This is a genomic window from Frateuria sp. sgz306004 (assembly GCF_057750885.1).
Genome location: NZ_JBYLFE010000002.1, coordinates 173015 through 629086 on the forward strand (window position 1 = coordinate 173015; position 456072 = coordinate 629086).

Genomic DNA, 456072 nt, shown 5'->3' on the forward strand with positions numbered 1-456072 from the left:
TGTTAACTGCGGCGATCTTCGACGACTTTCAGTCGTCGTGGCCGCGATCCGTCGGTGCGCTCTTGTAGGCGGGATGATTGGCCGCCGCCAATGTCTCGCTGGGCGGCAACTGCAGGTGCCAGCCCTTCGTAGCGAGGTGCTCCATGATCACTTGGGCATCTTCCTGAGGCAGTTTGCGCTGGCCCGTAAGTTCCACTTCGAGCACAAAGCGCATGTCGCCCAGCATCAAGGCCAGCGACTCCGGGATGCAGGCGAACTCGTCCCGCTTGGCCAGCCACAGGTAGGTATCGGGCTTGCGCTGGCTGGCATAGACAAAACAATGCATGGCTTGCATGACGGCACCCCGGCGTCTGGATCTGCAATGAAGAGGGCGCACTGGCAACGGCGCGACGACACGCAAGGTTAGCAGCCCGGGGCGCACACGTCCTCCCGCACGGCATCGCGTGGCGATCTGCACGTAATGCACAACGATCGGCTTCGATCGGTCGCCATCGCCGTAAGACTTTGCTGCAACCGCACTTGCAAGCCCCTCGGTGAGTGGGCACAGTGCCGGGCAGGGGTGTTAAACGCGCGTATGAAATGGGTGTGTTTCTCGTCTGTCCCCTCGCTACGACCCCAGTCAGATCAACAAAAAGCAGGAGCAATGCTGATGCAGATGTCTTTCCGTCAATTTTCTCGTGCGGGCCATCCGCTCACGCTTGCGGCGCTGAGCCTGGCCATCCTGGGCGCCATTGCTGCGCCGCAGCAGGCTCACGCCAGTGCCTTCCAGCTGCATGAAAACAGCGCCGCGGCCATGGGCCGTGCGTACGCTGGTTCGGCCACCGCCGGTGGCGACGTGTCCGTGGTGGTGAACAACCCCGCTGCCATGTCCGACCTCAAGGGCACCTATTTCCAGGCGGACGTTACCGCCATCAACTTCGGTACCAAGTTCAGCGGTTCGGCCGTCGACGCGCAGGGTCGCCCGATCAGCGGCGGCAACGGCGGCGACGCCGGCACCACCATGCCGGTGCCGGCGCTGTTCTTCGCCACCCAGCTGGGCGACAAGTGGCACGTGGGCGCAGCGTTCTCCGTGCCGTTCGGCTTCCAGACCGAGTACGACTCGAACTGGATCGGCCGCTACAACGCCATCAAGTCCAAGTTCACCTCGCTCGACGGCACGCTGTCTTTCTCTTATGACGTGACCGACAACTTCGCCCTGGGCGTGAGCGGTATCGCGCAGAAGACCTCGGCCGAGCTGACCAGCGCCGTCAACTACAACGGCGTGGCCGTGGGCCTGCTCAACCAGTTCGGCCTGGGTGCCTTGGCACCGGCGATTGAGCAGCAGATTCCGCCGGGTTCGGACGGCATCGCTCGCATCAAGGGTGACGACTGGGGTTACGGCTGGCAGGTGGGTGCCTACTGGAAGGCCACCCCGAACGATCGCTTCGGCCTGAACTACCGCTCCAAGATCTCGCACACCCTGGAAGGTACCGCTAACTTCACCGTGCCGACCAATGTGCAGGCTTTGCTGAGCAACCCGCTGGTCGCCGGCTTGCTCGGTGGCAAGGGCACGCCCTTCACCCACACCGAAGGCACTGCGCCGTTCACCACCCCGGCCGTGGCTACTGCCAGCTACTGGCACCAGGCAGAAAAGTTCGGCCTGGGCATCGACGTGGCCTGGACCAAGTGGGACTCGTTCAAGAACCTCACGGTGAACTACTCCAACCCGGTGCAGCCGCCGACGACCGAAGTGTTCAACTGGCGCAACACCTGGTACGCCGCCATCGGTGGTGATTACTACTACAACGACAAGCTGACGCTGCGCGCCGGTATCGCCATCGACACCACGCCGACCTATGCGGCCACCCGCGATCCGCGCGTGCCCGATTCGACCCGTCAGCTGGTGTCCTTTGGCCTGGGCTACAAGGTCAGCGAGCGCTTCCTGATCAACGCCTCGTACGCGCACATCTTCGTCAACCAGGCGCACATGCAGTCCACCAGCTCCACCGGCGACGTGCTCACCGGCAGCTCGGACGACTACGGCAACCTGCTGGCGGTGTCCGCTCAGTACAAGTTCTGATAGCGGCCTAGCCGCAAGAGGAACCCGTAACAAAAAACTCCCCGCTCGCGCGGGGAGTTTTTTTATGGGCGATGCCAACAAGCGCTGGCGCCCGATGTCTTGAACGTTGCGGGCGCCTCAGCCTAGCCGCAACAGCAGCTTGAGCATGCGTTGGAAGCGTGAGCCGTACGGTGGGTTGAGCATGCCCGCGCCGTTGAGGCGCGCCTGACGGAACACGGACTTCATGTGCGAGAACGTTTCAAAGCCAGCCTTGCCGTGGTAGCCGCCGATGCCCGACGGGCCCACGCCGCCAAAGGACAGGCCATGCTGGGCGATGTGATACAGCGTGTCGTTCACCGTAACGCCGCCCGCATGGGTGCGCTCCAGCACACGTGCAATGGTGGCACGATGCTCCTCGAACAGGTAAAGCGCGAGCGGCTGCGGGCGCGAGGCGATATACGTCATCGCCTGTTCCAATGAGTCGTATGGAATCACTGGCAGCAGCGGGCCGAAGATCTCGTCCTGCATGACCTGCATGTCATCGTTTACGCCCGTGAGGATCACCGGGGCCAGCAGGCGTTGTGCCGGCAAGTCACGAGCGTCGCTCAGTGGCTCGATACGGGCGCCTGCTGCCACGGCATCGTCGCGCAGCGCGGCCAGGCGCTGGTATTGGCGATCGGAGACGATGGAGGCGTAATGCTCCTGCGTGGAGAGGTTGGGGTAAAGCCGCATCGCCGTGTCGCGCGCCTTGCTCACGAACGTGCCCAGTTGCGCGCGCGGCACCAGCACGTAATCCGGTGCAATGCAGGTCTGGCCCGCATTCACCAGCTTGCCGAACACGATGCGCTGCACCGCGTTGTCCATGCGCGCACCGGGGCCGATGATGGCCGGTGACTTGCCACCCAGTTCCAGCGTTACCGGCGTCAGGTTGGCCGCTGCTGCGCGCATCACGTGATGACCCACGGCGGTGGAGCCGGTGAACAACAAGTGGTCGAACGGCAGCGCGGAGAAGGTCTGCGCAACCTCGGCATCGCCAGTCACCACCACGACTTCATCGGCGGCGAAGTAGCGAGCCACCTGTTCGGCGAACAGGGCCGAAAAGCGCGGGGTGTACTCGCTCATCTTGAGCATCACGCGGTTGCCGGCGGTGAGCGCGTCGATCAACGGGCCCACGGCCAGAAACAGCGGATAGTTCCACGGTACGATGATGCCCACCACGCCGCGCGGCTGCGGCAGCACGGCCGTGCGCGCGGGCAGAAACACCAGGTTCGCCAGCCCCCCGCGCTGACGCATCCAGCGCTTGCCGCGCTTGAGCGAGTGACGCAGGTTGGACAGGCTGGGGTAAAGCTCCAGCAGCTCCGTCTCCTCCTTGGGGCGGTGCCCGAAATCCTCGCTGATGGCCTGGGCAAAGGCGTCGCGCTGCTCGGTGAGCAGTCGCTCCAGCGTGCGCAAACGGGCGGCGCGTACGCTCCAAGCCGGCAGTGGATCACGCGCCTGGGCTTCGCGCAGGCGCAGCAGGATGGCGTGCAGGGAGGGGCTGGGCTCTTTCATGGCATTAGAACTTCGCGCGTAGTTCGACGCCCCACATGCGGGGCGGCGTGATGGTAGCGAACGGTGTGCCGAACACGCTGGTGCTGATGTTGTTCACGCCGGTCACGTACCGCTTGTTGAAGACATTGGTGCCGTACAGCGCCACGCCCCAGCGATCGCCGGGTGCGTGCCAGTCCAGGCGTGCATCCGTGCGTTGCTGGCTGGTGCCGGTCTGGAAGTTCGGGCTGATGTTGCACTCGCCTTGCAACTGCGAATCCGCATTGCAGCGGCTACGGCCGCGATAGGCTTGTGACACGTCGAACTCCAGATCGCCGTTGGCGACGCCATGCCAAGTGTAAGCCAGTGAGAGGGCACCGGAGAACTTGGGTGCGCCAGTCGGCTGGCCCGTGAGATCGGTGCCGTCTGGGGCGGTGGCCTTGCGATAGGTGGCATCGATATACGCGCCCATCAGGCCCACGCGCAGGCCGTCGATCGGCTGCCACTGGGCCTCGAAATCCAGGCCCTTGGCTTCCTGGTTGCTGCTGTTGACGATGTAGATGGGCACGCCCGAGGCCGGGCTGTTCGGGTCCAGTGCCAACGACTGCCTGTTGTCGTAGCGGTAGTAGTACACCGAGCCGTTGAGGATCAGGTTGGCGTCCGGAATAAAGCTCTTGATGCCCGCCTCGTAGTTGGTGACCTTCTCCGGCTCAAAGCGCGAACCCACCTGCACGCTGTTGTAGCCGCCTGCCTTGTAGCCTCGCGTGACCGACGCGTAGCCCATCACATCGGGGGTGAACTTGTAACTCGCCACCACGCGCGGACTGAAGTTGTTCCACGTGTTGCTGGCGTACACCGGCATGCCCACGGCGGTGGGGAAGATCACGTTGCTACCGAAAGCCGCCAAGACCATCTGCGCTTCCGGCGGCAGGATGGCATAGATGCCGCTCTGCTTGAGTGCGGCCACGGTGGCGTCGAACTGCGGCGCGCTGCGTGGCATGTTGTACCAGCTGAAATCCTTCTCGTCGCGCGTGTAGCGCAGGCCCGTGGTGATATCCAGGCGATCGTTGATGTGCCAGATCACGTCGCCAAACGCGGCATACGCCTTGAACTTGCCGACGTTGCTGATGGCCTCGTGCCACGGGTCGCCCAGCAGGTTGTAGGGCAGGCCGAATGCCGCAAGGCCCTGGCTGATCTCCGTGAGTGGCGTGCCGATGCCATAGATGTTCTGCGCGAGCGTATCGAGGCTATCGGTGTTGATATTGGTTTGGCTGGTCTGGCGCGCCTGCTCTTGGTAGTAGCTCACGCCACCCACCCAGTCCATCAAGTCGGTGTTGCCCTGGAGTTTGAATTCCTGGTACCAGCTGTTGTTGTGCTCGATGTTGGTGGTGTCCAGGTAACTCACTACATGGTTGGTGCCGTCGTAGTCGCCCCGATTGAACGTGTCGAAGCCGCGCCACGCCGTGGTGGACACCAGGCTACCCCAACTAAAGGAGTGATCCACCGAGAGCGTTACACCATCGAAGCGACGCTTCTCCAGTGCGCCAATAGTGTCGTTATAAAGCGGCGCATGCAGCGGGTTGAGATACGTGCTCGGGTCCGCCGGGAACGGCGGCCGCTGGTTGGTATCGTTGCTGAGCGGAATCAGGCCGATGGCCGGCGCGGGTGGTTGCTTGAGTTCCTCGTGGTCCCACGAAAGCAGCACGCGCGTGTTGTCGGTGATGTTCCAGCGATAGACGGCGCGCGTGCCCCAGTCGTCGTCCTTGCCGTAGTGCTGGCCGGTGGCGGCATCCTTGATCCAGCCGTTGCTCTGGTTGTCGAGCACGCTTACGCGCAGCGCCATATCCTTGTTGATGGGAATGTTCACCAGCGCATCCGCGTAGCGCCGGCCATCGTTACCGATGCGCACGCGCGCTTTGCCCTCGAACTTGTCGGTGGGCTCGTTGGTGACGATGGAGATGGCACCCGCCGCCGCGTTGCGGCCGAACAACGTGCCTTGCGGCCCCTTGAGCACCTCGATGCGGGCGATGTCGTTGAACGCCAGCAGCGATCCGCCCGAGCGCGCGGCGTATACGCCGTTGATGTACACGCCAACGGCCGATTCGGTGCCGATGCCGAAGTTGCTCGTGCTGATGCCGCGCAACTCATAGGTTGGTTGCGTGGGTTGGCTGGCATCGATCACCAGCCCCGGCACGAAGATATCCATCTTGCTGAGATCGGTCGCCGCGAGTGTGTCGATCTGCTTGGCGGTAACGATCTGCAGCGGAATCGGCACCGACTGCACCTCCTGGCTGCGGCTTTGCGCCGTCACCGTCACGTTGCCTAGCAGCTTGGCCTTTTCTGGATCGGCCTGGGTGCTGGTGGTGACGCTGGTGTTGTTCTGCGCAGTGGTGCTCGCCTGGTCGTCGGCTACGGCGTCGAAAGGCGTGGCGACCAGCAACAGGGTGGCGCTACCGAACAGCAGTTGGCGCAGCGACATGGACAACAGACGTGGACGGATGCTCATCACTCGTGTCTCCCCTCGATAAGAAACGCCGCGGCCCGAAGGCCGCGGCTTGCTTCCAGTTAGTGGATCGCCACGCAGCCCCCCGACTGCGCAGCGATCCAAGCCTTGATCAGCGCCACGCCTTCGCGGTGCACCGTACTGCGTCCCAGCTCAGGCATCATCACGCCCGGTTCGGCCGACTCCATGCGGTAGGGCAGGATGGAATCGGCCGGTGCGCCCGGCACGATGTCGAACAAGTGGTCACCCGTGCCACGGCCGGCGGCGACTGGCGGCTTGCAGATACCAAGGTGGCGATCCTCCGGTGCGCTCACGTCGAGCGTAAGAGCCGTGGTGTTGGCGGCGCCCTTGGGGTTGTGGCAATGCCCGCAATTGATGTCCAGGTAAGCACGCGCACGGGCATCGAGCGAGGCGCGCTCGTCCATCCAGTTCGCATTGCGCGGCGCCTCATTTGGTGCCGGTGCGCCGGTGAGGTAACCCACCTTCATCAGGTGCGCCAACTGGTTCTCCTCGCCGCTCGCGTAGTGATAATCGCGATTGAGGTGGCGCGCCTTGGGGCCGATGGGATGCACCTTGCGCGACACCCAATCCTGCGCGTGGCAGCTGGCGCACTGGCTTTCATCAGGCACGACGTAGTTGAAGTCCTCGCGCCCATGGGTGTCGCTTACCAGCGTGAGCGGTATCACTGCGCCAGTGCGTGCCAGCAGTGCATCGCTTTGGTCATCCTTCCAAACATAAGGAATAGCCGACCAGCCGGACTCTCGACGCACCAGGATGCGCGTCTCGATCAGGTGCACATGCGACATATCCAGGCCTTCGCCCGCAAAGTCGTGCGAGCTGTCGTACGTGCGCGCCACGTCGCTGAATTTGCCGTTGTCACCGCGCGGGTAATAGAACGTCTTGCTGATGATGGTACCCACCGGAAAGTCGAACGTATCGGTGGGGTCGTACTTGGCCGATACGCCCTTGGGCATCCAGATGGTGCGCAGCTTGTGGGCGTAGTCGGTGAACAGCGGCGTGTTGAGGTCGTACGGCACCACGCCCTGGTTGAGTACCAGCTTGCCGTCGCGTACTTCCACCACGTGCCAGTCACTCAGCTTGGGCGGGCGTCCATCGGCCTGGAAGGCCACCGGGTCCATGCCCCGGTGGCAGCCGCCAAGCAATAGCAGGATCAACAACAGGCCCGCGCGAAGATATGCATTCATCGACATCAACGACGATCCTCAGGCCTTCGGTTCCGGGTCGAGCACCACTGGCGGCAGCTTGGGCAGCGTGCACTGGTAGGGCTTGGTGTCCGTGGTTGGGTTCTTGTAATCGTGCGGGCCATCCGCATTGATCACGCCCACGTCGCCGTTCTGGATGCAGAAGCGGTCGCCCTCGGGCGGCAGGCCGTTCACCAGCGTCTTCTCATCCACATAGCCATCCCACAGGATGTCCGGGAACTTGCCGCTCAGGCCGAAAACGGCGGTCTTGAGCGTTTTGAGCTTGAGGCCATCCGGCGAATCGCCGCCGCCCTTGAAGCGGTTGTCGTAGATGAAAATGCCCTTGGGGTACGGGTTGTAATCGGTCGCCACACCCTTGGTGTTGTAGTAGTTGGTGGAGAAATAGCTGGAGATGATCACGTTCGCCGTCTGGTTGTCGGCGATGTCGTTGTCGAAGATCTCCACCTTGTCGTTGGAGTTCACCACCACGCCCGCACCACGCGGCACGCTCGCCACGGCGGCACCCTTCGCGGCGAAGTTGTCGGTGTTGTTGCCAAATACCTTGTTCTTGAACACGCGCGTGCTATGCCCGGCCTGCGACAGGTTGGGCATGTTGAACACCAAGATGCCGCCAGTGTTGTTGGTGGCGGTGTTGTCGTACACGTCGGCATTCACCGAGTTCTCGATCTCGATGCCGGCCACGTTGTACTCGGCGCGATTGCGGCGCACCACAATATTGTTGGATTGGCCCACGTAAATGCCGGCATCGGAGGCGCCAATGACCACGGAATCCTCAACCAATACGTTCTGCGTCTTCACGGGATACAGCCCGTAGGCGCCGTTGGTGGTCTTGGGGCCGCCCGTCCATTCCACGCGCACACCGCGAATGGTGATGTTCTTGCCTTGGTTGATCTTGAGCGCATCGCCCTTGGTGTCCTCCAGGGCGAGGTTTTCGATGGTGAAATCATTGGCGTTCACCAGCAAACCTTCCGGGCCCACCACTTGGCCCTTGAAAGACAGCACGGTCTTGTCCATGCCTTCGCCCTTGATGGTGACGCCATCGGTGCGCAGGCTCAGGCCGCGTTGCAGGTGATAGTGGCCGGCTGGAATCTGGATGACGCTGCCGGGCTTGGCATCCAGCAACTGCTGCTGGAGCTTGGCCTCGAACGAGGCGTCGTTGCTGCTTTGCGCCGGCGGCGCCTCGTGGCCGCAGGCGGCCAGCAGCAATGGCAGGATGACGGTAAACGTGGTCTTGCGCATGGTCGCCTTACTCCCCAGTAATGGCTGTCTGCAGACGCCCCACTGTCAGGGAAATGTGAGGGTACCGGGGAGGGCCGCAGGAGCGTCGAAGGGGGGCAAATCGGCCAGTCAAACGTTTGTGTGGATGTCAGGCCGCGTGCTGGCGGGCGCTACGCGGCGGCATGCCGGTCCAGCGTTTGAAGGCGCGGCGAAACTCGCGTGGGTCGCTAAAGCCGATCTCCATGCCAATCTCGGCGACGCTGAGTGTGCCGCCGTGCAGCAATTCCAACGCGCGCTCCGCGCGCACGCGATCATGGATTTCGCGAAAAATCCGCCCGCCCTCGGCTAGGCGACGACGCAGCGAGCGCTCGCTCATATTGAGCAAGCGCGCCACATCGGGAAGACGCGGCTGATGACGCAGGCGACTACGCAGCAAGCGCTCCACCGAGGCCACGATCTCCTGCTGGCCACCATCCGGATCGACCTGCTGGTTGCACAACGCCAGCGCCTGCTTGGCCGTGAGCGGGTTGTGCGTAGGCAGCGGATGCTCAAGCCAGGACACATCGAGCACGATGCGGTTGTAACGCGCACCAAACACCAGCTCGCACTGGAAATAATCTTCGTAATGCGCCACGTGCGGCGGGCGTGCGTAAGTGACTTCCAGGCGCGACGGGCGGAAATCATGCCCTAACAACTCGCGCGCAATCGCCAGCGAACTGGCGAACAATTCCTCGCACAGAAACGGCAGCAACGGCGCATCGTTAAAGCGAGGCCACGCAGCCAGGGCGACTTCGCGCGGGCCGACCTCTTCGAAGCTCACGTCCAACAAGCTGCCACTCACGCGGTGATGGGCAATGCCCACCTGCATGGCGTCGCCAAAGGTCGCCGAGGTCATCATGGCCAACCCCAACAGGCCAAAGCTGCCCAGCGTTTCCACCCGGCCCACGGCCAAGCCCAGCCCGGCCTCGCCCGTGGCTAGCAGAGCGCGAGCGATCACCGAGCGGGCTTGCCGGTACGAGACGCGCAGGCTGGGGTCATTGAGCTGCTCGCGGGTGAGGCCCGAACCGGCGAACCAGGCATCGCTGCGCAAACCGCGCGCAAGGGCCAGTTGCGTCAGGTGCACCAGCACGTTAGGAGGGGTTTGCGCAGCCGTAAAGCGGGGGTCGGCGCTAAGAAGCGCCGTCGTAACGTCGTCGTTTGGATGGCCGCTCAAGGCCACGACAGACCGCATATGGAAGCCCCCGCCCCGCGCCGGACACGCCCCGCGCACATATGATCTATATCATGGCGGGCAGCCGGCCGCTTCATGCATTGCACCACGCCGGCACGTCCATCGTACGGGAGAGCGTCCATGAAAGCGTTCGCCGGTTCGTTCGCGTCCTCGACTGCGCTGAGCCTGGCCCTTGTGACGGGCTGCGCCCCCGTCGCCACCGCGCCATCGCCACCTCCCGCGACCATGCTGGCGAGCAGCGGCACCACCAGCGCCCCGGCATCCGCCTTGCAAACGGCCATTCTGTTGCCACGCGCGCCGCAGCCGGGCTCAGCACGCTACGAAGCCGATCGCGGTGTGTTTCGCGCCACGCGTGCTTTAGAGGGCACGCCACGCTGGGTGCTTGCCCAGCACGATGTGGACTACGCCACGCCAGTGCTGCTGGCAGACTTCAGCTGCGCCATGGGCGTGAATCTGGATGCCACACGCCTGCCACACCTTACTGCATTGGTGGATCAGACCAGCCGCGCCGCCGACCTATCCACCGGCCCCGCCAAAAAAGCCAACCAACGCCAACGCCCCTTCCTCATCGACGCGGGCGCCACCTGTCAGCCCACCGACCAACTAGCGCACAGCTTCGACTATCCATCTGGCCACGCCACACGCGGTTGGGCCGTGGGCCTTGTGCTGACCGAACTCGCCCCCGATCGCGCCACCGAACTGCTGCTACGCGCCCGCGCCTTCGGCGACAGCCGCGTGGTGTGCGGCGTGCACAACCTCAGTGCCATCGAAGCCGGCGCCATGAACGGCGGCGCGGTGGTCGCCACGCTGCACGCGTCGGAAGAATTCCAATCCAAACTCTCTGCCGCGCGACAGGAGTTGGGCGACTATCACAAGAGCGCGCCGTCGAATGCGGGGGCACAGTGTCGTGCGGAAGAGGCACTGATTGAGCCAACGCCGTATTGAGCAGCCACGCGCGAATGCGGCCGACTTTGTCGCCGTGTTCTTAGTTGCGGGGCGCCAAAGTCGGTAAGGCAAGACCATGAAGCTGTGCGATTGTGTGCCAGCGTCGTTTTACAGCTTCAATGAGACGACGCGCGAGGGCGAAGCCAGCTTCGCGGAGGGCGACGTCGCGTCGTACGTGCAGTCATAGACGTATGCCCTGCCTACGGCGGCGCCCGCGACGCGGCCTTCGGGGTCGATGAGCATCAAGGTGGGGTAGGTGCCGATGCCCAGGGTGTCGGTGAGTGCGGTGGCGTCGACGAGCACCTTCCATTCCAGGCCGCGCTGGCGTACGAAGGCGTTGGCCTGGTTGGCGTCTTCATACGTGATGGCGACGAAGTTCATGTCGCTGTGCGCGCGTGCGTAAGCATTGAGCGTGGGTACTTCGGCAATGCACGGCGCGCAATCGGCGAAGAAGAAGCTCACCAGGGTATAGCGGCCGCGGAAATCGCCGAGGCGCTGTGTTTTGCCCTGCAATGAGGTGAGCTCGAAGGGCAGGAAGGCATCGCCGCGACCGAAGGCGAATCGACCCGCTTCACCTGCCGATGCACCGGGGCGGCGCAAGCGCAGTACGGCAGCGTTGGCCTGGGTGTCGCGAGTGACGCTGTAGTCGCGGCCTTGGCCTAGCTGTTGCGCGAAGGCGGCGTAGTCCACTGGTTTGCCGGCCGCGTCGAGGTAGCGCACGTTGGCGGCGTCGCGCAGTTGCAGCGTGGCGATGAAGCGTTGTTCTGCGCCTGTGTTTTGCGCGAGCGCCACCAGCGGCAGGGATAGGGCGATGCTTAGCAAGGATGCTCGCAAGCGGTGATGCCGCATGGCGGTGGCTCCTGGGGCAAACAAAAAGGCCGGCGCTCGCGCGCCGGCCTTTGCGCAGCGATTACTCGCCGATGGTGAGCAGCGAGGCGTTGCCGCCAGCGGCCGTGGTGTTGATGGTGAGCGTGCGCTCGCCGGCGAAACGCAGCAGGTAGTGCGGGCCGCCGGCCTTGGGGCCGGTGCCCGAGAGGCCTTCGCCGCCGAAGGGCTGCACGCCGACCACCGCACCGATCTGGTTGCGGTTGACGTAGCAGTTACCCACGCGTGCGCGGCTGGTGATGAACTCCACGGTGTCGTCGATGCGGCTGTGGATGCCCAGCGTGAGGCCGTAGCCGGTGGCGTTAATCTCGTCCACCACCTTGTCCAGCTCGTTGCCCTTCCAGCGGATCACGTGCAGCACGGGGCCGAAGATTTCACGCGTGAGCGTGGACAGGGAGGGAATTTCGTAGGCACGCGGCGCGAAGAAGGTGCCGTTGCCGGTGTTTGCTGCGTCGAGCCTCACCTCGCCGATCTTCTTGGCTTCTTTGTCCATGCGCGCGGCATGGTCCATCAGGATCTTCTTGGCGTCTTCGTCGATCACCGGGCCCACGTCGGTGCTGAGCTGGCCCGGGTCACCGACCTTGAGTTCGCCCATGGCGCCGGCAAGCATGTCGCACACCTTGTCGGCGATGTCTTCCTGCACGAACAGCACGCGCGCGGCGGAGCAACGCTGGCCGGCGGACTGGAAGGCGGAGGAGATGACGTCCTTGACGATCTGCTCGGGCAGCGCGGAGGAGTCGGCGATCATGGCGTTCTGGCCGCCGGTTTCGGCGATCAGGGCGGCAATGGGCGCGTTGCGTGCGGCCAGCGTGCGGTTGATCGCCCAAGCGGTTTCGGTGGAGCCGGTGAAGGCGACGCCGGCCACGCGCGGATCCTTGGTGAGCGCGGCGCCCACGGTGGCGCCATCACCCGGCAGGTATTGCAGCACGTCGGCCGGCACGCCGGCTTCGTGCAGCAGTTTCACGGCGGCGTGGCCGATCAGGCTGGTCTGTTCGGCGGGCTTGGCGATCACGGTGTTGCCGGCGGCAAGCGCGGCGCTTACCTGGCCGAGGAAGATCGCCAGCGGAAAGTTCCACGGGCTGATGCACACGAACACGCCGCGGCCGTTGAGGAACAGCTGGTTGCTTTCGCCGGTGGGGCCCGGCAGCTGTTCGGGGTGACCGAACAGGCGACGAGACATGGCGGCGTAGTAACGCAGGAAGTCGGCGGCCTCGCGGATTTCCGCGATGGAGTCCGGCAGGCTTTTGCCAGCTTCGCGCACGCATAGGGCGATGAATTCGCCGCGGCGCGCTTCCAGCAGCTCAGCGGCATGCTCAAGGATGGCGGCGCGGCTGGCGGCCGGCAGGCGATCCCACGCGTGCTGCGCGGCAACGGCGTTCTTGAGGGCTTGTTCCACGGTGGCGCTGTCGGCGGTGACGTAGCTGCCCACGGCCTGGCGACGGTCGGCCGGGTTGGTTACCGACACGGTGGCGCCGGCGCTCTTGGCGCCTGGCACCAGCGGCTCGGCGGTCCACGGACCGTTCTTGCTCTGGATAGCCTCGGCGAGGGCCTTCAGTTCGTTGTCGTTGGAGAAGTTGACGCCCATGGAGTTCTTCCTGGATACAAAATTTGAATTCTGCGCGAGCGCAGCATTCTCACCGTAGAGATTCACCGGCAGCGGAATGCGCGGGTGGGGGATGGAGGCGAAGGCGCGCACGGTTTCGCACGGGTCGGCGACGAGGTCGCGCACCGGCAGCGTTTCGTCGACCACGCGGTTGACGAAGCTGGTGTTGGCGCCGTTTTCGAGCAGGCGGCGTACGAGGTACGGCAGCAGGTCTTCATGCGTGCCCACCGGCGCGTACACGCGGCACGGCACGTTGAGGTTCTGCTGGCCGATCACTTCGGCGTAGAGGTCCGTACCCATGCCGTGCAGGCGCTGGTATTCGTACGGGCGGCCATGCGCGATGTGATGCACGGCGGCGATGGTGTGCGCGTTATGCGTGGCGAACTGCGGGTAGATCAGTTCCACGCCGGCATCGAACAGCTTGCGCGCGCAGGCCAGGTACGACACATCGGTGTTGGGCTTGCGCGTATACACCGGGTAGCCCGAGAGGCCGTTTTCCTGCGCGCGCTTGACCTCGGCATCCCAGTAGGCGCCCTTCACCAGGCGCACGTACCAACGGCGATGGCTGGCGCGTGCCGTTTCGATCAGCCAGTCGATGACGAACGGCGTGCGCTTGGAGTACGCCTGCACCACGATGCCCAGGCCGTTCCAGCCTTCCAGCGTGGGATGCGCGAACACGTCGCCGATGATGTCCAGCGACAGCTCCAGGCGATCGGCTTCCTCGGCGTCCACAGACAGCGCGATGCCTTGCTTCATCGCCAGCTGCGATAGCTCAAGCAGCTTGGCGGTGAGGTCGCGGCGGGCGATCTCGCGCTTGGCGACTTCGTAGCGCGGATGCAGCGCCGAGAGCTTCACCGAGATCGACGGCGCATCCGTGTGATTGGCGAACGGACCGCGCGAGCCGATGGCGGCAATGGCGTTGCGGTAATCCTGCTGGTAGCGCTCGGCGGTTTCGCTGGTGAGCGCCGACTCGCCAAGCATGTCGTAGGAGTAGCGGTAGACCGCGTATTCCTTCTGCGCGCAGCGATCCAGTGCGTCGTTGATGGTCTGCCCCATCACGAACTGGTGGCCCATGATGCGCATGGCCTGGCGCACGGCCAGGCGGATGGCGGGCTCGCCCGCGCGGCCGACCAGGCGACGCAGCGCGCCGGTAAAGTCGTGACGGGTTTCCTCCGACAGCGTCACCAGCTTGCCGGTGAGCATCAGGCCCCAGGTCGACATGTTGACGAACACCGACTCGCTCTGGCCCAGGTGCTTCTTCCAGTTCGCATCGCCTAGCTTGTCGCGGATCAGCTTGTCGGCGGTGCCCTTGTCGGGGATGCGCAGCAGAGCTTCGGCCACGCACATCAGCAACACGCCTTCCTCGGAGGAAAGGTCGTACTGGCGCATGAAGGATTCGACCGCGCTCTGGTCCTTGGCGCGGGCGCGCACACGGGACACCAGGTCGGCGGCCAGATCGATCACCTTTTCGCGCTCGGCGGGCGGTAGGGTGGCCTGGGCCAGCAGGTCGTTGACGGCTTCGGTCTCATCGCGCAACCAGGCCGCGGTAATGCGGGCACGGGCCGGCTGCACGCCGGTCGGGAGTTCGGGGCTGAGTATGGGCTGTGTCACAGGATGGCCAGAACAGAGGGCGGGGCGGGGAATCGCCGGATTGTACGCGTGGGGGAATGCGCACGCATCCGTACGGGGTGTTGCGCTGCGGCACACCTTATATATGTGCCGTCCCGGTGTCGTCGCAGGACTGCTCGGCGATCGAGGTATGGGGCAGGCCGAGGGGCGCGGCACGCTCGGCGATGGATTGCCGGGCCTCGTGTTGCGGCGCGACCCGTGGCAAACGGTCGCACCCCCGGATAGAGCGGTGAATGGCGCTCCCGGGTTCTCGGTCGGGGTGCACGCAAGTAACTGACGCATAAGGGCTGCGTGATCATCCGCGCGCCAGGATTCCAGCGCGGGCATCGCCGCGTTGTGTGTTCACCCCTGCTTCAAGTCAGATGCCTGCGACGTTGTTGATCATCGACGGCGTGGCGGCCTATGATGCCGATGTTCCAGGCACGCCGAGTCCTCATGATCGTGCTTCGACCAGCGGGTACCGGCTCGCCTTGCGCAACGATGTGGCTCAAGCCCAATCGTGCGCTCAGCCGTCGGGACTTGCGTCGACTCATCGGAGTACTGGCGGCGCTGGCGCTGACGACCGCTGGGTTGGGAGCGTGGCAAGGCAATGTCTTTGCGCCGCTGTTCGCCCTGGTGGAGTCCGCCGCCGTGGCTTTCGCCCTTGGCGTGGCCTGGCGGGCTGGCGACCGCAGCGAGCGCATCACCCTCGACGAATCGTCGCTGGAGGTGCAATTCCTGCCAGGTCGTGGAAGTGCGCGCTTTCCGACGTATTGGGTGCGCGTGAAGTTGAACACCGAGCAGGGGAGGGCTCGTCTGCTGTTGACGTCGCACGGACGAGAGCTGGAAATCGGTGCGTTTCTCGCCGACGAGGAGCGGGCCGAGCTGTCTAGGAAACTCATGGTGTTGCTGGGGGAGTTCAACGACCCGCGGCGACGCAAGTAGGTTCAGACGCAGGAAAGTTCAACAAAGGTGCAACACATGACATTTGGCGGTGGCATCAGGCCTGGCAGTATCAAGCGAGCAGTGGCGGCATGCGCACTCTTCGCTCTCGCAATGTTCGGCGGCGTGGCGTTTGCCAATCCGCAGCCAGGACAGTTGAACATGACCCCCGGCGCGTCCGAGTGGTCTTCCGAACCCTACTTCCTCAACAACGTCGCCTTGGGCGTGTGCGTTGTCATTGGCGTGCTGGTGTTCGGCGCCATGTTTATCGCCATGTTCCGCTTCCGCAAATCGCGCGGCGCGGTGGCGGAGAAGTGGTCGCACAACACCACGCTTGAAATCGTGTGGACCACCATTCCGGTGATCATCCTGATCGTGTTGGCCTACCTGGCCACCGGCGGCCTGCGCACCTTTGCCGACACCACCGGCTCGGAAATGACCGTGAAGGTCACCGGCTACCAGTGGAAATGGCGCTACGACTACGTCGACTACAAGGGCAAGGCGATCGACAAGGTCGGCTTCATGTCCAAGCTCGACCGTGAGAGCGACGAAACCCGCCAGCTCAATTCCGGCCTCGACCCCAATGCGGTCAAGGTGGACGGCTACAACACCTATCTGATCAATGTGGACAAGCCCCTGGTGGTTCCGGTGGGCACCAAGATCCGCTTTGTGATCACCGCCGGCGACGTCATCCACTCTTGGTGGGTGCCCGCGCTGGGTTGGAAGATGGACGCCATCCCAGGCATCGTCAACGCGGCCTGGACCAACATCAAGGAGCCCGGCGAGTACCGTGGGCAGTGCGCCGAGCTGTGCGGTCAGGATCACGGCTTCATGCCGATCGTGGTGAAAGCCGTGCCCAAGGCCGAGTTCGAGCAGTGGCTGGCCGAGCAACAGGCCCAGGCCAACAAGCCCGAGCCGGCTGCGCCTGCTGCCGCGTCCACCGCGCCGGCACCGGCGACCGCCCAGGCGGCCGGTACGACGACTTCGCAGGGCCATCAGGGCTGATCGTTCAGCCGTCCAACGTTTCCGCTTTTAGGTAGAGGTGTAAGGTTATGGCCCACGCAGCCACGCACGATCACCACGACGATCACCACGGCGCGCCCAAAAACTTCTTCGTACGTTGGTGCATGTCCACCAACCACAAGGACATCGGCACGCTGTACCTGGTGTTCTCTCTCCTGATGTTCTTTATTGGCGGCAGCTTCGCGATGGTGATTCGCGCAGAGCTGTTCAAGCCCGGCATGCAGCTGGTGCAGCCGTACTTCTTCAACGAGATGACCACCATGCATGCGCTGGTGATGATCTTCGGCGCGGTCATGCCGGCCTTCGTGGGTCTTGGCAACTGGATGATCCCGCTGATGATCGGTGCGCCGGATATGGCGCTGCCTCGCATGAACAACCTCTCGTTCTGGATCCTGCCGTTCGCCTTCGCGCTGCTGCTGTCCACCTTGTTCCTCCCGGGCGGTGGCCCGGCCGGTGGCTGGACGATGTATCCGCCGCTGTCGTTGCAGGGCGAGTCGGTAGCCTATTTGGTGTTCGCGGTGCACTTGATGGGTATCAGCTCCATCATGGGCGCGATCAATATCATCGCCACCATCCTCAATATGCGCGCGCCGGGCATGGACCTGCTCAAGATGCCGGTGTTCGTGTGGAGCTGGCTGATCACGGCCTTCCTGCTGATCGCCGTCATGCCGGTGTTGGCGGGCGCGGTGACCATGTTGCTCACCGACAAGTATTTCGGCACCAGCTTCTTCAATGCGGCCGGTGGTGGTGACCCGGTGCTGTTCCAGCACATCTTCTGGTTCTTCGGTCACCCCGAGGTCTACATCATGATCCTGCCGGCCTTTGGCTTGGTCTCGGAGATCATCCCCACCTTCGCTCGCAAGCCCATCTTCGGCTACAAGGCGATGGTGTTCGCGATTGCCTCGATCGCGTTCCTGTCGTTCATCGTGTGGGCGCACCACATGTTTGCGGTGGGCCTGCCGCTGGGCGGCGAAATCTTCTTCATGTACGCCACCATGCTGATCGCGGTGCCGACCGGCGTGAAGGTGTTCAACTGGGTGAGCACGATGTGGGGCGGCTCGATGACGTTCGAGACCCCGATGTTGTTTGCCATCGCCTTCGTGATCCTGTTCACCATCGGCGGCTTCTCCGGCCTGATGCTGGCGCTGGCGCCGGCGGACTTCCAGTACCACGACTCCTACTTCGTCGTGGCGCACTTCCACTACGTGCTGGTGACCGGTGCGGTGTTCGCCATTATTGCGGGCACCTACTACTGGCTGCCCAAGTGGACCGGCCGCATGTATTCGGAAACCTGGGGCAAGATCCATTTCTGGAACAGCGTGATCTGGGTGAACGTGTTGTTCTTCCCGCAGCACTTCCTGGGTCTGGCCGGCATGCCGCGCCGCATTCCCGATTACAACGTGGCGTTCGCCAACTTCAACATGATCAGTTCGATCGGTGGCTTCCTGTTCGGTGCCTCGCAGCTGATCTTCGTGGGTGTGATTGTCCACGCAGTGTGGTTCTCCAAGAAGAAGGCCACCGATCGTGTGTGGGAAGGCGCCAAGGGCCTGGAGTGGACTGTGCCGTCGCCGGCGCCGTTCCACACCTTTGAGTTGCCGCCGGTGATCCACGACGACGAATTGGCCCACGGTCACGTGGAAGACTGAGCACAAGCATGGCCGCTCCGGCGCTGAGCCGGGGCGGGCGGAGTCGAGTCGGATGACACAGCCATCGAACACAACGATCGAGCAAGTACGCAAGCGGGGAGTGCGACGCACCGTCACGGTGTTCGTCACTATCGTCGTGGCGATCTTCCTGCTCTCGCTGTGGCAAGGGTTGAAGTACTCCTGACGCGATAACGCGCGCAGTATGTCACCGCGGCGCCGTTGGGGCCGCGGCTCGAAGTCCCCGGGCAACAGTCGGGGCGGCGGCAAACAAGAGATATCCACGGGGATCGCACCATGGGTCAGCAGCAAGGCGCTTATTTCGTTCCGACCAAGAGTTCATGGCCGATCGTGGCCGCGGTCGTCATGTTCGTCACCGTATTCGGTGCCGCGCACTGGCTCAACGCGCCGCCGGGCGAAACGAGCTTTGGCAAGACGATGCTCACCATCGGGTTCGTCGGCGTCCTGCTGATGTTCTTCGGCTGGTTCCGCTCGGTGATCCGCGAGTCGCTCGCAGGCAGCTACAACAGCCAGGTGGATCGCTCGTTCCGCATGGGCATGATGTGGTTCATCTTCTCCGAGGTGATGTTCTTTGGTGCCTTCTTCGGCGCGCTGTTTTATGCGCGCATGTTCGCGGTGCCGTGGCTGGGCGGCGAAGGCCACGGCGTGCTCACCCACCAGTTCCTGTGGAGCGACTATGCGGCCGCATGGGGTGCCAGCGGTGGCGGCGGTCCCGATCGCATCGGCGGCCAGTTCCAGACGGTGGCGCCGTGGGGTCTGCCGCTGCTCAATACGCTGATCCTGCTCACCTCCAGCGTGACGATCACTATTGCGCACCATGCGCTCAAGGCTGGGCACCGTGGCAAGATCCTGGTGTTCCTGGGGCTGACGGTGCTGTTGGGCGCCACCTTCCTGTACTTCCAGGCGCACGAGTACATCGAGGCTTACAAGGAGCTCAACCTGACGCTGCAGAGCGGCGTGTACGGCTCCACCTTCTTCATGCTCACCGGCTTCCACGGCATGCACGTGACGCTGGGCACCATCATGCTGGCCATCATCTGGCTGCGTGTGGCGAAGGGTCATTTCACCAAGGAGCACCACTTCGGTTTCGAGGCGGTGGCCTGGTACTGGCACTTCGTGGACGTGGTGTGGCTGGGCCTGTTCATGTTCGTCTACATCCTCTGAGGCGCTGGCGCGCCGCAGCAAAAAGCCCGCCGAATGGCGGGCTTTTTTGTGGGTGCGAGGTACCTGGTGCCGCAAAAGCCAAGGCCCGCCGGGTGGCGGGCCTTGGAAGGAACCGGATGTCGCAGCGGCGCGTGGCCGGCTAGGGGAGGCTACAATTACTGACCCACACCGTGGGGATGCAGCCAGCCCATCCAGATACCGAACACGACCATCAGGATGAGCAATACCGACAAGCCGATGCGGCGCGTCAGCGCCCACACGGTGCGCTTGCTGCTTTCCTTGTCGGTCATCATGAAATACAGGGCCTGACCAAGATTGAACAACACCACCAGCAGCAGAATCACCAGCGCATATTTGTAGATGGTTTCCACGTGATTGGTCCGAACGTTATTGACAGCCCGAGTATAGCGGCCGTGCGCGGTGCCTCTGCGTGAAGTGGCTGCGCCGTCCATCCTGGTTTGCCCTGCTGCTCACCGTGGCAGGCGCCTTGCTGTTCATACGCTTGGGCGTGTGGCAGCTGCACCGCGCGGACGAGAAGGAGCAGATTCTGCGACGGTATGCCGCAGCGGAAAGGGCCCCTCCGCGTGACTTTGCCGCAGTGGCTTTGAACCCCCCGGCGGATGCATTTGCGCGCGTGGACGTGCAGGGTGAATACCTGGGCGATCGCCTTTACCTGCTCGACAACCCCAAGCATGATCGCCAGGGTGGCGTGGAAGTCTATGCGCCTTTGCGTCTGCGTGGCGACGATCGCCTGCTGTTGGTAGATCTGGGGTTTCTGCCAGGCAACGGAACCGATAAGTCGCCACAGGTGCCGCCGTTGCCCACGGGTACGCAGCACCTGCATGGCCTGTATCTCCCGCCGCCGGGCGTGGGTTTTGAGATGGGCGGCAACGCACTGCTGCGCCAGCCGCGTTGGCCCAAGACCACGGTGTACCTGGACATGGCACAGGTCTCGGCGGATCTGGGGCGCTCGCTCTACCCGCATGTGCTCGCCCTGGACGCTGACCCGAGCGCTATCTACGTGCGTCAACACACGCTCGATTTCTCCGCGATGCCGCCCGCGAGGCACCGCGCTTATGCGTTCCAGTGGTTCACCTTCGCCGTGGTGGCTGTGGTGATGTTGCTGGTGCTCCACCGTCGTCGCCCCGAACCTCCATCGGACCGCCTATGAACAAGCCCGATCCCTCCGCGCTGCGCGCGAGCCGCCTGAAGTTGCTGCTGATCATGCTGGTGTTCGCCGCGCCCATCGTGGCGGCGGGCCTGCTCACCCTGAGTGGGTGGCAGCCAAGCGGCAAGGCCAATGGCCAGCCGGTGTTGCCGCAACGCAACTTCGCCCAGGAGCAGTTGCCGGTGACCATGGCGAACGGCGAGCTTTGGGCCTGGCGCGCCAGCGAGCCGCAGCTCACTCTGGTGGCTCTGGCGGGGCCCGAGTGCGCCACGCAGTGTCTGGACGTATTGACCAAGATGGCTGCCGCGCGGATCACGCTCAATCGCAATGCGCCGCGCTTGCGCCTGTTGTACGTGGGTGAACCACCGGCCCATGCGGCGGGCAGTGGCATGACCGATTATTGGCAAGTGGGCGCTGACTCGGCCGGGCACCTGGCTGCGTTCCGCCCCGCGCAGGCCGACACGGTGTCGGCTTTGTTGGTGGAGTCGGACGGCACCGCGCTGTCGTTCTACCCGGCTGGGTTCGATCCCACCGGCCTGCGCAAGGATCTGCAAAAGGTGATTCGTTGATGACTTCCCGTTCCCTCAAAGTGCTGCGTGGCCTGGCTTTGCTCGCGGCGGTGTTCGCCTTCGGCGTGGTCATGTTCGGTGCCTTCGTGCGCTTGTCCAACGCGGGTTTGTCCTGCCCGGATTGGCCGACCTGCTATGGGCAGGTCACCTGGCCGGAGCATCAGCACGAGATCGCCCAGGCCAACCAGGCTTTCCCGGATCGCCCCTTTGAAACGCACAAGGCCTGGCGTGAGCAGGTGCACCGCTTTCTTGCCGGCACGCTGGGTACGCTGGTGTTCGCGCTGGCGCTGATCGCCAGTTGGCGGCGTCCGTGGGCGCGTTATGCCGTGATCCTGGGTGCCGCATTCGCGGCGGTGGGCGTGGGCATGTACATGCGCGGCGAGCATCATTGGTCGCTGCTGGTGTCCGCGTTCGCCATCGGCCTGCCGCTGCTGGCGGCGATCGGCATGGACCGACCCGGTGCGTGGCGCATCAGCGTGCTGGCGCTGTCGGTGGTGGTGTTCCAGGCCATGCTGGGCATGTGGACGGTCACCCTGCTGCTCAAGCCCATCGTGGTGATGGGGCACTTGATGGGTGGCATCGCTACCTTCGCCCTGCTGGCGTACGCGGCGCTGCGCTATGCGGGCGTCAGCGCGCGTGACGAACAACTGGCCTCGCTGCGTCGCGCGGTAGTAGTGGGCATCGTGTTGCTGTTGGCGCAGATCGCCCTGGGTGGCTGGACCTCATCCAATTACGCCGCCCTGGCCTGCGGCACGGATTTCCCCAAGTGCCTGGGGCAGTGGGCGCCGCCCACCGATTTTCACGAAGGCTTCGTGCTGTGGCGCGGGGTGGGCGTGAACTACGAAGGCGGCGTGCTGGACATGGCGGCGCGCAGCGCCATCCAGATCGCGCACCGCATTGGCGCGCTGGTGGTGTTCTGCTATCTCGCGTGGTTGTCGCAGCGCGTGTCGCGTCGCGGCTTGCGCGCACAGGGTTTTGCCATCGCCGTGGTGCTGGTGGCCCAGGTGTTGCTGGGCATCAGCAATGTGCATTTTGGTCTGCCGCTGCCGGTGGCGACGTTGCACAATGGCGTGGCGGCGTTGTTGTTGTTCACCTTGCTGGCCACCTTGGCACGTACGCAGAAGCGCCATGACGAATCGATGTTTCACTCCTACGGGCGCCGCTGACCGATGAGTCGTCTCTTTCGCGAATACCTGGAGCTGACCAAGCCGCGCGTGGTTGCGTTGCTGGTGTTCTGCGCCGTGATCGGCATGTTCCTGGCCGTGCCGGGCATACCGCCGTGGCGCGCGCTGGTGTTCGGCACCCTGGGCATCTGGATGGCATCCGCCTCGGCCGCGGCGTTCAACCACCTGATCGACCAGCGCATCGACAAGGTGATGGCGCGCACCGCGCATCGCCCGCTGGCCACGGGGCACCTCAAGCCCGTGCAGGTATTCACCTTTGCGATGGCCCTGGGTGTTATCTCGATGGTGATCCTGGTGTGGCTGGTGAACCCGCTCACCGCGCTGCTCACCTTTGGCGGACTGATTGGCTATGCGGTGGTCTACACCGCCTACCTCAAGCGCGCGACACCGCAGAACATCGTGATCGGCGGCTTGGCCGGCGCCATTCCGCCGGTACTGGGCTGGACCGCCGTCACCGGCGAGCTGCACGCCTTTGCCCTGCAACTTTGCCTGATCATCTTCGTGTGGACGCCGCCGCACTTCTGGGCGTTGGCGATCTTCCGTCGCGATGACTATTCGCGTGCCCAGGTGCCCATGCTGCCGGTGACGCATGGCGTGGTGTTCACCCGTTGGCATGTGTTGTTCTATACGATTCTCCTGGTGCTGGTGACCTTGCTGCCGGCGCTCACGGGCTACAGCGGCTGGGTGTACCTGGGCGGTGCGGTGGTGTTGGGCGCGGGTTTTCTGTATTACGCGGTCCGCCTGCTCAATCCGCCGGATGAGTTCTTCGCGATGAAGGTGTTCAACTATTCCATCGTGTACCTGATGGCGTTGTTCGCTTTCCTGTTGGCCGATCATTGGCTGATGGAGCCGCTGGTGCACCACCAGGGGCTGGTGTTCGAGCGCGCGGGCTAAGTCGCACGGCGAGTCTCCTTCTTTCGACGTGAAGGGCGGGAGGCATCGCATTAACTTTCGATCCATCAAAGCCCTGTCATAGGGTTGACACTTGCGCACCGCAGCAAGACAATTTGCGCGCCACCGGGCGCGACGCGCCCCACGTGGCCTCTGTCCTATCAACCCAAGGCATATGGACGTTTACCCTAGTCGCAACGTCGACATCCGCGAGCATCGGGTGCCGGCATTGCATTACAAGCTGACTTGCTGCGGCGACCGCCTGCGGTCGGCTGGCGCTTTCCTCGACTAGGGAAGACCGGCCCACCTCTGACGGCGCCAACGCCGTTTACGAGGAGATGGGCCCATGAAGCTCCTTCGCGATTTTTTCCGTCTGCGTACCGCTGCGCGTCCGTTCTCGGGCCGTGGTGCGGATTCCCGTCGTTCCTGGACGATCACCGTCCCGGCCCCGTTGCACGAGGCGACGCCGGCGGCGGCCACCCCGGCCGTCTCGCTGGACATGCATTGGAATGCCGATGCCGGGCGCGGCCGTCCGGTAGCGCATTGGCATGAACATGCCGCTCCGCAAGCGCATCGTCATCTACAGCTGGTATCCAGTCACTGATGAAGGCTACGTCGCGCCACGAATGGCCCCGAAAGGGCTGGCCCCCGCCAGTCCCATGGGGTCGATCGCGACGAAGTTTGTAATGCAGGTCATGGCGTCACGCGCGGGGTAAGGCCCCGCCGGCTCGCTGGTCCGGCCCAGATGTCACCGATTTAACGGAAGCGAGTCATGCAGAAGCACTCCACCCAGACCGTCACCGGCAAGGCGGCCGGCAAGAACGCGGCCGCGCCGTTGCGCGTGGCCGTCGCACAGGAAGCCTTCCGCCATAACGAGGCGCTGTTCGCCGCGCTCGATACCAGCGCCGCCGGCCTGAACGAAGAGCAGATCGCCGAGCGACTCGATCGCGATGGCGTCAACGAGGTGTCGCACGAGCGTCCGCCGCACTGGACCAAGCAGCTCCTGCACGCCTTCATGAACCCGTTCATCGTGGTGCTGCTGGTGTTGGCGGGCGTGCAGCTGGCGACCGATCACACCAACCTCACCGGCCCCACCATCATTTCGGTGATGGTGTTCATCAGTGTGTTCCTGAGCTTTACCCAGGAATACCGTTCGTCCAAGGCGGCGGAAAAGCTCAAGGCGATGGTGCGTAACACCGCCACGGTGACGCGTCGCGCTTCCGATGGCCACAGCGAGCGCATCGAAGTACCGGTGGGCGAACTGGTGGCGGGCGACATCGTGCATCTGGCGGCGGGCGACATGGTGCCGGCGGATCTGCGCTTAGTGTCGGCCAAGGATCTGTTCATCAGCCAGGCCATCCTCACCGGCGAATCGCTGCCGGTGGAGAAGGCCCCGCCTTCGCAGTTGCAGGCGCACGACGAGCTGGACGGCCAGGCCAGCGATAGCCCGCTGGATCTGGGCACCGTCTGCTTCATGGGCACCAACGTGGTCAGCGGCACGGCCACGGCCGTGGTGGTGGCGACGGGCGGGCGCACCTATCTCGGCTCGCTCGCGCGCTCGGTAGTGGGGCAGCGTGTGCAGACCAGCTTCGACCGCGGCGTGAAGAGCGTGAGCTGGCTGCTGATCCGCTTTATGGCGGTGATGGTGCCGATCGTCTTCGTCATCAATGGCCTGGACAAGGGCGATTGGCTGCAGGCGTTCATGTTTGCGCTGTCGGTGGCGGTGGGCCTCACGCCCGAGATGCTGCCGCTGATCGTCACGGCGAACCTGGCCAAGGGCGCCATTGCGATGTCCAAGCGCAAGGTGGTGGTGAAGCGCCTCAACGCGATCCAGAACTTTGGCGCCATGGACGTGCTGTGCACGGACAAGACCGGCACGCTCACGCTCGACAAGATCGTGTTGGAGCGTCATCTGGATCTGTACGGCGAGGAGTCGGACGAGGCGCTGGAGTTCGGCTATCTCAACAGCCGTTTCCAGACCGGCCTGAAGAACCTGATGGACAAGGCCGTGCTGGCGCACCGCGACCTGGAAGAGGTGGCGCAGCACTTCCACATCGTCGATGAGATTCCCTTCGACTTCCAGCGTCGCCGCATGTCTGTGGTCGTAAGCAATGGCAACGGCAATGAGTTGCTGGTGTGCAAGGGCGCCGTGGAAGAAATGCTGGCGATCTGCTCGCATGCCAAGGCGGGCGATGAGATTCGCCCGATGGACGACGAGCAGCGCGCCAGCATCAAGGCGATGACGCGCCACCTCAATGAGGACGGCCTGCGCGTGCTGGTGGTAGCCGTGAGGCATCAGCCGCCGCTTGGGCGCGCCTACGGCGTGGCCGACGAAAGCGGCCTCACTGCCATCGGTTGTCTTGCGTTCCTCGACCCGCCGAAGGATACGGCCGGCACCGCCATCGCCGCGCTCCATCACCATGGCGTCGAGGTGAAGGTGATCACCGGCGACAACGAAGCGGTGACGCGCAAGATCTGCCGTGAAGTCGGTTTGGATGTGGCCAACTCTGCTCAAGGCAAGCACATCGAGCCGCTGGACGACGACGAGCTGGATGCGCTGGTCAAGCGCACCACCGTGTTCGCCAAGATGTCGCCGTTGCAAAAGGCGCGCGTGGTGAAGTCGCTGCAGCGCCAGGGCCACACCGTGGGCTTCCTGGGCGATGGCATCAACGATGCGCCGGCGCTGCGCGAGGCAGACGTGGGCATCTCGGTGGATACCGCCACGGACATCGCCAAGGAGTCGGCGGACATCATCCTGCTGGAAAAGAATTTGATGGTGCTGGAAGAAGGTGTGATCGAAGGTCGCATCACCTTCGGCAACATCATCAAGTACATCAAGATGACCGCCAGCTCGAACTTCGGCAACATGTTCTCGGTGCTGGTGGCCAGTGCGTTCCTGCCGTTCCTGCCGATGCTGCCGCTGCAACTGCTGGTGCTTGACCTGCTGTATCACACCTCGCAGCTGTCCATTCCGTTCGACCGTATGGACGATGAGTACCTGCGCAAGCCGCGCAAGTGGGACGCCAGCGACATCGGCCGTTTCATGGTGTGGATCGGCCCGGTCAGTTCGATCTTCGACATGACCACGTATTGGCTGTTGTGGCACGTGTTCGGCGCGAACTCGCCCGATCACCAGGCGTTCTTCCAGACCGGCTGGTTCGTGGAGAGCTTGCTCACGCAGACCTTGATCGTGCACATGATCCGCACGCGCAAGATCCCGTTCCTGCAAAGCATTGCCTCGGCCCCGGTGCTGGCGCTGACCACGGCAACCATCCTGATCGGCCTGGTGCTGCCGTTCACCGGCATCGGCGCAAAGTTCGGTTTCGTCGCGCTGCCGTCGGTGTACTTCGGTTGGGTCGCCCTGACGGTATTCACGTACGCCGTGCTGACGCAGATCGTCAAGACGCTTTACATCCGCCGCTACGGTCGCTGGCTCTGACGCTGGCACCCATGGCAGGCGCGTGGTGACCGCCATCACTTCGACGCCTGCCTGACCGTGGTTTCGACTGCGCCGACGCCAGCGTCGGCGCGAAGTCGTACCTTTCCTGAAGAAAACGCGGACGGCATCGTCGTTCGCCTCGTTCAAGGAGATGGAGCCATGAAGGGAACCTTCGCTCTCCTCGATATTGCCGGCTACGTGGCCCTGCTGCTGTGGGGAACGCACATGGTCACCAGCGGCGTGCTGCGTGGCTATGGCAGCGCGTTGCGCCGCTGGATGGGCCGCTATCTGGACCGCCGTCCGGCCGCGTTCGGCTTTGGCGTGTGCGTCACCGCCATTTTGCAGAGCAGTACCGCCACAGGCCTGATGGCCACCTCGTTCGCCGCCAGCGGTTTCCTTGGCCTGGCGCCGGGGCTGGCCGTGATGCTGGGCGCCAACGTAGGTACCACGTTGATCGTGCAGGTGATGTCCTTCGACATCGCCATCGTGGCGCCGGTGCTGATCCTGCTCGGGTTCATCATCCATCGCCGCACCGATGACGTGAGCCACGAGAACCTGGGGCGTGTCGCCATCGGCCTTGGCCTGATGTTGCTGGCGCTGCATCTGCTGGTGGGCGCCATGGCGCCGGTGGAGAATGCGCAGGTGCTGCGGGCGATCCTGCAGAGCCTGGCCAGCGAGCCGGTGCTGGCGATGCTGGTGGCGGCCCTGCTCACCTGGGCCTGCCACTCCAGCGTGGCAGTGGTGCTGCTTATCGTGTCGTTGGCCAATGCAGGCGTGATCGACGCGCCGGGCGCGCTGGCACTGGTACTGGGGGCCAACCTGGGCGGGACCATTCCCGCGCTGATGGAGGCGCACACGCCCGTGGCGCGTCGCCTGCCCATGGGCAATCTATTGGTGCGTGCGTTTGGCTGCGTCGTGTGCCTGCCGCTGCTGCCGCTGCTGGCCCACTGGCTGGTGCCGCTGGGCAGTTCGCCCGCACGCATCGCGGTGAATTTCCACACGGCGTTCAACCTGGGCTTGGCGCTGATCTTTCTGCTGCCCGTGCAGAGCTTGTCGCGCCTGCTGATGCGGCTGTTGCCGGAGCCGCCCAAGCCGAACGATCCGGGCGTGCCGCTGTACCTGGACGAAGGTGCGCTGGATTCGGCCAACGTGGCGCTCGCCAACGCCGTGCGCGAATCCATGCGCATGGCGGACATGGTCGAGAACATGCTCAAGGGTCTGGTCGAAGTATTCGGCAAGGACGACCGCGGCCGCGCGGCGCAGATCAGTCGCATGGATCCTTTTCTGGATCGTTTGGGCATGGCTATTCGCGCCTACCTCACCGATCTGGGTGGCGAGGCGCTGAACGAAGAGGACGGCGAGCGCAGCCAGGAGATATTGGCCTTTGTGATCAATATCGAGCACATCGGTGACATCACCGCGAACAACCTCATGGAGTTTGCCGCCAAGAAGGCGCAGAGCGGCCAGGACTTCAGTGCCGACGACATCCAGGATCTGGCCGCCATGCACACTCAGGTGATGGAGAGCCTGCGCTTGGGCCTCACCGTTTTCCTGCGTGGCGACGTACGCGCCGCCCAGCAACTGGTGGCCCGCAAAGAAGCCATCTGGCGACTGGAGAACGAGGCGTCAGAGCGGCACATCAAAGCCCTGCGCGAGCGTCGCGATGGCGGCGGTGGCGCGGACGTCTATCTGCGCATCCTGCGTGATTTGAAGCGCATCCATTCACACCTGGCGGCACTGGCCTATCTGCCACTGGAGCGGGCGGGCCTGCTCCAGGATCGCTTGGTACGCGAGCCGGCGACGACCTGACGTAAGCCTCGGGCGTTATCGTATTTGTCTTGTAAAGGAGTGACGGCACATTGGACCCGGACCCATCGACTAGCCACGTAAATACTTGCTGATCGACTCGTTCCCGCTTTTGCGCGCACTCCGTCCGGAGTGAAACCCGCACGCGGCGATCGAAGCCGGTCAGTCCGCGGACGGGTCAAGCGTTGACGGCTGCATCGGCCGTCGCAGCTTCCCCTTTCGCATCACGTGCCCTGTGGCCTGTTGGCTGCGGCGGTTGCATGCATGCCATTTTCAGGGGAACACCCATGTCGTATCGCTTGACCCGCCTGTGTTTTGCCATCGCCGTTGCTTCGCCTTTGGCCGCGTGCTCCTCGCATGGCGACAAGGCGCAAGAGGCCACGCCCGCGTTCATCGAGGACCACGGCCAGCTCCGCGTGCCCGAGCACTCGCCGTTGCGCAAAGCGCTGCTGGTGGCGCCAGTGAACGTGCGCACCCAACCGCACGCCATGGTGTTTCCGGCAACGGTGGAGGCCGACCCGGCGCGCACCTTCAACGTGCAGACACCGCTCGCCGGCCGCGTGGTCGAACTCGAGGTAGGGCTGGGTGACCATGTGGCACGCAATCAAGTGCTGGCGATCATTGAATCGGGCGATATGGCTCAGGCCCGGGCGGACGTGGTGAAGGCTGCCGACGCATTGGCGTTGGCGCAGAAGCAACTGGATCGCGCGCGTGGCGTACAGCAGGCCGGCGGAAGTGCGGTGAAAGACCTGGAATCGGCCCAGAGCACCTACAACCAGGCCAAGGCAGAGATGGAGCGCGCGCAGACGCGCATGCAAGCGCTCAATGCCAGCGGAGCACCGGCAGGAGTTCGTGGCATTCAACTGGTGGCGCCCACCACGGGTTACGTTACCGCGCTCAACACGGCACCTGGTGCCTTCGCAAACGATCCATCCGCCGTGCTGATGACCATTGCGGACTTGAGCACGGTATGGATTACCGCCAACGTGCCCGAGGGCGAGGTGGGCGGCATCGCCAAGGGCCAGGTCGTGGAAGCCACGTTGTCGGCCTACCCCGACCAGGTGTTCAAGGGTCAGGTGAGTTTTGTCAGCCAAGTGCTGCAGCCAGACACGCGGCGCGACATGGTGCGCGCCAGCTTCGCCAACGCGGATGGTCGCCTCAAGCCCAATATGTTCGCCAAGGCGAGCATCGATGTACCGCAGCCTGCACAGGTGTTCGTGCCGCAATCCGCGTTGTTGATGAACAACGACAACACCACCGTGTTCGTCGAGGTGTCGCCGTGGGTATTCGAGCGTCGCAAAGTGGAACTGAGCTACGACGAGTCCGCCGACGCACGCGTGCTCAAGGGTCTGAAGGCGGGTGATCGCGTGGTGGTGAAGAGCGGAGTTCTGCTCAATGATTAACGCGATCTTCCACTTCTGTTTCCAGAAGCGCGTGCTGTTCATCGTGGTGTCGATGCTGGTGCTGTGCTTTGGCTATTACTCGTGGACGCAGCTGTCCATCGAGGCCTACCCCGAGTTGTCCGATGTCACCGCCCAGGTCACCACCCAGGTGCCGGGCCTGGCCGCCGAGGAAATCGAGCAACAGATCACCACGCCGCTGGAGCGCGGCCTGGCCGGCACGCCGGGCCTGGTGAGCATGCGTTCGAGCAGCACTTTCGGCCTGTCGCTGATCACCCTGGTGTTCAAGGATGGCGCGGAAGATTACTGGTCGCGCCAGCGCGTGATGGAGCGCATCAGCCAGGTGACCCTGCCGCCGGGCGTGACGCCTGGCCTGGACCCCGTGTCGGGTCCGGCCGGCGAGATCTATCGCTACACGCTGGAGTCCAGCACCAAGAACCTCATGGAGCTGTCCGAGCTGCAGACCTGGGTGGTCGTGCCGGCCTTGCAGCGCGTGGCGGGCGTAGCGAACGTGGATACGTTCGGCGGCTTCACCAAGGAGTTTCAGCTGGAGCTGGATCCTTCCAAACTGCTCAAGTACGGCGTCAGCGTGAGCCAGGTGAGCAGCGCCATCTCCGCCAACACCGCCAATGCGGGCGGTGGTCGCATCACGCGCGGCGAGCAATCCTACATCGTGCGCGGCATCGGCATGGTGCATACGCTCAAGGACCTGGGCGACATCGTAGTGACGCAGAGCGGCGGCGTGCCCGTGCTGGTGCGTGACCTGGGCAAGCTGCAATACGGCCACCAAGTACGCCAGGGCATCCTGGGCAAGGACAACAACCCCGACACCATCGAAGGCATTGTCGACCTGCTCAAGTACGAGAACCCGTCGAAGGTGCTGGAGAGCATTCACGCCACGGTGGATCAGCTCAACCGGCAACTGGGCGCACAGGACGTGCGCGTCGTGCCCTACATCGACCGCGACGACCTGGTCGATGCCACCAAGGAGAAGGTGTTTCACACGGTGATGGAAGGCGTGGGGCTGGTGTGCATCGTGCTCATCCTGTTCCTGGGTAGCCCGCGTTCGGCGATGGTGGCGGCGGTAGCCATTCCCATGTCGCTGGTCACGGTGTTCATCCTGATGTACTTCACCAAGATGCCGGCTAACCTGTTCTCGCTGGGCGCGATCGACTTCGGCGTCATCGTGGACGGCACCATCGTGGTGACCGAGGCCATCCTACGTCGGCGCGAAGAGAAGCCCGACGCAGTGCTTACTGAAGGTGACGTGATGACGGTGACCAAGCACGTCGGTCGCTCGATCTTCTTCGCCACCTTGATCATCGTCACCGCTTACCTGCCGCTGTTTGCCTTCGAGCACGCGGAGGGCAAGCTGTTCCGCCCGATGGCCTTCACCGTGGGCTATGCGTTGCTGGCGGCGCTGCTGTGCACCGTCACACTCACGCCAGGCCTAGCGTACTTTGCGCTGCGCAAGCCGCGCAGGATCTTCCACAACAAGCCGCTGGAGCGCTTGCAGGCCGCCTACACCGCGACCCTTGGCCGCCTGCTGGCGCGCCTGCCGGTGGCTTACGCGCTGGCAGGCGCGGCGTTCGCCGGCGTGCTGCTATTGGGTAGCACCATCGGCCGCGAATTCCTGCCGGAACTGGATGAAGGCTCGCTATGGCTGCAGGTGCAGATGCCTACGGGCTTGTCCTTGGACAAGGCCGGCGAGATGACGGCTGAACTTCGCCACGCCGTGCGCGAGTTTCCCGAGGTGTCGTACATCGTGACGCAGATGGGTCGAAATGACACCGGCACCGATCCGTGGACGCCTTCGCACGTGGAGGCGGGCGTAGGCCTCAAGCCCTACGATAGTTGGCCCGACCACGAGAGCAAGGCGGAATTCCTGCGTCGATTCAACGCGCGCATGCAGCAATTGCCGGGCATGTCGGTGGGTATCAGTCAGCCCATCGTCGATGGCGAGAACGACATGATCGGCGGTGCGCACAGCCCGCTGGTGCTGCGCATTTATGGCGACGACTTCAACGAGTTGCGACGCATCGGCGGAGAGATCGTGGACGTGTTGCGCGGCGTGCGCGGCACGGCCGAGGCGTCCATCTTCCAGGAGCCGCCGATTCCGCAGCTGGCCATCACGGCGGATCGCGATGCCGCCGCCCGTTACGGCATCAACATCGGCGACGTCAGCAATCTGATCCAGACGGCTGTCGGCGGCGCACCGATTACCCAGGTGTACGTGGGCGACCGCATCTACAACGTGACGGCACGCGTCTCCAATCAGGTGGCCAACAGTGTGGAGGCGGTGGGCCAGTTGCCGCTCACCTCGGCGGGCGGCGCACAGGTACCGCTCAAGCAGGTGGCCGATATCCGCCTGCGCACCGGCGAGAGCACCATTGCCCACGAGCAGAGCAAACGCCAGATCACCATTCGCATCGACAATCGCGATCGCGCGTTGTCGGAGTACCTGGCCGATGCACAGAAACAGATCGATGCAAAGGTGAGCTTCGACAAGCAGAACTATTACCTGCAATGGGCCGGCACGTTCGAGAACCAGCAGCGAGCGCAGGCGCGCTTGATCGTGGTGATGGGACTGGTGTTGGCGATCATGGCGGTGCTTCTGTTCGCCGAGTTCGGCAAGCTGCACCAGGCCGCGCTGGTGCTTGGCGTCGTGCCGTTGGCAACGGTGGGCGGTCTGATTTCGCTGCATCTGCGCGGGGAAACGCTCAATATCGCCACGGCGGTGGGCTTTATCGCCTTGTTCGGCGTGGCGGTGCAGAACGGCATCATCATGGTTTCCAACATCAATCGCGTGCGCAAGGAAGGCCATGGCCTCAAGGACGCCGTGCTGGAGGGCGCCGCCGAGCGCTTCCGTCCGGTGTTGATGACGGCCACTGTCGCCAGCGTGGGCATGTTGCCCGCGGCGCTCGCCACCGGTATTGGCACCGACGTGCAACGCGGTCTTGCCACGGTGGTTGTCGGTGGCTTGCCGATCGCGACCTTGCTCACCTTGTTCGTGCTGCCCGGCCTGTACTTCGCCGTCGAGCGCTTTATCGAGCGCCGCCGTCGCCAGCACCGTCCGCATCCGTCGCGGGAGCTCTGATCATGTTCATCATTCGTACTTTCGCCTCGTATCGCGCGCCGGCACATTTGACGGCGGTATGTGCCCTGAGTTTGGCGCTGGGCGCTTGCGCGGTGGGCCCCGACTACCATCGGTCGGCCGCGCCGGTCGCATCCGGCTATACCGCGACGCCGCTGCCGCAGGCTACCGCCTCGGCCGCTGGCAAGGACGGCTTGCCACAGCAGTGGGTGACCTCGATGGACATCCCAGGCCAGTGGTGGACGTTATTTCATTCACAGCCGCTCAACGCGCTTATTGACGATGCGCTCAAGCACAACGCCGACGTGGAGGCCGCGCATGCGTCACTCAGGGCGGCTTGGGAGGCGGTGTATGCACAACGCGGCGCTTACTTTCCCTCGGTGAACGCCAGCGCGAATACCTCGCGGCAGGACTATGCCAACGACGTGGCCAGTGGCGCTTCGTCCAACGCGAGTTTGTATAGCCTCACCACGGCGCAGGTAAGTGTGACGTACACGCTCGACTTCTGGGGTGCGAATCGCCGGCAGGTCGAAACGCTCACGGCGCAAGCTAATGCTCAGCGCTTCCAACTGGAGGCGACCTACCTCACGCTCACCAGCAACTTGGTCAATGCGGCGATCGAAGAAGCGTCGCTGCGCGCGCAGATCGCCACCACGCTGCAGACCATCGATGCTCAGGAGAAGATCCTCGACACCTTGCAGCAGCAGCATGCATTGGGCGATGCCGGCGAGGCGGCGGTAGCTGCGCAAGTTACGACACTGGAGCAGGCCAGGGCGACGCTGCCGCCTTTGCAGAAGCAATTGGCTCAGCAGCGCGACCTGCTTGCCGCCTTGAGTGGCCGTACGCCCGATCAAGGCGTGGGGGCTACGTTCAATCTCGATACCCTGCAATTGCCGGCTGAGCTACCACTGAGCCTGCCCGCGCAGTTGGTGGAGCAGCGGCCGGATGTTCGTGCCGCCGAAGAGCAGCTGCATGCGGCCAGTGCGCAGGTCGGCGTGGCCATCGCCAACCGACTGCCCAATGTGCAGATCAATGCGTCGTTCGGTGGCGCGGCGGAAAGGGCCAGTCAGGTGTTTTCCGCAGGCAGCGGATTCTGGAGTCTTGGGGCTTCGGTCACTCAGCCGTTATTCGACGGGGGAGCGCTCAAGCACAAGCAGCGCGGCGCGGAGGCTGCCTATGCCCAGGCGGCGGCACAGTACCGCAGCACGGTGCTGCAGGCCGTGCAGAACGTGGCCGATACATTGCACGCCATCGATGCCGATGCGCGTGGGTTGGCTGCCGCCGAGCGTGCCGAGCAAGCGGCAGCGCGCAGCCTTGCGATTGCACGGCGACAGCTCGCGCTGGGTGACATCAGCCAGAGCAGCTTGCTTACCACTGAGTTGGCGTGGCAACAGACGGCATTGTCCCTGGTACAAGCACGTGCGGCGCGGTACGCAGACACGGTGGCGCTGTTCCAGGCGTTGGGCGGTGGTTGGTGGCATCGCAAGGACGCTGCAGACGTGGGGGACACCCAAGCGGGCGCATCGTCCTGAGCGGCGAAGGGCCGGCGTGGCGGCGCTGCGTCAGCCCTCCAGCTCGATATCCAGGCTGTCCAGCAACGCCATGGCCTCGGGTAGCGAAAAGTGGGCGCGTCGGATGTCGTTGTTGAAGATATCGATGCGGTAGCCTTGGGCGCGGAGAAAGTTGGCGCCGACCAGGCGGGTGCGGGCGAATACGCTATCGCGCAGGTCGCTGCCTTCGAAGTTGATCGTTTCGCAGTTCGCTTCGGTGAAATCCACGTCCACCGCGCGGCATTCGGTCAGCACGTACTCGCGCAGGTCCAGGCCGAAGAACGAGCTGTCATTGAGCACGCAGCGATGGAAGGCGAGCGCTCGGCTCGTGCGTATGCGCGGCCAATGGGCGCGGGTCCAGTCGATACCCACCATCTTGCAGTCGACGAAACGGCAGCCGTCGAAGCGGCTATCGGTGAGCAGGGCAAGACTCAGGTTGCACTCGCGGAACTCGACATCGCTGAAGCGACAGCGCGTGAGTGTGGCTTCGCTGAACTGACAGCGCACGAAGCGGCAATCGTGGAAGCGGATGCCATCGAGCGTTGCGTCGTTGGCCTGGATTTCCTCGAATGTCGTTTCGTCGTAGTGCTGGTCGGTCCAGGGATGGGGGCTCATGAATAGCTCAGCGCTGCCCGGTCTGGCATGCCATCCGCCGCTTGTGACGCCACCACAGGGCTAGTGCGATCACCAGCACGACGCCACCGAACAGCCACAAGCCGTTCTGGCCGCGATGGAGCCACATGGCCAGCCATTCGTGGTTGTCCGCGCCAAAATAGCCCAGGTAGACCCAGATCGGCACGCTGATCAGCGCTGCCGTGCCGTCGAGCAGGAAGAAGCGCAGGAATGACACACGATGGGTGGAGCCGGCGGTGATGAACACTGCCGTGCGCATGCCCGGCAGGAAGCGGGCGATGAACATCAGCCGGTTGCCGTAGCGTTCGAACTTCTCTTGCACCTTGGCGTAGCGCTCCGGCGTGAGCACGCGCGCTACCAACCGCCATTGCAGGATTCGCGCGCCGTAGTGGTGTCCCAGCAGGAACATGCCCGCATCGCCCACCAGCACGCCGGCCATGCCGACACCGAACATCACGTGTACGTTGCCGTAGCCCAGGCCAGTGATGACGCCACCCGCAACCAGGGTAACGTCCTCGGGCAACGGGAAGCCCGCACCGCACAGCAACAGCGCGATGAAGACCGCGACGTAGCCGTTTTCGGCGAACAGGGTCACCAGTCGTTCAAGCAATTCCATCTACATCCATGCCCGCATAAGTTGCCCCTGTCTACAGGGAAGGGTCGATGATCACATACGGAGGCGCCGCTGCGCTTGACGCGCCGCACGGTGCCCTCCGGCCCGCTACCCGGGGTGAATGGGCGTAGGCGGGCGCACATCTTGCGGGGTAGCGGGTTAGAAGGCTGTTGTGATGCCGGCCGGTGGGCGGCATTAGGGCGTAGGCGGTGTGACGCGCGCGGCCAGCAGTTCCCGCAGTTCGGCCTTCTCGGCGCTGTCGAGGCTTCCTTCGCGACTCTTGGCGGTCAGCCAGTTGCGGCGTTGGATGACAGCCTCCTGTTCCATGCGCTTAAGCGCATCGAAGAACTCGGCGCGTTGCGTTTCGGGCTCGCCCACGACCATGACGGCCATCAGCTTTTGTAGCGGAGCGTATTCGGGACGCTCGGCAAAGTGTTCCACCAGCATGGCGGAGTTGATGCCTGGGCGAGCGCGTGCCAGGTCGATCAGCTCGGCGAGTAGCTCCACGCCGGGCTTGTCCAGGCGCAGGAAGCCATAGGGCCGCTCCACGTGCTCAGCCGCGCCGGGCTGCGCGAGCAACAGGGCGATGGCGCTGCGCACCAGAGAGCGCTGCACCGCCATTGGCCGTTGAACGGCTTGACGCAGGGCGGGCTCGGCGGCCAAGCCGGCACGTGCGCCGGTGCGCTTTTCAAGCTCTTGAGCCATCAAGTCACGAAAGGCGCCATCGGGCAGCTTGGCGATCAGGGGACGCGCCCGCTCAGCCAGCCGGGCACGACCATCGAGGCTGGCGGTATCCACGTCGTGCGACAGCTCGCTGAAGAAATACTCGGAGAGCGGTGTGGCCGCTTTCAGACGTTTCTCGAAGCCGTCCTTGCCCTCCTTGCGGATCAGCGTGTCCGGATCCTCACCATCGGGCAGAAACAGGAAATAGGCCTGGCGGCCATCGCGCAGGCGCGGCAGCGCCGCTTCCAGCGCCTTCCAGGCGGCTGAGCGGCCTGCGCGGTCGCCGTCGAAGCAGAACACCACGTCGGGTGCCGCGCGAAACAGCACCTCGGTGTGCTCGGGCGTGGTGGCCGTGCCCAGCGTGGCCACCGCGATGGGCAGGCCGGCCTGATGCATGGCGATCACGTCCATGTAGCCCTCTACCACCACGATGCGGGCCAGGCTCGGATTGGCCTGTTTCACCTGCCACAGCGCGAACAGCTCGCGGCCCTTGTGGAACAGCGGCGTCTCGGGGGAGTTGAGGTACTTGGGGCCTGGCTCCTTCGCTGCCTCCTGACCCTCACGGGCCGGGGTTGCGCTGGGAATGATGCGGCCGCCAAAGGCAATCACGCGTCCGCGACGATCCAGGATAGGGAACATCAAGCGTTCGCGGAAACGGTCGTAGCGTCGACCGCGTTCGTTGCTGGCGACCATGCCGGCTTCGTTGAGCAACTGCATGCGTCGATCGCTGCCGCCCAATGCCTTGATCACGCCATCGAAACCCGCTGGCGCCCAACCGATGCGAAAGCGCTGGATGGTTTGCGCGTCCAGGCCGCGCTTCTTGCAATAGGCCTGCGCTTCGGGGCTCTTGGGCAGTTCGTTCTCGTACCAGCGGGCGGCGCCGTCCAGCAGGGCGTAGAGGTCAGTCTTGTCCTCGCGCGGGGCGCGATCGTTGCCGCCTTCGCGGGGCACGGTCAGACCGACCGATTGCGCCAGTTCCTCCACCGCATCGGGGAATTCCAGGCGCTCATAGTCCATCAGGAACTTCAGCGCACTGCCGTGCGCTCCGCAGCCAAAGCAATGGAAAAACTGCTTGGCCGGGCTGACGTAGAACGAGGGCGAGCGCTCGTTGTGGAACGGGCAGCAGGCGGTCCATTCGCGGCCGGCCTTCTTCAGCGGCACGCGACCCTCGATCACATCGACGATATCGACGCGGGCGAGCAATTCGTCGATGAAGCTGTCAGGAATACGTCCGCGCATAAGCCGCCTAGTGTAGTGGCTGGCGTGCGTCGCCGCCCACTTCGTGGCCGCTTCCACCCCCTGCGGCGGCCGATGCCGCCACTGCGGCGCGAGCAGCCTTGGCTTAAGCTGCGCGGCGTGCCGGCGGTCGGTCATCGAGGTAGCAATGGGAAAGGGACAGGGCGGCACGAAGGTAGGCGGCATGCAGGTACGGTTTCGGCCGGCCCGCGCCGGTGACGCCGTGGCGGCGGTGCCGCTGATCTATAGCTCGGGGCCCGCTGCGTTCGACTATGTGTTCGCCGATGCGGCAGGGCAGGGCGCGCAGGCTTTCCTGCAGCACTGCTTCATGGATGGCGACGGCGAGTTCGGCTGGCGCAACCACTGGGTGGGCGAACTGCGGGGCCGCGTGGTGGCGGTGGGCGCGGGTTTCGGGGCCGACAGCAAATGGCCGTTCACGCTGGCCGCGGCGCGACAGATTCTTCGCCACTATGGTCTGCGCGGCGCCGTACCGGTGATCACGCGCGGCTTGCGCGTGGAGTCGGTGATCCGGCCGCCCGAGGGCGACATGCATTACCTCGCCCACCTGGGAGTGGCGCCGGAGTTGCGCGGGCAGGGGGTGGGCAGCGCGCTCATCGGCCACCTGATGGCCGCGGGCCGTCAGGCGGGACGCCAGCGCATGGTGCTGGACGTCTCCAGCGCCAACCCTCGTGCCGAGGCGCTGTACGCGCGTACCGGCTTCGTGGTGACCCGGGAGATTCCTTCGCGGCTGGCGCGCGGCGAGCTGCGCGTGCCGTCGCATCGGCGCATGGAGTGGCGGCCGGGCTGAACCGGCCGCCGCGCCATGGCTCTTACGCCAGGTGGATCAATCCGATCACCGCCAGCAGCGAGATCAGGAACAGAATCACGAAGATCGCGAACAGCACCTTGGCGATGGTGCCGGTGACCCCGGCCACGGAGCCGAAGCCCATCCAGCCGGTGACGAGCGAAATGATGGCGAAGATGATGGCCCACTTGAGCATGCGTTACTCCCTTCTTGCCTAGATGGCCTGCGTTGGTGCAGGTGGTGCGAAGGTTGTAGGGGGCAAAACGTGAATTCCATGCAGGGGTGGCTTGTGCATGGCGTGTACGGCAGGCCAATCTTCAGGTTTTGGTAGGGACGTCAGTCATGTTTCTCACGGCGCTGTTGATTCGCCGCCAGGGCGCCATCGTGCGCGCCTTCGAACAGGCGGGCGCGACCACGCCGGCGCTCGCACGCCTGCCGCAGGAACTGGGGGTGGTGCCAGGCATGGCCTGGTATCAGCTGGTGGGGCACGCCGTGGTGCGTTGCCCGGGCGAGGGTCGTTATTACCTGGACCCGGCCAGCTGGCAGCAGCTGCGCCAGCGTCGCCGGCGCACCGCCGTGGTGTTCACGGCGGTGGCCTTGGTGCTACTGGCGCTGGTGCTGTGGCTGCGCGTGAAGGCGGCGTGATCAGCCGGCCAGGCGGGCCTTGATGCGGCCAGACACCACGCCCATGTCGGCGCGGCCAGCGGCCTTGTCCTTCACGACGGCCACCACCTTGCCCATGTCGCGGGCCGAGCTGGCGCCCGTTTCGGCGATGGCGGCGGTGATCAGTGCGTCGATCTCCTCCTCGCTCAGCTTGGCGGGCAAGTAGGCCTCGATCACCTTCATCTCGGCGCGTTCCACGTCGGCCAGATCCTGGCGGTTGGCGGCGTCGAATTGGCTGATGGAGTCCTTGCGCTGCTTGACCATCTTTTCCAGCACGGCAAGCGTCTGCACGTCGTCCAGCTCGATGCGCTCGTCCACTTCGCGCTGCTTGACCGCCGCCAGGATCAGGCGGATCACGGCCAGGCGGTCCTTTTCGCCACCACGCATGGCGGTCTTCATGTCGTCGGTGAGCTGTTGCTTGAGGGGCATGATGGGTTCCTTGGAAGCACACAAAGCCGGCGTTGCGCTAGGCAACGCCGGCTAGTGTAGGTGGCTGGAGAGCGGCAGCGGATGGACGCGCCAGCTGCCAAGCGACCTGATACAGCGCCGTGGGCGCTGGAGCCTGTGACCGTCCGCCAAGGCGGACGAAAGGCTCAGTACAGGCGCGTACGACGCGAGGTGTCGCGCGAGAGGCGGCGCAGGTGGCGCTTCACGGCGGCGGCGCGCTTGCGCTTACGCTCCTGGGTCGGCTTTTCGTAGAACTCGCGCTTGCGGGTCTCGGCCAGGACGCCGGCCTTTTCGCAGGTGCGCTTGAAGCGACGGAGGGCAAGCTCGAACGGCTCGTTCTCGCGGACTTTTACGCTGGGCATGGAAACTCCAAGTGGTAGACTGGCCCGCCTGAACGGACCGTTTGAATACGGTGAGCCGCGAAGTATAACGTGGAAACGACAGCAATTTCAAAGCCCCAAGGGGGCAAACCGATCCTGGGGGTGGAAACCTCCTGTGACGAGACCGGCGTAGCGCTGCTGCGCTGGGAACCGGAGGCGCCCGGCCGGGGGCTGCTTTCACACACCCTCTACAGTCAGATCAAGCTGCACGCCGATTACGGCGGTGTCGTGCCGGAGCTGGCCAGCCGTGACCACGTGCGCAAACTGCTGCCCCTGGTGCGCGAGGCCATGGCGCAGGCCGGCCTGACCCCGGCGGACCTGGGTGGCGTGGCCTACACGGCGGGGCCTGGCCTGGTCGGTGCCCTGCTGGTGGGCGCGTCGGCCGCGCGTGCCATGGCCTGGGCGCTGGGCGTGCCGGCCATCGGCGTGCACCACATGGAAGGCCACCTGCTGGCGCCGCTGCTGGAGGAAGACCCGCCGGAGCCGCTGTTCGTGGCCTTGCTGGTGTCCGGTGGCCATTCGATGCTGGTGGAAGTGAAGGGCATCGGCCAGTACCGCATCCTGGGCGATACCCTGGATGATGCCGCGGGCGAGGCCTTCGACAAGACCGCCAAGCTGATGGGTCTGCCGTACCCGGGTGGTCCCGCGCTGGCCAAGCTGGCCGAGCAGGGGCGGCCGGGCATCTTTCATTTCTCGCGCCCCATGACAGATCGTCCCGGCCTGGATTTCAGTTTTTCCGGGCTAAAGACCCAGGTGCTGCTGGCCTGGCAGCAATCGGATCAGAGCGAACAGACCCGCGCCGACGTGGCCCGCGCCTTCGAGGAGGCCATCGTGGACACCATGATCATCAAGTGCCGCCGTGCCCTGCAGGCCAGCGGTGCAAAGCGCTTGGTGATCGCCGGTGGCGTGGGCGCTAACAAGCGCCTGCGGGCGGAGCTGGCTGCGGCGGGCGAGAAGGATGGCTTCCGCGCCTATTTTCCGCGCCTGGCGTTCTGCACCGACAACGGCGCGATGATCGCGCTCGCCGGCGCCATCCGCCTGGCGCACGGGCAGCATCAGGATGCCTCGGTGCAGGTGTTTCCACGCTGGGATCTGGAGAGCCTGCCGCCGGCCTGAGCGGCGGCGCGGTCGCGGGCTCGATCGAGCCGGCTAGGCATCATCCCCGGCCATGCGTGGATGATGCTGGTGCATCTGTAAGGAGCGCTCGAATGTTGCTCGTCATCCCGGCGAAAGCTGGAATGACGAGCAGCATGTCGCTTCATCCAAGCTAAGGCTTACTTGCCCTGGCCGTTGAGCGTGCGGGTGTTCTGCTCGATGCGGCCGAAGGTGAGCAGCTGCAGCACCAGGATCAACAGCAACAGCGGGCCACCGGCACGCAGCAGCGAGCGCCACGCGGCGTCCTGCTTTTCCTTGTGCGCGATCAGGCCGGAGCTGTCCGAATCGTCGCGGCCGCTTTGCTTGATGAACGCGCTGTCGTACTGCGACACGGCGGCATTGACGATGCCCATCGGGGTCACGTCTTCATCGTCGGACCAGCTGTCTTCCTTCTTGGCCTTGGGCTGGCTCAGCAGCGCGTCGATCTTGGGATCGACGAGTGTGCGCTCCAGCGCATCGGCCAGTCCGTTGGCGTAAGCGGCCTTCATGGTGTCCGCATCGAAATAATTGACGTTGTCGTGGATGGTGGAGAGCACGCTGTCCACATCGGCGTCCTCCTTGGACACGTCGTGCTTGTGCGCAAAGGCGTCGATGGCCTTGCTCATGCGGTCGTAGGCGGCGCGGTTGGGGTCGTCAGCGCTGATGCCGCTATCGGACTTGCCGCTCTGGTTGGCAACCACGCTCCTGACCAGGTCGTCGCTGGTGATCTTGGGCGGTGACTGGGTGCTGGCCTTGACCTCGGGGTCGGCGGCCGTCGCGCGCTGCCAATTCACCAGGGCGGTGGCGGCCACCACGAGCAGGGCGATGGTGAGTACCGCGGTAAGCAGGCGGATGAGGCCGCCATACAGGCTTTCGAGTTTCTGCAAGAACATCGGTGATTTCCTTATGCGTGAAGTGCGAAAGTGCAGAGGCTTCCAGCCCGCGCCAGGCTGGCGCAGTGCGGCATGAAGGGCCAGGTAGGCCGGCGTACGCACGATGACAGGGCGTGCGAGGGATGGCGGGCCGGAAGCGCGGGCGCCGTTCCATCGTTACAATGGCGCCCGCCAAGACAAGTGTAGGTCCATCGCGCCCACCTGTCTTCCCACTTCAATGACGGGTGCTTGTTTCCATGGATATCGTCTTCATCGAAGACCTGCGCATCGATGCCGTCATCGGCATCTACGATTGGGAGCGCCGCGTGCGCCAGACGCTGTCGCTGGATATCGAGATGGCGTTCGACAACACCGTGCCTGCCGCCAGCGACGACATCGCGCTCACGCTTAACTACAAGGACGTGTCCAAGCGTCTGATGGACTACGTAGGCAGCTCCAGCTTCGGGCTGGTGGAAACCCTGGCCGAGCGTTGCGCGGCCATCATTCGCGAAGAATTCGGCGTGAGCTGGGTGCGGCTCAAGCTGTCCAAGCCCGGCGCGGTGCGCGGGGCCAAGGCGGTGGGCGTGCGCATCGAGCGCGGCACGCGGCCGGAGTAAGGCATGGCGCGCGCTTATCTCAGCCTGGGTTCCAACGTCGAGCCGACGCGATACCTGCGTGCGGCCCTGGATGCCCTGCGCGAACGTTTCGGCACGCTCAGCGTGTCGCCGGCTTATCGCAGCAAGTCGGTGGGTTTTGACGGCGCGGATTTCGTGAACCTGGCGGTGGGGCTGGATACCGAGCTGTCGCCCGAAGCCCTCAACGGCTGGCTGCACGCGCTGGAAGACCAACACGGCCGCCGTCGCGATGTGCCGCGCTTTTCCGACCGTACGCTGGATATCGACATCGTGCTCTACGACGACCTGGTGCGCCAGGGCGAAGGGCATCTGGATATTCCGCGCAAGGAGCTGCGCCACGCGTTTGTGCTCAAGCCCATCGCGGACATCGCGCCAACGCTGGTGCACCCGGTGAATGGCCAGACCATGGCCGCATTGTGGGCAGCCTTTCCCGCCGAGAGCGAGCCGCTGGCGGTGGAGCCGCTGTGATGTGACAGAACGGCATCGCCCGGCACTGTTGGGCGTTGCTGAGCAGTGTTAGAAGTTTCCCGTCATCTACAAGGAGTGGTTTATGGCAGGTCGATTCTCGCGTAGCTGGAGCCTGATGAAGGCCAGCGCGGCGGTATTGCGTTCGGACAAATCGCTGTTGATGTTTCCGTTGGCCTCGGGCATCTGCTGCCTGCTGGTGGCAGCGAGCTTTCTCATTCCCATCGGCTACACCATGGCGGTGACCGCGGAGGCGGGCGTGGAGCACCAGCGCGGCCTCACGGCCGGCGGTTATGTGGCGATGTTCCTGTTCTATCTGGTGCAGTACTTCGTCATCATTTTCTTCAACACCGGGTTGGCGGGCGCGGCCCTGATGCGCCTGCGCGGTGAGGAAACCAGCTTCGCCGAGGGCTTTGCCATCGCGCGCGAGCGTGTGGTCAGCATCTTTGGCTATGCGCTGATCTCGGCCACCGTAGGCATCCTGCTGCGCGCACTGCAGGAGCGCCTGGGCTTTATCGGTCGCTTGGTGATTGGTTTGCTCGGCGTGGCGTGGACGGTGGCGACCTTCCTGGTGGTGCCGGTACTCGCCAGCCAGGACGTGGGCCCCACGGAGGCGATCAAGCGTAGCGTGGAGCTGCTCAAGAGCACCTGGGGCGAAAACATCATCGGCAATGCCGGCATCGGCGTGGTGTTCGGCCTGCTGATGGTGCTGGCGATGCTGGTATCCGCCGGCTTGATCGTAGGTGCGTTCGCTATGCAGTCGATCGCGGCCATCATCATCGCGTTTGCGGTGGTTGCGGTGGGCCTCACGTTGCTGGGCCTGATCCAGGCTTCGCTGCAGGGCATCTACGCGGCGGCGCTGTATCAGTACGCCGAGGAAGGTCGCGTGGGCTATGGCTTCGACCAGGCGCTGTTGGAACAGGCGTTCAAGCCCAAGAACTGAGCGTTGCCGCGCACGCTGTCGGTTACACCGACAGCGTGCGTCCGCCATCGATGCGGAGAATCTGCCCCGTCACGAAAGGCGCGTCGCGCAGCAGCCATAGCACCGCGCCGGCGACATCCTCGGGGCTGCCTGCCCGCTGCAGGGGCGTACGGGCCAGCATGGCTTGCTGGTCGTCGTAAGGCTTGCCGTCGCTGGGCCACATCACCGCGCCGGGGGCGATACCGTTCACGCGTACGTCCGGGCCAAGATCCAGCGCGAGCGAGCGCGTCATTGCTGCCAGTGCCGCCTTGGCCATGCAGTACAGCGGATGCTGGGCTAGGGGCCTTTCCGCGTAGATATCCACCAGGTTGACGATGGCGCCGCGTGCTTCGCGCAACGCGGGCGTGGCCGCCTGGCTGAGGAAGAATGGCGCCTGCGCATTGGAGGCGAACAAGTCGTTCCATTGCGCCAGCGTCGCGGTGCCCACCGGCGTGGGATAGAACGCCGAGGCATTGTTGACCAGCGCATCCAGGCGCCCGAAGCGGGCCATTACGCGCTCGACCATGCTTGGCAAGGCCTCTACGTGGGCCAGTTCACCCTGCACGAGACAGGTACTGTCCGTGCGCTGACGTTCCAGCGAGGCTGCCAGCAGCTCTGTCTCGGTGGAGGAGTGACGGTAATGCAGTGCCAGGTCGTAGCCGGCCGCATGCAGCGTGCGGGCGATCACGGCGCCGACGCGCTTGCCCGCGCCTGTAATGAGGGCAACCGGGCGCTCGTGGCGTGGACTCATGCGTGGGCTCCTGCAAAACGCGTCGGGGCTGCGAGCTTGCCGCAAAGCGGGCGGGCCGTCATCCCGCGCGCGTGGCTGGCACCTCACTGCTTGCCGTTTCACGGGCGTCATCGGTGGCGAACGGGGCGCTGAACATCGCGATCGCGGTGCGTGCCACCTGGGCGGTGTCGTAATAGGCATAGGCGCCCACGCCCACCGCGCCCACCACGGGCAGCCAGCGCGACAGGCCATTGCCGACGGCGCGCTGGGTGACCTTCAAGCCCACCGTCTTGGCCACGCGCTCGGCCACGGTATAGGTCACGCGACGGAATAGCAGGCGATCGCCCACGCGAATCACCAGGTCTCGGAAAGCCTGGGCAGCCGTGTGGCGGAACAGGCACCACAGCATCTGTTCGCGTCCCAGCTCCGAATGCTGACCGTAGGCGGCGGCAATATCGCTGACCATTTGCGCCTGGATCTTCCAGATGGCAATCAGCTCCGGAAGCACCGTCAGCCAGCCAAGTGGCCCAGGCGGCAGCGCCAGTGAGCCCGCGGTGAGCGCCGCTCGTTGCGAGGCGCGCGCAGCCAGGCGCTGCGCTTCGCGCGTCGGCTGGCGACTGCCCTCGACCTTGCTGTCGGGGATCTCACTGACGAAATCCAGGATGGCCTGAGTAACCCGGCTGTGATCGGTGATCACTGCGGGAAGTTGGGAAGAGGGCTGGCGCATGCCGGTGGCTCGCAAAGGCCTGACGTGGCGGGAGAACGCCAGTCTAGGGGGCGGCCATGAAAGCGCGCTGACCCTGTCGTGTCCGACGGTCGGAGCATGACTTCTGGGGCAGGTAGGGTTGGATGGGAATAGATATGTTATAACGTATCGAAAATAACAAGCTCACCGCCCCCTTCGGAACCCTGATGAAACCTTCCTTGCTTGCCTTGAGTCTCGCCATTGCACTGGGAACCGCGTCCGCGTCCGCGGCCGTTGCGCAGACCACCCCTGATGCGGTCAACGCCCCAGCTGCCGCCCCTGCGGCTGACGCCAGCGGCGCCGGCAACAACAGGCCGGCCAAAGTGCATCAGCTCAGCGCCATCGACGTGTCCGCCGCGCTGGACCAGTCACGTAATTCGCTGTCGCCCGATACCGGCAGCAGCCAGTATGTGATCGACCAGAAGGCCATTCAGCAGCTGCCGCTGGGCGACTCTACCCCGCTCAATCAGGTGCTGCTGCAGGCGCCCGGTGTGGTGCAGGATTCCTACGGCGGCCTGCACGTGCGTGGCGACCACGCCAACCTGCAGTACCGCATCAACGGCGTGATCATTCCCGAGTCCATCTCCGGCTTCGGCCAGACGCTGGACGCGCGCACCATCCAGAGCGTGAAGCTGCTCGACGGTGCGCTGCCGGCCCAGTACGGCCTGCGCACCGCGGCGGTGGTGGATATCGACACCAAGAGTGGCCACTCGCTGGGCAATGGCGGCAGCGTGGGTATCACGGGCGGTTCGTTCGGCACCCTGAACCCCAATGCGTCGCTGTGGGGCAGCAGTGATCGCTGGAGCTGGTTCCTGACGGCGAACTACCTGGAGAACGACGTGGGTATCGAGAACCCCACCTCCAGCCGCAAGCCCATCCACGACCACACCAACCAAGTGAAGGGCTTTGGTGATGTTTCTTACCTGATCGACGAGAACACGCGCCTGAGTTTCCTGTTCGGCGTGACCAACAACCGCTTCCAGATTCCCAATAATCCGAACCAGACTCCGCAGTTCGGCTATCTGGATACGGTCGACTTCAACTCCGCTGACCTCAATGAGCGTCAGAGCGAGAAGACGCGCTTTGGTGTGCTCTCGCTGCAGGGCAAACTGGGCAAGACCGATTACCAAGTGTCGGTGGGGCAGCGCTACAGCCATGTGGGCTTTACCCCAGACGACATCGGCGACCTGATGTTCAACGGCGTGGCCTCCACGATCGGCCGTACCAACCGTGCGAGCACACTGCAGGCCGATTTCTCCACGCCGTTGGGCGAAAGTCACACGCTGCGCTACGGCTTGTACGGTGAGTTCGAGCGCGGCAACGTCAGCAACAACTCGCTGGTGTTCCCGGCCAACCCGGACGGTTCGCAGGCCAGCACCACGCCGATCAACGTCTATGACGCCACGCGACTGCTGGCGCGCACCTGGTCGGCCTATTTGCAAGACGAGTGGAGCATCGGCGACAAGTGGACCGTGAACTACGGTGTGCGTGGCGATCGCTATGAGCTGTTCCGTACCGAAAGCCAGCTCAGCCCGCGCGTGGGCGTGGTGTACCAGCCGAGCGACAGCACCACCGTGCACGCCGGTTACTCGCGCTACTTCACGCCGCCGGCCACGGAAGTGATCGACGACAGCAACATCGCGCGTTTCAATGGCACCACCAACCAACTGCCAAGCGGCGGCAACAACCTGCCGTTGTCCGAGCGTTCGGACTATTACGACCTGGGCATTCAGCAAAAGGTCGGCTCCAACCTCACGCTGGGCCTGGACGCCTACTACCGCAAGGTGAACCGTCTGCAGGACGAAGGTCAGTTCGGTGCAGCGCTGATCTACTCGAACTTCAATTACGACTACGGCCGCATCCGTGGCCTGGAGTTCACCGCCAACTACAGCAACGGTCCGTTGTCGGCATACTTCAATGCTTCGTACAACCGCGCCATGGGCAAGCGCGTGATCACCGGCCAGTACAACTTCAGCGAAGACGAGCTGGCGTACATCTACAACAACTGGATCCATCTTGATCACGACCAGAAGCTCACCTCCTCCGGCGGTGTGAGCTACGCGTTCACCGACGCCACGCGCGCCGGCGCCGATTTCATCTTCGGCAGCGGTCTACGCAAAGAGGCTCCGGGCGTGCCCAATGGCGCGTCCTTGCCGTACTACTTCCAGCTCAATCTCAACGTGGCGCACGACTTCAACGTGGGCAGCTTCGGCAAGGTGAAGACCCAGCTGGCGCTGATCAATGCCCTCGATCGTACCTACGAGCTGCGCGACGGCACCGGCGTGGGCGTGGGTGCGCCGCAGTTCGGTCCGCGCCGTGGCGTGTACCTGAGCCTGCAGAAGGACTTCGACTTCTAAGTCAGCTGGGCCGATGACCCCGCCATAGCCTTCCTCTCCCCTTGAGCCTGTTCACGATCTCCACGTAGCCCGCGTTGTGTTGGTGTGCGCGCCAGGGAGCGGGGCGTGGCGAAGCGCCTGACTGGCCGTCAGGTCGAGCCGCGCGCCGCTCCCTGGCGCGCACACCAGCACAACCCTTCGGGCCGGGGCGGTTTGCACCCAGCTCCGCGTCATCACTCGGTTGTGTACGGACGTACACGCCCTCGTTCTTCCTTGATCTGCGCGCAAACCACTCCCGGCGCGGGCCACGTGGAGATCGTGAACAGGCTCTGAGGCTATGGCGGGGCATGGGTTATCCTTGGCGCGTTCCATTGCCAGGCAACGCGCATGTCCTCCCGACTTCCCGACCCCAGCGCCGAAGAGCGCGAACACTCCGACCGCCTGCTGACCCGCCTGCGCGAAGAGATCGCCGCACACGGGCCGATGCCGTTCTCCCAGTTCATGGAGCGCTGCCTCTACATGCCGGGGCTGGGCTATTACAGCGCGGGAAAGACCAAGTTCGGCGAAGCCGGTGACTTCATTACGGCGCCCGAGTTGGGTGAGCTATTCGCCGGTTGCGTCGTCAATGCCGTGCAGCCGGTGCTCGACTTGCTGGGCGACGACGCCGACTTCCTTGAGCTGGGCGGCGGCAGCGGCGCCTTTGCCGAGGCCGCATTGAAGGCTTTCGGTGCGGCGGGCAGCTTGCCGCGTCACTACTTCATTCTCGAGCCCAGCGCCGATTTGCGCGAACGCCAGCGCGAACGTCTGGAGGCGGCGTTGCCCGCCGACGTGTTCGCCCGCGTGCTATGGCTCAATCGCCCGCCCGAGCAGGACTGGCGCGGCGTACTGTTCGCCAACGAAGTGATCGACGCCTTGCCGACCACGCGCTTCGCCATGAAGACCGGCGAAGTCTACGAGGAATACGTGGCACTGGATGGCGAAGGCCGCCTGATGCGGGTAGACCGTCCGGCTGATGCGCTGGTCTCGGGTGCGGTGCGTCATGTCGAGCGCGACATGGAGCTGGAGTTCGTCGATGGCTACCGCTCGGAAATCCTGCCGCAATTGCCGTACTGGATCCAGGCTATCGCCGGGACGTTGAGCGCCGGGCTGATGTTGTTCATCGATTACGGTTACGTGCGTCGCGAGTACTACCTACCCGACCGCGACGACGGCACCCTGCGTGCGTTCTATCGTCACCGCGCCCATGCCGACCCGCTACATTTGCCGGGCCTCAACGATCTCACCGCATCGGTCGACTTCACCGCTCTGGCCGAAGCGGGCAACAGTGCCGGCTTCAGCGTGGCCGGCTACCTCCCGCAGGCGCCGTTCCTGATTGGCTGCGGTTTGCAGCAGGTGTTCGAGGCAGCCTACGAATCAGCGGCCGATGAAGCCGCACGCTATCGTCTGGCGCAAGAGGTGAAAAAGCTCACCATGCCCGAACAGATGGGCGAACGCTTCCAGGCCATGCTGTTCGTGCGCAACATGGACGTGGTGCCCCTGCCGGCAGAGCTGTTGGAAGCCGATCAGGGCGATCGGCTCTAACTCGAACGCTACTGCGCCTCGAGCAGGTAGAAGGCAGGCTGGCCGTCGCGTCGATTGAAGACGCGCTCGGTCACAGTACTCGCCCCGTTGTCGAGCAAGAGCTGCCGATAGCGCGCGCCGTCGGCCTTATCCCAATAGGCTAGGCGGAAGACGTGGTAGCCACGGCTGCGCAACCAGGCGAACGTGCTGGCCTGCACGCCGTCGACATAGCGCACCCGGTTCCCGGTAAGGAAGCAGAAGGACGTGTAGAAGCCCCATTCGGGGAACAAGTACGCCACTTGCGAGGGCGAGGAGCGCGCCTCGATGGCCAGCGTGTTGAGAGCCTCTGGCATCTTTCCGGTGCCGCCTGTTCGCGCCAGCTCACGATGGAAGATGACTTGTTGCGTTAGGTTCGCGGCCAGGCAGGCGACGATCAGCACGATAGCCGTCGCGGTGCGCCAATGTTTCGGAAGGCGGATCGCTTCCACGCACTCCATCAAGAGCATGGTGCTTAGCAGGTAAGTGAAGGGCACTAGCACGCTGAAGTGGTGTGCCCACAGACGGTGGCCGAAGAGCGAGGCGATGGCGAGGAATGACCAGGGCAGGAGAACTGGGAGGGTTCTAAGAACGCGCTGATCTCGCCGAATCAAGCGGAACAAGCAAAGTCCGGTGAGTGCCACCAGACTCAGCGCGAAACTGCCAAACTTGAACGTGGCCCAGGCCCGATCCGTCGTTTGGCCGAAAATCATCGCTTCGTTGCCGCCATCCGTTATCGCAAGTCGAGCCATCTCCCAGGCGTAGCTGAAGTTGCTGCCGCTTGCCGCTGTGGCATTGAAGGGCTGCAATTGTCCAAACATGCCTTGCATGAAGGCGAGCGTTGGTCCAATCCCTTTCAGCTTGAGGAGCAGCGAAAGATAGCCGAGCGCATAGGGAAGCAGCCCGATCAGGCCGCCAGCCAGCCAGCGAGGCAAATCACGCCAGCCGCCAGGGCGCCGCAAGGCAATCATCAAGAGCACGCCGGGGATAAAAAAGCCCAGCACGAAATAGCCGTAGCAAGCTAGTCCGGCAAACACGCCGGACAGCAGCACGCGCCGTCGCTTGGCCTCAATTGGCTCTTCTCGGGGTATGGCATAGGCCAACGACACAAAAAGCCAAGCTGCGCCGCCAAGTACAATATAGAACTGCGTGCGAAACGATGCAGTAAAGGCAAGTTCAGAGGCTAGACCTAAGCCGCAGAGCAACACCAGGGGGGCGGACTTGGTAAGCCGATATGCGATCCGGCACAACGCAGCGAGAAGGATGGCCCCGAACAGCGCTTGGCAAAGCCGAAGAGCCGTCACACTGAAGCCGAACAAGGCAAAGATGGGTAGCCCCACATAAACGTTCTGGGTGCCGTGGTAGAGGCTGCCAAGGATTGGAAATATCTTAGATGGCAATCCAGCGCTTGGTTGTCTCGCGTTGTGATGAAGCAACTGAGCCGCAAGAAAATCTGGATTCACACCATCCATATACAGGCCTGGAAGATCAGCCTGCACAAGCACGAGTGCGAGAAAAACGGCAGCGGACAGTAAGACCTGCCAAGTGAATGTCATCGAGCCGGCTGGCGTTGCGCCGGGCCAGATATTTGGTCTGATCATGTCAAACCGTGCCGCGTGGGGACGGATGGGCGAGGTAGGCGAGTCGCTTCTGCTCGCGTCGCCCAAGAGTGACCGTATCGAGAATCAAGCCACATGCCAGGAAAATCGCTGCCAGAAGAACCAGCGACGCGCACAGGATGGCGGTGGGGAAGCGGGGCACCAGTCCTGTTTTGACAAAGGTGCTAATAAGAGGGATGGCCAGCAAGACGGCTAAAAGCGTCGAAAGGCCGGCGCCACCTGCAAAGAAGGCCAGTGGCTTGCCATTCTTCGTAAGCCGCACAATGGTCATCAGAATGCGCCAGCCGTCACGCCAGGTATTGAGTTTGCTGACGGAGCCGTCCATGCGAGAGACGTAGCGCGTGGGCACTTCAGCCACCGGCATCTGCTGCTCCAGTGCGTGTACCGTCAACTCGGTCTCCACTTCGAACCCACCGGCCAGGGCTGGGTACGACTTTACAAAACGCCTAGAGAACACTCGGTAGCCCGAGAGCATGTCGGAAAACGTGCGGCCGAAAATATATCCGGTGAGTGTAGTGAGCATCCAGTTTCCTAAGCGGTGGCCGCTTCGGTAGGCCTCCAACTGGTCACTGACGCGTGACCCGACCACCATGTCGAGTTGATCTTCCAGCAAACGGGCAATCATCCGCGGGGCATCGGCTGCGTCGTAGGTAGCATCGCCGTCCACCAGTACATACACGTCCGCCTCTACGTCGGCGAACATGCGTCGTACCACATGCCCCTTGCCTTGCAAGTCCTGGCGCCGCACCGTCGCTCCAGCATCACGGGCCACCGCCATGGTGTCGTCGGTGGAGTTGTTGTCGTAGACGTATATCTGGGCAGCCGGTAGCGCCGCTCGAAAGTCACGAATAACGACCGAAATGGCCACGGCTTCGTTGTGGCAGGGAATCAAAACTGCGACGCGAGGAGGGTGGTCGTGGCTCATTCGTGCGGAGAGCGATGGACAGGTGGCCCAGTGTCTCAAATCCGATGCCACCTGTCCTTAGAGCCTATTCACGATCCTTGCGTGGCCCCGCGCCAGGAGCGGTTTGCGCGCGGGTCTAAAGAAGAACGAGGGCGTTCGAGTCCGTACACGACCGAGTGATGACGCGGAGCTGGATGCGAATCGCCCCGGCCTGAAGGGTTGCGCTGGTGTGTCCAACATGAACCGGGGCGCGACTCGACCGGATCGTCAGTCAGGCGCTTCGCCACGCCCCGCTCCCTGGCGGGCACCCCCACACAACACGGGTTACGTGGAGATTGTGGATGGGCTCTTAGGGGCTACTGCACCGGCGTGCTGTCTTCCTTGCGGCTGATGAGCAGGCCGTGCTTGAACAGATAGGCGGCCGCCTGATAGTAGGCCGTCGCGTCGTCCACCTGGCTCTCGTCGGCGGGCGTGTTGGGCACTGCGTCGCCCGAGTCGAAATCGGGGCGTACCTGTTCCAGTTTGCGCTGCGGTTCCAGCACGGTGAGTACCGGGCCGTGCAGGTAGCCGAGCTTTTCGTACGTGGCAGGGAAGGCGCGTTCACGGCCAGCTTCCAACTGGAACAAGTCCACGCCGAAGAAGCGGCTGCGGTAGCTGAAATTCAGCAAGCCAAGCACGGTGGGCATGATGTCGATCTGCGACATCTGGCGCGTTACGCGCTGCGGTGCGATGTGTTTGGGCGAGTAGATCCACAGCGGAATGTGGTAGCGGTTGATCGGCACGCTGGTGCGGCCAGCGCTCGATGCGCAGTGGTCGGCGGTGATCACGAACACGGTGTCATCGAAGTACGCCTTGCTGCGGGCACGCTTGATGAAGTCGGCGATGGACCAGTCGGTATAGGCCACGGCTGCCTCGCGCGTGCCGTTCTTCTGCGGCACGCGATTGGCTGGAACGGTGAACGGGCGATGGTTGGAGGTGGTCATGATGTGCAGGAAGAACGGCTTGCCCTGCGCATTGGCCTCGTCCATCTGCTTGAGCGCCAGCGTGTAGAGATCTTCGTCCGCCACGCCCCACACGTTTTCGTGGTGAATGGTCTCGCCCTTGGCGATATCGTTGCGGTCCACCGCGCGATAGCCATTGTGCGAGAAGAAGTAGTTCATGTTGTCGAAGTAGCCGTAGCCGCCGTAAACGAAGTCGGACTGATAGCCACGGTTATTGAATACGTTGGCCACCGAGAACAGGTTCTCGTTGTTGTGCGCCTTGACGATGGAGTCGCCAGGCGTGGGCGGCACCGACAGCGACAGCGCCTCCAGGCCGCGCACCGTGCGGGTGCCGTTGGCATAGAGGTTGTCGAAGAACATGCTCTCGCCGATCAGCGCGTCCATGTTGGGCGTGATGCCGCGCTTGTCGCCAAACTCCTTGAGGAAATCGGCCGAGAAACTCTCGATGCTGATCAGCACCACATTGAGGTGCTTTTCAGGGCCGGCATGACGGATTTCGCGCGTGAGATCGCGCGGGTCGTCACTGATAAACGTGGCGTCGGGAGTCTTCAGCCGTTCGCGCACGCGCTTGAAGGCCTCGTCGTCGGGCAGGGTTCGATAGAAGCGCGCGTAATCGAGGTGGCTGCTACGGAAGGCGGCGAAGAACTCGTAGACGCCGTTGCCGGCCAGCTCGTTCACATACGCGTTGTCGTTGTGGTTCTTGTAGGTGCCTTTGATGCCCGCGGCTGTTACCACCGTGATCACCAGCCACACGAGCGCCACCTTGCTGCGCTGCCAGAAGCGTGTGCCGCGATCGTCGGCGCGCAGGCCGCGGCGGCTCAGCCACACGATTACCACGGTGGCCAGCGCCAGCAGGCTGATCCACGTGCCGAGCGGATAGGATTCACGGATATTGCCGATCACCTCAGTGGTGTAGACCAGGTAATCCACCGCGATGAAGTTGAAGCGCGTGCCGAACTCGCCCCAGAACACCAGCTCGGAAGCCGCGACGAACATCAGCCCGAACAGCAGTACGGCACCGCCTGCATACAGCAGCCATTGGCCTGTGCGCGACACGTAGATGGGGCGCGGCACCAACCACAAATAGAGCACCAGCGGCCAGGCGAGGTAGACGAAGGCGATCAAGTCGTAGGCTGCGCCGACGCCAAAGGCATAGGCCCAATAGAGTGGATTCAGCGGCACGCCGCTGCCCGCCATGAACAACAGGGCGATGCGCGTAGCGGCGCCGATCAGCAGGTAGCTGATGGCGAGCCACCAGAGGGGACGAAAGCGCTGGCGCAGCGAAGAGGTCGGGCTAAGCTCGATCGACACGAATAACTCCGGGAAAACGAACGGTGTCCCACCACGCGCGGCGTGGCAGGCGACCCTTCTTTATACACGGCTGGGCGGACCGGGCGCGGACGCGCCAGGATGACCTTCCATTCTAACGGGCTAGCCCCCCGGCTGCGCGGGCCGCCGATTCCCTGCTTCAGGCGATGGACTGCCGCACCGCAGCGATGGCTGAGACGCGGGCGGCCGCCATGGCCTCGCCGATGGCTGGGCCTTGCAGGCCCTGGGCGACGAAGGGCTCCGCGCTTACCGCTGCGGCCGCTTGCTGCGCTTGCAGCAGATAAGTGGCCTGGGGGTAGGTATCTTCCTCGTGGCCCAGACGCCCTCGCTTGTCCGCTTCGCACGCGGCCAGGAACAGTGGAAGCCGCTCCGGGCGACGGAGGGCGTCCATCGAGGTCAACAGGCGAAGTACCGTCGCGGGCTTCAGTTCAAAGGCGCGATGCGCATTGAGGTGCTCGCGGCAGACATGCTCGGCCACCACGGCGTATTCGCTGGGTACCTTGAGACGGGTGGCGAGCGCACGCAGCGGCTTTACGCCGGCGTGCTCGTGACCCAGGTGGCGCGGCAGCACATCGCCGGGAGTCAGTGCTTTTCCCACGTCGTGGGTCAGTGCGCAGAAGCCGACAAGGTCGTTGCCCGGTGCAATGCGTGCGGCCATATCCAGCACCATTTCCACGTGCACACCGGTATCGATTTCCGGGTGGAATTCGGCGCGTTGCGGCACGCCATACAGTGCATCGATTTCGGGGAACAGCACGGCCAGGGCGCCTGCGTCGCGCAGCACGCGAAGGAACGCCGAGGGCTGCGCTTCACCCAGCGCCTTGCGTGTCTCCTGCCACACCCGCTCGGGCACCAAGTGGTCCACTTCGCCCTCGTGCACCATTTGCTGCATCAGGGCCATGGTCTCCGGCGCCACGCGAAAACCCAAGGGCGCAAAGCGGGCGGCGAAACGCGCCACGCGCAGCAAGCGCACGGGGTCTTCCACGAACGCGGGCGACACGTGGCGCAATAGGCGTTGTTCCAGGTCGCGCGCACCGCCGAATGGGTCCACCAGGTGACCGTCTTCCGCCTCGGCCATCGCGTTGATGGTGAGGTCGCGGCGGGCGAGGTCTTCTTCGAGCGTCACGGAAGGATCCGCGTAGAAGTCGAAGCCGTGATAGCCGCGCCCCGTCTTGCGCTCGGTGCGCGCGAGTGCGTACTCCTCGCCACTGTGTGGGTGCAGGAAGACTGGGAAGTCCTTGCCCACCGGGCGATAGCCCTGGGCGAGCAAATCCTGCGGGCTGGCGCCCACCACAACGTGGTCATGATCGGCCACATCGCGGCCGAGCAATTTGTCGCGGACGGCGCCGCCGACGAGATAAGTGCGCATGCGGCGATTCTGAGGGCGAAGCGCGGTCAGCGATAGCCCGCGCGTGCCAAGGTAAGGCGGCGTTGGCGCGGTGGCTCACGCAGCAGTACCGGCAGCCACGGGGAGAAGGCCTGCGGCTCGATGCCGAGCGCGGCGTAGCCGTCCACCTTGCCGACCGAATCGGTACGCAGGCTACGGAAGTTGTCCAGCGAGAAGGGTTTACCGGGCATCCATTGGGCAACCTGTGCCTGCAAGCGGCCCAAGCCGTCGGGCAGGGGCAGAATCGGCGTGCGCAGCCCGAGCGTGTCGCGGATCTTGCGCACGATCTCGCCTAGCGTCAGCACCTCTGGCCCGTACAGTTCAAAGCTGCGATCGGTGCCCAGCGCAGGCTCTGCCACGCAGCGGGCAATGGCTTCGGCCACGTCGCCTACCCAGGTTGGCGCCATGCGCGAGTCGGCTCGGGCCAGTGGCAGCGCGGGCAATTGCCGCAGCAACTGGGCGAAACGGCTGACCAACCCATCGCCTGCGCCGAACATCACGCTGGGCTGGTAGATGGTCCAGTCCAGCGAGGAGCGGCGCACGACCATTTCGGCCTCGCCCTTGCTCTTGAGGTAATTCGACAAGCCCTGGCCGGCCTTGAGTGCGCTCATGTGGTGCAGGCGCGTCACCTGAGCGGCCTGGCAGGCGGCAGTCACCCGTTGGGCCAGCTCTACATGAGCGCGCTGGAACGTGTGCGAGCCCTGGGGGTTGAGGATGCCCACCAGGTTGATCACCGCGTCCGCGCCTTCGAACTGTCGACGCAGCGCATTGGCGTCATACACGTCGACGCTGCGGATGCGCACGGCCGGCAGCACGCCCAGCTGGCGCTTGAGTTCGCGGTTGCGCGAGAGCAATACGATGCGGTGACCGTCGGCGGCCAGGCGCGGAACCAAATGCGAACCCACGAAGCCGCTGCCGCCCAACACCACCACTTGCTGTGCCTTACGAGTCACCGACAGTCTCCCATTCAACGCGGGCCGTTGGCGGCCGCCGCGGGCGGCGCCATGCTGCTCGCCGGTGCGGCCGCGGGGGCCTCCGGTGCCGGCAGTGCAGCGGTACAAGCCACCAGCTTACGCTCGCTGGCGCCATCGGGCAGGCGATAGGTCTGGCCGATGGGCGAGAGGCGCTGGGACACCGTTACCGCCTTGCCATGCTGGCGCCAATCGTAGATCACCGCGAAGGACATCACGCGAGCCACGTACTCTCGCGTCTCCTTGTACGGAATGGTGGCAACGAACAGATCCGGCGGCAGCGTGCCGCGCGCCTGCAGCCATTGGTCGACCTTGCCGGGGCCGGCGTTGTATGCGGCACTCGCCAGCCATGGCGCGCCGTTGAAACGATCGGCCATCTGCGCGAGATAGCGCGTGCCCAGCACGATGTTGGTGATCGGGTCGAACAGCGTGTCGCCGCCGCCCCAGGCAATGCCGTTGCGCTTAGCCACGAGTGCGGCGGTGGAGGGCAGCAACTGCATCAGGCCGCGTGCATCGGCGCCCGAGCGGGCATCGCTCATCCATGCGCTTTCCGCACGCAGAATCGCATACGCCCAGGAGGGGTCGATACCCGCCTGCTCTGCTTGAGTCACGAGTCCGTCCTGCGAGGCAAGCGGAAAACGCAGTTCGTAGTAGCGCAAGGCGTCGCCAGTGTTGAGGGTAAACACGGCCCGGTCATACCAGCCACGCTGATAGGCCATGTCCACGGCTTGGCGCAGCGTTTCGGCGTCTGCACCGTCCAGCGCGGCACTCCATTCGCGCCGCGCCAGTTTGGGCAGGTCTACTGCAAACAGCTCGAACGCGCGCTGCAAACCGCGATTGGCGAGCAATGCCTGCTGGCGTTGGCTGTTGCTGTTCACCGTAAGCGGACAGATGCCGTACGGCGTGCTGAGCTTGTCCGCCGCGAGAAAGCCAAAGAAGGTCGGCTCTTGCGCCAGCGGTACCAGCACGCGCTGCGCTTCGCCATCGCGATTCAGTGCATTGAGGGCCCGCGCGCGGAACCAGCGCCATTCGCCATCTTGCTGTTGCGTGGGCGGCATGGCGTCGATGGCCGCGAGCACGGCCTTCCAATCCTGCAGTGCTAGCGCGGCACGCACACGCCACTCGCGGCTCACTTCCGTCTGCACGGAAGCGGGCAGGGCAATCAACCGCGCAATGGCGCTGTCGTCGTAGTCGGTGGCGTGGAATAGCGCAAGCGCATACAGCACACGATTGCGCTGCTCTGGCGTAAAGCTGAAGCGGCTCTGTAGCTTCTGCCAGGCGATATCGGCTGTGACCGACTGTCGGCGTGCCAGGCGTTCCAGCGCCAGCATGGCCGCCTGGCGGTCGCGCGGCGTGTCGGGCCATTGCATGGCGGCGGTCGTGGCCGTGCCGGGGTCGCGCAGCGCCGTGGCGATGTGCTGGGCCGAGCTGGCCTGATCCGCCGGCAGCCATGCCGCGAGGGAGGCGACGGTGCCGGGCTGGTTGGCGTCGGCGGCGGTGTCGATGCGGTCCCACAGGCGCTGCGGTGTGAGCAGGCCCTGATCGCGCGCGGCGCTCAGCACCGGGTCGCAGGCATTGGGCAGGCGGGGCTTGCTCCAAAGTGAAGCGAGGTCGCGGTTGAAATCCAGCGTGGCGCCACGCGCCATTTGGGCCTGCAGAGCGTTGCAGCTCAGCGCGTCGCCCAGGCCGGGCTGGTACATCGCCAGGAAGTTGTCCCAATCCTGCCGGCGGGCCAGTTCAGTGAGGAAATCACGACGCAGGTCGTTGGCCGGAATCAACCCAGGATTGCGCTTGAGGTAATCCTCCACCCGGGCGCGATCGACCTGGCGGATGTCCTGAGTGAGCGAGGCCGCTTCCAGGTAGGGATACAGCGGATAGTCCTGCAACCCGTTGGCGAGGCTGCGCCAGCCGTCGCCGCCCTGTTGGGCGGCCGCATAGGCCTGCTTGAAGGCAGCGCGTTGCGCTTGGCTGGGTTCCGTCGCATGAGCGGCACCAGCCAGGGCCAGCCCGGCGATCACGATGAGCAAGCGTCGGGCGAAGCGCCGCGGTGCGTGCAGGGACATGACAACTCCTTATCTCGTTCCAACGCAGTGTACTTCGCTGAATCCGCGGGGACGGGCGCGCTGCGTGGGGCCAGCCAGCATGGCCAATGGCCGCTGAGCGTGGCGTGAAACGGCAGGCGTGGGCGGCCTGATAGAATTCCCGCTCTCCGACGCGCCGGGTCTGGCGCATCCCAGGAAGTGCATGTCGCCATTGACCTCGCCATCGTCCCGCGTTGCCCCGCTCGCGTGGTTCATTCTCGTCGTTGCCGCGTTCGCGGGGGCGTTCTGGTGGTGGCAGATCGGCCGGCCGGTATCGCTGCCGGATACGCCCACGGCGCACATTGCCTGCGTGTCCTATGCGCCCTTCCGCAAGCCCGGCGAAACGCCGTTGAACCCTCGTGCCTATGTGAGCCCCGAGCGTATCGATGCCGACTTACGCGCGCTGTCGGAGCGTTTCGATTGTGTCCGCACGTATTCGCAAGGTTTTGGCTTGAGCGCCGTACCGGAGATTGCCCAGCGCTATGGCATGAAAGTGTTGATGGGCGTGTGGATCGGCCGTGACCCGGTAGCGAACGAACACGAATTGCAGATGGGCATTGCCAACGCCAAGGCACACCCGGAAGTACTGCGCGGTGTCATCGTGGGCAACGAGGTGCTCCTGCGCGGTGAGCAGTCACCCACGGCGCTGGCCGGCTACGTCAACGAAATGCGCCATGCCATTCACGATACGCACGTGCCGGTGACCTACGCCGACGTGTGGGAGTTCTGGCTGCGTTACCCGCAGATGCTGAGCGCGGTGGACTTCATCACCATCCATATCCTGCCCTACTGGGAGGACGAGCCGGTCGAACCCAAGGACGCCTTGCAGCACGTGGCGGAGGTCTATGCGCGGGTCAAGGCCGCATACCCCGGCCACGCGGTGATGATCGGTGAAACCGGCTGGCCCAGTCATGGCAAGCAGCGTCGCGGCGCGGCGGCCAGTCTCGTCAACGAGGCGCGCTATTTGCGCGACTTTCTCCGCTATGCCGGCAGCGTGGACATGCCCTATAACGTGATCGAAGCCTTCGATCAGCCGTGGAAGCGCGAGCAGGAGGGCACGGTGGGCGGCTACTGGGGCATCTTCGACGTGCATGCGCAGCCCAAGTTCGCCATGCAGGGCCCCGTGGTGGAAGAGCCGCGCTGGCTCGATGGCTGGTGGGCTGGTTTGGGCGGTGCGGTGTTGTTCGTGCTGGCGTCGCTGTGGCGCGCCGAGTGGCGCGGTAGTCGTAGTCGCCTGGTGCTGGCGCTAGCCGGCTTCGCCAGCGGCACGGCGTTGGCCTGGCAGTTCCGCCAGATGTGGTACGCCTGCCGCGACTCATGGGAATGGATGTTCTCCGGCGGCCTATGCCTGGTGGCGTTGGGCACGGCGTTGGCGTTGGCGCGCTGGCTGGCGGCACGGCTTTCCGGTGCGGCCACGCCGCGCAAGCCGGCGTCCTGGTTGCGCTTTGCGTGGTTGTTCGGCTTGACGTTCTACGGGCTTCTGCTGGTGTTCGATGGCCGCTACCGCGATTTTCCGCTGGGCCTGTTCTGGCTCCCCGCGCTCGGCTACTTGCTGGTCGCGCTGATGGAGGAGCGCGCCAATGCGCTGCCAGCCATCGAGGAGCGCTTCATGGCCTGCGTGTTGCCGCTGATGGGCGCCGTAGTGGTGGCGCAGGATGCGGGGCAGAGCCCGCCGGCATGGCTATGGCTGGCCGTGAACCTGAGCCTGAGCGCGGCCGTGTTCGTGCCCTGGCGTCGCGCCGTCCGCTTGCCAGCGCACCAGGCGAAGGCAACCGACCAATAGGGCCAGCGCGCCGGGAACGAAGCAATACAGCACCACCGCCACCAGGCCGGTGGTGGCCGCCAACCACGCCCAGGCGGGCTTCTTCCACGCCATCGCCGCCGCCGTGGCGGCGAGCGCCACCCAGCCGAAAATGCCGATGGGCCAGCCGAAAATATTGCCGGTAATGAAACCCAGCACCGTCAAGTGGCGCAGCGTGCAGGGCAGGGCCTGCGCGGTTTCGCACAGATGGGCGACCTCGGTCGATTCGACCAGGCCATAGCGCAGCAGGTAAGCCAGGGCGCCAAAGGTGGCCATCAACGACCAGGGCAGAACGAGGGAGAGCGTGCGCTTCATCGGCGGAGTCGGTGCGGGCGTGGTGCGATATGGGCAGGCAGCCGCACTTCGGCCGCCAACGGCAGGTGATCGGAGAAAGCCTGCGGCAACGCCCACACCTTGTCGAGCTGAATCGACTCGGTGGTGAGAATGTGGTCCAGCGCGCGGCTTGGCTTCCAACTGGGAAAAGTGGGCGTGGCCTGTGGTGGGGGCACCAATCCAGAGCGCGCGAACAGATGGCGCATCTCATGGCTGCGCACGTCGGTGTTGAGGTCGCCCATCAGCACGGCATGCGGGTAGTCCTGCAACACCTCGGCGATAAAGCCCAGCTGTTTGGCGCGCGCCGGGGCGCTCAGCGAGAGGTGGGCAATCATCACCGCCAGTGCGTCGTTGCCTTCGCCGAACCGCGCCAGCAAAGCGCCTCGGCCCGGTATGCGGCTGGGCAGCGGGTAGTCGAGCACGCTCTTGGGCTCCAGCCGGCTGATCAGGCCATTGGCCGAGTGCGCCAGGCGCGCCATGGCGCGATTGGGCTGATGGCTCCAGAACGGCATGCCGGCCGCCTCGGCCAGGTAGCGGGTCTGGTTGAGAAACCCCGAGCGCAGGCTGCCGGCATCCGCCTCCTGCAAGCCGATCACGTCGAACTGGGGTAGCACTTCGGCCAGCCGGTCGAGGTTATCGAGCTTGCTGCGGCCCGGCAGCACCGCTTTGAGGCTGCGCGTGACGTACTCGTGGTAACGCTGCACGCTGGCACCGGCCAGGATGTTGCAGCTCAGCAAGCGCAGGCGGCGCTCGGGAGTGGCAACAGCGGGCGTGGAAGGGGCGCGATTCATGGGGCGGGCAGGGTAGATGCAAGGAGGTGTCCGCCGCCATCGCGGCGGACAAGCCCCCAAGGATGCCCAGCGGTATGTGAACGCGGGGGAAGTCCCGAGGCGTATTCCCCCGTGCGGCTTACTTGCCGCCCGCCAGCTCGCGCTTGGCCAGCCACTGGGTGAGCGCGGAGAGCTGTTCGAGCGTCTTCACATTGGCCGAGCGGTACTTGCCGTTGACGATGATGGTGGGCGTGCCATCCACCTGCCACTGCTTGACCAAAGCCATGTCCTTGCGGATCTGCGCGGTGACTTCATCGGAGCTGGCGATGCGCATGAACTCCTCGCGCTTCACGCCGTGGCTGGCGTAGAAATCGGCCAGTTCATCGAGGGTGGAAATGGGGTAGTGGTCATCGAACTTGGCCTTGAACAAGGCCAGGTGCGTCTGCTCGACCACGCCCAGTTTCCGGGCCGCATAGTAGGCGCGTGCGTAGGGCACCCAGTCGTCACTGAAGGCGGCTGGCAGCATCTTGAACACCACGCCCGGCGGCAGTTGCTTGCGCATCTGTTCGCCGATCCGCGCAAAGTGCGCGCAGTGGATGCAGCCATAAGAGAACACCTCGACCACTTCCACCTTGCCCTCAGGGCTAAGGCGCTGGGCGGGGCCCGGAATGGTGACGTACTCGGCGCCTTCGGTATAGGGCGCCGGCTGGTCGCCGGAACCGGCGGCGGTGCAGGCGCTGGCCAGCAGCAGGCTGGCGAAGAGCGCGATCACGCGCGCGGTGGCAAAACGCTTGAACATGGAGTGACTACTCTTGGGGTAACAGTGGGGTGGCGGTGATGGCTGCCAGGCTTACTGGCCGGCTGCTTCCTTGGACACCAGCCACTTCACGAGTTCCACGGTCTGGTCGTTGCCGCCGGCCGAGCTGGGGGTGAGGCGGTACTTGCCGTTCACCACGATGGTCGGGGTGCTTTCCACGCCGTAGGCCTTCATCAGATCGTCCGAGCGCTTCACCTTGGTGTTAATGGCGAAGGAATTGGCCACCGCCACGAATTCCTTGGGGTCGGCGCCGAACTTGGCGTACACCTTGGCGGCGTCCTCCAGCGTGGGCAGGGCCGACATCGGCTTGAGGCTGGTTGCCGTCTTCATGGCGCTCAGCTCCTTGCTGACCCAGACCGCCTCGTACATGGCGTCATTGGCCTGCTCGGCCACGCCCAGCGCCTGTGCGGTAAGGAACGCGCGCTGCAGCATCGGCCAGTTTTCCTGCGGCATGAAGGAGGCCGGCAGGTAGGCCACTGCGGCATCGGCCGGCAGCTCACGCACCAGCTGGTTCATGGTCGGGTGAAACGCATTGCACGCCGGGCAACCGTAGGAGAACACCTCGGCCACTTCGATCTTGTCGGTGTTGCTGACCTTGGCCTGCTGCGGCTCGATGCGGTAGTAGTTCTTGCCTTCCACCCACTTGCCGTTGTCCACGAACGGCGCGGCGGGCGCAGCCGGTGCGGGCGTCGGTGCGGCAGCCTGCTCGGCGGCGGGCGCCGCCGGTGCCGAGGCCGGGGTGGCCGGGCTGCTGGCGGTGGAGGCGGCGGGCGGCTGGGTCGCTGGCGCCGTGGTTGCTGCCGGCGCCGGCTGCGGGGCCGTGCTCGCGTTGTCGTTGTTGTGGCTGCAGGCCGCGAGGGCCAGCAGGGAGGCCGCTAGGAACGACAGACGCTTGAGCATGGGGATTCCTCTTATTCTTGGGGTCGGGCGTGAAGCCAACACGCCGGCTCAGGGCCGGCGTGCTGAGGGGTATTACTTGGCGGCGGTAGCGCCAGGGGCGCCATCGGTGGCGTGTAGGCCTTCGACATAGCTGGCGATGGCGGCGATGTCCTTCTCATCGAGCTTCTTGGCGATACCCGGCATGATCTGCGCGTGGGCGTCGTCGCCCCAGGTGGTGCCGTCGTGCCAGGCCTTGAGGGTGGCCTCGATGTACTGCGCGTGCTGGCTGGTTAGCTGCGGGTACATCGCGCCCGGGTTACCGCGGCCGTCGATGCTGTGACAGGCCATGCAGGCCGGTACGCCCTTGCTGGTGTCACCCTGGCGATAGAGCTGTTCGCCGCGCTCCACCAGGGCCTGGTCGGCCACGCCCGGCAGGGCGGCCTTGGAGGCAAAGTAGGCGCCAATGTCGTGCATGTCCTGCTCGGACAGCGCCGTCGCCATGCCCAGCATGATCGGGTTCTGGCGCTTGCCGCTCTTGAAGTCGGTGAGCTGGCGGACGATGTAGGACTCGTGCTGGCCGGCCAGCTTGGGGTACTGCGGGTCGCTGGAGTTGCCATCCATGCCGTGGCAGGCGCCGCAGGCAGCAGCCTTGCCGGCACCGGCGGTCGCGTCACCGGGCTTTACAGGGGCTTCGGCACCAGGCGCGGCAGCGTGTTCGGGGGCAGCGGAAGCTGGCGGGGCAGCGGTGGACGGTGCGGCGGGAGCCTTGGCCTCCTGGGCCAGCAGCACACCGGAAGAAAGCGCAAGAACGAGGACCACGGCATAACGAACTACAGCGGGCCGGAAACCGGCGGGCCGAAAACTCATACACTTGTCTCCCGAAGTACTGCGATGGCTGCACGGCTCGCGCTGGCCTGCGCGGCCGCCACTGGCAGAAACTCTTCGATTATCTCTGCGCCACCCTAGCCGGTCAAACCATGTCCAACCCGTTGCAGGGCGCCCAGTTCGTACTGGCCGCTCACCGAATTTCACAACTCCCGCCGGATCGCGGCGCCGAGGTTGCCTTTGCCGGGCGATCCAACGCCGGCAAGTCGAGCGCGCTCAATACGCTCACCGCGCACCGCGGCCTGGCGCGTACCTCCAAGACGCCGGGGCGTACCCAGCAGATGGTGGCCTTTTCGCTGCCGCCGCTGATCCAGGGCGAGGGTGAGGCCCCGCTGCCCGCGCGCCTAATCGACCTGCCCGGCTATGGCTACGCCAAAGTGCCCGAGGAGCTGCGCGCGCACTGGAAGCTGGAAATCGATGCGTACCTCAAGCAGCGCCGCAGCTTGCGCGGCGTCGTGCTCATCGCCGATATCCGCCATCCGTTGAAGGATTTCGATCGGATGATGCTGGAGTTCTGCTTTGCCACGGCGCTGCCCTGCCATGTGCTGCTGACCAAGGCCGACAAGCTTTCGCGCAATCAGGCCGCCCAGGCGCTGGCGGCCCTGCGCAAGGAGATGGCCGCCAGCGGCACGCAAGCCACCGCGCAAATGTTCTCCTCGCACACGCCCACCGGCGTGGAAGAGGCGCGCGCCACGGTGATGACGCTGCTCAACACGCCGCGCGAATAAGCCGAGGGCGAGGGTGCGCCGCTGGTGCCTTGGAGCCCGTTCACGATCTCCGCGTAACCCGCGCAACCCTTCGGGCCGGCGCGGGCCACGCTGATATCGTGCTCGTGCTCTCAGGCCCCGTGGCGTTCCACCGCGGCCATGAACACCTGGCACAGCGCTTCCATGCCGGCCTGGTCGTCCGCGTCGAAGCGGGCCACGGAGGGGCTGTCCACATCCCACACGCCGAACAGGCGGCCATCGGCGCGCACCAGCGGCACCACGATTTCCGACTGCGACGCGGCGTCGCAGGCAATATGGCCGTCGAACGCGTGCACGTCGCGCACCAATTGGGTCTCGCGCGTCTGTGCTGCAGTGCCGCAAACGCCACGTCCCAGGGCAATGCGGATGCACGCCGGCTTACCTTGGAAGGGGCCGACCACCAGCTCGGTGCCGTCGAACAGGTAGAAACCGCTCCAATTGAGATCGGGCAGGCTGTGAAACACCAGCGCGGAGAAATTGGCGGCGTTGGCGATCAGGTCGGTTTCGCCTTCCATCAGGCCGCGTGCCTGCTGGCACAGGTCCTCGTAGTGCTCGCGCTTGCTCGCATAGGCCTGTGTGGTGACTTCGAACATGGGCATGAGCCTCAGCGATAAAGGCCGCTATTATGCGCCCGCCAGGGGTGGTAGGCGCCCGCCCGGCCCGTTTTGGCCCTATCCACGCGACCAGGGGATGCGCGAATGTCCACGTTCTTCATTGCCGGCACCGATACCGGCGTGGGCAAAACCCACGTCACCTGCACCCTGTTGCACGCGCTGCAAGCCCGTAACCTCAGCGTCTGCGGCATGAAGCCGGTGGCCAGCGGCTGCGTGGACACCCCCGAAGGCCTGCGCAACGAAGATGGCTTGGCACTCCAGGCCGCCAGCAGCGCGCCCATGCCCTACGAATGGATCAACCCCATGACGCTGCGCGAGCCGCTGTCGCCACACCTGGCGGCCGCCCACGATGGCGTGGAGATCCAGTTGGCGCCCTTGCTCGAAGGCTTTGAGCGCCTGCGCGACATGCACGACGTGGTGCTGGTGGAAGGCGTCGGTGGTTGGTTAGTGCCGCTTTCGCGCGGCTTGCTGGCGGCGGATATTCCGCGCCAATGGCAATTGCCGGTGATCCTGGTGGTGGGCATGCGGCTGGGCTGCATCAACCACGCACTGCTCACAGCGCGCGCCATTGCCACCGATGGTTGCCGGCTGGTGGGCTGGATCGGCAACTTGATCGATCCGCAAATGGCCGCCGTGCAAGAGAACCTCGACACCCTGCGCCAGCTGCTGCCCGCACCCTGCCTGGGCGTGTTGCCGTACGGGGAGTCGCCGCGAACGGCGGCGGCAAAGCTGGACGTAGCCTCCATCTTGGAGTGAATTTCACGCCGGCCGTGCTTGCATGTGCGGGTTCCTGCGGAGATGTTTCATGCCCTTGCGTAGTCACTACTACCTTTCGATCGACGACCTCGCCAAAGCGCGCGGGCCTGTGGCGTCGCTGAGCTTCGACGGCGCCGGCCCGGACGACCTGGCCGCTGCCGTGCAGCACGCCATGCGTACGCGAGACCTGTTCGAGCGCTGGCGCGCCATGCAAGACGAACCCGACGAGGTCGACCTCGCCCTGGCCGCCACCGACCCCGAGGCCACGGTTAGTGCACGGGTGCAGGATCTGCACATCGACATGGACCTGATCACCGACCTGCCCATGAGCATCGTGCGCCAGCGCCTTAACCTGCTGATCGGCGCGAGCTGGCAGTTGCGGGACATGCGAAAAGCCTGAGCCCCGCCGGCAAGGCAGGACTTCCTGCCCTTGGCACCCGTGCCAGGGTGTGGTTAGGCTCGTGGTTCTGTACCACCCACTTGGGGAACCCCGATGCTTCGTCTTCGTACGCTTGTAATTGCCACTTCCATCGCGCTCGCCGCCTGCTCGCAGCAGTCCAACGAGCAGGCCCCGCAGCCCGCGCCGGCCAGCACCGCGCCCGCCAAGGCCAGCACCGCTGCCGCGCCTTCCGCCGAGGTCAGCGCCGTGAACCCGTTCTTCTCGCCCAGCACGCTGCCGTTCCAGGCGCCGCCGTTCGACAAGATCAAGGACGGCGATTACCAGCCGGCCTTCGAGGAAGGCATGAAGCAGCAGTTGGAGGAGATCCAGAAGATCGCCGACAACCCGGAGGCGCCGACCTTCGAGAACACCTTCATCCCCATGGAGAAGTCCGGCCAGTTGCTCAGCCGCGCCATGCATGCGTTCGACGCCGTGAGCGGCGCCAACACCAACGACACGCTGCAAAAGGTGCAGGAAGACGAAGCACCCAAGTTCGCCGCGCACCAGGACGCTATCGTGATGAACGATAAGCTGTTCAAGCGCATCGAAACGGTCTACGAACAGCGCGACTCGCTCAAGCTCGACCCCGAATCCAAGCGCCTGGTCGAAGTGACCTACAAGAACTTCGTGCGCGGCGGCGCCAAGCTGTCCGAAGCCGACAAGGCCAAGCTCAAGGACCTCAACAAGGAAGAGTCCTCGCTCAGCACCCAGTTCACCAACAAGCTGCTGGCCGCCACCAAGGACGGCGCGCTTGTGATTGACGACAAGGCCAAGCTCGACGGTATGTCCGATGGCGACATCGCTGCCGCCGCCGAAGCCGCCAAGGGCCGCAAGCTCGACGGCAAGTGGGTGCTGCCGCTGCAGAACACCACGCAGCAGCCCGCGCTGCAGAGCCTCAACGACCGCCCCACTCGCGAAGCGCTGTTCAAGGCCTCGTGGAATCGCGCTGAAAAGAGCGATGCCAACGACACTCGTGACCTGATTGCTCGCATCGCGCAAATCCGCGCCGAGCAGGCCAAGCTGCTGGGCTTCTCCAGCTACGCCGCGTGGAAGCTCGAAGACCAGATGGCCAAAACGCCGGAAACGGCCATCAACTTCATGGACAAGCTCGCGCCTGCCGCTACCGCGCGTGCCGAGCGCGAAGCCAAGGACATCCAGGACGTCATCGACCAGCAGAAGGGTGGCTTCAAGGTCGAAGCATGGGACTGGAACCACTACGCCGAGCAGGTGCGCAAGGCCAAGTACGACCTGGACGAAGCGCAGATCAAGCCCTACTTCGAGCTGGACAACGTGCTGCAGAACGGCGTGTTCTACGCCGCCAACCAGCTCTACGGCCTGACCTTCAAGGAGCGCAAGGACATCCCCGTCTGGCAGCCGGACGTGCGCGTGTTCGAAGTGTTCGACAAGGACGGCAGCTCGCTGGCGCTCTTCTATTGCGACTACTTCAAGCGCGACAACAAGAACGGTGGCGCCTGGATGAGCAACCTGGTCGACCAGTCCAAGCTCATGGGCACCAAGCCGGTGATCTTCAACGTCGCCAACTTCACCAAGCCTGCGCCGGGCCAGCCGGCCCTGCTGTCGTTCGACGACGTGATCACCATGTTCCACGAGTTCGGCCACGGCCTGCACGGCATCTTCGCCGACACGCAGTACCCGAGTCTGTCGGGCGCGGCCACCGCGCGTGACTTCGTGGAGTTCCCCTCGCAGTTCAACGAGCACTGGGCAACCGATCCGAAGATCTTCGCCAACTACGCCAAGAACTATAAGACCGGCGAGCCGATGCCCGCCGAGCTGGTGGAGAAGATCAAGAAGGCCAAGACCTTCAACAAGGGCTACGACATGACCGAGCTGGTCTCGGCCGCCCTGCTCGACATGAGCTGGCACAGCCTGAGCGCCGACGCACCCAAGCAGGATCCGGACAAGTTCGAGGCCGACGCCCTCGCCAAGGCCAAGATCAACCTGAGCTACGTGCCGCCGCGCTACCGCTCCAGCTACTTCCAGCACATTTGGGGTAACGGCTACGCCGCCGGTTACTACGCCTACCTGTGGACCGAAATGCTGGCCGATGATGCCTTCCAGGGCTTCGTGGACAAGGGCGGCATGACCCGCGAAAACGGCGACCGTTTCCGCGCCATGATCCTCTCGCGCGGCAACACCGAAGAGCTGAGCAAGCTGTACAAGGATTGGCGCGGCAAGGATCCGAGCATCGAGCCGATGCTGCTCAATCGCGGCCTGAAGGAAGCACCGCAGAAGAAGTAAGGCGACGCGTTCGCCGCATCCAAGAGGCCGGCCTTGCCGGCCTCTTTTTTTATGGCCCCTCGGCCATAGGGATTGACCGCGATCAATGCCGCCCAACCCGCCCCGCGCATACTCATGCTGTCAGCGGAGGCTAGAACCATGAAAGTCGGCGAAGCGATGAATGGTCAGGTGCGTACCGCACTGGTGAGCGACCCCGTGTCCATGGCCATGCAGATCATGCTGGGCGTGCGCGTCAGTGGTCTTCCTGTGGTGGATGACAAGGGTGCATTGGTCGGCATACTCACCGAAGGCGACCTGATACGGCGTGCGGAAGTGGGTACCGAACGTCGGCGCCCGCGTTGGCTGGATCTGGTGCTCGGGCCGCGCCGACTCGCGCAGGAATACGTCGGCTCACACAGTCGCCGTGTGGGCGACCTCATGTCTCGCGATGTGCTGACGGTGGAGGAGTCCGCTCCGCTGAGCGATGCCGTAGCGCTACTGGAGCGTCACCACATCAAGCGCTTGCCGGTAACCCGCGAAGGACGCCTGGTGGGCATCCTTAGTCGCGCAGACCTGATGCGCGTGTTCCTGGCTGCGTTACCAGAAGAAACGGCGGAAGATGTCGTGTCCGACGCCGACATCAAGCAGCACATCCAACAGGAAATGCTGCGCCATCCATGGATCACCCGTTCCGCTGTGCAAATCACCGTGCAACGGGGTGCAGTGGATCTGGATGGCGTCGTCACCAACGAAGCCATGCGCAGCGCGCTGCGCGTACTGGTGGAGAACGTACCGGGTGTCGTGGGCGTCACCGACAAATTGACCATGGTCGATACCACCACAGGCTACATGTAACCGCGCTACCTCGTGCGCATCAGCCACCGTCAATTGATGGTGGCCGGGCGCAAGCTCTCCCCACGAATGCGCCCAGGGCACGTGCCGCTAACCCGCTTGAACAGTCGCCGAAAAGCCGCTTCGCTGCTGTAGCCCAGTTGCTGGGCAATGCCCGCCACCGACTGCTGGCGATCGCGCAGCCATTGCTCGGCCAAGCTCACGCGCCACTGCGTGAGGTATTGGATGGGCGGCATCTTCATCAGTTGCGTAAAGCGTTCCGCAAAGGCCGAACGCGACATGCAGGCGAGCGCAGCCATCGACTGCATCGTCCACGCCTTGCCGGGGTTGTCGTGCACCGCTTGCAACACGCGCGCGATGCGAGGATCGGCGAGCGACGCGAACAGCCCCTGGCGCTCGCCCGCATCGCGGGCGTAATCGCAGATGGCCAGCGTGAACAACGCATCGGCCAACTTGTTGAGCAACACCTGCCGGCCCGCGCAGCCCTGGTGCACGGCGTCCACCATCATCGCCGAGAGTTGGCAGAACGGCGCGCTGGCCTGTTCGGCGCGTATCACGATGCAGCCGGGAAGGGCCAGGCCAAGCGGGTGCAACGACGCACCCACGAAACGGAACTCGCCACAGATCAGGCTCGTGCTGGCCGAGCCATCGCCCGCGCTCAGGCGATGCGGCGCACCGTGAGGGAAAATAACCAGGTCGCCCGCTTGCAGCACCATGCCCTTGGCAAGCACGGGGCTATCCACCTGACATTGGCCATGGCCCACGAGGTGGAACAGCCCGCACTCGTAGCGCGGCTCATCCAAAAACCACTCGCCACAGCGATGCAGTTCGGCAACCACCTGCACCTGCAGCATCGACTGGTTGAGCAGCGATTCGAGCGCCGGCTCCACCAGCGGCGGGCGCGGCTCGGCGGGCCAGGAGGGGTTCGGTTCGATGTACATGGGCAGGCTTCCAGGGCGTGGCGCTATAAGCCAGTTCGCTGGATGCCCGCCCGCGGTTACCTCGGCCCATTCACTCCGACCGACAGGCCGCCGATCAGGCCATCGGCCAGCCACCGCTGCAGCAGGGCGGCCAGGCGTGGCAGCGCCTGGGTGGGGCCGTATCGCGCGGCCAGCCGCTCGCAGACCTGGGCCACGCACTCGCCCTGCCACATCGCCCCAAGCGCCAGCCACTCGTCGGCGTCCACCCGGCGATAGCGAACCTCCGTCGCCGGGCGCCAAACCAGCATGTGCCGGGGGCGAGCGAACCGCCGCAAAGCGGGGCGAGACTGTCCACGATCGGCCGCCCGCCGAAAATCGTCGATGTTGCTGGTGCAGGTAAGCAGGCTCGCGTGCGCGAGTGGCGTCAGTCGCAACGACGCCCAGCCTTCCGCATCGACGCCGGCCAGGGCAGAGGCTTCCAATGGGGATTCATCCGCCGCGTCGAAAGCGGTGGAAATGGCCCAGTCCAGCGAGGCCATCTCGGCCCAGTCCACGCGTTCGCGCCACGGTGGCGTATTGGCCAGAAACGGTGCCATCTCCCGCCCGTGCCAGCGAATGTTGAAATGCGTGGATGGCTGCGCCGTGATGTACGCGTCCAGCAAGCGCGTAAAGCGCCGCCCCGCGAGCAACGCCAGTCCGGGAAACTCCGTTGAAAGCGCGTCGTGCAGGCGTAGCCGGTAACCGTGTTGGTAGATGGCCAAACGCTGCGCGCGGCTGGCCAGTGCGTCACCGCAGAGTGCATTCGACAAGGGTTGCGCAGGGTTGCGCATGGCGTCGGCCAACTCGCATTGCAGCGCATGGAGAGAGCTCACGCGGCCTCCTTCAGCCACGGCTGCGCGAGTGCATGAGCTTGCGCCAGTTCGGCGCGAAGCACCTCCAGCGGTGGAATGTGGTCGTCCCGCTCGATCATGGTGGAAACCAGACCAAACCGCCGAACCGCCGCCACGTAAAGCGCCCACACAGGATCGATCACCGGCGCATCGTGCGTATCCACCAGCAGCGCGCCACCTTGTTCGTGGCCGGCCAGGTGGAACTGTTGCACGCGTGTGGCGGGGATGCCTTCCAGGTACGCCAGCGCCGAGAAACCGTGGTTATGCGCACTCACGTAGACGTTGTTGATATCCAGCAGAATCAGGCAGTCGGCCCGTTCCGCCACCGCCGCCAAAAACTCCCACTCGGTCAATTGCGCGTCGGCAAAGCGGATATAACTCGATACGTTCTCCAACAGAATGCGACGGCCCAGCCGATCCTGCACGCGTTTCACGCGCTCCACCACGTGAGCGAGTGCCTCCTCGGTGTATGGCAGCGGCATCAAATCGTGCAGATTCACGCCCTGCACGCCCGTCCAGCACAGATGGTCGGAAACCCACGCCGGTTCGATGCGCTTGGCCAGCGCGTCGAGTTGACCCAGATAAGCCATGTCCAGCGGATCGGTGCCGCCAATGGAAAGCGACACGCCATGCATCACCAGCGGAAAGCGCTCGCGAAAACGCTCCAGCCAGCGCAGCGGTCGCCCGCCCGGTACCAAGTAGTTCTCGGAAACGATCTCCAGCCATTGCACCTGGCCAGGATCATCGAGCAGCGCCTCGTAATGATCGACGCGCAAGCCCAGGCCAAAGCCCAGGTAAGGGAGAGTGCGATTGGACATGGTCGGTATCACCCGGCTTGGGTTAGGGCCCCCGGCGCGTTCCGAGAGCCCTAACAGGCTTTAGGACTGCTCTGATTTTGATCGTCATCCCAGCGAATGCTGGGATCCAGCGCCTGTAAAGCTTTGAACGTAAGGGCGCTAGATGACCAGCCCTTCGGCTGTTGAAAAGCGCCTCCTGCATGCGCAGGAATGACGAGCAAAACGTCGCTTAACCAGACCTGCCTCAGGACTGCTCTGATTTGGATCGTCATCCCAGCGAAGGCTGGGATCCAGCGCCTGTAAATCTTTAAACGTACGGGCGCTGGATGACCAGCCCTTCGGCTGTTGAAAAGCGCCTCCTGCGTGCGCAGGAATGACGAACAAAGAGTCGCTTAATCAGATCTGCCTTAGGACTGCTTGGCGGCCGCCTGCGCGGCTTCGCAATCCTGCTGGCTCTTCTGCATGGTGAAGCCCTGGCCCTTGCACGCGTTCTGGCCCTTGCAGGCATTGGTGGCCTGCTTGCACGCGCCGTGGCCCTTACAGCTGGACGAATTCATGCACTTCACACTGGCGGTGTCGCCGCTGGCGGTCTTGTCGGCGGCGGAGGCGGACATCGACGTCACCGCGAACAGGCCGGCCACCATCATCGCCATCGCCGCGCCATTGAGCTTGCTGTTCTTCATGGAGTTCTCCTGAGCATTCGAGATGCCGCACAAGCGCGGCGCACTGTATAGGCGTCGGACCTCCCGGGGCGGGGACGCTGGTGGGTGCCGACAGGTAGGCATTCTGGACACCCGGCACACCGCTGGCTGTTCCCCAGCGTCCCGTCTTTGTGCCCGATCGTCCGGCAACCTCGGGTGTTTCTTCCCCGGTACGCAGGATCGGACGCAAGGCAAGAAAGCATGGACGCTGGAACATGGCGGGCGCGATGCGCCCTTCGCATGATGCAGGCCACCTTTACTGCGGAACACCTCGCCATGCGCCCCTTCATCGCCACAACGGCCTCTCGCCTGCTACAGAGTCTTCATCGCATCGAGTGGCTGGGGCCGCTGGTGGTGCGTGTGGTGTTCGGCTACTTCTGGCTGGAAACCGGCATCGCCAAGGTGCACAACCTCGATGGTTTCGTGCAGCGCTTCGTGGGGTGGGGCATTCCCTATCCCGCGTTCAGCGCCGGGCTTTCCGCATGGACAGAGCTGGTCGGCGGCTTGCTGATCATGCTGGGCCTGTGCACACGCCTGGTGTGCATTCCCATGCTGATCAACATGGCGGTAGCGGTAACGCTGGTGGTGTCCACCAACCTGATGGGGCTGGACGATTACGTCGAGGCGGATGAGATCGTCTACAGCCTGATCTTCTTCTGGCTGCTCGTCAGCGGCCCCGGCAAAGCCAGCGTGGATACCTTGCTGGCACGTGCGCTGGGCATTCGTGTGCCCGCGACGACACACGACACCGTGCGCGCGCTTCCTTCCGCCCGCACCGCTACGCCCTGATCCTCACTGTCTGGAGTTCACGCCCATGCGCATGTTCCGTTCCCCCGGGTTGCTCGGCGCCCTGTTCGCTTTTGCGGCGCAGTTGCATGCCGCCGAGCTGCCCTACAACGCCACGCAATATCAGCAGAGCCTCGCGGCCGGCAAACCGGTGGTGGTGTACTTTCACGCCGATTGGTGCCCCACGTGCCGCGCGCAGCAGCCCATTGTGGATCGCTTATCCAAGGAGTCCGCGTTTGCACCGTTGACGATCTTCGTCGCCGACTTCGACACCGAAACCGCCTTGGAGAAATCGCTCAAGGTCAATCACCAATCCACCTTCGTGGTGTTCAAGCAAGGGCACGAGGTTGGCCGCTCCACCGGGCAGACTGACGAAGCGCAGATTCGCTCGACCTTGCAGCAGGCGCTTTGATGGATTTTTCCCTGCCCACCTATGGCCTCAGCTTCGTAGCTGGCATGGCAACGCTGTTGTCGCCCTGCGTGCTACCGATACTGCCGCTGCTGCTGGCGTCCGCATTGTCGCGTCATCGTTGGGGTGCGGCGGCGCTCGCGCTGGGTCTGAGTTTGTCGTTTGCGCTGGCCGGCACGGTACTGGCATCGCTGGGCGCGTCATTGGGTATCGATGCGAACGTCGTGCGGCGCGCCGGTGCCGTACTCATGATGGTGTTCGGCCTGATCATGCTGCTGCCTGTGTGGCAGGGCGCATTCGCCCGGGTCGGTGCATCCTGGAGCCAGGCTGGCCAGACGTTGTTGAGCAAGGTTCGTGGCGAAGGTGCGGTGAGCCAGCTCTTTATCGGCTTGCTGTTGGGCGTGGTGTGGAGCCCTTGCGTGGGCCCCACACTCGGCGCTGCCACCACACTCGCCGCGCAAGGTCGTGACCTCTCACGTATTGCTCTGGTCATGGCCATGTTCGGCCTTGGGGCCGGTTTGCCATTATTGGTGCTCAGTGGCCTATCCAGCGCCACGCTGGCACGGCTGCGCGGCGGCTTGCTGCGCACCGGGCAGGGCGCAAAGGTGGTGCTTGGTTTGTGCTTTGTATTGATCGGTGTGCTGGTGCTCACCGGCTTTGACCACACCATCGAAGCCTTCGTGCTATCGCATAGCCCCGATTGGCTCGTGCGGCTAAGCACCTCGTTGTAGCGTGCTAGCCGAAACCCTTGGCTGGATGATCGTGCATGCCGCGATTATTCCCATGGCTCCCGCAAAATGGGCGGGCGTTATCGAGCTGCTGAGAGCAAGGGGCAGCCATTCAGTGTCTTTACGTTCAAGTATTCACAGGCGCGGGAAAACCCACCCTTAGGCTGTTGAAAAACCCCTCCTGCTCTTGCCATTTTGGGGGTTCGCAGGAATGACGAGCACCATGTCGCTTGATCAAACCTCCCCTTACGATGCTCCGGTTCAGCTCGTCATCCCAGCGAACGCTGGGATCCAGCGCCTGTAAGCGCCTGAGCGTAGAGGCACTGGATGACCAGCCTCTCGGCTGTTGAAAAGCCCCTCCTGCTCTTGCCCCCTTCTTGGTGTTCGCAGGAATGACGAGCTGCATGTCGTTTCATCAGACCTTCCCTAAGGCCTCATATCCCCCTCCAACAGCCAACGCGCCTCCAGCACCATCCAATAAAACGCCGTGGTGCCAAACCCTCGCGCCAAGGCGCGCGCAAACTCCGGCGTGGTCCGCTCGCCCTCCGTCATCCAACGCTGCAGCGCCAAGCTGGTAACGCCCATGCGCCGGGCTGCCTGCCCCCACGGCAACCGCTGTGGCAGCAGAAAATCGTGCAGCAGTACCTGCGCTGGCGAGCGCAGCGGTACTCGGTGGCCAACGTGCATGCGTGGGGTGAGAGAAATCCGACTCATCACTATCCTTGGTTGATGTGCGCGCACGCTTAAACACGCCGGCGCGAGCGCAGCGATACATGTAGGCAAAATGCCAATTCAGGCGTACGTCATCGCCAAGGTGCGGCACACCGGCAACACGCCCGGTGCGCCGCGGGGGCGATCAACGGACGGGTCAAGTGCTGGCGGCGGTTTTTTGGCCCAACAAGCGCGCATTGGAGTGCAGGTAATGCACAGCCAACGATAACCCCGTGGATTCCAACGGGGTTAGGGCAAGCTTGCGTACCGGCAGGGAACCTCGGCGCGACGGGGCGAGGAGAGCCTCCTCGCTATCCATCAGCAGACCCAGCAAGGCGTCTGCGGAGCGGGCAATGCCAATCAGCGTTAACAACCGCTGCTCTGCGTCCTGCGCCGCGGCTGAGGGGGCCAGCCTGTCGGCGGAGGTCGCGTGCGTAGCCTCTGGTGGGAAAGACGGGCGTGCGCGTGCCGTATGATCGTGGGTAGCCATGATCAACTTCCAGATAGTTGGTGATGGTTAGCGGGTCGTGTGAGTGTCAGCTCGCACGGCCCGCGCCTCATGACCCAAGGGTCACGGTTGCGCGTCAAGCGGATTCAGACACTCCACGCGCAACGAGACGAAAAGTAGCAGAGGCGCGCCGAACGCCTTGTCAGGCGAACACCCGTCGCAGCATGCGGCCCCGGCGCGCCTCTGCGGCGGCATACGCTGTCAGTGCACACGTGGGCAGGCGCTGGCGAACTGTGGCGCGGCGCATTACGCCGGCAGATACACCTCATGCCACAACGTCGCCAAGCCCTGCTCATCGAACGCCAGCAACAACATGGCTTCGAAACGATCCAGCGTGCCGTCCAGGCGGTGCACACGGGCAGTCATCGCCACGGCGGCCTGGTTGCCTTCGGCGATGAGTTCGTGGATGTCGTAGTCGATGGACTGGATGGTGCGGCGAAAGCCGTTGAGGAATTCCAGGTAGTTCTGGTGATTGGCCGTGTAGATGCGGCCATTGGCTTTCACGGTGAACTGCGTGGCGAAGCGCGTGGCGATATGCGCTTCGCTCAGCGTGCTGTGGGCGGTGAGGTGCCGGTGGTTCCAGTCGAGCAGGCGAAGGCGGCCGAGTCGGGCATCGATCATGGGCATCGGTTGAACCTCCGTGTGACTGAGCGCCCCATAGAAAAGCCCCGCCGAATCGGCGGGGCTTTGTGGTGCACGACTGCTTAGTAGGCGAATTCGCGAAACACCGGATCGACCTTGCCGCCCCAGGCGCCGTTGAACAGTTCCAGCTTGCGTTCGGCGGGTGTCTGGTTGGCTTCTACAATTTCGATCATGGGTTCCAGGAAGATGCTTTCGTCGGCGCCGTTTCGGTTGAGGCGCGCGCGGCGCTTGAGGCCGTGCGCGGCGATCTTGAGCGTTTCGGCGGCCAGCTCGCGCACGCTGTGCGAGCGGAAGCGCAGCTTGAGTGCTTCGCGCGGTACGCCGTCGCGCAGGGCGTGGCGTTCTTCGCGGGTGAAGTCTTTCACCAGATCCCACGCGGCCGTCAGTGCGTCGTCGTCATAGAGCAGGCCTACCCACAGGGCGGGCAGAGCGCATAGGCGGTTCCACGGGCCGCCATCGGCACCGCGCATTTCCAGGTACTGCTTGAGGCGTACTTCGGGGAAGGCGGTGGTGAGGTGGTCGGCCCAGTCTTTCATGGTGGCGGGCACGCCGGGCAGGGCCGGCAGGTCGCCGGCCATGAAGCGCTTGAAGTCCTGCCCGGAGAGGTCGATGTACTCGCCGTTCTGGTAGCTGAAGTACATCGGCACGTCGAGCATGTAATCCACATAGCGCTCGTAGCCAAAGCCTTGCTCGAACACAAAGTCGAGCATGCCGGTGCGGTTGGGGTCGGTGTCTTCCCACACGTGCGAGCGGTAGGAGAGGTAGCCGTTGGGCTTGCCGTCGGTGAACGGTGAGTCGGCGAACAGCGCGGTGGCGATGGGCTGCAGGGCCAGGCTGGTGCGGAACTTGCGCACCATGTCCGCTTCGCTGTCGAAATCCAGGTTGACCTGCACGGTGCAGGTGCGGGTCATCATGTCCAGGCCGAGGTTGCCGACTTTGGGCATGTACTCGCGCATGATTTTGTAGCGGCCCTTGGGCATCCACGGCATTTCGTCGCGGCGCCACTTGGGCTGAAAGCCCATGCCAAGAAAGCCGATGCCGAGGTCGTCGGCAATGGAGCGCACCTCGGTGAGGTGGGTGTTCACCTCGCAACAGGTCTGGTGGATGGTTTCCAGCGGCGCGCCGGAAAGCTCCAACTGGCCAGCCGGCTCCAGGGTGATGGAGGCTTTGTCGCGCGAGAGCGCCACGGGGTTGTCCCCTTCGCGGGCTACGTCCCAGCCGTAGCGGGAGGCGAGCGATTCGAGCAGCACGCGAATGCCGCGCTCACCGTCGAAGGTGGGCGGACGCAAGCTGTCGGTGAGGAAGCCGAATTTTTCGTGCTCGGTGCCGATGCGCCAGGCTTCGCGCGGCTTTTCGCCGGCGGCCAGGTAGTCGGTGAGTTGCTGGCGGCTGCCGATCGGCGTGCTCTTGACGGCACTGGGTATGGACACGGGGGGCTCCCTGACAATGACTGCCCCCACTTTGGGGCCGGTCAGGGCAATTTCAAAGTGCCGGCCGGCAAGGTGCTCGCGTTTGGCTGTCAGCCGGTGGGCAGGAAGTCGATGCGCATGCGGGTGCCGCGCCCGCTGGTGCCGTCCAGGATGCTCAGGCGGGCGCCGTGCACCCGGGCCACTTCTTCCACGATGGACAAGCCCAGGCCACAGCCATCGGTGGGGCTGCCGGCGCCGCGATAGAAGCGCTCGCGCACCTTCAGGCGCTCCTCGGGGGGGATGCCGCGGCCGCTGTCGTCAACCTCCAGGAAGGGTTGCTTGTTGGCAACGCCGCAACGCACGGTGATGTTGCCGCCTTCGGGGGTGTGGTGCAGCGCGTTGTCGATCAAGTTGATCAGCAGCTCATGAAGCAACCAATACACACCACTGACGTGGGCGGGTTGGGTGTCGGCGCCCAGGTCGATGCCCTGGGTCAGGGCGCGATCGAGCGCGCCGTCGATCACCTCGGTCACCAAGCGGGGGAGGTCCAGCGGTGCGAAGTGGCTGGCGCGATGGGCCGAGGGTTCGGCGCGCGCCAGGGTGAGCAACTGGTTGGCCGTGTGCGCCAGGCGATCCACGCCGCCGTGCAGCAGGGTAATGCGCTCTTCCAGCGGGGTGCCGGCGGTTTCGCGTTCGAGCACTTCCAACTGCGCCTTGAGACCGGTTAGCGGGGTGCGCAACTGGTGCGCGGCGTTGGCCATAAAGTGTTGCTGCGACAACACGGAGTCGCGTACGCGCCCGAGCAGGGTGTTGAGCGATTCCACTACCGGCAGCACCTCGCTGGGCACTTGATGGGTGGGCAGCGGCGACATGATTTGTGGCGGCCGCCCGGCGATCTGCCGGCTTAGGCGTTGCAGCGGGCGCAGCGCCACGCGAATGCCGATCAGTGCGATCAACAGCACGGCCGCCATCTGCAAGGTGTCGTTGATGAGGAACGCCACATCCAGGCGTTTCACCGCGCGATCGCGCCGAATGGGCGTTTCGGCCACGGTAATTAGCAGAGGTTCGCCGAATTCCGTCGTTCTGTAAGTGGCCAGACGGAACGGCGTGTTGCGGTAGTGGATGTTGGTGAAGCTGAAGCCGTCGTCGGATTTCTGGTCGGGCGCGAGCGGCAGGTCGTCGACGCCGGCGATGGTATGCCCGTTGGGTCGGCTGACCCGATAGAAAAATTGCTCCCCCTCCCAAGCGCGCAACGGCGGCGGCGGATGTTGGGGCAGGCTCACGGCCAGCTCGCCGTCTGGCGTGGGGTGGATGCGTGCCACGATGGCCAGCGTCGCACGGGAGAGCGAATGATCGAACGCGCTATGGATGGGGTTGACGATCACGTGGTGATCAACCGCCACGCCAGCCACCAGCAGCAACAGCAGCGGCGCCAGCAGATAACCCAGCAGGCGGCCGTGGACGCTACTGGGCCGCTTTTTGCGCTCAGCCATCTTCGAGGCGATAGCCCAGCCCGCGAATGCCACGCACGGTGGCGGAGCCGCCGAGCTTGCTGCGCAGGCGCGATACGTGCACCTCGATGGCGTTGCCCGAAATGTCTTCGCTCCAGCCGGTGATGGCCTGGGTCAGGCGCTCTTTGCTCACCACGCGACCGCTGTGATGGGCCAGGCATTCAAGGATGGACCACTCGCGGCGGGTCAGCTCCAGCACGTCGCCGGTCGCGTTGATGGCGCGGCGACCCGCCAGGTCGATGCGCAGCCCGCCAATGGCGATTTCATTGGCGGCGGCAGCCGTGGCGCGGCGAATCAGCGCGCGGCAGCGGGCGGCCAGCTCGGGCAGGGCGAACGGCTTGACCAGGTAATCGTCGGCGCCCAGATCAAGCGCGTTGATACGGTCGTCCAGGCCGTCGCGCGCGGTCACGATCAGCAGCGGCAGCGAACTGCCGTTGCGGCGCAACCTGCGTACCAGGGACAGGCCGTCTTCGCCGGGCAGGCCCAGGTCGACGATGGCCAGGTCGTAGTGCGTATCCGCCAGGCGCGCGGCCACCGATTCGGCGTCGGGCACGGCATCGACCACGTAGCCGGTGCTTACCAGGCCACGGGTAATAGCGTCAGAAACCAGAGAATCGTCTTCGACCAGCAGGATACGCATAGGGCACACGTTGTAAGGCGTCACCTACATGCTATCAGGGGATGCTGTGGGCTAGCTAACGAGCCAGTATAGCGGCGCCCCCCAAAAAAGAAGGCGGCGAAGATCTCGCCGCCTGGTGCGCCGGGGACCCCGCCGCCGTTATCGGGGCACGGGAGGGTCTCATGGGTCTTGCGTCCCCGGAAGATCCGGCACCGGAAGGCTCCCCCGTTGCCGGGGGAGCGATTTCAGGAGGTAAAGCTCGGCTTCTGATGGGGGGAGATCAGAAGTCGTAGCTCACCGAGAAGCGCACGTAACGCGGCGTGGTCCACGACAGCGGTACCTGCCAGCTCTTGTTCACCACGCCCGCACCCGACTCGGAGGTGGGGTAGTACTGCGTGATCACCTGCTTGTCGAAGATGTTGTAGACCATCACGTCGAACGCCAGCTTCTTGCCCGCCCAGTTCGGACGGTATTCGGCGTTGAGGCTGAAGATCTCCTGCCACGGCGTGCGGCCGGTGGAGCCCGACGGCGCCGGCGTGCCGTTGGGGCCGCAGAAGTGATAGGCCGCGCCGTAGCCGAACGGGTCATCCTGCTGCGGGCCAAAGAAGCCCAGGCACATCTTGGGCGTGCCGGAGAGGATCTGGGCGTTGCCGCCCACCAGCCATTCCGGGGTGATCTGGTAGTAGCCCACCATCTTCAACTGGTGACGGCGATCGTTGGCCAGGTCGCCGTTGGCGTTGGTCATCACACCGGCGTTGTCCCAGTCTTCGGTCTGCGATACGTCCTGCTGGCCGATGTCCGAACGCACCGAGCCTTCGGTGTTGCCGAAGTTGTGCGACCACACATAGTCGATGCGGCCGTACCACTTACCGTCGAACGGATGCTCCAGGTAGAAGTTGGCGGCGACGTACTTGCGCAGCAGGTTGGGCATGCCCCAGGCGGACCACGGAATGGTTAGTGTGCTGTAGCCACCCGCACCGTTGGACACATTGATGTTCGCCGTGCGACCCGGATTCATGATGTAACAACCCGTGGAGCCGAGCGCGGCCACCGGGTCCAGGCCCTGTGCGGACGCGTAGTTCATGATCGTGTTGTCGTCGCACACGTCGTCCAGGTCGTTGCGCAGCACGCGGTAGGTGCCCTTGGCGCCGTACACCCAGTGCTGGTCGAACAGGTCGAGCGTTTTGTCGAAGCCGGCGATGAACTCGTCCTGGTACTCGGCCTTGGCGTTGGCGCTGGTCACCGTCTTCGGGTCCGGCGGGGTGCCGAACTCGTTGTTGGCCGATACGCCGGGGTAACGATCCTGCGTGATCTGGGACAGGCCCAGCGGTGCGCCGGTGGTCGGGTCGATGCCGGTATAGGTGAAGTACTGCGAGGTGTACGTGCTGCCCGCCGCACCGCGAATGGCCACATTGGGCGGCTCGGCCAGGTAGTAGCGACCCGCATTGGCGTAGAGCTTGAGCGAGGAGTCGCCATACACGTCCCAACTGGCGCCCAGGCGCGGCGCCCACTGCGGCTTGGTCAGGCGCAGGTAGGCGATGCCATCGGGGTTGTAGTTGGTGAATTGGTCGTTGCGAATGCCGAGGGTGAGCAGCAGTCGGTCATTGACCTGCCAGGCATCTTCGATGAACTGCGCGCGCTGCTTCACGCGGGCGCTGGCGGCGTTGGCGTAGATGGTCTTGGCGACGTAGTAGCCGTTGCCACCTGGTGCGCCGACGCTTTCGCCCGGCAGCGATTGGATGGGTGCGTTCGGGTCGCCCACCGAGTAGACCCAGTAGTAACCCGGGCCCGACGGCGTGGTGCCGATGTCGATCGAGTTGAGATCCAGGTTGTCGATGCCGACGGTGATGGAGTGGCCGTCGATCTTGTAGTTCAGATCCAGGCGCAGGTTGGAGGTTTTGTCGTGCGCGTTGGGGTCGTCGACGGTTTCGTTGATCTGCGGGCCGGTGATGCCGCTGGAGCCGGCCGGGATCATGGACGGATCCTGGTTGTACGCGTGCAGGACGTAGGCGTCGTCGCCGCCGGCGGCGCGGCTGTAGTTGATCTGGTTCATCTTGCCGTACAGCGCTTCGACGGTCAGGTCGTCGGTGATGTAGCCGGTGTACTTGGCTACCCACAGGTCCGCGCCGTTCTTGGTGTACGTGGCCGGGCCGAGGTAGTTGCCCAGCGTGCCCTTGGTGGCGGGCGGCGTGTAGGTGTACGCGTAGGTGTTACCCGAGTACATCGACTTGTTGGAGGCGCCGGTGAATTCGAGGATGTTGCTGTCGTTGATGTTCCAGTCGATCTTGCCGTAGTACTTGGGGCGCGAGTACGAGTAGTCGGTCTGCGTCAGGGTGGAGCGCGAGGCCACGCTCACACCGTCGTTGATGTGATCGGACTCGACCGCGCCGAAGATGTACAGCGTGTCCTTGATCAGCGGGCCGCCGAAGTAGGCGTCTTCAACGTGTTCCCACGACTTGTTGTCGTTGCGGAACTGGTAGATCTGACCCTGGCGGCTGCCCGGACCGGAGAGGAACTGCGAGCCGGTCGGGTAGAAGGCGTTGTCCGGGTCCGATTCGGCGAACTTGGGCTGCCACACCACCTGGGCGCCGAAATGCCATTCGTTGGTGCCGCGCTTGCCGACCTGGTTGATCACGCCGCCATCGGAGCGACCGTACTGCGCACCGTAGCCGCCGATCAGCATCTGCTGCTGGTCGATGGCGCCGTAGGGCAGGGTGATGCCGCCAAAGTTGTGCAGCACGTCGGTGGTGTTGAAGCCGTTGATGTAATACGCGTTCTCGGCGATGGACGAGCCGCCGAAGGACACCAGCGTCTGGCCGGTCGGGCCGGTGAAGTAGGTACTGCCGGTGTTCACGCCGGGGGCGAGCACGGCGATGGCTTCGGCGCTGCGCGCCACGGGCAGCTTGGTGAGCTGGTCGGCGGTGATCACCGTGCGCGAGTCCATCTGGCTCACGTCGATGGCCGGCAGGGCGTTGGCCATGACGGTGACGGCGCCGAGGTTCTTGGCGTCGGCCGCGGCGGTAGCGACGAAGGACACCTGCGTGCCGGCACCCACGGTCAGGGCGACGTTGGAACGCGAGTCCACCGTGGCGCCGTCTTTCTTCAGGGTCACCTTGTAGGAGCCCAGCGGCAGGCTGCCAGCGGAGTAGCGGCCGTTGGCGTCCACGGTGATTTCGCGGGTAAGGCCGCTGTCACTCTGGATAACCACGGTATCGCCGGCGGGTGCGTTGCCGAAGATGGCGCCGGTGGAGCTCTGCGCCGCGACCGGGCTGACCAGGCTGACGCCAGCGGCGACGGCCAAGGCCATGGCGGTGTGGCGCAGCGTGTGCCGACGCGGCATGGAAGTGAATCGATGGATGGACATGCTTTCCTCTTAAGCCAGGTGGTACGACTGAAAGCGTCGGGCCGGCTGGCGGGCGCGCGGGTGCACGCCGCCGTCACCCGTGACTGGCACGAGTGGGCATGGCTGGCCCTATCTCCGTGAAAGACGCCCCGCGTCGCGGGGCACCCGGAAGGCGCTCGGCTTAGCCGGCGGCGTTCGGTGTGTGCGGGGACGCGTCGGCGATCCCGTGGTGGCCTGGTGCAGGCAAGCGACTTAACAGCATGGCTCTACTCTCCCCAAGTGGGACGACAGCGCGAACGCGGCGTCCCCGGAAAACGCCGGCCTCGAAAGACCGGCCACGATTTTTTAGGCCGCAGAAAACCGCGCCACGCTGCTTGCGCAGATGGCAAATAGGCATTCGGCTTGGCTTGTAGCTCCCCAGCGTCACGCGCTGCCATCTCGTGGCAAGACCGCGTCGCCATTTCGACGTTACGTGTAGTCCAAACGTTACACAACCGTGATGAACGAGCCATTCAGGGTCGAAAGAACTTGTCGTTTTTACTTTACCGACGGGCGCGCTTCGGTTTGGTATCACGGCGCGGCCCGGCGGGCCCGGTGCGTGTTCATGCGGGCTGGCGGCCGAAACCTTTCGTGACGAGGCCGCGCGATTCGCGGGGGCGTGCGATCTTGCGCCTGTGCAATCGCAGCATTTCTCGATATGAGTGAGATTTTTATGAATGAATACTGAATTTCACTTGCCGTGGATGCAAAAGAAAAGCGCCCACCGAGGTGGGCGCTTTGGACGTCTAAACTTCCGAAAGGGATCAGTAGCGCGGCACGGACGAGTCGATGTCGCGTGCCCAGGCATCCATGCCGCCTTCCACGTTGTAGACCTTGGTGAAGCCGTGCGCGGCAAAGCGCTCGGCCACGCCGCGGCTGGATACACCGTGATGGCAGATGAAGGCGATGGGGGCGTCCTTGGGCAGGGCGGCCAGGGTTTCGTAGCCTTCCTCTTCCAGGATACGGGCCTGAGCCAGCGGGGCGGCTTGGGCGCGGCCATGGGCCGGGCGCACGTCCACCAGGGTCAGGTCGCCAGCGGCCAGGCGCTCCTTGAGCTGCTGCACGGTGAGGCTGCCAATTTCTTGCGCGCCCGGGAACTTCAGGCTCAGGCCTTCGCCCTGCACGGTGGAAACCCAGTCGATCACGATGCCCTTGGCGCGCTGGGCGCTGCCCGGGTCGAAATGAACCTCGATGCCGTTGGCCGTCACGACGATGTCGTGGTCGCTGCCCGGCGCCAGCTGGAAGCCGGCGCTGTGGTCCGGGCCGATCTCCAGGTGCAGGGCCAGGCCCTGGGCGTTGGCCGTGCCTTGGCGGATGGCTTCGGCGGCCTTGTCGGTAATGGTGATTTCCGGCGGGGTGCGGTCCGGCGCGGACACGCCGAACAGCTGGTGTAGCTCGCCGCTGGCGTACATCTGGCGAATGATGTCGGCGCCGCCCACCAGCTCGCCCTGCACGTACAACTGGGGAATGGTCGGCCAGTCGCCGTAAGCCTTGATGCCCTCGCGGATTTCCGGGTCTTCCAGCACGTTCACGGTGTGGTAGTCGGGCAGCAGCTCGTTCAACGTGTTGGTGGCGGCAGCGGAGAAACCGCACATGGGCTGGTGGCGGGTGCCCTTCATGAACAGCACCACGCGGTGGGTCTGCAACAGGGATTCGATACGTTCGCGGGTGGCGCTGTCGAGGGACATGGGGCGAGAAACTCCGGCAAAGAGGGCAAATTGTAGCCCGATCCATATGCCGGCGGATTCGGGGGATGCAAGGGGGCGGTGCGTGTTGGCTGGTGTCGCAGCGGCTGCTGCAAAGGGTCGGCATGACCGTGAAATGCCCTCAAGGGGCCCCCTTTCCTGCGAAAGCGACGCAAAGAGCCGTCATTCCTGCAACAACACCACAAACGTCCGTCATTCCTGCGAAAGCGCCAGAAACGTCCGTCATTCCCGCGAAAGCGCCACAAACGTCCGTCATTCCCGCGAAAGCGGGAATCCAGCGCCTTTGTTTCCCCGCGAGACCACGGCATTGCCGCATGACCAGCCTCGCGGCTGTTGAGAAGCGCCGCCCCCGCACTGGCATGACAAGGCAGCGCGGGCGCGGTGTTGGTTACCGCCCTTACGCCGCCGGTCGCAGCTCGGTCAGATCCAGTTTCGCCCGGGTCAGCGGGGCCAGCGCCAGGGCAGCAGCGGGCGAGGGCAGCACCAGTTCGCGACTGGCACGGCCGAGCGGGGCGTGCTGCTCGCTCCAGTGAATCAGTTCCATGGCGCCGGTGTGGTCCTCCACCAGCGCCGTGCAGTGTTCCACCCAGTCACCGTCGTTGAGATAAAGCACGCCGTCCATGTCGCGCACATGGCCGAAATGGATGTGTCCGCAGATATGCCCGTCGAAGCCACGTTCGCGCGCGTCGTCAGCCACGCGGCGTTCGTAGGCGCGGATATACGCCAACGCTTTGCCGATATGCGATTTCACGATGATCGATAGCGGCAGGTAAGGCAGGTCCAGTCGTCGACGCATGGCGTGCACGCGGCGGTTGGTCCAGCAGATGAAGCGATGCATCACTTCCCCCAGGTGCACCATCCATGTGCGCCCGACCTGCTCCGGATCGAATTCGTCACCGTGACTGACGCGATAGCGGCGGCCATCCGCGCCCTCGTGCACGGCATCCAGCGCGATTTTCACGCCGGCGAAACTCTGTCCCGCCAGCCCGCGCATCGGCGCGTCGTGGTTGCCGGGTATGTAGATCACTTCCACGCCGCGGCGGGCCAAGTCCAATACTTCGGCGATCACGGCGCCATGATCGGCGTGCCACCAGGTGCGACGCGCCAAGGCCTCCATGTCCACGATGTCGCCCACCAGATACAGCTTCTCGCAACGCAGTTTGCGCAGGAAATCGAGCAGGTAGTTGGCCTTGCAGTCAGGCGTGCCCAGGTGCACGTCGGAGATGAAGGCGCTGCGGCAGTGAAAGGTCGCCATGGCAGTCTCTCCCGGTGGTTACCGGGAGGCCAGGATGCGCCTGGCACGTCACCGCACGATGGCGGAATGGTTGCAGAGCGGTTGCGGCGGGGCGGGTCGCCCAACTGTTTCAGGCGCCCAGCAGTGCCTTGGCGACCGGTAGCGCGGCGTCTGCCCATCGCGTGTACTGGGCTGCGGAGGGGTGCAGGCCATCCTCGGCCAGCAGGGCCGGGTGTTGGCGCGAAATGCCGGTGATATCGACGAACGCCACACCGCGTTGCGCGCAAGCGGCCTGCGCGATGGCGTTGTAGTGATCCAGCTCCTGCGCGATGCGCTCCACGTCGCGTCCGCTGCCCTGCGCGAACGGAGTCACGCCCCAGTCGGGAATGGACAACACCAGCACGCGGTCAGCGCGTTGGCCGGCGAGGGCGATGGCGCGTTCGAGCATGCGCTGGAACTCGCCCTGGTAGTCATCCGCGCCGCGGCCGCGATACTGGTTGTTCACGCCAATGAGCAGGCTGACCAGATCGTACGGCGGATCGAAGTTGGCCTCGTCCATCGCGGCCGACAGCTCGTCGGTGGTCCAGCCGGTGGTGGCGAGGATGCGTGGCGCATCCATCGCCAGGCCACCCTGGCGCAAGCGTTCGGCGAGCTGCACTGGCCAGCGGCCGGCTTCGGGCACGCCCTCGCCAATGGAGTAGGAATCGCCCAGCGCGAGATAACGCACGGCGTGGCTCAGGCCACCGCCGCGCGCGGCTTCTGCGCCGCCGCCATGCCGGCCAGCACGCGCTCGATGCGCACGAACACTTCGCGGATCTGCTCGGGCTGCGGCAGCAGGGTGAGGCGCAGGTGACGGCTGTGCGGCACGTTAAAGCTGCTGCCGGGCACCACCAGCACCGATTCCTCTTCCAGCAGGCGCAGGGCGAAGGCGTTGTCGTCGAACTCGGCCAGGCGGTCGGCGCGCACGCGCGGAAAAGCGTACAGCGCGCCCGAGGGCGCCACGATGTCCAGGAAACTGCTGGCCGCTACGCCCTCCAGCACAGCACGGCGGGCTTCGTGCAGGCGCCCGCCCGGCGCGGTGAGGGCGTTGATGGTCGGCGCGCTCTGCAAGGCCGGGCGCACGGCCCACTGGGCGGTGACGTTGGCGCACAGGCGCAGTGCGGCGAGCAATTGCAGGGCATCGCGATAGTCGGCGGTGCGCGCGGGGTCGCCCGACAGGCTCATCCAGCCCACTCGGTAACCGCAGGCGCGGTGCACCTTGCTCAGGCCGCCGAAACTCACGCAGGGCAGGTCGCCGGCCACTTCCGCCAGCGGCTGGAACGGGGTGTCGTCGTAGAGGATCTCGTCGTAGATCTCATCGCTGAGCAGTAGCAGGTGATGCTTGGCGGCGATGGCGACGATCTGCTCGAGCAATTCGCGCGGGTACACCGCGCCGGTGGGATTGTTCGGGTTGATCAGCACCAGGGCGCGCGTGCGCGGCGTCACCAGGCTTTCGATTTCGGCGGGGTCCGGCAGGTGGCCGTGCTCGGCCAGGCAGCGGTAATAGCGCGGCTTGCCGTCGTTAAGGATGGTGGCGGCGCTCCACAGCGGGTAATCCGGGCTGGGTAGCAGCACTTCGTCGCCCGGTTGCAGCAGGGCGCGCAGGCTCAGGTCGATCAGCTCGCTCACGCCGTTGCCAATGAACACCCGCTCCATGTCCACGCCGCGCGCGCCACGGTGGCGCTGCTGGGCGACGATGGCCTCGCGGGCCTCTTCCAGTCCCTGTTCGTGGCCGTAGGCCTCGCTTTCCTGCAGGTGGCGGGCGATGGCCTCGCGCAGGTGGGCGGGGGTTTCGAAGCCGTAGCGCCCCGGGTTGCCGATGTTGAGCTTGATGATCGGGAGGCCAGCGGCCTCCAGCTCACGCGATCGCCGGGTGAGTGCGCCACGGATTTCATAGCGCACGTCCGCCAGGTGCGCACTGGGTTTGATCGAGGCCAACGCGAACGTCCTTTCTTTTGATGTTGCCGCGGCGCAGCAATTGCCGGGGTCCATCGCATGCTAGCAGCGTCCCGACGCCGCGTGGGAGCCAAACATGGCCGCGTTTCGGGCTTTTCGCGGGCAAGGCATAATTTGCACCCATGACGGATGCCCAAACTATCGATCGACTGCGCCTGATCGGCTGGCGCGGCGACACGTTGCCCGGCGCAGGCCACTTGCTGGCGCGCGTGGTTGCCCAACATCGTGCCGGCTACGAGCTGCACGACGGCGAGGAGCTATTCAGCGCCCAGCCGGCCGGCCATTTCCTCAAGCGTAGTCTGGACCCGGCCGAGCGGCCTGCCGTGGGCGACTTCGTGGAGGTAGAGCCGGGCAAGCCGCCGCATATCGTCAAGGTGCTGCCCCGTCGCACCGTGCTTTCGCGGGCGGCGGCGGGCGAGCGCTACGAGCGGCAACTCATCGCCACGAACATCGACTACGTGCTGGTGCTGACCGGGCTGGATGGCGACTTCAACCCCGCCCGCATCGAGCGCTACCTTTCCCTGACGGAAGGGTCCGGCGCCCAGCCCGTCGTGCTGCTGAGCAAGCTCGACACGCGCCCCGACGCGGTGGAGTTGCTGGCCGCCCTGCGCGCGCGCTTGCCGGAAGGCACGCCGATCCATGCCATCAACGGCAAGGACGCGGCGACGGTGGAGCCTTTGCTGCCGTATCTGCAGCCCGGCGACAGCGCGGTGCTGGTGGGGTCGTCCGGCGCGGGCAAGTCCACCCTCACCAACACGTTGCTGGGCACGGAGAAGATGGCCACAGGCGCCGTGCGTGGGCACGACAGCCGCGGGCGCCACACCACCACGCACCGGGCGTTGCTGCAGTTGCCCAGTGGCGGGTGCCTGATCGACACCCCAGGCATGCGCGAGCTCAAGCTCACGGGTGAAGAAAACCTGGACTTGTTCGCCGATATCGACGCGCTGGCCGTGCAATGCCGCTTCGCCGATTGCGGCCACGGCAGTGAGCCTGGCTGCGCCGTGCAGGAGGCGCTGCGCAGTGGTGAGCTGTCCGCCGAGCGCTGGCGCAACTACCTGAAATTACGCGACGAGCGCGAAGAGCAGGCCACCACCCTGGAGGCCAAACTGCGCCGCCAGCGCGGCGGCCGGCCGGCCACGCGCCCGCACGGGCACAAGCATTCGCGCGACTACGAATAGTCGCCGCGGGAAAGCTTTACTATCGGGCGAGGCAGCCCCGGGGAGCGGTCATGCAGCGACTGTCATCGCGTTCCACCTTTTTCTATAAGCGCGTGTTTCCGGTGTTTTGGTTCGGCATCGTGGCCCTGGGCGCGGTGGTCGCCGGCACCGCCGTGCTGGGCGCACACCGGCCGGTGGTTTGGCCCTCGCTCGCGGTGCCGGTGGTGATGGGTATCGTGGGTTTTACGCTGTTCAGACGGCTGCTGTTCGATCTGGTCGACGAGGTCTGGCTGGATGGCAATGAGCTGGTGGTGGTGCAGGGCGGCGAGCGCACGCGTGTGCCGCTGACCAATGTGATGAATGTGAACTCCTCGGTGATGACCAACCCGCCGCGCATCACACTCATGCTGCGTATGGAATCGTCCCGCTTGGGCAAGACGGTGAGCTTCATGCCGTCTGGGCCGCGTGGGTTCTTGAGCGGCTTCAAGCCCGACCCGATCGCCACCGACCTCATCCAGCGCATCGATGCCCTGCGCCAGAGGCCGGCATGAGCCCTATCGACCCCAGTCTGTCGCCCGAACTGCGCCGTTACGCCGAACTGGACCAGCGCCTGCTGGCAGCCGTGCGAGGTATCCGCATTCTGCCCACGGTAGCCTGGCCCGCGTCGCTGGAAGATCGCATGATCGCGGCCTATGCCAAAGGGCAATACACCTTGCCTGACGTGAGCTACCACGCGCCCGATCTTGCCCATGAGCGTGCCGAGTTGTTGGCGATCGAGCGCGAGGCAGGCTACGACGACCCCATCGGCGAATACCTGAGTCGCACGGCCGAGTCCTGGCGCATTGCCGCGGAAATGCTCGAGGCGGTGGGTACCAACGGTGTCACCGCGCCCTCCATCGTGTTGTACGGCCGACCGGGCGACGTGATTCCCGGCAGCGATCGCAGCAACCTCGATGCGGCGCGTTACTTCGTCGAACTTTCCGATGAGTTGGGTTCGGATCTGCTGGACGACGACACCATCAGCATTCCGGCCGACCGTCTGCGCGACGACCTGCGAAAGACACTGGACGCCTTCTTCGGCGAAGGACGCATCGCCGTGGAGGTGGACCCCGAGCTCACCGCCAAGGCGGCGGCCGGCGCCACCCGCATTCGCCTGCGCGGCGGCACCACCTTCAGCGAGTACGACCGTCACCAATTGCTGGCCCACGAGGCGTTTGTGCATTCGCTCACCGCGCTCAACGGCCACGAACAGCCCGTGCTGGCCTCGCTGGGGCGCACGTCGCCGCGTGTCACCGCGACCCAGGAAGGGCTGGCGGTGTTCGCCGAATTGATGTCCGGTGCCATCGATATTTCGCGGCTCAAGCGCATCAGCCTGCGCATTCTGGCCATCGATATGGCGCTCAATGGCGCGGACTTCGTCGAGGTGTACCAGTTCTTCAGCAACTGCGGTCAAAGCCCTGCCGACAGCTTCCATTCCACCCAGCGCGTGTTTCGCGGTGTGCCGCTCACCGGTGGCGCCGCCTTCGCCAAGGACAATGTGTACCTGTCGGGCTTGCTCACCGTGCACACCTTTTTCCGCTGGGCGCTGCGCCAGCGTCGCATGGACATGCTGCGGCATTTGTTCGCAGGCAAGCTGGCCCTGCACGACGTGATCAGCCTGCAGCCGCATTTCGAGTCCGGTGCCATCGCCGCGCCGCGTTGGCTGCCGCCGTGGATGCAGCACGTGCACGGCTTGGCTGGAAAGCTCGCTTTCTCCTTGTTCGTCAATCGCATCCACATGGGCAAGGTGCAGGCCGAGGCGTTGTCGTTGAGCCTGTAGCCGACACCGTCGGTATCGGCAAGGTGAACGATGACGTTTCCATGCTGCGGCGCATCGTCGGGACAGCCCTTCCCGGGGTGTTACCATGCGGCGATAACCGCTTGGCGGTAACGTTTTCCCCACCCAATTCGATCGACCACTCCTCATGGCCCTTCCCGAAGAATTGCGCCTAGCCGCTCTCGAGTACCACCGTTTTCCGACGCCCGGCAAGATCAAGGTCTCCGCGACCAAGCCGATGGTGACCCAGCGCGACCTGTCGCTGGCCTATTCGCCCGGCGTGGCCTACGCCTGCGAAGCCATCGTGGAAGACCCCAACGCGGCCAGCGAAATGACCGCGCGCGGCAACCTGGTGGCGGTCATCACCAACGGCACCGCCGTGCTTGGTCTGGGCGACATCGGTCCGCTGGCCGGCAAGCCGGTGATGGAAGGCAAGGGCGTGCTGTTCCAGAAGTTCGCCGGCATCGATGTGTTCGATATCGAGATTAACGAGCGCGACCCGGACAAGCTGGTCGACATCATCGCCTCGCTCGAACCCACCTTCGGCGGCATCAACCTTGAAGACATCAAGGCGCCGGAGTGCTTCATCGTGGAGCGCAAGTTGCGCGAACGCATGAAGATCCCCGTGTTCCATGACGACCAGCACGGCACCGCCATCATCGTGGGTGCGGCCATTGTCAACGCGCTGGAAGTGGTCGGCAAGAAGATCGAGAACGTGCGCCTGGCCACCACCGGCGTGGGCGCGGCCGGCATCGCCTGCCTGGACATGCTCGTGGCATTGGGTCTCAAGCCTGAGAATATTCTGGCTTTCGACCGCGACGGCGTGCTCTACACCGGCCGCGAACACATGGATCCGGACAAGCAGCGCTACGCTCGCGATACCGACAAGCGCACGCTGGCCGAGATAGTCGCCGGCGCCGATGTGTTCCTGGGCCTCTCGGCCGGCGGCATCCTCAAGCCGGAGATGGTCGCCAGCATGGCGGACAAGCCCATCATCCTGGCGCTGGCTAACCCCAACCCGGAAATCTCGCCGGAAGACGCCAAGAAGGTGCGCCCGGACTGCATCATCGCCACCGGCCGTTCGGATTACCCGAACCAGGTGAACAACGCGCTGTGCTTCCCGTACATCTTCCGCGGCGCGCTGGACGTGGGCGCCACCGGCATCAACGAGGCGATGAAGACCGCCTGCGTGCGCGCCATCGCCGAGCTGGCCCGCATGGAAGCCGGCGACCTCGCCAGCGCTTACGGCGGCGATATCCCCACCTTTGGCCCGGAATACCTCATTCCGCGTCCGTTCGATCCGCGCCTGCTGGTGATGCTGGCGCCCGCCGTGGCGCAGGCCGCCATGGATTCGGGCGTGGCCACGCGCCCCATCGTGGACATGGACGCGTACAAGGAAAAGCTCGGCCAGTTCATCTATCGCACCGGCCTGCTGATGAAGCCGGTGTACGAGCGCGCCCGCGCCGACCGCAAGCGCGTGGTCTACGCCGAGGGTGAGGAAGAGACCGTACTGCGCGCGGTGCAGACGGTGATCGACGAGCGCTTGGCCTTCCCCGTACTGATCGGTCGCCCCAGTGTGATCGAGACGCGTGTTCAGCGCCTTGGCCTGCGCATGCGCGAAGGCGTGGACTACGAAATCACCAACATCGACGACGATCCGCGCTTCAACGAGTACTGGCAGCAGTACCACGCGTTGACGGAGCGTCGCGGCGTATCGCCGGCCGCCGCCAAGAACCTGATGCGCTCGCGCCCCACGCTCATTGCCTCGCTGATGGTGGAGCGCGGTGAGGCCGACGCCATGATCTGTGGCCTGGTCGGGCGCTTCCACAAGAAGCTCGGCTACATGCGCAGCGTGTTCGGGCTGGACCCGGGCGTGAGCTGCACCTCGGCCATGACCGGCGTGATCAACGATCAGGGCGCGTGGTTCTTCCTGGATACGCATGTGCAGTGCGATCCCACCGCGGAGCAAATCGCCGAAGCCACCCTGCAGGCCAGCTATCGTCTCAAGCTGTTCGGCATTGAGCCCAAGATTGCCCTGCTGTCGCACTCCAACTACGGCAGCCACGACAACCCCAGTGCGGCCAAGATGCGCAAGGTGTGGCAGATCCTCAAGCAGCGCGCGCCCAAGCTCGACATGGACGGTGAAATGCAGGCCGACACCGCGTGGGACGAGTCGCTGCGCCAGCGCATGTTCCCCAATACCACGTTGACTGGTCGGGCCAACCTGTTCGTCATGCCGAACCTCGATGCCGCCAACATCACGTACAACATGGTGCGCGTGATGACCGATGGCGTGGCGATTGGTCCGATCCTCATGGGCGTGAACAAGCCGGCGCACATCCTCACCCCGGCCGCTACGCCGCGTCGCGTGGTGAACATGACGGCCATCGCGGCCGTGGATGCGCAGATCCGTCAAGCGCAGAACGACAAGCGAAGCTGACGCGTCGTCGCTTTCCATCGTTGGTAGAAAACGGGGCCATACGGCCCCGTTTTTTTTGCGCGCCCCGCAACGTAACCAGCACCTGACGGTGACGCTTGCCGCATCCCTGGGCGTAGCCGTGACAGAGTGGGAATGATCATCCATGACAGCGCATTCGGGCTGCGGCCCAAGGCGTGAAGCCTTCATGCTGTCAGCCTAGAGTAGGTCGGATGCTGTCGATTTTGCGGTCACCTTGCCTGGTTGTCGCTGACTTTAGTGAGCTATTCGCTTACACGAGGCAGCATGGGTCGCGCTGACTCCGGTGGGCTCCATTCGCCAAAAGCGACGCTCCTGTAAGCGATGCGTGGGCGAAAGAAACTACATGACACGTGTTGTTAGCTGACAATCCGGGTAGCTCACTTTTTGTCAGCATTCACGCGCAAGCGTGATGAACTATGACTGCTCCCGCTCGCCAGCTGCGGTTGACACTTCTGCGCGCTATCGCGACTTTCAGTGACCCGGTGCTCACAAATGGACATCCATACGTCCGTTGCGTGCGCCACCGTATGTTCAACGAAAGCGGAACGAGCGCATATGCATTGGCAGACTCTTTGTGTCACGTCCCAAGTGCGGGAGGACTACCCATTCGGCGCCAAGGTGGCCGATCGTGAGATTGGTGTGTTCCTGGTCGATGGCAGCTACTTCGCCATCGAAAACGTGTGTCCCCACGCTTATGCCCTGCTGAGCCAGGGCTTTGTGGAAGACGGCAAGGTGGAGTGTCCACTGCACGAGGCCGTGTTCGATATCCGCACCGGCGCGTGCCTGCGCGAGCCGGGCGGGCGCAACCTGCGCACCTACCCTCTGCGTGTGCAAGGCGAGGAAATTCAGATCGACCTCTCCTCCCTGGCGGGCCACGTGTCGGAGCCGGCTTGATCATGAGCGACGCATTCAATCCCAAGCTCACCCTCTGGGCACGCCACCAGCCGAGCGCCGAGCCGGGCGCCGGTCAGATCGAGATGCCAGGCACCTTTCAGAACTTCGCCTGGCAAACGCGCTCGCGCGAACCCAGCGAGTACGAGCTGGCGTTGATCGAGGCCATTGAGTTCGCGTTCGAGCAGGGCGACGTGGAGCTCGCCGAGGTAGTGGCACGCCTGAACACCATAGGCATGCGCGATCACGCAGGCGCCAGCTGGACCGAAGCGTCCTTCGTCAACGAAATGGCGGCACTCGGCTACTGAGCCGACGCACGGTCGCAGGAGATTGAAAAACATGGCTGAGAAGATGGACGCACAGAGCTATCTGCGTCGCGGTCTGCGGGATCTGTGGTACCCCGTGGCGGCGAGTTGGGAGGTGGGCAGCGCCCCCCTTGGCATCACCCGTCTGAGCGAGAACATCGTGCTGTGGCGCGACACGGCGGGGCAGGTGCACGCCCTGGAAGATCGTTGTCCGCATCGTGGTGCCCGCCTGTCGATGGGTTGGAACCTGGGCGATCGCGTCGCGTGCTGGTACCACGGCGTTGAAGTAGGCGGCGATGGCGTGGTCAAGGATGTGCCTGCCGTCCAGGCCTGCCCATTGGTGGGCACCAAGTGTCTGCGCTCCTACCCCGTGCAGGAGAAGCACGGTGCGATTTACCTCTACTTCGCCGCACACGAAGGCGCCACGCCGCCGCCGCTGTCCTTCCCCGCCGAATTGGACGACACCGAGCAATACAGCCACTTCCTCTGTACCGCCGAGTGGAAGTGCGGCTACGAGCAAGCCATCGATAACGTGATGGACCCCATGCATGGCGCCTATCTGCACGCGGCATCGCACTCCATGGCGGAGGGCGAGCGAAGCGCCGAGATGCAGATCGTACCCACGGCCACAGGCTTCGTCTTCGAAAAGACCAAGCAGCGCGGGGTGAACTTCGACTGGGTCGAGTTCGGCCAGTCCGGCGGCATCTGGATGCGGCTCTCGATTCCCTATCGCAAGCAGTTCGGGCCTGGCGGGCCGTTCTGGATCGTAGGCATGGTGGTGCCGATCGATGAGACGCATTGCCGAGTCTTCTTCTGGCGTGCTCGCAAGGTGCAGGGCTGGCAGCGCGATGTATGGCGCTTCATGTATCGCAATCGCCTGGAGGCGTTGCATTGGGAGGTGCTCGAACAGGACCGCAAGGTGCTGGAAGGCCTCGCCCCCCAGGCGCGCGAGCAGGAGTTTTTGTACGCCCATGACGCCGGTTTGGCGCGCGTGCGCCGAATCATGCTCAAGCTGGCACAGGCGCAGCTAGCGCAAGCCGCTCCCGCCAGCGTGGCGGATACGGTCGCATGAGTCAGCCGGAGGGATTGCTTTCCGGTCGGCGCGTGATGATCACGGGTTCCGCGCGTGGCCTCGGCCGTAGCTTCGCCGAGGCCATCGCCAGGGCCGGCGCGCACGTGGTGCTGGCGGACGTGCTCGACACCAGCGAAGCGCTATCGCACATGCGTGCACAATCGTTGCGGGCGGATGCCGTGAGCATCGATCTCAACGATCCGGATTCGGTGGACTTGGCGGTGACCAAGGCTGCCGAATACATGGGCGGCATCGATGGGCTCGTGAACAACGCAGCCATTGCCACCGGCATTGGCGGGCCCAGCATGGATGAGCTGGAGCCGGCCACGTGGGATCGCGTGTTGCAGGTCAATGTGCGTGGTACCTGGCTGGTGTCGCGCGCGGCCGTGCCGCATTTGCGCCAGTCCGGACGCGGCAAGATCGTCATGCTCGCGTCGGACACGGCGTTGTGGGGTGCTCCGCGCTTGATGGCCTATGTGGCAAGCAAGGGCGCCGTGCTGGCCATGACTCGATCGATGGCACGGGAGCTGGGCAGCGACGGCATTTGCGTCAACGCCATCGCCCCCGGCCTCACGCGTTGTGAAGCCACCGAGTACGTGCCGGTCGAACGGCATCGTCTGTACGAGCAGGGGCGCGCGCTCTCCCGGGCGCAGGTGCCGTCGGATATCGATGGCAGCGTGATCTACCTGTTGTCCTCAATGGCCGATTTCGTTACCGGGCAAACGTTGCCCGTGAACGGCGGATTCGTATTCAACTGAACAAACATGTCGCTGCCGCCAAGGCAGCGGTGATGGCGCGCGCACGGCGCGACGCTGGCGGCTTAGGAGACGTGACACATGGATATTCTTGGCATTGAGGAATTCGAGTTTGGCGTGGCCGACCTCGACCAATGCGAACGCTTCCTTGGCGAATTCGGCCTGGTTCGAGCGAGCCATGGCGCACCGGCACAGGCGCGCACCTACGAAACACTCAACAACAATCAGGTCACGCTCTATGCCATGGACGATGCGCGGCTGCCGCCTCCGTTCGAGGCAGGGTCAACCCTGCGTCGAGTGACCTGGGGCGTGGGTTCGACCGCATCGCTGGAGCAGTTGGCGGAGCGACTCGCCGACGTGCCAGGCTTTGTGCGCGATGAGGAGAGCGTGTCCTGCCAGGACCCTAACGGCATGACGGTGCGGTTTCGCTTGACGCGCCGTCGCGAGGTCAAGCTCGAAGTGGCGCCGATCAATCAATGGGGCGACGCACGTCGCGTCGATCAACCCAGCCCTGTCTATGAGCGGGCGGCGCCCATCGGCATCGGACACGCGGTGTTCTTCGTCGAAGAGCTGGACGTCGTCGAGGCGTTCTATCGCGAAAAGCTCGGCTTTCATGTCTCCGATCGATATGTGAACAAGGGCGTGTTCCTGCGTACGCGGGCGCGCGCGGGTCATCATCATTTGTTCCTGTTGCACGTGCCGGGCAAGGCGCGCGGGCTCAATCATGTGGCCTTTACCGTGCGCGATATCCACGAAGTCTTCGGCGGCGGCCTGGCCATGAGTCGTGGCGGCTGGCCGACCTTCCTCGGCCCGGGTCGCCATCCGATCTCGTCCGCCTACTTCTGGTACGTCCGCAGCCCATTGGGCGGCGCCTTTGAGTTTTACACCAACGAGGACCAGCTCACGGAAGCCTGGCGACCTCGCGAGTTGCAGCATTCTGTGGAGTCGTTCACTGAGTGGGCGGTGGAGGGTGGTATTGATGCCACGACCCGCAGGCAGCGTCGCCAAGAGGTTCCGGCGTGAACGCCGACATCGCGCGCGTCGTCATCGTGGGAGGCGGACAGGCGGCAGGCTGGGCGGCCAAGACCCTGCGTGACCTGGGCTATCACCGCGAACTCAGCGTGGTGGCCGATGAGGATCACGATTTCTATGAGCGGCCGCCGCTGTCCAAGGAAGTGCTCGCGGGCACCATGGAAGCCGACAACCTGCGTCTGTTCTCGCCAGATGTGGTGAAGTCGCTGGATATTCAGTGGCATCGCCCCTGCAAGGCAAGGGCGATCGATCGCGCAGCGCGCATGGTGTCACTGGATAACGGCCGAACGCTTGCCTACGACCGGTTGCTTATTGCCACAGGCAGTCGCCCTCGGCTTCCCGATCCCGCATGGTCGACGCTGGACGGCGTGATGGTGCTGCGCACCGTGGCCGATGCACAGGCCATGCGGCAACGTCTCGCCCACTGTCGCCGATTGGCGGTTGTGGGTGGTGGATGGATCGGCCTGGAGGTCGCCGCACTCGCCCGCACCAAGGGCATCGAGGTGGTGGTCTACGAACGCGGCGATCGCCTGTGCGGTCGCAATATCGGCAGCGAAGTGGCCGAGCATCTCGCAGGTATGCACCAGGGTCAGGGCGTCGAACTGCGCCTGGATTGCGGTGAACTGACCTTGGCGCAGAAGGGCACGCGAACCGCGGTGATGACACCCTTCAATGAGGCACTCTATGACCTGGTATTGGTCGGGGCAGGCGCGCAACTGAATGTGGAGCTTGCGCAGGATGCGGGCCTGGTAATGGACGGTGGCATCGTGGTCGATGGCGCGGGGCGTACCAGCGATCCAGCCATTTATGCGGCGGGCGACGTTGCGGTGCATCCCGTGCATGGTCTTTGCGTGCAGTCCTGGGCCAACGCGCAGAACCAGGCGGTAGCGGCTGCGCACGGCATGCTGGGCATGCCCGCCGACTATGGCGACGAGCCTTGGCTCTGGTCCGACCAGTACGGCATCAACGTCCAGATTCTCGGTGTGCGCAGCCCCGACACGCGATGCGTGCGCCGCACCTCCGAACAAGCAGCCGATGTCTATTTCTATCTCGATGAGCAATCGCGATTGCGCCAGATGGTGTCCTTTGGCGATCCCCGTGCGATCAAGCTCGGACGACGCTGGATGGCGCGGGCACAAGCGCTCGATGCCGCGGCGCTCGCCGATCCCCAGTACGACCTGATGGCCCTGCGCTGAGCGGGCCTTGTTACGTGGTGGCGCGAAGGGCGCCGGATTTTATTCAGGAGAACACCATGAGTGAGCAGATTGTCGGCGGCAACGCGGTGCGGGACGAAAGCCTCGCGCACCGGATGAACACGCGCATCGCCCGCTACCAGACCCGTCGCTACGATTGGGATGCGTTGAAGTTCCAGGCGGACTTCGACCCCAAGTACCGCCGGGCGCAGATGCGTTACATGGGTACCGGCGGTACCGGCATCGCCAAGGACGAGAACACGGTGCCCGCTGACAGTTTCACCTTTTCGACGATGGTGCTCCCCGCGCAATGCGAAGGTCCTTTGCACGTGCATGCGGATGTCGAAGAGGTGTTTTTTATCCTCCGTGGCAAAATCCAGCTGACGCTGGAACAGGACGGTGAGAGCTACCAGACGGAATTGGGCGAGCGCGATCTGATCTCCATTCCACCGGGTGTCTATCGCGGCCTGTTCAATCACGGCCAGGAAGAGGCCTTGATGTGCGTCATGCTCGGCTCGCCCAAGCCTCAGGTGCCGACGTATCCGCCGGAGCACCCGCTGTCCAAGATCAAGCGCGGCTGATCGTCGATGATGGTACGGCATGGCTCCATGTTGTCCGATCAGGTTGTGGCCTGGCAGGTGCGCCACGTGTCGGCTAATGGGCAGCGTATCGCTTACCGAGAGGCCGGGTCGGGACCGGCCATCGTGTTCCTGCATGGCATTGGTTCCGGCGCGTCATCCTGGCGGATGATCGCGTCATTGCTGGCCGGCGCGCATCGCGTGATCGCCTGGGACGCGCCCGGTTATGGCGACAGCGAAGCGCTGCCAGGCTCTAAGCCGATGGCCGCCCAGTACGCAGAGGCGCTTAACGGCATGCTGCATGCGTTGGGCGTTACGCGCTGCGTGCTCGTGGGCCACTCGCTGGGGGCCATGATGGCCGCTGCTTACGCCAAAGCGCATCCGGAGCGCGTGCAGGTGCTGCTGCTGGCCGACCCCGCCCAGGGGTATGGCTCGCTGAGCGAGGAAGAGCGCGAGCGAGTCCGCATGAGGCGCCTGCAGCTTTACAGCGAGTTGGGTCCGCAGGCTTACGCGGATCAACGTGCGCAAGCGCTGCTGCATCCGGAGGCGTCCACCGAGGCGCGCCAGCTGGCGCATGAAGCGCTTTGCCGATTGCAGCCCGATGGGTTTGCCCAGGCGAACTGGATGCTGGCCAACGACGACATCTGGCGTCATCTCCCCGTGCCGGTGCCCACCGCGGTGCTGTGCGGCGAAGACGATGGCATTACCACGCCGGCGGAAGTCGAGCGCTTGGCGGCGCGTCTCGGCGTCTCTTGCGCGCTTTTGGCACACGCCGGGCACGCCAGTTATCTCGATGCACCCGTCGCGTTTGCGGCGTCGGTGTTGGAGAGCCTGCGGCCTCATGCGGATCACAATGCCCACGTGGAGGTGGTGCGATGAATTGGGGTTTGGAAGATCGCGTGGCGGTCGTCACCGGCGGTTCGTCGGGTATTGGCTTGGAAACCGCGCGTCTGCTACTGCGTGCCGGTGCGAGTGTGGCGCTGTGCGGGCGTGACTCGGATCGCCTGGCGAGCGCGCTGAAAAGTTTGAGTGATGTCGGAGCTAGCGAGCGTGTCATGGCGCATGCCTGCGATGTGCTGGACAAGGCATCCGTGCAGGCCTTCGCCGGTGCGGTTGAGGCGCGCTTTGGAAAAGTGGATTGCCTCATCGCCAACGCCGGACAAGGGCGTGTAGCCAGCCTGGACGAAACCCGCGACGACGACTGGGTCAATGAGACCCGGCTCAAGCTGATGGGTTTGCTGCATCCTCTCAAAGCGTTTCAACACCTGTTGGAGCGCAGTGAGTGCGCGTCGGTGGTCTGTGTGAACTCGCTGCTTTCGCTGCAGCCTGAGCCGCACATGATCGCGACCTCGGCGGCGCGTGCCGCCTTGTTGAATCTTACCCATTCGCTGGCGCATGAGTTGGTGAAGAAACGCATTCGCGTGAACTCCATCCTGCTCGGCATGGTGGAGTCGGGGCAGTGGCGCCGTCGTTTCGAGTCACGCAGCGACAGCCAACTCGATTGGACTGGCTGGACCGCTCGCATCGCCGCGCAGCGAGGTATCCCGATGGGGCGCATGGGGCGTCCCGAGGAGGCTGCACAAGCGCTCCTGTTCCTGGCCTCGCCGTTGTCGTCTTACACGACGGGAAGCTGCGTCGACGTTTCCGGCGGCTTCAGCAAGCAGCTGTGACCCAACGAAAGAAATGATGGAAAGGAAGACACGCTCGTGAAGAGAATCATGTTGGTGGGTTACGGTGCCATGGCGCGCGAAGTAGCAGCGCGCCTTCCGCAAGGTGTGGAGATAGGCTGGGTCATCGTTCCGCAGGAGTTCTGCGCAGACTTGCGCGCCGAGCTGTCGGGGCTGACGATCGATGTGCAGCCTTGCGTCGAGAACATTCACGGGCGCCCTGATCTGGTGCTTGAGTGCGCCGGTCATGCGGCGCTCGGCGAGCACGGCGTGGCGGTGTTGCAGCGCGGCTGGCCGTTGGCTGTGGTGTCAGTGGGCGCACTGGCCGACGCAAGCCTTCACCAGCGCTTGCGTGAGGCGGCGCAAGAGGGCAGTGCGCAACTGAGCCTGTTGTCCGGTGCGGTTGCGGGCATGGATGGCCTGGCCGCCGCGCGCGAGGCAGGCTTGGACCAAGTGACCTATCAGTCGTGCAAGGCGCCGCGCAGTTGGCGTGGTTCGCATGCGGAGTCGCTGGTCGATCTGGATGCCGTGCGCGAAGCGACCGTGTTCTTCGAGGGCAGCGCGGGCGAAGCGGCGCGACTGTTTCCCGCCAACGCCAACGTGGCCGCCACCATCGCCCTTCATGGCGTCGGCATGGAAGCCACTCGCGTGCAATTGGTGGTGGACCCCGAGGCCAACCACAACAGGCATCGCATCCACGCTCGTGGGGCCTTTGGCGAAATGAACATCGAAATGACGGGGCGCCCGCTGGAGCGTAATCCCAAGACGTCTACGTTGGCCGCGCTCAGTGCCGTGCGTGCCTGTCGTCAACTTCTGGAGCCGGCGGCATGAGCGGTACACCCTGGGTGGAAGATCAGATCTTTGTCGGCGGCGAGTGGCGCAAGGGGCGCGGCGCACTCTCGGAAACACGCATTCCGGCGGACCAGAGCGTGAATGCGCGCATTCACGCCGCCAGCGTCGAGGACGTAGACGACGCCGTGGAGGCAGGTGAGCGTGCATGGCGTGCGTCGAGTTGGCGCGACCGCCTGCCGCACGAACGGGCGGCGGTGCTGCATCGGGTGGCGGCACTCATTACTGATCGCCGAGAGCAGTTGGCTCGGTTGCAGACGCGCGACAACGGTAAGCCACTGGCCGAAACGCGGGCGCTGGTCGATAGCGCAGCGGGTACCGCCCGGTATTTCGCGGCCGTGTGTGAAACGCTGGATGGCGAAATACCCAGCGCACGTAGTCGCGATTTCACGACCTTCAGTACCTACGAGCCCGTGGGCGTGGTGGCTGCCATTACGCCCTGGAACTCGCCCATCGCGAGTGAGATGCAGAAGATCGCGCCTGCACTGGCGGGTGGCAATGCGGTCGTCGTCAAGCCCGCGGATGCCACGCCTATGGCGGCACTCGCGCTGGCTCGCCTGTTCGAGGAGGCCGGTTTGCCGCCTGGGTTGTTGAGTGTGCTGCCCGGTCGCGGCTCGGTCGTTGGCGAGGCCATGGTGAAGCATCCGCTGGTGCGGAAGATCTCCTTTACTGGTGGTACTTCGACCGGCCGGCGACTGGCGCATGTGGCGGCCGACAAGCTGATCCCCGTGTCGCTGGAACTGGGCGGCAAGTCGCCCACCATTGTGCTGGAAGATGCCGACCTCGAACGCGCCGTGCAGGGCGTGGCCTATGGCATTTTCAGTTCCGCCGGTCAGGCGTGTATCGCCGGCTCGCGACTGTTGGTGCATCGCTCGCTGTACGACGCTTTTCTCTCGCGTCTCGACGAGGTGGTGGACGGTTTGCGCATGGGCCACCCCGAGCAAGAGGGTGTGCATATCGGCCCGCTGGTAAGTACGGCACATCGTGACAGCGTGGCAGCCTATGTGGCCTCCGCGCTGGAGGATGGCGGGCGCATCCGTCGCGGTGGGCGAGCTCCGGATGCACCTGCGCTGGTCAGCGGCAGCTACTACCTGCCAACCATTATCGAAGGCCTCGCGCCGGACGCACGTGCTTGTCGCGAAGAAATTTTTGGGCCGGTGCTGGTCGCCATGCCTTTCGACGACGAAGCGGATCTGCTCGCCCAGGCCAACGACAGCGTCTATGGTCTCGCGGCGGGCATCTGGACCCGCGATTACCGCCGTGCCCTGCGCCTCGCGGCGCGCCTGGAAGCGGGCACCGTTTGGGTCAACACCTATAAAAAGTTTGCCATCTCCACGCCATTCGGCGGTTTCAAGGAGAGCGGCCTGGGTCGCGAGAAGGGCCGACAAGGCGTGCTGGCCTATATGCAGCAGAAGAGCATTTATCTGGGCCTGGAGCCGCAGCCGATGGAATGGAGTCGATAAGCATGAACATGAGCGCAGAGAACAAGATCACCGTTGCCGACGCTGTCGTCGAACTACTTGAGGCGTACGGCGTGAGCGCCGTGTATGGCGTCATTTCCATTCATAACCTGCCGGTCGCCGATGCCATCGGGCGGCGCGAGCGCATCCGTTTCGTGCCCGCACGTGGCGAAGCAGGCTCGGCGGCGATGGCCGACGCCCATGGGCGCTTTACCGGACTGGGCGTGGTGCTTACCAGCACGGGTGCCGGCGCAGGCAATGCGGCCGGCGCGCTGATGGAGGCGTTGAACGCAGGTACGCCGTTGCTGCATATCACCGGCCAAGTTGAGCGCGACTATCTCGATCGCGATGCGGGCTTCATCCATGAAACGCGCGATCAGCCCAGTCTATTGCGTGGCTGCTCCAAGGCGGTGTATCGCATCCTGCATCCCGAGCAGGCGGTAGCCATCGTGCAGCGCGCGATTCAAGACGCCATGCGCTTGCCGGCGGGCCCGGTAAGCGTAGAAATTCCGGTGGACGTACAGGCTGCGCTCATCGAGCGACCGAGTACCGCGCCGCATTGGAAGATGACCTTGCCATTCGACGTGGCTTCGGCCCAATCGCTGTGCGAACGCCTGCGCCAGGTACGTCGCCCGATGTTGTGGGTGGGTGGTGGCGCCATCGGCGCGGTCAACGCCGTGCGTCGCTTGGCCGACCTGGGTGTTACCGTGCTTTCCAGTACCCATGGCCGAGGCATTCTGGCCGACAGCCATCCGCGCAGCTTGCGCGCGTTCCATAACGACGCGGGCGTGGCGAGCATGCTTGAACGAAGCGATCTCTTGATCGTGGCGGGTTCGCGTCTGCGCAGCAACGAAACGGCAACGTACAGTTTGCCGTTGCCGCGTCAACGCGTGCAGATCGATATCGATCCGGCTGCCTGCAATCGCAACTACGTGATGGACACCTTCGTACAGGGCGATTGCGCACAGGTGCTTGGCTACCTTGCGGATCGTCTGGAGGCGGGCGGCCCGCTACAGAGCGAGATCAGCCTTGATGACGTCGCATCGGCCGTGGCCGTGGCAGAAGGCAGCTTGCGCAAGCAACTGGGGCCCTATGCGAAATTGTCCGACGCGGTTCGAGAGGTCATGCCGGAGGACGGTATCGTGGTGCGCGACATCACCATGTCCGGCAGCACCTGGGGCAGTCGTTTGCTCGGTTTCGAGCGTCCGTTGTGCAACATCCATTCGCTCGCTGGCGCGATCGGCCTGGGCTTGCCCAAGGCCATCGGCAGCGCGGTGGCCAACCCGCATCGCAAGGTACTTGCGTTGGTGGGCGATGGCGGCTTGATGCTTGGCGTCGGCGAGTTGGCGACGGCCGTGCAGGAACGCCTGGATGTGGTCTTTCTGGTGATGAACGATGGTGGCTACGGCGTGATGCGTGGCATCCAGCGCAAGCATTTCGGCGATCGCCAGTTCTACAACCAGTTGCACACGCCCAACTTCCATCTCCTGGCTGAGTCGATGGGCATGCCGGCTTGGCGCCTGGACAACATCGATGCTTCCACGGAAGTACTTGGTCAAGCAGTGCGACACGCGGGCCCAGCCCTGGTAGAGGTGGATATGTCCGCGATTGGCCCGCTTAACTTCGCCGGGCCGCCGCAGAAGAAGCTTTATTGAAGCAGCGCGTGCAAAGCGCGTGGAGCCAGGGTCGCCGCTAAAGCGACCCAACGAGCAGGGGTTGAAGTCGGCGCGCCGGGCGGGGGCGGGCCGGCTCCTCATTAAAGGGAGGTTGTATGAGCAAACGTGCACGCTGGTTCGGCGTGGCGACGTTGTTTCTTATCGTCGCCATTTCTTATATCGATCGCATCAATATCGCGATTCTCGTCACTGATAGCGATTTCCTCGATCATTTCGGCCTGGCCCAAGGGGATCGCAGTCGTCAGGGGTTGCTGAGCACGGCGTTCATGCTCGGTTATGCATTCTCGAACTTCCTTCTCACGCCGCTGTGTGCGGCGTTCCTGGGCGTGCGACGCAGTTTGTTGTGCGGGCTGGTGCTCTGGGGTGTGGTGACGGCTGTGTCGCCTTTCATGGCGGGATGGTCAATGCTGCTGGCTTCGCGCTTGCTGCTGGGTGTGGCGGAGGGTCCGCTGTACGGGCTGGCATCGTCGTACATCAAGGCGCACTTCGCGGGCTCGGAGAACGGTAAGCCCAATTCGCTGGTGAATATGGGCACCGGCATTGGTTTGGCGTTGGGATATCCACTTATCAGCGGCCTGGTCGCTGGCTTGCATTGGCAAGGCTCGTTCTACGTGCTTGGCGCCATCAACGTGATCGTGGGCATTCCGTTGGTGTGGGCCTTCATCCGGATGCCGGAGCGGCCGGAATATAAGCGCAGCTCGGGCTCGGCCTCGGTTACGCTCAAGAGCGTGGGTCAAACCTTCAGCCAGGCGCTGCAAACGCCCTATGTGCTGCCCTTGACCGTGCTTACGTCCGTCTACCTGGCTTACATGTGGGGTAGTGCGAATTGGCTGCCGGCGTATCTCAAGAGTGCGCGCGGTTTCACCATGACCGAAATGGGCTGGCTGGGTTCGCTGCCTCAGTACGCCATCGTGGTGGGCGTGCTGTTCGGCGGCATTCTTATCGACCGCATGCCGCGCCACCACCTTCCGTTGATCTTCGTGTTTGGCAGTGTCGCCACGGCGATCTCCGTGTTGTCGGCCATCGGTGCGGAGGGACGGTTCTTTGCCGTGGGCTATCTCACAGCAGCGGGCTTCTTCTGGGGCATGCAATCACCCTCGATCCCCAGCATCCTGCAGTACTACGCACACCCTGAGCACGTGGCGAGCGCCATGGGCTTCACCAATGGCGCCGGCGCGCTCACCTCGGCCTTCATGCCCGTGTTGATGGGTTGGGTTATCGGGCGCGGTCAAGGGGCAGCGGGCGCCGGCACGGAAGATTTCTCGACAGGCTTCGCATTGTTGGTGGGCACGCAAGTGGTGGTGCTGTTGTGCGGGCTTTGGCTCTGGCGCGGGGAGCGCCTGGCGTTGGGACGCGCCCAGGCGGGAGATGCGTTGCTCAGTTCGCGGGGTGCGTCATGAGCCGCGATGATCACACAGAGTTCTCTGCATTCCCTCGCGGGATGCGCCCGGTCGCGCGGCGGTGTGCCGTGGCGTTGCTTGGCTTGCTTGGCCTTGCTCATGCGGCGCACGCGGTTACCGTGCCGCTACCCGGCGTGAATCTCGGTGCCACGAGTTTCGAGGATGGTGGCGGTGGCGTGGGCTCGATGATGCAGTGGAGCATGAGCCGCTTCGACGCGTCGCGTAACTACGACGCGAACGGGGATCGCTCGCCTGTGCCGTACGAGAAGACCTTATGGGTTCATCGCCTTCACTACGCCCACACCACCTCGACCATGTGGTTGGGCGGCTACGCCGGCATAGAAGCGGTCGTGCCGTTGGTGGATCTGGATCTTCGGGTGGGCTCCACCCGCTCGCACGTGGGCGATGTCGGTAACCCCACGGTAGGCGTCTACTTGCAGTGGAAGGATCGCGAGCTGTTCGGCTTGCCGTTCTCCTCGCGCCTGTCCCTGCCGTTTGCGATGCCGGTGGGGCGCTACCGGGCGGATGCGCGATTGAATACAGGCTCCGACTACCCGAGCTTCAACCCCTACTACGCCTGGACCTTGCGTACCTCCCAGCGCTGGGAGGTGAGTGGCCGCTTCATGTACCTGTGGAACGGAATCAGCCACGACCCGGAAACGCGCTACTCGGCCATGACCAGCCAATCCGTACGTAGCACCCAGGCAGGGCAGGCGGTGAACTACAACCTGAGTGCCTCCTACGCGGTCACGCCGGAATGGCGCGTGGGGGCGGGCATCTACCAGCTGTGGCAGATCAGCGCCGATCGCGTGAATGGGCGTGCACAGGTTCGCTCGGAAGAGCGCATCTCCGGGATCGGCCCCGGCGTTCAATGGCGACGGAAGCAGCATCGCTTCGTAGGCAACTACTACGCGGAAGGCATGGCGCAAAACCGCTCCGCCGGCCAGCAGTTGGTAATGCGCTATCTCTACGTTTATTGAGGCTGATGGGCCGCTGGCACGGGCGTGAGCCGGCGCCAGCGGTCCACTCGGGCGAGATGCTCGTGCATACCACTTTGGCGATTGTCGCCAAAATCAACCCCTTCCACCCCATTCGCCCCCGTATTGTCTCGATTGAATTGGCGAAAAACCGCACCGGAGCTACACTCAGAAGGTTCCCTGCCTCTCATCCAGAGGCGTTCACCTAGTTGCCGCGCCGACCCCCCGGCGCCGCGGAGAGAAGCTCCCCATGGATCAGCTCGACGACATCCTCCAACAGGACCTCGATCCCACCGAAACCCAGGAATGGGTTGAATCGCTCAATGCCGTTATTAATCACGATGGCACCGAGCGCGCGCATTTCCTGTTGGAAAAGATGGTCGATTCGACGCGTCGTGCGGGTGGCTACCTACCGTTCAATCCGACTACCGAGTACGTCAACACCATCGCTCCGGCCAACGAAGCGAAGATGACCGGCGACGCGGCGATGGAATGGCGCATCCGCACGCTGGTCCGCTGGAACGCGATGGCCATGGTGGTGCGCGCCAACCGCAAGCCGGGCGAGCTGGGCGGGCACATCGCCAGTTTCGCGTCCTCGGCCACGCTGTATGACGTGGGCTTCAACCATTTCTGGCGCGCACCAAGCGCCGATCACCCGGGCGACCTGGTGTTCCATCAGGGCCATTCCAGCCCGGGCATCTATGCCCGTTCGTTCCTGGAAGGCCGCATCAGCGAAGAGCAGCTCGACCTGTTCCGCATGGAAGTGGCCGGCCATGGTCGTGGCCTGTCGTCCTATCCGCATCCCTGGCTGATGCCGGACTACTGGCAGGTGCCGACGGTGTCGATGGGTCTGGGTCCAATCCAGGCCATCTACCAGGCGCAGTTCTGGAAGTATCTGGAACACCGCGGCCTGATGCCCAAGACCGATCGAAAGATCTGGTGCTTCATGGGTGACGGCGAAACCGACGAACCCGAGTCGCTGGGCGCCATTGCGCTGGCCGGCCGCGAAGGCCTGGACAACCTGGTGTTCGTGATCAACTGCAACCTGCAGCGCCTGGACGGCCCGGTGCGCGGCAACGGCAAGATCATCCAGGAGCTGGAAGGCGTGTTCCGTGGCGCCGGCTGGAACGCCATCAAGGTGGTCTGGGGCAGCTACTGGGATCCGCTCCTCGCCCGCGACACCAAGGGCGTGCTGCGCAAGCTGATGATGGAAACCGTGGACGGCGAGTACCAGGCCTGCAAGGCCTTCGGTGGCGCCTACACGCGCGAGCACTTCTTCAACAAGTATCCCGAAACGCGCGAGATGGTCGCCAACCTGTCCGACGACGACATCTGGCGCCTGAACCGTGGCGGTCATGACCCGCACAAGGTGTACGCCGCCTATCACCAGGCGGTGAACACCAAGGGCATGCCCACGGTGATCCTCGCCAAGACGGTGAAGGGCTACGGCATGGGCGCGGCGGGCGAGTCGCAGAACCCCACGCACCAGCAGAAGAAGCTGGATGCGGACGCCGTGCGTCACTTCCGCGATCGCTTCAACATCCCGGTGTCGGACGACAAGCTGGCCGAGGTGCCGTACTTCCACCCGGGCAAGAACTCGCCGGAAGTGGAATACATGATGGAGCGTCGCCGTGCGCTGGGTGGCTTCCTGCCGCAGCGCCGTCGCCAGTCTGAAGTGAAGCTCAAGGCGCCGGAGCTATCCGCGTTCGAGCAGATCACCAAGGGCTCGGGCGACCGCGAAATCTCCACCACCATGGCGCTGGTGCGCGGCATGAACCTCATGCTGCGCGACAAGCAGATCGGCGAGCGCATCGTGCCGATCGTGGCCGACGAAGCGCGTACGTTCGGCATGGAAGGCATGTTCCGCCAGATCGGCATCTATGCGCCGTTCGGCCAGAAGTACCGTCCGCAGGACGCCGACCAGCTGCTTTACTACCGCGAAGACCAGAAGGGCCAAGTGCTGCAGGAAGGCATCTCCGAGGCCGGCGGCATGGCCGCCTGGATGGCGGCGGCCACCAGCTACAGCATCAGCAACCAGCCGATGCTGCCGTTCTTCGTGTACTACTCGATGTTCGGCTTCCAGCGTATCGGCGACCTGGCCTGGGCGGCTGGCGACATGCGTGCGCGCGGCTTCCTCATCGGCGGCACCGCCGGCCGTACCACCATCAACGGTGAAGGCCTGCAGCACGAAGACGGCCACTCGCACCTGCTCGCCGGCGCGATTCCGAACGTGAAGTCGTACGACCCGACGTTCTCGTACGAAGTCGCCGTGATCATGCAGGACGGCACGCGCCGCATGCTGCAGGAACAGGAAGATGTGTACTACTACATCACCGTGATGAACGAGAACTACAGCCATCCCGACCTGCCGCAGGGCGCCGAGGAAGGCATCATCAAGGGTATGTACCTGTTCAAGGATGCCGGCAAGCCGAAGAAGGGCGAGCCGCGCGTGCAACTGCTGGGCTCGGGCACCATCCTGCGCGAAGTCATCGCGGCCGCTGAGCTGCTCGAGAAGGATTTCGGCGTGACCGCCGACATCTGGTCCTGCCCGAGCTTCGTCGAACTGCGTCGCGACGGTTTCGATGCCGAGCGCTGGAATCGCCTGCATCCGGAAGCCGAGCAGCGCGTGCCGTACGTTACCGGCCTGCTGCAGGACCGTCAGGGTCCGGCCGTGGCCGCCACCGACTACGTGCGTGAATACGCCGACCAGATCCGCGCCTTCATGCCTGATGGCATGCGCTACACCGTGCTGGGCACCGATGGTTACGGCCGCTCCGATACCCGCGCGCACCTGCGTGGCTTCTTCGAGGTGGATCGTTATTGGATCGCCCACGCCGCACTGGCCGCGCTGGCGAAGGATGGCAAGGTCAACGCCAAGGATGTTGCCCGCGCCATCAAGACCTACAAGCTCGACCCGGACAAGCCGAACCCGACCACGGTGTAAGCTTGCTCCAAAGAAAACGCCGCGCTTGTCGCGGCGTTTTCTTTGGCATTCCGGTGCGCTGACGTGCAACGCGCCAAAAAAAGAGCCCGCCAATGCGGCGGGCTCTCTCGTCATGAAGCGCGACTCAATCCTCGTCGCTGCGGAACAGTTGCCGAAGCAGCAGGAACGCACCCACGGTGCCCGCGACGATGGCGGCGGTGGCAACCGGGTGGCGCGTTACATGGCGACGCAGGCGGCGATACTGGTAGTTGGCCTCGTCGGCAAAATCTTCGGCGGCGTGCCCGATGCGACGGGCATAGGTGTTGCGATGGCGGCCAAAGCGGCGTTGGGCGTCGCGGCCGCGCTCGATCAACTCATCCGCGCGGTCGGCAGCTTCGTTCGCGTAGTGACGCACCCGGTCGCTGACGCGGTCGCGGACGCCGTTAATGCCGTTTTCGATGTCATAGGACCTACCCATGGCGTCCTCCTTGCAGTGTCGAAGTTCAACGTTGCCAGCGCTTGCGTGAGCGGTGCGTAAATAGCGGCTGGCGCCATTCATGTAGGCGCTAGTTGCGCCGGGCAGCGCAAGCGATGTTCGGCGGCCAGCATGCGCGCCAGGCCCAGGCGGAAGGGCGGCGTGGCCTGGCTGGCGTGCAGCAGCGCGCGTCGCGCCAGGCGGGCCGGCAGGCGATCATCGGTATACAGCTTCACGATGGCGAGTGTGGCGAGGTAAAGCGGCCGGGTGGCTATACGATGCGCGCGTTCGTAGCGGCGCAGCAATTCCGGCGCGCCGATGTCGCGACCCTCTCGATGCGCACGGCGGATCTCGCTGGCGAGCAGGTCGACACCATGCAGCCCCAGGTTGAAACCGTGCGCGGTCACCGGGTGCATGCCTACTGCAGCATCGCCCAAGAGAGCCAGTCGCTGAGCGGTGAAACGGCGCGCATAGACGCCAACCAGCGGGTACGTATGCCGTGTGCTGGTCAGGTGCATGTTGCCGAAGCGGTGGTCGAAGCGTCGGCACAGTTCATCGTTGAAGGCATCGTCGTCCAGCGCCATCACTTCCTTCATGATCTTGCCGGGCAAGGTAAGCACCACGGACGCTTGGTTGCCTTGCAAGGGCAGCAGAGCGAGTGTTTGACCATGACCGAACCATTCAAGCGCCTCGCTTTCGTGCGAATGCTCGATGCTCATGCGACACACCAGCATGCTCTTGCCGAAGTCATGCATATCCGCGGCAATGCCGGCTTCGCGTCGCAGGGGCGAAAAGCGGCTGTCGGCGGCCACCACCAGTTGCGCGCTCACGCTGGCGCCGTTCGTCAACTGAATCAGTGGGCGCCCCTGCTCGTAGTTGAGCCCACGCACCGCAACGCCGCTGGCGATGGTGATACGTGCGTCATCCTCCACGCTGGCATAAGCCGCGCGACGAATGCGGTGATTGGGTACGAGAAAGCCGAGCTCGGTCCCGTCATCGCCGACCGGAGCCACGCGCAGCCCTTGTGGTGAGCGGCCATCGAGCACGTGCGCGCGGCGCAGCGGAGAAACATCGGCCAGCGCCAGGCGATGCCAGATGCCAAGATCCTGCAACCGTTGCACCGAGCGTCGCGTCAACGCGATGTCCCGGCCATCGAAAGCGGGTTCCCGAAGCGATTCCAGCGGCTGCTGCTCGACCAGCAGGATGCTTAACCCAGTGTCGGTCAGCGCGCGTGCGAAGCACAGGCCGGCCGGGCCGGCGCCAACGACCACGATATCGACGTTCATGAAACGGGCAATTCCTGCGTGCAGCACATGCGCGCATGCTAGCCGTCGAGCCGAAGGCGGAGGTTGACCAAGATCAACCTGCGGTAGGGATATCCGTGTCGCCGCGCTCGGCTACCTCGCCAAACTCCGCACGCACGTCGGCGCGACGCAGGCGCAGGATCAGCCAGGCAAAGAGGCCGGAAAAGGCCAGCGCCATCATCAGTCCGAAGACGCGCATCACGGTGAGCATGCCCTGCATGACGGCATCCACGCGGGGCGGTGCGCCGGGCATCTGGGCAACCATGTCACCCATGTGCCCGAACATCCACCACTGCACCGCCACGCCGCCCAGTTGATAGGCGATGCCGAGCGCAAGCAGGCCAATAAACAGCTTGCGCGCCCAGTTCTTGCGGTGAAGCAAGCCAATGGCGGCGGTAAGCGTAACCAGGCTAAGCAACAGGAACGCACGGAAGAACCACGGCATCAGCGTCGGCATCCAGGCGAGCGGCGCGGACATGCCCGTCGGCGTAAAACCGTGCAAGGCCTGTTGCTGCATGACCGGCAGGAACAGCGCCTGGATCATCACGTTCTGCAGGATGCCGATAAAGCTGGTCAAGCCTGACAGCACGATGAAAATCCACGCCAGCACGGTGACGAAGCTCGAACGAATGGTCGGTGCATTCATGGTCGCTATTTCCCGCGCAGGATGAAGCACCGACTATAGTGAGCTTCAGGCGCTCGCTGGCGGCTCGCTCTGCAGGCGCTGGCGTCGGCGCAGGTTGGGGAACAACCCCATCCACAGGGCCACCACTACCAGGGTGCCGATGCCGCCGATGAGCGTGGCATTGATCGCCCCGAGCCAGGCCGCCAGCAGACCAGACTCGAACTCGCCGAGCTGGTTGGAGGTATTGATGAAGATCGCATTGACTGCGCTGACGCGGCCGCGCATGTCATCTGGCGTTTCCAGTTGTACCAGCGCGCCGCGAATGACCATGCTCACCATGTCGAACGCGCCCAGCGCGAACAGGGCAGCCAGCGACAGCCACAGCGTGGAGGAAAGCGCGAATGCGACGGTGGCCACGCCAAAGCCCGCCACCGACGCGAACATGATCGGTCCCACGCGACGCTGCATGTGATGACGCGCCAGCCACAAGGACATCAGCAGTGCCCCCACCGCTGGCGCGGCCCGCAACAGGCCCAGACCCCACGGGCCCGTCTTGAGGATGTCGCGCGCGAAAATCGGCAACAGCGCCGTGGCGCCGCCAAGCAGCACAGCGAACAGGTCGAGCGAGATCACGCCCAGCACGTCGGGACGGCGGCGAATGAAATGCACGCCCGCAAACAGCGTTTTGAGCGTAGCCGGTTCGCGCTTGGGTTGGGCCTGCTCGTAGCGCAGGTGGGTCATGAGCAGCACGGCGATCAAATACAGCACCGCACACACCGCGTAGACAATGCCCGGTCCAGCCACATAAAGCAGGCCACCCAGGGCGGGCCCCATGATCATCGCCGCCTGCCCGGCTGAGGCGCTGGCCGCCATGGCACGGGGCAGCACGCTGTTGGGTACCAGGGCCGGCAGCATCGACTGCAGCGCCGGAAACTCGAAGGCCTTGGCAACGCCAATCACGAACACCAGGGCGAGTATCAGCATCTCATTGGCGGCGTGCAGCAGGCTCACCACGGCGAGCGCCGCGATGGCCAACATGTCCACGGTTTGCCCGAGCAGCACGATGCGGCGACGCTCGAACTGATCCGCCACATGCCCCGCAGGCAGCGCCAGCAGCACCGAAGGAATGAACTGCACCAGGCCGATCATGCCCAGGTCGAAGGCGCGGCCGGTGATGGCATACACCTGCCAACCTACCGCCACAGAGAGCATCTGAAAGCCAAAGCCGGAGCAGATGCGGGCAAACCAGAATTGCACAAAGGCCGGATGCGAGCGCAGCGCATCCGTCGAAGCGGGCGAGGAAGACATGCACGGGTCCTGGGCTTAACGCCCGCATTATCGGCGTGGTCGGCGTCGAGGCATAGCGCCGGTTTTCACGTGCGTGTCGCACGGTCTTGACCGGATCTTGGCGAGCCAGCCCCTAGGGTCTGTCGCGCAATGGTCACAAAGAGGCGACGCATGGGAAGGTTGGCCGAGCACGTCTATACCAATCCCGCGGAGATTCGTCATCTGGAGTCGCTGGTGGACGAATTACCGGCCAATGGGCACGTAGTGCTGCTGCTCCATGACGGCAGCACCTGCGATGGCATCGTCAGTGCGCGTCCCAACGTGCAGGTGTTCCGCGATCGCCAGGAGAACGAGGGCATCAACGGTGTCGTTCGACTGGAGCGCCCGGATGTACCCGAGTGGAATTGCTACGTATGGCTCGATGCCATCCATCGCGTGGAACACCTGGACAGCACCATGGGCGGCGAGAACTAAGGATGCTCTGAATTTCATCGTCATCCCAGCGAACGCTGGGATCCAGCGCCTGCAAGCGCCTGCAAGCGCCTGAGCGTTAAGGCACTGGATTCCTGCGTTCGCAGGAATGACGAGCAGCATGTCGTTTAATCAGACCTTCCCTAAGCGTCTCGCCGCCCCATCGATCACCCGCGCTGCGCTGCCAGCTCGGTAGCGGGTGTCGCCTGTTGGCGCGGCAGGGCATCGAGCCCAAACAGCGGGCGCAGCCAGCGCGAGCGGCGAATGACGTACTCATGCAACAGGGCGCAACCCGCAACCGTACCCAGCAACACAAGTAGCGGCTCCAGCACCGGCCCGAGGTAACGGGGCAAAGCCCAGTAGGCCACCGCGAGCATCACGCTTTGGTGCAGGATGTACCACGGGTACACCGCCTCGCGAGCATACGGTAGCCAGTGGAACGGCCGATTGAGGTATTGGTGTCCGTAGCCCAATACCGTGGCGATGGCTGCCCATGCATAGACAAAGTGCAGCGCCCGCATCAAAAGGTGCGCGCCGTGAACGGCAGGCGTCGGTAGCCAGCCCATGTCCACCCAGTTGCCGAGCTGGTCGAGCACGTAGTACAGCCCAAAGCTCGCGATGGCCAGCCGCAGCGCGTGGCGACGCAGGCGTGCCAGCTCGCTCCACAGCCCCTGGTCGGTGCCCAGCACATAGCCATAGAGGAATACCGTGAGGTAACCGGCGTGCGCGTACCAGTCGTTGGCAAAGGCGTGGGTAATCGGATAGCGCGCCGACAACCATATCGAGTAGCCGACCAAGGGTAGCGCCGGCACCAGCAGCAACGCCGGGCCACGCAACTGACGGCAGGCATGGATCACACGTCGCCCTGGCGCTGACTCGAACGCAGGCAACAGCGCGATCAGCAGCATGGTGTACAGCCACACGTAAGGCAGGTACCAGAGGTGGTTCCAAGTGAAGCCGTACTGCCAGCCATCGAAAGCACCCGCCGGCCACGGGCCACCGGTCCAGTAGCGCAGCAGGAAATGACCAAAACCCGGTGCCACCAAGCCGTTCGCCACGCCCTGCACATAGGGCTGGATAGGTACCACCACGGCGATGCCGAACAACAGCGGCAGCAGCAGGCGTACTGTGCGCTTCCACGCCAGCCGCGGCAAACTCAGCCGGCCGCGCAGGAAGTGCACCGCCAGGCCGGAAATCAGGAACAGCAGATCCATGCGCCAGAAGCCGGAGGCCATCATGGGGTATTGCAGCCAGTTGGCCAGGTAGCTGCTCTTGAGGTGGAAGGTCCAGTCGCTGGCCGGGCCGACATAGAGCATGCCCAAGTGGTAGAGGATCAGCAGACCAAAGGCGAGTACGCGCAAGGCGTCGATATCGTGGCGGCGATTCACGGTGGCACTCCAGGGAAGATGCCGCGCATCGTGAGCGCGCCAAGCCCGGCTGTCGCCCGCTAAGTGATTGATCGACGTGCTCCCGGGACGAATAGTGGGTGGGTGGGGACGAGCGGGTACGGCTTGAACGTAGAATGGGCGAATGAGCGAACGGTCAGGATTCGATTACCGGGCATTTCAGCGCTGGAAGCGCCCCTTCGAGGTGGGCTTCTGGCTCCTGTTCATTCTGCCCAACACTGTGTTCAACGGCATGGTGGCCTGGTTCGACGATGTGTACCGCACGCCCCGGGCCAGCGACCTCGAACCCTGGGTGTGGGAGGTCACCAGCAGTCTGGCCGTTCTCGCCTTGATCTATCCGATCGTGTTGGCCACCCGGCGTTGGCCGATGCGTTTTGACACTTGGCGCCGCAACCTCAAAGTGCACCTGGCGCTGAGCGTGCCGTTCTGCTTGGCCCACGTGGGCCTGATGGTGCTGCTGCGTAAGCTGGCCTATGGCCTGCGGGGCTACCACTACAACTTCGGCGACGATTGGCCCCTGCAGCTGGGCTACGAGTACCTGAAGGACATTCGCACCTATTTCCTTTTTGTCGGCATCATCGCCTTCTACGGCTTCGTGCTGCGCCGCCTGCAAGGCGAAGCCTCGCTGCTGGCCGAGCCTGACGAGGGGCCGCCGGTGGAGCCGGTCGATCGCCCCGAGCGCTTTCTGGTGCGCAAGCTGGGCAAGGAGTTCTTGATCGCCGCGCGCGAGATCGAGTGGCTGCAAGCGTCGGGCAACTACGTGAACCTGCATGTGCGCGGGCGCGACTACCCGCTGCGCGCCACCATGGCCGGCATTGAAGAGCGGCTCGATCCGCAGCGCTTTGTGCGCGTGCACCGCAGCTATCTGGTGAACCTGGATTACCTGCAGGAGATCGAGCCGCTGGACACCGGCGATGCGCGCCTTACTCTGCGCGACGGCTCCAGCGTGCCTTGCAGCCGGCGCTATCGTGCGCAACTGCGCGAGCGCTTCGGCGAGGTGCCGGTGAGTGCCTGAATCGTGCCGTCAGGCAACGGTTGCGTCACGGTGTCCGCTCGTCCCAATCTAGAACATTCCCGACATAGGACCTGTTGCCATGAACCCGCGCCTCTGCCTCGCCGCTTTCGGTACGTTGTTTGCCCTTGCCGGCTGCTCGCAGTCGGGCGACTCCTCCGCGCCGGCGGGTCAGGCCGCCCAAGCCCCAGCGGACGATTCGGCGCAGAAGCTCGACACCTATCGCCAGCTCCTGCGCATTGGCAATGACCAGATGGCGGTAACCATGGGCAAGGAGATTGTCAGCCGCTATCCCAACAGCGCCGCCGCGCAGGAAGTGCAGCAAAGCCTGCCGGCCATCGAAAAGCGCTACCAGGAAACCAGCGAAAAGAATCGCCTGGAAGGCCTGTGGCAGTACCAGGTATCGCCGATGGCGGGCGGCACCCAGTCCACCGCCACCATCTACAACAGTGAGCCGGCCAGCGGCGACCGCGTGCGCCTGGTACTGCGGCGCCACACCGAGTGGGGCCAGAATGCTTTCCTGTTTAACGGCGGCCCGCACGGTTTTGTGTGCAAGGGCAATTGCACGCTCAAGGCGACCTTCGACGGCAAGCCCGGCAGCATCAAGGCGTTCGCACCGAGTACCGGCGAACCCGCACTGTTGTTCAGTGACGACAAAGCCTTCATTGCCCAGTTGCAGAAGGCCAAGAAGATCACCATGGATGTGACCCTGCAGGACGGCGAAAAGAAGGTCACCCTCGTCTACGAGGTGGGCGGCTTCGACCCGGCCAAGTGGCAGCCGCTGCCCAAGCAGGCCAAGAAAAAGTAAGCGCATGCGCGTGTCGTGCGTTCTAGGGAAATGCAACAACGGAGGTCATGAGTCATGACACTGAGAACCATCCTTGCCACGTTGGTCGCCGGCGTATTGCTGGCGGGCTGTGCCCGCGTGGGCAAGGACTACACCGCTCGCATCGAGGCCCGTCAGCAAGCCTATGCCGCCGCCGCCGGCGAGCCGACCAAGAGTTTTCGCTACTTCACGCTGTGGTCGTGGGAGCCATTGAGCGATAGCCAGTTGGCGATCTACACCCGGCCGAACGAAGCATGGCTACTGGACCTGGACGGCCGCTGTCCCAACTTGCAATTCACCAACCATATCGGCCTTACTTCCAGCGTCAATGAAGTATCGGCGCGGTTTGACCGCGTGCTCACGGGGTCGCGGGATGCGCCGTGTTTCATCAAGCAGATTCGCCCGGTGGACATTGCCAAGCTCAAGGAGCCGCAGCAGGGCAAGCCGCGTGAGGTCGAGGATCAGCCACGCCCGGCCAAATAAGCCGTTGCCATGGCCATCAAACAACGCGCCCCGGTCTTGGCCGGGGCGTTTTGTTTGCGTGGTGCGCGGGAATCAGTGGAGAAACAGCTTCTCGGCGATGCGTGCCAGCGGCTTCTCCACGGCGTTCTGCACGCGCGGCGGCAAGTCCAACGGTTTGAGCAGCATCTTCACTGTCATCTCGGCGGGAATGTTCCGGCGCAACAGGTTTTGCGCGCGACCGGCGATGCGGCGGAATTCCGCTTCGTTGCCCTGGTGCTGCGGATAGCACTGGTTGAACACGTGGCGCAGGGCGACGTCGCTGTCTTCACTCTTGATTTCGTTGACGCGACGCAGGATGGCGCGGAACACCTTGTAACGGCCAAAGCCTTCGCGCTCGCGGTACAGCCGGAAATGCTGATAGAAGTGTTTGTAGTGCCGCACCTCGTCACTCTTGATGTGGCCGGTGAGCTGCTTGAGCACGGGCTCGTCGGTGATGTCGTTGAGCGCGCGGTACAGGCTCGCCGTGCCCGTTTCCACCACGCAACGTGCCGCCAGCTCGAGGCCGCGGCTCTTCTCCAGTTGCTCATTGGTGCACATGGCGCCGTACTCAGCCCAGAACGCGGCAAAGCCGCGATCCCAGTCGAACTCGGGCCATACGGCCTTCACGTAGGCGGCCAGGGCGCGGCCATGCTGCAGCTCCTCGTGCTCCCAGTGCTGGCTGAGCCAGGTTTGCAGCTCTTCATCGCCGGCAAAGTGATCGACCAGGTTATGGGTGTAGAGATCCGAGCCGCTCTCCACGAACGAGGCACTGCAGAGCAGGAAGAACAAATCTTCGTTCTGGCGCACACGTGCGATGTCGATACGGCTGAAGTCCAGGCTTTCCAAAGTCCAGGGCAACGGTTGGGCGTAGCTCACGGGGCATTCCTGTGCGGGTCGGCGGCGCGAGAGGGTACGCGCCGGCCGGGCATGACGAAAGTGTGACAAAGCATACGACGGGACGGCGCCCGGGGATTAACCGGGGCCGACCCCGTGAAATGCGCGTCAACGCACCACGGTCACCGGCACATGGGCGCGCTCGAGCACATCGCTGGATACCGAGCCCAGCAACCAGCGCGCGAGGGCCCCGCGTTCGGTATGGCCAATGACGATATGGTCAATGTCGTGTCGACGAACCTGCTCCAGCAGCACATCGCCTGGGCTGCCGCGCACGACCTCGGCATCGATCACGGCCTCGCCGCCAGGCACCAGGCGGCGAACTTCGTCCAGCAGCTGGGTGCACCGCTTGGCACCGGAGTCCGTGATCATCAGCGCGCAGGTGTCCGCGCTACCCTCGGTTACCTGCAACACCGACACGACGCGCACGCGCCCGCCGCAAGCCTGGGCCAAATCCACGGCAAAGCGCACCGCCCGCTGGGAGGTAGCGGAACCGTCGTAGCCGACCAGCGAATACTTGAGCATGCATTCCCCCTCGTGGTGCTCGGCCTGTCTTCAGCCGCTTACCTGGTGACAGCGCCGTTCCACGTGTGTGTTCTTGGTTTGCTGATTTTCCTGCACCTTCTTGCCAGCGTACGCGCCGCCAGCGGCGCCCGCCACGGTGGCTAGCGTTCGCCCCTTGCCGCTGCCCACCTGGTTGCCGAGCAGGCCGCCGGCCACGCCGCCAATGGCCATGCCGGCGATCTGGTGCGAGTCCTTGGGTTGATCCTGCACGGTGACGTTCTCGCACACTGTCCGGGTTTTCGTGGGTGCTGCCGCACCGGAAGATTGGGCCAGTAGGGTGGGGCTGAGTAGCGCGCAGAGTAGGGTGCTGGCAGTCAGGAAAGGGGCGGCTTTCATTGGGCAATCCTCGTGTTGCAGGTGCCGAATGAGTCTGCTCGGGCCCTTGTTAGCGGAGCATCAAGCCACGTGTGCACGCGACGTTCACGATGCTTGCTGAGGATGAACGGAAGGACTCAGCCCTTGGCGGTTGTTCAGGAAGGTTGGTGACAATCGTCGTTGCCGTCTGAAGTCCTCACTCAACGTAAGGAGACTACGATGATCAAGCGTTCCTTTGGCATGGCTGCTCTGGTGTTGGCTTGCGCGGGCGCCATGACCGCACTGCCGGTGTCCCAGGCGCGAGCCGCTGAGGCCGACGTCAAGTGCGATCTGAGTTTCAGCCTGTCGGGCTGGTCGGCGATCTACAAGCATGCGTCCGGCACCGGCACGGTGGTGTGCAGCAACGGGCAGCGCGCTAACGTAAAGATCACCATAAACGGCGGTGGCCTTACGGCCGGTAAGTACCGCATCGATAACGGCAAGGGTGACATCACCCACGTGCGCAGCATCGACGATGTATTCGGCGATTACGCGCAGGCCAGCGCCGAGGCGGGTGTGGGCAAGAGTGGCGAAGCCCAGGTGCTCACCAAGGGCACCACGTCGCTGGCCCTGCATGGCAGTGGCCAGGGCATCAACCTTGGCGTGTCGGTGGGTGCGTTCTCCATCACCCGTCGTTGATCCAGGCTTTGCCTGAGCAAAGGGCGCCCCATGGCGCCCTTTGTTTTTGGAACGCGTACACTTGGCCGGTTTCCACGTACCCGGAGTGCCACCATGCGCCGCCTTTCGCTGTTGTTGATGCTCACCCTGTTGCTTGGCCTCATCGTGCCGGCTTATGCCGATGAACCCGCGGCGCTGCCGCAGGTAGGTCAGGTCGCTCCGGAATTCCGCCTGCAGGATCAGAACGGCAAGTGGCACACGCCCGCCGACCACCGTGGTCACTGGGTGGTGCTGTATTTCTATCCGAAGGATTTCACCCCGGGCTGCACCACGGAGGTCTGCACCTTCCGTGACGATATCGCCAAGCTGCGCCAGGCCGGCGCCGACGTGCTGGGCGTGAGCCTGGATAACGTAAAGTCCCACGCGGAGTTCGCTGAGAAATACCACGTGCCGTTCCCCTTGCTGTCGGACGCGGACAGCCATACCGCGCAGGCCTATGGCGTGCTCGCCTCCAAGGTCGGTTTCAAGTACGCACGCCGTACCACCTTCCTGATCGATCCGCAGGGCAAGATCGCCAAGGTCTACCAGGATGTGGACCCCGAGAAGAACTCCGCCCAGGTGCTGGCCGACCTCAAGACCCTCAAGGCTTCGGGCTGATGCCGTTGCGGGTTCAACGCGAAGGCGAGCGCGCTCAAGGCTTTGCGTTCTGGCGCATCCTGGTGTGGTTGATCCTGTTGCTGGCGGCCTTTGGCTGCTTACAGAACGCAGTGCATGCCCAGCACTTGTGGGACGCGCTGCAAGGAGGCGCCACCCTGGATGCCGAGGCGACCGCGCAGCTGCATCGCATGCTGGCGTGGGATGTGGGCTATTTCAGCGCCGCCTTCGCCGTGGTGGTGATCTGCGCCGGTGTGATTCTCCGTCAAGGCTGGGCACGACCGGCCATGCAGGTGGCCGCCATCGTGCTGGCGGTGGCCTGGGGGCTGCTGGGCGGATGCTACGCACTGGCCCAGTGGCGCGAGTTCAGCCATGCCTTCACCCTGACCAACGCACAGACGCCGCTGGATGCCGCTTCCCAAGCGGCCTTCGATCACGTGCATCGTACGGTCATGGTGTCGTTGGCCTTGCGTGCGCTGGCGGTGCCGGTATTGGTGGGCTTGGCGTGGTGGCTGGGCCGGCCGGCGGCGCGTGCGCAGTTCCGTACAAGGCCAGTACGACGCTGAATTCAGCGTCGGTTGCGGCAGCGCCGGTTATCGCATGCGGTATGCCCGTCACCGGATTGCCCATGCGTACCCGCCGCTTCTCCCTATGGCTTGGCCTTTGCCTGTTCCCGTTGACAGGGGCAGCACAAGACCTGTCCACCACCTGCCATGCCACCAGCAGCTACGACCTCACCGTGGCGCCGGCTCAGCTCGTGTTTGACCGGCCGCAACTGGCGCCCCGCCAAGTTGTTCTGCATGACGGCGCCTTGCGTGCCGACGGCGCCACGGTGCCGCTACGCGCCGAGGACCAGGATCGCCTGGCCCTGTTCGAGCGTGAGCTACGGGCGCTGGTGCCGCGGGTGAAGGCCGTGGCGTCGCAAGGGGTGGATCAGTTGGCGGCCGCGATGCACGACGAGGGGGCTCGCCTGTCCTTGGCGCCTGATACCCGTGCTGAGCTGGATCATCGCATCGCCAGCCGGGCCGCCGAACTCAAGCAGCGCATCGCCAATACCAACAGCACCCGCGACTGGCAGGGCAACCTGGCCGATGAGTACGCCAATCAGTTGGCGGCCGACCTGATGCCGCTGCTGGCGAACGATCTTGGTCAGCAGGCGTTGCAGGCGGCCATGAGCGGCGATCTCCAGGCCGCGGCCAATCTGCGCGACACCGCGGCCGACCTTTCCACCCAGCTGCGCCCTCGCCTGGAGCAGCGCCTGGCGGGACTGGCGCCGCAGGTGCAGGCGCTCTGCCCGTCCATCCAGCGGCTGGCTGATCTACAGCAGGGCATTCGTGGGCCGAACGGTCAGCCGCTCGACCTGCTGGACGTGGGACAGTGAAATGCCGGCTGAGCGCAAAGGCATTCCTCGCGTCAGGTTAACCTTCCGCTAAGTGGCAAAGGGCGAGGATGGTGCCGCAGTCCCCCACCCGCAGGCAGGAGGCGACCTCGTGTCGCACGTTCGAGTACCGCGCTACAACGCCCTGATCAGGCGAGGCATCGATGATCGCGACCTGTACCGCCGCGCGCTCCGTCAGGTGCGCGAGCCTGGCCTGCAGGCGTTGCTGCAGGAAAATCTGCATACGCTCGACGCCTTGATCGGCGACCTGCAAGGCCAGGTACGCGCAGGCGGTCACACGCCGGCCCGCCACGGCACCCTGGCCGGTTCCGTGCGCAGTGCCCTGGCCGAGCTTTCAGTGGGTATGTCGCATGACCGTGACGTAGCGTGGATCCATCGCCTGGCCCGCAACGAATGCATCTTGCTGCATTGCTTCGAGGAGCAGATAGCGCACGCCAGCGCGGAATCTGCCCGGGTACTTGGCGCGCAGCTCGCGCGCTTGCACGGTATCCACAACGACATGCATTGCCTCGCCGGCACCACCCACGGCTGACCCTTTTCGCGGCCCAGGAGCGGGCATGACGATCACCCCCAAGGATGTCCTGGATTTCTGTTTCTCGGCGGAAGCCCAACCCCGCTGGTTTGTGCGCGATCTGGCGTTTGATGCCCGTATCCGGGCGCTTTTTTCTCCCGCGCTGGAGGCCGCTTCGCTCGGCGCGCTGGATCACTGGGCGGATACGCCCGAGGGCTGGTTGGCGCTACTGATCGTGCTCGATCAGTTCAGTCGTAATATCCATCGCGACGACGCGCGCGCCTGGTCGGCCGACGCCAAGGCGCAAGCCTTGGCGCTTGCCGGCATAGCGCGAGGCGACGACCGGCGTCTACCGCCATCGCAACGATTGTTTGCCTACCTGCCGCTGGAGCATGCCGAGGACTTGGGCATGCAACGGCACTGCGTGCACCTGTTTGAACAACTCGTGGCAGGTTTGCCGCCCGAGCAGCGCGAGCCGTTCGAAAACTATCTCGATTACGCCCGGCGTCATCACGCAGTGATCGAGCAATTTGGTCGCTTTCCGCACCGCAACCCGGTGCTGGGTCGCACCAGCACGCCGGACGAGCAGATTTACCTCGCTCGTCCGGGCGCGGGCTTTTGACCATTCCCCTCAAGACAAGGAGTTCCCCATGCGTCGCTATCTCGCGGTTCTGTTGTTGTCGTTGAGCCTGGCTGCGCATGCCAGCAGCACCTATCGCGTGGGCAGCGAAGTGCTGACCGTGGGCGACAGCGCAGTGCGGGCCATGCAGTTGCTGGGATCGCCCGCCGTGAAAGAGCCAATCGAAAGCGACCTGGGTGGCTACCAGGGTGAGCGCTGGCAGTACTTGCGAGACAACGGGCGCATCGTCATCGTCACCATCCTCAACGGCAAGGTAGCCGACATCGAGGATCGCACCCGCTGAGGTCGGCACCGGGCCGGCGGCCTACGAGCTGCCGGGCCGGGGTCGCAAGCACCCGGCGCGCGACCACGCTAGCGTGGGTAGCCGCATCGATGCGGCAGGTCCACGGAGGCGGAATGCGCTGGATTCTGGGTTGGATCATCGCGAGCGCGGCGCTGGCGGCGCATGCAGATACCGCCACTCTGCGTGTGGGTAGCCAGGTGCTGGTGGCTGGGGACAGCGCCGCGCGTGTGGTGGAAGTGCTCGGCAAACCCTTGCACAAGGCACGCGGCAAAGCGACGGCGCGACCGTCGAAATCCTCGGGCGGCAAAGGGCGCAAACTGGCCCCAAAGCAGGAAGCCACCGGAGAGCATTGGCAATACCGCGTGGAAGGCCGGTTGATCACCATCGTGGTGGCAGAAGGTCGTGTGGCTGGGTTTCGCGACGCGGGGCGCTGATCCGCGCCCCCAGCGAAATGACGCTTGATGGGTCATTGGCACGTGAGCCTCTTGCGTGTTTGCGGCAGCCATCCGCGATCGGGCATCTGCTGACGTGCCCCCGGCGGAGATGGCACGCGCGCGCCCGACCATGCGATAACAGGTGCGACAGAGGGAGGTCGCACCATGTCCGAAACGATCCAGATGGCCGAAGCCGGCCGGCGCAGTCTGCTGCGCCCCCGCGGCACCGGCATGCACAGCAAGGTCACCAACGTCGAGTTGTTCTTCGACTTGGTGTTTGTCTACGCGGTAACCCAGCTGTCGCACACCTTGCAGCAAGACATGAGCCTGATGGGGGCGCTGCATGTGTTGCTGCTGTTCCTTGCGGTGTGGTGGGTCTGGATCTTCACTGGCTGGATCACCAATTGGCTGGACCCCGAACGTCTGGCCGTTCGCTTGTTGCTGTTGGTGTTGATGTTCGCTGGATTGCTGTTGTCCACCGCGTTGCCGGAAGCATTCGACGGGCGCGCCTACGTGTTCGCTGGCGCGTACGTGTTCATGCAGGTGGGGCGCTCGCTGTTCATGGTTTGGGCCTTGCGCGACGCGCCACAAAGCGCGCGCTACAACTTTCATCGCATCACGATCTGGCTGGTGGGCTCGGGCTTGCTATGGATCGCCGGCGCCTTGCTGGGTGGGGAGCAGCGACTGGCGTGCTGGGCCGTGGCGCTGGGTATCGAATACCTGGGCCCGGCCGCATTCTTTTATGTGCCGGGGCTGGGCCGTTCGAACACGCGCGAGTGGGACGTGGAGGGCGGCCACATGGCCGAGCGTTGCAGCCTGTTTGTGATCATCGCGCTGGGCGAGTCGGTGGTGGTCACCGGCAGCAGCTTCGCCGAAGGCGCGCGCACGCTGGAGGATTGGGCAGTCTTCAGCATTGCCTTTCTCGGTTGCGTGGCGATGTGGTGGATCTATTTCGACATTGCCGCCGAGCGCGGTAGCCGTTCGATCAGCGAGTCGGCCGACCCGGGGCGTGTGGCACGGTTGGGCTACACCTATCTGCACCTGTTGATCGTGGCGGGCATCGTGGTGTGCGCGGTGGGCGACGAGCTCAGCCTCACCCATCCCCATGCCATGGGTGAGGTCGGCCAGGTGGCGGTGTTACTCGGTGGCCCGGCGCTGTACTTGCTTGGCAATGCGTTGTTCAAGCAGACGGTGAACGGCACCAACTTTCCGTTCTCTCATCGGGTGGGCCTGATCGTATTGGCCCTGCTGGCCTGGCCGGCAATGAAGTTGACGGTATTGACGCTGGCCGGATTGACGACCTTGCTGCTAGTGGTGGTAGCCGGTTGGGAAACCGTCTCACTGCGTCACACACGCAAGCATCTCTACCAGGCGCCTCATCACTGAGCTGCGTTCAACTCGTCTAGTAACTGCGTGGCGCGCCAGGCACGACGGGCGCGCTCCGCCTCGTGCAGCAGCGATACCAGGCGCTCGTTGATCGGCGCACGGATGCCATAGCTTTGCGCCAGTCGCACGATCTCGCCGTTGATGGCATCGACCTCGGTGGGGCGGCCGGTGTCCAGGTCCTCCCACATGGACGAGCGTGCAAGCGGATCGATGGAAAGCAGGCGCGAAGCGAGCCGGCGGAACACCGCATCGGGCAGCTCCAGCACGCGTGGCAACCAATTGGGTGGCAACGGGGTGAGCTTGGCCGGGCGAATGCCCGCCGCGGCAAACACCGCCAGCGCTTCGCGTTGCGCCATAGCCAGACAGCGCCGCCACAGGCGCTGCGAGAGTTCCTCGCGCAGCGGCAGATTGGAAAGCGCGTTCACTGCGTTGTTGAGATTGAGCAGCAGTTTTCCCACCTGCACGGCGAGCATGTCCTTGCGCTGGATCAGTGGCAGGCCGGCGTTCTCGAAGATCGGCAGAAAGGGCGCGAGCGAGGCGTGCGGCTCCACCATCAGCGAGCCACTGGAGCCTTGGTGAAAATGCCCGCGCTGATGCTGCACCACGTTGAAGGGCACCATGCCGGCCAATACGGGATGCGTGGGCAAGGCCGCACGCAGCAGCTCGGTGTTATGCAGGCCGTTCTGGAAACTGATGATGGGCACGCCCGGTGCGGCAACCTGCGCCAGTTCGCGAGCGACCTCTTCCGTGGATGAGGACTTCACCGTGACCAACACCAGATGCGCCTTGGCGGCGGCGAACGGGTTCAGTTGCAGGTCCAGCGACTTGGCGGGAATGTGCTGGCGATGGCCTTCCAGGTCGCTCCAGGTCAAGCCAGATAGACGCAGCGTATCGATCACGCGATGGCGCCCAATCAGCGTGACGCGCGCGTGTTCGTGCAGGCGTCCACCCAGGTAGCCGCCAACGCTGCCGGCGCCATAAATGGCGATGCGGGGCAGGGCATGCACACTCATGCGAGCGCTGCCGCCGCTGATCGACCCGCTGCGCGGCCGGAGAACAGGCAGCCACCGAGGAAGCTCCCCTCCAGGGCGCGATAGCCATGCAGCCCGCCGCCCCCAAAGCCCGCGGCTTCGCCGGCCGCGTAGAGTCCGGGCAAGGGCTGGCCCTGGTGATCGAGCACGCGCGCTTGCAGATCCGTTTCCAACCCACCTAGCGTTTTGCGCGTGAGAATGTTCAGGCGCACCGCAATCAACGGCCCGTTGGCGGGGTCGAGCAGACGATGCGGTTTGGCCACGCGCACCAGTTTGTCGCCGCGATAGCGCCGCGCGTTGTGGATGGCCATGACCTGGCCGTCCTTGGTAAACGGTTGGTCAAATTGCAGGTCGCGTGCTTCCACCTCGCGGCGAATCTGCGCGATATCCAGCAGGCGATTGCCGGCCAGCGCATTCATGCCCTCCACCAGCTCCTCCAGCGTGTTGCGCACGATGAAGTCGCGACCGTGTTGCTTGAATGCTTCCACCGGCGCAGGGGCGCCTTTGCCCACGGCCCGCTTGGCGACCTGTCGCCAGCTTTTGCCGGTGAGGTCCGGGTTTTGTTCCGAACCGGAGAGCGCGAACTCGCGCCGGATGATCTGCTGATCGAGTACGAACCAGCTGTAGTCGTGCCCGGTGCGCCGCAGGTGTTCCAGCGTGCCCAGTGTGTCGAAACCGGGCCAGAACGGACCCGGCAAGCGCTTGCCGGTGGCGTCGAACCACAGTGAGGAGGGGCCCGGAAGAATGCGGATAGCATGCATTGGCCAGATCGGGTTCCAGTTCTCGATGCCCTCCACGTAGTGCCACATGCGGTCGCGGTTGATCAGCCGCGCGCCTGCCGCCTCGCTGATGCCCAGCATGCGTCCATCCACGTGCGCAGGTACGCCGCACAGCATGCGCGCGGGCGGCTTGCCCAACCGTTCGGGCCAGTTCTTGCGCACCAGTTCGTGGTTGCCGCCGATGCCGCCCGAGGCCACGATCACCGCCTGCGCCCGCTGCGCGAACGCGCCGGTAACCTCGCGCGAACTGGGCTTACCGCGATCCACTGCATCGTCCGCCAACACGCTGCCGCTTACCCCTACCACCGCACCGTGTTCGACCAGCAGGCTGTCCACCCGGTGGCGAAAGCCAAACTGCAACCGGCCCTTGGCCTGAGCCGCGCGCGCGCGCCGCACGAAAGGTTCGATCACGCCTGGGCCGGTGCCCCAGGTCACGTGAAAACGCGGCACGGAATTACCGTGGCCGACAGCACCATGACCGCCACGTTCGGCCCACCCCACCACGGGAAACCAGCGCATCCCCATGCGGTGCAGCCACGCGCGCTTTTCGCCGGCGGCGAAATCGATATACGCCTCGGCCCAGCGCCGCGGCCAAAGATCTTCCGGGCGATCGAACGCAGCCGTGCCCATCCAATCGGACAGGGCGAGCGCGTGCGAGTCGCGCACCCCCATGCGACGCTGCTCAGGCGAATTGACGAAAAACAGCCCGCCGAACGACCAGAACGCTTGCCCCCCCAGGCTTTGTTCCGGCTCCTGATCCAGCACCAGCACGCGCTTTCCGGCGTCGGCCAGTTCGGTGGCGGCGACCAGGCCAGCCAGGCCGGCGCCCACCACAATCACATCCCACCCCTCCCGCATTCCACGACTCCCCTCATGGCAATCCGTGCCCGGAACTTAACCCGAGGGGCCGCGCAAGCCTATGTGCGCTGCGGCAATTTTGGGTTGTCAGGCATGACCGATGGCAGGGCATGACGCCTGGCCCATGTTCGGGTCGGGCGCGGGCGGCATCGTGGCGTGGACGTCGGGCAAGGGTTGCCCGACCTATGGCATGGGGTATTCGACATGCGCAGGACGATCATGTTGTTGGCGCTGGCGATGGGCACCGCCTTGAGTGGCGCGGCGCAGGCCCGCCACATCGACATCCAAAACGGCAACTGTGGTTACTCCACCAACTACGACGTGCGGGTAAGCGGCAGCGGCATCGACTTTTGGCGCGATGCCGGCAAGCCGACCCAGGTAACCATGCACGACGGGCAGTTGCGCATCGATGGCCGCGATATCGCCGTGTCGGCCGCAGATGCCGAGCGTCTGCGCTATTACGAGACCCAGGTGCGCGCGCTGTTGCCCGAGGTGGCGAGTGTGGCGCGCGAAGGCGTAAACATCGGCTACGCGGCCATGCGCACGGTGATGGCGACGTTCGCCGAAAACGAATCCGATCGCAAACGCATGATCGATCGCCTGGATGAAAACCGCCGCAAGACACTCGCACAGATCGACGACAGCCTAGGCAAGGGCGTATGGCAACGCCATGGCCTGGACGACACCATCGGTGAAGGCATCGGCGAGTCCGTGTCGGACCTGGTCGGCAAGATCACCGGCGAGGCCGTCACTGCCGCGCTCAGCGGCGACCAGAGCAAAGTCGCCGCGTTGCAGGCGCGCGCCGATTCGCTGGACAAGAGCATCGACCGTGAAATGAATTCACGCGCCGATGCCCTCAGTCGCCGCGCCGAAGCGCTGTGCCCGCGTCTGACCCAACTCGATCAGTTGCAACAGCAGTTCCAGTTCCGCCTGCAGGATGGCTCACGCCTGCAGTTGCTTTCCCGCGACCCGAATGCACAGGACAACAAGAAGCTGGTAACAGCCACGGAGCATGCGCGCGCCGATTGAGGCGACCCCGCGTATGCATCCCTCGGTCGCCGCTCCCCAGCACGGCCTTGAGCCGCGCCCCCACTCCCGGCGCGGCCCTTTTTGCGCGCCAACGCGGAGTTAACTCGGCTATCCCTACGCTCTTGCGCTTTGTTCCGCACGAGTGACCGGTCCATGCACGATCTTCTGGCGCGCCTGCATTTCTCCGAAAGCAGCATCTCTCTCATCATCAATCTCGGGCTGGCCCTGCTGACCCTGCTGGTCGGCCTGTGGCTGGCCGCGCGTGTGGCGAATTTCGCGCGCCGCGCCATGCGTCGTGCCAACGTGGACGAAACCCTCAGTGGCTTCTTGCGTAACCTCATCAACGGCGTGTTGATCGCGCTGATCGTGGTGATGGCCTTGCAGCAGGCCGGCGTGCCTTCCGCACCCTTGCTGGCCGCGCTGGGCGCGGGCGGCCTGGCGATTGGCCTGGCGCTGCAAGGGTCGCTCAGCAACCTTGCCTGGGGTGTGTTGCTGATCGTGTTCCGTCCGTTTCGCATCGGCGATTTCATCAAGGCCGGTGGCGTGGATGGCACGGTGGAAAGCGTCAACCTGATGCACACACTGTTGGTGCTGCCGGACAACCGCGAAGCCGTGGTGCCCAACGCCAAGATCGGCTCGGATGCCATCATCAACTTCAACCGCCGCGGTACCCGTCGCCTGGAGTTGAAGGTGGGCATTGGCTATCGCGACGACATCGGCAAGGCCATGGACATCATCCGCCAGCTCTACGCCGCCGACGCGCGCATCCTCAAAGACCCCGAGCCGGGCGTATGGACCGACAGCTTGGGCGAAAGCGCCGTGCTACTCGTGCTGCGCGCCTACGTTCGCAGTAGTGATGTGTGGGCCACCCAGGCCGACCTGCTGCGCGCAGTGAAGGAGCATTTCGACGCCGCCGGCATCAGCATTCCCTATCCGCAGCGCGAGCTGACCGTGGTGCAGGGGCGCCTGCCGAGCCAGCCGGAGGGTTGAGCACCGGTTGACGATCTTCGCGCGGCTCGTGCTGGAAGCGGGTTGCGCGCCGATGCAACGAAGAGGGCGGGGCGCAGGCCGCCACACCCTTGTGCGATGACGCCGAGCTGGGGCAAACCGCCCCGGCTCGAAAGGGTATGCCGACGCAACGCGGGCGACGCCAAGATCGTCAACGGGCGCCGGGTACCCGCGCGGGGCCACGAAACGTCGGGAAACGCACTGCATACGTATGCGAATGGTGGATTAAAACGATCCAAAAGCGTCCGGAATCGGGTCTCGTTCGCTATGATTAAAGCCTTACGCGACCGTCATCCCCGCCGGCTCGCCATCGCCATCCGTAGGAGAAACCATGGCCGACCTCAAAGAAGCACGCGTTCCCGATATCGGCAGCGAGAACGTGCCGGTGATCGAAGTGCTGGTGAAACCCGGCGACAAGGTGGCCAAGGAGCAAGGCCTGGTTACGCTGGAGTCGGACAAGGCGACCATGGAAGTGCCGGCCCCGTTCGCGGGTACGGTAAAGGAAGTGAAGCTGAAGGTGGGTGACGAGGTGTCCGAGGGCGCCCTCATCGCCATCATCGAAGCCGAGGGCGAGGCTGCCGCTGCGGCGCCGGCCCCGGCCGCCGCGCCTGCCAAGGCCGAGGCTCCGGCCAAGTCGGCTCCCGCCGCCGCCTCGGCGCCCGCGCCGGCTGCTGCCAGCGGCGGTGGCGTGCAGGAAGTGAAGGTGCCCGACATCGGCAGCACCGACGTGCCGGTCATCGAGATTCTGGTGAAGGTGGGCGACACCGTCGCCAAGGACCAGGGCCTGATCACGCTGGAATCGGACAAGGCCACCATGGAAGTGCCGGCCCCGTTCGCCGGCGTGGTCAAGGAAATCAAGGTCAAGCTGGGTGACGAGCTGTCCGAAGGCAGCGTCATCGCCCTGGTCGAGGCCGCCGGTGGCGCCGCTCCGGCAGCCGCGCCCGCCCCGCAGGCCGCGCCGGCCAAGGTCGAGGCGCCCGCGGTGCAGGAGAAGCCCGAGCCGGTCGGTGGCCGCAGCGTGCTGCCGGGCAACGCGCCCGAAGGCGATGTGGCACCCACCGCGCGCCCGCCGTTCGACTCCAAGATCGTCATGCCGGGCGATGCCCCGTACGCCAGCCCGGCCATCCGCGCCTTTGCGCGCGAGCTGGGCGTGGATATTCGCCAGGTGAAGGGTAGCGGCCGCAGCGGCCGTATCCAGCGTGAGGACGTGACCGGCTACGTGAAGCACGCGCTGGCCTCCGGCGCGCGCCCCAGCGGCGCCCCCGTGGCAACCGGCGGCGGCCTCAACCTGCTGCCGTGGCCCAAGGTGGATTTCAGCAAGTTCGGCCCCGTCGAGGAAAAGCCGCTCTCGCGCATCCAGAAGATCTCTGGCGCCAACCTGGCGCGCAACTGGGCGATGATCCCGCACGTCACCCAGCACGAAGACGCCGACATCACCGAGCTGGAAGCCTTCCGCAAGAAGCTCGGCGAAGAGAACAAGGACCTCAAGGTCACCCCGCTGGTGTTCCAGATCAAGGCGGTGGTCGCGGCGCTCAAGAAGTTCCCGCAGTTCAACGCCTCGCTGGATGAAACCGGCGAAAAGCTGATCCTCAAGAAGTACTTCCACATCGGCATCGCGGTGGATACGCCCGATGGCCTGGTGGTGCCGGTGATCCGCGACTGCGACAAGAAGGGCCTGCTGGACCTCGCCATCGAACTGGGCGAAATCTCCAAGAAGGCGCGCGACAAGAAGCTCGGCCCCAACGAAATGTCCGGCGGCTGCTTCTCCATCTCTTCGCTGGGCGGCATCGGTGGCACCGCGTTCACGCCGATCGTCAACGCGCCGGAAGTGGCCATCCTTGGCGTGTCCAAGGCCGCCATGAAGCCCGTGTGGAACGGCAAGGAATTCGCGCCGCGCCTGATCCTGCCGCTGTCGCTCTCCTACGATCACCGCGTGATCGACGGTGCGCTGGCCGCCCGTTTCGCTTCGTTCCTCGCGCAGCAGTTGGGCGACATCCGCCGCCTGCTGCTCTGACGCCTCGCCAACGATGCCCTCTCCCTGGCGGGGAGAGGGTTAGGTCGAGGGGCCACTCGTGCGCCGCCCTCACTGCGTAGCGAAAAGAAATTCAAGGAATCCCCATGGCAAGCACCATCGAAATCAAGGTTCCCGACATCGGCGGTCACGACAACGTGCCGGTGATCGAGGTGCTGGTGAAAGTTGGCGACACCGTCGCCAAGGAACAGGGCCTGATCACGCTCGAATCGGACAAGGCGACCATGGAGATTCCCTCCAGCGCTGCCGGCGTGATCAAGGAGCTCAAGGTCAAGGTGGGCGACGAAGTGTCCGAAGGCGCGGTTATCGCCGTGCTCGAAGCCGCTGACGGCGCCGCCAAGGCCGATGCACCCAAGGCTGCCGCTCCGGCGCCGGCCCCCGTGGCCGCATCCGCACCGGCACCCGCTGCTGCCCCGGCGCCCAAGGCGGCCGGTGCGTCGGGCCGCACGCCTGACATCGAATGTAAGCTGGTCGTGCTCGGCTCCGGCCCCGGCGGCTACACCGCCGCGTTCCGCGCCGCCGACCTGGATGTCGACACCGTGCTGGTCGAGCGCTACGCCTCGCTCGGCGGCGTCTGCCTCAACGTGGGCTGCATCCCCTCCAAGGCCCTGCTGCACGCCGCCGCGGTGATCGACGAGGCCGAGGCCATGGCCGCGCACGGCGTGAGCTTTGGCGCGCCCAAGATCGACATCGACAAACTGCGCGACTTCAAGGGCAAGGTGGTCGGCAAGCTCACCGGCGGCCTGGCCGGCATGGCCAAGCAGCGCAAGGTGCGCACCGTGCAAGGCGTGGGCAGCTTCGTGTCGCCCAACGAGATGGAAGTGCAGACCGCCGAAGGCACCAAGCTCATCCGTTTCGAGTACGCCATCATCGCGGCCGGTTCGCAGGCCGTTCGCCTGCCGGCGTTCCCCTGGGACGACGAGCGCATCATGGACTCCACCGGCGCGCTCGAACTCAAGGACGTGCCCAAAAAGCTCCTGGTCGTTGGCGGCGGCATCATCGGCCTGGAAATGGCCACCGTCTACTCGGCGCTCGGCAGTGAAGTGACCGTGGTCGAGTTCATGGACCAGATCATTCCCGGCGCGGACACCGACCTCATCAAGCCGTTGGCGCAGCGCCTGGGCAAAAAGCTCAAGGGCGTGCACCTCAAGACCAAGGTGGTGGACGCCAAGGCCACCAAGAAGGGCATCGAAGTCAGCTACGAAGGCGAGAGTATTCCCGAGACCTCGCTGTTCGATCGCGTATTGGTCGCCGTGGGCCGCTCGCCCAACGGCAACAAGATCGGTGCCGACAAGGCCGGCGTGGCGGTGACTGACCGTGGCTTCATCAACGTCGACACGCAGATGCGAACCAACGTCAAGCACATCTTCGCCATCGGTGACCTGGTCGGCCAGCCCATGCTCGCGCACAAGGCCACGCACGAAGCCCGCGTGGCGGCGGAAGTGGTGTCCGGCATGAAGAGCCACTTCGACGCGCGCGTGATTCCGTCGGTGGCCTATACCGATCCGGAAATCGCCTGGGTCGGCGTGACCGAGCGCGAGGCCAAGGAAAAGGGTCTCAAGATCGGCGTGGGCAAGTTCCCCTGGGCGGCCAGCGGTCGCGCCATCGGCATCGATCGCACCGAAGGCTTCACCAAGCTAATCTTCGACGAAGAGAGCCATCGCGTTGTCGGCGGCGGCATCGTCGGCCCGCACGCAGGCGACCTCATCTCCGAGATCGCGCTCGCCATCGAAATGGGTGCGGAAGCGGCCGACATCGGCCTCACCATCCATCCGCATCCCACCCTCAGCGAGTCGGTGGGCATGGCGGCTGAAGCCTATGAAGGCACCATCACCGACCTGTATATGCCGAAGAAGAAAAAGTAATCGGCATGGCGGTGCGCAAAGAAAAAGCCCGGGGAAACCCGGGCTTTTTCGTGGAGCGCGACGTCGGACGATCAGTTCGATTCGGTGAACTTGATCGACGGCATGGAACCACCCGAAGCGGTGCAGCTACCCAGGTTGAGGTTGTTGCTTTCGCCCGTGCTGCCGGAGTTGGCTACGCACGAGGGAGCCGTGGTGGTGCCGTTGCTCACCGCTACGTTGACGGTGATGGAGGAGCCGCTGTTGAACTGCGCTTCCGAGCCACCGGCGTTGCCCACCACGTTGAACTCGGACACGTTCCACACCTGGGCGAGGTACAGCACGCTGTCCTTGCCGCTGGAGCTATAGGCGTTGGTGCCGTTGGTGAACACCACGGTGTCGTTGCCGCCGGCCGTTACCGTGCCGGTGAGCTTGACGTTACCGAGCTGCGTGGCTGGTACATCCGGCGCGGTGGCCGCTGCGCTGTTCTTGTAGCAGTCGCCGGCACCATCGCTACCCCAGCCGCTCGGGCAGCGGCGGCCGCCGTAGCCGATGAGCCAGTACTGCATGAACACGGCCGCCTGGCCCTGCACGCTGTAGTCGGGCGCATAGACGAACTGCTGCCACACGGTACAACCAGTGTGGCCGGCGCAGGCCGAGGTGGTGGCGTTGAAGCTGGAGTTGATCTGCAACGAGTACTCGTTGGGGCCGAGGATGCCGCCGCCGCCATAGGAGGCAACGCCCACGCCCGTTTCGGAGGTAACGCCGGTCACTACCGGGAAGGTACCGATGGTCTGGGTGATCAGGCTGGAAGACTGAAGCGTGTAGTCGTTGCCGTTGCCTGCGTTCTGCGAGGCGCCGAGCTTGTGCCAACGCGGCACGGGTGCCACACGCGGAATGGCTTCCTTACAGGCGGTCTGCTGCCACACGGTGCTGGGGTAGGTGGCTTGGAAGCAACCTTCCGACGGGGTCGGCGTGCGTGCGATGTCGTGGCGCCAGTTTTCGTGCGCTTGCGCTTCCATCGGGCTGACGTATTCGGAGGACGCCTGTGCGGTGCCACCGCCAGACGGTGCGGCATACACAGCAGTGACACAGGTGGCAGCGACAAAGCTGCTTGCCAACACAAGCTTCAGTCTTGCGAGCATGAATTTCTCCCTGGTACGCGAATGGTCACGAGTAGGAACGATGCCGGTCCGCCCGGCATCGGTGAAACACGGCAATAACTCACCGCGCGCCGGCAACATCTCGTTGCGGCGCTTTGCACGTTGTTGCTTTGCGTTTGTCCCCCAGCGCGGAGCAAACTAATCGATCAGTGCACCCCAAAATTGAGCACTGGGTCACACGTGAAAGTTGCTCGCGAATCTTTTTGTAAGGTGTTTGTAGCGCGTTTGCAAATCGGAAAAACATGCGAGATTTGCGCTCAAGAAAACACGTTTTTGCATGCTTGTAGGCGTGTTGAATGAGCGTGTTGATGCAAAAGGATTTCGTTGTCACGCGCCTACATGGCGCATGCGCGCTTACACGCGAGCTTCACGCAAGAAGACGCGATGCACCATGTCAGTTCTGTTGTGTGAAGACAGCGCAAGGTTAGTGGTGCGCGCGTGCGCTGATGATCAGGCGTCGTAACCGAGCCGATCCATCGTGGATTTGAGCAAGGGCAGAACGGGAGCGAACTGCTCGCGATAGCCATGCCAGCGGTTCACTGCCTTGCTGTGGATGCCCTGGGTGACCTGTGCATAGCTTGGCGTGCTGATGTGGCGCTTGGCGGCCGCATGCTCGGCATATCGGCGCATGGGCGCGGAGTCGTCGACTTGCAGAAAGTGACCCAGGCGTTCGACATGCTCGTCGAAGCGTGCCACCACCGACTCGTAGCGCCATTCCAGCACGCGCGGCGCGAATACCTCGGCGTGGTGCTGCCACTGTTCAAAGGCCTGCACATAGCCGCGGGCCAATCGTTCCAGTGACGAGCACAGCACCATGAAGGCCGGAGAGCGGAACGCCTGCATGGTGCAGCTCAGCAGCACGTCGCACGGATGACGCAGGCACAGGATGATGCGTGCCTCGGGAAACAAGCGCGCAATCATCGGCAGGCAAAGCATGTTGAGCGGGTTCTTATCCACCAACTGGCGACCGTTCAGCGCGGGCACCACATTGCTTGCAAGGCCGGCGTAGACCGCGCGTAATTGGTCGGCATCGTGGGGCGTGAGGGTGGCGAGGTCGCTCGGGTAGGCTTGGCCTGCCAACGTCATGCGCTCGGTGAGTTCATGGATAAAGGCGCGTTCATCCATGGAGCAGAAGGCGGGGTGCGCGTCGATCATCTGTTCCAGCAACGTGGTGCCGGAGCGCGGAAAGCCCACCACGAACACCGGGCTCTTTTCGCTGCGCGGAGCGGGTAGCGCATTCCAACGATCGTACTCGCGACGGCTGACCCGGTGCTGGCTCATCGCCAATGGTGTGCTGTCCGGTTGCAGTAGCTCGGGAACGATGCCGCCGGCTACATGCAGCTGTGCCTCGTGCGCCAGCGACGCGACGTGCCATGCGTCCGTGTGGCGGCCTAGTTTGTCCAGACTACCTGCAAGGCCAAAGGCGGCGTTCGCGCGCATGTCGTGTGTGGTCGATGTCGCCAATACCTCGCGATACAGGGTGGATGCGTGTTCGTGCTGGCCACGTCGCGCGGCGAGCGCGGCATGAGCGAGCCAGCCTTCGCAGCGCAGGCGCGTTTGTTCCTCGGGTAGCGCGTTGAGCCACTCCACGGGCAGGGCGCGCAGCTCCGTTTCTGCTTGTTCGAGTTGGTTGCCGCGCTCGTACAGGGCGGCGCGCAGGGCGTGAATGCGTTTTGGGGCTGCTTCTGCGGCGTTGTCATCGGGCTTGGCCTGTTCCAGTACGCGTAGCGCGGCTCCCAACTCGCCGTGTGTGGCCAGCATGGTGGAAAGGATCAGCGCTTGCTCCAGCGGCTGCGGTGGCCAATCGGCAGCGCCAGCGAGCAGGGCTTCCTCATTGAGGTTGTCGCCGCAGATGTGGCAGGCGTGTGCGGCTTGCAAGCGTGCCTCGATGAAATCGGGCGACAGCTCGACGGCGGCGAGCAGGGCATAGCGGGCGTCGAGCCAGCGTTGTTGCTGCGCATGCAACAGGCCAAGGTTGTATTGCACCTGGGCGTCGGTGGGGGCCAAGTTGGCGGCCTGGCGCAGGGCATGTTCGGCGGTGTCGAGTTCGTCGGCCTCGCGCGCAACGATGCCCAGGTTGTTCCAGTACTCGAAGACGGTCGGTTGGCGCCTCGTCAGCGTCTGGAAGGTCGTCATGGCAGCGCGAATGCGTCGGGTGCCGTGCTGGGCCGCGCCGAGCAGCAGCAGGGCGGTGTCGTCGGCTTCGCCCGCGTGGCCGAGGGCCTCCCCTAGCAAAAGCACGCGATCCAGGTCGCCCGCATGAAAGGCGTCGAGCATGAGGGCCGTGCGTTCAGCGCTGGAGAGATCGGTATCTGTCATGCCCCCAGCGTGGGCGAAAACGAACCGGCTTCCAAGTGGTGGCGCAAAAAAAACCTCCCCCGCCGTAGCGGGGGAGGTATCGAACGCTTGCAGACGATTAGAACTTTACGGTGGCGCGTGCCCAGTAGTAGCGGCCGAGCACGTCGTACGTCGACGTATCCACGTTGTAGTTCGAGCCGTTCTGGTAAGCCAGCGGCGGCACGCGGCCGGTGAGGTTGTCGATACCGATGTCGAAGCGGGTGTGGATCTTGGCCCACTCGTAACCACCCTGGATCGAGTGGTAGGTGATGGCGCCCATCCGATCGCTGGCGCCGGTTACCGCATCGGCATTGAGGTTGGTCAGGCTGTGGACGTAGCGCGACTGCCACTGCGCACTCCACGGACCCAGCGCCCAGTTCAGCGTGAACGTGCCACGCCAGCGGGCAAGGTTGCCGAACTGCAGGCTGTAGGTACCTGCATAGTTGATGGCCTCCGAACCAGGCTGACCCGGCGCGGCGTTGTTCTTGTAGGTGGAGTTGTAGGTGGTGTTCAGGCCGGCCTTGAACGTACCCGGGTCCACGTCACCCACGTTGAAGTGCGGAATGGCGTAGTTCAAGGTGAAGTCGACGCCGCTGGTGCTGAGGTTGCCCAGGTTCACGACGGGCGTGTTGATGTAGTTGACGGCACCGGCGATCTGGCTGCTCGGTCCGTAGCGATTGATGAAGCTACAAAACGGGCTGTTGCTGTTGTTGAAGCACGCATTGACCACCGTCTGCGCGGTGATGGGGGTGAGCGTGTCACTCAGATAGATATGCCAGAAGTCCAGCGAGGTGGACACGCCGGTAAGCCATTCCGGCGAGTAGACCAGGCCGATGTCGATCGACTTGCCTTGTTCGGGCTTGAGCGTGCTGCCGGCGGGTATCGCGCCGGAGTAGTAGCCCGTGACCTGGCCAAGCGGGTTGCCACCCCAGTTCACCGGCACGTTCTGGCAGGCCGCCGCGTGCTGAGCGAGCTGGGCGGCAGTGAGGGCCACGCAGGGGTCGTTGAGGTTGGGACCGGCGACGGTGCGGCCGTCGTACAGTTCATCCAGGTTCGGCGCGCGGAACACCTGCGATACGGTGCCGCGAACCAGCAGATCGGCAATGGGGCGCCATTCCACGGCGATCTTGCCGTTGGTGGTGGTGCCGGAGGTGCTGTAGTTGGAGGTGCGCACGCCCAGGTCCACGTTCAGGGCGTAGGCGAACGGCTGCTCGGACAGCACCGGAATCAACGTTTCGGCGTACAGCTCCTTCACGTTGATGCTGCCGCCGCCCGGCGAGCCGCAGGCTTCCGACAACACCGTACACGTGTTGGTGACCGGGTCGAGGATCGCGTCCGCCGTCACGTTGTAGTTCATGGTGTTCTTGCGGTACAGCGCGCCCACCGAGAGCTGCATGGCGCCAGCCGGCAGATCCCAAAGCTCGCCCGAGGCATTCGCCTGGAGCTGCTTCATGGTGTTGGTCATCGTATAGACCGGCGCGTCCACGCCCTTGGCGAGCAGGGCGGTTACCGCCGGGTCGGCCTGGTTGAAGATGTTCGCGCCCGCGTCGATGGCCGCCTGGAAGGCCGGCACATTCACTTCGTTGTAGTTGGTCTGCACGCGACGGGAGTGCGCGTAGTCCACGCTGGCGTCCCAGATCCAGGTGGTCTGCGAGCCGAAGTTGCCGCGCAGGCCGGTGTTCACCTGCTCGTTGTCCGTGGTGAAGGTATGCAGGCGGGTACCCAGGCCCGTCAGGCGGGTGCTGAACGGATAGCCGCTGTTGGGATCGCCGTTGACCTGGTTCTGGCTGAAGGTCACGCCGAACGGGTTGTTCGGATTGCTTGCCAGCACCTGCCAGCCGTCACCCACGCCGGTCGGCGCCGGTGCGTCCTGGCCGCTGGAGTTGGTGTGGTTATAGAAAACGTCGGCGAAGAAGGTGACGTAGTCGTTGAACTTGTAGTTGCCCAGCGCGAACAGGTTCGTGCGCTCCTGCTGGGTCTGGATGTAGTTGTATGCGTTGTAGTTGAACGCGTCGGCCGCACCCAGGTAGCAACGGTAATCGCTAAGGCTGCTGCCATTGCCGCTGGCCAGGGTCACGTAGGTGTTGGTGGTGCCGGCGCGAGGTGCGCAACCGGGTGACTTGCTCACCGGCACCAACAGACGGCCGGTGGGGATGGAGCCCGAACCCGATGGCGTGATCACGCCACTGGAGAGATACAACTGGTGCGAAGAGAACCCACGCCGCGTGGCGAGCACCGGGCTGTACTTGTTGTAGTCGATACCGGCGACGATGTTGCCGTCTTCACCGCTGGCGCCAATGGTGAACTGGCCGCCGTGACGCTGGCCGTCGCCATGGCTGGAGATGCCGTCGTTCACGCTGAGCTCGGCGCCCTTGTAATCCTTGCGCAGGATAAAGTTCACCACGCCGCCGATGGCATCCGAACCGTAGACCGTGGAGGCGCCTTCCGCCAGCACGTCCACGCGCTCGATCATGTTCTGCGGAATCATGTTGAGGTCGGCGTTGGCCATGCGCTGGCCGTCCACCAGCACCAGCGTGCGGTTGACGCCCAGGCCGCGAAGCGAAACGCGGGCCGCACCGTCGCCGCCTTCCAGCGTGGGGCTCGCGCCGCCGCCGCCGTTGCTGTTGTTCTGCGTGTTGGTGGCGTTGCCCGAGATGCTGGGCAGCGCCTGTAGCACGTTGCCGAGCGTGGGGCTGCCGTTGTTGGTGATGGCGGATCGGTCGAGCGTTACTACCGGGCTGGCGGTTTCCGCGTCCACGCGGCGAATCAGCGAACCGGTGACGGATACCGCGGTGAGCGTCTTGGCGTTAGCTTGCTTGGGCGCTTCATTATTGTTCTGCGGTTGTGCGCTCTGGCTCTGCGGGCCATGGGCCTGTTGGGTCGAGGCGTCCGTTCCAGTGGCGTCCTGGGCCTGTGCGATGGCGGCCGATGAAACCAGGCCGACCGAAAGAGCGAGCCGTACCGCTATGGATAGTCGATTATAGTTGGACTGCATGGTGTCTCCCCGATTGGTAGGCAAAGGAAGCCCGCTATAGGCGCCTAGACGTCCATAGTTTCGATCTTGCTACTGGGTTCCCCAGGTCCACTGTTTCAGGAAATGAAGGTCGAGTAAAGACCCATTTAACAAATCTTTCGGCAGGGGCATGCCGGAATTTGGTTTCACGTGAAAGCAGTTTGTTCGAACAGATCGTGCTGAGCCTGATAGCTGTCCGCGTCTACAAAACCCGATAGCCCGACGCCCACCAGCCGATAGCGTGCATCGGGGGCGCGCTCCACGCGTTCACGCAAGCCACACGCCAGCTCCGCCAGTTCAGCCGCCGACGAGGGACGCACGGAAGGCGTGAGGCTGCGGGTGAGGGTATGAAAGTCCGCCGTCTTGAGCTTGAGCACCACGGTGCGCGCCAAGCGTGCATGCGGGCCGCTGGCTTCGCGCTGGTGGGCGGCCCAGGTTTTCTCGGCCAGGCGATGGATATGCGGTGCGAGCTCTTGCAGGGTGAGGTCGTGCTCGAAGGTGTCTTCCGAGGAAACTTGCAGGGTCGGGCGATCCGGTTGCACGGCGTGCTCGTCGATGCCAAGCGACAGTTCGTGCAGTCGCCGTCCCCATCGGCCGAAGCGCTGCTCCAGCGTAGGCTCCCCCAGCGTGCGCAGGTCGCCCACGGTGGCGATGCCAAGTTCAGCCAATCGTGCCTCCATCACCTTGCCCACGCCGGGCAGCCGCCCTACGGCGAGCGGCTCAAGAAAGGCGAGCACTTGTTGGGGGCGAATCACGAAAAGGCCATCGGGCTTGCGCCAGTCGGAGGCGATCTTGGCGAGGAATTTATTGGGCGCCACACCGGCCGAGGCCGTGAGCTGTGTTTCCTCGCGAATGGCCGCGCGTATGGCTTCCGCCGTAGCGGTGGCGGAGGGCAGGCCGGTGTGTGTGGTGGTGACGTCGAGATAGGCCTCATCGAGCGACAGCGGCTCGATCAGCTCGGTATGTCGGGCGAAAATCTCGCGCACCTGTCGCGACACGGCTTTGTAGCGGTTGAAATCCGGCGGCACGAAAATGGCCTGCGGACACAGCCGCTCCGCGCGCACCGCCGGCATGGCCGAGCGCACGCCGAACGTGCGCGCCTCGTAGCTCGCCGCGCACACCACCGAACGCGCGCCGCGCCATGCCACGACGACGGGCTTGCCGCGCAACGAAGGATCGTCGCGTTGCTCCACGGAGGCATAGAACGCATCCATGTCGACGTGGATGATTTTTCGGGGTTGGGTTGGCACGGTGGTGGATAGGGGCGGGCGCGCAGCGCCCATGATGGCATGGGTTTTCGGGGTGATGGGTACTCACACTTGACGAATATCCGATGTGCGATGGGGCATGGTGATGGGACGCATCGCGACGCGAAATCCGCTAGCGGCAGGTTTAAGTTGCGTCGATTCAGCGAGAAAGGCAGGCGGGATCCGATTGCGCTGATTCGTCAGGGCCGTTGGTGAATGGGACGCTGCATGGAAGCCACTTACCGCCATTGCGCCTGCAACGTCTCATCTACCAGCGCATTTTCGAAAGCGAGGAAGCTCTCCAGATCCAGCGTGTCCAGCCGGAACCGCTGCGCGGCGGTGAAGAACGCCATCAAGGAAAGCACCTGTTGCGGGTTGCGTGCCCAGGGCGGTACGTAGGTAGCGCGTTGGATCAGGCCGCTTTGCAAGTACGGCGACAGCGTGATCACATCGGTGGTGGTGACGCGGCCGGCGAACAACAGGGGCAGCATTTCCACCTGGCCTGCTTGCAGCACCTTGCGGATGAAGATGTAGACGATCATTACGCCTTCCAGGTAGGCGCTGTCTTTGGTGAAGCAGATGCGTCCGCGCACGTCGCCGCCGCGGAAGATGCGCGAAGCGCTGCGATAGCTTTCCACCGGCGTCTGACCCGCATCGAGGAAGCCACGAAACACCTCGATGAAGTCGGCGCCGTCCAGCGCGCGCTTCACCATCAGTACCCGCAGTGCCACGCGACGCAGGCGCGCCAAATCGATGGAGCCTGTGATGATCTCGGAGAAGGTGGCGAGCCCCTCCTGCGTGCGCGTGGTGCGTGGCGAACCCAGGCCCAGCGCGGTCAGGTAAGGCTGGTGCTTGCCGTTGAGCAAGGTGGCGGTGTGTACAAAGGCTTCGTGCTCGGTGAGTTGGTCCAGGTCTTGTTCGGAGAACATGGCGGTCGCGCGCAGATTGATGCTGCGGCTGCCGGCGGTAGCTTTGGAAGGGAGTGATGGATCGAGTACCACCTCGACGCGATCCTGGTCGAAGAAGCCGCTCAGGCGGGCGCGCAGGCGCTCGGCGAAAATGTTGGCCGGTATGTCGGCGGGTACCGGCGGTATGGCGTCGCGGCCGATCAGGTCGTCGGTGATGGCAATGACGTCTCCGGCGGCATGCACCGCGCTGAACTCCTGACCGCTATGCACGGCATCGGGGCGCCCATACAGCGCCGTGGAGCAGCGTGTGAAGGTGTCAGTGCCCACGTTCATGAGCATCTGCGCGGCGGTGAGGTAGCTCCACGCGGTCTTGAACAGCCAGTCGCCGATGGGGTGGCCGCGGTCCAGGCGCGCCATGATGCCTTTGAGCGCGACCATTTCGCCGTTGAGATCCGGGTGGCGATGAGGCGGTTCGGGCAGCTGGGGGGTGCCGCGCTCGTACTCGGCGAGAAACTTGGCTTCCAGTTCGACCGGCCAGTCGATGGCTTTGAGCACCTTGATCTTGCGTGCCACCTTGACCAGGGCGCGGTCGCATTCGAGCAGGTGGGTGAGGGCAGGGTCGAGGGCTGGGCCGACTGCGGGTGCAACACTGCTCATGACGCCTCCTTGGGTCGACGCCGGTTCCGTCCCGCAACCGGTGCGCCGCGACAGGGGAGAGGTGACCGCTGCATCCCTGATTCATGCGGATGCCAGCGGACAATGACAGGGCGTGTGAGAAAAAACCGTCGAGTAGCCCGCGAGTTGCCGTTGCATATCGATGTTCGGGGGCCTCTCGCGCTATGGTCCGTCCTCCGTACCTGTCGCGAAGGATGCCCGCCGCCTCATGACTGCCCCAACCCCTACCGCTTACCTGCGCCGATTGGGCACATGGGATGCCGCTGCCATCGTGATCGGTGGCGTGATCGGCGCCGGCATTTTCCGCAGCGCGTCCACCGTGGCCGAGCGCACCTCGTCGGGCGCCGAACTGCTCATGCTGTGGACCATTGGCGGCCTGCTCACCCTCGCTGGCGTGCTCTGCTATGCCGAGCTGGGTGCCCGCCGGCCGCAGGCAGGCGGCGTATACATTTACCTGCGCGAGGCATTCGGTCAGTTGCCGGCCTTTCTGTTCGGCTGGACCATGGCGCTGATCAACTATCCGGGTAGCGTGGCGGCGGTGGCCACCACCTTCGCCGACTATTTCTGCACGGCGCTGGGCTTGCCCACAGCGCTTTGGGTCAAGCCGGTGGCGGCGGGCGCCATCGCGTTGATCGTCGGGGTGAATTTCTTCGGCATTCGCGCTGGTTCGCGCATGCTCAATGTGTTCACCCTGCTCAAACTGTCCGCCATCGTGCTCGTCGTGGTCGTGGGTGTGGTGTTGGCGCATGGGCAGTTCGGCAGCGTGCTGGCGACAGACACGACGCGCGAGTTACCGCCCGGTGCCTTCCTGGGCGCGTTGCTGCCGGTGCTGTTCACCTATGGTGGCTTCCACTACCTCAATGATCTGGCGGGCGAAGTGCGTGAGCCGCAGAAGACCCTGCCGCGAGCCCTGGGTCTGGGGCTGGCAGGTGTGGTGGTGTGCTACGTGCTGGTGAACTTTGCTTACCTTGCGGGGCTGGGTCACGCCGGGCTGGCCGCAAGCCATGCGCCGGCGGCCGACCTGATGCGTCGTCTGTTCGGTGAGAGCGGCGCCACCGTGATCGCGGTGGGCATCGCCTGCTCCACCTTCGGCTATTGCAGCATCGCCATTGCAGGTGGCGCCCGCGTGCTGCAGACCATGGGCTCAGACGGCATGTTGTTCAGCGCGGTGGGCCGCATCGATGCGCGCTCGCACGCACCGCGCGTGGCATTGGCGGTGCTGGGGGGCTGGGCCATCGTGCTGGTGATCTCCGGCAGCTTCGGTCAATTGGTCGACTACACGACGGTGGGTGAGTGGCTGTCGCACGCGTTTGGTATCGCCACGCTGTTCTGGTATCGCCGCCGTTTCCGCAACGAGCCTTCGCCGTATCGCGTGCCGTTCTATCCGGTGCTGCCGCTGCTGTTCGTGTTGGTGGTGCTCGGCGTGATCGTAGCCACCGCCATCCACTCGCCGGGCGATGCGGGCATGAGCCTGGCGCTGATCGCAGTGGGCGTGCCGGTGTATTACGGCTGGCGTGCATGGCAGCGGCGCGCGGCATGAATTTGCGCTGCGCCGCCGGCGCAGCGCAGCAAGGCAAGCTTCAGACGAGACAGGCATACTCCCGCCATCCCCTTGCCTTGAGCCGCCGATGAACCGGATCGCTCCTCTCGCCCTGTCTTGTCTGTTGGTGCTTGCGGGCTGCCACAAGGCCAGCGACACCGACCGGGCGGACCTCAGCCGCACCAATGCGGCGCCCGCCGGCACACCAGTAGCGAGCGGCACGCAGCCGAAGGCTGCCGTCATCCAGACCCAGTTGGAGCAGGTGGAGCGCGAGGGTGCACCGGTAACGGTGGGCGGCATGTCGCTGGAGCGCTATGTGTTCCAGCCGGCGCCCACGCCGCAATTGGTGGTGTCGCTGAGCAGTGGCGAGTGGGATTGGTCCAAGGAGGGCGCCCTGCATGTGGACATGCAGAACGCGATGCCTTGGGCTGTCACGCTTACCGTGGACATCGACGGCGCCGGCAAGGATCAGCACCTGCACGCGGTGGTGCCCGTACCGGCCGGCCCGCCGCAGACGCTGGTGGTGCCGTTGCGCGCTACGTCGCCGCGTGCGATGGGCATGCAGGCTGGCCCGCCGATGCCTTACAGCGCGGGCGGCAAGCGCGTGTTGGTGGCCACCACGGTGGAAGGTTCCATCGACCTGGCCCACGTGAAATCGGTGCGCCTGGGCGTGCCCGCGCCCACGGCCGCGCAAACCCTGTTGTTCGGCAAGCTCGATACTTCTCGCGGCGATCACGATCTGCGTGACGCCTACACCGGCATCGTCGATGCCTGGGGCCAATACACGCGCGGTCAATGGGAGGGCAAGGTGGATTCGGACGAAGCCCTGCGCGGCGGTCGTCACGGATTCAAGGCCAACGCAGCGGTTGCGGCACCGCTGGTGCGCAAGGGTTTCGATCGCTACGGCGGCCGCACCGACCTGGCGGCCTTCAAGCCCACCGGCTGGTTCCGTGCGGAGCGCCGCGATGGGCGCTGGCACTTGGTCACCCCGGAAGGTCACGCCTTCTTCTCGCTCGGCGTGAACGTGGTGGACGACGACGGCGGCCGCACCTATATCGAAGGCCGCGAGTTCATGTTCAAGGACCTGCCGCCCAATAGCGGTCGCTGGGCGCCCTTCTACGGCAGCGATGGCAAGGCGGTGGGCGAGCAGGCGGCGAGCAACGGGCTGGCGTATCACCATGGCCGCTGGTTCGATTACTACTCGGCCAACCTGTTCCTCGCCGATGGACGCCATTGGCGGCAGGCTTGGCGCGCACGCACGGTGGAGCGCCTGGACGACTGGGGCTTTAACACCCTGGGCAATTGGAGCGATGAAGCGCTCACCCAGATGCATCGCTTTGCCTATACGCGCTCCATCAATATCTCGGGCGTGTTCGGCAACGTGTCCAGCGGCTATGACTACTGGGGGCGCATGCCGGACCCGTTCGATCCGCGTTTTGCGCACGCCGCCGACGCGGCGGTAGCGCAGGCCAGCAAAGAGGTTCGCGATGATCCCTGGTTGCTTGGCTATTTCGCCGACAACGAACTGGCCTGGGCCGGGCAGGGGCCGCAAGGTCGCTGGGGGCTGGCGCAGGGCACCCTGCACGGCGAGGCGCGCAGCCCCGCCAAGCAGGCCTTTATCGCGCAGCTCAAGAGCAGGTACGGCACGCCGGCCAAGTTGGCCGCGGCCTGGGGCATCAACGTGGAGAGCTGGGAGGCGCTGGACGCCACCAACTTCCCCGCCCCCACGCCCGATGAAGCCCACCCGGCCATCGCCGATGATTACAGCGCCTGGCTACGCAGCTATGCGGACCAGTATTTCCGCACGGTGGCGCAGGCCATCCGCAAGCACGACCCGCATCACCTGTTCCTGGGCGGACGCTTCGCGGTGAACACGCCCGAGGCCGTGGCCTCGTGTGCGCAGTACTGCGATGTGGTCAGTTTCAACGCCTATGCCGACGTGCCCGAGCACGGCTTCGACGTGGCTGCGCTCGCCAAGCTGGACAAGCCTGCGCTTATCACCGAGTTCCATTTCGGCTCCGACGATCGCGGCCCGTTCGGCAAGGGCCAGGTGCCGGTGTGGACGGAAGAGCAGCGAGGCCAGGCCTACGCGCGCTACATCGAAGCGGCGGCCAATGACCCGAACATCGTGGGTGCGCATTGGTTCCAGTACGTGGACCAACCGGTGACCGGCCGCCTGCTCGACGGCGAGAACGCGCACATCGGCCTGGTGGCGATCACCGATCGCCCGTTCACGCATTTCGTGGAAGCGGTACGCGCCGCGAACCGCAAGACGGGTTATTGAGCGACGCGGCGCTCAGCCGAGCAGGCTGGTCGCCGCGCCAAAACCCAAGGCCATCATTACCGCCACTGCCAGGCAGGCGCTGGTGGGGCGGATGCGATGCGCGTCGACGCGCGGAATCAGCCGCCACAGCACCATCACGCCAATCACCATGTCCAGCACCAGCGCGCCGCGCAGCAGCGGTGACGTGAGCAGCGGTGCATAGGGTGGTCGCGTGTGGCCTTCGTGCAGGGCCACGCCCGCCACCAGCAGCAGGCCCATCAGCGTCCAGACGAGGCAGGCGAGGTAGGTGCGGTTGAACACCACCGCGCAGCGCTCGCTCCAACGCAGCACGCTCCAGGCGATAAGGGCAAAGAACAGCGCGCCAATGCTGCTGTAGAGCACCCACCACACCAGGGTGCTGACAAGCGTGAGCAAGGTGGTCATAGCGAGGTCAGCGGCCCAGGCGGCGCAGCAGTTTGTCCATCAGCCAGGCCGGCCCCACCAGCAGGTAGGCCAGGTCGGTGAGAAAGCTGGGGCGTCGCCCTTCGATGGCATGCCCGATGAACTGGCCGATCCAGGCCACTACGAACACGCCGATGGCGGTGTAACCCAGATGGGCGGGGCCGAGTGCGCGATACGCCGCCTCGGTGAGCAGACACAGTGCGATCAGCGCCACCAGCAGCGCGGCGCCCAGGCGATGGGAGTGCTTCCAGTACCAGGCAAAGGCCAGCACCAGCGCGGCCACGGCCCAGAGGCCGGGGCGCCCGATCATCGGCGGCACCGGGATGATCCACATCAGCGCGATCACGCACCACAGGATCAACGGCACGCAGATCCAGTGCAGCAGGCGGTTGGTGGGGTGTTGGTGGTCGGCGCTGTAACTGTCGAGCCAGGGCTGCATGCCGTCGGCTGTGTGTGTGGTCTGCATTGGTGCGCGCCGCTCCCCGGGGCCAAGTGGATGATCGCCGCGCAGCGGCTAGGCCGGCGCGGCGTCAGCCCTGGACCATATCGCATCGGCCAGGGCGAAGGGGAGGGCCGGGGCGGCAGCGCCGCGCCCGGCGGAGGAATCAATCCAGCGTGATGCCGGCCAGGCGCTGCAGCGCCTCGGCGTACTTGGCAGTGGTAGCGCCGATGACGTTGGCAGGTACGTGCGGGCCGGGGGCCTTCTTGTTCCAGTCCAGCGTTTCCAGGTAGTCGCGCACGAACTGCTTGTCGTAGCTCGGCGGGCTGATGCCTACCTGATAGGAGTCGGCCGGCCAGAAACGCGAGGAGTCCGGCGTGAGCATCTCGTCCATCACGTAGAGCTTGCCGTTCTCGTCGGTGCCAAACTCGAACTTGGTGTCGGCGATGATGATGCCGCGCTCGGCCGCGTATGCCGCCGCCCACTTGTAGATGGTGAGCGTGGCTTCACGCACCTGCTCGGCCAGCGCCGGGCCGACCGCGGCCACCACCGCATCGAAGCTCACGTTCTCGTCGTGATCGCCCACCGCCGCCTTGGTGGACGGGGTGAAGATCGGCTCCGGCAACTGCTCGGCCTGGCGCAAGCCTGCTGGCAGCTTGATGCCGCACAGCGAACCGGTGGCTTGGTAATCCTTCCAGCCCGAACCGATGATGTAGCCGCGTGCGATGGCTTCCACCGGCACCGGCTTGAGGCGGCGCGTGACCACAGCGCGCTTTTCATAGAGCTTGAGGTCCGTACCCGTCGGCAACACTTCGCTGAGCGGCGTGTGCAGCAGGTGGTTGGGCACCAGGTGCGCGGTCTTGGCGAACCAGAAGTTGGAGATCTGCGTGAGCATCTCGCCCTTGCCGGGGATGGGGTCAGGCAGCACTACGTCGAAGGCGGACAGGCGATCGCTGGCGACGATCAGCAGGCGGTTGTCCGGCAGCGCATAGACATCGCGCACCTTGCCGCGATGGATCAGCTCGAGGCCCGGCAGGTTCGATTGCAGCAGGGTGGTGGGCACGTTCGTTCACTCCTGGAAGGACAGCCTGGGGCACCAGGTCAATAAGGCGGCAGGACGACGGCCCGGGCGGGCCGGCGATCAAGTCGGCCATTGTAACGGCTGGCACCCGCATGCGCGCCGCCGGCCGTGTCGACCGGCCCCCGGCGAGGACGCCAAGGGCTGCTAGAATCGGCGCTTTTTGGGCCTGGGCTCGTTGTCATGCGTCAGCCGCCTCGCACCGCTCCATCGTGTTTCCGCACCGGGATCGCGCTCGCGCTCGCCGCGCTGATGCTTGCGGCCGCGTTGCCGGCGGGTGCCGCGGCGCCGACGCGGCCCGCGCGGCTGGGCCTGTGCGCCGCCTGTCATGGCGAAACCGGCATGGCGCAGATTCCCGGCGCCCCCAACCTGGCCGGCCAAAAGCTCGACTACCTGCGCGAAGCCCTCAAGCAATACCGCGACGGGCGCCGCAATGTGCCGCTCATGCGCGCGGCCATTGGCCCCATGAGCGACGCGGACCTGGATGAACTGGCACGCTGGTACAGCGCGCAGACGCCGTCACCTCAAGGCAACCCATGACCTTTACCTGGACTCTCTGGCTCGCCCTGTTCGGCCTGATCTTCGGCCACGGCCTGCCCGGCGCCGTGGTTGGCGGCATTACCGGCTTTGTCATCGACAGCCTGCGCCAAGGCCAACGCCGCCGCGTCACGCCGCCCCCGGGCGGTTACGTGAGCCCGCTGTTCGCCCTGCTGGGCGCGGTGGCCAAATCCGATGGTCGCGTGTCTGAGGCGGAAATCGCCGTGGCCGAGCGCCTCATGCAGCGCATGGGCTTGGAAAACGACCTGCGCAAGCAGGCCATCATCGCGTTCAACAGCGGCAAGCAGCCGGAGTTCAACGTGACCCCGGCCATCGAAGAGCTGCGCCGCTGGGTGGGCCTGCGCCGTGACCACGCGTTTCCCGTGCTGGACGTGGTGATCGAAACCGTGCTCGCCGAGGGCAACCCGCCGCCGGAGAAAATGGCCATTCTTCGCCAGCTTGCCTTCGCCCTGCGCGTGAGCGACATGGAGCTGATGGCCTTGATGGCGATGAAGGGCTACGCCTGGAACGCCTCGGCCGGGGGCGGCTCGCGCGGCTACGGTCACGGCAATGGCGGTTACGTGCCGCCCCAACGCAATACCCAGGGGCCAGACCCGTACACGGTGCTGGGCATTTCCCGCAGCGTGGACGACCGCGCGGTCAAGCGCGCCTATCGCAAGCTCATTTCCGAACATCACCCCGATCGCCTCGGCGACCTGCCCGAAGCCATGCGCAAGCAGGCCGAGTCGCGCGCCAGCGAGATCAATGCCGCCTATGAGCGCATCAAGTCCGAGCGCGGCTTCAAGTAAGGCGCGCTCAGGTCATCAGGGCCCGGCGACAGGGCAGTGTTACGCTTCCCCTATTCCCGACTCTCCATTCCCTGTTGCCACGCCATGAGCAAACAAGCCAACGTCATCGCTCCGTCCATCCTTTCCGCCGACTTCGCCCGCCTGGGTGAGGACACCGCCAAGGCCCTGGCCGCCGGCGCGGACTGGGTGCATTTCGACGTGATGGACAACCATTACGTGCCCAACCTCACCATGGGCCCGATGGTGCTCAAGGCGCTGCGCGACTACGGCATCACCGCGCCGATCGACGTGCACCTGATGGTGAAGCCGGTGGACCGCATCGTGCCGGACTTCGCCAAGGCCGGTGCCAGCCTCATCAGTTTCCATCCGGAAGCCAGCGAGCACGTGGATCGCACCATTGGCCTGATCAAGGATTCGGGCTGCCAGGCCGGCCTGGTGTTCAACCCCGCCACGCCGCTGAGCTGGCTCGACTACGTGATGGACAAGCTCGACCTGGTGCTGCTGATGTCGGTGAACCCGGGTTTTGGTGGGCAGAAGTTCATTCCCTCCGCGCTGGACAAGCTGCGCGAGGTACGTCGTCGCATCGACGAGAGCGGCCGTGCCATTCGCCTGGAAATCGATGGCGGCGTTACCGCGGCCAATATCGGCGAGATCGCGGCGGCGGGCGCGGATACCTTCGTGGCCGGTTCGGCCATCTTCAACGCGCCCGATTACAAGGGTGTGATCGACGCCATGCGCCAGAACCTGGCAGCCGTCAGCGCCTGAATTGGCGCCCTCCTCAAAGAAAAATCCCGGCGTGGGTGCGCCGGGATAAGTTTCGTCGGAACGACGTTTGAGGAGACCACATGATGAACGCGGATCCACGGCAAGAACCCGCGTCACCGTAAGAATGGACCGGGGACGCGGCCATTGGTTCCCCGGATTCACCGGGTCGGTCGCAAAAAAATCCCCGCCGGGAGGCGGGGAGGAACGTGCCAGGTAGGACGAGGTAAGGCGGTGGCGGGTTTCGGGCCCCTGGCGGCCGGCGCGCTTCCTTGCGCACCAGCCGCCTCGATGCCTTCCACGGCGTATGGGGCGGGCGACGGCGGCAGGGCGCCGCCCGCGGAAACAGTTGTCAGTGCAGGCTCATCACCAGGCCCAGCACCAGCGCGCCCAGCGCCAGCACGACGCGCAATGGCTCGAAGCCGCGCAATTCGGCATTGGGATCGATAGGGGGCTGTTGGGTGGGGCGCATAACGAGAACTCCTGCGAAGACGGCCCCATTCGGCCAAGGCCGCCGGCCGGCACCAGGACCCGAAAATGGCGAAATGCGGGCAAGATCGGCCCGGGAAAGGGCATCTTGTCAGTCTTGTCGCAGCATGTTGCGCTGCAGCGACAGCGCTCGTTCGTTCACCGGTGAGCGTGGTCAGGTCGGCCCGGGCGCCGTCGAGCGAGGCCGAACGGGCCCAGCGATCCGAAGAGCCCAATGACCCCCCATGCGCGTGCCTCGCTCACGTGAATGCCTAAGCCGGCTGCCCGTTCCAGGGTTGGGCTGGGCATGTGCACGAACGATAAGCGACGCCTGCACCCGGCAAGTGAGCTATGGCAGCGCGGCGGCGGTAAATGGCGAAACGCGGGCAGCTTGCCGTTTTGGCTTGCGCGGCGCTCGCGCAGGCTTCACCCTGCGCGCCATTGCCGTTATGGAGCGAGCCATGGGCCGCAGCATTGCCATCGTCGAAGACGAACCGCTGATCCGCGCCAACTACGTCGAAGCGCTGACCCGCTTTGGCTACGAAACGCGTGGTTACGGCTCGCGCCAAGAGGCCTCCAGCGCCTTTGCTATGCGCCTGCCCGAGCTGGTCATCATCGACATCGGCCTGGGCGACGAGCCGGAGGGCGGCTTTGACCTGTGCCGCGAGCTGCGCGCCAAGTCGGCCACGCTGCCGATCATCTTCCTCACCGCGCGCGACTCGGATTTCGACGTGATCTCCGGCCTGCGACTGGGCGCGGACGACTACCTCAGCAAGGACACCAGCCTGCATCAGCTGGCCGCCCGTATCGCCGCGCTGTTCCGTCGTATCGAATCGCTCAAGGTGCCCGCCAGCAGCGAAACGGTGATCGAGCACGGCCCGCTCAAGCTCGAATCCGAGCGTATGCGCATCACCTGGAACAACGAAGAGATTCCGCTCACCGTGACGGAGTTCTGGATGGTGCACACGCTTGTGCGCTTCCCCGGCCACGTAAAGAACCGCGACCAGCTCATGCGCGAAGCCGAGCTGGTGGTGGATGACGCCACCATCACCTCGCACATCAAGCGCATCCGCAAGAAGTTCATCGCGGTGGCGCCGGAGTTCGACGCCATCGAAACCGTGCATGGCGTGGGCTATCGATGGAAGCCGTAATGAAGCGCTGGTGGTGTGCGCCGGCGCTGTGGTTGGCGATGACGGTGGCGCAGGCGGCCGAACCGGTAGGCAAGGACGTCGACGTGCAGGGCGCGGCCGATCGGGATATTCCCGCCTATACCCTGCATACCCGCGCCCCCGATGGCTGGACGCAGGATTGCTGCATGTACGCCAAGGCGATTGGCGTCAACCTCGTGTTGTACAAGGGCGATTGGACGGGCGAGCCCGAGCGCGTAATGGTGCTCAACATCTGGACGTCCAAACTCTCCTCGCTGGAGGCAGAAGTGCAGGACGATCGCCACCGCTATCTCAATCGTGATCCCGGCGGCAAGGCGGGCGTGTTCGCGCTCGACAACAAGGCGCTGGCGTGTCGCGGTGTGCTCTATGAGGGTACCGATCACAAGGACGACGTGGTGGTGTTCTGCGATCCGGGTCTCGCCAGCGGCATCCGCCTGAGCTGGTCGATGACGCTGGCCCACGACGACCCGGACAAGCCCGCGTTGCTGGCCCAGTTCCGTGGCGTGGCCGAACAGACCACCTACGCTGTCACCCGCGCGGCTGGCGCCAAGGCCAAGCACTGAGCGAACTTTTCGGTATGGTTCGCGCATGACTCTTCGCCGCAAACTGCTCCTGGTCGCCCTGTGTACATTGGCCCTGCCGGTGGCCGGCTGGCTGTACGTGCGGCAGATGGAAACCCTGTTGCGCGAAGGCCAGGCGCAGGCGCTCACCGCATCCGCGCGCGCGATGGCGCGCAGCCTGGTGGTAACGGATGCGCCGCTGCCGCCCGCGGGCGCCGTGTGGTACGTGCAGCAGGCGGTCAACCCCATCACCATCGATGGTTATGGCGACGACTGGGCGCCGCTCACGCCGTGGAGCCAGCCGCTGGACCGCCGCGGCAAGCTGCTGCTCGCACAGGACGCCGATTGGCTTTACCTCTACGCCGACGTGCGCAGCGCACAACGCACGCGCGCCGACGCAGATGATCCCAACGCCTTGAGCGCCGACCATCTCGTGCTCAGCCTCGGCAAGGGCGAGCAGAGCCGACGTTACCTGTTGGCCAGCGCCGCGCCTGGCATGCTGACGGCGCGCGCGCTCGATCCGGCGGTGGATGGCCTGCCCAGCCGCATCACGGCGCAATGGCAGGAGGACGGTAGCGGTTACCACGTGGAGCTGCGCCTGCCGCGCAACCTGGGCATCGATGCGCTGGGCGTGGCGATCTACGACCCGGCGAGCGGCGGCGACCCGCAGGCCGTGCAGTCGCGCCCGCTAGTGACTTACTCGGCGCCCTTGTCCAAGGAGCTCTCACAGCTCGCCCTGGATGGCGTGGAGGCGCGCGTGCTGGCGCCGCAAGGCTGGCTGCTCGCGCAGACCGGCCATCTGGCAGCGCCGGCCACTGCGCCAGGCGAACAACCGGGATGGTTCGCGGCCTTGGTCTATCGCTCACTGCTGGCCGACCAGGTGGGCGAAGCCGAGCCCTGGATGCAGGACGTGCCGCGCCTGGACGTCGCCGAGGTGCACGAGGCGGCCGCCGGCAAGCCGGCCACGTTGTGGCGCCAAGGCGAAGCACGCGGCAGCGTGGTACTGGCGGCGGCGGTGCCGATCGAGCGCGACGACCAGGTGCGCGGCGTGCTGCTGTTGGAGCAGGCTAGTCGCGCGGTGCCGCTGCTCGCCAATCGCGCGCTGCTTGGCTTGCTGCTGACCAGCTTCACCGTGTTGCTGGTGGCTGGTGCGATCCTGTTGATCTTCGCTACACGTTTGAGCTTGCGCCTGGGGCGCCTGCGCGACGCCGCTGAGCGTGCGCAGTTGAACGATGGGCGCCTGGATGGCCCGTTCCCGATGACCAACGCCGAGGACGAAATCGGCGATCTCGCGCGCAGCTTCGAGCGCCTGTTCGAGGTGGTGGGCGGCTATACCGATTACCTGCGCACCCTGGCGTCCAAGCTGTCGCACGAACTGAACACGCCGCTGGCGATCGTGAAGTCCTCGCTCGACAACCTGGAGCACGCCCTGCAGGCGCAACACGCGATGCCGCCGGATGCGCAGCCCTACCTGCTGCGTGCTCGCGATGGCGTGGCGCGCCTGGGCATGCTGGTGCGCGCCATGAGCGAGGCGAGCCGCATGGAGCGCGCCATTGCCGCCGCCGAGCCGGAAGACGTGGACCTGGTGGAAGTGGTGCGCGGTTGCAGCGAAGCGTACCGACCGCTGGCCGGCACGCGCCGCCTGGAGGCGCAGCTTCCCGTCGCGCCACTGCACCTGCATTGCGCGCCGGAGTTGATTGCGCAAGCGCTGGACAAGCTGTTCGACAACGCCTTGTCGTTCACCCCCGAGGGCGGGTGGTTGCGCCTGAGCCTGCGGCCGCTGGAGGGTGGCGCCGAGATCGAACTAGCCAACCAGGGGCCGCCGCTGCCGGCCGCCATGCAGGGTCGCTTGTTCGATTCACTGGTGAGCTTGCGCGACAAGGCCACGCCCGGCGATGCGCCTCACTTGGGCCTGGGCTTGTATGTGGTTCGCCTGGTGGCCGAGCGTCACGGCGGCGTCGCGATGGCGCGTAACCTGGAGGACGGCAGCGGCGTGGCCTTCACCCTGCAACTGCACGGTATGCCACGCCAGCGCCTGTAAGCGATATCGCGCTTACTTGATCTCACCCAGGGTCCAGCCACCGCCGCCCGGCATCACCGCGATTTCCCGCACGGCGGCCGGTGCGCAGCTGCCTGGCTCCTTGCCGCATGGCGCCAGGGTGACGCGCAGGTGCTGATCATCGATCAGATCGAACTGATCCAGGCGAGTCGTGGCCAGCGTCACGGCGGTATCGAGCGCGGTGCCCACCAGCACGCCATGACGGAACACATACAACTGCAACGCGCTGGGCTGGCATTGAGGGTTTACCGACACCGCCGCTTCCGCCACATAAGTGTCGCCCTTGCGCTGCGCGCGTCCGGTGAGCAGGCGCTGTCCGGTGAGCAGGAAACGATCTTCGTCGTTCTTGGGTTCCGGCGCCTTGGCGGCACACTGCGCCAGCGCCACCTGGTCGCCAGAGGTGGCGGTGCCGCTGGGCAGCGGCTTGAGCGGACGCGGCACATAGGGCTGAGCCACCGGTTGCGGCGCAGGCCGCTCCAGCCACAGGAACAGCGCCACCGCGCTCAGTGCCAGCGCGGCCACTGCCCAGGGACGCCCGCGCAACAGCGGGCGGCGGTAGAGATAGACGAGCGCGACGATGGCCAGCAGCAGCGCGATCGGCGCCAGCGCATGGACCAGCACGGCGAGCAAACCCACCAGGCCGGCGACCACAGCCAGGGTAGATAGCGGGCCCTGGCCTGTGGGCGCGACGGGCGTTGGGCCACTGGATAACGGCGGAGGCGCTACGGGTTGCGCGGGCGGTAGCGGCGGTGGCTCGCCATGCGCCTCGGTGGATGCGTGCTGTGATTCGTCGTATGCCGCGTGCGCTGCATCGGGTGACGCCGGCGCTTCGGGCGGCATCGCGAATTCAGGGGCGGGCGTGCCTTCCGCCTCCGACGGGTCGGCCGCGTGTTCCCAGGCGAACCAAGTTTGCCCGCCATCGTGGCACCACTGGTCCCCGGCTTGGGCATAGCGCCCCAGTGCATCGACCGGCAGCGGGCCATGAATCTGGCCGTCGCGACGCAGCCAGGCCAGGGCGCCTGTGTCGGGGAGCACCTCCGCTTCCACGCCCATGGCGCGCAGTTGCGCCGCCTGGGTCTCGGCGGTGGCGACATCCAGGCCACGGCGGATGATCAGGGGCGCGTGCTCGAACACGCGCTCACGAAAGCTGTTCATGGCCATGCCAAAGGCGGCCGCCAGGCGCTCCTGCACGGTGGCGGCGTCATGCCCGTCGAGCAGGCGGCCGGAAAGGACGAGGCAATGGTGGTCCATACCCTTGGATTCCCCTGGGGATACCGCATGAAAACAGTGACCAGGCAAGGTTAGGCGCGTGGCGATGGCGGAACAAGCGGAAAAATGCGTCGCGAACTGGCTCCAAGGGGTTCGGTTCGCCGTGCGCCTGCCTCTACAATGGCCGTTCAAGCTTGGCCATCCGGACTCCCCTACGTGATTTCCCGAGACGATTTCGACGCGCTGGCCGCGCAGGGTCATACCCGCATTCCGCTGGTGCGCGAAGTGTTTTCCGACCTTGATACGCCGCTTTCGGTCTACCTGAAGCTGGCCGATGGCCCCTACACCTTCCTGTTCGAATCGGTCGAGGGCGGCGCTACTTGGGGTCGCTACTCCATCATCGGCTTGCCGGCCAAGCGCGTGTACCGACTGCGCGGCCACGAGCTGGAGGTGGAAGACGCCGGCGAAGTCACCGAGCGCCGCCACCTGGACGATCCGCTGGGTGAGATCGAAAAGCTGCGCCAACAGTACGACGTGCCGCGACTGCCGCAGTTGCCGGCCTTCAGTGGCGGCCTGGTGGGCTACTTTGGCTTTGAGACCATCGGCTACATCGAGCCGCGCCTGGCGCGCTGGGATCGCGCCGACGAGCTGGGTACGCCCGACGTGCTGCTCATGCTGGCCGAGGAAGTGGCGGTATTCGACAACCTCAAGGGCCGCCTGTACCTGATCGTGCACGCCGACCCGGCGCAGCCGCACGCCTATGCCCAGGCGCAGCGCCGACTGGATGCGCTGGTCTACCGCCTGCGCCAGAGCGGCGTGTCCTACCCGCAGCTCAATCAGTCCACCGCGCTGGACGAAAGCGATTTCAAGTCCTCCTTCACCAAGGAGGAGTTCGAGGCGATGGTGGAGCGCGCCAAGGAATACATCCGCGCCGGCGACATTTTCCAGGTGGTGCCTTCGCAACGCTTGAGCGTGGGCTTCAATGCTCGCCCGGTGGACGTCTACCGCGCCCTGCGCGCGCTCAATCCGTCGCCGTACATGTACTTCGTCGATCTGGGCAACACGCAGATCGTCGGCTCCTCGCCGGAGATCCTGGCGCGCCTGAAGGACGGCAAGGTGGTGGTGCGCCCCCTGGCCGGCACGCGCAAGCGCGGCGCCACCGAGGCCGAGGACCAGGCGCTGGAGGCCGAACTGCTCGCTGACCCCAAGGAGCGGGCCGAGCACGTGATGCTGATCGACCTGGGCCGCAACGATATTGGTCGCATCAGTGACACCGGCAGCGTGGAAGTCAGCGAATCCTTCGTGGTGGAGCGCTACTCGCACGTCATGCACATCGTGTCGCAGGTGCAGGGCACGGTGCGCCCGGATGTGGGCTACATGGACGTGCTCAAGGCGACCTTCCCGGCGGGCACGCTCAGTGGCGCACCCAAGATCCGCGCGCTGGAGATCATCCAGGAGCTGGAGCCGTACAAGCGCAACATCTACGCGGGCGCCATCGGCTGGATCGGCTGGTGGGGCGATGCCGACACCGCCATCGCCATCCGCACCGCGGTGATCCAGGACGGCCGCCTGCACGTGCAGGCGGGCGCAGGCATCGTGTACGACTCCGACCCCGCTTCCGAGTGGGAGGAGACCATGAGCAAGGGCCGCGCATTGTTCCGCGCGGTGGCACAAGCGGCCAAGGGCCTGTGAGCATGCGCGGCGTGCGACGCGGCGCGGTCATTTCCTGCGCCATCGGCCTTTCCACCGGCACCTTGATGGCACCGGTGCAGGCTCGCACGCCCGATGCCCCGCCCGTGTGGCGCGATGACGCCACCTCGCGTGTGGAGGTGCTCGCCTTGCTGCAATCACTCAACGCCGACCTGCTCAGCCACCCCAGCGCCACGTTGACGCTGGAGCGCTGGTGCGGCGTGCATCACCTGGCGACCGAGGCGAAGGTCGTGGCCGGCCGCGTGCATGGCGTGGATAAACCGCTGCCCGATGGCGCGCGCGAGCAGTTGGGTATCGGGCCGGACGAGCCGGTGCGCTATCGCCGCGTGCAGCTTTCCTGCGGCGGGCTGGTGCTGTCCGAAGCGGACAACTGGTACGTGCCCGCGCGACTCACCGAGGCCATGAACCAGACGCTGGATACCTCCGATACGCCCTTCGGCAAGGTGGTGCAGTCACTGCACTTCCGCCGCCAGACGCTGGCAGCGGACCTGCTGTGGTCGCCGCTGCCGCAAGGCTGGGAGATGGGCGCGCCGCTGCCGGCGGCGACTGGCGAACTGCAACTGCCGCATTACGTGCTGCAGCATCGTGCGGTGTTGTTCGATGCGTCGAACCGGCCTTTCAGTCTGGTGGTGGAGAGCTATACCGCCAACGTGCTGGCCTTTCCGCAGCCGGCGTTGTCTACGCGATAGGGCCGCTCTGCTTTGCACTTTCATCCCAGCGAATGCGGGATGCGCTTTTCAACAGCCGAAGGGCTGGTCATCCAGTGCCTTTACGTTCAATGATTTGCAGACGCTGGACCCCAGCGTTCGCTGGGGTGACGATCAAGGTCAGAGCATGCTTAGAGCTCTTGTGATGTCAGGCGAGAGGTAGTCGCAGGAAAGTAGATCGCGCCTGCTCGCTATTGCACCGGCACGTCGAAGATCTGCCGTGGTGTCGGCTCCGGCGTCAGCGTGTAGTGCCACCACTCCATCGCGTAGTTGCGAAAGCCGCCCGCTTCCATCGCCTGCCGCAGCCGTTCCCGGTTGGTGTGTTGCGCCGGCGTCGCTTGTGGTGAGTCGGTGTTTGCGCGCGTGCCGAAGTAGTCGAAGTCGGTGCCCATGTCGAGTGGCGCGCAATGGGTGTCATGCGCGTCGCATTGTTCCAGCGTGAGATCAACGGTGGCGCCACGGCTGTGTCCCGACACGGGCGCGATGTAGTCGCCGAGCAGGGCGCTCTTGTCCAGCTCGGGGTAATGCGCTGCCTTGGTGCGCTGATCGGACAGGTCACCCGCCCAGCGCACGAAATGCGCCACCGCCCGCGCGGGCCGATAGCAGTCGAACAGCTTCAGTCGCTGGTGTCGCGCGTGCAGCTCATGCTCCACACGCGCCAGCGCCTCGGCCGCCGGTTTCAGCAGCAGGCACTTGGGCGCCAGGTAGCCATCCACCGGCGCGCCGACGAAGTTGTCGCTGCCGGCGTACTTGATGTCTTCATCCATGTCCGGCGCCAGTGTGCGCACATCCACGAGACCCGCTTCGGCAGCGGTACGTGCGGGCGACAGCGGCGGAGCGTCGTCGGCGCGCGCGTGGGGGCCAAGCGGTACGGCCAGCACAAGGAACAGCAAGGCGCGGCGCATGGGCTCAGCCCGCTGTGTGATGGGTCTTGGCGTACTGCGTCACCTCGCCCCAGACGCGCAGCAAGTTACCGCCCCACAGCTTGGCGATGTCCGCGTCGCTGAACCCCTGGCGTCGCAGGGCGGCGGTGACGTTGCGTGTTTCGGTGGCGTCCTGCCAGCCATCGATGTAGCCGCCGCCGTCGAAGTCCGAGGCGATGCCGACATGGTCGATGCCGGCCACGTCCACCATATGGCGGATGTGCTTGGCGAAGTCGTCCACCGTGGGCAGCGGGAAGGCGGCATCGATGCGCTTCATGCCATCGATGTAGGTCGGCAGGTAATCGTGCTTCTCGCTGTCGTACGCCTTGTCACCGGCGGCCTTGGCAACCTGGGCCTGCAAGGCCTTTTCGGCCAGTTCGCGGCCGGGATCGAGCTTCAAGAAGCCCTTGTACGCCACCGCCTGGATCACGCCGCCCTTGGCCGCGATGGCGCGCAGCAAGTCATCGGGCAGGTTGCGCGGGTGGTTGGTGAGCGCGCGGGAGGAGGAGTGCGAGGCGATCACCGGCGGACCGGAGAGCGCCAGCACGTCGCGCACGCAGGCATCGGAGGAGTGCGATACGTCCACCATGATGCCCAGCTCGTTGGCGCGCTTAACCACGCTGCGCCCAAAGTCGGTGATGCCGGCGTCACTGAGCGGCGGGTCGCCAAGGTCGGCCTCCGGGGTGGAGCTGGTGCACAGGTCGTTGTGGCCCATGTGGGCCAGGCCGACGTAGCGCGCGCCGCGCGCATAGGCCTTGTCCAGGTTCTTGATGTCGTGGCCCAGCGAATAGCCGTTCTCCACGCCGATCATCGCCGAGAGCTTGCCGGCGGCGCGGTTCGCGCGCACCTCCTCGGGCGTGGTGGCCAGGCGGATGCGGTCGGGATAGGTCTTGAGCATCAGCGCGATGGCGTCGTACTTGCGCTGCGCCTGTGCCACCGCCTTGGCGTAGCCGGCTGGCGTCAGTGGCCCTTGCTCCACGTACACGATGAAGAACGCGGCATCCAGGCCGCCGCGGGCCATCTTGTCCAGGTCGACCTTGAGCACGGGCGAGTGCGCCGCATCAAAGCGCGGGTCATGCATGAAGGCAAAGGGGATATCGACGTGCGTGTCGAGGGTGATCGGGAGATCCTGCGGCGCAGGGGCGGCGGTGCTGCCAAGTGCCAACGTCATCGCGATGGTGCCACCCACGGTGCGTAACAGCTTCATGTCGTCCTCCCCGGATGTTGTCGAGGCATCCTACAGGTTCTTCGCCGCGCGAGGCGATATGCTCAGCGCTGGTGCGATCCGGTCGGAATACAAGGGCAGCGCATGCGATGTCTACAAGCGGTGGTGTGTTGGTTGGCGGTGCTTGCGGTGCCTGTGCCCGCGCTGGCGGCGAGTGCGGCGTCCCAGCCGGACGTGCCGCCGTCGGGCGTGATCGGCATGAGTGACGATGCCATGCTCGCGCCGGCGTACTGGATCCAGCAGCTGAGCGCGCCCGATCGCGTGTTGCTCGATGCTGCCGCCATCGAGGCGCAGAACCGCAAGCTCTATCAGCTCGATCCATCCATGCATGACCTGCGCAGCCTGCCGGCCAGCGTGTCGCGCGAGCAGGTACTGGCGTGGATCAACGGCATTTCCCAGCTGCCCAAGCGAGCCCTGTTCGACGAGCAGGGGCGGCGTGTGGAAGCGAGTGCGCTGCAAGGCGTGGTGGCTCAATTGGCACTGGACCGCGTGCCCGCGCAGCAAGCCCTGAATTATGGCCTGATTGTGCGGCGGGCCGCCTTGCGCAGCTTTCCCTCTGACCTGCGCGTGTTCACCACGCAGGGCGATGTGGATATCGATCGCTTCCAGGAGACGGCCGAATTCCCCGGTACGCCCGTGGCCATCGTGCATACCAGCCAGGACGGCCACTGGTTGTTCGTGGTGAGCCCACGCTACGCCGCCTGGACGCGTCGAGAGAATGTGGCACTGGGCAGCGCCGAACAAGTGTTCGGCTACCAGCAACGCATGCCCCGGCGCATCGTCACCGGCGCGCATGTGCAAACTGTCTATACCCGCGAACAGCCAGCACTCTCGCAGCTTGCGCTGGACATGGGCGTGTCGGTGCCCTGGTTGACCGATCACGCGGCCGATCAGCCGGTAAACGGCGAATCGCCCTATGCCGCCCAGGTGGTCGAGCTGCCCACGCGCGCTGACGACGGCTCGCTGCGATTGTCGCCCGCTCTGTTGCCGCGCCAGGGCGACACGATGGACGGCTATCTGCCGCTCACCGAGGCGAACATCCTGCGCCAGGCGTTCAAGTTCCTCGGCGAGCGCTACGGCTGGGGGCACGACTACGATGCGCGTGACTGCAGCGGCTTCGTTTCGGATGTGTACCGCAGCATGGGCGTGCAAATGCCGCGCGACACCGGTCGCCAGGCAACCAGCCCTGCGTTGAACCACCAAACCTTCGCCGCCGGCGATGACCACGAAACCCGCATGCGCGCCGTGCGTGCGCTGAACGTGGGCGACCTGGTGTACATACCTGGCCACGTGATGATGGTGGTGGGGCAGCGAAACGGAGAGCCGTACGTGATTCACGACACCACCGGCATCGCCTATCGCGACGGTTACGGCGAAGTGCGCCGGGTCAAGCTCAACGCCGTATCGGTCACCCCCTTGCTCCCGCTGCTGTTGGAAGACGGGCGCAGCTATGTCGACCACATGACCGGCATCGTGCATATACGCCCGTGAGCTCGATGCGCATCGAGGCGATCGAGCTGGGTGTGATGCGTGTGCCGCTGCGGCAACCGTTTCGCACGGCGCTGCGCACCGTCGAGCAGGCCGAGGACGTGGTGGTGCGTCTGCGCACCCATACAGGCCTGGTCGGCTACGGCTCGGCGCCACCGACAGCCGCCATTACCGGCGATACGCTCGCCTCGATCGTGGGCACGATACGCGGCGTACTGGCGCCGAAGCTGATCGGTTGTGTGCTGGATGAACCCGCGCGGCTCGACGCGATGATTCATGCGGCCGTGCCCGGGCAACCCAGCGCCAAGGCAGCGCTGGATATCGCCCTGCACGATGTCTGGGCACAGGCGCAGGGCGTGCCGCTTTACCGCTGGCTGGGCGGCGGCGTACCGCACCTGCGCACCGACCTCACCATCAGCGTGGATACGGTCGCCGCCATGGTCGCCAGCGCGCAGCAGGCGGTGGCGTTGGGCTACCGCGCGCTCAAGATCAAGCTGGGTCGCGAGTCCTCCTTGGATATCGCACGCGTGCTCGCCATCCACGAGGCCGTGGGCGCGCAGGCCAGCCTGCGGCTGGACGCCAACCAGGGCTGGACTGCCGAACAGGCCGTGCAGGTGATGCACACGCTGGAGCACGCGGGTGTGCGGGCGGAGCTGTTGGAGCAACCCGTGCCCGCGCGCGACATCGACGGCCTGGCCTATGTCACCGAGCGCGTGGAGACGCCCGTAGTGGCCGACGAAAGCGTCTTTGACGAGGCACAGGCCGTCACGCTGGCCCGTCGAGGCGCTTGCGACATCATCAATATCAAGTTGATGAAAGCCGGTGGCATTGCGCGCGCCCTGCGCATCGCCGACGTGGCGGCCGAGCACGGGCTCACCTGCATGATGGGCTGCATGCTCGAAGGCGCCATCGGCGTTACCGCTGCCGCCCATGTCGCCGCTGCGCGGGCTGCGGTGATCCGCGTGATCGATCTGGACGGCCCGGAGTTGTGCAGGTACAACCCGGTAGACGGTGGCGCGCATTTTCGCGGGCCCGATATCACCCTCGACGACGCGCCCGGCCTGGGCATCCACGGCGTGCGCGCGCTGGAGACGCTGGATGATGAGCACATCGCATGAACGTCGCCGTCCATTGGCGCGGTATCGCTGGAGCGCACTGGTGCTGTGGGCGCTGGTGGGCACCGTGATGGCTGCATCGCAAAGCGTCCCGTGGCAAAACGCGCGACAGATGGTGCTGGTCATCACGCCGGATTGGAACGCCGATCACGGCGTATTGCGCCGCTATGAATGGGTGCATGGCGACTGGCAGCCAGTGGGCGAGGCTCAAGCCGTGGTGGTGGGGCAGTCCGGCTCGGCCTGGGGCCTTGGCCTCAACGCGCCTCAGGCCGACGGGCCGCAGAAGCACGAAGGCGATGGCCGTAGCGCCGCCGGCGTGTATCGCATCGGCGAGACGTTTGGCTATGCCGCGAGCGCGGATACCCGTATGCCTTATCGCGCCTTGCAGGTGTCCGACTACTGCATCGACGTGAACGGCTCGCCCTACTACAACCGTATCGTGGACGCGCGCGAAGTGGGTGAGCAGGCCGTGGCCGGTTCGAGTGAGCCAATGCGCCGCGACCTGCACCTCAACGGCGACCCGCTGTACACGGTGGGTTTTGTCATTGAGCACAACGCCCAGGGCAAGCCCGGTGGCGGCAGTTGCATCTTCGCCCACGTATGGCGCGCGCCGACCGAAGGCACCGCCGGTTGTACTGCCATGCCCGAAGCCGTCATGCGTGACGTGCTCGCCTGGCTCAAGCCGGACGATCACCCCGTGTTCGTCCTGCTGCCGCAGCACGAGCACGCGCGATTGCATGCAACTTGGCACCTGCCTGAGGTAAAACCCTGAGATGACGCATTCCCTGCAGACCGATGTCATTGTGATCGGTGCCGGCATGGCCGGCGCCTCGGTGGCGTACTTCCTCGCACCACATGCGCGGGTGATCGTGCTGGAGCGTGAGGAACACGCCGGCGTGCACGCCACTGGTCGCTCCGCGGCGTTGTTCTCCGAAACCTATGGTTCGCCGCAGGTGCGCGCGCTCACCCGTGCCGCGCGACCCTTCTTCGATCAACCGCCACCGGGCTTTGCCGCGCACGCGATCCTGACGCCGCGCGGTTCGCTGAGCATCGCCCGCGCCGACCAGACCGATGCCGTGCATGCCGACTACGAGGAGATGGCGCCGCGCACCAGCGGGCTCCGCGTGGTGGATGCGGCGTGGCTGCGCGACACCGTGCCCGTGTTGCGCGCGGAGGCGGCGCAGATCGGCTTGTTTGAGCCCGGCGCGGCCGATATCGAAGTGCACGAATTGCACCAGGGTTTTCTGCGCGGCTTGCGCCAGCGCGGTGGGCACTTGCATTGCAACGTGGCCATCCGCGCCATCGAGCGCGATGCAGGCGAGTGGGTCGTGCATGCCGGCGAAGCGACTTACCGCGCGCCGCTGCTGTTGAACGCCGCGGGCGCCTGGGTCGATCAGGTGGCCGCGCTGGCCGGAGTAGCACCCATCGGCATCCAGCCGCGCCGTCGCTCGGCCTTTTTGTTCGAGCCGCCCGCCGGGCTGGATACGGCGCGCTGGCCCTTTGTTATCGACCTGGACGAAACCTTCTACTTCAAGCCCGATGCCGGCCTGCTGCTGGGCTGCCCGGCCAATGCCGACGACGTGCCGCCGCACGACGTGCAGCCGGAGGAGCTGGATATCGCGATCGGCATCCATCGCATCGAGGAAGCCACCACCATGAGCATCCACCGGCCTCGGCGCAGCTGGGCCGGGCTGCGCTCCTTCGTGGCCGATGGCGACCTGGTGGGCGGCTTCGCCCCCGATGCCCCAGGATTCTTCTGGGTGGCCGCCCAGGGCGGCTACGGCATCCAGACCAGCGCCGCCATGGGCGAAGCCTGCGCCCACCTGGCGCTGGGTCGCCCGCTGCCCGGGCATTTGCAGGAGGCGGGCATCACGGCGGACATGTTGGGCCCGGCGCGGCTCATCGGTGCCCGTGGCGATTGAGTCGGCGGTTTGGCATAGGGTTTTGCGCTTTGCGCCAGGCCGCCCGCGAAACCTGGTGGAATCGGAGGACTTTGTTCCGGCTAGCGCCGGAGGCGCTTTTCAACGGCCGAGGTCAGGTCATCCAGTGTCTCAAGGTGCTAGCCCTGCTTTTCGCAGGGCCTCGCTGCCTGGGCGCGGCTGCCCATCGCTTAGTGCTGGATGCGCCTGAACACATCGGCCCAGCCGGGCCAGTCGGAGGTTACCCAGTTTCCATCGCCGCGGAGATATTCCCGCTCCCAGGCGTTCAGCGCGCTACGTTCTTCCTGGGAAAGCAGGCTTTCCGCATGAATCATGCGTTCGATCACCAGCAGGTACGTGTACGCGTTCGATGGCTCGGGCATGGAAAGCTCTCCGGCATGTGAGTGTCCAAATGTCGCTTGGGATGTGTGCTACGGGGCACTTAGCGTCATGTTGCACCGCACGGTATCCTCTCCCCGTTGACCACTGCTTCGATGCGGCCAACTAACTATGTGATGAGCGGGTCGCGTGGAGACACTTCCGATCGGCTGATTTTCATGTAAGTAATTGATGATCATAGAGTTGATTGCGTATGTTGCTAATGATCGATAACTACGACAGCTTCACCTTCAACCTCGTGCAGTACCTGGGCGAGTTGGGCCAGGAGGTGAAGGTGGTGCGCAACGATGCGCTGGACGTGGCGGGTATCCGCGCGCTGCGGCCCTCGCACATCATGATTTCGCCGGGGCCGGGTACGCCCGACGATGCCGGCGTGTCGCTGGATGTGTTGCGCGAGCTGGCCGGCGAGATTCCCGTGTTCGGTGTGTGCCTGGGACATCAGGCCATTGGCCAGGTATTCGGCGGCAAGGTGATTCGCGCCAAGCAGATCATGCATGGCAAGACCTCGCCGGTGCGCCATCGCGGCCAGGGCGTGTTCGCCGGGCTGCCCGATCCGTTCGAGGCCACGCGTTATCACTCCTTGGTGGTGGAGCAGTCGTCGCTGCCCGATTGCCTGGAAGTGACGGCCTGGACCGAGAACGCCGACGGTTCGATCGACGAGATCATGGGTTTGCGCCACAAGACCCTCAACGTTGAGGGTGTGCAGTTCCATCCCGAGTCGATCCTCACCCAGTACGGTCATGACCTGCTGCGCAACTTCCTCGGCCTGCCGTTGAAGCTGGCCGCATGAGCGCGGCGGAGACGACACCGGTGGGGCGCCGCGTCACCATCACGCCGCAGGAGGCCCTACAGCGCACGATCGAGCATCGCGAGATCTTCCATGACGAGATGATCGAGCTGATGCGACAGATCATGCGCGGCGAGGTGAGCCCGCTGATGACCGCGGCCATCATCACCGGCCTGCGCGTGAAGAAAGAAACCGTGGGCGAAATCACGGGCGCGGCGCGCGTAATGCGCGAGCTGTCGGCCAAGGTGGAACTGCCGCCGCACGAACATTTCGTGGATATCGTGGGCACGGGCGGCGATGGTGCCTCCAGCTTCAACATTTCCACCGCCTCCATGTTCGTTGCGGCAGCGGCTGGCGCGCGAATCGCCAAGCATGGCGGGCGCAGCGTGTCCTCCAAGTCGGGCAGCGCGGATGTGCTCGAAGCATTGGGCGCGGTGATCGACCTGCCGCCGGCCATGGTGGCGCGGTGCATGGAAGCGTGCGGCATCGGCTTCATGTTCGCGCCCAACCATCATCCCGCCATGAAGGTGGTGGCGCCGGTGCGCAAGGAAATGGGCGTGCGCACGCTGTTCAACATTCTGGGCCCGCTGACCAACCCAGCCGGCGCGCCGAACATCCTTATGGGTGTGTTCCACCCCGACCTTGTCGGTATCCAGGTGCGCGTGCTGCAGGCGCTGGGCGCCAAGCACGCCTTGGTGGTGTGGGGGCGCGACGGCATGGACGAGATCTCGCTCGGCGCGGCCACCCTGGTGGGCGAGCTGCGCGACGGCGAAGTGCGCGAGTACGAAGTGGAGCCGGAGGATTTCGGCCTGTCCATGGCCTCCAGCCGCAACCTGCGCGTGGAGAATGCCGAAGAATCGCGCGCCATGTTGCTGGAGGCGCTGGAAGGCCGCCGCGGCGTGCCGCACGACATCGTATGCCTCAATGCGGGCGCAGCCCTCTATGCGGCGAACGTGGTGGACTCCATTGGCGCGGGCATTGAGCTGGCACGGCAAACCATCGCCAGCGGCGCGGCCCGTGCAAAAATGGACGCCTTCGTGGCCACCACGCGGCGCCTCGCGGAAACCGCCTGACGCTCACGCTCCCTTCATGCCTCGACCCCGCAAGCTTTTGACATGACCGACATTCTTCAACGCATCCTTACCCGCAAGACCGAAGAGGTCGCCGAGCGCAGCGCCAAGCTGCCGCTGGCCGAACTCGCCGCGCGCGTGGGCGACCTGCCCGAAACTCGCGGCTTTGCCGCCGCCATCGAAGCCAAGATCGATGCCGGCCTGCCGGCGGTGATCGCCGAGGTGAAGCGTGCCAGCCCGAGCAAGGGCGTCATTCGCCCGGATTTCGACCCGGCCGCCATTGCACGCAGTTACGAGCTGGGTGGCGCGGCCTGCCTCTCGGTGCTGACCGACAAGGACTTCTTCCACGGCAGTGAGGATTTTCTGCAGCAGGCGCGCGAGGCGTGCTCGTTGCCGGTGCTGCGCAAGGATTTCGTGATCGATCCGTACCAGGTGTACGAAGCGCGCGCGATCGGTGCCGACTGCATCCTGTTGATCGTCGCCGCACTCAGCGATGCCGCGCTGCTCGACCTGTCGCTGCTGGCGGCGGAGCTGGACCTGGACGTGCTGTGCGAAGTGCACGACGCGGAAGAGCTGGAGCGAGCCCTGGCCTTGCCGGTGCCGCTGATTGGCGTGAACAACCGCAACCTGCGGACCTTCCACACGTCGCTGGAAACCTCGCTGGAGCTGCAGCAGCTGATGGAATACGACCGCATCCTGGTGAGCGAGTCGGGCATCCACACGCCCGACGACGTGGCTCAACTGCGCGACGCGGGCATCAATGCTTTCCTCGTAGGCGAGGCATTCATGCGTGCCGCCGACCCGGGTGCAGAGTTGAAGCGACTGTTCGCCGACCAGTAAGAGCTGCTCCATGTCCACAGGGGAAAACCATCCAGAGCCGATGGCGGCGGAGCCGGGCGCGGCTGCGTCGCGCGTGGTGCTGTTCGACTTCGACGGCGTGCTGATCCACGGCGACGCGTTCTATCTATTCATGCGCGAGCGCTATCAGCGCTCCGTGTTGCGCAAGCTGGGGGCGCTCGTCGCCCTGCCATGGATGACCTTGGTCGCGCCGTTCTCGCGCAAGCTGGCGATGCGCGCACTGGTGCACGTGGCCCTGTTGGGGCTGGATGAGCACCGCTACAAGGCCGCCGCGCGGGCGTTCGGCGCCAGCCTCGTGCGTCGCCCGCGCCAGTTCAGCCGCGATGGCCTGCGCGCGCTGCGCCAGCACCAGGCGGCGGGTGATCGGGTGATCGTGGTGACCGGCTGCGAGCACGAGCTGGTCAGCCACATCTTGGCCGAACTAGGCCTGGCCGATGTGGAGGTGCTCGCCTCCCGTCTTGGGCCCGGTCCGCTAGGCATGCGCGTGAAGCTGCACAACGTGGGGCGTCGCAAGCCCGCCCAGCTTGCCGCGTTTGGCGTGCGCGAGTGGCATGTGGCCTATAGCGATTCACTGGTCGATGCGCCCATGCTCAAGCCTGCGGCAGAGGCCGTGCTGGTGAACGGCACGCCCAAGCTGTGCAAGAAGCTGGAAAAGGCGCTGGGGCGCACCATTACCCGCGTCGACTGGTTCTAGCCGGCAGCCGTCACCGGGCCGCGTTGGGGTCCGAGTCAATCCATGAACACGGGTGCCGGTGCGCGGTTCGTGCGCCGGTACGCGTGTTCGCTGGTTCCCTCGGCGGGCACTTGTGTTCGATGCCGAGCGAGATTTACGTTAGTTCTTACATAATTGCTCGGGGGCTCACTTATGTATCTTCCATCGCTTGCTCAATTGGCCCTCGGTAGCCGGCTCAAGTCGCTCAGCGATCACTTTTACGCGGCGGTGGACGAGGTCTATCGCTCCTGCGGCGCGGGAGTGGAGTCGCGCTGGTTTCCGGTGCTGCGCTTCCTGTGGGAGCACGGCGAAACCACCGTGAGCGACGTTGCTTTCGCGATTGGCCAAACCCATTCGGCCGTGAGCCAGTTGGCCGACAAGTTGGTCGACGCGGGCCTGGTGCAGCGCAAGAAGGACGCCCAGGATGGCCGGCGCAGTCTGCTGGTGCTCACCGAGAAAGGCCGATCGGCGCTGTCGGCGCTGGGGCCGATCTGGGTGGCGGTACGCCGCGGCATCCAGCGCTCACTGGGCGAAGAGGGCTTGGCAACGCTGTTGGTGGCGCTTGCCGACACCGAGCGGGCACTGGAGGAGCGGCCAGTGGTGGACGCCATGCTGGCCGAGCACGGGTCGCTGGTATCCGCAGCGCTGGAGATCGTGCCCTACGAGCCCGCGCTGAAGGATCACTTCTACCGTCTCAACGCGCAGTGGCTGGAGAAGCACTTCCGCATTGAGGACATCGACCGCGAATTGCTCGGCGACCCGGAGCGCTACGTGCTGGCACCTGGCGGCGCCATCTTCTTCGCCCGGCTGGCTGGCGAGGTCATCGGCACCTGCGCGCTCTTGCAGGAGTCGCCCGGGGTGTACGAGCTCTCCAAGATGGGCGTGGACGAAACGTTTCGCGGCATGGGCGCCGGTCGCAGCCTGTTGGCCGCGGCCATTGAGGAGTTCCATCGCCGCGACGGCCGGGAACTGTTCCTGGAATCCAACAGCCGCCTCAAGACGGCGCTGCGCATGTACGAGCAGGCCGGCTTTGCGATGCAGCCGGGCACGCGCTCGGGTTCGCACTACGAGCGGGCGGATGTCTACATGGTCTACCAGCCGGAAAAGAAGCAAACGGTGCGGGCGGCTCAAGGTTAAGGATGCTCTGATTTTGATCGTCATCCCAGCGAACCCCAAAAAGGGGGCAAGAGGTGGGATCCAGCGTCTGCAAATGCTTGAAGGCAAGGGCACTGGATGACCAGCCTTCGGCTGTTGAAAAGCCCCTCCTGCTCTTGCCCCCTTTTTGGGGTTCGCAGGAATGACGAGCAACAGGTCGTTTAAGCAGACCTTCCTTAAGTCGGCCCCAAACGACAACGTCCCGGCTGGGCCGGGACGTTGGATGGAGCGACGGCTTGGCTGACGCGGGTTAGCGGGTGCCTCGCACCACGATCGTCTTGCCGGCCACGTCGATCATGCGCTGCTCCTCCAACTGCTTGAGCACGCGGCCCACCATTTCGCGCGAGCAGCCCACGATGCGGCTCACTTCCTGGCGGGAAATGCGGATCTGGGTGCCATCCGGATGGGTCATCGCGTCCGGTTCCTGGCACAGGTCCAGCAGGGTCTTGGAGATGCGATTGGTTACATCCATGAAGGCCATGCGGCTGACCTGGCGTGAGGTGCGCAACAGGCGGTGCGTGAGCTGCGAGCCAATGGCGAACAGAATTTTGGGACATTCCTCACGCAGCGGCCCCTCCATCAGCTGGAACAGGCGTTCGTAGCTGATCTCGGCCATTTCACAGGCGGTCCGGGTGCGCACCATGGATTCGCGCTGGGCCTGCTCCACGAACAGCCCCATTTCGCCAATGAACTGGCCCCGGCTCAGGTAGGCCAGGATCAATTCGCGGCCTTGTTCGTCCTCCGTGCACACGGCCAAAGAGCCGTCCACGATGTAATACAAGGTGTTAGCTGGGTCCCCCGGACGAATGATGGCCGTCTTGCCCGGGTAGCGGCGCCGGTGGCAGAGCGCCAGGAAGCGCTCCATCGAGGCCGGGTCTGGCGCAAAGTTGGCCGGTGCCTGGGAACGTTCAAATGCTTGCTGTAGCTGATATTTGAGTTGCGCCACGATAAGTCCCGTAGATTCATTCCGGAGGCGCTGAGGCGCCTCCGGTAGGTCCAATCTTTCCCCCTCCAGGCATTATGGCAAACTAATCTGACCTGCCGAAGGTTCAGTTTTCCCTTTTTTTGCCGCATACTTCACGGTCTTTCGGACGCGCTCCTGTCGCGATCCGGTCACAAGGGTCGTGGAAGCTTCCTGCCTCTACGTCGAATTATCTAGCGGGGACCCTTGTAGCTAACCCGCCTCTACTGCTGGCCGTGCATCCCGGCCATGGAGAGTCGAAAGTGGTGAAACCCCTTCCCCGTTTGCGCCTGCAGGGCTTCAACAACCTGACCAAGGCCCTGAGCTTCAACATCTACGACATCTGCTATGCGGTGTCCGAAGAGCAGCGTCAGCGCTACATCGAGTACATCGATGAGCAGTACGACGCCGACCGCCTGACCCAGATCCTGACGGATGTGGCCGAGATCATCGGCGCCAACATCCTCAACATCGCACGCCAGGACTACGACCCGCAAGGCGCCTCGGTCACCATCCTCATTTCCGAGGAGCCGGTGGTGGAGAAGCTGGGCCGCGACACCATCTCCGATGCCGTGGTTGCGCACCTGGACAAGAGCCACATCACGGTCCACACCTACCCGGAAACGCACCCCCACAATGGTATTGCGACCTTCCGCGCGGACATCGACGTGGCCACCTGCGGCGTGATCTCGCCGCTCAAGGCCCTGAATTATCTGATCGATAGCTTCGAGTCGGACATCGTCATCGCCGATTACCGTGTGCGTGGTTTCACCCGCGACGTGAAGGGCAAGAAGCACTTCATCGATCACAAGATCAATTCGGTGCAGGACTACCTGGCCAAGCACATTCGCCAGAAGTACGAAATGTTCGACGTGAACGTGTATCAGGAAAACATGTTCCACACGAAGATGCACATCAAGGACTTCGACCTTGATACCTACCTCTTCGAGGCGCATGCCGACGATCTCTCCTTCAAGGAGCGCCAGCGCATTGAGTCGCTGCTGCGCCGCGAGATCGAGGAACTGTTCCACGGTCGCAACCTGATGTAACGAAAAACCCGCCGAAAGGCGGGTTTTTTTTGCGCTGTGTCTTTCGTGGCCTGGAGTAGTGGCAAAAGGTTGAACTCTGCCACCGTGCTCATGCTCGCTGTCATCCACGCGCCGTTTGCACTGGGATGGATGCCGTCGCCGTGCGCGGTCTGCGAAGCGGGGGTGCCAATGGCCCGCTCATGCGCTGGTCTCAGACCCGATAAGCCACCGTCTTCATCACCATCGAGCTGAGGTGCATCAGACCCGGGATGGGGAACGGCAGCTCCACGCCGCCGCGTTCGCGGGCATCGTGCGCATGGCGAATCTCATCCGCCTGCATTTGCACCAGTACCGCGCGCGAGCGCTCGTCTTGCGGCGGTAGCTTGTCCAGGTGCTCCTCCAGATGCGCCTCCACCTGGCGTTCGGTTTCCACCACAAAGCCCAGGCTGATCGGGTCGCCGGCCAGGGCGGCCAGTGCGCCAATGGCGTAGCTGCCGGCGTACCACAGAGGGTTGAGCAGGCTTGGGCGGCTATCCAACTCCTTTAGGCGATCGGCGCACCAAGCCAAGTGGTCGGTTTCCTCGGCGGCTGCATGCAGCAGGTGTTGGCGGTTCACCTCGTCGCGGGCCAGTGAGGCCTGGCCATCGTACAGTGCCTGTGCGCACACCTCGCCTGTGTGGTTGATACGCATGAGGCCGGCGGCATGGCGGCGCTCAGCATCGTCCAGGTCCGCCTCGTCAAAGGCGTCGGCGGGCGAGGGGCGGCCTGCTTCCGGGGAGCCGGCCACGGTTTCCAGGGCACGTTCGAGACCAGCCAGCAGCCGATCCAGCGGGGAAAGCGTGCGAACGTTCATGGCGAAATCTCCAGTTGCTCGGCCAGCAGAGTCAGCGGGTGCTGGTGCGGCCAATGTCGGCCTTGCGCATCCATGCCCGCGGCAAGATGCAGGCGACATCCAATATTGGACGACAACAACTGCTCCGGCGCCAAGGTGGCGATATGTCCCAGCACGCCCTCACGCAAGCGAGCGGCGCGCTCGGGGAACTCCAGCATATGGGTGCCCGCGGCGCCGCAGCAGTGCGGGGGGCGCGGCACGGTGGCGACATCCAGGCCCGGTACCCGCCGCAGCAGGGTGAGCAAGGCCGACTCGCTGCGAGCCACATTAAGTTGTGTGCAGGGTAAGTGCAGCGCCACGCGGCGAGACAATGGTCGGAACGACAGATGTTCGGCCCGCTCGGCGAGCAGCGACACTGGATCGAGCACGGCGGTATCCGGCAGCGCGCGGCGTAGCGTGCCCAGGCAACCGGGCGTGACGCTTACCAGCGATTGCGCACCCGAAGCCTGCCAGCTCTCGCGCACGCGCTCGGCCAGACGCTCGGCGATCGTCATGTCGCCACCATGCAGGTCCATCGCCCCACAGCAGAACGCAGGCAGGCGCGTGACCTGGTAGCCCGCAGCCCGCAGCAGGGTAACGGCGGCGCGCTCTGCGTCGGCGTCCTCCACGCTGGCTACGCAGCCGGGGAACAGTGCTACGTGTGGCGCATCCGTAGCTGGCGCCGGCGCGTCGGGCAATGACACCGGGGAAGGGGCTTCCCAGGTTTGCAGCGCGGCCCGCCAGGCCGAGCCTACGGGCAATCGCCCGGCCAATCGTTGTTTCCAGCGAACCATGCCCGTGGCGCCGCCTAGCCGGGCGGCCATCCGCAGCAGGGTGGGCTGGCGCAACAGGTCCAGTAGCAGGCGTGGCCGGTTTGGCGACGGGCCGACCAGTGAGCGTGTCTGCACTAAGAGCTCGTCATACTTTACGTTGGCCGGGCACACGCGCTGGCAGTTGAGGCAGCCCAGGCAATGATCCAGATGGCGTCGCAGGGCCGCCGTGGGCTCGGCATCGCCTCGCGCCAGGGCAGCGGCAATGGCAATGCGTCCGCGTGGCGATTCAGCCTCGTTGCCATCCAGGGCGTAGGTTGGGCATACCGGCAAGCACAGGCCGCATTGCACGCACTGGTCGGCGAGCGTGCCGATCGTCTGTTTTAGAGTGTGGGGGGGCTTTTCAAAGGCCATGATGATCATGCTATCATTGCCAGCTCGCAGCCCGCCGGTCGGTGGGCTTGCGCGATAGATGAAAACTCCGTTATCATCTCGCGCCTTTGTTCCACCGATTATGTGTACCGCCCATGCGGCGGCAGCCCAGGTATTCTGAAATGAAAACGTTCAGCGCCAAGCCGGAAAGCGTCAAGCGCGATTGGTTCGTGATCGACGCCACCGATAAGACGCTCGGTCGTCTCTCGACCGAGATCGCCCGCCGTCTGCGCGGCAAGCACAAGCCGGAATTCACCCCGCACGTCGATACCGGCGATTATATCGTCGTGGTCAACGCAGAAAAGGTGGCCGTCACCGGCGCCAAGCTGGACGACAAGATGTACCACCGCTTCACCGGCTACGTCGGTAACCTGAAGACGACCAGTCTGAAGGACCTCCTGGCGACCCACCCGGAGCGCGTCATCGAAATCGCCGTCAAGGGCATGCTGCCGAAGAATCCGCTCGGCCGCGCGATGTACCGCAAGCTCAAGGTGTACGGCGGCGCCGAACATCCGCATACCGCTCAGCAGCCGCAGGCGCTGGAAATCTAAGGAATCATCATGGCGATCCAGCAGAATTACGGCACCGGCCGCCGCAAGACCTCCGCCGCTCGCGTGTTCCTGCGCAAGGGCACCGGCGAGATCACGGTCAACGGCAAGACCCTCGACCAGTTCTTCGGTCGTGAGACCTCGCGCATGATCGTGCGTCAGCCGCTCGAACTGATCGAAGCTACCGACAAGTTCGACGTTAAGGTCACCGTCGCTGGCGGCGGCATCACCGGCCAGGCTGGTGCGATCCGTCTCGGCATCGCCCGCGCCCTGATCGAATACGACGAAAGCCTGAAGTCGCCGCTGCGTAAGGCCGGCTTCGTGACCCGCGACGCCCGCGAGGTCGAGCGCAAGAAGGTCGGTCTGCACAAGGCCCGCCGCGCTACCCAGTTCTCGAAGCGCTAATCGCGCTTCGACTGGCCGGTGCATCAAGTCAGAGCGCACCGCTCAGCAGGGTATTGGGAGATCGTCTAACGGTAGGACAACGGACTCTGACTCCGTTTATCTAGGTTCGAATCCTAGTCTCCCAGCCACATCAAGGCTCCGCTTCGGCGGGGCCTTTTTGTTTTTGGCTCTGCATAAGGGTCTCAAGGCATACGGGGCTCGTCCCGAGGCCGGCGGGAAGCCGGTCGAATGACGACGGTGTTCCCACATTGTTCCCACAACGTTCCCACATCACCCTCAAGCGGCAGCGCTTTTTCTATCGGCGACGTATCCCTGGCTCGCGCTTGGAGATCAGTTTGCCGCTGGGCACCACTGACTATCGCGAGGCGCAATACCTCGCTAGGATGCTCGACCGCAAGTTTGTACGGTTGATGGTTTCACTCTCCTCTATGGTTGATCTACAGAGCATCCTCCGACGCGAGCTCCTCCGCGTCATTGAGAACGACAGGCAGCGTCATATCGCAACCCCGGCGGGTCGACCGGTCTACGCCCACGCGGTCGAGGGCTGGAATATGCTCGCCGCTGATCTTGAGCAGATTGATCTTGACCTCGCGGATGCGCGCCGTGACCTGGCCCGTCGAAACACCCCTGGAATCGAGGAGTGGGTGGATGACGTAATGGCGGAATTTGGGATACCCCAAGAGCGACGTACTGAGTTGGCTTTGGGTCTCGCCCAGGTGCGGATTCGCGCTGGGGGGAGTGAGGTGCGTGACACCCGATGTCCTTTTCGATACTTCGATTGGGAGGAGTCAACGTGAGATTCACTACGGAGAGCGGTCGGATGACCGCAAAATCGCTGGCGACGCTGCTCGTTGCTGGCATGGGTGCAGCCTTCGCCGCCCAGGCGGGCGCCGCCACCATCGGTGTGTTGTCAACGCCGCTGGTAACTCGAGCGGTGAACGACAATGATCGCGTAGCGCTGGAGGGCAACGTATCGCCGTTTGCCACCAGCGCAAATGATCGCGGTGCTGTCGCCGATAGTCAGTCGCTGGAGCATCTGCAACTGCTGCTCAAGCGACCAGCCGATCGCGAAGCGGCGCTGCAGAAGCTCATGCAGGAGCAGCAAACCCCAGGTTCGTCGAACTATCGCAAGTGGCTCACCGCCGAGCAGTTTGGTCAGCAGTATGGGCCGTCGCAGTTGGATATCGATGCGATCACCGGCTGGCTGAAATCTCACGGCTTTACCGTCAACCGCGTGTACCCCAGTGGCATGATGATCGACTTCTCCGGCACCGCTGGCCAGGTACGCGGCGCCTTCAACACGGAGATCCATCATCTGAGCGTGGGCAATGCCCCGCATATCGCCAACATGAGCGAGCCGCAGATTCCGGCGGCCTTCGCCTCGGTGGTGGATGGCGTCGTGTCGTTGCATGACTTCCGTCCGCATACCAACATGAAGCCTCACGGTGACTACACCTTTACCAGTAGTGGCAGCACTTACCAGGCGGTGGTTCCGGCCGATCTGGCGAAGATCTACAACTTCTCGCCGCTGTTCAGTGCCGGCATCAATGGCGCTGGACAAACCATCGTGTTGATCGAAGACACCAATGTGTATTCGACGACCGATATCACCACGTTCCGCTCGACGTTTGGTCTGCCGGCCGGCACCTTTACCCAGGTGCATCCGGGTGGCTGTACCAACCCGGGTGTAGTGACTGGCAACGATGGCGAGGCAGAGCTGGATGTGGAGTGGGCGGGTGCTGCTGCGCCCGGTGCCGCGTTGGAGCTGGCCTCCTGCAAGGACACCTCCACCACGTTCGGCGGGCTTATCGCCATCCAGAACCTGATCAATGCCAGCGGCACGCCGCCGGCGATCATGAGCGTGAGTTACGGCGAGTGCGAGGCGGAGAATGGCGCCACCGCGAACGCGGCGTACATCTCCACCTATCAACAAGCCGCGGCGGAAGGCGTGTCGGTGTACGTGTCTTCGGGCGACGAAGGTGCGGCCAGTTGCGATGCCAACCAGACAAAATCCACGCATGGCATCGGTGTGAGCGGCTTTGCTTCCACACCGTACAACGTGGCCGTGGGTGGCACGGACTTTGGTGATACCTATGCGGGCAGCAACAGCACGTACTGGAGCTCCACCAACGGCTCCACCTATGGCTCGGCATTGTCGTATATCCCGGAAATTCCCTGGAACGACTCGTGCGCCAGTGTGCTGATCTCCACCAAGAGCGGCTACAGCACGCCTTATGGCACGAGCGGCTTCTGCAATAGCGCTACCGGCAAGGCCTACTACCTGACTACCGCGTCAGGCAGCGGCGGCCCCAGCGGCTGCGCCAGTGGCAAGGCCAGCACGACGGGCGTGGTGAGCGGCACCTGCAAAGGCACGGCAAAGCCGTCGTGGCAGTCGGGCTTCCTGGGCAATCCGGCCGACGGCGTGCGTGACATTCCGGACATCTCGCTGTTCGCGGCGAATGGTGTGTGGGGTCACTACTACGTCTATTGCTACAGCAACACGGCGGGCGGTGGCGTGGCCTGCACGGGTGCGCCCAGTGCGTGGGCGGGTGCCGGTGGCACCTCGTTCTCTTCGCCGATCATGGCGGGCATCCAGGCGCTGGTGAACCAGAAGATCGGCGCTAGCGTGGGTAACCCGAATCCGACGCTGTATTCGCTGGCGAAGACGGAGTACGGCAGCAGTGGCAATAGCTCGTGCAACTCCAGCAACGGCAATGCGGCTGGCAGCACCTGCGTCTTCTATGACGTGACACAGGGCGACATGGACGTGAACTGTACCGGCACGCACAACTGCTATCGCCCGTCGGGCACCAATGGCGTGCTGTCCACGTCGAACACCAGCTATGCCAAGGCCTATGGCACGAGCACCGGCTGGGATTTCTCAACCGGCATCGGCACGGTCAACGCGGCCAATCTGGTCAACGCCTGGCCATAACCGCGTAGCGTAAGGTGAAAACAAAAACGCCTCCCGGGTAACCGGGAGGCGTTCTTTCTTGGCAGTGGGCAAAACGTAGAGCGAATTAGATCACTTTGTCGCCCACCAGCACCACATCCGCCGCGCGACGCGCGAACAAACCGACGGTAACGATGCCCGGAATCTGGTTGAGATCGCTTTCCAGTGCCACCGGGTCGGCGATCTGCCAACCGTGCACATCGATGATCCAGTTGCCGTTGTCGGTGACCACGCCATCGCGCCACACCGGGTTGCCGCCGCGCTTGACGATCTCGCGACCCACCAGGCTGCGTGCCATCGGGATCACCTCGATCGGCAGCGGGAACTTGCCCAGCAGGTTGACCAACTTGCTGGAATCGATGATGCACACGAACTTCTCGCTGGCCTCGGCCACGATCTTCTCGCGCGTGAGCGCGGCGCCGCCGCCCTTGATCAGGCGCTTGTGCGGGTCGCACTCGTCCGCGCCGTCCACGTACAGCGAGAGCGGTCCGGTGGCGTTGAGGTCGAGCACGGGAATACCCAGGCGCTTGAGGTGCGCGGTGGATTGCTCAGAGCTGGACACCGCGCCTTGGATGCGATCCTTCAGATCGGCCAGCGCGTCGATGAAGTAGGCCACGGTGGAGCCGGTGCCGACGCCGACAATGGCCCCGTCCTCCACGTAGCGGATGGCGGCTTCGCCGGCCAGGCGTTTCTCGTTGACGTTGCTCATGGGTGCGTCCCGGTAAGTGAGTGAGGCTTATTCCATCGTCAGAATGTGGCGCCATTCGGCAGCGCCCACCGGCATGACCGATAACCGGTTGCCCTTGCGCACCAGCGGCATCTCAGCCAACGCAGGCTCGGCCTGCAACGCCTTGAGCGTAATGGTGTGCTTGAGCTTTTTGACGAACTTGACCTCCACCAGCATCCAGCGCGGGTTGTCGCGCGAGCTGGCGGCGTCGAAATAGTTGCTTTTGGGGTCGAACTGGCTGGGGTCGGGGTAGGCGTCGGTGGCTACCTCGGCGATGCCCACAATGCCGGGTTCGTCGCAGTTGGAGTGATAGAAGAACACCTTGTCACCCACGCGCATGCCGTCGCGCATGAAGTTGCGCGCCTGGTAGTTGCGTACACCGTCCCAAGGCTCCTGACCCTTGCGCTTGAGGTCGTCGATGGAAAAGGCGTCCGGCTCGGATTTCATGAGCCAGTATTGGGGTGTCTTGCTCATGCGTGAGCGGCTCCGTCTTCGCCGGTGGCGTGGCAGTCGATCAATTCACGATCGGTGGCGATGAAATCCAGTGGTACGTCCCATGCTTCCTCATCAACGCTGGGCAGCTCCTGAAAATCGTAGGCAATGCCCACCAGCAGCGGCTCGGTGGGGCGCACCTGCTCGTTGAGAAAGGCGAAAGCGCGGTCGTAATAGCCGGCGCCCATGCCCAGTCGGTTGCCTTTGCGATCAAAGCCCAGCAAGGGCACTAGCACCAGGTCGAGCTGGAAAGGCTCCAGCAATTCCACGGGCTCGGCCGGTTCGGGAATGCCGTAGCGATTGGGCTGCACCGCTTCGCCCGACTGCCAGGGCGCAAAGCGCAGGCGGTGCTCGGGGCCGATCACCGGCAGCAGGAACTGTTGGCCGCGGCTGGCCAGCGGCGGAATCACCAGGTTCAGCGGCAGCTCGCCGTCGCAGGCCCAGTAACCAGCCACGCGTGCGTCGGTGAGGTATTCGGGCAACTGCTCCAGGCTGCGGCGCAGGCCCTGGGCCGCGGCGATGCGTTGGGCGGGCGTCAGTGCGCGTCGTTGCTCGGCCAGTTGCCGGCGTCGTTCGCGTCGCTGGGCGATGGCGTCCACGTTCGCGTCTCCTGCTGGTGGGGCGCCCCCAGGCGTTTGGCGAGGGGCCCTTGGACATACGGCGCCGTGAGGCGCCGTATGAGGGTAAGAGGTGGCGTTAACCGCGATGCCGCTGCCCACCAAACGACCTTGATCCACGATGGATCAGGTGGGAGGGCGACATGGTCTCAAGGCTTTCCGCACGTGGCGGACATGCACAACAACCGATGAAAAGCCGACCCGGGGCCGTATTTAGGAACAAGGCAAATGTAAGAGTGTGCTGGCGCACACCGCAGAAAACGCCGTGACTATTTTATGTGGGCGTCCAGTGCCGCTTCAAGCTTGCGACGCAAGGCAGCCAAACCTTCGCTCACGCCCTGGTCAGAGCCGGTGTGCTGCTTGCGTAGCGCCAGGTACTCGTGGGTGATGCTGATGGCGGCCAGTACCGCCAGGCGGTCGAAACCCGGCGCCTTGGCGTTGGCTCGCAGCTCGCGCATCTTGCGATCGAGAAAGGCGGCCGATTCGAGCAGCCCCTCGCGTTCGTCTGGCGCGCAGGCGATCAGAAACTCGCGCTCCACCAGGCGCAGGGCCACCGGTTCGTTGGCGGGGGGAGTCGTGTTGCTCTCAGCCATTGTTTTCGAGCGCCTTCAGTCGCTGGATCATTGCCTCAACGCGGCTGCGCGCCTGCTCGTTGCGTGCCATCAGCCCCGCGCGCTCGGTCGCCAGTTGCTCCTGGCTATGGCGCAGGCTGCGATTTTCCTCGTTGAGGCGTCGCACCATCTCCAGCAGTCGGTCCACCTGCTCGCCGAGGGCGACAAGCTCCTGCTTGACGGGGTCTGGCTTGACGGAATCGGGTGCGCTCATGCCCGAAACTATAGCAGGAGGTCCGCCGAAAACAGCAGGCTGGTCGGCGTTTCACAGGGCACTGCATTAAACTGGCGGCTTGACTTGAAAGGAGCACCGCCATGGCCACCCATCCGACGATCGGCTACGACGAACTGGACGATGCCGTCACCCGTCTGCAGTTGGGTGCCCAATCCAGCGAACTGCACGGTTCATTGTGCGGGTTCCTCGCCGGTGGTGGTGACATCGCCAAGGGCGCGTTGTTGCAGACCCTGCATGTGGACGCCGAGACGGAAGTTCCCGCCCCGCAGGATCTGCGCTTCCTGGACGACCTGGTCGAGCAGACCCGTGCCGAACTGGCTGACCCCGAACTGGGTTTCGAGCCGCTGCTGCCGGCCGACGACCGCCCGCTGCCCGAGCGCGCCGATGCCCTGGTCGACTGGTGCCGCGGCTTCCTGGGAGGGTTTGGCCTGGCCGGCGCCCAGGCGCACGGCAAGCTGACCGAAGAGGCGCAGGAGATCCTGCGCGACCTGGGCACCATCGCCGCCTCTTCGTTCGATTTCGGCGACGAAGCGGAAGACGAAGATGCGCTGATCGAAGTGCATGAATTCGTGCGCATGGGTTCCATGCTGCTGTTCGCCGAATGCGGTCGCCGCCCGGCTGCCAACAGCGACACCGTGCATTGAGCATTTCCCCCGAGGAATTCGCCCGTCGCCGCCGCCAGCTCATGCGCATGGCGGGCGACGATGCGGTGCTCCTGATTGCCGCCGCGCCCGAGCGCGTGCGCAACGCCGATGCCAACTGGCCGTACCGGCAGGATTCGGATCTGCATTACCTCTCGGGCTTTCCCGAGCCCGAGGCGGTGCTGGCCTTGCTGCCTGGACGCAAGCACGGCGAGGCGGTGCTCTTTTGCCGCGAGCGCGACGAAGAACACGAGCGCTGGCACGGCGAATCCATCGGCACCGATCGCGCGGTCAGCGTGCACGGCATGGACGATGCATTCCCCATCGATGACATCGACGACATCCTGCCGGGCATGATCGAAGGGCGGGCACGCGTGTACTGCCACTTTGGCCGCGAACCGGAGTTCGACGCGCAGTTGCTTGGCTGGATGCGTCGCCTGCGCCAGCTGCGCGGCGGCGGCGTGGTGCCCAAGGAATTCGTGGCGCTGGGGCATTTGCTGCACGACCTGCGCCTGTACAAGTCACGCGGCGAACTGAAGCTGATGCGTGCCTCCGCCGCCATCGCCGCCGACGCCCATCTCGCCGCCATGCATGCGGCGCGTGTCGGTCGCCATGAGTACGAGGTGGAAGCGGAAGTCGTGAGCCTGATGCGTCGACGCGGCGCGGTGCCGGCGTTCCCGCCCATCGTCGCCAGCGGCAGCAACGCCTGCGTGATGCACTACACCGCCAACCGCGCCGTGCTGCGAGATGGTGATCTACTGTTGGTGGACGCCGGCGCCGAGGTGGATTGCTACGCCTCCGACATCACCCGCACCTTTCCCATCAGCGGTCGCTACAGTCGCGAACAGCGCGCGCTTTACGAAGTGGTGCACGCCGCGCAACTCGCCGCCATCGACGAGGTGTTGCCGGGTCGCGATTTCGGCGCCGCGCATGCCTCTGCCGTACGCGTGATTGCCGAAGGCCTTTGCGCCCTCGGCCTGCTCAAGGGCGATGCCGACACGGCGATTGCCGAAGGCAGCTACAAGCGTTTCTTCCCCGCCAAGACCGGTCATTGGCTGGGCCTGGACGTGCACGACGTGGGTGATTACCGCGTGGACGGCGAGCCGCGACTGCTGGAGCCGGGCATGGTGGTGACGGTGGAGCCGGGCATTTACGTGTCGCCGGGCGACATGAGCGTGGCGGAGCGCTGGCGGGGTATTGGTATCCGCATCGAGGACGATGTGGCGGTGACGCGCGATGGTCATGAGGTGTTGACGGCGGGAGTGCCGAAGGATGCCGATGACATCGAGGCGTTGCTGGGGGCGCGCTGAGGCGCGCTTTTTCGTGGTTGGCTGTGAGCGTGCGGTCGCAGCTTGATGGTTTGGCGCGCTGTTGTCGCGTACGGGATCGTCCTTTGTGCGAAGGTCGGGTTACTTTCTCTTGCCTGGCAAGCAAGAGAAAGTGACCCGGCCTCCGGCAGGCGGTCGGAAGCCCGCGGTCCCACGGGGACTCCCTTCGGTCGCAGGTGAGCCAGGTCGCCGTGGCGCTGAGTCAAATGCGAAAGTCACTGGGTCCCAGCACCTGCCCCCTTTTGGGGGTTCGCTAGGACGACGTTGTAGGGGCGCGTGAGCCAGATCCAGCACGCCTCCACCACAACATCCACCCAAAAAAAGCCCCGGCAGATGGCGCCAACCACGCACCACCCCCGAGGCTTCTTCTCATGCGTGCCGAGCTAGGCCATCAATGCCCCGCCGGCGGCCGCGGCTCCTTGCGCCGATGCGCCTCGTCCGTCGCGTGTACCTCGTACCACATCGCGTTGAGGATGCCGAATGCGCAAGCCAGGCCGAGGCCGAGGATCCAGGAGAAATACCACATGGCGTCGTTCCTCTCTCAGTAGGTGTGGCCGGACTGGCGCACGTGATCCAGCGTCACGCGACCGCGCACTACGCGGTACACCCAGCTGGTGTAGATGATGATGATGGGCATGAAGATCACCGCCATTGCCAGCATGAGGCCCAGCGTGCCCTGGCTGGAGGAGGCGTCCCACACGGTCAGGCTGGAGCGCGGGTCTAGGCGCGAGGGCAGCAGGAACGGGAACAGCGCGAAGCCGGCGGAGAGAATCGTGCCTGCCACCATCAGGCTGCTCCAGATGAAGCAGGCGAGGCCTTTCTTGCCCGCGCTCAGCTGAATGCCGATGGCGCCCAAGAAACCGAGCACCGGTGCTGCCCAGAAGGCCGGGTACTGCATATAGCTGGCGAACCACGTGCCACCGTGCACGACCTCTTTGTGCAACGGGTTGGACATGCCATCGGTCACCACCGGGCCCGAGATGGAGAAACCCGGCATGCCGTAGGCGAGCCAGATACCTGCGGCCACGTAGCACATCACGTAGGCCAGGGTGGCCCAGCGGGCGATGCGCGCGGCGCGATCAGCGATCACGTGGTCGGCCTTGTAGGCCGCCCAGCAGGCGCCGTGGGCGAGCAGCATGGTGAGCGACACCAGGCCGGCCATCAGCGCAAACGGGTGCAGCAGTTCGAAGAAGCTGCCGTGCCAAGTCATGCGCAGGTCGTTGTCGAACTGGAACGGCAAGCCCAGAAACAGGTTGCCGAAGGCCACACCCGAAATCAGCATCACCACGATGCCCGAGGCGATCAGCACGCCATCCCACAGGCCACGCCAGCGCGCGTCGTGCACCTTGCCGCGGAAGTTGAAGCCCACCGGCCGCAGGATGAAAGCCAGCAGCACCAGGAAGATCGCCAGGTACATGCCGGAGAAAGACACCGCATAGAGCTGCGGCCACGCGGCGAAGGCGGCGCCGCCGCCCAGGATGAACCACACCTGGTTGCCTTCCCAGGTGGGCTCGATGGTTTCCAGCAGCACCAGGCGTTCGTCCTCGGTGCGGCCCAGGATGCGCAGCAGCGCGGCAATGCCGAAGTCGAAGCCATCCATGATGGCAAAGCCGATCAGCAAGATGCCGAGCAGTGCCCACCAGATCACGCGTAGCGATTCATAGTCGAACATGGCGGTCTCCTCAGGCGTGTGCCGGTGCGGTGGCGGCGGAGGGCGACGGTTCGGCCGGCGGCCACAGGCCCAGGCCATCCGGACCCTTGCGGGCGTACTTCACCATCAGCACGGCGTCGATGATCGCCAGCACGCTGTAGAACAGCACGAAGCCACCCAGCGAGGTCCACACCTGGCCTGCCGTTACGCTGGACACGCCCAGGGCGGTTGGCAGCACACCTTCGATGGCCCAGGGCTGGCGGCCGTACTCGGCCACGATCCAGCCCAGTTCCGCGGCAAGCCACGGCAGCGGCAGGCTCCACAGGGCGAGCCGGAGCAGCCAGCGACGCTTCTCCAACTGGCGCTTGCTGGCCTGCCAGAAGGTGAAGCCGAACAGTGCGATGAAGTAGAAGCCGCAGGCGACCATGATGCGGAACGACCAGAACAGCACCGGCACATTGGGGATGGTGCTGTCGGCGGCCTTCTGGATGTCGGCCGGCGTGGCGTGGCGCGGATCGTCCATGAAGCGCTTGAGCAGCAGCGCGTAGCCCATGTCCTTGTCGTGCTCGGCCAGCGTGGCCTTGGCCTGCGGATTGTTCTTGTCGTCGCGCAGCGCCAGCATGGCGTCATAGGCGAGGATGCCGTTGCTGATGCGGCCCTTGGTGTCTTCCACCAGGTTGGCGATGCCCGGAATCGGCTTGTCCACCGAGCGCGTGCCGATCAGGCCCATCATCCAGGGAATACGTACGGCGTAGTGCGTGGTGTGGTTTTCCACGTCGGGCACGCCGAACAGGGTAAAGGCAGCCGGTGCCGGTTCGGTTTCCCACATGGCCTCGATGGCGGCCATCTTCATCTTCTGGTTTTCCGAAACCGCGTAGCCCGACTCGTCACCCAGCACCACGACGGACAACGCGGCGGCGAGGCCGAAGCTGGCGGCCACGGTCATCGAGCGCTTGGCGAAATCCACGTTGCGATTGCGCAGCAAGTACCAAGCGCTGATGGAGAGCACGAACATCGAGCCCACCACGTAACCGGCGCTCACCGTGTGCACGAACTTGGCTTGCGCGACGGGGTTGAACATCACCTCGGTGAACGAGGTGACCTCCATGCGCATGGTCTCCACGTTGAACGCCGAACCCACCGGGTTCTGCATCCAGCCGTTGGCGATGAGGATCCACAGCGCGGAGAGGTTGGTGCCCAGCGCGAGGAACCAGGTGACCAGCAAGTGCGACACGCGCGACATGCGCTTCCAGCCCATGAAGAACAGGCCGACCAGGGTGCCTTCGAGGAAGAAGGCCATCAGGCCCTCAATGGCGAGCGGCGTGCCGAACACGTCGCCAACGTAGTGCGCGTAATACGCCCAGTTCATGCCGAACTGGAACTCCATGGTGACGCCGGTGGCGACGCCCATGGCGAAGTTGATGCCAAACAGCACGCCCCAGAACTGCACCATGCGCTTCCAGACTTCGCGCCCGGTCATCACATAGACGCTCTCCATGATGGCGAGAATCCATACGATGCCCAAGGTGAGCGGTACGAACAGGAAGTGATAGAGCGCAGTCAGCGCGAACTGCAGACGTGAGAGCGTGACGACATCGGAGTCGATGATCATGGGCTGTCCGTATGCGGGGAGGAAGAAGCGTTAGCGGGTGCCAGCAGTTGCTGCATGGCGGCGGGACGCGTGTCAGGGCGCGCGTAAGGCGCCATAGCGATCCACCAGATCAAGGTGAGCAGCACGATCTTGGCGATGACCAGCACGATGAGTTCGCGGGCAAGACGGCGCAACCTGGGTCGTGGAGCGTCGGCGTCGATGGCGCCGGAAGTCATCGGTTCCGTGGTTGGTATGGCCATGCGTAAGCGCCCCCTGAACGTATTGTGGGGGAGCATACGCAACCTATGTGAAGTTGTCGTGCGGGGTGATGTCGCAGCGACAGCGGGCCGCAGTGGCCGTGTTGTCAGGGTGTGCTACGCGCAGCGCTTGCGGCTGCCCATCAGGCGTGTGGTGCGCTGGCTTCCGACTGGTGTTGCCGGAAGCGGCGGATTCGCCCTGACCCGTGTGCGCCGCCACGCATCAGACGGGCGACGCGTGGGGTCTGCGCGATCAGAGTGCGGCGAAGGCGTCGCGGGTGAGGTTCTCGGGCGCGTCATGCGTGCACACCACATCGTCCTCGATGCGGATGCCGCCGTACGGGCGGAAGCTATCGACCTTCTTCCAGTCGATGTCGGTGGCCTCGGGCTTGGCGCGCAGTTCGTCCAGCAGCATGTCGATGAAGTACAAACCCGGTTCGATCGTCACCACCATGCCCGGCTCCAGCGTGCGGGTCATGCGCAGGTAAGGGTGGCCGGAGGGGCGTGCGATGTTTCCGCCTAGTTCGTTCTTTTGGAAACCCGCCACGTCATGCACCTGCAGGCCGATCGGGTGCCCCAGGCCGTGCGGGAAGAACGCAGCGGTGACGCCGGTGGCCACGGCACGCTCGGCATCCATGCGGATAACACCATGCTCGCGCAGCACACCGGCCAATACATGGTGGGCGTGAATGTGCAGGTCCGGATAGCTCTGGCCTGGGCGCACGCGCGCGGCGAAATCACGCTGCGCGGCGTCCACGCTGTCGATCAGCGCCTGGAATTCGCTGTGGCCAGTGGCGGCATACGTGCGCGTGATGTCGCTGGCGTAACCCGCTGCGCTGGCGCCGGCGTCGATCAGGAACGAGCGGCTCTGCGCCGGCGGGGTGCGGTCGAAGTGCGTGTAGTGCAACACGGCGCCGTGTTCGTTGAGGCCCACGATGCTCGCGTAGGGCAACTCGGCGTCGATCTGGCCCGCGGCGGCGAGGTAGGCCATGTGGATGCCGAACTCACTTTCACCGGCGCGGAAGGCCTGCTCGGCGGCGCGGTGCGCACGTGCACCGATGCGGCTGGCTTCGCGCATCAGTTCCAATTCGTACGGCGTCTTGTACGAACGATGCCAGTGCAGGACATCCAGCACGGCCTGCGGGTTGTTGGCGTCCGCGCCGGGCACGGCGGGGCACTCGGGGCCGATGATGGCGCGGCGCGTTGTGGCGGCCGGGAGCTCGGCCACGGCGTCCGTGGCATTGCGCACGATGACGATGTCGAAGTGTTCTACCCAGTAACCACTTGGCGCGGCCGGCACCACGTGCCAGTAATCCTTCGGTTGCAGGAAGATGAGCTTGGGCTTTTTGCCCGGCGTGTAGACGATCCAGCTACCCGGCGCGTCGGCCAGCGGCAGCCAGTGACGGAAATGCGGGTTGGTGACGAAGGGGTAATCCTGATCGTCGAGGAATTTGCGCAGCGGCAGGCCGGCGGCAATCACCAGGTGGTCGAACCCGCCCAGCGCGAGCGCTTTGTCGGCGTGTGCGCGTAGCGTGGCCAGATGCTGGGGATAGAGCGGGGCGAGACGATCGTGCATGACAACTCCTGATGCGCCCGCGGCGAATCGGGCGCGGGGGAATGGCCCTACATGATGGCGCGCGCGGGCTCGCGCTGCCAGGCTCTCAGGCGCCGGGCTGGTCCAGCCATGCGCCCAATAGGGAGGCGTCGGCCTCGTCGATGGCCACGATGCGATAGCCGGCCCACACTTGTCCCGGGCTGGCGGCATGTTCGTGCCATTGCTCCTGAATGCCCACCTCGATGGTCTGCGGCAGACGGCCGGGCGAGGGCAGCGACAGGCGCACCTGATAAATGGCGGCGCTGCGTGGCGCGTGGGTGCTGATCAGCAGCATGCCGGTGGTCGACAAGTTGCCCAGATGGCCCATCGGCTGGCCGCTGATCACGTCGGTGACCACCGCGGTGAAATTGGCGCGCTTGCGCAGGGCGCGTCGCTGGTCGATGGAGGCGATGTTTTCGCTCACGGTGGTCATGCTCCGTTCCCTGCCTGTGCGCGGCCGCCACGCAGGTGGCTGGTGAGCGCATGCCAGGCGCGGTCGAGCAGGCTCTCGCGCATCGGCGGCATTTCGCGTACGCGGCCCATGGCCATCTCATGCGCCAGTTGCTGCAGGGTCATTTCCTCACCGCGCAAGCCGCGCCGGCTGACGAACAGGCTATTGCCCGAAACCGGCGAGTACCAGGCCAGCTTGCGCGCCGTGACATGGCCGTTGCTGGGGTCGATGAACTCGAACCAGGCGCCAAACGGCAATTGCCGCAGCCGCTGGTGAATGCGCTGTTCCTGCGAGTCGGGCTTGGGCAGTGGCGGGGCGGGCGTAGGTGTCGGCGCCTCGGGAGCCACGTGTTCGCCCAGTCGCTGGTGCTGTTTGAGCTTGAGCGCTAGTTCGGTGGTCGTGGCCGTTTCGCCGGTGGCGGGCGTGCTGGCCGGCGTGCCGAGCAGGCGCTGGGCGACCTGGATGGCCTCCTCCGCATGCATGCCGATCTGCTGCAGGCCCGACTCCACTTCGGCCTGAAGCAGGTGACGGTCGTGCACCGGTTGCTGGCCGAGCAACTGGTCGGTGATGCGCAGGCGCTGCGTGAACGCTTCGCTGTCCTCGCCATGCCGCAGCAGGGTAAGCGCCAGCACGTCGGACCACGCGCGTTCCAGTAGGGTGCGCAGCAGGCCGCGTGGGTTGCTGCGCTCGAAACGTTCGGTCATGAGCGAGGCGGCGCGATGGCGCGCCTGCTCCAGCCGTTCGCGGCCCTGCATAGCTTCCACCTGGCGACGCTCGGCGATCTGCGCCTTGCGGTTGAGCAGGCCCAGGTGGTGTTCGATATCCGCCAAAAGGCTGGTGTAGAGGCCTGTGCTGGGTGGTTCGCGGCGGGCGCGGTCCACGAGTTGGTTCAACTTGGCGGCCAGGCTGCGGTCGCCGTCGCCCTCAGGGCCATCGAGCCAGTCGTTGGCGGCTTCGGTGACCATGCCCAGCAGCTTGCGCGCGGGGTGCTCCTGGTGATTGAAGAAGCCCTGGTCGGCCACGGCCATGCGCAACAGTGGCAGCTGCAAGTCACCCAGTAACGAGTGGGCGTTGCCGTGACGCTGCAATTGGCCGCCCAGTTGCTCAAATAGCATGGCGACGAGTTCCACTGTGTCGCCTTGTTCCTCGGTGAGATGCGTGCGACTACTGCCAGCCGGCTTGCCCGCGTTGAGCTGACCGATCAATTCTTCGCGAAGGGCTTGGGCGCTGAGCAGTTCGCGTCGGGCTTGGTCGGCGACGTCGCTCACGTGCAGTTGCAGCGCGTCCAGGGCCAGTTGCAGTTCTTCGGGCGAGGCCGCACGGCCGCCCTGCTGATAGTTCAGGCTGCTCTGGCTGGCTCGGTGCTGGGCAAGCATTTCGCGCAGGTTGTCCAGCACCGCGATGTTGTCGCTACGCGGTGCGGTGCCCACTGCTGGCGGCGCAGCTGCGGCGCGTTCGCCGATGGCTGGGCGTTCGGCTGCAACGGGATTTTCGGTAGCGCCGCGTGTCGCGCGCTCGGCGGGAGCACGTGGCGGCACGGGAAAAGCACGCAACTGCGGCAGGATGCCGTCGCTGCGCAGATGTTCGTTGACGGTGTCGTAGAGCGACGCTAACGCTTGCACCACGTACGTGTCGAAGCCCTGCAACAGCAGCAGGCGGTGTTCCAATGGCAGGTCGATATCGTCACCGGCCCGATGGAATGCCTGGGCCAGCGACTGCGGGCCCAGCGGCAGGTTGCCACCTTCCACCGGGGGCAACGCCACCAGCACGGCGAGGCGATAGCCCAGTTCGAACAGTGCGTTGGCGTGGCGGCCTTCGCCGCGGGCGACCAGTTTGTCCAGCGCCACGATCTGCTCGTGCTCGGTCTGGTCGAGCAGTTCCAGCGGGCGTCGCGGGGCACTGCCGTCTTCCTCGGTCTCCTCGATGGTGCCGAGTTTGCTGAACTGCTGACGCACGCCTTCCAGGAAGCGGCGTTCCAGGGCGGGGCGGTGCTGTTGCAGCAGTTGGCGGCTAACCAGGTACTGCTGTTGCTCCATCGGGTTGCGCGAGCGCTCGGCCAGGCCGTACAAGCGCTGTTCCACGTCGCCCAGGCACATGCGCAGCGGTGCCTCCAGCCAACTGGCGCACAGGGCGTGGGCTTCTTCGATCAGGCGGCGTGCACGAGGCGCCCAGCCGGGATGATCGGGGCGGGCGTCCCGTTCGAATGCAAATGACTGACGTCGACCCTGCTGTTCGACATCCATGACAGACCTTGTGAGTTCCCCCCGGAATTGGACTCAGTGTAGGGCGCCCCCGATGGCGCCGCCATCGACCGAATGGTGGAGCCGGCACCAGATCACAAATAAGCGGCTCAGTCGCCTAGGAAGGCGCCGATCACGTCGTTGAGGAAGCGCTGGCCCAGCGGTGTGGTGTGCAGGCGAGTGGGGTCGTCGCTCAGCCACCCGCGTTGGCGGGCAGCCGCAAGGGCCGGCGCAATGCGCTCGGCCGGCAGGCCGGTACGTTCCGCAAAATCATTCGCCGGCACACCGTCGATCAGGCGCAGGGCATTGAGCATGTACTCGAACGGCAGCTCGTCCGCGGTCACCGCGTTGTTGCCGCCGATGCGGCCAGCCTCGCCGGGGGCGGCGAGGTAGGCCTTGGGGTGGCGCGTTTTCCAGCGGCGCAGCACCTGGCCGGTGGTCACGTCCGTGAGCTTGCCGTGCGCGCCGGCGCCGATGCCGAGGTAATCGCCAAAGCGCCAGTAATTGAGGTTGTGCGCGCAGCGGCGGTCGGGCCGTGCATAGGCGGACACTTCGTACTGGGCGTAGCCAGCCTCGGCCAGCCGAGCCTCGCAGGCTTCCTGCATGGCCCATGCATGATCGTCGTCGGGCAGCGGCGGCGGGTTGGCTGCAAACGCCGTGTTGGGCTCCAGCGTAAGCTGGTAATGGGAGATATGCGTGGGGCCAAGCGCCACGGCGCGCGCTACGTCCGCCAGGGCGCCTTCCAGCGTCTGCTGGGGCAGGGCGTACATGAGGTCGAGGTTGATGTTGGCGTAGCCGGCATCTTGGGCTGACTTCACCGCGGCCTCGGCCTCGGCGGCGGAATGGATGCGCCCCAGCCGGCGCAGCTTGTCGTCATCAAAGCTCTGGATGCCGAACGACAGGCGATTCACGCCGGCGGCCAGATAGCCATCGAAACGGCCATGCTCTACCGTGCCCGGATTAGTCTCCAGGGTGACTTCGGTGCCTTCCGGCAGCGGCAGTCGCTCTCGTACGCCGTCCAGGAACCGCGCGATCTGCTCGGGCGTGAACAGGCTGGGCGTGCCACCACCGAAGAACACGCTGTGGATCGGGCGACTTTGCGCGGCCGCGCCGAAATCGCGCAGGTCCGCATCCAGGTCGGCCAGCAGTGCGTCCACATAGGTCTCGTACGGCGGTGGTTCGCCCTTCACACCGTGCGAGTTGAAGTCGCAGTACGGGCACTTCTTCACGCACCACGGCATGTGGACGTACAGCGACAGCGGGGGCGCGATCAAGGTCATGCGTTACACGTGTGGGGTGGACAGGCTCGCGCGCAACTGCGCCAACGCGCGGCCACGATGGCTCACGCGATGCTTCAGGCCGGGCGGCAACTCGGCTGCGCTGGCCGTTTCGCCATCAGGCAGGAACAGCGGGTCGTAGCCGAAACCGTGTGTGCCGCGCGTTTCGGTGAGCACCTGGCCATGCCAGCGGCCTTCGGCAATGACGGGTGCCGGGTCGTCGGGGTGCTGCAGTAACACCAGCGCGCAGAAGAAGAAAGCGCCGCGCTGTTCGGCGGGCACTCCTTCCAACTCGCGCAGCAGCTTGGCGTTGTTGGCGACGTTGTCGCCGTGGCCGCCGCTGTAGCGGGCCGAGTAGAGGCCGGGAGCGCCGCGCAGGTATTCCACGCACAGGCCCGAATCATCCGCTAGCGCGGGCAGGCCGCTGATGCGCGAGGCGTGGCGCGCCTTGAGCAGGGCGTTTTCCACGAAAGTTAGACCGGTTTCTTCCACGTCCTCCACATCGTACGCCGACTGCGGGACGAAGCTCAGGCCGCTGTCGGCCAGCAAGTCATTGAACTCGGCGAGTTTGCCGGGGTTGCTGCTGGCCAGCACGATGCGTGTCATGGATTACTCCGAAAGCAGGTCAAAAGCGGGGGCGTAATCGACGCGGCCCCGGTAACCCTCCAGCCCAGCGGGCTGCAGGGCCAGGGCCATGAAAGCGTCGCCGCCGCCATAGATGTCGTGCAAGCCGCGGCGCGAGGCAGGCACGAAGCCAAAGCGCGTGTAATAGGCCGGGTCGCCCAGTAACACCACGGCACGGGCCCGGCTCGCCGCGCGCAGTGCGTCCAGCGACTGGCGGATCAGCGCGTCGCCAATGCCTTGTCGCTGGTGGGCCGGCCGCACGCCAACTGGCGCCAGCCCCAATACGCGGCCATCGTCGCCATGCTCGATGCGCACGGGGGAATACAGCACGTGTGCCACCAGCGCCCCGTTTGCTTCCGCGACCCATTCCAACGCGCTATTACCCTCGTCGCGCAGGCGTTGCACCAGGTCGGCCTCGTTGGCGCGCGCAAAGGCCTCGCGCTCGATCGCGAGCGATTCGGCGAGGTCATTCGGGCCTAAGGGGCGGAAGCGGAGCACGGATGCCTCAGGCCTGTTCCAGCGCCGAGCGTTGCGCTGCGACCAGCTCGGCGATGCCCTTTTCGGCCAGGATCAGCAGGGCGTCCATCTCATCGCGGCGGAACGCATGGCCCTCGGCGGTGCCCTGCACCTCGATGAAACCGCCACCGTCGTTCATCACGACGTTCATGTCGGTGTCGCAGTTGGCGTCCTCGGCATAGTCCAGATCCAGCACCGGAAGGCCCTGGTAAATACCTACCGACACGGCAGCCACCGCGCCGATGATCGGGTTGCGACGCAGGTTCTCGCGCTTCATCAGCACGTTGATCGCGTCCACCAGGGCCACATAGGCGCCGGTGATGGCAGCGGTGCGGGTGCCCCCGTCGGCCTGCAGCACGTCGCAGTCCAGGGTGATCACGCGCTCGCCCAGGGCCTGGCGATCCACGCAGGCGCGCAGGCTGCGGCCGATGAGACGCTGGATTTCCATGGTGCGGCCGCCCTGGCCGCCACGGGCGGCCTCGCGCTGGGTGCGCGTGCTGGTGGCGCGCGGCAGCATGCCGTATTCGGCGGTGACCCAGCCCTCGCCCTTGCCACGCAGCCACGGTGGCACGCGGTCTTCGACGCTGGCCGTGCACAGCACGCGCGTATCGCCGAAGCTGATCAGCACGGAGCCCTCAGCGTGGCGGGTGTAGTGGCGTTCGATGGTGACGGTGCGCAGCTGGTCGCTGGCGCGGCCACTGGGGCGGCTAGGTGAGCTCATGGGCTTGGGTGGCCTTAGGAATTGGGCAAGGCAGGGCGGGAGAGTTTACCATTGCGCCCTTTCCCGATCTTCGAAGGCTCCCGATGACCCGCAGCATGACGGCTTACGCCTCCGCCGAATCGACCGGCCCGGCTGGCACGCTCGGCTGCGAGCTGCGCACGGTGAACCACCGTTACCTGGAGTTGAGCCCGCGCCTGCCCGACGAGCTGCGCGTGTTCGAATCGGCCCTGCGCGAGCGCATCGCCGCCCGCCTGTCGCGCGGCAAGGTGGACGTCACCGTGCGCCTGCGTGGCGAATCCCGTGGCGAGTCGCTGCAGGTCAACGCAGGCACGCTGGCACGACTGTCCGAGCTGGCTCTGGACCTGGAAGCGCGCTTTCCTCGCATGAATATCGAGTTCACCGAGCTGCTGCGCTTCCCCGGCGTGCTGCAGCAGGCCGAGGTCGAACCGGACGTGCTGCAGGCTGCATTGATGGACGTGCTCGAACGCGCGCTCGATGCGCTCACCGCCACCCGCGAGCGTGAAGGCGCCAAGCTGGCCGAGTTGCTCAAAGATCGCCTGGACGCCATCGAGCGCATCGTGGCCGAAGTGCGCGGTTTCATGCCGCAGATTCGCGAAGGCCTGCGCACCCGTCTGGAGCAGCGCCTGGCCGACATCAAACAGCCGGCCGACCCTGGCCGCCTGGAGCAGGAGCTGGTGCTGCAGATTACCCGCAGCGACGTGGACGAGGAGCTTGACCGCCTCAGCACCCATATCGCCGAAACCCGCCGTGTGCTCGGCACGCGTGAGCCGGTGGGCCGTCGCCTGGACTTCCTCATGCAGGAGTTCAACCGCGAAGCCAATACGCTGGGTTCCAAGGCCGTGGATGCACGCAGCACCAACGCCGCGGTGGAACTGAAGGTGTTGATCGAGCAGATGCGCGAACAGGTGCAGAACATCGAATGAGTACCGACATGTCTCAGCTCCCGAGCGACGATGGCACGCTGTTCGTGGTGGCCGCGCCCTCGGGTGCGGGCAAGTCCACCCTGGTCAACGCGCTGCTGGAGCGCGAACCGTCCATCTCGCTGTCCATCTCGCACACCACGCGTCCGCCCCGTCCGGGCGAGCAATATGGCCGCCACTACTACTTTGTCGAGCGTGAGGTGTTCGAGCAGGAGATCGCCGATGGCATCTTCCTTGAGCATGCCGAGGTGCACGGCAACCTGTACGGCACGTCCCGCACCACAGTGAACACCTTGCTGGAGCAGGGGCGCGACGTGTTGCTGGAGATCGACTGGCAGGGTGCGCGGCAGATCCGCAAGACCAAGCCCGATTGCGTGAGCGTGTTCATCCTGCCGCCCTCGCGCGCCGAGTTGGAGCGCCGTCTGCGTGGTCGTGGCTCGGACAGCGCGGAGGTGATTGCCCGCCGCCTGCACAACTCGCGCGAGGAGATCGCCCATGCGCACGAGTTCGACTACATCATCGTCAACGACAACTTCGACGTCGCCCTGGGCGATCTGCAAGCCATCGTGCGTGCGGTGCGCCAGCGCAACCCGCTGTCGTGGCAGCGGCACGAGGCGTTGATCCAGGAGCTGCTGGCCTGATCGTGGGCGCCAGGGCCGGGATGGTTCTCCCGGTGGGCGCCAGTGTGCGTGCGTCTGGCCCTCGCGTGGGCGCAAGCCCCTGTTTTGTTAGCGGAAGCTGAGCGCCAGGGCCTTGGTCGCATGGCCTTCACGGGCGTATTCAGCTAACGTGCCCGCTTTCACTTGCCCCAAGTCCCCCACATGACCGAGCCCAACCGCGCCAAGCCCGACGACAACGCCCTGGTGCGTGTCCGTGGCCTGACCACGGTGCTCAATGGCAAGAAGGTGTTCGACGCGCTGGACATGGATATCCCGCGCGGCAAGATCACCGCCATCATGGGCCCCAGCGGTACCGGCAAAACCACCCTGCTCAAACACATCACCGGCCAGATGCGCGGCGACGCGGGCGAGGTGTGGGTGGACGGGCACAACGTGCCGACTATGCCGCGCGACAAGCTGTTCGAGCTACGCGAGCGCATCGGCTATCTGTTCCAGAACTCCGCGCTGCTCACCGACTTCGACGTTTTCGAGAACGTGGCGTTTCCCCTGCGCCAGCACACCCAGTTGCCGGAAGTACTGATCCGCAACATCGTGCTGACCAAGCTGCAGGCGGTGGGTTTGCGTGGCGCTGCCGGGCTGATGCCTTCGGAATTGTCCGGCGGTATGGCGCGCCGCGTGGCGCTGGCTCGCGCTATCGTGTTCGACCCCATGCTGATCCTGTACGACGAGCCCTTCGTTGGCTTGGACCCGATCGCGCTCAATCAGGTTCTCAAACTGATCCGCACGCTCAACCAGACCCTGGGCATCACCAGCGTGCTGGTGGCGCATGAGTTGGAGGCGATCAAGCAGGTGGCCGACCACATCTACCTCATTGCCAACGGCAAAGTGGTGGCACAGGGCGACCCCAAGACCATCGCCGACGACGGCTCGCCGTGGACGCGGCAGTTCTTCGGCGGTGAGCCCGACGGCCCGGTGCCGTTCCAGTACCCAGCCGGCGATCTTGGTGTTTCGCTGGGCTTTCCACGGAGGGGCGCATGAGCGCGTCGATGAGCCGTAACAACATCGTGCTGCGTTCGCTGTCGCAGATCGGCGACTGCGGCCTGTTCCTGTTGCGCATTCTCGCCGCCGTGCCGCGCAGCCTGCGTCACTTCCGCGAAACCGTGCGGCAGCTGTGGTTCGTGGGCGCGATGAGCCTGATCATCATCATGGTCTGCGGCCTGTTCGTGGGCATGGTGCTGGGCCTGCAGCTTTATGACGTGTTGTCGATCTTCGGCGGCACCTCCGCCACCGGCACGGTAGTGGCGATTGCCATTTATCGTGAGCTTGGCCCCGTGGTGACCGCACTGCTGTTCGCCGGTCGCGCCGGCACCTCGGTTACCGCCGAGATCGGCCTGATGCGCGCCACCGACCAGATCGCCGCCATGGAAATGATGGCGGTGGACCCGATTGCCTATGTGGCTGTGCCGCGCTTTCTGGCTGGCATCATTGCCATGCCCCTGCTGTGCAGTGTGTTCTGCGCGCTGGGCATCTTCGGCGGCCACCTGGTGGGCGTGAGCTGGCTGGGCATCGACAACGGCACCTTCTGGTCCAACATGACCGCCACCGTCGAGGTGGTGAAGGACGTGGTGAACGGCGTGCTGTGGAAGAGCGCGGTGTTCGGCGCCGTGGTCTCGCTCATCGCCGTGTTCCAGGGCTACACCACCCCGCCTACCAGCGAGGGCGTGGCTTATGCCACCACCCGCACCGTGGTCGCTTCGTCCATCGCCATCCTGGCGCTGGATTTCGTGCTCACCGCCTTCCTGATGTGAGCCCAGTCATGACAGACAACATCCACTTTGCATTGAGGAACGTGCCGTGAGCCAGAGACAATCCTATGCCGTCGGCACCGGCCTGTTCATCGTGCTCGGCTTTGCCGCGCTCGGCTATCTCGCCACCCAGACCACCTCGGTCGCCAACCGCAGCCGTGGCCCCAGCTACACCGTCGAGGCGCACTTCGCCAACATCGGCCAGCTCAAGGAGCGTGCGCCGGTGAAGGTGGCGGGCGTGCGTATCGGCCAGGTGCAGTCGATCGTGCTCGATCCGGGCAAGGAAACGGCCGACGTGAAGCTGGCCATCGACCAGCGCTACAACCAGATTCCCGACGACTCGGTGGCCACCATCTTCACCAGCGGTCTGCTGGGCGATCAGTACGTGGGCATCCAGTACGGCAGCTCCAAGAAACAGGTGGCCGATGGCGGCACCCTGGCGCTGACCCGTCCGGCGCAGCAGCTGGAGGAAATGCTCGGCAAGTTCTTCGGCGCCGGCGGTGCAGCCGACAACCTCTCGGGCAGCTACCTTGTCAAGGCGCGCTTCACTAACGTAGGCGCGCTCTCGGTGGGGGCGCCGGTGAAGATGGCCGGTGTGGCCATCGGCAGCGTTCAGTCGGTAAGCGCCGACCCGGTGAAGCTCGACGCCCAGGTCATCCTGGCGATCGATAAAAAATACGATCAGATTCCGGACGACTCGGCCGCCGCCGTGTTCACCAGTGGTTTGATTGGCACGCAGTACGTTGCCATCCAACCCGGCGGCTCGCCGGACATGCTCAAGAACGGCGACGAGCTGGTGCTGACTCAGTCGGCCCTGCAACTTGAGGATCTGATCGGCAAATTCCTGGTCAGCGGCTCGTCCAGCGACAAAAAGGACGCCGGCAACGGCAAGCCCGCCGGCGAAACGCCCAGCGACAAGCATTGAGTCAGGCTGGCGCGTCCCGATATTCCCCCTGGATCATCATCAGGAGTTACCCCATGTTGCGCAGTCTGGCCCTTGCCACCGCCATCGCCTTCGGCGGCGTGCTTGCCGCCCCCGCTTTCGCTCAGAGTGCCGCCCCGGCGGCTGATGCCTCACAGTCCCCGGCCCAGGTGGCGCAGGGCATTGCCGACCAGCTCAGCAAGGCCATTGAGGGCCATCAAGCCGAGCTGAAGAACAACAAGGAAAAGCTGATCGGTGTGATCGACAGCGTGTTCCTGCCGCACTTCGACGTGGATTACGCCTCGATCCTGGTGCTCGGCCAGCACGCTCGCGAGGCCACGCCCGAGCAGCGCGCCCGCTTCGCCAAGGCGTTCTACAACTCCATCACCCATCGCTACGCTGAAGGCCTGCTTGATTACACGCGTGGCCGCGTGAAGGTGCTGCCGTTCGCTGGCGACCTCAACGACAAGCGCACCGTGGTGCGTACCCAGGTGGTGTTGGAAGACGGCAAGACCGTGGCCGTCGATTACGCCTTCCGCAAGTCGCGCGACGGTAGTTGGAAGGCCTATGATGTAATCATCGAAGGCATCTCCTATATCACCAACTATCGCAACCAGGTCGATGCGGAAATCCGCAAGGTGGGCCTGGACCAGCTCACCACCAACCTGGAAACCCAGGGCGAGAAGGCGCTGGAGTCGATGGAGCAGGACGCCAAGGGCGCCGGCAAGTGATGTCGCCCGCCGCCAGTGCGAGCCTGCGTGTGGAGGACGCCGCACCGGATGCTGTCAAGGTGTCCGGTGAGCTGGTGTTCGCCAATGCGGCTGCCGCGCTGGACAGCATCTCCGCCGCCGTGGGGCGCGATGGTCGCGCGGTGCTCGACCTGGATGGGGTCACCCGTAGCGATAGTGCCGGCTTGGCCTGCGTGCTGGCCGTGGTAGCCCGTTCTGCCGAACAGGGGCGTGCTCTGCAGGTGCGTCATATCCCCGAGGGCATGCAATTGCTGGCGCGCGTGTGCGAAGTGGAAGGCCTGCTGGCCTGACGCCCTACCGGCGGATATGAAAAAGGGGCCGAAAGGCCCCTTTTTCATGGACGAAACCCGGCGGCCTCAGTTTTTCACCGGCTCGGGATTCGGCGCCGGATTCTGCGTCGGCTGCTGGTCCTGCTTCTTTTCCCACTTGTGCTGCTCTTCCAGCAGTTCGTCCGGGTCGAAGTTCTTGTCCTTCAGGCCCTGCATCTGCTCGATCACATCAGTCGGCGGGTTGCCGTCGTAGATCTGGTAGAGGCGCTGCTGGCGGTAGGCGTCACGCATGAAGGCATACGGGTCGTAGGCCGAGGCCAGGAAGCTCTCCGCGTCGATGCCGCGCGAGCGCAGCGTCACCAGGTAGATCACCTGGGGTAGGTATTCCTGGTGGTACTCGAAATCGTGGTTGCGTGCGTAGTAGCTCAGCGGATCGAAGAAGTAGCTGTCCACGGGCAGGCGCCACACGTCGCGCGCCGTGGTCGGGCCCACGAACGGCAGCACCAGGTACGGGCCTTCCGGCACGCCCCAGCGGGCCAGGGTGATGCCAAAGTCGGTCTCGTCCAGCGGCATGCCCAGCTGGCTGGCCGGGTCGAAGAAGCCGCCGATGCCCAGCGTCAGGTTCACCAGGAAGCGGCCGCCGCTCTGCGCCGCCTGTAGCGGGCGCGCCTGCAGCAGGTCGTTGGCCATGGTGATGGGCAGACGGATATTGGTGTAGAAGTCGCTGACCGCACGGCGCACCGTGGGGTTGGTGACTTTGCGGTAGCCCACCGCCACCGGGCGGATCACCGCCTTGTCGACCGAATCGTTGAAGGCGTAGACGTTGCGGTTGAACTTTTCGTACGGATCGTCCGTGCGCGGCTTGGCGATCGAGCAGCCAGCCAGCAGGCCGAGGGCGATCAGTGGCAGGCTGCGCTGAAACAAGGTGCGGAGTAGGGACGGCATCGGCGCAACTGCCCTGGTAGGGTGGGTGGGGTGCAATATTGTACTGTTTGGTTTTTTATTATGTACAGGCCCCCATAAGTCTTAATGGGGCAGGGCTGGCGGCCGCCTGAACCGCGCATCATAAGCTTTGCTGCATTGCCAGCAAAGCGGCCGCTGGCTACACTGACACACGATAAGTCGCTTTGTTCCTTAAGGATTTCAGATGGCCCGCATTACCGTCGAAGACTGCCTGCAGGTAGTCGACAACCGCTTCGAACTGGTGCTGATGGCGACCAAGCGCGCCCGCCAGCTCGCTAACGGTGCCGAGCCGGCAGTGAACCCCGACCACGATAAGCCGACTGTGCTCGCCCTGCGCGAAATCGCCGATCGCCGCATCGATCAGGCCACCATCGACGAGATCGATAAGGCCGAGCGCGAGCGTGCCGAGCGCGAGGCGCTGGAGTGGGCCGCCGCCGAAGTGGACGACGACCTCTCCAAGGGCGGAGATGACTGATGGATGGTGGCGGCTGTAGTCAGCGCACCCTCAACGCCGGCATGTCCGGCGTTTTGCGCTGCATGAAAGCCGCCCACCGCGTTCACCTCCAGCGCGGCGAGGCGGCCGCCTGAGCGGGGAGCGCACATCCATGCCGGCCGTCACGGATTCCTCTGCAACGGATACGTCGACGCTGCCGCCGTACGTGCTGGCGCTGAAGGAGCGCGTGGCGTACCTGCCCGAGGCGCAAGTCGCCCGGGTGATCCGTGCCTACGAAGTGGGTGCCGTGGCCCATCACGGTCAGGCCCGCAAGAGTGGTGAGCCTTACATCACCCACCCCGTGGCGGTAGCGGGCATCCTTGCCGAGTTGGGCATGGATGCCGAAACCATCATTGCGGCAATCCTGCACGACACCCTGGAAGACACCTCTCTCAGCCGCGCAGAGCTTGCGGGCGAGTTCGGTGAAACCGTGGCCGAGCTGGTGGATGGCGTCACCAAGCTGGACAAGATGCGTTTCAGCAGCCGCCAGGAGGCGGACGCGGAAAGCTTCCGCAAGATGCTCCTGGCGATGTCGCGCGACCTGCGCGTGATCCTGATCAAGCTGGCCGATCGCCTGCACAACATGCGCACGCTGGGTGCCAAGGACTCCTCCTCGCGCCGCCGTATCGCGCGCGAGACGCTGGAGATCTACGCGCCGATCGCGCAGCGCCTGGGCATGAACAAGTTCAAGGCGGAGCTGCAGGATTTGGGCTTTCGCGCGCTGCATCCCGATCGCTACCGCGTGATCAGCGAGCGCATCCGCGCGGCGCTGGGCAACCGGCGCGAGGCGATGGGCAAGATCGAGACGGCGCTGTCCGCGCGATTGGCCGCCGAGCATCTCGCGGTGCGCGTGGTAGGACGCATCAAGTCGCCGTGGAGCATCTATTCCAAGATGCGCAACGAGCACAAGAGCTTCGCCCAGTTGATGGATGTGTACGGCTTCCGCGTGGTGGTCGATTCCGCCATGAGCTGCTACATGGCGCTGGGTGCCGTGCACAGTCTGTACAAGCCGGTCGATCGTCGCTTCAAGGATTTCATCGCCATTCCCAAGGCAAACGGCTACCAGTCGCTGCACACCGTGCTGCTGGGGCCGTTCGGCGCGCCCATCGAGGTGCAGATCCGCACGGCGGAGATGGATTCGGTAGCCGAGCGCGGTGTGGCGGCGCACTGGGCCTACAAGACCGACTCAGGCCCGGCCAACAGCGCGCAGGCGCGTGCGCGCGAGTGGTTGTCCTCGCTGGCGGACAGTCAGGCGCATACGGCCTCGTCCGCCGAGTTCATCGAAAACGTCAAGATCGACCTGTTCCCGGACGAGGTGTATTTGTTCACCCCGCGCGGCGACATCCTGGCTTTGCCGCGCAATGCGACGGCGCTGGATTTCGCCTATGCGGTGCACACCGACGTGGGCGATCACGCCGTGGCCGCGCGCGTGGACAAGAAGCTGGTGCCGCTGCGCACGCGCCTGGAATCCGGCCAGTTGGTGGAAATCATCACCGCGCCGTCGGCCTTGCCCAATCCGGCCTGGCTGGAATCCGTGGTAACGGGCAAGGCGCGCACGGCGATTCGCCAATACCTCAAGCATCTGCAGCACGAAGATGCGGTGGACTTCGGTCACCGCATGCTCGATCGCGCGCTCGATGCGCTGGGCACCAGCCTGGACGCGATTCCGCCGGCGGTGCTCGAACGCTTCCTGGAAACCTCCAAGTTCAAGCGCCTGGAAGAGCTGCTTTCGGACATCGCGCTGGGCAACCGCATGCCGCATCAGGTGGCCAGTCAACTGGTGGCGGCGCGCGGCAAGAAGGCCGGCGGCGACGACGTACAGCAGGCGCCGCACGTGGCGGAGAAGATCCGCATCACCGGCGCTGAGCGTGGCGTGCTGAGTTTCAGCAATTGCTGCCATCCGCTGCCGGGCGACGAAATCATCGGTTACCTGTCGTCGGGCAAGGGCATCGTGGTGCATCGCGTGGAATGCCCGAACGTGGTGGAGCTGCGCAAGTCGCCGGAACGGTGCGTAGCGATCGAATGGGATCGCGACGTGCAGGGTGATTACCGTGCCGAGCTGCGCATCGAGGTCATCAACCGTCCGGGTGTGCTCGCCACGGTGGCGGCGGCCATTGCCGCGGCCAACTCCAACATCGAGAACGTGGAATATGTGGAGCGCGATGCCGCCGCTGCCACGCTGCTGTTCGCGCTGGAAGTGAAAAACCGCAAGCACCTTGCCGACGTGATCCGTCGCGTGCGTCGCACTGGCGTGGTCAGCGGCGCTTATCGCTACCCGCTGTAACCCTTTCCTGGCGGGACAGCGCTTCGCTCAGCCCTTACACTCTGCGTTTTCCATCCTGTGCAGAGGGTTTGCCATGTCCCGCAGCATTATCGCCACCGACAAGGCTCCGGCCGCCATTGGCCCGTATTCGCAGGCCGTGCGCGCCGGCAACACCGTGTACTTCTCCGGCCAGATTCCGCTGGATCCGGCGACCGGCAACCTCGTCGAGGGTGACATCGCCGCGCAGACGCGCCGCGTGTTCGACAACCTCAAGGCTGTAGCCGAGGCCGCAGGCGGCTCACTCGACAAGATCGTGCGCGCAGGCATCTACGTGACCGACCTGGCGAACTTCGCCACCGTCAATGCGGTGATGGCGGAGTACTTCCAGGCGCCGTTCCCGGCTCGTTCCACCATTGAGGTTTCGGGTCTGCCCAAGGGCGCCCAGGTCGAGGTGGACGCGGTGATGGTGCTGGACTAATCGACCGCCCGTGCGGCGCTGAACGCAGGTCGGCGGAGGGCTGACCCGAGTGATCGGCGCCGTGCTCGGTTAGTCTTGGAGCATGCCGCCTCGTAGCGCTCGTGTCAGTGTGTCGCCCGGCGCCGATCCTGGTATCGCGCCGGTTTCGGCGCTGCCTGGCGTCGGGCCGGCGCTGGCCGAAACGCTGGCGCGTCTGGGCCTGGAGCGCGTGCAGGATCTGTGGTTTCACCTGCCGCTGCGCTACGAAGACCGTACCCGCGTCACCGCCATCGCCGACCTGCGCCCCGGCGAGCGCGCGCAGGTGGTGGGTGTGGTGGAGGCGGTCGATCGTGGGTTTCGCTATCGGCCGCAATTGAAGGTCGCCATCGGCGACGATTCGCAGCAGACCTTGCTGCTGCGCTTTTTCCATTTTCATCGCAGTCAGTCCGACCTGTTGCAGCCGGGCACGCGCTTGCTGTGCTTTGGCGAAGTACGCCAAGGAGCGCAAGGGTTGGAAATGGTGCACCCGCAATACCAGCGCCTGGCGCCAGGTGAAGCGGTGGCGGTGGAAGAACTCCTCACGCCCGTGTATCCCACCACCGAGGGACTGGGGCAGAAACGGTTGGCGGGCGTGATCGCCAAGGCGCTCGCATTGTTGCCGTCGGATGCGCAGTTGGAGCTGATTCCGACCGAGCTTTGCCGGCAGCACGGTCTGACCTCGTTGCGCGATGCTTTGCTCTATGTGCATCGACCGCCACCGGATGCCAATCTGGGCCAACTCACGACGGGTCGACACCCCGCTCAGCAGCGTCTCGCTTTCGAGGAGCTGCTTACCCAACACTTGAGCCTCAAGCGGATGCGTGCCGCCGTGCGTCGTCGTCATTCGCCCAATCTGCGTGGTACGGGCGAGCTGCGCGAGCGACTGCTTGCGGGCCTTCCTTTCGCGCTCACCGGGGCCCAGCAGCGGGTGACGCGCGACATCGCCGCCGATATCGCGCAGACCAAGCCCATGCTGCGCCTGGTGCAGGGCGATGTGGGCAGCGGCAAGACGATCGTTGCGGCGCTGGCGGCATTGGCGGCGGTGGAGTCGGGTCAGCAGGTGGCGTTGATGGCGCCAACGGAGCTGCTGGCTGAGCAACACCTCAGTCACTTTCGCCATTGGCTGACGCCGCTGGGCATCGAGGTGGTGTGGCTGGCCGGCAAGGTATCGGGCAAGGCGCGTCAACAGGCGTTGCAGCGCGTGGCCGCAGGCGCGTCCGTGGTGATTGGCACGCATGCCTTGATGCAGGAGGGTGTGGCGTTCGCCCAGCTTGGTCTGGTGATCGTGGACGAACAACATCGCTTTGGCGTGCAGCAGCGGTTGTCCTTGCGCGACAAGGGTGCCCAGCATGAGCAAGGGCTGGTGCCGCATCAACTCGTGCTCACCGCCACGCCGATTCCACGCACCTTGGCGATGAGTGCCTACGCCGACTTGGATGTGTCCGCCATCGACGAGTTGCCGCCGGGGCGCACACCGGTGCAAACCATTGCCATCTCCAATGCGCGCCGTTTCGACGTGATCGAGCGTATTCATGCCGCCTGTCGCGAAGGTCGCCAGGCCTATTGGGTGTGCACGCTGATCGAAGAGTCCGAACAGTTGCGCGCGCAAGCAGCGGAGGTGGCGCACGCCGAGCTTTCCGCCGCGTTGGACGACTGCAAGGTCGGCCTGATCCATGGGCGCATGAAGCCCAAGGAGAAGCAGGCCGTGATGGATGCCTTCAAGGCGGGCGAGCTTTCCGTGCTGGTCGCTACCACCGTGATCGAAGTGGGTGTGGACGTGCCCAACGCCAGCCTCATGGTGATCGAGAACAGCGAGCGCCTGGGCTTGGCCCAGTTGCACCAGTTGCGCGGACGCGTGGGGCGCGGCGCCATCGCCTCCAATTGCGTGCTGCTTTATCAGCCGCCGCTGGGGCAGTTGGCGCAAGAGCGGTTGCAGGTGATGCGCGAAACCAATGACGGCTTCCGCATCGCTGAGAAAGATCTTGAACTGCGGGGGCCGGGCGAGGTGCTGGGTACCCGTCAGACGGGCCAGCTAAGTTTCCGCATAGCGGACCTGGCGCGCGATGCGCATCTTTTACCTGCCGTGCAGGAAGTTGGTGCGCACCTGCTGGAGCGCCATCCCCAGCAGGCCGAACAGCTGATCGCGCGCTGGATCGGCGGCGCGGCGCGTTACGCGCACGCCTGACGTCTTCATCGTGATCGTGGTGCTGGCCTGCCGCGTGGCCTGGTCCGAAGCGTTTGTGGCCCGAAGGGGTTTGCCTGCATCCCGCAAGCTTCTAAGCTAGCCGGTTCAAACACGACGACGACACACCATGAGCACTTCGCCGCTGCTGATCGACACCGACCCTGGCGTAGACGACGCCCTCGCCATCCTGATGGCCCACGCGCATACCCAGGTGCTGGGGCTGAGCATTGCCGCCGGTAACGTCGGCCTCGCCCACACCGTGCGTAACGCGCGCACGCTGGTGGATCTGGTCGGGATGCCTACCCCGGTGTTTGCGGGCTGTCCCACGCCGCTGGTGCGCCTGCCGGAAGAGGATGCCATGCACGTGCACGGCGCCGATGGCCTGGGCGATGTCGGCTTTGCCGAGCCCAAGGCAGTGGCCGCCGACGAGCACGCGGTGCATGCCATTCTGCGACTCACCCGTGAGCATCCGGGGCTGACCCTGGTGGCGCTGGGCCCGCTGACCAATCTGGCGCTGGCCGTGCGCATGGACCCCAGCCTGCCGCAGCGCGTGAAGCGTCTGGTGATCATGGGCGGTGCCGTGACGGGCCTGGGCAATACCGGCAAGATCCCGGCTGAATTCAACATCGGCTTCGATCCGGAAGCCGCGCATGTGGTGTTCGAGGCTTTCCCCACGTTCGACCTGGTGGATTGGGAAGTAGTGTTGCGCCACGCGTTCGACGACGCAGAGTTCGCCACCTGGATCGCTGCAGGCGACCAGCGCGCGACCTTCTTCGACCAAGTGTTCGGCACCGCGCGTGCGTTCAATGCCAAGCGCGGTCGCCGTGGCGTGATCGCCGCCGACGCTTTGGCGATGGCCGTGGCGATCGATCCGGCCATCGTCACGCGCATGGAAGAGCGTCACGTGGCGGTGGAAATGGACGGTCGCCTGACGCGCGGCGCCACCGTGGTGGATTGGACCGATCGCCTGGGCAAGCCAGCCAATGCGCGCATCGTGATGGAGGTCGATCAGGCTCGCTTTGGCGCCATGGTGCGCCGGGCGCTGGGTGCCTGAATCACGGTTCATGGCAAGGTGGGGCGGCCAAGTGACTGACCCACTTGCCAATGGCATTGGCCTGTGGTTAAAATGCCGCTCTTTTCACCCACCGCTTTCGAGTTAGTCATGAAGCCCGATATCCATCCGAATTACCGTCCGGTGGTGTTCCAGGACCTGTCGTCGGACTTCGCGTTCCTGACGCGTTCCACGATCGCCTCCAAGGAAACCGTCAAGTGGGAAGACGGCAACGAGTACCCGCTGATCAAGGTGGATATCTCGAGCCACTCCCATCCGTTCTACACCGGCAAGCAGAAGACGCTGGACACCGGCGGCCGCGTCGACAAGTTCCGTCGTCGCTACGCGCAGAAGTAATCGCGCGATACGCTTGCGGTCACGTCGCTTGCAAAGCGGCGTTCGCTAGACGATGACACGGGGCGAGCCATGGCTCGCCCCGTGTCTTTTTGTGCCTGCAATCCGACCATCCGCTAGGGCATGTTGGCGGGACGATGTGTGATAATGGGCGGCGAGGTGTCGCAGCCTTCCCCACTTTGCGACATCAACCCTACTTCGTCGGCCTTCGTCCCCAAGGCACGCCGACGACGACCAATAGTGTAAGGAGGTTATCCGTGTCCGATTCCAAGATCGTCAAGTTGGTGGATGAGTCGACCAGCCGCAGCAGCGAACTGCCCCTGCTCAGCGGCACGCTCGGTCCCGCATGCATCGACATCGGAACGCTGTACAAGGACACGGGCCACTTCACGTATGACCCGGGCTACGGCAGCACCGCAAGCACCAAGAGCGCCATCACCTACATCGACGGCGACGAGGGCGTGCTGCTGTATCGCGGCTACCCGATCGAGCAGCTGGCGGAGAAGTCCAACTTCCTGGAAACCTCGTACCTGCTGCTCAACGGCGAGCTTCCGACCAAGGACCAGTTCGCCAAGTTCGAAGACCAGATCACGCATCACACGATGATGCACGAGTCCCTGAAGGACTTCTTCAAGGGCTTCCATCACGACGCGCACCCGATGGCCATGCTGGCCGCGTCGGTGGCCTCGCTGTCGGCCTTCTACCACGACGACATCAACGTGGATAACGCGGAGGATCGCAAGCTCGCCGCGATCCGCCTGATCGCCAAGATGCCGACCATCGCCGCCGCCTGCTATCGCTACTCGATCGGCTGGCCGTTCCGCTACCCGCGCAACAACCTCGAGTACGTCAACCGCTTCCTGCACATGATGTTCGAAGTGCCGAGCGAGCCGCTGGAAATGAACCCGGTGGCCGCCAAGGCGCTGGACCTGCTGTTCATCCTGCACGCCGATCACGAGCAGAACGCCTCCACCTCCACGGTGCGCCTGGTGGGTTCGACCGGTGCCAACCCGTACGCCTCCATCGCCGCGGGCATCACCGCGCTGTGGGGTCCGGCACACGGCGGCGCCAACGAAGCCGTGCTGAAGATGCTGGAAGAGATTGGCACCGCCGACAAGGTGGAAACCGCCGTCAAGCGCGCCAAGGATAAGAACGACAACTTCCGCCTGATGGGCTTCGGCCATCGTGTGTACAAGAACTTCGACCCGCGCGCGAAGATCATCCGCGAGATGTGCCACAAGGTGCTCAACGAGCTGGGCGTCAACGACCCGCTGCTCGACGTCGCTATGAAGCTGGAAGAGGCCGCGCTGAAGGACGACTACTTCGTCGAGCGCAAGCTTTACCCGAACGTCGACTTCTACTCGGGCATCATCTACAAGGCCCTGGGCATCCCGACCGAGATGTTCACCGTGATGTTCGCCATCGCGCGCACCTCCGGTTGGATCGCCCACTGGATCGAGCAGCACGAAACCCCGGGTTCGCGTATCGGCCGTCCGCGCCAGATCTACACCGGCGCCAACGTGCGTGACTACGTGTCGAGCGACAAGCGCTAAGCACTCGCTAACGCACTACAAAAAACGCCCCGGCCAAGCCGGGGCGTTTTTTTTGTGCCTGCCAGTAGCGTGCCGCGGTCTATCAGCGGACTCGTGAATGGATTACTTGAGTGCCGCGGACAACATCTTCTCGAACTCGTCGTCGTTGTCGGCGGTGGCGAGTAGCTCCTCCACCATGGCCAGCGAGGCGCGGCGCATCGGCTTTTCGTCAATGCGATCCAGTGGAGGCTGCCTTAGCGCGTCTTTGGGCAAGACGGTGATGTCGAACGGCAGGCCGTCTGCGTTGAATACGAGCACCGGATACTCGGCTTGTTCATCCCGTGCGGTGCGAAGGCGTCGGGTTTGCTGGGTGAGCGGTACGCCGTGCTCCTGCAGATACAGCACGACCGATTCGGCGGTGTCGCTGAACACATGCAGGCAGACCGCCGAGTGCGCGTCCGCCGTGCCGTCCAGCACCGCACCGACCAGGCGCGGGTCGAACTGGCGTAGAAAGCGCATGGCCTCCACGGCGGCCTCGCGCCGCTCCTGCAGCAATTGGGGCTGGCTGTCGGCGTGGAAAATGCGCTGATGCTCGCGCAACGCCTCTTCGATCTCGTTGTTGCGCGGCAGTGCCTGTGCTTCGACGATGCCGAGGCGTTCGGCAGCCTTGATCTTGGCGTGATGGAAATCGCGGATGCCGTGCTCGCTCATCAGGCGCGCCGCCTCCTGGGCGACGCGCCGGCGATTGCGTTGCAGGCGATCCTGCGCGTGGATGCGATGATGTTCGCCTCGTGCCATGCCTCATTCCTCCGGCAAGCGGGCGCTCGCGGTGGCGAGCGCGGGCGGCAGAACGGGTAATGGGCGGATCCCGCGCTGCCGACGATCAGAAGATATCGTAGGCGTGTTGCTGATCCTGTTCCTCCTGCTGCTGATTCGCCTGATTGCGCAGTCGATCCACATCTTCGACCTTGAATATTTCAGACATCGCATTCGGGTCGCCTGTTCCCGCAGGCAGGCCGCTGGCGCGGTCGATCAACACCGTACTAATGCCGGGCGGCATCGGCAAGGTGGTCGAAGGCAGGTCTTTCAGCGCCGCTCCCATGTAGGACATCCAGATGGGTAGCGCCGCCTTGGCGCCGAACTCACCTTTGCCAAGCGAACTGAAATCGTCGAAGCCTACCCACACGGTGGTCACCAGGTCGCCGTTGAAGCCGGCGAACCAGGCGTCGCGGTGGTCGTTGGTCGAGCCCGTTTTGCCGGCCAGGTCGTCGCGGCCCAGGGCCATGGCGGCCGAGCCGGTGCCGCGCTTGACTACGTCCTGCATGAGCGAGGTGATCAGGTAGTCGTTGCGTACGTCGATGACTTGAGGCGCCAGCACGGGCGGGTGGGCGCCATCGCCATGGGCGTCGGCAGGCAGCACGGCATCGCCCACGCCGGCAACGCTGCCGGAGGTGGCCGGGGCGTTCGCGGAGCTGGCGGCAGCCACGGCGTTGGCCGGGGGGCTGCTGGCAGCCGGCGGGGGGCCAGGCGGCCGGGTGTCGAGCAGGCGTTCCGCGCAGGTGCGGCAGGCGCGAGCGGGGTTGGCCAGGTACACGGGCTTGCCGCTGCGGTCATCGATCTCGCTGATGAAGTACGGGGTAACCAGGTAGCCGCCATTGGCGAACACGGCGTAGCCCCTTGCCATGCTCATTGGCGACACCGAGGCAGTGCCTAGTGCCATGGACAGGTTGCCGGGCAGCGAATCCAGGCTGAAGCCGAAGCGCGTGGCGTATTCGCGTGCGTAGCGCACGCCAATGGCGTCGAGCAGTCGCACCGAGACCAGGTTCTTGGACTGCACCAGGGCCTCGCGCAGACGGATGGGGCCGTCAAACTTGTCGTCGTCGTTGGACGGCGTCCACAGTCCACCCGGACGCGAGGGGTCGGGCAGGGCGATGGGGGCGTCGTTGACGATCGAGGCCGGGGTAAAGCCGCGCTCGAAGGCGGCCGAGTAAATGAAGGGCTTGAAGCTCGAGCCCGGCTGGCGTGCAGCCATCACGGCGCGGTTGAACTTGCTGCGCAGGAAGTTGAAACCGCCCACGAGCGCCTGTAGAGAGCCGTCCTCCGGGTTGATCGAGGCCAGGGCGGCCTGGGCCGCGGGGATCTGGGTGAGCTGCCAGTTGCCCTTCTCATCACGCGACAAGCGCACGATGTCTCCGCGTTTGAGCAGGGCCGACACGCTCTTGGGGCGGGCCCAGCTCATGGCCTCGGCATTGAGCTTCACCTGCTCGCGGCTGGCGAGATAGATGCTGGCCTCGTTCCCGGACACGCCAGTCACGAGGCCCGGCTGCATGCCCGAGATATCGGTATAGCCGGCCAGGGCGCGATCGAGGTCATCGTTGCTGGCGTCGGCGGCAAGCTCCTGGTGAGCCTCAGGGCCGCGCCAGCCGTGGCGTCGGTCGTACTCGACAAGACCGGCGCGCACGGCGTCCACCGCCGCCTGCTGGCGCCCGCTCTGGATCGTGGTCTTCACCACATAGCCCTCGGTGAGGGCGTCGTTGCCCAGGCGGTCGAGCACTTGCAGGCGCACCATTTCTGCCAGGTACGGGGCGTCCACCTCGATCGGCGGTTCGTGCGGCGAGGCGTTGTTGGCCTCGGCCACGGCCTGCTCGTACTCGGCCTTGCTGATGTAGTGGTTCTCAAGCATCTGGCCCAGCACCCAATTGCGGCGGGCCAGCATGCGTTTGGGGTTGTTCAGCGGGTTGACCACCGACGGCAACTGGAAGGTGGACGCCAGGGTGGCGCACTCGGCCACGCTGAGCTGGTCCAGGGTCTTGCCGTAGTAGTACGAAGCTGCTGCGGCCACACCATAGGAGCGGTGGCCCAGGAACATCTTGTTGAGGTAGAGCTCCAGGATCTGGTCCTTGCTCAGCTCGCTCTCCATGCGCAGGGCGATGAAGATCTCGGTGAGCTTGCGCGAGTAGAGCTTTTCCGGGCTCAGGAAGAAGTTGCGTGCCACCTGCTGGGTAATGGTGGAGCCGCCCGGGCCCTTGTCGCCACCGGACACCACCACATGCCAACCGGCGCGGGCGATGCCGTGCCAGTCCACGCCGGGGTGCTTGTAGAAGCTGGCGTCCTCGGCCGCCAAGACGGCGTGCTTGAGTCGCTCGGGCACCTCCCCGATGGCCACTGGGATACGGCGCGTCTCACCGAAGCTTGCGATCAGCTTGCCGTCGGCAGACAACACACGCAGTGGAACCTGCATGTGGTAGTCCTTCAGCACGGCTACCGAGGGGAGGCGGGGGGAGATCAGCCAATAGGCCACGCCGACCGCCGCGACACCCAGCAGCAAACCCGTAAAGGCCAGAATGATGATCCAGCGCAGCAACCGCTTGAGAATTTGCATGGTTTGGGTGTTTGCGAGACGTAAGTCAAAACAACACAGAGTATAGATGTAGCAGTATCCACGGCATGAACCGAGGCGCGCGACAGCAAAAAACAGGCCATCGGGGCGAATGGCCCCAAGTGTGGATGCCGTCACGCGAAAGTGTCGAGAAAAACCTCGTAGGCCGTTGCCAATACATTAATTTTTAGTTTTAATGCCGTCGCGCATCCCGCCGATACAGGTCGTGGGCGCCCAGGGGCAAGGGGGAAAATCGTGGGGCTCTTTACACCCAAGAAGCCGCCGCTTGTTGGTGTCGACATCAGCTCGACCGCCGTCAAGTTGCTGCAGCTCAGCCAGGCCGGTGGACGCTATCGCGTAGAACACTACGCGGTCGAGCCGCTGCCCCCCAACGCGGTCGTCGAGAAGAACATCGTCGAGGTCGACGCCGTGGGCGAGGCCATCCGACGCGCACTGGCGCGCTCGGGGTCCAAGCTCAAGCACGCGGCAGCCGCCGTGGCCGGATCGGCGGTGATCACACGCATCATCCCGATGCCCAGTGATCTCTCCGATGATGACCTCGAAGGGCAGATCCAGGTCGAGGCCAACCAGTACATCCCGTATCCCATCGAGGAAGTGAGCCTCGATTACGAGGTGCTCGGTCCGGTTCGCGACAACCCCGAAATGAACAACGTGTTGCTCGCCGCCTCGCGTACCGAGAACGTCGACATGCGCGTGGCCGCGCTCGACCTGGGCGGACTCACCGCCAAGGTGATCGATGTCGAGGCCTTCGCGATGGAAAACGCCTTCGCGATGGTGGCCGATCAGCTCAACGTGGGCCGCGACGCCCTGGTGGCTGTGGTGGACATAGGCGCCACCATGACCACGCTGTCGGTGTTGCGCAATCAGCGCACCATCTACTCGCGCGAGCAGGTATTCGGCGGCAAGCAGCTCACCGACGAAATCATGCGCCGCTACGGCCTCTCCTACGAGGAGGCTGGTCGCGCCAAGCGCAAGGGTGGCCTGCCCGAGTCCTATGAGAGCGAGGCGCTGGAGCCGTTCAAGGAATCGCTGATCCAGCAGATCAGCCGCCTCCTGCAGTTCTTCTTCGCCGGTAGCGAGTACAGCAAGGTCGATCAGGTAGTGCTGGCCGGCGGCTGCGCTTCCATCGAAGGCATCGGCCCGATGCTTGAGCAGCAACTGGGTGTGTCCTGCGTGGTAGCCAATCCGCTGGCACGCATGTCGCTCTCGCCACGCGTGCAGGCCCAGGCGCTGGCCCAGGATGCTCCCGCGCTGATGATTGCGGTCGGGCTGGCGCTGAGGAGCTTCGACTGATGGCACACATCAACCTACTCCCCTGGCGCATCGAACGTCGCAAGCAACGCGAGCGCGAGTTCTACATGCAGCTGGCCGCGGCTTTCGTGGCGGCGTTGCTGGTCGTGCTGCTGTGGGTGTTCTGGATGGACACCCGCATCGACAACCAGAACCAGCGAAATAGCTATCTGCAAGGCGAGATCAAGCAACTCGATGAGCGGATAAGCAAGATCAAGGATCTCGAAAAGGTGCGCGAGCGCCTGCTGGCTCGCAAGCAGATCATCGAGCAGCTACAGGCCAATCGTTCGCAGATGGTGCATCTGTTCGACGAACTGGTGAAGACGATTCCCAACAGCGCGCGACTCACCGGCCTCAAGCAGACCGGCGACTCCATGAGCCTGGAGGGCGCCGCCCAGTCCAACGCCAGCGTTGCCGAATACATGCGCAACATCGAAGCCTCGCCGTGGATGGGGCATGCGGATCTGCGCAAGACCGAGAACACCCATGGCGACCTGCGTCTGCCGTACGCCTTCGGCCTCGATGTGGCCCTGAGCCGCCCCAAGGCCGAGGAGAGCAGTGACGACGAGCACACGCCGGTTCTGCCCGCTGCTGCACCGGCCGCACCTGCCGCAGCCAGCAGTGCTCCGGCCAAGGCCGCTCCGGCGCCCGCCGCCTCGGCGATGCATCCGGTGCCGGCCGCTCAGCCGGCCGCTCAGCCGGCCGCTGCGGGGGCGGGCACGGCCAGCGCTGACGGTAAGAACAGCAGCCCGGCCGCGACTCGGGGGGGCAACAAATGACCTTCTTCAAAGATCTGCAGAGCCTCGATTTCAACAACATCGGTGGTTGGCCCCGGTCGATCAAGATGTTCTTCACGGCCTTGCTGTTCGCGTTGATTGTGCTGTTCGGCTGGTACTTCTACGTCAGCGATCAGCAGGACACGCTGCAACAGTCTGTAGCCAAGGAGCAGCAGCTCAAGCAGGAGTTCTCGCAGAAACAGGCCAAGGCCGTGAATCTGGAGGCCCTGACCCAGCAGCTCGATGAAATGCAGGACATGCTGCGCCAGTTGCTGCGCCAGCTGCCCAGTCGTACCGAAATGCCCGAGCTGCTGGTGGATATCTCGCAGACCGCACTGTCGGCGGGCCTGGAAACCGAGCTGTTCCAGCCGGGCCCCGAGGCGCCGAAGGATTTCTACGCCGAGAAGCCGATTCAGCTGCGCATGGTGGGTACCTACCATCAGTTCGGCACCTTCATCAGCGGCGTGGCTTCATTGCCTCGCGTGGTCATCCTGACCCTGCACGACGTGTCGCTGACACCCAAGAACAAAGACGCCAAGGGGGGCGGTGGCTTGCTGGTGCTGCAAGGCACAGTGAAGACCTACCGCTACCTCGAAGACGACGAAAGCGCTGAGGCCAAGGCCGCCAACGCCAAGTCGGCGACGAATGGGGGGCGCAAATGAGCAAGCCGATGGCCTTCAGGTACGTCGCCGTGGTCAAGGTGTCGTTGGCACTGTGTGCCTTGCTGACCCTTGCCGGGTGCAGCGGCCAGGATGATCTGCACCAATGGGTGGCGCAGGAGAAGCAAAAGAAGGGTGCGCCGATTCCGCCGTTGCCGGTCATCCGCACCTTCGAGACGTTCCAGTACAACGATCAGGACCGTCGTGACCCCTTCAGCCCCAGCACGGCTGAGCTGCAACAGGCCAACGCCAATGCAGGCCCCAGGCCGGACGAGAACCGGCCGAAGGAACCGCTGGAAATGTTCGCACTCGACAGCCTCAAGATGGTTGGCACGGTCGGTGCAGGCAATGGACTGGAAGTTTTGGTGAAGGATCCGGGGGGCGTCATTCACCGCGTCCATCGCAATGAATACATCGGGCAGAACTACGGTCGGGTCACCGCCATCAGCGAAGACCACATCGACATCGTGGAGCTGGTTTCCAACGGTAATGGTGGCTGGATGGAACGTCCCGCCAGCATCGCGCTCGGCGAGAAATGAGAGACACAGGGGCTGATGCAATGAGCAACCAAATCAAACCTGTCCGGGGCCGTGTCATGCGCCAAGCGAGTCGTTACGTGATCGTGGGCCTGCTGACCATCGGTGCCGCCTGGTCGAGCGCCGCCGCGGCTGCCGCCAGCACCCTGAAGGAGATCAGCTACGACACGCTGCCGGGTGGCCGTGTGGAGCTGCATCTGAACTTCACCCAGGGTCCGGTACCCGAACCCAAGATCTTCACCACTGGCAACCCGCCTCGCATCGCGGTCGACTTTGCCGACACCGACAATGCCGCGCCGCGTCACCTTGATATCAACAAGGGCACGACCACCGGCGTCTCGGCCGTGTCGGCCGGCGGGCGCACCCGTGTGGTAGTCGAGCTCGTACGCGACTCCACCTACCGCTCCCGCGTGGAAGGTAACTCCTTGGTGCTGACCGTGAACAACGGTACCGAGGCATCCACCACCACCACGGCGGCGGTCATCGACCCTTCCAAGGCATTGCCGTCGATGGCCAACGGGCCTTCGGTGTCCAACATCGACTTCCGTCGTGGACCCAACGGTGAAGGCCGCATCCTGATCGATTTCAGCGGCCCGGGCGCCGGCGCCGACATGAAGCGCCAGGGCGACAAGGTGATGGTCGACATTGACCACGCCAGCCTGCCCAGCAACCTTGCCCAGCGCCTGGACGTGCTCGACTTCGCCACGCCGGTGCAGTCGATCGTCACCAAGGCTGGCGTGCGTGGCGGCGCGCATCTGGAAATCGCCGTGAAGGGCTCGGTCGACACCTCGGCCTACCAGAGCGGCAACCAGTATGTGGTCGAGGTTGCGCCTAAGAAGAAGGACGGCAAGGCGGACGCCAAACTGGCCAAGGGGCAAGAGCCGGTCTATACCGGCAATCGCGTCACCTTCAATTTCCAGGACATTCCGGTGCGCTCGGCCCTGCAGCTGCTGGCCGATATTTCGGGTCTGAACCTGGTGGCCTCCGATACGGTGGGCGGCAGTGTCACCCTACGCCTGGTGAACGTGCCCTGGGATCAGGCGCTCGACGTGGTATTGCGCGCCAAGAGCCTGGACAAGCGCCGTAACGGCAACGTGATCTGGATTGCGCCGCAGGAAGAGCTGGCCAAGTACGAGCAGAGCATTGCCGATGCTCGCCTGAAGGCGGAGGACAACGCCGAGCTCATTACTGACTACGTGCCTATCAGCTACGGCAAGGCCAAGGACATCGCCAAGTTGCTCACTCAGGGCAGCATGACGGGTATTGGTGGCGGCACTACGGCAGGCGGCGCGCGTGGCTTCCTCTCGGCGCGCGGGAGCGTCTCGTTCGACGAGCGTACCAACACGCTGCTGATCAACGACAACGCCCAGAAGGTCCGCGAGCTGCGTGAGCTGATCTCGGTGCTGGATCGTCCGGTGCAGCAGGTGTTGATCGAATCGCGCATTGTCATCGCCACGGATAACTTCACCCGTGCCTTGGGTGCCAAGTTCGGCGTCCAGGCCAAGCGCACCAATCCCAGCGGCCAGGTGATCTCCACCGGCGGCCAGGATCAGGGCAACGGCACGGCCACCGGCACGAACGTGAACCTCCCTGCCTCCGGTGCGGCAGGCAGTCTGGGCCTGGCGATCCTCGGCAAGAACTACGCCCTGGATCTGGAACTCTCGGCCGCGCAGACCGAAGGCACCGGCGAAGTGATCTCCAGCCCGCGTGTCATCACTGCCAACCAGCAGGAAGCGGTGATCCGCCAGGGTCAGGAAATCGGCTACGTCACCTACCAGAACAGCACCACCGGTGCGGCTGGCAGCGGTACCGCCACCGTGCAGTTCAAGGACGCCGTGCTGGAGCTCAAGGTCACGCCGACTATTACGGCCGACAACCGCGTGTACCTGATGATCAACGTCAAGAAGGATGCGCTGGCCCAGTTCATCACCGTGCCGGGCAGTGGCCAGGTGCCGCAGATCGACACCCGCGAGATCAACACCTCGGTGCTGGTCGACAACGGTCAGACCGTGGTCCTGGGCGGCATCTACGAGATCACCAAGCAGAACACCGCCACCAAGGTGCCGGGTCTGGGCGATATTCCGGGTCTGGGTATCCTTTTCCGCAATACTTCGCGCCAGAACGACAAGGCGGAGCTGTTGATCTTCGTGACCCCGCGTATCCTGAGCGAAAGCCTGCAGTAACGGGCTTTGCGATGGGCCAAAAGGGCGGCTTCGGCCGCCCTTTTTGTTTGTCCGTCGGGTCTGCACACGGGCCAGAAGTCACGAGGACTAAACTTCCTGCGCGGATTAAGGTCTGTATGGCGCACGACCTCCCAGATGGAACCCACGATGGATATGCCCCAAGCCTTTCCCGCACCGAGCCTGCAACAGGCCTTTATCGAGGTGCGCGACGACCTGCGGCGCAGCGTGATCGGGCAGCCTCACCTGATCGACTGCCTGCTGATTGCCCTGTTAGCGGATGGCCACCTGCTGGTCGAAGGCGCGCCAGGCCTTGCCAAAACCACGGTGGTGAAAGCGCTGGCGGCATGCATCGAGGCGGATTTCCATCGCGTACAGTTCACCCCCGACCTGTTGCCTGCCGACCTGACGGGCACCGATGTGTTTCGCCCGCAGTCGGGCAACTTCGAGTTCGAGCGCGGCCCGTTGTTTCACAACATTGTGCTGGCGGACGAGATCAACCGAGCGCCGGCCAAGGTGCAATCGGCGCTGCTGGAAGCCATGGCGGAGCGCCAGATCACCGTGGGACGCAGCACTTGGCGCCTGCCTGAGCTGTTCATGGTGATGGCCACGCAAAACCCCATCGAGCAGGAAGGCACGTTTGCGTTGCCCGAAGCCCAGCTCGATCGCTTTGTGATGCACGTGACCATCGGCTACCCCGATGCGGAAGCCGAACTGGCCATTCTTGCATTGGCGCGTGAGCAAGCGCGTCGAACCTTGCACCCCACGCCGCCGGCGCGTCCCACCCTGAGCCAGGCGGACGTCTTCAGTGCGCGCGATGCGGTGCTCACCGTGCACATGGCGCCCGCGCTGGAGGAGTATCTCGCCCAGCTCGTGCTCGCCACGCGTAACGCCGAGGCCTATGGGCCGGAACTCAAGCGCTGGATCGCCTGGGGCGCCAGCCCGCGCGGCACCATCGCGTTGGACCGCTGCGCTCGCGCCCACGCGTGGCTGGCGGGGCGTGACTATGTGCTGCCGGAAGACATTCACGCCATCGCCCACGAGGTGCTCCGTCATCGCGTGCTATTGAGCTACGAGGCGGAGGCCGAAGGCGTGCGCAGCGACCAGGTCATCCGTCGCGTGCTGGATCTCGTGCCATTGCCGTGAACGCCGTGGTGAGTCCCATGCGAGACGCGGACGGTCGCACGCGACCGCAGCTGGCCGAACTGGTGGCGTTGCGCAGTCGCGTGGCCAAAGCGGCCCTACCCCGATTGGAAAGTCACGCCGCGCGCGCCGGTGCGCAATCCAGCCGCCTATACGGGCGTGGCATGGATTACGCCGAGTCGCGGGTCTATCAGTCGGGCGATGATGTGCGTCGGCTCGACTGGCGCCTCACGGCCCGCAGCGGACGGCTGCATACCAAGCTGTTCCAGGAAGAACGAGAAGGCCGCTTGCTGATCCTGCTCGACACCAACGAGAGCATGCGGTTCGGTACACGCGTACGCTTCAAGTCGGTGCAAGCGGCACGCGCTGCGGCACTGGCGGCGTGGTACGTCGTGCGTGCAGGTGAGCGCGTGGGTTTGATGGAGTTCGGTCAGCGCCGCCGGTTGCTGCGTCCGGATGGCGGTGTGCATGGCGCGCTCGCCGTCTGTGGCGCGCTGGCGGACGAATCCGCAGGAAAAGAGGGCGGAGGCGCCGAGACTCTGTCCGATGCCCTGTTGCGTGCCCATCGGCTTATGCACGGGGCCAACCGCGTGCTGTTGATCAGCGATGGCTTGGAAGCCGACGCGTCGGCCAAAGGTCGCTTGCTCGACCTTCGGCGCAAAGCCGGCGTGCGCGTGTTGGTGGTCGCAGACCCGCTGGAGCTCGGCTTGCCACCGGCGGGGCGTTATCCACTGGAACACGCCGGTGAGCGACGTGAAGTGGCCTTGTTCGGCGAGCGACAACGTCGCGAGTTCCAGCAACGGCTCGGTGTGGGACAGGCGCGATTGAACGAGCTGGCGCAAAGCCTGGGCCTTCCCCATCGCACGATCGATACCGCTGCCGATCCCCTCGATGCGGTGTTGAGCCTGCTAGCACCCGGAGCACGGCGATGAGTGCGCCAGCCAGCGCGGCATCTGCGGCGTCAGGGCCGGTCCTGCGTGATATCCATGTGCCGCCGTCGCCCTCCTGGTGGCCGCTGGCTCCAGGCTGGTGGGTATTGGCGGTGTTGCTGCTCGCCGTGATCGTCGTGATGACTTGGTGGTGGCTGCGTCGACGAAGGCATCGTCGCGATGAGTCGATGGTGCTGAGCGAGCTTGATGCGTTGGCGCAACGCTGGCGCGATCAGCCGATCGCCTTGGCGACCGGCTTGCATCAGCTCATGCGTCGTGTCGCCCTGCGTTACGACGCGACGGCCGGGCAGCGTCAGGGGGCCGCTTGGCGCGATACCTTGGCGAAGGTATCGATCGACGCGGCAACGCTCGATCAATTGATGTCGATCGAGCAGGCCATGTATCGCCCAGGGCTTAGCTTGCATGCCGATAAGGCGATCGACGCTACGCGACGCTGGTTGATCCGGGCCTGGCGTTATGGCCGCAATCGCGGTGTTGCTGTGGCCCTGGGTAAAGCAACGGAGGCGGGCCGTGTCTGAGTTCGCCTGGCCGTGGATATTCGTGTGCTTGCCGCTGCCCTGGCTGTTGCGGCGGCTTTGGCGAGCGGCAGCGCCCGGGCAAGCGCTGCACTTGCCGCATCCAGATTTGCAACTCGCCGCCACGGCGCGCACCGAGCGTGCCGGCTGGCGTGGCTGGTTGCTGGCGCTGGCATGGTTGGCACTGCTGGTGGCGGCGGCTCGTCCGCAGTGGGTTGGGCCGCCGCAGGCCCAGCAGCGGAGCGGTAGGGCCATGCTGTTGGCGGTGGACTTGTCCGGCAGCATGCGTACTGACGACATGCAGTTGGGCGGTCAGCCGGTGAGCCGTTTCGGGGCGGTAGAGGCGATTGCCGGCGACTTCATCGCGCGTCGCAGCGGCGATCAGATGGGCTTGGTGCTGTTTGGCAGCCGCGCCTTTCTGGTGACGCCGCTCACTTACGATCTCAACGCGGTACGTGCCCAGTTGCAGGGTGCCGCGGTGGGTTTGGCCGGCACGGAAACCGCCATCGGCGATGCGATCGCAGTGGCGGTCAAGCGCCTGGCGAGCTTGCCCGAGCAGGCGCGAGTGGTGGTGTTGCTCACCGACGGCGTCAATAACGCGGGCAGCATTGCGCCGCTGGAAGCCGCACGGGCCGCGAAGGCTGCCGGGGTGCGTCTTTACACCATTGGCATCGGTGCTACCGAGATGCGTGTGCCCGACTTGTTCGGCACGCACGTGATCAACCCCTCGGCAGATCTCGACGAGGGCATGTTGCGCAACCTTGCCGATCAAACGGGCGGTCGCTACTTCCGTGCCACCGACGCGCGTCAGCTGGTTGATGCCTATCGCGCCATCGATGCGTTGGAGCCGATGACGCAACAAGGACCCTCATTGCGGCCAAGGCATGAGCTGTTTCGTTGGCCGCTGGCGCTGTCGGCTCTCGCTTGGTTGTTGGCGGTAACGCCGCGTGCGCGTCGCCGGGAGGCGCTGGCATGAGCGAGGCGCTACAACAGTTTCATTTCTTGCGTCCCCTGTGGCTGTTGGGATTGCTGGCCTTGCCGCTACTTCTCGGTTTGGCGTGGCGTCGCGATCGAACGCGCGAGGCATTGGCACACTTGGTGGACGCCGAGTTGCTGCCACACCTGCTTCATGGCAAGTCGGCCAGCCGGCGCTGGCCCGCACTATGGTTGATGCTGGGTTGGACGTTGGGCACGCTGGCCATGGCAGGCCCGACGTGGAGTCGCGTGGCGCAACCCTTGTATGCACAGCGCTCGGCTCAGGTGGTTGCACTTTCGATGTCCCAGCACATGCTGGCGCGGGACGTGGCGCCGAGCCGACTCGATCGCGCGCGCTACAAGGCGCGCGATCTGCTCACTGCCAATCATGACGGCCTCAATGCCTTGATCGCTTATGCGGGGGAAGCGTTCGTTGTCGCGCCCCTCACGTCCGATGCCGGTAGCCTGCACGATCTGCTCGATGCACTCGCGCCGGACACCATGCCGGTGGATGGCGATAACGCGGCGCAGGCGATCGAACGCGGTGTGGCGCTCATCCAGGGTGCGAAGGCAGGCGGTGGTGCGGTAGTGCTGATCACCGACGATGCCGATGACGCTGCCGTGGCGGCAGCGCGCAAGGCGCGGGAGGCTGGCGTGCGTGTATCCGTGCTGGGTGCGGGTACGCCCCAAGGCGCGCCCGTGCCGCTTGGTGCCGACGGCTTCCTGCGAGACAACCATGGCGACATGGTGATGGCGACCCGCAACGACACCGCCTTGCGCAAACTGGCCGATGCCGGTGGGGGCGTCTATGTACCCATTCGTGACGATCATGGCGATATCGATGCCTTGCACGCCACGTTGCGCAGCGACAGTCATCCCATGCTCGCCGCCGATCAGCAGGGTGACGAGTGGCAGGACCGCGGCCCCTGGTTGCTGTTGCCTTTGTTGCCCTTGCTGGCACTGTCGTTCCGGCGCGGTTGGCTTGTCATGCTGCCGTTGTTGCTGCTGCCTTGCGTGCCTGGCGCCGCGCACGCCAGTGCATGGAGCGATCTATGGCGCCGCCCCGACCAGCAGGCCGCCGCCGCCCTGCAAAACGGCGATGCCAAACGGGCACAAGAACTCGCGCGCGACCCCGCGTTGCGTGGAGCGGCCGCTTATCGCGCCGGGGATTACGCCGCATCCGCCAACGCGTTGCGCACGCTGCCGGGCAGCGATGCCGCCTATAACCTGGGCAACGCACTGGCCCGTCAGGGCGATTACCAGGGTGCGTTGGCAGCTTACGATCGCGCACTGAAGGCCAATCCGGGCAATGCCGACGCGCAGGCCAATCGCAAGGCTGTCGAAGATTGGCTTCGCCGCCAACCACCGCAGAAGAGCGGCGCACAGAATGACCAGGGCAAGGGCGGGCAGGGGGCAACGACCAATCCGCCCAGCGACGCACAGGGCAAGCACGGCCAACAGGGCCAGGAGGACGGGAAGCAGAAGCAGGAGGAGGGGAAGCCCTCCGGCGATGCCCAGGGCGATAGCCAGGACGGTGGCCATCCGCAGCCTTCTCAGCCACCGAACGCCGGTGAGCAGAGCGAACCCAAGGCCGACAAGCAGGGCCAGACGCCTGAACAACAGGCTGAAGAAAAGGCGCGCCAGGCCCAGGCCCAGCAAGCTCTGCAGAAGCAGATGGATCAGGCGTTGGGCAAGTCCACCGAGAAGCCGCGTGCGCCAGCGACGCACGACTTGGGCACCATCGAAGCCGACGATGCGCAATCGCGTTTGCCTGCGGAGGTGCGCCAGGCCCTGCAGCGTGTGCCCGACGATCCGGGCGCGTTGTTGCGCCGCAAGTTCGATCTCGAATACCGCCAACGCCATGGTGGCGTAAGTGCAGAGGATGATTCGCCGTGAAGCTTCGACCTGCCTTGTTCCTGCTATGGCTGCTCGTGGCGCTGTGTCCGGTGATGGCACACGCCGCGGACGTCCAGGCCACGTTGGATCGCACGCGCGCCGAGCTGGGCGAAACAGTCACGCTCAATCTGCGCGTCAATGGCGCGGGCATGGTGCAGTCCCCGGATCTCAGCGCGCTCTCGCAGGACTTCGCTGTGCTGGGCAGTTCCAGCAACACGAGCATCAGCATCGTCAACGGCAAACGCTCGGCACAGGTCACCGTGGGCGTGGCCTTGCGCCCCTTGCATGTGGGCACGCTGACCATTCCGTCGTTGTCGTTCGCTGGTGGAACCACGGCGCCCCTGCAGTTGGAGGTCGTGACGCCCAATCCGCAGGCTGCCGCCACCGGCGGCAAAGATGTCTTTCTCGAAGCGGTGGTGGACGCACCCACGGTGTACGTGGGGCAACAGGTCAACTACACCGTGCGCTTGTACTTCGCCACCGACCTCACCAACGGCGCGCTGGAAGATCCCCAGTTGGCTGGTGTCGATGTGCGACGTCTGGGTAACGAGACCAACTACCAGGCCGAGCGCGGTGGGCGTCGCTACAACGTGATCGAGCGTCGCTATGCACTCACGCCGCAACGCGAGGGCCACCTGACCATTCCCTCGGTCGCGTTCCAGGGCGACATGGTCGACATGGCCGATCCCGATTCCTTCTTCGGCCATGCCACGCCCGTGTCGGCGTCGTCGCCGCCGGTGTCGATCGATGTGCGGCCCCCGGCACTCAAGGATGCCAACGTCGCCTGGCTGCCCGCACGCGAACTCAGCCTCAAGCTCGACGGTGGCCCCGGGCAGGGCGTGCTGCGTGTCGGCCAGCCGCTCAACCTGGTGATGAGCGAGCAGGCCACTGGCCTCCCTTACGAAGCGCTCCCCGCGCTCAGCATGCCTAGTCTCGACGGCGCTACCGTTTATCCCGACAAACCGATCAACGGTACGCGTGTGGACGGCCAATACCTGGTCGGCAGCCGCCAGCAGAGCTTCGCCGTTGTGCCCAGCCGCCCCGGTTCGCTGACCATTCCGGCCACGACGTTGCGTTGGTGGAACGTGGTCACCGACAAGGAAGAAGTAGCGACCATTCCCGCACAGACCTTCACCGTGCTCGCTGCCGCCGGGAGTTCGGCGCAGGACGCGACACCTGCCCAGCCGGCATCTGCGCCAGCCGCTGCCTCATCCGCACCGCTCGTATCTGCTCCAGCGGCAACAGCGACGCCATGGCGATGGTTGGCGCTCGGCAGCTTGGCACTGTGGGTGGTCAGCCTGCTGGTCTGGTGGCGGTCGCGCCGGGCCACCGGCGCGACCGCCAAGGAGCCCGCGGCACCTTCGGGCGGTCAGGCGCGTGCGGCGTTTCTCGCGGCCGCCGGCGGGGGCGATGCGGCGGCCCAGGCCGCTACCTTGCTCGCATGGGCCCGCACCGAACGGTCGTCGTTGCAGAACCTCGGCGAGCTGGCCGAAGCACTGGCATCGGAGCCGCAGCGCACGGCCATCGCGGCCCTGCAACGCCGGCGCTACGCCGGTGCCGGCACGGCCGAGGTAGGCGAGCCACTGGCATCCGTGTTCCGTGACGGCTTTCAATGGCGGAGCGTCGGGCCAACCGACCCAGCTTCGCCGCTGCCGCCGCTCTATCCGTTCAAGGTGCAGCGCTGAGAGCGTTACGCCAGATGGTGGCCATCGATTCGCTGAAGCAGCACAGTACGATGCGCAGGTCGTTGACGGTGGTGGGGGCGACACGCAGGGTCGTCAGTGCCACGGACGCCGCCAGTTCCGGTGGGTAGCCGTACACGCCACAGCTAATGGCCGGAAACGCGATGGATCGTGCGGCGTGGATGCTGGCCAGGTGCAGGCTTTGCCGATAGCAGTTCGCGAGTAGTTCGGGTTCGCCGTGAACGCCGCCGCGCCATACGGGTCCCACCGTGTGGATCACGTAGCGGGCGGGCAGGTCGAACCCTGGCGTGATGCGCGCCTCGCCGGTGGGGCAGCGCACGCCGGGCGGGTGCTCGGGCAGGGCTCGGCAGGCAGCCAGCAGGGCAGGGCCGGCGGCACGGTGGATGGCGCCGTCCACGCCGCCTCCGCCGAGCAGGCTGGAGTTGGCAGCGTTGACGATCGCCTCTACGCTGAGCCGCGTGATATCGCCAACGAGCACTTCGATAGACATGAGATGTGGCTTCGCAAGATTTTGCGACATATGCTTGACACCACTATAGGCCCGCCTGGACCGACTCCGCATCTATGACTAAGGCAGAAGACATTTCCTTCGGCTACCTGCTCAACGACGTGACCTTGCTCTTCCGCAAGCACTTCGATCGGCGTGCCGTGAAGTTTGGACTTACCCGAGCGCAATGGCGCGCCACCAAGATGCTGTATTACCGCGAGGGCTTGCGCCAGACCGAGCTGGCCGAGTTGCTTGAGATGGAGCCCATCGCGGTGGGGCGCGTGATCGATCGCCTGCAGGCCGCCGGCTTCGTGGAACGCCGGCACGATCCCAAGGATCGCCGTGCGTGGCGCCTCTACGTGACCGACCAGGCGCGCTCGGTGATCGCCGATATGGAAGAGATCGCCCGTGGCCTGCGCAAGGACGCCACGCGCGGCATCGAGGTGGCCGAGTTGCAGCAGGCGCTGGCGGTGATGAATCGCCTCAAGGAAAACCTGCAGGCCCTGGATGGCCCTGTATCGCTGGACGACACCGAGGCTTGAGAATCCATGGCGCGCGCATGCGCGCTGTGTGCCTGCCGTATTGTGACGCGTTTGCCAAGTGCTGTCGGTCGTGCCGGGATGGCGCGGGCGCTGCTTCACAATGCCTGGTGCTATGCACCACGGCAACACAAGGTGCGCGTCGGCCGCTGCGATTCGCATGGCCGACAACGGTGCGGCATGCGTGAGGGGCATGCCGGCCGCGGTTGATGGTCGGAGAAATCATGCTGCGTTCGTCTCGGAAGAAAGTCCTATGGCTCGCCATCGCGCTGGCTGCGATAGCCGTCGCGGTGCCCCTGTATCGCGGTAAAGAGCGCGCGGTGGCCAAAAGCCCGGCCGCACCGACGGAAGTGCCAGTAAGAGTGGCGGGCGCCCGCCGTGGTGATCTGGAGCTCACGCTCAAGGTGATCGGGCGTGCCGAAGCGTTCTCCACCGTCAATGTGCAGGCGCGCGTCAGCGGCCAACTGCAAGCAGTGCTGTTCAAGCCTGGTGGAGTGGTCAAGCAGGGCCAGACCATCGTGCGCATCGATCCGAGCCTGTTGCAGGCGCAGCTGGATCAGGCGCTGGGCAACCTGGCCAAGGACCAGGCGCAACTGGACAACGCGCGCACCGTGCTCAAGCGCTACCAGCCGCTGCTGGGCAAGGGCTACGTCGCGCAGTCCGATTACGACAGCTACAAGGCGAACGAAGGCATCTATGCCGCCTCGGTGAAATCCGATCAGGCGGCGGTGGAGTTGGCTCGCACGCAGCTGAGCTATGCGCAGATCCAGGCGCCGTTCGACAGCCTGGCGGGCGCGCCGCTGGTGTATCCCGGCGCGCAGGTCACGGCGAACGACACCTCCATCGTGGTGCTCAACCAACTGCGCCCCATTCACCTCACCTTCGCCATCCCCGAAACGGCACTGGCGGACCTGAAAGCCAGCATGGCGCGCGGCGCCGTGCCGGTGACGGCAAGCATTCCGGGTGGCAAGGGTGCGCCGATGGCGGCGGAGCTGGACTTCGTCAACAACGCAGTGGATGCCGGCACGGGCACCATCCAGCTCAAGGCGCGTTACGCCAATGACGATGATCGCCTTACCCCCGGTCAGTTCGTGGAGGTGGTGTTGCCGACCACGCACCTGGCCAACGTAGTGACAGTGCCCGTGGTGGCGCTGCAGAACTCCCCGCTCGGCAGCTTCGTGTTCGTGGTCAATGCCGATGGCACGGTGCAGCAGCGCATGGTCACGGCTGGACCCAGCAGTGGCACGCAGATCGTCATCGAGAAGGGCTTGCTCGGCAATGAGCACGTAGTGACCGATGGTCAATTGCTGCTGGTGGATGGCACGCGTGTGCGCGTTGTGCCCGATGCCGGCTGAATGATGGAGTCGGCCCGATGAATCTGCCTGCACTGTGCATCCGGCGGCCGGTGATGACCACTTTGCTGATGGTCGCGTTGCTGGTGTTCGGTATCGCGGCTTATCCGAAGCTGCCGGTAAATGAACTGCCGAACGTGGATTTTCCCACCATCACCGTCAACGCCAGCTTGCCCGGCGCGGCGCCGGAAACCATGGCGACCGCCGTGGCGACTCCACTGGAGAACCAGCTGTCGACCATTGCGGGCATTCAGTCGATGACGTCGACCAGCGCGCTGGGCTCCACCTCGATCACGCTGACGTTCGAGTTGGATCGCAGCATCGACGGCGCGGCTCAGGACGTACAGGCGGCTATCTCTTCCGCGCAACGGCAGTTGCCCACCAACATGCCCACGCCACCCACCTTTCGCAAGGTGAACCCCGCGGATGCGCCCATCCTCTACCTCACTCTTCGCTCAGCCACCCAGCCGCTGTCCGTGGTGGATGACTACGCTGAAACGCAGTTGGCGCAGCGCCTGTCCATGATCGACGGCGTCGCGCAGGTGAGCGTGTACGGCGCGCAGAAATACGCGGTGCGCATCAGCGTGGACCCGCAGAAGCTCGCCGCCAACGGCATCGGCATCGATACTGTGCAGAACGCTATTGCCGCCGCCAATGTGAACCTCGCCACCGGCTCGCTCAATGGCAATCGCCAATTGCTATCGATTCGTTCCGATGGTCAGTTGCAGCGTGCCGAACGCTACAACCACATCATCGTGGCCTATCGCAACGGCGCGCCGGTGCGGCTGTCCGATCTGGGCAAGGCTGAAGACAGCGTACAGAACGACCAAGTCGCCAGTTGGTACAACGGCGAGCGGGCCATCGTACTGGCGATCCAGCGCCAGCCCGGCTCCAACACCGTAGCCACCATCGATCGTATTCGCGCCGTGCTGCCCACGTTCGAGGCGACACTGCCGCCGTCGATCAAGCTGGCGGTGCTGTATGACCGCTCCGAGTCGATCCGCGCGTCGGTGGACGACGTGCAGTTGACCCTGCTGCTGGCCGGTGTGCTGGTTGTACTGGTGATCTACCTTTTCCTCGGTAATGCCTCGGCCACGTTGATTCCTGGCCTCGCGCTTCCCGTGTCGATTGTGGGCACCTTTGGTGCGATGTTCGCGCTGGGCTACAGCCTGGATAACCTCTCGCTGCTGGCGCTGACGTTGGTGGTCGGCTTCGTGGTGGACGACGCCATCGTGATGCTGGAGAACATCGTGCGTCACGTCGAGGAGGGCATGGACCCGTACGAGGCGTCGCTCAAAGGTGCCGGCGAGATTGGCTTCACGATCTTCTCGATGACGCTTTCCCTGGTGGCGGTGTTCCTGCCGGTGATGTTCATGGGTGGCATCGTGGGACGGCTGTTCCACGAGTTCGCGGTGACACTGAGCGTGGCGATCCTGATCTCGGGCTTTGTCTCCATCACGCTCACGCCCATGCTGTGCAGCCGTTTCTTGCGTCACGCCGAGCACGAGAAGAAAGCGCGCGTGGTGTTGTGGTTCGATCGCGGTTTCGAGCGTGTGCGCCAGGGTTATGCCTCTACGCTGGCGTGGGCGGTGGCGCATCCGCGCACGATTCTAGGTGCCTTCTTCGGTAGCTTGGTATTGACCGGCGTGTTGTTTACGATAGTGGACAAGGATTTCATCCCCGCCGGTGATTCTGGCCAGCTCAACGTGAACGTGGAAGGCCCGGACGACACTTCGGTCAAGGGCATGGCGGTGCGCCAGCAAGAACTGGCCAGGATCGTGGCGGAAGATCCCAACATCGAGGGCTACATGTCCTCGGTCGGTAGCGGCGGTGCGCGCACCACCACCAATAACGGTTCGATTCTCTTGCGCTTGAAGCCTGCGAACGAACGCGCGCTCGATCCCAACGGCATCATCCAGGAGCTGCGCACCAAGTTCGCGCAGGTGCCTGGTGTTCGCGCGTACATCCAGAATCCGCCATCGCTGCAGATCGGCGGTCGCCAATCCAAGGCGCAGTATCAGTACACGCTGCAATCGATCGATACGGATGCGTTGTATGCCTGGTCGGGCAAGGTGATCGACGCGTTCAGCAAGCTGCCGGGCTTTCAGGATGTCACCAGCGATCTCGACCTCAATGGGCCGTCCGTGGTGGTGAGCGTCAATCGCGACAAGCTCGCCACGCTCGGCTTGAGCATGGAGCAGGTGCAATCGGCGCTGGGCTCCGCGTTCGGCGCCAACCAGATATCTACCATCTACGGCGCTTCCGCGCAGTACTGGGTGATCCTGCAGGTGTATTACGCGCTGCAGAACGATCTGGACGTGCTGTCTCAGCTCTACGTCACCGCCAGCAACGGCACCTTGGTGCCGCTCAACGCCGTGGCGGAGTTCCAGCGTAAGCCGCAGGCGCTCACGGTGAACCACCAGGGACAGATTCCAGCGGTGACGGTGTCGTTCAACCTGGCGCCGGGCGTGAGCCTGAGCGAGGCGGTGGGGCGCATCGACGGCGCCATGCGGCAGCTGAACCTGCCACCATCGATCACGGGCAGTGTGCAGGGCACCGCGCAGGCGTTCCAGGATTCCATGCGCGGCATGGGCCTGCTGTTGGTGCTGGCGGTGTTCGTGATCTACCTGGTGTTGGGCATTCTCTACGAGAGCTTCATCCACCCGTTGACCATTCTCTCGGGCCTGCCGTCGGCGGCAGTGGGTGCCTTGCTTACCCTGATGGTGTTCCGTGCGCCGCTGGACCTGTTCTCCTTCGTGGGCATCGTGATGCTCATCGGCATCGTGAAGAAGAACGCCATCATGATGATCGACTTCGCCCTGGAGAAGCAGCGCAACAGCGGCGTGTCGCCGGCCGAGGCCATCGTGGAGGCGTGTCACGTGCGCTTCCGCCCCATCATGATGACCACCATGGCGGCCTTTGCCGGCACCCTGCCGATTGCGCTGGGTCTGGGGGCGGGTGCGGAAACGCGCCGCCCACTGGGTCTGGCGGTGGTGGGCGGCCTGCTGGTGTCGCAGGTGCTTACGCTGTATCTCACGCCGGTGATCTATCTGTATCTGGATCGCCTGAACTCGCGGCTCTCGCGCAAATCACGTGCGGCGGTGGTCGAGGCATCCTGAGTTGGGCGTTCGCGAAAAAAAGGGCGGCCTTATGGCCGCCCTTCTTGTTTGCATGGCGTGGAGCGATCAGTCTTCCGCGCCGTCGCTCTTGAACGCATTCGGTGCGGAGCCGAAGTCGCCATCGGCCTGAGCGGCCATGTATGAGAACGCCGCATACACGGCCACGTTCTGCGCCAATTCCTTCGGGTCGATCTTGTCGAGGGTGTCGTTGGCGGTGTGGTGGTAGTCGAAGTAGTCGGTGCCGTCCTGGGTCAGGCTGAGCGCTGCCATGCCCTTGGCGTGCATCTGCGAGAGATCCGAGCCGCCACCGCCCGGCTTGGTGGCGTCGTAGTCCACGCCGATCGGGGCGATCACCTTGGCGATCTGCTCGATGGCGCCGCGGGCTTCCGGCTTCACGCTGGCGGTCATGCGCCAGATCTTGCGTGCGCCAAAGTCCGACTCGGTGCCGAGCTGGAACTTGGATACTTCGGCCGCGTGCTTCTCGGCGTAGGCGCGACCGCCCCACAGGCCCATCTCTTCGTTGGCGAAAGCGATCACGCGGATGGTGCGATCCGGACGCTGCGGCAGGTCATGGATCAGCTTGCCGGCGGCCATGGCAATGGCGACGCCTGCGCCGTCATCGATGGCGCCCGTGCCCGGGTCCCAGGAGTCGAGATGGCCGCCGATCGCCACCACCTGCTCGGGGTGCTTCTTGCCGGTGACTTCACCGATCACGTTGGCGCCGGTGTAGGTGCCGGTGATGCCGCAATCGAGCTCCAGCTTCACGCTCACCGGCTTGCCGTAGGCGAGCACACGGGTGAGCTGGTCGGCATCCGGGTTGGACAGGGCAGCGGCGGGAATGGCGTCCTTGGGGTCCTTGAAGCCGGTCACGCCGGTGTGCGGCGTGCGGCTGTTGGCGTCGGTGCCGGCCGAGCGCAGCAGGAAGCCGGCGGCGCCCATCTTGGAGGCGATCACCGGGCCCCCCACGCGCACCGACGAGCCGATGGCGTAGTCATGGCCGTCCTTGTGGCGCTCCATGTGGGCGTCCACGAAAACGATCTTGCCCTTCACCGTGGCCGGGTCCGCCTTCTTCAGCGCATCGAGGCTGTCAAAGCGCACCACCTCAGCGGTGAGGCCGCCCTTGGGCGTGCCGGCCGAGTAGCCCAGCGCAATCAGGTCCAGCGCCTGCGGGAACGGTGCGACGATTTCCGCATGCTCGCTGCGACGTTCCCACAGCGGGTAGGTCACGGTTTCGGTGTAGACCTTGTCGAAGCCCAGAGCCTTGAACTTGGCGATGGCCCATTCGCGCGCGCGCGCATCGGCCGGGCTGCCGGCGATGCGGGAACCCACTTCGGTGGTGAGCGATTCGACGATCTGGTAGCCGGTGTTGTCGCCCATCGCCTTGTCGCGCAGCTGTTCGGCCGTCTTTACGGCTGCGGCGGGAATGGTGGTCTGGCTGGCGGCATTGGCCGTGCCGATGGCGAGCATCAGGCTGGCGGCAAGCAGGGAGAGGGGCAGGCGACGCATCGGGGACTCCTTGGGCGGAAACCCCGATTATGAACTGCCGCTAGGCCTACGCTTAGGCCAGAAGTCATGGAAACCGGACGCCACGGTGGCGTCCGGCCCGAAGGCGTTGTTACTGCTTGTTTTTAAGCAGGTCGCGGATTTCGGTGAGCAGCACCACGTCGGCCGGCGGCGCGGCGGGCGCGGCTTCCTGGCGACGGGTGAGCTTGTTGATGGCCTTGACCACCAGGAAGATCGCGAAGGCGATGATGATGAACTGGATCATCGTGTTGATGAAGCTGCCGTAGCCAATGGCCACCTCGGCCACCTTGTGCGCCGGGTCGCTGTTGTCGGCGGCCTTGAGCACCCACTTCATCTGCGAGAAATCGACGCCGCCGGTGATCAGGCCGATCGGCGGCATGATGATCTGGTCAACCAATGAGGTGACGATCTTGCCGAACGCACCGCCGATGACCACACCGACGGCCAGATCGATCACGTTGCCACGCATGGCAAATTCTTTGAACTCTTTCAGCATGCTCATGCTTCACTCCCTCGACTTGGTTGGCGAGGGGAACTGTAGCGCAGCCGCCGCCGGGCGCGACAGGCGGTCGCGCTGGGCCCTGGGGCGCAAGTTCAGGCGACGCGGCCTTCCAGCGTGGCCACGCCGGCCAGCTCCGCATGGAAGCGGTCGCCGCGCTGCAGCGCCGACACACCGGCCGGCGTGCCTGTGAAGATGAGGTCGCCGGCCTTCAACTCGAACAGGTTCGAGAGCAGGGCGATGATCTCCGGCACGCTGTGCACCATGTCGCCGAGGCGACCTTGCTGGCGCGGCTGGCCGTTGATGGTGAGCGTCAGGGTGGTGTCAGCATCCAGATGGGCTTCGGCGGCGGGGCGCAGGGCCGACACTGGCGCGGAGTGGTCAAAGCCCTTGGCCACATCCCAGGGATGCGACTTGGCCTTGGCCACGGCCTGCAGGTCGCGGCGGGTCAGGTCCAGGCCCACGCCGTAGCCCCAGATCAACGAAGCGGCTTCAGCCACCGGGATATCCCGGCCGCCGCCACCGAGTGCCACCACCATTTCGATCTCGTGGTGCAGGTCCTGGGTGGCCTGCGGGTAAGCCACGTCGGCGCCATCGGTCACCACGGCATCGGCGGGCTTGCAGAAGAACAGCGGCGTGTCCTTGTCCACCGCGGCACCCATTTCGCGGGCGTGCTCGGCGTAGTTGCGGCCGATGCAGAAGATGCGACGGACCGGAAAGCGCTGGTCGCTGCCAAGAATCGGCAGGCTCGGAATGGCGGGGGGTGTGATGGCGTATGACATGGTCGACAAGCCTAGCAGCTTGTACCCAAGGGTTGATTGCCTGCCATGTCAGCTTTCTTTGAGACCGGCTTGCAGTACAACCGCCCGGCTTGCGCGATTCCTGGGTGACAGCTGTCATCGCCGATGGCTGATGCTGCGCCCTGTCCGGTTGGTGCGGGCTCCATCATCGTTGGCGGCATTGGGAAACCGGCTGGGGCCGGCAGGGAGTGTCTGTGGCGAATGCGGATCTGCTGAAGGAACTGCGCATCGAAAAGCATCTGCGCGAGGAGCACGGCGGTGGGCCAGGGCGTTGGCCGTGGATCGTCGGTGGGGTGCTTGGCGCGGCGCTACTGGTGGGGGCGGGTGCGTGGTGGTTGCACGGCCAGCGTGCGCTGGTGGTGCAAACCGCGCAGGCTCAGCCGGCCGCGTCCAATGCCTCGGCGGGCGCCGTGCTGCAGGCTACGGGCTATGTCACCGCACGGCGCCAGGCCACCGTGTCGGCGCAGATTACTGGCACCTTGACCCAGGTGCTGATTGAGGAAGGCGATCACGTCAAGCAGGGCCAGATCGTGGCGCGCCTGGATGATGCTCAATACAAGGCGGCGTTGGAGGCGGCGCGTACCCAGGCTGCCGCCGCGCATGCCCTGGTCACGCAATACAGCGCGCAACTCGCCCAGAACGAACGCGACGCTGAGCGCGCCGAGGCACTGGCCAAGCGCGGCCTGGTGACCCAGCAGAGCGCCGAGCAGGCACGCACCCTGGTGGATGCCACACGAGCGCAACTGCTGTCGCAGCGGCGCACGGCCGACTCGGCCGACGCCCAGGTAGCGGTGGCGCAGGTGAATTTCGACTACTGCGTGATCCGGTCGCCGTTCGATGGCGTGATCACCACCAAGGACGCGCAGATCGGCGAAATCGTCTCGCCATTCTCCGCCGGCGGCGGGTTCACCCGCACCGGCGTCGGCACCGTGGTGGACATGGATTCGCTGGAAGTGGACGTGGACGTCAACGAGGCCTACATCGGCCGCGTCAAGCCCGGCATGTCCGCCGAGGCTGTACTGGACGCCTATCCCGACTGGAAAATTCCCGCGCACGTCATTGCCATCGTGCCCGCCGCCGATCGCGGCAAGGCGACGGTGAAGGTGCGCGTGGCGCTGGAGAACAAGGACGCCCGCATCGTGCCCGACATGGGTGTGCGCGTGTCCTTCCTCGAACAGAAGAACACCGCCGTCAGCACGGCCCCGTTGCAGGGCGTGCTGGTGCCGGCCAATACGCTGGTCGAGCGCGAGGGGCATACGGTGGTGTTCCTGGTCAGTGGGGATACTGCCCATCAGCGCGCGGTGTCACCTGCCGCCGGTGGCCAGGGCGATCTGCGCCTGCTGCCGGCGGGCGTGGAAGCAGGCGACACCCTCGTGGTATCGCCGCCACCCGAATTGCACGACGGCATGCGGGTGGATGCGGCGGGCAAGGCCAAGGAATAGGCGGCCATCGCCGCCGAGCACGATCGGGCGCACTGCATGGTGCCGTGCGCGGGCAATGATTGGGGAGCACGAAGCATGGGCACGTTGATCGAAACCCGCGACCTTTCCAAGGTCTACCAGCGCGGCAAGCAGAAAGTGGAAGTGCTGCACCACATCAACCTGGATATCGCCGAGGGCGATTTCCTGGCCTTGATGGGCCCTTCCGGCTCGGGCAAGACCACCTTGCTCAACCTCATCGGCGGTCTGGATACGCCTACCGGCGGCAGCATCACCGTGGCCGGCCAGCGGCTGGACCAGCTCAGCGGCGGCGAACTCGCCAAGTGGCGCGCCTCGCACGTGGGCTTCGTGTTCCAGTTCTACAACCTGATGCCGATGTTGTCGGCGCAGCGCAATGTGGAGCTGCCCTTGCTGCTGACCAAACTGTCGGCCGCGCAGCGTCGCAAGAACGCCGCCATTGCGCTGCAACTGGTGGGGCTGGACGATCGCGCCTCGCACAAGCCCAGCGAACTGTCCGGTGGTCAGCAGCAGCGCGTGGCGATTGCCCGCGCGATCGTTTCGGACCCGACCCTGCTGGTGTGCGACGAGCCGACCGGCGACCTGGATCGCCAGTCGGCCGAGGAAGTGCTGGGCCTGCTGCGCGTGCTCAACCGCGAGCACGGCAAGACCATCGTCATGGTCACCCACGATCCCAAGGCGGCCGAGTACGCCAATCACACCCTGCATCTGGACAAGGGCACGCTGGTCGAACAGGCCGTGGCGTGAGGAGGCGGCGATGAAATATCTCCATCTCATCTGGGCGGCGCTGTTCCGGCGCAAAGCCCGTACCGTGCTCACTTTGGTGTCGATCATCGCCGCGTTCCTGCTGTTTGGCATGCTCGATGCGGTGCGCACTTCGTTCAATCAGGCCGGGCAGAGCGCCAATGGTGCGCAGCGCCTGCAAACCGGCTCCAAGCTCTCCTTCATCCAGACCCTGCCGCAATCGCTGGAGGCGCAGATCGCGCAGGTGCCCGGCGTGAAGTTGGTGACCTACGCCAACTGGTTCGGTGGCGCCTACCAGGACCCGCACAACCAGGTTTTCAGCTTTGCGGTGGAGCCCAACTACATCGACCTCTATCCGGAGATCGAGGTGAGCGCCGCCGAGCGCAAAGCCTTCGATGACACGCGCACCGGCGTGCTGGTGGGCGAGAAGCTGGCCAAGCGCTTCAACTGGAAGGTGGGCGACAAGATTCCGCTGCAGTCCACCATTTTCCCCAATCGCCAGGGCAGCAAGAACTGGAGTTTCGACATCGTCGGCATCATGCACTCCAAGGACAAGAAGGCCGGCGGCTTCTACGACCAGATGCTGCTGCTGCACTGGAAGTACTTCGACGAAACCACGCCGTTCAATCGCGGGCAGGTGGGCTGGTACGTCACTCGCGTCACCGACGTGAACCAGGCCGATCGCGTCGCCAAGGCCATCGATGCGCTATCGGCCAACTCCGATCACGAAACACGCACGCAGACCGAGCAGGCCGCGACCGCCAACTGGATGAAACAGCTGGCCGATATCGGCCTTATCGTGGGCTCGATCATGGGCGCGGTGTTCTTCACCTTGCTGCTGCTTTCGGGCAACACCATGATGCAGGCAGTGCGCGAGCGCACCAGCGAGCTGGCGGTGCTCAAGACCATTGGGTTCTCCAATCACGCTGTGTTGGCCATCGTGCTCGCCGAGTCGGTGTTGTTGCTGCTGTTGGGCGGTGTGATCGGATTGGCTCTTGCTTCGCTCATCGTGCCCATCTTGAGCGCGGGCAGCGGCGGCATGCTGAATCTACCGGCGGTGGACTCCACCAGCTGGCTGCGTGGCTTGGCACTGATGATCGTGATCGGTCTCCTGGTGGGTGCCTTGCCCGCACTGCGCGCCATGCGCCTGAACATCGTCGACGCCCTGGCCGGACGCTGAGGAGCACGCCATGAATTTCCTGATCAATCTTGCATTGCTGTTGCTGGTGGCGGCCTTCCTGGCGTTGTGGATCGCGCTGCCGTGGCAGGGTGTGCTGGTGCTGGCGGTGTTGTTCGCCGCCTGGATGCTGTTCACGCGGCGTGGCCGCCAGGCGGCGTCGGTCACCAATGTGGGTATCAGTACCTTGCGCCAGCGCCTGGGCTCTTCCGCGGTGATCGTGGTGGGCATCGCCGGCGTGGTCGGTGTGCTGGTGGCATTGCTGGCGATGGGCGAGGGTTATGCCGAAACGCTGCGCAAGACCGGCAGCGCGGACACCGCCATCGTGTTGCGTGGCTCGTCCGCCGCGGAAGTGATGTCGGTGCTCGATCACGACAGCGTCGTGCTGATTCCGCAAGCCTCCGGCATTGCCAAGGATGCCAAGGGCCAGCCGATCGCCTCGCCTGAACTGGTGGTTGCCGCCAACCTGCCCCTGCGTGGCGGCAAGCCAGATGACGAAGGCAGCGTGCAGTTGCGCGGCGTCAGCGAGCAGGCCTGGGCGGTGCGTCCCAACGTGAAGATCGTGCAGGGTCGCGCATTCCAGCCGGGCATGCGCGAGTTGATCGTCGGCAAGGGTGCCGCCAAGGAGTTCGCGGGCCTGGAGCCAGGGCATGCGGTGCGCCTGGGCAGCCAGCAATGGACCGTGGTCGGCGTGTTCTCCTCCGGCGACGCCATGGATTCGGAAGTGTGGGGCGATGCCAGCGTCGTGGCCGACACTTATCGCCGTGGCAGCAGTCGCGCCTCGGTGGTGGTCAAGCTCACCGACCCCAAGGCCTATGACGCCTTCAAGGCCGAACTGGAAGGCAACCCGCAGCTCAAGGTGGATGTGAGCACCACGCTCGACTACTTCAGCAAGCAGTCCGAGGGCATGACCAAGGTGATCCGCGTCATCGGCATCACGGTGGGCCTGATCATGGCGATCGGTGCCATGTTCGGCGCGCTCAACACCATGTTTGCGGCGGTGGCGACGCGTGCGAGAGAAATCGCCACGCTGCGCGCCATTGGTTTTCGCGGCTTGCCGGTGGTGGTGGCGGTGATGCTGGAGACCATGCTGCTGGCCCTGATCGGCGGCGTGCTCGGCGGGGTGCTGGCCTGGTTGATCTTCAACGGCTACAGCGCATCCACGCTCGCGGCCGGTACGGTAGGCAAGCTCAGCTTCGAGCTCAAGGTGTCGCCGGAGCTGATGTGGACCGGGCTCAAATGGGCGCTCGCCATCGGCTTTATCGGCGGCCTGTTTCCGGCGATGCGCGCGGCACGCTTGCCGGTGACCACCGCCTTGCGCGAGCTGTAAGCGGGGAGAAGCGTGCGCCCGCCCGGGCGCACGCTTCGTTCCATCAAGGCATCACGGGCGGCACATAGGTGAGCGTGAGGCCCAGCGCCCACAACAGCCCCAGCACCAGTGGCAGATGCACCAGCAACTGCATGAAGGTGAAGCCCACCACATCGCGCGCCTTCAGGCCCAGCACACCGAGCAGCGGCAGCATCCAGAACGGATTGATCAGGTTGGGCAGCGCTTCGGCGGCGTTGTACACCTGCACCGCCCAGCCCAGATGCACATGCAAGTCGTTGGCCGCCTGCATCACATAGGGCGCCTCCACCAGCCACTTGCCGCCGCCCGAGGGCACGAAGAAGCCCAGGATGGCCGAGTACGCGCCCATCACCAGCGAAAACGTCTCGGTAGAGGCGATGTGCACGAACAGGCCGGACAGGCGATGCGCCAGGGTTTCATCGGCGAAGCCGGGTGCATGCGTCAGCAGCGAGGCGATGCCGCCATACAGCGGGAACTGAATCAGCACGCCGGCCGTGCTCGGCACGGCGCGCGATACGGCGTTGAGAAAGCTGCGCGGGCGCCAGTGCAGTAGCAGGCCGAGCGTGAGGAACAGGAAGTTGTACGTGTTGAGGTTGGCGATCGCCGTTACCGCCGGTTTGGTGGCGAACTCATAACCCAGCCAACCCAATCCCAGCAGGCCGATGAGCAGGGAGAGCAGCGGGCTGTATTCCAGCCACTCGCCGGGCCGTTGGCGAGGCGGCAGGGCTGGGGTGGCGGTGTCGGTGATGCCGAAGTCCTGCGCGGTACGGGCATTAGCGCCGGAGGGCGCCGTGAACCAGCACATCAGCAGCGACACGGCGATCAGGATCGCGGTGAGCGCAATCGACTGCCAGAGAAAAATGGTTTCGCTGAAAGGCAGCACACCGGTGATGGTGAGCAGGCCCGGCGGCATGCTCTTGGGGTTGGCCTGCAATTGGGCGGCGGAGGATGAAAGACCCATCGCCCATACCGCGCCCAGCCCCAGATACGCCGCGGCGCCCGCTGCGCGATAGTCCATGCGCAGCTCCTCGCGCCGCGCGAGCGCGCGCACCAGCAAGCCGCCGAAGACCAGCGAGAAGCCCCATGAAAGCAGCGACGTCAGCATGCTCACCAGGCCCACATAGCAGATTGCGCCACGCCCCGAGCGCGGCACCCGCGCCAGCAGATCGATAAAGCGCGCCACCACCGGTGCGGTAGCCACCACGTAGCCACCAATCACCACAAAGGCCATCTGCATGGTGAAGGGAATCAGGCTCCAGAAGCCGTCGCCGAAGGCGTTCATGGTCACCGCTGGCGTGGCGCCGAAGGCCAACGCGGCCACAGCCACGATCACCACGCCCAGCGCGGCGAACACCCAGGCGTCGGGGAACCAGCGTTCCGACCACGCGGCGCTACGCAAGGCCGCGCGAGCCATCCATCCTTCACCTGCTGTGCTCATTGGGCACTCCTTCGACCAAGATATCGCGCGATGGTCCGCTCGCCCCGCATCGCCAGGCAAGCCGACCAAGGTCGTATGCTTGGTTGGCGTGTGACGCGCGCTTAGCGCGATGGCCGGCGCTGGCGTGCCAGAGTGATCGCACCCACGCCCAGCAGGATGATCGCCATGCCGGCCAGGTCATATGGCCCCACGGTCTCGCCGGCCAGCAGCACGCCAAACAGCACGGCTACCGGTGGGTTCACATAGGCGTAGCTGGTGGCCAGCGCGGGCCGGGCATGCTTGAGCACATACAGGAACGCACTGAAGGCGACGATGGAGCCGAACACGGCGAGGTAAAGCAGCGCCGCGGTGGCGCGCACCGTGGGGTGGGCGGGCAAGTGCTCGCCACTGACAAAGCCAACGGTGAGGATGGCCACGCTCGCGCACAACATTTGCGCGGCGGTGTTCATGGGGCCGCTGGGCATGTCCTGGCGACGGCTCCATACCGCGCCAAAGGCCCAGCTCATCGCCGCCACCAGCAAGGCCAGCGCACCAATGCGCGAGCCTGACAGGCCGCTGCCCAGGTTGAGCACGATCACGCCGACAAAGCCGATCACCAGGCCCACGGTTTCGCGACGCGACGGCCACTCCCCATACATGCCCGAGAACAACGCGGCGAACAACGGCATGCTGGCCACCGCCACGGCGGCGATGCCCGAGCTCACACGTTCTTCGGCAAAGCACACCAGCCCGTTGCCAAAGCCCAGCAGCAACACGCCGGTGATCGCGGCGTTGCGCCATTGGCGCGGCGTGGGCAGGGCGACGCCGCGCAGGCGCAGAAACGCGAACAGGGCCACGCCCGCGCCAAGGAAGCGGATGCCGGCCAGCAGGAACGGCGGATAGCTCTCCAGCGCGTAGCGAATGCCCAGATAGGTCGAGCCCCACACGACATAAAGCACCAGCAGCGCCAGCGGCACCATCACGCGGCTGTCGGCAAAGGCAGTGGGCGCCGCGGCAGCGGCGGGCGTCGTGGCGGTATCGGTCATGGCATTTACGTGGGGAGGCATCGCGGGGTGGATGCTTGGCGTAGTTTACAGGTCAAGCAACCTTAATCCGGCCCCGCCAGTGGCAGAAGCGAGGCTTCTGCAAGGCAGCGTTGAGACGGGCTCAAGCCATCCCGGGTGTCAGGCGATCGCGCGGGCGGGCTGGGTTGTCAGGGGCCGGCCACGCTGCTCGCTGTCCAGCAGCGCGCGTTTGCGTTCCACGCCCCAGCGCCAGCCACCGAGTGATCCATCCTCACGGACGATGCGGTGGCACGGCACGATCAGCGCCAGCCGGTTGCTGCCGCAGGCACGGCCAATGGCTCGCGCAGCCTTGGGCATGCCCAGCTCGGCCGCCAGTTCGCCATAGCTGAGCGTCTGGCCGCTGGGAATGCGCGTTAGCGCGTCCCACACGCGCCACTGGAAGGCGGTGGCCGCCACGTCCAGTGGTGGCAGCTCCGGCGCGTCGGTCTGGCTCCAGCCCAGGTCGTGGGCGATGCGGGCGATCACCGCGTCCAGCCACTCCTCGCGACCTGCGTCCACGCGCTGGTGCGTGGCGCGTGGAAACTCCTCGACCAGGCGGGCCTCCAGCTCCTCGTCATCCGCACCGAGCGTGACGGCGCAGATCCCACGGCTGGTGGTGGCAACCAGCAGCCTGCCCAGTGGCGTGTCGGTGGTGGTGTAGCGGATATCGGCGCCGGCGCCGCCCGCGCGGTAGCTGGCCGGGGTCATCCCCAGCAGGCGGTCGCTGTGCTCGTAGACGCGGCTGCCGGAGCCGAAGCCCGCGTCGTACACGGCATCGGTTACCGGCGCGCCTTTGCGCAGGGCGCTCTTGAGCTGCCCGAAGCGCCGGGCGCGGTGATACTCGGCCGGGCTCATGCCATAGCGGCGGCGAAATGCGCGCTGCAAATGGCTGGCGCTGAGCTGGGCGGCCTCGGCCAGGGCTTGCAGGGTAGGGGACTCTTCCGAACGCTCCACCAGCAGGCGGACGCGTTCCAGGGCGGCATCGGTGGCAAGGCGCGCGTTCATGTCGGCATCCGTAAGGCGATGGATACAGCCTAGGCGGATCAGGTGGCCCTCACCATCCGGTTCTTGCGTCGTGCGCCGGGCCGGCCTGGAGCGGCCGGTGCAGCCGCGTCAGCGCGCGGCGTGACGGGTCTGCTGCAGCACCACGAATTCGCCCTCGATCACCTCGGGCTGGTGCGCCCGCTGCGCGGCAGGAGACACGGCGCCGCGCTTACGCGACCATTGGCGCAGACCGAACACAAGCGCGCCGCCGACCAGCAGTACGCCGGCCACGACCAGTCCGAACACCATCAGCACGCCCACCACGGCCAGGCCCACCAGGAGCGACAGGGCACGTACCAGCGGATGGCGGGAACGACGCGGGAAAGGCAGCGAAAAACGCATGTGTTAAAAATCCGTGTGGTAAAATCAACGACTTACGTGCGTAACGATGGGGCCTTCGGGCCAAAGAGGCAAGTGCCGATGGATACAGCAACCCCCGAGCAGGCGCTTTGCCGGCTGGACGATATTCCCGATGGCGGCGCGATTGCCGTGGACGCCGCGCTGCGCGACGGCGAGGAAAGCGTGATCGTGCTGCGGCGCGATGATGCCGTGCACGCCTACCTGAACATCTGCCCCCATGCCGGGCGCCGGCTGGACTGGGCCCCCGGCAAGTTCCTCATCAAGGACAACCTGCTGATCTGCGCCGCCCACGGTGCCACCTTCAACGACAGCGATGGCCTGTGCGTGGGTGGACCCTGTCGCGGTGAACACCTGCGTACGGTGAATGTGCGCGTGGCCGATGGTGCGGTCTGGCTCGACGACTGACAGGTCGCGATGATGTAGCGTGCTGCCGCATCCATGCGGCGCGAACAGGGGAAGGGTGACCACCATGCATAGGCGAACGGGCCTCGCAGGCGAGGCGTGCGCATGAACGTGCTGTTGTGCGGCGGTGCCGGCTACATCGGCAGCCATATGGCGCGCCACCTTGCCCGACAGGGCGTGCAGGTGACCGTGCTCGACAACCTCAGCACCGGGCATCGCGAGGCGGTGCAGTGGGGCGAGCTGATCGAAGCGGACCTGCTCGATAAGGCCGCGCTCGAACGGGCGTTCGCCGGACGTCGCTTCGATGCGGTCATGCATTTCTGTGCGCTATCGGTCGTGGGCGAGTCGATGACGGCGCCCTATGCCTATTACCAGAACAATGTCACCGGCACGCTGCACCTGCTGGAGGCCATGCAGCGGCATGGTGTGCAGCGCCTGGTGTTTTCCTCCACGGCGTCGGTGTACGGGCAGCCACAAAGCGCGCTGATCGACGAGGAACATCCCAAGGCGCCCATCAACCCGTATGGGGCGAGCAAGCTGATGGTGGAGCGCGTGCTGGCCGATGCGGCCACGGCGTATGGCTTGCGCTCGGCGGCGTTGCGCTATTTCAACGCGGCGGGCGCGAGCAGCGATGGCTCGCTGGGTGAGTCGCACCATCCGGAAACGCATTTGATCCCGAACATGCTTCGCGCGGTGCTGGGCACCGGCCCTGCGCTCAAGGTGTTCGGTGACGACTACCCCACCCTGGACGGCACCTGCGTACGCGATTACGTGCACGTCGAGGATCTGGCGCGGGCGCATCTGTTGGCCCTGGGCTATCTCGACCAGCACGCGGGCGCGCATGCCTTCAATCTCGGCAGCGGCCGAGGCTATTCCGTGCGCGAGGTGCTGGCCGCGGCGGAGCGGGTTACCGGTCGTGCGGTCCCTCACACCATGGCGCCACGCCGTGCTGGCGATCCGGCGGTGCTGGTGGCTTCCAGTGATAAGGCGCGGCGCGAACTGGGCTGGCAACCCATGTACGGCGAACTCTCGGAGATGGTCGCGAGCGCTTGGCGCTGGCACTGTCAGCCTCGATTCTAAGAGGCGATCAGCGATACATCAGGTTGATCGCGACCAGGGTGAGCACCAGCACCATGCCAGTGAGTGGCAGGCCCACGCGCAGGAAATCCTTGCCGCGATAGCCGCCGGGGCCGGCCACCATCATCAGGGCCGGATGGCCCGAGCTGAGCAGGAAGGTGTTGGACGAGGACACCGCCACGATCAGCGCGTACGCCGATGGATTGCCACCGGTGGCGACCGCCACGCTGATGGCGATGGGCACCATCATCACGGTGGCGCCCACGTTGGACATCACCTGCGAAAACATCAGCGTGAGCACGGCCAGCGCCAGCTGCAGCACCCAGTGCGAGGTGTGGCCCAGGTGTTGCAGCACGCCCTGCGCCAGCCATGCCGCGGCGCCGGTGGCGTCCATCGACCAGCCCAGCGGAATCAGGCAGGCGGTGACGAAGATGGTCTTCCAGTTGATCGCCTTGTACGCCTCGTCCATGTTCAGCACGCCAGTGAGCAGCATGCCGATGGCGCCGGTCATCATGGCGACGGACAGGTCAAGGTGGGTAAACAGCGCCAGACACTTGGCCAACAGGAAGAAGCCCACAGCCTGCCAGATCTTGCCGGGGCGCTGTTCTTCCTTGGGGATATCGGTGACCACCACCAAGTCCTTGTCCTCGGTGGCCAAGCTCAGGTCGCGCCAGTTCGAGTGCAGCACCAAGGTGTCGCCTGCGCGCAAACTCACTGAGCGCACGTCGTCGCGATACACCTGGTCGCCGCGATTCACGGCCAGCACCGAGATGCCGTAGCGCTTGCGCAAGCGCAGGTCGCCCACGTTCTGCTTGAGAAAGCGCGAACTGGGTGGGATCACTGCTTCGGAAATGCCTGCGCGTGACGGATTGAACAACTCGCCGAGCTGGCGCATGCGCGGGCTCAGCTTGCATAGCTGGTTGTTGGCGAACTGGTTGAGCTGATCGCGCGGCCCCAGTACGCCCAGCACCGAGCCTACCCAGATCACGTGATCCGCCGGCGGCGCCATGCGCGCGTCGTTGCCGCTCTTGATGGCGAGGATCAGCGGCGCGCCGTAGAGCTGCTCGACCTCGCCGATGCTCATGCCCACCAGTGGGCTTTCCGCGGTGACGGTGAGCTCGGCGGTTTCGCCGACGATGCCGTAGGTGTCGGCAAAGTAGCTCTCCGTGCGACCCGGGGTCACCTTGAGGCGTTCGTCCTCGCGCTCGGGCAGCAGCTTGGCGCCGAAGAAATAGAAGAAGCCGACACCGGCCAGGGCCAGCACCAGGCCCACCGGCGTCACGCTGAACAGGCCGAACTTCGGGATGGTGTGCGCACCGGCCGGCAGGTTGGCGTTGGCGCTCGCCACCAGGTCGTTCAGCACGATCAGCGGCGAGTTGGCGATCAGCGTGGTGTTGGTGGCGGTGAGAATGCAGAACGCCATCGGCAGCAGCAGGCGCGAGATGGGCACACCGGTGCGCGCGGCCAATCGACTGGTGACGGGAATCATCAGCGCGGCCAACGCCTGGCTTGGAATCACCGCGCTAAACAGGCTGGTGACCAGGTTGATGACGACGCCCAGGCGTGACTCCACGCCACGTGCCATGCGCATCACGAAGTTGGCGGTAAGGCTGAGTACGCCGGCGCGATCCAGTCCCGCGCCCATGATCATGATGGCGATGATGGCGATGACCGCGTTACCGGCAAAGCCGTTGAACACGCGCTCGGAGGGGATGAGGCCGGTGAGGCCGATCACCACCACCACCAGCAACGCCACCATGTCGGCGCGGATCCACTCCAGCACCAGCATCAGCATGGTGAAGCCCACCAGCCCCAGCACCAGGATCATTTCGGGGGTGAGGGCGAGACCCACTACGGTGCGCCCCCGATGAGGGCGTCCTGGCGACGGCTGACTTTAGGCAGTGGGAACATCACGCTGCGACGACTCGTCCCTGTTTGAGACGTGAGTATAAGCGCGTGATGCGGCCTGCTGGTGAACCGAGTCCGCACTGCGCGATGTGGCATCAACCTGCGAGTGTCGACGCCATGCGGTTGCGTATCGCGTTGCGTGCTTTTGAAATGCGCTGATGCGTGCTTTATGCGCACGCATCAGCGTCGTCACGGCCCGTGCGGGTGGGCTCTCTCCCTAGCTTGCTGGGAGAGGGCTTACCTTCAGGCTTTGCGGTAGAGCAGATCCCACACGCCGTGACCCAGCTTGAGGCCGCGGCGCTCGAAGTGGGTTTCGATGCGCCACTCGGGCTTTTCCGCGTACTGACCCGGGCCGAGATCGTTGCGCCAGTCGGGCGCCGCTTCCATCACTTCGAGCATGTGTTCGGCGTAGGGCTGCCAGTCGGTGGCCAGGTGCAGCAGGCCGTTGGGCGCCATGCGCGAGGCCAGCAGGGCGACGAACTCCGGCTGGATGATGCGGCGCTTGTTGTGGCGCTTCTTGTGCCAGGGGTCGGGGAACCAGATGCGCGCCTCGGCCAGCGAGCCGGCGGGAATCTCGTTCTCCAGCACTTCCACCGCATCGTGCTTGTACAGGCGCACGTTGGCGGCGTCGCGGGCCGCCAGGGCATTCATCAGGCGGCCCACGCCCGGGCCGTGCACTTCCACGCCGACAAAGTCGCGCGCCAGGTCGTGCTCGCTGGCCCAGGCCAACGCCTCGCCGTTGCCGAAGCCGATTTCCAGCACGACCGGCGCCTGGCGGCCGAAGCGCGCGGCGAGATCCTGGGCGTTGCCGGTGTAGTCAATGCCGAAGCGAGCCCAGTGCTCGTCGAACGCGCGCTGCTGGGCCGGCGTCATGCGGCCTTCGCGCAGCACGAAGCTGCGGATGCGGCGCATGTATTCGGGCTTGCTGGCGTCGTCGTGGTCGTGCGTCATGGGTGGTTCCGTGGACAAAGACAAAGCCCTCCCCGCCGTGGCGGGAAGGGTGGGTCGAACAGCGCCTGCCCTGGCCGGGCAGGCGGCGATCAGCCGATGGTGCCGTCGATCGGGCTGGAAGCGGACGCGAAGCGCTTGCGCGGAATACGGCCCGCCTTGAAGGCCGCACGACCCGCCTGGATCGCCAGCTTCATCGCATGCGCCATCAGCACCGGATCCTTGGCGCCGGCGATGGCCGTGTTCATCAGCACGCCGTCGCAGCCCAGCTCCATCGCAATGGCGGCATCGGAGGCCGTACCCACGCCGGCATCGACGATGATCGGCACCTTGGCGTTCTCGATGATTTCCAGCAGGTTGTAGCGATTCTGGATGCCCAGCCCCGAGCCGATGGGCGCGGCCAGCGGCATCACCGCCACGCAACCGATCTCTTCCAGGCGCTTGGCCAGGATCGGGTCGTCGCTGGTGTAGACCATCACGTCGAAACCGTCGGCCACCAGCGCTTCCGCGGCCTTGAGCGTTTCGACCACATCCGGGAAGAGGGTGCGCTGGTCGCCCAGCACCTCCAGCTTCACCAGCTTGTGACCATCCAGCAGCTCGCGCGCCAGCTTGCAGGTGCGTACGGCGTCCACCGCGTTGTAGCAGCCGGCGGTGTTGGGCAGCAGGGTGAACTCATCGGGCGGCAGGGCGTCCAGCAGGTTGGGCTGACTGGCGTCCTGGCCGATGTTCACGCGGCGGATCGCCAGCGTGACGATCTCGGCGCCGGCAGCCTGCGTGGCGCGGCGGGTTTCGTCGAAATCCTTGTACTTGCCGGTGCCGGTGAGCAGGCGCGAGCCATAGCTCTTGCCAGCAATGACCAGCGGATCGGCGGAGTCGAACGTCTTGGTGTTCATCGTCGTGTCTTGGGCTGCGTGCGGGGCCGGGGCCGCGCGGGAAAGGGGACGTCGGCGATCAGCCGCCGCCGATGGCGTGGACGATTTCGACCTGGTCGCCCTCGGCCAGCTCGTGGTGCTCGTGCCGGCTGCGGGGGACGATCTCGTGGTTCACTTCCACGGCGACGCGGCGGGCGCCGTAACCGGCTTCCTGCAACAAGTGGGCGACGGTCGTGGCGGGGGCGCAGTCGCGGGGGCTGCCATTGAGCGTGATAAGCATCCGCCTATTGTAGCGGCTAAGCACCGGAGGGCGCCTCCGGGCGGGCCAGTACTCCCGCGCAGGCGGCGTATCGCATTCAGACCGTGAAATTGGAGCTGCCCGCCCTGGCGATGAGAGCGTATGCCCCAGATAAGCCAAGGCCCAGCGGGGCTGGGCCTTGGCGGTGATCAGTGTTGCTCGTCCTTCTTCGGCGGTGGCCGATCTTCGTGGTGCGGCTGCTGGCGCTGCTGCGGCTGCCCATTGTTCTCCGGTCGCGGCTGCGGCGCTGGATTGGCTCGCGGCGGCTCGTAGCCACGCGGAGGCTCGTAGCCGCGAGGCGGCTCGAAACTACGCTGCTGCGGCTGCACCTGTGGCTGGTAGCGCTCCTGGGGTACTTCGCGCGGTTGTTGTACTTCGCGTTGCTGCGGCACGAACCGTGGCTCCTGGGGTAGCTGCCGCGGTGCGGCCTCCTCCCGCTGCATGCGCTGCGCGGCATCCGGGTTGAACGCTGGGCGGCCGTTGTCCTGCGGCGCGCGTTGTTCGGGTGGTGCGCGCTCGAAGCGAGGTTCGCTGGGCAAGGTGCGTGCGTTGCGATCGGCGTCGGCGTTGGGGATGTAGCTCACGCCCGGACGCGGCGCATTGGTCGGCGCTGGGCGATTGGCATCTTGCGGTGGCCGTGCGAAGCGGGCCGAAGGCAGCTCACCCGGGCGCATCGCGGGGGGTTCGTTGTCGCGGAAATTGGGTTGGCGCTGCGGTTGGTTCGGGATGCCATTGCGCGCCGGTACGGCGACCTCGCGATTTTGCGGCGGCGGTCGGTTGGCCTGGCCTGGGCCGTTGAGCAGTCGCACCTGGGTGGGTGCCTGTACTGGGCGTGCAGGGCTGGGCGCGCCGAGGCTGCCGCGGCCGGCGAATGGTGCGGCCGGGGCGTTGCGCGCCACCACTTCTCGCTGGAATCCACCCACCGGCAAGCTGCGCGCATTCGCTCCGCGCGGCGGCGCGAAGCTGGCGCGGCCGGGTTGCACGTCGACGCCGCGGGGCATCACGGTGGCGCCGTTGAGGCGCTGCGGGTCCATGGCCACCATGTGGCGCTGCGCATTGCGGGCTGCCGCAAAATCCTGGCTCGACATCGCCGTGAAGGCATGGGGAGCCTGGCGGTTGAAGTAGCGCTCGTTCGGCATCGGCCGACCGTCGCGGAAATAGCCGTAGTGGTTGTTGATGTTGTTGATCACCACGTTGCGGTCATTGCGCACGTAGATATTGGTGACGTTGACGTTGGTGTAGTAGTTGCGGCTGGCGCGATACCACGGGTTGTAGACTTCGCCGGGGCCGAGCGGGAACCAGCCCACCGGCCGGCCGCCTACGCCAATCGATACGTTGAAGCCTGCGCCACCGACGAAAGCCACCAAGGCTGGCGCGTAGACCGGGCGCACCGAAACGGGGCCGGGTACCCAGCACCAGCGGGTACGCACGTAGGCCCAGCGGCCATAGTGGTAGGGCGCGAAGCCCCACGGCGAATCGTCCACCCAGGTCCAGCCCCACGGCGCCACGAAGGTCCAGTGGCCATCGCGATACGGCGCCCAATCGGCCGCCACGTTGGAGGGGTACCACACCTGACCGTAGTCGGGGTCGGACTGCCAGCTGCCGTACTGATCCAGGTCCTGGTAACCCACCACGTCGTTGGAGACGTACTGGCCCGATCGGGAGCTGTCGTAACGCTGGTCACGGCTGCTGCACCAGTTGTCGAACTCGTCAGTGCCGTCGATGTCGCTGATGCCTACCTGATTCAACGACGAGTCGGCGAACTCGTAACTACGGCCGGCGGCCACAGTGCGCTGAGCGTTGCCCTCGCCGTAGACAGTGGCGCGGCCGTTCCAGTCGATGATGCGGGTGGATTTGCCATCGTCGCTGATGTCGACACGGTAGCTGCCTGGCTGGTCCACCACCAAGGCCACCGTGGGCGTGTCGATTTCGTAGCTCTGCCCCTCTCCCAGGTCGCGCACCGACAGATTCAGTGTGCCTTTGGTGAGCTCCACCTGGGTCAACTGATCGTTCAATGTCAGGAAACCGAAGTCCGAGTCATCGGCGATGCGCAGCGAACCGCCGCCGAGTTCCAGCTCGGCCCGAGCGTTCTCGCCGGTGGACAGGCGGTCGCCCGTGGTCAGCGGGCGGTTGAGGCTGGCGTCGCCCCATTCCTTCTCGCCCGCCGGCAGCATGCCCACGTCGCCGGTGCGATAGGACAGGCGCGCCACGCGTGAGGGTGGGTCCCCTCCGTCGTTGTCGCTGGGGGCCGACTGGGCTTGTGCCTGCAACAGGCAACTGGCGCTGATCAATAAGGCCGTCGCCAGCCACCGCCAACCCCTTGGCGATGTCAGGGAAGCAGAGAGCACACGCATCGAAGTCTCCGGAGCAAAGCGCGAGTGCCGTCGCGCGAAAAGGGTCGTCGCCCCCGGTGCAGCATCCGCTGCGGCCTCAGGTAACGTCGGCTGCATTATGCGGATGGCGGCTTGGTCGCCCGCAAGTTCCCCGGGACGTTGTGGGTAGCGCTGATTCAGCCGGCCGCCATGTCCGGTTCATCCCGGGTTAGGTCGGCCCTGTTGGCTCCCTATGCCGGCGCGTATCGTCGGATGTTGTCGCCGCAAGCGCGCAAGGCGGTTCCCAAGTCCGTGGACGCCGGGTTACCATCGCCCCGCGTTGCGGGTGTAGCTCAATGGTAGAGCTGTAGCTTCCCAAGCTACTGACGAGGGTTCGATTCCCTTCACCCGCTCCATTCAAGCTCCCCACCCCCACCGAGCTCCCTTTCACGTAACCCTGCGGCGTGCGCTGATAATGGCGGATGTGATCACCCTCGGCTGGCGGGAGCGTCTGGCATTGCCGTTGCTCGGCATTCCCCTGCTCAAGGTCAAGCTCGATACCGGCGCGCGCAGCAGCTCGCTGCACGTGGACACCCTGGAAAGCTTCGATCGCGCGGGCGACACTTGGGTGCGTTTTTCGGTGAGCGTCGGTGGCCGTCATCGCGTGGCGGTAACGTGCGAAGCGCCCGCGCTCGATCGCCGTGCGGTGACCGATACGGGCGGCCGCCGCACCTTGCGCTGGTTCATCCGCACGGATGTCCTGCTGGCTGGGGAGCATTTCGCGGTCGACATCAATCTGACCGATCGCCGCCATATGCTGTTTCCCATGCTGTTGGGTCGCACGGCCTTGCACGGCCGCTTTGCCGTCGACCCCGCCCTTTCCTATACGCAACCCCGTCCCATCGTGGCGGGACCCACGGGTGTTTCATGAAGATCGCCATCCTTTCCCGCAACACCCGGCTGTACTCGACCCAGCGCCTGGTTGACTCCGCGCGCGAGCGCGGCCACGTGGTGCGTGTGCTCGACCCGCTGCGCTGCTACGTACGCATCGCGCAGGGCAACATGTCCATCCGTTACAAGGGCAAGGCCCTCAAGAGCATCGATGCGGTCATTCCCCGCATCGGCGTCACCAGCACGTTCTATGGCACGGCGGTGTTGCGCCAGTTGGAGATGATGGGGGTGTACACGCCCAATTCTTCCGACGCTGTCTTGCGTGCCCGCGACAAGCTACGCAGCTTGCAGATCCTCGCCGCCAAGGGCCTGGACATGCCGGCCACCGTGTTCGGCGACAACCCCGACGACACCGCCGACGTGTTGGGCATGCTGGGCGACCCGCCGCATGTCATCAAGCTCAATGAAGGCAGTCAGGGCACCGGCGTGGTGCTGGCCGAGAAGAAGAGCGCGTCGCAAAGTGTGATCGAGGCCTTTCGCGGCCTCTACGCCAACTTCCTCGTGCAGGAGTTCATCGGCGAAGCCAAGGGGCAAGATCTGCGTTGTTTCGTGGTCGGCAAGAAGGTCGTCGCCGCCATGCAGCGAGAGGCTAGCCCGGGGGAGTTTCGGGCCAACTTGCATCGGGGCGGTACGGCGGCAGCGGTGACCTTGACGGCGGAGGAGCGTCGCATCGCCGTGCAGGCGGCCTCGGCGCTCGGTTTGGGAGTGGCAGGCGTGGATATGCTTCGCTCCAAGCGAGGGCCGCTCATCCTGGAGGTAAACGCTTCGCCGGGCCTTGAGGGCATCGAGTCCACGACGGGTGTGGACGTGGCCGCGGCCATCATCACGTTGCTGGAGCGGCAGGTAAGTACCTGACAGCGGGCGCTTGATTTCGCGGACACAGATCATCCTGGACCTGGGGTTAGCTTCCCGGAGGCCCGTTGAAGTCCCTTCCCGTAGGGGCGCGGTGCCGGGGAGAGTCACTTGATGAAACGCAAGTTGTCGTGGATGGTCGGAGTCATGGTGTCCGTCGCGTTGCCCGTGTCACCCTTGTGGGCGGCGCAGGCGTCCCCTTTGCCTGAAGTGAAAGCGCAGACGCGAGAACAGTTTGTCGCGGTGAAGGAACAGATTCACCAGCAAACACAACGCGGTGGCCGCTTCGAATACATCACCCCGCACGATCGCGTTGCACTCGGTAGAAACGTCGACCACATGCAGGCTCTATTCGACAAATTTGGGACGTCTCAGGCCATGGATGCCAAAGCCAGGCTTGGGTTGCGTGACGATGAAGCACAGATCAAGGCGATTCTGTCCCGCCACGACAGCGAGCGTCAGGTGTGTCAGCGCAAGACGCTTCATGGCGCCACGGTGGCCAGGAACGTGTGCCGTACCCATGGGGAAATCGCGCGCGAGAAGTTGAACGAACAAAAGCAACTCTGATGAAGGGCGTGTAGCTTTTGCTGGCGGTTGACCGGCCTGGGTCGGTCAACCTGTCGAATCGCCCGGGTTGCCTTGCAAGTCATTATTTCTTTGATTTTTTTTGTTTTTCCGCGTTTTTGTGGAGCCTTTGACCTGCCCGTGGCACCGATCTACCATCGCTAAATCTCGTTAGGAGTCCACCCGTATTGGGAGGCGACGGGACCAGGGAGGAGGGGACCATGAAGTCAAAGCATGTGTTGCTATGGGGCATTGCTCTCGCAATTGCGCTGCCCGTGTCACCGTTGCTGGCCAAGCAGCCGCCGCTGCCCGACGTAAAGGCCGACACCAAGGAGAAGTTCGTCGCTTTGCGCACGCAGATCGATCAGCAGATGCAGCCTGGCGGACGCTTTGAATTCGTCGAAAAGGACGAGCGCGTCACTGTTGCCAAGGACTTCGACGAAATGCAGTCCTTGTTCGACAAGTTTGGCACCACGGATGCCATGGACAATACGTCGAAGCTGTCGCTTTACAACGACCAGTCCGAAATCAATGCCATTCTTACGCGTCGCGATGGCGACCGTGAAGTGTGTCAGAACGAGAAGCCCACGGGCTCCATCATTGCGAAGAATGTCTGCCGCAAGTACGCGGACATCGTGCGCGAAAACGAGCAGACGCAGAAAGTCCTGATGGACTCCAAGCGTGTCCAGACGCCCGTGGGTGGTCATTGATCCGGAATGGGTCATAGCGCGGGGTTAACGTCCGTGTGAGCTGTGGTTAACCCTGGTCTAACCGGGGGGCGCCTATAAAGAACCCACTGCGATTTGCTCGTGCACTTCAACCGCAAGGTCTGGTGACAGCAGATTTCGGTATCGGGGCAGTAGCTTGGGCCCAGGCGAGCGACGCAAGTCGTGGTGCCTGGGCTTTTTCTTGCCTGCAGGCCGGCGGCTGTTCAGCCGGATGTCGGTCTCATCCCCCTATGACCCGGGCAAGCTTGTTAAGCTTGAGGCCTCGGCCGGCACCCATGCTGGCTGCGTGTGGAGGACGCATGCGCGTACTGGTAATCGAAGACAACAGCGATATCGCGACCAACATCGGCGATTATCTGGAAGATCGTGGCCACGTGGTCGACTTCGCCGGCGACGGCGTCACCGGCCTGCACCTGGCCGTCGTGCATGACTTCGACGTGATCGTGCTGGACCTCACCCTGCCGGGTATGGACGGCCTGGATGTGGCCCGCAAACTGCGCCACGAGGCGCACAAGCAGACGCCGATCCTCATGCTCACTGCGCGCGACGCGCTGGAGCAGAAGCTCACCGGCTTCGAGTCCGGCGCCGACGACTACATGACCAAGCCCTTCGCGCTGCAGGAACTGGCGGCGCGCCTGGAGGTGCTGGCCCGTCGCGGCAAGGGTCCGCAGAGCCGCGTGCTCAAGGTGGGCGACCTCACCTACAACCTCGATACGCTCACGGTCACCCGCGAGGGCAAGTCGATCCAGCTCAACCCGATCGGCCTCAAGCTCTTGCAGGCCCTGATGGAGGCGAGCCCGTCGGTGGTGACGCGTCAGGATCTGGAGCAGCGCGTGTGGGGCGAGGAGCTGCCGGACAGCGATTCGCTGCGCGTGCATATCCACGGCCTGCGCGCCGCGATCGACAAGCCGTTCGACAAGCCGCTGATCCACACGCGGCACGGCATTGGATACCGCATGGTCGAACCGGATGCGGTCCAGGCGTAAGCTCCGTTTTCGCCTGATCGTCTCGTTCGCGCTGTTCGGTTTCGGCCTCAGCGCGCTGTTTGCGTTCGCCGCGTTGAACATCCGCAGCAGGGTGGAGGACCAATTGGTCAACTCCAGCCTGCTGGATGACGCGCGCTGGGCGAATCAGCAAGCTCAACAGCACCCGGGAACACCGGCTGGGTCGCGCTTGCTGACCGGCAGCATGTTCAGTGACCGCACGCTCTATCGAGCGCCGTTGTCATGGCAAGACCTGCAGACGGGCGTCCACGACATCTACGAAACCGATCAGGAAGGTCAGCGCCATCATTACAAGCTGGCGGTTTATCGCGAGAACGGCATCATCAGCTTCCTTCGCTACGACGTTTCTCGCGAAGAACTCGGCAAGCAACAGCTGCTCTTCAGTGTCATTGGCGCGGTGTTTCTTTTTGGCCTGCTGTCGCTGGTGCTGGGCTTCTGGCTGTCGCGCAAGGTGCTCAAGCCGGTCAGCGAGCTGGCACGTCGCCTGCGCGACTTCCGCAAGAACGGCAAAGCGGAGCCGCTGGCGCCTCATTTTGCCGACGATGAAGTGGGTGAGCTGGCGCTGGCGCTGGACGAATACTCGCAGCGCCTCACCGCGATGGTGGAGCGCGATCGCGAGTTCAACTCCGACGTCAGCCATGAGTTGCGCACGCCGCTGGCGGTGATCGCCAGCACCACCGAGTTGCTGCAAGGCTCGCCCGACCTCACCGACAAGCTGCGCGAGCGCCTCAAGCGCATCGAGCGGGCCTCGCGCCAGGCCACCGAACTGATCGAGGCCTTGCTGTTGCTGTCGCGCGCCGAGCGTCGCGGCCCCACGCGTGGCGAAACCACCGACGTGGGCAAGGTGGCCTCGGACGTGATCGAAAGCCAGCGCCCGCAGATGCGCGACAAACCACTCAGCGTGGAGCTGGTGGTCAAGCAGGCGGTGAGCGTGAATGCGCCGGCGTCAGTGCTGGCCGTGGCGCTGACCAACCTCATCGGCAACGCCATCAAGTACACGCTGGAAGGCTCGGTCACGGTGGAAGTGGGTGGCAACCGCATTGAAGTGATCGACACCGGCCCCGGCATCAAGCCCGAAGATGCCGAGCGCCTGTTCCAGCGTGGCGTGCGCGGCGAAGGCGCGGGCGGCAGCGGTGCCGGCCTGGGCCTGGCCATCGTGCGTCGCCTGTGTGACCTGTACGGCTGGGATGTCTCGATGCGGCCACGCACCGGCACCAACGGCGCCATCGCCAGCATCGTGTTTTCCTGACGCTCCAAACAAAACGCCCGGCCTAGGCCGGGCGTTTTGCCGTGTGCGACAGGGCGCGAATCGGCGCCCCGCGCAGGGAGGTCAGAGCGGCTCCAGCCAACCCCACTGGTCGTTGGTCTTGCCGTTGAACAGGCCGAAGAACAGCTCCTGCAGGCGGCGGGTGACGCGGCCGGCCTTGCCGTTGCCGATCTGCTTGCCGTCCACCGCGCGGATCGGGGTGATTTCCGCGGCGGTGCCGCACATCAGCAGCTCGTCGCACAGGTAGAGGTATTCGCGCGGGATATCACGCTCGATCACCTCGATGCCGTCCTCGCGTGCCAGCGTCTTGAGCGTGTCGCGCGTGATGCCAGTGAGGATGGACGCGCTGGCCGGCGTGGTGTGCAGCACGCCATCGAACACCAGGAACAGGTTCTCGCCCGCGCCTTCGCTGAGCAGGCCGCTGGAGGCCATGGCGATGCCTTCGCCAAAGCCCAGACGACGCGCTTCGCGTGCGATCAGCTGGCCGGAGAGATAGTTGCCGCCCGCCTTGGCGCCGGCCGGAATGGTGTTGGGCGCAAAGCGCTGCCAGCTCGACACGCAGGCTTCAATGCCGCTTTCCAGCGCCTCGGGGCCAAGGTAGGGGCCCATCGGCCATGCCGCCACCGCCACGTCGATCGGCGTTTCGGCGGAGAGACCAAAGCCACCCAGGCCACGGTAGGCCACCGGGCGCAGGTAGGCGGCCGACAGGCCGTTCTTGCGCACCACCTCGCGACAGGCGGCAGCGAGCTCATCCTGCGTGTACGGAATGGCCATGTCGTAGATCTTGGCCGACTGGTACAGGCGCTTGAGATGGTCCGTGAGGCGGAAGATCGCCGCACCATCGGGCGTGGCGTAGCTGCGGATGCCCTCGAACACCGAGGAACCGTAGTGCAGCGCGTGGGACATCACGTGCGTGGTCGCTTCCGGCCAGGGCTTGATCACGCCGTTCTGCCAGATCCAATCAGGATATTGCTGCGCCATGTGGGGGACTCTCTGGGGAAAAAAATCGCACCATGATAACCCGTGGCTTCACAGGACGATTTTGCGCAGCAGCAGAAACCCGCCGGTGGCGGGGCTAACGAGCCGTCTAACTGCTGGCGTCAGCCGGCCCCGCGCAACCACAGGCAACCGGAGCGGCGCACCATGTCAAAGCGTGTTTCGTGCGCGGTGCCGCTGCCATCGTCCGCGGCGGTGCGCACGATCAGCTGACGCTCGCTGCCGGGGGCGGGTGTGGCATCGCCCGGCGTGGAGGGCGATGCGTCCTCGCCGGCGGAGGTCACCTCCAGCAAGGGGCGCTGCATGAGACCGGTGAGCGAACGAATGTCCGCGACCACGGCCTGCTGTCCGTAGCCGCCCCACAGCATCAAGCCCGCCAGCCGGTTGGGGTCGCGATCGGCAAACGCTTGCAACACGCTCTCGCGCAGCTCCGCCACGCTGGCGGCGCACAACACCGGCGGCGGTGCGGCGGGCAGGGTGGCGCCGAGCGGGGCGTTCGGGGTGCGTGGCGCGGGCGCCACGGGCGTGGCCTGCAGCGCGGCGCAGGGTTGGTCGGTGAATACCGGGTTGCCGTCAGCGCCGATGCAGCGGTGGATGCCGTCCTGGGCATAGGCGCCCAGGGGCAACAGGAGCAAGGCGAGCAGCAGAAAACGCATCATCCGCCGAGCATACGCTCGGCGGCGTGGCTCAACCGTGCAGCCGATCGAGGATCGCGCGCGTGGCTTTCGCGCGGTTCAGCGTATAGAAGTGCAGGCCCGGCGCGCCGCCTTCCAGCAGGCGACGACACAACTGCGCCACGACATCGGCGCCCAGCTCGCGAATGGAGGCGGCATCGTCGCCATGCGCCTGCATGCGCTTGGTGATCCAGCGAGGAATCTCCGCGCCGCAGGCATCGGAAAAACGCTTGAGCTGCGAGAAATTGCAGATCGGCATGATGCCCGGCACGATCGGCACCTGCACGCCCAGGCGCTGCGCATCGTCCACGAAGCGGAAATAGGCATCGGCGTTGAAGAAATACTGCGTAATCGCGCCGTTCGCGCCCGCATCCACCTTGGCCTTGAAGTGGCGCAGGTCGGCGAGTGCATCGTCGGCCTGGGGATGGGTTTCCGGATAGGCCGCCACCTCGATGTGGAAGTGGTCGCCCGTGTGCTCGCGGATAAAGCGCACCAGTTCGGCCGCGTAGCGAAAGTCGCCAGGGCTGGCCATGCCCGAGGGCAGGTCGCCGCGCAGCGCCACGATGCGGCGGTAGCCGGCGGCGCGGTAGCCGTCCAGCAGTTCGGCCAGTTCGGCGCGGGTACCGCCCACGCAGGAAAGGTGCGGCGCCACCGGGAAACCGTGCTTGCTGTGCAGCCGGTGCACGGTGTCGCCGGTGTAGCTGAGGGTGGAGCCGCCGGCGCCGAAGGTCACCGAGACGTACTCGGGCGAGGTGGCCTTGAGCAGGTTGGCGGCCTGGTCGAGCTGCGCGCGCTGCTCGTCGGTCTTGGGCGGAAAGAACTCGAAGCTGATGGACGGCATGCGGTAAAGCCCCTGGCTGGCGATGGGGTGATTATATATATCTCTGTTTCGCGATAAAGAGATATTTGCTCGTTTGGCCGTCCGTCTGACGCCCCCTGCGACAAACCGCGCCAGCCCTACCGGCGTCTCAGCTTGATCTGGATCAAATGGCCCCCGGGGGCCGCCCCCCAGACTTCGCCCCGTCAGTCATGCCTAGGAGCGGGCCTCATGGTAGGCGTCGAGGGGAGTTACAACGATAAGGTCGTGCGGCAATTCGCCGTGATGACCGTGGTCTGGGGTGTCGTCGGCATGCTGGTGGGGGCGCTCATCGCCGCCCAGTTGTACTGGCCCGCGCTCAATTTCGATGTGCCGTGGCTGAGCTATGGCCGCCTGCGGCCGTTGCACACCAATGCGGTGATCTTCGCCTTTGGCGGCTCGGCGCTGTTCGCCACCAGCCTGTACACGGTGCAGCGCACCTGCCATGTACGCCTGCTTTCCGACCGGCTCGCCTCGTTTGTGTTCTGGGGTTGGCAACTGGTCATCGTGGCGGCGGCCATCACCCTGCCGCTGGGCTACACCCAGGGCAAGGAATACGCCGAGCTGGAATGGCCGATCGACCTGCTCATCACCATCGTGTGGGTGGCCTACGCAGTGCTGTTCTTCGGCACCATCGCCAAGCGCAAGGTCAAGCACATCTACGTAGCCAACTGGTTCTATGGCGCGTACATCATCACCATCGCGCTGCTGCACGTGGTCAACAACCTGGCCATTCCCGCCGGCTGGTTCAAGTCGTACTCGATCTACTCCGGCTCGGTCGATGCCATGGTGCAGTGGTGGTATGGCCATAACGCGGTGGGCTTTTTCCTCACCACGGCCTTCCTCGGCATGATGTATTACTTCGTGCCCAAGCAGGCCGGCCGGCCGATCTATTCGTATCGACTGTCGATCGTGCACTTCTGGGCGCTGATCGCCGTGTACATGTGGGCCGGCCCGCACCACCTGCAATACACCGCGTTGCCCGACTGGGCGCAGTCGCTGGGCATGGTGTTCTCGCTGGTGCTGCTGGCGCCGTCGTGGGGCGGTGCGATCAACGGCATCCTTACCTTGTCGGGCGTCTGGTACAAGCTGCGCACCGATCCGATCCTGAAGTTCCTCATCGTCTCGCTCTCGTTTTACATGATGAGCACATTCGAGGGGCCGATGATGTCGATCAAGACGGTCAACTCGCTCAGTCACTACACCGACTGGACCATCGGCCACGTGCACTCGGGTGCGATCGGCTGGGTGGCGATGATTTCCATCGGCTCGATCTACGCCATGCTGCCGCGCCTGCTCGGCCTGCAGAAGATGTACTCGGTCAAGCTGATCGACACGCACTTCTGGCTACACACCATTGGCCTGGTCGTGTACATCGCCTCCATGTGGATCGCCGGCGTCACGCAGGGCCTGATGTGGCGCGCCACCGATCCGGAGAACGGCACGCTGGTCTACTCGTTCGTCGAAGCGCTCAACGCCACCAAGCCCTACTACCTGTTCCGCCTCGGCGGCGGCCTGATCGTGCTCAGCGGCATGCTGGTGATGAGCTGGAACGTGTTCAAGACCTTCCGCCTGGCGGCCGCCAGCACCGCGCCGCAGCCGGTGATGGCACCGGACGCAGCGGACGCGCGGGCCTGAGGGAACGGACATGAGCCAAACACACGCAAAGATCGAAAAGAACATCGGCCTGATGGCCATCCTGGTCGCGGTCGCGGTGTCTTTCGGCGGCCTCGCGGAGATCGTGCCGCTGATGTTCCAGGCCGAGGCGATCAAGCCGCTGCCGGGCATCAAGCCGTATCCCGCGCTGGAGCTGGCCGGGCGCGACGTGTACATCCGCGAGGGCTGCTACAACTGCCACTCGCAGATGGTGCGCACGCTTCGCTTTGAAACCGAGCGCTATGGCCATTACTCGCTGGCCGGTGAATCGGTGTACGACCATCCGTTCCAGTGGGGCAGCAAGCGCACCGGCCCGGACCTCGCACGCGTCGGCACGCGCGGCTATTCCGACGACTGGCATCGCGCGCATCTGAACAATCCGCGCGATGTGGTGCCGGAGTCGAACATGCCGGCCTACCCGTGGCTGGCCAAGGCCAAGCTCGATGGCGCGGAAGTGGCGCAGCACATGCGTGCGCTCAAGCGCATCGGCGATCCCTACACCGAGGCCGACATCGCGGGCGCCGCGGCGGCCGTGCAAGGCAAGACCGAACTCGATGCGGTGGTGGCCTATCTGCAAAGCCTGGGCACGCACGTATCGCAAGCGGACATGCAAGTAGCCGAGGGAGCCGAGTGACATGGTGCCGGGTCTGATTACCGCAGTACTGCTGCTGCTCTTCGTGGGCGGTTGCATCTGGCTCTGGCGACCGAGCCACAAGGCGTCGCTGGATGCGGCGGCACGCATGCCGCTGGACGATGACAAGGAGGACGCGGCATGACTTCCGCCTGGACCTGGTATGTCGTGGCGCTCACCGTGTTGAACCTGCTGGGCTGCCTGTGGCTGCTCAAGGCCAACACGCGCCGACGCCCCATCGACCCCAAGCCCGACGACACCGGGCACGTGTGGGACGGAGACATCACCGAATACAACAAGCCGCTGCCGCGCTGGTGGATCAACCTGTTCTACATCACCATCGTGTTCGCCGTGGGTTACCTGGTGTGGTACGGCGTGGGCAACCTCAAGGGCATGGGGCATTGGAGTTCCCGGTCCGAGTGGGCGATGGAGACGGCCGCCGAAGACGCGCGCCTGGAAGACACGCTCAAGCTCTATGCGGGCAAGCCCATCGACGTGCTCGCCAAGGACCCTGCCGCGGTGTCGATCGGTCGTGCCATCTTCATCAACCGTTGCGCGGCCTGTCATGGCTCCTCGGGCCATGGCGCCACCGGATATCCCGACCTCACCGACGACATCTGGCACTGGGGCGGCACGCCCTCGCGCATCCTGGAAACCATCCAGGAAGGTCGCCATGCGGTGATGCCGGCCTGGGCCACCACGCTGGAAGCGCAAGGTGGGGCCACCGCGGTGGATGACACCATTGCCTACGTGCTCTCGCTGTCGCGCCCGGGCCAGCCCAAGGAAGCGGCGGAGCGCGGCGAAAAATTGTTCGCCGGCACCTGCGTCGCATGCCATGGTCCGCAGGCCAAGGGCAACCAGGTGGTAGGCGCACCCGATCTCACCGACAGCTATTGGTTGTATGGCAGCAGCCAGGCGTCGCTGCACCAGACGCTCAACGAAGGTCGCCAGGGCGTGATGCCGGCATGGAAGACCGTGCTGGGCGATACGCGAACCCGTTTGGTGGGCGCCTACGTATGGACGTTGTCGCCCCACAAGATCGGCCCGCCTGCCGGCGCCGTGGTGGCCGAGTGATGAGCCGCCCGCGGCCGCTATCCGAAGAGTCGACGCCTGCCACGTTGCAGCGCGTCGGCGCCATATTGTGGCCGAGCTTCTTCGTGGCCGGCGTGGTGACCATGGTGTTCTTCGCCTACGTGGACCCTTCCGCGCTGCGGGACATCACCTTTCCCTCGCTGCAGTTGAGTCGCGAGCTGGGCTACTCGCTGGGCTTCTTCCTGATCTGGCTGGCGACCGCATCGTCCAGCCTGTTTACGTGGATCCTGCTGCGCTCGGCGCGGCAGATCAAAAGTGGCATCGGTTCCGGACACTGAATCATGAGTCGTCGTATCCCGCTGCATGTCGTCGACGACGCCAGCACCTCGTATTACGTCAGCGAACGCAAGGTATACCCGCGCGAAGTCGCCGGCCGACTCAATCGCCTGCGCGTGGCCGCGGTGTTGTGGTTGCTGGGCATGTTCTACCTGTTTCCCTGGATGCGCTGGGGTGGTCGCCAGGCGGTGTTGCTCGACCTTCCCGCGCGCCAGTTCCACGTCTTCGGTTGGATGTTCCTGCCGCAGGATTTCCTGTTCCTCTCCACCTTGCTGATCATCGCGGCGCTGGCGCTGTTCTTCTTCACCGCGCTGGGTGGGCGACTGTTCTGCGGCTACGCCTGCCCACAGACGGTATGGACAGAGGTGTCGCTGTGGATCGAGCGCTGGTTCGAAGGCGATCGCAACAAGCGCATGAAGCTCGATGCGGGCCCGTGGACGCGCGAGAAGATCCTGCGCAAGGGCAGTCGGCATCTCGCCTGGGCACTGTTCTCGCTATGGACGGGCTTTACCTTCGTGGGCTTCTTCAGCCCCATCGTGGACCTCGCCCGTCGCACGCCTTTCGGTTGGGGCGGTTGGGAAACCTTCTGGATACTCTTCTACGGCTTCGCCACCTGGGGCAATGCGGGCTTCCTGCGCCAGCAGGTGTGCAAATACATGTGCCCGTATGCGCGCTTCCAGAGCGCCATGTTCGATCGCAACACGCTCATCATCGCCTACGACCCCATGCGCGGCGAGCCGCGCGGCGCGCGCAAGCGTGGCCTGCCCAGCGTGCTGGCGCGTGCACGCGGCCTGCTTGATACGCTCACTGCCTACGACTACGTATTCCGCGCCAGCCAGCATCCCTCGGCCGCGGATCATCGCGCCCAGGCGGGCGGCACCATCGCGCTGGCCGGTGCGGGTGAGGTGGTCGCGCCGCTGCCCAAGTTCACCGCCGAGCAACTGGGTGACTGCATCGACTGCACCATCTGCGTGCAGGTGTGCCCCACCGGCATCGATATCCGCAACGGCCTGCAATACGAGTGCATCGCCTGCGGCGCCTGCATCGATGCCTGCAACGAGGTGATGGACAAGCTCGACTATCCGCGCGGACTGATCCGCTACACCACGCAGAACCAGATCGACGGCAAGGCCACCCACGTGCTGCGGCCGCGCATTGCGGTCTATGCCGTGTTGCTGCTGGCGCTGGTGGGCGGTTGGCTGTATGGCGTTACGCATCGCGCCCCGTTGATCGCCGAGGTGCTGCGCGATCGCAACGTGATGTTCAGCACCGCCGCGGACGGTCGCATCGAGAACAGCTACACGCTCAAGCTGGTCAACAAGGACCAGCAACCGCGCCGCTTCGTCATCGACGTGGCCGGCGCCGACCTGCCGGACCTGTCCTTGCGCGATGGTCCGCGCACGGTGCAGGTGCAGAGCGGCGAGGTGATTTCGGTGCCCCTCACGGTGGGCGCCTCACCGGAGGTATCCGGCCGCCACGAGGTGCACTTCTCCGTGCGCCGCGACGACGGTCAGGCCGCCACCAACGTCAACAGCAGCTTCTTCGGACCCTTGCGATGAACACGACCCGCAGCGCCTGGCGCGAACCGATGGTGTGGATGTTGGTAGGCCTGCCGCTCGCCTCGGTGGCGATCGGCTTTGCCCTGTTGTTTGCCGCGGTGCATCCGGGCCGCGAAGACATGGAAACCGTGGGCAAGGTCACCAAGGTGGGCAAGCTGCTGGTGGCCGCTGAGGCGATCGAAGGCTCCACCGCCGTGCCCACCAAGGGGCTGGTGCTGCGCACGCGCGGCGACATGATCGAAGCGTTGCCGATGGATGGCGACTTTCCGCGCGGCGGCCGCCTCACGCTCACCCTCACCCCGGCCGATGCCGGCGCATCGCCACGCACGTACACGCTGGCGCCCAGTGAACTGGGCTGGCGTGGCGTGGGCTCGGTGGATGGTCATCACGAATGGGTGGTGCAGCTGGCGCCCGACAACGCGAGCTGGTTGATGCACGGACGTTGGAGCGCGGCCTCGTCGTCGATTCGACTGCTGCCTTGATGCCATGGACTGCGCCGTCGACACGGCCAACCGCTTCGGTCTGGTCGATTGCTTTCACTGCGGTGAAACCCTGCCGGCGGCGCCCCTGTGCCTTTCCATCGATGGCGTGCTGCGTGGCTTCTGCTGCCAGGGTTGTGCCACCGCCGCGCAATGGATTCGCGACGCCGCGCTGGACGACTACTACCGCCTGCGCAGCGAAGCCGGTGCGCGCGTGGGCGCCGACATGCCCGAGCTGGAAGGCTGGGATCGCGAGGATGTGCTCAAGGAACACACCTTGCCGGTCACCGGTGGCCTGGAAATCACCGTGCTCACCGATGGCATGCGCTGTGCGGCCTGCGCCTGGCTGATCGATCGCGCCCTCCAGCGCGAGCCGGGCGTGTTCGATGTCTGCGCCAATGCCGTCACCGGGCGCATCCGCATCGGCTGGGACCCGTCCCGCAATCGCCTCTCGGTGTTGTTGCGGCGCTTGGCGTTGCTCGGTTACCGACCCTACCTGGCCGGCGGTGCAGCGTACGAGCGCGAACGCACGCAGGCGTGGCGACGCTGGCTGGCGCGCCTGGGCGTGGCGGGCCTGGGTGCGATGCAGACCATGATGTTGTCCGAGGCGCTGTTCCTCGATGGCGGCCATCACATGGGCTGGGCCACGCGTGACTTTTTCCGCTGGGTGACGATGCTGGTGTGCACGCCGGTGGTTTTCTATGCCGGCTGGCCGTTCATGGCCGGCAGCTGGCGTGAGTTGCGCGAGCGCCACCTGGGCATGGATACGCTGATCGCGGGCTCCGTGCTGCTGGCTTACGTGGCCAGCGTGGTGGAGACGCTGCGCGGCGGCGCGCACGTGTGGTTCGATGCGGCGGCCATGTTTGTGTTCCTGCTGCTGGGCGCGCGCATGCTTGAGCAACGTGCGCGCGGCATCGCCAGCGCACAGGTGGATGCCCTGGCACGGGCGCGCCCGACGCTGGCCGTGCGCGAGCGCGCCGACGCCACGCGCGAGTCGGTGCCGCTGTCCGCCCTGCAGGTGGGCGACGTGGTGTGCGTGGCGGCCGGTGAGGCAGTACCCGCGGATGGCACCTTGCTCAACGAGCAGGCGTCGTTCGAGGAGGCGCTGCTCACGGGCGAGTCGCGTCCGGTCGACAAGGTGCAGGGTGCACCGATCTATGCCGGCACGCATTGCCGCGAAACCACCGCGCGCATAGCGGTCACGCAAGTGGGCAGTGCCACGCGCCTGTCGCAGCTCACACGGCTGGTCGAGCAGGCGCAGGCGCACCGCCCCGCGCTGGCACGCATGGCCGATCGCGTCGGCAGCGTGTTCGTCGCCGCGCTGCTGGTGGCAACCGTGCTGGTCTACGTGGGGTGGCGCGTGCATGCGCCGGAGCGTGCCTTCGAGGTCGCCTTGTCGCTGTTGGTCATCAGCTGCCCGTGTGCGCTCACGCTGGCGGTGCCTGCCGCGCTGGCCGCCACCCACGGCGCACTGGCACGCTTGGGCGTGCTGGCCTTGCGACCGGAGGCGCTGGAGAACCTCGCCCGCGCCACCGATATCGTGTTCGACAAGACCGGTACGCTCACCCGCGTGCAACCGATGCTGGCCGACGTGCAGGCGTTCGATGGCATCAGCGCCGAACAGGCGATGCAGGTGGCCGCCGCGCTGGAGCGCGACAGCCGACACCCGATCGCCGCCGCGTTTGCCGAGGTATCGGTATCGCACGTCGCCGGCCAGGTGCAATTGCACGCGGGACGAGGCCTGAGCGGATGCGTGGACGGGCGGCTCTGGCTGCTGGGTCATGGCCCCTTCGCCGCGCAGTGCGAAGACGACGGACAGCTGTGGCTGGGCGATGGTCGCCGCGCCTATGCGCGGTTCCTGCTGCAGGAGCGCGCGCGGCCCGATGCGGCCGATGCCGTCGTGGCGCTGCGCGCGCTGGGCTTGCGCATTCACCTGGCCAGTGGCGATGGCGAGCAGGCGGTGCAGCGCACCACCAACCAGCTCGGCATCGCGCAGGCGCACGCGCGGCAATCCTCCGAAGACAAGCTGGCGCTGGTACGCGCCTTGCAGGCGCAGGGGCGGGTGGTGGCGATGGTTGGCGATGGCATCAACGACGCGCCGGTGCTTGCCGGCGCGGATGTATCGCTGGCCATGGGCGAGGGCGCGGCACTGGCCCAGCGCGCCGCCGACATGGTGCTCACCGCGCCGGCGCTGCTGCGCATTCCCGCCGCGGTGCAACTGGCGCGACGCACCCAGCGCATCATCCGCCAGAACTTCGCCTGGGCCGTGGGCTACAACCTGCTGGCCCTGCCGCTGGCGATCGCCGGGCAGGTGACGCCGGCCGTCGCGGCGCTGGGCATGGCGCTGTCTTCGCTCATCGTCACCGCCAATGCCTTGCGGTTGATGCGCATCCGCGTGCCGGAGGTGGCCGCATGATCATCCTGCTGATGTTGATTCCGTTGAGCCTGATGCTGCTCATTGCCTCCATCGGCGCCTTCGTATGGGCCGTGCGCCGGGGCCAGTTCGACGACCTGGATACGCCCGCGCTCGATGTGCTCACCGACGATGCGCCCGAGCGCACCAAACCCACGAGCGAGCCGGCCGATGATTAACGGGCTCGCGCTTTCGGCGGTGCTGCTCACCGGGTTGCTCGGCAGCGTGCATTGCGCGGCCATGTGCGGCGGCATCGCCACCGGCCTGTCGATGGGCGCGGCGCGCCAGGGCCTGGCCGCGGCTTGGCAATTGAACCTGGGGCGCGTGGGCGGCTATGCGCTGGCGGGTGCGCTCGTGGGTGGCCTGGGCGATGGCTTGCTGCGCCTCTTCGAATGGTCGGCGCTGGCGATCGGCATGCGTGTGCTGGTGGGCGCGGTGCTGGTGGTGATGGCGCTGCGTCTGCTCGATCGGCAGGGGCGCCTGGGCTTTCTTGCACGTCCGGGTGCCCGCGTGTGGCGCTGGCTGCAGCCGTTGCATCGTCGTGTGCTACCGGCCAACACCGTGCCGCGTCGTCTGGCGGCGGGCGCGCTGTGGGGCTGGCTGCCATGCGGTTTGAGCAGCACGGTGCTGGCCGCCGCGTGGCTGCAGGCCGATGCGCGCGCCGGGGCGCTCACCATGGCGGTGTTCGGTCTGGGCACGTTGCCGGTGATGTTGCCGCTCACCTGGTCCGGCGCGCGCGTGGGGCGCTGGCTGCAACGCCCGGGCTTTCGTCGGGGCGCGGCCATGTTCGTGCTTGGTGCGGGGGTGCTCACCTTGTCCGCGCCCTGGCTGATGCACGTGCCGGCATTGCAGGGTTGGCTGGGCATGCTCGGGTGTGGGCCAGGCATGCGCTGAAAGACTCCAAGGGAGGGGGCGCGGAAGCGCACCGGGTGTGTTCCGGCAAGGGGGCTTGCCGTCGAGCACGCCCGGTGCGCCGAAGCAAAAAAAAAGGCCGCCCGGAGGCGGCCTCTTTTCATGGCGTAACGCCCATGCTTAGTAGCGGTAGTGATCCGGCTTGTACGGGCCGTCCACCGGCACGCCGATGTAGGCGGCCTGATCCGGGGTGAGCTTGGTCAGCTTCACGCCGATCTGCTCCAGGTGCAGGCGGGCCACTTCTTCGTCCAGCTTCTTGGGCAGGCGGTAGACCTTCTTGTCGTAGAAGTCCTTGTTCGCCCACAGGTCGAGCTGGGCCAGCGTCTGGTTGGAGAAGCTGTTGGACATCACGAAGCTCGGGTGGCCGTGGGCGCAGCCCAGGTTCACCAGGCGGCCTTCGGCCAGCATGTAGATGCTGCGACCGGTCTGCTCGAAGGTGTAGCGATCCACCTGCGGCTTGATGGTTTCGCGCGACACGCCCTTGGCGGCGTTGAGGCGATCCATCTGGATCTCGTTGTCGAAGTGGCCGATGTTGCACACCAGGGCGTTGTTCTTCATCGCCGCCATGTGCTCGAGCGTGATGATGTCCTTGTTGCCGGTGGTGGTGACGTAGATGTCGCCCAGGCCCAGGGTCTCTTCGATGGTGGTGACCTGGAAGCCTTCCATCGCCGCCTGCAGGGCGTTGATGGGGTCGATTTCGGTGACGATCACGCGCGCGCCGAAGCCCTTCAGCGAGTGCGCGCAGCCCTTGCCCACGTCACCGTAGCCGCACACCACGGCCACCTTGCCGGCCACCATCAGGTCGGTGGCGCGCTTGATGCCGTCGGCCAGCGATTCGCGGCAGCCGTAGAGGTTGTCGAACTTGCTCTTGGTGACCGAGTCGTTGACGTTGATGGCCGGCACCAGCAGCTTGCCGGCTTCGGCGAGCTGGTAGAGGCGATGCACGCCGGTGGTGGTTTCTTCCGACACGCCCTTCCATTCGGCGGCGATCTTCTTGAACCAGCCCGGACGCTCGGCGGCGGTGCGCTTGACCAGGTCCTTGATGACCTGTTCTTCGTGGTTGCCGCTGGGGGTGTTGACCCAGTCGCTGCCGTCTTCCAGTTCCACGCCCTTGTGGATGAACAGGGTGGCGTCGCCACCGTCGTCCACGATCAGCTGCGGGCCCAGCTCGCCCGGGTGGGTGAGCATGTCCAGCGTGCACTGCCAGTATTCCTCCAGCGTCTCGCCCTTCCAGGCGAACACCGGCAGGCCACCGGCGGCCAGTGCGGCGGCCACGTCGTCCTGGGTGGAGAAGATGTTGCACGAGGCCCAGCGCACCGAGGCGCCCAGCTCGCGCAGGGTCTCGGCCAGCACGGCGGTTTCCTTGGTGCAGTGCAGGGAGCCGGACAGGCGCACGCCCTTGAGCGGCTTTTCGTTGGCGTAGCGGGCGCGGATCTGCATCAGGCCCGGCATTTCCTCTTCCGCCATGCGGATGCGGCGGCGGCCCAGGTCGGCCTGGGAGATGTCACGGACCTTGTAGTCCTGGAAAGCGGGGTCTTTCGTCACTGCGTTCATGGCGTAGCTCCGGTATCGCGGCCTTGGGGGACCGCATCGTTGACCGGGCGCCGTTACAGGAAAATGCCGTCGAGCCTGGCCGTGGCCCCAGGGTTGCGCGCACGGTGTGCGGCGCAAGCCTCGGCCAAGCGGTCGCAGCGCCCCTCGACGGACCCTGGAGTATAGCCGCTGCGGCGCAGCGTTTCCCCTCAGCGGGAAACCCGGCGCCAGGCATGACTGATGGAGGTGGCGGCCCGTGCGAGGCTGGGCTAGGGTCGCAAATTCTTTCGATAGGGACGCCCCGCCCATGGATCTCAAGCTCCGGCACCTCGCGCTGGTTGCGCTGCTGCTCGTCACCCCGCCGCTGGCCCTGGCCCAGGACGCCTCGCGCGCCGCGAGCGTCGCCACCAGCGGCTACCTCATGCCGCCGGCGCCGTTGCAGGCCCTGGTGGATGCGCCGCGCCCGCCCTCGTTGCTGATCAGCCCGCATCGCGACCTGCTCGCCATGACGCAGACGCCGTCGCTGCCGAGCATCGACCTGGTCGCGCAGCCGGAGCTGAAGTTGGCGGGTGTGCGTATCAACCCGCGCACCTATGCACAGAGTCGCTTCATCTTCAGCAGCGACCTGTGGCTGATCGATGTCGCCAGCGGCAAAGAGATCCGCTTCCAGGGGCTGCCCAGCCCGTTGTCGCTGGCCAACCTGAGCTGGTCGCCGGACCAGCGCTATCTCGCCTTCACCCAGATCGACCCCGTGCAGGGGCGCAACGAGCTGTGGGTGGTGGATGTGGCCGCGCGCGCGGCGCGTCGCCTCACCAGCCTGCCGCTCAATGGCGTGGCCGGTCGCGGCTATCGCTGGATGCCCGACAGCCAGCAACTGCTGGTGCAACTGCAACCGGAAGGTCAGGGCGCCGCGCCGCAGGGCCGCGGCATTCCCACCGGCCCCAACACGCAGCAGACGCAGGCGGGCGGTGGCGTCAAAGCCATCCGTACGTATCAGGACCTGCTGCGTAACGAAGACGACGCGCGCCTGTTCGAGCACTACTTGCGCTCGCAATCCGCGCTGGTCAGCCTGGACGGCCAGGTGTCGCTGCTGGGCGCGCCCGCGCTCACGATGTCCCTCAGCCCCTCGCCGGATGGCCGTTACCTGCTGCGCGAGCGCGTGGAGCGTCCGTTCTCCTATCTGGTGCCCGCCGACAACTTCCCGCGCACGGTGGAAGTGCTCGATCGCAACGGCAACGTGGTGAAGGAAATGGCCAAGCTGCCCCTGGTCGAAGGCTTGCCCACCGGCAACGACGCCGTGCCGACCGGCGTGCGCGACATCGAGTGGCGCAGCGATGCGCCGGCCACGCTGGTGTGGGCCGAAGCCCAGGATGGCGGCGACCCCTCGCGCCAGGTCGACGTGCGCGACATCGTGCGCATGCAGGCCGCGCCGTTCGCGCAGGAGCCGGTAACGCTGGCACGCCTGGGCAGCCGCTTTGCCGGTGCCCAGTGGGGCAACGGCGAGCTGGCGCTGATCGACGAGTTCTGGTGGAAGACGCGCAAGGTGAAGGAGTGGCGCGTCGCCCCCGATCATCCGGAACAGGCGCCCGCGCTGGTGCACGAAGGCTCCTCCGAAGATCGCTACCGCGACCCGGGCAAGCCGGCCACCACGCTGGACGAGCACGGCAAGGAGCGCCTGCTCATCGCCGCCGACGGCCAAAGCATCTACCGCCTGGGCGAAGGCGCCTCGCCGGAAGGCGATCGTCCCTTCGTGGACAAGGTGAACCTGGCCAACGGCCAGAGCGCCCGCCTGTTCCACTCGCAGGCGCCGTACTACGAAGCGCCCCAGGTGCTGCTCGATAACGAAGGCCGCCGCGCACTCACCTCGCGCGAGTCGCCCAACGAACCCACCAACTTCTACGTGCGCGACCTCGCGGCCACCAGCGCGCCGCGCGCGCTCACGCACATTCCCAACCCGTTGCCCCAGCTCAAGGGCGTGAAGAAGGAACAGATCCGCTACAAGCGCAAGGACGGCGTGGAGCTCACCGCCACGCTCTACCTGCCGCCCAACTACGACCCCAAGAAGGACGGCCCGCGCCCGATGCTGATGTGGGCTTATCCGGCCGAGTTCAAATCCGCCGATGCCGCCGGCCAGGTCACCGACTCGCCCTATCGCTTCAACCGCATCAGCTTCTGGGGCCCGCAGGCGTTCCTCACCATGGGCTACACGGTGCTGGACAACTTCTCGGTGCCGATCGTGGGCGAGGGCAACAAGGAACCCAACGACACCTATGTCCCGCAGCTGATCGCCAGCGCCGAAGCCGCCGTGGACGAAGTGGTGCGCCGCGGCGTGGCCGACCGCAACCGCATCGCGGTGGGTGGCCATTCCTACGGGGCCTTCATGACCGCCAACCTGCTCGCGCACAGCCGCCTGTTCAAGGCCGGCATCGCGCGCAGCGGCGCGTACAACCGCACGCTCACCCCGTTCGGTTTCCAGTCGGAAGAGCGCAATTACTGGCAGGCGCAGGATGTGTACCAGGCGATGTCGCCGTTCAACTATGCCGATCACATCAAGGATGCGCTCTTGATGATCCACGGCGAGCAGGACAACAACCCGGGCACGTTCCCGATCCAGAGTGAGCGTTTGTATGCGGCCATCAAGGGCCTGGGCGGCACGGCGCGCCTGGTGATGCTGCCGAACGAGGCACATGCGTATCGCGCACGCGAGTCGATCTTGGAGATGTTGGCGGAGATGAATCTCTGGCTTGAGCGTTATGTGGGGAAGGCGCAGGCGGGGGCGGCTGACGCGAAGAAGTGAGGGGTGGGGGCGACCCTGCGCTGGGTGGGGGCGCTCTTGGGATGTGTGTAGTTGGGTGCGTTGGTGGTTCTGATGGAAGGTTGGTTGATCCACCTCACGCGCCCTACAACGTCGTCCCAGCGAACCCCCAAAAGGGGGCAAGTGCTGGGACCCAGTGACTGCGCCCTTGGTTTGAGCGCTGAGGAAACCTGGCTCGCCTGCCGCGGGCCTCCGGCAGGAGGTCGGAAGCCCGCGGCAGGCGAGCCAGGTCGCGGTAACCCCAAGTCAAATGCGAAAGTCACTGGGTCCCAGCACTTGCCCCCTTTTGGGGGTTCGCTGGGACGACGTGGTAGGAGGGCGCGTGGGCACCTTCCATTGGCGGCGTTCTCTTGGGCAAGCAAGAGAACGTGACCCGGCCTCCGGCAGGAGATCGGAAGCCCGTCGGCCCACAGGGTCTCCCTCGCGTCGCAGGCGAGCCAGGTCGCGACCACATCAAATCAACAGCGAAAGACACCGCACGTGACTGTTGATGATCAGTGCGGCCCAAGCACGCACACCACCACCCACAAGCAACCATTCGCCACATTCCGCCCCCGCACACCCCAACAACCAAAAACTTTTGTGGCAGTGCACAAAATACCCCCGCTTCGGGTAGTCTGAGACGTCCAAACCCCGCAACGTGGCATCGATGAACCAGCACCGCAGTCCTGAGTTCGCCCCGCACGACGCACCCCTGCGCGAAGACGTCCGCCGCCTTGGCACCCTGGTGGGCAACATGCTCGCCGAGCAGATCTCCTCCGCCTTTCTCGACGACGTGGAGCGCATCCGCCTCGCCGCCATCGCGCGTCGGCAGGAGAACGCGCCGCTGGGTGAGCTGTCCGGATTGCTCACCGGTCTGGAGTCGGGGCGTGCCGAATCGCTGGCGCGTGCATTTGCCACGTACTTTCAGGCGGTGAACATTGCCGAGCGCATTCATCGCATCCGCCGCCGTCGCGATTACCAGCGCGAAGAAGGCGCGCCGCAGCCCGAATCGCTGCTCGATGCGCTCACGCAGCTGAAAGCGCAGGGCGTGGAGGCGGGCGAGTTGCTGGAGTGGTTGGAAAGGTTGCAAGTGGAACCGGTTTTCACCGCGCACCCCACCGAAGCCGTGCGCCGCTCCTTGTTGGAAAAAGAACAATCCATCGTGCGCGCGCTGGTCGACAACTTCGACCCCACGCGCACGCCGCAGGAGCGCAAGGAAGACGACGACCGCATCTTCATGGCGCTCAGCGCCGGCTGGCAGACGGCCGAAGCGTCGCCGATCAGCCCCAGCGTGCAGGACGAGCACCACCACGTCGGCTTCTACCTCGCCAACCCCATCTATCGCATCGTGCCGGCGCTGTACGAATCCCTCGCCGATGCGCTGCAAACGGTCTACGGCGTCGCCGTGCCGCTGCCGCGACTGCTCGGCTTCGCCACCTGGGTGGGTGGCGATATGGACGGCAATCCCAATGTGGGTGCGGCCACCATCGCCAACAGCTTGTCGACGCAACGCGCGCATGTGCTGGAGCATTACATCGAGGACATCGCTGGCCTCGCACGCTTGCTCAGCCAGACCGAAGACCGCGTGGACGTGGATAGCGCGCTCGCACAACGCCTGTTCCATTACCGTGTGCGCTATCCCGGAGCGGCAGCCAAGGTGCGCCCCCGTCACGCGGACATGCCTTATCGCAGCCTGCTCACCATCATCGGTGCACGCCTGGAGGCGACGCACGAGGATGATCACCCCGAAGCCTACGTCAACGTCGACGAGCTGTTGGATGACTTGCACCTGGTGGCGGCCAGCCTGGTCGATCATCGGGGTCTGCATGCCGGCGCCTATGCGGTGCAGCGCCTGATCTGGCGCGTACGCACCTTTGGCTTTCACCTTGCCCGCCTGGATGTGCGACAGGATTCGCGCGTGCACGACGATGCGCTGGCCCTGCTGCTGCGCGATGGCGAGTGGGCCGGTCGCGATGCGGCGGCGCGCGCGCAGGTGCTGCGTGCGTATGCAGGTGGAGAACACGCTTTTGCCGTGAACGACGTAGCAGGCGTGGTGGCGCTCTACGACGTGTTCGCCACGCTGGGCGATGCGCGTCGTCGCTATGGTGCCGAGGCGCTGGGGCTCTACATCATCAGCATGGCGCGCTCGGCGGCCGATGTGCTGGCGGTACTGGCGCTGGCGCGCTACGGCGGCCTGATGCAGGACGGTCGCGTGCCGCTGGATATCGCGCCGCTGTTCGAAACGGTGGACGACCTGGCCAACGCGCCGGCGACCCTGCGCGCGCTGCTGGACGATCCGGTGTATCGCGAGCACCTGGCTTCGCGCGGCCATCGTCAATGGGTGATGCTGGGCTATTCGGACAGCGGTAAGGATGGTGGCACGCTCGCCTCGCGTTGGGGTCTCCAGCGCGCGCAGGTGGAGCTGCTCAAGGTGGCGGCGGAGACGGGCATCCAGCTTTCGTTCTTCCATGGTCGCGGCGGCTCGGCCAGTCGCGGCGGCGCGCGCATTGCGCCGGCCTTGATGTCATCGCCGCGTGGCTCGGTGGCGGGCGTGTTGCGCATCACCGAGCAGGGCGAGGTGATTCACCGCAAGTACGGCATTCGCGCCCTGGCCTTGCGCAACCTGGAGCAAACGGTGAGCGCCGTGCTTCGTGCGTCGTTGCGGCCGCGCGTGCAAGACCCGCGCGAAGAGGCCTGGCGCGAACGCATGGCGCAGCTGTCCGCGCGCAGTCGCCAGCATTACCGCGCCTTCGTCGATCGCGAAGGTTTTGTCGACTACTTCCGTGCCGCCACGCCCATCGATGTGATCGAGCGCATGACCCTGGGCTCGCGTCCTTCGCGTCGTCGCAGCATGCGCGGCGTGCAGGATCTGCGTGCCATTCCCTGGGTATTCGCCTGGACCCAGTGTCGCTCCATCCTGCCGGGTTGGTATGGGCTGGGCACCGCGCTGGAGCACGGCGCGCGCACCTACGGCGAGGCGGAGATGGCCGAGATGGCGCGCGACTGGCCGTTCTTCGCCAACCTTATCGATGACGTGTCGATGGTGCTGGCCAAGTGCGATCTGGGCATCGCCGAGGCGTTCTCGCAGTTGGCTGGTCCGCTGCATGCGCCGTTCTTCGGTTTGATCAGCGAGGAGTTCGAGCGCACGCGCGAATGGCTGCTGCGCCTGAAGACCAACGACAGCCTGCTGCAGAATGCGCCGAAGCTGGCGGTGTCGATCGACCTGCGAAATCCCTACATCGACCCCATGAGCTTGCTGCAGGTCGATCTGCTCAAGCGCTGGCGCGCGGGTGGCGAAGACGACGAGGCGCTGCTCACCGCCCTGGTGGCCTGCGTCAATGGCGTATCGCAGGGTTTGCAGAATACGGGTTGAGTTCTCGCCGGCACTTGTGTGTTCGCTGCCCGGCCTCATGTCGTTGGAACACAGCGACATGGGAGTCGGGATGATCGAGCTATATCAGTTGCGCTGGTCGCACTACGTGGAGAAGGTGCGCTGGGCGTTGGACTACAAAGGGTTGCCTTGGCGCGCGATTGACATTGTGGCGTACCGCAAGGAGGAGATGCGCCGCTTCGACTGCGCGCAGACCGTGCCCTTGATTCACGACACCAGCACGGGCGTGGCGATCAGCGATTCCTCGCCCATCCTGCGCTACCTGGACGAGCGCTATCCCGAGCAGCCACTGTTCCCCGCCGACGCGCCGCAGCGCGAGCAGGTATGGCAATGGATGCTACGCCTGGATTCCACACTCGGCCTGTATGCGCGGCGCCTGGGCTATACCCAATTGATCATGGAGTGCCCGCAGGTGCTCTCGCGATTGTTCATGCCCCAGGTGTGTGGCGGCCTGTTCACGCGACGCGGCTGGCGCAACCTGGCGGCGCCGGTGCTCGGCATGATGCTCACGCGACGCTTTCGCTTCGATCGCAATCGCCAGGATGGCATCTACGAGCAACTGGAGGCGCTGTTGCTGCCCATCGCCGAGCGGCTGCGCAGCTCCGCCTGGCTGGTGGGTGAGCGCTTGAGCGCGGCGGATATCACCCTGGCATCGCTGTTGCGCCCCCTGCGCATCGTGCCGCATTTCAGTCATCACCCATTGCTGCAAGGGTTGTTCGCGTGGCAGGAGCGACTTTTTCGGGCGCACGGCCGGGAGCCGAGGCTGTTGTATGAGGAATTGATCGATGCGCAGCGTCAACGGCGCGGGCGCATGCGTGGTTCGGTGAGCTGGCTTGCCGCAGCGACACCCTCATCTGCGGCGCTGGGTGCGCCGTTGCGCACGGCGGTGAACGACCAGCATCCGGTCAGTGCCCTGACCTTGTTCAAGGCGCTGCCGGGTTATGTGCGGCTGCGCTGGTTCAGTGGCGTGCGCACGGTGGCGTATGCGCCGACGGTGTATGGGGGAGTTGCCTAGCGTAGGTTGGATGACGCGACGTCTTGCTCGTTATCCCGGCCATGGCTCGAAGCGCCTTTCAAAGGCGGAAGGGTTGGTCATGCCGCACCTGTAAACACCTGGGCATAAAGGCACTGGATTCCTGCGTTCGCAGGAATGACGGGCAAAGGGGCGCTTGATCGGGCCGTCCTTGAGTGTCGTTACGCGCAACGATTCGTGGGTGCTGGACGAGCAAGCGTTTGGCGCTTGAAGCGCGCCGCTAACGCTTGCTCCCTTTCGGGGGTTCGCTGAGACGACGCGCAAGGTAACAACAATCCTGGGAGGTTTCCCTCCTGGGGTGGTGTTTAGCCGTCCAATTCGCTCCAGCGCTGATAGGCGCGTTCCAGCTCCGCCTGTACGCCGGCCAGTGCTTCGTTGGCCTTGACGATGCTGTTGCTGTCTTGCTGGTAGAACGAAGGGTCGTTCATGGCCTCGGTGCGCGCAGCGATGTCCGCCTCCAGCGTTTCGATGCGTGCGGGCAGTTGCTCCAGCTCGCGCGCTTCCTTGTAGCTCAGCTTGCGCCTGTTCTCGGCAGGCGCGGCGGGCGCCGGCGCGGGGGCGGCGGCCGGCTTGCTCTCGGGGGCCTTGGCGGCGGCCGTCGGGGCAGGGCGCTGGCGTAGCCAGTCGCTGAAGCCGCCCACGTATTCGCCGATCTGGCCGTCGCCTTCCAGCACCAGCGTGCTGGACACCACGTTGTCCAGGAATTCGCGATCGTGGGATACCAGCAGCAAGGTGCCCTGGTACTCGGTGAGCAACTCTTCGAGCAGCTCCAGCGTTTCCACGTCCAGGTCGTTGGTGGGTTCGTCCATCACCAGCAGGTTGGAGGGCTGCGCGAACAGCTTGGCCAGCAACAGGCGGTTGCGTTCGCCGCCGGACAGGCGCGTGATCGGCGCGCGGGCACGTTCGGGCGAGAACAGGAAATCCTGCAGGTAGCCAATGATGTGCTTGCGCGTGCCGTTGAGCTCGATGTATTCGCGGCCTTCGGCCACGTTGTCCAGCGCGTTGAGCTGGTCGTTGAGCTGCACGCGGTGCTGGTCGAAGTAGGCGATCTGGATGCCGGTGCCCAGCGTGGCGTGACCGCGCTCGGGCTTGAGGTCGCCCAGCATGATCTTGAGCAGCGTGCTCTTGCCCGCGCCGTTGGGGCCGATGATGCCCACGCGGTCGCCGCGCATGATGGTGGTGCTCAGGTTGCCGATCAGCACGCGGCCGCCGTAAGCCTGATGCACGTGCTCCAGGTCGATCACCTTTTTGCCCGACGCCTGCGCGTTGGCCAGGGTCATCTTGACGTTGCCGGACAGCTCGCGGCGCTCGGCGCGCTCCACGCGCAAGGCCTTGAGTGCGCGCACGCGGCCTTCGTTGCGGGTGCGGCGGGCCTTGATGCCCTGGCGAATCCACACTTCTTCCTGCGCCAGCTTTTTGTCGAACAGCGCGTTGGCCTGCGCTTCGGCATGCAGGCGTTCTTCGCGGCGGCGCAGGTAGTTGTCGTAGTCGCCCGGCCAGTCGGTGAGCTGGCCGCGATCGATTTCCACGATGCGCGTGGCGAGTGCACGGAGAAAGCTGCGATCGTGGGTGATGAAGATGATGCTGCCGTCGAACTGCCGCAGGAACGATTCCAGCCAGGCGATGGCCTCGATGTCGAGGTGGTTGGTGGGCTCGTCCAGCAGCAGCACGTCCGGCTTGCGCACCAGCGCCTGCGCCAGCAGCACGCGGCGCTTCATGCCGCCTGACAGCGCGGCGAAGTCGGTTTCGGCGGGCAGCTCCAGGCGGGTCAGCACGTCGGTGACGCGGCGGTCGAGGTCCCAGCCGTGGCGGGCCTCGATCTCGGCCTGCACGTCGCCCAGCGCGTCAAAGTCGCCTTCAGCCAGCAGGTGGTGGTAGCGCGCCAGCAAGTGGCCCAGGTCGCCCAGGCCTTCGGCGACCACGTCGAACACGCTGCCGGCGGTGTCCTGCGGCACTTCCTGCGCCATGCGGGCCACGATCACGCCGTTCTGGATGCGGATTTCGCCATCGTCCGGTTTCAGGTCACCGGCGATGAGCTTCATCAGGGTGGATTTGCCTTCGCCGTTGCGACCGACAATACAGACGCGCTCGTTCGCCTCAATGGAGAGGTCGACATGTTCGAGCAGGAGGGGGCCGCCGATGCTGAAGTCGACGCGATGCAATTGGATCAGAGACATCCGCCTAGTGTAGCTGGCCGCCCCCCTGCGCCGATGCCCCCGGCCAGAAACGTGGCCAAGTTATGCACTTACAAGGGAAAAAGCCTTTCCCTTCATGATTTTTGCGGGCAAACTCGATTGCATCGTAGACAAAACCTTCACGGCGAAATCCACGACGACGCGGCGCCAAGGGCGCCGCTGCTGTTTTATCGTCCATAGAAACATGGACTTATGTAGGGTAATTCAAGTATTGTCTTTGCCCGTGGCAGGCGCGCTGCTCGTTCAGGTGGTGCGGCGCGGGTAATGCGGCAGGCCAGAAGCGAGGAAACGGGGTGGCTAACAAGTCCAAGACGCCGGGCAAGGCGGCAAGCTGGCTACGCGGCCTGTTGGCATCGGTGATGCTTACCGGTGCGGCCTGCGCGGCCAATGTGGCCCATGCCGGTTACGCGGCCATCGTGATCAACGAGGCCGACGGCCAGGTGATCACCGCGGTGAATGCCGACGACCCGAATCATCCGGCCTCGCTGGCCAAGATGATGACGCTCTACCTCACCTTCCAGGCGCTGCAGAACGGCACGCTCAAGCTGGATCAGGAACTGCCCGTGTCCGCCTGGGCCGCCTCGCGCCCGCCGACCAAGCTGGACCTGCGCAAGGGCCAGACCGTGACGGTGGAAGACTGCCTGCTGGGCATGATCACCAAGTCGGCCAACGATGCCGCCACCGTGGTGGCCGAAGGCCTGGGCGAGAACGAGGGTCACTTTGTCGAGCTGATGAACGCGCAGGCGCTCAAGCTGGGCATGAGCAACACCCACTTCGCCAATGCCTCGGGCCTGCCGGACCCGAACGACACCACCACCGCGCGCGACATGAGCAAGCTCGCCATCGCGCTGTACCACGATTACCCGCAGTATTCGCATTACTTCGCCACCAAGCAGTTCATGTTTCGTGGTCGCCTGGTGCGCGGGCACAACAACCTGATGGACAAGTACCCCGGCATGGACGGCCTGAAGACCGGCTTCACCAATGCCGCCGGCTTCAACCTCGCCTCCACCGCGGTGCGCGATGGCCAGCGTCTTTTCAGCGTGGTGATGGGCGGCCAGACCGCCTCCGCGCGTGATCGCCTGATGGCGCGCCTGCTCGACGACGGCTTCGAGGATCGCGAGACCCCGGCCTTGCTGGTGGCTCAGGCCGGTGGTGCGTCCAACAAGCCCGGTGCGGCCTCCAAGCTGCTGCACGCCCTGTCGCCCATCGCCACCGCCGAGGCGGAGACGGCGCCGGCAGCGCGTCGCCACCATCGTCGCGGCCAGGTCGGTGCGGTTGCCAGCACCAGCTGCACGCCGCGCAAGGGCAGCAAGTGCCCGGCCGGCACGGCCGCCAAGCGCAGCACCGCCAAGCCGGCCGCCACGGCCAGCAAGGCAGCCAGCAGCAAGGCCAGCGGTAAAACCGCCACCGCCGCCAAGTCCACCGGCCCGACCAAGAAGGCCGGCACCGCCAAGGCCGCCAGCGGCACCAAGCTGGCCAGCGCGGCGCACACGCCCAAGCAGCCGTAAGCCGATCCACGGCGCGTTGCCAACGGCGCGCGCCAGCGCCGAGTTCGCCTGCCTATACTGTTCCCCTGCGCCAGTCAGGGGGACGCATGACCGAACCGTCCGGGTATCGTTATGTCCAGGCCAAGCGCATCGCCATGGCGGCGGTGGAGCTTTCGCCTGCCGCACGCGACGCCTTTATCGCCAGCGAGTCGGCCGGTGAGAACGCGCTGATCGAGGAAGTGCGCTGGATGGTTGCGGCGATGGAAGCCAGCCGCACCGCCGAGCTGCCACCGATGACCCTGCCGGCCGTGGACCTCAGTGGACACGACGCACAGGCTACGTCGCCCCGCCATTACCGCATCCTGCGTCGACTCGGCGAGGGCGGCATGGGCGTGGTCTATCTCGCGGCGCGCCACGATGGCGAGGTGGAGCAGCGGGTGGCGCTCAAGATGCTTGGCGCCGCCGCCTTGGGTTCACCGCAATTGCTGGAGCGCTTCACGCGCGAACGCCAGTTGCTGGCGCGCTTGCAGCATCCGCATATCGCCCGCTTGCTCGATGGCGGCGTGCTCGCGGACTGGGGCCCGTTCATTGCGATGGAGTATGTCGACGGCGAACGCATCGATGCCTGGTGCGCGCGCCATCGGCTGGGCCTGCGCGACCGCTTGGCGCTGTTTCTCAAGGTGTGCGCGGCGGTGTCCTACGCGCATCGCCACCTGGTGATCCATCGCGACATCAAGCCCGCCAATATCCTGGTAAGCGAAGACGGTGAACCGAAGTTGCTGGACTTCGGCATCGCGCAGGCGCTGGATCATGCCGCGGCGGCGGGCGCGGGCGATGGTCAGTTCCTCACGCCGCGCTACGCCAGCCCCGAGCAGTCGCGCGGCGAATGGCCCACCGTGGCGTCGGATGTCTATGCGCTTGGCTTGTTGCTCTATGCGCTGATCGTGGATCGCCCGCCGCCGCACGGCGAGGGCGCGCAGGCCAGCCCTTTGCCATTGCAGCCCAGTCGCGATGCTGCGCATGACTTGCCTTGGCGACGCCAGTTGACGGGCGACCTGGATGCGATCTTTGCACGTGCGTGTGCCTTCGATCCCGCCGAGCGCTATGCCTCCGTCGCGGCGTTGGCGGACGATATCGAGCGTCAACGCGCGCACCAACCGGTGGCGGCACGCGGCCATCGCTGGAGCTATGTCTTGGCACGCCTGCTGCGGCGCCGTTGGCCAGCCTTCGCGGTAGGCGCGTTGGTGCTCGCCATGGCGGCGGGTTTCACCTGGCGTCTGTGGCAGGCCGAGCGAGAGGCGGTTGCGCAGGCGGCGGAAACCGAGCGCGTGGCGAGTTTTCTGGTCTCCGTGTTTGGTGCGTCCGATGCTAACCTCAACAAGCAGCTGCGCCACGACCTGACCGCGCGCGAGGTGTTGGACGCAGGCGCGGCGCGCATACGCAGCGAGCTGGGCGACGATCCGCGCGTGCGTGCGCGGTTGCTCGAAGCCCTTGGCAATGCCTATCGCCATATGGGCGCCAACGACGTCGCCGCACCCATGCTGCGCGAAGCCGCTGCGCTCGACCTGAGCCCCGCCGTGAATCAGCCCTTGGCGGCGGCGCGCTGCTTGGAGGCGCTCGCCAACACGCTCGCCAATGGTGGCTTCTCCGCCAAAGAAGCCGAGCAGGCGGCACGCCAGACGCTCGCCATTCGTCAGCGCGTGGCGCCAGAGGAGGGCGAGCCGATTGCCAATGCCTGGATGGTGTTGTCGCTGGCGTTGGATGCCGGCGGCAACTACCGTGATGCGCGCGCCGCCGCGCAAACCACCTACGACATGCTCGCCAAGCTGCATGCGCCGCCTCAGCGCATGGCTGTCGCGTTGAACAACCTGGGGCTCATCACCTCACACGGTGGTGATGCCGCGGAGGCCGTGAGTTTCTATGAGCGTGCGTTGGCGCTGGACAAGGAAGATGGGGACCAGCATACCGCCGGCCACCTGGTGCGCCTTGGCAACTACGCGCATGCGGTGGAGCGCAGCGGCGATCTGTCGCGCGCCATCAGCCTGGGCCAACAGGCGCTGGCGCTCAACGATCAATTGTTCGGTGCGGGCGCCGGCTACGCGATTCACTACGAAACCGAACTCACTCGCATGCTCAACGGCGCGGGGCGCTACGACGAAGCGCAGCACTACCTGGAACACGCGCTCGCGAATCAGCTCAAGCAGACCGGCGAGAACAGCCCCGAGTACGCCAGCATCTTGTTTCAGGTGGGCAACCTGCGCAGTGCCTTGGGCGATACCGAAGGTGCGCTGCGTGCAATGCGCCAGGTGTTGGCCTATCGCAGCCGCATCCTGCAGCCGGACGATCTGCGCGTGGCGCGCGCGCAAGAGGTGACCGCCACCGTGTTGATCGATGCCGGTCGTGCCGATGACGAGGCCGCCGCGTTGCTGGACAAGGCCGAGGCTTCCTACCGCCAGCACGACGCCAAGCCTGATCTCGCCTACGCCCGGGTGGCGCGTGCGCGTTGGCGCTACCAGCACAGTGATCGCAGCGGTGCGCTGGCCCTGCTCGATCAGGTGGAGGCGCCCGATGCCAAGGCCGAGTACTGGCCGCGCGCACGTGCCGCGGCCTTGCGCGCCGCCATTGCGCACGACGGCGGTGATCTCGATACCGCGCTGGGCAAGGACGAGCAGGCCTGGCAGATACTCAAGGATCGCCTTGGCGCCGCGCATCCGCAGACCGCGCTCTATGCGCTGCTCTGGTCGCGCGATTTGCGCGAAGCCGGCAGGCTTGCACAGGCCCAGGCACTGGAGCGCGATGCGCAGCCGGTGTTCGAGCGCAGCTTTCCCGCCGATTCGGTGTGGCGGGCGGATCTTGCCAAGCGGAGCGCCCCGTGATGCGTAATGAGCTGATGCAGGTGCACGCAGTGGACGTGCCCGGCGGTCGCTTGGCTTATCGCATGGCGGGCGCTGACGATGCGCCCGTGGTCCTGTTGATCCATGCGCTCGCCAGCCAGTCTTTGACGTGGTTGCCGGTGGCGCAAGCGCTCGTTGCAGCGGGCTTTCGCGTGATCGCACCCGACTTGCCTGGGCATGGCCGGAGCAGCCGGTGGCCTCACTACACGCTGGCGGTCTTCGACGATGCGCTGGCCGCTCTCGCCGAGCAACGCTTGCCCTCGCGATTCGACCTGGTGGGACACTCGCTGGGTGGACACGTGGCCCTGCGCCTTGCCGCGCGTTGGCCCGATCGAGTGCGGCGATTGATCATCGAAGCAGCACCCGTGCCGCCACAGGACGAGGCCGACGCGTTGGCGATGCGACGCGAGGCGGGGCGGCCCAGCCTCCTGCAGTCCGCTCGCCGTTTGGGGCTGGGCCGATTGCTGCGCCTGTCGCTGCTCCGAGCGTTCGATGTGAGGGCCGCCAAGCCTGTATTGGCGGAGCTTCGGCAGCCCATGCCTGGCTGGTGGCGGGATATTGCGCACCTGCGCCACGCCGCCCTGGTGCTCAGCAGCGCGGATGACGGCCTCGTGTCGGCACGTGCCGAGCGCCTGGCCGCGGCGATGCCGCACGCCACGCTGGTGCGCCTTGGCCAGGGCCATCACCTGCACACCCGTCATGGCGAGGCTTTCCTGGCGACGGTGCTGCCTTTTCTCTCGGCGTGCGATCGCGATGCGCTCGTTCCGCCGCGTGTCGCGACGATAAGCGAAGCGTAGGTGCGTTTACTCGCTGCGCGCGCGCGCCTTGCTGCGCGGGCGCTTGCGCGGATTGGCCGGTTGTGGGGCGTTGGGGGCGGGCGCGCTGGTGGTGCCCATCTGTTCCAGCCACGCGAGGTCGTCCACGTAGGCGAGGAAGTGTTGCAGATAACCGGGCGATAGCTCGCTCATCAAGGCCATCGAGCGATGCACGAGCGCGCTGGAGTTCAGCGGCCCGGTGGTCTCCGGCACCTGCTTGAGTGAGTCGCGCACCTGGCTGGCGCGGCGCAGGCGAGACCACTGCTGGCGAAAATGATCCAGCGTGGGAATGGCGGGGTAGGCGGCGCGACGTGCGGCGTGTGCGTCGTCGTGGGGCGTATCCAGCACGTGCAGCAGTTCGCTCAAGGCGCTGCCTGTGGGCGTGGCGGTGACGGTCGATGCGGATGCCTCCGCCATGCGTTGCGCGTAGGCCTTCAGTAGCGGCGCAAGCTTGGCTTGCAGCACCTCGCGTGCAGCGCCATCGAGCGCGGCGGCGCGTCGCTCCAGCGCGGCGATCAAATGAAAGCCAAGCGGGTCCAGGCGATCGGCGCCCTGTTCACGCCATGCCTGAAGCAACGCCTGGGCGTCGGTGCCGGCATCACTCATGCGCAGGTGCGGCCTCGGCGCTGGGCTTGGGCATGGGCGCGATTTCCACGCGGCGATTCCTGGCGCGGCCCTCCTCGCTGTCGTTGGCGGTCACCGGCTGCTCGGCGCCAAAGGCGGCGGCGAACACCGATGACGCGGGCACGCCCTCGGCGATCAAGGCGCGCGTGACGGTGAGTGCGCGCTCGGCCGACAGCTCCCAGTTGTCGGCAAAGTGGCGATTGCCGTCGCGCACCTGCTGGTCGTCGGTGAAACCGCTGACCATCAGGATCTCGTTGCGCGACTTGAGGTATTCAGTGAGCGGGCCGGCCAGGCTCTTGAGCAGTTCGCGGCCCTCGGGCTGCAACTGGTCGGAGTTGAGCGCGAACAGCACGTTGCCGCGAATGCCGATGCGGCCATTCACCAGCGTCACGCGGCCGGCGGCCAGCGGCACAGCCAGCGCCTGCTCCAGGCTCATGCGGCGCTGTGCTTCGGCCTGGTGTTGCTTCACTTCCTCGTCCAGTCGGCTGGTGAGCTGCAACTGCACGGCGATCACGCCGACCAGGATCAGCACGAACGCTCCCAACAACACCGACATCAGGTCGCCAAAGGCGGCCCAGATGGGCGTGTTCGACTCGCCTTCGAGCTCGATCTCCTCGTTCATGCCGTTTCGGCCTCGGCCGCGCGTTGCAGGGCGAGCTGCTGCAGGTCATCCATGATCTGCTTCTGCGACAGCACGCTCAGGTCGACCACTTCGCGCGCCTGCGCCACGTAGTAGGCAAGCTGTTCATCGCTGCGGGTGAGCGACTTGTCCAGTGCGCCGGCGATCTGTTCCAGGCGCTCCATCAGCGCCTCGTTGCTCTGGCCAAAGGCCTGCACGGCCGCGCCGAAGGCTTCGCCCAGGCTCGCCACTTCCACTGCGCTGCCGGTGAGCTGCGCGGCGGCGGTGTCGAGCTTGTCGGTCTGCGCTTCGATGTGGTCGGTGAAGCGGGTGCCGACGCGTTCGAGCAGGTCGGCCGAGGTGGTGACCAGTGCATCGACCGCCGTGCGCTGTTCGGTGGAGGCATGATTGACCGCGTCCAACAGGGTTTCCAGCGTGGCAAGCAGGCGGCTGCGTTCCTCCAGCATGGCGGTATCGCGCACCATGCTGTCCGACAGCTTCTGGCGCAGCTCGCCCACCACTTCGGCGGCCACCTTGGGTGCTTCGGACGCGGCCTGCACCAGGCGGGAAATCTCCGCGATGGTGTCGTTGGCCTGAGCCTTCGCCTGCGCCGTGATGCTGCCGGCGGTTTGCTCGAGGGAGTCGCAGATGGCCTGCTGGCGACGGGCGGTGTCTTCGCCGGCCTGCTGCCATTGCTGGCCCAGCGAGGTGGTGAGGGTCTGGAACGTGTCGGACCACAGCGCCAGGCGCTGCTCGTCACGTGCTTCCAGCGCGGCCTGCTGGTCGGTGTGCGACTGACGCAGTTCACTCACCACTTCGGCGGCAAGGCGCGGTGCTTCGGCGGCGGCCTGCGCCAGCTGCGCGATCTCGGCGATGGTGTCGCGCGCATGTGCCTGGGCCTGCGCGGCGATGCTGTCGGCGGTTTGCGCGAGGGTGTCGCAAATGGCCTGTTGGCGACGGGCGGTGTCTTCGCCGGCCTGTTGCCACTGCTGGCCCAGCGCGGTGGTGAGCGTCTGGAACGTGTCGGACCACAGCGCCAGGCGCTGCGCGTCGCGAGCTTCCAGCGCGGCCTGCTGGTCGGTGTGCGACTGGCGCAGTTCACTTACGACTTCAGCGGCCAGGCGCGGTGCTTCCGCGGCGGCCTGCGCGAGCTGCGCGATCTCGGCGATGGTGTCGCGCGCGTGGGCCTGTGCCTGCGTGGCGATGCTGTCGGCGGTCTGCGCCAGCGTGTCGCAGATGGCCTGCTGGCGTTGCGTGGTGTGGTCGCCCGCTTCCTTCCAGGCAGCGCCCAGCGCCTGGCTCAGCTGGTCGAAGCGGTCGCTCCACTGTTGCAGGCGCGACTGGTCACCGGATGCGAGGGCGGCGTGCAGCTGTTGCTGCGACTGCTGCAACTGGGCGATCAAGCCGCTGGCCTGTTGTTCGAAGGCCGCTGCCGATTGCGTGAGCACCTGCTCGTGGTGCGCGGCGAGTGCCTGCTGCGCGGCTTCCTGGCGGGCGATGGATGCCTGCCAGGCATCGGCGGTGCGCGCCGTGCTGGCGTCCAGCCGGCTGGCGACCTGCTCGACCATGCCGGCCGAGCGCTGCTCAAAGCTGGCGGTGAACTGCGCAAGCGCTTCGCGCAGCGCCTGTGCCTGGTCGTGGTTGGCATCGCGCTGCTGCGCGATGGCGCTGCTCCATTGCTCGCCCACCGCGAGCGTGGTGGCGTCGAAGCCGCGGGTGAGCTGGTCGAGCTGTTGCTGCACGGCCTGCGCCACCGTTTCGCGCAGTGCAGCGGTTTCGCGCGCCAGGCCAGCCATGGTGGCTTCGGCGACGGGCTGCAGGGTGGCGCTGGCGGCGCGCGCGCTTTCGGTCACGCTCTCTTTCAGCGAGGCCTCCACCGAGGCGGCCAGGCGCGTGTGCATGGCTTCGGTGCGGCTGTGGAAGGCTTCCTGCTGGGCGAGCTGGCGCTCGTTGGTGGTGGCGCTTTGCTGCTCGATGGTCGCCATCATGCCGTTGAGTCGGTCGATCAGCGTGGGCATCCATTCGGTTTGCTGCTGCAGCAGCTTGAACGCTTCCTCGCGCTGGTGCGCCGGCGAATAGACGCGCAACGTGCTGGCGATCTTGTTGTCCAGTTGCTGCACGGCCTGCGCGCGCTCGCGGCGGCACAGGGCGGCAAGCAGGCCAAGCATGGCCGAGCTGGCGACACCTGCAATGGAGGTGCCGAACGCAAAGCCCAGGCCCTTCACCGGCGCGGCCAGCGAGCTGCGCATGGCTTGCAGGTCGGTGGCGCTTTCCAGCGCGATGCCGGTGCCGCGCAAGGTGGCCATCATGCCGAGCAGGGTGCCCAGCATGCCCAGCAGCACCAGCAGGCCCACCAGGTACGGCGTGAGCGCCGGTGCCGGCAACGCCACGCGCGCGCCTTCCACGCGCTGGCGCACGGCGTTGCGCAGGCTCGGATGCAGGCGGCCAAGCCAGCTGGCCAGGTCGGCCGGGGCGGCGTCCAGGCCGTGCACGGCGGTGCTCAGGCTGGCCGTGGCCTGCCGGTAGCGGAACAGCTCCAGGGCACCGGCCAGGTAACCGGCGGCGATCAACGCGGCAACCGCCGGGCCCAGCGGATTGGTGGACAAATAGCCCGCGCCAATCCAGCACACGGCCACCAGGCCCACGACGAACACAACGAGGTTGAGCAGATTTCGCAGCATGATTTCTCAGTGAGCCGTTCGAAGCGCGGCAAGCAAGGCTTCGATGGGTTGAAAACGAACATCCAGTTCGGCGAGCAACACGCTCTGCATGTCCCTGCGGAAAAGGTCCAGCCACGGGTCGGGCGTGGCGGTGGCCGACGGCGAGGCGTCGGTCGGGTCATTCAATTCGGCTTGGCGCAGGCGCTCGAAGCGCTCGCCGAGCAAGGTGGGAATGCGCCCCAGCAGGCCGTGCTCACGCGGGCTCAGCACTAGATCCATCACCGCATCCACGGCAACCAGGCGCGCGGCGGCTTCGCCCTGCTGGGCGAGCATGTCGCGCAGGCGCCCGCGCAGTTTGCCGGCGGTGGCCTGCATGGCGCGCTGGTGGGTCTGGTAGCGGCGACGGAACACGGCGTAGTCCGTATCTGCCCCCTCGCCATCACTGGCGTTGAGCGCCGGGTCGTGGCGGATGGCGTCGGCCAGTGCCGTGCGCAGGCGAGCGCATTCGGCCGCTTCGGCGCTGTCGAACGCGGGGCCATCGGGCGTGGCGGCGGTCTTGCCGTCCAGCGCCGTGGAAAGCGCAATGGCGTGCGTCCAGTCGAGCCACTGGCTCAACCGGTCCGGAAGGGATTGCCTGGATGGAGAAACCTCCACGTCCGTCAGGCTCGCAAGCAAGCGGATGAACGTGGGGCCACGGACCGCCGCCCGTTGAGCCATCTGCGCCATTCTGTTGATCAAAAAACGACCATTTTACACCGGAACGGGGGGTGCCTGCCCCCTTCGGCCTGCCCACGCCCCAGTCCGGGCGGCCGGGGTTCACGCACGATGCCGGCGCCAGGCGCTCAGAGGCCCAGCGCGTAACGCCGGCAGTGCTCCAGATACGCCTTCTCATGGATGGCCAGCAGGTTCACGGTCTGGGTCCACAGCCAGCCGGGGGCGTCGATGCGGCGCGAGCGCGTGGCGGAGATATCGGCCAGCCACGCGGCGCGGGTGGGGGCGTCCATCTGCCGGCTATGGGCCTTGCCGACCACCGCCGCCAGGTAAAAGGCCGTTTGCAGCGCCTTGCGCTCGTTGAGTTGCTCCAGTTCCAGCTTGAGGTCCTGCGGCAGCAATTCGCGGATAAACACGGCCTTGTGCTGAAACCGGCCCGCCAGCATGCGCTTGCCCAGGTGGGGCGAGAGCTGTCGCGCACCCGCGAGCACGCGCTGGCCGGCTTGTCGCGGCATCGGGCGGTCGGGCGCCGCCGGCGCGTCGGCGGTGACGGCTTGCTTGATGTCGAGCAGGCAGTAATCCGGTGCGTTGCCGTTGTCGGGGGCGATTTCCAGCAAGGCGGCGTAGCGCAGGCGGCCAAGCGAGCTGCAGCCCTTTACCCAGTAGGCGCCATCCAGCAAGCGCACGGCAGCGTCGCTTTCGCGCGAATGCAGCTGGGTCACCAGCTTGCGCACCGGCTCGCTTTGCGCCAGCGCTTTCAATTCGCCGCGCTCGCTGGCGTTGAGTGGCCAGAAGCGCTTGCCCAGCGGGATGCGGGGCGAGCTGTCTTCGATGCGCTCCTTGGCCAGCGTTTGCCAGTTGGCGCTGCGTGAGCGGCGCACGGCGCCGAGCACGGGTTTGGGTGCGGTGAGATCGGCCGCGATATCGAACGCCGGATCGAACGCGTGCCGATAGCCGGCCATGATCTGTTCGAGCATGCGCGCCGTGGTGACGCCGGGCAGGTCGAAGCCGCGAAACGCCGAAGCCAGCGAAAGGCTCAGGCGCACCAGGTCCACCGCGGGGTTGCCGATGACGGTCTGGTCCAGGTCGCGAATCTGCACTTCCACCTTGCCCGCATGATTGGCGAGTGGACCGAGGTTGCCGACGTGGCAATCGCCACAAATCCAGATGCTGGGGCCTTCGGGCATGGCGCCCTGTTCCAGCGCATCCAGCCACTCGTAGAACTTGACGGTGGAGCCGCGCACGTAGCGATGCGAGGAGCGCGCCATCTTCAGATGACGTAGCCGGTTGAGCGTTTCGGCGCGTCGCGCGGGCGTGGTGTATCGCTTCTTCGTGGGGGCTCCCAATGCATCACTCCTTAGCTTGCGCCGTGGCGGCACGCTGCCCAAGCATCGTGGAGCGCAATGTCTGGGCAAGATGAAGGCGATGTCATGGCAACGTTTTGCGTTCATGCGCAAGTTGCTGCGGCAGGGCACAGGGCGTGCCCCTGCGTGCCGTGCATAATGCGCTGCGCAGCAAGATCATTCCGCGAACAGGGAGGGACGCCCATGCAAGCATCGGAACGTATCGACCAGTTGATCGAGGGCATCGACGACTGGCGCGGCAAAACTTTCGCCGCCGTGCGCAAGGCCATCCTCGCCGCCGATCGGGAGATCGTGGAGGAATGGAAATGGATGGGCAGCCCGGTATGGTCGCGCGAGGGCATCATCGCGGTCGCCAACGCGCACAAGGGCAAGGTCAAGCTCACCTTCGACCACGGCGCAAAGCTGCCGGACCCGGCGGGCCTGTTCAATGCCGGGCTGGAGGGCAACCAGCGACGCGCCATCGATTTCTTCGAGGGTGACAAGGTCAACGCTACAGCGCTGAAAGCTCTCGTGCGTGCGGCCATTGCGTATAACCAGGAGCGTGCGATCAAGCGCAAGCGCGCGCCGACCAAGCGTACGAAAGCGCAGCCGGCGGCGGACGGTTGAGGCAAGCAGCCATCGATGCGCGGTCGATGGCGTATGGCTTGAACGTCGGCACGGTTTAATCGCGATGCTGGTGGCCACTTGGCTGGATACGTCGCGCAAGCTGGCCATGGACGTTCAGAGCTGTTGGCAATTGGGTGGCGGTACGGAGGGCTGAGATCGACTTCGATGGAGCCTTCGTCGCGGCATTCGACGGAAAGGTTTGTCGATCGACCTTGCTGCGGTATCGCGGGTCATGAAAACCGAGCTTTCAGTGAACGCACTGGCGGGCGCATTTGCGAAGGCGCCCCAGGTGGTCTTTGCCCTCCGAGTTCCGCGGCGGCACCGTTGGTCGACTCCTGCATCAACGGCTCATCTGTCCAGTTCGATCACCAGAACAAGAGCGTCAGCGTGGTCGTAGGAAACCATGAGGTGTTCGCTAGCGGCGACGCCTGTATCAACCTCGATTCGAAACGAATCACCCGGTCGGCTAAGCCCCATCTAAGCCCCATCTAAGCCTCCCTCGCACGCTGGGATTGCGCCTGTTGCCGCCTGCAACGGGAAGCTGTGCCACGAACCTCTAGGGAAACTCTGATTTTGATCGTCATCCCAGCGAACCCCAAAAAGGGGGCGAGAGCTGGGATCCAGTGCCTATAAATCGCTGAATGTAGAGGTACTGGATTCCTGCTTCCGCAGGAATGACGGACAAGAAGTCGCTTAATCAGAGCATCCCTGGAGGCCTGCTCGTCATCCGAAAAGGCGACCCGTTATGCCATGGGCATTGTCAACGTAAGTGCTCTGATGAAAGCGCCGCAAGCATCACGGATGAAGCATTTGATAGTGGCTCATGCCTGCAAGATGTGTAGGGGAAGGTAATTAGTCCGTGTCCGATAGGTTGACCCAGTCGAGCTAACTACCCTTGGTTCTCGTGGGAGGAAGCCTATGTCGCTTGCTCTTCCCCAGACGCCTCAAAACGCAAAGGCGTCACTTTTCCACGCGAGATCCGGACATGCCCTCCGTCGCATGCGGGTTCTTGCGCCCAAAAAGATGCCTGGCTGGAGCTTGAAGATTATGAATATTTCCTACCGTGTGATTTGGAACGCGACCATCGGCAAGTGGGTGGTTGCCTCGGAGTTGGCCAAAACGAATGGCAAGTCGTCGACCCGCAAAAAGGGCGCCGTGACGCTGTGCGTGGCGGCCTCGTTGCTTGCGCTGCCGATTCAGTTCGCCGCGGCGCAGACGTCCCCCGAAGAACCGGTGTGTGAAAGTTCCGATCTGAATCCATCCTCCGAGTGCGTCGCGCAGCTTTCGAGCGCGAACGGCGCCTTCGCTGGCTTTGCGTCGAGTGCTTTTGCCATGCCGACCGCCGCGGCGATGCTCGATGACACCTATATCAAGGTCAACCCGCTAGCTGGCGGCACCGGCGCCACGGCGTCGGGCAACGGCGCTATCGCCATTGGTACGAACAGCGTGAGCACTGGCAACGGTGATATCGCGGTGGGCCAAGACTCCGTCGCAAAGGGTGGCGGCATCAACGCGACCGCGATCGGTACGTTCGCCTCGGCACAAGGCCAGGGCGCCGCCGCCATTGGTGGCCGCGCCGCCGCGAATGGTGATCGTTCGGTTGCCATCGGTCGTTTCTCTGCCAGCAGCGCGGTGGACTCGACGGCGATTGGTAGTTACGCCACCGTCAACGCAGGCGCCACGAACGCGATTGCCCTGGGTGCGAACTCGGTGGCGGATCGCAGCAATGTCATTTCGATTGGCGCAGCGGGCAATGAGCGCTCCATCGTCAATGTGGCAGCCGGTGTGCAGAACACCGACGCGGTGAATATGTCGCAGCTCAATGCGACCAATACGCGCATGACGACCGCCGAAGGCAAGATCACCGCCGCGCAAGGCGACATTGGCACGCTTCAGGGTAACGTGAGTGGCCTCGATAGCCGCATGACGCTCAACGAAGGTTCCATCACGAACCTTGAGACCAGCATCAACAATGTCACCACGCAGCTCAACAAGGGAACGATTGGCCTGCTACAGCAGGCTTCCGCGGGTGCCAAGTTGACCGTGGGTGCGAATACCGATGGCAGTTCGGTGGACTTTGCCGGCACGGCCGGTGCGCGCGCGCTGACGAATGTCGCCAATGGCGTGGCCGATAGCGACGCCGTAAACATGTCGCAGCTCAACGCCACCAATGCGCGTGTGGACGCGACCGAAACCACGATGCTTGACCTGGATGGCCGCGTGCTCGGCGCCGAAACCTCGATCGACACGCTGAAGGGCGATGTGTCGGGCCTGGATACGCGCCTGGGCACCGCCGAAGGCGCGCTCAGCACCGCGCAGGGTAACATTGGCGCGCTTCAGGGTAACGTGAGTAGCCTCGATAGCCGCATGACGCTCAATGAAGGTTCCATCACGAACCTTGAGACCAGCATCAACAATGTCACCACGCAGCTCAACAATGGCAGCGTCGGCCTGGTACAGCAGGCTTCCGCGGGTGCCAAGTTGACCGTGGGTGCGAATACCGATGGCGGTTCGGTGGACTTTGCCGGCACGGCCGGTGCGCGCACGCTGACGAATGTCGCCAATGGCGTGGCCGATAGCGACGCCGTAAACATGTCGCAGCTCAACGCCACCAATGCGCGTGTGGATGCGACGGAAACCACGATGCTTGACCTGGATGGCCGCGTGCTCGGCGCCGAAACCTCGATCGACACGCTGAAGGGCGATGTGTCGGGCCTGGATACACGCCTGGGTACCGCCGAAGGCGCGCTCAGCACCGCGCAGGGTAACATTGGCGCGCTTCAGGGTAACGTGAGTAGCCTCGATAGCCGCATGACGCTCAATGAAGGTTCCATCACGAACCTTGAGACCAGCATCAACAATGTAACCACGCAGCTCAACAATGGCAGCGTCGGCCTGGTACAGCAGGCTTCCGCAGGTGCCAAGTTGACTGTGGGCGCGGGTGCCGATGGCGGTTCGGTGGATTTTGGTGGCACGGCTGGTGCGCGCACGCTGACGAATGTCGCCAATGGCGTGGCCGATAGCGACGCCGTGAACATGTCGCAGCTCAACGCCACCAATGCGCGTGTGGACGCGACCGAAACCACGATGCTTGACCTGGATAGCCGCGTGCTCGGCGCCGAAACCTCGATCGACACCCTGAAGAGCGATGTGTCGGGCCTGGATACGCGTGTTGTTACGGCGGAAGGCAAGATCACCACCGTGCAGGGCGACGTGACTCTTTTGGATGGCCGCATGGGTGTGGCGGAAGGCACCATCAATACGCTACAGACCAGCGTCGACACCGTCACCGCCCAACTCAATGGCGGCACCGTCGGCCTCGTGCAGCAGGCGGGCGCAGGTGCCAACCTGACCGTGGGCGCCGGTAAGGATGGTTTGGCCGTGGACTTTGCCGGTACGGCCGGCGCCCGCACGCTGAAGAATGTGAAGGCAGGCGAGGAAGATGGCGACGCGGTGAACATGTCGCAGCTCAATGACACCAACGCCCGCGTGGATGCCGCTGATACGGCCATCACCGGCCTGGGTACGCGCATGGATACCGCCGAGGGCTCCATCGGCACGCTGCAGAGCGGCGTGGCCGGTCTGGGCTCGCGGATGGATGTCGCCGAAACGTCGATCAGTGCGGTGCAGTCGAGCATCAGCAACGTCACCAACCAGCTGGCCAGCGGTGAGATCGGCCTGGTCCAGCAGGCGGGCGCGGGCAACAAGCTCACCGTGGGTGCGGCCATCGACGGCGCCGACGTGGATTTTGCCGACAAGGACAACAACACCCGCACGCTGAAGAACGTGACGGCCGGTTCGGCCGACACCGATGCCGTGAACGTGTCGCAGCTGCGTGCCTCGGGCCTGGTCGATGGCAGCGGCGCCCCGCAGGTTGCGCTGACGTATGACAGCCCGAGCTTTGCCTCCATGACGCTGCGCGGCGCCAACGGCACCGTGATCAACAACGTCGCGGCCGGTGCAGTGGCACAGGGCAGCATGCAGGCGGTGAACGGCGGTCAGCTGTATGCCATGCAGCAAGGTCTGCAAACGCAGGTGGATCAGCTGGGTGCCAACGTCACCACGCTGGGCAGCAACGTGCAGACGCAGATGGATCAGTTGAACAACAACTACATCACCCTGGGCGACACGGTGCAGTCGCAGTACGAGCAGCTCACTGCAAACGTCACCACGCTGCAGAACAACGTGCAGTCGCAGTTCGATGCGGCCGGCGATCTGGCCAGTTCGCTGAACAGCCGCCTGAGCTCGATGGAGCAGGATCTGGCCGGCCGTCAGTACGGTGGCAGCGGTTCGGGTGAAGGCAGTGCGCAATTGGGCGCGGGTGCCAACGCCTCTGGCAACAACAGCACGGCGGTCGGCGGCGACGCGAAGGCAAGCGGTAACCAGAGCACGGCGATGGGCAGCGGCGCCGCTGCGTCGGGCAACAGCAGCACGGCGTTGGGCAATGGCGCCAGCGCAACTGCCAACAACGCGGTGGCGTTGGGTGCGGGCTCCGTGGCCGATCGTGACAACACCGTGTCGATGGGCTCGGTGGGCAACGAGCGGCAGGTCACCAATGTGGCGGCCGGCACGCAGCGTACGGATGCCGCCAACTGGGGCCAGGTGCAAGACGCCGTGGGTGGTGTGCAGGATTGGGCCAACAACAAGTTCCACGAGGTCAACCGCCACGTGAATGCTGTGGGTGCCATGGGTGCCGCTTATGGTCAGATGGCCTTGAGCGCTCAGGGTATCAATACGGCGAACAAGGTCGGCGTGGGCGTAGGCAGCATGAAGGGCAAGGCAGCCATTGCGGTGGGTTACAGCCGCCAGCTGGCGCCGAACGTCAACCTGTCCTTCGGTGGCTCCGCATCGGGCAACGACGCGTCGGTCGGCGCGGGCATGAGCATGGGTTGGTAAGCAAGTCGGGTTGAGGTAGAGAGAGCGGCGCCTTCGGGCGCCGTTTTTTTACTACTCAAGCCGGCACAGCAGGTGCCGAGATGCGATGTCTCGCCACGTTACGGGTCACGAAGTGGCGCTGCATGGGATGTGCGGATTCCGTTGGAATACCCAGCGTGGCTCGCGGGTAATCGTCGCCAAGCGGATGGCGCGAGCGCAGATCACGGGCAACAACCAACTGTTACGGAGCGTGCGGCACGGGATCGTCCGGCACGTCGATCCTCACCATCATGCGGCGCGCTGAGTACTTGGCACGTTTCGTCGTGGCCTATGCGACGGTGATGCCGCCGCCCTCCGCTGTGCTCATCCGGTGCGCTCGTGGCCGTTGGTTGCGCGACGGAGGAACGCATTGCGTGCTTTAGCCTGGCGTTACTGACTAGCCTGTCGCACGTCGTCACCCCCACCATGCACGAGACGCCGGGCGTCGCACCCAACGATATCGCCAACGCGTCGGCGCCCGTGCCTATGAACGACCCGGCAACCGGCTGGTCGATGATGGGCGACGCCATCGGTGGCGTCGGCGTGGCCGGAACGTTCGATACGCAAGGGTCGCTGGATCAGTTGCCCGGTCACGGCCAGCACTCGCGCCATCCCACGGATTTGTAGACCGGACTACCGCCGGCGGCGGCCGATCGCTCAGGTTTGTGTTTCGCGGCCCACGGTGCCTAGAAAGCTATATTCCCCAGGCCAGTGCCGCCCCTTGGGCCGGTGCGTTGCCGCTGCGTTGTCGCGCGAGCTTTACCTCCGGCCGCCACTGCTCAGATTTTCGCATTGCGACTCAGCATGCCGGCTTCGTAACGTCGGGTATCGACGTGGTCTTTGCCGCCGGTGCGGCAATCGGTATGCCCTGGGGAGGGTTGGGTCGTATGAAAAGGGTGCTCAAGGCAGCCGTAGGCGGTGTGGTGCTGGTGGTGGTGGCCGTGGTGGCGGTGGTGCTGTGGCGCACCTGGCTGACGCCGCCGCTGGCGGTGGGGGAAAGCCAGGCGGGCTATCGACCGCTCAAGCTGGACGAAGAGCAGGCCGTGGCCCGCTTTGCCGGCGCGGTGAAGCTGCACACGGTATCCACCGGCGAAGCGCCGCCCTCCAGCGAAGATCTCGCGGCGCTGCATGCCTATCTCGCCGAGCAGTTTCCGCGCGTGCATCACGAGCTGCTGGTGGAAGAGGTGGGCCACGGCGGCCTGCTGTTCACCTGGAAGGGGCGCGATGCCTCGGTGCCGCCCATCATCCTGATGGCGCACCAGGACACCGTGCCGGTGGACCCCGATACACGCGCGCGCTGGACGCGCGATCCGTGGTCGGGCGACGTGGCCGATGGCGTGATCTGGGGGCGCGGCGCACTCGACGACAAGGCTAGCCTGGTCTCCATCCTGGAGGCCGCCGAGCAACTGCTGGGCGAAGGTTTCGAGCCCAAGCGCACCATCTACTTTGCGTTCGGCAGCGATGAGGAGCGCGGCGGCAAGGGCGGCGCGGTCGCCATCGTGAACTTGCTCAAGCAGCGTGGCGTGCACGCGCAGTTGGTGCTCGATGAAGGCGGCGCCTACACCAACGGCCTGATGCCTGGCGTAGCGGGCGATCTCGCCATGGTGGGCATCGCCGAGAAGGGCTATGTGTCGGTGAAGCTCAGCGTGCAGGCTGCTGGCGGGCACTCCTCGCAGCCGCCGCCGCAGTCGGCCATTGGCATCCTCAGCCAGGCGCTGACGCGCCTGGAAGCACAGCAGATGCCGGCGCGCCTGGCGCCCACCGCCACGGCCATGTTCGACGCGATCGCGCCCTTGCTGCCGTGGCCTGCACGCATGGCGGTGCGCAACCGCTGGTTGCTGGCGCCGGTGCTGGTCGGCCAGTTGGAGAAGACCCCCTCGGGCAATGCCATGGTGCGTACCACCACGGCCGAAACCACCTTCAATGCCGGCGTGAAAGACAACGTGCTGCCCACCGTGGCGAAGGCTACCGTGAACTTTCGCATCCTGCCCGGGGACACCGTGGCCGATGTGCTGGCGCACGTGCGCCGCGTCGTGGCCGACCCGCGCGTCAAGATCGAGCCAGGCAGCGAACAGAACGAAGCCAGCCCCACCTCGCCCATCGACGGCGAGGGCCTCAAGCTGGTGCGCCAGACCATCCAGCAGGTGTCACCCGGCGTGCCGGTGGTGCCTTATCTGGTCACGGCCGCGACGGACGCATCGCACTACGTGCCGGTATCCACCGAACAACTGCGCTTTGTGCCGTATCACCTCACGCCCACCACCATCGAGCGCTTCCACGGCATCGATGAGGGCATCCCCGTGAGCGACTACCTGAACTGCGTGCAGTTCGCCGCCCAGTTCATGCGCAACGCCGCCGGCTAAGCGCGGGCGGTTTCATCCTAGGGATCTCGGTGCACGCGGGGAGCGTGCGCAGGGGATGCCATGTCCTTGATCCGGGCGATGCGTGGCGTCGCCGACGACCGTACAGCAGCGAGGGGAGAGCACGATGTTGGGCCAAACAACCAAAAGCGGTAAGGCGATGATGCGGCATCCGTTGTGGATGGCACTGTGGATGGCCGGAGCGCTCGCGCCGTGCGTGGCGCAGGCGCAATCCGCGCCGCAAGACGCGGCGAACGCGAGCCCCACCAAGGCAGCCTCCAAGGAGGACGCCACCTCGCTGGGCGCCATCACCGTCACCGCCACCAAGCACGCCACCGCCATCGACAAGACCCCCATCGCCATTACCGCCGTACCGGCCGAAGTGCTGGCCGACAGCGGCGCGGTGAGCATCAACGACATGCTCAAGATGGCGCCGGGCGTGAGCGTGCAGAACGCCGGCGTGGGCCAGTCGCGCATTTCCATTCGCGGCATCTATGCGGCGGGCGAGCCCACCACCGGCATCTACATGGACGAAACGCCCATCAGTGGTTCAGTGGGCACCACCAACGATGCCGGCGGTCACCAGCCGGACCTCAACCTGTTCGACATCGATCGCGTGGAAGTGCTGCGCGGCCCACAGGGCACGCTGTATGGCGCCAGCTCGATGGGTGGCGCGATCCGCCTGATCACCAACAAGCCCGAGTTGGACCGCATGGATGGCAGCGTGGAAGCCGGCTATGCGGTGACCAAGGGCGGCGGGCCTTCGTGGTCCACCAACGCCATGTTCAATCTGCCGCTGATCCAGGACAAGCTCGCCGTGCGCGTAGTGGCGGACAAGCAGGATACCGGCAGCTACATCGACAACGTGGTGCTTCACCGCAGCGATGTCGGCGAGGCCAAGCAGGGTGGCGGGCGCGTGCTGCTGCGCTACCAGCCCACCGACAAGGTGACGCTGGATGCGAGCTTCTCCGACCACACCACCAACGCCGAGCCAAACGTGTGGACGCCGTATCCGGAGCGTTGGGCGCTGCAATCGCAATACCCGGTGGATCTGCCTTCGCGTTATGGCTCGGAGATCGCCACGCTGGTGCCGTATCGCGACCACACCAAGGTGTCCAATGTCACCCTCAACTGGGACATGGATTGGGCCACGCTCACCGCGATCAGCTCGTACTTCGACCGCGACAGCTACTACAGCCAGGATGCCACCCCGCTGTTCCAGTACGCCAAGTACCTGCTGGGCGCGCTCGGCCTTGGGCATGTGTACAACGCCGACAAATACATTCCCTCCTACCTGTACTACCCGGGCCAGACCACGAACTGGTCCAACGAGCTGCGCCTGACCAGCAAGAGCAGCGACACGCTGGAGTGGACGGCCGGCCTGTACGAAGAGCAGCGCAAGAGCCGCCTGTTCAGCGAATACACCTATGCGGACCCGGCCACCGGCGGCCCGCTGTCGCCGTCGAGCATCTTCTTCCGCCGGCGCATCGTGGATGACCTGCAGCAGAAGGCCGCCTATGGCGAGGCCACCTGGCACGTCACGCAGGATCTCAACATCACCGGCGGCTTGCGCTACTACAACTACAGCAAGGACATCACCGGCTACACCGATCTCAACTTCAACTTCCCGCTGATCGGCGGCGGCACCTTGCCGCCCACCACGGTGAGTGCGGGGCAGAGCGGTTGGCTCAAGAAGCTCAACGTGTCCTATGACCTGGCGCCCAACGCCATGGTGTACGCACTGGCGGCCGACGGCATGCGGCCGGGCGGCGCCAATCAGCTGATCAACCTGCCGATCAACCTGACCACCTACAAGGCCGACTCGTTGTGGAATTACGAGTTGGGCATCAAGTCCAACTGGTTCGACCGCAAGCTCTACCTCACCGCCGACGTGTACCAGATCAACTGGCACAACATGCAGGTGAGCGCCATTACGCTGGATGGCACCTCCGAGTTCATCACCAATGCCGGCGCGGCGCGCATGCGTGGCCTGGAGTGGGATGTGCTGTATCGCCCGCTGCCCGGCCTGGATCTCACCGCCAACTTCAACTACATCGATGCGGTGCTTACCCAGGATCAGGCCAACAACACCTACGAGGAGCAGGGCGTGCTGGGCAAGGCGGGCGATCGTGTGCCGAACACGCCCAAGTATGCGGGCGCCGTGGCCGCCGACTACCGCTGGCCATTGAGCGCGGGCCTGGGCGGCATGCTGCGCCTGGACGCCAACTACGTGGGCACGTCCTACTCCACGTTCCGCACCAACGACCCCACCCGCACGCAGATGGGCAACTACACCCTGGTGAACGGGCGCGTGGGCGTGGAAGACGCCAGCGGACGCTGGTCGGCGTATCTCTACGTCAAGAACATGTTCAACAAGCTGGCCTTCGTCTCCACCGGCCTGCAGACCTACTACGCACCGTTCGGCGAAGCCTTTACCGTGCCGCCGCGCACCGTGGGCATCGACGTGAAGTACAACTTCTAAGGATGCTCTGATTTTTGTTCGTCATCCCTGCGAAGCCCCAAAAGTGGGGGCGAAAGCTGGGATCTGGTGTCTGTAAATCCTTAAACGTATAGGCGCTGGATTCCTGCTTCCGCAGGAATGACGAACAAAAGAGCCGATGAGTCGGACCCTCCCTAAAGGCCGATGGCTGGCGTACCCGGCCACCGGGCCTGATGGGACTGGACTTGCGCCAAGCGATGCGGGAGCCTGCGGGGGTTGCCTCAGGTATGCGTGCCCGTGCATGGCCAGTGAAACCCGCCCCAAAGCCGCTCCCAAGCGTCGTGCACCGGCGCAGGCACGCGCGCGGCAAACGCGGGAGCTGATCCTGGAGGCGGCCATCCAGTTACTCGAAAAGCGCGGCTTGCGCGCTTTCAGCACCAACCGCCTCGCGGCGGCGGCGGGTTTCAGCGTCGGCACCATCTACCAGTACTTCGAGAACAAGCAGGAAATCTTCGACGCGCTGGCGCGCCACGAGCGCGACCGGCGCCTGGCGCGCATGACCGAAGCGCTCACCTCGCGCAGCGGCGAAAAGCTCAGCCTGCGCGAGCGCATCCGCATCGTGGTGCGCACCGAATTGCATGCCTTCGACGGGCGCCAGCGTGCGCGAAAGATCATGTTCGACCTCGCCTGGCGCAACGACTCCCGGCGCGACATGGATCGCCCGGTGATCACCCTGGCCGGCATGCTGGAGGCTGGCCAGGTGGCCGATGGCGAAGCGGGCGTGGTGCGGTTGTCGCCGGTGGATGCCTTTGTGCTCACCCAGGCCGTGGCCGGCATCGTGCGCGCCGGGCTGGAGCGCGACGAGCACATGCTGGTCACGCAGGAGTTCGAGGACGCTGTGGTGGAGCTGGTTGCGTCCTTCGTGGAAACGCGGCGGAAGCAGGGCGCCCAGGCTTAGTGGTGCTCTGCTTTTGCTCGTCACTTCTGCGTTCGCAGGAATGACGGCCAAGATCAACGCACCTCTGGGGAAGGTCCGATGAACCGACATTTTGCTCGTCATCCCAGCGAACGCTGGGATCCAGCGCCTGTGAACCCTTGGGCGTAAAAGGCACTAGATTCCTGCGTTCGCAGGAATGACGATCAAAGGCAGAGCATCCCCAGCGCGACGAGTGGCTTTCACCACCGCGCAGGCATAAAAAAACGGGCCGCATAAGCGGCCCGTTTCCTGTTGCGAAGCAAGCGTCGCTTACTTCAGCTTGGCATCGGCGCGCAGCGCTTCGGCCTTATCGGTCTTTTCCCACGAGAAGGTGGAGTAGACCTTGCCATCCGGACCCTTCACTTCCTGCGGGGTGCGGCCGAAGTGGCCGTAGCTCGCGGTCTGCTGGTACATCGGGTGGATCAGGTCGAGCATCTTGATGATGCCGTACGGACGCAGGTCGAAGTGCTTGCGGATCAGCTTTTCGATCTTGTCGTCGGCGATCTTGCCGGTGCCGAAGGTGGTGACCGAGATGGAGGTCGGCTCAGCCACGCCGATGGCGTAGCTCACCTGCACTTCGCAGCGGTCGGCAATGCCGGCGGCCACGATGTTCTTGGCCACGTAGCGAGCGGCGTAAGCAGCCGAACGATCCACCTTGGACGGATCCTTGCCCGAGAACGCGCCACCACCGTGACGGGCCCAGCCGCCGTAGGTGTCCACGATGATCTTGCGGCCGGTCAGGCCGCAGTCGCCCACCGGGCCGCCGATCACGAACTTGCCGGTCGGGTTGATGTGGAACTTGGTGCCCTTGTGCAGCAGCTTGGCCGGCAGCACCGGCTTGAGGATGTACTCGCGCACGGCCTCGACGAGGTCCTTCTGCTTCACGTTCGGGTCGTGCTGGGTCGACAGCACCACCGCGTCGATGGCGGTCGCGACGCCGTCTTCATAGCGCAGGGTGACCTGGCTCTTGGCGTCCGGACGCAGCCACGGCAGCGGCGAGTTCTTCTTCTTGCGGACCTTGGCCTGCTGCTCGACGAGGCGATGCGAGTAGTAGATCGCCGCCGGCATGTAGTCCTTGGTTTCGTTGGTGGCGTAACCGAACATCAGGCCCTGGTCGCCAGCGCCCTGTTCTTCGGGCTTCTTGCGGTCCACGCCCTGGTTGATGTCCGGCGACTGCTTGCCGATCAGGTTCAGCACGCCGCAGGTCTCGCCGTCGAAGCCGACCTCCGAGGAGTCGTAGCCGATGTCGGTGATGACCTTGCGGGTCAGCGACTCCAGGTCAACCCAGGCGCTGGTGGTGATTTCGCCGGCGACGATGGCGACGCCCGTCTTCACCATCGTTTCGCAGGCCACGCGCGCACGCGGATCCTGCGCGATGATCGCATCGAGGACGGCATCGGAGATCTGGTCGGCGACTTTGTCCGGGTGGCCTTCAGAAACCGACTCGGAGGTGAAGAGGAAGTTGCTCATCGCGGGTTATATCCTTCCTTACGGATAGAAAGATGAAAGGGGGTGGCGCATGATACACGGCCTCCCCCCGCTTTGCAGCCTCAGCATGGGGGCCGCACATGACGATTTCATGCCGATTCAGCCATTTGGACGGCTTTTTGGCCCTGCTGGGGCGGCCTGGCGCGATCTCAAGGGCGGCAGGATAGCCCAGCCGGGTCGCAGCGGCGGGGAGCCGGCGGTCGCCGCGGTGGGGTGTCCTGGCAAGCCTCCCGGTGTGTGGGGGATCACCGCGCAGGGCGGGGTGGTCCGCTAATCTATCGGTTTGCATTCCCGGGTTTTGATCGCTGCATGAGTTTTCGCTGGTCGTTGTTGTTGATGTTGGGTCTTTCCTCCCCGATCGCCCTGGCCGCGCCGCCGCCGGCCCACCACGTGCGCCTCGGCACCTACCGCGTGGAGCGCGATGTCACGCCGGGCCGTAACAAGGTGGTGGGCACGCTGACCAATACCGGCCGCACGCCGGTGCACCTCGCCCGGGTGAACTTCACCCTGTTCAATGCCAAGGGGCACGCTATCGGGCGCGCTTCCGACGAGGTGCACGACCTGCAACCGGGCCAGACCTGGAAGTTCCACGCGTTCGCGCGCGGCAATGTGAGCCGCGCCCGCCTGCTACGAGTGGACACCCACTGAGGATGCTCCGGTCTTGATCGTCATCCCGGCGAACCCGCCAAAGGGGCGAGGGCTGAGCTCCAGCGTCTACACGTCATTGAGGATGCTCCGATCTTGATCGTCATCCCAGCGAACGCTGGGATCCAGCGCCTGCACGTCATGGAACGTAAGGCACGGGATGACCGGCCCTTCGACTGCTAAAAAACGCGCCCTGCTCTTGCCCCCTCTGCGGGGCGCGCCGGAATGACCAGCAACGCGTCACTCAACCAACCCCTATCAACCCGCCAACGCCTCAGTGCGCCGCCGGCAGCACGCCGATGGTGCGCATCCAGGTATCCGCCAGCGCCGGCCATTGAGTGATCGGGTTGGGGCCGGGGCGCACGCCGAATGCATGCCCGCCCTTGGCGTACAGGTGCATCTCGGTGGGGATGTCCGCCTGCTTGAGCGCGAGGAAATAGGAGAGCGATTCGCGCACATCGTCCACCGGGTCATCTTCCGCCTGGGCAATGAAAGTGGGCGGGCAGTCGCGCGCGATCTTCAGGCTCAGGCCAAGGCCCGGCTCCTTCCACAAGTGGCCGGGATAGAGTGCCATGGCGAAATCCGGGCGGCTGCTCTGCTGATCGGCCGCATCCACGGGGCGATAACTGCGCTGCGGATGATTGCTCACCTCCGCCACCATGTGGCCGCCGGCCGAAAAGCCGATCACGCCGATCTTGTGCGGATCGATGCCGAGCTTGTCGGCGCGCTGGCGCACCAGGCTGATGGTGCGCTGCGCGTCCTGCAGGGCCATGGGCGCGGTGGGCTGGCCGCGGCACTGGCATTCCTCCGACCAGTACGGGCCGCTGCCGGGCACGCGGTACTTGAGCAGCACGCAGGTCACGCCCTTGGCGGTGAACATGTCGCAGATCTCGGTGCCCTCCAGGTCGATCGCCAGGATGCGATAGCCGCCACCGGGGAACACCACAACGGCGGCCCCGGTATTGGCGCCCTTGGGTGGAAAAATGGTCATGGTCGGGCGTGCCACGTGCCCCACCACGGTGATGGGCTGGCCGATCTTGGGATCGTTTGTGCCGAACACTTCCGGCGCCGGGTTGATCGGTGCGGCGATGGCCAGGCCATCTGGCCAAATCGGCTCCTGCTGCGCGGGCGCGGGCGGTGCCCACGGGCGTTGCTGTGGGTGAGGCACGATGACCTCGCCCGTCGTACCAGCCACCACCATGCCACTCCACAGCGGTAAGGCCAACAACATGCATGCGATAGGCGTTTTCACGGCGTCGATCCCTGAGGCGCAATGGGGAGTCCGATACTAGCGATGCCACACCGGTGTGCTCGCCGCATGGGCGCTTACGGCGGTGATATCGCGGAATCTGCCGCGATTGCGCCCCGCTTTGCCCGCGTCGCCATCATCTCGACAGATGACTTGGCCGGGCCACACCGGGGCGGATCAAGTGTCACGCGCCAAAGCACAACCACCGCTACCGTTACTCGTGCACGCATGGGTATGCTCGCCCCCTTGCCAAGGGAGTGAACCAATGCGCGAGCTGTATCCCGAGATCGAGCCGTATCGCACATGGCGACTCGCTGTTGACGACATTCATGAGCTGCACGTGGAAGAGTGCGGCAACCCCCAAGGTTTGCCCGTGGTGTTCCTGCATGGCGGGCCAGGCGCGGGCGTGTCGCCGTATCACCGCCGCTTTTTCGATCCCGCGCGCTATCGCATCGTGCTGTTCGATCAGCGCGGTGCGGGCCAATCCACCCCGCATGCCGATCTGCGCAACAACACCACACAGCACCTCGTGGCCGACATCGAGGCCATTCGCGAACACCTGGGTATCGAGCGCTGGGTGGTGTTCGGTGGTTCCTGGGGTTCGACGCTTGCACTGGCCTATGCGCAGGCGCATCCCGAGCGCGCGCTTGGGCTGGTGTTGCGCGGTATCTTCCTTGCTCGCCCAGGCGAGCTGCGTTGGTTCAACCAGATCGATGGCGGAGCATCCTGGATTTTCCCGGAGCGTTGGGCACGCTACCTTGCGCACATTCCCCCGGCGGAGCACGACGACTTGGTGGAGGCCTACTGGCGCCGCCTGGACAGCGACGACCAAGCAGTGCGGCTGGCGGCAGCCATGGCGTGGGGCAACTGGGAAGGTGGCAGCACCACCTTGATTCACGATCCCGACGAACCAGGCAACTTCGACAACCCGCAAGTCGCCATTAGCGTGGCTCGTGCCGAAGTGCATTACTTCCGCCACGCCATGTTTCTCCAGCCCGACCAACTGTTGCGCGACATCGGCGCCATTCGCCACATCCCGGCCACTATCGTGCACGGCCGCTACGACATCATCTGCCCCGTCAAAAGCGCTTGCGACCTCGCGGCGACATGGCCCGAAGCGCAACTGCACATCGTGCTGGCCGGACACAGTGCCGCCGATCCGGCCATTGTCGATCGATTGGTTGAAGCCACGGATGCATTGGCGGATCGCTACGGGTAAACCCGTAGCGCATATGCATGCGGTGAATCCTCGTGGGCATTTTGAACAAGGGCCTCGGCGCGCACTCAGCGCGGCGTAAACCCATCGTCGCTCCAATGCTCGCTACCCACACCGTGGCGTACGAAGAACAGGCCATCGGGGTCGTAGCGATGCTTGGCGGCGGCCAGGCGCGCGTAGTTGGCGCCCCAGAACGAGGTTTGCCAATCGCGCTCGAAGTAGTTGCTCTCCGATACATACGAACCTGCGTGCGGTGCCACCTTGATCAGGCTGTCCATCGAGCGATCGATGGCGGCTGCTTCCTCGCGACCCTTGGTGACGTTGGGCTCGGCGCCAGGCATGCCGGGAAAGGCCGGGTCGCCTTCGCTGCCGGTAATGGCTAGCGCAAACGCATCCATGGCGCCCGGGTTCATGGCGGTGTCGCGTGAACGTGCAATGGCTTCCGGCGGGGCGCCGGCCAGGCCCTTGTTGAAGTGCAGCGAGAAACCCCAGTGGCGCGTGGCGGCAAACATGGCATCGGTGAGACCATCGATCTGTCGCGCGTCCAGCAGCGATTGCGGTAACCATGCAGAGCGGTAGCCGTAGATGAACTGGCCCACCTGACCTTCGTCGCCCGCCCACAGCACGTGATCGCGCGGTGCGCCGATGCGGCGGTCGGGCACGATCAGATCGGGCGCGTGCTCGCGGAAGAAATCCGCATCCCAGAAGTGGCGCGCGGGCAGGGCGAATACCTTGACCTGGTCGCGGATGTGCCAGTCCGAACGCGCATGCACGGCGGCCAGGAAAGGCGCCCACACCTGTTCGGCCTGCGCCTGGCTCAAGCCCTGGAACACCATCGACAAGCGCACGACGTTGTCGCGGCGAAACGTGATCTGCTCGCCCCAGTGCGGGTTGCACAACACATCGCGATAGAAGCGCATGGTGTGCGCGATCAGCGCGCGATACGCCTCGTCGGAGTCAGCCTGGATGGCGCCGAACACCGCGCCGAAGGTTTCCGGCAACTCATGCGTGCGCAGGGTGAGCCGCGTCACCACGCCCAGGCTGCCGCCGCCACCGCCCTTGATGCCCCAGAACAGTTCCGGGTCCTGGTGCGGGTTCACCACGCGCACCTTGCCATCGGCGGTAACCACTTCCGCCTCCAGCAAACCGCCGGAAGCCGTGCCGAAGTTCTTGGAGAAGCTGCCGAAGCCGCCGCTCTGCACCAGCCCGGCCACGCCCACGGTGTTGCAGCCGCCGCCCTGCACATAGCGCCCGCCGCGCGTGGTGACCGCGTTATACGCATCGACCCACATGGCGCCCGACTGCACGGAAACCGCGGGCAATGGCGTGCCCTTGCCCTCACCGCCCTGTGGCACGAAGGCATCGTGCAGGGCGATGGCGTTCATGTGGCGGGTCCACACCAGCAGGGAGTCGGGCGCGGCCGAGGTGCCCTGGTAACTGTGGCCGCCACCCTTCACCACCAGGCGCAGGTGATGCTGGCGGGCGAAGTTCACGGCGGCCACCACGTCCTGCGTGTTCTCGGCCGCCACGGCGTAGGCGCTGGGGTGCGAGGTCCAGGCATCCACCCAGCCGCTGGTTTGGGTGAGGGCGGGGTTGTCGCCCACGTAGTAGGGGTTCTTGATCTGCGCCAGCGCCTCCTGGCAAACCGCGTTCTGGGCCGAGCAGGCGTCGAAGGGCGAGCGCAGCGCCTGCAAGCGGCCGCCGACAGCATCCTTGAGCTGGTCCCATTGGGCGGTGCTGGGCCAACCCGGGTCGCCGGGGCGCACGCGCGCCCGCCGGCCTAGTCGGGTTGCCTTCGACACCGCGCCGGCACTCGCCAGGCCCGGCGACAGGGCCCAGGGCAACAGCGGCAAGGTAAGGGCGGTCTTGAGCAGGTCGCGACGTTGCATGGCGGGCTCTCGGCGGGGCGAAGGGCCCCACTGTGCGCCTTCTCCCGTGCCGAACAAGCGTGTTGTGATGAGTGGTGGTGCCGCTGGTACGAGTGGTGGGATAGCAGGGGCGGCCGTTGGCGATGCCGCCCCAGGCCGACATAATCGAAAACCCATCCCTGAACGACCCACCCGGCGGAGAGAGCGAATGAAGCGTCTGACCTGGCTGCTGTGCCTGTTGATGAGTCTGCTGGCTTCGGCCTGGCTGCACGCGGACGCCGCGCCATCCTCGCACTGGAAGCCGGATATTGACGCCTTCGTCGCCGCCGACCGGGCCCACGCGCCCGCGCCGGGCGGTGTGCTCTTCATCGGCAGCTCGTCGATTCATTTCTGGAGTTCGCTGGCGGCGGACTTCCCCGGCATCCCGGTGATCAACCGCGGCTTCGGCGGATCGGCGCTGCCGGACTCCACCTTTTATGCCGACCGCATCGTGTGGCCGTACAAGCCGCGCGTGATCGTGCTGTACGCCGGCGACAACGACATGGCCGAGGGCGCCAGCCCGGCGCAGGTGCTCGCCTCGTTCCAGGCCTTCGTGGCGCGTGCCCGCCGGGGCGTGCCCGGCGTGCCGGTGGTGTTCGTGTCGATCAAGCCTAGCCTGGCGCGCGTGGCGCTGTGGCCGCAGATGAAGCAGGCCAATGACCTCATCCGCGCCTGGGCCGCCACCCAGAAGGACGTGCGCTTCGTCGACATCGCCCCCGCCATGTTGGATGCGCAGGGCAAGCCGCGCGCGGAGCTGTTCCGCCCCGATGGCCTGCACATGTTGCCGGCCGGCTACGCGCTGTGGATCGCCGCGCTCAAGCCGGTGCTGGCGCAGTACGGCTTTGTCACCACAACCCCTGCCGCTCAGTAAACCAGCGCGCGCGCCTGCACAAAGGCGAAAAAGAACACCGCATTGGGGTCGTTGCGCACCGCCTGCAACTCTTGGCGCATGCCTTCGACCGTGGCGGGGTCCACCTTGCCGGTCGCTACCAACTGGTCGGCGGCCGACAGCAGCAACTCCTCCCAGAACTCGATCATCTGCTTGCGCTTGCCCGGGTGGCGGTTGTCCAGGTGAAAGCTCTTCACCTCGGTCTGCACGTCGCGGTAGCCGCCGGCCAGGAGCAGGTTGCCGAGCTTGGCGCCGATGAACGGATCGCCGCCGCTGTCGTACTGGTGGTCGTTGAAGGCCATCCAGTAGCGCAGCAAATGGGGTGAATACGGGTCCAGGAAAAACGAGCTGTTGAGCACTTCGGTGATGTACACCACCGCGCCGGGGCTGAGCACGCGGCGCAGTTCGCTCAGCACGCGTGCGGGGCTGGGCATGTGCTCCAGCACCCAGCACAGGTACGCCGCATCGAAACTGCGATCGGCGAACGGCAGGTCGGTGGCGTCCGCCAGTTGCAGCGTATAGCGCGCGCTGCACCACGCGGTGTCGGCCAGGTTGTGCTCCGCCGCATGCAGCTGTGCGGCCGAGCGATCCACGCCGGTGACATGCAGGTGGGGAAAGCGCCGCAGCAAAATCTCTGTCTGCGCGCCCACGCCGCAACCCACTTCGAGCAGGCGCGTCGCCTCGCTGTAGTCGATGTGACTGAACAGCGTGCTCTCGAACATGCGCGCCTGGCGCATCAGCCGCGATTGTTCTTCCGTCGAAAAACCGTGGATGTAAGGAAACTCACCGGTGACGATGCTGTTCATGGCTGCGGCCTCTGGCAGGGGCCAAAGGTTACGCCGCCCGGCGTGAAGGCTGCGGTTTAGCGCGGCGCAGCGTCGCTCATCGCCAGCGGGTGCGTGCCAGAGTGGGCGTTGGGATGGGCCTGGATAAAGTCGAGCACGTCTTCCAGCGTGGGCGCGGTTTCGTGCATCGGGCGCGATAGCGCCAACAGCACACCTTCGTGCCCCACACCGGGATAAAGCCGCAACGTGACGTCGCCGTGGTGCGCCTGCTCCGCCTGGTTCAGCGTTAGCGCGTTACTCGGCTCCACCTCGTGGTCGTCGATGCCTTGCAACAACAGCATGGGCGGCTCGTGGCCGCGCACGTGCGCCACGGGTTCGCCCTCGCGTTGTTGGGCGATGGTGTGGCCGAACACGGCGAGCATGTCCTTGTCGTCTGGCGCGATGGGCACGAATGCATAGCAACCGGCCAGGCCGATAAAGCCCGCCAGGTCGGTGGGCTCCAGGTGGTGAGCATCCAGCCAGCGCGGATCGGTGGCGAGCAGCGCGGCGATCTGGCCGCCGGCGGAGTGCCCCATCACGAACACATCGTCGGCTGCGCCGCCGAACTCGCGCGCGTGCTTGCGCGTCCATGCGACAGCAAGGGCAGCGTCGTCCATCAGCCCGGACAGCGGCACGTGTGGCACCTTGCGATAATCGGGAATCACCGCCACCACGCCGTGCGACGCCAGCGCCGTACCGACAAAGCGATACCACGCGCGCTCACCGCGCGCCCAGTCGCCGCCATAGAAAAACACCACCACAGGCGCATGCATGGCTTGCGCAGGGGCGTACACATCCAGCGCCAGGTCGTGCTCTTCGTCGAACACGATGTCGTGGGTTTGCGCCACGCCGCGATGGGTGTCCGTGGCATTGAGGCCCGCGAACAGCGCCGCCTGGCAGCCACTAAGCAACAGCGCTGCGCCAACCAGGCCGAGCAGCGACAGGCGCGAGGCGAGCGAACGTAGGGCGGATGCGTGTGGCAAGGGTGGAACCTAGGCGATCAAATGCGATGCTCTGCATGATGCCCCAGGGGGCTGCGCAAGGGTTTACGACACACGGCTTATGCCGCCAGGCGCGCGTCGCTGGCGAGCGCCTGGAAATACTCGCGGGTCAACTGCAACTGCTCGGTCGCGCTCTCCGCGCGATTCACCACGTGGCGAAACGCGGCGTTCTCGGGGCGATCCTTGGCGTACCAGCCCAGGTGCTTGCGCGCGATGCGCACGCCCTGCATTTCGCCGTAGAAGGCGTACAGCTGCTCCAGATGATGCAGCAGGATCTCGCTCACCTCGGCCGGCGTGGGTTCGGGCAGCGTTTCGCCGGTGGCGAGGTAATGCGTGATCTCGCGGAAAATCCACGGCCGGCCCTGCGCGCCGCGCCCAACCATCACCGCATCCGCGCCAGTGACATCGAGCACATGGCGCGCCTGCTGCGGGCTGGTGATGTCGCCGTTGGCCAGCACGGGGATGCGCACGCTGGCCTTCACCGCCGCGATGGTGTCGTACTCGGCCTCGCCTTCGTACTTGTCGGCGCGTGTGCGCCCGTGCACCGCGAGCGCGGCGATGCCGGCGTCCTCGGCGATGCGCGCGATGGTCAGCGCGTTCTTGTTGTCGCGATCCCAGCCGGTGCGGATCTTGAGCGTCACGGGCACGTCCACCGCATCCACCACGGCCTTCACGATGCGCGCCACCAGCGGCTCGTCCTGCAAGAGCGCCGAGCCGGACCACACGTTGCACACCTTCTTGGCCGGGCAACCCATGTTGATGTCCACGATCTGCGCGCCGTTGTCGGCGTTGTAGCGCGCCGCCTCGGCCAGCATGCCGGGGTCGTAGCCGGCGATCTGCACGCTCACCGGCTCGGGCTCGCCATCGTGATCCATGCGCCGCAGCGACTTGCGCGTGTGCCACAGGCGCGGGTCCGCGGTGGTCATTTCTGACACGGCCAAGCCCGCGCCCAGCCGTTTGCACAGCAGGCGGAAAGGCTTGTCGGTGACGCCGGCCATGGGCGCGAGCACCACGGGCGGGTCGATGCGGTAGGGGCCGATCTGCATCCGCCTATTGTAGCGGGCCGGCGGGGCAGGCCCAGGCTTGGCGGCGCGCGCGCCATCGGGCTAGTCTCGCCCCGTACGGGTAAGGGGCTATCCACATGTTTGTTCGCAAGTTTTTGCTGTTGCTGGTGTGTTCGCTGCCGGCACTGGCCTGGGCTCATCACGACGAAAAGGGCGGCAAGGGCTTGCGCGATGTCACCGTGCTGATCGTCCGCCACGCGGAAAAGCCGGAATCCGGCCCGGGGCTTAGCCCGCAGGGCGAGCAGCGCGCGGAGGCGTATGCGAGCTATTTCGACCCTTGGCGGGACGATCGCGAAACGCTCATGCCCCAGCGCCTTATCGCCACGCGCGACAGCAAGGAAAGCATTCGCCCGCGTCTCACCCTCACGCCGTTGTCCCAGCGCATCGGCCTGCCCATCGAGCAGCCCTTCGCGGACGAGCAGGTGGACGAACTGGCCCAGTCGTTGCGCAAGGACAACCACGCCGACATCGTGCTCATCGCCTGGCATCACGGCCATATCGACAAGCTCATCGATGCGCTGGGCGGCAAGGCCAGCCATATCATCGGCCGCAAGTCGTGGCCGGAAAACGTCTACGACTGGGTGGTGGTGCTGCACTTCGACCACCACGGCGCACTCGATACCAGCCGCAGCCGTGTGGTGGTCGAGCCGTTCTGACCGTCGCTGGCACCGCTTGCCAGCGCGGCGGGCGAGCAGCACCGAGCGGGCGCCAGGGTATCCACCCAAAGAAAGGGCCGCGTCGTTGCCGACGCGGCCCTTTGCGTTCTACCTGGCAGGCAACTCAGTGTGCCGGCACGCTTTTGAGCGCGGCCGGGTCGTGCTTGTGCTTGAACAGCACCATGAACAGCAGCGCCACCACCAGCGAGTAGATCGCGAAGGTGAGCCAGATGCCGTGCCAATCCTTGCTCTGATCGGGGTGGGTAAAGAACGCCTCGATGATCAGGCCGCTCAGCGAGCTGCCCAGCACTGCGCCAATACCGTTGGTCATCAGCATGAACAGGCCCTGCGCGCTCGCGCGGATGGAAGGGTCGCTCTGGCCCTCCACGAACAGCGAGCCGGAGATATTGAAGAAGTCGAACGCCATGCCATAGACGATGCACGACAGCACGATCATCCACAGGCCCGGGCCGGGGTCGCCGTAGGCGAACAGGCCAAAGCGCAGGGTCCAGGCCAGCATGCTGATGGTCATCACCGTCTTGATGCCGAAACGGCGCAAGAAGAACGGAATGGCCAGGATGAACAGCGTTTCGGAAATCTGCGAGATCGACATGATGATGGCCGGGTAGCGCACCGACATCAGGTCCTTGTACTCGTCCATCTTGGCGAAATCGTGCAGAAACGTATCGCCGTAGGCATTGGTGAGCTGCAATGCCGCACCCAGCAGCATCGCAAAGATGAAGAACACCGCCATGCGCGAATCGCGGAACAGCTTGAACGAAGTAAGGCCGAAGGTATCCAGCCACGACTGATTGGCCTTGCGCTGGAAGCGCGGCGGGCAGGCCGGCAGGGTGAACGCATACAGGCCCAGCAGCAGCGCCGCCCCCGAGGCCACGTAGAACTGGCCGGAGGACGTTTCCAGATGCAGCAGGCTCACCGTCCACAGCGCGGCGATAAAGCCCACCGTGCCCCACACGCGAATCGGCGGGTAATCCTTGATGATGTCCTTGCCGTCGCTCTTGAGCGCGTTGTACGCCACCGCAATGGAGAGCGAGATGGTGGGCATGTAGAACATCATGTTCACCAGCATCACCCAGAACATCAGGCCGGGCGATTGCACCGTCGGCACCAAGAACAGCACGACCGCGCCCAGGATATGGAACGCGCCATAGAGCTTCTCGGCGTTGATGTACTTGTCTGCGATCACGCCCGCAATGGAGGGCATGAACAGCGCGGCGATACCCATGGTCGAGAAGATCGCGCCGAACTGCGCACCCGACCACTGCTTGGTCTGGAACCAGTACGCGCCAATGGTGAGCAGCCACGACCCCCACACAAAGAATTGCAGGAAGTTCATCGCGATCAGGCGGAGTCGAAGGCACATCAGCGTCGTCGGTGTCGGGTCGGTCAAAGTCAGGTGGGGCACGCTAAAACCGCCAGGCCGGGCCTTACCGGGCCTGTCGCGGTGGGTCGGGTGATCCCCTGCAGAGGGCCGAGGGCGTCCCAAGGCCGTGCCAAAATAGCGGCAGACTAGAGGACCCATGCGGTGGCGACAAGCTGCGCCGCCGCGAATTTTTGCGTTTGCCGTGCCGAGGAGACCCCCATTGAGCCTTTTCTTGACCATCGCCGTGGTGCATCTGGTGGCCCTGTTGAGCCCCGGCCCGGACTTCTTCTTCGTGTCGCAAACCGCTGTGAGCCGTACGCGCCGCCAGGCTCTGTTCGGCGTGGTGGGCATCACCCTGGGCGTGGTGGTGTGGTCGGCGCTGGCGCTGGCCGGTCTGCAACTGCTGTTGCAACGGTTGGCCTGGCTGGAGCGCCTGATCAGTGTGGCCGGTGGCCTCTACCTGGCATGGATGGGCGTGAAAATGCTGCGCGGCGCCCTGAAGGCCCCCGCCACGGCTTCGGGTGAACCCAAGGCGGAGCTTCAGCAGAGCGACTGGGCCACCCTGCGCGCCGGCCTGCTCACCAACCTGTCCAACCCAAAGGTGGTGATCTATTTCGGCAGCGTGTTCTCTGCCTTTCTGGGCGACGGCGTGAGCGCCGGTGCGCGCTGGGGCCTGTGGAGCATGGTGGTGCTGGAAACCCTGCTGTGGTTCACCCTGGTGGCCGGCGTGTTCGCCCTGCCGGCTATGCGCCGCGGCTACCTCAAGCTCTCGCGCTGGATCGACGGCCTGGCTGGCGCGGTGTTCGTGGCCTTCGGCCTGCATCTGATTTTTTCGCCGCGCGCGGGGTAAGCCGGTTTCTGGCGCAGTCGGCTCGTAGTGCGGAGCAGGCAGGAGTTCGTCGGTGCCTCGGTGACCTTTTTTGCAGCTAGGGCGGCTAGGGAGGCGTGGGCTTCAAGGGGAAAGAAAAGTCAGGGGTGCCCAGCCTTGCGACGGTTGAATAGCGACTCTCGCTTTTTTGGAGGGCTACGAAGAGGCAAGGTCGATAGTCGCCAGGGATGGTGCGCGGCTGGCTTCGAGGTGCATGTCACCTCAACCTCAGCGACGCCTCACCCCTCAACGTCACCCACCCCTCACCGTCACCCACCCCTCACCGTCATCCCCGCGAAAGCGGGGATCCAGTGCCTTGGCTCCACACCGATTGCCCGACCATCAGCGGCGCGTCGTCAATCAGCGCGACACGCACACCCCGCCAGCGCCCAACAAAAAACGTCCTACCTCAAGGCAACAACTTACCCGGATTGAGAATGCCCTCCGGGTCGAACGCCGCCTTCACGTTACGCATCAAATGCAGCGTGGTCGGCGCGAGCGCTAGCGGCATGAACTCCTTCTTGACCAACCCAATGCCGTGCTCACCCGAGAGTGTGCCCTCCAGCGCAATCACCAACGCGAACACCTCGGCCAGGCAGGCGTGTGCGCGTTCGCGCTCGGCGTCGTCGCGCGGCAGCAGGTTCACGTGCAGGTTGCCGTTGCCGGCGTGGCCAAAGCTCACGATCAGCACATCGTGCTTTTTGGAGAGCGCTTTGATGCCATCCACCAACTCCGGCAGACGGCTCACCGGCACCACCACATCCTCATTGATCTTGTTGGGCGAAATAGTGCGCTGAGCGGGTGACAGCGCCTTGCGGGCAGACCATAGCGCGGCGGTTTCCTCCGCGGTTTCGGCCACCTTGAGGTCTTCCAGGCCATCGCCGCGTGCGGCGCGTGACACCGCCTCCACTGCGCTGGGCAGTGTGTCGGGCTCGCCATCCACCTCGATCATCAGCATGGCGCCGGCCACCGGCACGCTGTCACCACTGTGATCGCGCGCAAGCTTGAGCGCTACATCGTCAATGAACTCCAGCGCACATGGCGTTACCGGCTGCGCCATGATGCGCGCCACTGCGCGCGCCGCCGCACTCACGTCGCGATACGTAGCGCGCATGGTGCGCAAGCCGGAAGGTTTCGGCGTGAGCTTGAGCGTGGCCTCGGTGATGAGCGCCAGCGTGCCCTCCGAGCCGATCAGCAGGCGGGTGAGGTCGTAGCCCGTGGCGCCCTTGCTGGTGTACGTACCGCAGCGGAACCCTTCGCCCGTACCGGCCACCGCGCGCAGCCCCAGCGTGTTCTCGCGCGGGCTGCCGTATTTCACCGTGCGCGGCCCGGCGGAGTTGCAGGCGAGGTTGCCGCCGATGCTGCACCAGGGCGAGGAGGTCGGGTCCGGCGGCCAAAAGAAGCCGTGCGGTTTCAACGCCGCCTGCAGGTCGCCGTTCAACACGCCCGGCTCCACCACGGCCAGGCGGTTCTCCGGGTCGATGCGCACAATGCGGTTCATGCGCTCGAAACTCACCACCACACCACCGGCCACCGGCACCGTAGCGCCCGTGGTGTTGGTGCCGCGCCCACGGCCGATTACCGGCACGCGATGCGCGCGACACGCCTGCACCAGGGCTTCCACCTGGGCATGCTCGGTGGGAAACACCACCGCATCGGGCAAGGCGTTGCGGCGCGAGTTGTCATAGGCATACGCCAGGCGCTCGCCCATCTCGGTGGTCAGCGCCTGGGCGTCAAAATGCTCGCGCAGCGTGGCAAGCAGGGTATCGGGCAGGTTCATGCCCGCCAGTATCCCACCGCCGGCCGTTTACGGCGACGTGGCCACGCTGGCGGCAGGGTCGGGGATCACCGCCTCGATGCGCTCGCGCACGTACGGGTAGAACGGGTTGGAGCTGATGCGCAGCACGGCATCCAGGTTGAGCACCAGCGCGCCGCGTTCGCCGCGCGGCGCCTGCGTGCCCAGTCGCACGCCGTAATTTTCGCGGGTGTCGGGCTCGGTGCCGTACAGCGGGTCGGTGGGCGGAAAGGGCAGTGCAATGTGCGACAGCGAAAAAATGTCGTCGGGGTAGCGGATAGACAGCGGCGCTTCCTCCACCGTGGTTTGGTTGGCTTCGGTGGTGCGGGTGACGGTGCGGCTGTCGTCCACAGCCGTGTTGGCGATGATGGTGGTGCGGTAGCGCCGTGGCGCGGGCGGTAACAACTGTTGCAAAGCCTGCAACGCGCTCGCACGTAGCAACGAGTCGAACCGATGGTTACGGTTAACGTCGAACAACACGATCTCGCTGCCGTTCGCCGGCAACTGCGCATACAGTGTGCGCATCACCGCAGAGGCGCGCACTGTATCGTCCACCACCGATTGAAAGGTGAGCATGGGTGGTAGCCGGGCAAGTTGATGCTCGCGCGCCATGCGCAGCAATTGGCTGCGCACCACATCGGTAAGCAGGTAAGACTGCCGCGCCGCGTTCACCGGAAACGAGTTGTACTTGAACGGGTTGTACTCGGGCACCACATCCAGCCACGCCGCCTTGGCAAACGGTGGCAACACGGCTGGCAGGCCTGCCAGCCCCGCAAAGCGGGCAAACGACGTCACGCCGATCATCGGCGAGAGCAACACCAGCCGCGAGGGCATCGGCAGCTCACTGTGCTGGCTGGCATCCAGCACGTACTTCACCGCCAACGCGCCGCCGTTGGAGTAACCCACGATGTGGATGGGGCGATTCGCCCCTACGCGTCGCCGGGCCTCGCGCATGGCCAGTCGTGTGGCGGCCAGCCAATCCGGCCACTGCGTTTCGGTGAGCGCGGCCGGCACCGTGCCGTGCCCCGGCACGCGCAGCCCAATGGCCACAAAGCCGCGCGCGCGATAAAGCTCCGCTATGTCGCGCAGGCTGTACGGCGAATCGGTAAGGCCGTGAATAAGCACCACCGCGCCCAGCGGCGCGCCGGCGGGCTGTAACACGTAAGAGTGGTTCCAATCGTGCGCAAAATGGCCAGGGTAGAGCGGTGAGCCATCGAAATAGCGATTGGTGGCTACGCGCTGCGCGGGCGTGAGCTGATCGCTCACGTGTGTGCGCACCTCATCAAACACGCGCTGCTCGGCCGCCAGGTAGCCCGCCCAGTCGGTGGCATCGATCTGCTCGGCGGTAAGCTCGTGCGGCACATAGGTTTGCCACACCGCCAGGGGCGCACCGCGCTGCGAATCCCACGCGCGTATCGCGAGCACCGACAGCAGAAAAATCAGCACTACCAGTGCGGTCCACTTGCCGAGTTTGATCAGCGTGCGAAGCATGGAGAGTCCAAGGCGTGCGATGGCGCAGGTATGGAATGCTACAGGTGAAGGCCAAGTGCAAGGCAGCCAGCCATGTCGCCCCTTGGCCGCCCAACGCCCCAACGGGCCAGGGCATGACCCGCACGTTCAACGAATGGGGCCATGCCGGCGTCTAAGGCGACGCGCCGTACGTCGGCTCCTCCAGCTCCAGGCGCGCCTGCAACACCATCCAGTACAACGCCGTGGTGTTGAACGCGCGCGCAAACATCTTCGCCAAGTCGAGTGTCATCGGCTTGCCATTCATCATCCAATCCTTTAACTGCGCGCTGGTGATGCCGATGCGCCGCGCCGTCTGCGCAAAGGTGAGGTCATCCGGCAGCATGTAATCGTGCAGCAGCACCTGCGCGGGTGAGCGCACGGCCAGCACACGGCTGACGTACATGCGCGGTGAGAGGGGAATCCGACTCATCACTGTCCTTAGTTGATGTGCGCGCACGCTTAAACACGCCGGCGCGAGCGCAGCGATAGATGTAGGCAACTGCCCGGTTTAGTCGTAAGTGATCGCCAAGGTGCGGCACACCGGCAACACGCCCGGTGCGCCGCGAGGGCGATCAACGGACGGGTCAGGTGCTGGCGGCGGGTTTTTGGCCCAACAAGCGCGCGTAGGTGTGCAGGTAATGCACAGCCAACGATAACCCCGCGGATTCCAACGGGGTTAGGGCAAGCTGGCGTACCGGCTGGGAACCTCGGCGCGACGGGGCGAGGAGAGCCTCCTCGCTATCCATCAGCAGACCCAGCAAGGCGTCTGCGGAGCGGGCAATACCGATCAGCGTTAACAACCGCTGCTCTGCGTCCCCAACCTCAGCTGGGGGAGCCAGCGTGTCGGCGGAGGTCGCGTGCGTAGCCTCTAGTGGGAAAGACGGGCGTGCGCGTGCCGTATGATCGTGGATAGCCATGATCAACTCCTGCATAGTTGGTGATGGTTAGCGGGTCGTGAGTGGTGAGACACTCACGGCCCGCGCCTCGCGGCCCAAAGGCCACGGTTGCGCGCAGCGCGGATTCAGAGACACCCCACGCGCAACGAGACAAAAAGTAACAGAGCCCCGCCGAACACCTTGTCAGCTAACAGCGCGCCAAGCCATGCGGTCCCGGCGCGCAAATGAGGCGGCATGCGCTGTCAGCGGGCTAGGGGGAAGGCGGTGCGCGGCTCGCCCGCGAGCGTGGGATGCGCGGCTGTTGGTCGAGCGATTTCGCCGTGGTTCGCAACCGCTGGTTGAGGTATCAGTCGCAAGCGGAACGTTCCGTGGACAACAGGGACATTGCCACTTTAGCGATTGGATCACTGCTTAGTTTGCAAAGCTAAGCCCACGCGATCATCGCTTGGATCTGCAAATGCCCGCCGAGGGATGCGCTTATGCTGATCGTCATCCCGGCGAACCCCAAAAGGGGGTAAGCCCGAAAAGGGGGGCAAGTCCCAAAAACGGGGCTTGCCCCTTTTGGGGTTCGCAGGAATGAGGTGCAACTTGTCGTCGAATCAGACCTTCCCTAGGGAAACTCTGATTTTGATCGTCATCCCAGCGAAGGCTGGGAACCAGTGCCTGTCATTCTCTGATTGCGAAGACACTGGATGACCAGCCCTTCGGCTGTTAGAAAGCACCTCCTGCTCTCGCCCCCTTTTTGGGGTCCGCAGGAATGACGGACAAGAAGTCGATTAATCAGACCTTCCCTAAAGCTTTGGGCCACGGCGCAAGCCGCCGAAGACCAGCGAGAGTATGAAGAGCACGAGAAAGACCATGAAGATGATCTTGGCGATGCTCGCAGCGCCTGCTGCGATGCCGGTGAAGCCGAGGATCGCCGCGATGATGGCAACAATGAAAAACACGATGGCCCAATGGAGCACGCGATTCTCCTGTTTCTGTCGATGAGTACGAGCGGATGACGAGGCCCGGGTTACATCACCGCGAGCCGTGGATGAGGCATCGACTTTCGATGCCACTTGCCTCCTTTGCGCGGACCGGAAGGCGGCGTTAAGCCGCCCCCGGACCGTCGGCCCTTTTACAGGGTCTTATCGAATTCCTCGATCTGCTTGTCAGCCTCGTCCCTGGCGATGCCATAGCGTTCCTGCAGCTTGCCAGCGAGATATTCGGTGCTGCCTTCGGCGACTTTCATGTCATCGTCCGTCAGCTTGCCTCACTTCTGCTTGATCTTGCCGCTGAGCTGCTTCCACTGACCTTTGATCTTGTCTTCGTTCATGGTTGAACCTCCGGGGAAATGTGTTGCGTGATACGTGTGGGTATGTTCCGTGGCCACTCGACTAGTTGCTGGTCTTCAGGCCAGAGGAGTCCACCGAGGTCACGCCTTTGACGCTGCGTGCTGCGGCCACGGCCTTTTTCACCACGACATCGCTCGCGACCACACCCGTCAGGGTGACGGCGCCGTTCAGTGTTGTGACGGAAATGTCGGCACTCTTCACGCCGTCCGTGGTTGCCAGCTCTGCCTTCACTTTGGTGGTGATCCACGTATCCGTCGTGGGTTGATTCGAGCTGGACCGGCTCGCATCCTGCGGTTGCGCATAGGCAAGCTGGTGACGATCCGCTGCGCTGCTCAGGAACAAAACGCCTGCCAATGCCAGTGACGATAGAGTGAATAAGGGTCGCATGGGGGGAGCTTCCTTCTGTGCGTAGAATCAGTGGGTCGCAAGCGCCTTATTTCTTGGTCGGCGCACCGTGATCCTGTTCGTGCCGACCTGGCTGCTGCGGCTGGCTATGCTTTTGATGGTCGGTGTGTTGCTTGTCGTCATCCCGTTGCGGGGGACGGGGTTTGCGCTCATCCGAATGCTGCGAATGCGATTTATGGCTCGTATTCATGGGTATGCACCTCGGTCTTGGGACGCGCCATCGGGAAGTCGATGGCCTATTGAACCTAGGCGCTTCACCATGCGGTCACCAGATCAAAAGATACTGGTGGATCTAGTACTTTCAGCCCCTGGTCGGTACCTCGGTGCCGCACAAAGATCATGCATACCAACAGAGCGATTCACGCCATGGAATCGACCACCGACACCCCAAAAGTTGATCGGCACCAGCTTGAACAGCTCATTGCCGGGCTCGCCGAGGGCGTTGTGGTGATCGACCCGGATCTCTCCATTGTCTGGGCCAACAACATGGCGCTTGAAATGCATGGCGTCGAAACCACGGCGGAGCTTGGCGCGAATGTCACGGAGTACCAGAAGAAATTTGTGCTGAGGTATCGAAACCACCATCGCCTGAAGCCTGACCAGTATCCGACCGAACGAGTGCTGGATGGCCAGACCTTCCGCAACGTGGTGGTGGAGGTGACGCGCGCGGACGACGGCGACTTCTTCCGCATTCATCAGGTGCACAGCCTTGCACTCACCAACGCCGCGGGTTCCCGCGAATCATTGGTGCTGATCATCCAGGATCTCACCGAGCAATTCAGTGCTCAGGAGCGCTTTGAGCGCGCATTTAATGCCAACCCCGCTCCGGCGTTGATATGCCAGCTTTCGACCCTGAAATACATCAAGGTCAATCAGGGCTTCCTGGAGATGACGGGTTACGAGCGCGATGCGGTGCTCAACCAATCCATCTATAAACTGGACGTACTCGAGGGCACCGACGACCGCGAAGGCGCTATCCGGTGCCTGCAGGAGTGGAGCACGATCTCCCAGCGGGAGGCCGTGCTCCGCTTGCCCACGAAAGACGTCGAGAAGTTCGTGATCGTGGCCGGTCAGCCAATCGAAATCGAGGATGAGAGGTGCATGCTCTTCACCTTCATCGACCTGGATGCACGCAAGAAGGCCGAGACAGCCCTGGCCCAGAGCGAAGAGCGCTTCTCCAAAGCCTTCCGCCTTGCGCCCGTTCCCATGATGTTGTGTGCGTTGCCCGAGCTAAGCATTCTCGAAGTCAATGCAGCTTTTACCGCAGGCTTGGGTTATCCCGCGGAACAAGTCATAGGTAAGTCGCCCATGCACGTAAACCTATGGACTGACGACAAGTATCATCGCGAGTTGCAGAAGCAGCTGAGCACGGGCGATGTTATCCGTAGCCAGGAGGTCTCTCTGCAAACTAGCGAAAAGGTCGTGATGGCCTGCCTGTTTTCGGCCGACGCCGTGCTTATTCAAGGCCAGGCATGCGCGCTCTGCGTCATGCAGGACATCACCGATCGCAAACGCTCGGAGATGGATCTCGTTGCGGCAATCGACGCCGTTATGAAGGATGCGTCGTGGTTCTCCCAATCGGTAATGGAGAAGCTGGCCCAGGTACGACGGACGGAAATAGGGCCCCAGGTCACGATGGAGCTTGCCGACCTGACGCCGCGCGAGCGGGAGGTTCTGACACTGATCTGTCAGGGGAACAACGACGAAAGTATCGCGACCGCCCTCAAGCTCTCCCGTCATACAGTGCGTAACCACGTGGCAACCCTGTACGCAAAGATCGGCGTGAATCGACGCAGTGCCGCCGTCGTGTGGGGGCGGGAGCGTGGCCTGGTTGGCTACTAGGTGGTGCTCTCGATGCTGAGGAGACGGGATGCTTCAACATGGAAGGCAGCGCAGAACGGCTTCAGGGCGCCTCCTTTGGGATGCTCTGATTTTGATCGTCATCCCAGCGAATGCTGGGGTCCAGCGCCTGTAAGCGCCTGAGCGCGAAGGCACTGGATGACTGGCCCTTTGGCTGCTGAAAAGCCCCTCCTGCTCTCGCCACCTTTTGGGGGTTCGCAGGAATGACGACCAAAATGTCATTTAATCAGACCTTCCCTTGGTGTGGTCTCCATTGAAACGCAATCTGTCATGTTCGCACTCCAGTTCCCTCTGACTTTGAATGGTCGACAGTGAGTTGCGGATTCAGCGGGAGCAGACATGACACGCTACCCGGCGAAGACCAAGCGAAAGCGGTGTCAGGTTCACTTCTGATGGCGTAGTAAGTGAGCCTGACGCCGTTTCTTGCTGTCGAGGCGGGCACGGTATGTCCTGCCGGTCCCGAGGATGCTTGGCAGCGACTTCCCGTCAGGGCATCAGCACCTTGTCGACCACATGAATCACACCGTTGGACTGGATCACGTCGCCAATGGTGACGTGAGCTGTGTTGCCTTTTGCATCCGTGACGGCCCAGCGGTCGCCTTCCTTGCTAACGGTCAGTGTTTCTCCCTGTACCGTCTTGAGCTCGATCTTTCCACCGCCGGCTGCTGCCTTCGTGGCTAGGTCCTGCGCCGTGATCCGCCCCGGAACCACGTGATAGGTAAGGATCTTGACCAAGCTTGCCTTGTTTTCCGGCTTTAGCAGTGTATCCACCGTGCCTTCCGGCAACGCGGCAAACGCCTCGTTGGTTGGTGCAAAGACAGTGAAAGGTCCGGGGCCGGACAAGGTGTCCACCAGCCCGGCTGCCTTTACCGCAGCCACCAGCGTGGTGTGGTCTTTGGAGTTCACCGCGTTCTGGATGATGTTTTTCGTGGGATACATCGCTGCTCCACCCACCATCACGGACGCCGGCGCATCCATCGTTCCGGCGATGGCCAAAGGTGAGAACGCCGTGACGCCCAGCACCAGAGCCACACCCACCAGCATCGAACGCACGCGTTGGTTGCTCTTCATGATTATCTCCGTAGCAAGCGACTTCCGGTTGGAAGCATTCTTAGATACGGAGAACGGAGGGCAACGGATGCAGTCGGCTTAAAGAAGAATCGCCGGAGCGCGTATTCCTTTCCTTTTCCCGGGATTTGAAAGAAAGGCGGCGTCTTAATCGGGCCCCGTTATTGACTCGTATGAATACCCCCATTCGGTGGCGGTTGCGTTCGGAGAGTTCATGACTTGGGTCCGCTATGGGGTGCGGAAGTGGACCTTGGGCGAGATGATGAATCTCGGACTACGTGTACAGAAGGCCAAATACTCCGAGGATGAAAACGGCCCCCGTGATCGTCGTAGCAACGACTTGGCTTCCGGATGCCAGGTAGCTTCCACCCCATATGACCGGGTACAGCACGAGGGGGATCAGGATCGAACGACTCATTCGAAGCTTCATGCTCGGCTCGTTGTCGCTTTGTCCAGTTTGACGTTGTAGTGGCAGAAACGGTCTGCATTCGGGTCGCATGCAGACCTAACTGAAGATCAACGAGGCTAAGGGCATCCGTGGAAACTTGCCTCTTTCGGGGCCCCGTCGACCGAGACGGCAAAACAATCGTCCATCATGTAAACCGGCTGTTTGTCGTGATAACTAATGCTTAGGCTCCCAGAGTTCGATCTTGTTGCCTTCGGGGTCCTGTATCCAGGTGAAGCGGCCGTTGGGGTCGCTGTCGTCGCGCTTGAGGATGGTGACGCCTTTGGCGTGCAGGCGTGCGAGTAGCGCATCCATGTCGTCTACGGCGTAGTTGATCATCCATCCACTGGTGGATGGGTCGAAGTATTTTGTCGATGCGGGAAACGCATTCCATGCGAGTGCGGGCGGGTGCTTGGGTGCGTCATAGCGGAGCGCTGCGCCGCCCCAGGCTTCCACGGGCATGCCAAGTACGTCGCGATACCACGCGGCGAGTGTCTTTGGGTCTTTCGCTTTGAAGAACACGCCGCCCACGCCGGTGATGTGTCCGGCGGGTGGCGCGGATGCGGCGGTTGCCAAGCCGGCGAATGAGGGCAGGGTAAGGCACAACAAGAGAATCCATCGGCGTTTCATCTATGTGCTCCCAGTAGGTGTGTCTTGCGTTGTGCTTGGGTGTGGCTCGGTTGAGTTGCGCTGGACTGCGCGCGTGGATTGGGGTGCGGCCTGGTGCCCATGCATCCAGCTAGTTACGTCAACGCCAGTCGAGCAAAAAGCTAACGGATGTTTTGTGCGGGCGGCGCCGGGGTTCTGCGATTGCGCCGTGAGCCCCGTTGTCTGCCATCTCGTTAGATGGTCGGGTCGGGGATGGTGGCGGTTGCGAAGGGCGAGATAACCGCCCAGCCAAGGCGTGCGTACAAGCTGCGGCCATCTTCCGTCGCCACCAGAAGTTGAGGGTTGCTGGCGAATTTCCTTGCGGATGCAAGTGCAGTCATAACGGCTATGCCCAGCCCCTTTCGCCGGTGATCGGGTGCGGTTTCGATGCGATCGTAGACGAAAGCATCCATGGTTTCCGCTGCCGTGCCGTTGGCGGCGAGCTCCCCGTTGGGCGCAACAATATGCACTTGGGTCACGGAGCTGTCTTGGTGGACTTGCAGGGTGTAGCCATCTGGCAAGGGGCCGGTTTCGCCAGCGGGTGCAATCGCCTCCATGAAGTAGTTTTGCGGCTGAACCACCCACCTCGCGGGAAGGGTGCTTTGCAACGCTTGGTTGGTGTCGCATAGCTTTAGGTAATGTCGCGGGCTCGAAATATCACGCGCGATGTCACGCAGGCCGTCGCATAGCGTGGGAAACACCCAGCGGATGTGTTCCTTTTCCGAGTGGGTGTCCACTCTAAAGCCGCCGCGGTCGCGCACGGGTGGTGGCGACTTTCGCGCCAGCGAGTGTGCTGCTTGCCATGCAAAGACAAGCGCGGGGTCGATAGCTGGGCGAACCATCATTCCATCCATATGTGGTTTGGGCGCGGCATCAGGTATGCGTTGTGGGTGGTTTGCGACGTGGGTTCAACCCGCCTCAAAGGCTCGTTTCCACCAGCGCATGGTGGCGTGCTCGATGGGGCCATCGTAGGCGACGACATCGAAGCGGCATGCACGATGGGCGTGTTGGGCGTGGCTGGCGAGCCACAGTTCGGCCGTCTGGATGAGTTTGGCCTGTTTGCCCCGGGTGACCGAGGCGGCGGCGTCGCCGCGGCTGGGGCTCAGGCGATGGCGTACTTCCACAAACACCACGGTGCCTTGGTCGAGCATGACCAGGTCGATTTCGCCGTAGCGGGTGGTGTAGTTGCGCGCCAGCAGGGTGAGGCCGGCGCGGCGCAGTTCGTCGCAGGCGCGTTGTTCAAACAGCGCGCCTGCGGCTCGCATCAGTGTTGGGTCGGCTGTTCGTTGGTGTCGGTCGGCGGGGCCAGTGCCGGGGCGCTATCCATTTGCAGGCTGCCGTTGAGCGGGCGTGCCAGGCCATCCTGGAACTTGGCCCAGACCAGCACGCGGCGAATGCGGCCGAACTGGTCGGCCGTGAGCTGGCCACTGGCGCCCGGCAGGTAGCTGCCCGGGTGGGCGCGCAGCCAATCCAGGTAGGGCGCGAGGTTCCACGCGTCCATGCCAAAGGCGAACAGGCGCGCGGAGGTGCCGCGCGCGCTGGGCAGTTGCGCGGCGATGTCGCCGTGGTTGGGCAGGCCGGGCTGCACGTCGAACAGCCAGGGTGCGTCGCAGAACTCCACGCCATCCAGGTCACGGTTGGCGCCGGCATCGTCCTGGCCCGCATAGATATGAGAGGTGCCAATAACGGGCAGGCCGATGCGTGCGAGCTTGAGTTGCGGCAGCAGCAATCGCGCCTGCTGCGGCTTCATGCTGATGAAGAGGCCGGTGCCGGTCGGTGCTTCGGCATCTGGCGCGTTGCTGGGCATGCCCAGGCCGCTGATGGTCGATGCATAGTTGACGCCGCTGGCAGCAAGGGTACCCATGCCGGCGATCTTGCCGCCGCGTGCTTCCATTTCTGCCTTGAAGGCCTTGGCGGCGCGCTGGGCAAAGTCGTCGTTGCTTGCGATGACGTAGGCGCTGGTGAGCCCGCCTTCCACCATGTGGTCGGCCGCTTGCGCGCCTTCGGTTTCCGGCAGCAGGCCGAACTCGCTCACGCCGTTGGCGGGCAGGCTCTTGTCGTCGGGGTGGTTGAGGGCGAGCAGGGTGACGGGTAGCTGCGGCAGGCCGAACAGGGCAGACACTTCGCCGCGCGTGAGCGGCCCGATCACCAGTTGCGCGCCGTCGGTAACGGCTTGTTGATACGCCTTGATGGCGCCAGGCGCCGTGCCGCCGGTGTCGTACACGCGCACGGGTGGGCGCGGCAGGTGGTTGCGTCCAGCATCGGCATAGGCGGCAAAGAAGCCTTCGGTCACGGCGCTGCTGGCGGCGGCGAGGTTGCCGGTGGTGGGCAGTAGCAGGGCCACGTGCGTGGGCATTTTGAAGCCCTCGCGTACGTTTGCGCCTTCGCCCGGAATCATGGTGCCCACTTCCTGCTCCAGCGACGGCGCTGGGCGGGCCACGGCAATGCCTAGCTGGGTGAGGGCTTCGTTGACCCACGGCAGCATGCGATCGCCCTGTTGCATGGCGGCAGCGCGTTGCTTGAGCGGCTCGGCGCCCAGCTTGGTCAGCAGCGATACGACCTGCTTGCGGTTTTGGGTTTGGTCGAGGCCGGTGAGCTTGTCGTCCATCTCCACGCGCGAGCGCGCGGCGCCCCACAGGTCGCCGGTTTGTTGCATGGCCTGCGATCGCAGTTCCAGCAGGCGCAGTTGCAGCGCGGGCGGCACGCTGATGTTCGGCTGGGTAGTGAGCTGCAGGGCGCGGGCGGCGTCGTGCTGCTTTAGTGCCACTTCGGCCTGCAGCAGATCCAGGCGCGAGGGTTCGTCACCGGTGAGGTGTTGGCGGCGGATGGCGCTGAGCAGCGGAGTGGCGCGATCGAGCTGGCCCTCCTGGCGGTAGGCCTCGGCGGCGAGTAGTTGATAGTGGTCGCGGTTGCTGCCGGTCTGCGCCAGGGCCAGGTAAGCCTGGGCGGCGTCTTCGAACTTGCCCTGCTGGGCGAGGGTATCGGCCTGCTGGCTGGCGGCGATCTCGGCGGGCGAGCGCTCGATGGTCGGCGGCACACACGCACTGAGGGCCAAGGAAATCAGCAGGGCGAGGCCTGCGGCGCGATGCAAGCGCATGGTCAAATCCCTTCGAGCTTTTTGACGACAGGGTCGGCGGATGGGCGATGATAGCCCATTGGGTCGCCGCCTCGCGGTGCAGGAAACAGCAAGATGTCACAGATTCAGCCCGGCCAATTGTGGGTTGTTGCCACGCCCATCGGCCATCGCGACGATTTTTCCGCGCGCGCCATCGAAACCTTGCGATCGGTGGCGGTGATTGCGGCGGAGGACACGCGCCACAGCCGTCCGCTGCTCATGCACTACAACATCGCCACGCCGCTGGTGGCGTTGCATGAGCACAACGAGCGTGAGGTGGTGGATGCCATCGTGCGCCGCTTGCAGGGTGGTGAATCGGTGGCGTTGATCTCCGATGCGGGCACGCCGTTGATCAGCGATCCGGGCTTTCGCCTGGTGCGTGCCGCCCGTGCGGCCGGCATTCGTTGTGTGCCGGTGCCGGGTGCTTGCGCGGCAATTGCGGCGCTGTCGGTGGCGGGTTTGCCCAGTGATCGCTTTGTGTTCGAAGGTTTTCTGCCGCCCAAGGCGGCGGCGCGGCGCAGCCGCTTGCAGGAGCTGGCGGGGGATGCGCGCACGCTTATCTTTTATGAGTCGTCGCACCGCGTGGCCGAAAGCCTGGCGGATATGCGCGATGTTTTTGGCCCCGCGCGCGAGGGCGTGCTGGCGCGCGAGCTGACCAAGTTGTTCGAAACCGTGTTGGGTGAGCCGCTGGGCGAGTTGGCTCAGCGCGTGGCGAACGACCCGGACCAGCAGCGTGGCGAGTGCGTGATCCTGGTGGCAGGGCGCGGTGAGGAAACCGATGCGCGCGAGGCGGAAGGGCGTCGCGTGTTCGCCATCCTGCGCGAGGAGTTGCCACCGGCCAAGGCGGCCAAGCTCGCGGCAGCCATTACCGGGGCGCCGCGCAAGTTGTTGTACGAGGGTTGAGAAGGGTTCGTCAGGGCGTCGGCGGCGATGGGCGCGGGCGCTGCCTTCAAGGCTCGTCCTAAAGGCGCTGGCTTTGTTGAGGATGCCGGTGTTTCTCAGGCCCCATGAGCGCCGCGTTCCACTACAATGTGCGGCGGAGTCGGCCGGACAGTCGCGTCGCGCGCAAGCGCATCGAGGAAAGTCCGGGCTCCATAGGGCAAGGTGCCAGGTAACGCCTGGGCAGCGTGAGCTGACGGCCAGTGCAACAGAGAGCAGACCGCCGAACGGCACTTTCGGGTGTGCGTGGTAAGGGTGAAAGGGTGCGGTAAGAGCGCACCGCGTGCGGGGCTAACGCCGCATGGCACGGTAAACCCCACCTGGAGCAAGACCGAATAGGGGAACGATAACGCGGCCCGCGTTGTTCCCGGGTAGGTTGCTGGAGCCTGGCGGTGACGCCAGGCCGAGAGGAATGACTGTCGCGCCGCAAGGCGTACAGAACCCGGCTTATAGGCCGACTCCCCCTCTTCACGCCCGCTCATCGACGTTTCGGCCCCTCGGCCGGAGCGTCGATGGGCGTGTGGCGGCGGGCATGAACAGGCGGTTCATCCCGGCTCCGTGGAAGGGCTTCGGCGGCGCCCCCAAGGGCGGTAATGAGGTGATGGCGATCTTGAAAAAAACCCAGCCATTCAAACACCTTGGGCGGTTTCCTCATAAAAGGCTGGAATTGCTGCCATATCGCCGCCTTTCTCATTGATTCACAAGCAAAATTACCTTGACAGTCTCAGGGGGCGAGACTATCGTGGGTTCCTGTGTGAAATCGTGGGAATTCGTGGAGCCTATCGGTCGTGTTCCAGGGCGAAACCGCCATCACTGTTGACGACAAGGGCCGGCTGGCCATTCCGACCGCGTACCGCGAGTTGGTGGCCGACGCCTGCGCCAATCGTTTGGTGATCACCTACAACCCCTTCGAGTCGGGCTGCCTGTGGGTATTCCCGTACGCGGAGTGGGAAAAGGTGCGCGACCAGGTCAACGCGCTGCCCAAGGTCAAGGCGGCTCATCGCGACATGCAGATGAAGCTGGTGGGTGCGGCCGCCGTGGTCGAGCCCGACGGCGCTGCACGCGTGTTGCTGCCTGCCAGTCAGCGCGCCACCACGGGTATCGAGAAGAAGGCGGTTCTGCTGGGTATGGGCAACAAGTTCGAGCTTTGGAGCGAACAGGCCCACCTGGCCAAGATCCGCCAGACCATCGGCGAAGACGAGATCACCGACGAGATGGCGGAGCTGTCGCTGTAACCGGCCACGGTTATGGCGCAGCGGAGTTAACGGGAAGGGACGGAGCGGGAGTGCGGGCGGCATGGCCGAGCAGTTAGTGCACATCCCGGTGATGCTGGGTGAAGCAGTGGAGGGACTCGCCGTGCAGGCAGGCGGGCGTTATCTCGATGGCACCTTCGGACGCGGCGGCCACGCTCGCGCCGTGCTGTCGCGCCTGGGCCCCGAGGGGCGTCTGCTGCTGATGGATCGCGACCCGCGAGCCATCGCCACGGCGCAGGCCGAGTTTGGCAATGATCCGCGCGTGTCCATTCGCCACGCCAATTTCTCCAGCATGGCCGAGTGGGAAGAAACCGCCGGCGGGCTGGACGGCATCCTGCTCGACCTGGGCGTGTCCTCGCCGCAGCTGGACGAGGCCGAGCGCGGTTTCAGCTTTATGGCCGATGCGCCGCTGGATATGCGCATGGACACCACGCAGGGCGAGAGCGCGGCGGATTTCCTCGCGCACGCTTCGGAGAAGGACATTGCCGATGTGCTGTGGACCTACGGCGAAGAGCGCTTCAGCCGCAAGATCGCTCGCGCCATCGTGGAGCGACGCACCGAAAGCCCCATTACTCGCACCGGCGAGTTGGCTGCGCTCATCGAGCGCGTCGTGGGGCGTCGGGAGCCGGGCAAGCACCCGGCCACGCGCAGCTTCCAGGCTTTGCGCATTCGCGTGAACGGCGAGCTGGATGCGCTGGACCACGCGCTCGATTCGGCGCTGTCCCTGCTCAAGGTGGGAGGTCGCCTTTCCATCATCAGTTTTCATTCGCTGGAAGACCGCGCGGTAAAGCTGTTCATTCGCGATCATTCCGGTCGCGTGCAAGGCAGCCGCCGTGGCCCGCCGGTAGTGGCGGCGCCTGCGCGCCTGGCGCCGGTGGGTAAGGCGCAGTTTCCGTCCGAGGCCGAGCAGGCCGCCAATCCGCGCTCTCGCTCGGCGGTGTTGCGTGTGGCGGAGAAGCTCGCATGAAGGTACTGGGCGGCCTCTTTATGATGATCCTGATCGCGGCGGTGCTGACCAGCGCCATTGCCGTGGTGTGGACGCGTCATCAGAGCCGCGTGTTGTTCGTCGAACTCACTCGCCTGCAGAACCAGCGCGACGAGCTGAATGTCGAGTACGGCAAGCTGGAGCTGGAACAGGCCACCTGGGCCGAGCCGCGTCGCGTGGATGACGAGTCGCGGCAGCGGCTCGGCATGGTCAATCCCAAGCCGCAAGACATTCAGTTGGTGCGTCGATGAAGCCGCGCCCTCGTCCCGCCATTCACCCCACTCGCCGTCGCAGCACGGGCCCCAGCGCCCGCAACCGCATGGTGTTGGTGGTGGCTGTGCTGGGCCTGGCGTCGCTGGGCCTGGTGGCGCGTGCGTTCGACATGCAGGTGGTGCGCAAGGGCTTCTATCAGAACCAGGCCGACGCGCGCATCCTGCGCGAAGTGCCCATTGCCGTGTCGCGCGGCACCATCTTCGATCGCAATGGCGAGCCGTTGGCGGTGTCCACGCCGGTGGTGTCGATCTGGGCCAACCCGTCTGAGGTGCTGGATAACCAGGACAAGCTGCCTGCGCTGGCCGCCGCGATCGGCATGGATGCGGATGCGCTCAAGCAGTACCTGATGCAGCGCTCGGAGCGCGAGTTCGTCTACCTCAAGCGCCAGATGTCGCCCGATGCGGCGCAAGCGGTGCTCGACCTGGCCGTGCCGGGCGTGAACGGTCAGCGCGAGTTCCGCCGCTTCTATCCGTCGGGCCCGGTGATGGCCCACGTGCTGGGTTTCACCAATATTGACGACCACGGCCAGGAGGGCCTGGAGCTGGCCTTCGACGACTGGCTGGCCGGCAAGCCGGGCGCCAAGCGCGTGATCCGCGATCGCATGGGCCACGTGGTGGAAGACGTGGAGCTGGTGAAGGCGCCGCAGCCAGGTCGCGACATTACGCTCAGCATCGATCGTCGCATCCAGTTCCTGGCCTATAACGAGCTCAAGAACACCATCGAGCAGTCCGACGCGGACTCCGGCTCCATGGTGATCATCGACGTGCGCAACGGCGAAGTGCTGGCCATGGTGAACTGGCCCACCTATAACCCGAATGCGCTGCGCAGCAGCAGCCCGTCCAGTCGCCGCAATCGCGCGATGACCGATGTGGTGGAGCCGGGCTCCACCATCAAGCCGTTCGTGATGGCCGCTGCGTTGTCCAGCGGCAAGTACACGCCGACGGGCCCGCTGGTGGATACGGGCAACGGCCACTTCTATTACATCTCGCACGATATCCGCGACACGCACGCCTACGGCATGTTGTCGCCCACCGGCATCCTGGCCAAGTCCAGCAACATCGGCGCCGCCAAGGTGGCGATGACCCTGGATACCGGCCTGATGTACGACACCTATCGCGCATTCGGTTTCGGCTCCAGCACCAATAGCGGTTTTCCGGGCGAAGCCTCGGGTTACCTCAAGGCGGGCAAGAGCTGGGGCATGCTGGAAAAGGCCATCCTGGCGTATGGCTACGGCCTCAACGTCACTCCTCTCCAGCTTGCCAACGGTTACGCCACCATCGCCGATAACGGCGTGATGCACCTGCCTACCTTCGTGAAGGGTTCGGACAACGAAGCCAAGCAGATCATCGACCCCAAGATCGCCAATGAGCTGGTGCAGATGATGGTGTCCGTGACCCAGCCCGGCGGCACCGCGGCACCGTATGCCTGGATCGCCAACTATGGCGTGGCCGGCAAGACGGGTACGGCACACAAGGCCCAGGGCGGTAGCTACGCCAAGAACAACTACAGCGCCGCCTTCGCCGGCATCGTGCCGGCATCCAATCCACGCATGGCTGCGGTAGTGGTCATCGATAACCCGAAAAAGGGCAGCTACTACGGCGCGCTGGTATCCGGCCCCGTGTTCGCCAAGGTCATGGACGGCGCCCTGCGCCTCATGGACGTGCCTCCCGACAACATCGGCCGCTGGTATGTCGGCGGGCCGCTGCAAGGACAGAACGGTTTGACGAGTACGAAACAACCCGTCGTCGAAACAGTAGACGACGCACCGATCGAGGGGGCCACACCATGAGCGCCCGCCTCGATCAGCTCCTCCACGGCATCGCCGACGCTCCTGGTGTCGGCGATATCGTCGTTTCTGGGCTCAGCCTGGATTCGCGCCAGGTGCGCCCTGGCGACGCTTTCTTCGCGCTGCGCGGCACGCGTGAGCACGGCATCCACTTTGCACCGGGCGCGGTGGCGCGCGGCGCGCGCGTCGTGCTGGCGGAAGCCCCGGCAACGGACCCGGTCGATCTTGATGTGCCCGTGCTGTGGATCGACGGCCTGCACGCGCAGGTGGGCGAGATCGCCGCGCGGTTCTTCGATCACCCGTCCCGTGCGCTGCACGTGATCGGCGTGACGGGCACCAACGGCAAGACATCCACCGTGCAGTTGCTGGCGCAGGCGCTGGAGCACCTGGGGCATTGCGCGGCCACCATCGGCACGTTGGGCGCTGGCTTGCATGGGCAGATCAGCGAAGGCGAGCGCACTACGCCCGACGCGATCAGCGTGCAGGGTTTGCTCGCCTCGTTCCGCGAACAGGGCGCAAGCCACGTGGCGATGGAAGTGTCCTCGCATGCGCTGGAACAGGGCCGCGTGGCGTCGGTCGCCTTTGAGGTGGCTGCCTTCACTAACCTCACTCGCGACCATCTCGATTACCACGGCAGCATGGAGGCGTACGGCGCCGCCAAGGCCAAGCTGTTCGCATGGCCCACGCTCAAGGCGGCGGCCATCAATGTCGACGACACCTTTGGTCGCTCGCTCGCCACGCAGATGCCGGCCGGCAAGCGCGTGCTGCGCCTGAGCGCGGAAGGCGACGCCACGGCGGAGATTCGCGCCACCGACGTTGTGACCTCGGCCGAGGGCCTTGCCTTCACGCTACACACACCCTGGGGCACGCGGGCAGTTCGCAGCCGCCTGCTGGGCCGCTTCAACGTGGCCAACTTGCTGGCCGTGGTGGGCAGCCTGGGTGCGCTGGGCGAGTCGTTCCCGCGCATGGTTGAAGCCGTGGAGGCGCTGGCGCCGATCAACGGCCGCATGAATCGCCTGGGCGGCAACCATGGCCTGCCGCTGGTGGTGGTCGATTACGCCCACACCCCGGATGCGCTGGAGCAGGCGCTCAACGCACTGCGTTCGCATTGCGAGGGTCGCCTGATCTGCGTGTTCGGCTGCGGCGGCGAGCGCGATGCGGGCAAGCGCCCCCAGATGGGCGCCATCGCGGAACGTTTGGCCGATCGCATCATCGTGACCGACGACAACCCGCGCGGCGAAGACGGCAACGTCATCGTGGCGCAGATCGTCGCCGGCCTGTCGCATCCGCAGGACGCCATCGTGCAGCGTGACCGCGCCGAGGCGATCCAGCAGGCGCTGGCGTCCGCCAAGGCGGGTGATGTGGTGTTGATCGCCGGCAAGGGACATGAGACCTACCAGGAAGGCGCGCAGGGCAAGCGTCCGTTCGACGACCTGGCCGTGGCCCGTCAGGCGCTGGAGGTGCACGCATGATGCGCCTTAGCGCCATCGCCCTGTGGACGCGCGGTCGCCTGATCGGCACCGACGTGGATATCAGCGGCGTCGCCATCGATACACGCAAGCTCCATCCAGGCAACCTGTTCGTCGCCATCAAGGGCGAGCGCGTGGACGGCCACGATTTTCTGGCCGAAGCCAAGGCGCGCGGCGCCGTGGCCGCGCTGGTCACACGCAAGGTGGAGTTCGATCTGCCGCAGGTGCTGGTAGACGACAGCGAACTGGCACTGGGCGACCTCGCCAGTGCGGTGCGTGCGCAGAGCAACGTACGCGTGATCGGCATTACCGGCTCCAACGGCAAAACCACGGTGAAAACGCTGACGGCGTCGATCCTGTCGCGCCACGGCCGCACGCACGTCAATGCGGGCAATTACAACAACGAGTTGGGCTTGCCGCTCACCTTGCTGGCGATGCCGCAGGATACGGAATACGCCGTGCTGGAAATGGGCGCGGGCAAGCCGGGCGACATCGCCTATCTCGCTGCCATTGCGCGGCCCGATATTGGCCTCGTGAACACCATCGCGCCGGCGCATCTTGAGCGCATGGGCAGCGTGGAAGGCGTGGCCGAGACCAAGGGCGCGTTGTACCAGGCGTTGCCGGTGGACGGTGTGGCAATCATCAATGCGGACGATGCGTTCGCCAGCTTCTTCACGGGGCTGGCCGGCACGCGTCGCCAGTTGCGCTTTGGGTTGGACCACAAGGCCGATGTGGGCGCGGACATCCTGGATCAGCGCGTGGATGGTTCGCACTTTCTGCTCAGCACGCCGGTGGGCGATGCCGAGGTTCAATTGCCGCTGGCCGGCCGCCACAACATCGCCAACGCGCTGGCCGCGGCGTCCATTGCGCTTGCGTTGGACGTGCCGCTGGACACCATTGTCGAGGGCTTGGAGCAGGTGCCTGGTGTTGCCGGACGCCTGCAGTTCGAGCGCATGGCCGGCGGTTGGACGCTGATCGACGACAGCTACAACGCCAACCCCGGTTCTGTCGGCGCCGCCATTGATACGTTGGCGCTGGCCTCTGGCCAGCGCTGGTTGGTGTTGGGCGATATGGCTGAGCTGGGCGACAACGCCGCGGCGTTACACGCGAGCATCGGCGAGCGCGCTCACCAGCGCGGCATCGATCGACTGTTCGCCGTGGGGCCGCTCAGTGCCGCCGCCGCTCAGGCGTTTGGCGAAGGCGGTGTCCATTTCGAAGACAAGGCGACGTTGATCGCCGTACTCAAGCAAAACCTGCACGGCGGCGTGACCTGCCTGATCAAGGGCTCGCGTTCGTCGGGTATGGATCAGGTGGTGGCCGCCATTCGCGACAACCATGGAAAAGGGGAGGGCACATCCGATGCTGCTTGAACTCGCAGACTGGATGGCACGGCACTTCACCGCCCTGCACTTGTTCCAGTACATCACGTTCCGCACGATCATGGCCGCGCTCACCGCGTTGGCTATGTCGTTGCTGTTTGGCCCCAACCTGATCCGCAAGCTGGCCGACCTCAAGGCGGGCCAGGTGGTGCGCAAGGATGGCCCACAGACGCATTTGTCCAAAGCCGGCACGCCGACCATGGGCGGTGTGATGATCCTGCTGGCGGTGACTTTGTCCACCTTGCTGTGGACCGATCTGCACAACCGCTATGTGTGGCTGGTGCTGGCGGTGCTTCTGTGCTTTGGCGTGATCGGCTTTTACGACGACTACAAGAAGCTGGTGCTCAAGGACAGCCGTGGCCTGGCTTCCCGCTGGAAGTATTTCTGGCAGTCGGTGTTCGGCCTGGCTGCAGCGCTGTTTCTTTATTACACCGCGCCGCACGCCAATGGCAGCCTGCCGGTGGCGGAGACCGCACTGTATGTGCCGCTGTTCAAGCAGGTCGCGATTCCGCTGGGTGTCCTCTTCGTGGTGGTGGCCTACTTCATGATCGTGGGCTTCTCCAACGCGGTGAACCTCACCGATGGCCTGGATGGCCTGGCGATCATGCCGACCGTGCTGGTGTCCGGCGCGCTGGGCGTGTTCGCCTACCTGGCAGGTAACAAGGTGTTCTCCGAGTACCTGGGTATTCCTTCCATCCCCGGTGCAGGCGAGTTGGCGATCTTCTGCGGCGCGCTGTCGGGTGCAGGCCTGGGCTTCTTGTGGTTCAACACATATCCGGCCCAGGTATTCATGGGTGACGTCGGCGCGCTCGCCATCGGCGCCGCGCTGGCCGCCATCGCCGTGATCGTGCGCCAGGAGATCGTGCTGCTGGTGATGGGCGGCGTGTTCGTGATGGAAACCGCCTCGGTGATGATCCAGGTGGCGAGCTTCAAGATGACTGGCAAGCGCGTGTTCCGCATGGCGCCAATTCATCACCATTTCGAGCTCAAGGGCTGGCCCGAGCCTCGTGTGATCGTGCGCTTCTGGATCATCAGCGTTGTGCTGGTGCTGATCGGTCTCGCCACGTTGAAGGTGCGCTGACCATGCTCTTCGACACCACCCAGGCCAAACGACGACAGGGACCCCGCGGCAGCTTCGATATGCCGCTGGTGGTCGCGCTCGTCGGTTTGGCGTGCATCGGGGTGGTGATGGTTACCTCCAGCTCCATCGCCGTGGCCGATAGCCAGCACATCGGCGCGTTCTACTTCCTCAAGAAGCACTTGCTGTTCCTCAGCCTGGGCATGGTGCTGGCGGGCATCGCCATGCGCACCGAGCTCAAGCTGCTGGAAAAGAATGCCTACCTGTTGCTGGGCGGTGCGGTGCTGCTCCTGCTGATGGTGTTCGTGCCCGGCGTTGGCATGCGCATCAACGGCGCGCGTCGCTGGCTGAACTTCCTGATTACCAGCTTCCAGCCGGTGGAAGCGGTGAAGCTGATCATGGTGGTGTACACCGCCAGCTACCTCATCCGTCACCGCGAAAGCGTGGAAACCTCGTTCTGGGGTTTGTTCAAGCCCATCATGGTGGCCGGCATGTTCGTGGTGCTTTTGCTGCTGCAGCCCGACTTCGGCTCGGCCACGCTGATGATCGCGGTGACCATTGGCATGATCTGGCTGGGTGGCGCCAAGCCTGTGTATCTGGGTGTGATGGGCCTGCCCGTGGTGGCGCTGTTGTGGTTCGTGGCCAAGTTCGAGCCCTATCGCATGCGCCGCCTCACCTCGTTCATCGATCCGTGGGCCGACCCGTTCAACGACGGCTTTCAGCTGACCCAGTCGCTGATGGCGATTGGCCGTGGCGAATGGACCGGCGTAGGCCTGGGTTCGAGCGTGCTCAAGCTTTCCTATCTGCCCGAGGCGCATACCGACTTCATCTTCGCGGTGATTTCGGAGGAACTGGGCCTCGCCGGCATCCTGCTGGTGATGGGCCTGTTTGCGCTGGCGGTGGGGCGTGGCCTCTACATGGGCTTGAAGGGCGTGGAGATGGGCCAGCGTTTCGCTGGCTATGTGGCATTCGGCATCTCGTTGATGCTGGGCCTGCAGACCATGGTGTCCATCGGCGTGAACCTGGGTGCGCTGCCGACCAAAGGCCTGACCTTGCCGCTGATCAGCTACGGCGGCTCGTCCATCGTGCTGACCTGTGCGATGGCGGGCGTGCTGCTGCGTACCACCTACGAAATCAATCGCGCCATCGACGCGCGCCAGATGGCCGCGCGCATGCCGGCCACGGCCGTGCCCGATGCCAACCCGGCCATGGCCGGCGGAACGGTGACGCCATGAGCGCGCCGGTGCTGATCATGGCCGGCGGAACCGGCGGCCACATTTTCCCGGGCCTGGCCGTGGCCGAGGCTTTGCGCGCGCAGGGCGTGCCGGTGGTGTGGCTGGGCGCCGAAGGCGGCATGGAAACGCGCGTGGTGCCGGCGCATGGCGTGGAACTGATCACCGTGCCGGTGGGCGGCTTGCGCGGCAAAGGTTTGAAGACGCGCCTGCTGGCGCCGCTGATGCTGGCGCGTGCGCTGCTGGCCTCGTGGAACGTGCTGCGCAAGGTCAAGCCGCGCAGCGTGCTGAGCATGGGCGGCTATGTGGCTGGACCGGGCGGCGTCGCCGCGCGCCTTACCGGTCGCCCGTTGCTGGTGCACGAGCAGAATCGCGTGGCGGGTTTCACCAATCGGAAGCTGGCCGCGCACGCGCAGCGCGTGCTGGCGGGCTTCAGCGATGCGCTGCCGGGTGCCGAGTGGGTGGGCAACCCGGTCCGTGGCGCCATCGCCTCGCTGCCGGCGCCACGCGAGCGCATGGCCGGTCGTACGGGTCGCGCACGTTTGTTGGTGCTGGGCGGCAGCCTGGGTGCGCGCGCGCTCAACCTGGCGCTGCCGCAGGCGCTGGCGCTGATGTCGCCGACGCAGCGCCCCGAGGTGCTGCACCAGTGCGGCAGCCGTGGCATCGACGAGGCGCGCGAGGCCTACGCCAAAGCCGGCGTCGACGCGCAAATCGTGCCCTTTATCGAAGACATGGCGGGCACCTACGCCTGGGCCGACCTCGCGGTATGTCGCGCGGGCGCGCTGACGCTCGCCGAACTCACGGCAGCCGGCCTCGGCGCCGTGCTGGTGCCGTTTCCGTATGCGGTGGATGACCACCAAACCCGCAATGGCGAGGCGTTGGTCGCCGCCCATGCGGCCGAGTTGATGCAGGAGAAAGATCTGGACGTACAGCAGTTGGCGCAGCGCCTGGAAGCGTTGCTGGATGATCGCGAACGCTTGATCGCGATGGCAGAAGCCGCCCGTACGCTCGCCAAGCCCGATGCGGCCCAGGTGATCGCGCGCGCCTGCGTGGAGGTGGCCGCATGACGCCGCGTCGCCTGCTTGCCCATGAAGACTTGATGTCCACCTTCCGTCGCGTGCATTTCATCGGCATCGGCGGCGTGGGTATGAGCGGTATCGCCGAAGTGCTGCACAACCTGGGTTACGCGGTGTCCGGTTCGGATCGCGCCAATTCGTCCACGGCGCAGCGCCTCGCCCAGTTGGGTATCGAAGTGCACGTGGGCCATGCCGCCGAACACATCGGCGATGCCGACGTGGTGGTGACCTCCAGCGCGATTCATCAGGACAACCCGGAGCTGGTCGCGGCGCGTGCAGCGCGCATCCCCGTGGTGCCGCGCGCGGAGATGCTGGGCGAGCTGATGCGCTTCCGTCGCGGCATCGCCATCGCCGGCACGCACGGCAAGACCACCACCACCAGCCTGGTGGCCAGTGTGCTGGCGGAAGCCAACTACGACCCGACCTTTGTGATCGGCGGCCAGCTCAATGCCGCCGGCGCCAATGCGCGCCTGGGCACGGGCCAGTACCTGGTGGCCGAGGCGGACGAGTCCGACGGTTCCTTCCTGATGCTTTCGCCGGTGATCGCGGCCGTCACCAATATCGACGCCGACCACCTGGAAAACTACAACGGCGACTTCGCCCTGGTGAAGAAGGCGTTCAGCGATTTCCTGCACCGCCTGCCGTTCTACGGCCTGGCCGTACTGTGCGTGGACGATCCGGAAGTGGCGCTGCTGGCCCAGTCCACCACGCGCCGCGTGATGACCTACGGCATCGATACCGCCGATGCCGATGTGCGCGCGAGCAACCTCTCGCAGCACGGCTTTGAAATGCACTTTGACCTGTGGCTGCCCGGCCGCGCCGATGCACTGCACGTCAAGCTCAACCTGCCGGGCCGTCACAACGTGCTCAACGCGCTCGCCGCCGCCACCATCGGCTGGCAGCTGGGCGTGGAAGCGGAGGCGATCGCCCGTGCGCTGGAGCACTTCCAGGGCGTGGGGCGTCGCTTCCATCGTCGCGGCGAGATCGCGCTGGATCATGGCAGCGCCTTGCTGGTGGACGACTACGGCCACCACCCGCGCGAGCTGGCGGCCGTGTTTGCCGCCGCTCGCGGCGGCTGGCCGGATCGTCGCCTGGTGGTGGGGTTCCAACCGCATCGTTACAGCCGCACCCGCGACCTGCTGGACGATTTCGCCAACGTGCTGGCCGAGGCCGATGTGCTGGTGCTGACAGAGGTCTATGCCGCCGGCGAAGCACCGATCGCGGGCGCGGATGGGCGCGCCCTGGCACGTGCGGTGCGCGCACGCGGCAAGGTCGACCCGGTGTTGGTAGATCATCCGCGCGACCTTAAGGACACGCTGCCCGCGCTGCTGCGCGACGGCGATTTGTTGCTGCTGCTCGGCGCTGGCGATATCGGCGCGGCGGCGGTGGAGCTGGCCCAGGCTGGCCATCTGAGGACAGCAAGTCTCCCTCGCCCATCCGCGCAGTCCGCGCCGGGAGCTGTTGGCCCGCAGGGCAAGGAAGAGTGAGGGAGCGTATGTCGATACACGACCGAACGATGACGCAGCTCTGGGGGCCAACAGACCCGGCCCAGAGGGTTGCTTTCCTGCGGCTGCCAGGCGGCGCCGCGCGATTCGGTTTGGCAGCCAGCCAAACCTTCATCACACAACACCACCTGGCAGCCGCAGGAAAGCAACGCGGACCGCGCGGATGGGCGAGGGAGACTTTTCAGTGAGCAAGACGATTACCGATCCCGCCCAGTTTGGTCGTGTCGCCGTGGTGATGGGCGGCAGCTCGGCCGAGCGCGAGGTCTCGCTGGATTCCGGTCGCAACGTGCTGGCCGCACTCAAGTCGCGTGGCGTGGACGCGCACGCCATCGACGGCATCCCTGCGCTGCTCGATGCCGTGCGCGCGGGCCACTTCGCCCGCGTGTTCAACATCCTGCATGGCGGCGGCGGCGAGAACGGCGAGCTGCAAGGTGCGCTGCAGTCGCTGCGTATTCCCTTCACCGGCTCGGGCGTGCTCGGTTCGGCGCTGTCGCTGGACAAGATCCGCGCCAAGCTGGTGTGGCAGGCACTGGGCCTGCCGACGCCGCGCTTCAAGGCACTGCCGCGCGGCGCCGACGTGCATGCCGCTGCGCGTGAAGTTGGCTTTCCGCTGATCGTGAAGCCTGCCTGGGAAGGCTCCAGCGTGGGCGTCACCCGCGTATTCAAGGAGGAAGACCTGGAGGCGGCCGTGGCGTTGGCGCAGCGCTATCCCGGCGACCTCCTGATGGAAACCTTGATCGAGGGTGGCGAGTACACCGTCGGCATCCTCGGCCGCCAGGTACTGGCCACCATCAACATCGTGCCCAAGGGCGAGTACTACGACTACAACGCCAAGTACATCGCCGAAGACACGCAGTACATCTGCCCCGGCCTGCAAGGCGATGCCGAGCGCGACATGCAGGCTTTGGCCTTGCGCGCCTTCGATGCGCTCGATTGCTCTGGCTGGGGCCGCGTGGACGTGATGCGCGATCGCGATGGCCGCAACTGGCTGCTGGAAGTGAACACCGCGCCGGGCATGACCTCGCACTCGTTGGTGCCCAAGGCCGCCAAGGCCGCTGGCATCGATTACGAAACGCTGTGCTGGCGCGTGCTGGAAACCAGTTTCCGGGAGGACGCGTGAGGGGAACCATCCGCCTCGTTGCCTGGGTTTTGGCCATCGCGCTCGTGGCGCTGCCGATCGTCGGCGTGCTGCGCGGATGGTTTGCGGCCAATCGTTGGCCCGTGACCCAGTTGACGGTGCAAGCCGAGTTCAAGCATGTAACGCCGGACGAACTCCGCGCGATCGTCATGCCGCGCCTCGGCAAAGGGTTCTTCGCACTGGACCTGGACGGCGTGCAGAAGGCCGTGGCGGCGCTGCCGTGGGTGGAGTCGGTGGAAGCGCGCAAGCGCTGGCCCGATACCTTGATTCTGCGCATCTACGAGCGTCAGCCGTTTGCGCGTTGGAACGAGAACAAGCTGATCAGTCGCCAGGGCCTGGTGTTCCAGGTGCCCGACGCGGAAGCCAACACCGATCTGCCGGATCTGCGTGGCCCCGATGCGCGACTGGCCGAGGTGGTGAGCTTCTATGCCGAGACGCAAAAGGCGTTCACCAACACGCACCTGAAAATTTCCGGCGTCTCGCTGACCGAGCGTGGCAGCTGGAGCCTTACCACGAGCAATGGCGCGCAGATCATCGTGGGTGATCGCGACCAGGCCGGTCGCCGCCTGCGCCGTTTCCTCGACGTTTATCCGCAACTGGTGGCAGGCCACAGCGATGGCTTTGCCTATGCCGATCTTCGTTACACCAATGGATTTGCCGTTCGATGGCCGCCCCAGGCGAGCACCGTGAACGCTGGAGGCTCACCCCGCACATGAAGACCAAGAACGACAAGCAACTGGTGGTCGGCCTCGACATCGGCACCTCGAAAGTGGTGGCGATCGTCGGTGAGTACGAGCCGGGCGAACCGATCGAGGTGATCGGCATCGGCACGCACGTTTCGCGCGGCATGAAGCGCGGCTCGGTGGTGGATATCGAATCCACCGTGCACTCGATCCAGCGCGCCGTGGAAGAAGCCGAGCTGATGGCCGGCTGCGACATCCGCTCGGTGTACGCCTCGATTTCCGGCAGTCACCTGGAGACCAAGAATTCGCACGGAACGGCGGCCATTCGCGACCGCGAAGTCACCCCGGGCGACCTGGAACAGGTGCTGGAAGCGGCCAGCGCGGTGGCGATTCCGGCCGACCGCAAGGTGCTCTACAAGGAGTCGCAGGAGTACCGCATCGACGGCCAGGACGGCATCCGCTCGCCGGTGGGCATGAGTGGCGTGCGCCTGGAGGCGAGCGTGCACCTGGTGACCGGTGCGGCCGCCGCCGTGCAAAACATCAGCAAGTGCATCCAGCGCTGCGGCCTGACCGTCGACGAGCTGGTGCCTTCCGCAGTGGCCAGCGCCAAGTCGGTGCTGACCGACGACGAGCGCGAGCTGGGTGTATGCCTGGTCGATATCGGTGCGGGCACCACCGACATCTCCATCTATACGCAGGGTTCGATCCGCTACACCAAGTCGCTGCCGGTGGGCGGCGACCAGGTGACCAACGACATCGCTTACGGCGTGCATACGCCCACCGCGCATGCCGAGGAAATCAAGATCAAGTACGCCTGCGCGCTGGCGCAGCTGGCCCATGCAGAGGAAACCATCCAGGTGCCCAGCGTGGGTGATCGTCCGCCGCGCCGCCTGGCTCGCCAGTCGCTGGCGCAGTCGGTGCAGGCGCGCTACGAGGAAATTTTCGAGATGGTGCAGGACGAGCTGCGTCGCTCCGGCTACGAAAGCCTGGTGGCGGCGGGTGTGGTGCTCACCGGCGGTGCCTCGCGCATGGAAGGTGCGCTGGAGCTGGCCGAGGAGATCTTCCACAAGATGGTGCGCATTGGCGTGCCGCAGCACGTAAGTGGCCTGGGCGAAGTGGTGACCAATCCGCTGCATTCCACTGGCGTGGGCCTGCTGCTGCATGGCGCCCGCGCGGGCGGCGTGCGCATGAGCAGCCCGTCGGGCGGCAGCGTGGGCGGGCTGGTCGACAAGTTGCGCGGCTGGATTACCAAGAATTTCTGATTTGGGCAGGGCAGGGAGCCTTGCCTTGGACGAAGGGATGTTCGTCCACCACCAAGGGGCGACAGGAACGTCGACACCTGCGGTTACAACGACAACGATGCTCTACGGAGGACGGGAAATGTTTGAACTCATCGAAAAACTCGCACCGAATGCAGTAATCAAGGTCATCGGCGTGGGCGGCGGCGGCGGTAATGCCGTGGCGCACATGCTCAACGCAAACATCGAGGGCGTCGAATTCGTCGTCGCCAACACTGACGCGCAGGCCATGAAGAGCTGCGGCTCGCGTACGCACCTGCAGTTGGGTGCCAACGTGACCAAGGGCCTGGGCGCAGGCGCCAACCCGGAAGTGGGTCGCCAGGCCGCCCTGGAAGATCGCGAGCGCATCGAAGAAATGCTCGAAGGCGCCGACATGGTGTTCATCACCGCCGGCATGGGCGGTGGCACTGGCACCGGCGCCGCACCCGTGGTGGCCCAGCTCGCCAAGGAGAAGGGCATTCTCACCGTAGCGGTGGTCACCAAGCCGTTCCCGTTCGAGGGTCGCCGCCGCATGCAGGTGGCGCTCAAGGGCATTGAGGATCTCTCCCAGCACGTCGACTCGCTGATCACCGTACCGAACGAAAAGCTGCTGTCGGTGCTCGGTCGCGAAGTGACCCTGCTGAACGCTTTCAAGGCCGCCAATGACGTGCTCCAGGGCGCCGTGCAGGGCATCGCCGACCTGATCACCGCCCCGGGCCTGATCAACGTCGACTTCGCCGACGTGCGCACCGTGATGTCCGAGATGGGCATGGCGATGATGGGCTCGGGCACTGCCCGCGGCGACGATCGCGCTCAGGCAGCTGCCGAAGCGGCCATCAACAACCCGCTGCTGGAAGACGTCAATCTCAACGGCGCCTGCGGCATCCTGGTAAACGTCACCGCTGGTCCGAACCTGACCATGCGCGAGTTCGACGAGATCGGCCGCGTGATCCACGATTTCGCCAGCGAAGACGCCACCGTGGTCATGGGCACCTCGCTCGACCCGGAAATGCAGGACGACGTGCGCGTCACCGTGGTGGCCACCGGCCTCAACCGCGCCGCCGCTGCCCGCCAGCCGGCCCGTCCGGTGGTGACCCAGCAGGTGGAAATGCGTCAGCGTCCGCGTCCGGTGGTGCTGCGCACGGGTACCGGCAACGAGGTGGTCGACTACGCCTCGCCGGAGCCCACCACCACCAGCCGCGTCGAAGCCAGCTCGGCCGCCAAGAGCGCCGATCCCAGCTTCGATTACCTGGATATCCCGGCCTTCCTGCGTCGTCAGGCGGACTGAGGAAGCTGACAGGGCAAATAATTTGAAGAAAAATTGAACAAAACGCCGGTTTCACTTGTCAGTAACGAATCGCGTACGACGTCGCCCTGGCGACTTCGTACCTGTGGGCCTATTCCGCATGGGCGGGCAAGGTCATCTGTTTCTGGCTTGCGGCGTTTGGTTCTTGAGCGCGTAGGGCTTCAACGACGTGCCTCAGGGATGACGCACGACCGGCGGGAATGAATCCGGCTGGTCCAGCGTCCCGCACCGGATCCCGTCCCGGTGCGGGACGTTGCGTTACATCCAAGTCATTGAAGTTGTTAGGGAAAATGCTGCTCACCCCATGAACGACATTTGTTCATGAATGAAAGGAAGATGAAAGGGTGTGCAGGATGTGTGGAGTGGATTGCCTTTTCACAGGTTAAGACTGTGTTAGCATCCGTCCCCTAATTTGGCTGCTGCCCCTTACAGGTACCAAAAAAATGATCAAGCAGCGTACGCTCAAGAACATCATTCGCGCCACCGGCGTCGGTCTGCATACCGGCGACAAGGTGTACATGACGCTTCGTCCCGCTGCCCCGAATACGGGCATCGTGTTTCGCCGTACCGATCTCAACCCGCCCGTGGAAATCCACGCCCGCCCGGACAACGTGGGCGATACGCGTCTTTCCACCACCCTGGTCAATGGCGACGTGCGCGTCTCCACCGTGGAGCATCTGCTCTCGGCCATGGCCGGGCTGGGCATCGACAACGCCTATGTCGACCTCTCGGCGCCGGAAGTGCCGATCATGGACGGCAGCGCCGGTCCGTTCGTGTTCCTGCTGCAGTCGGCGGGCATCGAAGAGCAGAACATCGCCAAACGCTTCATCCGCATCAAGAAGCCGGTGAAGGTGCAGGAAGGCGACAAGTGGGCCAGCTTTGAGCCGTTCGAAGGCTTCAAGGTTGGTTTCTCTATCGAGTTCAATCACCCGATTATCAGCAAGCGCACCTCCAAGGCGGAGATCGACTTCTCCACCACTTCGTTCGTGAAGGAAGTGAGCCGCGCGCGCACTTTCGGCTTCATGCGCGATATCGAGATGCTGCGCGAGCACAACCTGGCGCTCGGTGGCTCGATGGACAACGCCGTGGTGCTGGACGACTACCGCGTGCTCAACGAAGACGGCCTCCGTTACGAGGACGAATTCGTCAAGCACAAGATCCTGGACGCCATCGGCGACCTGTATCTGCTGGGTCACAGCCTGATCGGCGCCTACTACGCGCACAAGTCGGGCCACGAGCTCAACAACAAGCTCTTGCGTACCCTCATGGCCGACGCCTCGGCCTGGGAAGAGGTCAGCTTTGCGGACGATCCGGCCACCGCGCCGATCTCCTACGCCCATCCGGCTCAGGCCATCTGATACTCGCCTGATCGGCTAAGTCCTCGACAAACCTGAATAAAGCAATGAGCCGCGTCCTAGGGACGCGGCTTTTTGTTTTGTGATATACCTCTCCCCTTCCATCGGCGGCGGCTCACGTACTGACCATGAAGGGGTCTTTCCGAGCGATGGGGGCGTGGTATAAACCCGGCTGCCCTGGAGTTAGGGGCGGCGGAATTCACCCGCCATGGTTTGGGCGGGCAAGGCGAATCAGTCCTTGTCGGCCGGCTTGGAATCAGAAACTTCGGCGACGGACGCCAGCTCGAGGAACAGTTCCCGTAATTCGGGGTCTGTGGTGGATGCCGCGGCGACTTTCAGGTGAGAGGCGGCGGCAGGCGAAAGCGGTTTGGACCGATCCGGCACGATTTCTGTCGGCAAGGGGGGAGCCACTTTCACGGTGACTGCATTGGCGTACGCGCCCACAGCGCGTGCGGACGAGAGGATTTGCGTCTGGAGCAGACGCAGCCTGGCGGCCAGAGCCGGTGTGGGAGCCAGAAAAATGAGACGGCCGTCTTGCAGGTTGGCAAAACGAACCTGCTCGCGGAGTGGTGACGGCAACGTCTGGCGCAGTGCGCGATCCAAAGCTTCCAGCTCACGGGCCTTGCGAGCCAGTGCAGCGATGGGGCCGAACGCGGTGACGGGCGTGAGTCCGGATCCGGCGCGGCGATAAGGTTTGGGTGTGTCGCCCTGCATGAGTGCCGACATCTTCTGACGTAAGAACAACATGCAAATCATACTTGTGTCCCGCACCAAAAAGGTGCCCAAAACCTTCAATCTCGCGGACCGGCGCTTGCGCTGGCGCTTGTTGGGTCTGGCGGCAGCGGCGGTGTTGGGATGCGCTGGCCTGGGTGGTGCCCTGGCCATGGCGGTAGCCAACCCGCACGACCGTGCGCTATCGGAAATCCGCCGCTTGCACCAACAGGTGCAGCAGCAGGACCTGCAACTCGCCAGCGTGCGTAAGGACGCCCAGCGCGATATCGACGCATTGGCCGTCAAACTCGGTCAGTTGCAGGCGCAATCGACGCGATTGAATGCTTTGGGCGAGCGCCTCACGCAGGTGGGCAAGCTGGACGATGGCGAGTTCAATTTCGACCAGACGCCCGCGGTGGGCGGTGTCGAGGACGGTGCCGACAGCGGTTATGCGCTGCCCACCACGCTCGACACCAGCATTAACCAGTTGGCCAACCAGTTCGACAGCCAGCAGGTCCAGCTCTCCGCGCTGCAGAGCCTGCTGCTCGATGCCAAGATCGAATCCAATCTCAAGCCCACCGGCATGCCGGTCGAGGGCTACATCTCTTCCTATTTCGGTGGTCGCCCCGACCCGTTCAGTGGGCATAGCGCGTACCACACAGGGCTGGACATCTCCACGCCCACCGGCACGCCGGTGCGTGCCGTGGCCGAAGGTATGGTTACCTATGCAGGCCTGCGCACAGGCTACGGCGAGGTGGTGGAGATCGACCACGGCAACGGCTACATGACCCGTTACGCGCACAACAGCAAGCTGGAAGTACGCCCGGGGCAGCGCGTGCGTGTGGGCGACGTGGTGTCCGAAGCCGGCTCCACGGGGCGCTCCACTGGTTCGCACGTGCATTTCGAGGTTTGGTACAAGGGCCGCGTGGTCAATCCGCTGGCTTTCGTAAAAAATCATCGCTGAGCGCGGCTTCAACGCAGCGAGCGCGGCCCTTGAAAGCGCGCCGCCGCGCCGCCACACCTGCTCAATGACGATGATCCGGGGGGGATCGGCCCTGTGCGCCCCTGGGCGGCATGGTGAGCGGCGGCGCCGATTGGCACGCCAGCGGGGTGGACGTTTGGGATAGCCCGCCGACCCTAGTATCATCAATCCTTTCGTCCCGCCCGGCGTGCCGGGTGGGCGGCTCATGAATCCTGATCCGGAAGATCAATGCTCAACCGTGCCCTGACGAGCCTTTTCGGTAGCCGCAACGAACGTGTGCTGCGCCAGCTCTCCAAGTCTGTCGCGCGCATCAACGCGCTGGAACCCGAATTCGAGAAGCTGAGCGACGAAGCGCTGCGCGCCAAGACCGACGAGTTCAAGCAGCGTATCGCCGCGGGCGAATCGCTGGACAAGATCCTGCCGGAGGCTTTCGCGGTGGTGCGCGAAGGCGCCAAGCGCGTGCTCGGCATGCGCCACTACGACGTGCAGATGATCGGCGGCATGGTGCTTCATTCGGGCCGCATCGCGGAAATGCGCACGGGTGAAGGCAAGACCCTGGTGGGTACGCTGCCGGTGTACCTCAACGCCCTGGAGGGCAAGGGCGTGCACGTCGTTACCGTCAACGATTACCTGGCTCGCCGCGACTCGGCCCAGATGGGTAAGCTTTACGGTTTCCTCGGCCTGACCACGGGTGTGGTGTGGCCGGGTATGGATCACGCCGACAAGCATGCGGCCTACGCCGCCGACATCACCTACGGCACCAACAACGAATTCGGCTTCGACTATCTGCGCGACAACATGGCGCTCAGCAAGGACCAGCGCTACCAGCGCGGCCTGCATTACGCCATCGTCGACGAGGTGGACTCGATCCTCATCGACGAAGCCCGCACCCCGCTGATCATCTCCGGCCCGGCCGAGGATTCCCCGCAGCTGTATATCGCGGTGAACAAGATCGTGCCCAAGATGATCCGCCAGGAGAAGGAAGACGGCTCCGGCGATTACTGGGTCGATGAAAAGCAGAAGCAGGTGCACCTGTCCGAAGAGGGTATGTCGCACGCCGACGAACTGCTGCGCCAGGCGGGCGTGATCGATCCGGAAAGCGGCCTGTACGACGCCAAGAACCTGGCCGTGGTGCATCACCTCAACGCAGCGCTGCGCGCCAACGCCATCTATCACCGCGACGTGGACTACATCGTGCGCGACGGTGAGGTGGTGATCGTGGACGAATTCACCGGCCGTACGCTGCAGGGCCGTCGCTGGTCAGATGGCCTGCACCAGGCGGTGGAAGCGAAGGAAGGCGTGCCGATCCAGCGCGAGAACCAAACGCTGGCGACGGTGACCTTCCAGAACCTGTTCCGCATGTACAAGAAGCTGGCCGGCATGACCGGCACGGCCGATACGGAAGCCTACGAATTCCAGCAGATCTATGGCCTGGAAGTGGTGGTGATCCCCACCCACCGCCCGATGATCCGCAAGGACAACCCGGACATGGTGTTCCTGGCCCAGCAGGCCAAGTACCGTGCCGTCATCGACGACATCAAGGATTGCCACAAGCGTGGTCAGCCGGTGTTGGTGGGTACCACCTCCATCGAAGTGTCCGAATTGCTGTCGGGCCTGCTGCGTCAGGAAAAGATTCCGCACGAAGTGCTTAACGCCAAGCAGCATGAGCGCGAAGCACACATCGTTGCGCAGGCGGGTGCGCCGGGCTCGGTCACCATCGCTACCAACATGGCCGGCCGCGGTACCGACATCGTGCTGGGCGGCAGCCTGGAAGCGGCGCTCGCCACGCTCACGGAAGACGCCAGTGATGCCGATCGCGCCAAGGTCAAGGCCGAGTGGAAGCAGCGTCACGAACAGGTGTTGAATGCGGGCGGCCTGCACATCGTGGGCACCGAGCGTCACGAGTCGCGTCGTATCGACAACCAGCTGCGCGGCCGTTCGGGTCGCCAGGGCGATCCGGGCTCCTCGCGCTTCTATCTCTCGCTGGAAGACAACCTGCTGCGCATCTTTGCCGGCGACTGGGTCGGCCGCTGGATGCGCATGTTCGGCATGAAGGAAGACGATGCACTGGAAGATCGCATGGTCAGCCGTCAGATCGAAAAGGCGCAGCGCAAGGTCGAGCAGCACAACTTCGACATCCGCAAACACCTGCTGGAGTTCGACGACGTCGCCAACGACCAGCGCAAGGTGATCTACAGCCAGCGTGACGAATTGCTGGAAGTGGACGATGTGTCCGAGACCATCGCCGACATTCGCGATGACGTGGTCACCGAGTTGGTGCGTCGCCATGTGCCGCACGACAGCGTGGACGAGCAGTGGGATATCGCCGGTCTGGATCGCGAGCTGGAGAGTGAGTTCGGCCTTGCGCTGGATCTGCCGCACTGGATCGAACAGCAGCATGAGATCGACGACAAGATGATCGTCGAGCACGTGCGCGAAGCCGTCGATCAGCTGTTTAAGGCCAAGGAGCAGCAGATGGGCGCCGACACCATGCGCCAGCTCGAAAAGCACATCATGCTGAGCGTGGTCGATAACGCCTGGAAGGAACACCTGGCCAGCATGGATTATCTGCGCCAGGGCATTTATCTGCGTGGTTATGCGCAGAAGCAGCCCAAGCAGGAGTTCAAGCGCGAGTCGTTCGAGCTGTTCTCCAGCATGCTCGATCGCATCAAGACCGAAGTGGTGCAGATGCTGGCCCGCGTGCGCGTGCGCAGCGAAGAAGAAGTCGCCGCGATGGAAGCCGAGCAGCAGCGCTTGGCCGAACGTTTGCAGCGCCAGATGATGGCGAGTGGCGGTGGTGCGCCCACGGCGGCGCTGAACGCCGATCCGGAAGCGGTGGCTGCGGGCAGCCTGGCTGCGCCGGCCGCCAGTGCGGGTGACGGTCCTCGCGTTGGCCGTAACGATCCCTGCCCCTGCGGTTCGGGCAAGAAGTTCAAACACTGCCACGGGCAGCTGAGCTGATAAAAAGAAACCCCGCTTCGGCGGGGTTTCTTTTTGCGCGTGTACGCAAGGAGGGCGCCGGTGGTATCGCGACTCAGTCGCCGCCCGGCAGGCGCTTGCGATGGGGTTCGGCGTTCACCGTGATGTACTGCGGCTCCTCGGTATCCAGGCGCAGCGCGGTGAGCTGTCCGCCCCACACACAGCCCGTGTCGATGGCGTACACGCCCATGCCGGCAAAACGGCCCAACGCCGACCAATGACCGCATACGATGCGTGTTTCGCGGCGACGCATGCCCGGCACTTCGAACCACGGATACATGCCTGGCTTCTGCGTGCCGGGGATGCCCTTGCTCTCGAAGTCGATGCGGCCCTGCACATCGCAGTAACGCATGCGAGTGAGGGTGTTGATCGAGGCGCGCATGCGCTCGATGCCCTGCAGTCGACTGTTCCAGGCGGCCGGACGGTTGCCGAACAGGTTCTTGAGTAGGCGGGGGTGACGAGGGCTGCTTAGTTCGCGCTCGATTTCGCCGGCCGAACGTTGTGCCTGGCGCAAGGTCCAGGCGGGGGCCAGGCCGGCGTGTACCATCGTCCAGTTGAGTTGCTCATCGTGGTGCAGCAGCTTTTGTCCGCGCAACCACTCCATCAACACGGGGGCGTCGTCGGCGAACAACACCTGGCGCAACTCGGGATTGACCTTGGATTGTGCCTCCGGCCGACGCTGGGCAATGGCCAGCAAGCTGAGGTCGTGGTTGCCGAGCGTCACCAGCGCCTGATCCCGTAGGCTGTGGATGAGGCGCAGCGTTTGCAGCGATTCGCCGCCGCGGTTCACCAGGTCACCGCAGAACCACAAACGGTCACTGGCCGGGTCGAAGCGCAGTTTTTCGAGCAGGCGTTGGAGTTCGGGATAGCAGCCCTGCACATCGCCGATCGCGTACGTAGCCATCAGTGCAGGGTACGCGGAATGGACAGGGTGAAAGGCGGAATCTCGGCCTCGAAGTGCGTGCCGTCGTCGGCCACCATCTGGTAGCTGCCTTGCATCACGCCCACCGCCGTTTCGAGCACGGCGCCGGAGGTGTACTCGTACTCGTCGCCAGGGCGAATCCACGGCTGCTCGCCCACCACACCATCGCCTTTGACCTCCTCCACCTTGCCGTTGGCGTCCGTGATGATCCAGTGGCGGGTCATCAGGCGAGCGGGTATATCGCCCGCGTTGTGCAGGGTGACGGTGTAGGCGAAAACATAGCGGTTGTCGCCGGGACGAGATTGGTCGGGGACAAAGCGGGGTTCGACCTGCACGTCGATCGTGTAGGAAGATCGTTCGTTCATGCTGCGATTGTACGGGTTGTGGCGCCGCATGGGGCAAGCTTGCCCGCGATGCGCTGAATCGGGGCCCGTATGGGCGTCGTCAGGAGGTGACGACGCGCGCCAGGCGCACGTAATCCTGTGGAGAGAGCGTTTCGGCGCGGGCTTTCGGGTCTACGTCGGCGGCGAGAATCGCCTCGGCATCCATGACGTTCTTGAGCGCGTTGCCCAGCGTCTTGCGCCGCTGTGCGAACGCTGCCTTTACGATGGCGTGGATGCGCTCGGGGTCGGCATCGGGTAGCTGTTCGGGGCCCAAGGGCACCAAGCGCACTACGGCCGAATCCACCTTCGGCGGTGGGCGGAAAGCGCCCGGTGGCACCACGAACAGCGGTTCCACGCGACAGACGAGCTGCAACATGACGGAGAGACGGCCATACACCTTGCTGCCCGGTTCGGCGGCCATGCGGTCCACCACTTCCTTCTGCAACATGAAGTGCATGTCCTGGATGGCGCGCGCGTGCTCCACACAATGGAACAGGATGGGGCTGGAGATGTAGTAGGGCAGATTGCCGGCAATGCGCAGACGCTCTACGCCATGACGATGGGCCAGAGCAGTGAAGTCCACCTTGAGCACGTCCGAGTGGATGATGCTCAGCTCGCCTACGCTGGCGGCGCGCGCCTTGAGGTCAGGGATGAGATCGGTATCCAGCTCGATCGCAGTGAGCTTGCCGGCGGCTGCCAGCAGGGGCAGGGTGAGGGCGCCTTCGCCGGGGCCGATCTCCACCACGAAGTCGTCCGGACGCGGCGAGACGGCGCTGACGATGCGCTCGATATAGCGCTTCTCGTGCAGGAAGTGCTGGCCGAAACTTTTCTTGGGACGAGCGTTCATGGGGTTCCTTGCGGGCTGGTCGTCGTGCCGCCGCCTTGAGCGCGACGGGCGACCAGTTGTAGTGCGAGCGTTGCTGCGGCAATCAGGCTGGAGGGGTCGCCGCGGCCGGTGCCGGCCAGATCCAGCGCCGTGCCGTGATCGACCGAAGTGCGAATAAAGGGAAGGCCAAGCGTGAGATTGACCGTGCGATCGAAAGCTTCGCTCTTGAGCACGGGCAGTGCCTGATCGTGATACATCGCCAGCACGGCGTCATAGCGCGCACGCTGGTTGGGCACAAACGCCGTATCGGCCGGCAAAGGCCCCAGCAGGTGCATGCCCTCGGCGCGCAGGCGATCGAGCAGCGGGATGATGGTGTCGAGCTCTTCGCGACCCAGATGGCCGCCTTCGCCGGCGTGGGGATTCAACCCAAGCACGGCGATACGTGGTGTCACCAGGCCGAACTTTTCACGTAGTTCGCGCTCGACGATGCGCAGCACGCGCTCCAGCGCGGGTGCGCTAACAGCGGCTGGTACGGCCGATAGCGGCAGGTGCGTCGTCGCCAACGCCACACGCAGCTCGGGGCTGGCCAGCATCATCACCACGTCGGCATGCGCGCGTTCGGCGAAAAATTCGGTGTGCCCGCTGAACGGGACGCCGGCTTCATTGATCGAGGACTTCTGCAGTGGCGCTGTCACGACGGCGGCGTAACGCCCGGCCATGCAGCCATCGGCCGCTTCGGCCAGGGTGGCGAGCACATGAGCGGCGTTGCGAGGGTCGGGCCGGCCGGGCTGTTCGATAGCGCCCAGCGGTATGTGGTGCACACGCAGCTGGCCCGGGCGACGAGGGGCGGCCGGAGCGTCATCGTCGATCAGCTCGATCGCCAGTCCGCAGCGATCGGCGGCGCGCCGGAGCAGGTCGCGATCGGTAAGCGCAACGAAATTGGCCGCCAACGAGGTGGCGGCCAAACGAATCAACAGCTCGGGACCGATCCCCGCCGGCTCACCTGCGGTGACGGCCAGCGGGGGCAGTGCTTGCATGTTCAATGCGACCTCAGGAGGACTTGTTGCCCTGCTGCGGCTCGTTGGGATCACGCAGCTCGGGAACCAGGACGTTCACGTAGGCACTGGAACGCATTTCGCGCAGGTAATCGTCGTACACCTGTTCGGCCTTGCGATTACCGATGGCCTGGCGGGCCTGGTTGCGCTCCAGCTCCGCGGTGCGGTCGCTTTGGCGGGTGCCCAGGCGCTGCAGCACATGCCAGCCGGCTTCGCTCTGGAATGGCTGCGATACCTGGTCATCTTTCAGCTCGCCCAGGTGCTGTCCGATGATGGTGCCCCAGTCGCCCTGCGTGAACCAGCCCATATCGCCACCGTTGTTGGCGGTGGTGTCGTCCTTGGAGAACTCCTTGGCGAGCTTGGCGAAGTCTTCGTGCTTGTTGACGATGCGGTTGTACAGGTCTTCCGCCTTCTGGTGGGCCTGTTCGGGCGTCATCAGCTCACTGGGCTTGATCAGGATCTGCCGGGCATGGAATTCCTGCACCACCTGCTTGCTGGGTGCACGCTGCTCGATCAGCTTGAGAATGTGGAAACCGGTGGGGCCGCGCAGGGCAGGGGTGGTATCGCCGGGCTTCATGTTGGCCACGGCGTCGGCAAAGGCCGGCGGGATCTCGTCCACGCGGCGCCAGCCGAGGTCGCCGCCGTCCAGTGCGTCCTGTGCATCGGAGTAGCGGATGGCTGCGGCGTGGAAATCCATGCCGCCCTGGATGGCGTTGATGGCCTGGGTGGCCTTTTCCTGGGCAGCCTTGATGTCGGCGGCGTTGGCGCCCGCCGGCAGGCTCACCTGGATATGGGCCAAATGCACTTCGCCCGCCCGATAGCTCGGGCTGGCAAGCATGTTGTTGATTTCGCTATCCGTAATGTTGACCTGATCGCGAATCACGCTGTCGTGCAGACGCTGCACGATCAGCTGGTCGCCCAACTGGCGACGGAACGCGGCGAAGCTCTGGCCGCTCTGCTCCACCGCCGCGCGCAGCTGCTCGGGCGACATCTTGTTCTGCTGGGCGACGGCGTTGACGGCCTGGTCCACGTCCTGGTCGGAAACGCGGATGCCCTGGTCGTCGGCGCGCTGCACCTGCAGCTTCATGAGAACCAGACGGTCGAGCACCTGGCGCTGGAGCACGTCCATCGGCGGCAGCTGGCCCGGGTTGCTGGCGTATTGCTGCTGAACCGAGTGAACCGCCTCGTTCAGCTCGCTTTGCAGGATCACGCCGTCCTCCACCACCGCGACGATACGGTCGAGCGGCTGCTTGCCCGTAGCCGCCTGCGGCAGTAGCTGGGCGTGGGAGGGCAAGGCGGTCGCGGTGGCGATCGCGAGCAGGAACAACGCGAAGGGCTGCTTCATCAGTCGGGGGCCTTCAATCGCCAGGGGCGACAGGGAAGTTATTGATAACCAAGAATACCATTGCGCAGGGCGTTTTCCGACTGACCGGTAAAGCCACCCATGCCCTTGAATTCGATCTCGAACATGAGTGCCGTATTGGTCGAGCCCACGGCCGTGGTGTAGTTGTACAGGTTCACGTAGTGGCGGCCCACCAAGCGCACCGCCACGCAACAGCTGTCGTACTCCACGCCGGCCAGCGCCTCCACGGTCTTCTTGTCCAGCGCCGAATAGGTCCAGTGGCCGATCAGGCGCCAGCGGTCGGACACGGGGTAGACCACCGAGGCGTCATATTGTTCCAGCAGCGGGGTGGTGCTGCCTGGCTGGCGGCGGTAGCGATAGGAGAAGTTGAGGATGCCGTCGGTCTTGAGACGGTACTGCACGCCGATGGCACCCAGGTCTGTCAGGCTGGTGTTGGGGTTCCACTGGTACTGCGAGGTGATGCGCCAGTCGTCGTTGAGCTGGGTGCTGAAATCCACCGCGTAGTCGGAACCAGACCAATTGGTGACCGGGCTGACCGTGTTGTTGCTGTTGGGCGTTTGCACCCGCTGCTGGGTGAAGTAGCGAATCTGGCCGAAGCTGGCCGAGAGGCGCTCCACGCCGTTGTCGTCCAGCAGACGCGTGGTGATCGCGGCACTGAGGTTGTTGGCGTTCATCTGGCGGTCCGCACCCGAGTACTCGTTGGTGGAGAACAGCTGCCAGGTGTCGAACGACATCAGGTTGGTGTCGAACAACGGGATGTTGTTCTGGTTGCGGTACGGCACGTAGAGGTAATACAGACGTGGTTCCAGCGTCTGCGTATAGCTGGTACCGAACAGCGAAGTGCTGCGATCGAAGATCAGGCCACTGTCTATGCTGGCGATGGGCAGCGAGCGACTGGGCGAGCGACTGGTGAACGGCGAGGCCTGGCCCGTGCCGAGCAACCCGCCATAACCGTACTGCTGGTAGTTGCCGGTGAGATCGTAGCTTGTGTAGCGATAACCCAGACGCGGCTTTACGAACCAGGCGGCGCCCTGGAAGGCGGCGGACAGGTACGGATAGACATCGAGGCGATTGCCTTCGACCACATCATCCTTGCGGAAGGCCACGGCTTCGCTGGTCATGCCCGCTTCCAGCCAGCGATTGATGGGGTAATCCACGTTGAATGCGGCGCGCGGCCAGCGTTTGTACTGCACGGCCGACTCCGGCACGGTGGGGTCCACCAACTGATAGTCGTCCGCACCGAACTGCGCGAACCAGAACGCCGGTCCCCACTTGCCACCGCCATTGATATAGGCGCTGGAAGTGAGCGTGTTGATGGTCGAGGTAAACAGGTCGTTGCCGAAGTCGCGCAGATAGTTCTGGTCAGACGCGCGGTTGATCGAGGTATTGAACGACCACGGACCATACAGGTGCGTGTTGTCGTTGAACTTGATCAGGTAGCGATCGGTGCCCTTGGTGTTGATATTGCTGCCCGGCAGCGGGTCGCCCTGGTCATTGGGCAGGTATTCGATGTTCAACTGGCCGATGGTGCCAGGCACGAGGTATCGGAACTCGCCTGCGAGCATCGCGCCGCGCTCGGTGTAGATGCGCGGGTCGAGCGTGGCGTCGTAATTCGGCGCAAGGTTGAGGTAGTACGGTGTGCTCAGCATGAAGCCCGAGCGGCTGTTGTTGCCGATGGCGGGCGTGAGGAAGCCGGACTTGCGTTCGTCGTTGATCGGGAACGTAAACGTAGGCACGTAGAACAGCGGCACGCCGCCCATGTACATGGTGGCGTTCTTGGCAATGCCCTCGCCAGTTTCCTTGTCCATGCGGATGTCCTTCGCACGGATTTCCCACACGTGGTGGCCCACATCGCAGGTGGAGTAGGTGGCGTTGACGTAACGGCTGCGCTGGTCGTCCAGCATCTGGCCCTGGGTGGCCACGCCGTTGCCGCGGTTGGTCAGCATCTGGTAGCTGACGTTGTCCGCGATGGCGGTATTGGCATCCTGGTTGCCGCGCATGTGATCGCTCGACACCAACTGGCCCACTTCCTGGTAGCGCACATTGCCGCGCGCATCGAAATCGGTCGTGTCGTTGTTGTAGTCGGCCACGTCGGACTGCATGCGCTGGTCGGCGCGCTCCACCTTCACGTTGCCTTCCAGGTGGTAGACGGTCTGGTTGGAGCCGTCCACGCGCTCGGCGGTGACATAGGTGTTGGAGGTGTCGCGGACCGAGCTGTCCTTGCTCAACGTCGGGTCGTAGAACGACAGCATGGCGTTGGGGCGGCACATCGAGAAGTTCACCGGCCGCGGCGCGCAACGGAACACGCCCAGCGGGCAGTTGCTCACCGCCGGAGAGGACGTCGGCGACGGAGCTGGGGCCGGGGCGGGTGACATGGAAGCGGGTTCGGGAGCCGACTGGGCTTCGACCGGGCCACCGAACAAGGCGAGAGCGGCGGCAACCGCCAGCAGGCGGCGCGGAGGCAGGTGGCGCGAAGGGAGCTTGGGCGTCACGATGGCAGTCTGTCGGCTGGGAAGGCTCGTAAAACTAGCAGAAAGCCCCCTCGGACGGCAGTTGGATCACCCAGGCCCAATCGGAGAGAGCCGATGAATGTATCGAAAACGGAGAAGACCGATGCCCAGTGGCAGTCCGAGCTGACGCCCGAGCAATACGCCGTCTGCCGCTGCTCGGCCACCGAGCCGCCCTTCAGCGGCAAGTGGTACCGGCACAAGGCCATGGGCACCTATGTATGCGTAGCTTGCCGCGCGCCCCTGTTCGCCTCGGAAGCCAAGTACGACTCAGGCTCCGGCTGGCCCAGTTATGTCCAGCCGGTCCATCGGATGACCCTCAGACTGCGTCAGGACGACAGCCACGGCATGCGTCGTACCGAGGCCAGTTGCGCAGGCTGCGGCTCGCACCTGGGGCACGTGTTTCCCGACGGGCCCAAGCCCACCGGTCTGCGCTACTGCATCAACTCGGTGTCGCTGGACTTTCAGCCGCGCTGAGGGTCATTCCATCAGCGTGGAAACATGCGCCGCCACGCTGCCGGCGAGGGCGAGCAGGTTGTAGCCGCCCTCCAGGCTGGATACGAGCCGCCCGTCGGCGTGCGCCTCGGCCACGTCGCGCAGCCGGCCGGTGATCCAGGCGTAGTCTTCGCTGCCCAGGCGCAGATCGGCCAGGGGGTCGTTACGATGCGCGTCGAAACCCGCCGAGACCAGCAGCAGTTGCGGCTTGAAGGCATGCAGGCGAGGTAGCAGCGCGCCTTCCCACAGCTCGCGGAATTCGTAGCTGCCTTCGCCCGGCGAGAGCGGTGCATTGACGATATTGCCCACCCCGCGCTCGTCCTCACGCCCGGTTTCCGGATACAGCGGCATCTGGTGGCTGGAGATGAACAGTACGCGGGGTTCGCGCGCAAAGATGTCCTGCGTGCCGTTGCCGTGGTGTACGTCGAAGTCGGCGATGGCCATGCGCTTGAGGCCATGTTCGGCCAGGGCATGCGCTGCGCCGACGGCGATGTTGTTGAACAGGCAGAAGCCCATCGCCTTGTCGGGCGTGGCATGGTGGCCCGGCGGCCGCACGGCGCAGAAGGCCTGGCCACCAGCGCCACTGAGCACGGCATCCACGGCGGCCACCACGGCGCCGGCGGCGCGCAAGGCCGCCTCGGCCGAGCCGGGGGACATCAGGGTGTCTTCGTCCAGTCGCACGGTGCCGCTTTCCGGCAGCGTGCCGAGGATGCGCTCCACATGCGCCTGCGTGTGCACGCGCAGTAACTGCTCGCGGGTGGCGCGGGGTGCCTCGATGCGATCCAGCGCGGCGAAGCGATCGTGGTCCAGTGCCTGCAGCACCGCGCGCAGACGGGCAGGCGATTCGGGTTGATCAGCGCCGGGATCGTGCTGCAGGCAGGCCGAATGGGTATAGAGCCGCAGCATGCCGGTGGCTCAACTGCCCTTGCGGCGACGTTCGTGTTGCCACAGCACCTCGCCGTGGCCGCTGGCGCGGGCCAGCACGCGAGCGATGACGAACAGCAAGTCGGAGAGGCGGTTGAGGTAGCGCTGCGCCTGCGGTCGCACTGCTTCAAGGCGAGCCAGGGCAATCACCTCGCGCTCGGCGCGACGGCACACGGTGCGTGCCAGGTGGCAGCACGACGCCGCCATGCCGCCGCCGGGGAGAATGAAATCCTTCAGCGGGGGCAGTGGGTCGTTGAAGCCATCGAGCACCTGCTCCAGGCGCTCGATGTCCTTGTCCTCGACCATGGCCATGCCGGGAATGCACAGCTCGCCGCCGAGATCGAACAGGTCGTGCTGTACCTGGGTCAGCGCCTCCCGTACATCGTCGGGCACGCCCTCGGACGCCAGCACCATGCCGATGGTGCTGTTGAGTTCGTCCACGGTGCCGTAGGCGCCCACGCGCAGCGAATCCTTGGCGACGCGCGAACCGTCGCCAAGACCGGTGCTGCCGTCATCGCCCGTGCGGGTGTAGATCTTCGAGAGGCGGTTACCCATGCGTGGGCTCAGCGCGACAGCTTGGGTGCGTGGGCATGGCCCAGCACGCGCGAAAGCTGCACGGCCAGGCCGTGCACCACCAGACCGAGGCCCACGTAAAGCGCCGTGGTCTGCAGGAAGAAGCCGTACCAGTCACCCAGGTTGGCCAGCCAGGCGCCCATGCTGCGCGGCTGCGGCACGCTGTTGCTCAGCCAGTAGAAGCTGCCGTTGGAAATCACGTAGCACGCGGCCCAGCTCACCAGCACGGCGGCCACGGTGAGGGCGAGGCTGCGCAGGTTCAGGCCCAGCGACTGGCGGGCCAGCCAACTGCCGCCCAGCCACAGGCTGAAATAGGACGGCACCAGGAACCAGTAGGCCGCCGACACGCAGTAGTGGTCCCAGAAGCTGACGCCCTGCTGGCTGATCACCAGGTAATCCACCAGCACGGCTTCGGCCATCAGCAGCGGGAAGGCCCAGCGCACCGAGCCGCGCAGCCAGAAGCCGGCGAGGAAGAACAGGCCCCAGGAGGCGTCCCATACGTCATGGTTGAACAGCGACAGGTGGATGCGGGTGGCCGCCATCACCGCGGCGAGTGCCAGGAAGATGCCGAGGCGCTGGGTCTGCGTCGTAGCCATGACTTGCTCCAGAAATAAAGTGTTGCGCAATGTGCAGACGGCAAGTCTATCGCAATTGCTCCGGGCCCTGATGGCCGGGCGAGCGCAGCGCGTATGATGGCGGGCTATGACTACCGCAAGCCCTTCTCCGGCGGGCACGTCCCGCCAGCCCGTGCTCATCATTGGTGGCGGCCTGGTCGGCGCCAGCCTGGCCATTGCCCTGGACGCGGCCGGCGTGGACGCCGTGATGGTGGAGGCCGCCGCCCCGCGCGTGGGCGAGCAACCCAGTTACGACGAGCGCAACCTGGCCCTGGCCCGCGCCACGGTGAATGGCCTTGAGGCCATCGGTGTATGGCGCCATGCCCGGGCCGGGGCCACGGCCATCCGCCACATTCATGTGACGCGGGCGGGTGAGTTCGGCAGCGTGCAACTCGATGCCGAGCGGCATGGGGTGGACGCCATGGGCTGGACCTTGCCGGCGCGCGAGCTTGGCGCGGCCCTGCTGCGCCGACTGGACGAGTGCCAACGCCTGCGCCGACTGGCGCCCGCGCGATTGGAGGCGCTGGAGCCACTGGCCGATGGCTGGCGCGCGCGCGTCCATACCCCTGACGGCGCGCAGGTCATCGATACGCCCCTGCTGGTCGGCGCCGATGGCACGGCCAGCTTCGTGCGCGATCAGCTGGGCATCGGCGTGGAGCGGTACGATTACCAGCAAACCTTGTTCGTCTGCACGGTGACGCCCGAGCGCGACCACGCGGGCCGCGCCTACGAACGCTTCGCCGACGACGGCCCGATCGCCATGCTGCCGCTGGCCAACCGCCGGTGCGGGCTGGTGTTGACCCTGCCGCGCGAGGAGGCCGATGCCACCCTGGCGATGGACGATGACGCGTTTATCGCCCTGGCCCAGCAGCGCTTTGGTTGGCGCTTGGGGCGCTTGAGTCGTCCCGGTCGCCGGCATGCGTATCCGATCCAGCGAGTGGCGGCGAACGCGCTGGTGGCGAACCGCGCGGTGCTGGTGGGCAATGCGGCGCAGACCATTCATCCCATTGGGGCGCAGGGCTTCAATTTGGGCTTGCGCGATGCCCTCACCTTGGCCGAGCTGGTGGCCGAAGCCGCCGACCCGGGCGAGGCTTCGTTGCTCGTGCGCTACGCCGAGCGCCGTGTCGCCGACCGCGATGGCACCATGGCCATGAGCCATGGCTTGATCCAGCTCGCCTGCCTGCCGCAGCCGCTGCTGGCGCCGTTGCGCTCGCTCGCCATGCTTGCATTCGATCGCGTGCCGCCGTTGCAGCGTTTGCTTGCCAAGCGCGGCATGGGTTTTCGAAGTGAACCGCCGCGCGCGGTGCTGGAGCGCTTGCCGTGAACGTGCCCATGCGCAACGAAAGCAGTCGGCGTCGTGGGCCGGCACTGGATGTCGCCGTGGTGGGCGGTGGCATGGTGGGCGCCGCCGCTGCCCTGGCGCTCGCCCGCGCCGGCTTTGCCACAGCGCTGGTGGAAGCACGAGAACCAGCGGCGTGGTCCGCGCAGAACGAAGTGGACCTGCGCGTGGTTGGCCTGGCGCCCTCGTCCATCGCGCTGCTCGACGAGCTGGGTGTTTGGGCGGGCATTCGCGCCGAGCGCGTGGGCCCCTACGCGCACATGCATGTATGGGATGCCGAAACGGGCGCCGCCATTCATTTCGACGCCGCCACCGAAGGCCGCGACCTGCTGGGCTACATCGTCGAGAACAACCTGGTGCAATGGCGCCTGTGGCAGGCACTGGACGCGGCCGGTGTGCAACGCGTGTGCCCGGCCCAGGTGAGTGGTTACGACGTGCTCGATGATCGCGTGCAGTTGACCTTGGGCGACGCGCAGGTGCTTTCCGCACGGCTGCTGGTTGCGGCCGATGGTGCGGGCTCGCCGCTGCGGGCCCAGGCCGGCATTGAGACGGATGGCCGCGATTACGCCCAGCGTGGCGTGGTCGCGCACGTCCATACGGAGCGACCGCACGAGCACACCGCCTGGCAGCGCTTTACGGAAACGGGGCCGCTGGCCTTGTTGCCGTTGGCCGATGGGCGTAGCTCGATTGTGTGGTCGCTGCCAGAGGCCGAAGCGCAGCGCATCATGGCGCTGGATGACGAAGCATTCATGCGCGAACTGGGCGTGGCCAGCGATTTCCGCCTGGGTCGCATCACGGCGTGCACGCCGCGCGCGGCGTTTCCACTCAAGCTGCAATTAGCCAAGACCTATCAGGCCGAACGCTTCGTGTTGCTCGGCGATGCCGCACACGCGGTGCATCCGCTGGCGGGGCAGGGCGTCAACCTCGGCCTGCGTGACGTGGCCGAGTTGCGTGACACCCTGCTCGCCGCGCGCGATGCCGGCCAGGACATCGCCGCCGATCACGTACTGCGGCGCTACGCGCGACGTCGTCGCAGTGCCGACACGCTGGATGCGCTGGGCTTCGACGCTTTGGCGCGCATTTATGGCTGGCGCGCGTCGCCGCTGGTGGCGGCGCGTGGCCTGGGCGTGCGACTGCTCGATCGACTGGGGCCACTCAAGCGCAGGCTAGCGGATCACGCCGCCGGCCTGTAAGCGTTCTTTACTCACCGCCACGAGGAGTGCAGGTCATGCGTATCGCCCGACTTTGCTGTGCGTTGTTGTTGTCCGGTATGGCCCTGGGTGCCCAGGCGAAGATGGTGCACAAGCCGGTGGAGTGGAACCAGGACGGCACCACGTTCCACAGCGTGCTCGTGTACGACGACGCGGTGACCACCAAGCGTCCCGGCCTGGTGATGGTGCCCAATTGGTACGGCGTGAACGACGGCGCGCTCAAGAAGGCCGAAGGCATTGCCGGCAAGGACTACGTCATCCTGGTCACCGACATGTATGGCGCGCAGGTGCGCCCCACCAGCGACGATCAGGCCATGGCGGCGGTCAAGCCGCTCTACGGCGATCGCGCGCTGATGCGCAAGCGCATCAATGAAGCGCTGGATCAGCTCAAGGCGCAGGCCAAGACCGCGCCGATCGATCTCACCAAGCTGGCGGCCATCGGTTTCTGCTTCGGTGGCTCGGCGGTGCTGGACCTGGCGCGCAGCGGTGCGGACGTGGCGGCGGTGGTGTCTTTCCATGGCGCGCTGCAAACGGATGACCCGTCGCTGGCCAAGCAGATCAAGGCGCGCGTGCTGGTGATGAACGGTGCCGACGACAAGGGCACCATGCCCGACGCCGACAAGTTCATGGACGAAATGCGCGGCAGCAAGGCCGATTGGGAATTCCTGGTGCTGGGTAACGCCGTGCATTGCTTCACCGAAACGGACCAGCACAAGCCTGGTTGCATGTACGACGAGCGGGCGGCCCAGCGCAGCTATCGCCTCATGCACGACTGGCTGCATGCGGCCTTTGCAGGCACGCCTTGAGCCACTCCGTCGCGGCGCGATGCCGGGCGGCCATGGCTTGAGCGAAAGGCACCCACCCGCGATAGCGGGTGGGCAGCCGATCAGAAGCTGCGTTGCACCGAGTAGTCGGCCAGGGTGGCCAGCGCATCGCGCCACGGCGAGTCGGGCAGTACGCGCAAGGCGTCGCGTGCAGCGTCCGCATGGAACACCGCGCGCTCGTGGGTGCGTTCCAGTGCGCCGGAGTCACGGATGGCGGCGATGATGCGATCCAGCGAATCCAGGCCACCGTGTTCGATGGCGTGGCGCAGTGACTGTTTTTGTTCGTCGTTGGCCTTCTGCAGCGCGTAGATCAGCGGCAGGGTGGGCTTGCCTTCGGCAAGGTCGTCGCCGATGTTCTTGCCCAGCGTGTCGGCATCGCTCACGTAGTCGAGCAGATCGTCGGCAATCTGGAAGGCGTAGCCCAGCTCCATGCCATAGCGGCGCAGCGCCGCCACCTGATCGGCGGGCAGGCCGCCTAGCAAACCGCCCAGTTCGGTGGCAGCGGCGAACAGCACCGCCGTCTTGCGTTCGATCACGGCGAGATAGGCGGCCTCGTCCACGTCGGCGTTGCCGATATTGAGCAACTGCAGCACCTCGCCCTCGGCGATGGTGTTGGTGGTGTCGGCCAGGATGCGCATGATGCGCATGTCGTCCAGCTCGACCATCAACTGGAACGAGCGTGAGTAGAGGAAGTCGCCGACCAGCACGCTGGCGGCGTTGCCCCAAAGCGCGTTGGCGGTCTTGCGGCCGCGGCGCAGGTCCGACTCGTCCACCACGTCGTCATGCAACAGGGTGGAGGTGTGGATGAACTCGATCACCGCCGCCAGCTTGATGTGCTGCTCGCCGTGGTAACCGGCCGCGCCGGCCGCCAGTACATGCAGCATCGGGCGCAGGCGCTTGCCACCGCCGGCGATGATGTGATCCGCGATCTGGTTGATCAGCACCACATCCGAGGAGAGGCGGGTACGGATCAAGGTGTCCACCCGTTGCATGTCGGCCGCGGCAAGTGTCTTGACGGCGGCGAAATCGGCGGAGCGGCGGGTGTCGGCTTGGGTCGTGGTCATGAGGCGAGTCGCGGCATCGTATCCGGGGGATTATAGAGAGTTACTCGTGCAAGAAATCGCCGCGACAGGGCGCCGCGCCTAAGACACGGGCGCGAAACGTATAATCCGGGGCTGGCCTGTTCCAACAAGACCTGTCCGGTGAGCAAACTTTCTCCCCTCGAGCGGCGTAGCGCATTGACCCTCGCCTGCGTGATCAGCCTGCGCCTGTTCGGCCTGTTCCTGATCATGCCGGTGTTTTCGATCTATGCGCAGAAAATGCCTGATGCCAGCCCCGCGCTGATCGGCTTGGCGCTGGGCGTCTACGGGCTGGGCCAGGTACTGCTGCAGATTCCGCTGGGCCTGCTGTCCGATCGCATTGGACGTAAGCCCGCGATTACGCTGGGCTTGCTGGTATTCGCCATTGGTGGCCTGGTAGCGGCCTGCTCGCATACCTTGCTGGGCGTGGTGATTGGCCGTGCCTTGCAGGGCATGGGCGCCGTGGCCGGCGCGGGCAGTGCGCTCGCCGCCGATCTCACGCGCGAAGAAAATCGCAGCAAGGTGATGGGTATCATCGGCGTATCCATTGGTGTGGCCTTTCTGCTCGCTCTGATCCTTGGGCCGCCGCTGGAGGCTATGGCCGGCTTGTCGGGTCTGTTCACCGCGACGTCGTTGTTGGCGCTAGGCGCGTTGGTGCTGCTGTGGTTGATCGTGCCCACGCCGACGCGCCGGCAGGCACCGGCTGCGGCGGCTTGGGGCAGCGTGCTGGGCATGCTGCGCGATGGGCGCATGCTGGTGCTTAATGGCTCGGTGTTCTTTCTCCATCTGCTGCTTACGGCAAGTTTTGTGGGTCTGCCGCTGCTGCTGGTGGTTGATTTGCAGTTGCCAGTCAGTCGTCACTGGGAGCTGTATCTGCCGGTGATGGTGATCGCGGCGTTCGTGATGGGTGCCTGCCTGCATCGCATGCGAGAGATAGGGCAGAGTTTGCGCATCGTGGCGATTTGCGTGGTGGCGATCGGCCTGGGGCTGCTGGGTTTCGCCTGCTCGGGTGGGCACGTGGCTTGGCTGGGCGTGTCGGCCACGGTGTTTTTCTCCGCCTTCAACCTGCTGGAGGCGGCTTTGCCCAGTCTGGTATCCCGGCTGGCCCCTGCAGGGCTGCGTGGCGCGGCCATGGGTGCGTATTCCACCAGCCAATTCCTGGGTGCCTTCGTGGGTGGCGCCGTCGGTGGCGTGGCCTTGGGGCACCTGGGTACGGAGGACATTTTCGCCTGCGCCGCCGGGCTTACCCTGCTTTGGTTGCCCTTGGTGGTGGCTGGGGCGCGGCGGATCGGCGATCGCGCCGCGGCCGCCGAGCACGGGCAGGAAGCATCCCAGCGCGCCTGACCCGGAAGCATCCCACGCTCGGGCGATTGCGTTTGCCTGCGCCAGCCCCAATGATCGTGGCAATCGTCCATGCCGCCGGCCTCAGGCGGGCAAGGTGTCCAAGCCATGGCCCACCATATCGTTGAACTGATTGCGCAGTACGGCCTTTTGCTGGTTTTCGCCAATGTGTTGGTGGAGCAGGCGGGGGCGCCGGTACCGGCGGTACCCACCATGATCGTGGCGGGTGCTCTTGCTGCTGCGGGGCAATTGCCGCTGGCTGGCGTATTGGGCGTGGCGCTGGTGGCTTGCCTGTTGGCGGATCTCGCCTGGTATGCCGCTGGGCGTTACTTCGGCGGCGGCGTCATGCGCACGCTGTGCCGTATCTCGTTGTCACCCGATTCCTGCGTGAGGCAGTCCGAACTGCGGTTCCAGCGTTGGCGCGGGAGCGTGTTGCTGTTGGCCAAGTTCGTGCCGGGTCTCTCCACCGTGGCGCCGCCGCTGGTTGGCGCGATGGGGCTGCGGCCCGCCGCCTTTGTGTTTTTTGATGGGCTCGGCTCGCTGTTGTGGGTAGGTGTGTCGGTGAGTCTGGGCTATGTGTTCGCCAGCCAGATCGATTACGTGCTGGACGCGCTTGCCAATGCCGGCAGCGTGGCGCTGCTGTTGCTGGGCTGCCTGCTGGCGCTGTATGTCATTGCCAAGTGGTGGCAGCGTCATCGCCTGTTGCGCGCGTTGCGCATGGCGCGCATCTCCGTGGACGAACTCAGCCAAGCCATGGACGCGGGGCAGCTGCCGGTGATTGTGGACGTGCGCTCCGACGCCGTACGCGCCATGGACACCCGTATCATTCCCGGCGCCCTGCTCGCGGACGTCAACAGCATCGATCGCATCATCGGCAAGGTGCCGGTGGAAGCGGAACTGGTGGTGTACTGCGCCTGCCCCAACGAGGCATCCGCCGCGCTGGTGGCCAAGGCCTTGATGGCACACGGCTATACGCGAGTGCGACCACTGCTGGGCGGCCTGGACGCCTGGGACGCCGCCGGCCACCCCATCGAGCGCCTGGGTTTGGTGGACCAAAGCGCCGTGTCCCACGCGGCCTAAGTTGTCGGCCGTAAAAAATTTACGCGTTCTATACGGCCCCTGGGGGATTCGCTACCCCTTTCTTATGCGCCGGTTCCGACAATTTGCATCGTTGCAGAACACGGTGAGCCGGAACCCATGGACGTTGTCTATCTCTTGTTTTCGTTGGTGCTCTTTGCGGCATCGATCGGCTTTCTGCTGATCTGCGACCGCCTGGGCCGACGCCCCTGATTGTCCGCCACCGCCTGAGGCGGTGGCCCCCTCTTGCTCGCGCCTTCCCTGCGGGAGAACACCCATGAACGTGATCTATTTCGTGGCTGCCGCTATCGCGGTGGCCTTGACGGGCTACCTGTGCGTGGCCCTGCTTAAGCCGGAGTGGTTCGAATGACCACCAACGACTATCTCCAGATCGGGTTGTACCTGATCGTGCTGCTCGCCCTGATCAAACCGGTGGGCAGCTACATGGCGCTGGTCTTCGCCGATACGCCCAACCGCGTGCTGCGGGCTGGCGGCGGCGTGGAAAAGCTGCTCTATCGCCTCAGCGGCGTGCGCGCCGAGGAGCAGATGAGCTGGCGCAGCTATGCCATCGCCATGCTGTTGTTCAACATGGCGGGCCTGTTCGCCGTGTACGCGCTGCAGCGTCTGCAGCAGTGGCTGCCGCTGAATCCGCAGCACTTTGGCGCCGTGACGCCGGACTCGGCCATGAATACGGCCATCAGCTTCATCACCAACACCAACTGGCAGGGCTACACGGGCGAAAGCACGATGAGCTACCTGACCCAGATGCTGGGCCTGGCCGTGCAGAACTTCCTGTCGGCGGCTACGGGCATTGCGGTGCTGGTGGCGGTAGTGCGCGGCTTTACCCGTCGCAGCGCGGACAACATCGGCAACTTCTGGGTCGACATGACCCGCAGCACGCTCTACATCCTGGTGCCGTTCTCGCTGGTGACGGCGCTGCTGCTCTCTTCGCAGGGCGTGGTGCAGAACTTCAAGTCCTACGTGGACGTGCCGCTAATGCAGAACACCGTGGCCGTGGAAACCGTAAAGGACGCGGCCGGCAATACGGTGAAGGATGCCGCGGGCAAGGACGTCACCAAGGAAACCCCGGTAAGCACGCAGACCCTGCCGATGGGCCCAGCGGCCTCGCAGATCGCCATCAAGCACCTGGGCACCAACGGCGGCGGCTTCTTCAACGCCAACTCCGCGCATCCGTACGAGAACCCGACGCCCTTCAGCAACTTTATCGAGATGTTGGCGATCTTCCTGATCCCGGGCGGACTCTGCTACACCTTCGGCTGCATGGTGGGCGATCGCCGCCAGGGCTGGGCCATCCTCGCCACCATGCTGCTGATCTTCGTGCCGCTGGCGATTGGCGCTGTGGCCGCTGAGCAGGCAGGCAACCCAGCGTTGCATGGTCTGGCGGTCGACCAGCAAGCCACCACGCTGCAAGCGGGCGGCAACATGGAAGGCAAGGAAACGCGCTTCGGCATCGCGGCCAGTGGCCTTTTCACGGCCATCACCACGGCGGCTTCCTGTGGTGCGGTGAACAACGTGCACGACTCGCTGACCCCGCTGGGTGGCCTGGTGCCGATGTGGCTGATGCAGTTGGGCGAGGTGATCTTCGGCGGCGTGGGCTCGGGCCTGTACGGCATGCTGGCCTTCGCAGTGGTGGCGGTGTTCATCGCCGGCCTCATGGTGGGCCGCACGCCCGAATACCTGGGCAAGAAGATCGAAGCGCATGAAATGAAGATGGCCAGCCTGGCCGTGCTGGTGCCCTGCGCGCTGGTGGTGATCTGCACGGCCATCGCGGTGATGAGCCCGGCCGGCGTGGCAGGCATCGCCAACCCGGGTGCGCATGGCTTTAGCGAAGTGCTGTACGCCGTGTCTTCCGCGTCCAACAACAACGGCAGCGCGTTTGCCGGCCTGTCCGCCAACACGCCGTTCTGGAACGTGCTGCTGGGCGTGTGCATGTATTTCTCGCGCTTCCTGCTGGCGATCGCCATGCTCGCCATGGCCGGCTCGCTCGCCGCCAAGCGTCATGTGCCGCCTTCGGCCGGCACGCTGCCCACCCATACGCCGCTGTTCGTCACGCTGCTGGCTTGCGTGGTGATCGTGGTCGGCGCCCTGACTTTCCTGCCGGCCCTCGCGCTGGGACCGATCGCCGAATTCCTGATGTCGGCCCACTGATGCCTACGGAACATCGATCCATGACAACGACTCATACCCATGTGCACAACGTGCGCAGCTTCGATCGCGAGCTGATACTCAAGGCCGTGGCGGACTCGTTCCGCAAGCTGTCGCCCCGCCTGCAGTTTCGCAATCCGGTGATGTTCGTGGTGTTCGTGTGCAGCGTGCTGACCACCCTGTTGTGGGTGCAGGCGTTGACCGGCCACGGCGAGGCACCCACCGGGTTTATCTTCTGGGTGACCCTCTGGTTGTGGTTCACCCTGCTGTTCGCCAACTTCGCCGAGGCGCTGGCCGAAGGCCGCGGAAAGGCCCAGGCGGCGGCGCTGCGTAGTTCGCGCCGCGACGTGATCGCCAAGAAGCTCGCCGCAGTGCAGCGCGATGCGGCCATCACCTTCGTGCCGTCGCCGGAGTTGCGCGTCGGTCACCATGTGCTGGTGGAAGCCGGTGATGTGATGCCTGGCGACGGCGAAGTAGTGATGGGCGCGGCCAGCGTGGACGAGAGCGCCATCACCGGCGAATCTGCGCCGGTAATCCGCGAATCTGGTGGAGATCGCAGCGCGGTCACCGGCGGCACCCGCGTGCTGTCGGACTGGCTGGTGGTTCGCATTACTAGCAACCCGGGCGAAAGCTTCCTGGACCGCATGATCGCGATGGTGGAGGGCGCTTCGCGCCGCAAGACTCCCAACGAAATCGCGCTGACCATCCTGCTGGCCAAGTTCACGCTGATCTTCCTGCTGGCCTGCGCCACGCTGCTGCCGTACTCCATCTATAGCGTGCAGGCAGCAGGTAGCGGCAACCCCATCACCATCACCGTGCTGGTGGCGTTGCTGGTGTGCCTGATTCCCACCACCATCGGTGCGTTGCTTTCGGCCATCGGCATCGCCGGCATGGATCGCATGATTCGCGCCAACGTGATCGCCACTTCCGGCCGCGCGGTGGAAGCCGCCGGTGACGTGGATGTGCTGCTGCTGGACAAGACCGGCACCATCACTCTGGGCAACCGCCAGGCGGTGGCCTTCCTGCCCGCGCCAGGCGTGGAAGAAACCGTGCTCGCCGACGCCGCGCAGTTGGCTTCGCTGGCCGATGAAACGCCCGAGGGCCGCAGCATCGTGGTGCTCGCCAAGGAGCGCTTTGGCATCCGCGAGCGGCAGTTGGAAGCGGGCCACGCCGAATTCGTGCCGTTCACCGCGCAGACCCGCATGAGCGGCGTGAACCTGGGCGATCGCCAGATCCGCAAGGGCGCGCTGGATGCCGTGGAGCGTTATCTCGACGCCGCCGGCAGCCACCTGCCGCCGCTGGTCAAGCATATGGCCGAGGACATCGCCCGTCGCGGCGCCACGCCGCTGATCGTGACCGAGGGCAGCACCGCGCTGGGTGTGATCGAGTTGAAGGACATCGTGAAGGGCGGTATTCGCGAGCGCTTCGCCGAGATGCGCCGCATGGGCATCAAGACCGTCATGATCACCGGCGACAACCCGCTCACCGCCGCCGCCATCGCGGCCGAGGCAGGCGTGGATGACTTCCTCGCCGAAGCCACGCCCGAGGCCAAGCTCAAGCTCATCCGCAAGATCCAGGCCGAGAACCGCTTGGTAGCGATGTGCGGCGACGGTACCAACGATGCTCCCGCGCTGGCCCAGGCCGACGTGGCGGTGGCCATGAACACTGGCACGCAGGCCGCCAAAGAAGCGGGCAACATGGTCGATCTCGACTCCAACCCGACCAAGCTGATCGAGGTGGTGGAGATCGGCAAGCAGATGCTGATTACCCGCGGCGCACTCACCACGTTTTCCATCGCCAACGACGTGGCCAAGTACTTCGCCATCATCCCGGCGGCATTCGCCACCACCTATCCCGCGCTCAACACGCTGAACGTGATGAAGCTGGCCACCCCGCAGAGCGCCATCCTGTCGGCGGTGATCTTCAACGCGCTCATCATCATCTTCCTGATTCCATTGGCGCTGAAGGGCGTGAAGTACCGCGCTCTGGGCGCTGGGGACCTGCTGCGACGCAACCTGCTGGTGTATGGCCTGGGTGGCATCGTGGTGCCCTTTATCGGCATCAAGTTGATCGACATGTTGCTCGTGCTTTTCGGTCTGGTGTGACGCGGCTCAGGCCGCCCACCCAGACATCGACTAGATCAAGGCGCCATTCCTCCTCAGGAGTTAAGCCATGCAGACCCTCAAGCTCTCCGTTTCGCTACCCGACGAGACTCATCCGGACTTTGAACTTCGCCTTTCCGCGAACGACAGCGACTGCGATGTAGTGATTGCGCTACCGGTGAACGGCAGAGCGCGCGTGCAGCCTCAACCCACCGAGGCGCCGCGCAACGAGCAGGACGACTACGTGCTCGGCGGCTACGCCGGCATTTGATTGCGGCGCCACGAGGCACCGCAAAACGACCCAACACAAAACAGAGGACGGCCATCTCAAGGCCGGTTTGCAGGAACACACATGAACTCCAAGAAGGTACTTTCGCTCGCGCTGCTGCTTGCCCTGGCCCCGGCCGGTGAGGCGTTGGCATCGCCCAGCGTCAATGTGGCTTCCACTGACGTGACCGCCGCGGCCGACCTCGGCCAGGCCACGCCCAGCGCGCCCATGGCGGCCAGCGCCGATTGCTCACAGGGCTTTTTCTCGCGCCTTGCCTCCGCCTATCGGGAAGATGCGCAGCCCGCCGACCCCAATGCCCCCGCGCCGGCGCGTCGTGGCATGGATTCGCCGTTCTCTTCGCCGCCGTTCCCGTCGTCGGAATGGCAGCTGGGTGGTGTGGATTACCCAATCGGCGTACCCAACGAGAACTCCCAGTACCCGCTGGAGAAGGCGTTGTCGTGCACCAAGCTGGGTCACTGGATGCAAGACAACCGCATCGAGACGTACGGCTGGATCAATCCGTCGATGAACATCAGTTCATCCAGCCATACGAACTACCCGCTGTCGTACGCCACGCGTCCCAATCGCGTGGAATTCGACCAGTTCCTGTTCCGCATCCAGCGCGTGCCCGACACCGTGCAGACCGATCACATCGACTGGGGTTTCCATTTCGATGATCTCTACGGCTACGACTACCACTACACCACCATGAAGGGCGTCACGAGCTACCAGCTCCTGAACAATCCCAAGGCGGACAGCGCGCTCAACGGCAAGCTTTACGGCAACGATCCCATGATCGCCTACGTTGACCTGTACATTCCCTGGGTTGCGCAAGGCATGGTGATCACGGCGGGTCGTTACTTGTCGCTGCCGGATATCGAAGCTCAGTTTTCGCCCAACAACTACCTGTTGACGCACTCCATCCTCTACACGGTGGACGCGTACACCAACATGGGTGTGATCACCACCACCAAGCTCAACGATCAATGGACGTTGCAACTGGGTGTGCACGGCGGTGACGACTCGGCGCCGTGGGACAGCACCAGCCGTCTGAGTTTCCAGGGTTGCGTGCGCTGGGTATCCAAGTCCAACAACGACATGCTGTATCCCTGCGTGGAGTCGTACAACCACTCCAACCAGACCTACAACAACCTGCAGGAGTTCGTGCTGACCTGGGGCCATCGCTTTACCCCCAACGTGCACATGCTCACCGAGGCGTACCGCATCTTCGTGCGCAACCAGTCGCTGGCCACCGATCCGTCGCAGTCGCATGCGCCGACCGGCGCACCCGGCTATCCGCTGGGTGAGGCGCCGAACTTCCCGTTGGGCCACAACCCTGCGTTCGGTATCGTTAACTATTTCAACATCGAGCTCGATCCGAGCAACATGATGTCGATTCGCAACGAGTTCTATAACGACGAGCAGGGCCAGCGCACTGGTTTTGCCACGCGCTATTCCAGCCACACCGTAGGCATGACGCATTGGGTTTCGCAGGATCTGGAGATCCGTCCGGAGCTGCGCTACGAGCACGCCTACGATTTCCCGGCCTACGACGGTGGCCACAAGAATCATCAGGTCACGGCGCTGGTCGACGCGATCATCCATTACTGAGGTGATGAACATGGGCAAGTTGATTCGCAGCGCTTTGATGATGCTGCTACTGATGACGGTGATTACCGGCGTGGTATATCCGCTGGTAACCACCGGCCTGGCCCAGATGCTGTTCCCCGCGCAGGCGAATGGCAGCCTGATCGAGAAGGACGGCAAGCCAGTCGGCTCCACGCTGATCGGTCAGGCCTTCACCGACCCCAAGTACTTCTGGGGCCGTCCGTCGGCGACCGCTCCGCAACCCAACAACGGCGAAAGCTCGGGCGGCTCCAACCAGGGGCCGACCAACCCGGCGCTCACCGATGCGGTCAAACAGCGTATCGACGCGCTGCACGCCGCCGACCCGGGCAACTCCGTACCGGTGCCGGTGGACCTGGTCACCGCCTCGGGCAGTGGCCTGGACCCGGAGATCTCGCTGGCAGCCGCGGCTTATCAGGTGCCGCGCGTGGCACGCGTTCGCGGTCTTAGCGAGGCGCAGGTGCAGGCCCTGGTGGCGCAAGCTACCAGCGATCGTCAGTTCGGTATGCTGGGCGAACCGCGTGTCAACGTGCTTAAGCTCAATATGGCGCTCGATGGCCATTGAGGCATAACGTAGTGACGGTTCACCCAGACAAGGGAATGCATGTCCGAGCTCTCTCGTGAAGCCCGCGCCGACGCCTTGCTCGATTCGGTGCAGGACGAGCGCAACCGGCGCCTTAAGATTTTCTTGGGCGCCGCGCCTGGCGTAGGCAAAACCTACGCCATGCTTTCGGCCGCGCGCGAGCTGAAGCGGCAGGGCGTGGATGTGGTGGTAGGCCTGGTGGAAACGCACGGTCGCGCCGAAACCCAGGCCTTGCTCGAAGGGCTCGAGCAGTTGCCTCGGCGGCAAGTGAACTACCGCGGCCGCGACTTCACCGAGTTCGACCTGGACGCCGCCCTGCAACGGCGTCCCGATGTGATCCTGGTGGACGAGTTGGCCCACCGCAACCTGCCAGGTGGACGCCATGAGCGGCGCTGGCAGGACATCGCCGAACTGCTCGACGCCGGTGTCGAGGTCTATACCGCACTCAACGTGCAGCACCTGGAGAGCCTCAACGATCAGGTGCGGCGCATCACCAACGTCACCGTGCGCGAAACTGTGCCCGATGCCTTCCTGGATCGTGCTCGCGACATCGTGCTCGTGGACTTGCCGCCACGCGAGCTGATCCAACGTCTCAAACAGGGCAAGGTATACGTGCCGGAAACGGCAGCTGCCGCCCTGGATGCCTTCTTCTCGCCAACCAACCTGGTTGCGTTGCGCGAACTGGCGGTGGAAACGGTCGCCGGCCACGTGGACAGCGACCTGCGCGAGCACATGCTGGCACGTGGCGGCGCCATGCCCGTGCGTCGTCGCGTATTGGCCGCCATCGACGGGCATGCGCAGAGCGAGTATCTGGTGCGTGTGGCCCGCCGTATCGCCGAGCGGCGAGGCGCTCCGTGGAGCGTAGCGTTTGTGGATACCGGGGCCACGCTGGACAAGGCACGGCGCGAGCGCATCGACACCGCCATGCGACTGGCTCGTCGCCTGGGTGGTGATACCGTGGTACTGCGTGGTCATGCCATCGCCGACGAACTGATTGCGCACGCTGATCGCGAAGGCATCGGCCAGATCATCCTCGGCCGTACGCGTGAGCGCCCTTTGGCACGCATGCTGGGTCGCTCGCTCACCCAGTTGCTGCTGCGCCGTGGCGCGCATCTGGAACTCACCATTATCGCTACGCCGGCAGAGCGAGCCAAGTCACGCCTTCGCTTGCGCATGCCGGGTGGGCGCGGCCGGCGTGGCGAATATGTTTTCGCTACGCTCGCCATGTTGGCTGGCTTCGCGCTAGCCTTCATCGCGGATCGCTACCTGTCGGTGGCCAACCTCTCGCTGATCTTCCTCACCGTGGTGCTAGTGGTGGCGGTACGCACCCGCATGGCAGTGGCGGTGTACACGGCGACGCTGTGTTTCCTTGGCGATAATTTCTTTTTTGCGCCACCGCGCTACACGCTCACCATCGCCAGCTTCGATGACGTGCTCGCCGTATGCTTGTTCTTCGTGGCGGCGCTGGTGTGCAGCCGGCTGGCAACGCAATTGGCCAGCCAGGTGGAATCCATGCGCGCAGCGCATGCGCAAGCGCGAGCGTTGCTGGCGTTGGGTCAACGCTTGGCGACGAGTACGGACGCCGATGGCATCCGCAAAGTGGGTGCAGCCGCGCTGGCCCAGGCGCTGCGCTGCGACGCGGCCATCCTCGCGCGTGATGCCAGCCAAGTATTGAGACCCGTGGCCGCGTCGCCGCGTGACTTTCCACTCGCCACCCAAGATCTGGCCGCTGCCGGGTGGAGCGAACAGCATGCCGAGCAAGCTGGCCGCTATACCGATACATTGAATGCTGCGCCGTGCTGGGTGTTGCCGTTGGGCAGCGAGGACAACAAGCTCGGCGCCGCCGCGTTGCGCTTTCCGCCGGAGCAAGGCGAGCCATCGCCCGATCAACGCAGCCTTGCCTTGACCATGGTGCAGGACATTGGCCAGGCGCTTGAACGCGCCCGCTTGGCGGACGAGTTGGAAGGCGCGCGCGTGCAAGGCGAAACCGAGCGGCTGCGTAATGCGCTGCTGTCTTCCGTATCGCACGATCTGCGCTCTCCGCTGGCGTCGATGATCGGCTCGGCCGGCACCTTGTCCAGCTATGGGGACCAGTTGCCCGCGGAAGAACGCCGCGAACTGCTGGAGGCCATTCTTGGTGAAGGCCAGCGGCTGGATCGCTACATCCAGAACCTACTCGACATGACACGCCTGGGTCACGGCACGCTCAAGCTCAATCGCGACTGGACCGACGCCGCCGAAATCGTCGCCGCTGCCACCACGCGCCTGCGTAAGCTGTTCCCCGACCTCAAGCTGGATATCGTGCTGCCGCCCAGCACCATCCTGCTGTACGTGCACCCGGCGCTGATCGAGCAGGCGCTGTTCAATATCCTGGAGAATGCCGCGCGCTTCTCGCCAGCGGGCGAAGCGGTGCGCGTGGTGGTGCGCGCCAAGGGCGAGCAGATGCAGATCGACGTGATCGATCGCGGCCCTGGCATTCCCGAGGACGAACGCGCGCGCATCTTCGACATGTTCTATTCGGTATCCCGTGGTGACCGCGCACCGCAGGGCACGGGCCTGGGGCTGGCAATCTGCCGCGGCATGATCGGCGCGCATGGCGGCAGCGTCGAGGCCTTGCCGGGCGACGGCATTGGCACCACCATTCGCATCACCCTGCCGTTGCCGGCGCCGCCCGACAATCCCACATGAGCGCTGCCACGCCCTGCGTGCTGGTCATCGATGACGAGGCCCAGATCCGCAAATTCCTCGATATCGGCCTGCGTGCCGAAGGTTACGAGGTGCTGCTCGCCGCCAACGGCACCGAGGGCTTGGCACTGGCGGCGACGCGTTCGCCCGACTTGGTCATTCTCGATATCGGCTTGCCCGACCGTGAGGGGCACGAGGTACTGGCCGAACTGCGCCAATGGAGTCACGTGCCCGTGATCATGCTTTCGGTGCGCGACGCCGAAAGCGAAAAGGTCAAGGCACTCGACGCGGGCGCGAACGACTACGTGACCAAGCCGTTCGGTATCCAAGAACTCATGGCTCGCCTGCGCGCCTTGCTGCGCAATCGGCCGGGCGAACCCGAAGCGCCCCAGCGCTATGACGACGGCCGGCTGGTGATCGACCTGGCCCGGCGCGAGGTGGCCCTGGATGGGGTGCCCTTGGCGCTGACCCGCAAGGAATATGCCGTGCTTGCCATGCTGCTGCGGCACGCCGGCCGCGTGGTCACCCAGCAGCAATTGCTGCGCGATATCTGGGGTGCCACCCACACCCATGACAGCCACTATCTGCGCATCGTCATCGGCAAGCTGCGCCAAAAGCTGGGCGACGACCCGGCCAGCCCTCGCTGGCTCAAGACCGAGCCCGGGGTGGGTTACCGCTTCCTCACCGCCGTCTGAGACGCCCGGGCTCGTCGCAACCCCTGAGAACGGCAAGTGCTTTGATTGGCGGCCAGTTTTCCCTCAGGCCAACGCCCGGAGGGCAGGGGGGGGAGCTAGCCATCGGCCAGGGCCTGCAGGGTCAACCTGTTGCCCCAGGCGGCCGGCAGTTATCATGGCTCCCCGATCAACCATCCCGGTGCTGACTGCCCCAGAACGCAGCGCCGGCTCACAGAGGAAATCCATCCATGGCACGCGGTATCAACAAGGTCATCATCGTCGGCAACCTCGGCGCGGACCCCGAAACCCGCTACACCGGCAACGGCACGGCCATCACCAGCCTGCGCATCGCCACCTCCGAGAACTGGACCGACAAGCAGAGCGGCGAAAAGCAGGAACGCACCGAGTGGCACCGCGTGAAGCTGTTCGGCCGCCTCGCTGAAATCGCCGGCGAATACCTCAAGAAGGGCCGCCAGGTGTACATCGAAGGCTCGCTGCGCACCGACAAGTACACCGACAAGGACGGTGTGGAGCGCTTCAGCACCGACATCATCGCCAACGAAATGCAGATGCTCGGCGGCGGCTCCGAAGGCGGCATGGGCGGCGGTGGCGGTGGTGGTGGCTTCCAGCGCTCGCAGGGCGGTGGCGGCGGCCAGCAGCGCCAGAGTGGCGGCGGTGGCGGCTACGGTGGCGGCCAGTCGCGCGGTGGCGACAACTTCGGCGGCGGCGCGCGCGGCAACGACAACTACGGCAACCAGCAACGCCAGTCGGCCCCGGCCCCGGTGCAGAACAACAGCTTCGACGACGACGATATTCCGTTCTGATCGATCCGGCTTATCTAGCCGTTAAGCGTCTCCAGGAAGCCCATGGTCTCCATGGGCTTTTTGTTTGCGCGAGTCTCGGGTGAAGCGTGGTGGCGAAGCGTGGTCTTGCTCTACGGCGCACATCCTTCGCAACCATTGACATGCAAAGGTTCACGTTGATCGCTGTTTTGGCTCTGCCTATGGAAAGACCGCACGCGCGCCTACTCATTTGCAGGCGAACACCCAGTGGATTAGATGCACGGGGTGCGCACAATGATTCTGTTCTCTCTCTCAAGGGGCTCTAAGGATGCTCAGATTTTAATCGTCATCCCAGCGATAGCTGGGATCCAGTGTCGGTAAATCTCTGAACGTAAGGGCACTGGATTCCTGCTTTCGCAGGAATGACGAGCAAAATGTCGATCAATCTGACCTTCCCTAAAGCCGACATCGGCGATTCATTCGCGAGAGGGATATGTAGTGGCGTCGGGCTGCATGGGTAGGTTGGTAACGTGCCTATAGCTTGTTAGTCCCGGTCGTCGAGAAGCATCAAGTCGTAGTTCTGGCTGCTCTTGGAAAGAACAAATCCAAGGCGCTGAGCGTGGTGCGTCTCGCATGCAAATGTCGCAAGAGGAAATTCGGACGTAGATGAGCGGGTGAAACAGTCGCTTCCAAGTTGCGAGAATCTGGAGTTGATGCCATGGCCTTGAAGGACTCGATGCTAGCCTTGCTCGTCGCCGCCATCTGGGGATTCAATTTTGTCGCCATCCATCTTGGGCTGGAGTCCTTTCCGCCTTTTCTATTCTCCTTCTTTCGGTTTTCACTGGCCGCCATTCCCGCGGTATTTCTGATACGGCGTGGCAGCGTGCCTTGGGCTGTGATCTTCAATGTTGGCGTAGTGCTTGGGACGGTGAAGTACTCCATGCTATTCCTCGGCATGAAGATCGGGATGCCCGCAGGGCTGGCCTCTCTAGTCCTGCAGGCGCAGGTGATCTTCACAATGATCCTATCGATGCTGTTCCTGGGCGATCGCCCATCCATCCAGCAATGGATAGGCATGTTGATCGCTTCTGCGGGCATGTGTCTGATCACAAGCGGCGGGCAGCTTGGCTTCACCGCTGTGGGGTTCCTTTGCACGATAGGCGCCGCTCTGGCGTGGGCTGTGGCCAACATCATCATCAAAAGCGCAGCCGTCGATAGTTATCGGCTGATGATCTGGATGAGCATCATCCCGCCGTTGCCCATGCTGGCCTTGTCTGCGGTCTTCGAGTCCGGGCAGGTGGACGTCGCCACACGTTTGATGACGCCACAAGGCTTTGGAGTCGTCGCATACTCTAGTTTGCTTGCGACCGTTGTAGCCTTCGGCCTTTGGGGAAATCTCATGAAGAAGTATTCCGCGAACATGGTGGCGCCTTTTGCCTTACTGGTGCCGGTTTTCGGTGGGCTGTCCGCCTTCCTCGTACTTGGTGAGCGCTTGACCGTGACCAATGGCCTGGCAATGGGCTTGATCATCGGTGGGCTTGTTCTGATCAGCAAAGTCAGATGGCCGTCGGCGATATCGCCTTTTCGCGAGCCTAAGGCGAACTCAGAGATTTGAACGTCCCTATCTATCCTTTGATCTTCTGTCCTCCTCGCTCAGGATCAACAAGCGCCTCGTCGATCTATATGCCGCAAGCGGGGCTCGCTAGTGCGCGGTGAGGCATGAATTGGAGGAGTGAACGGAACACATCACCCATTTGTGCTGAAACGATCTGACGCAGCGCGCCAATCGCCACCATCGTGAGCAACGACGACCTTGCTACCGGAGTTCGCATCGCTCTGAGTATCCCGCTGCGCCAACTGGCAGCATGAACGACGCAGCCGTCGCGATTTACGACATCTATACGGCGACAGGGCTCGTACATACCGCAACTTTATGAGTGGTCGGGACAGAATGTTGGGATGATTCCCTGCCTCGCCATACACCGTGCCCCATTGCCGAAGCGCGAACTCACGCGTTTTTTTGAGGGCGCGCGTGGTGGCGCACGCTCATGCACACAGAACCGGCCGTAAGTCCCGGCGTCTCCGGCTCGGGCCGATTTTCGCGAGAACAGCGGGCCACAAGGTCCTGGCACGGTTTGTTGCTGGCGCTGGTGGCGAGCAGTGTAGCGACAGTAGCGGCAGCCTTGTTACTCAAGGTATTCGACCTTGCCAATGTGGTGATCCTGTTCCTGTTTACCGTGGTGCTGGTGTCCTTGCGTGTGGGGCGCCTGGCCGGCGCCTTGGCGGCCTTGCTCGGCGTGCTTAGCTTTGACTTCTTCTTCGTTCCGCCGGTTTTCTCGTTCCACGTGTCGGACACGCAGTATCTGTTCACCTTCGCTTTGACCCTGGCGGTAGCGCTTATCACCGGTCAGCTTGCTGCCCGCATGCGCGAAGGTGCGGCTCGCGCCGTGGCCGGGGAACATCGAGCGACGACTTTGGCGCATGTCGCCGGGCAGTTGTCCGCGGCCGCTAGCCTGGAGGCTATTCACGCGGTGTGTCGGCAGACCATTGCACCGGTATTCCAGACGCAAGGCGGTCTTTGGATGCCTGACATGGATGCTGGGGGCGACTGGCCGCACGGCGACTTTGATGTTGCCGTGGCACGTTGGACTTACGAGCGACGGCGTCGAGCGGAATGCGTGCATCCGCTAACCGATATGCAATTCATCTATGTGCCGGTCATTTCCGCGCAAGGCCCGCAGGGCGTACTGGCGCTGTGGCGGGAGGCGCACAGCGCATCTTTGAAAGAGGAGCAGCGACAGCAGTTGGATGCCTGCTGCGCCTTGGTGGGTCAGGCGCTCGCGCGTATACACTTTGCCGAACTGGCACGCGAAGCGCAGGTGCGCATGGAAGGCGAGCGATTTCGACACACCTTGCTGGCATCGATATCGCACGATTTGAAGACGCCGCTTACGGCGATTCGAGGTATGGCCGAAACGCTGGACATAGTGCAGGTCGCAGGCGACGAAGCGTCGCGAGGTTTGGCACGTGCCATTGGCCGGCAAGCCGACGCCTTGCACCGCTTGGTTTGCAATCTGTTGGACCTGGCGCGCATGCAGGAGCATGGCGTGCATCTGCAACGGGATTGGCATGCCATGGACGAGGTGATCGGGGCCGCCGTTGACAGTACGTCGATCGATATTAAGGGGCGTACCATCACGGTAAAGGCTGTGTCTTCCTTGCCGCTGGTCTTGCTCGACGCCTGTCTGTTCGAGCGTGTGTTGGTGAACCTGTTGGACAACGCGATCAAGTACACGCCGGAGTGCTCGCGCATCGACATTTGCGCTTTCGTAAGCGATGGCATGCTGCATGTTTGCGTGGAAGACGACGGCCCAGGATTGCCACACGGCCTATCGGCTGAGCAGCTTTTCACTCCGTTCGTGCGGGGCGTGCGCGAATCGTCCATCTGCGGAGTTGGGCTTGGGCTTGCCTTGTGTCGAAGTATTGTGGAGGCGCATGGCGGATCGATTGACGCCCAAGCAAGGCAACCACATGGCCTACATGTGCGCCTCATGCTGCCGCTGCATGCGGCGCCACCGATGGAGCCGGAGTGCACGCCGTGATGCGTCCGCGGATTCTATTGGTGGAAGATGAAGCCGATATTCGGCGATTCGTGCGCCTTTCGCTGGAGCGTGAAGGTATGGCGGTATTTGAGGCGGCCAATGCGCTGGAGGCACGCATCGGGGCGGCCACTCGCCAGCCACAGTTGGTGGTGTTGGATCTTGGCCTGCCGGACGGTGATGGCAAGGGATTTATCCAGGATCTACGCGGTTGGTCTCATGTTCCTGTACTTGTATTGTCGGCGCGGGAGCATGAGCAGGAGAAGGTCGCGGCGCTGGAGGCCGGTGCGGACGATTACCTGGCCAAGCCCTTCGGCGTGCCCGAGCTGGTGGCGCGCGTGCGTGCCCAGCTTCGGCGCGCGAACCTAGTGGGCCCGGCAGGCGAAGCGCCTACGATGGTACGCTTCGGGGAGATCAGCGTGGACTTGGCGACTTACGAAGTGCAGCGCGCCGGGGTCGCCGTGCATCTCACGCCGATCGAATTCCGCCTGCTGTCCAGCCTGATTCGAGGGCACGGCAAAGTGCTGACCTATCGGCAGCTGCTGCTGTCGGTGTGGGGGCCGGGATACGCGGATCGGCCGCATTACGTGCGCGTGTACATGAACAACTTGCGCCAGAAGCTGGAGAGCGATCCGGCACGGCCGAAGCATCTGATGACGGAGTTGCAGGTGGGCTATCGCCTCGCCGGTCTGTGCCAGGGCGAGGCGATAGCCAAGGTGTCATCAGAAGGTGGCCTTGAGGCTCGCCACCACGCGGGCGTGGTAGATGTCGCCTGAGCCGTGGGTGTCGGTATCCCAGTAGCGCAGGTCCAGTGCGGTGTGGTCGTTGATGGACCAGCTGAGACCTGCATTCCAGGTGTTGTAGGCAAAGCGTGTGGTGCTGCCATCCGGGCGGGTTACCGCATGGGCGATGTACTGCCGACCCAGCGCGGCCGATGTGCTCCACACTGCGTTGATGGCGTAGCTAAGGTTGGCTTCGCCATACATCGCGTGCTTGGCGCTACCCGGAAAGTTGGGTGAATAGTAGGCGGCGCCGCCGAGCGTCAAGGCGCCGAACGCATGCGTGCTGCGCAGATAGGTTTCCGCATAGGCTTCGCGCGTGCCGCGTGGCTGGTCACGATAGCCGTAGTAGATATAGCCAATGTCCAGGTTGATTCCGGCCAAGGTGGGGCGCCAGCCGCCATACACGTCGTACTCCTGTCGGGTGCTGGTGTCGCCCGATGGCGTGAAGTCGACATTGGAGCTCCACGCACCCACATACCAGCGGCTGTCATAAGTGATATCGACGCCCGCAAAGCCCGAGGGGCGCTCGTTGGTCTGGCTGATGCCGCGAAATACATAGTCGCTTTGTGCGCCCGCATTGAAGGCTACCTGCCAACCGGGTCCTGTGCCCGGGGAGGCTGCTGGAGGGGCAGTCAGTTCGTCGATGGGGGCGACGATGCCGTTATCTTGTGCGAAGGCGAGCGAGGTCATGCCCAGCGGCAAAGCCGCGAGCGCAAGGAGCAGTGTTGTTTTCATGATGGCATCCGCGTAAAGCGACGCTCGGGTATCGATGCGCCGCGAGGAAACTGCCGCAGATGCTAGAAATGGCCGTCTAAAGACGGTGCTGAGTTTGGCCCTTGCGTATCAAGGTGGCATCAAGGCCGCGTTTTCGGTGTGCTTGCCTGCACATCGGAGCGTTGGTGTTGATCGATCCAGGCGGTGACACGCGCCAGCACGTCATCTGCCCGTTCTCGGTGGGGTATGTGGCCGCACGGAGAAAGAACCGCTAGCGTTACCTCGCCCGAGACTCGCACAGCCAGCCGCTGGGGATGCAGGATGGAGCCGTTTCGTCCAGCTCACCGTGGATGGCCAGCAGCGGGCAGGTGACTTTCGGGAGCACAGCATCGAGGTTCCAGTCAGTGAAATTGGACGCCAGCCAGGTATCGATCCAGGCATTCAACACCCACTCGGCTTTGTCACCGTGGTATTTGCGCAGGCGATCCCGTTGCGCGGGGTCGGCGAATTGCGCCTGGGCGTAGCGAATGCCTGCGAGCGTCCGGTCCTCCACAAACGCTTGCGCCGATTCGGTGATCAATCCGGTGCAGCGATCCGCATGGGTAGCCGCGCAGCTAACGGCCATGCCGCCTCCCACGCTGTGGCCGAAGGGGATGGCCCGCCGCAATTGACATTGATCCAACACCGCCTGAAAGCCCTGGCCGGCCTCGCGCTGGATGAAGTCCAGGTCTAGCGCGCCTGGGTGCGGGTCGGAAAGACCAAAGCCCAGCCTGTCGTAGGCGATCACGTCGCGGCGTGCCGAGTGCGCCAGGCGCTCCGGAAAGTCACGCCACAGCGCTATGCATCCAAGCGAATCATGCAGAAGCACCAAGGGCGCGAGGTCTTGCGACGACGGTGCGCCGTAATGCCAGCGTTTAGCGTACAACTGGCCCTGTGGCGTATGGATGGATAGGTCGTGTGTGCGGATCGAGGGCATTGGGTTGTACTGGGTGGGCGTCCACCGTAGCGCCACGTTGGCGGTACGAGAGACTGGCGATCCGCGCCATCTTACGCCCGGCCCAGTGATGGCCGGACCACTCGTACGTCAGCGCTGCGACGAGTGGTGCGTTGTGTCGATAGTCAGCGTTATGTCGCGAGGTTTCCATGGCGGGTCATTTGCATGCTCTAGTCTTCTACACGGTGTTGCTCGGCTTCATGACGACGCTGGCGATGTTCTTCATGCAGTTGCGTGCGTACTACCGGGTGGATCATCGCAGCCTGGTGTTGCTGGCGGCCAGTTCAGGCCTGGGCCTGATTTACTCGACGCTGATCCTGGTACCTCTGCTTTTTGCCGGCGATATGGCCTTGCGCTGGTTGTTTTATGTGACAGGCGCGTTGTTTCTTACGGCGCAATGCGTATTGGGTATCTGGGGCACAGCGCTGTTGTTTCGAGCGTTTGAGCGGGCAGCGATCAAGGCGCCTTAGGGGCGGGCTGGGGAGGCATACCCATCGACACAGGGCCGCGCGCTTCTGCGGAAAAGGCGGCTGCACCGTTGGCCCGGCGACCCGGCGTCGCCAGGGCAGAAGGCCCGCCTAAGCGGGCCTTGAGGGGAGGTTGCTCAGCGTCCGTCGAGCGAGTAACGGCCGGGGCCGTTGAGGCAAAGCAGCAACAGGCCGCCAGCGATGCTTACGTTCTTGTAAAAGTTGATCATGGCGCTGGCGCGGTCCGGGTCCACCATGTTCCAGAAGGGGTGGCCAATCAGCGCGGCAGCTAGCGTGTACAGGCCGAGCAATAAGGCCAGCGGGCGAGTGTAGAAGCCCAACACAATCGCCACGCCCACGGCGAACTCCATGATCACCGCCACGGCTGCAGATACGGTTGGCATGGGTACACCGACCGAGGCCATGTAGCCGGCCGTGGCCGAAAAGCCCACGAGTTTGCTCCAGCCGAACACGACGAACAGAATCATCAACAATACGCGTGCGACAAGGGTCAGGCCGTCCTTGCTGCCCTCCAGTAACGTATATCGCATGGCGGTTCTCCCATGAATGTACGTGAAGGGTGCGGGCTCCCCGCCCGCGCCGGCCGCACGGTGTTCGCGCGGCGTGCGGACACTATATCGCGCCGCGCGCGCGGTGGCTCAGGCATCTTCGGGAATATCGCTCTTGTAGCGGTCGGCAGCGCGGTCGCGCGAGAGCATGGGCGCCAGCCGATGGCGCGCCACTTCGTAGCGTTGCCAGTCGGCGGGGTCGGGCAGTGAGGGTATGGTCACCAGTTCGCCGGCATCGAAGCCGGCCAGGGCGGCATCGACCATCTCGTCCACTTCCATCACCCAGGCGGGAGGAAGGTGCTTGAGCCGATCGCCTGCCTCGCCCTGCAAGTGAGTGCGGGTGACGCCCGGCAACACCGCCTGCACGCGCACGCCTTGTGCGGATACTTCGGCATGCAGTGCCTGGGTGTAGCTCAGCAGATAGCTCTTGCTGGCGGCGTAGCTGCCGCCGAAGCTGTCCGGCGTGAGCGCCAGCACCGAACCGATATTGATGATGGCGCCGTTAGCACGGCTCAGCAGGCGCGGCAGGATGGCGCCTGCCAGTCGCGTGGGGGCGATCACGTTGAGTTGCAGCATGGCTTCGTGCACGTCGGCAGGCGTGCTGGCAATAGCGCTGCCGCTGGCGATGCCGGCGTTGTTCACCAGCAGGCCGATGCGTGCATCGTCGCGCAGTCGCTGTTCGACATGCAGGCGCTCGCCGGGCGAGGTGAGGTCGGCCGGCAGCACGTCCACCGCTACGCCGTAGTCGTGGCCGAGGCGTTGAGCCAGGGCGTGCAGGCGGTCGGCATGGCGCGCCACCAGCACCAGCGGGTGGCCGCGCCGGGCCAGGCGGTCGGCGTAGGCGGCGCCGATGCCGGCGGACGCGCCTGTGACCAAGGCGGTATCGAGTGTGGCGACATAGGCCATGGCGAGTCTCCAGGCGGGGGCATGCTCAGCACCTTACTCACCTGGGCGCGGCGTCGTCACGCCCCATAAAGGTAAAGACGGCACGCCACGTTCACCCCACGCCCGGTAGAACAGCCCGACCCGGCGGTGAGGTGGGTGCTTCGCAGTGCCATTGTGGCGTCACGTGCGTTACCGCGCGCCCATCGCTCCGGGATGACCGATGAAGGAGAGCACGCATGAGCAAGCCGCAACGTTTCGCATCGCCCCTGCTGGGCACGGCCTGTGTGCTGGCCCTGGCGCTGCCGGGCGCCGGCATGGCGCAGCCACAGGAGTTGGCCCACGCGGCCACCGTCCACACCGTCGCCAGCGAACTCGCCCGTGACGAGGTGACGCTTACCGCCACGGTGGTCGCGGTAGACCCGGACAGTCGCATCGTCACCCTCAAGGGCGCTTCGGGGCGCGAGGTCACGGTGGAAGCCGGGCCGGAGGTCCACCTGGATCATCTCAAGCCCGGCGACCAGGTTACGGCGCACTACCAGTCCGCCATCGCGCTGGAATTGCTGCCGGCCGATAGCGCCGAGGCAGGCACCGAGGTGGAGTCAGGTGCGTCGTCGGCACCGCTCAATGGCAAGCCGGGCATGACCAGCGGCCATTCGGTGTCCATCACCAGCAAGCTTACCGCCGTGGATCTCAAACACCACACGGTGACACTCACCGGCGCGGACGGCAAAGAGCGCGTGATCGAGGTGAAAGACCCGGCCCGGCAGGCGCGCATGAGCAAGCTCAAGGTGGGCGACATGGTGCGCATCACCTATGTGGAAGCCGTGGCGGTAACAGTCACCCCCAAGGCCAAACCCAAGGGTTGACGCATGACCCATGGCGGGAGGCAGCTACCTCCCGCCGTGATACGCGCCTTTAAAGGTGCAGGGTGGCGGAGAGCAGCATCGGCTGATCGTTGCGGCCGTTTGGCGCGCGGAACTCGTAGATCCAGCGGTATTGCAGTTCGATGCGCCCACCTTGCCAGTGCGTGCTCCAGTTCACCTGCGGTCCGGCACCGATGGCCAGTCCGCCCACGCTGTTGTAGTTGGGCACATGGCTGGGGATGGCGTTGCTGGGGATATTGGTCTGCTCGAGGGCCGCGGCGACGCCGCCAAAACTCCACCCGCCGGGCATGCGTTGCATCAACAGGGTTTCGATGCGGCCCACCGCGCCGTTCTGATAGTTGGCGACCGCGCTTCGCGAGAATGTGCCCACCGCCAACACCGTGGACGACTCCACGCCGGTGCCGGCAAACACCTTGGTATAGGCCACCTTGGGCACGATGGACCACACGTTGAGCGTGCTGGCGACACGTGAGCCGTTCGTCGTGCCGTTGCTGGCGGCGGTGATGCCCAGCGAGAACGCCAAGTGTCCCGTGGCACCGACGGCATAGCTGGCGACCAGTGGCGCAAAGGCCACCGCATGCGTGGTTCCTTCTGGGGCCATGGGCAACGTGGCGCGCAGATCGGGGTCGAGCATGTAGGGCAGCGGTGCCGGCAGATAGGTTTGAGGTGCGAGCGAGGTGAGCTGCCAGTGTTCTTGCACGGGGGGCACCCAGGCGGCCGCGCCCGCGGAACCCCAACGGCCATCGTTGGTGTACGGCGTGCTCGCAGGCAGCCACGTGGAGTCGCCGGTTGGGGCCTGTTGGGCCGCCAGCGAGAAGGGCACCATCAGCCACACGGCCAGTGCCGCAACGGCAACCATGGGTAAGCATGGACGTGTCACAACGCCCCCACACTGTGCGTGGAACCCTCTTCAACCCAGTGCGACCTCAGCGCGTGAAGCAGGCGCCCCACGGCTACCCGTTCACCCGCCGCCTCCCATCGCACGTTGCTCGCCGCCCCACCGGCAAGGCACGCATTCGAGCGTTGATTGGAGCACGCATGCCGTCAAACCCGTGTGCAGCGAATTCTTAAGGGGGTGTGTGAGCGGCATCCAGGGTTCGTGATGCGTTTAAACGGACGGACGTCCGCGCGCATCCAACAAGCCATGGCCCGGGAAGGGACCCGCTCTACATGACAAGCCAAGGGGAAAGGGAATGACTGCATGGAAACCGTTTGCGGCTGTGCGCCAGGGCATCGTGGTGTTCCTGGTGCTGCTGCTGGCCACCAACCTGCGCGACATGGCTGCCTGGGCAGGCTTCCCGATACCGGGCCTGCCACTGCCGGCCTATGCCGGTTCGAGCATGGACAACCTCTTGCTGGTAGTAGTGGCCGTGCTCGCCGTGCTGCTGTGGCCAGGTCGCGCCGCCGCGCAGGGTCTGGTGCAGCGGCTGGGCTTGGGTGCCTGTGGGTGGCGCGGCCCCATGCTGGTGCTGTTGAGCACCGTGCCGTTCTGGGTGAGCAGTGCCCTGACGGGCACGGTGCACAAGGCCATCGACTGGCAAGGCCTGCTGTTCACTGCGCTCCTGTTTCCCTTTGCCGAGGAGTTGGCCTTTCGCGGTTTCGGCTTCGTCTTTCCATGCCTGGGCTTGCGCTGGCCGCGTTGGTACGCCGTGCTGTTGCAGGCTGCCTGCTTTGGCTTGTATCACTGGTGGGGTTTGCGTGGCAGCGATGAGGCGCTCATCGTATTCGCGCTCACCTTCCTCGGCGGCGTGGTGTTCGCGCTATTGGATGCACTCAACCGCTACACCATCTGGAGCGGCCTGCTGTTCCACATCTCGCTCAATGCAGCATGGGGCGTGTTCGACATGTCGACCGCCAGCGGAGGCTGGGGCATGGTGAGCAATGCGATGAGGCTGGTGAGTGCCGCTTTGGCAATAGGCTTGCTCACGTCGGTGCATCGTGCCCGAGAGCGTTCTCTGTCGTGGCCGCAATAACCTTGCTCCTATCTAAAGCAAGGTCATTGCTAAGTGGTGAGGTCACTCAGGCTTGCAGGATTTCCTTGCTTAGCAGGTTGCTGCAAGTGTCGGCTGCCGATTGAAGGGCGTTCTTGAGCATCTTTGCGTTGTCCGCAAGCAGCTGGTCCTTGGTGGGCGCTTGGCTATCTTTCAACGGCTCCGATTTGCAAACGGTCTGGGCGACCACCTTGCGACTCGACGTATCGATGACACGCATTCGTGCCTCGTACATCACGCGATAGTGAGACCAGTCCGTGGGAAAATAGGAGAAATTCCAATCGGTCGTCTTGATATCGACGATGTAGTCGACATGAGCATAGCTTTTGGAAAGCGCCGAAACATCGTCATTGCGTACCACGTTGACGTTGGTCGCTGACTTCTTCATGTCGTTCTTCTGAATCAGCGCATTGGTCAACTGTTCGCTTATGCTGATCGCAGGGTCATTGATGGCGTTCTCTTTGACGATCGCATTGCCAGCAGACCTCATGGTGAGCGCGCCAATGACTCCAAAGGCCGCCTTGCCGGCGGTCATGGCCACGAAGTCAGGCTTATCATACTGAGTAAACGCGATGCTCTTGCCGGACATGCCGCCGTTGGCGTCGACGGCCAGCTTCTTAGTTTCCACGCGGGTGCAGCCCGCAAGCAAGACGATAACGAGCATATAGCTAAGGGCTGAAAGTTTCATCTGGGTTCCCTGTTTGTTTGTATAGGACGTTCCGTTGTCAGTAGTCGTGGCTTGCCATGGAGGCAAGCCACGACCATGCCCGTGTTTAGGCTTCCATCGGCTTGCGCCAGTCGTCCGACGCCTCGGTGCCGGCGATGGCGTGGGTCCAGGTGATCTTGCGGTAAGCCATCGACACGCGAATCAGCTGGGTGTACTCCGACTTGGTCGAATCCTGCGCGTGCGGCAGCACGGTGTTGATATCGACGATGGTCGCGTCTTCCAGCTGGGTCGTGAAGAAGTGCTCCTGCTTGCCGTCGACCGAAGTGCGGAACCACTGCACTTCCACGTTCGGCAGCATTTCGCCCGAGGCGAGCGACTGATACATCAGCGGCACGGATTTGTTGAGCGCGCAGGTGAACACGAACGGCTTATGCACGCGCTGACCGGAGGGCTGGCCGCTCTGCGGATCGGTCGGGGTGGTCACGCGGTGTTCGATTTCCTGCACGAGGATCTGGTCTTCGTGACCTTCCACGTACACGTTGCCTACCGAGTCGGCGGTGAATGCGCCCTTGGTGATGTTGCCTTGGGTCTTGCCGTTAATGCTGAGGTAAGCCGGTGTCGGCATGACAAATTCCTATGGTTTGAAGGGGAGAGCCATCCGAAGGGATGGCCATGCCTCTATGGCAAACGGCGTGCCAATGGCCGAAGCCTTCAGAAAAATCTACGAATATCAGTGCCTTGAATTTGCCTCGTCGCGAGGATGAGCGATGTTGGACATCGATGGCCTGCCAGCACGGTGAAAAAGCAGCGTTGCGCGGGCAAAGTGTTGCCCGTTCGTGGCCAAGCCACTGTTTTCAATGGCATCCATCACGGCAGTCCGTTGCGTAGTTTGGCAAGACCTTGCCAGCGCCCAGTTTCCTCATGGCATCCAGAAAGAAAAAGGGCGACCCATCGCGCGGATGGATCGCCCTTGAGTAGCGAGTGCAGTGCCTTCTCTTGCCGTGTCCGATCCGGCGATGGATCAAGGAGCCTTGTTCACCGACGCGGCGGGTGGGCTTGGTAGTCCTGCGGTTTCATCACGCAACAACGTGCGCGGCAGCGTGAAGCCGCTGAAGATGCGCTGGGTGAATGGGTTGTTAGCCTTCTCCGCCGTGAGGCGATAGCGCATCGCACCACCGTCGTCGGCGGTAAAGCTCAAGTCCACCGTGGTGGCCGTGGCGCCAGTGAGTTGGGCGCGGCTCAATAGGCGGAACATGGACCACGGGCCACGGAACACGAGGCTGCTGCTGTTGCCTCCACCATTGACCAGCGTGATACGACTATCGCTGCTGTCACCCAAGCTGTTCGGCCAGATCAAGCCCACGCTGCTGCTGGGGCCGTGACTGTACGGGATCAACTGGCCTTCGATGCCTAGCACGCTACTGCGGCGGTTGGGCGTGAGGCCCAACGGCGTGGCGGTGAACTGCAGGCCTAATGCGCCCCGGTTAGTGAAGAACGCATCGCGAATGCGGTTGGCCGCTTCCAGTTGCGTAAGCACATCGGTGCGCACCAGGTAGCCGCCGCGACGGTCGGAATAGAGGGCGTCCAGATTGTCCTCCAGAAACACCTTGAGGTACTTGTCGCGGAACTGCTGCAGACGTCCATTCGGGCCGAAGAATGCTTCGAAGTCATCGAGCGACGCATCAGCCGTGGCAGCAGGGTTGAACGGATAACGGTTGGCCAGTCGCTCGCGATAGAAGCTGTATACCTCCGCATCCCAGCGTTGCTCCAGGTTGCGCAGCGCTTCGATCATCAATACTTGGGAGGACTCATCCGCCAACTTGCGTACTTGCTGGTTCAAGGGTTCCGGCAGGCCAGCGGCCATGCGTTGCAGGTTGCCGATGGGGTCCTGACCCTTCAGGCTGAATCGATCGAGCACGGTTGCCAGGGCCGCCTTGCCGCGGTCCGGGCTGTCCTGCACACCCTTGAGTAGGTCGCGTACGTTGGCGATGGCCTGCGTGGTTTCATCCAGGTACGGGGGCTTGTCGCCCTTGGCAGTGAGCAGGTCGGCGAGTGCGGCGAAGGATCTTGAGATATCGCCGGCCAACTGCTGCTGCGCGGCATCCATGACAGGCGCAGTGAGCTTGGCGTCTTCGGGTTTGGGTGTATAGAGCACCGTATTGTCGCGCACCGTTTCCACCAGGCGACGTAGGGGAGCCGCCGGGCTAGTGATGCTTTCGAGCACAGCGACGCCCTGACCGAGGTTGGCGAAGTCCACCACGTCGAGCTGGTTAATGGCCCGGCGCCAGTTGGCCATATAGTCGGCGCCATAGATGGTGCGAATGCGGCCGGCCAGCACCTGCTTGTCCGCCTCCGAGTAGTCGATGCGGTTGCGCTGGCCCAACGTCCACTCGTCGATCATGGCTAGTTCTGTAAGGTCCTTACCTCGCGGTACGAAGTAGTCCTTGAAGCCACGGGCGGTGAGCAACGCCTGTACCTGCAACGCGTCGGCATGTTTGGCGGCATCGGCATCGGCGCGATACACGATATCGAAGGAAGGGCCGATCTCGCGGCGAAGGTCCAGTGCGGCAGGCAAGGTGTCGTCAGATTGACGCTGCATGGTCATGTAGACGCGTTGCGGCATCGGGATCCCGAGCCGACTTTTCCGAGGGGCAACACGTAACACTCACCGCCCCGCCGTTACCGCGACCCATCGAAGCGGACCTCAGCGCCCACGCCAACGTGGTCGCCATGGGCAAGTCCTCGGGCCTATACAGTGCACAAGCGCCGCTGGATCCCATCGACGCTCGCATCGCTATTACACGCGACGGTGGATGGAAGCCGGGCCAAAACCCACGCACTGAAGAAGTGCCCAAAAGCATCGCTTATGCGCGCGGCACGCGACTTGCCGACATGACCGATGCACTCAACGAAGGTAAGGAGCGCGCCGACTGCACGCAAGTCGTTGCCGCAAAACCTATCGATGGCGAACGCGTGCTGGTAACGCGCGGTGAAACCCCCAATGAAGCGGCCGCACGATGGATGCAGACCAATGAGCCGGTGTCCTTTCACTCGGCCATTCCCGCTAACCCCTGGCATAGCCAGGCCGTGCTGGCCTACGACGTAGCCATCGGGCCCACGCAAAGCGTTAGGGATGAGGCGTTCTACGCGTACCTGTGTCGGGTGGCGGATTGGAGGTTGGGGTGGGATAACTCTTACTCAAATGGCCGCAGCGGGCTGAAGATCGAGTCTGTCGATACAGGGCCAGACAAAGAAGTCCTGAAGATCTATCGGGAGGAGGATGAGGGAAACAAGGGTCTAATCAATGCCACCGTTAGCTATAGAACCACGGGCAGGCCAATCGGTCACATGGATGTTGATATGCCAACTCTTGTGGTGAGCCAAACGAAGAGTGAGCGAGATCGTAAGTTGCCGCTACGAAATGGCGGCAAGTCCGTCGAACCGGTGAGCTGATGATCGGTCCTTTGCTTGCTTCATTTCTCCTAGTTCGGCGATGGCTGTGATGATTCGATCCCTATGTCTATCTGCGGGTGTGCTGTTGGCCGCGTCGCCGAGCTACTCCTCTCCCCTTTCGCCCTTCGTGGCTACGGATGCCAACACGATGCCAAGATCCCCCCTTTACAGCGCACCTACAGACACCTCACGGCTAGACACGCTGGATATCTATACGGTTGGGCTTAGCCTAGATGTTTTTCGCCAGGGTGAGGCCTGGGCTGCTTTGCAGGGCGCTGATGCCCAACAGTCAAACAGCTTGCACGCAAGGTCTATTCTACCCATGGACCCCACCAAGTATCCGGTCACTGCCGATGATAAGGACATGGCAAGTGACAAACGTGAACTTGATGCACTAGAGATGGGTTTGCGCGATTTCCCAGAGAAATGGCCGATTCCTAGTGTCACGGTTGTTCGCGCGTACGACCGCAATATGCAACGGCCTCGCCGACTGCCCGCGGAAGTTGACCGTGCGGTGAAAGGCATGATTGATCGCCTGCGGCCAGAAGCCGGTCTGCACTGGCATCGAATTCGTAACCTCGCTGACATGATTACCTTCAACGATCATCCTGAGGAGGTACTAGAGCGCTTGTTCTCGCTTTTTGAGCGGAATCCGGATTTGCCTGCGGTACTTGTGTATGCCCAAGATAGCTTCAATTTGGCATTCGCCTTCGCCAGCACGGACAAGAGTACTTGGCCTATCGGTCAGGCGGATGGACCGCGTCTCCCCGGCGAACTCACCGACAGCATGGTGGCGCTGGTATTCGCGCGCCCGGAGCGCGTGGAGTGGCTGCGCCACTACGCGCCGTACACTAAGCGCAACAAAAACCCCATCGACCCGCAGTTCAACGGTTGGGAGCGTGAGCCTAGGCAAGCCTTCGTGCCCACGCCCTTTATTCCCGAACCCTGGACTCGCCGCACCTTTGAGCAGTGGGATGCGCTAAAGCCTCTGGCCGTGTTGCATCGCCCGGTGGTGGTGTCACTGAACAATCCCGATAAGCCCGGTGCACGCCTGAAGAACGACGCCTTAACGGCGGCGTTGGCGGGCGGATGGAAACAAGCGACCGATCAACTGACGCCTGCGCGCGTGTTCTACGATGGTGGCCAAAAGCCGGTCGCACCGCCGCTGGCGGAGCTGATGCCGGCACTCAAGTTGGCCGGCAGCTCGGTGGACCTCCTGGAGTCCAAGGAAAGTTATGACCTCACCCAGCGCCTGGGTGACACCGGGGCGGCGTCGCCTTTCGTGGGCATCGCGCTCGCGACCATGGCGACCTACATTAACGCCGATACGAGCGTGGTCATCCCCATGCGCCGCGCCGATCAAGTCACCCTGATCACCCTTACTTCGCCGACGCCGGGAAAAAGGCCCAAGGACAACCCCTTCGGCGTCAAGCTGCTGCCGCAAACGGCCAGTAGCGAAGAACCTTCTTCACGGATACGCGAGGAGTGGATGCGAGAGTTGCGTCAGCAAAGCGAGCGACGCGAGCCGCGCCCTATTGACCCCGAGAAGATCGAACGGGAGAAACAGATACTGGACGACTTTATCGCCAGTGGACCGGGGGTCGATCTGGAAAAGTGGATTAAGGAGTAGAGCGCAATGATGGCCGCGCTTTTCATCCTCGGTCTGAGGTTCGCGTGCACGCACGCAGGGCGCCCCGTGCGAACTCGGTCGTGCGGTCGCATTTTGATCGCCGACGAAAGGCTGTGTTGATGGATAAGCGACGGTGTGTGCCGGTGGGGTTCTTGATATGCCTGTTATCGGCCTATTCCTCGGCATCGCCATCTTCCCTGACTTCAGATGCGAACGCCATGCGCAATGCTTCGCTCCATCGCATGCCTATGAGGAGAGCTTGACTGCGTATCAGCAACTCTCGCTTTTGCTGGATTATTCCTGCGATGAGCCCTATGCCCATGGTGCCCATGTACGCTTGCTGGGTGATGACTTGAACGATTGCTACTTGTGGGTGCGGGGAAGGTTGCCGGAGCAGGCGACGAATCTGGAGACCTGGCAAGAGATGCGCACGATGTTATCGCTAATGCATTGGATGGCGCCGGAGCCAGCGGAACACGCGCCAGCCGTTCTGCACTAGTTGCGTTTTATTGAGCGACGTTTTGCACGTCTTTCCAATGCGGGCAAGTGACGTTTTTCAGTCGCCGAGGGGCTGGTCATTTCATGACCTTTCGCTCAAGGATGCAGGGGCGCTGGGTTCCAGCTATCGCCCCTTTTTTGGGGTTCGCTGGGATGACGATCAACACGATGCATGGTCTACAGCCAAAGGCGTCAATTTCTATGGAGCACTCATGAACTTCACAGGCAAGCGCCCGGTACGCGAAGGCGATAGGACGACACATGGCGGCACGGTGATGCCCGTCTCGCATATCTGGCGAGTGGATGGCATTCGTGTGGTGCGTGTGGGCGACGCAGTGAACTGCCCAAGCTGCGGTTTGACCACCATCGTGGAGGGTGACGCGCAGTATCCGTTGTGCGGTAACGCCGTCGCGATGCATGGGCACCGCACCAGTTGCGGCGCCACGCTTATTGCCAGCCTCCAGGCCTGAAACCCTGCGCACCGTGCGATATGAGGCTGCGTGCCTGGAGGCTTATCGACTTTCGATCAGGGCACGCCACCTTCACGCACCAGAGCCAGCACTTCGTAGCAGGCGCCCATGGTGTGGTAGTCGGTTTTGCCGACAGGGCTTTTTTCGTCGCTGTACTTGCGATTGTCGTGGGTGAGGATGCGGTACCACGCACCGTAGCGGTGGTCGACGAAGTGCTTCCAGGAGTAGTCCCACAGCTTGATGTACCACGCGTCGTAATCGGGCAGGCCGGTGCGGGCGTGGAGCAGGGCGGCGGCGGCGAGCGATTCGGCCTGTACCCAGAAGTACTTGTCGTCGTCGCACACGCTGCCATCGGGTGCAAAGCCGTAGTTCATGCCGCCGTGGGTTTCATCCCACGAGCGGGCGAGCGCCACGTCGAACAGGTGCTTGGCGGTGGGCACCAGCCAGTTCTCTTCGCGGCCGCGTTCGAGCAGAAGCGGCTCCATGATGAGCAGCAGCTTGGCCCACTCGGTCTGGTGGCCGGGCTGGAAACCCCAGGGGCGGAACAGGTGCTTGGGGTCGTCGAGGTGGTAGTTCCAGTCCACGTTCCAGTGCACGTCGTAGTGCTCCCACACGAGGCCATCGGCCTTGGCAGCCTGGCGGCGCGTCATGTGGTCGGCGAGGGTGAGCGCGCGTTCGAGATAGCGCGGTTCGTCGCTGGCCTGGTACGCGGCCAGCATGGCCTCGCACATGTGCATGTTGGCGTTCTGGCCACGGTAGTCGCTGAAGTTCCACTGCGCATCGGCTTCGTCGCGGTACAGGCCGGCCTCGGCATCCCAGAAGCGCTGTTCCAGCAGGTTCCAGGTTTCGTCCATCCACGCATCGGCTTCGGTGACGCCTGCCTTGCGTGCGGTGGCGTAGGCGAGCAGCACGAACGCAACGCCGTAGCAGTGGTTGGTGCGATCTTCGGGTTGGCCATCGCGGATGGTCCAGGCGTAGCCACCGGTGGACGCATCGCGATGAACTTCGCGCAGGTAGCGCAGGCCATGGCGTACCGCGTCGAGGTATTCGGGCTTGCCGAACTCGCGCGCAGCCATGGCGTAGTTGAAGACGAAGCGCGTGCTGCTCACCAGGTGGCGATGGCTGCGATCGTAGATCGTGCCGTCGTCCTTGTAGTAGTGGAAGAAGCCGCCAGCGGGGTCGATGGCGTGCGGGTGATAGAACGCCATGGTGTGGGCGATGTGTTCACGCAGGAACGCTTCGCTGCGAAAGTCGGGCTGCGATGCCGTGGTCATGCGTAGGTCTCCATGAAGCTGTATACCTCGGCTTCGTCCGGCATGGCCGTGAACGAACCCTGGCGGGTCACCGTGAGGGCGCCGCATGCGGCGGCAAAGCGTAACGTGGCATGCAGACGCGGCAGTTCGGCCACTAGGTGATCGAGACTGTTTGCACCACCGCTGAGCCGGGCCAGTTGGCATAGCAGGCCACCTACGAACGCATCGCCAGCCGCCGTGGTGTCCACGGCGGGCACGGCATACACCGGCAGCTCGCCGTCGGCATCGGGGTGAAACCAGCGCAAGGCCTTGGAGCCGTCGGTGACCACCAGCAGGCGCGCATGGCCTTGCCAGAGCGTTTCCAGGGCAGCCTCTTCGCCATCCACGGCGAGCCAGGCGAATTCCTCCGCGCTGAGCTTCACCACATCGGCGAGGTGCAGCGCGGGCCATACGGCATCGCGAGGCTCGGCATCCTGCGGCCACAGCGCCGGACGCAGGTTGAGGTCGAAACTCACCAAGGCACCGGCGCTGCGGGCGCGACGCATGCCTTCGCGGGTGGTTTCCGCCAGGGCCGGGTCGGTCATGCTGTTGGAGCACACGTGGAACACGCCCAGTTCGTGGAAGCTTTCGGCGCGGAAGTGCTCGGGGCGGAACAGCAGGTCGGCCGAAGGTGGCCGGTAGAAGCTGAAGCTGCGCTCGCCGTGGGCATCCAGCGATACGAAGGCCAGGGCGGTATTGGCCTCGCTAGTGCGGGCCACGCTGTCAGTGTTGACGTTGGCGCGGCGCAGGCTGTCCAGCAGGAAGTCGCCGAACATGTCGGTACCGAGCATGCCCGCGAAGGTGGCCGGGCCGCCAAGGCGCGCCACGGCCACCGCGACGTTGGCGGGCGCGCCGCCCGCGAAGGGCACGAAGCTGCGGGGGAAGCCGAAGGCGTCGCCGCCTTCGCTGTGAAAATCGATCAGTGCTTCACCGAAGCAGAGAATGTTACGTGGCATCGGATGGCACTCAACGGGAAGCGACGGGCGTGGCGGAGCGGATCTGCGAGCCGCGCAAGCCATAGAACACGATGTAGCCGTAGCACAGCAGCGGTAGCACGAAGGCGTGTTGCACGCCCATGCTGTCGGCCAGGAAACCCTGCGCCCACGGCAACAGGGCGCCGCCGACGATGGCCATGATCAGCAGGCTGGAGGCCTTGCCGGTCAAGGGGCCCATGCGTTCGATGCCCAGCGCGAAGATGGTCGGGAACATGATGGAGTTGAACAGGCCCACCGCGATCACGCTGCCCATGGCGACGGTGCCGTGGGTGAGCATGGTGGTAAGCACCAGCAGGGCGGCGATACCGGCGAACAGGGCCAGCAGGCGGCGCGGGTTGACGCGCACGAGTAGAGCCGAACCTGCCAGGCGGCCGACCATGGCGCCACCCCAGTACATGGACACGTAGTGCGAGGCTTCCTGCTCGCTCATGTGGCCGATGTCAGGCAGCGAGAGGTAGTTCACCAGGAAGCTGCCGATGGATACCTCGGCGCCCACGTAGAAGAAGATCGCCAGCACGCCGAACAACACGTGCGGGTGACGCAGCGCATCGAGCAGGGTGTGATGGCCGCTGTCGGCCTGTTCGGTGGCTTCGGTTAGTGCGGGCAGCTTGAACATGGCCACGCCCGCGGCCAGCACCAACAGGGCAAGGCCCAGGCCAAGGTACGGCACCTGCACCATCTGTGCCTGCTTCTGGCGGTAGTCCTGCAACTGCTGCTGCGTTTCCGGCAGCAGGCTGGCGCGCAGCGCGGCCAGGCGGGCGGCCTGGGTGTTGTCCAGGCGCGAGGCGATCAGTTTGTCCAGCGCATCGGTAAGGCGGTTCACCGGCAACGCGGCGAGCTGCTGCGGCGACTGCGCCGAGAGTGTGTCGAGCAGCACGTCACCGGAGAGTTTGCCCAACACGTTGGCGAGCTGTTCGGGCGGCAGGTGCGCGAGCGTGGCGGCCAGCGGTGCGCCGGGCAGGTGATCGAGCGCGGTGCCCGACGCATCGTTGAGCGCGGCAGCCAAGCGATCGGCCGGGGCCTGTTGAATGGCGGCGAGTGCTTCGCTCGGTGCGGCGTTGTTGATGGTCTGTACCAACTGCACAGTTTCCGGCGCCTTGCGCACGCTGTCGGGCACGCCGGCGGACACAGCGGTGAGAATCACCAGGCCGCCAAACAATGGGCCCAGCGTCGTGCCCAGCGAATTCATCGCCTGGGCGAGCGTGAGGCGGCTGGAACTGGTGCGCTCGGGGCCGAGCAGCGCCACGTACGGGTTGGCCGCGACCTGCAGCACGGTGATGCCGGTGGCGAGCACGAACAGCGCGCCAAGGAACGCGCCGTACGACTGCAGCAGGGCTGCCGGCCAGAAGCCGAACGCGCCGAGCGCGGCAATGGCCAGGCCCGCGATGATGCCCTTCTTGTAGCCCAGCGCGGCCACCAGGCGGCCGGCCGGCAGCGACATCAGGAAGTACGCGCCGAAAAAGGTGAACTGCACGAGCATGGCGCGTGCGTAGTTCAGCTCGAACACCGCCTTGAGGTGCGGAATCAGGATGTCGTTGAGTACGGTGAGGAAACCCCACATAAAGAAGATGGTGGTGAGTACCGCCATCGCCATCGGGTAGTCGGTGTAGCGCGTCTTTCCGGTGGCCGGCGACGTGGCCGCCGACTGGGTGGGTGGAGCAGCAAAGGCCATGATGGATTCCGTTCGTCAGGAAAGGGGGCGGCTGCTCTCGCGCACGACCAGTTCGACCGGGGCCACGATGACCCTGCCGTTGGCCTGCGGATCGCGCAGACGGGAGAGAAGCAATTCCGCCGCTTGCCGCCCACGCGCGCGTGGCGCAGTGGAAAGCGTGGTCAGCGGTGGTGTGCTCAAGGCAGCTTCGGCGATGTCGTCGAAGCCGGTGAGGGCAAAGTCGCGGCCCGGTTGCAGGCCGCGCTGTTGCAAGGCAAGCATCAGGCCCAGGGCCACCGCGTCGTTGTAGCACACGGCAGCGGTCGGGCGCGGCTCGCCTTCGAACAAAGCGTGCGCAGCGGCGGCGGCATCGGTACGCGTGGGCTTGCTTTCCACGCGCCAGTGCGGCGCGATCGGCAGCTTGGCGGCCTGCATGGCCTTGGCGTAGCCGGCGTAGCGGTCGCGGCTGGAGCTAGCATCGTCGTGGCCACCGAAGAACGCGATGCGCTGGTGACCCTGGGCAATCAGGTGTTCGGTGGCCAGGCGCGTGCCGCGCTCGTTGTCCAGCATCAGGCGATCCCAATGCGCCGATGCCGGCAGGCGTCCTCCAAGCTCGCGGTTGAACAGCACCACCGGCGTGTGCGTGCCCACGGCTGACAGCACCTCTTTCACTTCGCTGCCTTCGGCCGGTGACAGGATGATGCCGCCCGGGCCATGCTCGATCAGTGTGCCGAGCACGGCCTGCTGGCGTTGGGCGGATTCGCCCGTGCTGCCCAGCAGGGTGACAAAGCCAGCTTCGCCCAGTGCTTCGTCCACGCCCACGGCGAATTCGGCGAAGAAGGGGTTGGCCAGTTCGTTCACCACCAGCGCAATGCTGGAGGAGGTGCGCCGACGCAGGTTGGCGGCGGCGCGGTTGTACACATAACCCTGGCGGCGCAGTTCTTCTTCCACCTTGGCACGCGTGCGCTGATTCACCAGCGGACTGCCACGCAAAACCAGCGACACCGTGGCGCGGGACACGCCACAGCCAGCGGCTATATCGCTGAGGGTGGTCTTGCGGTGGACAGGGGCGGAGCTTTCCTTGGCCATGTCATCGACGATCCGCTGATTGGAACGATCCAAATGTAACCGAAATCCCACCGCTGCAATCCATATTGCAATGCGACATGCATCGTTTCGCGACTCGATGCTACCGTAGGGTATAGATCGATCTAAATCAGGGATTGGCTGCGATTGCTACAAGCCGGCGGATATCGCTGGTTGGGTACTTGCACGCACCTTTTTGCGCTGTCGGCGGTCATCGATCGTCACCGTGCGATGTGGCCGCTGGCGTGGCATGCCCGTGGCCGTGTTTGGGTGGCCATTTCGCCGGCAGGTGGTACAGCGGTAGTGGTTGGATTCGTGGCATGACAGCCGCTTGGCTGGGTGTTGCTGGCCGTGCCCGTACGCCAGCCCACCTACCTCGCGCTCGATCGGTGCGGATCCTCAACCGAACACTCGAGGATCCAGATGATCGCACCGGGCACCAAGGCCAACGCAGGCAGCATCGACAGGCGTGATCGCAACGGACAGACACGGCCCTGGCGTGCCTGGGCGGCACTGATGCTCGGCATACTCGTTCCTTCTCTGGGCACGGCCGCGCCGCTGAGTTCGCAATCGCTTAATGCGGGCTGGCAGTTCCGCCTGGCGCCCGGAGAGGCGGCTGCCGCCACGCACCCCAAGATCAGCCGTTGGCGCGATGCCACGGTGCCGGGCACGGTGCAGACCGACCTTATGGCGGCTCAGTTGCTGGAAGACCCGTTTTATCGCGACAACGAAGCGCAGATCCAATGGGTAGGTCTGGCCGATTGGCAATATCGAACCAGCTTCAACGTGGATTCGGCCACGCTGTCGCGCGACCACGTGGAACTGGTGTTCGATGGCCTGGACACCTACGCCGACGTATACCTCAACGGCAGCAAGCTGCTGTCGACGGACAACATGTTCCGGCGCTGGTCCGTGCCGGTGAAGTCGTTGCTGCACGCAGGCAGTAACACGCTCGAAGTGCGCCTGTACTCGCCGATCAAGCGCTTGCAGCCCTGGCTGCTCAAGCAACCGTATGCGCTGCCGGGCGAGTTCGACTCGGCCTTTGGCGACGAACCCAAGGGCAAGCAGACCGCCAACTATGTGCGCAAGGCCAATTACCAGTACGGTTGGGATTGGGGCCCGCGCATCGTTACCGAGGGTATTTGGCGCGAAGTGCACCTGGACAGTTGGGATGCGATGCGCATCGCCGATTTCCATATCGAGCAAACACAGGTCAGCACCGATTCCGCCCACGTCTACGCCAAACTGGACGTGGATGTGGATAGCAGCCAATTGCTGCAGGCCAGCATGGATGTGCTTGGCCCCGACGGCCAGCTTGCCGGCCATATCGAGCGCGAAGTCACGGTGGATCCGGGCAGTCGGCTGATCAGTCTGCCGGTGCGTTTCGCGCAGCCCCGCCTGTGGTATCCGGTGGGCTACGGCGCACAGGACATGTATACCTTCAAGGTGCGCCTGCGCGACGCGGACGGCACCGTGTACCTTGCCGAGCGGGCCACCGGCCTGCGCAGCGTGGAACTGCGTCGCCAGCAGGATCGGTGGGGCAAGAGCTTCGCGTTCGTAATCAATGGCATCCCAGTGTTCGCCAAGGGTGCCAACGTGATCCCGTTCGACATGTTTCCCTCGCGCGATGCCGACCTGCGCATGCACGACGTGCTCGCCTCGGCGCGCGACGCCCATATGAACATGCTGCGCGTGTGGGGCGGCGGCTACTACATGCCCGACCGCTTCTACGAACTGGCTGATCGCTTCGGCATTCTGATCTGGCAGGACTTCATGTTCGGTGGCGCCATTCCGCCCAACGACAGCGCCTTTGTGGAAAACGCACGTCAGGAAGCCATCGAGCAGGTGACGCGCCTGCGCAATCATCCCAGCATCGTGCTTTGGTGCGGCAACAACGAGGTGCAGACAGGTTGGGAGACGTGGTCGGATCGCGCGGCGTTCAAGCAGGCGATTGGGGCAGACGAGCGCGAGCGCATCGTTATCGGCATGGTCAACCTGTTCGGCAACGTGTTGCGCGACGTGGTGACGCGTCACAGCCCGGAGGTGCCGTACTGGGCTAGTTCGCCCAGCACCGACTACGACGGGGCGGCCAATGTGCTGACGGACGGTGACTACCATTATTGGGAGGTATGGTCTGGCGCCGCCAAGCCGGTGACCGAGTACCTCAACGTTACGCCGCGTTTCCAGTCGGAGTATGGCCTGCAGTCCTTCCCGGTGATGCGTACCGTGCGTGCCTTCGCAGCTCCGGACGATCTGGCGGCGGAGACGCCCGTGATGCGTGCGCACCAGAAGTACGACGGCGGCAACGGCAACAAGCGTTTGCTGCTGTACATCGAGCGCGAGTACGGCACGCCGCGTGACTTTCCCAGCTTTGTCTACCTGAGCCAGGTAATGCAGGCCGACGGCATCGGCCTGGCCGCCGAACACCTGCGTGCATCGCGACCGCAAGCCATGGGCTCGCTCTATTGGCAGATCAACGACGTATGGCCGGGCGCCTCCTGGTCGAGCATCGACTACTTCGGCCGTTGGAAGGCGCTGCAATTCCATGCGCGCCGCTTTTATGCGCCATTGTTGATCACCGCATTCCGGCAGGATGGCACCACCACAGTGTCGCTGGTATCCGATCGCCTCAACGCGGCCGGCGTACATTGGCGAGTGCGCGTGATGGACTTTGCCGGCAAGGTGCTCTCCGAACACCAGCGCGTGGTGACACTGCCGCCGCTCAGCAGTACCGCCGTGGCGACCTATACCGACCAGCAACTGCTGCATGGCGCCGATTCGGCGCACAGCATGGCCGTATTTGAACTGGTCGAAGGCGAGCAGGTGCAGTCGCGCCAGCTCGTGTTCTTCGATCACGCCAAGAGCCTGCCGCTACCGGCGCCCGTCATCCACACCCAGTTGCGTCCGTCCGTGGACGGCTATGCGCTCACGGTGAGTTCCGACGTGCTGGCGCGCGATGTGTGGGTGTCTTTCGGCGATGTGGATACCGAACTTTCCGAAAACGCCTTCGACCTGCTGCCCGGCGAGAGCATCACACTGACGGTACGCACTCGCGCCACGCAGGACGAGCTGCAGCGGGCCTTGCAGATTCAGGATCTGCAGTCGGTAATGCATGGCGGTGCCGGGAAATGAGTTTTCGGGAGCTTCAAGGGAAGGGCTATGCCGACGCGTCGTGACATGTTGAAGTGGATGGGCGTGGCTGCCGCAACGGGCGGCATCGCGGCGCCGTCGCTGGTCGGGGCATCGGTTGCGCTGCCCTCGCGCTACCCCAGCCGGCGGCCGCCGGTGGCGCAACGCAAGTTCACCAGTCGGGCGGTGGAAAAGCAGCTTGGCGCGGTCAAGGCCGCCATTGCCGATCCCAAGTTGGCGTGGATGTTCGAGAACTGCTTTCCCAATACGCTCGACACCACGGTGGAGCTGGGCACGCTCGACGGAAAGCCGGACACCTTTGTGATCACGGGCGACATCGAGGCCATGTGGCTGCGCGATTCATCCGCCCAGGTCATGCCGTACGTGCCTCTGGCTCGTGAAGACCAGCAGCTCAAGCGGCTGTTCCGCGGATTGATCCGCCGCCAGGCGCGCTGCATCCGTATCGATCCTTACGCCAATGCCTTTCTCCCCGACCCCACGGCTGCGCCATTGAGCTGGGCGGTGCAGGACCACACCGAGATGAAACCGGGGGTGGGTGAGCGCAAATGGGAGATCGATTCGCTGTGCTATCCCATCCGCGTGGCGCATAGCTACTGGCAAGCCACTGGCGATACCGAGCCGTTCGATGACGACTGGCGCACCGCCATGACGCTGGTGCTGCGTACCTTCCGCGAACAGCAACGCCTGTACGATCGCGGTCCGTATCATTTCCAGCGTACGTCCGAGCGACCCACCGAAAGCCAGTTTCTGGATGGTTACGGCAACCCGTCGCAGCCGAACGGCATGATCCACTCCATGTTTCGTCCCTCGGACGATGCCTGCCTGTACCCACTGTTCGTGCCCGCCAACCTGTTCGCGGTAACGAGTCTGCGTCAACTGGCGCAGATGGTGCGCGCCATTCACCGCGACGAAGCGTTTTCCGCCGATTGCCTCGCCCTTGCCAGCGAGGTGGAGCAGGCGGTTCGGCGCGATGGCCGCATGCGTGACGCGCAGGGCAACGAACACTGGGCGTACGAGATCGACGGCTACGGCAACCAGCTGTTCATGGACGACGCCAACGCGCCGAGCTTGCTCAGCCTGCCTTATCTTGGCTGCTGCGACCGCCATGATCCGGTGTACCAGCGCACGCGTGAGCTGGCCTGGAGCGAAAAGAACCCGTACTTCTTCAAAGGACGTGCCGCCGAAGGCATCGGTGGTCCGCATGAAGGGCTGCGCATGGTGTGGCCCATGTCCATCATGATCTACGCGCAAACCAGCGACGATCCTGCGTTGATTCGCCAATGCCTGACCTGGCTGAGGGACACGGACGCAGGCACTGGCTTCATGCATGAGGCCTTCGATCAGGACGACCCCAGCCATTTCACGCGCAGTTGGTTCGCCTGGGCCAACACCCTGTTCGGCGAACTCATCATCGACATTCACCGGCGCTTTCCGCAGCTGCTGCGCAGCGCTTGATCGACGGTTCGACCTTTACCGCCCTACCCACGCTTTCACGGAGAATTCCCCATGGTGTCCCGCCGACAATTCCTGCAAGGCATGGGTGCGCTGGCCGTACTCGGTGCACCGCTGCCTTCCCTCGCCAGCTCGTTGGCCGGTGCTGTTAACGCGAAAGCAAGCGCTGGCGGAGCGGCTGGCGGGGCGATGGACGCCGCTAGCGGTGTATCGCGCTACGTAGACGTATTCGTCGGCACCGGTGGGCACGGCCATACGTATCCGGGCGCGACGATGCCCTACGGCATGGTGCAGCTCAGCCCGGATACGCATGACTCCGGTTGGGACGCCTGCTCGGGTTACCACCAGGCCGATGGCTCCATCATGGGCTTTTCGCATACGCACCTGAGCGGCACGGGCGCCAGCGACATGCTCGACATCCTGGTGATGCCGGCGCGGGGGCCGGTGCTGATGGATGCGGGTGCGCGTGGCCTGCCGGATCACAACTACCGTTCGCGCTTCGACGGTGTCGCCAGTGCCACACCGCAATTGTCGCCAGACAGCAAGGCGCAGCCCGGGCGCGGCTATCGCTCGCGCTACGACAAAGCATCCGAGCACGCGCGCCCCGGCTATTACCGCGTACATCTTACGGATCACGACATCCTTGCCGAACTCACCGCCACGCTGCGTGCCGGCCTGCATCGCTACACCTTCCATGGGCACGGCGAAGGTCACCTGGTGGTGGATTTAGCTCATGGTTATCACGACAACGCCACCGTGCCTGCTGCCGTGAGCGATGCCGAGCTGCGCGTGCTTGGCAACGATCTGCTGGTGGGTGGGCGGCGTGTGCACCAATGGGCCAACGGCCGCCATATCTATTTCGCCATGCGTGTGTCCCGTCCATTCGCCAAGGCCTCGTTATATGCGGAAGATGCCGCGTTGCCCGATGGCAGCGGCGAAGCCAAGGGCGCCCACCTGAAGGCCGCATTGCACTTCAAGGACGTGGGCCACGAGCCACTGCTGGTCAAGGTGGGCATTTCCGCGGTGGACGTGGATGGCGCGTTGCGCAACCTGGAGCAGGATGTTCCCGGCTGGGATTTCGATGGCGTGCGCCAGAGTGCCGCTGCCGCGTGGGAAAGCGAGCTCAGCCGCATCCATGTCGATTCCTCCTCGTTGCCCACGCTGCGCACCTTCTACAGTGCGCTCTACCACACCATGTTGGCGCCCACGCTGTTCAGCGATGTGGATGGGCGCTATCGCGGCATGGACTTGGCCGTGCATCAGCTGCCGAACGGCCAGAACAACTACAGCACCTATTCGCTGTGGGACACCTACCGCGCGCTGCACCCGCTGCTCACCTTGTTCCAGCCCGACCGCGTACCCGATCTGGTCAACGGCCTGGTGCGCATGGCGGCCGAGAGCCCCGATGGTCCGCCGGTATGGCCGCTGCAGGGCGTGGAAACGGGTTGCATGATTGGTTACCACTCGGCGGTAGTCATTGCCGAGGCGCAGGCCAAGGGTTTCACCGGCATCGACTACGCCCGCGCCTGGCCCATCTATCGCAAGCGCGCGATGGAAGACGATTATCGCGGCCTTACCTATTACCGCAAGCTCGGCTACATCCCCAGCGACAAGGAAGGTGAGGCGGCCAGCAAGACGCTTGAATACGCCTATGACGATTGGGCCGTCGCGCACATGGCCGAGGCGGCGGGCGCCAGTGACGACGCCAAGGCCTTGCGTGCTCGCTCGCGCAACTACCAGCACGTGTTCGACAAGAGCCAAAGCCTCGTGCGCCCGCGCGGCAGCGATGGAAAGTGGTTGGAGCCGTTCGATCCGCGCGGCATGGGTCACTCCAAGGAGTGGCGCGACTTCACTGAGTCCAATGCGTGGGAGGCGAGCTTCCTCAACCAGCACGACCTCTACGCCTACATGACGCTGTTCGGCGGCCAGCAGGCGTTCGAGAAGAAGCTCGACGAGTTGTTCACCATCAGCTCGGAACTTCCCGATGACGCGCCGCCGGATATCGCCGGCATGGTGGGCCAGTATGCGCACGGCAACGAGCCCAGCCATCACGTGGCCTACCTGTATGCGTACACGGGCTCGCACTACAAGACGCAGGCACGCGTACGCATGTTGCTGGAAACCATGTACCCGGCCGAACCGGACGGGCTGGCCGGCAATGAAGACTGCGGCCAGATGAGTGCGTGGTACGTGCTGAGTGCCATGGGCCTGTACCCGGTTGATCCCGTGAGCACCAACTACGTATTCGGCAGCCCCGTGCTCGATCGCGCGCAGATCGCGCTCGCCGGCGGCCGTACGTTGGAGATTCGCACCGAGGGCAATGGCCCGGGCCAGGCATACATCCAGTCGGTGCGATGGAACGGTCAGCCGTGGACGCGCAGTTGGATCAGCCACGCGCAATTGGCGGCCGGTGGCACGCTGGAGTTCGTCATGGGCAGTACGCCCAACAAGGCGTTCGGCGCCGATCCGACTGACCGGCCACCGGCGTTCGGGCAGGCGGCAACGGTGCCCGTGACGTTGGGCTGAGCCCGCGACGGCAAGGGTGGGGAAACGGCCCTCAGCGGGGTCGTTTCCACCCGTTGTTCCGGGTGGCGTAATCCTCGCGTAAGGAGTGTTGCGCTGCAACTTGCCTCGATCTAAATCGCAGTCAAAAATTTGTATCGATCTAAATGCGGCACATCCAACGTGCCACGAAATCGCAGTGACGCGCTGGATGGCGCACTCACGGGACGCCGAGGCGGCTGGAGGGGACATGCGGATGCACAAGCGGTGGGATGGCGAAGCGGCACCTCGATGGACTCCGGACAACGGAGCGATGACCCATGGCTGAGCCAGCGTTCTCGATGCACTCCGTCACGGACAACGCCACGTTGCTGCTCGCCGCCGATGTCGGTGGCACGCATGCCCGGCTCGGTCTGGTTTCGTTTGCGCGCGAAGGCGCCACGTCGGCACGTCCGCAGGTCGTGGCCTATCGGGTCTACCCCTGCGCGGCCCATGACGGTTTCGACCACATCGTGCGTGCCTTCTGCGAGGAGCACGCTGCGCAGCCGCGTCGCTTCGCCCTGGCGTGCGCCGGCTACTTGCACGAAGGGCGGGTAATCAATCGCCATTTGCGTTGGCCCATCGAGCCGGCCGCGCTCGCCAAGGCACTTCAATTCGATGAAGTGCGCGTGCTCAACGATTTCGAGGCGCTGGCGCACGCCACGGCCTATTTGCACGACAGCAGCTTGACCACCGTACACGCGCCGCGCGCCGCAAATACCTCGCTGCCGGGCCCCGTGGTGGTGGTGGGGCCTGGTACGGGGTTGGGCGTGGCCGTGCGTTTGCCGGGCACGCGCTCGCGCGTGCTTGCCACCGAAGCGGGGCACATCGCGCTTGCCGCGCGCGTGGGTCGCGAGCAGGCGGTGCTGCAGGCGTTGGCTGCGGCGGATACGCATGTGCCTTATGACCACGTGTTGTCTGGCCCGGGTTTGCTGCGCCTTTACCAAACGCTTTGCGGCATGAAGGGCATCGCGCCGACGGCCGATGAACCAGCCGCCGTGGTCGCCGCCGCATGCGCTGGCCAGGACGCACGCGCGGTAGAAGCGTTGGGCCTGTTCTGCGCGTGGCTGGGTTCATTCGTGGGCGACCTGGCGATGCTGTACGGCGCTACCGGCGGCATCTACCTGGCCGGCGGTTTCCTTTCGCGCATGACGGGTTTCCTGGCGCAGAGCGCTTTCGTCGAACGCTTCCTCGACAAGGGCGTGATGCGTCCGTTCCAGCAGACCGTGCCGGTGCACGTGGTCGATCACGCCCAGTTGGGTGTCATCGGCGCGGCGAGCTGGCTGCATGAACGCTCCACTCCGTCCGCCGTGTGTTGAGCGCCTTCGGGCGTGTGCTGATTTCCCGTTTGGTTCGCCATCCATTTCGCCAGGTTTGACGAGTACTCGCCATGTCCGTGATGTCGCCGCTGTGGGAACGTCGTTGGTTCCATCGCTTGTTCGCCCTGGGCCTTGGGTGCGCTGCGTGGCCGCTGGCCGCTGCCGATGCGCCCGCCGCCACGGCGCCCGATACCGCCACGATCGAGCGGCAATGGGTCAAGGCCAACCAGCCTTATGACGCCGTGCGTCGCGAGGTGCTGGCGCATACGCGCCAAGTGGCCTGGCAAGGGCCGGTGCAGCCCGACTGGCAAACCCTCACCGCGTATCGCACACCCGAGTGGTATCGCGATGCCAAGTTTGGCATCTTCATTCACTGGGGCGTGTACTCGGTGGCGGCGTACAAGGGCGAGTGGTACCCGCGCCACATGTACGAGCGCAGCGGTGAGTACGCCGACTATCACCAGCACCAGCTCGACACCTATGGCCCCATGCCGCAGGTGGGCTACAAGGATCTGATCCCGCGTTTCAAGGCCGAGCACTTCGACGCCAATGCGTGGGCCGCGCTGTTTCGCCAAGCCGGTGCGCGCTACGTGGTGCCGGTGGCCGAGCACCACGATGGCTTTGCCATGTACGACTCGCAGTTGTCCGATTGGACGGCGGTGAAGATGGGGCCACATCGCGACGTGATCGGCGAACTGGCCAAGGCCATTCGAGCGCAGGGCATGAAGCTGGGCCTCTCCTCGCATCGCGCCGAACACGACTGGTTCTTCGAATACGGGCGCGGCTACGACTCCGACGTCAACGATCCACGCTACGCCGCGCTGTACGGGCCGGCGCATCCCTCGCGCTCGGCCAAGGGCGAAGACGGGCAAGAGGTGGACTGGACCTACGTGTCCGACGCCTACCTCGATGACTGGCTGGCGCGCTCGGCGGAGATCGTGCAGCGCTACCAGCCCGACCTGATGTACTTCGACTGGTGGATCGGTCAGCCGCGCTTCCGTGGCGCGCTCGCGGAGTTTGCCGCGTTCTACTACAACCAGGCGAGTACACGGCAACAGGGTGTGGTGCTCAGCTACAAGCTCAACGACATGCGTCCCGGCACCGGCACGCTCACCATCGAACGCGGTCAGGCGGCAGACATCCGGCAAGAACCCTGGCAAACCGAAACCTCGGTGAGCCCCGATTCCTGGGGCTATGCCGAGGGTGATACTTACAAGTCGCCGGATGAGATCGTGCAATTGCTCGCCGATGTGGTGAGCAAGAACGGCAACCTGCTGCTCAACATCGGCCCCAAGGCCGACGGCACCATTCCGCCGCAGGCGCACGACATTCTGCTGGCCGTGGGTCAGTGGCTGCATGCCAACGGCGAGGCCATCTATGGCACGCGGCCGTGGCAGCGCTTTGGTGAAGGCCCCACGCAAGTCGTAGCCGGCACCATGCAGGACACCAAGACCAAGCCCTATACGGCCGAGGATTTCCGCTTCACCACCAAGAACGGCCAGCTCTATGCGATCGAACTGGGCTGGCCAGCCGATGGGCATGCACTGATCCATTCGATCACCCCCGCGCAGAAAGTGCGCGGCGTGACCCTGCTCGCCACCGGCAAACCGGTGCGCTATCGCCAGGACGCCGACGGCCTGCATCTGGAGCTGCCGGCTGCGCCTGCGGGCGCCCACGCCTACGCCTATCGCATCGCCCTCGACCACCTCTGACCCGCCGCCTGGAACCGCCTGATGAAGCGACTGATCGCTGTGCTCTGCCTGCTGTTGCCGCTTGCAGTCCACGCCCGCGCGCCGAGCGCGATGTTCTACATGCTCGACCAGCAGAAATCGATTGACGCCTTCGAGCGTCACGCCAATCGCATCGACGTGCTGGTGCCTACCTGGTACGCCGTGGACGCGCATGGGCTGGTCTCGGGTGAACCTAATCCGCTGGTGATGGCCATTGCCAAGGCCAACGACGTAACGGTGATGCCCATTGTTTCCGCGGGCGGCGACCGCGCGGCGTTTCACCAACTGCTGGGCGACGAGAAAGCGCGTCGCGCCATGATCGACGCGCTGCTGGTCCAGGCGCAGCAATACAAGTTCAGCGGCTTTCAGTTCGACTTCGAAAACATCGCCTGGACCGACCGCGATGCGCTCACCCAGCTCACTCGGGAAACCGCCGAGGCGCTGCACAAGCACGGCCTGCAGCTTTCCATGGCCGTGGTACCTGACGCACCGGGCCACGCCGGGCGCGGCGCGTTCAGCAAGTGGATCTGGGAATACTGGCGCGGCGCTTATGACCTCGCCGCACTGGGCAAAGTGCTCGACCTGGTTTGCCTGATGACCTACGACCAGCACACGCGCTGGACCACGCCCGGCCCGGTGGCTGGCATGCCGTGGACGATGGAGCACCTCACCTACGCGCTGGGCCGCGTACCCAAGGAAAAGCTCTCGCTGGGTATTCCGTTGTATGGCTACCACTGGTACGCCGGCAGCCCCGTGCGCGACGACGGCAAGGAAGCCTCCAATATCGCCGCCGAATACATCGATGCCGATGCCTCGCTACCGCTTGCTCGTCAATACGGCGCCACCGTGCAGTGGGACCCGGTGGAGCACGAGAGCTGGTTCTACTTCTACCGTGACCAGATGCGCGAATGGGTGTTCCTGCCCGATGCGCACGCCTTCCGCGATCGCTATGCGCTGGTCAAGCAGCAGGGCCTGCAGGGCTTCTGCTCGTGGGTGCTCGGTGCCGAAGACCCGGCCGTGTGGAACGAGCTGCCCGAACGACATGCGCTGGTAACGGTACGCGCCGACGGCGCGGCCGGTCCGGCGCCATGAACCCAGCCCGCGACGCAGCCCCTCGTCGCGGGCGTTCCTACCGGGGCAGGCCGGAACCGACGCCGGCTCACGTTGCAAACGTCGGCAACACAACAACCACAACGAAAGCCGCCAACGGTTTGGAGAGAACGATGGCTGCCATCACCACACAAGGTATTCGGGAGGGAATCAAGATGAACCGTATCCACCTGCGCCGCGCCCTGCTTGCCAGTTCGCTGGCTTGCGCGCTCGCCACGCCGCTGTACGCGCAAACCGGCGCCGCCCAGAGCGGTGACCAGAACACTCCGTCGCCGAGCGATGCGAACAAGAAGCCCGTAACTCTCGACAAGATCGTGGTTACCGGCTCGCGCATTCCTCGCTCGGAGATCGAAGGTCCCGCACCGGTCACCATCATCACGGCCGAGCAGATCAAGGCACAGGGCTACACCACGGTATACGAGTTCCTCAACTCGCTGCCGCAGGTGGCAACGCCGGAGTTCTCCGATCGCGTGTCCACCTGGGGCAACACGGCCGTCAACGCCCGCCCGATCAACCTGCGCAACCTGGGTCCGGACCACAGCCTGCTGCTGGTGGACGGTCACCGCATTCCCGACTATCCGCAGCCGAGTGCTGGACAAAGCACGTTCCAGAACTTCGCCAACATTCCGGTGGGCATGATCGACCACATCGAAGTGCTGGCAACCGGCGCGTCGTCGATCTACGGCTCCGATGCCGTGGCCGGCGTGGTCAACGTGATCCTCAAGAAAACCTACCAGGGCGATGACCTGCAGGTCACCGGCGGTGGCGCTACCCGTGGCGGCCGCAACTACGGCGACGTGAACTTCCTGGGCGGTCGTTCGGGCGACGGCTGGCACGTGGTCTACAACTACCAGCACACCAATCGTTCGCCGCTGTGGGGCCGCGATCGCACCTACACCGACTCCGAGACCGACGCGGGCTACGGTGCCTGGAACCCCAGCGCGCGCATGTTCGGTTTCCCCACCTCCAACGGTGCGGCGATCCAGAACGCCGCCGGCAACTTCATCACGCCGCCGGCGGGTGCATGCAGCAAGTTTGGCAACAACTTCTCCGCGTACGACCACAAGACGGTCGGCACCAACGGCAATGTGGTGGACCCCACCAACATTACCGACACGGGCGTGTCGTGCACGCAGAACGCCGCGTTCGCTAACTGGGTGCTCTCGCCAGGCCTGCGCAGCGACAGCGTCTATGTGGCGGGTGACTACGATTTCAGTTCCTCGCTGCAAGGCTATGGCTCGGTGGCCTTCAAGGACAGCACCGGCACCACCAACACCGCGCTGCCGGCGCTATACCCGATGAGCGGCCTGCCGAACAATTTCTATGACCAGACCTCCGGGCAGGTCATCAGCAACTACGTTCGCCAATTGACGCCGCAGGAGTTGGGTGGCTACGGCAATACGCACGACTACGAACAGAACTGGGATATCCATGGCGGCCTCAAGGGCACCATCCTGGACAACCGCTTCAACTGGGACCTCAACCTCGGTACCAGCAAGTACATCGTGCATGAGCACTACACGGGCCTGAACGAACAGGGCATGTTCGATTACTTCTTCGGGCCGCAGCTGGGCACCACCACGGTGAATGGCACCGCGTACCCGACCTACGCGTTGAACAACAATCGCTTCTGGAGCCCGATTTCGCCGTCCGATTACCAGAGCTTCGCCGTGGGCGGCGTCAACAGCGCCTATACCTGGATGGATCAGGCCACGTTGAACGTCAACGGTGACTTGTTCAACACCTGGGCCGGCCCGGTCGGTTTCGCTGGCGTAGTGGAAGCCAACCACCAGGGCTTCCGCCTGGCGCCCGATCCGCGCGGCAACACCACCACGTTCGGCGACCCGTTCCAGAACTACATCACCGGCGGCGGTACGCGTAACCGCCTGTCCACTGCCACCGAGTTCCGCGTGCCGCTGGCCTCGACGCTGACCTGGACGATCTCCGGTCGCCTCGACAAGTACCGCGACGCCAGCCTCGCCAATATTGCCCGCACGTGGGGCACCTCGCTGGAGTGGCGTCCGCTGGAAGGCCTGCTGCTGCGCGGCACCTACGGCACCAACTTCCATGCGCCGGACATGCAGGCCATCTACCTGGCCGATTCGGTCTCCACTGTGGGTAACTACGCTGACCCGCTGCAGTGCATCCAGAAGGGCGACCGCGCCTGCCAGAACTACCAGCACGCCACCTTCTTCAACCAGTACTCGGGCGGTAGTCGCAACTTGCTGCCAGAAACTGGTCACTCCTGGACGTATGGTGTGGTGTGGGACGTGCCGATGGTGGAGGGCCTGTCCGTGTCGGCCGACTACTGGCACATGGGCATCGACAACGCCATCAAGTGGATCGACACCAACACGCTGCTGACCGACGAAGCGGGCTGCCTCACCGGCCAGACCGTGAGCGGCGCGCCGTACATCGCGCACCCGCTGGGTTCGGAGTACTGCCAGTTGGCCATTCGCAACGTGGTGCGCGACACCGCCGGCAACATCGTCAGCGCTACCGTGGGCCCGATCAACGAAGCGTCGCTGTACGTAAGTGGCGTGGATGCCTCGGTGAGCTACAAGTTCGCCACGCAGCGCTGGGGTAGCTTCAATGTGCGCATTGACTACACCAACAACCTCTCCTTCAAGGAGCGGGATCTGGCCTCCGACCCGCTGGTGAACACCCGTTACCAGTATGTGGCAAGCAAGGTGGTGGGTACGGCCGCATGGCACTACGGCGATTGGGACGTGACGCTGCACGGCGAGCGTTCGGGCTCCATGCGCGCCAACAACTACGGCGGTTGCGAAGTGCTGCCCAACGGCATCCAGCCGTCGGTGGGCGACCCGCAGTGCGTGATCTATCGCGGCCACGTGTCGCCGTGGATCATCTGGAGTTCGTCGGTGTCGTATCAAATCAACGAGCGCCTCAAGGCCGGCCTCAACGTGTCGAACATCTTCGACAAGGTGGGCGCCATCCCGTACTACGCGGGCGGCTTCGAGTTCATTCCGACGCAGCAGGGCGCCAACTACACCGGTCGCGAAGTGTTCCTGTCACTGGATTGGAAGATCGACTGACGCAACAAGCAGGGCGGGCCACTTGGCCCGCCCTGAGTTTCATCGAACGACGCGATGGAATGTGCACGACGCAAAGGACACTGCTAGATTCCAAACGGTCCAAAGCGTCACGCAGGGGAATTTCATGGCACGTCTTCCATCCCGCTCCTGGTTTCCGCTGATGCTCGCGCTAGCCTTGTCGCCCGTGGCGGCAGTGGCGGGCACCAGCGAGCATGCGGTCGATGTCGATCCGCGTATCGGCACCGGCGGCGACGGTCACACCTTCCCGGGTGCCACCGTGCCATTCGGCATGATTCAGTTGTCGCCCGACACGGCCATGCCGAATTTCAAGCAGGCCTATAAATGGGCCGCCGGCTATCAGTACGGCGACACCAGCCTGCTCGGTTTTTCCCATACGCATTTTTCCGGCTCGGGTCACTCGGATCTCGGTGACGTGCTCGTGATGCCGATTGCTGGCGACGTGCGCTTGGAGCAGGGTGACCCGGCCCAGCCGGGCAGCGGCTACCGCTCGCGTTTCAGCCACCAGAGCGAGAAGGTGGAGGCGGGCTATTACGCCGTCACGCTCAGCGATTACGGCGTGCGTGCCGAACTCACCGCCGGCCGCCGTGTCGGCTGGCATCGCTATACGTTTCCGGCTGGCAAGCCCGCGCATCTTCTGCTCGACCTTCGCCCCAGCATCTACGACTACGACGGCAAGGTGCTATGGGCCAGCCTGCGTGTTCGCGAGGACGGCACCGTTACCGGTTGCCGCACCACGCGTGGTTGGGCGCCCGGGCGCGAGCTGTGCTTCGCCATGCGCTTCTCGCAGCCGATGCAGGCGCGCACGCTGTACAACCGCGAAGTCGACGTGGTCTACAAAGGCTTCAAGGGCCCGGGCCACCAGGCAGAAGATCACGATGCGCAGCAGGGCCGCGCCTTGGTGGGCGTGTTCGACTTCGGTGCCTTGAAACAGCCGTTGGGCGTGAAGGTGGCGATCTCCTCGGTGAGCGAGGCCAACGCCATCGCCAACCTGGATGCCGAAGGGCAGGGCTGGGATTTCGATGCCCGTCGCGCCGAAGCGCGCGAGGCATGGAACAAGGCCTTGGCCGTCATCGACGTAGATGCGCCCAAGGCGCAGCGCGTCAGCTTCTATACCTCGCTGTATCACGCGCTGCTCTCGCCCACGTTGAGCATGGACGTGAACGGCCAGTTTCGCGGCCCCGATGGCGCCGTGCATCAGGCCACCGACGCCAACGGCCCCTTCGAGTTCCACTCCACCTGGTCCCTGTGGGATGTCTACCGCGCCCAGCAGCCGCTGATGGCTTTGCTGATGCCCCAGCGCAGCACCGACTTCGTGCGCTCGCTGATCGCCGCGCGCGAGGCCAGCCCGTTCGGCATTCTGCCGGTATGGGCGTACCAGGGCCTGGAAACGTGGTGCATGATCGGCTACCACGCCGTGCCGGTGATCGCCGATGCCTACGTCAAGGGCGTGCGCGGCTTCGATGCCGATGCCGCGCTCAAGGCCATGGTAGCCAGCGCCACCTATGCGCCGTATGGCGGCCTGGGTGACTACATGAAGCTCGGCTACGTACCCATCGACAAGGAGCCCGAAGGCGCCTCCAAGACGCTGGAATACGCCTATGACGACTGGTCGCTGGCGCAGATGGCCAAGGCCATGGGGCGCCAGGACATTGCCGCCACCTTCGAAAAGCGCGCCGGAAACTGGCGCAACGCTTACGACCCCAAAACCGGCTTCATGCGTGCCCGCAAAACCGATGGAACCTTCCGCGAACCCTTCGACCCGGATGCCGCCGGCTACGGCACCGACTACACCGAGGGCAACGCCTGGCAGTACTCCTGGTACGTCCCGCAGGACGTGGCCGCGCTAGTCAAGGCCATGGGCGGCGATGCCGCTTTCGTTGCCAAGCTCGACAGCGTGTTCGACGCCAAGGTCGACCCGGCGCGCTTTGCCCATGTGGAAGACATCACCGGCCTCATCGGCTGGTACGCCCATGGCAACGAGCCCAGCCACCACCTGGCCTATCTCTACGACTATGCCGGCGCCCCGTGGCAGACCCAGAAGCGCCTCAAGCAAATCATGGATACGCAGTACGCCGAGCGGCCCGACGGCCTTGCCGGCAACGACGACCTGGGGCAGATGTCGGCCTGGTACATCTTTACCGCGCTCGGTTTCTACCCGGTGACACCGGCCAGCGTGGAGTACGCCATTGGGCGGCCGTTCGTATCCCGCGCCAGCCTGCATCTGCCCAACGGCAAGGTATTCACCGTGAGCGCCGCGCCGCTGGACGATCGCCATCCCTATGTCGGCAGCGTCACCCTCAACGGTAAGCCACTGGATCGCGTATTTCTCCGCCACGACGAGATCCTGGCGGGTGGCGAGTTGCGCTTCCGCATGCAGGCCGAACCCAATCGGGCCTGGGGCCAGCAGCCCGGTAGCCGGCCCTCATCCATGAGCGAGGGCGGGTTCTAAAGATGCTCTGATTTTGATCGTCATTCCTGCGAACGCAGGAGGTGCCTTTCAACAGCCGAAGGGCTGGTCATCCCGTGACCTTGCGCTCAACGCTTTACAGGCCGGGGGGCCAAAGCTTTCTCGGGGATGACGAGCAAAATGTCGGTTGGTCAGTACCGATCCAGGCGTTTGGCCGTTGCCGTGATGCGGGGCGCAAAATGAACCCCCTCAGCCAGCGCTGACTAAGGTGAGAGGAAAACCCCTCGCTCCAGAGGTGGCAATTGCCTGGGGGATTCTGCAACTATGCCGGGCATGTTGCGCTCCTCATGGAAATTGGCGTCGACACTCCGGCCGGCCACCAAAGACCGGATGGCCCTGCGCTGGCGCCTGGGCGGCCTGCTGGCGGCCGTGCTCGTGATCGTGGCGCTGCCGTACATTGTCACCCGGAGTGGGGCGGCGGAGGCCATTCGCGCCAATGAGCGCGTGACCCACTCATCCGAAGTCAAATCGCTGACCTATCGCATCGCTTATGTCACACGCGACAGCGAGGCTGCGATCTATCGCATGATCCATGGCGACATGTCGCCGCAAGTTCGCGAGCGGGCCGCGCGCGCCGAGCGCGAAGTGCCGCGCCTGCTCAACCAACTGCGCGAGATGACCCGCGACAGCGCAGACCAGCAAGCCCTGATCGGCTCGCTCAACGCCGTGGTCAATGGCCGCATGGCGTTGAGCGGCCAAGCCGTGCTGCATCAGGACAAAGGTGACTCCCAAGGCGCGGCGGACGCCATGCGCGATGCAGGCACGTTGTTTCGCATGGATGACCTTATCGAAGGCATCGTCCGCAACGAAGACACCGTTTTGCTCGGGCGCCGCGACGCGGCCTCGCGCGAGGCCTTGAATAGCAGCCTGGCCCTGGCTATCACCGCCATTGCGCAGATGGTGTTGCTGACCATCGTGGTGATCGTGTCCGAGCGCCAGATCAGTCGTCGCCTGGTCGCCGAAGTGCGCGAAGGGCAGGCCGTGCAGCGCTCGCAACTGATCGTGCAGGCGGTGCGCGAGCCCATTGCACTGCTCGACGCCAACCTCGGCACCTTGCTGGTGAACGCCGCCTTCGGCGAGTTGTACGGGCTGCCGCCCGATTTCCGCCAATCGATGCCGCTCACCGAGATCGGCGAAGGCGCGTGGACCGATGGCGCCTTGCTGCAACGACTCAACGACGTGTTGCTGCTCGATCGCGAGCTGTGGGACTACGAGTTGGTCCAGCGCACGGTCGATGGCGTGGATCGCCACGTAGTGATCAACGCCCGTCGCCTGGAGCCCGAAGGCGGCGGCGACCCGGTATTGCTGATCACCCTGAGCGACGTGACCGCGCGTGCCCTGGTGGAGCAGCAGGTCAAGGAGCTCAACCGCCAACTCGAAGGCAAGGTGGAGCAGATCTCGGATGTGAACCGTGAGCTGGAAGCCTTCAGTTACTCCGTGTCGCACGATTTGCGCGCGCCGCTGCGCCATATCAGTGGTTTCGCGGGCAAGTTGCAGCAGCACCTGGGCGATGCCGCGGATGAGCGTTCGCGCCACTATATCGAGGTGATCAACGATGCCTCGCGGCGCATGGCCCTGTTGATCGAAGACCTGCTGGTGTTCTCGCGCCTGGGTCGTGGCGCGCTGCGCCTTCAGCCGGTGGATATGCAATCCCTGGCCGATGAGGCGCGTGCGCTCGCCGAAATCGATGCGCACGGCCGCCATATCGTCTGGTCCATCGCCCCGCTGCCTATCGTGGTCGGCGACGAGAACATGTTGCGCACCGTGTGGCAGAACCTGCTCGGCAACGCGGTCAAGTACACCGGCAAATGCGACGTGGCGCGCATCGATGTGGACGTACAGCGCCATCGCGATGGTAGCTATGAATTCGTGGTGACCGACAACGGTGCCGGTTTCGACATGCAGTACGCGGGCAAGCTATTCGGCGTGTTCCAGCGCCTGCACCGCGCCTCGGAGTTCCCCGGTAACGGCATTGGCCTGGCCAACGTGCGGCGTATCATCACGCGTCATGGCGGACGCGTCTGGGCCGACGCCCAGCCCGGGCAGGGTGCACGCTTCCATTTCTCGATGCCCGCGTCCGACCTGGCTGAAAGCTTTACGCAGAGGCGGCCATGAACCACCGTGACATTCGAACCATCCTGCTCGTCGAGGACAGCCTCGCAGATGCGGAAATGGCCATGGATGCGCTGGCCGAGGCTAACCTCGCCAACCCCGTGGTGCACCTGGAAGACGGCGTGGATTGCCTGGATTACCTCTACTGCCGCGGCGAGTGGGCCGGGCGCGAGCCGATCGACCCCGCGGTGGTGCTGCTCGATATCAAGATGCCCCGCATGAGCGGCCTGGAAGTACTCACCCAATTGCGCGCGGACGAACGCTTTCGACGCGTGCCGGTGGTCATCCTTTCTTCCTCCCGCGAGGAAAGCGATCTGGCGCGAAGCTGGGATATCGGCGCCAACGCCTACGTAATCAAACCCGTGGACGTAGAGCAGTTCTTTGAAGCCGTACGCACGGTGGGGCAGTTCTGGGCAGTGCTCAACCAGGCGCCCGAATAGCCGTGCAACATTCGGGCAGGACGCCCACGATGGAGTCGCAGAAAGTGGACAGGCAACACCGCGCTATCCCGAAAATTCGCGTATTGCAGATCGAGGACAGCCAACTCGACGCCGAACTGGTGCTGTCCGAGCTGGACGCCGATGCTATCGATTACGACGTGTATCTGGTGGATGCGGAGCCGGAGTTCCTTGGGGCGCTGGACGAGTTCTGCCCCGACATCGTGCTGTCAGACCTCAGCATGCCCGGCTTCTCCGGCCAGCGCGCGCTGGAGCTGCTGCGCGAACGCGACCAGGATCTACCCTTTATCTTCGTTTCCGCCACGCTGGGCGAAGAGGCGGCCATCGAAGCCCTGCGCAACGGCGCCACCGACTACATCCTCAAACAGAACCCCGCGCGCCTGGCCTCCGCCGTGCGGCGCGCATTGCGCGAAGCGGAAGCACAGCGCGCACGTCGCCGCGCCGAAACCGAACTCATCCGCGCACAGCGCTTTGAAAGCCTCGCCATGCTGGCCGGAGGCCTCAGCCACGATCTGCGCAACCTGTTGCAGCCACTGCTGCTGGCGGGCGACAGCCTGCAGGACTATCAGGAAGACCCCCGCCTGGCCCGCCTGGGTCGCTTGGTGCGCGATTGCGGCAAGCGCGGCCTGGACATGGTGCAATCCATGCTGTCGTTCGCACGCGGCGCGCGCCTTACCGAGCAGGTCCGCGTGGGCGCGCTGCTGGATGCGCTCAACCTGCTCCTGCAAGGCAGCGTGCCGCGCTCGGTGACGCTGCAATTGTCGGCGGCCGACCTGGAGATCACCTTCGAGGGAAACCACACCGAATTGCAGCAGTGCCTGCTCAACCTCTGCCTCAATGCCATCCAGGCGATGCCCGACGGCGGCGAGTTGCGCATCGAGACACACGTGGACACCCTGCTTGAGGACTTTTTCCTGGCGGACGAAGAAGCCGTTGCCGGGAGCTACCTGCGCCTCACCGTAGCCGACACCGGCATCGGCATGGACGAGGAGGCGCTCGGGCACATGTTCGAGCCCTTCTACACCACCAAGGATACGGGCACGGGCCTGGGCCTCATTTCCTGCAAGCGCATCGTGACCGCGCATGACGGTGTGATGCGCGTGCACAGCACGCCGCATGAGGGCACGCAGTTTCACCTGTACATTCCGCTGTCCGACCGCGTGGTGGACCTCAGTGAGCTGGAGGCGGACGGCGATCTGCAGGGCGAAGCCGAGCGCGTGCTGGTGGTGGTGGAAGAAGCCGGCCAGTTGTCGCTGCTGGTCGACACGCTCGACTCCTGGGGCTACCAGGCCCATGCCAGCCAGAGCGGCACGGCAGCGTTGCAATGGATCGAGGCACACGGCGTGCCCGATCTTGTCGTGCTGGATGCGGACATGAATCTGTTTACCGGCGTGCGCACGCTCGCCGCGTTGTTCGATCACGGTTACCGCCGCGCGGTGCTGCTTCTGGCACGCCCGGATGCACCACCGGATATGGACGAGCTGCCCGTGATGGAACACCTCTATCTCATCGACAAACCCATTTCCACGCAGAAATTGTTGCGCACGGTAAGGGTGGCGTTGGAGGCGAGTTCGGCAGGTGGCTTGCCGGAGGGGTTGCCGTAAGGGCGTTTTCCTCGCGTTTGTGGTGTGGATGCTGCTTCGAGGTGCTCATCGGCAGCAGAAAGTGAGTCACGTTGTATGGGCGCGACGCGCGCACCTCCCGGGTTCACCCGCACCGACAACGTCGTCCCCGCGAAAGCGCGAACCTGGCGTCTTGTTATTAATCGAGGTCCTTCAGGTCGCAGTATGGCTAGTGAAGAACGAAGGCACGAGATGACTCGCGGAGTCCGCCTTGGGCATGCCTAGGGCGTTTTGAGCGCTTTGCGTTTGTTCTGCCTTCGTGGCGATGATGAGCGGGAAAATGAGAAGGCCGCTTGCAGACGCTGCGCGCCCATTCGGCGCCACTGCATCCATTGAAAATCCTGTCCAGGCGATAGCCCATACCACCCATGGCGCCATACTTCCCAGCGCGCCGGGCACGTAACGACCCTGAAAACCTTGCTCCACCCCTCCCAGCGCGCTAGCGTGCCACCCATGCGCATCGCCTATCGAGCCGAAAGCCTCATCGACGCCCACCTGGTGAAGGACGCGCTGGAGCGCGCGGACATTCCCGCCTTTGTCGCCGGGGAGTACCTCACGGGCGCGGTAGGGCAATTGCCGGCTCTGGACTATGTGGCCGTGATGGTGCCGGAAAGCCACCAGCAGGCCGCCGAGCAGGTCGTGCGGGAGGTGGAGGCCGCGCTGGTGGAGGCGCGGCTGGCCCTGAGCGACTTCGAGGACGACCCCGACGCGCCCCTGCCTGCGCTGGGTTGAAGCCCGGCGGTATGCTCTCCCGGCGCGATATCCGCGCTGAGGAAGTTTTTCATGGAACATGTGTTGCAGCAGATCCAGGCGCTGGTTCGCGCCGTGCCTGATTTTCCCAAGCCCGGCGTGGTGTTTCGCGACATTACCCCCTTGCTCGCCGACGCCGGCGGTTTTGCCCGCTGTATCGATGCGCTGGCCGAGCCCTGGCAGGGCAGCGGGGTGCAGGCAGTGTGCGGTATCGAATCGCGCGGTTTCATTTTTGGCGCGGCGCTGGCGCAAAAGCTGCACGCCGGCTTTGTGCCCCTGCGCAAGCCGAACAAGCTGCCGCCGCCGGTGGTGGGGGTGGATTATCAGCTCGAATATGGCATGGATCGCCTGGAGGCACGTAACGATGCGCTACGTCCGGGCGAAAGAGTGTTGATCGTGGATGACGTGCTCGCCACGGGCGGCACGCTGGCGGCCGCCGCCGTGCTGGTGAACAAGCTCGGGGCGGAACTGGTGGGCGCCAGTGTGGTCATCGAATTGCCCGCGTTGGATGGGCGCTCGCGCTGGGTGGGCGGTCAGCCGGTGCACGCGCTGCTGCGTTATTGACGCCAGGCCGGGGCGGCTTTCGTTGATTTACGCAGACGCGGCCGCCATATCGGTAGAAATGCAGAAGTAGGAGGTTTCCCCATGCTTGGTATCGGCGCCTTTAAGCAACGTATGCCGCATCGCGAAGATGCTTTGCCAGGGCGCGATCGCCCGATTGTGCCGTCCGCCGTGCACCACGTACTGGGCACGCCGTTGCCTGTGGAGGCCTACCCCGGGGCGGCGGTGCTGGTGGTGGGCATGGGCTGTTTCTGGGGTGCGGAGCGCAAGTTCTGGAGCGTGCCGGGCGTGTTGAGCACGTCGGTGGGGTATGCCGGCGGCTACACGCCCAACCCCACGTATCGCGAGGTGTGTTCCGGGCAGACCGGGCATACCGAGGTGGTACGCGTGATCTACGACCCCGCCAAGGTGGATCTTGAAACGTTGCTACGCGTGTTCTGGGAGAACCACGACCCCACGCAGGGCATGCGTCAAGGCAACGACATGGGCACGCAATACCGTTCGGCGATCTACGTGAGCGACGTGACGCAGCTCGCTGCGGCTGAGGCATCGGCCAAGCGTTTTCAGGCCGAGCTGGCCAAGGCGGGTTACGGTGCGATCACCACGGAGATTGCGTTGGCCGGGCCGTTCTATCTGGCCGAGGACGATCATCAGCAATATTTGTCCAAGCACCCGGACGGCTATTGCGGCCTGGGTGGCACGGGTGTGAGCTGTCCTATCGGGTTGCCTGGGGCGGGTTGATCGAGCGCGGGGTTTTGTAGCGCGCGTTGCTTAGGTGGCCTCCCAGGGAGCGAAGAGGCCTAACGGGCGGGCCGCAACTTGTGGAAATCGTGAGCAGGCTCTTAGCGCCTCTCCGCTTCAAGGATTTTCAGACGCTGGATCCCAGCCTTCGCTGGGATGACGATCAAGATCAGGGGTTCCTCTGGGGAGTGATTAAGCGACAGCTCGCTCGTCATTCCTGCGAACCCCAAAAAGGGGGCGAGTGCAGGAGGGGATTTTCAACAGCCGAAGGGCTGGTCATCCAGCGCCATTCCGTTCAAGTATTCATAGATGCCGGATCATCAGCCCTTCGGCTGTTGAAACGCACCTCCAGCCTTCGCTGGGATGACGATCAAGATCAGGGCGCTACCGGCGATACGCTTTCCACGAACACCAGCTCGCAGGCGCCATCGCCGGTGTCGTCGCGTGTCATTGACGTGTGCCAATACCAGCCGCCTGGGCGGGTGGCGTCCACCAGGAAGCCTTCCAGGTGAACTACTTCGCCCACGCGCACGCGTTCGAGTTCTTCGCGCACGACGCGGTCGGCGGGAATCATGTGCATGTTCGCGCTGGAGCGTTCGATCTCGCGGCGAGGGATGGGAAACTCGCTCACGTGCCAGTGGTAAAAGCGGTTCTCCTGGCTGATCTCGATGCGCGCGAGCACGCTGCTGTCGGACATGCGGCCCCAGCCCAGCGCCAGGTCGATGGGTGCGAGGGCGGCGGCATCGCCCATGTGGTAATCCGCCCGCGATAGCACGCGTGCGGTGAGTTCGAAGCGCGCCCGCGTGGTGAGCGTGACATCGCCGCGTTGCAGGGCAGCGCCTTGGTCAAGGTCGATCTGGGTTGGCGCATCGGGTGCCAATACGCCCGACGCTGGACTGAGCGGCCGATATCGCCACCAGTGCATGCCGCCCAGTGCGGCAATCAACAGCAAGCCAACGGCCAGCCAGCGTGCCATGCGTGTGCCTCAGCGCGTGCTGCGGCGTGCGGGCTTGGCCTCGCTGACGCCCGGGTGCAGTAGATCCTGTGGCAGCGAGCGGATCACCTCGGCGAAGCGCTTGAGGAACGGCGCCATGGACGAGCTCTTGCGCCACACCAGCGCAATGCGGCGGCTGGGCGGATGGCCGGCGAATTCCAGCAGGTGCACGTTGTCCGTGCGCGCCACCGGCGGCTTGATCGCCAGCGTGGGCAGCAAGGTGATGCCCACGTTGGCCGCCACCATCTGGCGCAGCGTTTCCAGGCTGGTGGCGCGAAAGCCCGAACGCTCGCCCGCACCGGCTAGTTGGCACACTTCCAGCGCCTGGTCGCGCATGCAATGGCCGTCTTCCAGCAACAGAAGGCTTTCGTCTTCCAGGTCGCCCAGCTTGAGCGGCTTCTGCCTGTGCGCCAGCGGGTGGCTTTCGGGCACGGCGAGCACGAAAGGTTCCTCGAACAGGAACTCCGTGTGCAGGCTGTCTTCGTGCAAGGGCAGGGCGAGCACACCCACATCCAGCCCGCCTTCGCGCAGCATCTTCACGACCTGCTCGGTCTTTTCCTCCACCAGCAGCAGCTCCAGGCGCGGAAAGTGTTTGCGCACCAGCGGCACCAGGTGCGGCAGCAGGTAGGGGCCCAGCGTGGGGAAGATGCCAAGGCGCAACGTGCCGGACTCAGGGTCGCGCGTGCGCTGCGCAATGGCCTTGATCTCTTCGACTTCAGCCAGCACGCCGCGCGCGCGGCGGGCGATCTCGCGGCCGGTTTCGGTGAGCAGCACTTTGCGCGGCGTGCGCTCCACCAGGGGCACGCCCAACTCGTCTTCCAGCTTTTTGATCTGGGTGGAGAGCGTGGGCTGGCTCACGAAGCTCGCTTCGGCAGCGCGCCCGAAATGGCGATGCTCGGCCAGGGCCACGAGGTAGTGCAGGTCGCGCAGGTTCATGCCGAAGGTCCACGTTCTATCGATAGCTCGTTTCTATGATGGTGAGCGCTTCCATCGGCAATGGCAATGTTCCTGCGGCCGCTCGCGCACAAAAAAAGCCCCGGCCGTAGCGCCGGGGCGAACTGGGGGCAAAAGGGACCAACCGGCCTTATGGCGTGACGAAGCTGCCCAGCACCGTGAGCTTGCTGAAATCGGCTACACCCACCACGCGCAGGTAGTAGGTGCCGGCGGTGGGCAGGCTGATCACCACCGACTCGTTGTTGCCGGGCTTCACCGATTTGTAGGTGGCATCGGAGCCATCCAGCGCCGGAGCCGTGCCCTGCTTGACGAAGAGCGACACATCGCCGGTGCCGCCCAGGGTGCGCAGGCTCAGGCTGCGCGCACCGGCGGGTACGTCCAGCGCAAACAGCAAGGTGTCGCTGGCGGCGCCGGCAAGGTTGGTGACCGCCGCGCCATTGATCAGCGCCACGGCCGTCGGGTCGGTGGTGGTGGGGTTGGAGGCGCGCGTTACCGCGGCGTACGCGTCGACGATGCCGGCACCGATGGTCTGGTCGGGCGTGCTCGGGAACTTGCGCGCGCTGGCGATCAACACGCTACGCACCTGAGCCGGCGTGAGCGCTGGCAGGCCAAGGGTCATACGCGCGCTGGCCATCAATGCCACCACACCCGATACATGCGGCGTCGCCTGCGAGGTGCCGGCCATGCCGCCATAGCTCTCGGTGGTGGGTTCGTGCGTGCCGGCATTGATCGTGGACCACACAAAGCCCGCATCGATGATCGTGCCGCTGGTGCCATCGTTGGGGTACACGCCGCCGCCCGGCGCAGCGAGCGTCACGTTGCTGCCGTAGTTGGAATAGAACGAGCGCTTGCCGGCGATACCGTTGGACGCCACGGTGATCACGCCAGGGCAACTGGCGGGTGTGTAGTTGGCGGCGTTGTCGTTATTGTTGCCTGCCGCCACCACGACGGCGACGCCGCGGCTCACCGCGCCGGCAATCGCCTGGCCGGTGATGTCGCTGGCACTGCACGCACCTTGGCCGCCCAGGCTCATGCTGATGACCTGCACGGGCGTGGTGTTGTCCGGCACGCCATCGACATGACCGCCCGAGGCCCAAGTAATGGCGTCGGCAATATCGGAGCTATAGCCACCGCAATGGCCCAGTACGCGCACCGGCAACACATGCGCCTTGTTGGCGATGCCCGCCATGCCCAGGCTGTTGTTGGTGAGTTCGGCGATGGTGCCGGACACGTGCGTGCCGTGCCAGCTACTGTTTTCCGCCTGCGAGGCATCTACGCAGCCGGTGACGGGATCGGTGTACTTGGCATCGGTGGTCCAATCGCCAAGATCCCAGCCGCCAGGCACGCGGCTATCGTCCGCGCGGCCCGATACGAACGCGTCGCTGATGAAGTCGTAGCCCGCGCCGGCGAGGGATAGATCCAGATCCGAATGCTGGGTAATGCCGGTATCCAGCACGGCGACCGTTACGCCGGTGCCGTCGGCAAGGTTCCATGCGTTGGCCACGTTGGCGCCGCCCAGATTGGCGTAGGCGGTGGTATCGCGGCCGATCTGCTCGTTGCTGCCGTCGCCCGCGCGCAGATGCCATTGGTACTTGGCGTACATCGGGTCGTTGGGTGTGACCGGCGTGAGCGCCGCCTTGTGCATCAGCACATCGGGCTGCACGCTTTGCACCGCCGGATCGGCCGCCAACTGGGCCATCAGCGCGTTGGCTTCCTGCGTATTGAGCTTGCGGCTGGTGCGCACCAGGTCGGCGCCCGTACCGAGCTTGCGCTGGTAGGCCACCGGCATGCTCTGCGAGCGCGTGGCGGCCAGCGCGACACCGCTACGGCTCAGTGCGGCGGCCACGGTCTGCACAGCGGCGACATGGTTGCTTCGCTCGGTCGTGCCGTTGCGATAGGTGACGATAAAGCGGTCATGCGCCTGCATGGCGGGCGTGATGCTGGCCTGCGTGGGCAGCGTGGGCGTCAGCGACGCCGCGGAGGCCACGGTGGTGCCGCCAGTAAGCGACAGGGCGGCCACCAGCGCGATGCGCCGAAACGTGTGGTGATGGGACATAGCGAATTACCCCGAAATGGATGGAAAGGCGAGATAAGGCACCGGCGCGACTGGGCCGCGCCGGCGCAAGAGGTCACCAGCCGAAGCTGACGCCGACCGTGCCGCTGGATTCACCGCCTCCCGCGATGGTTCCACCGACCAGCACGCTGCCGTTGCCGGGCAGGCGATGCGAATAGCCCACGGCCAGTGCGCCCTGGCCGCTGTAGTTGCCCACGGCAGCACTGACCCGGTTGTCGGTGGCGGCCGCCGCCGCGATCGCGCCAGCCATGCCAGCCATTGCCGAACCCATGGCGCCGACACGGCTCACGCGCGTATTCACTGTGTGGAATTCGTCGGATACCTGGCTGCGGAAGTTGTTGAAGTCCGACTGGCTTACCGAGCCGGCCAACTTGGCGTCGGTATAAGCCTTGGCGCTGTTGAGCGTCTGCGTGTCGCCGGCGTCCGCATAGGTCTTGGCGGTAGCGAGAGCCTGTTGGACCTGGCCCACATTGGCGGCATCGGTGGTAGCCGTGCCGGCGGCGACATTGGTCACCTGCCGTTCGCTGCCGACGCTACCCACCGACACGCTGTTGGCGCGATCGGCTACCGAGTTGGCGCCCAGCGCCACGGCGTTGGCGGCAGTGACCGAGGCGGCTTGGCCAACTGCGGTGCCGGATGCAGCGGTGACGCTGCTGTCCGCGCCCACGGCCACGGCATTGGTGGCGGCCGTGCTGATGGTGGCGTTGCTGCCCACGGCGGTGCTGCCATCGGCGCCGATGGTGGCATTCTTGCCGATGGCGGTATCGCGACCGTCGGTCGCCACGCTGCTCTGGCCCACGGCCAGGCCGTTGCCGCTGCCCTCCACCATGTGGCCGTTACCCGTGCCGATGATGTTGGTCACCTGGTTGGTGAGGTTGCCGATGCTGGTGAGTGCGCTGGACATGGAGCCATCCAGCGCGCTCAGTGCATCGCCGACGTTGCCATATGCGCTGCCTTGAATGAGATAGCTCGGCGCGGTGAATCCATTGACACCGTAGCTGGCGGAGCCGCCCAGCAGTTGCGCCACGGCCTGGCCCATCGACAGCGCGGAGCTGTTCATGGTGCTGCCCATGCCCTGCACGGCAAGGTTGAGCTGCGCCATGTTCACGGCATCGGTGTCTTCGCTGCCGGCGGCCACATTGGTGATCTGGCGATTGATGGCGCTGTGCGTAACGCCCGCGGAATCCTGCCAGTCTTGCACGGCGCCCACCGATACGGTGTTGGCGCGATCGGCCAGCGAGCCGGCGCCGATGGCGACGCTATTGGTGGCGTCCTTGGTGGTCCAGGCGTTGCTGCCGATCACGGTGGCATTCACTGCCTGTGCGTAGCTGTTGTAGCCCACCACGGTGGCGCCATCTTCGGTGGCCCAGGCCTCGGAGCCGAGTGCGGTGGTGTAGTCGGCATTGCTGGTGGAGTAGAAATCCTGGCCAGCCAGCGCATTCACGCCCAGCGCGGTGCTGTTGGCGCCACTGGCATGCGTGCCCGAGCCCACGGCGGTGGTGTAGGCGCCTGAGGCGCTTGCTCCGCCACCGAAGAAGCTCGCGATACTGCCGATGGCGGTCGCCGCCTGGCCGGTGGCCGAGCTTTCCGCGCCGACAGCTGTGGAGTACGCACCGCCGCCATGAGCGTTGGAGCCCAGTGCCGTACTCTCCCAGGACTGCGCAAAGGCGCCCATGCCATAAGCGCTAGCCTGCCAGGCGCTGGCCAGCGCAAAGCCACCTACCGCCGTGCTGAATGGGCCATCGGTTTCTGCGCGAAAACCAATGGAGATGGCGAAAGCGCCATTGGTGACACTCCCAAAGCCCACCGCGACACCTGCGCTGCCGTTGTTGATGGCGTTGTAACCCACGGCCACGCCACTGCCATGTTCTTGAGCGTTCGTGCCTAGCGCAACGCCGTTGTCTGCATCGGCCACGCTGTTGCTGCCGACAGCCACGGTGCCGACGCCGGTAGCCTGCGCGGTATCGCCCAGTGCCGCGGAGTGATCGCCTTGTGCGACCGAGCCATAGCCGACCGACGTGCTGTATTCGCCCACGGCGGCGGCGCTGTTGCCCACGGCGGAGCTGCCGGTGCCTTGTGCATAACTGCCGGCACCCAGTGCCGTGCTGTAGTCGCCGAGCGCCAGGCTCTGGTTGCCCAGCGCGCTGGACATCACGCCGTTGGCATTGCTGGAGCTGCCCACCGCGGTGCTCTGGTCGCCAGCGGCGAGGCTGTCCGCACCCACGGCGGTCGAGGCGGTGCCCAGCGTCAAGCTGCGCGTGCCCAGCGCGACACTATCGTCACCAAGCGCAGTGGCCAGCGCGCCGGCGGCGGTGGCGGTATTGCCAAGGGCCATGGCGTCGTCCGAACCATCGGCGGCACCGGTGGCCACGAAATAGCCGCTGCCTTGTGGCAGATTGGCCGAGGCGGGCGTAAAGGGAGCGGAAAGCGCGCGAACCCACGGCAGGCCGCCGAACGTGAGTGGGGCGGTGCCGTTGCCCGCCGCCTGCGTGGTGAATGGCGCCGCGAGCAAGCCGCCGCAGAGCAGTGCGGCACCCAATCGGCGTCGCACGCCGCCCTTACCGTGAGCCTTGGCCATTTCCGAGGCGACAACGAGCCGCTGGAGCGACTTGCTCCAGACCTTGCTGTGGATCTTGTTCACGCGAAACTCCCCGATGGATGATCGAGCGCGGCTGGCGTCAGGCGCCAAGGCGCTATCAATGGTGTTGATGCACATCGAAGCGATCCCCATCACCCCGATGCGTATGGACGTCTAGACGCTTTGGTCAGCGCCTAAGCCATCGATGCGAAGATCGGTCAAGGCGACCTGTGCAGTCACGCACACTTTTCCACGTGACATTTCCCAACCTCTCGCAATCTCACCCATATCCACTCTTGCTCACTGCACCAGGGCATGCGACAAATGCACAGTTGTATGTCGTTCTGGGGGGAACGCATGATCAAGAACATCTGGACGGCCGGGAGGGACTGGCTGTCCCAGGTACCCGTGGAAGACCCGGTCGATCGCCGCAATGCGCCGTTTGTGCAGTTGCTGCTGATGGGCATGGGCCTGGTGGTGCCGGTGAACAAGGTGATCCACCTTTGCTTCACCTCGTTCCGCCACAGCATGAGTGGCACGGGCCTGCTGGCGGACGTGTTCACCGACGGCGTCATGATGGCCGTGGCCTGGTGGAGCTTCTATCTCGTACGTACGGGGCGCTTTCGCCAGGGCGTGACGCTGTATCTGGCCGTGATGCTGCTGTCGGCCTTGCTGGCCTATTCATTGATTGGGCTGGAGCGCCTGACCAACGATCCGTTTCCCTTGCTGCTGTTGGGCGTGGGCGGGTTGGTGATGGGGCGACGTACCCTGTGGCGCGTGTACGCGGTGCTGATGCTGGTGTTCCTCGCCGGCTCCGCTTCCGATGTGCTGCGCCAGCTCGGGCATGGTCCCGTCGAGTGGTTCCTGGGCAAGAAGGTGTCGATGGTGGCCAGCTATACCATCGTAGCCATCATCCTGGATCGCACCATTGCCGCGCTGCGCGAAAGCCTGGCCGAGTCCAATGCGCGCGGGCAGTTGCTGGCGGTTGCCAACGAAAGCCTGTATCGGGAAATGCAGGATCGCGTGCGCGCTCAGCAGTTGCTGGTGCACGCACAGAAGCTGGAAACCGTGGGGCGCGTAGCCGGTGGCGTCGCGCATGATTTCTCCAACCTGCTAGGCGTGATCCTGGGCTATGCGCAGCGCCGCGAGCGCCTGGCCGACAGCGGCGTCGATGCGTTGCTTGGCGCCCTGCAAGGGGTGGAGGGTGCGGCCCAGCGTGGCATGACGATCACGCGCAGGCTGTTGAGTTTCAGCCGGCAGGAGCCGACGCGATTGGAGGTGTTCGACGTGGCCGACGCCCTGCGCGACTTGTTGCCCATGGTATGCCAGTTGTTCGACACCAACGTGCGCGTGGAGTTGGCCTTGAGTGAATCGCCATTGCCCATACACTTCGATCGTTCGCAGTTCGAACTGGTGGTGTTGAGCATGGCTGCCAATGCGCGCGATGCGATGCCCCAAGGCGGCCGTTTCCTCATAGGCACCCACGGTGATGAGGCGCTAGGGAGCGTGGAAGTCACGCTCGCCGACAGCGGCCTGGGCATGAGCGAAGAAGTGAGTGGGCGCGTGTTCGATGCTTTCTTCACCACCAAGGCTGCCGACCGCGGCACCGGGCTGGGGCTCAGTGTGGTCAAGGATGTGGTGACGGCTGCCAGCGGCCACATCGACGTGCGCAGCGCACCGGGGCAGGGCAGCTCCTTCCGTATCAGCCTGCCGCGCGCGGCGGCTGCGCAGCCGATGGAATTGATCGCGTAGCGCGAGGAATCAGTGCAAGGCGTCGCGCACGAAGATGTAGCCGGCGCCGCGCGCAGTGACCAAGGGCGACGCCTCGCCGGTTTGCTCGGCGATCTTTCGGCGCAGCCGATGAATCAGCATGTCCAGGCGGTGCGGATCGAAATCGTAGACATCGTCGGCCAGTAGCGCGATCAGCGCCTCACGTCCCACCGGGTTGCCCGCATCGGCGATCAACGCGCGCAATACGCTGCGTTCGGGGACGGTAAGCGCGACCACTTTGCCCTTGGGCGACACGAGGCACCACCCGTCGGTGTCCAGATGCCATGGCCCCATCCCTGCCTGCACCGCACGCGGCGCGGCGTGGCCTTGCAGTCGGCGTTGCAGGCTGTGCAGGGTGGCGGCCAGTACTTCCACATCCGCCGGTTTGGAAAGATAGGCGTCGGCGCCATCGCTGAGCGCGCGAATTCGGTCTTCCCGGCCGTGATTGCCGGTGAGCATGACGATGCCCAGGTCGGACAACTCGCGCAGATGGCGCAACACGCTTAGGCCGTCCTCGTCGGGCAGCCCGATGTCGAGCACCACCATGTCGAAGGGGTGCCTGAGCATGTGACGGTAAAGCTCGGCGGCCGTGCCCGCGCCGGTGATGTCAAAGCCGAAGTCGCGAAGGCCCGGCACCAGGATCGCCTCGCGCAACTGCGGGTCGTCCTCCAGCACCGCCACGCGCGGCATCAGGCGAGGCGCGCGTGGAAGGGGTGGCGGCGGGTTGTCCTTCATGCCAGTGCTGCCTGAGGAAAGTCGTCTGGACTATAGCAAGGGGTTTGGTGGGGACCGCAAGGACTTGTGGGACTCGTAGGAATACGTCGTAGGCCTTTGGGTGGTGTAAATGCGTCTGTACTGACGAATTCGCGGTACTCCATGCCTTTTGGCACTGGGTCATAGGTCATGCCTACGCCTAGCTTGCGGATTCGTTTGTCCCCAGGGGATCGTTCCGCATGCGTCGTTTCGCTCGTCCGTTTGTCCTTACCGCACTGGCCGTCTGTTGTGGCGCCGCCCTGGCCGCACCGGCCACCGATGATCAGCCGCACGGCACGCTGCCGACCTGGGTGAAGCCCGAGTCGTACCAGCTCGACTTCAAGGTCGATCCGCGCCAGGCCGATTTCTCCGGCACCACGGTGATCAAGCTCAAGCTTGGCCAGGCATCGGATCATCTGTGGCTGCACGGCCGCGAACTGAAGGTGAGCAAGGTCACCGTGACCGACGCCGCCGGCAAGTCGCGCGCGGGCAAGTATGTGGACGTGGCGCCGCAGGAAGGCGTGGTGCGCGTGGACTTCGGCAGCACGCTCAAGCCGCAGGAGCTCACCCTCGCCATCGAGTACACCGCGCCGCTCAACCTGCAGCTGCAGGGCCTGTACAAGGTGAGCCACGAAGGCCAGCCGTACGCGATGACACAGATGGAGCCGATCAGCGCGCGCTACGCGTTCCCGGGCTTCGACGAGCCCTCGCTGAAGACGCCGTTCGATATCCGCCTGACCATTCCCAACGATGAAGTGGGCGTGGCCAACACCAAGCAGGTGAAGGAAGAACCGGCCGGCCAGGGCTGGAAGCGCCTTACCTTTTCCACCACCAAGCCGCTGCCCACCTATCTGGTCGCTTTCGGCGTGGGCCCGTGGGACGTGGTGAAGGGCCCGGACATCTCGCCCACCGCCTACCGCGCGCAGGCGCTGGAGCTGCGCGGCGTGGCCGCCAAGGGCGAAGGCCATCGCATGCAGCACGTGCTGGGCGAAACGCCGAGCATCATCCACACGCTGGAGGAGTACTACGGCTTCGGCTATCCGTGGGACAAGCTCGACCTGCTCGCCGCGCCGGACTTCTCCGCCGGCGCAATGGAGAACCCGGGCCTGGTCACCTTCCGCGACTGGCTGTTGCTGCTCGATCCCGATTCCCCGGCCAACTACGTGCGCGGTTCGTTCAACGTGACCGCCCATGAGCTGGCGCACCAGTGGACCGGCGACACCGTCACCATGGCGTGGTGGGACGACCTGTGGCTCAACGAAGCCTTCGCCACCTGGATGCAGCAGAAGGTCACGCAGAAGGTGCACCCGGAATACCGCGCTGACCTCGACCGCGTGCGCGGTGCGCAGGGCGCGATGAACGGCGACAGCCTGGTCACCACGCGCAAGATCCGCCAGCCGATCACCGGCAACGGCGATATCGAAACCGCGTTCGACGGCATCACCTATCAGAAGGGTGCAGCCGTGCTCGGCATGTTCGAAGGCTACGTGAGCGAGCCGGTGTTCCAGAAGGGCATGCGCGCGTACATCCAGGAACACAAGTTCGGCAACGCCACGGCGGATGACCTGATCAACGCCATCGCCAAGGCGGCCGACAAGGGTGAGGATTTCAAGCAGGCCTTCAAGAGCTTCCTCAACCAGCCGGGCGTGCCCTATGTGCAGACGCGCCTGGAGCAGCAGGGCGACAAGACCGTGCTGCACCTCAGCCAGAGCCGTTACCTGCCGGTGGGCAGCAAGGGCGACGACAAGCAGGTGTGGGGCGTGCCCATGTGCGTGCGCTACGGCACGCCGGACGGCAGCAAGGTGAGCTGCGAATTGCTCGACAAGGCCGAGGGCACCATGGTGCTCACCGGCGCCAGCAAGGCCACCTGGGTGCTGCCCAACGCCAATGGCACGGGCTACTACCGCTTCGCCATGGCCAAGAGCGACCTGGCGAACCTGGGCAAGCAGGTCGACAAGCTCGATGACGCCGAACAGCTCGCGTACGCCGATGCGGTATACGCCAGCTTCAAGCACGGTGACTTGGATGCGGGCGACGTGCTCGCCGCGCTCAAGCCGCTGACGGCATCGAAGACGCGCGAAGTGGCCACCGCGCCGCTCACCAGCTTCAACTGGATCTACCGCAACCTCGCCAACACCGACGCGCAGCGCGCCAAGCTCGCCGCCTGGGCCAAGGCCGCCTACCTGCCGCGCCTTACCCAGCTGGGCTATCACCGCAAGCCGAACGAAGCCGACTCCGACTCCCTGCTGCGCACCGCGCTGGCCGAGGAGCTGGCGTTGGGCGTGAAGCTGCCGGATGTGCGCGCGGAACTGCTCAAGCAGGGCGATGCCGCCCTCAAGCGCAAGGCCGATGGCCGCCTGGACTTCAGCGCCGCCGATCCGGACCTGCTCGGCGTGGCGCTGGGCGTGGCCGTGCAGGAGCGTGGCAAGAGCGCGGTGGACGCGCTCATCGCCGAGCTGCCGCAGACCAGCGACCCGGCGCTGCGCAACGCCATGCTCAGCGGCCTGAGCGAAGCGGACAGCACGGTCACCGCCGAGCAGGTGCGCAACTTCGCGCTGGACAAGAAGGTGAAGGTGGGCGAGATGGCCATGCTGCTCATGGGTGGTCGTGACTCGCGTGCGCAGCGTGATGCCACCTGGCAGTGGGCCACGACCAACTACGACCGCATTGTCGAGCGCACCGGCAGCTTCGCCGGTGGTCGCCTGCCCGGCATGATGGGCGGCGGCGGTTGCTCGCAGGACGAGGCCGAACGTCTGCAGACGTTCTTCAAGGATCGCGCCAAGCAGGTGAGCGGTGCCGAGCGTGGCCTGGCCCAGACCACCGAAAGCACGTTGCTGTGCAGCGCGCTGGTGAGCAAGCAGGACGCCGCCACGATCCTGCGCTGATCGTAAGCACACGACCATGAAGCCGGGCGGTGTCTACCGCCCGGCTTTTTTTTTGTCTGCGCGAACCCCGTTACGCCCGATGCGACGTTTCATGGCTAAAAGGCGTTGCGGGAGGCGCAGGGTGCGCTTCCCTAAGGATGCTCTGATTTTGATCGTCATTCCTGCGTAAGCAGGAATCCAGTGCCTTGGCGCGCAACGATTTAAAGACACTGGATTCCAGCGCTTGCCCCGTTTTGGGGATGCTGGGATGACGAGCAAAATGTCGTTCAATCAGAGCTTCCCTAGTCGACGCCTCCCGCTGGCACCTACACTGGGCCGGCCCACCCGGGTAGTCAGGGAGAAAGACATGCGTTGTCCGTGGGGATGGTTGTGGCCGTTGGCATTGCTGGCGGCGCCGTTGCTGGCGCAGGACGTTCCGCCAGCGCTGAAGGATTGGCAGGGCTGGGTGCTGCACGATGTGCCCGAGCACGCCTGCCCCTGGCTTGGCGATGCGGGCGATCATGCCTGCGTGTGGCCAGGTCGCCTGGCGATCGATGCCGGCAAGGACGGTGCGCATTTCACTTTCGATGTGCACGTGGATGCGCCCGGCTGGGTCGCTCTGCCCGGCGATGCGCAGGCGTGGCCGCAACAGGTCAGCGCCAACGGCAAGCCGCTGCCGGTGCTATCGCACGAAGGCAATCCCGCGTTGCGTCTGGACCCGGGTGATTACAGCCTGCGTGGTGAACTGCCCTGGGTGAATCGGCCGGCGCGGCTGCATGTACCCTTTACCATCGGCCTGGTCACACTGAGCCTGGATGGCGCCGCGGTGAGCCGGATCGAACGCAATGGCGAGCAGCTCACCCTGGGCGAAGCCGCCGCCGCGCAACGCGCGGTGGATGCGTTGTCGATGCGCGTATTCCGTCGCCTTGGCGATGGCCTGCCGTCTACGTTGGAAACCCAGTTGCAGCTCAACGTCACCGGCAGCGCGCGCGAACAGGTGCTCGGGCCGGTGTTGCCCGATGGCTTTGTCGCCACCGCGCTCAGCGGCGAATTGCCGGCGCGCCTGGAGAGCGATGGCCGCCTGCGCGTGCAGTTGCGGCCCGGTCAATGGACGCTTTCGCTGGGCGCGCGCGGCACGGGCGTGCTCGCTCAGGTGGCACTGAAACCGCCAGGTGAGGGTTGGCCCGCGCAGGAAGTGTGGAGCTATGCCGACGATGCCTCCCTGCGCAGCACGCGCGTGGACGGGCAGGCCACCGACGCCGGCCAGGCCGATGTGCCTCCCGACTGGGAAGCCTTGCCAGCCTATGTGCTCGATGCTTCGCACGGCCTTGCCGTCGAGGCGGGTACGCGCGGCGGCGAGGGTGGCCAGGGCGATCAACTCACCCTGCAACGCAAACTGTGGCTGGATTTCGACGGGCATGGTTTCACCACGCTCGACCACCTTACCGGCACGCTGCGCCGCAGCCAGCGGCTGGACGTGGCCGCACCCTGGCAATTGCAGAGCGCCACGCTGGCGGGTGCGCCATTGCTGGTCACCACCGATGCGGGCGGTCGTCAGGGCGTGGAGTTGCGTGGCACGCAAATCAACGTCACCGCCGGTTTGCGCCTGCCCGAACGTGGCAGCGCGGCCAGCGGCGGCTGGCGACTGCCGCTGGAACGCATCGATGGCACGCTCTACCTGCCGCACGGCTATCGCTTGCTGGGCGCGGTGGGCGCCGATCGCTCGCCCGATTCGTGGATCGCGCAGTGGAGCCTGCTCGACTTGTTCGTGGTGGCGTTGATCGCGTTGCTGGCCGGGCGTCTGCTTGGCTGGCCATGGGCGCTGGTGGCGCTGGGCTTCCTCGCCTTGTCGCTGCACGAAGGCGGCGCGCCGCGTTGGACGCTGGCGGTGGTGCTCGCCTTGGGCTTGCTCACGCGAGCCTTGCCCGAGGGGCGTCTGCGCGCGTTCGCACGCATCGGCGCCGTGGCACTGCTGGCGCTGACGGTGCTGTGGACCTTGCCGTTTGCCGCGACGCAAATGAACGTCGCCCTGCATCCGCAGTTGGAGGAAGGTGCCTACGCCACGGCGGTCCGCTTCGCGCCGGAAAGCGAGGCAACCGCCGAGGTCGAGGAGGCCCCCGCCGCTGCTGCGCCAGCGGTGGAAGAGGTGTCTACCAATGCCATCGCACCCGCACCACCCGCTCCGCCTGCGCCACCGGCCGATATGGTTGCCACATCTGCGATGAAGCAAGCCTATCGCTCGTCGCCCAAGGCAAAGGCGCTGTCTTCGGTCACCGTCACCGGCACCCGCATCACGGCCGCCAACACGGTGGGCCATGAGGTGGATGCGCAAAGCGTGATCCAGGCCGGTCGCGGCACGCCCTCGTGGGATGTGGGCAACAACTATCGCCTGGGTTGGTCCGGCCCGGTGACGGCCGAGCAATCCACGCGCCTGGTGATCGCGCCCGCATGGCTGGTGCGCTTGCTGCGCGTGGGCATGCTCGCGCTGCTGGTGGCCTTGCTGGCCAAGCTGGCCCTGGGCTGGTGGCGTGCATGGCCGGGCGTGACGGGCGGCTGGCGCCTGCGTGCCGGTGCGGTGGCCTTGCTCGCGCTGGCCCTGTTGCCGCATGGCACGCATGCACAGGCCACGCCGGGGCACGAGGTGCTCGACGCCTTGCGTGCACGCCTCACCGAAACGCCCAAGTGCGAACCCAACTGCGTCAGCGCGGCCCAGGCTACGGTGCAGGCCAATGGCGACCAGCTCACGCTGGCGATGGAGTTGCACGTGGGCGCGGCCATGGCGGTGCTGTTGCCGCAAGGCGACGATGCGCTGCAACTGCAATCGGTCGATGCCGATGGCAAGCCGGCACCGCTGTTGCGCGGCGTCGAAGGCAAGATGGCGGTGCGCCTGGACAGTGGCGTCCACCATGTCACCCTTCGTTATCGCGTAGCCGCCGTGGATACGGCGAATGTGCAGTTCACCCTGCATCCGCAGCGCGTGCTGTTCAACGGCAACGGCTGGAGCGCGGACGGCCTGGACGATGGTCGCCTGCTCGGCGACAGCCTCGCGCTCAATCGCGTGCGCACCGCGGCCGATGGGCAAACCCAGGTGGGCACGGCGCAGACCTTTCCACCTTACGTACGCCTGGTGCGCACGTTGCAGCTGGGCAATGAGTGGACTGTGGAAAACACGGTGCAGCGCATCGCACCGCTGGATGGCGGCTTTAGCCTGGATCTGCCGCTGCTGCCGGGCGAGCACCCGCTGGGTGACAACGTGCGGGTGAAGGATGGCCGCATCGGCGTCACCTTCAACGCAGGCGTGAATGAGGTGCGTTGGAGCAGTCGCCTGGATCGCCGCGATCAGCTCGACCTGGCGGCCCCGGCACTGGGCGAGCGCGCCGAACAGTGGGTAGTGCAGGCGGCGCCGATCTGGCACGTGGAGGCCAAGGGCGTGCCCGCCACGCTCGATGACAACGGCCTGCGCTATCAACCGTTGCCCGGTGAAACCTTGGCGCTGGCGGTCACCAAGCCGCAGGCGGTGGCAGGCCCCAGCCTCGCGTTCGATGCGGTGAACCTGACCAGCCAGGCGGGCGATCGCGCCAGCGAGATCACCCTGCAGCTGGTGGCGCGCAGCACGCGCGGTGGCGAGCATGCCTTGAAGCTGCCGCCGGGTGCCGAGTTGATGGAAGCGCGTCGCGACGTGCAGCCGATCAACCTGGCCATTCGCGACGACAAGCTGAGCCTGCCGCTGCTGCCGGGCGTGCATCGCTACAGCCTGCGTTTGCGCCTGCCGCAGGGTGTGGGCGCGGTGACGCGCATGCCGGCACTCTCGCTGGATGCACCCGCCGCCAACCTCGACCTGCACCAGGCGTTGCCGCAGGATCGCTGGGTGTTGTGGACCTGGGGCCCGTCCAAGGGGCCGGCGGTGCTGTACTGGTCGCAGTTGCTGGTGCTGCTGCTGGCGGCGTGGCTGCTCGCGCGCTACGCGCCGACGCCGCTGCGCTTCTACCAGTGGTTGCTGCTGGGGCTGGGTTTCTCGGCGTTCGCCTGGGGCGCCTATGCCCTGGTCGTGGTGTGGTTGATCCTGCTGGGCCTGCGCGCGCGGCATGTGCTGCCCGAGCGCTACGGCACCACCTTCAACCTGCAACAGGCTGGCTTGGCGCTGCTCACGCTGGTGGCCCTGGCGGTGCTGGTCTCCGCAGTGCCCAAGGGTTTGCTGGGCCTGCCGGACATGCATGTGGCCGGCAACGACTCCAGCGCCTGGCAGCTCAACTGGTTTGCTGACCAAACCGATGGCGCGTTGCCGGTGGCTGGCGTGTTCAGCGTGTCGCTGTGGGTCTACAAGATCGCCATGCTGCTGTGGGCGCTGTGGCTGGCCAATGCGCTGATCGGCTGGCTGCGCTGGGGCTTTCAGTCGTGGAGCGAAGGCGGCTATTGGCGGGCGCGTCAGCGCAAGGCGGCAGAGCCGCCGCCGGTGCAGGCCGAACCGGCGGAGTAAGCGCGTTGTCACCGCTGCGGCAGGTGCCGCAGCGGTGACGCACTTGATCAACTGTCTTGGGCGATGCGCAGCACCAGCTTGCCGGTATGGCTGCCGTCGAACAGGCGGTTGAGTACCAGCGGTGCATTCTCCAGGCCGTCGGCGACGGTTTCGCCGGCCTTGATCTGGCCGCTGACCACCCAGCCGACCAGGTCCTGCACGGCGCGTTGCTGGTCGCGGTAATCGAAGGCGAGGAAGCCGCGCACGGTCAGCCGCTTGACGATGATCACGCTGTAATCGTCGGCAGGCTTGCCGCCGCTGGCGTAGTTGGCGATCAACCCGCACAGCGCCACACGGCCGCCGTTGACCATGCGCGAGAGCACCGCGCGCATCACCGGGCCGCCCACGTTCTCGAAGTTCACGTGCACGCCATCCGGCGTGGCGGCGGCGAGTTGCTGCTTGAAGTCGTCGGCCTTGTAGTCGACGGCGGCGTCGAAGCCCAGATCCTCCACCAGGTGGCGGCACTTGTCCTTGCCACCCGCGATGCCCACCACGCGCGCACCGCGCAGCTTGCCGATCTGGCCGGCAATGGAGCCGACCGAACCGGCGGCGGCCGATACCACCAAGGTTTCGCCCGGCTGCACCGGCGCGATCTCGGTGAGGCCGTAATACGCGGTGATGCCACTGAAACCGCACGCGCCGAGCAAGGTGGGCAAGCCCACGGGCGGTTTGGGCGGCAGCTTTACCCAATCCTTGGCTTGCGCGTCGCGGATAACGGCGTAGTCCTGCCAGCCCACCAACCCTTGCACGAGGTCGCCCACCGCATAACGGGCGGACTTGGACGCCACCACGCGTCCCAGGCCAAGGCCACGCATCACCTCGCCGATGGCGACGGGCGGCATGTACTGCGGGATATCGCTCATCCACACGCGATTGGTGGGGTCCATCGACAGGTAGAGCACGCGCACCAGCGCTTCGCCTTCGGCCAGTTCGGGCACGGCCTGTTCGTGCAGTTCGAAGTTGTCCTGGCGCACCAGGCCTTCGGGGCGGGTCTTCAACAGCAATTGGCGATTGATCGAGGTCATCGGTAAATACTCCGGCATTACACGGCGCGGGCGCCGCCATCGAGCACCAGCTCGGCAGCGGTGACATAACGGCTTTCATCGGATGTGAGATACAGCACCGCATAGGCCACGTCGTCCGGTTCGCCCAGGCGACCCATGGGAATGCCGCGCACCAGCTTGCGCGTGGCTTCCTCCTCGCCGAGCGCGGCGAAGAACGGCGCCACGATGCCGGTGCGGATAAAGGCAGGGTGGATGGAGTTGCAGCGCACATCGATCTTCTGGCGCGCGCAATCCACCGCCACCGACTTGGTGAGCGCGGCCACGGCGGCCTTGGAGGTGTTGTAGGCGGTGTAGCTGGGGTCGATCTTGAAGGAGGCGAGCGAGGAGATGTTGATGATGGACGCCGGCTGCGCATCGCGCAGATAAGGCAGCGCGTGCTTGCAGCCCAGCATCACGCCCTCCACGTTCACTGCCATCACGCGGCGCCATTCCTTCAACTCGATCTCGCCCACCGTGCCCAGCGAGCCGACGCCGGCGTTGTTCACCAGTACCGAGAGCCCGCCCATGGCGAGCGCGGCTTCGGCGAGCAGGCGCTCCCACTGCGTTTCCTCGCGCACGTCGTGCGGGGCGGACCAGGCCACCTCGGCGCCGATCTCGCGGTTGATATCGGCCGCTTGCGTCGCCGCGGCGGCGCCATCGATATCGGTGAGAAACACCTTGGCGCCGTGGCGAGCCAGCATGTGCGCCGTGGCGGCACCGAGGCCGCCACCCGCGCCGGTGACGAAAGCGCGTTTGCCGGCGGCGCGCGGGGCAGGATTCAAGCTCATGCGTGGTCCTTTGTTAGGGAAGGTGTGATTAATCGACTTTTTGTTCGTCATTCCTGCGGACCCCAAAAAGGGGGCGAGAGCAGGAGGTGCTCTTTAACAGCCGAAGGGCTGGTCATCCAGCGCATTTACGTTCAAAGATTTACAGGCACTGGATGACCAGCCCTTCGGCTGTTGAAAGGCGCTTCCAGCATTCGCTGGGATGACGATCAAAATCAGAGCATCCTTAGATGCACAGGTAGCCGCCATCCACGTTCAACACCGTGCCGGTGGTGTAGGAGGCAGCATCGGAAGCGAGATACAGCGCGGCGCCGGCCATCTCCGACGGCTGCGCCACGCGACGCATCGGCACATGCGCCAGCGCCGCCTTGAGAATGGCCGGGGTGTTCACCAGTACCGAGGCGAACTTGGTGTCGGTGAGGCCAGGCAGCAGAGCGTTGCAGCGCACGCCTTGCTCGGCGCATTCCACCGCGAACGCCTTGGTCATGGAGATCACCGCGGCCTTGGTGATGGAGTAGATGCCTTGCTGCGGCCCCGGCACCACGCCGTTGACCGAGGCGACATTGACGATGGCGCCGCCGCCGTTCTTTGCCATGAGCCGCGCGCCGTGCGTGGACATGTAGAAATAGCCACGAATGTTCACGTCCACCGTTTTCTGGAACACCGACGGATCGGTATCCAGGATGTGGCCGAAGAACGGGTTGGTCGCCGCGTTGTTCACCAGAATGTCGAGGCGGCCATGGGCCTTGTCGATATGCGCGTACAAGGCCTCGATCTGTTCGAGCTCGCCGATATGGCAGGCGAAGGCTTCGGCCGAGCCGCCATCGGTGACGATGGCATCCACCACGCTTTGGCAATCGGCCTGCTTGCGACTGGATACCACCACGTGCGCGCCGTGCAGCGCGAACAGCTTGGCGATCTCGGCGCCGATGCCACGGCTGGCGCCGGTGACGATGGCGATCTTGCCGGTCAGGTCGAAGGAGGTAGTGGCGTTCATGCGTGGGTTGTCCTGGTGGTATCGAGGCGCAAAGCGGGCTTCGTCGGTGAGGAGAAATGCACGATGCGGTGCTGGTTCATCGCAAGGTCACCAGGCGGGCATCGCGCGCCTGTTCCAAATGGGGCCATGCGTTGTACGTGACCAGCGTGGGGCCTCGTGAGCCTAGACGCAGGCGCGTCACGCCGGTGTTCACGAGCTGCCAGCTCAAGATGAAGGCTTCGCCGGGCGGCGTCTGCAACAGTTGAGCGGCAATGACCGCGATGGGGCCGCCGGAGGTGAACGCCCATACCGTGTCGGCGTCGCTGCTGGCGAGTTGTTGCAGCGCCTGCGCTACGTGCTGGCGAAAGGCAGGCCAGGTGATGCGGTAATCGGCATCGTGGGCGCCGCTGGTCCAGCGTTGCAGCGCGTCCACGAACAGGCGCTGGAAGGCGCGATGCGGATCATCGCTTTGCTTCATTGCCGCACGCAGCGCACCCGGCGCGGCGAGGTCCGGGCGCAACCGGGCGAGCAGCTCTTGATGATCCACTTCGTCCAGGCCTGTGAGCACGTGAGGCGTGTGCGTGACACCTGCTGCATCGAGGCAGTGCAGGGCAGTGTCGCGATGGCGCACACGTGGGCCCATCGCCACCTGGTCGGGCAAGGGGCCACACGAGGCGAGCCATTCGCCGAGCAGGCGTGATTGTTGTGCACCCACGGCCGAGAGCTGGTCGTAATCATCGGCGCTGAAGCTGGCCTGGCCGTGGCGGATCAGCAGCAGCTCGCGCATGTTCAGCGCTCCAGCGCCGCGATCACGCGGCGGCAACGCATGCCCATGTATCGCGCCGCATCGCCAAAGCCGGCGAACTGCGGGTTGGTGGTCTGGCCGAGGGCGTAGCGGCGGTAGATCTGCTGGATGATCACCATCAGGCGGAACAGGCCGAACACTTCGTAGAAGCCAAAGCCCGACACATCCAGGCCACTGCGCTCGCCGTAATAAGCCACCACCTCGGCGCGGGTGAGCATGCCGGGTTCGTGCGTGGGCTGGCGACGGAACGATTGGAACACCGCATCGTCATCGGCCTGCACCCAGTAGGCCAGCGAGCTGCCAAGGTCCATCAGCGGGTCGCCGACGGTGGCCAGTTCCCAGTCCAGCACACCGATGATGTCGAGCGGATTCGCTGGCGCGAGCACCACGTTGTCGAAGCGGTAGTCGTTGTGGATTACGCATCGGGCGTTGTCGCGCGCGGGTTGGTGGGCGGCGAGCCAGGCCAGCACATCGTCGCAGGGGTCGGAGCCCTCGGTGGCCGCCTGGCGCCAACGTTCGCTCCAGCCGGCGACTTGGCGCGCGATATAGCCATCGCCCTTGTCCAGTTCACGCAGGCCCGGTTGCGCGACATCCACCTGGTGCAGTTCCACCAGGCGATCGATGAAACCCGTGCATAGGCGGCGCACGCCGTCGCGATCCAGGCTCAGCTCGGCGGGCAGGTCGCGCCGCAGGATGGTGCCGTGCAAGCGTTCCATCACATAGAAATCCTGACCGATGACGGAGTCGTCATCGCAGCGCGCCAGGATCGCCGGCACGTAGGGATAACTGGGCTTGAGCGCAGCGATGATGCGCGCTTCGCGCAGCATGTCGTGCGCCGACTTGGCCTTGGCGCCGCGCGGCGGGCGACGCAGCACGAGTTCGCGATCGCCGTAGCCGAGCAGGTAAGTGAGGTTGGACGCGCCGCCGGGAAATTGTTTCACCGTTGGCGTGCCGTGCAGGTCAGGCAACTGCTGCTTGAGAAAGGCATCGACACGTGCAAGGTCGAACGCGTCTTCGTCGCGCACGGCGCGCGCCTGGTCGGTGGTGGCGGTCATGCGTGCGGCTCCGTGGCCAGCTGGGCCTTGGCTTCGAGTTTGGCGACCACCGCGCGATGGACTTCATCCGGGCCGTCGGCCAGGCGCAACACGCGGGCATAGGCGTAGAGCTGGGCGAGCGGGAAATCGTCGGTGAGCCCCGCGCCCCCGTGGATCTGGATGGCCGCATCGGCGGCCTGCTGCGCCACTGCCGGCACCACCACCTTGATCTGCGAAATCAGGCTGAGCGCCGCCTTGCTGCCTTGCGTATCGAGCATCCACGCGGTCTTGAGGGTAAGCAGGCGTGCCTGCTCGATGGCCATGCGCAGGTTGGCCACGATGTCGGCGTTGCCGCCCAGCTTGAGCAGCGGCTGACCGAAGGCGACGCGCTGGCTGGCACGGCGGCACAGCAACGTCAGCGCGCGCTCGGCGGCGCCCAGTGCGCGCATGCAGTGATGCACGCGGCCGGGCCCAAGGCGCCCCTGCGCGATCTCAAAGCCGCGACCCGGGCCCAGGATCACGTGACTCAGCGGCAGGCGCACCTGATCAAAGCGCATCTGGCCGTGGCCGGATGGTTCGTCGTAGTGATGGAACACCGGCAGCATGCGCTCGATGTGCACGCCGGGCGCATCCAGCGGGCAGATCACCATACTGTGGCGGCGGTGCGGTTCGGCCTGCGCATCGCTCTGGCCCATGAAGATCACGAAACGGCAATGCGGATGGCCTAGGCCGGTGGTCCACCATTTGCGGCCGTCGAGCACCACCTCGTCACCTTCCACGCGGGCCGTGGCCTGCATGTTGGTGGCGTCGGAGGAGGCCACGTCTGGCTCGGTCATGGCGAAGCCCGAGCGAATCTCGCCGCGCAGCAGCGGCGCCAGCCAGCGCTCGCGTTGCTCGGGCGAGCCATAGCGGTGCAGCACTTCCATGTTGCCGGTGTCGGGGGCGCTGCAGTTGAACACCTCCGGCGCGATGAAGGAGTGCCCCATACGCTCGGCCAGCGGCGCGTAGTCGAGGTTGCTCAGGCCCTCGCCGCCGTCCAGGTCGGGCAGGAACAGGTTCCACAGGCCCGCTTCGCGGGCGCGCTGCTTGAGTGCCTCCATCACCGGCGGCTGCACCCACTGCCGATGATCGGCGCTGCCGCTGAGCGCGGCGGCATAGGCCGCCTCGGCAGGTTCGACATGCTCGCGCATGAAAGCGTCGAGGCGGGCGAGCAGCGCTTGGGTGTGCGCGGACGGGCTGAAATCCATGGTCGGGCTCCTGGCGTCCGTCCAGCCTACGCCGCTGTCGCAGGATCAGTGAAATGAATATGCTTTATGGCATGTCATTCACACTGTGCATGGGCTCGGCCCGTGCGCCAGGGCGGCCCGGAGGCCCAGTGGAACGCGATCACCGCATCGACCTGAACCTGTTCCGCGTGCTGGACGCGATCTACACGCACGGCGGCGTGAGCGCGGCGGCGCGGGCCCTGCACCTCACCCAGCCGGCGGTCACGCACGCGTTGGGGCGGTTGCGCGATCAATTGGGCGACCCGCTGTTCAACCGCCAGGGCAATCGCCTGCAGCCCACCGACAAGGTGCGCGCGATGATGCCGGCGGTACAGGCGCATTTGAAGGGTTTGCTGGCGAGTGCGCGTGCCTTGCCGCATTTCGAGCCCGCGCAGCTGGACCTGGAGTTCGTGCTGGGCTTTCGCGACATTCTCGAATCCATCGTGCTGCCCGGCCTGATGGCGCGCATCGGGCGCGAGGCGCCAGGCGTGCGCGTGGTGAGCCGGCGCGTGGCGGCGGACGAGATGGAACGCGAACTGGCTTCGGGCACGCTGGACCTGGCGGTGGATCGGCCGCTGCGCGCCGGTGCGCGCCTGTCCCGCCAACACCTGGCGGATGAGACGCTGGTGGCGGTGATGCGCCGCGACCATCCGCTCGCCGGCGGCCTGCGCCGGGCCGACTACCTGGCCGCGCATCATGTCATCGTCTCGCCGTTGGGCGAGGCCAACGCGCTGGATGTGCTGCTCGGCCAGAACGGCATGTTTCGCGAGGTGCGGATGGTCTGTCAGCACTATGTCTCGGCCTGCCAGATCGCGGCGGCGAGCGACCTGCTGCTCACCGTGCCGGCCGCGTATGCCGAGCATGTGGCCGCGCAGTTGCCCATCGCCGTGTGCGCGCTGCCGATCCGCCTGGCGGCCATCCCGATCATGGCCTACTGGCACGCCAGCAAGGACGACGACGCGGCGCATCGCTGGTTTCGTGAACGCCTCGTCACGGCGATGACGGCGGCCATGGCGCCCGCGCCGCGTTGACTTGCTAGCGACACGCGCGCAGGCGCACGATGGCTGGACCGGTACGCCAACGGATCAGCCCAGGGAGGTGTCGCGCCATGTCCGACCAGTCCGCATCGCCCGAGGTCGTCTACGACCCCACCGATCCCATGCGGCGCAAGGAGCAGACCTTTCCCAAGCTCGCACCGGACATGATTCGCCGCATCGCCGCCTACGGCGAGGAGGAGCAGGTGCCTGGCGGCACCGTGTTGTTCCGGCGCGGTGAGCGCGGCGTGGATTTCTTCGTGGTGCTGGAGGGCCTGATCGAGGTCTTCGAGCTGGACAAAGATGGCCAGCCGAACGTGTTCACCATGCATGGCGCACGGCAGTTCAGTGGCGAAATGAATCTGCTCAATCGGCGCAGCATCATGGTGTCGGCGCGCGCGGCCGTGGACAGCCGCGTGATTCGCGTGCACGCGGATGCCTTTCGCCGCATGGTGGCGGCGGAGGCGGACATCAGCGAAATCATCATGCGCGCCTTCATCCTGCGTCGCGTGGGGCTCATCCGCATGGGCTACGGCGGCGTGGTGCTGGTTGGCCCGGGGCACAGCGCCGATACTTTGCGGCTCGAGCGCTTCCTGGTGCGCAACGGCTACCCGCATCGGTTGATCGACACCGAACTCGACCCCGATGCTGGCGGCTTTATCGAGTGCTTCCAGCTCAAGCGCGAACAATTGCCGGTGGTGATCTGCCCGGAGCGCTGTTTCCTGCAAAACCCCAGCACCGCGCAATTGGCCGACGAGTTGGGCATCACCGAAACCATCGACCCCAACCATGTGTATGACGTTGCCGTGGTGGGCGCCGGTCCTGCGGGGCTGGCGGCGGCGGTGTACGCCGCCTCCGAGGGGCTATCCACCATCGTGCTGGAAGGGATGGCGCCCGGTGGGCAGGCCGGCACTTCTTCCAAGATCGAAAACTACCTGGGCTTTCCCACCGGCATTTCCGGTCAGGCGCTGGCGGGGCGCGCGCAGGCGCAGGCGCAGAAGTTCGGTGCGCGCATGGCGATCTCGCGACATGCCTCGGCCATCGATTGCAGCCAGCAGCCTTATCGGTTGAACCTGGACGATGGTCAGTCGCTGCTGGCGCGCGCAGTGATCGTCGCCACGGGGGCGCGCTATCGCAAGCTGGATGTGCCCGGTTACGTTCGCTTCGAAGGCGAAGGCATCCATTACGCTGCCACCGCGATGGAGGGCCAACTGTGCCGCAACGAAGAGGTGGTCGTGGTCGGCGGCGGCAACTCAGCGGGGCAGGCGGCGGTGTTCCTTTCGCGTATCGCGAAGCACGTGCACATATTGGTGCGCTCCAACGGTCTGGCCGCCACCATGTCCGACTACCTGGTACAACGCATCGCCCTGTCGCCGGATATCACTTTGCATACCCGCAGCGAGGTCGTGGAACTGGCAGGGGACGACCGCCTGCGGCGCGTGAGCTGGCGGCATCGCGACACGGACGAACTGACCGAGCGGCCAGTAAGCAACATGTTCGTGATGATCGGTGCGGAGCCCAACACCGATTGGCTGCGCGACTGCCTTGCGCTGGACCCGCACGGTTTCGTGCTCACCGGGCGCTGCGCGGAGGGGCATCTACTGGAATCGCCGTATGCAACCACCAAGCCGGGCATCTTCGCCGTGGGCGATGTGCGTGCCGGTTCGGTCAAGCGCGTGGCGTCCAGCGTGGGCGAGGGCTCGGTGGTGATCCAGGCGGTGCATCACTACCTGCACCCCGATGCGGGCTGAGCGGGCGCTGGCATTAAACTGTGCGCTTGCACTCGCCGGAAACGCTCATGTCGCTCATCACGCTTGATCTCTCTCGTCGCCTCGGCGGTAAGGTGCGCACGCATGGCTGAGGTGCGCCAGGCCCTGGCGGCGGCTGCGCAAGCGCTGGGCGACCGGCTGGAAGCCGAGGTGTTGCTGGTGCACGTGCTGGACAAACCACGTAGCTGGCTGATTGCGCATGCCGACGACGCGCTGGACGCGCCCACCCTGCACACCTACCAGGCGCTGGTGGAGCAGCGCCGGCAAGGCGAGCCGGTGGCGTATCTCACCGGCCGTCGCGGCTTCTGGTCGCTGGACCTGGAGGTGACGCCGGCCACGTTGATTCCGCGCCCGGAAACCGAGTTGCTGGTGGAGCTGGCGCTGGAACGTGCGCCCGCCGATGCCAACGTGGCGGACCTGGGCACCGGCAGCGGCGCCATTGCGCTGGCACTGGCGCACGAGCGACCGGACCTGCGCGTCAGCGCCACCGATGCCAGTGGCGATGCGCTCGCCGTGGCGCGTCGCAATGCCGAGCGACTTGGCCTTGGCCGCGTGCGCTTTCTTCAGGGCGATTGGCTAGCGCCGTTGGCGGGGCTGTCGTTCGCGCTGATCGTGTCGAACCCGCCCTACATCGAAGCGGACGACCCGCATCTGCGCCAGGGCGATCTGCGCTTCGAGCCGGCCCGTGCTTTGGCCTCGGGTGTGGATGGTCTGGACGATATCCGCCGCATCGTGCACGACGCGCGAGCCTGTCTGCTAGCCGATGGCTGGCTGCTGATGGAGCACGGCTGGAACCAGGGCGCGGCGGTGCGCGCGGTGTTGGAAGCGGCCGGCTATGTCGACGCCTTCACCGCGCAGGATCTCGAACAACGCGACCGCGTGAGTGGCGCGCGCTGGGCTGGCGCATGAGCTTGCCGCATCGCTGAACGCAAGGCCCTGCGCCCTCGTCGCCATGCGATGCCGGGCGTACACTGAGCCCGCTTGCGAGACGAGGATGCCCCGGGTGGCGCGACCACGCGGGCCGACGAATCCATCCGGCAGGGGAGAGACGCGGTGCTCGACCAGTGGCGTGGTTCCGATCGTTCCTTGCGGTTGCGCCGTTGCGCGCTGGCCGCCGCGTTGTCCACCTTGCTACCGTGCTCGCTGTTTGCGCAGCAGGCCGATACGCAGGCGCCGCCCGCTCCGCCGCGCAAGAGCAATGCCACGCAGCCGGACAAGCGCGTGATCACCCTGGGCGAAGTGATCGTGTCGGCGAACCGTCGACGCGAGCCCTCGCGCGAAGTGCCCATGCACGTGGAGGTGATCAAGGCCGAGGAGCTGCAACAGATCGGCGCGCGCACCATGAACGACTACGTGTCGTATCAACCGGGCGTCTTCCTGGCCAGCCAGGGTGGCACCGGGCAGGGCGAGCTGGTGATGCGCGGCGTATCCACCGGCAACCAGACCAGCCCCACCGTGTCGGTGTACATCGACGATGTGCCGATCGGCGGAAGCACGGTGTACGCAGCGGCGGCTACCTTCCTGATCGATCCGGTGCTGCTCGACCTGGATCACATCGAGTTCCTGTACGGCCCGCAAGGCACCTTGTACGGCGCTGGTTCCATGGGTGGCCTGGTGAAATATGCGACACGTCAGCCCGACGCGAGCGGCGTCTCGGCCAGCGTCGGGGCGGACATCTCCCACACCCAGCACGGCGGCATGAATTACACCGAGCGCGGCACGCTGAACGTACCTCTGGTGAAAGATGTGGCTGCGTTGCGCTTGAGCGTGGCGGACGAACACACCGCAGGCGTCTACGATGCCGTAGGCACGATACCGGCAGGCGGCGCCGATCGCACACACACGCAAGGCATTCGCGCGCAGTTGCAGATCGACCCCAGTGACAAGCTCAGCATCAACCTCAGCGGCATGGCGCAGAAGATCGCCGCCGATGGCCTCTCCATGGCCGACTACAACCTGGCAGGCCAACCGATTTCCGGTGGCCCGTACAACCGCGCACTCAATCATCGCGAACCGTTTACCCAAACCCTGCAGCTTTACTCGCTGCGCGCCAGCTACGACTTTGGCTGGGCCACGCTGGACTGGATCAGTGCCTATCAGGATTTTCAGAATCACAGCGTGCAGGATTACCCCAACGGCTTCCTGGACCTGCTCAACGTGTTGGGGCCGGCCATTGGTGTCGATCAACCGTTGAAGAACCTGTACGTCGATTCGGTGATCGACGTGCACAAGAGCACGCAGGAGATGCGCCTGACCTCGCCCAAGGGGGATCGCTTCGACTGGTTGGCCGGGCTGTGGTTCAACCGCGAAGACGTATGGCAGCGCTACGCACTGTTGGGCGACAACCTCAAGCTGCCGGGCAATACCCAGCTGATTAACCAATACACCAGCGCGCGTTTCGAGGAGTACGCCGGCTACGGCGACCTGACCTGGCACGTATCGCCCGTGTTCGACCTGGCGGCAGGCGCGCGCGTCAATGGCGACACTCAGCATTTGTCGAGCCAGGAGAGCGGCCCGGTGGCGGGCAGTCCGGGCGGTTTTCGCCTAAGCCGCAACAGCTCGGACATTACCGAGATGCTCACGGCTACCTACAAGCCGGACACCAGCCACAGCTATTACGCGCGCGTATCCACCGGCTATCGCCCTGGCGGCCTGCAAGCGCCGCTCACCAGCAGTGTGCTGGGCCCGGTACCCACCGCGACGGAGACCTTCGGCTCGGACAAGCTGCAGAGCTACGAACTGGGCTACAAGGGAAGTCACCTCGATGGCCGGCTCAACGTAGGTATCGATGCCTACGATATCGAGTGGCATCACGTGCAGCTCTATACCTACACGCTGGGCAATACCATCATCCAGAACGCGGGCGATGCGCGCGTCGATGGGCTGGAAGCGCAGCTCACGTACACCAGCGGCCCGTGGAACTTCAATGCGTCCGGCGCGTACACCTATGCGCGCATGTTGGATGACGACACCGCCATCGGTATCAAAGCTGGCGACCCGCTGCCGTACTCGGCTCGCGCCACCGGCACGCTCGGTGTGCGCTACCAGTTCCAACTCGGTGGCTATGGAGCGTACGCCGGTGCTACGCAGCGACTGTCCACGCAACGGCACGCGGGTTTCGCGGGCGACAACAGCGATCCGGATTTTCGTCTGCCTGGGTTCGGCATGCTGGACGTCAACGCAGGCGTTACGTTGGGGCGCGGCGTCACCGTGGACGTCTACTTACGCAATGCGCTCAATCGCCGCGTCGCCATCGGCACGCTCAATGCCGAGACCATCAATTTTCTCGCGGCGCTGGGCGGGCCGATGCTGGTGCAGCAATCCACGCCGCGCGCCTTCGGCGTGTCATTCAACGTGCCGTTTCGCTGAGTTCGCGGGCCCCAGTGCGTAGAGCAGCGCCGGCAGGAACACGAACGTGGCCAACAGCACTGCACCAAGGCTGAGCAGCAACAGCCGCCCCATGCTTGCCATGCCTAGATCGTGCGAGAGCGCCAGTGAGCCGAATGCCGTGCCGGTGGTGAGCGCGGAGAACAGCACGGCGCGTGCCGAAGCGGAGCCTACGAAACGATCCATGCCGGCGCGCCAGTTCATCACGAAGTACACGTTGAACGACACGCCCACGCCCAACAGCAACGGTAGCGCAATGATATTGGCGTAGTTGATCGCCATGCCCGCGGCGCGCGCGCCCAGCGCCGTCAGCAGGGCCGACATGCCCAGGGTAAGCAGCACGATGCCGCTGTCGCGCCAGCGACGCAGCACCAGCAGCAACACGATGGCGATGGCTGCCGTGGCGAGCACGGCGGCTTGCTGGAAGGCACGCATGATGGTGTCGGCCGAGGCGATGGTGGTGACGGCGGGGCCGCCCGCAGCCGGGTCGATGCGCTGCACGGCGGTGACGAAGCGGCGCAGTGCGGCCGTGTCTTGCACGTTGTCGTTGGGCGATACCTGGATGCGCACGCGGCCATCGGGGGCGATCCAGTCGCGTCGGATCGCGGCGGAGACGTCATGCAGCGTGGTCGGCTGGGCATCCAGGGACGTACGCAATCGGTCGAGCTGATCGGGGAGAAAGCGACTGATGGCGGCGTTCATCGCCCAGAGGTTTGCGTCCGGTGCGCGCTGCAGTGTCTGCAAGGCCTCGCCGATGCCAAGCAGGGGCGAACCGGGCGGCAAGCCGGGGCGTGCCTGCGCGATGGCATCGAGGCTGTCCCCCATGGCCTCGCGCAGCGCGGCTGTCGTAAGCGGCGGCGCGCGGCCGGGGCTGCTGAGCGATGGCAGCAAGAGATCCTGCGCTTGCTCCAGCAACTCCATCTTGGACGATTGATCCGTTGGCACGAAGGTGCCGGCATGGATCACGCTGGAGACCTCGGGCAGTTTCTCCACCCGCGCAGCCAGCGCGCGCGCGTGTTCAAGGTCAGGTGCCAGCAGGTAGATATTGAACGGGTTGGTGACCGGGTTGTCGGCCAGTTGCCGCAGCGTGCGCATGGGCTCGGTGTCCGGTGCCTGCGTATGCAGCGGATTGGCGTCGAACGGCAGGCGCCAGGCCGCGTACAGGCCCAGTGCGCCCAGCAGTACGAACACCGCGAGCACGTCGCGATGGCGCTGCTTGAGCCAGGCGTCGCACGCGGCGCCGTAGGGTAGGGCGACGTCACCGGCGCCATCGCCCGGGCGTAGCCATGCGATGAGCGCCGGCAGCAGGGTGAGTGTGCACAGCAGGGCCAGCAGCATGCCGGTGCCGGCGATGACACCCAGCTCCGCCACACCGACAAAGGCAGTGGGCGCAAAGGCGAGGAAGCCGCAAGCGGTGGCGGCAGCAGCCACCGCGATCTGGCTGCCCGCCGAGCGCGCGGTGGCATCCAGTGCGTCGGCCAGCGCGGCGTGGTGTTGGCGCTGGTCACGCAGGCGCACGGCGAACTGGATGGCGAAATCCACGGCGAGCCCCACGAAGAGCACGGCGAACGCCACCGAGATCAGGTTGAGCGTACCCACGGCCAAGGCAGCGAAACCCAAGGTCACGACCAGCCCGGTGAGCAAGGTAAGCAGGATCGGCACGATGAGTCGCCACGAGCGCAGCGCCAGGAATAACCACAGTGCGAGCAACAACACGCTGACCACGGTGCTGCCGACGATGCCCTCGGTGAGCGCGCCGAACTGCACGTCGGAGAGCGGCACCGAGCCGGTGTAGTGCACGCTCACGCGCCCCGCACGCACCGCTGGCAATGTAGCCGCTACGCGTTCCAGCGACTGTGTGGCGGCCAGGCCGGGCTGCAGGGCGCCACGATCGAGCACGGGATGGGCCAACAACAGTGTGGGGCCGCTCGCTTGGGCGATCACGTCGGAGCTGAGCATCTGCTGCCAGGACAGTGGAGGCGGCGCGCCGTGCGTGGCCGCGTCCAGCACCTGTCGCAGTTGTTCCAGCGCCGTGTGATAGGGCGAGAGATCCGCATGCGCCACGCGTACGCCTTCGGCCATCAGCGCGATGCCCTTGAGCAACCCGCGTGCGGAGGGATCGCCCGCGAGCGGGCCCAACAGCGGCTGCGCGGCATACAGGCCATCGAGCAGCTTGGCGAGATCCTGGGTGTCGAGCAGAAGCAGACCTTCGCGGCGCAGGAAAGGGTCGGCATCGGGGCGCGTTACGTCGTGGAAGTGCGTGGTGTCGGCGCGCAATTGCTGCATCAAGGTATCGGCGGTGGATTCCGCCTCTTCCGGCGTGGCGCCGCGCACCACGATCACCAGCACGTCGTTGAACTGCGGAAACAGGCGGTCCATCGCCAGCGACTGCTGTCGCCAGGGCAGCCGCGTGGAGAACATGTGGTCGGTGTCGGTATCCACGCCCAGGTGGCCCTGGGCGTACCACAGGCTGGCGATGCTCAGCAGGGCATAGGCCAGGCACGCCCGCCACGGGTGGCGGGCACTGGCATGGACCAGGCGGGCAATCCAGTCCGTCACGACGCGACCCCCGAGATCACCGCGTCATGGTCGATGGCGCGGCCGGTGTCGCGGTCTACCGGTGGCGGCCGGCACCTGGCACGAGGCTCAGGCGCTGATCTGGTTCAGATTGCAGAGCTGCGGAAAACGAGCACGAATGGCGTTGCGGATGCTGGGCAGGTCCAAGCCGGCCATGGTCAGCACTTCTTCGCGGCTGCCGTGGTCGAGGTAGGCGTCGGGCAGGCCCAGGTGCAGGATCGGCTTGACCACGCCGTGCGCCGCCAGGCACTCGGCCACGCCACTGCCGGCGCCACCGGCGATGGCGTTGTCTTCCAGCGTGACGAAGGCATCGTGCGTCTTGGCCAGCTCGAGGATCAGCGCCTCGTCCAGCGGCTTCACGAAGCGCATGTTGACCAGCGTGGCATCCAGCTCGGCGGCGATCACCGAGGCTGGCGCCAGCATCGCGCCAAAGCTCAGCAGCGCCAGGCCATGGCCACGGCGGCGCAGTTCGGCCTTGCCGATGGGCAGCGTTTCCAGCTCCTTGGAGAGCGGTACGCCCAGGCCGGTGCCGCGCGGATAGCGGATGGCTGCCGGGCCTGCGTGCTTGAAGCCGGTGGTG

General features: G+C 64.9%; 395 protein-coding genes, 2 tRNA genes, 2 other RNA genes and 1 riboswitch (1 of these 400 running past the window's edge). Of the genes, 231 read left to right on the plus strand and 168 right to left on the minus strand.

Going from position 1 to position 456072, the window contains the following annotated elements:
* Positions 1-28 precede the first annotated feature (28 nt).
* Entirely contained in the window at positions 29-325 is a 297-nt protein-coding gene (locus tag AC3G2C_RS04080) for a YcgL domain-containing protein (protein ID WP_488383759.1), read from the minus strand.
* Positions 326-649: 324 nt separating this feature from the next.
* Between AC3G2C_RS04080 and AC3G2C_RS04085 the strand changes: the two genes are divergently transcribed.
* Positions 650-2059 carry an OmpP1/FadL family transporter gene (locus AC3G2C_RS04085; protein WP_488383343.1) on the plus strand — a complete coding sequence of 470 codons (1410 nt, stop codon included), beginning with the start codon at positions 650-652 and terminating at the stop codon, positions 2057-2059.
* Between the two features lie 117 nt (positions 2060-2176).
* Here AC3G2C_RS04085 and AC3G2C_RS04090 read toward each other — a convergent pair whose 3' ends face one another.
* The 5 genes from AC3G2C_RS04090 to AC3G2C_RS04110 form a co-directional block, all read right to left on the minus strand.
* Complete coding sequence (locus tag AC3G2C_RS04090; RefSeq protein ID WP_488383344.1) at positions 2177-3589, minus strand: coniferyl aldehyde dehydrogenase; 1413 nt, start codon at positions 3587-3589, stop codon at positions 2177-2179.
* 4 nt (positions 3590-3593) lie between these two features.
* Positions 3594-6071: a TonB-dependent receptor gene (locus tag AC3G2C_RS04095; protein ID WP_488383345.1), complete on the minus strand. Its 2478-nt coding sequence runs from the start codon at positions 6069-6071 to the stop codon at positions 3594-3596.
* Between the two features lie 59 nt (positions 6072-6130).
* Positions 6131-7279, minus strand: a complete 1149-nt coding sequence (locus tag AC3G2C_RS04100) for an SO2930 family diheme c-type cytochrome (protein ID WP_488383346.1) — start codon at positions 7277-7279, stop codon at positions 6131-6133.
* A gap of 12 nt (positions 7280-7291) precedes the next feature.
* Positions 7292-8530: a parallel beta-helix domain-containing protein gene (locus tag AC3G2C_RS04105; RefSeq protein WP_488383347.1), complete on the minus strand. Its 1239-nt coding sequence runs from the start codon at positions 8528-8530 to the stop codon at positions 7292-7294.
* 127 nt (positions 8531-8657) lie between these two features.
* Complete coding sequence (locus AC3G2C_RS04110; RefSeq protein WP_488383348.1) at positions 8658-9638, minus strand: AraC family transcriptional regulator; 981 nt, start codon at positions 9636-9638, stop codon at positions 8658-8660.
* A 222-nt stretch (positions 9639-9860) separates the two neighbouring features.
* Here AC3G2C_RS04110 and AC3G2C_RS04115 point away from each other — a divergent pair, with 222 nt between their 5' ends.
* Entirely contained in the window at positions 9861-10685 is an 825-nt protein-coding gene (locus tag AC3G2C_RS04115; protein WP_488383349.1) for an acid phosphatase, read from the plus strand.
* 108 nt (positions 10686-10793) lie between these two features.
* Here the strand turns inward: AC3G2C_RS04115 and AC3G2C_RS04120 are convergent, their stop codons facing one another.
* Both AC3G2C_RS04120 and putA read right to left on the minus strand, forming a co-directional pair.
* Positions 10794-11534 (minus strand): TlpA family protein disulfide reductase, encoded by a 741-nt coding sequence (locus AC3G2C_RS04120; RefSeq protein WP_488383350.1) that lies wholly within the window; start codon positions 11532-11534, stop codon positions 10794-10796.
* A gap of 61 nt (positions 11535-11595) precedes the next feature.
* A complete protein-coding gene (gene putA / locus AC3G2C_RS04125) occupies positions 11596-14784 on the minus strand; it encodes a bifunctional proline dehydrogenase/L-glutamate gamma-semialdehyde dehydrogenase PutA (protein WP_488383351.1) in 3189 nt (1062 codons plus the stop codon).
* A gap of 498 nt (positions 14785-15282) precedes the next feature.
* Between putA and AC3G2C_RS04130 the strand changes: the two genes are divergently transcribed.
* The 5 genes from AC3G2C_RS04130 to AC3G2C_RS04150 all read left to right on the plus strand — a co-directional run bounded on the left by AC3G2C_RS04130 (position 15283) and on the right by AC3G2C_RS04150 (position 19574).
* Positions 15283-15726, plus strand: coding sequence for a DUF2244 domain-containing protein (locus tag AC3G2C_RS04130; RefSeq protein ID WP_488383760.1), 444 nt, complete (start codon positions 15283-15285; stop codon positions 15724-15726).
* Between the two features lie 36 nt (positions 15727-15762).
* Positions 15763-16728 carry a cytochrome c oxidase subunit II gene (coxB, locus tag AC3G2C_RS04135; RefSeq protein WP_488383352.1) on the plus strand — a complete coding sequence of 322 codons (966 nt, stop codon included), beginning with the start codon at positions 15763-15765 and terminating at the stop codon, positions 16726-16728.
* A gap of 47 nt (positions 16729-16775) precedes the next feature.
* Positions 16776-18392, plus strand: coding sequence for a cytochrome c oxidase subunit I (ctaD, locus tag AC3G2C_RS04140; protein ID WP_488383353.1), 1617 nt, complete (start codon positions 16776-16778; stop codon positions 18390-18392).
* A 52-nt stretch (positions 18393-18444) separates the two neighbouring features.
* A complete protein-coding gene (locus AC3G2C_RS04145) occupies positions 18445-18576 on the plus strand; it encodes a hypothetical protein (RefSeq protein WP_488383354.1) in 132 nt (43 codons plus the stop codon).
* A 110-nt stretch (positions 18577-18686) separates the two neighbouring features.
* On the plus strand, positions 18687-19574 hold the full coding sequence (locus AC3G2C_RS04150) for a cytochrome c oxidase subunit 3 (RefSeq protein ID WP_488383355.1): 888 nt from the start codon (positions 18687-18689) through the stop codon (positions 19572-19574).
* A gap of 155 nt (positions 19575-19729) precedes the next feature.
* Here the strand turns inward: AC3G2C_RS04150 and AC3G2C_RS04155 are convergent, their stop codons facing one another.
* Positions 19730-19945 carry a twin transmembrane helix small protein gene (locus AC3G2C_RS04155; protein ID WP_488383356.1) on the minus strand — a complete coding sequence of 72 codons (216 nt, stop codon included), beginning with the start codon at positions 19943-19945 and terminating at the stop codon, positions 19730-19732.
* Between the two features lie 59 nt (positions 19946-20004).
* Between AC3G2C_RS04155 and AC3G2C_RS04160 the strand changes: the two genes are divergently transcribed.
* The 10 genes from AC3G2C_RS04160 (at position 20005) to AC3G2C_RS04205 (ending at position 34657) form a co-directional block, all read left to right on the plus strand.
* Positions 20005-20745, plus strand: a complete 741-nt coding sequence (locus AC3G2C_RS04160) for an SURF1 family protein (RefSeq protein ID WP_488383357.1) — start codon at positions 20005-20007, stop codon at positions 20743-20745.
* A complete protein-coding gene (locus AC3G2C_RS04165) occupies positions 20742-21311 on the plus strand; it encodes a hypothetical protein (protein WP_488383358.1) in 570 nt (189 codons plus the stop codon). Before AC3G2C_RS04160 ends, AC3G2C_RS04165 begins: the two co-directional genes overlap by 4 nt.
* Positions 21311-22477, plus strand: a complete 1167-nt coding sequence (locus AC3G2C_RS04170) for a COX15/CtaA family protein (RefSeq protein WP_488383359.1) — start codon at positions 21311-21313, stop codon at positions 22475-22477. The genes AC3G2C_RS04165 and AC3G2C_RS04170 overlap by 1 nt, the downstream gene beginning before the upstream one ends.
* A 3-nt stretch (positions 22478-22480) precedes the next feature.
* Positions 22481-23389 carry a heme o synthase gene (cyoE, locus tag AC3G2C_RS04175; protein WP_488383360.1) on the plus strand — a complete coding sequence of 303 codons (909 nt, stop codon included), beginning with the start codon at positions 22481-22483 and terminating at the stop codon, positions 23387-23389.
* A gap of 343 nt (positions 23390-23732) precedes the next feature.
* Entirely contained in the window at positions 23733-23990 is a 258-nt protein-coding gene (locus AC3G2C_RS04180; protein WP_488383361.1) for a hypothetical protein, read from the plus strand.
* A 168-nt stretch (positions 23991-24158) separates the two neighbouring features.
* A complete protein-coding gene (gene mgtA, locus AC3G2C_RS04185) occupies positions 24159-26825 on the plus strand; it encodes a magnesium-translocating P-type ATPase (protein ID WP_488383362.1) in 2667 nt (888 codons plus the stop codon).
* A 159-nt stretch (positions 26826-26984) separates the two neighbouring features.
* Positions 26985-28634 carry a Na/Pi cotransporter family protein gene (locus AC3G2C_RS04190; protein WP_488383363.1) on the plus strand — a complete coding sequence of 550 codons (1650 nt, stop codon included), beginning with the start codon at positions 26985-26987 and terminating at the stop codon, positions 28632-28634.
* 284 nt (positions 28635-28918) lie between these two features.
* Complete coding sequence (locus AC3G2C_RS04195) at positions 28919-30034, plus strand: efflux RND transporter periplasmic adaptor subunit (RefSeq protein WP_488383364.1); 1116 nt, start codon at positions 28919-28921, stop codon at positions 30032-30034.
* Positions 30027-33128, plus strand: a complete 3102-nt coding sequence (locus tag AC3G2C_RS04200) for an efflux RND transporter permease subunit (protein ID WP_488383365.1) — start codon at positions 30027-30029, stop codon at positions 33126-33128. The genes AC3G2C_RS04195 and AC3G2C_RS04200 overlap by 8 nt, the downstream gene beginning before the upstream one ends.
* A 2-nt stretch (positions 33129-33130) precedes the next feature.
* Positions 33131-34657 carry an efflux transporter outer membrane subunit gene (locus AC3G2C_RS04205; protein ID WP_488383366.1) on the plus strand — a complete coding sequence of 509 codons (1527 nt, stop codon included), beginning with the start codon at positions 33131-33133 and terminating at the stop codon, positions 34655-34657.
* A gap of 30 nt (positions 34658-34687) precedes the next feature.
* Here AC3G2C_RS04205 and AC3G2C_RS04210 read toward each other — a convergent pair whose 3' ends face one another.
* The 3 genes from AC3G2C_RS04210 to dnaG form a co-directional block, all read right to left on the minus strand.
* Positions 34688-35290: a pentapeptide repeat-containing protein gene (locus AC3G2C_RS04210; RefSeq protein WP_488383367.1), complete on the minus strand. Its 603-nt coding sequence runs from the start codon at positions 35288-35290 to the stop codon at positions 34688-34690.
* Positions 35291-35297: 7 nt separating this feature from the next.
* Positions 35298-35924, minus strand: coding sequence for a DedA family protein (locus tag AC3G2C_RS04215; RefSeq protein ID WP_488383368.1), 627 nt, complete (start codon positions 35922-35924; stop codon positions 35298-35300).
* A 192-nt stretch (positions 35925-36116) separates the two neighbouring features.
* Complete coding sequence (gene dnaG / locus AC3G2C_RS04220; RefSeq protein ID WP_488383369.1) at positions 36117-37883, minus strand: DNA primase; 1767 nt, start codon at positions 37881-37883, stop codon at positions 36117-36119.
* A gap of 181 nt (positions 37884-38064) precedes the next feature.
* Here dnaG and AC3G2C_RS04225 point away from each other — a divergent pair, with 181 nt between their 5' ends.
* Positions 38065-38688: a GNAT family N-acetyltransferase gene (locus tag AC3G2C_RS04225; protein ID WP_488383370.1), complete on the plus strand. Its 624-nt coding sequence runs from the start codon at positions 38065-38067 to the stop codon at positions 38686-38688.
* Positions 38689-38710: 22 nt separating this feature from the next.
* Here AC3G2C_RS04225 and AC3G2C_RS04230 read toward each other — a convergent pair whose 3' ends face one another.
* Positions 38711-38881, minus strand: coding sequence for a DUF1328 domain-containing protein (locus AC3G2C_RS04230; RefSeq protein WP_488383371.1), 171 nt, complete (start codon positions 38879-38881; stop codon positions 38711-38713).
* A 146-nt stretch (positions 38882-39027) separates the two neighbouring features.
* Between AC3G2C_RS04230 and AC3G2C_RS04235 the strand changes: the two genes are divergently transcribed.
* A complete protein-coding gene (locus AC3G2C_RS04235; protein WP_488383372.1) occupies positions 39028-39330 on the plus strand; it encodes a hypothetical protein in 303 nt (100 codons plus the stop codon).
* On the opposite strand, the gene AC3G2C_RS04240 is transcribed toward AC3G2C_RS04235, so the two are convergent.
* Positions 39331-39777 (minus strand): GatB/YqeY domain-containing protein, encoded by a 447-nt coding sequence (locus tag AC3G2C_RS04240; RefSeq protein ID WP_488383373.1) that lies wholly within the window; start codon positions 39775-39777, stop codon positions 39331-39333. It lies immediately after the preceding gene.
* 164 nt (positions 39778-39941) lie between these two features.
* Positions 39942-40157, minus strand: coding sequence for a 30S ribosomal protein S21 (rpsU, locus tag AC3G2C_RS04245; RefSeq protein ID WP_014404075.1), 216 nt, complete (start codon positions 40155-40157; stop codon positions 39942-39944).
* Between the two features lie 111 nt (positions 40158-40268).
* Between rpsU and tsaD the strand changes: the two genes are divergently transcribed.
* A complete protein-coding gene (gene tsaD, locus AC3G2C_RS04250; protein WP_488383761.1) occupies positions 40269-41291 on the plus strand; it encodes a tRNA (adenosine(37)-N6)-threonylcarbamoyltransferase complex transferase subunit TsaD in 1023 nt (340 codons plus the stop codon).
* 158 nt (positions 41292-41449) lie between these two features.
* On the opposite strand, the gene AC3G2C_RS04255 is transcribed toward tsaD, so the two are convergent.
* Positions 41450-42202: a hypothetical protein gene (locus tag AC3G2C_RS04255; protein WP_488383374.1), complete on the minus strand. Its 753-nt coding sequence runs from the start codon at positions 42200-42202 to the stop codon at positions 41450-41452.
* 236 nt (positions 42203-42438) lie between these two features.
* Between AC3G2C_RS04255 and folB the strand changes: the two genes are divergently transcribed.
* The 3 genes from folB to AC3G2C_RS04270 all read left to right on the plus strand — a co-directional run bounded on the left by folB (position 42439) and on the right by AC3G2C_RS04270 (position 44224).
* Positions 42439-42798, plus strand: coding sequence for a dihydroneopterin aldolase (folB, locus tag AC3G2C_RS04260; RefSeq protein WP_488383375.1), 360 nt, complete (start codon positions 42439-42441; stop codon positions 42796-42798).
* Positions 42799-42801: 3 nt separating this feature from the next.
* A complete protein-coding gene (gene folK / locus AC3G2C_RS04265; protein WP_488383376.1) occupies positions 42802-43284 on the plus strand; it encodes a 2-amino-4-hydroxy-6-hydroxymethyldihydropteridine diphosphokinase in 483 nt (160 codons plus the stop codon).
* Between the two features lie 82 nt (positions 43285-43366).
* Positions 43367-44224, plus strand: a complete 858-nt coding sequence (locus tag AC3G2C_RS04270) for a DUF6159 family protein (RefSeq protein WP_488383377.1) — start codon at positions 43367-43369, stop codon at positions 44222-44224.
* A 22-nt stretch (positions 44225-44246) separates the two neighbouring features.
* Here the strand turns inward: AC3G2C_RS04270 and AC3G2C_RS04275 are convergent, their stop codons facing one another.
* Complete coding sequence (locus AC3G2C_RS04275; protein WP_488383378.1) at positions 44247-44993, minus strand: pteridine reductase; 747 nt, start codon at positions 44991-44993, stop codon at positions 44247-44249.
* 58 nt (positions 44994-45051) lie between these two features.
* The gene (locus tag AC3G2C_RS04280; protein ID WP_488383379.1) at positions 45052-45699 is read right to left on the minus strand and encodes a hypothetical protein; all 648 of its coding nucleotides are present in this window, start codon (positions 45697-45699) and stop codon (positions 45052-45054) included.
* Between the two features lie 185 nt (positions 45700-45884).
* On the opposite strand from AC3G2C_RS04280, the gene AC3G2C_RS04285 reads away from it, so the two are divergent.
* Together AC3G2C_RS04285 and AC3G2C_RS04290 are read left to right on the plus strand one after the other, a co-directional pair.
* Positions 45885-48074: a TonB-dependent receptor gene (locus AC3G2C_RS04285; protein WP_488383380.1), complete on the plus strand. Its 2190-nt coding sequence runs from the start codon at positions 45885-45887 to the stop codon at positions 48072-48074.
* Between the two features lie 366 nt (positions 48075-48440).
* Positions 48441-49634 carry a class I SAM-dependent methyltransferase gene (locus AC3G2C_RS04290; protein WP_488383381.1) on the plus strand — a complete coding sequence of 398 codons (1194 nt, stop codon included), beginning with the start codon at positions 48441-48443 and terminating at the stop codon, positions 49632-49634.
* Between the two features lie 8 nt (positions 49635-49642).
* On the opposite strand, the gene AC3G2C_RS04295 is transcribed toward AC3G2C_RS04290, so the two are convergent.
* From AC3G2C_RS04295 to AC3G2C_RS04320, 6 genes are all read right to left on the minus strand, one after another.
* A complete protein-coding gene (locus AC3G2C_RS04295) occupies positions 49643-51250 on the minus strand; it encodes a hypothetical protein (protein WP_488383382.1) in 1608 nt (535 codons plus the stop codon).
* A 1-nt stretch (position 51251) separates the two neighbouring features.
* Positions 51252-52193, minus strand: a complete 942-nt coding sequence (locus AC3G2C_RS04300; RefSeq protein ID WP_488383383.1) for a glycosyltransferase family 2 protein — start codon at positions 52191-52193, stop codon at positions 51252-51254.
* Between the two features lie 335 nt (positions 52194-52528).
* Positions 52529-54484, minus strand: coding sequence for an LTA synthase family protein (locus tag AC3G2C_RS04305; protein WP_488383384.1), 1956 nt, complete (start codon positions 54482-54484; stop codon positions 52529-52531).
* Between the two features lie 157 nt (positions 54485-54641).
* Positions 54642-55871: a multifunctional CCA addition/repair protein gene (locus AC3G2C_RS04310; protein WP_488383385.1), complete on the minus strand. Its 1230-nt coding sequence runs from the start codon at positions 55869-55871 to the stop codon at positions 54642-54644.
* A gap of 26 nt (positions 55872-55897) precedes the next feature.
* The gene (locus AC3G2C_RS04315; RefSeq protein WP_488383386.1) at positions 55898-56842 is read right to left on the minus strand and encodes a complex I NDUFA9 subunit family protein; all 945 of its coding nucleotides are present in this window, start codon (positions 56840-56842) and stop codon (positions 55898-55900) included.
* A gap of 14 nt (positions 56843-56856) precedes the next feature.
* Positions 56857-58923: a transglycosylase SLT domain-containing protein gene (locus AC3G2C_RS04320; protein ID WP_488383387.1), complete on the minus strand. Its 2067-nt coding sequence runs from the start codon at positions 58921-58923 to the stop codon at positions 56857-56859.
* A gap of 181 nt (positions 58924-59104) precedes the next feature.
* Between AC3G2C_RS04320 and AC3G2C_RS04325 the strand changes: the two genes are divergently transcribed.
* Positions 59105-60724, plus strand: a complete 1620-nt coding sequence (locus AC3G2C_RS04325; protein ID WP_488383388.1) for a glycoside hydrolase family 17 protein — start codon at positions 59105-59107, stop codon at positions 60722-60724.
* Here the strand turns inward: AC3G2C_RS04325 and AC3G2C_RS04330 are convergent.
* The 5 genes from AC3G2C_RS04330 to AC3G2C_RS04350 form a co-directional block, all read right to left on the minus strand.
* A complete protein-coding gene (locus tag AC3G2C_RS04330; protein ID WP_488383389.1) occupies positions 60623-61057 on the minus strand; it encodes a hypothetical protein in 435 nt (144 codons plus the stop codon). The two genes, AC3G2C_RS04325 and AC3G2C_RS04330, sit on opposite strands and share 102 nt — an antisense overlap.
* Positions 61054-61866: an endonuclease/exonuclease/phosphatase family protein gene (locus AC3G2C_RS04335; protein WP_488383390.1), complete on the minus strand. Its 813-nt coding sequence runs from the start codon at positions 61864-61866 to the stop codon at positions 61054-61056. The genes AC3G2C_RS04330 and AC3G2C_RS04335 overlap by 4 nt, the downstream gene beginning before the upstream one ends.
* 118 nt (positions 61867-61984) lie before the next feature.
* Complete coding sequence (locus AC3G2C_RS04340) at positions 61985-62644, minus strand: thiol:disulfide interchange protein DsbA/DsbL (protein WP_488383391.1); 660 nt, start codon at positions 62642-62644, stop codon at positions 61985-61987.
* Between the two features lie 51 nt (positions 62645-62695).
* On the minus strand, positions 62696-63562 hold the full coding sequence (locus AC3G2C_RS04345) for a thiol:disulfide interchange protein DsbA/DsbL (protein WP_488383392.1): 867 nt from the start codon (positions 63560-63562) through the stop codon (positions 62696-62698).
* Positions 63563-63634: 72 nt separating this feature from the next.
* The gene (locus tag AC3G2C_RS04350; protein WP_488383393.1) at positions 63635-64408 is read right to left on the minus strand and encodes a c-type cytochrome; all 774 of its coding nucleotides are present in this window, start codon (positions 64406-64408) and stop codon (positions 63635-63637) included.
* Between the two features lie 110 nt (positions 64409-64518).
* Between AC3G2C_RS04350 and yihA the strand changes: the two genes are divergently transcribed.
* Positions 64519-65154, plus strand: coding sequence for a ribosome biogenesis GTP-binding protein YihA/YsxC (gene yihA, locus AC3G2C_RS04355; RefSeq protein WP_488383394.1), 636 nt, complete (start codon positions 64519-64521; stop codon positions 65152-65154).
* A 110-nt stretch (positions 65155-65264) separates the two neighbouring features.
* Here yihA and AC3G2C_RS04360 read toward each other — a convergent pair whose 3' ends face one another.
* Positions 65265-65765, minus strand: a complete 501-nt coding sequence (locus tag AC3G2C_RS04360; RefSeq protein WP_488383395.1) for a GAF domain-containing protein — start codon at positions 65763-65765, stop codon at positions 65265-65267.
* Between the two features lie 105 nt (positions 65766-65870).
* On the opposite strand from AC3G2C_RS04360, the gene bioD reads away from it, so the two are divergent.
* From bioD to AC3G2C_RS04380, 4 genes are all read left to right on the plus strand, one after another.
* Positions 65871-66542 carry a dethiobiotin synthase gene (gene bioD / locus AC3G2C_RS04365; RefSeq protein WP_488383396.1) on the plus strand — a complete coding sequence of 224 codons (672 nt, stop codon included), beginning with the start codon at positions 65871-65873 and terminating at the stop codon, positions 66540-66542.
* A gap of 49 nt (positions 66543-66591) precedes the next feature.
* Entirely contained in the window at positions 66592-66942 is a 351-nt protein-coding gene (locus tag AC3G2C_RS04370) for a hypothetical protein (protein WP_488383397.1), read from the plus strand.
* 93 nt (positions 66943-67035) lie between these two features.
* Complete coding sequence (gene dcp / locus AC3G2C_RS04375; RefSeq protein ID WP_488383398.1) at positions 67036-69240, plus strand: peptidyl-dipeptidase Dcp; 2205 nt, start codon at positions 67036-67038, stop codon at positions 69238-69240.
* A 138-nt stretch (positions 69241-69378) separates the two neighbouring features.
* Positions 69379-70074: a CBS domain-containing protein gene (locus AC3G2C_RS04380; RefSeq protein ID WP_488383399.1), complete on the plus strand. Its 696-nt coding sequence runs from the start codon at positions 69379-69381 to the stop codon at positions 70072-70074.
* A 29-nt stretch (positions 70075-70103) separates the two neighbouring features.
* Here the strand turns inward: AC3G2C_RS04380 and AC3G2C_RS04385 are convergent, their stop codons facing one another.
* The 4 genes from AC3G2C_RS04385 to bufA2 form a co-directional block, all read right to left on the minus strand.
* Positions 70104-71012: an AraC family transcriptional regulator gene (locus AC3G2C_RS04385; protein ID WP_488383400.1), complete on the minus strand. Its 909-nt coding sequence runs from the start codon at positions 71010-71012 to the stop codon at positions 70104-70106.
* A 56-nt stretch (positions 71013-71068) separates the two neighbouring features.
* Positions 71069-71863, minus strand: a complete 795-nt coding sequence (locus tag AC3G2C_RS04390) for an HvfC/BufC family peptide modification chaperone (protein ID WP_488383401.1) — start codon at positions 71861-71863, stop codon at positions 71069-71071.
* On the minus strand, positions 71860-72699 hold the full coding sequence (gene bufB, locus AC3G2C_RS04395) for an MNIO family bufferin maturase (protein ID WP_488383402.1): 840 nt from the start codon (positions 72697-72699) through the stop codon (positions 71860-71862). The genes AC3G2C_RS04390 and bufB overlap by 4 nt, the downstream gene beginning before the upstream one ends.
* A 386-nt stretch (positions 72700-73085) precedes the next feature.
* Positions 73086-73361 (minus strand): BufA2 family periplasmic bufferin-type metallophore, encoded by a 276-nt coding sequence (gene bufA2 / locus AC3G2C_RS04400; RefSeq protein WP_488383403.1) that lies wholly within the window; start codon positions 73359-73361, stop codon positions 73086-73088.
* 294 nt (positions 73362-73655) lie between these two features.
* On the opposite strand from bufA2, the gene AC3G2C_RS04405 reads away from it, so the two are divergent.
* The 3 genes from AC3G2C_RS04405 to AC3G2C_RS04415 are packed head-to-tail and all read left to right on the plus strand — an operon-like array spanning position 73656 to position 75305.
* Complete coding sequence (locus AC3G2C_RS04405; protein ID WP_488383404.1) at positions 73656-74168, plus strand: DoxX family protein; 513 nt, start codon at positions 73656-73658, stop codon at positions 74166-74168.
* A 25-nt stretch (positions 74169-74193) separates the two neighbouring features.
* Entirely contained in the window at positions 74194-74577 is a 384-nt protein-coding gene (locus AC3G2C_RS04410; protein ID WP_488383405.1) for a thioredoxin family protein, read from the plus strand.
* Complete coding sequence (locus AC3G2C_RS04415) at positions 74577-75305, plus strand: cytochrome c biogenesis CcdA family protein (protein ID WP_488383406.1); 729 nt, start codon at positions 74577-74579, stop codon at positions 75303-75305. Before AC3G2C_RS04410 ends, AC3G2C_RS04415 begins: the two co-directional genes overlap by 1 nt.
* 423 nt (positions 75306-75728) lie before the next feature.
* On the opposite strand, the gene AC3G2C_RS04420 is transcribed toward AC3G2C_RS04415, so the two are convergent.
* The 11 genes from AC3G2C_RS04420 to AC3G2C_RS04470 all read right to left on the minus strand — a co-directional run bounded on the left by AC3G2C_RS04420 (position 75729) and on the right by AC3G2C_RS04470 (position 89001).
* Positions 75729-76016 carry a helix-turn-helix transcriptional regulator gene (locus AC3G2C_RS04420; protein ID WP_488383407.1) on the minus strand — a complete coding sequence of 96 codons (288 nt, stop codon included), beginning with the start codon at positions 76014-76016 and terminating at the stop codon, positions 75729-75731.
* Between the two features lie 154 nt (positions 76017-76170).
* Positions 76171-76503 (minus strand): hypothetical protein, encoded by a 333-nt coding sequence (locus AC3G2C_RS04425; protein ID WP_488383408.1) that lies wholly within the window; start codon positions 76501-76503, stop codon positions 76171-76173.
* A gap of 264 nt (positions 76504-76767) precedes the next feature.
* On the minus strand, positions 76768-77148 hold the full coding sequence (locus tag AC3G2C_RS04430) for a nuclear transport factor 2 family protein (RefSeq protein WP_488383409.1): 381 nt from the start codon (positions 77146-77148) through the stop codon (positions 76768-76770).
* Positions 77149-77225: 77 nt separating this feature from the next.
* Positions 77226-78593 (minus strand): glutamate--cysteine ligase, encoded by a 1368-nt coding sequence (locus AC3G2C_RS04435; RefSeq protein WP_488383410.1) that lies wholly within the window; start codon positions 78591-78593, stop codon positions 77226-77228.
* Between the two features lie 89 nt (positions 78594-78682).
* On the minus strand, positions 78683-80065 hold the full coding sequence (locus tag AC3G2C_RS04440; RefSeq protein WP_488383411.1) for a sensor histidine kinase: 1383 nt from the start codon (positions 80063-80065) through the stop codon (positions 78683-78685).
* Positions 80058-80723 (minus strand): response regulator, encoded by a 666-nt coding sequence (locus AC3G2C_RS04445; protein WP_488383412.1) that lies wholly within the window; start codon positions 80721-80723, stop codon positions 80058-80060. The genes AC3G2C_RS04440 and AC3G2C_RS04445 overlap by 8 nt, the downstream gene beginning before the upstream one ends.
* Positions 80724-80982: 259 nt before the next feature.
* Positions 80983-84066 (minus strand): TonB-dependent receptor, encoded by a 3084-nt coding sequence (locus tag AC3G2C_RS04450; protein WP_488383413.1) that lies wholly within the window; start codon positions 84064-84066, stop codon positions 80983-80985.
* 782 nt (positions 84067-84848) lie between these two features.
* Positions 84849-85772, minus strand: a complete 924-nt coding sequence (grxD, locus tag AC3G2C_RS04455) for a Grx4 family monothiol glutaredoxin (protein ID WP_488383414.1) — start codon at positions 85770-85772, stop codon at positions 84849-84851.
* A 415-nt stretch (positions 85773-86187) separates the two neighbouring features.
* Positions 86188-87045 carry a UDP-2,3-diacylglucosamine diphosphatase gene (locus AC3G2C_RS04460; RefSeq protein WP_488383415.1) on the minus strand — a complete coding sequence of 286 codons (858 nt, stop codon included), beginning with the start codon at positions 87043-87045 and terminating at the stop codon, positions 86188-86190.
* A gap of 109 nt (positions 87046-87154) precedes the next feature.
* Positions 87155-87751: an SGNH/GDSL hydrolase family protein gene (locus AC3G2C_RS04465; protein ID WP_488383416.1), complete on the minus strand. Its 597-nt coding sequence runs from the start codon at positions 87749-87751 to the stop codon at positions 87155-87157.
* 8 nt (positions 87752-87759) lie between these two features.
* Positions 87760-89001, minus strand: a complete 1242-nt coding sequence (locus AC3G2C_RS04470; RefSeq protein ID WP_488383417.1) for an aminotransferase class I/II-fold pyridoxal phosphate-dependent enzyme — start codon at positions 88999-89001, stop codon at positions 87760-87762.
* A gap of 140 nt (positions 89002-89141) precedes the next feature.
* Between AC3G2C_RS04470 and rsgA the strand changes: the two genes are divergently transcribed.
* The 19 genes from rsgA to aceE all read left to right on the plus strand — a co-directional run bounded on the left by rsgA (position 89142) and on the right by aceE (position 111249).
* Positions 89142-90197 (plus strand): ribosome small subunit-dependent GTPase A, encoded by a 1056-nt coding sequence (gene rsgA, locus AC3G2C_RS04475; protein ID WP_488383418.1) that lies wholly within the window; start codon positions 89142-89144, stop codon positions 90195-90197.
* A gap of 50 nt (positions 90198-90247) precedes the next feature.
* Positions 90248-90727, plus strand: coding sequence for a hypothetical protein (locus AC3G2C_RS04480; RefSeq protein ID WP_488383419.1), 480 nt, complete (start codon positions 90248-90250; stop codon positions 90725-90727).
* Positions 90724-91995: a peptidase MATCAP family protein gene (locus AC3G2C_RS04485; protein WP_488383420.1), complete on the plus strand. Its 1272-nt coding sequence runs from the start codon at positions 90724-90726 to the stop codon at positions 91993-91995. Before AC3G2C_RS04480 ends, AC3G2C_RS04485 begins: the two co-directional genes overlap by 4 nt.
* Before the next feature lie 145 nt (positions 91996-92140).
* Positions 92141-94432, plus strand: coding sequence for an NADP-dependent malic enzyme (locus tag AC3G2C_RS04490; protein WP_488383421.1), 2292 nt, complete (start codon positions 92141-92143; stop codon positions 94430-94432).
* A 573-nt stretch (positions 94433-95005) separates the two neighbouring features.
* Positions 95006-95344 carry a Rieske (2Fe-2S) protein gene (locus tag AC3G2C_RS04495; RefSeq protein WP_488383422.1) on the plus strand — a complete coding sequence of 113 codons (339 nt, stop codon included), beginning with the start codon at positions 95006-95008 and terminating at the stop codon, positions 95342-95344.
* A 2-nt stretch (positions 95345-95346) separates the two neighbouring features.
* Positions 95347-95649 carry a recombinase-like helix-turn-helix domain-containing protein gene (locus AC3G2C_RS04500; RefSeq protein ID WP_488383423.1) on the plus strand — a complete coding sequence of 101 codons (303 nt, stop codon included), beginning with the start codon at positions 95347-95349 and terminating at the stop codon, positions 95647-95649.
* 31 nt (positions 95650-95680) lie between these two features.
* Positions 95681-96718 (plus strand): Rieske 2Fe-2S domain-containing protein, encoded by a 1038-nt coding sequence (locus AC3G2C_RS04505; RefSeq protein WP_488383424.1) that lies wholly within the window; start codon positions 95681-95683, stop codon positions 96716-96718.
* On the plus strand, positions 96715-97476 hold the full coding sequence (locus tag AC3G2C_RS04510) for an SDR family oxidoreductase (RefSeq protein ID WP_488383425.1): 762 nt from the start codon (positions 96715-96717) through the stop codon (positions 97474-97476). The genes AC3G2C_RS04505 and AC3G2C_RS04510 overlap by 4 nt, the downstream gene beginning before the upstream one ends.
* Positions 97477-97554: 78 nt before the next feature.
* Positions 97555-98496 (plus strand): VOC family protein, encoded by a 942-nt coding sequence (locus AC3G2C_RS04515; RefSeq protein WP_488383426.1) that lies wholly within the window; start codon positions 97555-97557, stop codon positions 98494-98496.
* Positions 98493-99701 carry an NAD(P)/FAD-dependent oxidoreductase gene (locus AC3G2C_RS04520; RefSeq protein ID WP_488383427.1) on the plus strand — a complete coding sequence of 403 codons (1209 nt, stop codon included), beginning with the start codon at positions 98493-98495 and terminating at the stop codon, positions 99699-99701. Before AC3G2C_RS04515 ends, AC3G2C_RS04520 begins: the two co-directional genes overlap by 4 nt.
* Positions 99702-99757: 56 nt before the next feature.
* Positions 99758-100279: a cupin domain-containing protein gene (locus AC3G2C_RS04525; RefSeq protein ID WP_488383428.1), complete on the plus strand. Its 522-nt coding sequence runs from the start codon at positions 99758-99760 to the stop codon at positions 100277-100279.
* Positions 100280-100306: 27 nt separating this feature from the next.
* On the plus strand, positions 100307-101155 hold the full coding sequence (locus AC3G2C_RS04530) for an alpha/beta fold hydrolase (protein WP_488383429.1): 849 nt from the start codon (positions 100307-100309) through the stop codon (positions 101153-101155).
* Positions 101152-101946: an SDR family oxidoreductase gene (locus AC3G2C_RS04535; protein ID WP_488383430.1), complete on the plus strand. Its 795-nt coding sequence runs from the start codon at positions 101152-101154 to the stop codon at positions 101944-101946. The genes AC3G2C_RS04530 and AC3G2C_RS04535 overlap by 4 nt, the downstream gene beginning before the upstream one ends.
* A 36-nt stretch (positions 101947-101982) precedes the next feature.
* Positions 101983-102774: an aspartate dehydrogenase gene (locus AC3G2C_RS04540; protein ID WP_488383431.1), complete on the plus strand. Its 792-nt coding sequence runs from the start codon at positions 101983-101985 to the stop codon at positions 102772-102774.
* Positions 102771-104255: an aldehyde dehydrogenase gene (locus AC3G2C_RS04545; RefSeq protein ID WP_488383432.1), complete on the plus strand. Its 1485-nt coding sequence runs from the start codon at positions 102771-102773 to the stop codon at positions 104253-104255. Before AC3G2C_RS04540 ends, AC3G2C_RS04545 begins: the two co-directional genes overlap by 4 nt.
* Before the next feature lie 2 nt (positions 104256-104257).
* Entirely contained in the window at positions 104258-105907 is a 1650-nt protein-coding gene (locus tag AC3G2C_RS04550) for a thiamine pyrophosphate-binding protein (RefSeq protein ID WP_488383433.1), read from the plus strand.
* A 116-nt stretch (positions 105908-106023) separates the two neighbouring features.
* The gene (locus AC3G2C_RS04555; RefSeq protein WP_488383434.1) at positions 106024-107328 is read left to right on the plus strand and encodes an MFS transporter; all 1305 of its coding nucleotides are present in this window, start codon (positions 106024-106026) and stop codon (positions 107326-107328) included.
* Between the two features lie 68 nt (positions 107329-107396).
* Positions 107397-108308, plus strand: coding sequence for a SphA family protein (locus AC3G2C_RS04560; RefSeq protein WP_488383435.1), 912 nt, complete (start codon positions 107397-107399; stop codon positions 108306-108308).
* Between the two features lie 247 nt (positions 108309-108555).
* Positions 108556-111249 (plus strand): pyruvate dehydrogenase (acetyl-transferring), homodimeric type, encoded by a 2694-nt coding sequence (aceE, locus tag AC3G2C_RS04565; RefSeq protein WP_488383436.1) that lies wholly within the window; start codon positions 108556-108558, stop codon positions 111247-111249.
* Between the two features lie 124 nt (positions 111250-111373).
* Here the strand turns inward: aceE and AC3G2C_RS04570 are convergent, their stop codons facing one another.
* The 4 genes from AC3G2C_RS04570 to AC3G2C_RS04585 all read right to left on the minus strand — a co-directional run bounded on the left by AC3G2C_RS04570 (position 111374) and on the right by AC3G2C_RS04585 (position 114940).
* A complete protein-coding gene (locus tag AC3G2C_RS04570; RefSeq protein ID WP_488383437.1) occupies positions 111374-111706 on the minus strand; it encodes a hypothetical protein in 333 nt (110 codons plus the stop codon).
* Between the two features lie 77 nt (positions 111707-111783).
* Positions 111784-112989 (minus strand): 5-demethoxyubiquinol-8 5-hydroxylase UbiM, encoded by a 1206-nt coding sequence (ubiM, locus tag AC3G2C_RS04575; RefSeq protein ID WP_488383438.1) that lies wholly within the window; start codon positions 112987-112989, stop codon positions 111784-111786.
* Positions 112990-113062: 73 nt separating this feature from the next.
* Positions 113063-113653 (minus strand): hypothetical protein, encoded by a 591-nt coding sequence (locus AC3G2C_RS04580; protein WP_488383439.1) that lies wholly within the window; start codon positions 113651-113653, stop codon positions 113063-113065.
* A gap of 45 nt (positions 113654-113698) precedes the next feature.
* Complete coding sequence (locus AC3G2C_RS04585; RefSeq protein ID WP_488383440.1) at positions 113699-114940, minus strand: MFS transporter; 1242 nt, start codon at positions 114938-114940, stop codon at positions 113699-113701.
* A gap of 150 nt (positions 114941-115090) precedes the next feature.
* On the opposite strand from AC3G2C_RS04585, the gene AC3G2C_RS04590 reads away from it, so the two are divergent.
* A complete protein-coding gene (locus AC3G2C_RS04590) occupies positions 115091-115393 on the plus strand; it encodes a DUF3247 family protein (protein ID WP_488383441.1) in 303 nt (100 codons plus the stop codon).
* 164 nt (positions 115394-115557) lie between these two features.
* Here AC3G2C_RS04590 and AC3G2C_RS04595 read toward each other — a convergent pair whose 3' ends face one another.
* Complete coding sequence (locus tag AC3G2C_RS04595; protein ID WP_488383442.1) at positions 115558-116778, minus strand: acyltransferase family protein; 1221 nt, start codon at positions 116776-116778, stop codon at positions 115558-115560.
* 142 nt (positions 116779-116920) lie between these two features.
* Between AC3G2C_RS04595 and AC3G2C_RS04600 the strand changes: the two genes are divergently transcribed.
* The 3 genes from AC3G2C_RS04600 (at position 116921) to AC3G2C_RS04610 (ending at position 119117) form a co-directional block, all read left to right on the plus strand.
* Positions 116921-117811 (plus strand): LytTR family DNA-binding domain-containing protein, encoded by an 891-nt coding sequence (locus tag AC3G2C_RS04600; RefSeq protein WP_488383443.1) that lies wholly within the window; start codon positions 116921-116923, stop codon positions 117809-117811.
* A gap of 79 nt (positions 117812-117890) precedes the next feature.
* The gene (locus AC3G2C_RS04605) at positions 117891-118616 is read left to right on the plus strand and encodes a hypothetical protein (protein ID WP_488383444.1); all 726 of its coding nucleotides are present in this window, start codon (positions 117891-117893) and stop codon (positions 118614-118616) included.
* A 54-nt stretch (positions 118617-118670) separates the two neighbouring features.
* A complete protein-coding gene (locus AC3G2C_RS04610; protein WP_488383445.1) occupies positions 118671-119117 on the plus strand; it encodes a DUF6491 family protein in 447 nt (148 codons plus the stop codon).
* Positions 119118-119189: 72 nt separating this feature from the next.
* Here AC3G2C_RS04610 and AC3G2C_RS04615 read toward each other — a convergent pair whose 3' ends face one another.
* The 3 genes from AC3G2C_RS04615 to AC3G2C_RS04625 all read right to left on the minus strand — a co-directional run bounded on the left by AC3G2C_RS04615 (position 119190) and on the right by AC3G2C_RS04625 (position 120929).
* Positions 119190-120011 carry a ferritin-like domain-containing protein gene (locus AC3G2C_RS04615; RefSeq protein ID WP_488383446.1) on the minus strand — a complete coding sequence of 274 codons (822 nt, stop codon included), beginning with the start codon at positions 120009-120011 and terminating at the stop codon, positions 119190-119192.
* A 126-nt stretch (positions 120012-120137) separates the two neighbouring features.
* Positions 120138-120554, minus strand: coding sequence for a universal stress protein (locus AC3G2C_RS04620; protein ID WP_488383447.1), 417 nt, complete (start codon positions 120552-120554; stop codon positions 120138-120140).
* 30 nt (positions 120555-120584) lie between these two features.
* The gene (locus AC3G2C_RS04625; protein WP_488383448.1) at positions 120585-120929 is read right to left on the minus strand and encodes a glycine zipper 2TM domain-containing protein; all 345 of its coding nucleotides are present in this window, start codon (positions 120927-120929) and stop codon (positions 120585-120587) included.
* 198 nt (positions 120930-121127) lie between these two features.
* Here AC3G2C_RS04625 and AC3G2C_RS04630 point away from each other — a divergent pair, with 198 nt between their 5' ends.
* The 9 genes from AC3G2C_RS04630 (at position 121128) to AC3G2C_RS04670 (ending at position 126872) form a co-directional block, all read left to right on the plus strand.
* Positions 121128-121586 (plus strand): hypothetical protein, encoded by a 459-nt coding sequence (locus tag AC3G2C_RS04630; RefSeq protein WP_488383449.1) that lies wholly within the window; start codon positions 121128-121130, stop codon positions 121584-121586.
* Positions 121587-121679: 93 nt separating this feature from the next.
* Positions 121680-122222, plus strand: a complete 543-nt coding sequence (locus AC3G2C_RS04635) for a peroxiredoxin (RefSeq protein ID WP_488383450.1) — start codon at positions 121680-121682, stop codon at positions 122220-122222.
* Positions 122222-122785 carry a hypothetical protein gene (locus AC3G2C_RS04640; RefSeq protein WP_488383451.1) on the plus strand — a complete coding sequence of 188 codons (564 nt, stop codon included), beginning with the start codon at positions 122222-122224 and terminating at the stop codon, positions 122783-122785. The genes AC3G2C_RS04635 and AC3G2C_RS04640 overlap by 1 nt, the downstream gene beginning before the upstream one ends.
* Before the next feature lie 62 nt (positions 122786-122847).
* Positions 122848-123600, plus strand: a complete 753-nt coding sequence (locus tag AC3G2C_RS04645) for a DUF2884 family protein (protein WP_488383452.1) — start codon at positions 122848-122850, stop codon at positions 123598-123600.
* 109 nt (positions 123601-123709) lie between these two features.
* The gene (locus tag AC3G2C_RS04650; RefSeq protein ID WP_488383453.1) at positions 123710-124150 is read left to right on the plus strand and encodes a PA2169 family four-helix-bundle protein; all 441 of its coding nucleotides are present in this window, start codon (positions 123710-123712) and stop codon (positions 124148-124150) included.
* A gap of 25 nt (positions 124151-124175) precedes the next feature.
* On the plus strand, positions 124176-124751 hold the full coding sequence (locus AC3G2C_RS04655; protein ID WP_488383454.1) for a DUF924 family protein: 576 nt from the start codon (positions 124176-124178) through the stop codon (positions 124749-124751).
* 28 nt (positions 124752-124779) lie between these two features.
* Positions 124780-125052 carry a DUF2845 domain-containing protein gene (locus AC3G2C_RS04660; protein WP_488383455.1) on the plus strand — a complete coding sequence of 91 codons (273 nt, stop codon included), beginning with the start codon at positions 124780-124782 and terminating at the stop codon, positions 125050-125052.
* A gap of 113 nt (positions 125053-125165) precedes the next feature.
* The gene (locus AC3G2C_RS04665; RefSeq protein ID WP_488383456.1) at positions 125166-125486 is read left to right on the plus strand and encodes a DUF2845 domain-containing protein; all 321 of its coding nucleotides are present in this window, start codon (positions 125166-125168) and stop codon (positions 125484-125486) included.
* Positions 125487-125651: 165 nt separating this feature from the next.
* The gene (locus AC3G2C_RS04670) at positions 125652-126872 is read left to right on the plus strand and encodes a low temperature requirement protein A (protein WP_488383457.1); all 1221 of its coding nucleotides are present in this window, start codon (positions 125652-125654) and stop codon (positions 126870-126872) included.
* Here the strand turns inward: AC3G2C_RS04670 and AC3G2C_RS04675 are convergent.
* Positions 126866-127885, minus strand: coding sequence for a 2-dehydropantoate 2-reductase (locus tag AC3G2C_RS04675; protein WP_488383458.1), 1020 nt, complete (start codon positions 127883-127885; stop codon positions 126866-126868). The genes AC3G2C_RS04670 and AC3G2C_RS04675 overlap by 7 nt on opposite strands.
* Entirely contained in the window at positions 127882-129540 is a 1659-nt protein-coding gene (locus AC3G2C_RS04680; protein WP_488383459.1) for an FAD-binding dehydrogenase, read from the minus strand. The genes AC3G2C_RS04675 and AC3G2C_RS04680 overlap by 4 nt, the downstream gene beginning before the upstream one ends.
* A 204-nt stretch (positions 129541-129744) precedes the next feature.
* On the opposite strand from AC3G2C_RS04680, the gene AC3G2C_RS04685 reads away from it, so the two are divergent.
* The 4 genes from AC3G2C_RS04685 to lpdA all read left to right on the plus strand — a co-directional run bounded on the left by AC3G2C_RS04685 (position 129745) and on the right by lpdA (position 135474).
* Complete coding sequence (locus AC3G2C_RS04685; RefSeq protein WP_488383460.1) at positions 129745-130569, plus strand: DUF2884 family protein; 825 nt, start codon at positions 129745-129747, stop codon at positions 130567-130569.
* A gap of 153 nt (positions 130570-130722) precedes the next feature.
* Entirely contained in the window at positions 130723-131559 is an 837-nt protein-coding gene (locus AC3G2C_RS04690; protein ID WP_488383461.1) for a mechanosensitive ion channel family protein, read from the plus strand.
* Between the two features lie 349 nt (positions 131560-131908).
* Positions 131909-133591: a dihydrolipoyllysine-residue acetyltransferase gene (aceF, locus tag AC3G2C_RS04695; protein ID WP_488383462.1), complete on the plus strand. Its 1683-nt coding sequence runs from the start codon at positions 131909-131911 to the stop codon at positions 133589-133591.
* 104 nt (positions 133592-133695) lie between these two features.
* On the plus strand, positions 133696-135474 hold the full coding sequence (gene lpdA, locus AC3G2C_RS04700; protein WP_488383463.1) for a dihydrolipoyl dehydrogenase: 1779 nt from the start codon (positions 133696-133698) through the stop codon (positions 135472-135474).
* A gap of 71 nt (positions 135475-135545) precedes the next feature.
* On the opposite strand, the gene AC3G2C_RS04705 is transcribed toward lpdA, so the two are convergent.
* The 5 genes from AC3G2C_RS04705 to AC3G2C_RS04725 form a co-directional block, all read right to left on the minus strand.
* Positions 135546-136595, minus strand: a complete 1050-nt coding sequence (locus AC3G2C_RS04705; RefSeq protein ID WP_488383464.1) for a hypothetical protein — start codon at positions 136593-136595, stop codon at positions 135546-135548.
* Positions 136596-137063: 468 nt separating this feature from the next.
* Complete coding sequence (locus tag AC3G2C_RS04710; protein ID WP_488383465.1) at positions 137064-138932, minus strand: tetratricopeptide repeat-containing sulfotransferase family protein; 1869 nt, start codon at positions 138930-138932, stop codon at positions 137064-137066.
* Between the two features lie 97 nt (positions 138933-139029).
* A complete protein-coding gene (locus AC3G2C_RS04715) occupies positions 139030-141945 on the minus strand; it encodes a TonB-dependent receptor domain-containing protein (protein ID WP_488383466.1) in 2916 nt (971 codons plus the stop codon).
* A 164-nt stretch (positions 141946-142109) separates the two neighbouring features.
* Positions 142110-143246, minus strand: coding sequence for a DNA polymerase IV (dinB, locus tag AC3G2C_RS04720; protein WP_488383467.1), 1137 nt, complete (start codon positions 143244-143246; stop codon positions 142110-142112).
* 203 nt (positions 143247-143449) lie between these two features.
* Positions 143450-144775: a tyrosine/phenylalanine carboxypeptidase domain-containing protein gene (locus AC3G2C_RS04725; protein ID WP_488383468.1), complete on the minus strand. Its 1326-nt coding sequence runs from the start codon at positions 144773-144775 to the stop codon at positions 143450-143452.
* A 226-nt stretch (positions 144776-145001) separates the two neighbouring features.
* Between AC3G2C_RS04725 and AC3G2C_RS04730 the strand changes: the two genes are divergently transcribed.
* Positions 145002-146333, plus strand: coding sequence for an APC family permease (locus tag AC3G2C_RS04730; RefSeq protein ID WP_488383469.1), 1332 nt, complete (start codon positions 145002-145004; stop codon positions 146331-146333).
* 88 nt (positions 146334-146421) lie between these two features.
* The gene (locus AC3G2C_RS04735) at positions 146422-148617 is read left to right on the plus strand and encodes a beta-galactosidase (protein ID WP_488383470.1); all 2196 of its coding nucleotides are present in this window, start codon (positions 146422-146424) and stop codon (positions 148615-148617) included.
* A 12-nt stretch (positions 148618-148629) separates the two neighbouring features.
* On the opposite strand, the gene AC3G2C_RS04740 is transcribed toward AC3G2C_RS04735, so the two are convergent.
* The 3 genes from AC3G2C_RS04740 to AC3G2C_RS04750 all read right to left on the minus strand — a co-directional run bounded on the left by AC3G2C_RS04740 (position 148630) and on the right by AC3G2C_RS04750 (position 150560).
* A complete protein-coding gene (locus tag AC3G2C_RS04740; protein ID WP_488383471.1) occupies positions 148630-149040 on the minus strand; it encodes a hypothetical protein in 411 nt (136 codons plus the stop codon).
* A 7-nt stretch (positions 149041-149047) separates the two neighbouring features.
* Positions 149048-149524, minus strand: coding sequence for an Mpo1 family 2-hydroxy fatty acid dioxygenase (locus AC3G2C_RS04745; RefSeq protein ID WP_488383472.1), 477 nt, complete (start codon positions 149522-149524; stop codon positions 149048-149050).
* Positions 149525-149663: 139 nt separating this feature from the next.
* Positions 149664-150560, minus strand: a complete 897-nt coding sequence (locus AC3G2C_RS04750) for a phosphoribosylaminoimidazolesuccinocarboxamide synthase (protein WP_488383473.1) — start codon at positions 150558-150560, stop codon at positions 149664-149666.
* A gap of 267 nt (positions 150561-150827) precedes the next feature.
* On the opposite strand from AC3G2C_RS04750, the gene AC3G2C_RS04755 reads away from it, so the two are divergent.
* From AC3G2C_RS04755 to AC3G2C_RS04780, 6 genes are all read left to right on the plus strand, one after another.
* Positions 150828-151115, plus strand: a complete 288-nt coding sequence (locus tag AC3G2C_RS04755; protein ID WP_488383762.1) for a c-type cytochrome — start codon at positions 150828-150830, stop codon at positions 151113-151115.
* A complete protein-coding gene (gene djlA, locus AC3G2C_RS04760; protein WP_488383474.1) occupies positions 151112-151921 on the plus strand; it encodes a co-chaperone DjlA in 810 nt (269 codons plus the stop codon). The genes AC3G2C_RS04755 and djlA overlap by 4 nt, the downstream gene beginning before the upstream one ends.
* An 84-nt stretch (positions 151922-152005) precedes the next feature.
* Complete coding sequence (gene rpe, locus AC3G2C_RS04765) at positions 152006-152686, plus strand: ribulose-phosphate 3-epimerase (protein WP_488383475.1); 681 nt, start codon at positions 152006-152008, stop codon at positions 152684-152686.
* A gap of 926 nt (positions 152687-153612) precedes the next feature.
* Complete coding sequence (gene pdsR, locus AC3G2C_RS04770; RefSeq protein WP_074546320.1) at positions 153613-154302, plus strand: proteobacterial dedicated sortase system response regulator; 690 nt, start codon at positions 153613-153615, stop codon at positions 154300-154302.
* A complete protein-coding gene (locus tag AC3G2C_RS04775) occupies positions 154302-154883 on the plus strand; it encodes a hypothetical protein (protein WP_488383476.1) in 582 nt (193 codons plus the stop codon). The genes pdsR and AC3G2C_RS04775 overlap by 1 nt, the downstream gene beginning before the upstream one ends.
* Positions 154884-154908: 25 nt before the next feature.
* Positions 154909-156921, plus strand: coding sequence for an ATP-binding protein (locus AC3G2C_RS04780; RefSeq protein ID WP_488383477.1), 2013 nt, complete (start codon positions 154909-154911; stop codon positions 156919-156921).
* A gap of 12 nt (positions 156922-156933) precedes the next feature.
* Here the strand turns inward: AC3G2C_RS04780 and AC3G2C_RS04785 are convergent, their stop codons facing one another.
* On the minus strand, positions 156934-158190 hold the full coding sequence (locus AC3G2C_RS04785; protein WP_488383478.1) for a hypothetical protein: 1257 nt from the start codon (positions 158188-158190) through the stop codon (positions 156934-156936).
* Positions 158191-158328: 138 nt separating this feature from the next.
* Here AC3G2C_RS04785 and trpE point away from each other — a divergent pair, with 138 nt between their 5' ends.
* Both trpE and AC3G2C_RS04795 read left to right on the plus strand, forming a co-directional pair.
* A complete protein-coding gene (gene trpE, locus AC3G2C_RS04790; protein ID WP_488383479.1) occupies positions 158329-159840 on the plus strand; it encodes an anthranilate synthase component I in 1512 nt (503 codons plus the stop codon).
* Positions 159841-159842: 2 nt separating this feature from the next.
* Entirely contained in the window at positions 159843-160547 is a 705-nt protein-coding gene (locus AC3G2C_RS04795; protein ID WP_488383480.1) for a hypothetical protein, read from the plus strand.
* A gap of 209 nt (positions 160548-160756) precedes the next feature.
* Here the strand turns inward: AC3G2C_RS04795 and AC3G2C_RS04800 are convergent, their stop codons facing one another.
* Both AC3G2C_RS04800 and AC3G2C_RS04805 read right to left on the minus strand, forming a co-directional pair.
* Positions 160757-161470 (minus strand): M15 family metallopeptidase, encoded by a 714-nt coding sequence (locus AC3G2C_RS04800; RefSeq protein WP_488383481.1) that lies wholly within the window; start codon positions 161468-161470, stop codon positions 160757-160759.
* Between the two features lie 4 nt (positions 161471-161474).
* The gene (locus AC3G2C_RS04805; protein ID WP_488383482.1) at positions 161475-162695 is read right to left on the minus strand and encodes a dipeptidase; all 1221 of its coding nucleotides are present in this window, start codon (positions 162693-162695) and stop codon (positions 161475-161477) included.
* Positions 162696-162797: 102 nt separating this feature from the next.
* Between AC3G2C_RS04805 and AC3G2C_RS04810 the strand changes: the two genes are divergently transcribed.
* The 4 genes from AC3G2C_RS04810 to AC3G2C_RS04825 are packed head-to-tail and all read left to right on the plus strand — an operon-like array spanning position 162798 to position 167238.
* Entirely contained in the window at positions 162798-164204 is a 1407-nt protein-coding gene (locus tag AC3G2C_RS04810) for a C40 family peptidase (RefSeq protein WP_488383483.1), read from the plus strand.
* A 5-nt stretch (positions 164205-164209) separates the two neighbouring features.
* Positions 164210-165319 carry a dipeptide epimerase gene (locus tag AC3G2C_RS04815; RefSeq protein ID WP_488383763.1) on the plus strand — a complete coding sequence of 370 codons (1110 nt, stop codon included), beginning with the start codon at positions 164210-164212 and terminating at the stop codon, positions 165317-165319.
* Positions 165303-166088, plus strand: a complete 786-nt coding sequence (locus tag AC3G2C_RS04820; protein ID WP_488383484.1) for a L,D-transpeptidase family protein — start codon at positions 165303-165305, stop codon at positions 166086-166088. Before AC3G2C_RS04815 ends, AC3G2C_RS04820 begins: the two co-directional genes overlap by 17 nt.
* A 1-nt stretch (position 166089) precedes the next feature.
* Complete coding sequence (locus AC3G2C_RS04825; RefSeq protein WP_488383485.1) at positions 166090-167238, plus strand: NAD(P)/FAD-dependent oxidoreductase; 1149 nt, start codon at positions 166090-166092, stop codon at positions 167236-167238.
* 188 nt (positions 167239-167426) lie between these two features.
* On the opposite strand, the gene AC3G2C_RS04830 is transcribed toward AC3G2C_RS04825, so the two are convergent.
* Positions 167427-167618, minus strand: coding sequence for a hypothetical protein (locus tag AC3G2C_RS04830; RefSeq protein ID WP_488383486.1), 192 nt, complete (start codon positions 167616-167618; stop codon positions 167427-167429).
* A gap of 209 nt (positions 167619-167827) precedes the next feature.
* Here AC3G2C_RS04830 and AC3G2C_RS04835 point away from each other — a divergent pair, with 209 nt between their 5' ends.
* The 5 genes from AC3G2C_RS04835 to AC3G2C_RS04855 all read left to right on the plus strand — a co-directional run bounded on the left by AC3G2C_RS04835 (position 167828) and on the right by AC3G2C_RS04855 (position 172198).
* Complete coding sequence (locus AC3G2C_RS04835) at positions 167828-168424, plus strand: anthranilate synthase component II (RefSeq protein ID WP_488383487.1); 597 nt, start codon at positions 167828-167830, stop codon at positions 168422-168424.
* Positions 168421-169494 (plus strand): anthranilate phosphoribosyltransferase, encoded by a 1074-nt coding sequence (gene trpD, locus AC3G2C_RS04840; protein ID WP_488383488.1) that lies wholly within the window; start codon positions 168421-168423, stop codon positions 169492-169494. The genes AC3G2C_RS04835 and trpD overlap by 4 nt, the downstream gene beginning before the upstream one ends.
* 42 nt (positions 169495-169536) lie before the next feature.
* Positions 169537-170331, plus strand: coding sequence for an indole-3-glycerol phosphate synthase TrpC (trpC, locus tag AC3G2C_RS04845; protein WP_488383489.1), 795 nt, complete (start codon positions 169537-169539; stop codon positions 170329-170331).
* Between the two features lie 10 nt (positions 170332-170341).
* Positions 170342-171043, plus strand: a complete 702-nt coding sequence (locus AC3G2C_RS04850) for an HAD family hydrolase (protein ID WP_488383490.1) — start codon at positions 170342-170344, stop codon at positions 171041-171043.
* Between the two features lie 171 nt (positions 171044-171214).
* Positions 171215-172198: a bifunctional helix-turn-helix transcriptional regulator/GNAT family N-acetyltransferase gene (locus tag AC3G2C_RS04855; protein WP_488383491.1), complete on the plus strand. Its 984-nt coding sequence runs from the start codon at positions 171215-171217 to the stop codon at positions 172196-172198.
* Between the two features lie 268 nt (positions 172199-172466).
* Here AC3G2C_RS04855 and crp read toward each other — a convergent pair whose 3' ends face one another.
* Positions 172467-173162 (minus strand): cAMP-activated global transcriptional regulator CRP, encoded by a 696-nt coding sequence (crp, locus tag AC3G2C_RS04860; RefSeq protein WP_038623363.1) that lies wholly within the window; start codon positions 173160-173162, stop codon positions 172467-172469.
* Between the two features lie 278 nt (positions 173163-173440).
* Between crp and speD the strand changes: the two genes are divergently transcribed.
* Positions 173441-174226 carry an adenosylmethionine decarboxylase gene (gene speD / locus AC3G2C_RS04865; protein ID WP_019465856.1) on the plus strand — a complete coding sequence of 262 codons (786 nt, stop codon included), beginning with the start codon at positions 173441-173443 and terminating at the stop codon, positions 174224-174226.
* A gap of 190 nt (positions 174227-174416) precedes the next feature.
* Here the strand turns inward: speD and coq7 are convergent, their stop codons facing one another.
* Entirely contained in the window at positions 174417-175058 is a 642-nt protein-coding gene (gene coq7 / locus AC3G2C_RS04870) for a 2-polyprenyl-3-methyl-6-methoxy-1,4-benzoquinone monooxygenase (RefSeq protein WP_488383492.1), read from the minus strand.
* A complete protein-coding gene (locus tag AC3G2C_RS04875) occupies positions 175055-176260 on the minus strand; it encodes a (Fe-S)-binding protein (RefSeq protein WP_488383493.1) in 1206 nt (401 codons plus the stop codon). Before AC3G2C_RS04875 ends, coq7 begins: the two co-directional genes overlap by 4 nt.
* 140 nt (positions 176261-176400) lie before the next feature.
* Between AC3G2C_RS04875 and rplM the strand changes: the two genes are divergently transcribed.
* The 5 genes from rplM (at position 176401) to AC3G2C_RS04900 (ending at position 180166) form a co-directional block, all read left to right on the plus strand.
* Positions 176401-176829 (plus strand): 50S ribosomal protein L13, encoded by a 429-nt coding sequence (rplM, locus tag AC3G2C_RS04880; RefSeq protein WP_130619814.1) that lies wholly within the window; start codon positions 176401-176403, stop codon positions 176827-176829.
* Between the two features lie 9 nt (positions 176830-176838).
* On the plus strand, positions 176839-177231 hold the full coding sequence (gene rpsI / locus AC3G2C_RS04885; protein ID WP_488383494.1) for a 30S ribosomal protein S9: 393 nt from the start codon (positions 176839-176841) through the stop codon (positions 177229-177231).
* 54 nt (positions 177232-177285) lie between these two features.
* Positions 177286-177359, plus strand: a tRNA-Gln gene (locus AC3G2C_RS04890).
* Positions 177360-177566: 207 nt separating this feature from the next.
* Positions 177567-178028, plus strand: coding sequence for a hypothetical protein (locus AC3G2C_RS04895; protein WP_488383495.1), 462 nt, complete (start codon positions 177567-177569; stop codon positions 178026-178028).
* Between the two features lie 23 nt (positions 178029-178051).
* Positions 178052-180166, plus strand: a complete 2115-nt coding sequence (locus AC3G2C_RS04900; protein ID WP_488383496.1) for a S53 family peptidase — start codon at positions 178052-178054, stop codon at positions 180164-180166.
* Positions 180167-180251: 85 nt separating this feature from the next.
* Here the strand turns inward: AC3G2C_RS04900 and rpiA are convergent, their stop codons facing one another.
* The 6 genes from rpiA to AC3G2C_RS04930 form a co-directional block, all read right to left on the minus strand.
* The gene (gene rpiA, locus AC3G2C_RS04905) at positions 180252-180893 is read right to left on the minus strand and encodes a ribose-5-phosphate isomerase RpiA (protein WP_488383497.1); all 642 of its coding nucleotides are present in this window, start codon (positions 180891-180893) and stop codon (positions 180252-180254) included.
* Positions 180894-180920: 27 nt separating this feature from the next.
* Entirely contained in the window at positions 180921-181385 is a 465-nt protein-coding gene (locus tag AC3G2C_RS04910; protein ID WP_488383498.1) for an EVE domain-containing protein, read from the minus strand.
* Positions 181382-182002: a 5-formyltetrahydrofolate cyclo-ligase gene (locus AC3G2C_RS04915; protein WP_488383499.1), complete on the minus strand. Its 621-nt coding sequence runs from the start codon at positions 182000-182002 to the stop codon at positions 181382-181384. Before AC3G2C_RS04915 ends, AC3G2C_RS04910 begins: the two co-directional genes overlap by 4 nt.
* Before the next feature lie 94 nt (positions 182003-182096).
* A non-coding RNA gene (gene ssrS / locus AC3G2C_RS04920) (6S RNA) lies at positions 182097-182283 on the minus strand.
* A gap of 6 nt (positions 182284-182289) precedes the next feature.
* The gene (locus AC3G2C_RS04925) at positions 182290-182613 is read right to left on the minus strand and encodes a cell division protein ZapA (RefSeq protein WP_488383500.1); all 324 of its coding nucleotides are present in this window, start codon (positions 182611-182613) and stop codon (positions 182290-182292) included.
* Positions 182606-182845 carry a TIGR02449 family protein gene (locus tag AC3G2C_RS04930; RefSeq protein WP_488383501.1) on the minus strand — a complete coding sequence of 80 codons (240 nt, stop codon included), beginning with the start codon at positions 182843-182845 and terminating at the stop codon, positions 182606-182608. Before AC3G2C_RS04930 ends, AC3G2C_RS04925 begins: the two co-directional genes overlap by 8 nt.
* Positions 182846-182946: 101 nt before the next feature.
* On the opposite strand from AC3G2C_RS04930, the gene AC3G2C_RS04935 reads away from it, so the two are divergent.
* Positions 182947-183510 carry a UPF0149 family protein gene (locus AC3G2C_RS04935; protein WP_488383502.1) on the plus strand — a complete coding sequence of 188 codons (564 nt, stop codon included), beginning with the start codon at positions 182947-182949 and terminating at the stop codon, positions 183508-183510.
* Complete coding sequence (locus tag AC3G2C_RS04940; protein ID WP_488383503.1) at positions 183468-184817, plus strand: aminopeptidase P N-terminal domain-containing protein; 1350 nt, start codon at positions 183468-183470, stop codon at positions 184815-184817. The genes AC3G2C_RS04935 and AC3G2C_RS04940 overlap by 43 nt, the downstream gene beginning before the upstream one ends.
* A gap of 409 nt (positions 184818-185226) precedes the next feature.
* On the opposite strand, the gene cydX is transcribed toward AC3G2C_RS04940, so the two are convergent.
* The 11 genes from cydX to rph all read right to left on the minus strand — a co-directional run bounded on the left by cydX (position 185227) and on the right by rph (position 195757).
* Entirely contained in the window at positions 185227-185361 is a 135-nt protein-coding gene (gene cydX, locus AC3G2C_RS04945; protein WP_199100390.1) for a cytochrome bd-I oxidase subunit CydX, read from the minus strand.
* A gap of 15 nt (positions 185362-185376) precedes the next feature.
* Complete coding sequence (gene cydB, locus AC3G2C_RS04950) at positions 185377-186507, minus strand: cytochrome d ubiquinol oxidase subunit II (RefSeq protein WP_488383504.1); 1131 nt, start codon at positions 186505-186507, stop codon at positions 185377-185379.
* Between the two features lie 10 nt (positions 186508-186517).
* Positions 186518-188095, minus strand: coding sequence for a cytochrome ubiquinol oxidase subunit I (locus AC3G2C_RS04955; protein WP_488383764.1), 1578 nt, complete (start codon positions 188093-188095; stop codon positions 186518-186520).
* Positions 188095-188337, minus strand: coding sequence for a cytochrome oxidase putative small subunit CydP (gene cydP / locus AC3G2C_RS04960; protein WP_488383505.1), 243 nt, complete (start codon positions 188335-188337; stop codon positions 188095-188097). The genes AC3G2C_RS04955 and cydP overlap by 1 nt, the downstream gene beginning before the upstream one ends.
* 250 nt (positions 188338-188587) lie before the next feature.
* A complete protein-coding gene (gene pepQ, locus AC3G2C_RS04965) occupies positions 188588-189910 on the minus strand; it encodes a Xaa-Pro dipeptidase (protein ID WP_488383506.1) in 1323 nt (440 codons plus the stop codon).
* A gap of 85 nt (positions 189911-189995) precedes the next feature.
* Complete coding sequence (locus AC3G2C_RS04970; protein ID WP_488383507.1) at positions 189996-190361, minus strand: PilZ domain-containing protein; 366 nt, start codon at positions 190359-190361, stop codon at positions 189996-189998.
* Positions 190358-192622: a DUF1631 family protein gene (locus AC3G2C_RS04975; protein WP_488383508.1), complete on the minus strand. Its 2265-nt coding sequence runs from the start codon at positions 192620-192622 to the stop codon at positions 190358-190360. Before AC3G2C_RS04975 ends, AC3G2C_RS04970 begins: the two co-directional genes overlap by 4 nt.
* Before the next feature lie 107 nt (positions 192623-192729).
* Positions 192730-193899, minus strand: coding sequence for a radical SAM family heme chaperone HemW (gene hemW / locus AC3G2C_RS04980; RefSeq protein WP_488383509.1), 1170 nt, complete (start codon positions 193897-193899; stop codon positions 192730-192732).
* Positions 193900-193902: 3 nt separating this feature from the next.
* Positions 193903-194502 (minus strand): RdgB/HAM1 family non-canonical purine NTP pyrophosphatase, encoded by a 600-nt coding sequence (gene rdgB, locus AC3G2C_RS04985; protein ID WP_488383510.1) that lies wholly within the window; start codon positions 194500-194502, stop codon positions 193903-193905.
* A 3-nt stretch (positions 194503-194505) separates the two neighbouring features.
* Positions 194506-195018: a GNAT family N-acetyltransferase gene (locus AC3G2C_RS04990; RefSeq protein WP_488383511.1), complete on the minus strand. Its 513-nt coding sequence runs from the start codon at positions 195016-195018 to the stop codon at positions 194506-194508.
* Between the two features lie 7 nt (positions 195019-195025).
* The gene (gene rph / locus AC3G2C_RS04995; protein ID WP_488383512.1) at positions 195026-195757 is read right to left on the minus strand and encodes a ribonuclease PH; all 732 of its coding nucleotides are present in this window, start codon (positions 195755-195757) and stop codon (positions 195026-195028) included.
* An 83-nt stretch (positions 195758-195840) separates the two neighbouring features.
* Between rph and AC3G2C_RS05000 the strand changes: the two genes are divergently transcribed.
* The 7 genes from AC3G2C_RS05000 (at position 195841) to AC3G2C_RS05030 (ending at position 201084) form a co-directional block, all read left to right on the plus strand.
* Positions 195841-196701, plus strand: a complete 861-nt coding sequence (locus tag AC3G2C_RS05000; RefSeq protein ID WP_488383513.1) for a YicC/YloC family endoribonuclease — start codon at positions 195841-195843, stop codon at positions 196699-196701.
* 8 nt (positions 196702-196709) lie between these two features.
* Positions 196710-197339, plus strand: coding sequence for a guanylate kinase (gene gmk / locus AC3G2C_RS05005; protein ID WP_488383514.1), 630 nt, complete (start codon positions 196710-196712; stop codon positions 197337-197339).
* Between the two features lie 180 nt (positions 197340-197519).
* On the plus strand, positions 197520-198356 hold the full coding sequence (locus AC3G2C_RS05010; RefSeq protein WP_488383515.1) for an ABC transporter ATP-binding protein: 837 nt from the start codon (positions 197520-197522) through the stop codon (positions 198354-198356).
* Positions 198353-199126, plus strand: a complete 774-nt coding sequence (gene mlaE, locus AC3G2C_RS05015; RefSeq protein ID WP_488383516.1) for a lipid asymmetry maintenance ABC transporter permease subunit MlaE — start codon at positions 198353-198355, stop codon at positions 199124-199126. The genes AC3G2C_RS05010 and mlaE overlap by 4 nt, the downstream gene beginning before the upstream one ends.
* A gap of 46 nt (positions 199127-199172) precedes the next feature.
* A complete protein-coding gene (gene mlaD / locus AC3G2C_RS05020) occupies positions 199173-200048 on the plus strand; it encodes an outer membrane lipid asymmetry maintenance protein MlaD (protein ID WP_488383517.1) in 876 nt (291 codons plus the stop codon).
* A gap of 53 nt (positions 200049-200101) precedes the next feature.
* A complete protein-coding gene (locus AC3G2C_RS05025) occupies positions 200102-200776 on the plus strand; it encodes an MlaC/ttg2D family ABC transporter substrate-binding protein (protein WP_488383518.1) in 675 nt (224 codons plus the stop codon).
* On the plus strand, positions 200776-201084 hold the full coding sequence (locus tag AC3G2C_RS05030; protein WP_488383519.1) for an STAS domain-containing protein: 309 nt from the start codon (positions 200776-200778) through the stop codon (positions 201082-201084). Before AC3G2C_RS05025 ends, AC3G2C_RS05030 begins: the two co-directional genes overlap by 1 nt.
* A gap of 66 nt (positions 201085-201150) precedes the next feature.
* Here the strand turns inward: AC3G2C_RS05030 and AC3G2C_RS05035 are convergent, their stop codons facing one another.
* A complete protein-coding gene (locus AC3G2C_RS05035; protein ID WP_488383520.1) occupies positions 201151-202008 on the minus strand; it encodes an MlaA family lipoprotein in 858 nt (285 codons plus the stop codon).
* A 202-nt stretch (positions 202009-202210) separates the two neighbouring features.
* On the opposite strand from AC3G2C_RS05035, the gene rpoZ reads away from it, so the two are divergent.
* The 7 genes from rpoZ (at position 202211) to AC3G2C_RS05070 (ending at position 210421) form a co-directional block, all read left to right on the plus strand.
* A complete protein-coding gene (rpoZ, locus tag AC3G2C_RS05040; RefSeq protein WP_199100727.1) occupies positions 202211-202501 on the plus strand; it encodes a DNA-directed RNA polymerase subunit omega in 291 nt (96 codons plus the stop codon).
* 130 nt (positions 202502-202631) lie between these two features.
* Positions 202632-204803, plus strand: coding sequence for a RelA/SpoT family protein (locus tag AC3G2C_RS05045; protein WP_488383521.1), 2172 nt, complete (start codon positions 202632-202634; stop codon positions 204801-204803).
* Positions 204804-204876: 73 nt separating this feature from the next.
* On the plus strand, positions 204877-205260 hold the full coding sequence (locus AC3G2C_RS05050; protein WP_488383522.1) for a RidA family protein: 384 nt from the start codon (positions 204877-204879) through the stop codon (positions 205258-205260).
* A gap of 82 nt (positions 205261-205342) precedes the next feature.
* Positions 205343-207463 carry an ATP-dependent DNA helicase RecG gene (gene recG, locus AC3G2C_RS05055; RefSeq protein ID WP_488383523.1) on the plus strand — a complete coding sequence of 707 codons (2121 nt, stop codon included), beginning with the start codon at positions 205343-205345 and terminating at the stop codon, positions 207461-207463.
* Between the two features lie 127 nt (positions 207464-207590).
* Complete coding sequence (locus AC3G2C_RS05060; RefSeq protein ID WP_488383524.1) at positions 207591-208517, plus strand: nucleoside hydrolase; 927 nt, start codon at positions 207591-207593, stop codon at positions 208515-208517.
* Between the two features lie 108 nt (positions 208518-208625).
* Positions 208626-208871 (plus strand): type B 50S ribosomal protein L31, encoded by a 246-nt coding sequence (locus tag AC3G2C_RS05065; RefSeq protein ID WP_488383525.1) that lies wholly within the window; start codon positions 208626-208628, stop codon positions 208869-208871.
* A gap of 254 nt (positions 208872-209125) precedes the next feature.
* Positions 209126-210421: a citrate synthase gene (locus tag AC3G2C_RS05070; RefSeq protein ID WP_488383526.1), complete on the plus strand. Its 1296-nt coding sequence runs from the start codon at positions 209126-209128 to the stop codon at positions 210419-210421.
* A gap of 102 nt (positions 210422-210523) precedes the next feature.
* Here AC3G2C_RS05070 and AC3G2C_RS05075 read toward each other — a convergent pair whose 3' ends face one another.
* Positions 210524-211198 (minus strand): hypothetical protein, encoded by a 675-nt coding sequence (locus tag AC3G2C_RS05075; RefSeq protein WP_488383527.1) that lies wholly within the window; start codon positions 211196-211198, stop codon positions 210524-210526.
* An 85-nt stretch (positions 211199-211283) separates the two neighbouring features.
* Positions 211284-213782, minus strand: coding sequence for a penicillin-binding protein 1A (locus tag AC3G2C_RS05080; protein WP_488383528.1), 2499 nt, complete (start codon positions 213780-213782; stop codon positions 211284-211286).
* Between the two features lie 252 nt (positions 213783-214034).
* Between AC3G2C_RS05080 and AC3G2C_RS05085 the strand changes: the two genes are divergently transcribed.
* From AC3G2C_RS05085 to AC3G2C_RS05135, 11 genes are all read left to right on the plus strand, one after another.
* Positions 214035-215093 (plus strand): pilus assembly protein PilM, encoded by a 1059-nt coding sequence (locus AC3G2C_RS05085; protein ID WP_488383529.1) that lies wholly within the window; start codon positions 214035-214037, stop codon positions 215091-215093.
* The gene (locus AC3G2C_RS05090) at positions 215093-215869 is read left to right on the plus strand and encodes a PilN domain-containing protein (protein ID WP_488383530.1); all 777 of its coding nucleotides are present in this window, start codon (positions 215093-215095) and stop codon (positions 215867-215869) included. Before AC3G2C_RS05085 ends, AC3G2C_RS05090 begins: the two co-directional genes overlap by 1 nt.
* A complete protein-coding gene (locus AC3G2C_RS05095; protein WP_488383531.1) occupies positions 215866-216528 on the plus strand; it encodes a type IV pilus inner membrane component PilO in 663 nt (220 codons plus the stop codon). The genes AC3G2C_RS05090 and AC3G2C_RS05095 overlap by 4 nt, the downstream gene beginning before the upstream one ends.
* A complete protein-coding gene (locus AC3G2C_RS05100; protein WP_488383532.1) occupies positions 216525-217064 on the plus strand; it encodes a pilus assembly protein PilP in 540 nt (179 codons plus the stop codon). Before AC3G2C_RS05095 ends, AC3G2C_RS05100 begins: the two co-directional genes overlap by 4 nt.
* Before the next feature lie 56 nt (positions 217065-217120).
* A complete protein-coding gene (locus AC3G2C_RS05105) occupies positions 217121-219244 on the plus strand; it encodes a type IV pilus secretin PilQ (RefSeq protein WP_488383533.1) in 2124 nt (707 codons plus the stop codon).
* Positions 219245-219391: 147 nt separating this feature from the next.
* Positions 219392-220387 carry an AAA family ATPase gene (locus AC3G2C_RS05110; RefSeq protein WP_488383534.1) on the plus strand — a complete coding sequence of 332 codons (996 nt, stop codon included), beginning with the start codon at positions 219392-219394 and terminating at the stop codon, positions 220385-220387.
* Complete coding sequence (locus tag AC3G2C_RS05115; protein ID WP_488383535.1) at positions 220384-221316, plus strand: DUF58 domain-containing protein; 933 nt, start codon at positions 220384-220386, stop codon at positions 221314-221316. Before AC3G2C_RS05110 ends, AC3G2C_RS05115 begins: the two co-directional genes overlap by 4 nt.
* The gene (locus AC3G2C_RS05120; protein ID WP_488383536.1) at positions 221313-221852 is read left to right on the plus strand and encodes a DUF4381 domain-containing protein; all 540 of its coding nucleotides are present in this window, start codon (positions 221313-221315) and stop codon (positions 221850-221852) included. The genes AC3G2C_RS05115 and AC3G2C_RS05120 overlap by 4 nt, the downstream gene beginning before the upstream one ends.
* Entirely contained in the window at positions 221845-222825 is a 981-nt protein-coding gene (locus tag AC3G2C_RS05125; RefSeq protein ID WP_488383537.1) for a VWA domain-containing protein, read from the plus strand. The genes AC3G2C_RS05120 and AC3G2C_RS05125 overlap by 8 nt, the downstream gene beginning before the upstream one ends.
* On the plus strand, positions 222822-224720 hold the full coding sequence (locus AC3G2C_RS05130; protein ID WP_488383538.1) for a VWA domain-containing protein: 1899 nt from the start codon (positions 222822-222824) through the stop codon (positions 224718-224720). The genes AC3G2C_RS05125 and AC3G2C_RS05130 overlap by 4 nt, the downstream gene beginning before the upstream one ends.
* A complete protein-coding gene (locus tag AC3G2C_RS05135) occupies positions 224717-226405 on the plus strand; it encodes a BatD family protein (protein ID WP_488383539.1) in 1689 nt (562 codons plus the stop codon). The genes AC3G2C_RS05130 and AC3G2C_RS05135 overlap by 4 nt, the downstream gene beginning before the upstream one ends.
* Here AC3G2C_RS05135 and AC3G2C_RS05140 read toward each other — a convergent pair.
* Positions 226389-226913, minus strand: coding sequence for an O-acetyl-ADP-ribose deacetylase (locus AC3G2C_RS05140; RefSeq protein ID WP_488383540.1), 525 nt, complete (start codon positions 226911-226913; stop codon positions 226389-226391). The two genes, AC3G2C_RS05135 and AC3G2C_RS05140, sit on opposite strands and share 17 nt — an antisense overlap.
* Before the next feature lie 74 nt (positions 226914-226987).
* Here AC3G2C_RS05140 and AC3G2C_RS05145 point away from each other — a divergent pair, with 74 nt between their 5' ends.
* From AC3G2C_RS05145 to AC3G2C_RS05155, 3 genes are all read left to right on the plus strand, one after another.
* Complete coding sequence (locus AC3G2C_RS05145; protein ID WP_488383541.1) at positions 226988-227452, plus strand: MarR family winged helix-turn-helix transcriptional regulator; 465 nt, start codon at positions 226988-226990, stop codon at positions 227450-227452.
* A 221-nt stretch (positions 227453-227673) separates the two neighbouring features.
* A complete protein-coding gene (locus tag AC3G2C_RS05150) occupies positions 227674-228804 on the plus strand; it encodes an efflux RND transporter periplasmic adaptor subunit (protein WP_488383542.1) in 1131 nt (376 codons plus the stop codon).
* A gap of 17 nt (positions 228805-228821) precedes the next feature.
* The gene (locus tag AC3G2C_RS05155) at positions 228822-231920 is read left to right on the plus strand and encodes an efflux RND transporter permease subunit (protein WP_488383543.1); all 3099 of its coding nucleotides are present in this window, start codon (positions 228822-228824) and stop codon (positions 231918-231920) included.
* Between the two features lie 66 nt (positions 231921-231986).
* Here AC3G2C_RS05155 and AC3G2C_RS05160 read toward each other — a convergent pair whose 3' ends face one another.
* From AC3G2C_RS05160 to AC3G2C_RS05170, 3 genes are all read right to left on the minus strand, one after another.
* Complete coding sequence (locus AC3G2C_RS05160; protein ID WP_488383544.1) at positions 231987-233426, minus strand: M20/M25/M40 family metallo-hydrolase; 1440 nt, start codon at positions 233424-233426, stop codon at positions 231987-231989.
* Positions 233427-233535: 109 nt separating this feature from the next.
* A complete protein-coding gene (gene mscL / locus AC3G2C_RS05165) occupies positions 233536-233946 on the minus strand; it encodes a large-conductance mechanosensitive channel protein MscL (RefSeq protein ID WP_488383545.1) in 411 nt (136 codons plus the stop codon).
* 92 nt (positions 233947-234038) lie between these two features.
* The gene (locus AC3G2C_RS05170; RefSeq protein WP_488383546.1) at positions 234039-234725 is read right to left on the minus strand and encodes a fumarylacetoacetate hydrolase family protein; all 687 of its coding nucleotides are present in this window, start codon (positions 234723-234725) and stop codon (positions 234039-234041) included.
* 212 nt (positions 234726-234937) lie between these two features.
* Between AC3G2C_RS05170 and AC3G2C_RS05175 the strand changes: the two genes are divergently transcribed.
* The 4 genes from AC3G2C_RS05175 (at position 234938) to AC3G2C_RS05190 (ending at position 239451) form a co-directional block, all read left to right on the plus strand.
* A complete protein-coding gene (locus tag AC3G2C_RS05175; protein ID WP_488383547.1) occupies positions 234938-236185 on the plus strand; it encodes an efflux RND transporter periplasmic adaptor subunit in 1248 nt (415 codons plus the stop codon).
* 75 nt (positions 236186-236260) lie between these two features.
* Positions 236261-236947, plus strand: a complete 687-nt coding sequence (locus AC3G2C_RS05180; protein WP_488383548.1) for an ABC transporter ATP-binding protein — start codon at positions 236261-236263, stop codon at positions 236945-236947.
* Positions 236948-236957: 10 nt separating this feature from the next.
* The gene (locus AC3G2C_RS05185) at positions 236958-238124 is read left to right on the plus strand and encodes an ABC transporter permease (RefSeq protein ID WP_488383549.1); all 1167 of its coding nucleotides are present in this window, start codon (positions 236958-236960) and stop codon (positions 238122-238124) included.
* Between the two features lie 10 nt (positions 238125-238134).
* On the plus strand, positions 238135-239451 hold the full coding sequence (locus AC3G2C_RS05190) for an ABC transporter permease (protein WP_488383550.1): 1317 nt from the start codon (positions 238135-238137) through the stop codon (positions 239449-239451).
* Between the two features lie 43 nt (positions 239452-239494).
* Here the strand turns inward: AC3G2C_RS05190 and AC3G2C_RS05195 are convergent, their stop codons facing one another.
* From AC3G2C_RS05195 to AC3G2C_RS05210, 4 genes are all read right to left on the minus strand, one after another.
* On the minus strand, positions 239495-240883 hold the full coding sequence (locus AC3G2C_RS05195; RefSeq protein ID WP_488383765.1) for a short-chain fatty acid transporter: 1389 nt from the start codon (positions 240881-240883) through the stop codon (positions 239495-239497).
* A gap of 125 nt (positions 240884-241008) precedes the next feature.
* The gene (gene yedA, locus AC3G2C_RS05200; RefSeq protein ID WP_488383551.1) at positions 241009-241932 is read right to left on the minus strand and encodes a drug/metabolite exporter YedA; all 924 of its coding nucleotides are present in this window, start codon (positions 241930-241932) and stop codon (positions 241009-241011) included.
* A 138-nt stretch (positions 241933-242070) separates the two neighbouring features.
* Complete coding sequence (locus tag AC3G2C_RS05205) at positions 242071-242955, minus strand: methylated-DNA--[protein]-cysteine S-methyltransferase (RefSeq protein WP_488383552.1); 885 nt, start codon at positions 242953-242955, stop codon at positions 242071-242073.
* 108 nt (positions 242956-243063) lie between these two features.
* A complete protein-coding gene (locus AC3G2C_RS05210) occupies positions 243064-243336 on the minus strand; it encodes a hypothetical protein (protein WP_488383553.1) in 273 nt (90 codons plus the stop codon).
* A gap of 78 nt (positions 243337-243414) precedes the next feature.
* Between AC3G2C_RS05210 and AC3G2C_RS05215 the strand changes: the two genes are divergently transcribed.
* Both AC3G2C_RS05215 and galE read left to right on the plus strand, forming a co-directional pair.
* Complete coding sequence (locus AC3G2C_RS05215; protein WP_488383554.1) at positions 243415-243759, plus strand: Rieske (2Fe-2S) protein; 345 nt, start codon at positions 243415-243417, stop codon at positions 243757-243759.
* A gap of 102 nt (positions 243760-243861) precedes the next feature.
* Positions 243862-244836 carry a UDP-glucose 4-epimerase GalE gene (gene galE, locus AC3G2C_RS05220; RefSeq protein ID WP_488383555.1) on the plus strand — a complete coding sequence of 325 codons (975 nt, stop codon included), beginning with the start codon at positions 243862-243864 and terminating at the stop codon, positions 244834-244836.
* A gap of 7 nt (positions 244837-244843) precedes the next feature.
* Here galE and AC3G2C_RS05225 read toward each other — a convergent pair whose 3' ends face one another.
* The 5 genes from AC3G2C_RS05225 to AC3G2C_RS05245 all read right to left on the minus strand — a co-directional run bounded on the left by AC3G2C_RS05225 (position 244844) and on the right by AC3G2C_RS05245 (position 251213).
* Entirely contained in the window at positions 244844-246661 is a 1818-nt protein-coding gene (locus AC3G2C_RS05225; protein WP_488383766.1) for an SLC13 family permease, read from the minus strand.
* Between the two features lie 323 nt (positions 246662-246984).
* Entirely contained in the window at positions 246985-247692 is a 708-nt protein-coding gene (gene trmB / locus AC3G2C_RS05230) for a tRNA (guanosine(46)-N7)-methyltransferase TrmB (protein ID WP_488383556.1), read from the minus strand.
* Between the two features lie 89 nt (positions 247693-247781).
* A complete protein-coding gene (locus tag AC3G2C_RS05235) occupies positions 247782-248582 on the minus strand; it encodes a thiazole synthase (RefSeq protein ID WP_488383557.1) in 801 nt (266 codons plus the stop codon).
* Between the two features lie 58 nt (positions 248583-248640).
* Complete coding sequence (gene thiS / locus AC3G2C_RS05240) at positions 248641-248841, minus strand: sulfur carrier protein ThiS (protein WP_488383558.1); 201 nt, start codon at positions 248839-248841, stop codon at positions 248641-248643.
* A 167-nt stretch (positions 248842-249008) separates the two neighbouring features.
* The gene (locus AC3G2C_RS05245; RefSeq protein WP_488383559.1) at positions 249009-251213 is read right to left on the minus strand and encodes a DUF6600 domain-containing protein; all 2205 of its coding nucleotides are present in this window, start codon (positions 251211-251213) and stop codon (positions 249009-249011) included.
* 300 nt (positions 251214-251513) lie between these two features.
* On the opposite strand from AC3G2C_RS05245, the gene AC3G2C_RS05250 reads away from it, so the two are divergent.
* From AC3G2C_RS05250 to AC3G2C_RS05280, 7 genes are all read left to right on the plus strand, one after another.
* Positions 251514-251587 (plus strand) — tRNA-Gly (locus tag AC3G2C_RS05250).
* A gap of 59 nt (positions 251588-251646) precedes the next feature.
* Complete coding sequence (locus tag AC3G2C_RS05255; RefSeq protein ID WP_488383560.1) at positions 251647-252102, plus strand: ATP-dependent zinc protease family protein; 456 nt, start codon at positions 251647-251649, stop codon at positions 252100-252102.
* Positions 252099-252977 (plus strand): 30S ribosomal protein S6--L-glutamate ligase, encoded by an 879-nt coding sequence (gene rimK / locus AC3G2C_RS05260; RefSeq protein WP_488383561.1) that lies wholly within the window; start codon positions 252099-252101, stop codon positions 252975-252977. The genes AC3G2C_RS05255 and rimK overlap by 4 nt, the downstream gene beginning before the upstream one ends.
* 111 nt (positions 252978-253088) lie before the next feature.
* Positions 253089-253541 carry a hypothetical protein gene (locus AC3G2C_RS05265; protein ID WP_488383562.1) on the plus strand — a complete coding sequence of 151 codons (453 nt, stop codon included), beginning with the start codon at positions 253089-253091 and terminating at the stop codon, positions 253539-253541.
* Between the two features lie 218 nt (positions 253542-253759).
* Entirely contained in the window at positions 253760-254248 is a 489-nt protein-coding gene (locus tag AC3G2C_RS05270) for a hypothetical protein (protein WP_488383563.1), read from the plus strand.
* 317 nt (positions 254249-254565) lie between these two features.
* The gene (locus tag AC3G2C_RS05275; protein ID WP_046972192.1) at positions 254566-255252 is read left to right on the plus strand and encodes a response regulator transcription factor; all 687 of its coding nucleotides are present in this window, start codon (positions 254566-254568) and stop codon (positions 255250-255252) included.
* On the plus strand, positions 255236-256519 hold the full coding sequence (locus AC3G2C_RS05280) for a sensor histidine kinase (protein ID WP_488383564.1): 1284 nt from the start codon (positions 255236-255238) through the stop codon (positions 256517-256519). The genes AC3G2C_RS05275 and AC3G2C_RS05280 overlap by 17 nt, the downstream gene beginning before the upstream one ends.
* Positions 256520-256600: 81 nt before the next feature.
* Here the strand turns inward: AC3G2C_RS05280 and AC3G2C_RS05285 are convergent, their stop codons facing one another.
* From AC3G2C_RS05285 to metF, 3 genes are all read right to left on the minus strand, one after another.
* Positions 256601-257518 carry a branched-chain amino acid transaminase gene (locus tag AC3G2C_RS05285; RefSeq protein ID WP_488383565.1) on the minus strand — a complete coding sequence of 306 codons (918 nt, stop codon included), beginning with the start codon at positions 257516-257518 and terminating at the stop codon, positions 256601-256603.
* 119 nt (positions 257519-257637) lie between these two features.
* Positions 257638-258192, minus strand: a complete 555-nt coding sequence (locus AC3G2C_RS05290; RefSeq protein WP_488383566.1) for a DUF4124 domain-containing protein — start codon at positions 258190-258192, stop codon at positions 257638-257640.
* Positions 258193-258220: 28 nt separating this feature from the next.
* Entirely contained in the window at positions 258221-259048 is an 828-nt protein-coding gene (gene metF, locus AC3G2C_RS05295) for a methylenetetrahydrofolate reductase [NAD(P)H] (protein WP_488383567.1), read from the minus strand.
* Positions 259049-259255: 207 nt separating this feature from the next.
* Between metF and ccoN the strand changes: the two genes are divergently transcribed.
* The 10 genes from ccoN to AC3G2C_RS05345 are packed head-to-tail and all read left to right on the plus strand — an operon-like array spanning position 259256 to position 268063.
* Positions 259256-260701, plus strand: a complete 1446-nt coding sequence (gene ccoN / locus AC3G2C_RS05300) for a cytochrome-c oxidase, cbb3-type subunit I (RefSeq protein WP_488383568.1) — start codon at positions 259256-259258, stop codon at positions 260699-260701.
* Between the two features lie 10 nt (positions 260702-260711).
* Positions 260712-261353 carry a cytochrome-c oxidase, cbb3-type subunit II gene (gene ccoO, locus AC3G2C_RS05305; protein ID WP_488383569.1) on the plus strand — a complete coding sequence of 214 codons (642 nt, stop codon included), beginning with the start codon at positions 260712-260714 and terminating at the stop codon, positions 261351-261353.
* 1 nt (position 261354) lies between these two features.
* Positions 261355-261495, plus strand: coding sequence for a cbb3-type cytochrome oxidase subunit 3 (locus tag AC3G2C_RS05310; protein WP_488383570.1), 141 nt, complete (start codon positions 261355-261357; stop codon positions 261493-261495).
* Complete coding sequence (gene ccoP, locus AC3G2C_RS05315) at positions 261492-262424, plus strand: cytochrome-c oxidase, cbb3-type subunit III (protein ID WP_488383571.1); 933 nt, start codon at positions 261492-261494, stop codon at positions 262422-262424. Before AC3G2C_RS05310 ends, ccoP begins: the two co-directional genes overlap by 4 nt.
* Entirely contained in the window at positions 262424-262720 is a 297-nt protein-coding gene (locus AC3G2C_RS05320; protein ID WP_488383572.1) for a hypothetical protein, read from the plus strand. The genes ccoP and AC3G2C_RS05320 overlap by 1 nt, the downstream gene beginning before the upstream one ends.
* 3 nt (positions 262721-262723) lie before the next feature.
* Complete coding sequence (locus AC3G2C_RS05325) at positions 262724-264277, plus strand: 4Fe-4S dicluster domain-containing protein (protein WP_488383573.1); 1554 nt, start codon at positions 262724-262726, stop codon at positions 264275-264277.
* Positions 264274-264759: a hypothetical protein gene (locus AC3G2C_RS05330; RefSeq protein ID WP_488383574.1), complete on the plus strand. Its 486-nt coding sequence runs from the start codon at positions 264274-264276 to the stop codon at positions 264757-264759. The genes AC3G2C_RS05325 and AC3G2C_RS05330 overlap by 4 nt, the downstream gene beginning before the upstream one ends.
* A 4-nt stretch (positions 264760-264763) precedes the next feature.
* Positions 264764-267172 (plus strand): heavy metal translocating P-type ATPase, encoded by a 2409-nt coding sequence (locus tag AC3G2C_RS05335; protein WP_488383575.1) that lies wholly within the window; start codon positions 264764-264766, stop codon positions 267170-267172.
* Positions 267169-267348: a cbb3-type cytochrome oxidase assembly protein CcoS gene (ccoS, locus tag AC3G2C_RS05340; RefSeq protein WP_488383576.1), complete on the plus strand. Its 180-nt coding sequence runs from the start codon at positions 267169-267171 to the stop codon at positions 267346-267348. Before AC3G2C_RS05335 ends, ccoS begins: the two co-directional genes overlap by 4 nt.
* Entirely contained in the window at positions 267341-268063 is a 723-nt protein-coding gene (locus tag AC3G2C_RS05345; protein ID WP_488383577.1) for a sulfite exporter TauE/SafE family protein, read from the plus strand. Before ccoS ends, AC3G2C_RS05345 begins: the two co-directional genes overlap by 8 nt.
* Before the next feature lie 138 nt (positions 268064-268201).
* On the opposite strand, the gene ahcY is transcribed toward AC3G2C_RS05345, so the two are convergent.
* Positions 268202-269635 carry an adenosylhomocysteinase gene (gene ahcY, locus AC3G2C_RS05350; protein ID WP_488383578.1) on the minus strand — a complete coding sequence of 478 codons (1434 nt, stop codon included), beginning with the start codon at positions 269633-269635 and terminating at the stop codon, positions 268202-268204.
* A 38-nt stretch (positions 269636-269673) separates the two neighbouring features.
* Positions 269674-269787: riboswitch (S-adenosyl-L-homocysteine riboswitch) on the minus strand.
* Positions 269788-269921: 134 nt separating this feature from the next.
* Here ahcY and AC3G2C_RS05355 point away from each other — a divergent pair.
* From AC3G2C_RS05355 to AC3G2C_RS05365, 3 genes are all read left to right on the plus strand, one after another.
* Entirely contained in the window at positions 269922-272411 is a 2490-nt protein-coding gene (locus AC3G2C_RS05355) for a S9 family peptidase (RefSeq protein WP_488383579.1), read from the plus strand.
* A gap of 667 nt (positions 272412-273078) precedes the next feature.
* Positions 273079-275784, plus strand: coding sequence for a phosphoenolpyruvate carboxylase (ppc, locus tag AC3G2C_RS05360; RefSeq protein WP_488383580.1), 2706 nt, complete (start codon positions 273079-273081; stop codon positions 275782-275784).
* A gap of 70 nt (positions 275785-275854) precedes the next feature.
* Positions 275855-276817 (plus strand): glutathione S-transferase family protein, encoded by a 963-nt coding sequence (locus AC3G2C_RS05365; RefSeq protein WP_488383581.1) that lies wholly within the window; start codon positions 275855-275857, stop codon positions 276815-276817.
* Positions 276818-277140: 323 nt separating this feature from the next.
* Here the strand turns inward: AC3G2C_RS05365 and AC3G2C_RS05370 are convergent, their stop codons facing one another.
* Positions 277141-279012 (minus strand): ATP-binding cassette domain-containing protein, encoded by a 1872-nt coding sequence (locus tag AC3G2C_RS05370; protein ID WP_488383582.1) that lies wholly within the window; start codon positions 279010-279012, stop codon positions 277141-277143.
* A gap of 311 nt (positions 279013-279323) precedes the next feature.
* On the opposite strand from AC3G2C_RS05370, the gene AC3G2C_RS05375 reads away from it, so the two are divergent.
* The 3 genes from AC3G2C_RS05375 to AC3G2C_RS05385 all read left to right on the plus strand — a co-directional run bounded on the left by AC3G2C_RS05375 (position 279324) and on the right by AC3G2C_RS05385 (position 284211).
* Entirely contained in the window at positions 279324-280541 is a 1218-nt protein-coding gene (locus AC3G2C_RS05375) for a D-alanyl-D-alanine carboxypeptidase family protein (protein WP_488383583.1), read from the plus strand.
* Between the two features lie 86 nt (positions 280542-280627).
* Positions 280628-283396: a serine/threonine-protein kinase gene (locus AC3G2C_RS05380; protein WP_488383584.1), complete on the plus strand. Its 2769-nt coding sequence runs from the start codon at positions 280628-280630 to the stop codon at positions 283394-283396.
* Positions 283396-284211 carry an alpha/beta fold hydrolase gene (locus AC3G2C_RS05385; protein ID WP_488383585.1) on the plus strand — a complete coding sequence of 272 codons (816 nt, stop codon included), beginning with the start codon at positions 283396-283398 and terminating at the stop codon, positions 284209-284211. Before AC3G2C_RS05380 ends, AC3G2C_RS05385 begins: the two co-directional genes overlap by 1 nt.
* Positions 284212-284217: 6 nt before the next feature.
* Here AC3G2C_RS05385 and AC3G2C_RS05390 read toward each other — a convergent pair whose 3' ends face one another.
* The 5 genes from AC3G2C_RS05390 to AC3G2C_RS05410 all read right to left on the minus strand — a co-directional run bounded on the left by AC3G2C_RS05390 (position 284218) and on the right by AC3G2C_RS05410 (position 290189).
* Positions 284218-284835, minus strand: a complete 618-nt coding sequence (locus AC3G2C_RS05390; protein WP_488383586.1) for a DUF2894 domain-containing protein — start codon at positions 284833-284835, stop codon at positions 284218-284220.
* Entirely contained in the window at positions 284828-285475 is a 648-nt protein-coding gene (locus AC3G2C_RS05395; protein WP_488383587.1) for an OmpA family protein, read from the minus strand. Before AC3G2C_RS05395 ends, AC3G2C_RS05390 begins: the two co-directional genes overlap by 8 nt.
* A complete protein-coding gene (locus tag AC3G2C_RS05400; protein WP_488383588.1) occupies positions 285472-288153 on the minus strand; it encodes a DUF802 domain-containing protein in 2682 nt (893 codons plus the stop codon). Before AC3G2C_RS05400 ends, AC3G2C_RS05395 begins: the two co-directional genes overlap by 4 nt.
* Positions 288154-288159: 6 nt before the next feature.
* Positions 288160-288870 (minus strand): DUF3348 domain-containing protein, encoded by a 711-nt coding sequence (locus AC3G2C_RS05405; protein ID WP_488383589.1) that lies wholly within the window; start codon positions 288868-288870, stop codon positions 288160-288162.
* 104 nt (positions 288871-288974) lie between these two features.
* Positions 288975-290189, minus strand: a complete 1215-nt coding sequence (locus tag AC3G2C_RS05410) for a DUF2252 family protein (protein ID WP_488383590.1) — start codon at positions 290187-290189, stop codon at positions 288975-288977.
* A gap of 201 nt (positions 290190-290390) precedes the next feature.
* Between AC3G2C_RS05410 and AC3G2C_RS05415 the strand changes: the two genes are divergently transcribed.
* The 6 genes from AC3G2C_RS05415 (at position 290391) to AC3G2C_RS05440 (ending at position 301485) form a co-directional block, all read left to right on the plus strand.
* Positions 290391-290813, plus strand: coding sequence for a DUF1801 domain-containing protein (locus AC3G2C_RS05415; RefSeq protein WP_488383591.1), 423 nt, complete (start codon positions 290391-290393; stop codon positions 290811-290813).
* Positions 290814-291860: 1047 nt separating this feature from the next.
* A complete protein-coding gene (locus AC3G2C_RS05420) occupies positions 291861-295709 on the plus strand; it encodes an ESPR-type extended signal peptide-containing protein (protein ID WP_488383592.1) in 3849 nt (1282 codons plus the stop codon).
* Between the two features lie 444 nt (positions 295710-296153).
* Entirely contained in the window at positions 296154-296354 is a 201-nt protein-coding gene (locus tag AC3G2C_RS05425) for a hypothetical protein (RefSeq protein WP_488383593.1), read from the plus strand.
* A gap of 260 nt (positions 296355-296614) precedes the next feature.
* Positions 296615-298090: a M20 family peptidase gene (locus AC3G2C_RS05430; protein WP_488383594.1), complete on the plus strand. Its 1476-nt coding sequence runs from the start codon at positions 296615-296617 to the stop codon at positions 298088-298090.
* Positions 298091-298214: 124 nt separating this feature from the next.
* Entirely contained in the window at positions 298215-300569 is a 2355-nt protein-coding gene (locus AC3G2C_RS05435) for a TonB-dependent receptor (protein ID WP_488383595.1), read from the plus strand.
* 259 nt (positions 300570-300828) lie between these two features.
* Complete coding sequence (locus AC3G2C_RS05440) at positions 300829-301485, plus strand: TetR/AcrR family transcriptional regulator (RefSeq protein ID WP_488383596.1); 657 nt, start codon at positions 300829-300831, stop codon at positions 301483-301485.
* 288 nt (positions 301486-301773) lie between these two features.
* Here the strand turns inward: AC3G2C_RS05440 and metK are convergent, their stop codons facing one another.
* Positions 301774-302973: a methionine adenosyltransferase gene (metK, locus tag AC3G2C_RS05445; RefSeq protein WP_488383597.1), complete on the minus strand. Its 1200-nt coding sequence runs from the start codon at positions 302971-302973 to the stop codon at positions 301774-301776.
* Between the two features lie 327 nt (positions 302974-303300).
* On the opposite strand from metK, the gene AC3G2C_RS05450 reads away from it, so the two are divergent.
* Complete coding sequence (locus AC3G2C_RS05450) at positions 303301-303639, plus strand: FxLYD domain-containing protein (RefSeq protein ID WP_488383598.1); 339 nt, start codon at positions 303301-303303, stop codon at positions 303637-303639.
* 271 nt (positions 303640-303910) lie between these two features.
* Here the strand turns inward: AC3G2C_RS05450 and AC3G2C_RS05455 are convergent, their stop codons facing one another.
* Complete coding sequence (locus tag AC3G2C_RS05455; RefSeq protein ID WP_488383599.1) at positions 303911-304888, minus strand: alpha/beta hydrolase; 978 nt, start codon at positions 304886-304888, stop codon at positions 303911-303913.
* Positions 304889-305150: 262 nt separating this feature from the next.
* On the opposite strand from AC3G2C_RS05455, the gene pip reads away from it, so the two are divergent.
* The gene (pip, locus tag AC3G2C_RS05460; protein WP_488383600.1) at positions 305151-306104 is read left to right on the plus strand and encodes a prolyl aminopeptidase; all 954 of its coding nucleotides are present in this window, start codon (positions 305151-305153) and stop codon (positions 306102-306104) included.
* Positions 306105-306169: 65 nt separating this feature from the next.
* Here pip and AC3G2C_RS05465 read toward each other — a convergent pair whose 3' ends face one another.
* On the minus strand, positions 306170-307990 hold the full coding sequence (locus AC3G2C_RS05465; RefSeq protein WP_488383601.1) for an FAD-binding oxidoreductase: 1821 nt from the start codon (positions 307988-307990) through the stop codon (positions 306170-306172).
* 187 nt (positions 307991-308177) lie between these two features.
* Here AC3G2C_RS05465 and AC3G2C_RS05470 point away from each other — a divergent pair, with 187 nt between their 5' ends.
* Positions 308178-308879, plus strand: a complete 702-nt coding sequence (locus AC3G2C_RS05470; RefSeq protein WP_488383602.1) for an SGNH/GDSL hydrolase family protein — start codon at positions 308178-308180, stop codon at positions 308877-308879.
* Here AC3G2C_RS05470 and AC3G2C_RS05475 read toward each other — a convergent pair.
* From AC3G2C_RS05475 to dusB, 3 genes are all read right to left on the minus strand, one after another.
* The gene (locus tag AC3G2C_RS05475; protein ID WP_488383603.1) at positions 308873-309703 is read right to left on the minus strand and encodes a methyltransferase domain-containing protein; all 831 of its coding nucleotides are present in this window, start codon (positions 309701-309703) and stop codon (positions 308873-308875) included. The genes AC3G2C_RS05470 and AC3G2C_RS05475 overlap by 7 nt on opposite strands.
* A 56-nt stretch (positions 309704-309759) precedes the next feature.
* Positions 309760-310704: an alpha/beta hydrolase gene (locus tag AC3G2C_RS05480; RefSeq protein ID WP_488383604.1), complete on the minus strand. Its 945-nt coding sequence runs from the start codon at positions 310702-310704 to the stop codon at positions 309760-309762.
* A 77-nt stretch (positions 310705-310781) separates the two neighbouring features.
* Positions 310782-311768 (minus strand): tRNA dihydrouridine synthase DusB, encoded by a 987-nt coding sequence (dusB, locus tag AC3G2C_RS05485; RefSeq protein ID WP_488383605.1) that lies wholly within the window; start codon positions 311766-311768, stop codon positions 310782-310784.
* 95 nt (positions 311769-311863) lie between these two features.
* Here dusB and AC3G2C_RS05490 point away from each other — a divergent pair, with 95 nt between their 5' ends.
* Complete coding sequence (locus tag AC3G2C_RS05490) at positions 311864-312442, plus strand: flagellar basal body-associated protein FliL (RefSeq protein WP_488383606.1); 579 nt, start codon at positions 311864-311866, stop codon at positions 312440-312442.
* Between the two features lie 124 nt (positions 312443-312566).
* On the opposite strand, the gene AC3G2C_RS05495 is transcribed toward AC3G2C_RS05490, so the two are convergent.
* A complete protein-coding gene (locus tag AC3G2C_RS05495) occupies positions 312567-313826 on the minus strand; it encodes a nucleoside permease (protein ID WP_488383607.1) in 1260 nt (419 codons plus the stop codon).
* 220 nt (positions 313827-314046) lie between these two features.
* Here AC3G2C_RS05495 and rhtC point away from each other — a divergent pair, with 220 nt between their 5' ends.
* Positions 314047-314676 (plus strand): threonine export protein RhtC, encoded by a 630-nt coding sequence (gene rhtC / locus AC3G2C_RS05500; RefSeq protein ID WP_488383608.1) that lies wholly within the window; start codon positions 314047-314049, stop codon positions 314674-314676.
* Between the two features lie 427 nt (positions 314677-315103).
* Here rhtC and AC3G2C_RS05505 read toward each other — a convergent pair whose 3' ends face one another.
* The 7 genes from AC3G2C_RS05505 to AC3G2C_RS05535 all read right to left on the minus strand — a co-directional run bounded on the left by AC3G2C_RS05505 (position 315104) and on the right by AC3G2C_RS05535 (position 320618).
* Positions 315104-316474 (minus strand): FAD-binding oxidoreductase, encoded by a 1371-nt coding sequence (locus tag AC3G2C_RS05505; RefSeq protein ID WP_488383609.1) that lies wholly within the window; start codon positions 316472-316474, stop codon positions 315104-315106.
* A gap of 27 nt (positions 316475-316501) precedes the next feature.
* Complete coding sequence (locus AC3G2C_RS05510; protein ID WP_488383610.1) at positions 316502-317980, minus strand: alpha/beta hydrolase; 1479 nt, start codon at positions 317978-317980, stop codon at positions 316502-316504.
* A 151-nt stretch (positions 317981-318131) separates the two neighbouring features.
* Entirely contained in the window at positions 318132-318428 is a 297-nt protein-coding gene (locus AC3G2C_RS05515) for a helix-turn-helix transcriptional regulator (RefSeq protein ID WP_488383611.1), read from the minus strand.
* Between the two features lie 154 nt (positions 318429-318582).
* Complete coding sequence (locus AC3G2C_RS05520; RefSeq protein ID WP_488383612.1) at positions 318583-318915, minus strand: hypothetical protein; 333 nt, start codon at positions 318913-318915, stop codon at positions 318583-318585.
* 770 nt (positions 318916-319685) lie between these two features.
* Positions 319686-319859, minus strand: a complete 174-nt coding sequence (locus AC3G2C_RS05525) for a DUF1328 domain-containing protein (protein ID WP_488383613.1) — start codon at positions 319857-319859, stop codon at positions 319686-319688.
* A gap of 155 nt (positions 319860-320014) precedes the next feature.
* A complete protein-coding gene (locus AC3G2C_RS05530; protein WP_488383614.1) occupies positions 320015-320128 on the minus strand; it encodes a CsbD family protein in 114 nt (37 codons plus the stop codon).
* 145 nt (positions 320129-320273) lie between these two features.
* The gene (locus AC3G2C_RS05535) at positions 320274-320618 is read right to left on the minus strand and encodes a BON domain-containing protein (protein ID WP_488383615.1); all 345 of its coding nucleotides are present in this window, start codon (positions 320616-320618) and stop codon (positions 320274-320276) included.
* A gap of 384 nt (positions 320619-321002) precedes the next feature.
* Between AC3G2C_RS05535 and AC3G2C_RS05540 the strand changes: the two genes are divergently transcribed.
* Positions 321003-322478 carry a PAS domain S-box protein gene (locus AC3G2C_RS05540; protein WP_488383616.1) on the plus strand — a complete coding sequence of 492 codons (1476 nt, stop codon included), beginning with the start codon at positions 321003-321005 and terminating at the stop codon, positions 322476-322478.
* A 504-nt stretch (positions 322479-322982) separates the two neighbouring features.
* On the opposite strand, the gene AC3G2C_RS05545 is transcribed toward AC3G2C_RS05540, so the two are convergent.
* From AC3G2C_RS05545 to AC3G2C_RS05565, 5 genes are all read right to left on the minus strand, one after another.
* Positions 322983-323549, minus strand: a complete 567-nt coding sequence (locus AC3G2C_RS05545; RefSeq protein WP_488383617.1) for a fasciclin domain-containing protein — start codon at positions 323547-323549, stop codon at positions 322983-322985.
* 637 nt (positions 323550-324186) lie between these two features.
* Positions 324187-324639, minus strand: coding sequence for a VOC family protein (locus AC3G2C_RS05550; protein ID WP_488383618.1), 453 nt, complete (start codon positions 324637-324639; stop codon positions 324187-324189).
* Positions 324640-324851: 212 nt separating this feature from the next.
* Positions 324852-325394 (minus strand): GNAT family N-acetyltransferase, encoded by a 543-nt coding sequence (locus AC3G2C_RS05555; RefSeq protein ID WP_488383619.1) that lies wholly within the window; start codon positions 325392-325394, stop codon positions 324852-324854.
* Positions 325395-325565: 171 nt separating this feature from the next.
* Positions 325566-325922 carry a YraN family protein gene (locus AC3G2C_RS05560; protein WP_488383620.1) on the minus strand — a complete coding sequence of 119 codons (357 nt, stop codon included), beginning with the start codon at positions 325920-325922 and terminating at the stop codon, positions 325566-325568.
* Complete coding sequence (locus tag AC3G2C_RS05565) at positions 325922-327754, minus strand: penicillin-binding protein activator (RefSeq protein WP_488383621.1); 1833 nt, start codon at positions 327752-327754, stop codon at positions 325922-325924. Before AC3G2C_RS05565 ends, AC3G2C_RS05560 begins: the two co-directional genes overlap by 1 nt.
* Before the next feature lie 93 nt (positions 327755-327847).
* On the opposite strand from AC3G2C_RS05565, the gene rsmI reads away from it, so the two are divergent.
* The 17 genes from rsmI to lpxC all read left to right on the plus strand — a co-directional run bounded on the left by rsmI (position 327848) and on the right by lpxC (position 346509).
* A complete protein-coding gene (rsmI, locus tag AC3G2C_RS05570; protein ID WP_488383622.1) occupies positions 327848-328675 on the plus strand; it encodes a 16S rRNA (cytidine(1402)-2'-O)-methyltransferase in 828 nt (275 codons plus the stop codon).
* A gap of 135 nt (positions 328676-328810) precedes the next feature.
* An RNA gene (rnpB, locus tag AC3G2C_RS05575) (RNase P RNA component class A) lies at positions 328811-329177 on the plus strand.
* Positions 329178-329499: 322 nt separating this feature from the next.
* On the plus strand, positions 329500-329946 hold the full coding sequence (gene mraZ, locus AC3G2C_RS05580) for a division/cell wall cluster transcriptional repressor MraZ (protein WP_488383623.1): 447 nt from the start codon (positions 329500-329502) through the stop codon (positions 329944-329946).
* Between the two features lie 61 nt (positions 329947-330007).
* Positions 330008-330931: a 16S rRNA (cytosine(1402)-N(4))-methyltransferase RsmH gene (gene rsmH, locus AC3G2C_RS05585; RefSeq protein WP_488383624.1), complete on the plus strand. Its 924-nt coding sequence runs from the start codon at positions 330008-330010 to the stop codon at positions 330929-330931.
* Between the two features lie 5 nt (positions 330932-330936).
* Positions 330937-331200, plus strand: a complete 264-nt coding sequence (gene ftsL / locus AC3G2C_RS05590; RefSeq protein WP_488383767.1) for a cell division protein FtsL — start codon at positions 330937-330939, stop codon at positions 331198-331200.
* Positions 331197-333011, plus strand: a complete 1815-nt coding sequence (locus AC3G2C_RS05595) for a peptidoglycan D,D-transpeptidase FtsI family protein (RefSeq protein ID WP_488383625.1) — start codon at positions 331197-331199, stop codon at positions 333009-333011. The genes ftsL and AC3G2C_RS05595 overlap by 4 nt, the downstream gene beginning before the upstream one ends.
* Positions 333008-334480 (plus strand): UDP-N-acetylmuramoyl-L-alanyl-D-glutamate--2,6-diaminopimelate ligase, encoded by a 1473-nt coding sequence (locus tag AC3G2C_RS05600; RefSeq protein ID WP_488383626.1) that lies wholly within the window; start codon positions 333008-333010, stop codon positions 334478-334480. The genes AC3G2C_RS05595 and AC3G2C_RS05600 overlap by 4 nt, the downstream gene beginning before the upstream one ends.
* Complete coding sequence (locus AC3G2C_RS05605; RefSeq protein ID WP_488383627.1) at positions 334477-335847, plus strand: UDP-N-acetylmuramoyl-tripeptide--D-alanyl-D-alanine ligase; 1371 nt, start codon at positions 334477-334479, stop codon at positions 335845-335847. The genes AC3G2C_RS05600 and AC3G2C_RS05605 overlap by 4 nt, the downstream gene beginning before the upstream one ends.
* Complete coding sequence (mraY, locus tag AC3G2C_RS05610; RefSeq protein WP_488383628.1) at positions 335837-336937, plus strand: phospho-N-acetylmuramoyl-pentapeptide-transferase; 1101 nt, start codon at positions 335837-335839, stop codon at positions 336935-336937. The genes AC3G2C_RS05605 and mraY overlap by 11 nt, the downstream gene beginning before the upstream one ends.
* A gap of 2 nt (positions 336938-336939) precedes the next feature.
* Entirely contained in the window at positions 336940-338169 is a 1230-nt protein-coding gene (gene ftsW, locus AC3G2C_RS05615; protein ID WP_488383629.1) for a putative lipid II flippase FtsW, read from the plus strand.
* Positions 338166-339233 carry an undecaprenyldiphospho-muramoylpentapeptide beta-N-acetylglucosaminyltransferase gene (gene murG, locus AC3G2C_RS05620; protein WP_488383630.1) on the plus strand — a complete coding sequence of 356 codons (1068 nt, stop codon included), beginning with the start codon at positions 338166-338168 and terminating at the stop codon, positions 339231-339233. Before ftsW ends, murG begins: the two co-directional genes overlap by 4 nt.
* A complete protein-coding gene (gene murC / locus AC3G2C_RS05625) occupies positions 339230-340729 on the plus strand; it encodes a UDP-N-acetylmuramate--L-alanine ligase (protein ID WP_488383631.1) in 1500 nt (499 codons plus the stop codon). The genes murG and murC overlap by 4 nt, the downstream gene beginning before the upstream one ends.
* Before the next feature lie 202 nt (positions 340730-340931).
* Positions 340932-341867, plus strand: a complete 936-nt coding sequence (locus AC3G2C_RS05630; RefSeq protein WP_488383632.1) for a D-alanine--D-alanine ligase — start codon at positions 340932-340934, stop codon at positions 341865-341867.
* The gene (locus tag AC3G2C_RS05635) at positions 341864-342601 is read left to right on the plus strand and encodes a cell division protein FtsQ/DivIB (RefSeq protein WP_488383633.1); all 738 of its coding nucleotides are present in this window, start codon (positions 341864-341866) and stop codon (positions 342599-342601) included. The genes AC3G2C_RS05630 and AC3G2C_RS05635 overlap by 4 nt, the downstream gene beginning before the upstream one ends.
* A complete protein-coding gene (gene ftsA / locus AC3G2C_RS05640; protein ID WP_488383634.1) occupies positions 342598-343830 on the plus strand; it encodes a cell division protein FtsA in 1233 nt (410 codons plus the stop codon). Before AC3G2C_RS05635 ends, ftsA begins: the two co-directional genes overlap by 4 nt.
* A 118-nt stretch (positions 343831-343948) precedes the next feature.
* Positions 343949-345133 (plus strand): cell division protein FtsZ, encoded by a 1185-nt coding sequence (ftsZ, locus tag AC3G2C_RS05645; protein WP_488383635.1) that lies wholly within the window; start codon positions 343949-343951, stop codon positions 345131-345133.
* A gap of 461 nt (positions 345134-345594) precedes the next feature.
* Positions 345595-346509 carry a UDP-3-O-acyl-N-acetylglucosamine deacetylase gene (lpxC, locus tag AC3G2C_RS05650; RefSeq protein WP_488383636.1) on the plus strand — a complete coding sequence of 305 codons (915 nt, stop codon included), beginning with the start codon at positions 345595-345597 and terminating at the stop codon, positions 346507-346509.
* Positions 346510-346737: 228 nt separating this feature from the next.
* On the opposite strand, the gene AC3G2C_RS05655 is transcribed toward lpxC, so the two are convergent.
* The gene (locus tag AC3G2C_RS05655; RefSeq protein ID WP_488383637.1) at positions 346738-347262 is read right to left on the minus strand and encodes a DciA family protein; all 525 of its coding nucleotides are present in this window, start codon (positions 347260-347262) and stop codon (positions 346738-346740) included.
* On the opposite strand from AC3G2C_RS05655, the gene AC3G2C_RS05660 reads away from it, so the two are divergent.
* Complete coding sequence (locus tag AC3G2C_RS05660; RefSeq protein WP_488383638.1) at positions 347252-348181, plus strand: M23 family metallopeptidase; 930 nt, start codon at positions 347252-347254, stop codon at positions 348179-348181. The two genes, AC3G2C_RS05655 and AC3G2C_RS05660, sit on opposite strands and share 11 nt — an antisense overlap.
* A 246-nt stretch (positions 348182-348427) precedes the next feature.
* Positions 348428-351160 carry a preprotein translocase subunit SecA gene (gene secA, locus AC3G2C_RS05665; protein ID WP_488383639.1) on the plus strand — a complete coding sequence of 911 codons (2733 nt, stop codon included), beginning with the start codon at positions 348428-348430 and terminating at the stop codon, positions 351158-351160.
* Positions 351161-351233: 73 nt separating this feature from the next.
* Here secA and AC3G2C_RS05670 read toward each other — a convergent pair whose 3' ends face one another.
* From AC3G2C_RS05670 to AC3G2C_RS05695, 6 genes are all read right to left on the minus strand, one after another.
* Positions 351234-352082, minus strand: coding sequence for a symmetrical bis(5'-nucleosyl)-tetraphosphatase (locus AC3G2C_RS05670; RefSeq protein ID WP_488383640.1), 849 nt, complete (start codon positions 352080-352082; stop codon positions 351234-351236).
* Complete coding sequence (apaG, locus tag AC3G2C_RS05675) at positions 352082-352465, minus strand: Co2+/Mg2+ efflux protein ApaG (RefSeq protein ID WP_488383641.1); 384 nt, start codon at positions 352463-352465, stop codon at positions 352082-352084. Before apaG ends, AC3G2C_RS05670 begins: the two co-directional genes overlap by 1 nt.
* A 79-nt stretch (positions 352466-352544) precedes the next feature.
* Entirely contained in the window at positions 352545-353330 is a 786-nt protein-coding gene (gene rsmA, locus AC3G2C_RS05680; protein WP_488383642.1) for a 16S rRNA (adenine(1518)-N(6)/adenine(1519)-N(6))-dimethyltransferase RsmA, read from the minus strand.
* On the minus strand, positions 353327-354346 hold the full coding sequence (gene pdxA / locus AC3G2C_RS05685) for a 4-hydroxythreonine-4-phosphate dehydrogenase PdxA (RefSeq protein WP_488383643.1): 1020 nt from the start codon (positions 354344-354346) through the stop codon (positions 353327-353329). The genes rsmA and pdxA overlap by 4 nt, the downstream gene beginning before the upstream one ends.
* A 13-nt stretch (positions 354347-354359) precedes the next feature.
* A complete protein-coding gene (locus AC3G2C_RS05690; RefSeq protein ID WP_488383644.1) occupies positions 354360-355709 on the minus strand; it encodes a peptidylprolyl isomerase in 1350 nt (449 codons plus the stop codon).
* A 38-nt stretch (positions 355710-355747) separates the two neighbouring features.
* Positions 355748-358219, minus strand: a complete 2472-nt coding sequence (locus AC3G2C_RS05695) for an LPS-assembly protein LptD (protein WP_488383645.1) — start codon at positions 358217-358219, stop codon at positions 355748-355750.
* Between the two features lie 93 nt (positions 358220-358312).
* Here AC3G2C_RS05695 and msrB point away from each other — a divergent pair, with 93 nt between their 5' ends.
* Complete coding sequence (gene msrB / locus AC3G2C_RS05700) at positions 358313-358711, plus strand: peptide-methionine (R)-S-oxide reductase MsrB (protein ID WP_488383646.1); 399 nt, start codon at positions 358313-358315, stop codon at positions 358709-358711.
* Positions 358712-358714: 3 nt separating this feature from the next.
* On the opposite strand, the gene AC3G2C_RS05705 is transcribed toward msrB, so the two are convergent.
* From AC3G2C_RS05705 to AC3G2C_RS05715, 3 genes are read right to left on the minus strand one after another with little or no spacing between them, the layout of a single operon-like run.
* Positions 358715-359635 carry a histone deacetylase family protein gene (locus tag AC3G2C_RS05705; RefSeq protein ID WP_488383647.1) on the minus strand — a complete coding sequence of 307 codons (921 nt, stop codon included), beginning with the start codon at positions 359633-359635 and terminating at the stop codon, positions 358715-358717.
* Positions 359636-359644: 9 nt separating this feature from the next.
* Complete coding sequence (locus AC3G2C_RS05710; RefSeq protein WP_488383648.1) at positions 359645-360208, minus strand: cob(I)yrinic acid a,c-diamide adenosyltransferase; 564 nt, start codon at positions 360206-360208, stop codon at positions 359645-359647.
* Between the two features lie 8 nt (positions 360209-360216).
* The gene (locus AC3G2C_RS05715; RefSeq protein ID WP_488383649.1) at positions 360217-360822 is read right to left on the minus strand and encodes a hypothetical protein; all 606 of its coding nucleotides are present in this window, start codon (positions 360820-360822) and stop codon (positions 360217-360219) included.
* A gap of 106 nt (positions 360823-360928) precedes the next feature.
* On the opposite strand from AC3G2C_RS05715, the gene ubiH reads away from it, so the two are divergent.
* Genes ubiH through AC3G2C_RS05730 form a run of 3 tightly spaced genes read left to right on the plus strand, consistent with a single transcriptional unit; the run spans position 360929 to position 364196 of the window.
* A complete protein-coding gene (ubiH, locus tag AC3G2C_RS05720; RefSeq protein WP_488383650.1) occupies positions 360929-362164 on the plus strand; it encodes a 2-octaprenyl-6-methoxyphenyl hydroxylase in 1236 nt (411 codons plus the stop codon).
* Positions 362165-362172: 8 nt separating this feature from the next.
* The gene (locus AC3G2C_RS05725; protein ID WP_488383768.1) at positions 362173-363372 is read left to right on the plus strand and encodes a UbiH/UbiF/VisC/COQ6 family ubiquinone biosynthesis hydroxylase; all 1200 of its coding nucleotides are present in this window, start codon (positions 362173-362175) and stop codon (positions 363370-363372) included.
* A gap of 35 nt (positions 363373-363407) precedes the next feature.
* Positions 363408-364196, plus strand: a complete 789-nt coding sequence (locus AC3G2C_RS05730) for a dienelactone hydrolase family protein (protein ID WP_488383651.1) — start codon at positions 363408-363410, stop codon at positions 364194-364196.
* An 80-nt stretch (positions 364197-364276) separates the two neighbouring features.
* On the opposite strand, the gene AC3G2C_RS05735 is transcribed toward AC3G2C_RS05730, so the two are convergent.
* Entirely contained in the window at positions 364277-365278 is a 1002-nt protein-coding gene (locus tag AC3G2C_RS05735) for a polyprenyl synthetase family protein (protein ID WP_488383652.1), read from the minus strand.
* A gap of 138 nt (positions 365279-365416) precedes the next feature.
* Between AC3G2C_RS05735 and AC3G2C_RS05740 the strand changes: the two genes are divergently transcribed.
* The 14 genes from AC3G2C_RS05740 to AC3G2C_RS05805 all read left to right on the plus strand — a co-directional run bounded on the left by AC3G2C_RS05740 (position 365417) and on the right by AC3G2C_RS05805 (position 382972).
* A complete protein-coding gene (locus AC3G2C_RS05740) occupies positions 365417-366637 on the plus strand; it encodes an MFS transporter (RefSeq protein WP_488383653.1) in 1221 nt (406 codons plus the stop codon).
* Between the two features lie 105 nt (positions 366638-366742).
* Positions 366743-367714, plus strand: coding sequence for a DedA family protein/thiosulfate sulfurtransferase GlpE (locus tag AC3G2C_RS05745; protein ID WP_488383654.1), 972 nt, complete (start codon positions 366743-366745; stop codon positions 367712-367714).
* A 274-nt stretch (positions 367715-367988) separates the two neighbouring features.
* Positions 367989-368081: a K(+)-transporting ATPase subunit F gene (kdpF, locus tag AC3G2C_RS05750; RefSeq protein WP_488383655.1), complete on the plus strand. Its 93-nt coding sequence runs from the start codon at positions 367989-367991 to the stop codon at positions 368079-368081.
* Complete coding sequence (gene kdpA, locus AC3G2C_RS05755; protein ID WP_488383656.1) at positions 368078-369880, plus strand: potassium-transporting ATPase subunit KdpA; 1803 nt, start codon at positions 368078-368080, stop codon at positions 369878-369880. Before kdpF ends, kdpA begins: the two co-directional genes overlap by 4 nt.
* Positions 369881-369900: 20 nt before the next feature.
* Positions 369901-371982 (plus strand): potassium-transporting ATPase subunit KdpB, encoded by a 2082-nt coding sequence (gene kdpB / locus AC3G2C_RS05760; RefSeq protein ID WP_488383657.1) that lies wholly within the window; start codon positions 369901-369903, stop codon positions 371980-371982.
* A 67-nt stretch (positions 371983-372049) separates the two neighbouring features.
* Positions 372050-372250 carry a hypothetical protein gene (locus tag AC3G2C_RS05765; RefSeq protein WP_488383658.1) on the plus strand — a complete coding sequence of 67 codons (201 nt, stop codon included), beginning with the start codon at positions 372050-372052 and terminating at the stop codon, positions 372248-372250.
* A gap of 81 nt (positions 372251-372331) precedes the next feature.
* Positions 372332-373858 (plus strand): outer membrane beta-barrel protein, encoded by a 1527-nt coding sequence (locus AC3G2C_RS05770; RefSeq protein WP_488383659.1) that lies wholly within the window; start codon positions 372332-372334, stop codon positions 373856-373858.
* A 10-nt stretch (positions 373859-373868) separates the two neighbouring features.
* On the plus strand, positions 373869-374438 hold the full coding sequence (kdpC, locus tag AC3G2C_RS05775; RefSeq protein ID WP_488383660.1) for a potassium-transporting ATPase subunit KdpC: 570 nt from the start codon (positions 373869-373871) through the stop codon (positions 374436-374438).
* A gap of 39 nt (positions 374439-374477) precedes the next feature.
* Positions 374478-377144, plus strand: a complete 2667-nt coding sequence (locus AC3G2C_RS05780; RefSeq protein WP_488383661.1) for an ATP-binding protein — start codon at positions 374478-374480, stop codon at positions 377142-377144.
* Complete coding sequence (locus tag AC3G2C_RS05785; protein WP_488383662.1) at positions 377141-377836, plus strand: response regulator; 696 nt, start codon at positions 377141-377143, stop codon at positions 377834-377836. Before AC3G2C_RS05780 ends, AC3G2C_RS05785 begins: the two co-directional genes overlap by 4 nt.
* 227 nt (positions 377837-378063) lie before the next feature.
* The gene (gene ssb / locus AC3G2C_RS05790) at positions 378064-378639 is read left to right on the plus strand and encodes a single-stranded DNA-binding protein (RefSeq protein WP_488383663.1); all 576 of its coding nucleotides are present in this window, start codon (positions 378064-378066) and stop codon (positions 378637-378639) included.
* Positions 378640-379315: 676 nt separating this feature from the next.
* Positions 379316-380212: an EamA family transporter gene (locus tag AC3G2C_RS05795; RefSeq protein ID WP_488383664.1), complete on the plus strand. Its 897-nt coding sequence runs from the start codon at positions 379316-379318 to the stop codon at positions 380210-380212.
* A gap of 520 nt (positions 380213-380732) precedes the next feature.
* Positions 380733-382199: a DUF4118 domain-containing protein gene (locus AC3G2C_RS05800; protein WP_488383665.1), complete on the plus strand. Its 1467-nt coding sequence runs from the start codon at positions 380733-380735 to the stop codon at positions 382197-382199.
* Entirely contained in the window at positions 382199-382972 is a 774-nt protein-coding gene (locus tag AC3G2C_RS05805; RefSeq protein ID WP_488383666.1) for a response regulator, read from the plus strand. Before AC3G2C_RS05800 ends, AC3G2C_RS05805 begins: the two co-directional genes overlap by 1 nt.
* Here the strand turns inward: AC3G2C_RS05805 and AC3G2C_RS05810 are convergent.
* Both AC3G2C_RS05810 and AC3G2C_RS05815 read right to left on the minus strand, forming a co-directional pair.
* Positions 382919-383713 carry a TorF family putative porin gene (locus AC3G2C_RS05810; RefSeq protein ID WP_488383667.1) on the minus strand — a complete coding sequence of 265 codons (795 nt, stop codon included), beginning with the start codon at positions 383711-383713 and terminating at the stop codon, positions 382919-382921. The two genes, AC3G2C_RS05805 and AC3G2C_RS05810, sit on opposite strands and share 54 nt — an antisense overlap.
* Before the next feature lie 256 nt (positions 383714-383969).
* Positions 383970-384704 carry an alpha/beta fold hydrolase gene (locus AC3G2C_RS05815; protein ID WP_488383668.1) on the minus strand — a complete coding sequence of 245 codons (735 nt, stop codon included), beginning with the start codon at positions 384702-384704 and terminating at the stop codon, positions 383970-383972.
* A 131-nt stretch (positions 384705-384835) separates the two neighbouring features.
* On the opposite strand from AC3G2C_RS05815, the gene AC3G2C_RS05820 reads away from it, so the two are divergent.
* The gene (locus AC3G2C_RS05820; RefSeq protein ID WP_488383669.1) at positions 384836-385156 is read left to right on the plus strand and encodes a hypothetical protein; all 321 of its coding nucleotides are present in this window, start codon (positions 384836-384838) and stop codon (positions 385154-385156) included.
* A 134-nt stretch (positions 385157-385290) separates the two neighbouring features.
* On the opposite strand, the gene AC3G2C_RS05825 is transcribed toward AC3G2C_RS05820, so the two are convergent.
* Positions 385291-385704, minus strand: a complete 414-nt coding sequence (locus AC3G2C_RS05825) for a DoxX family protein (RefSeq protein ID WP_488383670.1) — start codon at positions 385702-385704, stop codon at positions 385291-385293.
* A gap of 108 nt (positions 385705-385812) precedes the next feature.
* Positions 385813-386628, minus strand: coding sequence for an SDR family NAD(P)-dependent oxidoreductase (locus tag AC3G2C_RS05830; protein WP_488383671.1), 816 nt, complete (start codon positions 386626-386628; stop codon positions 385813-385815).
* A 215-nt stretch (positions 386629-386843) separates the two neighbouring features.
* On the opposite strand from AC3G2C_RS05830, the gene AC3G2C_RS05835 reads away from it, so the two are divergent.
* Entirely contained in the window at positions 386844-387473 is a 630-nt protein-coding gene (locus AC3G2C_RS05835; RefSeq protein WP_488383672.1) for a hypothetical protein, read from the plus strand.
* 49 nt (positions 387474-387522) lie between these two features.
* Here AC3G2C_RS05835 and AC3G2C_RS05840 read toward each other — a convergent pair whose 3' ends face one another.
* Complete coding sequence (locus AC3G2C_RS05840) at positions 387523-388350, minus strand: transporter (RefSeq protein ID WP_488383673.1); 828 nt, start codon at positions 388348-388350, stop codon at positions 387523-387525.
* 334 nt (positions 388351-388684) lie between these two features.
* Between AC3G2C_RS05840 and AC3G2C_RS05845 the strand changes: the two genes are divergently transcribed.
* On the plus strand, positions 388685-389464 hold the full coding sequence (locus AC3G2C_RS05845) for a CPBP family intramembrane glutamic endopeptidase (protein WP_488383674.1): 780 nt from the start codon (positions 388685-388687) through the stop codon (positions 389462-389464).
* Between the two features lie 46 nt (positions 389465-389510).
* Here the strand turns inward: AC3G2C_RS05845 and AC3G2C_RS05850 are convergent, their stop codons facing one another.
* The 3 genes from AC3G2C_RS05850 to tssM all read right to left on the minus strand — a co-directional run bounded on the left by AC3G2C_RS05850 (position 389511) and on the right by tssM (position 392772).
* Positions 389511-390170, minus strand: a complete 660-nt coding sequence (locus AC3G2C_RS05850) for a hypothetical protein (RefSeq protein WP_488383675.1) — start codon at positions 390168-390170, stop codon at positions 389511-389513.
* An 85-nt stretch (positions 390171-390255) separates the two neighbouring features.
* Positions 390256-390774, minus strand: a complete 519-nt coding sequence (locus AC3G2C_RS05855; RefSeq protein ID WP_488383676.1) for an Hcp family type VI secretion system effector — start codon at positions 390772-390774, stop codon at positions 390256-390258.
* Positions 390775-391170: 396 nt separating this feature from the next.
* Positions 391171-392772: a type VI secretion system membrane subunit TssM gene (gene tssM / locus AC3G2C_RS05860; RefSeq protein ID WP_488383677.1), complete on the minus strand. Its 1602-nt coding sequence runs from the start codon at positions 392770-392772 to the stop codon at positions 391171-391173.
* A 107-nt stretch (positions 392773-392879) separates the two neighbouring features.
* Between tssM and AC3G2C_RS05865 the strand changes: the two genes are divergently transcribed.
* The 4 genes from AC3G2C_RS05865 (at position 392880) to AC3G2C_RS05880 (ending at position 396200) form a co-directional block, all read left to right on the plus strand.
* Positions 392880-393602 carry an effector protein Tle3 domain-containing protein gene (locus tag AC3G2C_RS05865; RefSeq protein ID WP_488383678.1) on the plus strand — a complete coding sequence of 241 codons (723 nt, stop codon included), beginning with the start codon at positions 392880-392882 and terminating at the stop codon, positions 393600-393602.
* A 148-nt stretch (positions 393603-393750) separates the two neighbouring features.
* Positions 393751-395232: a type VI lipase adapter Tla3 domain-containing protein gene (locus tag AC3G2C_RS05870; RefSeq protein WP_488383769.1), complete on the plus strand. Its 1482-nt coding sequence runs from the start codon at positions 393751-393753 to the stop codon at positions 395230-395232.
* 157 nt (positions 395233-395389) lie between these two features.
* Entirely contained in the window at positions 395390-395731 is a 342-nt protein-coding gene (locus AC3G2C_RS05875) for a hypothetical protein (protein WP_488383679.1), read from the plus strand.
* A gap of 211 nt (positions 395732-395942) precedes the next feature.
* A complete protein-coding gene (locus AC3G2C_RS05880; RefSeq protein ID WP_488383680.1) occupies positions 395943-396200 on the plus strand; it encodes a PAAR domain-containing protein in 258 nt (85 codons plus the stop codon).
* Between the two features lie 56 nt (positions 396201-396256).
* Here the strand turns inward: AC3G2C_RS05880 and AC3G2C_RS05885 are convergent, their stop codons facing one another.
* The 4 genes from AC3G2C_RS05885 to AC3G2C_RS05900 are packed head-to-tail and all read right to left on the minus strand — an operon-like array spanning position 396257 to position 401227.
* On the minus strand, positions 396257-397474 hold the full coding sequence (locus AC3G2C_RS05885) for an AGE family epimerase/isomerase (protein ID WP_488383681.1): 1218 nt from the start codon (positions 397472-397474) through the stop codon (positions 396257-396259).
* A complete protein-coding gene (locus AC3G2C_RS05890; RefSeq protein WP_488383682.1) occupies positions 397471-398448 on the minus strand; it encodes a carbohydrate kinase family protein in 978 nt (325 codons plus the stop codon). Before AC3G2C_RS05890 ends, AC3G2C_RS05885 begins: the two co-directional genes overlap by 4 nt.
* 10 nt (positions 398449-398458) lie before the next feature.
* Positions 398459-400159, minus strand: coding sequence for a sugar MFS transporter (locus tag AC3G2C_RS05895; RefSeq protein WP_488383683.1), 1701 nt, complete (start codon positions 400157-400159; stop codon positions 398459-398461).
* A gap of 15 nt (positions 400160-400174) precedes the next feature.
* Positions 400175-401227 (minus strand): LacI family DNA-binding transcriptional regulator, encoded by a 1053-nt coding sequence (locus AC3G2C_RS05900; protein ID WP_488383684.1) that lies wholly within the window; start codon positions 401225-401227, stop codon positions 400175-400177.
* 513 nt (positions 401228-401740) lie between these two features.
* On the opposite strand from AC3G2C_RS05900, the gene AC3G2C_RS05905 reads away from it, so the two are divergent.
* The 14 genes from AC3G2C_RS05905 (at position 401741) to msrA (ending at position 424314) form a co-directional block, all read left to right on the plus strand.
* Complete coding sequence (locus AC3G2C_RS05905; protein WP_488383770.1) at positions 401741-404356, plus strand: beta-mannosidase; 2616 nt, start codon at positions 401741-401743, stop codon at positions 404354-404356.
* Between the two features lie 27 nt (positions 404357-404383).
* On the plus strand, positions 404384-405829 hold the full coding sequence (locus tag AC3G2C_RS05910) for a glycoside hydrolase family 125 protein (protein WP_488383685.1): 1446 nt from the start codon (positions 404384-404386) through the stop codon (positions 405827-405829).
* A 51-nt stretch (positions 405830-405880) separates the two neighbouring features.
* Complete coding sequence (locus AC3G2C_RS05915; RefSeq protein WP_488383686.1) at positions 405881-408352, plus strand: GH92 family glycosyl hydrolase; 2472 nt, start codon at positions 405881-405883, stop codon at positions 408350-408352.
* A 296-nt stretch (positions 408353-408648) separates the two neighbouring features.
* Positions 408649-409686 carry a glucokinase gene (locus AC3G2C_RS05920; protein ID WP_488383687.1) on the plus strand — a complete coding sequence of 346 codons (1038 nt, stop codon included), beginning with the start codon at positions 408649-408651 and terminating at the stop codon, positions 409684-409686.
* Positions 409687-409766: 80 nt separating this feature from the next.
* Positions 409767-411398 carry an alpha-L-fucosidase gene (locus AC3G2C_RS05925; RefSeq protein WP_488383771.1) on the plus strand — a complete coding sequence of 544 codons (1632 nt, stop codon included), beginning with the start codon at positions 409767-409769 and terminating at the stop codon, positions 411396-411398.
* A 21-nt stretch (positions 411399-411419) separates the two neighbouring features.
* A complete protein-coding gene (locus AC3G2C_RS05930; RefSeq protein ID WP_488383688.1) occupies positions 411420-412508 on the plus strand; it encodes a glycosyl hydrolase family 18 protein in 1089 nt (362 codons plus the stop codon).
* Between the two features lie 173 nt (positions 412509-412681).
* Positions 412682-415582: a TonB-dependent receptor domain-containing protein gene (locus AC3G2C_RS05935; protein WP_488383689.1), complete on the plus strand. Its 2901-nt coding sequence runs from the start codon at positions 412682-412684 to the stop codon at positions 415580-415582.
* A 124-nt stretch (positions 415583-415706) separates the two neighbouring features.
* Positions 415707-418052 (plus strand): GH92 family glycosyl hydrolase, encoded by a 2346-nt coding sequence (locus tag AC3G2C_RS05940; protein ID WP_488383690.1) that lies wholly within the window; start codon positions 415707-415709, stop codon positions 418050-418052.
* 348 nt (positions 418053-418400) lie between these two features.
* A complete protein-coding gene (locus AC3G2C_RS05945) occupies positions 418401-420185 on the plus strand; it encodes a sensor histidine kinase (protein ID WP_488383691.1) in 1785 nt (594 codons plus the stop codon).
* A complete protein-coding gene (locus tag AC3G2C_RS05950) occupies positions 420182-420622 on the plus strand; it encodes a response regulator (RefSeq protein WP_488383692.1) in 441 nt (146 codons plus the stop codon). Before AC3G2C_RS05945 ends, AC3G2C_RS05950 begins: the two co-directional genes overlap by 4 nt.
* A gap of 29 nt (positions 420623-420651) precedes the next feature.
* Positions 420652-422244: a response regulator gene (locus tag AC3G2C_RS05955; RefSeq protein ID WP_488383693.1), complete on the plus strand. Its 1593-nt coding sequence runs from the start codon at positions 420652-420654 to the stop codon at positions 422242-422244.
* Positions 422245-422715: 471 nt separating this feature from the next.
* Positions 422716-422994, plus strand: a complete 279-nt coding sequence (locus AC3G2C_RS05960; protein WP_488383772.1) for a putative signal transducing protein — start codon at positions 422716-422718, stop codon at positions 422992-422994.
* 51 nt (positions 422995-423045) lie between these two features.
* Positions 423046-423576: an adenine phosphoribosyltransferase gene (locus AC3G2C_RS05965; RefSeq protein WP_488383694.1), complete on the plus strand. Its 531-nt coding sequence runs from the start codon at positions 423046-423048 to the stop codon at positions 423574-423576.
* An 81-nt stretch (positions 423577-423657) separates the two neighbouring features.
* Positions 423658-424314: a peptide-methionine (S)-S-oxide reductase MsrA gene (gene msrA, locus AC3G2C_RS05970; protein WP_488383695.1), complete on the plus strand. Its 657-nt coding sequence runs from the start codon at positions 423658-423660 to the stop codon at positions 424312-424314.
* A gap of 376 nt (positions 424315-424690) precedes the next feature.
* Here the strand turns inward: msrA and AC3G2C_RS05975 are convergent, their stop codons facing one another.
* From AC3G2C_RS05975 to AC3G2C_RS05990, 4 genes are all read right to left on the minus strand, one after another.
* Complete coding sequence (locus tag AC3G2C_RS05975; RefSeq protein ID WP_488383696.1) at positions 424691-425290, minus strand: hypothetical protein; 600 nt, start codon at positions 425288-425290, stop codon at positions 424691-424693.
* Between the two features lie 9 nt (positions 425291-425299).
* Positions 425300-426244, minus strand: coding sequence for a DNA-binding transcriptional regulator OxyR (gene oxyR, locus AC3G2C_RS05980; RefSeq protein ID WP_488383697.1), 945 nt, complete (start codon positions 426242-426244; stop codon positions 425300-425302).
* A 148-nt stretch (positions 426245-426392) separates the two neighbouring features.
* Positions 426393-428318 carry a S8 family serine peptidase gene (locus AC3G2C_RS05985; RefSeq protein WP_488383698.1) on the minus strand — a complete coding sequence of 642 codons (1926 nt, stop codon included), beginning with the start codon at positions 428316-428318 and terminating at the stop codon, positions 426393-426395.
* 73 nt (positions 428319-428391) lie between these two features.
* Entirely contained in the window at positions 428392-430977 is a 2586-nt protein-coding gene (locus tag AC3G2C_RS05990; RefSeq protein ID WP_488383699.1) for an ESPR-type extended signal peptide-containing protein, read from the minus strand.
* A gap of 294 nt (positions 430978-431271) precedes the next feature.
* On the opposite strand from AC3G2C_RS05990, the gene AC3G2C_RS05995 reads away from it, so the two are divergent.
* Entirely contained in the window at positions 431272-432666 is a 1395-nt protein-coding gene (locus AC3G2C_RS05995) for a sensor histidine kinase (protein WP_488383700.1), read from the plus strand.
* A gap of 9 nt (positions 432667-432675) precedes the next feature.
* Here the strand turns inward: AC3G2C_RS05995 and AC3G2C_RS06000 are convergent, their stop codons facing one another.
* The gene (locus AC3G2C_RS06000) at positions 432676-433419 is read right to left on the minus strand and encodes a response regulator transcription factor (protein ID WP_488383701.1); all 744 of its coding nucleotides are present in this window, start codon (positions 433417-433419) and stop codon (positions 432676-432678) included.
* Between the two features lie 218 nt (positions 433420-433637).
* On the opposite strand from AC3G2C_RS06000, the gene AC3G2C_RS06005 reads away from it, so the two are divergent.
* Both AC3G2C_RS06005 and AC3G2C_RS06010 read left to right on the plus strand, forming a co-directional pair.
* Positions 433638-436322, plus strand: coding sequence for a M1 family metallopeptidase (locus AC3G2C_RS06005; RefSeq protein WP_488383702.1), 2685 nt, complete (start codon positions 433638-433640; stop codon positions 436320-436322).
* Between the two features lie 346 nt (positions 436323-436668).
* Positions 436669-440778, plus strand: coding sequence for a hypothetical protein (locus tag AC3G2C_RS06010; RefSeq protein ID WP_488383703.1), 4110 nt, complete (start codon positions 436669-436671; stop codon positions 440776-440778).
* A 47-nt stretch (positions 440779-440825) separates the two neighbouring features.
* Here AC3G2C_RS06010 and AC3G2C_RS06015 read toward each other — a convergent pair whose 3' ends face one another.
* From AC3G2C_RS06015 to AC3G2C_RS06040, 6 genes are all read right to left on the minus strand, one after another.
* Positions 440826-441842, minus strand: a complete 1017-nt coding sequence (locus AC3G2C_RS06015) for an NADP-dependent oxidoreductase (RefSeq protein WP_488383704.1) — start codon at positions 441840-441842, stop codon at positions 440826-440828.
* 17 nt (positions 441843-441859) lie between these two features.
* Positions 441860-442648, minus strand: coding sequence for an SDR family oxidoreductase (locus AC3G2C_RS06020; RefSeq protein WP_488383705.1), 789 nt, complete (start codon positions 442646-442648; stop codon positions 441860-441862).
* Positions 442649-442871: 223 nt separating this feature from the next.
* Positions 442872-443642 (minus strand): SDR family oxidoreductase, encoded by a 771-nt coding sequence (locus AC3G2C_RS06025; RefSeq protein ID WP_488383706.1) that lies wholly within the window; start codon positions 443640-443642, stop codon positions 442872-442874.
* Between the two features lie 76 nt (positions 443643-443718).
* Positions 443719-444408, minus strand: coding sequence for a histidine phosphatase family protein (locus AC3G2C_RS06030; RefSeq protein WP_488383707.1), 690 nt, complete (start codon positions 444406-444408; stop codon positions 443719-443721).
* A gap of 2 nt (positions 444409-444410) precedes the next feature.
* Positions 444411-445481: a phosphotransferase family protein gene (locus tag AC3G2C_RS06035; RefSeq protein ID WP_488383708.1), complete on the minus strand. Its 1071-nt coding sequence runs from the start codon at positions 445479-445481 to the stop codon at positions 444411-444413.
* Positions 445478-446707, minus strand: a complete 1230-nt coding sequence (locus AC3G2C_RS06040) for an acyl-CoA dehydrogenase family protein (protein ID WP_488383709.1) — start codon at positions 446705-446707, stop codon at positions 445478-445480. The genes AC3G2C_RS06035 and AC3G2C_RS06040 overlap by 4 nt, the downstream gene beginning before the upstream one ends.
* A 128-nt stretch (positions 446708-446835) precedes the next feature.
* Between AC3G2C_RS06040 and AC3G2C_RS06045 the strand changes: the two genes are divergently transcribed.
* The 4 genes from AC3G2C_RS06045 to AC3G2C_RS06060 all read left to right on the plus strand — a co-directional run bounded on the left by AC3G2C_RS06045 (position 446836) and on the right by AC3G2C_RS06060 (position 452897).
* Positions 446836-447756, plus strand: coding sequence for a LysR family transcriptional regulator (locus tag AC3G2C_RS06045; RefSeq protein ID WP_488383710.1), 921 nt, complete (start codon positions 446836-446838; stop codon positions 447754-447756).
* Between the two features lie 77 nt (positions 447757-447833).
* Positions 447834-449510 carry an FAD-dependent oxidoreductase gene (locus AC3G2C_RS06050; RefSeq protein WP_488383711.1) on the plus strand — a complete coding sequence of 559 codons (1677 nt, stop codon included), beginning with the start codon at positions 447834-447836 and terminating at the stop codon, positions 449508-449510.
* Between the two features lie 102 nt (positions 449511-449612).
* Positions 449613-450437, plus strand: coding sequence for a peptide chain release factor N(5)-glutamine methyltransferase (prmC, locus tag AC3G2C_RS06055; protein ID WP_488383712.1), 825 nt, complete (start codon positions 449613-449615; stop codon positions 450435-450437).
* A gap of 72 nt (positions 450438-450509) precedes the next feature.
* Positions 450510-452897 (plus strand): TonB-dependent receptor, encoded by a 2388-nt coding sequence (locus tag AC3G2C_RS06060; RefSeq protein ID WP_488383713.1) that lies wholly within the window; start codon positions 450510-450512, stop codon positions 452895-452897.
* Here AC3G2C_RS06060 and AC3G2C_RS06065 read toward each other — a convergent pair.
* Both AC3G2C_RS06065 and dxs read right to left on the minus strand, forming a co-directional pair.
* Positions 452874-455474, minus strand: a complete 2601-nt coding sequence (locus AC3G2C_RS06065) for an MMPL family transporter (protein WP_488383714.1) — start codon at positions 455472-455474, stop codon at positions 452874-452876. The genes AC3G2C_RS06060 and AC3G2C_RS06065 overlap by 24 nt on opposite strands.
* An 87-nt stretch (positions 455475-455561) precedes the next feature.
* Positions 455562-456072 carry the end of a 1-deoxy-D-xylulose-5-phosphate synthase gene (gene dxs, locus AC3G2C_RS06070; RefSeq protein ID WP_488383715.1) on the minus strand. The gene runs 1379 nt beyond the window's last position, so only the last 511 of its 1890 coding nucleotides appear in the window; the start codon falls outside the window, past its right edge; the stop codon is at positions 455562-455564.

Excerpts from the sequence above, each read along its gene's own strand:
- AC3G2C_RS05505 (WP_488383609.1), bottom strand. The coding sequence starts at position 316,474 with ATGAACCTGCCCGATACCCTGCTTGCCACGCTGCGCGAGCATTTTGAC.
- rimK (WP_488383561.1), top strand. The coding sequence starts at position 252,099 with ATGAAGATCGCCATCCTTTCCCGCAACACCCGGCTGTACTCGACCCAG.
- trpE (WP_488383479.1), top strand. The coding sequence starts at position 158,329 with ATGGCCGTTCAAGCTTGGCCATCCGGACTCCCCTACGTGATTTCCCGA.
- coq7 (WP_488383492.1), bottom strand. The coding sequence starts at position 175,058 with ATGAACGTTCGCACGCTTTCCCCGCTGGATCGGCTGCTGGCTGGTCTC.
- AC3G2C_RS05390 (WP_488383586.1), bottom strand. The coding sequence starts at position 284,835 with ATGAGTGATGCCGGCACCGACGCCCAGGCGTTGCTTCAGGCATGGCGT.
- mgtA (WP_488383362.1), top strand. The coding sequence starts at position 24,159 with ATGCAGAAGCACTCCACCCAGACCGTCACCGGCAAGGCGGCCGGCAAG.
- AC3G2C_RS05605 (WP_488383627.1), top strand. The coding sequence starts at position 334,477 with ATGATGCGCCTTAGCGCCATCGCCCTGTGGACGCGCGGTCGCCTGATC.
- AC3G2C_RS05420 (WP_488383592.1), top strand. The coding sequence starts at position 291,861 with ATGAATATTTCCTACCGTGTGATTTGGAACGCGACCATCGGCAAGTGG.
- AC3G2C_RS04740 (WP_488383471.1), bottom strand. The coding sequence starts at position 149,040 with ATGACCACCTTGCTCACGCTTGTCAGCACCCTGGTGTGGTGGGTGCTC.
- AC3G2C_RS04445 (WP_488383412.1), bottom strand. The coding sequence starts at position 80,723 with ATGCGTATCCTGCTGGTCGAAGACGATTCTCTGGTTTCTGACGCTATT.
- AC3G2C_RS05850 (WP_488383675.1), bottom strand. The coding sequence starts at position 390,170 with ATGAAACTTTCAGCCCTTAGCTATATGCTCGTTATCGTCTTGCTTGCG.
- AC3G2C_RS05435 (WP_488383595.1), top strand. The coding sequence starts at position 298,215 with ATGTTGGGCCAAACAACCAAAAGCGGTAAGGCGATGATGCGGCATCCG.
- AC3G2C_RS04705 (WP_488383464.1), bottom strand. The coding sequence starts at position 136,595 with ATGCTCGCAAGACTGAAGCTTGTGTTGGCAAGCAGCTTTGTCGCTGCC.
- AC3G2C_RS04180 (WP_488383361.1), top strand. The coding sequence starts at position 23,733 with ATGAAGCTCCTTCGCGATTTTTTCCGTCTGCGTACCGCTGCGCGTCCG.
- AC3G2C_RS04725 (WP_488383468.1), bottom strand. The coding sequence starts at position 144,775 with ATGAGCAGTGTTGCACCCGCAGTCGGCCCAGCCCTCGACCCTGCCCTC.
- AC3G2C_RS05180 (WP_488383548.1), top strand. The coding sequence starts at position 236,261 with ATGGGCACGTTGATCGAAACCCGCGACCTTTCCAAGGTCTACCAGCGC.
- AC3G2C_RS05715 (WP_488383649.1), bottom strand. The coding sequence starts at position 360,822 with ATGGCTACGACGCAGACCCAGCGCCTCGGCATCTTCCTGGCACTCGCC.
- AC3G2C_RS05400 (WP_488383588.1), bottom strand. The coding sequence starts at position 288,153 with ATGCTGCGAAATCTGCTCAACCTCGTTGTGTTCGTCGTGGGCCTGGTG.
- AC3G2C_RS05330 (WP_488383574.1), top strand. The coding sequence starts at position 264,274 with ATGAACACGACCCGCAGCGCCTGGCGCGAACCGATGGTGTGGATGTTG.
- AC3G2C_RS05655 (WP_488383637.1), bottom strand. The coding sequence starts at position 347,262 with ATGATTTGCATGTTGTTCTTACGTCAGAAGATGTCGGCACTCATGCAG.
- ccoO (WP_488383569.1), top strand. The coding sequence starts at position 260,712 with ATGAGCCAAACACACGCAAAGATCGAAAAGAACATCGGCCTGATGGCC.
- coxB (WP_488383352.1), top strand. The coding sequence starts at position 15,763 with ATGACATTTGGCGGTGGCATCAGGCCTGGCAGTATCAAGCGAGCAGTG.
- rsmI (WP_488383622.1), top strand. The coding sequence starts at position 327,848 with ATGTCACAGATTCAGCCCGGCCAATTGTGGGTTGTTGCCACGCCCATC.
- AC3G2C_RS04935 (WP_488383502.1), top strand. The coding sequence starts at position 182,947 with ATGGCCACCCATCCGACGATCGGCTACGACGAACTGGACGATGCCGTC.
- AC3G2C_RS04200 (WP_488383365.1), top strand. The coding sequence starts at position 30,027 with ATGATTAACGCGATCTTCCACTTCTGTTTCCAGAAGCGCGTGCTGTTC.
- AC3G2C_RS04780 (WP_488383477.1), top strand. The coding sequence starts at position 154,909 with ATGACTCTTCGCCGCAAACTGCTCCTGGTCGCCCTGTGTACATTGGCC.
- AC3G2C_RS05875 (WP_488383679.1), top strand. The coding sequence starts at position 395,390 with ATGCCTGTTATCGGCCTATTCCTCGGCATCGCCATCTTCCCTGACTTC.
- AC3G2C_RS04205 (WP_488383366.1), top strand. The coding sequence starts at position 33,131 with ATGTTCATCATTCGTACTTTCGCCTCGTATCGCGCGCCGGCACATTTG.
- AC3G2C_RS04855 (WP_488383491.1), top strand. The coding sequence starts at position 171,215 with ATGTATCTTCCATCGCTTGCTCAATTGGCCCTCGGTAGCCGGCTCAAG.
- AC3G2C_RS05160 (WP_488383544.1), bottom strand. The coding sequence starts at position 233,426 with ATGCGTCGCCTGCCCCTCTCCCTGCTTGCCGCCAGCCTGATGCTCGCC.
- AC3G2C_RS05130 (WP_488383538.1), top strand. The coding sequence starts at position 222,822 with ATGAGCGAGGCGCTACAACAGTTTCATTTCTTGCGTCCCCTGTGGCTG.
- aceF (WP_488383462.1), top strand. The coding sequence starts at position 131,909 with ATGGCCGACCTCAAAGAAGCACGCGTTCCCGATATCGGCAGCGAGAAC.
- AC3G2C_RS05105 (WP_488383533.1), top strand. The coding sequence starts at position 217,121 with ATGCGCCAAGCGAGTCGTTACGTGATCGTGGGCCTGCTGACCATCGGT.
- kdpB (WP_488383657.1), top strand. The coding sequence starts at position 369,901 with ATGACAACGACTCATACCCATGTGCACAACGTGCGCAGCTTCGATCGC.
- AC3G2C_RS05805 (WP_488383666.1), top strand. The coding sequence starts at position 382,199 with ATGCGTCCGCGGATTCTATTGGTGGAAGATGAAGCCGATATTCGGCGA.
- AC3G2C_RS05895 (WP_488383683.1), bottom strand. The coding sequence starts at position 400,159 with ATGGCCTTTGCTGCTCCACCCACCCAGTCGGCGGCCACGTCGCCGGCC.
- AC3G2C_RS05310 (WP_488383570.1), top strand. The coding sequence starts at position 261,355 with ATGGTGCCGGGTCTGATTACCGCAGTACTGCTGCTGCTCTTCGTGGGC.
- AC3G2C_RS05465 (WP_488383601.1), bottom strand. The coding sequence starts at position 307,990 with ATGCAACGTCGCGACCTGCTCAAGACCGCCCTTACCTTGCCGCTGTTG.
- AC3G2C_RS05785 (WP_488383662.1), top strand. The coding sequence starts at position 377,141 with ATGAGCGCTGCCACGCCCTGCGTGCTGGTCATCGATGACGAGGCCCAG.
- AC3G2C_RS05010 (WP_488383515.1), top strand. The coding sequence starts at position 197,520 with ATGACCGAGCCCAACCGCGCCAAGCCCGACGACAACGCCCTGGTGCGT.
- AC3G2C_RS04295 (WP_488383382.1), bottom strand. The coding sequence starts at position 51,250 with ATGATCAGACCAAATATCTGGCCCGGCGCAACGCCAGCCGGCTCGATG.
- AC3G2C_RS05565 (WP_488383621.1), bottom strand. The coding sequence starts at position 327,754 with ATGCGCTTGCATCGCGCCGCAGGCCTCGCCCTGCTGATTTCCTTGGCC.
- rph (WP_488383512.1), bottom strand. The coding sequence starts at position 195,757 with ATGAGCTCACCTAGCCGCCCCAGTGGCCGCGCCAGCGACCAGCTGCGC.
- ftsW (WP_488383629.1), top strand. The coding sequence starts at position 336,940 with ATGCTCTTCGACACCACCCAGGCCAAACGACGACAGGGACCCCGCGGC.
- rpe (WP_488383475.1), top strand. The coding sequence starts at position 152,006 with ATGAGCAAACAAGCCAACGTCATCGCTCCGTCCATCCTTTCCGCCGAC.
- AC3G2C_RS04165 (WP_488383358.1), top strand. The coding sequence starts at position 20,742 with ATGAACAAGCCCGATCCCTCCGCGCTGCGCGCGAGCCGCCTGAAGTTG.
- AC3G2C_RS04715 (WP_488383466.1), bottom strand. The coding sequence starts at position 141,945 with ATGCAGTCCAACTATAATCGACTATCCATAGCGGTACGGCTCGCTCTT.
- AC3G2C_RS04485 (WP_488383420.1), top strand. The coding sequence starts at position 90,724 with ATGAGCCCTATCGACCCCAGTCTGTCGCCCGAACTGCGCCGTTACGCC.
- AC3G2C_RS06030 (WP_488383707.1), bottom strand. The coding sequence starts at position 444,408 with ATGCGCGAGCTGCTGCTGATCCGCCACGGCCAGGCCAGCTTCAGCGCC.
- AC3G2C_RS04100 (WP_488383346.1), bottom strand. The coding sequence starts at position 7,279 with ATGTCGATGAATGCATATCTTCGCGCGGGCCTGTTGTTGATCCTGCTA.
- AC3G2C_RS05075 (WP_488383527.1), bottom strand. The coding sequence starts at position 211,198 with ATGGCACGAGGCGAACATCATCGCATCCACGCGCAGGATCGCCTGCAA.
- AC3G2C_RS04325 (WP_488383388.1), top strand. The coding sequence starts at position 59,105 with ATGTCGCCATTGACCTCGCCATCGTCCCGCGTTGCCCCGCTCGCGTGG.
- hemW (WP_488383509.1), bottom strand. The coding sequence starts at position 193,899 with ATGACCTTGATCGCGCCCCCGCTGTCGCTGTACGTCCACATGCCGTGG.
- mscL (WP_488383545.1), bottom strand. The coding sequence starts at position 233,946 with ATGAGCATGCTGAAAGAGTTCAAAGAATTTGCCATGCGTGGCAACGTG.
- AC3G2C_RS04690 (WP_488383461.1), top strand. The coding sequence starts at position 130,723 with ATGCACGATCTTCTGGCGCGCCTGCATTTCTCCGAAAGCAGCATCTCT.
- AC3G2C_RS05030 (WP_488383519.1), top strand. The coding sequence starts at position 200,776 with ATGTCGCCCGCCGCCAGTGCGAGCCTGCGTGTGGAGGACGCCGCACCG.
- AC3G2C_RS04555 (WP_488383434.1), top strand. The coding sequence starts at position 106,024 with ATGAGCAAACGTGCACGCTGGTTCGGCGTGGCGACGTTGTTTCTTATC.
- AC3G2C_RS05265 (WP_488383562.1), top strand. The coding sequence starts at position 253,089 with ATGAAACGCAAGTTGTCGTGGATGGTCGGAGTCATGGTGTCCGTCGCG.
- bufA2 (WP_488383403.1), bottom strand. The coding sequence starts at position 73,361 with ATGAAGAACAGCAAGCTCAATGGCGCGGCGATGGCGATGATGGTGGCC.
- AC3G2C_RS05060 (WP_488383524.1), top strand. The coding sequence starts at position 207,591 with ATGAGCACTTCGCCGCTGCTGATCGACACCGACCCTGGCGTAGACGAC.
- ppc (WP_488383580.1), top strand. The coding sequence starts at position 273,079 with ATGAACCAGCACCGCAGTCCTGAGTTCGCCCCGCACGACGCACCCCTG.
- bioD (WP_488383396.1), top strand. The coding sequence starts at position 65,871 with ATGTCCACGTTCTTCATTGCCGGCACCGATACCGGCGTGGGCAAAACC.
- AC3G2C_RS04405 (WP_488383404.1), top strand. The coding sequence starts at position 73,656 with ATGCGCCCCTTCATCGCCACAACGGCCTCTCGCCTGCTACAGAGTCTT.
- AC3G2C_RS06040 (WP_488383709.1), bottom strand. The coding sequence starts at position 446,707 with ATGGATTTCAGCCCGTCCGCGCACACCCAAGCGCTGCTCGCCCGCCTC.
- AC3G2C_RS05490 (WP_488383606.1), top strand. The coding sequence starts at position 311,864 with ATGTTTGTTCGCAAGTTTTTGCTGTTGCTGGTGTGTTCGCTGCCGGCA.
- AC3G2C_RS04680 (WP_488383459.1), bottom strand. The coding sequence starts at position 129,540 with ATGCGGGAGGGGTGGGATGTGATTGTGGTGGGCGCCGGCCTGGCTGGC.
- AC3G2C_RS04640 (WP_488383451.1), top strand. The coding sequence starts at position 122,222 with ATGCCGTTGCGGGTTCAACGCGAAGGCGAGCGCGCTCAAGGCTTTGCG.
- AC3G2C_RS05045 (WP_488383521.1), top strand. The coding sequence starts at position 202,632 with ATGCCGGCCGTCACGGATTCCTCTGCAACGGATACGTCGACGCTGCCG.
- AC3G2C_RS05145 (WP_488383541.1), top strand. The coding sequence starts at position 226,988 with ATGACTAAGGCAGAAGACATTTCCTTCGGCTACCTGCTCAACGACGTG.
- AC3G2C_RS06020 (WP_488383705.1), bottom strand. The coding sequence starts at position 442,648 with ATGAGCTTGAATCCTGCCCCGCGCGCCGCCGGCAAACGCGCTTTCGTC.
- AC3G2C_RS04225 (WP_488383370.1), top strand. The coding sequence starts at position 38,065 with ATGCAGGTACGGTTTCGGCCGGCCCGCGCCGGTGACGCCGTGGCGGCG.
- AC3G2C_RS05195 (WP_488383765.1), bottom strand. The coding sequence starts at position 240,883 with ATGGCTCGCGCGGCCTTGCGTAGCGCCGCGTGGTCGGAACGCTGGTTC.
- tssM (WP_488383677.1), bottom strand. The coding sequence starts at position 392,772 with ATGCCGCAACGCGTCTACATGACCATGCAGCGTCAATCTGACGACACC.
- AC3G2C_RS06010 (WP_488383703.1), top strand. The coding sequence starts at position 436,669 with ATGCGTTGTCCGTGGGGATGGTTGTGGCCGTTGGCATTGCTGGCGGCG.
- AC3G2C_RS04940 (WP_488383503.1), top strand. The coding sequence starts at position 183,468 with ATGCGGTCGCCGCCCGGCTGCCAACAGCGACACCGTGCATTGAGCATT.
- AC3G2C_RS04825 (WP_488383485.1), top strand. The coding sequence starts at position 166,090 with ATGACGCATTCCCTGCAGACCGATGTCATTGTGATCGGTGCCGGCATG.
- AC3G2C_RS05870 (WP_488383769.1), top strand. The coding sequence starts at position 393,751 with ATGCCAAGATCCCCCCTTTACAGCGCACCTACAGACACCTCACGGCTA.
- AC3G2C_RS05395 (WP_488383587.1), bottom strand. The coding sequence starts at position 285,475 with ATGAACGAGGAGATCGAGCTCGAAGGCGAGTCGAACACGCCCATCTGG.
- metF (WP_488383567.1), bottom strand. The coding sequence starts at position 259,048 with ATGCCGTCCATCAGCTTCGAGTTCTTTCCGCCCAAGACCGACGAGCAG.
- AC3G2C_RS05820 (WP_488383669.1), top strand. The coding sequence starts at position 384,836 with ATGGCGGGTCATTTGCATGCTCTAGTCTTCTACACGGTGTTGCTCGGC.
- rdgB (WP_488383510.1), bottom strand. The coding sequence starts at position 194,502 with ATGACACGCATCGTGCTGGCCAGCAGCAACCCCGGCAAACTCGCCGAG.
- AC3G2C_RS04570 (WP_488383437.1), bottom strand. The coding sequence starts at position 111,706 with ATGGGTAGGTCCTATGACATCGAAAACGGCATTAACGGCGTCCGCGAC.
- AC3G2C_RS05025 (WP_488383518.1), top strand. The coding sequence starts at position 200,102 with ATGTTGCGCAGTCTGGCCCTTGCCACCGCCATCGCCTTCGGCGGCGTG.
- AC3G2C_RS04320 (WP_488383387.1), bottom strand. The coding sequence starts at position 58,923 with ATGTCCCTGCACGCACCGCGGCGCTTCGCCCGACGCTTGCTCATCGTG.
- AC3G2C_RS04585 (WP_488383440.1), bottom strand. The coding sequence starts at position 114,940 with ATGTCTTCCTCGCCCGCTTCGACGGATGCGCTGCGCTCGCATCCGGCC.
- AC3G2C_RS05770 (WP_488383659.1), top strand. The coding sequence starts at position 372,332 with ATGAACTCCAAGAAGGTACTTTCGCTCGCGCTGCTGCTTGCCCTGGCC.
- AC3G2C_RS05415 (WP_488383591.1), top strand. The coding sequence starts at position 290,391 with ATGCAAGCATCGGAACGTATCGACCAGTTGATCGAGGGCATCGACGAC.
- AC3G2C_RS05035 (WP_488383520.1), bottom strand. The coding sequence starts at position 202,008 with ATGCCGTCCCTACTCCGCACCTTGTTTCAGCGCAGCCTGCCACTGATC.
- mlaE (WP_488383516.1), top strand. The coding sequence starts at position 198,353 with ATGAGCGCGTCGATGAGCCGTAACAACATCGTGCTGCGTTCGCTGTCG.
- AC3G2C_RS05255 (WP_488383560.1), top strand. The coding sequence starts at position 251,647 with ATGGCGGATGTGATCACCCTCGGCTGGCGGGAGCGTCTGGCATTGCCG.
- AC3G2C_RS05920 (WP_488383687.1), top strand. The coding sequence starts at position 408,649 with ATGGCTGAGCCAGCGTTCTCGATGCACTCCGTCACGGACAACGCCACG.
- AC3G2C_RS05430 (WP_488383594.1), top strand. The coding sequence starts at position 296,615 with ATGAAAAGGGTGCTCAAGGCAGCCGTAGGCGGTGTGGTGCTGGTGGTG.
- AC3G2C_RS05690 (WP_488383644.1), bottom strand. The coding sequence starts at position 355,709 with ATGAAGCAGCCCTTCGCGTTGTTCCTGCTCGCGATCGCCACCGCGACC.
- AC3G2C_RS05155 (WP_488383543.1), top strand. The coding sequence starts at position 228,822 with ATGAATCTGCCTGCACTGTGCATCCGGCGGCCGGTGATGACCACTTTG.
- AC3G2C_RS04655 (WP_488383454.1), top strand. The coding sequence starts at position 124,176 with ATGACGATCACCCCCAAGGATGTCCTGGATTTCTGTTTCTCGGCGGAA.
- thiS (WP_488383558.1), bottom strand. The coding sequence starts at position 248,841 with ATGCTTATCACGCTCAATGGCAGCCCCCGCGACTGCGCCCCCGCCACG.
- AC3G2C_RS04460 (WP_488383415.1), bottom strand. The coding sequence starts at position 87,045 with ATGGCGACCTTTCACTGCCGCAGCGCCTTCATCTCCGACGTGCACCTG.
- AC3G2C_RS05370 (WP_488383582.1), bottom strand. The coding sequence starts at position 279,012 with ATGTCTCTGATCCAATTGCATCGCGTCGACTTCAGCATCGGCGGCCCC.
- AC3G2C_RS04440 (WP_488383411.1), bottom strand. The coding sequence starts at position 80,065 with ATGGCTGAGCGCAAAAAGCGGCCCAGTAGCGTCCACGGCCGCCTGCTG.
- AC3G2C_RS04480 (WP_488383419.1), top strand. The coding sequence starts at position 90,248 with ATGCAGCGACTGTCATCGCGTTCCACCTTTTTCTATAAGCGCGTGTTT.
- AC3G2C_RS04930 (WP_488383501.1), bottom strand. The coding sequence starts at position 182,845 with ATGAGCGCACCCGATTCCGTCAAGCCAGACCCCGTCAAGCAGGAGCTT.
- AC3G2C_RS04370 (WP_488383397.1), top strand. The coding sequence starts at position 66,592 with ATGCCCTTGCGTAGTCACTACTACCTTTCGATCGACGACCTCGCCAAA.
- bufB (WP_488383402.1), bottom strand. The coding sequence starts at position 72,699 with ATGTCCAATCGCACTCTCCCTTACCTGGGCTTTGGCCTGGGCTTGCGC.
- AC3G2C_RS05215 (WP_488383554.1), top strand. The coding sequence starts at position 243,415 with ATGGATACAGCAACCCCCGAGCAGGCGCTTTGCCGGCTGGACGATATT.
- AC3G2C_RS04450 (WP_488383413.1), bottom strand. The coding sequence starts at position 84,066 with ATGTCCATCCATCGATTCACTTCCATGCCGCGTCGGCACACGCTGCGC.
- rpoZ (WP_199100727.1), top strand. The coding sequence starts at position 202,211 with ATGGCCCGCATTACCGTCGAAGACTGCCTGCAGGTAGTCGACAACCGC.
- rplM (WP_130619814.1), top strand. The coding sequence starts at position 176,401 with ATGAAAACGTTCAGCGCCAAGCCGGAAAGCGTCAAGCGCGATTGGTTC.
- pdsR (WP_074546320.1), top strand. The coding sequence starts at position 153,613 with ATGGGCCGCAGCATTGCCATCGTCGAAGACGAACCGCTGATCCGCGCC.
- AC3G2C_RS04675 (WP_488383458.1), bottom strand. The coding sequence starts at position 127,885 with ATGAGTGTGCATGCCCTGCCCCGCATCGCCATTTATGGCGCCGGCAGC.
- AC3G2C_RS05385 (WP_488383585.1), top strand. The coding sequence starts at position 283,396 with ATGCGTAATGAGCTGATGCAGGTGCACGCAGTGGACGTGCCCGGCGGT.
- secA (WP_488383639.1), top strand. The coding sequence starts at position 348,428 with ATGCTCAACCGTGCCCTGACGAGCCTTTTCGGTAGCCGCAACGAACGT.
- gmk (WP_488383514.1), top strand. The coding sequence starts at position 196,710 with ATGTCTCAGCTCCCGAGCGACGATGGCACGCTGTTCGTGGTGGCCGCG.
- msrB (WP_488383646.1), top strand. The coding sequence starts at position 358,313 with ATGAATGTATCGAAAACGGAGAAGACCGATGCCCAGTGGCAGTCCGAG.
- AC3G2C_RS04515 (WP_488383426.1), top strand. The coding sequence starts at position 97,555 with ATGGATATTCTTGGCATTGAGGAATTCGAGTTTGGCGTGGCCGACCTC.
- AC3G2C_RS05290 (WP_488383566.1), bottom strand. The coding sequence starts at position 258,192 with ATGATGCGTTTTCTGCTGCTCGCCTTGCTCCTGTTGCCCCTGGGCGCC.
- AC3G2C_RS05955 (WP_488383693.1), top strand. The coding sequence starts at position 420,652 with ATGGAGTCGCAGAAAGTGGACAGGCAACACCGCGCTATCCCGAAAATT.
- AC3G2C_RS04635 (WP_488383450.1), top strand. The coding sequence starts at position 121,680 with ATGCGCCGCCTTTCGCTGTTGTTGATGCTCACCCTGTTGCTTGGCCTC.
- msrA (WP_488383695.1), top strand. The coding sequence starts at position 423,658 with ATGCTTGGTATCGGCGCCTTTAAGCAACGTATGCCGCATCGCGAAGAT.
- AC3G2C_RS04495 (WP_488383422.1), top strand. The coding sequence starts at position 95,006 with ATGCATTGGCAGACTCTTTGTGTCACGTCCCAAGTGCGGGAGGACTAC.
- AC3G2C_RS06000 (WP_488383701.1), bottom strand. The coding sequence starts at position 433,419 with ATGAAGGACAACCCGCCGCCACCCCTTCCACGCGCGCCTCGCCTGATG.
- AC3G2C_RS04215 (WP_488383368.1), bottom strand. The coding sequence starts at position 35,924 with ATGGAATTGCTTGAACGACTGGTGACCCTGTTCGCCGAAAACGGCTAC.
- yedA (WP_488383551.1), bottom strand. The coding sequence starts at position 241,932 with ATGACCGATACCGCCACGACGCCCGCCGCTGCCGCGGCGCCCACTGCC.
- lpxC (WP_488383636.1), top strand. The coding sequence starts at position 345,595 with ATGATCAAGCAGCGTACGCTCAAGAACATCATTCGCGCCACCGGCGTC.
- AC3G2C_RS04850 (WP_488383490.1), top strand. The coding sequence starts at position 170,342 with ATGTCCACAGGGGAAAACCATCCAGAGCCGATGGCGGCGGAGCCGGGC.
- AC3G2C_RS05470 (WP_488383602.1), top strand. The coding sequence starts at position 308,178 with ATGAAGCGTCTGACCTGGCTGCTGTGCCTGTTGATGAGTCTGCTGGCT.
- galE (WP_488383555.1), top strand. The coding sequence starts at position 243,862 with ATGAACGTGCTGTTGTGCGGCGGTGCCGGCTACATCGGCAGCCATATG.
- AC3G2C_RS04130 (WP_488383760.1), top strand. The coding sequence starts at position 15,283 with ATGTGGCTCAAGCCCAATCGTGCGCTCAGCCGTCGGGACTTGCGTCGA.
- AC3G2C_RS05440 (WP_488383596.1), top strand. The coding sequence starts at position 300,829 with ATGGCCAGTGAAACCCGCCCCAAAGCCGCTCCCAAGCGTCGTGCACCG.
- AC3G2C_RS04330 (WP_488383389.1), bottom strand. The coding sequence starts at position 61,057 with ATGAAGCGCACGCTCTCCCTCGTTCTGCCCTGGTCGTTGATGGCCACC.
- pdxA (WP_488383643.1), bottom strand. The coding sequence starts at position 354,346 with ATGCAAGCACTGCCCCCGCTGGCCGTCACCGCAGGTGAGCCGGCGGGG.
- AC3G2C_RS04095 (WP_488383345.1), bottom strand. The coding sequence starts at position 6,071 with ATGAGCATCCGTCCACGTCTGTTGTCCATGTCGCTGCGCCAACTGCTG.
- AC3G2C_RS04800 (WP_488383481.1), bottom strand. The coding sequence starts at position 161,470 with ATGCGCCGCGCCTTGCTGTTCCTTGTGCTGGCCGTACCGCTTGGCCCC.
- oxyR (WP_488383697.1), bottom strand. The coding sequence starts at position 426,244 with ATGAACCTGCGCGACCTGCACTACCTCGTGGCCCTGGCCGAGCATCGC.
- AC3G2C_RS04430 (WP_488383409.1), bottom strand. The coding sequence starts at position 77,148 with ATGCCCATGATCGATGCCCGACTCGGCCGCCTTCGCCTGCTCGACTGG.
- AC3G2C_RS06025 (WP_488383706.1), bottom strand. The coding sequence starts at position 443,642 with ATGAACGCCACTACCTCCTTCGACCTGACCGGCAAGATCGCCATCGTC.
- AC3G2C_RS05090 (WP_488383530.1), top strand. The coding sequence starts at position 215,093 with ATGGCACACATCAACCTACTCCCCTGGCGCATCGAACGTCGCAAGCAA.
- dinB (WP_488383467.1), bottom strand. The coding sequence starts at position 143,246 with ATGGGCGCTGCGCGCCCGCCCCTATCCACCACCGTGCCAACCCAACCC.
- AC3G2C_RS04535 (WP_488383430.1), top strand. The coding sequence starts at position 101,152 with ATGAATTGGGGTTTGGAAGATCGCGTGGCGGTCGTCACCGGCGGTTCG.
- AC3G2C_RS05235 (WP_488383557.1), bottom strand. The coding sequence starts at position 248,582 with ATGAACACCAAGACGTTCGACTCCGCCGATCCGCTGGTCATTGCTGGC.
- AC3G2C_RS05985 (WP_488383698.1), bottom strand. The coding sequence starts at position 428,318 with ATGTCCCATCACCACACGTTTCGGCGCATCGCGCTGGTGGCCGCCCTG.
- AC3G2C_RS04120 (WP_488383350.1), bottom strand. The coding sequence starts at position 11,534 with ATGCGGCATCACCGCTTGCGAGCATCCTTGCTAAGCATCGCCCTATCC.
- AC3G2C_RS04230 (WP_488383371.1), bottom strand. The coding sequence starts at position 38,881 with ATGCTCAAGTGGGCCATCATCTTCGCCATCATTTCGCTCGTCACCGGC.
- AC3G2C_RS04755 (WP_488383762.1), top strand. The coding sequence starts at position 150,828 with ATGCTTGCGGCCGCGTTGCCGGCGGGTGCCGCGGCGCCGACGCGGCCC.
- trpC (WP_488383489.1), top strand. The coding sequence starts at position 169,537 with ATGACCGACATTCTTCAACGCATCCTTACCCGCAAGACCGAAGAGGTC.
- ctaD (WP_488383353.1), top strand. The coding sequence starts at position 16,776 with ATGGCCCACGCAGCCACGCACGATCACCACGACGATCACCACGGCGCG.
- AC3G2C_RS05245 (WP_488383559.1), bottom strand. The coding sequence starts at position 251,213 with ATGCGTGTGCTCTCTGCTTCCCTGACATCGCCAAGGGGTTGGCGGTGG.
- AC3G2C_RS05345 (WP_488383577.1), top strand. The coding sequence starts at position 267,341 with ATGATTAACGGGCTCGCGCTTTCGGCGGTGCTGCTCACCGGGTTGCTC.
- trmB (WP_488383556.1), bottom strand. The coding sequence starts at position 247,692 with ATGACGCACGACCACGACGACGCCAGCAAGCCCGAATACATGCGCCGC.
- AC3G2C_RS05915 (WP_488383686.1), top strand. The coding sequence starts at position 405,881 with ATGGTGTCCCGCCGACAATTCCTGCAAGGCATGGGTGCGCTGGCCGTA.
- AC3G2C_RS05320 (WP_488383572.1), top strand. The coding sequence starts at position 262,424 with ATGAGCCGCCCGCGGCCGCTATCCGAAGAGTCGACGCCTGCCACGTTG.
- AC3G2C_RS04830 (WP_488383486.1), bottom strand. The coding sequence starts at position 167,618 with ATGCCCGAGCCATCGAACGCGTACACGTACCTGCTGGTGATCGAACGC.
- AC3G2C_RS04300 (WP_488383383.1), bottom strand. The coding sequence starts at position 52,193 with ATGAGCCACGACCACCCTCCTCGCGTCGCAGTTTTGATTCCCTGCCAC.
- AC3G2C_RS04275 (WP_488383378.1), bottom strand. The coding sequence starts at position 44,993 with ATGAGTCCACGCCACGAGCGCCCGGTTGCCCTCATTACAGGCGCGGGC.
- lpdA (WP_488383463.1), top strand. The coding sequence starts at position 133,696 with ATGGCAAGCACCATCGAAATCAAGGTTCCCGACATCGGCGGTCACGAC.
- dcp (WP_488383398.1), top strand. The coding sequence starts at position 67,036 with ATGCTTCGTCTTCGTACGCTTGTAATTGCCACTTCCATCGCGCTCGCC.
- AC3G2C_RS05150 (WP_488383542.1), top strand. The coding sequence starts at position 227,674 with ATGCTGCGTTCGTCTCGGAAGAAAGTCCTATGGCTCGCCATCGCGCTG.
- AC3G2C_RS04835 (WP_488383487.1), top strand. The coding sequence starts at position 167,828 with ATGTTGCTAATGATCGATAACTACGACAGCTTCACCTTCAACCTCGTG.
- cydX (WP_199100390.1), bottom strand. The coding sequence starts at position 185,361 with ATGTGGTATTTCTCCTGGATCCTCGGCCTCGGCCTGGCTTGCGCATTC.
- murG (WP_488383630.1), top strand. The coding sequence starts at position 338,166 with ATGAGCGCGCCGGTGCTGATCATGGCCGGCGGAACCGGCGGCCACATT.
- kdpF (WP_488383655.1), top strand. The coding sequence starts at position 367,989 with ATGAACGTGATCTATTTCGTGGCTGCCGCTATCGCGGTGGCCTTGACG.
- cydB (WP_488383504.1), bottom strand. The coding sequence starts at position 186,507 with ATGTTCGACTATGAATCGCTACGCGTGATCTGGTGGGCACTGCTCGGC.
- AC3G2C_RS05825 (WP_488383670.1), bottom strand. The coding sequence starts at position 385,704 with ATGCGATATACGTTACTGGAGGGCAGCAAGGACGGCCTGACCCTTGTC.
- AC3G2C_RS04240 (WP_488383373.1), bottom strand. The coding sequence starts at position 39,777 with ATGCCCCTCAAGCAACAGCTCACCGACGACATGAAGACCGCCATGCGT.
- AC3G2C_RS04710 (WP_488383465.1), bottom strand. The coding sequence starts at position 138,932 with ATGACAGATACCGATCTCTCCAGCGCTGAACGCACGGCCCTCATGCTC.
- AC3G2C_RS05975 (WP_488383696.1), bottom strand. The coding sequence starts at position 425,290 with ATGGCACGCTGGCTGGCCGTTGGCTTGCTGTTGATTGCCGCACTGGGC.
- AC3G2C_RS04255 (WP_488383374.1), bottom strand. The coding sequence starts at position 42,202 with ATGTTCTTGCAGAAACTCGAAAGCCTGTATGGCGGCCTCATCCGCCTG.
- AC3G2C_RS04665 (WP_488383456.1), top strand. The coding sequence starts at position 125,166 with ATGCGCTGGATTCTGGGTTGGATCATCGCGAGCGCGGCGCTGGCGGCG.
- ftsA (WP_488383634.1), top strand. The coding sequence starts at position 342,598 with ATGAAGACCAAGAACGACAAGCAACTGGTGGTCGGCCTCGACATCGGC.
- AC3G2C_RS04925 (WP_488383500.1), bottom strand. The coding sequence starts at position 182,613 with ATGGCTGAGAGCAACACGACTCCCCCCGCCAACGAACCGGTGGCCCTG.
- grxD (WP_488383414.1), bottom strand. The coding sequence starts at position 85,772 with ATGTCCCTCGACAGCGCCACCCGCGAACGTATCGAATCCCTGTTGCAG.
- rsmA (WP_488383642.1), bottom strand. The coding sequence starts at position 353,330 with ATGAACGCTCGTCCCAAGAAAAGTTTCGGCCAGCACTTCCTGCACGAG.
- AC3G2C_RS05270 (WP_488383563.1), top strand. The coding sequence starts at position 253,760 with ATGAAGTCAAAGCATGTGTTGCTATGGGGCATTGCTCTCGCAATTGCG.
- AC3G2C_RS04670 (WP_488383457.1), top strand. The coding sequence starts at position 125,652 with ATGTCCGAAACGATCCAGATGGCCGAAGCCGGCCGGCGCAGTCTGCTG.
- rpsU (WP_014404075.1), bottom strand. The coding sequence starts at position 40,157 with ATGCCCAGCGTAAAAGTCCGCGAGAACGAGCCGTTCGAGCTTGCCCTC.
- AC3G2C_RS04415 (WP_488383406.1), top strand. The coding sequence starts at position 74,577 with ATGGATTTTTCCCTGCCCACCTATGGCCTCAGCTTCGTAGCTGGCATG.
- AC3G2C_RS04350 (WP_488383393.1), bottom strand. The coding sequence starts at position 64,408 with ATGAGTTTTCGGCCCGCCGGTTTCCGGCCCGCTGTAGTTCGTTATGCC.
- AC3G2C_RS04235 (WP_488383372.1), top strand. The coding sequence starts at position 39,028 with ATGTTTCTCACGGCGCTGTTGATTCGCCGCCAGGGCGCCATCGTGCGC.
- AC3G2C_RS05830 (WP_488383671.1), bottom strand. The coding sequence starts at position 386,628 with ATGGCCTATGTCGCCACACTCGATACCGCCTTGGTCACAGGCGCGTCC.
- ubiH (WP_488383650.1), top strand. The coding sequence starts at position 360,929 with ATGACTACCGCAAGCCCTTCTCCGGCGGGCACGTCCCGCCAGCCCGTG.
- AC3G2C_RS05795 (WP_488383664.1), top strand. The coding sequence starts at position 379,316 with ATGGCCTTGAAGGACTCGATGCTAGCCTTGCTCGTCGCCGCCATCTGG.
- AC3G2C_RS05515 (WP_488383611.1), bottom strand. The coding sequence starts at position 318,428 with ATGAGTCGGATTCCCCTCTCACCGCGCATGTACGTCAGCCGTGTGCTG.
- AC3G2C_RS04115 (WP_488383349.1), top strand. The coding sequence starts at position 9,861 with ATGAAAGCGTTCGCCGGTTCGTTCGCGTCCTCGACTGCGCTGAGCCTG.
- AC3G2C_RS05710 (WP_488383648.1), bottom strand. The coding sequence starts at position 360,208 with ATGGGTAACCGCCTCTCGAAGATCTACACCCGCACGGGCGATGACGGC.
- AC3G2C_RS04310 (WP_488383385.1), bottom strand. The coding sequence starts at position 55,871 with ATGCGCACTTATCTCGTCGGCGGCGCCGTCCGCGACAAATTGCTCGGC.
- djlA (WP_488383474.1), top strand. The coding sequence starts at position 151,112 with ATGACCTTTACCTGGACTCTCTGGCTCGCCCTGTTCGGCCTGATCTTC.
- ftsZ (WP_488383635.1), top strand. The coding sequence starts at position 343,949 with ATGTTTGAACTCATCGAAAAACTCGCACCGAATGCAGTAATCAAGGTC.
- AC3G2C_RS05660 (WP_488383638.1), top strand. The coding sequence starts at position 347,252 with ATGCAAATCATACTTGTGTCCCGCACCAAAAAGGTGCCCAAAACCTTC.
- AC3G2C_RS04270 (WP_488383377.1), top strand. The coding sequence starts at position 43,367 with ATGGCAGGTCGATTCTCGCGTAGCTGGAGCCTGATGAAGGCCAGCGCG.
- AC3G2C_RS04105 (WP_488383347.1), bottom strand. The coding sequence starts at position 8,530 with ATGCGCAAGACCACGTTTACCGTCATCCTGCCATTGCTGCTGGCCGCC.
- AC3G2C_RS04170 (WP_488383359.1), top strand. The coding sequence starts at position 21,311 with ATGACTTCCCGTTCCCTCAAAGTGCTGCGTGGCCTGGCTTTGCTCGCG.
- kdpA (WP_488383656.1), top strand. The coding sequence starts at position 368,078 with ATGACCACCAACGACTATCTCCAGATCGGGTTGTACCTGATCGTGCTG.
- AC3G2C_RS04580 (WP_488383439.1), bottom strand. The coding sequence starts at position 113,653 with ATGAATGCACCGACCATTCGTTCGAGCTTCGTCACCGTGCTGGCGTGG.
- AC3G2C_RS05670 (WP_488383640.1), bottom strand. The coding sequence starts at position 352,082 with ATGGCTACGTACGCGATCGGCGATGTGCAGGGCTGCTATCCCGAACTC.
- AC3G2C_RS04290 (WP_488383381.1), top strand. The coding sequence starts at position 48,441 with ATGTCCTCCCGACTTCCCGACCCCAGCGCCGAAGAGCGCGAACACTCC.
- murC (WP_488383631.1), top strand. The coding sequence starts at position 339,230 with ATGACGCCGCGTCGCCTGCTTGCCCATGAAGACTTGATGTCCACCTTC.
- AC3G2C_RS04875 (WP_488383493.1), bottom strand. The coding sequence starts at position 176,260 with ATGGCCTTTGAAAAGCCCCCCCACACTCTAAAACAGACGATCGGCACG.
- AC3G2C_RS04630 (WP_488383449.1), top strand. The coding sequence starts at position 121,128 with ATGATCAAGCGTTCCTTTGGCATGGCTGCTCTGGTGTTGGCTTGCGCG.
- AC3G2C_RS04660 (WP_488383455.1), top strand. The coding sequence starts at position 124,780 with ATGCGTCGCTATCTCGCGGTTCTGTTGTTGTCGTTGAGCCTGGCTGCG.
- AC3G2C_RS04815 (WP_488383763.1), top strand. The coding sequence starts at position 164,210 with ATGCGCATCGAGGCGATCGAGCTGGGTGTGATGCGTGTGCCGCTGCGG.
- AC3G2C_RS05560 (WP_488383620.1), bottom strand. The coding sequence starts at position 325,922 with ATGCGAGCCGCAGGCGCGCTGTTTGAACAACGCGCCTGCGACGAACTG.
- apaG (WP_488383641.1), bottom strand. The coding sequence starts at position 352,465 with ATGAACGAACGATCTTCCTACACGATCGACGTGCAGGTCGAACCCCGC.
- cyoE (WP_488383360.1), top strand. The coding sequence starts at position 22,481 with ATGAGTCGTCTCTTTCGCGAATACCTGGAGCTGACCAAGCCGCGCGTG.
- AC3G2C_RS05065 (WP_488383525.1), top strand. The coding sequence starts at position 208,626 with ATGAAGCCCGATATCCATCCGAATTACCGTCCGGTGGTGTTCCAGGAC.
- AC3G2C_RS04285 (WP_488383380.1), top strand. The coding sequence starts at position 45,885 with ATGAAACCTTCCTTGCTTGCCTTGAGTCTCGCCATTGCACTGGGAACC.
- AC3G2C_RS04360 (WP_488383395.1), bottom strand. The coding sequence starts at position 65,765 with ATGTTCGAAGTCACCACACAGGCCTATGCGAGCAAGCGCGAGCACTAC.
- AC3G2C_RS04625 (WP_488383448.1), bottom strand. The coding sequence starts at position 120,929 with ATGAAAGCCGCCCCTTTCCTGACTGCCAGCACCCTACTCTGCGCGCTA.
- AC3G2C_RS04610 (WP_488383445.1), top strand. The coding sequence starts at position 118,671 with ATGACACTGAGAACCATCCTTGCCACGTTGGTCGCCGGCGTATTGCTG.
- AC3G2C_RS05120 (WP_488383536.1), top strand. The coding sequence starts at position 221,313 with ATGAGTGCGCCAGCCAGCGCGGCATCTGCGGCGTCAGGGCCGGTCCTG.
- AC3G2C_RS04090 (WP_488383344.1), bottom strand. The coding sequence starts at position 3,589 with ATGAAAGAGCCCAGCCCCTCCCTGCACGCCATCCTGCTGCGCCTGCGC.
- folB (WP_488383375.1), top strand. The coding sequence starts at position 42,439 with ATGGATATCGTCTTCATCGAAGACCTGCGCATCGATGCCGTCATCGGC.
- AC3G2C_RS05080 (WP_488383528.1), bottom strand. The coding sequence starts at position 213,782 with ATGCAAATTCTCAAGCGGTTGCTGCGCTGGATCATCATTCTGGCCTTT.
- AC3G2C_RS04505 (WP_488383424.1), top strand. The coding sequence starts at position 95,681 with ATGGCTGAGAAGATGGACGCACAGAGCTATCTGCGTCGCGGTCTGCGG.
- AC3G2C_RS05840 (WP_488383673.1), bottom strand. The coding sequence starts at position 388,350 with ATGGTTGCCGTTGCGGCACTGGCCGTGTGGCTGATGGTGCCCTTCTCG.
- AC3G2C_RS05530 (WP_488383614.1), bottom strand. The coding sequence starts at position 320,128 with ATGAAAGTCGCCGAAGGCAGCACCGAATATCTCGCTGGCAAGCTGCAG.
- AC3G2C_RS05100 (WP_488383532.1), top strand. The coding sequence starts at position 216,525 with ATGAGCAAGCCGATGGCCTTCAGGTACGTCGCCGTGGTCAAGGTGTCG.
- AC3G2C_RS05110 (WP_488383534.1), top strand. The coding sequence starts at position 219,392 with ATGGATATGCCCCAAGCCTTTCCCGCACCGAGCCTGCAACAGGCCTTT.
- AC3G2C_RS04545 (WP_488383432.1), top strand. The coding sequence starts at position 102,771 with ATGAGCGGTACACCCTGGGTGGAAGATCAGATCTTTGTCGGCGGCGAG.
- AC3G2C_RS05845 (WP_488383674.1), top strand. The coding sequence starts at position 388,685 with ATGACTGCATGGAAACCGTTTGCGGCTGTGCGCCAGGGCATCGTGGTG.
- AC3G2C_RS04805 (WP_488383482.1), bottom strand. The coding sequence starts at position 162,695 with ATGAAGCTGTTACGCACCGTGGGTGGCACCATCGCGATGACGTTGGCA.
- AC3G2C_RS04345 (WP_488383392.1), bottom strand. The coding sequence starts at position 63,562 with ATGCTCAAGCGTCTGTCGTTCCTAGCGGCCTCCCTGCTGGCCCTCGCG.
- AC3G2C_RS06035 (WP_488383708.1), bottom strand. The coding sequence starts at position 445,481 with ATGACCGCCACCACCGACCAGGCGCGCGCCGTGCGCGACGAAGACGCG.
- ccoS (WP_488383576.1), top strand. The coding sequence starts at position 267,169 with ATGATCATCCTGCTGATGTTGATTCCGTTGAGCCTGATGCTGCTCATT.
- AC3G2C_RS05325 (WP_488383573.1), top strand. The coding sequence starts at position 262,724 with ATGAGTCGTCGTATCCCGCTGCATGTCGTCGACGACGCCAGCACCTCG.
- AC3G2C_RS05170 (WP_488383546.1), bottom strand. The coding sequence starts at position 234,725 with ATGTCATACGCCATCACACCCCCCGCCATTCCGAGCCTGCCGATTCTT.
- AC3G2C_RS05885 (WP_488383681.1), bottom strand. The coding sequence starts at position 397,474 with ATGACCACGGCATCGCAGCCCGACTTTCGCAGCGAAGCGTTCCTGCGT.
- aceE (WP_488383436.1), top strand. The coding sequence starts at position 108,556 with ATGGATCAGCTCGACGACATCCTCCAACAGGACCTCGATCCCACCGAA.
- AC3G2C_RS04645 (WP_488383452.1), top strand. The coding sequence starts at position 122,848 with ATGCGTACCCGCCGCTTCTCCCTATGGCTTGGCCTTTGCCTGTTCCCG.
- AC3G2C_RS05880 (WP_488383680.1), top strand. The coding sequence starts at position 395,943 with ATGAACTTCACAGGCAAGCGCCCGGTACGCGAAGGCGATAGGACGACA.
- AC3G2C_RS05450 (WP_488383598.1), top strand. The coding sequence starts at position 303,301 with ATGAGTTTTCGCTGGTCGTTGTTGTTGATGTTGGGTCTTTCCTCCCCG.
- AC3G2C_RS05735 (WP_488383652.1), bottom strand. The coding sequence starts at position 365,278 with ATGACCACGACCCAAGCCGACACCCGCCGCTCCGCCGATTTCGCCGCC.
- AC3G2C_RS05900 (WP_488383684.1), bottom strand. The coding sequence starts at position 401,227 with ATGGCCAAGGAAAGCTCCGCCCCTGTCCACCGCAAGACCACCCTCAGC.
- trpD (WP_488383488.1), top strand. The coding sequence starts at position 168,421 with ATGAGCGCGGCGGAGACGACACCGGTGGGGCGCCGCGTCACCATCACG.
- AC3G2C_RS05890 (WP_488383682.1), bottom strand. The coding sequence starts at position 398,448 with ATGCCACGTAACATTCTCTGCTTCGGTGAAGCACTGATCGATTTTCAC.
- folK (WP_488383376.1), top strand. The coding sequence starts at position 42,802 with ATGGCGCGCGCTTATCTCAGCCTGGGTTCCAACGTCGAGCCGACGCGA.
- AC3G2C_RS04410 (WP_488383405.1), top strand. The coding sequence starts at position 74,194 with ATGCGCATGTTCCGTTCCCCCGGGTTGCTCGGCGCCCTGTTCGCTTTT.
- AC3G2C_RS06005 (WP_488383702.1), top strand. The coding sequence starts at position 433,638 with ATGCGTCGTTTCGCTCGTCCGTTTGTCCTTACCGCACTGGCCGTCTGT.
- AC3G2C_RS04080 (WP_488383759.1), bottom strand. The coding sequence starts at position 325 with ATGCATTGTTTTGTCTATGCCAGCCAGCGCAAGCCCGATACCTACCTG.
- AC3G2C_RS05965 (WP_488383694.1), top strand. The coding sequence starts at position 423,046 with ATGGAACATGTGTTGCAGCAGATCCAGGCGCTGGTTCGCGCCGTGCCT.
- AC3G2C_RS05535 (WP_488383615.1), bottom strand. The coding sequence starts at position 320,618 with ATGCGACCCTTATTCACTCTATCGTCACTGGCATTGGCAGGCGTTTTG.
- AC3G2C_RS05495 (WP_488383607.1), bottom strand. The coding sequence starts at position 313,826 with ATGTGCCTTCGACTCCGCCTGATCGCGATGAACTTCCTGCAATTCTTT.
- AC3G2C_RS05865 (WP_488383678.1), top strand. The coding sequence starts at position 392,880 with ATGGGCAAGTCCTCGGGCCTATACAGTGCACAAGCGCCGCTGGATCCC.
- AC3G2C_RS05335 (WP_488383575.1), top strand. The coding sequence starts at position 264,764 with ATGGACTGCGCCGTCGACACGGCCAACCGCTTCGGTCTGGTCGATTGC.
- AC3G2C_RS04145 (WP_488383354.1), top strand. The coding sequence starts at position 18,445 with ATGACACAGCCATCGAACACAACGATCGAGCAAGTACGCAAGCGGGGA.
- rpsI (WP_488383494.1), top strand. The coding sequence starts at position 176,839 with ATGGCGATCCAGCAGAATTACGGCACCGGCCGCCGCAAGACCTCCGCC.
- AC3G2C_RS04385 (WP_488383400.1), bottom strand. The coding sequence starts at position 71,012 with ATGTACATCGAACCGAACCCCTCCTGGCCCGCCGAGCCGCGCCCGCCG.
- AC3G2C_RS04795 (WP_488383480.1), top strand. The coding sequence starts at position 159,843 with ATGCGCGGCGTGCGACGCGGCGCGGTCATTTCCTGCGCCATCGGCCTT.
- AC3G2C_RS04975 (WP_488383508.1), bottom strand. The coding sequence starts at position 192,622 with ATGGATGTCGAACAGCAGGGTCGACGTCAGTCATTTGCATTCGAACGG.
- AC3G2C_RS04900 (WP_488383496.1), top strand. The coding sequence starts at position 178,052 with ATGACCGCAAAATCGCTGGCGACGCTGCTCGTTGCTGGCATGGGTGCA.
- rpiA (WP_488383497.1), bottom strand. The coding sequence starts at position 180,893 with ATGAGCAACGTCAACGAGAAACGCCTGGCCGGCGAAGCCGCCATCCGC.
- AC3G2C_RS04425 (WP_488383408.1), bottom strand. The coding sequence starts at position 76,503 with ATGGCTACCCACGATCATACGGCACGCGCACGCCCGTCTTTCCCACCA.
- AC3G2C_RS06050 (WP_488383711.1), top strand. The coding sequence starts at position 447,834 with ATGTCCGACCAGTCCGCATCGCCCGAGGTCGTCTACGACCCCACCGAT.
- dnaG (WP_488383369.1), bottom strand. The coding sequence starts at position 37,883 with ATGCGCGGACGTATTCCTGACAGCTTCATCGACGAATTGCTCGCCCGC.
- AC3G2C_RS04340 (WP_488383391.1), bottom strand. The coding sequence starts at position 62,644 with ATGTTCAAGCGTTTTGCCACCGCGCGCGTGATCGCGCTCTTCGCCAGC.
- AC3G2C_RS05595 (WP_488383625.1), top strand. The coding sequence starts at position 331,197 with ATGAAGCCGCGCCCTCGTCCCGCCATTCACCCCACTCGCCGTCGCAGC.
- AC3G2C_RS05205 (WP_488383552.1), bottom strand. The coding sequence starts at position 242,955 with ATGAACGCGCGCCTTGCCACCGATGCCGCCCTGGAACGCGTCCGCCTG.
- AC3G2C_RS05050 (WP_488383522.1), top strand. The coding sequence starts at position 204,877 with ATGTCCCGCAGCATTATCGCCACCGACAAGGCTCCGGCCGCCATTGGC.
- rsmH (WP_488383624.1), top strand. The coding sequence starts at position 330,008 with ATGGCCGAGCAGTTAGTGCACATCCCGGTGATGCTGGGTGAAGCAGTG.
- AC3G2C_RS05285 (WP_488383565.1), bottom strand. The coding sequence starts at position 257,518 with ATGGCGCAGCAATATCCTGATTGGATCTGGCAGAACGGCGTGATCAAG.
- AC3G2C_RS05855 (WP_488383676.1), bottom strand. The coding sequence starts at position 390,774 with ATGCCGACACCGGCTTACCTCAGCATTAACGGCAAGACCCAAGGCAAC.
- AC3G2C_RS05745 (WP_488383654.1), top strand. The coding sequence starts at position 366,743 with ATGGCCCACCATATCGTTGAACTGATTGCGCAGTACGGCCTTTTGCTG.
- AC3G2C_RS04510 (WP_488383425.1), top strand. The coding sequence starts at position 96,715 with ATGAGTCAGCCGGAGGGATTGCTTTCCGGTCGGCGCGTGATGATCACG.
- AC3G2C_RS04420 (WP_488383407.1), bottom strand. The coding sequence starts at position 76,016 with ATGAGTCGGATTTCTCTCACCCCACGCATGCACGTTGGCCACCGAGTA.
- AC3G2C_RS05835 (WP_488383672.1), top strand. The coding sequence starts at position 386,844 with ATGAGCAAGCCGCAACGTTTCGCATCGCCCCTGCTGGGCACGGCCTGT.
- AC3G2C_RS05960 (WP_488383772.1), top strand. The coding sequence starts at position 422,716 with ATGCGCATCGCCTATCGAGCCGAAAGCCTCATCGACGCCCACCTGGTG.
- AC3G2C_RS04335 (WP_488383390.1), bottom strand. The coding sequence starts at position 61,866 with ATGAATCGCGCCCCTTCCACGCCCGCTGTTGCCACTCCCGAGCGCCGC.
- pip (WP_488383600.1), top strand. The coding sequence starts at position 305,151 with ATGCGCGAGCTGTATCCCGAGATCGAGCCGTATCGCACATGGCGACTC.
- AC3G2C_RS05475 (WP_488383603.1), bottom strand. The coding sequence starts at position 309,703 with ATGAACAGCATCGTCACCGGTGAGTTTCCTTACATCCACGGTTTTTCG.
- AC3G2C_RS04970 (WP_488383507.1), bottom strand. The coding sequence starts at position 190,361 with ATGACCACCGTGAGCGAAAACATCGCCTCCATCGACCAGCGACGCGCC.
- AC3G2C_RS05380 (WP_488383584.1), top strand. The coding sequence starts at position 280,628 with ATGACCGAACCGTCCGGGTATCGTTATGTCCAGGCCAAGCGCATCGCC.
- AC3G2C_RS04280 (WP_488383379.1), bottom strand. The coding sequence starts at position 45,699 with ATGCGCCAGCCCTCTTCCCAACTTCCCGCAGTGATCACCGATCACAGC.
- AC3G2C_RS04380 (WP_488383399.1), top strand. The coding sequence starts at position 69,379 with ATGAAAGTCGGCGAAGCGATGAATGGTCAGGTGCGTACCGCACTGGTG.
- AC3G2C_RS05925 (WP_488383771.1), top strand. The coding sequence starts at position 409,767 with ATGTCGCCGCTGTGGGAACGTCGTTGGTTCCATCGCTTGTTCGCCCTG.
- AC3G2C_RS05780 (WP_488383661.1), top strand. The coding sequence starts at position 374,478 with ATGTCCGAGCTCTCTCGTGAAGCCCGCGCCGACGCCTTGCTCGATTCG.
- recG (WP_488383523.1), top strand. The coding sequence starts at position 205,343 with ATGCCGCCTCGTAGCGCTCGTGTCAGTGTGTCGCCCGGCGCCGATCCT.
- kdpC (WP_488383660.1), top strand. The coding sequence starts at position 373,869 with ATGGGCAAGTTGATTCGCAGCGCTTTGATGATGCTGCTACTGATGACG.
- AC3G2C_RS05765 (WP_488383658.1), top strand. The coding sequence starts at position 372,050 with ATGCAGACCCTCAAGCTCTCCGTTTCGCTACCCGACGAGACTCATCCG.
- AC3G2C_RS05705 (WP_488383647.1), bottom strand. The coding sequence starts at position 359,635 with ATGCTGCGGCTCTATACCCATTCGGCCTGCCTGCAGCACGATCCCGGC.
- AC3G2C_RS05140 (WP_488383540.1), bottom strand. The coding sequence starts at position 226,913 with ATGTCTATCGAAGTGCTCGTTGGCGATATCACGCGGCTCAGCGTAGAG.
- ahcY (WP_488383578.1), bottom strand. The coding sequence starts at position 269,635 with ATGAACGCAGTGACGAAAGACCCCGCTTTCCAGGACTACAAGGTCCGT.
- AC3G2C_RS04195 (WP_488383364.1), top strand. The coding sequence starts at position 28,919 with ATGTCGTATCGCTTGACCCGCCTGTGTTTTGCCATCGCCGTTGCTTCG.
- AC3G2C_RS05510 (WP_488383610.1), bottom strand. The coding sequence starts at position 317,980 with ATGCTTCGCACGCTGATCAAACTCGGCAAGTGGACCGCACTGGTAGTG.
- AC3G2C_RS05600 (WP_488383626.1), top strand. The coding sequence starts at position 333,008 with ATGAGCGCCCGCCTCGATCAGCTCCTCCACGGCATCGCCGACGCTCCT.
- AC3G2C_RS04525 (WP_488383428.1), top strand. The coding sequence starts at position 99,758 with ATGAGTGAGCAGATTGTCGGCGGCAACGCGGTGCGGGACGAAAGCCTC.
- AC3G2C_RS05095 (WP_488383531.1), top strand. The coding sequence starts at position 215,866 with ATGACCTTCTTCAAAGATCTGCAGAGCCTCGATTTCAACAACATCGGT.
- AC3G2C_RS04605 (WP_488383444.1), top strand. The coding sequence starts at position 117,891 with ATGAACCCGCGCCTCTGCCTCGCCGCTTTCGGTACGTTGTTTGCCCTT.
- AC3G2C_RS04775 (WP_488383476.1), top strand. The coding sequence starts at position 154,302 with ATGAAGCGCTGGTGGTGTGCGCCGGCGCTGTGGTTGGCGATGACGGTG.
- dusB (WP_488383605.1), bottom strand. The coding sequence starts at position 311,768 with ATGCAGATCGGCCCCTACCGCATCGACCCGCCCGTGGTGCTCGCGCCC.
- AC3G2C_RS04150 (WP_488383355.1), top strand. The coding sequence starts at position 18,687 with ATGGGTCAGCAGCAAGGCGCTTATTTCGTTCCGACCAAGAGTTCATGG.
- AC3G2C_RS04785 (WP_488383478.1), bottom strand. The coding sequence starts at position 158,190 with ATGGACCACCATTGCCTCGTCCTTTCCGGCCGCCTGCTCGACGGGCAT.
- AC3G2C_RS05000 (WP_488383513.1), top strand. The coding sequence starts at position 195,841 with ATGACCCGCAGCATGACGGCTTACGCCTCCGCCGAATCGACCGGCCCG.
- AC3G2C_RS05935 (WP_488383689.1), top strand. The coding sequence starts at position 412,682 with ATGAACCGTATCCACCTGCGCCGCGCCCTGCTTGCCAGTTCGCTGGCT.
- AC3G2C_RS05275 (WP_046972192.1), top strand. The coding sequence starts at position 254,566 with ATGCGCGTACTGGTAATCGAAGACAACAGCGATATCGCGACCAACATC.
- AC3G2C_RS05910 (WP_488383685.1), top strand. The coding sequence starts at position 404,384 with ATGCCGACGCGTCGTGACATGTTGAAGTGGATGGGCGTGGCTGCCGCA.
- cydP (WP_488383505.1), bottom strand. The coding sequence starts at position 188,337 with ATGGCCATACCAACCACGGAACCGATGACTTCCGGCGCCATCGACGCC.
- AC3G2C_RS04745 (WP_488383472.1), bottom strand. The coding sequence starts at position 149,524 with ATGCAGACCACACACACAGCCGACGGCATGCAGCCCTGGCTCGACAGT.
- yihA (WP_488383394.1), top strand. The coding sequence starts at position 64,519 with ATGTCCAACCCGTTGCAGGGCGCCCAGTTCGTACTGGCCGCTCACCGA.
- ccoN (WP_488383568.1), top strand. The coding sequence starts at position 259,256 with ATGGTAGGCGTCGAGGGGAGTTACAACGATAAGGTCGTGCGGCAATTC.
- AC3G2C_RS04810 (WP_488383483.1), top strand. The coding sequence starts at position 162,798 with ATGCGATGTCTACAAGCGGTGGTGTGTTGGTTGGCGGTGCTTGCGGTG.
- AC3G2C_RS05810 (WP_488383667.1), bottom strand. The coding sequence starts at position 383,713 with ATGAAAACAACACTGCTCCTTGCGCTCGCGGCTTTGCCGCTGGGCATG.
- AC3G2C_RS05940 (WP_488383690.1), top strand. The coding sequence starts at position 415,707 with ATGGCACGTCTTCCATCCCGCTCCTGGTTTCCGCTGATGCTCGCGCTA.
- AC3G2C_RS05930 (WP_488383688.1), top strand. The coding sequence starts at position 411,420 with ATGAAGCGACTGATCGCTGTGCTCTGCCTGCTGTTGCCGCTTGCAGTC.
- AC3G2C_RS05210 (WP_488383553.1), bottom strand. The coding sequence starts at position 243,336 with ATGCGTTTTTCGCTGCCTTTCCCGCGTCGTTCCCGCCATCCGCTGGTA.
- ubiM (WP_488383438.1), bottom strand. The coding sequence starts at position 112,989 with ATGAACGTCGATATCGTGGTCGTTGGCGCCGGCCCGGCCGGCCTGTGC.
- AC3G2C_RS05425 (WP_488383593.1), top strand. The coding sequence starts at position 296,154 with ATGCACGAGACGCCGGGCGTCGCACCCAACGATATCGCCAACGCGTCG.
- AC3G2C_RS05730 (WP_488383651.1), top strand. The coding sequence starts at position 363,408 with ATGCGTATCGCCCGACTTTGCTGTGCGTTGTTGTTGTCCGGTATGGCC.
- AC3G2C_RS05185 (WP_488383549.1), top strand. The coding sequence starts at position 236,958 with ATGAAATATCTCCATCTCATCTGGGCGGCGCTGTTCCGGCGCAAAGCC.
- AC3G2C_RS05995 (WP_488383700.1), top strand. The coding sequence starts at position 431,272 with ATGATCAAGAACATCTGGACGGCCGGGAGGGACTGGCTGTCCCAGGTA.
- AC3G2C_RS04500 (WP_488383423.1), top strand. The coding sequence starts at position 95,347 with ATGAGCGACGCATTCAATCCCAAGCTCACCCTCTGGGCACGCCACCAG.
- AC3G2C_RS05520 (WP_488383612.1), bottom strand. The coding sequence starts at position 318,915 with ATGGCTATCCACGATCATACGGCACGCGCACGCCCGTCTTTCCCACTA.
- AC3G2C_RS05725 (WP_488383768.1), top strand. The coding sequence starts at position 362,173 with ATGCGCAACGAAAGCAGTCGGCGTCGTGGGCCGGCACTGGATGTCGCC.
- AC3G2C_RS04530 (WP_488383429.1), top strand. The coding sequence starts at position 100,307 with ATGTTGTCCGATCAGGTTGTGGCCTGGCAGGTGCGCCACGTGTCGGCT.
- AC3G2C_RS05905 (WP_488383770.1), top strand. The coding sequence starts at position 401,741 with ATGCTCGGCATACTCGTTCCTTCTCTGGGCACGGCCGCGCCGCTGAGT.
- AC3G2C_RS04685 (WP_488383460.1), top strand. The coding sequence starts at position 129,745 with ATGCGCAGGACGATCATGTTGTTGGCGCTGGCGATGGGCACCGCCTTG.
- AC3G2C_RS05540 (WP_488383616.1), top strand. The coding sequence starts at position 321,003 with ATGGAATCGACCACCGACACCCCAAAAGTTGATCGGCACCAGCTTGAA.
- AC3G2C_RS04085 (WP_488383343.1), top strand. The coding sequence starts at position 650 with ATGCAGATGTCTTTCCGTCAATTTTCTCGTGCGGGCCATCCGCTCACG.
- ssb (WP_488383663.1), top strand. The coding sequence starts at position 378,064 with ATGGCACGCGGTATCAACAAGGTCATCATCGTCGGCAACCTCGGCGCG.
- AC3G2C_RS05950 (WP_488383692.1), top strand. The coding sequence starts at position 420,182 with ATGAACCACCGTGACATTCGAACCATCCTGCTCGTCGAGGACAGCCTC.
- AC3G2C_RS04210 (WP_488383367.1), bottom strand. The coding sequence starts at position 35,290 with ATGAGCCCCCATCCCTGGACCGACCAGCACTACGACGAAACGACATTC.
- metK (WP_488383597.1), bottom strand. The coding sequence starts at position 302,973 with ATGAGCAACTTCCTCTTCACCTCCGAGTCGGTTTCTGAAGGCCACCCG.
- AC3G2C_RS04490 (WP_488383421.1), top strand. The coding sequence starts at position 92,141 with ATGGCCCTTCCCGAAGAATTGCGCCTAGCCGCTCTCGAGTACCACCGT.
- prmC (WP_488383712.1), top strand. The coding sequence starts at position 449,613 with ATGGCTGAGGTGCGCCAGGCCCTGGCGGCGGCTGCGCAAGCGCTGGGC.
- AC3G2C_RS06015 (WP_488383704.1), bottom strand. The coding sequence starts at position 441,842 with ATGACCTCGATCAATCGCCAATTGCTGTTGAAGACCCGCCCCGAAGGC.
- AC3G2C_RS04600 (WP_488383443.1), top strand. The coding sequence starts at position 116,921 with ATGAGCGAACGGTCAGGATTCGATTACCGGGCATTTCAGCGCTGGAAG.
- AC3G2C_RS05550 (WP_488383618.1), bottom strand. The coding sequence starts at position 324,639 with ATGAAACGCCGATGGATTCTCTTGTTGTGCCTTACCCTGCCCTCATTC.
- AC3G2C_RS04550 (WP_488383433.1), top strand. The coding sequence starts at position 104,258 with ATGAACATGAGCGCAGAGAACAAGATCACCGTTGCCGACGCTGTCGTC.
- AC3G2C_RS05280 (WP_488383564.1), top strand. The coding sequence starts at position 255,236 with ATGCGGTCCAGGCGTAAGCTCCGTTTTCGCCTGATCGTCTCGTTCGCG.
- pepQ (WP_488383506.1), bottom strand. The coding sequence starts at position 189,910 with ATGCACGATCGTCTCGCCCCGCTCTATCCCCAGCATCTGGCCACGCTA.
- AC3G2C_RS04590 (WP_488383441.1), top strand. The coding sequence starts at position 115,091 with ATGGGAAGGTTGGCCGAGCACGTCTATACCAATCCCGCGGAGATTCGT.
- AC3G2C_RS05945 (WP_488383691.1), top strand. The coding sequence starts at position 418,401 with ATGGCCCTGCGCTGGCGCCTGGGCGGCCTGCTGGCGGCCGTGCTCGTG.
- ccoP (WP_488383571.1), top strand. The coding sequence starts at position 261,492 with ATGACTTCCGCCTGGACCTGGTATGTCGTGGCGCTCACCGTGTTGAAC.
- AC3G2C_RS04620 (WP_488383447.1), bottom strand. The coding sequence starts at position 120,554 with ATGCTCAAGTATTCGCTGGTCGGCTACGACGGTTCCGCTACCTCCCAG.
- rsgA (WP_488383418.1), top strand. The coding sequence starts at position 89,142 with ATGACGGATGCCCAAACTATCGATCGACTGCGCCTGATCGGCTGGCGC.
- AC3G2C_RS05365 (WP_488383581.1), top strand. The coding sequence starts at position 275,855 with ATGATCGAGCTATATCAGTTGCGCTGGTCGCACTACGTGGAGAAGGTG.
- AC3G2C_RS04820 (WP_488383484.1), top strand. The coding sequence starts at position 165,303 with ATGAGCACATCGCATGAACGTCGCCGTCCATTGGCGCGGTATCGCTGG.
- AC3G2C_RS05355 (WP_488383579.1), top strand. The coding sequence starts at position 269,922 with ATGGATCTCAAGCTCCGGCACCTCGCGCTGGTTGCGCTGCTGCTCGTC.
- AC3G2C_RS04910 (WP_488383498.1), bottom strand. The coding sequence starts at position 181,385 with ATGAGCAAGACACCCCAATACTGGCTCATGAAATCCGAGCCGGACGCC.
- AC3G2C_RS04730 (WP_488383469.1), top strand. The coding sequence starts at position 145,002 with ATGACTGCCCCAACCCCTACCGCTTACCTGCGCCGATTGGGCACATGG.
- mraY (WP_488383628.1), top strand. The coding sequence starts at position 335,837 with ATGCTGCTTGAACTCGCAGACTGGATGGCACGGCACTTCACCGCCCTG.
- AC3G2C_RS05190 (WP_488383550.1), top strand. The coding sequence starts at position 238,135 with ATGAATTTCCTGATCAATCTTGCATTGCTGTTGCTGGTGGCGGCCTTC.
- AC3G2C_RS04735 (WP_488383470.1), top strand. The coding sequence starts at position 146,422 with ATGAACCGGATCGCTCCTCTCGCCCTGTCTTGTCTGTTGGTGCTTGCG.
- AC3G2C_RS04190 (WP_488383363.1), top strand. The coding sequence starts at position 26,985 with ATGAAGGGAACCTTCGCTCTCCTCGATATTGCCGGCTACGTGGCCCTG.
- AC3G2C_RS05225 (WP_488383766.1), bottom strand. The coding sequence starts at position 246,661 with ATGATCCTGGTGCTGGGGCTGGTGGGCTTCACCATGCTGATGCTGGTG.